We start from the raw sequence: 396,650 nt of genomic DNA, 5'->3' as shown, positions 1-396,650 counted from the left end.
ATCATTCGCCGTCACACCTAACGTGTAAGTCGCATCAACTAATGCGTCGTTGGCCAGTGCAGTTTCACCCGCGGCTGTTAAGGTCACTACGCCACTGCGGTCATCTTTGATCTCGAAGTAGTTATTGTCGTTGCCGCTGCTGATGCTGTAGGTGACATTATCACCGTCCAGATCGCTCGCAATAAAGGTCGCTACCGTGTTGCCTGCTTGCGCCACATTTTCAACTTGGGTTGAGCCGGTATTGGTATCAATCACGGGGGCATCGTTGATGCCGTCAAACTTGATATCCGCGGTCGCCTCGGTTGAGTTAACCGTGCCATCATTCGCCGTCACACCTAACGTGTAAGTCGCATCAACTAATGCGTCGTTGGCCAGTGCAGTTTCACCCGCGGCTGTTAAGGTCACTACGCCACTGCGGTCATCTTTGATCTCGAAGTAGTTATTGTCGTTGCCGCTGCTGATGCTGTAGGTGACATTATCACCGTCCAGATCGCTCGCAATAAAGGTCGCTACCGTGTTGCCTGCTTGCGCCACATTTTCAACTTGGGTTGAGCCGGTATTGGTATCAATCACGGGGGCATCGTTGATGCCGTCAAACTTGATATCCGCGGTCGCCTCGGTTGAGTTAACCGTGCCATCATTCGCCGTCACACCTAACGTGTAAGTCGCATCAACTAATGCGTCGTTGGCCAGTGCAGTTTCACCCGCGGCTGTTAAGGTCACTACGCCACTGCGGTCATCTTTGATCTCGAAGTAGTTATTGTCGTTGCCGCTGCTGATGCTGTAGGTGACATTATCACCGTCCAGATCGCTCGCAATAAAGGTCGCTACCGTGTTGCCTGCTTGCGCCACATTTTCAACTTGGGTTGAGCCGGTATTGGTATCAATCACGGGGGCATCGTTGATGCCGTCAAACTTGATATCCGCGGTCGCCTCGGTTGAGTTAACCGTGCCATCATTCGCCGTCACACCTAACGTGTAAGTCGCATCAACTAATGCGTCGTTGGCCAGTGCAGTTTCACCCGCGGCTGTTAAGGTCACTACGCCACTGCGGTCATCTTTGATCTCGAAGTAGTTATTGTCGTTGCCGCTGCTGATGCTGTAGGTGACATTATCACCGTCCAGATCGCTCGCAATAAAGGTCGCTACCGTGTTGCCTGCTTGCGCCACATTTTCAACTTGGGTTGAGCCGGTATTGGTATCAATCACGGGGGCATCGTTGATGCCGTCAAACTTGATATCCGCGGTCGCCTCGGTTGAGTTAACCGTGCCATCATTCGCCGTCACACCTAACGTGTAAGTCGCATCAACTAATGCGTCGTTGGCCAGTGCAGTTTCACCCGCGGCTGTTAAGGTCACTACGCCACTGCGGTCATCTTTGATCTCGAAGTAGTTATTGTCGTTGCCGCTGCTGATGCTGTAGGTGACATTATCACCGTCCAGATCGCTCGCAATAAAGGTCGCTACCGTGTTGCCTGCTTGCGCCACATTTTCAACTTGGGTTGAGCCGGTATTGGTATCAATCACGGGGGCATCGTTGATGCCGTCAAACTTGATATCCGCGGTCGCCTCGGTTGAGTTAACCGTGCCATCATTCGCCGTCACACCTAACGTGTAAGTCGCATCAACTAATGCGTCGTTGGCCAGTGCAGTTTCACCCGCGGCTGTTAAGGTCACTACGCCACTGCGGTCATCTTTGATCTCGAAGTAGTTATTGTCGTTGCCGCTGCTGATGCTGTAGGTGACATTATCACCGTCCAGATCGCTCGCAATAAAGGTCGCTACCGTGTTGCCTGCTTGCGCCACATTTTCAACTTGGGTTGAGCCGGTATTGGTATCAATCACGGGGGCATCGTTGATGCCGTCAAACTTGATATCCGCGGTCGCCTCGGTTGAGTTAACCGTGCCATCATTCGCCGTCACACCTAACGTGTAAGTCGCATCAACTAATGCGTCGTTGGCCAGTGCAGTTTCACCCGCGGCTGTTAAGGTCACTACGCCACTGCGGTCATCTTTGATCTCGAAGTAGTTATTGTCGTTGCCGCTGCTGATGCTGTAGGTGACATTATCACCGTCCAGATCGCTCGCAATAAAGGTCGCTACCGTGTTGCCTGCTTGCGCCACATTTTCAACTTGGGTTGAGCCGGTATTGGTATCAATCACGGGGGCATCGTTGATGCCGTCAAACTTGATATCCGCGGTCGCCTCGGTTGAGTTAACCGTGCCATCATTCGCCGTCACACCTAACGTGTAAGTCGCATCAACTAATGCGTCGTTGGCCAGTGCAGTTTCACCCGCGGCTGTTAAGGTCACTACGCCACTGCGGTCATCTTTGATCTCGAAGTAGTTATTGTCGTTGCCGCTGCTGATGCTGTAGGTGACATTATCACCGTCCAGATCGCTCGCAATAAAGGTCGCTACCGTGTTGCCTGCTTGCGCCACATTTTCAACTTGGGTTGAGCCGGTATTGGTATCAATCACGGGGGCATCGTTGATGCCGTCAAACTTGATATCCGCGGTCGCCTCGGTTGAGTTAGTCGTGCCGTCATTCGCCGTTACGCCTAACGTGTAAGTCGCATCAACTAATGCGTCGTTGGCCAGCGCTGTTTCGCCCGCCGCCGTTAAGGTCACCACGCCACTGCGGTCATCTTTGATCTCGAAGTAGTTATTGTCGTTGCCGCTGCTGATGCTGTAGGTGACATTATCACCGTCCAGGTCACTCGCAATAAAGGTCGCTACCATGTTGCCCGCTTGCGCTACATTTTCAACTTGGGTTGAGCCGGTCTTGGTGTCGAACACGGGTGTATCATTGCTGCCAGTCACAGTGATAGTGATCGTTTTCGCGTCGCTCACGCCACTGTCGTTATCGGTCGCCGTGTACGTAAAGGTCACGTCGCGGCTATCATTCACAGCTAAATCATCAAAATCGTTGCCAGGGGTAAACGTGTAGCTGCCATCAGCATTAAAGACCAAGCTGCCTTCGCTGACATCCGTCGCTAACTGGTAACTTTCAACCGTACCGTCAACATCCGTCGCGGCCGGCGCGTTGCCCTTAAGCACGGTGTTTTCACCCGTGCTTTCAGTTGTCGCCGTTGCCACAGGCACATCATTGCTGCCGGTCACGGTGATCGTGATCGTTTTCGCGTCGCTCACACCACTGTCGTTATCGGTCGCCGTGTACGTAAAGGTCACATCGCGACTATCATTCACAGCTAAATCATCAAAATCGTTGCCAGGGGTAAACGTATAGCTGCCATCAGCATTAAAGACCAAACTGCCTTCGCTGACATCCGTCGCTAACTGGTAACTTTCAACCGTACCGTCAACATCCGTCGCGGCTGGCACGTCGCCCTCAAGCACGGTGTTTTCACCGGTCGCTGTTGTCGCATCGGCCGCAACTGGCACATTAACAGTTTGGGAAGCGCTTGCATCCGTCATACTTGTATCAACAAATATTTTACTTTGCCCATCCTGGGTAAATGTCTCAGTCTCGAATTCAGCATGCGCCAGAGTTTCATCACCGATACGATCAACAGTTACCGCAGACGAACGACCGCCATCACTAGCACTACCGGCAGCAGTACTAACAGGATCAATAAACTCTTCATCAGATAGGATTAAATCTTGAATGGCACGAATTTCAGCTAAAACATCGTCACTAACTTGCGGCTGGTCGAGTGTTTTATCACTAGATTCGGTAATTTCATCTAACACATCCATTGCTACATCAGGCGTGTCAGCATCATCATTTGCTTTAAAATGTTCATCGATAATCACTTGTGAGCCATCGGCATATTTCAATATAACCTGAGCACCAGACGTGACTTCAATTTTGCCACCCGCCGCAATTTCATAACCACTCTCCAAGGATTGACTATCCTGCTCAAGTATATGCTCCGCTTTACCGTTAACAGATATAACTTGTGCTTGTTGGGGAATGACAAATGTGATCATGAGCAAGTCCTTTTGACTATCTTATTCTAAGGAACAGGTAAATACCTGCATAATTATCGGTTTACACTATGACCACACATACAGGAATCATCATTTTACCGATATAATAATTAACTAATTCAACCATCTAACTTAATACATAAATCAACATAAACAGCAGAGCTGTTAACGTTAAATACACATTTTAAATGGAGTATTAGTTCTAAATGCTCTTTTATTATACATATTAAAGAAGTTATAGACTATTGTATAATTTGGTTTTTTAAATTACTAAACTGCCTAGTTCGAAACCCTCATTAAAACCCTGAAAATACAACTTAAATTTACCGCTAACCAATTGTAATTAATGATTATTTATCAACGCCACTTTAGTGCCAATTTAAGTGTGAAATTTTAACTGTTCAAATTTCACACAAAAAAAGCCCATCGTTATTACTAACAATGGGCTTTCAGATAGCTAATTTAACAAAACGTCAGTTATATCAGCTATTCAAGAATAAATTATTGCCACCATAATGCCAACTGAGGGAACATGATAAGTAATGCTAACGCGACAACTTGTAAACGGCTAAACTCTAGGCGGTAACGTCATTTTTTGATTAAAACGTAACACTAATGACTTTGTTACCGTCACGGATCGCGAATACGCTCTAACCACGGTTTTCGGTCTGCATCATTTAACGGTTGCGCGGCCACCATTTTCAAAACATTAGCTTTCGGGTGCAGATCATCACCATCAATGAATTTAACACCAAGTTACTGCGCAATGTTGCCGGTAACACGATGAAACACCAGTGTTATCAGCCTGACTTAGGTACTTGCACGCTCAGAAATAATAAAACCAAGATCTAAATGCTTATTTTCTATTGGCTCACCATTAATTTTTTTCAATAATAATTTGGCTGCCTGCTCACCAATATCAAAACTCGGAATACAAACAGAGGTTAATTTAGGGTTTGTCGCCGAGCAAATATCAAGGTCGTTAAAACCTACTAACGCAATATCTTTCGGTACTTTTAAATTACGACGTTGACACTCAAATAGTGCCCCTGCAGCCAAATCGTCATTACAGAAGAATATGCAGTCAGTATCAGGCCATTCACCTAATATTTCTGTCAACATATCGGCACCCATCTGGTAAGTTGAGGCATAAGAACTAGTGAGCACTCGAGCATCACTTAGCTCTGTTTCCCAAATCGCTTTGCGCCAACCATCTAAACGAAGTTGCGCACGTAGATCCATTCTCGCACCAGCAAAACAGATGTTTTTATACCCTTTGCCAATTAAATGCTGTGTCATTTTATAACCCGCTTGCGCATGATCTAAACCCACCGACATATCGATCGCGTTATCATTACATTCCATGATCTCAACAACTGGTAAGTTTGATTTACGTAATAAACGATTACTGCGTTCAGTGTGATGGGTACCAGAAATAATGATGCCATCGATACCAAACTGTAAGTAAGTCTCGATTAAGCGCTCTTCTTCTAATAAGGAATAACCCGAGTGGCCTAACAATATTTGAAAGCCTTGGCTTAACATTACATCATTAATGCCACGCACAACGTCAGCGAATACGCCGTTAGATAATGAAGGAACAATCAATACGATAGTTTTACTTTGCTTTGCACTTAGCATGCTCGCAGCACGATTAGGCACATAGCCCATCTTATCAATTGCTTTAAGGATAGTTAAGCGTAATGATTCCGATACTTTCTCCGGCGTACGGATCGCCCTAGAAACGGTGATTTTAGTCACACCTACTTTATTTGCAACATCTTGTAAGGTCACTCGACCAGACTTACGACTGTTGGAACTCATATGCCTAATATCCTTAATTATAAAATACTTACCTCATTATACCTATCTTCAATTAGGGGTAAATAAACTTTTCAATTAACTTCAAAATAGCATAATCATATGGTTTTCAACATATTTGTTAATTTATTTGGCCATCAATGATACGGTTAAGTTAGATAACAATTCGAGAAACACTTATTACTTAAATCCAGCAAGATATTAGTAATTTTAGCTACATTTATATAGTGCACAGTAAAGAACCAATCAAAATTTAATTAACCAGGAATAGTGTGAGGTAGATCTCATAGGACAATGCTGATTAACCATATTCGTTTTAATGATTTAAAATTAGTTTATCAACAAATAGTGATTTAGATGAAAAAGACAAATAACGATAGCGTTAACATTGTATCTTTTTCTACTTTCTATATCATGCCTTAAACTACAAGGCATTAGCCAATTCTCACCTTCATGACTTGCTAAGACACAGAGGACCAGATGAATAAAAATATTGATATTGCAGTAATAGGTTTAGGCGTAATGGGTGCCAACATGGCATTAAACTTAGCTGAACGTGGATTTTCCGTTGCAGCTTTTGACATTAACGAAAACCGTCGTACTGACATCGTTAAGCGTCATCAACCTCTAACAGCAGCAAAATTAATTGCGGTTGCCGATCTTGCAGAGCTAATTAACCAACTTGAAACACCACGTCGGATCGTGCTTTCAGTACCAGCGGGTCCTGTTGTTGATATTATCTGTAATGACTTAATAGCAGCTGGCTTAGAAGTAAACGACATTGTTGTCGATACAGGTAACAGCCAATGGCGTGACTCTATCGCCCGTGCAGATACTTACGCAGGTAAGTTTAGCTTCTTCACTTGTGCTATTTCTGGCGGTGAAGTGGGCGCTCGTTTTGGTCCATCGTTAATGCCTAGTGGCGACAAAGCAGCTTGGGAAAGACTAAAACCAATGTGGCAAGCAATGGCTGCGAAAGTAGATCCTATCACAGGTGTTGAAATTGCACGTACACACGTAGACCAGCCATTACCAGAAGGTGAACCTTGCGCTGAATATATCGGTCCAATCGGTTCTGGTCACTTTGTTAAAATGGTACATAACGGTATCGAATACGCTGATATGCAAATGATTGCCGAAATTGTGCAATTCATGCGTCAAATCTTAGGCATGTCGGCGGTTGAAGTTGGCGAAGTATTCAGTGAATGGAATAAAGGTAAACTGCAAAGCTACCTCATCGAGATCACAGGTAACATCCTAAAAGTTGTTGATGAAGCAACCGGTAAACCTATGGTTGACGTGATCATGGATCAAGCAGGCCAAAAAGGCACTGGTAACTGGACTGCACGTGAAGCCCTAGAGCTTGGCGTACCTGCAAACGCCATTGCAGAATCTGTATTTGCCCGTTGCCTAAGCACACAAAAATCTATTCGTCAGGTTGGCGCGACTAAACTTGCTGGTCCCACAATAACGCTCGAAGACCGCAACGTATGGTTAGAAAAACTGGCTGACGCGCTATATTGTTCAAAAGTATGTAGCTACGCACAAGGTTTTGAATTGATGTCTGCGGCACAAAAAGAACATAACTGGACGCTTGATTACGTTTCAATTGCTAAAATATGGCGTGCCGGTTGTGTGATCCGCGCTCACTTCTTAGATGATATCGCAAAAGCTTACCAAGCAGAACCTGAGTTATTAAACCTCATGTTAGCGGACCGTTTCACTAATACATTAGCTGAAAACCAAATGGCATGGCGTGAAGTATTAGCGAAAGCAATTATGCTAGGTATGCCAATGCCTTCTATTAGCGCTGCAATGAGCTACTACGATTGCTACCGTGAAGCAGATTCATCAGCAAGCCTTATTCAAGCAATGCGTGACTACTTTGGTGGCCATACTTACCGTCGTAAAGATCAAGATGCAAGTCAAAGCTTCCACTATGATTGGCACTTTGGCAGTGGCGAGCACAAAGTTCAGCACTAGAGTTAAAAGTTAAGAGGAACGCAGTACTCATTAATCGCGTTTTATTTTGCTAATAAAAAACTCGGCTTGCTGGGTTTTTTATTAGCTTTAGATTAATGCTGGTTGATGAATTCGACTTGCACTACTTTTTCGACATACAAAGTGAGTGCTGCCAGTTCTTTTGAATCCCAGGCAAACATGTCAGCTTGCATCGGTTGCAACATACAAAATTGCACCATCTGCTCGGCATCTATAGAGGTTAAGCCCGACATATCTTCCGCCATTGCTACCAAGTGCGGATATGGTTGTTTAAAACTATCATTAAATGCCGTGCCACCAGCATGACAAGTAGCACACGCTAAACCACTATTACCAAGGCTAGGGTCATTCCATAGTTGTTGTCCATAAGCGAGTAAGTCACTACGATCACCACTATAAACAGGGCTGTCGGCTTGTCGAACAAATTTGTTTAGCTCTTCATCATTACAACCCGCTAAACCAATCACGGCGATTAACGCCAGTATTTTCAATTTCATCGTTATTCTCTATTATGTATGAATAATTAAAGTTGGACGTTATAAGCAGTTAAAGTGAAAAGTATAATTAAATATTAGTCCTATTTTTAGATTAAACAAACTAAGCTCATGATTTCACAAGGTCGATAAATGATGACAATAGGCTAATCACCAGCATATAAAACCAATATAATTACCATACCAGTTGGTTTAACGTATATATTTATCCACTCACGCGATCCACAACCAAATGTATCCACCATATCTCTTACTCATGCGCTAACTCCGTTAATATGCTTAACCACTATAAAAACAACATATATGACAAGGAATAAAAACATGTCACAGCCACAATCGCCCGCCTCGATCAGAAAGTCATTATGGCGAGGTATGATCGCCGCAATGCCGTTAAGTATTGCGGTGATCCCTTGGGGTATTTTGGCGGGCTCTTATGCCATTGAAGCCGGTTTAGATATGCTTCAAAGCCAAGCAATGTCAGCGATTGTGTTTGCTGGTGCGGCGCAACTGGTTGCAGTGGGGATGATCAAATCAGGCGTTGGGTTAACCAGTATTCTCTTAACTACCCTACTCATTACCTCTCGCCATTTTTTATATGGCATGGCTATGCGTCAGCAAATGAGTCCCCTGCCTTTACGTTGGCGGTTAACACTGGGTTTCTTACTCACCGATGAATTATTCGCTATATGCAGCGACACCAAACAACACAAGTTTGATCGCTGGTTTGCATTTGGCGGTGGCTTTAGTTTTTATCTCATTTGGAATATTGCATCTGCGGTTGGTATTTTTGCTGGTCAACAGATCCCCAATTTAGATGAACTCGGTTTAGACTTCGCTATCGCTGCGACCTTTATTGCTTTGGTTGTGCCAGCTATTAAAACCCCATCCATACTCGTTAGCGTATCGGTATCGTTAGTCATGGCCGTCGTGTGTGAACTGTTTGAGATCCCGGGCGGATTACTTATCGCGGCATTATCAGGCATGAGTGCTGGCATGCTTACCGCTAAATTAACTAATGAGACCCATCCAAATAAAATAATATTAACAAGACCGGGAGAAGGCCTATGATCTGGCTAACCATTATATTAATGACAGTCATTATCTTTATTAGCCGCTACATATTCATTGAACCAAAACTGCCATTGCGTCTTAATCCCGGTATGGTGAAGTTTTTAAGCTATTCAGCACCTGCAGTACTCACTGCAATTTTAGCGCCGATTGTCTTTATTCAAGACAAGACCTTGCACCTTAATTTTGATAACAGCTATTTGATCGGCGCTGTGTTTGCGGTGCTATTGATCCTGATAACCCGCAACACTTTGCTCACAGCGGTATTGAGTATGCTGCTTTTTTTCTTAGTTCATTAAACCGCAGAGGCAATTGTTATGCATGATTTTGATATGAACCTAATTAAGCCCTACTCCTAAATGCACAAAATTTCTACTCACGGGTATCTACCGTATTAGAAATTGTTGACAATGCACTGGGCAACAAAGAGCACTTTATCGTTTACGCTCCCGAGAACATTTTACTCAAACTCAGTGGTATTCACGATATCCAATTAATAGAATCAAGTGATAGTGAGGAAGATACATTTAACGATTTACGTATGCGTAAAATTGATCTCGCAATTGATAACGTCACTCAGCAAGATAACAGTTTCTGTTTTGAACTGGTGCGCAAAGAACATCTTAAACTGGTGTGTTGCAAAAATCACCCTACAGTTACAGATAGCATCACCATGGAGCATTATTTACAACTCGGTCATGTGGCAATGAAACTGGTGCGTAATAATATGCGTGCCGTGGAGTACTTTGCCAAAACAACATTAAAAGCGCGTGATATCAGAGTGCAAGTCTCTAGCCCAGCCAACATGATGCTGGCAGTACAAAATTCAGATTATATTGCTGCCATCCCTGAGGGCCTTTGTCATATTGCAGATAGCTTAGGGTTAAAAGTCATTGAGCCGCCTTTTACCATGACACCAATCGACTGCCATTTATTTAGTATAATCACAGCTACTCTCTATTTTGTATAAGCACAGCTTATAGTAAGCATAACGCCTGCCCCGTTCTTTTATTTACCGACAATATTTATTATTACCCCATCGAAGCAAAGCTGCTAACAATCAGTTATCTGCTACGCTTTATAAAAATTTATATCTTTATAAAGTAATTTATTAACGGGTGATATTATGAAAAAAACTACATTAGCTATCGTGATCTCTTCTCTCTCTTTAAGTGTAATCGCTGCCGACCATGGCCATGACCATGCTCACCTAAGCACGATTGGTGAGCATGGTGGTAAAGACGCAACCAAAGCAACGATCCAATACAACAATGAATTTGCAAAGACACTAAACTTTAAAGATGTGCGCGCTTTTGAAAATAATAACCGTGGTTTGATTGCTGAATTTGACCAAGCAACTGGCGATATTATTCGTAATAGCTTTAACTTTATTGATGCTGATGTAGCAAATGCAGATAACGCCCCCGATTCAGTAAATCCATCATTATGGCGCCAAGCGGTATTAAACCAAGCAGCAACGGGCTTATATGAAGTCGTACCGGGTAAAATTTACCAAGTGCGTGGTACCGACCTTTCTTCAATCTCATTCATTCGCAGTGATAGCGGTTGGATTGTTTACGATGTGTTATTAACCAAAAAATCAGCCGCACAATCACTTAAATTCTTCCAAGAAAATGTACCAAAAGCGGGTAACTTACCGATTGTAGCGATGATTTACTCACATTCACATGCCGATCACTTTGGTGGTTCACGTGCGATTAAAGATGCTTTCCCAGATGTGAAAGTATACGGTTCAAAAAATATCACCAAAGAGATTGTTGATGAGAATTAGAGTGTTATTTGGGAAGAAAAGGTGTGAATTGAATTTTAGATATAAAAAAGCCTCCGTTTGGAGGTTATATTTAACTTTACAGCATCAGATTACTTTAGCAATTTTTTCAACTTTAGCTATTTTCTCGCCATCCCAAATGAATTCATAATGTGAAGTTTGTTCAATTTTGATGACCTTCTTAGGGGTTAATAGCACCCAGCAAACCGCACCTTCTTTTCTTACTGATTTGTATTGAAGCCCTTCAGAACCCTGTTTTTTTAATTGTGCACCAAGATTTTGTGCACTGGAATAATCCGTTAGATGATACAGATTCTCATCATATTCATGGGTTATATCAATCAGTTCACCACTAAAAATACAGGATAAGCCCCGCATCGTAATCGTATCGTAAGCTAGTCCTTCAATGTTACTGAAGACTATTGATTGATGATGTCTTGTTTCTGCTATTGCAGTTTCAATTTTATCGGCCATGTATAATGCGCCAAATGAACCATCGCTGAAGCGACTACCATTTGGGTTAACATGCGTAAATGAAGCTGTCGCATAAGAACATCCTACAATACCAAAAGGAATTTCCTCTTTAGAAACAAGATTTATATCGCCAATCTCATTCAGTAATCGTGGATTTGTTCTGGCTTGCAAGTCATATAAAAATTCAAATTCTTCAGCATCAGCCACATCATCAAATAAACTAATCGGTGGAAACTTAGAATTAATTAAGCGGTGGCTTTTTTGTTTAGTTAGTTGAACCACACTGCTTTCTACCATTGCCCACCACGCATAGTATCTATATTACGGTACACGTCATGTAGTATTCCAAACTTCCCAGTACTCATTAACTCAAGCGGCGTTTTACCATTGAAAAATGGGTTATGGTTTTTCTTACTTACAAAGCCATATACATTCTCAGGGTTAGAGAACACAATTCTTAATGCTGAATGTATATTAAGTACATAACTGATTCGATCTAACTGATCAGCACTAAGTTTTACACTCGTAGGTTCTTTTTTCGCATTAAAAAACTTACCTCGTTCAAGCTGCATAATTGACATAATTTGATCATTTTTACATCCCCAACGCTCTAAGATATTTAGTGCGACTCTGAAACCTACTGCACTTTGGTTTCTTTTCTCTACAGTGCTTTTAGCTTTAAGATTATTCATATATTCCCTCCCTTCACCAGTGAGTGTAAATATAGACCTTTTATTGAAAACAGTCCATAAAAAAACTAACTTACTGCTACTTAATACTACTATTAATAGTAAATTTTATTATTTATGTTAAACCAGTCGAAAATGTAACTTGTATCTAGCGTACATAAACAAACATTGAACACCTCCAACTTAAGCCCTATGATATAGCTTTAATACTGTATATAACACCAGTAACTTTAGGGGCGGATCATGTCTATTAAATCCATCACCAACGGCTATGAAGTCGATTGTCGCCCGCAAGGTCGAAACGGTAAACGCTACAGGAAGAAGTTTACGACCAAAGGTGAAGCGCAAAAGTATGAGCGCTGGCTGTTATCAACTCAAAATCAAAAAGGTTGGGTTGAAAAATCTGCTGATAAACGCCCCCTGCTTGAGTTAATACAGCTTTGGTACCATTATCATGGGCAGCAACTTAAGACCGGTGAAAAAGAGCTTAAACACCTAGTCGCGATTGATTCCGACTTAGGACACCCGAGGGCAGACCAGGTAACGCGACAATGCTTTACTCAATATCGCGCACTCAAAATGGCAGAAGGTAAAAAAGAGACCACAATTAATCGTAACCAAACTCGGTTAAGCAGTGTGTTTACCGCATTGATCAAAGCTGCAGAACTGAGAGGCAGTGATATTGTCCACGGTAGAGTGACGTTCAGTGATACCAAAAATGGTAAGAATAGAACGGTACCAATTACCAGTGAATTAATGAGTGAAATCCATCACGGGAAAAGTAGCCGGTTATTCAAAGGATCTTATTCTGTATTTTACAGTGTACTGAAGGAACAAGAGTTTGGCTTGCCAAAAGGTCAGGCTGCGCATGTTTTACGTCATACTTTTGCTAGCCATTTTATGATGAATGGCGGCAATATTTTAACGCTACAGAAGATCCTGGGTCACTCAACAATAACGCAAACGATGACTTACGCCCACCTCGCACCTGACTATCTAAATGAAGCAATGAAATTCAACCCAGTGTCCACATTATGACCCAATTAGTATGTTTTGGTGCTATTTACTGCTCGACACTGCAAAGCTAAACCCTGTAATAGCGCGGAAAGCCTATAGTAGCGGATGTGTACAAGCCTCCTTAGGGTTAATGCCGTTCACTTAAGGTGAACGGCATTTCTTTTTTTCACGGGATACCTATCCTTTGAGCATTTCAACAACCTTGGATATTTCCTCTCTCGCCGATTTGGTAAAATAAATTGCTTGGCAGCCTGAGTAATATTCATTGTGTACTTAGGTATATTCCCTGGAGTACAAAATGATAATTGAGTTAGCTCATGAATGATGTGCATCGAAGCACCATGAAAACTTAATTGATTTGGGTGGATGTCATCGAGTGATGTTGCCATTAGCACCATCTGATAGCGTATTAAATTATACGCAAGTAATATGCCCCATAACTCTTGCCTAATGAGTTCTGGCTGATTACTTCGTAAAGTAAATCGGTTGTCTAATAACGATTGTTTCATTTCTCTGAATCCAAGTTCAATTTCCCAACGATGTGCATATAAATCGATTATATCAGCTGGCGGAAAACGCATTGGGTCTGTCATCGATGTCAGGATCTGGACATCTTTCCCTTTGATTTTTCTTGTTAATAGACGAGCTTCCATTGTCTTTGGTAGTTCAGGGAACTTTTTGCGTGATTGAGGTGTAGTTGTTAGTTTGATGAGTTTATCTTGTCGTCCAAAACTTCTAATCACTTCATATTGAGTGTTCTTTTTAAGCGGAATTAACCAGTGACGCATCTCACCCGTTGTTTGCCAACGATGCAACAAACCTAATGAATAAAAGCCTCTGTCGAATAATGTCAGGCTGTGATCAGGGGTATTATCAATTAATCCTAAGGCAAGATTCATCTCGTTAACTTCAACGCTATCAAAAACACTGTTTGTTAATAAATGGCTCGTTAGTTCCATCTGACATACCATGCGAACTTGAGGGTAACTTGCTTTACCATGTTGAGAGCCCGTTCTAGCGAACCCTTTACTGTTTTCATCAGTATCTGGCGTTCGCCATACAACACCGTCGACACCTAATAAATTTAATCCACACCAGTTTCCGTGGTTAGCAGATTGATTCCATTGTTTTTGGGTTTGCTGAAAGACAGATTCAATGACTTTACTTCCTAGTTTTTTTCGTGCTTGCGTGACGGCACTAGAAGCTACATACGGCATACCACTAGGTAAAATAATATCTAATTGGTTAAGTAGCTGGCGCATAGGGAATTTTCGAAATAGCGCCATGCCAATAACTGCCCATACCATATTTTCCATTGGTAGTTTACGCTTTCGAATAGTAGCAACACCGTTTTCTTTTAGTCCAGCATCAATTATTTCGGGAGAGAGAATGTCGGTTAAATTCTGAAACTCAGTGACATTATTTGAGTTAACTAAAGAAAGAGCTGTGGAAAGTTGCATAAAAAATCCGGTGAGTTCTGATCACCGGATTTTGATCTCATTTACTAAAAAAGCAAGATATTTAAGCTTAACTGATCGGCATTATCCTTAGGGTGCCTTTTTTATTGCCTAAAATCTAAAACGCAATACAGCATGCCTAACGCCCTATCCTGCAACTTTAACCTATAGACGGCGGCGGTGAATAAGTCGTCTTAGCGCGCTCTTTTTATATAACAAATACAACTAAAACCATCAGTCTTTAGTTGTATTTAATTTCTAATTTTTTCTTGATTTTTCAATTAATTTAAAAATATGAAGATAAATATATTAAAATACAACACCTTACAGTATCACACCCAGTTAACACACATGGTTATCCACAGATTCTGTGGATAACCTAAAATAAAGACCCATTATTGGTAAACAATGCCAATATATGGCTAATTTAGTCCACAATCTGGTTTTTATACTTAAAGTTATACACAGGGGGATGAATTTCACGACATTATATACACAAACATCGTCACCCTGTGTATAACGCCATGATTAAACCGGAAGCGAGGTGTGGGTATCAAGTATGCTATACAAATAGCTCAAATGTAGTAGCTATATTGAAGTGACGTTATGTGTAAAACAGGCATAAAAAAAGCCTCAAACGAGGCTTCTTCTATCATCAGTATATATCGTCAACTATTCAGTCTAAGCTGGTTAGTTTACGCCTGACTCATCTTCAAGTTGTTTGCGTAATTCCGCTTCCAATTCTTGTTGTAATTCGTCTTGAAGTTGATAATACGATAAATCGTTTTCATTATAGTCCATCATAATCACCTTAATAGTACTTAACAGTACACCGTTAAAATATGTCGATAATCGATAACCCGTTTATCACACTTCTCCGAACAACCCTTTGCTCAGCTCATGTATTAATCCTAACACAGCATTTTCAGTCCGCAATATTTGTTGATCTCGGTAAAAAATTGATCCTCGTCAATAAATCCATTTTGTAATTATTTATCAACATTTTAATAATGCGCTCTTCATATGAAAGCAAATAAGTGAAATAAGAAAGGAGTCACGCTCTCGAAATACAACACAGTGACTAAAACTGAACAAAAACAACCAAAATAGAACAACTTAATATAAGATATATTAAAAAGAAATATACCTATTTTTTGACGCTGAAATCAGCGAAACATTCGAATAACAGCGATTAACCTGCGTTAGGCAAGTAAGTAAAGATTAATACTTTAAGACCTTTACCCGCTTCTGCTTCTTTGAATACGGCTGGCGGTGCGAGTTGTTCTTGGAACACACAATCAGGGCAATGCTCAGCCACATTATCAAATAAGAACTGTTCACCGAGCTCTGGTGCATTCAAGCATAACATCACTTTACCGCCCGGCTTCACTAGCTGTGGGATCCGTTTAATGATCTTGCTGTAGTCACGTTTAATATCAACACTGCCTTTTTGGAATGACGGTGGATCCGAGATCAACAGATCATAAGGACCGTGCTTACGTAAACGGCCATATGATTTAAAGATATCAATACTTTCAAATTTAACACGCTTAAGATCCTGGCTATTACTGTGATGATTATCTCGGCCTACGGTTAATGATGTGCGGCTAAGATCAACATTCAACACTTTGTCTGCGCCACCCGCTAAAGCAGCAACAGAAAAGGCACAAGTGTAAGAGAATAAGTTTAATACATTGGCATTCTCTGCGTGGTCTTTTACCCACTGACGGCCATTGGCCATATCCAGGAACAGACCCGTGTTTTGCGTACGACCAAATTCAAGATTAAAGATCATGCCATTTTCAGTGATCTCGGTACGGTGACATTCTTCGCCAAGGAACAATGCTGTTGGCGCACGTTCACGACAACGGAATTGCACCAGTACGGTTTTACATTGCTCGCCAAGTTGTGCTTGAAGCGATTCTGCTAACAACAATAAGTAATCGTGTTCTTCTTCTTTGTATAGCGTAATAAGTGCAACTGGTGGCAACCAGTCGATGTTCATGTGCTCGAAACCAGCATACGTATGGCCACGACCATGGAACAAGCGACAAGCATCTTCTGCAACAGCAGAAAAATCAACAAATTCAAGCGGCATTTTCACATCAACCTCGGACATAGGAACAGTCACAATCTTATTCACCTTAATTAATCTTACAAAACAAAAAGGGATGCACACTGTACATCCCTTTATTCAATTCACCGCATTATACTCGATTAGCACTAAATTGCGATCAAGCCTCTTGGTTATTTTTCACCTCAACATCACTGCTTTTTTTCACGTCAACATCACTACTGATCAGTATCGACATCCAGTTCTGATCATTAATGGTTTCTAAGCCAATTTTAACAATCATGGTTAGCGGTACAGCGAGTAGCATACCAACAAGGCCAAGCAACCAGCCCCAGAAGATTAATGATAAGAACACAATTAAAGTTGATAAACCCAGCCCTTTGCCCATGAAACGTGGCTCTATCACATTACCCATAATCAAGTTAATCGTCACATAACCCGCCGCTACTGCGCCAGCTTCTGGTAAACCTAGCTGTAACGTCGTTAAGATCACCGCCGGTACCGCGGCAATTAAAGAACCGATATTAGGTACGTAGTTGAGTAGGAATGCGATTAAACCCCACAGCAGATAAAAATCCACATCCATTATAAACAGCATTAAACCAACCGTGATACCCGTCGCGATACTGACTAAGGTTTTGATCGCCACGTATTTGTTCACCGAATCTAAGAACTTGTCTAACTGTGCTAACTTGAAATCAGGGTCTTTAAACATTAAATGCAGTTTCTTCGGTAATACATCACCTTCAAACAACATAAAAACCACAGTTAATAAGATCAGGAAAATGTTGGCCATCACCCCAGACAAACTACTTATCATGCTAGAAACCATAGTAACAGCTGTACCTGGGTTGAAATATTCCAGTAAGGTGTCTGATGATATGTTGATGTTGTATTTACTTAAGAATACCACTAAGTCACCGTAGTGGCCTCTAATTTGGCTTTGATAATCACCAATATTACTAGTGAGCTGCTGCACACTCGAGCCAATCACACTGGTGATCGACAAGCCAATCGTGATAGCGATAATCAGCACAACAAAAATCGCGATTGCGCGTGGGATACGGCAACGAGTGATCACATTGACCAATGGGTTGCAAATAATCGCAATAAACACAGCAAGCAAAAATGGAATGATAATCGGCGTGGCTATTTTGATACCACCGAGAATAATAATCACCGCGGCTACCATCACCAAATTACGCATCTGGCTATTTTCGTTTAAAATTAGTTTCATAGTTACTCATTAGGGTGCTAATAGTCTACAACGTGACAGATGAATATAACCTTAACAAGGTGTAAACACTAATGATATTAGTAACGAAATTGGGGAAGAGATCAGAGAGTGATCTTCAATAACACGAATAATTATTGCGATAGGATCACAGAGTCGAATAACACTTAAAAATAAAGAATAGATAATTATTACGTTGTAGGAGTAAAACAGAAATAACAGTCGTTTAGAATTGAATATAGTTGAAGCGGAAATGGTGGAGCCAAACGGGATCGAACCGATGACCTCGACACTGCCAGTGTCGCGCTCTCCCAACTGAGCTATGGCCCCATTTCCGCAGTAGTGTTTGCTTGCTACTGCGGTGGATAATATGCATCTGTCGGTTAACTGTCAATATCTATAACCTAAAAATCAACATTAAACGACGGGAAGTATATTATTTACACACCCTTAGGCGTTTTCACGTGCAGTAATGAATGCTAACGCTTTGTCGATACCAGCAAGGCTACGTTCTTTGCCGATAAGCTTTAACGTGATATCTAATGACGGTGATTGACCGGCACCAGTAATAGCAACACGTAATGGCATACCGACTTTACCCATACCAACTTCAAGTTCAGCAGCAGTCTCGTTAATTGCAGCGTGTAATACTTCAGCATCGCTCCAATCTGCAATCGCAGCCAGTTTTTCTTGCACTTTAAGCAGTGCTTCTTTTGCTACTGGACGTAGGTGTTTCTTCGCCGCAGTTGCATCAAATTCAGCATAATCTTCAAAGAAATAACGGCTAGCAGCAGCAAGATCTTTCAGTGTCTTAGCACGTTCAGCAAGTACTTTAACAATCTCAGCTAGCGCTGGGCCATTAGTTGTATCAATGCCTTGATCCTTCATGTGCCACTCAAGATGAGTTGCAACATATTCAGGTGCTAACGTTTTCATGTAATGCTGGTTTACCCATTGTAGCTTTTCAGTATTAAACGCTGAAGCCGCTTTGTTGACATCATCTAAGCTAAATAGTTTGATCATCTCGTCTACGCTGAAGATCTCTTGATCGCCATGTGACCAACCTAGACGTACTAAGTAGTTTAGTAGTGCTTCAGGCAGGTAACCGTCATCACGGTATTGCATAACGCCAACAGCGCCATGACGTTTAGACAGTTTAGCGCCGTCATCACCTAAAATCATTGCAACGTGTGCGTACACAGGGATTGGTGCGCCAAGTGCTTTTAAGATGTTAATTTGACGAGGCGTATTGTTGAGGTGATCTTCGCCACGAACAACATGAGTAATGCCCATATCCCAGTCATCAACCACAACACAGAAGTTGTATGTTGGTGAACCGTCAGTACGACGGATGATCAGGTCATCAAGTTCTTTGTTGGCAAATTCAACTTTACCGCGGATCTTGTCATCAACGATAACAGTACCTTCTTTCGGATTACGGAAACGTACAACGTAATCGGCACCTGTGTCTTCTATGTCACCATGGCTACATTTACCATCGTAACGAGGGTTTTCTTTAGCTGCCATTTGCTTTTCACGTAATTCGTCAAGACGCGCACGTGAACAGTAACATTTGTATGCTTTGTCTTCAGAAAGTAGTTGAACAACTAATTCGTTGTAACGATCGAAACGTTGCGTTTGGAAGTAAGGACCTTCATCCCAATCTAGACCAGCCCATTTCATGCCTTCTAAGATCGCGTCAACCGCTTCTTGAGTAGAGCGTTCTACATCAGTATCTTCGATACGTAATACAAATTTACCACCTTGGCTTTTTGCATGTAACCAAGAATAAAGCGCTGTACGTGCGCCGCCTACGTGCAAGTAGCCAGTTGGGCTAGGTGCAAAACGAGTCTTAACCATCATAAGTCTCACAATACCTTTTACATTTTATTTGATTCGCGTAACCACTACAGGTTAAGCACATGATGCTGCGCATTTTACCACTAAAGATAAAACTAACAATACGCGAACTAAAATTAACTCGCGATGCGATGCTATTAACTAGCTATGTGCAACCAAGAGCGCCAGTAAATCATCTTCGGTCAGAATATCGATACCTAACTCTTGCGCTTTAGTGAGCTTAGAGCCTGCAGCAGGACCCGCCACTAACGCCGTGGTTTTCTTCGACACACTGCCCGCCACTTTTGCGCCTAAATCTTGTAACCGTGTTTTCGCATCGGCACGAGAAATATTCACTAACGTGCCGGTGATAACATAAATAGTGCCTAACAACGGCTGTTGGCTGGCTTCTTTAACGGCAACATCGTCCCAGCTCATGCCCGCTTCAATTAGCTGGTCAATCACGTCAAGGTTATGCGCTTCACGGAAGAAGTAGTAAATGTGCTTAGCCACAATATCACCGACATCTGAAATCAGAATTAAACGCTCTACAGAGGCTTGTTTAATTGCATCTAAGGTTAACAAGTCATTGGCTAAGTTCGCTGCTGTCGCCTCGCCTACTTCACGGATACCCAGTGAATATAAGAACTTGGCTAGCGTAGTATGCTTCGCTGCTTTTAAAGCTTCAAGTAAGTTGGTGGCTTTCTTTGGACCCATACGATCGAGCAGCGTTAACTTACCAAACGTTACGCTAAATAGGTCAGCTGGGGTTTTAATTAAATCCGCATCAACCAATTGCTCAACAAGCTTGTCACCCAAACCATCAACGTTTAGCGCTTTACGCGATGCAAAATGTTTAATTGCTTCTTTACGCTGTGCACCACAATACAAACCCGCGGTACAACGCACTGTTGCTTCACCTTCGATACGCTCTACTTCAGAGTTACATACTGGGCACGTAGCCGGGAATACGATATCTTGGGCATCATCCGGACGGCGCTCTAACATCACGCGAGCGACCTGCGGGATCACGTCACCGGCACGACGAATGATCACTTGATCTTTAATTTTAATGCCTAAACGGGCAATTTCATCTGAATTATGTAGCGTGGCATTACTCACTGTCACACCACCAACAAACACTGGTTCTAAACGGGCGACGGGCGTAATCGCGCCGGTACGACCAACTTGGAATTCAACATCGAGTAATGTGGTGATCTCTTCTTGGGCAGGAAACTTATGTGACGTTGCCCAACGTGGTGCACGCGCAACAAAACCCAGGGTTTTCTGTAGGGTTAAATCATCCACTTTATACACTACACCATCAATGTCATACGACAATGAATCACGACGTTCACCAATCTGTTGATAGAAGTCTAAGCAACCTTGGTAACCCATAGCAACAGTGACATCCGCACAAACAGGGATACCCCATAACTTCAATTTCTGTAAATTTTCTGCGTGAGAATTAGATAACCCCTTACCTTCAACCTCACCTTCCACGACACCTAATGAATAGGCATTAAACGCTAACGGGCGGCTTGCCGCAATCTTAGGATCAAGCTGACGTAAACTACCTGCAGCGGCATTACGCGGGTTAACAAAAGTCTTCTCACCTTTCTTTTTAGCATTCACATTTAATCGCTCAAAACCCGCTTTCGGCATGAACACTTCACCACGTACTTCTAAGCGCTCAGGGAAATCATCGCCACGTAAACGTAGTGGAATTGATTTAATAGTTTTTACATTTTCAGAAATATCTTCGCCTATCTGACCATCACCACGGGTTGCGGCGCGGACAAAAATGCCTTTTTCATACAGAATGCTCACGGCAAGACCATCTAGCTTTGGCTCACAGCTAAACTTGATCTCAGTTTTAGTCAATAAGCGATCTTGTAGACGCTTTTCAAATGCCAATAGCTCTTCTGCAGAGAACACATTATCCAATGATAACATCGGCATTTCGTGCTGAATCTGGCTAAATCCAGTTAACGCTTCACCACCCACTTTTTGGGTTGGTGATGTGGCTAATGCAAGTTCAGGATATTCGGTTTCGAGCTGTTTTAGTTCACGTAACAAACGGTCATATTCCGCATCCGGTACGGTCGGGTTATCTAACACGTAATATTGGTGATTATACTCTTCAAGTTGCAGTGTTAAGGTTTGAATCTGTTTTACTTGTTCTGTCATCTTTACTTCCAAAGATAAAAAATTCCGAAGATCAAAAAAAGCCCCACCGAAGTGAGGCATTTTTCTGGATACTGTGTTTTATGGAGACTTATTTACCCAGTCCCAGTTACAGTAATAACCTAGTAAGATTTTTTGGCTAATGCTTTACTTTCTAATTGGCGAATGACCGCCTGTTCTTGCTTGATAGCGTCTTCTGTTAATGGGTTGCGTGATGCATCCATTAATAAACCATCAACACCTTCTGCAATGCGCTCTGCCGCACTTAACATCAAGCTATAATTGTGTGATGCTTGGCCAGCGCATGGGAACATCATGAATAATGAGACACCTGGAGATTGAAACTGCTCCATAGTATCAAGATCAAATACACCGGGTTTAACCATATTCGCAAGACTAAAGATAACGGCACCTTTACCCGCAGCATCAACATGGCGGTGAAAAATATCCATGGCCCCATATTTGAAACCAAATGCAGACAATTCTTGTAACAATTCGGCCCCCGCAATATGGCTGCCTTCACGCGCCATAATATTGATCACAAATACGGCTTCATCGTCACACTCAACAACCGTCTCGCTATGTGGTATAGACTCGAGTTCAACGTCCACCGCAGTGGCCGCTTGAGCACTAACGACATCATAGCTTAAATCGTCTTGAACAGTATCATCAGCACCTGCTACTATAACTGGAGGCTCGACATCTGTGGCAGAAAAAGAGTCCGTTACTACTGTCACGCTTTGTGCTGCAACGGGTTCGGCTTGAATGGCAGTACTCTTTATAGCACCACTATTTATAGCAGAAAACTGCGGCTCAATTTTTTCAACCGAAACAGGTGCTGGCTCAGTTATTTTTACGTTCATGGGCGGTTCTACTGTCTTAGTCACAACACGTCTTTCACCGATGCCATCAAGGTCAAAGCCCTGCTTGTCTTTAACCTGGAGATCAACTCTACCCAAGGGTTTATCTTTAAATGGTTTTACTTGATTCTTTTTATTTGACCAAAGTCCATGGGCAATTAAAGCAGCTATTGCAATAAACCCTAGGATGATGAGAACAAGTCGCAAATCTTGCATAACAGCCTATCTCTTAATGTTAATTGTCTGTAAGTTCTACCGCAGCCGAAATATCGACGGCGACGATTCGAGAGACCCCAGGTTCATGCATGGTCACTCCGATTAATTGCTGAGCCATTTCCATGGCTAACTTATTATGACTGATATAAATAAATTGTACTGTTGCTGACATCTCCTGAACCAGTTTACAAAAACGCCCCACATTTAATTCATCGAGTGGCGCATCAACTTCATCTAACATACAAAATGGCGCAGGGTTTAACCTAAAGATCGCAAATACTAACGACAAGGCAGTCAATGCTTTCTCACCACCTGAAAGTAACGAAATACGCGCATTTTTCTTGCCCGGCGGTCGCGCCATAATCGTTACACCCGTGTCTAATAAATTGCCCGATGTCAGCTCTAACCAAGCCGCACCACCACCAAACACTTTAGGGAATAACGTTTTAAAATCACTGTTAATTTTTTCAAACGTGGTCGAAAAACGCGCCCGAGTTTGTTTATCTATTTTAACAATCGCAGCTTCTAACGTCTCGATGGCTTTTTCTAAGTCATCGGTTTGTTCGTCTAAATATTGCTTACGCTGCGATTGTTGTTCAAATTCTTCGACAGCAGCAAGGTTCACGGCGCCTATTTTCTGTAATTGCGTTTCAAACTGTTTAAGCTGTTGCTGGTATTCTTTCAGCGTTAATATGTTAACACACTCACGTTTTAATGTGTCTACATCAACATGGTCATCCGCAACTTGTTGATATAACAACTGTTCTTTCGCTTTGTTGTTAGCCTGTTTTAAATCTAACTGTTGAACTTTGTCTTTCACTTTTAAGTTACTTGTCATTATCCTAGCACGTTTTTCTTCAACATCACGCTTGCCGTTAACCAGTTTCACACGTGTTGCTTTCTTCACGTTATTGTCATTTTCGATGGCAATTTGTTTCTCAGCGGCAATCGCACACGCCGTTTCTAACTGCTGCAAGTTTTCAGCATATAACGAGCTGTCACCTAATGCAGCAATATCTTGCAAAATAGTTTGATATTGAGCGTCTGTTTTGGCGATGAGTTGCTGCTGCTTCTCTATTTCAACCGTGAACTTGGTTTTAACCAAAAGTAATTGTTGAACTTGTTTCTCGAGCACTTGCTGTTCTTGTAAAAACTTCACTTTATCGGCTTTGGCAGCTCCCGCTTTTTGAATCCAGCTATCATCATTGGCGAGCTGTGCAATCACAGCCTGTGTCGAGACTATTTGTTCATTAAAGCGCTTAACCTCTTCTGCTTCAAGCGCTAATAAGTTATTCAGTGTTAATAACCGCGTGTTTAGCTGATCATGCGTCAGTTGCCATTGGGCTTGCTGTTGCTGCAATAACCCCAGTTCAACCGTTAGCTGCTGCACTTCGCTTTGTTTGTCATGCAAGTTGTTTTGCATCCGCTCAATTTGATGCTGGTATTCACCCTGAGTCACCCTAAGCGCCATCAATTGATTGTGCTGTTTGTCCAACACGGTTTCAATTGCTAATAAACGCCCCTGCAGCTGTGACGCTTGTAGTTGCATTTCAATTCGTCCCTGCGGCAATGGCACGTTAGCTTTGCCGTGTTGTGATAACCAGCCCCCTTCATCGGTAAACCAATCGCCATGCGCAGTGATATAACTGTATTCACTGTCGCTTTCGATACCCGCTTTAGCGTCATCAGCGCTAGCGACACAAGTCACTTGATTTAGCTGACGGTTAAATAAATTATTGTTTACCTTATCGGCTAACGAACCTGTACGTGCTGCACATTGACTGGGTTTGAACCACTGCAATGCCGGCAGTTCATTTAAGTCAAACTGGGCAAGTTGTGCGTCACTAATACAATAAGCATCCAGCCAGTTGGCAAGCACCTTCTCAACGGCAGCTTCCCAACCGGGTTCTACATCTAATTGCTGTAATAACTTTAACGGAATAGACTCGAAATTGCATTCTAACCACGCATAGGCGTGATCTGCATGCTCTGCTTTGTGCAATAACTCGGTGATCACACTCCGCGAGGTTTTTATTGCAGTTTGTTCTGCGACGCCGCTACTGATGTTTGCTTCGAGTTCACAGACCTGCTTATTAATCCCTTGAAAGCCATCATTTAGTCCGGCTAATTCATGGGCAAGCTGTGTTTCTTGAGACTGTAACTGTTGCTGCGACGCTGTTTTATCAATAATGACTGCTTGTTTGCTGTGCTGAGTAAGTTGCAGCTGCTCTTCTACTAACTCACTACGTTGCAGCTTACTTTTATTCAGTACTGATTCAGCGCTTTTGACGGCATTACTCAGTACATCGCGTTTACTGCTAAAACGCTGTACTTTTTCAAGGTAGACCGCATGTTGTGCCATTGCTTGGTCACTATTCACTGTTGCCGATGCTAATGATTGTTCAATCACTAATAACGCTGCAGACAGTCGGTGGTGATCCGATTCCGCCACTTGCGCTTGCTGCTGATGTGTGTGTAACTGGGCTTGTTCTTCTTTCAGTAAGAGTTGTAATTTTTCACTTTGCTGTTGATATTCTTGCTGTTTACCTGTCGACTCTTGCTTACGCGCTTGATGATGCAGTATCTGTTGTTCGATCTTAGTCAGCTCTGTACCTTGTAAATAAAATGCCTGTTGCTGATTTTCAATCAATACCGTTAGTTCATTTAACTGTACGTCAAAGTCGGTGAGCTGGGTTTGCAGTTTAGTGGCCGTAGCTGCTAACTTCTCTTGTTCATTCATCAGCACTAGCTTTTGCTGGGTAAGCTGATTAATCGAACGTTCTACATCATATATCTGTACTAGAGCAAGCCTACTTTTGGCTTCGCGTTGCTGTTGTTTTAACCCTCGAAATTGTTGCGCGACCGCAGATTGCACTTTTAACTTATCAATCTGCACGCCTAACTCAATACGAATATCAGCAAGACGATTTAAGTTATCTTTGGTTTGATTGATGCGCTGTTCTGTTTCACGACGTTTTTCTTTATATTTAGAAATACCTGCCGCTTCTTCAATAAAATGACGTAATTCATGCGGTTTAGATTCGATCAAGCGTGAGATCATGCCCTGTTCGATGATCGCATAACTACGCGGTCCTAAACCTGTACCTAAAAACAGTTCCGTGACATCTTTACGACGACATTTTTTACCATTGAGATAATATTGATTAGTACCATCACGATATAACTCGCGACGAATAGACACTTCATTATATTGCAATAAAGCATGGTCAATACGTTGTTGGGCATTATCGAACAACAATTCAACACTGGCTCTTGAGACCGGCGAACGCGCCATTGAACCGTTAAAAATAACGTCAGACATCGAATCACCACGCAAGTGCTTAGCCGAGCTTTCGCCCAACACCCAACGCACGGCATCAATAATATTCGATTTACCACAACCATTAGGGCCAACAATTGCTGTCATATCGTGGGGGAAATGCAGTTCTGTCGTATCAACAAACGACTTAAAGCCTGATATTTTGATCTTTTTAAGGTACATAACAAACAACGCATATAGAATAACCAGAAAACTTTAGCAGATGTGTCTACAATATTAAAGATTCGTCTGGGTAGAATATAAAAGCTGCTGCTTTTTACTGCACTTTTACTGTTCTTTTAATGCAATGGTAGTCGACCCACAACAACCGCATGATAAGATGCTCCACATAAACCACCCACAAGGCGCCATAGAATATGCTTTCAGTAAAACCATCGTTATCGGGGGTTCAATATTTCTTACAAGGTTTCGACTTGATCCGTCAACCTAAGTTAAGACCTTTTGTATTGATCCCATTATTAGTCAATTTCATTTTGTTTTCGGTTAGTTTTTATTTCTTATTTCAACAAATCGACATGTGGCTAGTACAACTAGAAGCAAGCTTAGACTGGTTTAGCTGGTTAGTTTATATCATCAAACCCCTCGCCTTTATTCTAATTTTACTGGTGTTTGGATTCTTTTTTGGTGCCATTGCCAATATTATCGCCGCCCCGTTTAATGGCTTATTAGCAGAACAAACCGAATTACTGTTAAGCAATAAACCGTTGCCAGAAAGCAGCATCAAAGATATCTTGTTAGATATTCCGCGTGTACTAACGCGCGAACTGAAAAAAATTAAATACTACATCCCGCGTGCGGTAGGGTTACTGCTATTATTTTTCATTCCGGTGGTCGGACAAACAGTGGCTCCGGTGCTGTGGTTCATCTTTACGGCCTGGATGCTGGCTATTCAATATGCCGATTATACTTTTGATAATAACAAAATCGGCTTTGACGAGATGCGCAGTGAACTGTCATCCAACCGTATGCAGTCGTTAAGCTTTGGCTCTATGGTGGCACTGTGTCAGTCTATCCCCGTGGTTAATTTCATGATCATGCCTGTTGCTGTGTGTGGCGCAACAGCAATGTGGGTGGATAATAGCGATAAGTCTAATTTCAAGTAGAAATTAAATATCTCTTTTTTGCTAAAACGTTATCTAGATTGCAGTCAGCGTTAGAAATAGCGATTATGATCACAATTTGAATGATGTATTACATTTTAGGTATTAAATGAAAACCTTTGACAGAATAGTTTACGGCAGCCTCGAGCTTTTTAATAAGTATGGTGTAAACAATATGACTACCAATCATCTAGCCGCCAATATAGGTATTAGTCCGGGTAATCTTTATTATCATTTCCGCAATAAAGAAGACATTATCCGTTCTATTTTTGTTTTATATGAAGAACATTTGAATGCCGGTTTCCAGCCCTATCAAGCGGGTAAGCTAGATGTCGATATGTTTATTGGTTACTTTGATACGATGTTTGAAACGGTGTGGAAATTCCGTTTTATGTATAGCAATCTGACCGCTATTCTTAATCGCGATCCGGAACTATCAATACGGTATCGGCACACTCAACGGGAAGCATTAGATCGTTCAAGTAAAATTTTGTACCAGCTGAAAGCCGATGGTGTACTGGCGATTGACGCCGACCGAGTTACGCCTTTAGCCGACACGATGCGAATGATTGCTGGTTTTTGGATTGGTTATAAACAAACACATTCGTGCAATGAGATCGTGACGAAAGCATTTCTTTACGAAGGTTTACTACGCGTGCTCATGTTATTTAGAGCCCACTCAACTCCAGAATATTGCGCTATATTTACGCGTTTAGAGCAACATTACCAGCTATTGATCAACCATTACGCAAAGCCTGTTTCAACTTAGGTTCCAGCTATAGCTTAATGTTTCGGTTATCATGTTACATAGCCAAGCCACTCTCTTTTTTATTAAAAACCCCCGTTAATGCACTTTATTTACAGTGATTAACGGGGGCTTCATTTCACAATAGAGTAATCATTGACGACATAACTCGTCACATTTGACGATTAACAACGCTTTAATACCAGTGAACCGACTGAATACCCCGCACCAAACGAACAAATTAATCCTAAGTCGCCACTTTCCACACCGTCTTGGTGTAAATGGAAAGCAATAATAGAACCAGCTGACGCTGTATTTGCGTATGTATCTAGAATAATAGGCGCTTCTGTTGCTGATGGATCGCGACCCAATAGTTTTTTCGCTAAATAGTTATTCATGTTGATATTGGCTTGATGTAACCACAGACGTTTAAAGTCACTTGCTTGTAAATCTAAACCACTTAACTGTTCTGTGATCAAATTATAAACCGTTGGTAGTACTTCTTTAAATACCTTACGACCATTTTGCATAAAGAAGCTTGAATCAGCGTTAATATCTGCGCTTTCACTGCGACTTAAATAACCTAAATTATTACGGATGTTATTTGAATACTGAGTAAACAACTTGCTATCAATGATTTCAAAACACTGTTCACTCGTTGCTGTGGCTTTATTTTCAATCACGACTGCAGTGCAAACATCACCGAAAATGAAGTGACTGTCGCGATCTTTAAAATTTACGTGTGCAGAACAAATCTCAGGGTTAACCACTAACGCCGCTTTACTGCGCCCCGATTTAATCGCATCCATAGCATTAGCAATGGCAAAGGTTGCTGACGAACACGCCACACTAATATCATAAGCGAAACCGTTAGCACCCAAATAATGTTGCAGTTCAACCGCCATTGCCGGGTACGCGCGTTGGAAACCTGACGCAGCAAAAATAATTAAATCGATGTCTTGTGCTTCTTTATTCGCAGCGGCTAATGCTTGCTTTGCAGCAACCAGTGCCATTTGTACCGTAATACTCGGTTCATCATCGCTAATCGGTTGAAATACCGGGCGCATGATCGTAGGATCCAAAATACCCGCTTTGCTCATCACAAAACGACTTTTAATACCCGATGCTTTTTCAATAAACTCACTGCTTGAATGTGCTTTCGCCGTTACTTCACCGGCTTCAATTGCCGCTGCATTGTCGGCATTAAAATTATCCACGTAACAATTAAAGCTTGTTACTAGTTCATCATTGCTGATTGCATCAGGAGGGGTAAATAAACCGCTACCACTAATTACTACATTACTCATTACATTGTCCTTTAGCAACTCGTTGCACACAGTCCTTTCATCACTTATATGCATAGTCACTATCCGCTAAATTGGGATACAGAAAGCACTAAACTAAAGCAAACAGTTAACCAGATCTAGCTGCGAGTCCGACAAAAATGAAAAAAATTACACCTTGTAACTAAATTCGTGAGTTATAAAAACGGAGCAAACGCTAAATTATCATATACAAGAAGGAACTAATCCCGCTAATTTGGTCTATATATATAGTTGACTCAATACCATAGGCTCACAAGTTAATGGTTTATAATTTGTGGCAAAAAGAGAAGTTAAACACGATGCATAACTAATCGCTATAGACTCTTATCATTTTAGAACCTAACGATATAACAAAAGAGCATTTTCAATTTTCAAACTAATCAGTATGCTTAAGCAATAAGTTAGTAAATTATATACCCAAGTTACGAGTATTCATTCATATAGGGAAATCCCATGAGCCAAATTTTACAAGACAACAGCTTTTCAATTGGTAATACACCGCTAGTGCGTTTAAACCGTGTGACGACAGGCAACGTATTTGCAAAAATAGAAAGCCGTAATCCAAGCGCGAGTGTTAAATGCCGTATCGGTGCCAACATGATCTGGCAAGCAGAAAAAGACGGTCTCTTAAAAAAAGGCATTGATATCGTTGAGCCAACAAGTGGTAATACCGGTATTGCGTTAGCATTTGTTGCCGCTGCTCGTGGTTATAAACTCACATTAACAATGCCAGACACGATGAGCCTTGAGCGTCGTAAACTGCTTAAAGCATTAGGTGCGAACCTCGTATTAACCGATGGCGCTAAAGGCATGAAAGGCGCGATTGATAAAGCCACTGAAATTCGTGACGCAAACCCTGAAACAACGATTTTATTACAACAGTTTGAAAACCCGGCTAACCCAGCGATCCATGAACAAACAACGGGTCCTGAAATCTGGGAAGCAACTGACGGTCAAATTGATGTACTCGTATCCGGTGTCGGTACGGGTGGTACGATCACTGGTGTAAGCCGTTACATTAAACTAAAAAAAGGTAAAGACTTAGTATCTGTTGCCGTTGAGCCAACGAACTCACCCGTTATTACCCAAGCGAAAGCCGGTGAAGCATTAACGCCTGGTCCACATAAGATCCAGGGTATTGGTGCGGGCTTCATTCCTGGTAACCTAGATTTAGAAATGGTTGACCGTGTCGAGCTAGTATCAAACGAAGACTCTATCGAAATGGCACAACGTCTAATGAAAGAAGAAGGTATCTTAGCAGGTATTTCTTCCGGTGCAGCGGTTGTTGCCGCAGCACGTTTAGCTGCATTACCAGAATTCGCTGATAAAAATATCGTTGTAATCTTACCATCATCAGGTGAACGTTATTTAAGTACAGCGCTATTTGAAGACGTATTTACTGAGCAAGAGCTCCAACAATAGTCTCAACCATATTGTCATAGTTACAACCGCAGTCTTACATTTACAATAAATTAACAAGATTAACAAAAGCCGCACTAGCGGCTTTTTTTTATACAAGCCACTTTATTTCTATGGGTTGATAGCCGTCACACTTTCCTCCTTTTGTTGTAATTAAACTACAACACAGGCCTTAATTAGGGGTAATATACTTATATCGCATTGTTTTGTCGTATAACTTACGAAAACATGATCTGTAACCATAGATTTAATTAAAAAAAGTTATTTTACTCTGTAAAATTAGATTACACTTATGGTTATAGTGATAGTTAAATACTATTTTTAGAATCATTATTTTAAGGAAAAGTCATGTACCAAAAATCAGTTGTCATTATCGCACCAAACGGTCTTCACACTCGCCCAGCTGCTCTTTTTGTAAAAAAAGCAAAAGAATTCGAATCAAAAGTCTCAGTTGAAGCTAGCGGTAAATCTGCAAGTGCTACAAGCTTATTTAAACTACAAACGTTAGGCCTTTCTAAAGGTGTAACGATGACTATTTCTGCTGAAGGTACTGACGAACAAGCGGCTGTTGAAGCACTCGTTGCTCTTATGGATGTTTTAGAATAAACCCCATCCGTTATTAACGTATTTTTTGTATTGAAGTAAGGAAAGGTTATGATATCAGGCATTCTCGCCTCACCAGGTATTGCTTTTGGTAAAGCACAATTATTCATTAATGAAGCAATTGTACTTAATAAACAAACTATTGAAACTGCACAGATCGATGAACAAATAGCTATCTTTTTAGCTGCTAGGGATAAGTCTGCTATACAGCTTGAAGCTATCACGGAAATGGCACGCCAAACATTTGGCGACGAGAAAGCTGAAATCTTCGAAGGACACATGATGTTACTCGAAGACGAAGAGCTCGAAGAAGATATCGTAACCTTTATTAAAAAAAATAAAGTATCGGCAGATTTTGCAATTCACAGCATCATTGAAGAAAATGCTGAAATGATGGCTGCATTAGACGACCCGTATTTAAGAGAACGCGCTGCAGATTTCCGTGATATCGGTAACCGTATCGTAAAAAATGCCCTCGGCATGGAAATGGTTTCACTAAGCGCAATCAAAGAACAAGTGATTCTAATCGCCAGCGATTTAACACCGTCAGAAACAGCACAGATTAACCTAGATAAGATCTTAGGTTTTGTGACTGACTTAGGTGGCCGTACTGCACATACATCAATCATGGCACGTTCATTAGAACTTCCTGCGATTGTTGGTACAGGCAACGTAACTGAACTCGTCAAATCAGGTGACTTCGTTATTCTAGATGCCATTAACAATAACGTTATTGTTAATCCATCAGAAGACGTCATCAATGAATACAAAGCAATTAAAGCACAGTACCTTGCTGACAAAACTGAGCTGCTTAAAATGAAAGACTTACCTGCAATTACACTAGATGGTCACCACGTAGAAGTGTGTGGCAATGTGGGTACAGTAAAAGACTGTGCAGGTGTAATTCGTAACGGCGGCGAAGGCGTTGGTCTTTACCGTACCGAATTCCTATTTATGGATCGCGATAGCTTACCAACTGAAGATGAACAGTTCGAAGCATACAAAGCAGTTGCAGAAAGCATGAATGGCCAAAGCGTGATCATTCGTACGATGGATATTGGTGGCGATAAAGACCTACCATATCTAAACTTACCAAAAGAAATGAACCCATTCTTGGGTTGGCGCGCGATCCGAATCTGTTTCGACCGTCCAGAAATAATGAATCCACAGCTACGCGCTATCTTACGTGCCTCTGCATTTGGTAAAGTCCGTATTATGTTCCCGATGATTATTTCTGTAGAAGAAGTACGTCAACTTAAGGACATTATGACGACGCTGAAGGCGGAACTAACCGCTGAAGGTCTCGCTTTTGATGACGCAATCGAAACAGGTGTAATGATAGAAACGCCAGCAGCTGTAGCAATTGCGCATCACCTTATTAAAGAAGTCGACTTCTTCAGTATTGGTACTAACGATTTGACGCAATACACACTCGCGGTAGACCGTGGTAACGAGATGATCTCAGACCTGTATAACCCAATGACACCTGCAGTACTAACGCTGATTAAGCAGGTTATCGACGCTGCACATGCTGCAGGCAAGTGGACAGGTATGTGTGGTGAACTTGCGGGTGACGAAACGGCAACACTGCTATTACTCGGTATGGGCTTAGATGAGTTCTCGATGAGCGGCATTTCAATTCCTAAAGTGAAGAAAACAATTCGTAATGCTAATTTCGCAGACGTTAAACTGTTAGCAGACCAAGCATTAAGCTGTGCAACAGCAGGCGAAATAGTAGAGTTAGTGGCTCAGTTCACTAAACAGCGCGCGGCTTGCTAATTAATTCAGTTGTCATAGCATCAAATCTCGACAGATAATGTTATGATAACAACGTAAAGTCATTGGTTATGTACTCGTTCATGACCAATGACTATGTCTACCAAATTCTAGGAGTTAAAAATGGGATTATTCGATAAATTAAAAAAACTGGTTTCAGACGACAGTAAAGACAGCAATACGTTACACATTGTTTCTCCACTTGCCGGTGAAATCGTTGCTATCGAAGATGTGCCAGATGTTATCTTTGCTGAAAAAATTGTTGGTGATGGTATCGCTATCAACCCAACTGGTAACAAGCTAGTTGCACCAGTAACAGGTGAGATCGTAAAAATTTACGAAACTAACCACGCATTCGCAATTCGTTCAGACGAAGGCCTAGAAATTCTCGTTCACTTCGGTTTAGATACAGTTGAATTACGCGGTGAAGGCTTCACTCGTATCGCTGAAGAAGGTCAACATATCAAGGCTGGTGAAACTATCATTGAATTCGATCTTGAATTATTGAAGGCAAAAGCTAAATCAGTAATCACGCCTTGCATCATCTCAAACATGGATGAAATTAAGAGCATGGAGAAATTCTCTGGTTCAGTTAAACTAGGCGAAACTATTGTTCTTAAAGTAATTAAAAACTAATTATTCATCACTTTAAGTATGCAAAAAAAGAGCTATAAATAGCTCTTTTTTTTCGCCTGAATCAGAACCATGTTTCTCCTCAAACTTAGCCCTCATTTAAACTACAAACAACTGTGTTAAAGCATGTTGGTTAGAGCGTTTTCGATATTTGACATCTGCCCCTGAACTAAGTCATCAATCTAATATTTAAAGCGATTAATTTTGTCACTTACATCGTTCGTATATCCCGCAACTCTATTACTTTCTTCCTGCGCCATTTTCGAACCTTTACCGATATTTTCCGCAGCATCGTTAATCGCCACAATACTACGGTTAACTTCTTCGGTAACGGTGGCTTGCTCTTCGGCTGCACCAGCAATCTGATACGCCATATCTTGGATCTTACCGCTCTGCACGCTCACTTCATCAAGGGCTTTCACCGCCTCTTCAGCATGCGACATACATTTATTACTCAATTCTCGGTTCATCTGCATTGTGTCAACGGCTTGCTTACTACTTGTCCGCAGGCCGTCTATCATTTGCTGAATTTCTTTCGTCGAATCTGCGGTCTTGGTTGCTAAGTTTCTTACTTCGTCAGCAACCACGGCAAAGCCTCGGCCTTGTTCACCCGCACGGGCAGCTTCAATCGCAGCATTCAATGCCAGTAGGTTCGTTTGCTCAGAAATATTTCGGATCACTTCCAATATACAGCCAATGTCATTGGTTTTCTTTTCAAGCGCCTCAATCTTTTGAGTAGCATCGACCACATTGCTGGCAAGCTCACGCAAGCCTTCGGCATTCGCGCCAACCACCTCCTGCCCTCGACTCACCGATTGCTGGGTGAGCAACACGGCACTTGCCGTTTCCTGGGCATTATCAGATACACTGTGAGCAGTAGATGACATCTCACTGGTTGCCGTGACCACCTGTTCGATTTCCAGTCGCTGAGCCATGAACTGTGATTGATTCTGTGTCGCCGCTTCTGCAGTCGCTGATACACTCTTACTTAATGAACCAACCGTACCTGCAATACCCGTCACAATACCTCGAACATCGGCAATAAAGGTGTTTAGGTGGTTTGCCAACTGACCCGTTTCATCTTTACGATCAATATCAATATGTTGAGTTAAATCACCACCCGACTGAGTCAATGCTTTGACACGCGAAACCAACACATTAATTGGTGAAGCAATAGATAGCGACACAAACCACATCAAAATCAAACCAAGCAGGCCAGCAATTAAACCAACCCCCATCTGTACGGTTACATTGTCAGAAAAACGCGCATGAATGGTATTCACAATGTCTTGGGCATTGGCTAGCGCAACATCCTCCGGAACAATAACAATTACTTCCCACTGTTTATTGGTGCCTGTTGTCTTAAAGCCCGCGGTTGCAATCAGATCGTTACCATTAACGACAGTTTCACCGACACTACGAGAAGTAATAACCTCTTGTAACGGCGTATCTGCCACCTTTTTACCAATGTTCGCTGGCTCGCTGCTATCGGCACTGACAATGCCAGACGAGCTTAAAATAATGACTCGCGACTGACCCGACATCAGGTTTTTAGCGGTATCTGTTGCCAAAGATTGCAAGAAGTTAAGCGAATAATCGACGCCGAACATTCCCACATATTCGCCGTTACGCATTACCGGAGCAACAAACGAACTCATTAGTGTTGATACACCTTGGATATCATAACTTGCCGGGTCAATCACACAGGCTTGTTTGGTTTCCATTGGGCATAAATACCACTCTGATTCGCGGATCCCCGTTTCTGTCATATTAGTTTCATAGAAAGGATATGTAGCTTCCGAAGACACTTCACCAGTCGCTGAACGATTAAAATACGGGCTAAATTCACCATTTGATTGTGAATATTTATCAGTAGTATAACTGTTTGCCTGACCATCAAATTTATTCACCTCCCAACCGGTATAAATGCCTATAATGTTTGGCGTGTTATTTAACGTGTTCTCTAATAATTGAATGACACCTTGACGTGATACTTGCGGATCTTCTTTACTAAAGGCTGACGTGTAACTGATTGTTAAGTCCATCGCCTGGTTAAACGCCATATTAATTTTATTAGCTTCAACCTGAGCAGACAGACTTAGGTTTTGTTTCAATATATTTTCAGCATTATGTAAGACTAATTCTTCCAACTCTTGACTGATATTATCGCTGCTGTAATAACTGTAACCAGCCATTGATGCGGTTACCGCAAGTAAGCTGGCACCGCCAAACAACATAATTTGTATCTTAATACTCGAAAACTGCATACTAATCCTTTTCTAATTATTTGATAGCTATCAGTGTAGACCGAACCTGAGTCAGGTACAGAGGCATGTTAAACAATAACATAGCATTGATACACATCAAAACACCTACCTACTAAGTAATATAGCATTTAATAAAATTATTATGTTGTTATATCGAGATGAAAATGAAAAGACGCTATTTAGTAGCTAGTTTATTTGTTGCCATAGGGTTCGGCTGGTTAACATTGGGCGGGATCCCTTATGAAGAATACCAAGGTGTTGCGCATTTCCCACCAGAGGCTGAAATGGGCAGTGAGGCATTTGATAACTTACTCGTTAAAACTGCAGAAACAAACAATACCGCGACCGTAGTTTATCCTATTGCAGCCATCGCGATGGGCGATTTCGGCATGATCAATCCGGCGACTAAATTAACTGTGATTGAAACCAATGAGACCCGCAGAACAGTTCAAATTGACGCTTATCAGATGCAAGGTGCAGAAAAAGTGTTGTATGTCGGTAACGGTCAACGTGCAATTGTCGCGACGTTAACTCAGCAAGGTCAAGCCGCATTAACGGTCGGTGCTTTCAAAGAAGATGAATATGGTAACCACTGGCGTACAGCGAGCCTGATTGCGGATATTGACGCTCAAGTCCTTAATGATATCGCGCCTTTATGGAACTATGCAGAGCAGCTAGATACGGTGTACTGCTCGGGTTGTCACGCCAAAATTGGCGCGAATCATTTCACCGTCAACGCTTGGGGTCCAGTTGCGAAAGGCATGGGTGAACGCACCGACATATCAGAAGAAGACCTTGAAATTCTTATTAAATATTTCCAAGCTAACGCGAAAGATATTGTTAAACACTAATTTATATCGCCAATACATCAAGTGATTGTTGGTTGTCTATTTTCGAAAATTATTACGTCAAATATAATGATAAGGAATAGAATTATGACTGGATTTTCTCGTCGTGGATTTCTCAAAAGCGCAGTATTAACAACTGGTGCTGCAGCGATTACGTCAGTAACACCGCTGCCCGCATTTGCAGCAAAAGGCAAAGACTCTCCGATCCTGACTGCAGGTCGCTGGGGAGCAATGCAAGTTAAAACGAAAGATGGCCGCATTGTTTCATCCAAAGGCGCACTAGCAAAAACAGTGCCTAACAGCTTGCAAACAACGGCTGCCGACCAAGTCCATACTCAAGCCCGTATCAAATACCCTATGGTACGTAAAGGCTTCTTAGCAACACCAGGTAAACCAGATGGTAAACGTGGTAACGATGAATTTGTTCGCGTATCTTGGGACAAAGCATATCAATTGATCCACGAGCAACAATCTCGAATTCGTAACGAACATGGCCCAGCTGCAATTTTTGCTGGTTCATATGGCTGGCGTTCAAGTGGCGTGTTACACAAAGCCCAAACATTACTACAACGCTACATGAGTATGGCTGGCGGTTACTCAGGTCATTTAGGAGATTATTCAACAGGTGCGGCACAAGTTATTATGCCGCACGTAATGGGCTCAATTGAAGTGTATGAGCAACAGACAACCCACCCTGTTATTTTAGAGCACAGTGATGTGGTGGTTATGTGGGGTATCAACCCATTAAACACCCTTAAAATTGCTTGGAGCTCAACAGATGAATCGGGATTAGAATTCTTCCACAAACTGAAAAAATCAGGTAAAACTATTATCGCTATCGACCCGATGAAATCAGAAACCATTGAGTTCTTTGGGGATAAAGCACTGTGGGTTGCCCCTCATCCCGGTACTGACGTGGCAATGATGCTGGGTATCGCCCATACCTTAGTCTCTAAAAAACAACATGATGTAGACTTCTTAACTAAATATACGTTTGGGTATGATAAATTTGAAGAATATTTATTAGGTAAAAAAGATGGTGTTGCTAAAACGGCAGCTTGGGCAGAGAATATCTGCGGCGTATCCGTTAAACAACTCGAAGCATTAGCAAATATATTCAGTCAAAACCGTACTATGCTGATGGGCGGCTGGGGTATGCAGCGCCAGCAGTATGGTGAGCAAAAGCACTGGATGATGGCAACACTCGCCGCTATGCTTGGTCAAATAGGTCTAGAAGGGGGTGGTTTTGGTTTATCTTACCATTATTCTAATGGTGGCAACCCGACTCGTAACGGTGGCATACTTCCTGCAATTTCATCCACTCTCGGCGGTGGTTCATCAGCAGGTAATGATTGGGCGGTATCTGGAGCAGTAAATAGCCTCCCTGTTGCTCGCATTGTCGAAGCCTTAGAATCGCCAAATAAAAAATACCAACATAATGGCCATGAACTGAGTTTTCCTGATATCAAAATGATCTGGTGGGCAGGCGGCGGTAACTTCACCCATCATCAAGACGTTAATCGTCTGATTAAAGCTTGGCAAAAGCCTGAAATGATCGTGATCTCAGAACCCTATTGGACAGCTGCGGCAAAACACGCAGATATCGTCTTGCCGATCACTACTTCTTTCGAACGTAATGATCTTACCATGACAGGTGACTACAGCAATCAACATCTGATTCCGATGAAGCAGGTGGTTAAACCACAATTTGAAGCTCGTAATGATTTTGACGTATTTGCAGATATGGCTGAATTAATTAAACCCGGTGGCCGTGACGTATTTACTGAAGGTAAGTCAGAAATGGATTGGCTGAAAGGTTTCTATACACAAGCACAAAAAGGCGCAGTAAAAGCACGTGTATATATGCCTAAGTTTGGTTCATTCTGGAAGAAAAACGAACTTATTGAAATGAAAGTGAATAAAAAGAACACTAAATTTGTTCGTCATGCCGCATTCCGTAAAGATCCGATCATGAACCCGTTAGGTACACCAAGTGGTAAAATAGAGATCTTCTCTAAAACCATCGAAGGTTACGGCTATCAAGATTGCCCTGCTCACCCAACATGGTTAGCACCAACCGAATGGGTAGGTAGCGCTAAAGAAGGTGAATTACAGTTAATGACATCACATGCTGCACATCGTTTACACAGTCAGTTAAATTATGCAAAACTACGTGAACTCTATGCGATTGCTAATCGTGAGCCGATCACCATACACCCTGCAGACGCCGCCGCACGCGGGATCAAACATGGTGATTTAGTACGCGCTTTTAATCATCGTGGTGAAGTATTAGTTGGCGCTTTAGTCGCCAATATTATCAAACAAGGTTCTGTTTGTATCCATGAAGGGGCTTGGCTGGATTTAGATAAACCAAATGGTATCTGTAAAAATGGTAATCCAAACGTGTTGACTAATGATATTCCGACATCACAGCTAGCCAATGGTTGTGCGGCTAATTCATCACTAGTGAAAATTGAAAAATACACAGGTAAAGCACCAAGTTTAACCGCGTTTACACCACCACAAGGCGCATAATTTAACCCCTTGAAGAAGAGGTGAGCGAGTCGTTTAGCAACCAAATTGCTCATCTTTATTGATGCTTATAACAGTGAAAAATTGAAGTACCCCCTAGCTAAAGCAAGGGGATTCTTGTCGTCTACGGTTTAGGCATTGCAATATTAAATTGCGTTAGTCTTCTAAAACCTCTTACAAGCATTTAACGTGTCGGTACTACCTACCGCCACAAATTATTTAAGCTGCTAGTCTTAATCCCTCTTTATGGATATTGATAGCAGCATTATGATCTCTATCGTGAACAGCGCCGCATGCGCAAGTCCACGTCCTGATCGCTAATGACCACTGCCCAGCGTATAACGCACCACACTCGCTGCACATTTTAGACGAAGGAAACCACTGGCTAATAGCTGATAATTTACGCCCGTACCAATCAGCCTTATATTCTAACTGCCTTGCTATTTCACCGAAATTAGCATCATGGAGATGCTTTGCCAACTTGCGATTTTTCACCATATTTTTGACTTTCAATGACTCGATCCCTATCACTTGGTTTTCGTTTATAAGTGTCGACGTCATTTTATGCGTAAAGTCTCTACGGGAATTCGCTATCTTTTCGTGGATCTTAGCAATAACAAGCTTTTGCTTTTTGAAATTGCGAGAGCCTTTTTTTCTTTTCGCTAATTTTCGTGAAGCCTTAGCGAGTTTTTGGGCATATCGATTTGTTAAGCGCGGGTTGTTAAATTTAACGCCATCCGAGCAGATCGCTAAATCTTTAATGCCAACATCGACACCGACCGTTTTATTAACAATCGGCAGCTGTTTTATCGCTTCTTTCACTAATATTGAAACAAAATACTTACCTGATTTAGTCTTGGATACGGTAAGTGAACTTGGTTTTCCAGTGAAGTAGCGCGACCACTTTATTTTAAGCGGTTGCTTCATTTTAGCGAGTAATAATGATTGTTTATCTGCATCCCATTTGAACCCGTTACTCATGTAACTGGCTGATTGATAATTATGCTTTGATTTAAATTTAGGGTAACCAAACCCTGACTTAAAAAAGGACTGAAAACCGTTGTTAAGGTGTTTTAACGCCTGTTGTAAGGGCACGCTTGATACGTCTTTCAGCCACAAAAAATCGGGGTTCTTTTTAAGCTGAGTGAGGTTCTTACTCCAATCGTTATAATTGGTTTTATTGCCTAGTTCATGCTGCTCTTTAGAAAACGCCAATGCTGAATTATAGGCGACACGTACACAGCCAAATGTCTGAGAAAGCATGACTGCTTGCTCGTTATTCGGGTAAAATCTGTATTTGTACGCGATTAACTTCAACATAACACCCTATTTGACTGTATGTAATTCCAGTATCAAGTTCTAAATTTAGACCTTGTCACTTTGTATGTCAACAGAATAAAGGCCAGAGCGCTTATTGCTTCGCAATAACGACTTACATTCCCGACATAAATGACGGGGTTTTACGTCAAAGATGATAAAACAGCACTACTACAATATCCTTATCATAGCAGTACCATACCTTGGAATAGCTAAAACTACGCTAGGATTTCGCGTACAAAGGCTTCAATTTCTTGATCTTGACAGTTATCAAAGAAACATTGTTGGAAACGCTCGCCCGTGACTGCTGTTTTAATCAATGTAGGGTCAATAGCGCGCAATGTATCGAGATAATTTTCTTTTGTTACGGCCGCTTTCACTTGACTTAAGATACCTGCGTTTTCAACTTGTGGCGCTTTACGCTCGATTGGGTAACCTTCACCTTTCACACCCGTAAATGCTTTTTCAAAAATATAGCGAACGTTTAATTCAGCCCCCCAACCAAAGCCTTTTGCATAGGCTAAAGATAATGCATTACCATTATTAATTTGTGAAAATAAGAACGCGTCAGCAGGATCGAGACAGTAACCACAAATAACACCAGGGTGTAAGTTTAGTGACATCATCGCCCCTTGACCTGTACCACAACCAGTCACAATAAAATCAACAGCTTTAGAGTTGATTAGAATACTCGCCATGATACCAAGGTGAACATAAGTAAGGTGATGATCATTTTCATCTGACATACCTACGTTAAAAACAGAATAATTCTTTTCAGAAGCAACCGCTGTTAATTCATTGAGTACCGTTGCATTTTTAGGTGCTTGGCTGTTTTCCATCATCAGTGCGATTTTCATTAAACTCTCTCCAATAAAACTGATTACCACTATATAGGATCGCTAAATGTGTACGGTACATTCAACATAATTTGGTTGTTCATTACTTTCATTATGCCACCGTATATGAAGACATTCAGATAACGGAAGAGTAATGAACGATAGACTTACATTATCAGTTTAAAAAATTACTTTCAAGCTTTAAACGAAAAAACAAAAGTAAACGAAATTAAAAGCAACGATTTATCTTTCATATAGCTACGATTAATAACGAATATCTATATTTATCCGATAGTTTTAGCAAATGGCATTGATGAAACTCACACAACAAGTTAATAGCTACAACCTATCAAATAATTAACTTTAATCGATTATAGCTATCTAACTTTATTGTGCATAATAGCGGCATCAACACGAGGTATCTACTTCGTGCCCAAATTTTCACTAAAATAAGCGCGACAAACGACACCCGTTTTCGCCATACGCTTTCTAGGACTAAATGATGAAGATGATAAATGTAGATGTAGCAGTTATTGGTGGTGGTACAGCAGGACTTGGCGCATACCGCGCAGCAAAAGCACATTCAGAAAGTGTCGTAATCATCGAAGGTGGTCCATATGGCACTACCTGTGCGCGGGTTGGTTGTATGCCATCAAAACTGCTTATCGCCGCGGCAGAAAGTGTCCACCAAATTAAAAAAGCGCCCAGTTTTGGTATCCACCCACAGGGTGAAACGATCATTAACGGTGTCGAAGTGATGGCGCGAATTAAGCGAGAACGCGACCGTTTTGTTGGCTTTGTTTTAGAAGGCGTTGACGAGATCCCAGAGCACGATAAAGTGTCTGGCTACGCAAAATTTTTAAACAACAATACGTTACTCGTCGATGACCACACCCAAATTAACGCCAAACGTATTGTGATCGCCACAGGATCACGTCCTGCTTATCCAGCAGTATGGAATGAGTTAGGCGATCGCCTAGTGATCAATGATGATGTCTTTGACTGGGATGATTTACCAAAATCAATCGCGGTATTTGGTCCCGGCGTTATTGGTTTAGAGCTCGGTCAATCACTTAAACGCTTAGGTGTTGAGGTTATTATGTTCGGTTTAGGTGGTCAAGTCGGTCCATTAACCGACCCGACAGTAATGGCGTATGCGAACAAAACATTTAACGAAGAATTCTACCTTGATGCAGACGTAAAAATAGAAAGCATGAAGCGTCAGGGTGATCATGTCGAAATTAAATACCTCGATGATAAACAAGCACTGCAAACCGTTAATGTTGAATACGTACTTGCTGCGACTGGTCGCCGTCCAAATGTAGATAAAATAGGTCTGCAGAATACCACGCTAGAATTAGATGAACGTGGTGTACCCACAGCTGATTATTACACCATGCAAACATCGGTAGAAAATATCTTTATTTCTGGTGATGCCAGTAACCAGATCCCGCTGTTGCACGAAGCGGCTGACCAAGCACGGATTGCCGGTGATAACGCGGGTCGTTTCCCACAAATTAGAGCGGGTCTGCGCCGCAGCGTTATTTCAGCCGTATTTACAGACCCGCAAATTGCCATGGTCGGTGAAACCTATAAACAGATCATTGCACGTTTAGGTAATTGTGGTTGTTTTGAAACCGGTAGTGTGTCGTTCGAAAACCAAGGTCGCTCACGTGTAATGCTACGTAACAAGGGATTACTGCATGTTTATGCTGAACACGGTACAGGTCGGTTCTTAGGCGCTGAAATGATAGGCCCAGATGCAGAGCATTTAGCGCATTTATTAGCATGGGCACATCAACAAAAAATGACAGTTTCAGAAATGCTAGACATGCCATTCTACCACCCTGTCATTGAAGAAGGTGTTAGAACAGCATTACGTGATCTCAATGCCAAACTACACCTAGGGCCTGATATGATTAAACATTGCATGGATTGTGGCCCAGGCTGTTAATTAAAGCGTCGATGCAACGTTAACCTCACCGCTAAATTTGACTGGTTATGTTGTTGACTGACTATGTTATTGAGCATAGTCAGTCATTCGCTTCACGAATAAAAGATGAATAAACGGGCGAATATTTGAATATCAATTATACTTTCAGCTTACTTACATGGAAGTGTTCGACCCACATAACTTACTTGCGGAGTTATCCATGTTTGAATTATTCATTAAAACCATGTCACCTTTTTTTATATTTTTAGCGCTGATTGTTTTATATGGCTACGCGACAGGGCAAAACAGCCTAGAACTTATCGAGGCCGTCATCAACCTAATTAGTACTATTTTTCGTCATGCCGCCGAAGTATTTAATCGAAGCTAAAACAGGTTAAACTAACACCTAATCTCCTGTACTAACGCTATCGCCCCCCCCCCATCGTATCACTACATGGTTTGTTTAGCGGCCGCGATAATCTGTTCTGAGACTTGTTTATATAATCCTTTTAACAGGATCCAACGATGCCAGTAAAGTGGTATGGTTAAATGAGTCTCTGTTATTCTGACCAATTTCCCAGAAATCAATTCATCTGCAATTTGTAATTCCGGGATCAAGCAGTAAGCCACCCCCGCATTGGCCATGGCGACAAACGCTTCTGATGAACGCACGATATGACAAGGGTAACTGCCACCCGCTAAATTAAAATGCTGCTCGATAAACTTAATGTGCATATCGTCTTTGTGATCAAATGAAACCGCAGGTGCTTTACGCAAAGCTTGCTGCGTGATCCCCTGTGGTAGATACTGCTGCACGAACTCAGGTGTTGCCACCAGCGCATAATTAAGCTCACCCAATAGCGTCGCTTCACAACCCGGCAAGGGCTTGCTTTGTAAACTCAGCGCGCCAAATGCCTCCCCCGCTTTCACTTTTTCCAATGTTCTCGCTTCATCCATGATGTGTAAGTTAAGTTCAATGGGATATTGTTTTAATAATGGTGCGAGTGCGGGGATAAACCAGGTTGCTAAACTGTCAGCATTCACTGCAATCGCCATCACTACTGATTTATCTGTCGAGGTTGCGCTAATGCTGGGTAGTAATTCTGCTTCTAAATGCTGAACTTGTTTGTAATGCTTTAACAAACGCTGACCAATATCCGTCGCCACCAGCGGTTGACTACGGATCAATACAGGCTGCGCCACATACTCTTCCAATAACTTAATACGCTGAGACACTGCGGGTTGGGAAATACACAATACATTCGCAGCACGTTCAAAGCTTTGCTGTTCAATCACCACCTGTAACGCATTGAGTAATTTGTAATCCACCATCTCTTCCCTCTTCTTGTCATCTTGCACGACACATAAGCTTAACTTATCAATCATAATTATTATTAATTATACTTATCTCGTTAATTTTTGTAATCTCCAAAGCTCATCTTCTAGAGGTTTATTATGCTAACAGCAACAATTCAAGGGCTACTGCTTGGCGGCAGTATGATCATCCCTATCGGCGCGCAAAATGCGTATATTTTAAATCAAGGGATCAAGCGTAATCATCATTGGTTAACAGCCAGTATCTGTATTCTATGTGATGCCTTGCTAATCAGTGCTGGTGTGTTTGGTGCCGGTAGTTTGTTGGCATTAAACCCTGACTTATTACAGGTTATCACTTGGGGTGGCATTGTATTTTTATCGGTTTATGGCGCCATGTCGTTCCGCAGTGCCTGGCAGTATCAATACGGAAAAACTGAGTTAGATGGCACCCATAAATCCCGTAAAATGGTGGTAATGGCAACGCTGGCGGTCACCTTACTTAACCCGCATGTGTATTTAGATACTGTGGTGGTGTTAGGCAGTGTCGGTAATCAATTTAGTGGTGATAACCGATTGGCTTTTACTGCGGGGACGATTTTAGCCTCAACCTTATGGTTTTATGGCCTCGCCTTTAGCGCAGCTAAGTTTTCGAACTGGCTCAACCGACCCAAAATACAACGTATTATCAACATCACCGTCGGTGGTATTATGTGGGTGATCGCCAGTAGTCTGTATCGCAACTTAGCATGAGCTAAATATCAATGACATATTGTTTGGCTTGTTGTTTTAATAGTTTTGCAAACAGCAAGCCTGCAACGCCTAAGGTTTTTTTATTGGCGTATACCAGGTATAACGACAAATCAAGGCGCACATGATCTTCGATGATCAGTTCCACTAGCTCACCATTAGCTAATTCATCTTGGATGCGGTTAACGGGTAACGTCGCATGTCCTAACCTCTGTTTAACCAAGCTAAGCGACTCCTGAAAATTATTCACCGTCCAACGCTGTTGCGACCCTAGCCAACCAGCATCGACACTGCGAAGCGAACTCGAATCACTCATCACAATTTGGGCATGGGACTTTAATTCTGCCAGCGTTAATGGTCGATTTAACAAGGCTAACGGATGCTGATGATGAACAAAACGCGATAATTGTGCAGGACACAATTTCTCTCCCGTAAATCCAGTGGGTATTTGACTGCTAATAATAAGATCTGCCGTGCCATACGTCGCGGCGTCCGTCACCCCTGATAACGTACCTTGCTGAAAATCAATGCTAGTCACCGTGCATTGCTGCGCAAATAATACCAGCACGTCAGTTAACAATTGCTGTGGAAAAAGTTGCGTCGTCATCACTTTTAACAACGGCTCCCAGCCTGCACTATACTCCCCCGCCAATTGCTCGATACTTGCCGCTTGCATTAACAACTCATCCGCTTGGATCAACATCTTCTTACCCATATCGGTGACAACCGCGCGACGGCCCTGTTGTTCAAACAAACGCACACCCAGGTTATCTTGCAGTTTCTGGATCGCATAACTAATCGAACTTTGGCTTTTAATTAAGTAATCTGCCGCGCCCTGAAAGCTGCCCTGCTCAACCACAATCTTAAAGATATACCATTGTTCTAAACTCACCGTTGGCTCTTTCATCATGCTCCTTAACACATATATAAAATTAAAAATTAAGAATAGCTGTTTCAATTCATCTAAAATTTCGATGATATAGATTTGATTTACCCGGTTAATTAATTTTTTAATTGCCGTAAGCTTACTCTACAACATAAAGCGAGGAAGCGACAAATGAAAGTATTACATATAGACAGTAGCCTACAAGGCAGCAATTCAACATCATCAAAGATTGCCAAAAAACTAATCGAAAAATTAGATGTAGATAATGCTCAACAGCAACAAATCACCTATCGCGACCTCAATATATCGCAAGTACCACACTTAACCGACGCCATTTTCAGTGCATTCCACACACCCGAAGCAGAGCGCACAATAGAACAACAAGCGGCAGCGGCAGTATCAGACCAATTAATTGACGAAGTCAGTAACAGTGATATCTTAATTATCGCCGTGCCTATGTATAATTTTGGTGTACCGTCAACCTTGAAAGCTTGGATTGACCACATCGCTCGTGCAGGTAAAACCTTTACCTACACAGCAGAAGGTCCAAAACCGTTACTGAAAATGCCAAAAACTTATGTGATCGCAACCCGCGGTGGACTGTATGCCAACACACCTGCAGATAATCAAGCACCGTGGTTAGAGCAAGTACTTACGTTTATCGGTATACCAGAAATCGAGTTTATCTTTGCAGAAGGCGTAGCAATGAACTCGGCAGATGATGTATTAAGCAACGCAGATACACGTATTAACGAATTACTCACGGCTTAATCAGTATACCCAAACTACGTCAAGACACGTTATCGACGTCTGACGGGGTATTTATTGTTCAGTATACTTTGCGCTTATAACGAAAAAGGCAGATAATCAGCCCATATATCCAAACGGGTTACCGACTCGTTTGGATATATTCCTAATAACACCATGACAAAAGTTGAACATAAATGCGTTTAGATAAGTTTATTTGCCAAAGTACTAACCTGACCCGTACCCTTGCCAAGCGTGAGATTGCACGCAGCAACGTGAAAATTGATGGCGAAGTTGTACGTAAAGCAGACTATAAAGTAACAGCAGACATGGATGTTTGGTTTGGTGGTAGATCATTAAGCCAACGCCCACCGCGTTATATCATGATGCATAAACCATTAGATGTAATTTGCTCAACAGTAGATGAAGAACACCCATCTGTGATGAATCTAATCGAAGCAGACAAGCGTGAAGAATTACACATCGCTGGTCGCCTTGATGTTGATACTACAGGTTTAGTATTGATCACCGATGACGGTAAATGGTCACACCGCGTTACATCACCTAAGCGTGCATGCAACAAACGTTACCGTGTACAGCTTGCCGAAGCAATCGCACCAACAGCAGTAGCAGATTTTGCAGCCGGTATCCATCTGCGTAGCGAAGACAAACCTTGCCTACCTGCTAAACTAGAGATCTTAAGCGAACAAGAAGTATTGCTTACCATCCAAGAAGGCAAATATCACCAAGTTAAACGTATGTTTGCAAGCCAAGGCAATAGCGTAGTTGGTTTACATCGCGAACAGATCGGTGACATCGTATTAGATCCAGCACTAGAATTAGGTGAATGGCGTTACTTAACAGACAAAGAAGCTGCAAGTATCTAATCTGTTAGCCGAACAGATAGTTATACCAACTGTCCAAAAGCTATAAATACCACAGTCCACATTAATCGCTTAATGTGGACTGTGGACATTTATGCTATCACTTATCTATTCTATCTCTAGCGCCGTCACTTTATAGGCACAACGCCTTGCCCCTTCGACAATATGCTCTTCGCGCTCGACCGTTGCATACGGTGCTAACAACGTTTGAAATAAATTCAATTCTGAACGACAAAAATTAAGACATTTAGAAGCTGCAGCGCAGATAGGACAATGGTTTTCCATCAACCAATAAACCGTTTTGTTCTCAACAGTGTCGCCGTCATCAACAACCGTCGCCATATACCCTTCTTCACTGCGCAACTCAGCTAACGCTTCCAGTTTACCCAGTAAATCTGGCTTACTCGCCAACTTGCCACTATAGAGCGCTAATGACGCTTGTTCGCGATGCGCAATAAGTTGCTCAAGTCCTTCATCACCAAAAATAACTTTTACCGAATCAATAAGCTGTACGGTCAGCTCTTCATGGCGATCTGAGAAATGGCTATTACTCTGCGTTGTCAGTGACCAATAGCGGGTTGGGCGACCTCGCACAGCCTTTTTATCTTCAAAGCAAATATCACCATCATCTTCTAAAGCCTGCAAATGTTGGCGAACGCCCATGGTCGTTAACCCTAATTCACTGGCCAATATTTTTGCGGTTAACGCTCCTTCAATCTTTAATAGGCTAAGAATTTTCTCACTGGTCTTTTCTTTCATTTTGACTCCGCTTTACCTGACTACAGGCACATTCGGCGTGCCTTCAGATGCTTTCATACTTAGTATTATTACCGATATAAATATTAAGTAAACTTTTTTATTTACTTAATTTCAATTTCAACCTTTACAAACTTAAGTAAAGCGTTTACTTTATTAAAACGTTAATAAACAAAAAGGTTTACTTAATATGCAGTTAGTTATCGTCAACGACACAGTTCAGAAAGTGCAAAAATAGCGACTTACATCGCCAATGCAGCAAACCAATTTAAAACCGTTCAACATATCGAACTGTGTAAATACCAACTACCCTTTTGGGATGGCAACAACCTTATTCTCAACAAGACAAATACAGTTACGCAATGTAAGCAAACATATTATAGAGGGACATTATTATGATACACCTAGAGCACGTAAATTTAATCGTACGCGACATCGAAGAAACATTAACGTTTTACCGCGCCGCATTTCCGCATTGGTCAATTCGAGGTGGTGACAAAGGAGAATGGTCAGGTAAAGCAAGAAACTGGATCCATTTTGGTGATGATTATCAATATCTCGCATTTGGCGATAACGGGGTGGGTGAAAACCGCGACTTAGCTGGGCACCAAGTAGGCCTTGCTCATTTCGCCTATGTCACCGATGATATTACTGGGGTAATGCAGCGCTTAACCGAAGCGGGTTTTAGCATTGCCAAAGACGGGATGGACGATGAATACCGTCAAAATATTTACTTCCTCGACCCCAATGGCTACGAAGTTGAGTTTGTGCAATATAATACCGATATACCGACACTGAGAAATCGTTATTAGCCGAGCATGGTATTCATCCATCACCATCTCACCTAAGACGCTAATTTAGTGTAAATTTAGCGTCCATCGACCACAACAAATAAAGAGTCTTATCAGATTTCATTGCTACTATTAGTATGGTGGTAATAAATGATTCAATTTTTGTAGATCAAAAATATTTATCCTATGTTTTGTGATGAATCTCAAATTATAAATTTGAATCTTTGCATAATATCGAAAATTGAGTAACTATGACCTCATGATAAACGGCAGAATGATCTAACAACACCGCGATGATTAAACCAAAACTTCTCACTCTTCGTAGTGCGGTAATGTTACCGTTCACATTGCTGCTTTTGCTTACTGTCACCATCATAACGTTGGTTCAAAATAACAGTTACGAAAGAATGCAGTCAAAGATTAGTGCTAAATTGCTAAACTCCTACTCGGAAAATATTAAAGTTAATCTCGATCTTTTTTTAGAACAGCCTTTTAGCACAACGCTTGCGATCGCTGACAACATTCAGCGTAATCAACTTTACCAAGCCTCCGATCTAACCGAAATAGAAGATTACCTACACTCAGCTATCAGCGATATCTACTATCAACAAAAACAAATAAGTACCATCGCGTTTGGCAGCGAAGCTAAAGATTATGTCGGGTTCCGGAAACATAAAAACCAAGATGTTTCGTTAATGTTACAAGATAAGCGTACTAACCATGAGTTAGAGTTTTATCATGGGGCAAGCAGTAATGATATTGTCGATCACAACATTCGTAATTATGATCCAACCATTCGACCATGGTACGCCCCGTTTGCAAAAACAAAAACTGCAGGATGGGCAAAGATATACAGTAATGTCGATGAAAAAAATACTTTTACCATTTCCAGTATCGCGCCAGTCATCAATAACGATGAATTACTTGGCATCGTGGCAACGGATATCAATCTTCGCCATTTATCTGATTTTATAGAACCTAACAACCGCCACTTTAAAGGCATTACTTACATCACTGATAATCAAAGTAAACTTGTTGCTAACTCACTCAAAGCAGCATTAACAGATAATGATAATAACCGTATCCAGGCAACAGAAAGTAACAATGCGCTTATTGCCGCCAATGGTCTGTATATTGCCAATGCTCAATTACAAAATAAACATGCGCCAGCGTCGTTTGAATTTAACCATAATGGTATTCGTTATTTCAGTCGTATTACCACTTACAACAACAATAACTTACAATGGTTTATTATCGTTACTTTACCAGAAGATGTATTATTAGATGGACTAGCGGGTCAACAACGTTTAGGTCTAATAGCCGCACTAACACTCGCATTCTTTGGTTTGCTGATGGGCTTATATTTACTGCGTATTATCACCCAACCAATCATGGACATTGCCGAAATATCACAACAACTTGATCATGATAACTGGGATGTAACGATTAAAGAATACATCAAGCTACATGAAACAACTCAGCTTATTTCAGCATTTAAATCTATGTCATCGCGGTTAGAAAATTCGTTTACCACATTACGACAACAGCTATTATTCGACAGTCTCACCGGTTTATTAACTCGTGATGGTTTTGTTGAGCAATTAAATCACCCACACTCTCAAACTCAGGGCGTGTTGGTATTATTAGGATTACGCTCATTTCGTAATACCAATAACAGTTTAGGCCAACACAAGAGTGATCAATTACTGGTTGCTATCGCGTCCCGTTTACAGCAAAGCGTCGCAGATAATGTCAGCATCAGTCGTATTGATAAAGATAGTTTTGCGGTATTCTCACCGACGTTTACAAGCCTTGATGACAGTCATGCCTTTGCAGAAACCTTATTAACCGATTTCAATCGTCCCTTTATCATCAATGACACGGAAGTATTAGTCGGCGCAAATGCTGGGATCATGAGTGGTCAGTTTGACGATATAGACATGGATGCATGGTTACGAAATTCAAGTTTGGCATTAACCTATTCGGTTAAACAAGAGCAAGTACGGTGCTGTCACCATCAAGATTACATGATCACCGCCTCGAAAGAGAAGACCCGTTTAACCGCAGATTTACAACGAGCGATCAGCAATCATGAATTTGCCGTTTATTATCAGCCTATCATTGATTTAACCAACGACACCATCGCAGGGGCCGAAGCCTTAGTACGCTGGCACAGTCCTACTCGAGGTTTAGTTTCACCGCTCGACTTTATCCCGGTGGCAGAAGACACCGGAATGATTGTTGATATTGGTAAGCAAATCCTATTACAAGCCTGTACAGATACTAAGCTGCAAATAGACAGTGGTCGCTGGCCAACAAACTTCTTACTGCACGTTAATATGTCAGTACGTGAATTACTGCACCCTGGTTATATCTCGAGGGTAAAAGAAATTCTGGCTATCACTCAATTGCCTGCCGCTAATCTGACACTTGAAATTACCGAGTCACGCCTAGTCAGCCAACCCTTACTGACTAACCAACTGCTTGGCGAACTGCGTGATTTAGGCATACACATTGCGATCGATGATTTTGGTACCGGTTATTCTTCACTTGCCTACCTGACGCAATTACAGTTCGACGCGTTAAAGATTGATCGTTCCTTTGTCAGTCAGATGCTCGACAGTGAAAACCATGCCGCTATCGTAGCCGCGATTATCACCATGACGGCTAAGTTTAACGCTGATATCGTAGCAGAAGGTGTCGAAACCGCCGAACAAGCGGCCCACTTAAAACAGTTAGGCTGTCGCTACGCGCAAGGTTTTTATTATTCTCGCCCGAAACCATTAGCAGAATGGGATATCGGCAATAGTGCGAACAACGCCTTGCAGCACAATACTTCAACTTAACAATCTAAACATCACATTAAGCCACCGTTAGCTAATCAATCATACCGAGTTACCTGTGGCTTATAACAACATGCTGCGTATGCCTTTGCATCCGGCTATGTTTACAACACAGAACAAGGTGCAGCTCCCATCACGTTTACTGACAACGCGACCTTTCAGCAAGGTTGCAAATCGTGACGACAGGCCAATAATAGTAAAGAACACAATGAGTAAAGTATCGCGAACCGCTAAAGAAAACTGCAGTTCGATGTCAAAGGCACCGTAGAGAATGGCAAATAGAATAGAGGCGATCAGACCGCCTGAAACAGGCTCGGGGATATGATACTCTTGTAAAAAAGCGACTTTTCGTGTCAGGTATTTACCTACAAACAACACCAAAATCGCCACAATCACAGTTTGTCTTATATCCAGTTCCATTCGTTTTCCCTTTTATTATTATATTAATAATAATAAAAGGTTACCTACAGAAACTGGAATGTACAAACCATAAACAACAATTAATCGACTTTAAACCAATCAATATAATGACTTGGCAGCACGTCAAACTCACGGCTTAAATCAGCCACCACAGACGCGGCAATCACATCGTCTTTATTCGCCACTTTTTCGTTAAGTTCGTCAGCATGTATACCCGTGGTTAAAAACAAACTAGCAATACCTGCTATATTCGCGCCGCGGATGTCATGCTCTAAACTATCGCCGACCGCAATCGCATGCTCCCAACCGCCCAACAAGGTACGACACATGTCATACACTTCAGCTTGTGGTTTACCGTGCCAATGCACCTTGCCACCCATTTCAGCATACGCATTAGCGATAGAACCGGGGCAAAGTTTTAACCCGCCGTCAGGACTCATTGCCACAAGATCGGGATTACTTACCACCATTTCCAGTCCACGCGCATAGGCAATATCCAGGTCAGCTTGGTATTCAGCCACAGTGCCACGCTCAACGCCGTAACACATGATAAATGAGGCGTCTTCTATACCAACACTGGTTAAACCGCAGTCTTCTAGCACAGTACCGTTAATCCCATCGCCCCAGCCAAATACCAACGCGTGAGACCCCAAATGAGCAAATTTCCCCTGGTTAAAATTGTGGCGCATATGGTCGCCCGATGTCAGTACATCGATATACAGATCACGACTGATACCCGAATCGGTTAAACGCTGATAAGAGAAATGGTGGGTATTACCACTGTTCGATAAGATCACCACTTTTTTGCCATGCTGTTTTAAAAACGCTAAGGTCTCAATTGCTTTTGGAAACGCATCACCGCCATTATGCAGTACGCCCCATTGATCCAAAATAAAGGTATCAAACTCGTTAATAATGTCTTTAAGACCGGAAATCATTTTCACTTCGTCGTTACTCCAACAGCGTCAGCCATTAACCTAAAACGCTAATAGCCTGAACAAGATACACACACTATAAACCAAACCTGTACGGTCAAATAACAATTTCTGAAAATTAGCACTAAGGCTACCAATTATTCTCCCGTTATTTATACCCAAACCACTTCAAGATGCTCAATCAGCACACCGAAAGTAGGCAAGCAGGAATAACAGCACAGCGTTGCAATATTTGAATATGGAATAACCATTATCTGCATATTGCGCCTTATTCTGATATCCCTGCTCGTCTCTGATATAGCATCTTGAAGTAACTTGGGTATATACTGGCGATATAACGTTTACAGAAAAAGCCAAAGAAAATAGGAATTGAAATGACGACTGTGATGTACGGCATTAAAAATTGCGACACCATTAAAAAAGCCAAAAAATGGTTAGAAGCAAACGAACTGGAATTCACATTTCACGATCACCGCGTTAACGGTTTAGATAAAGCACAGCTGATCGCTTGGTGTGAAACACTGGGTTGGGAACAAGTGCTGAATAAACGTGGCACCACTTACCGCAAATTAACCGATGAACAAAAAGCAGGGCTAACAGCAGCCACTGCTATCGAATTGTTAATTGAACAGCCAGCGATGATCAAACGTCCAATTCTTGAGGTAGACGGTCAACTTACCTTAGGCTTTAAAGCCGACACTTATGCGGCGCTCTTTGCAAAATAAAAAGTACGAAATAAGCTAGAACACTATTAATCAAAAGTACGCTAGCACTGACTGCAAACGTAAATCAGTGCTAACAATATCCTGTAAAAAGTGCTGTAAAAAGGAATTACTCATGTCAGACAGTTTAGTATTACAACTTGCCAAAGATCTACTTAGTCGTAAATCAGTGACACCCGAAGATGCCGGTTGTCAGCAAATGATCATCGAACGTCTTGAAGGCCTAGGTTTCACTATCGAAACCATGGTATTTGAAGACACCACGAATCTTTGGGCTCGTCGCGGTACCACTGCCCCGGTATTTTGCTTCGCCGGTCATACCGATGTCGTACCTGTCGGTAAAATCGAAGATTGGGATACTGACCCGTTCGTCCCTACCGTTATCGATGGTTATTTATACGGTCGTGGCGCAGCAGACATGAAAGGCTCTATCGCGTCATTCTTAGTGGCGGTCGAAAACTTCATCAACGCCAATCCAAATCACCAAGGTTCGATTGCCCTACTGATCACCAGTGATGAAGAAGGCCCGTTTATCAATGGCACAACGCGGGTGATTGATACCTTAGAAGCACGTAACGAAAAAATTGACTGGTGTATTGTCGGTGAACCATCAAGCACCAACAAAGTCGGTGACATTGTTAAAAACGGTCGCCGTGGTTCATTAACCGGTGACATCGTGGTGAAAGGTATTCAAGGTCACGTGGCTTACCCACACCTTGCCGACAACCCAATTCACAAACTAGCGCCAGCATTAACTGAACTAAGCCAAGTGGTATGGGATCAGGGTAATGAGTACTTCCCTGCGACAACATTACAGATTACCGATATCCGCAGTGGCGCGGGCGCAAGCAACATAGTCCCAGGTGAAGCGACTTGTCAGTTTAACCTGCGTTATTCTACCGAGCTAACAGCGGACTTAATCAAATTCCGCATTGAAGGCATCTTTGCAAAACACGGTTTAAACTATGACATTAGCTGGGTCCATAGTGGCCAACCTTTCTTAACTGAACCGGGTAACTTGCTAAACGCCATTACCGATTCAATTGAAAATGTGTGTGGTTACCCATCAGAACTATCTACCTCAGGTGGCACATCGGATGGTCGTTTCATCGCGCCAACCGGGGCACAGGTGGTTGAATTAGGCCCTGTAAATGCAACGATCCACAAAGTAAATGAATGTGTGAAGATCGCTGATATTGAGCAATTAGCTGAAATATACGAGCAAACGCTGGTGAAACTATTAGCGCAATAAGCTATTAACTATAGAAAAATAACTATTCAGCATGAGCAAACGTGCTGATAATGATGGTTTGTTATAGCTCTAACAAGCCATCATTTGTTCCGCCAATATGCGTTTTTAATGACACAACAACCTAAACCTCCCTTAATTTCCATAATTACTACCGTATATACAACGATAAACAATATAAAAAACCGATAAAGCCATCATATTCCATAACAAATTTTATAATTTATTAACAAATAATAAAGCTCAGTATTTGCAACACATTAACATCGCTTAAATAGGCATAACGGCATTATTTAGAGCGGTAAAAGTCGGTCCTCGTTCCGCCCGTTAATTGACTTTAATCAATATCTGACATATTATTTATGCAATTGCATAGTTTGAAAAATGATTAATTTATTAATGACATGTTTTTAAGACATGGTTTTATAAAAGGAAGTAGTATGGCTTTAATCCAAGCGCCAAATTCAGTTGTAATGGTTCGACCATGGAAATTTTTCTCAAACCCAGAAACTGCAGTTGATAATGCTTTTCAAAAAACCGGCCTCGATGAACAAGACTCGCTTAAGTTAGATCGCACCGGTATATCACTACAAGCTAAAAACGAATTTGATATCGTGGTTGCTGGATTAAACGAGAACGGCATCAACGTCCATGTATTTGATGATTTTGGTGATCGTGATACACCAGACTCCGTATTTCCAAACAACTGGTTCTCGACCCACAGTGGTGGCCATGTTGCGCTGTATCCCATGTTTTCACAAAACCGCCGACGCGAACGCCGCAGTGACATTATTGAAATGTTAAAAGCGCAGTATCGCGTGCAAGATGTTATCGATTTCTCTGGTTTAGAGTGGGATAACCTGTTTCTTGAAGGCACTGGTGCGATGGTATTAGATAACGTTAACCGCATCGCCTACACCGCTAAATCAAACCGTTCTAGCGAAGTGATCCTCGAACGCTTCTGTACCACATTCCAATACGAACCAATGGCGTTTGATACGGCTGATGCCACAGGCACCGCCATTTATCATACCAATGTGATGATGTGTGTAGCGTCTCAATACGCGCTTATTTGTTTAGACATGATCCCAAATGAAGCACGTCGCGCAGCGGTTAGACAGCGTTTAGAAGAATCAGACATTGAAGTGATTGAACTGAGCTTCGACCAAATTGATAACTTTGCGGGTAACGCCATCGAGCTCACAGGTAACGGCAATAGCCATTTGGTTATGTCACAACGTGCGAGAGATGCATTAACACCCGAGCAAGTTGCACGCATTGAAAAGCACTCTAATATATTAGCCTTTAGCGTACCAACCATTGAGTTAGCCGGCGGCTCGATCCGCTGCATGATCGCAGGCATTCACTTAAGCCCGCGAACATAAAACACGCGATTGACCGTAAAAATTAAAGTACCCAAATTCAAATAATTTAAAAGATATGACTTATGGAAAAGGAACATGTTATGGAAACCAGTTATGTAAAATCAGCGACAGGTGAATTGAAGCAAGTATTACTTTGTTCACCAACTTACCTTAATCTTTCGCCAATCAACAAGATTGCTGAAGATTGGTTAGAGAAAGGTGAGCGCATTGATCAGCAAAAATGTTTAGATGAACATCAACAGCTGATCAATATTTACGAGCAGAACGGCATTAATGTCGAAGTACTTACGCCGACTGAAAACTTGTCGAGTCAGGTATTTGCCCGTGATTTTGGTTTTAATATCAAAGAAGGTTATGTACTTGGCCGCTTTAAAGAAGAAATTCGCCACGCAGAAAGCCTACTGTATGCAGAAAAACTAGCTGAACTAGGTGTGCCAATCATTGCCACGTGTCACGAAGGTGTACTTGAAGGCGGTGACTTCTGGCAACTTGACGAAAAGACGTTAGCCATTGGTACGCTACAGCGTTCTAACGAAAAAGGCATTCAAAGTATTCGTGAACAGCTTGAACCGTTGGGTTATACGATTATTGCGGTGAAGTCGAAACCAGAATACCTGCACCTTGACATGATCTTTAACATTGTCGGTGAAAAAACTGCCGTGACTTATTACGACGGTTTACCACAAGAATTCAAAGATTACCTCGATGAAACGGGTTACGACCTGATTAAAATTGAAGAAGCAGGCGTATTCAAACACTTCTGTAATCTGCAAGCATTAGGTAACAAACGCGTTATCTCGTTAAGCGCAAATACCGATGTAAACGCGCAATTACGTGAACGTGGTTTTACAGTATTTGAGCTGCATGCTACCGAGATCTTGAAAACGGGCGGTGGTCCACACTGCATGACGTTCCCGTTAGAACGCCACTAAAAATTAATACGGCAGTGTTTTCTTATGCTGGTTATGAGCGCTAGATCTAGTACTATTTACATAACGGGTTAGATATTCTCTAACGAAATAGATAGGATAGCAGACGCACTGTCGATACCGATATTGACCAGTTCATTATCTTTGAATTTGTAGGCAGCCATGCTGCCTTCGAGCCATAAACCATCAATCAACGCATTGATTTTAATGGCAAGGATTTCACATTCATTATGATCAACTGTAATGTTTTCGGTGGCTAATGCAGCACTAATCAACGGCGCTAATATTTTCGTTGTTTTAGCATACTCATTAGTTCGAATGGCTGCCATTTCGGGGTCGATGTAAGTCATCGGCAAGAAATTAGCCCATAACAATACGGTACGTGGTGACACGATTGGCGCTGATAGCGTCGCTTGAATAAAGTGCTGTAATCGGGTTTTGGCGCAAATATCCACATCGTTTATTTCGATACGGGTATTGACGTACATAATCTCGAGTAATGCGGAATACGCTGCACGGATCAGTTCGTCTTTACCGGAAAAGTAAAAACGGATCAGACCGTTGGTGACATTCGCATATTCAGCCACATTACGTACTGTGGTTTTTTGTAAACCTTCGTTAGCAATGCAATCAAGTGTGGCATTGATTAACTCTTGTTTACGGTTTTTACCTTTTGTTCCTTTCGCTGGCATAGGCAGGTATTTAATCCGTATTTAAGTATAAGAGGTGTTTTACAAAACAAAATTAATCATACCCCTAGGGCGTGATGCTGGCAATTTATTAAGCTAAACCTAATAAAAATAGCACTTAACCCGATGCACATAACTGATGTGTATCTTATTATTAAACGTATTAGATAAACCACTCATTGATTGTTGTGATCATGATGGTAATGGAAAAATTAGATTTTTCTCTTTTACCTTAGACGAAATGTAATAAGGATCACCATGATTGTTTTAGAGATAAAAGATATTAAAGCGATAATTGCGAAAGTAGGCTACCAAGACTTCTTTGCACAGCTTAATGATACATTAACTGAAGATTATAAAAACTGGCACGACTTTGATAAATCACCACGTGTTGCCAATCATGTTGACGGTGGCGTTATCGAACTAATGCCGATTTCTAATGCGGAAATGTACTCGTTTAAATACGTAAATGGCCACCCAAAAAACCCAGCACAAAACAAAATGACAGTAATGGCAACAGGGCAATTATCATTAACTGAAACTGGCGAACCGCTGATGTTTTCAGAAATGACCTTGCTTACTGGTTTCCGCACTGCAGCTACATCAGCAATGGCCGCGAAGCACTTAGCCAAGAAAGATTCAGAAGTACTCGCGTTAATCGGTACTGGCGCACAGAGTGAATTCCAGTTCTTAGCGTACTCGTTCATCTTTGACTTAAAAGAAGTGCGTTATTTTGATACTGATCCTGCAGCAATGCGTAAATTCGAGAAGAACATGGCGCGTTTCGATATTCGCCTAATACCGTGTAAAGACGCCAGAGAAGCGGTTCAAGGTGCTGATTTAATTACCACGTGTACAGCAGACAAGAAATACCAAACAGTATTAACCAAAGACATGATCAGCAAAGACGTATTTATTAACGGTCTTGGCGGTGATTGCCCTGGTAAAACAGAAATCGAAAAAGAATTAGTAGAAAGCGCAACGATTGTTGTTGAGTACCTACCACAGTCACGCGTTGAAGGTGAGATCCAACAACTGGGTGCTGACTTTACGTGTACAGAACTACACGAAATTGTGAAAGGCGAGAAAACGCTGAACGTAGCAACAGACGGCACTATCTTGTATGACTCAGTTGGTTTCGCGCTGGAAGATTACTCAGTACTACGTTTGATCTACAAGCTAGCTAAGCAACATAACATCGGCACCGAGATGGAATTAATTCCTGAACTGGATGATGTGAAGAACTTGTTCTCACTACTATAACCAAGCCACCCCTAGTTTGTCGCGGCTAGTGGGCAATTGTGAAAGTTAATAAGCCTTTGGCCAAAACACCCACGGTAAGCATTGTAATGCCGTTGGGGGTTTGGTCATTTTTGTTTAATCTGCTGGTACATTTCGCGTTTAAAATATTATTATTACGGCTAAATTTTTATTTTAAAATAGTTAAACACCGCCTAACCCCGCGTAAATACTGACTTTCAAGTCAAGAAATAAACGTGTCATTGGGTCGGCATGAAATTAGCCCTTTACAAGATATCAGTCCTTAGACTAATATCTATTCGTATAGGCGCGTTGATGAAACGCGACTTCCTCGCACACACGATTCGCTTGTACCGCTTAAACTAAAATCCTTATAATTTTTTGCACAGTACCATCCACGAACCATTGATTTAGGGTTTTCCTTGCGCCCGCAATATGTAGCAGCGCAAGAATAAGAGCCTGTGCAAACAAACAGAAGATAGATGTCATGCGTATAGAACAAGAATTGAAGCTAGGTTTTAAAGATGTACTTTTCCGCCCAAAACGTTCGACTTTAAGAAGTCGTTCACAAGTAAGCTTAGAGCGTACATTCACTTTCCCTACCAGCAAGTACACTTGGACAGGTGTACCAATTATTGCTGCAAACATGGATACTGTAGGCACATTTGAAGCGGCAAAAGAACTTGCTGCACACAAAATGCTAACAGCTGTGCATAAGCATTACACTGTTGCGCAATGGAAAGAGTTTCTAGAAGCAAACCCAGAAATCTTTGATCACATCTTTGTATCAACTGGTACATCCGATGCAGATTTCGAAAAACTTCAACAAGTTCTAGCATTAGATGAGCGTTTACAGTTTATCTGTATCGATGTAGCTAATGGTTACTCAGAATTTTTTATTGAATTCGTGCGTAAAGTGCGTAAAGCCTACCCGACTAAAACGATTATGGCTGGTAACGTAGTTACTGGTGAAATCACAGAAGAACTTATCCTGTCTGGCGCAGATATCATCAAAGTTGGTATCGGTCCGGGTTCAGTATGTACGACACGTGTTAAAACAGGTGTTGGTTACCCACAACTGTCTGCAATCATCGAATGTGCAGATGCTGCACACGGTCTTGGTGGCATGGTGGTTGGTGACGGTGGTTGTTCTTGTCCTGGTGATGTTGCTAAAGCATTCGGCGGCGGCGCAGACTTCGTTATGCTTGGCGGCATGTTAGCTGGTCACGACGAAAGTGGCGGCGAGCTGTGTGAAGTTGATGGCAAGAAAACCAAGAAATTCTATGGCATGAGCTCAACAACTGCGATGAACAAACACGCAGGTGGTGTTGCTAAATACCGTGCTTCAGAAGGTAAAACTGTAGAAATACCTTACCGTGGTCCAATCGAAAATACTATTTACGATATCCTAGGTGGCGTTCGTTCTACTTGTACTTACGTTGGCGCGGCTGCGTTAAAAGAGCTAAGCAAACGTACTACCTTTATCCGCGTACTTGAGCAAGAAAACAACGTATTCGGTAAAGAATAAATTAGTCATTAAATATGTAGGTCTAGAACTGCGTATTTAAGCTAACAAAGGCGAGCATTGATATGAGCATGTCCATTATCGTGCTCGCCTTTCTGCGTTTATGGATGGATGGTCGAATAAATTAAACAGCGCTAAATCTTACATACTCTTACATTTCAATTGTTTACACAACTAAAAAACACATGTAACATCGTAAACCATACTTGATTATGGTTATATCTTGATGTTCCGTATACAAAAAATTGTCTTTATATCTCTATTAACTACTTTGCTAGCATCATGCGCTTACCATGAATACAACCCATCAAAACCTGATGAATATGCTGAATATTGGTGTCCATCAGAGCACCAAAATAATTCCATACTTGCTGTACTTGAGACTAATCAAGGACGAGAAGATCCAATCCCAGATAATTGTGACATATACTATAGATAAGCTTTTAATCTACATTCCTTCGCGTTTAATCAGATTAAAGTCCTAAGAAGCGCTTATTCTGGAGCACCATAGATCGTGGACGCAAAGCGGCATCGAAGGGTAAACATGCGGATTTTGAAAGTAAATCTGTTAAGTGTCATGCAGCAGACATGAAACCAACTACTTTACCTGATTCTGTTATTGAAAAATTAAGTGCAATGCCGTTCGAAACGAGTGACTCATTAGCCTATTCATCTTTTAGCGCTATTAGATCGCTGTTCGCAACCTGAGTATAGTCAGTTTATGCGTTTGCTATTAAAATGAAGAAAGCTTCCAATTAGGAAGCCAAATTCAATGAACCACTACATAGCGGATCTATATCCATATATCATTTGTTGCAGTAAAACTGTTAACGTCATTATCACCTGTATTAAGCACACCACGAGGTTCAATTAATAACATTTTCACTTCACCATCAGCGAATGGTTTATGCTCGACGCCTCTAGGGACAACATACATTTCTCCACGATTCAAAGTGACATGTCCATCACGAAAATCTATACGAAGGTTTCCCTCCAGAACTATAAACGTCTCATCCGTATCTTGATGTTCATGCCATTCGAAGTCACCTTCTATTTTTACTATTTTAATTTGGTAATCATTCATTTCAGCAATTACCTTTGGTGACCACTGCTCATTAAATAAACTTAACTTTTCTTTAAAATTGATTACTTTATAATTGTCGGAGGCCAAATGATCAGACATAATATATTTCCTTTTTTGAATGTATATCGATGTGAGTGTATTCATGAGCCATGATTTAAAACTGTTTGCCCCAAATAGTCTTGAACGTTTGTGCAAAACTAAGTTGGTAGATAAAATGCGTAGCAGCAAGCTGTTAACGGGGTAGAGATATTACAGGCGTGGTTTGCAGGTCCAGCATATGATACGCATCGCCACGATACATATGCTATTGGGCTGACGGATCAAGGGGTTCAGTCATATGACATGACTATCGAGGCGCAAAACGAACAAGCACTCCAGGAAAAGTGATGGTCTTACATCCGGATGAGTTGCACAATGGGCGCGCAGGCTCCGATGAAGGCTTTGGATATAGAATGTTATACGTTGATCCGGCCTGCATCTCTGACGCTGTTAGAGTGATCGTCGGCCGCCCCTGCCCGTTACCATTTGTTAGAGAATCCGTATCAGAAAATAAAGTGCTGGCTCATGCAATTCAACTTGTATCTATGTGCTCAGAGAAGGCAAAGGAAACTTTAGCCAGAGATGAAATAATCTTACACTTGGCAAACGGTTTAATTTCTGGAGATCCCGATTGCAATAAATTAAATAGAAAGTACACAATTAATTATCAAGCAGTTGATAGAGCTCGTGAATATTTATACCATGCTAATAATCGAATTGTGCACTCTACTGAATTGGAGAAAGTCACAGGTTTAACTCGCTATGACTTATCTCGGCAGTTTCGCAAAGTGCTGGGAACCAGTCCTTATAGATATTCAGTCAATCGTCGTTTAGATGCTGCACGTCAATTGATCCAACAGAATAAACCTATTGTAGAAGTTGCTTTTGAAACAGGATTTTCTGATCAAGCACATTTTAGTCGACTGTTTAAATCTGCGTGTGGTATTACACCTGGCCGTTATGCATCGATTGGTAAGTGAAACTATCTAAATGTACTGATTAGAACATGGTCTTGTGAGTGTGGCGCAACGCACGATAGAGATCATAACGCTGCTATCAACATCCACAAAGAGGGGTTAGAAGTCTAAAGTGATTTAATATCACAATGCTTAAACCGTTGACGACAGGAATCACCTTGCTTTAGCTGGGTGAGCTTCAACTAACATATTGTATCTAACAAGCATAACCAGTCTTGCAGCAATTTCATGAGTGGCTAAGCAAAAGTGGAAAAACAGTCACCCCGAAAAGTAAAATAGGCGTGGCCATTAGCTATACCTTAAATCAATGGGAAAAGCTGAGGCGTTATTTGTATTCGGGAGAATTAGGGATTGATAATAACGTCACCGAACGAGATATCAGGCCGTTTACCACTGGTCGGAAAAATTGGATGTTCAGCCAATCAGTGGATGGTGCAGATGCGAGCGCAGTACTTTACAGTATTGTGATGACTTGCCGTGCGAACGATATAAATCCGTATTTATACTTCCAAAAACTCTTCACAGAACTGCCTCAACGGGATGAATTTACTGATTTAAGTGATTTATTACCTTGGAATGCAGACCTAGAAGCCTGATGATATCAGGCTTCACTGCTTAACCAACCGCTTACGGAGTGTCATCGCATGCAACCATAAACAGACTCAAAGTTAAAAGGCATAATATGGAGAAAAGCTTTATGTCTAAATTCAATACACCTTTTTATCGACTAAGAAAGCCTGAAAAATGGTTAAACTATTTCGCATATATGCTTAATAGTTTGACCGTAAGGCGGAGCGCCGCTTCCTGTGAAATCACCAAAAACACTGTTTTCTATGGCGACACAAGTTCCTCAAGCTACTAAATATTCAAAATAATACTCATTTATCCGGAATAGTTGAAATGGATGAATCGATTTAACGGTGTTGCCACAAAATATTTAGACAATTATTTAAGTTGGTTTAGGTTTTTTGAATCTAACCGACATTCCGCACCCCGTTTTATGAATAAATTTGTTGGTATGTCGGCCCCATACAATCAATAATTATTCGATGTCGCTCTTTAATATTCAGCACTAATTGCTGCTCTTCTGAGATAGTTAAAATGTCGATACCTTGAAAGCAAAAGAAAACCCAACGGGCGGTAGGATTTTGACAGGGCTTATATTTTAAATTGGGAAAATATACGTCTTTAGTTCTCAACTCCTCTCGGATCTTATGCTCAAGTGCCGCGTATACCATCAAGCAACACGTCATGATCATCAGCAATGCCTCAATCCGCTCTGCCTTTTTTAAATATAATGACGATGTTAAAAAATCAGGACTTTTTAAGAATCTAAACCCTTTTTCCACACTTTGCTGTGACTTATATAGTTCAAGCATTTTGCTCATCGTTAACGTATCGCTACAATCATTTGTCGCTAACATGAATAACCCTTTTTCGGATAATTTACGTTCGCGAAAATTTAATTTTGAAGCAAGCAAACCGGTTACTTGATATTCATAACCATCCGGCTCTTGACCTGTTTTAGGTCGACCACTTTTAGTGAAAATTGGATGCTCAATAACGTCAATTTCACTCATTGACATACTGGCTTGAGATTTCATCCAGATACTCAGCATTTTCATTGCGTCAGCATGACAAGCAAAACGTTGTTTACTGAGTTTTTCCAGTGATTTTAATGCCGCAGTGGCGTCTTTTAGCATACGTTTATCTAATGTGTGTTGTTCACGTTTTTTTGCTTGTTCACTGAACACTAACAACCAACGCTGCTTAACATCACCGTAGTTTGAATCTATCCAGGTTGCGCTGTAGCCATTACCTAACTCAGTGAAATGGTAATTGTTTTGTTCTGATATGGCGTCTTTGACTAATTTTAACTTTTGCGGCGCTCTCGATATGAATAATTGGCCTTGTTCATCGAGAGATTGGATCGTTTCGGCGACATATAATGCAGCATCGCCAATGAAATAGCGGTTGTTATGGGCCGCTTTAAGACTTTTAACATGTTGCTTAACGATATTTTTAAAACCTTCATTATCGTTAATATTGCCACTTGCCGCCTGCATGTAGACGGGGATACCGGCCTGATTTTCAGTGATCAGGTTTAACACCACCTGATTCAATTCAGGGCGATGATCACGGCTGTAGCCTCGCACTAGTTGAATGGCTGCATTACCGTCTTCGTCTTTATATTCACCATCAACATGAATGCTTGTGGAGTCCAGATTAAGCCCTTCACACGGAAGCTTTAAATGTGAAATTGTACGGGCGGACAGTCCTTGAAATAGCTCGGAAACGCCAGTTTCATAGAGTTGGTCAAGACAGCGACCGAGTGCATCGTCATTAATATGCTCCGCTTTTACACCCTTACCAAGAAGGCGTTCGACAGGCCGTTCTGCAAAATATTCAGGATACATATGCAATGTTCTACCAACAAAACCGAGTCCATTTAAAATCATGGCTTCTACGAGTTGCCCGTATGAAATGTGCTTATCCTTACTTTGTTCGGGATGTGCGTCATCAATAAACTTGGCGATACCAATATCTTTGCACATGCCTGAAACTAAACCGAGGTGATCAAGACTCTTTGTTGAATATGATATGGTCATAATTTTCATCGCCCAAAGATAACTAATAGATCAAATATGGGGATCGCCGTCAAGCTTTTTTTTATTTCACGCGGGATTTAGCAATTTATGTATAACATCAACATTCACAAATACATCATGTCTACATTTGCATTGAACGTGTCGTTAAAAAGCGATAATTAATACCTATAATAGGGTGCGGAATGTCGGATCTAACAGTAATCCCAATGAAAATAGCCTGTTACTATCACAGACACAGTTAATTGGGACATAGCCAATACCATTAACTCCGATAACTAACTAATCAATGTTACTTGTTAAAATAAACTATTTCCGCGTTGGAACTAGCTTCTTTTTTCTGTGTAATATTTGATCATTAAATTAACGGAATTAATTTGCTCTAAAGCAACTTAAAAAAACCTTAACTAGAAACTATAATTAACCCCTAAGCGTACGTCTCGGCCTGCAGCGTAAACGCCGGACACCCTTCCAAAACCAGGAATATCAGTGTAGTCACCTATACTAGAATGATCACGATAGTATTCGTTGAATAAATTGCTGACAGTAAGATTAACATTTAGATCTTGGCTACCTAATGGGTACCACTGCACGAAGATATCATGTACTTGGTATCCCGGCTTATCAATGGATGTACCTGGAGCTACATAATCGTTTATTACGTCTACATTATTTAGATCAGCAACGTAGACATAGTTCCAGCCAAACTCTAGATCTGGATTAACATCATAAGTAAGGTTTAGACCAAAGGTATCACCTCGTGAGTTTCCTATACCAATATGATCATATCCATTAAGTGCTTGACCATTCAACTTAGCATCTACACTGCTAAAACTTGCGATAGCGGTTAAGTCTTCATACCAATATGTCGCTTTGAACTCGTAACCTTTCGTTTTTAGCTGGCCAACATTTTCATACTGGCCACTTTCTACATCAATGACATCATCAATGGTACTTTGGAAAACAGTTGCAGACGCTAACCAACTATCACGTTGATACTCTATACCGACCTCGGCATTTTCAGATGTTTCTTCTTTTAAATCTGGGTTGATTGTATATGAGCTAATTGTGAAAGTATCACCAACTTGTTTACCACGTAAGGCTTGCGCATATCCGGCATTCAGTCTCCAGTCATCAAAAAATTGATAGTTAAAACCAATATTAGAGCTAAAACCGTCGCTGTCTATTTTGGTACCAGTAGATAGTTGTTCCATTTTATAATAATCATAACGAGTACCGAAGCTTAATAGTATCGCCTCTGTAATTTGCCAATGGTCTTGAACATATAAACCAAATACATCTCCCTCTTCTGTTACCGCAGGGGCAGCGCCGGATTCAAGAGATTTCGCAGCTGCTTCATCGGCTCGGTACGCAACCCCATAGGTGACGGTATGCTGGCTTAGATTACTGGTATTACGTACATCAAACCCAAGAGTGTTAACTTCACCATTATATTCCCCCCATGGACCATCTTGAGTGATATCTGCCTGAGTGTAATAAAGTGTATTCTCGAGGTTCAAAAGCTCACTCTGGCTAAGGGTATGGTTAGCCGTAAATGTGTGTCGTTGCATTTCTAATGGATATAGCGGATCATTTTCTAATGTTGGCCAGTTCGGGCGTTGACCAAACTCCCCATCTTCATTACGATTTTCATAGCTTAGGCTTAACGTCTGGTTATCAGTAATATTACCGTCAACTTTTATAAAGCCAAGCATTCGATCAGAGCCACTACCATAAATTTCGTCGCCATTTCCGTCTTCCATATTATCATTGCTGCTCACGACAAATGAACCTAGAACCCCCCAGTTTTCATTTATCTCACCGTATAAACTGGCACTTGTTTTATATCCATTGTTGCTAAAGTAACCCGCACTAACGGAGCCACCGAAACTTTCTCCTGGCGCTAATAAGTCATGAGCACTTTTTGTTTTGAATCGAATAGCACCACCGAGTGCGCCAAAACCACTTGTTGCTTCACCTGCGCCCGCTTGAACTTCAACTGTTTTTAACAGGTATGGATCTATAGATAAACGTCCAGTGTGGTGAAATAAGGTACTCGTTTGCGGTGCGCCATCCACAGTAACGTTAAGGTAGGTATCCTCTAACCCCCTTACGTAGACCTTTTGTGCAACTCCTATTGAGCCACCAACCGAAACAGATGGGTCTGTTTTAAAAATATCTTCAAGGTCTTGTGCCTGATATTTTTCTAATTCAGTGTAAGTCACTGCGAAGTTAGTCAGTTCGCCAACAACAACGAACACTTCAGCATCCTGATTTTTCTGTGAAGAATCTGATTCTGATTTTTCCGCTAGGGCGATGGGAGAGGCAAGAGTTCCTGCAATCGCTAATGCAAGTAATGATAATTTAAATTCCATAGTCAATATTCCATTATTCATAATTTAGACTTCCTAAGTAGAGTTGTAGTCTTCCGCTCTACCTCTCAGTTTAACTGATAATGATAATCATTTACAATAGAGTGTTCTGGGGATATCTAATCTATACAATTGAAATAATTGTGTTTTAGTTTGGCGAATCTGCACAAATTGGGAGAAATATTGAATTGTAGGTCTCGAATTTCATAACAATTTATGATCAAATTTTTTCACCACAAAGCAACTGAAATTGAGTTTCCATGAAAGTTATTGAAATAATACAGACACTTAGATTTAATTCACCTTTCACTATTGCGAATGATAATAGTTTTCATTATAGTTACTCTCAATGAGAATGATGAAAATATTAATCTGGAGTGTTAAATAAATGAATAAAAGTATCGCTATAATGTTACTTAGTTTGGTTGTTTCTAGCTTTGTCCAGGCTGAAACCATTACGGTTTCTCACGCATTAGGGGATACAACCCTTGAAACTAATCCTGAACGTGTCGTTGTAACCGGAATGGGTGTACTCGATGCCATTGATTATTTTGGGATCACACCTGTAGCGGTAACAAAGGCACCTATGCTACCGGACTATTTAGCTAAATATAAGGGTAACCAGTTTGCTTCCTCTGGCAGTCTGCATGAGCCTGATTTTGAAACGATTTATATGCAAAAACCGGATTTAATCATCATTGGTCCTCGTGCTATGACATCTTATAAAGAGCTATCTAAGATTGCGCCTACGATAGTTTTTGCCGTTGATTCACAAGCATATTGGGAAAGTACTAAAATGCAATGGCGTGTTATAGGTGAAGTGTTTGATATTAAAGGAAAAGTAGAAGAGAAGATTGCAAGTGTTGATCAGCAGATCAATAAAATAAAAAGCTATAATCAAAAAAATAATGCTGCAGCACTTACCGTCATGAGTTCTGGTGGCAACATTACGACATTTGGTTCGCAATCTCGATTCTCCGCTATTTACAACGATTTTGGTTTTAAAGAAGCGGCTGAAGGAATCAAAGAGTCAACTCATGGAAATTTAGTTTCCTATGAATATATTCGTAACATAAACCCAACCAATTTACTGATCGTTGATAGGGATAAATTACTGAATAAAGATGACAATAGCACCAGACAAGCGTTTGATAATCCACTAGTGAAATCCACCGATGCTTATAAAAATAACAAAATCACCTACCTAGATCTAAGCGCATGGTACTTAGCAATTGCTGGCGTTACCGCAACTGATCAAATGATTGCTGATATCAAGCAGGCTATTCATCTTAATTAATTCCATTAATTTTTTAGATTAATTATCAATAAAGCCGAACGGTATTAGCCATTCATAAGCTGATACCGATCAGATAGGCTGAGGTTTGTTTTGAAAAAGTTATTATTTTCTCTGGTAATACTGAGTATTACATCTGTCTTTATTGGTGTAGCCGATTTATCATTATCGGCTATTTTTCGTGGTAATACTGAGGCATTAGAGCTTTTATTAGTTAGTCGCTTACCTCGATTATTAGCTATTTTATTATCCGGTGCAGGGCTGAGTATCGCTGGTTTGATCATGCAACAGATCAGCCAGAACCGATTTGCAGCCCCTTCTACATCCGGTACCATTGAATGTGCCATGTTAGGTTATGTACTGAGCTTAGTTATCTTTGGTCATGGCGACAACTTGCTATTGATTTTTGGCACTTCCATTGCAGGCACCCTGATTTTCATTCGATTTATCCATCGCATCCAATTTAAGAACGCTATTTTTGTTCCCTTAGTGGGGATCATTTTTGGTAATGTAGTATCGTCTGCTGCAACCTTCTTGGCTTATAAGTATGATGCCTTGCAAAACCTTTCTGGTTGGACAGTCGCAAATTTTGCCAATACTCTACAAGGCGATTACGAGCTTCTTTATATCGCCTTGCCTATCTCTGTTATAAGTTACTGGTATGCGACTCGCTTGTCTGCGGTAGGTATGGGCAAAGACTTCGCCACCAATATTGGTCTCAACTATAAGAAAACATTATTTATTGGCATAATGTTGGTATCAATTATGTCGGCAAGTGTGGTCATGATTGTTGGTCAGCTCCCGTTTCTTGGTTTAATTGTGCCTAACTTAGTCACACAATTTTATGGCGATAATCTACGTAAAAATATTCCCTTAACCGCTGTAGTTGGTGCGATTCTAATCTTGTTTTGTGATGTTCTCGGACGTGTCATCATCTTCCCCTATGAAATCCCAATATCTATGATCATTAGCATTCTTGGTGGCGTGGTGTTTATTTTCTTTATCGTGAAAGGAAAGCAAAATGTCTGATTCGGTTAAATTAACAGGGTTGGCAATAATCACTGCTGTGTTTATTTTTCTATTTATTGGTATTGGCTTAGATGCCTCAAACTATGAATACTTTTTATCACGACGCATACCTAAAGTCTTAGCCATGATTTTGGCCAGCATTGCGATTGCTCAATCATCATTAGTATTTCAAACCATTACCCATAATCGAATTTTAACGCCAAGCATTATGGGTTTTGATGCTCTGTATTTATTAACGCAAGTATTAGTCGTTGTGATTTTTGGTAGCTTCAGCGTTTTCCTATTAAACCCATTTGTGAACTTCGCGTTGTCAGTGACTATTATGGTGGGTTTCTCACTGTTATTGTTTGGCTTTTATTTTAAGAACAACAACAGCAATGTGATTACGCTACTTTTACTGGGTGTCATATTCGGGCAGTTATTTTCGAATATTTCATCTTTTTTTATCATGTTAGTTGATCCAAACGAATTTTCTGTTATCCAAAGTAGCATGTTTGCTAGCTTTAATAACATTAATCAACAGCTAGTGTATTACTGCGTGATCCCGTTGTTATTGATTAGTGTATTACTATTTCGTATGTCTAATCTACTAGATGTGTTTTGGCTTGATAATGATAACGCAACGAGCTTAGGAGTTGATACCGGCAAAGTAACTAAAAAAGTACTTATCTTAGTAGCGATCCTTATCTCTGTGTCGACGGCATTAGTCGGCCCCGTGATGTTCTTTGGTTTATTGGTGGCTAATTTAGCAAAAGAGTTCTTTCATACTTACCGCCATAAAACCTTATTACTGGGCAGTAGCTTAATAGCAATGTCGATGTTGTTATCTGGACAATGGGTGATTGAGAATATCTTTAAATTTGAAACTACCTTAAGTGTTGTGATTAATTTTCTCGGTGGTTTATATTTCTTATCACTGCTTGTTAGACAAAAAATACAATAGAGAATCCTATGATTTCATTGCAGAAAATATCTAAATCATTTGGTCAACAAAAAGTCGTTGATCAAGTCTCCGGCTCATTTATTAAGGGGGAAGTAACATCGATTATTGGCCCCAACGGTGCAGGTAAAAGTACAGTATTATCAATGGCTAGCCGTTTATTAAAAAAAGATAGCGGTAGTGTATTAATTGAAAATCAAGACGTTTGGGATTGGGATAGTAAAGCCTTAGCCAAAAAACTATCGGTATTACGTCAATCTAACAATATTAATATGCGTTTTACCGTACGTGAATTAGTCGCTTTTGGGCGATTCCCTTATAGCCAAGGTAAGTTAACCAATTTTGATAATGAAATGATTGATAAATCGATTAACTATCTTGATTTAGCTGCCATCCAAAATAAGTTCCTTGATCAATTAAGTGGCGGTCAACGTCAATTGGCCTTTATTGCAATGGTGGTTGCACAGGACACCGATTATGTGTTTTTAGATGAACCACTTAATAATCTTGATATTAAACACTCATTGCAAATTATGAAAAACTTAAAAACACTGGCTCATGAATTAGATAAAGCGGTAGTGATTGTGATCCATGATATTAACTTTGCTTCCTGTTATTCTGACAATATTATTGCGCTAAAAAAAGGTAAGGTGGTTGCAAATGGTACGGTGGCTGAAGTGATCAAAAAAGAGGTACTGTCAGAACTTTATGAAACTGAGTTTAATATTCATGTGATAAATGGGCAACGTATTTGCATGTACTACGGTCAATAATAAATACCATTTCAAATTAAAATAGTAGCCAGTGAAAATAATCGAAGATAAAGGAAACCTTCTATGAGTAAACCAACATCACGCCTATTAACGGTTATTAATAATGTCCTGTTAACCCAAAATATGCAGCGAATTACCTTTAAAGCAGATGATATTTCTGATTTTGAAACTGACAGTAATGGCGGCTATATTAAACTCTTGTTTAATGATAATGGTGGAACAGACATCTCAGCTATTGCAGAGAATACTCGCCCTAAGATGCGCACTTATACCATTCGTAACTTAAGACAAGCGCAGAATGAATTTGATATTGATTTTGTACGTCATCACATAGCGGATAGTGTAAATTTTGAAAATGGTGGTTTTGCATCTAATTGGTCACAACAAGCAAAGGTTGGTAGTCAAATTTCAATCGTTGGTCCGGGCTACATCAAAGGCTTAGCAAGCGATGCAGATTGGTTCTTTCTAGTAGCAGATATGACCGCATTACCGGCTTTATCTGAAAAATTAGAAGCGCTTCCATTTAGCGCAACGGGTTATGCCGTTATTGAAATTAATCACGAGTTAGACAAGCAAGCATTAATTAAACCACAAGGTATTGAGGTAATTTGGCATATTAAGTCAGAGAGTCTCAATTACCAGAGAAATGACCTTGTCGATTTAGTACGTGCTCAACCCTGGAAGCCTGGTCGAGTAGCAGTGTGGAGTGCGAGTGAGTTCGATCAAATGAAAGGACTTCGCACCTATTTCCGCAATGAAAAAGAAGTCGCTAAAAACGATATTTATATCAGTAGTTATTGGAAACAAGGTTGCACTGAAGACAGCCACAAAATAGCGAAAATAAATGACCTGCAAAAATCAAAATCCATCGCTACATCAATAATACGTTTATCGGTCGTAGTATTATCGATTGCTGCACGACTTAAACGGCGGTTACGAATATAATGACCAACCGATAGTCCCGTTGCTACTTTAAACTAACGTTGCATATGGGCTTCTGAAATGCCGATTAAGAATCTAAACCCTTTTTCGGATAATTTACGTTCGTGAAAATTGGATGCTCAATAACGTCAATTTCACTCATTGACATACTGCCTTGAGATTTCATCCAGACACCCAAAAACAATTACTCTCAATTCAAGGAATGCAGGAACCATTTGATGGACTTGATGCATTGGAAAGAGCTTGGCCTAAAATATACAAAGGCGAGCATTGATGTGGACATGTCCATTATCGTGCTCGCCTTTTTGTATTGCGACACTTGCTTGCGACATTAGCTATTCACAATCAGTCGCATGTTTTTTCTTCATTAGAACTAATTTCGTTACACGAATTTGTCCATCGTAATCCATGGCAAAACCATCACTGGCTTTACTTTCAACATCACCCGTTATTTCAACGAAGACTTCATCATAGGGTTTCGTTGCCAGCGCACTATATTTTTTAGCCATAAGCTCAAGAATATCATTGGATCCTATAACCCAAAAATCTTGTTTTGTTCTGCAAGGTCGAAAACTATTAACCTCATGTCCGTAGGTATAATGTCCAAATATCGCAGGGTCTTTGATATTTGCTTGGGACTGATGTTCTGCGGTAGAGCTGCATGCCTGAATAAGCACCAGCATTAATAACCCAATCAAATAATTAATCGTTTTTTTCATACTGTCATCAGCTCACTTAATTACCATAATTGTTTCTTAGACGAAATTCCGTACAAGATAACGTCAACCAAAAATATCTATTTTCATGGCTATATAACGCTCGTACTTATATCGGTAATATCAATGTATGCTTGTTTTTTTTATTTCAATATATGGTTGTTTTGACATAGGTCTAGAATTGCGTATTTAAGCTAACAAAGATGAGCATTGATTTTATTATCATGCTCACCTTTTGTTTTTAATCGCTAATCTTCAAAGTCTGAGATAAGTAAGTTTGCTGCTGCAAAGGCCGCGTTATCACGAATATCGGCAGGCAAAGACTCGTCACCAGCAATATCGTTTAATGCTTTAATCGCACAGCCAATCGCTTTTGGAATATAACCCTGATCACCACTGCCAATTAATGAATACAGTTCACGGATTTTGTCACAACACTGATAAACGTTCATGGTAATACCTTAATAAAGAAGAATCTGTTTAAAACAAAGATAAGGCTATTTTAGCCTTGGCAGTAATTTAATGTCGAGCGTTAAGATGGACGGATTGGAGATGCGTTGATCTTAGTTGGTAAATGTAGACACTAAAGTGGTAATGAAAGTATATTCTCGTAAGCCCAAAAAATGCCGAAGTCGCATTGTGTTAAGTGTAAACTGAGTTTTATCCACGCAAGGAAGTTAATGCCATAAATATATCAGTTTTTTGACTATTGCAATCCTACGTATAACAGGCATAACAAGATGTTCATATCATATTTACTCTGAAATAAAGATTCCCCAAAATCAACAAAGCCTCCAACGAGGAAGCCAGATTCACAGAACCACTAAACATATAATAATATGGCTAATCTCGTAAAATAATGAGTCCGAGTTGTTCAAGCAACTGTTCCTGTTGCCAAGCGCAAATTTTCACACCATCGAGGTCCACTTTTCGAGGGTCTAAACCATTCAAGTCCGAGTGACTTAAGTTACAACCCTGCATGTGAAACTGACTCCAAGAATCTTCTGAAAATGACCCCGACTTAAATCAGACTCTTTTAAAGAAGCGCCTTGTAGATTCGCGCCAATCCATTTGTTTTCAAATAGATCACATTTCTCTATACATTGTCGTTCAAAATTTACGTAGGATAAGTTACATCCCGTAATATATGCCGAGCAGAAATACATTCTATTACTTACTTGATTTGAGAAAGTAGCTAATATGAAATTCGCCCCCTTTAAATCGCAATCCTTAAATTCAATCCCAAAACATTTCGCGCCAGTGAAGTTAGACATTGATAGTTGGCAGTTCTTAAAAGATGAATCGCGTAGATCGCTATAATCAAAATGACAACCCTCAATACCACCTTGCTCTATGAAGATACAATCGTGAGCTTACGACAATATAGTTTGACTTAAGGAAATTTGGCAAGTCCCGGCAGATATGCCGGGATGATGGTTTATTTTACTGGTAATTCCAAGGCAGATAATTTTCAGGTGCCAACTTCACCGCTTCTTGTTCTCGTTGCAGCGTATTTAAATAATCAAAAATATTAGTGCCGGCCCAGCTGGCTGTGGCTATGATTGAGGTGATAACATCACCGATACTGGCTCCAGACAGCGTTTTGTGGAACATCGCATTTTTTCTATCCCTGACCACCAATTTTAATTCAGCCTCCATTAAATTATTATCTAATTGCGCCCCTGGCACCGTGCAGAAACACGTTAAGCCTGCGTAATGTTTATCAAAATAACGGATCGCTTTGCCAAGCCCACTGTTTTCCTCAACACTGCCATCGCTTAAGTGCTGGCGACCCCACGCGCGGATCTCAGCCATGATTGGTCGCGAATTTTCATCATGATAAGCTTGCCGCTGTTCACTATTGAGCTGTTTTTCTGTTGCCAGATTATCAATATGCCAGATCTCGCCATAACGATCTAAAATACCTGCAACTTCATCGGGAAAATGGCTAAGCACATCCACAAATTGCCGTCGAGCATGGCTGTTACACAAGGACTGGATAAATTCGACATCAACGGAGGGGCGGTTGCTGGCCAGTGCATCGCTCATGATAATGGGCGGTGAACTTGTTTTGTCTCGCAAACACAGCACGCTATCGATAAATTCACCCGCGTGACCTATGTTAGTTTCGAACAACACTATTTTTTGATCTGCGGTAGTGGTTGCTATCATGCCCGAGCTATAAACTCCAGTTCTAACACGTTCTTTATCGCTATTACGTTGTTTTTTAATGATGGCGGTTTGGTCGAGAATACGGTGTGTGGTGTCATCAATATAATAATGCTTGGCATTGCCTGCAATTGTTCTCAAGTGCTTAAATACAGGCCAAATGGCGTTGGCCACATATTCGGTTTGATCGAAGATAGATGACGCGGTAATAGGTACGCCTAAGATGTTTTGCAAACTGCCTTGGCGATAAAACGGTGTGCCTGCGTAATATTTGTTGATCGCCATTAAGCTGCGTGCGCTGTAGCCGTATTTTTGTTTGGCATGCCCATCGGCCTGTACGTTTTCAGCCAGTGGCGCGGTAAAATAAGCACCGCAGGCATTACAACGTAGTCGTTCCATGATGTGTTGCTCTGGCACAAAAGGGCTTTGCCCTGTGATCCGCAAGAAGCTTGCTGGTTCATACTTGGTGAGTTTCCCCAAGTCGCATTCAGGACATAATTCACCCTTGGTCAGCACTGTTAAGGCGTGGTGAATGATTGTCGGTTTGACTTTTTGGGTCTTGGGTTTAGTGCGCTTGATTTGTTTATGTTGGGCTTTTTTACCTTTTGCGGCAACGCCTTGCTGACTGATGAGTGCCCCCAGTTTTTCTGACGATTTAACGATACCGACGAGTTTTTTCAATTTGTGTATCGTCACATCTTTACTGGCGATGTTTTCTTGCAAATTAGCCAGTGTCATCAAGGCATTAAGCAATAGCTGACAATCAGCCGAGCTTAACGCCAGTTCATGCTCTTTGGCTTCTGTCACGCGTTCAATTAAGGCATCGAGTGCGTCATTATCAATATCGGTGAATGATTGAGTCAACATAAGTGTCCAGTGTGCTCGTCTATAATTAAGCGAATATGGATTATTGCAGGCATAAAGGATCGGTCAACATGATCGTTTAGATCCTGCGATATTAATGTAATATTGTGAATCACATCGCATTTTATGCCACTTGTACCACCGGAGCCGCTGATAATAACCGTCGCAGATGCTTAGCCTGCATGGAGGTGATGGCTTCCTTGGCGGTTGGCCAGTTGGAAAATTTGCCCTTTGATAATCGTTTGGTCATTAACCAAAAACCAGACCCGTCATAGCTTAATGCCCGGATCATGGTTTTATTACGGTTAATAAAGACAAACAAAATGCCGGAACGCGGGTCTTGGTCGAGTTGTCGACGACAAATCGCCACAAATCCGTCAATGCCACAGCGAAAATCGGCGGGTTGAATAGCCAGTAAGATAGGCGTATTCGCGGTCAGTAATATCATACCAGCAGCGCCCCCGTGATAACGGCAAGTAACGCAGGCGAGAGCGGGCCAGAAAGTTGTAACCGGTTACCATTTTTACAAGTGAGCGTAATATTAAACTCATCCGAACTGGCATTCAGCTCGTCAGGGACAGCAATGAATTCGCTAGGTTTTTTGACGGAAGTCGCTTGTTTACACCAATGGTGAAAGGTTGAATCGGCAATGTTTAATGCGGTTTTAATTTGGCTCGATGAATAATATTGAGCCAGTGCAACGGTTTTATCTTTCAACTGCTGAGGTGTTTTTTCTCTGGGATATTGTCGGGTCAAGCGCCATTGTTGAAATTCAGATGCAAGGCTGCTGAGTTTGTCTTGATTTGTCATATTACTTACTCTAATTTGGGATGCAGTAAGTAAATCAAAATTTGTACGTTAAGTTGAGCTATCTTGTCGTAAGCTCACCCTTTAAATCGCAATCCTTAAATTCAATCCCAAAACATTTCGCGCCAGTGAAGTTAGACATTGATAGTTGGCAGTTCTTAAAAGATGAATCGCGTAGATCGCTATAATCAAAATGACAACCCTCAATACCACCTTGCTCTATGAAGATACAATCAACAAACTGTGCCTCTCTTAGATCCGCACGACCAAAATCGCATCTATAAAATTTACAACGCTTAAAATGAGATTCACTCAAATCCTGATTAGAAAAATCCACTTGATTAAACACTTCGTAATTATCTGACATCCCCCCCCTCATGTTGAATAAACCAGAAGGTTATCACCTACACTAAAGATTGAAATTAAAACAAACCTTTATAATCAATGGTTTAAAATCGTTAAAATCGTCATTCTAAGCACTCAAACAACCCCTCAGGGCGACGTTTAACCAATCAATCGAGCCGCATACCAATAAAGAATTATTCCCTCCCTCACTGATTGTTTAGATGTTGTTCGAATTCGCTATAATTGTCCAAATACAAGGCAGATGAAATACTCCAGTTCTCCCTAGACCACGCTTAAAAATTGCTGTAATTTACTCGGTTCCAGTGATGCTGGAAACGAAAATTGATAACCATTAGGTAATGTCAGTATGAGTGGTTAACTGAGCGTGTATGGACACAACCTCTATTGCAAGTAAAATTTCAATGAAAATGAAGGTATGACTGCTCACGTGTATTCGGTTTCTTAAATAATGCTTTTATTTAGCATCGAACCTCAATGGCTTCATTCGCACACTAGATCCCAATCGCTTACACGAGTTATTAACTCTTCGCTCAGTTAGGGTTTTTCTAGTGATGGTTTAACCTATTTTCCATCTCTCTTTTACTTTTGCAATTTTTAAATAATGTGCTTACTATTTGTAACCTAAGTATTACCTACAACTTCGAATATGAAAATTATTTTAATACAATCAACCAGCGGCCAATGTTTCTGTGTATTCGGTGTCGTTAGCAACTAACGCCCATGAAATTCGTGCTAATTTGTTAGCAAGTGCAACGATAACAACATTAGGGTGTTTTTTTTCACTCAAGTGTTTTATCCATAAACTTAAAGGGTCTGTCTTATCTTTGACATGACGAAAAGCTGCTCTAGCGCCATGAACTAATAATTTTCTTAAATAACCATCACCTCGCTTACTAATGCCGAGTAAATTAGCACGCCCACCTGTGCTGTATTGCCTAGGAACCAAGCCTAAAGATGCTGCAAAATCTCTGCCTTTCTTAAAGTGCTTACCATCACCAAGTGCCATTAACAATGCACTACAGACCAAAGGACCAATCCCGATAATTTTCATCAACTTTTTTCCTATGGGATTAGTTGCAACATTATTTTTAATTTGTGCTGTCAGTAAATCAATTCTTTCATCTACAAGAATTAAATCTTCCTGGAGCGTGAGCAACAAAGCCCTAAAATCAAATGTTAAACCGTTGTCGGATTCTTCTAACCACATTGGTATCGCTTTTCGTAAATAAGCGATACCAATAGGCGCTACAATGCCGTATTCACTGACGAGCCCTCTGATTTGGTTTGATTTTGCAGTTCTGTGGCAAATTAATTCTTCACGAACACGATGCTTAGATTGAATATCTTGTTGCTCAACTGTTTTTATATTAACAAAGCGCATATTAGGTCGGCTGATTGCTTCACAAATGGCTTCAGCGTCAACTTTGTCATTTTTGTTTGTTTTAACATAAGGTTTAACAAATTGAGCGGCTATTAATTTAACACTGTAACCAAGTGCTGTGAGCTCTCTTGCCCAATAATTAGCTGAACCACAAGCTTCCATGCCGATTACCGCGGTTGTTGGTACTCGTTTCACAATCGCCTTCAACCAAGTGGTGCGATTGTATTTTCCTTGCCAAACTATTGTTTCATTCTCATCAATAGCATGAATATGAAACACGTTTTTTGCCAAATCAACACCAACTCTAATTATATTTTTCATAATATGTCACCTATGATAAATAAAATTCACCTGCTTACAGCCTACACCATAATCAACAGCGCGAAAGGGTGAGGCGGTGTCCATTCCATTGCTTACGCCGCATCAATACATATATGTTAAACAAATTTATTAGCCATCAGCTCAGCAAGTGAGTCGAATTTATTCGATAAATACCTTTTTTATTAAACCCTGAAATAAACTACCACTTTATTTCAGGATTTAGACTGCCATTTAATTCCCAATAGTAAACACAACACTAATTTTATCAACTTGTTACTCGCCCGTTTATTGCCAGAGTCATTGGGGCGATATTGTTATTTTCATAGCAGAGCACCATGCATTAAAAATACTTGCGCAACTAATCATTTGATGCCGGAATAAAGGAGGTTAGGATTATTTTTTCGTGAAGAACTACAATTCATGAATATATTTGCATCTGATTGTTAAAGTATTCTGTTAAATTATTCGATAATTAATCCATCGAACATTTATCAAAATAGTCAATAATACTGGAGATCGTTTACCATAAAATCTCAAATTGATAAAATATTCCCATAAAGATGACTGATGTTTCGATTAATAATTAATGGTTAAAACTCCAATCTGACACTACCAAAACTGTGATGCTATTGATTGATTACTTAGTATTAAGGAGTCGTGCCCCCCCCCACCAAACAGTGAGTTAGTTTTACAATGACATACAATACAGCATCATTCGCTACCACCCCTGAATAGTATTTCTGCTTCTGACAGTCACATTAGTTAGAACAAGTATGTATTTATTAAGATATAAAAGTACCTCAATACAATAACTTGTTGCATTTATGTTGCATAAATGCAATATTCATGTAAACTAACCAGGCTTCATTTTTATGTGCACATTAAAAATAAACTATTATGAAACAATTGGTTGCATTTACATTTCACTCTTACTTAGCTGTTAGTTTAGGTCTCTTAGGAACGAAGTTATGTTATTAGAATACAGGAATGCATACTCGCGTTTATTCTTGTGTATTGATTAGAATCATCGGCAGATTATCGATATCATTCAATTGGATTTGTTCGAAATAGGTTTTTATTATTTATATTTTAAGAGGAATAAAATGACGGATTCGGCGATAAAAACTCCAAAAAATAATGGTGTTGGTGATGGTATAGAATCAACCAATGCAGCATGGACTTTTGGCGGCAGTACGCCAAAAAAATTTGATGCTCACGTATCAAAATCAGTGCCTAAATATGATGATGGGCACGATATTGTTTTACGTTTAAGCGACTTTTTTATTAAAGCCAATTCAACTGCTTATGAGTTGGGTAGTTCTACAGGCATGTTAACTAAAAAACTCGCGCAAAGACATCCAGACAGTGTTAAGTGGGTTGGTATCGACATTGAAGATGACATGACGATACAAGCAAATCAATTTTTGACTGCCGACAACAAAGATATCTCGTTTGTGACGGATGATATTGTTCATTATCCTTACGAGAAAAGCGACTTTATTGTGGCTTATTACACTGTCCAGTTTATTCCACCTCGGGTACGCCAAGAACTTTTTACCAAGATATATGAGTCACTAAACTGGGGCGGAGCATTTGTGTTATTTGAAAAAGTACGCAGTCCAGATGCTCGATTTCAAGACATCATGAGCAGTTTATATGTTGATTACAAACTTGAACAAGGTTACCAACCCCATGAGATATTAGCAAAAACCCGCTCATTGAAGGGGGTTCTGGAGCCATTTTCTACCGAGGGTAATCTTGATATGTTAAATCGTGCTGGATTTACCGATATAACCTCTGTATTTAAGCATATCTGCTTTGAAGGTTTTTTCTGCATAAAATAAGAAGTCGTGATGAAAAATAATGAAATTTCAATCTATTTGTCTTTATTAGGCATGGCTGATGACTATAAATTTGTTGCCGTTGACTGCGAGATATGTGGTTTTGATCAACATTCAACCTTGCTTGAATCGGTACTTGGTCCAGACAATAAACCGGTTGGTTTACCGGTGTTAGGCTGTGAAAAATGTGGTCATGTTTATCAAAAATATGTTTTTGAGGCGTCTTTTTACCAAGATTATTACAATAAGTTTTATCGCTTAAACCTATTTGGGCAAAGCGAACCCGACAAACAGTTTTTTATGGATCAGGTAAAAAGAGGTTACTTCTTATTTAATAGTTTACAACCGTGGTTGACCCAAAAGGGTAAACTGGTTGATGTGGGTTGTTCTGCAGGCGGTTTGATGATCCCTTTTGCTAAAAATGGTTGGAATGTTCAAGGCAATGACCCCGATTTAGCTTATGCCAAATATGGTAAAGAGATAGGGCTGGATATTGAATCTATCAGCGCTGAACAAATGACACCAGAAAGTAGTGAAGCTGATTTGATCATTATTAATGGCTCACTTGAACATGTTTATGACGTTAATCAAGTGATGAAAAAGTGCCGTCAGATTATTAACCCTGGTGGCCACTTGCTAATCGAAGGTCGAGCTTTGGGTTACGGCATTCAACTGGGTTTTTTGACCCATAACCATCGTCGTTATCTCAGCTCACATACGATTGAGTTGTTAATGTTAAAACATGGTTGGCAACCAGTATATACCACAGATGATCCCATCTGTGGACCGACCCGACCAGGAGCTATATTTGTATTGGCCAAAGCGGTCGATATGGTGGATGAACGTGACATAACCCATGCGTCTAACTTTAGCCACAATAATTTTAAGACAACTGTACAACCACAGTTAGAAGCAATGAGTATCAACTGATGAATATTGAAATTGAGCTGAATTTAAATAAGGCTGAATTTGATCAGCCATTTGCCACTTATCGGACTGATTTAAGCTGTGGGCCTACAGATGATAGCCCTCACAGTAAAATCAGTATCCACGATCCGAATAATGACATTAGTTTTGAACTTGGCCGTATCGAATTTACTTTAGCCCAATTATTTAATGGCCAACGATCGTTTACTGACATTAGCCAATGTGCCAAAGAGCAACTAAGAATCAACGTTAGTGAAGCTAAGCTTAAGGCCTTTCAACATAAATTAGTCCATTTGGGCATATTGGTTATTGAAGGACAGCAATCAGGATTAACTCGTGATCCTGCAACAGGCATTACTTATGGTCCACTTAAACGTTATTTTTTGATTAACCTGATTCAGATGAACCCAGAACCCATACTGAACAGTATTTATAACCGCGCCTCTTGGTTGTGCAGTAAAAGTTTTTTTGTAGTGGTTATGGTGTGCATATGCTGGGCATTTGTTGAATTGTTTTCCCAGTGGGGTCACTTCACCCGAGATGTGGAAAACATATACTCCGACAGTTTGTCATGGTTAATTTGGCATTATCCGGTCATTTTAACGTCAATAGCCTTTCACGAACTTGGACATGCATTAAGTTGCCGTCACTACAAAGTTAAAGTCAATGATTTTGGTATTGGCGTTTACTTATTACTCGCTACTGGCTGGGTAAGACCAGTGCAAAAAAATTGGTCCAAACTGACCGACGGACAACGGGCAATAACAATATTAATGGGACCGATTGCCAGTTTACTGTACGCGGCAGTGGGTATTTTAATTTGGCGTTTGTCAGAACCTAATACGGCCATAAACTCAATGGCGGTGGTGATGGTTGTGGCTTCGAGTTTGTCACTTATCCCAACACTATTACCTATTTTTAATGGCGATACTTATTTAGCACTAACCGAATACTTTGAGCAACCCAGATTACGTCAGCGTTCGGTAAAATATTGTCGCGATAAATTACGCGGTAGAGCCCCTGAAGTGATTGAAAATGAAGCTCTACTGTATTGGTCGGTCTGTGTTGCAACGTTTATCGGGTGGATATTGGCCTGGTGGGGTGTTGCGTTAATGGTTAAAAGAGTTATCGGTTGATTCACTATTGTAACAAAATCACCACAATAAATTTTAAACTAAAACTAAGGAGATACAATGAAAAACGAAGAACAAGTAAACAATACATCATCCACTGAAGCAGCAGTTGAAACTACACCTGCGGTTGATGCTTTTGAAGAGTTCGAATTAGACGATATTGAAGTGATTGAAAGTAAAGTTTTTGCTTAATTTCATAATGCCCTGGAAGAAGGGCATTATTTAAAATAAAATAGGATAGGATAGCTGCATGTCCATAATCACAAAACCATCGCCTATTGGCGTTGGTATTCAATATAACCCTGAAATTCTTGACTGGTTCCCGTTTGAATCTCTGAAAGTCGATTTACTAGAAATTTTACTCGACAATATCATGGCTCCGATGGATGGTCCTCAGATCATCAAACCAGGTATTACTGAACTGATCAGCAAACTGGGTGAAAGGTTCACTTTGTTAGGGCATTCAAACTATGGATGTGACTTTGGTTTCAGTCCATTACATACCACCGCTGCTGTGAAAAGACACGTGCCTCTGGCCAAAATGATCAACAGTCCATGGGTCGCAAATCATTGTTTTTATGGCGATGAATCGTGGTTGGATATTTGGAGTAGTCCAATCCAATTTTCTCATGATGAAGTTGTTCGCTGTGCTGATCGTGCAGCGCAATTACAAGACATTTACGGTATGCCTTTAGCTCATGAAAATGCGGCTTATTATTTACCTTGTCCAGGCGCTGAAATGAAAGAGGCTGAATTTTTGGCACGTATGGTCGACCGTTCAGGAACGTTTTTACATTTAGATTTACATAACATTTATACTAATTCTGTTAATTTACCCAACTATGATTTGCAAGATTACCTTGACACAATCCCTCTAGATAAGGTTATTGCAGTGCATTTGGCTGGGGGAAGTTGGGCGGAGGGTATCTATCATGACTGGCATGATTCTCAAGTGCCCGAACCTGTATGGGACTTGTACGAAGAGTTATTGCAAAGAGCTACACCCGCCGCGATTATTTTAGAATATCAGGGACAAGCACATCACAAATTAACTCGGGTGATGGGTGAGCAGGATGAAAATATGATTACAGCTGATGTTAAGCGTGCGCAAGCGATATGGGATCGCGCAATGGCGTCAAAAAAAGGGGGCTGAATAATGAAAGCTAATATCGTTTGGAATACCTGGCGTAGAATTTTACGTGATGAGGCATTGCAAGCAACCATACTGGTAAATAAAGGCAATTTATCCAGTAAACTTGACGGTTTCAGTGCAGAAGAAATTGAAGTAATTGAGGCTTACGCGGACGGTTATGATGAAGCCAAATGGTTTGTCGAAAACTATCAATTTAGATTGGTTAATTCATTTGTCAATGCGTTGGAAACAGGAGCGCCTTTATCTTTGCGGGCATTGATTGCTCAGCAGGTCGACTTGACTGAGTTTTCTAAAAAATTTCTTCGAGCGTCTGAATGGCGTGATTACGGCCCCTATGTTTATACCTATTGTAAAGATGTGATTATTTGGTTAACCAAAGAGCAACAAGCGTTGGATTTGAACGATATCACCATCGATTTACTGGGTTTAGAAGAGAAGTCTGTTGATCTTTATTTGTCATTGCGCGATGGTGTACCTGGGGATGACCCAAGTGCCGAAGGTGATATTATCACCACAAATATGTCGATGGTCTATCAAAGTAAACATCGCCTTTCTGATTGGCTGAGACGCAAAAGCGATTTAGGTAAAACCGAATTGGATTCGGTGACTGAAAACTATTTGGTGGTGCTACCTACATTAACGTCTAGACACAAATACAGCTTAATTAATCAAAAAAGCGTTGAACTTATCGCAGCGCCACCACACGATTGTCGCCAACTCGATGCACAATCTTTACAAGTGTTAGATAAGTTGATCAGCCTTAATGCATTAAAACGCCGGGAAAATCACTCATGAAATGTTCTGATTATTTTTGGTTACGCTCAACAGGTTTTGAAATTGAAGAACTGATCAGTTTGACTGATTTGCCCAATTTACCACATTTCAATGATTATTATATGCTTGTCGGACAAGCTCAAACCATTAAAGCTAATTTAAAGACTCAGCTAATTGAATTTGGGGAGCAAAGCAGCCGTAATTTTTTGCGTAAATTAAACGATGGGGAACAGCTTAGTATCCGTGTGTTACCCGTCGAGCTTCGGGGAAAGTTAGGCGATGCAACAGAGCAACTGAATCAATTGCAAACCACATTAGCAAAAATGAAAATCGATCTAGATAGCGATTTTTCTAAATATACTGAACAAACTCGGCAGCGATTGATTGATTTTCTTGACCAGCCAGAGATTAGCGAAGCTTTGTTTATTTCTAATCCTGAAGCCTGTAAACGAATTAAGTCTCTGGTTGAAGGACGAGCAGGATTTAACGATAGCCGTAAAAAACAAAAAATCCGTTTAGGCTGGAGTTATGCCCAACGATTTTGCACCAAAAATGATACTTGTAGCTTTTTCGGCCCAATTACTTGGGGTCAATTTTTAGCCGATCAAGATGCATTAGTTGAGGTGAACCATGCTGAGGGAAATTGGCTCAGATCAAGAAAAACATTTTTTGAAAGCTGGGTGATTCAGCGCATTATCGGACAATTAAATGAACAATGCCCTGATGCCAATAAAGTGCCATTGATGCTTAATACCGGGTGTGTGCTGGTCGATGACGTGTTGTTTTATCCGCTAGAAAAATCACGCCAACTCAGCGGTGATATGCTTAATATCGTACGGTTGTTACAGCACCATGCGCATGTTTACAATTGTGATTCCTTGTTAGCAAAGCTAATGATTGACAATGATGTAGCGCTTAAAAGGTTGATTGATGCCGGCATTATTAAAATTGGATTTGTCTTGTCACCGAGAGTCGAAAATCCGCTTAAAGCATTGGCGGATAAACTTGTTGACGCGAAATTACCGACTGACTTTACTCAACAATGGCTTAATACCTTTACTGAACTTGAATCACAGCGTGAAGCTTACGCATCGGGTTCATTAGAACAACGTCAAATTGCGCTGGTTAATTTGAATAACCTGCTTAGCGCGGCAAATGTTTCATTAAGCCGTTCAAGTGGTGAAATGTATGTTGGCCGATATCCGGTTTATGAAGATTGTTCACGTGATACACAGGTGTCGTTTAATCAAACGATAAAAAAACATATCGAGGAAGATTTTACGCCGTTAATATTACTTTATCAATGGTTAACTAGGGTGACTGCTTATGAATTGCATCAGCATTGGTTAGGTGTATGGTCACAGTGTTGCAGCGAATATGACACTGATGAACTCAATATTTTGACCTTTCTTAATGCACTTAAACCGTTGCAGGATGACATTGGGCAACAAGTTCAGACTCGTATTACCACGGTATTACAGCAAAGTTGGGGGGAAATTCTGACTACTGTTGACGCTAAAAATGAAAACGCAGTTGACAGTGCCGAAATACAACTCACGAGTGATGATTTTACTGTATTAATGAGTTATTTAAATGAATCTTGCCCAGATGCCCAGCACTTTGAGGTGTTTGGTGATGCCTTTCACTCACCTGATTTTATGTTATCAGCTAGCAGTCAAGAGGCATTAAATGCAGGCGATTATCATTTAATCATCGGAGAGGTTCACCCGGCGGTTCATACCTTAAGCCAGCCAGTCGCGGCACATTTTAGCCCATTTAACCAGCAGATTAATGCTGAGGTTAAGTCATTATTCAGCTCACCACGATTGATACTTGCAGATACGCCAACCAGTTATCAGCGTTCTCACATTGATTGGCCGATTATTAACAATTATCAACAATTGATTTTGCCTACTGGCGGTGGTTGCGTGGCACTTGCTAACCAATTTTCTGCCGGGCGAGCTCAGATAGTACTGGTTGATGGCAGGTTACGAGTGACTGACCGATTAGGCTATTTTAACGAAGATTTGCTTTGTGTTCACAATACACAGTTGCATCAATTATTATTTGACTTGGCTGGTGATATTATCCCGCGTCATGAGTGTCGTCGGATCTTATTTAATCGCTCGATATACAAGCGCCGCACTTGGTCTTTTGAGTCAAGTGACTGGCCGGTGTCGAGTAAGGATGAGCTGGGGTTATTTGTCCAGTGGCGCTTGTGGAAAGATAAATACCAAATGCCGCGCTGGATATTTGTCAAATGTGACAGTGAACCGAAACCGTTTTTTGTTGATTTTGATAATCCGTTATCATTGGATGCTTTGGTCAGTGCACTAAAAAAAGCCAAGGTTATTCGCGTTTCTGAGATGTTGCCAGATCCAAATGCTTTGTGGTTTGCTGATAAGCGCGGTAAATTTTGCGCAGAGATAAGAACTTCGATGATCATCAGCGATAATAACAAGCCGGTAAGTAGTGAACAATATGAGTAACAGTGAAAATTTAACCTGTGATGGCAGTAAAGCAAGGAAAAAAAACTTTACGATGCTCTTTTTAACGATTTTAGTGCCTTTTGGATTGGGGCACTTTATTTCATATTTATTTAGAACCATTAATACAGTGATATATGGTGATTTATCGCACGATTTATCTTTGCCTGCGAGCAGTTTAGGTTTAATGACCAGCATTTATTTTCTCACTTTTGCCGCTGCGCAGTTACCGCTAGGGGTTTTGCTTGACCGCTACGGCCCAAGGGCGGTGCAAAGTCCGATGTTATTTATTGCCGCCATTGGGTCACTTGTTTTTGCCACGGCGCAATCTGAATTAGGTTTGTTGGTTGGCCGAGGCTTAATTGGTTTGGGTGTGGCAGGTTCATTAATGAGTGCGATTAAGGCTTGTTCTATTTGGTTGCCACTCGAACGTTTACCTTTAAGTACCGCATGCTTATTGGCGGTTGGTGGACTTGGGGCGATGGCTTCAACCACACCATTACATCAGTTGGTGAGTATTTTTGACTGGCGCGAAGCATTTTTTATGCTCGCTGGTTTAACGGCTGCTGCCAGTATCATTATTTACTTTAGTGTGACGGGCCACTATCCCAAGAAAAAAACACGTTTAGTGGATATGAGTAGAGAAGTAGCGAGACTTTATGGTTCGTGGTCATTTTGGCGTTTAGTGGTGTATTCGGTGTTTGCTCATGCTACGTATATGGCAATATTATCACTGTGGATGGGCCCATGGTTACGAGATATGGGAGGCTTAGATGTGGCTTCAATGGCAGATGTGTTGATGTATGGCACCGTTGCTATGGTGGCAGGTTCATTGAGCTTTGGCTCGCTAGCCGATTTCCTACGTAGGTATGGTGTTCAGCCGTTAATGATCTGTGGTTGTGGTATCACTATGTTTGTTGCTATTCAAATATTGATGATCAGTGGTTTGGACATATCACCTTATTTACTGGTTGCTGGTTTTGCGTTTTTTGGCACATCAACAACCATGAATTATGCGATTGTGGCACAATCGGTATCACCTGATCTTGCAGGTCGGGTTAGTTCTTCATTCAATTTGGTGGTATTTGTACTAGCTTTTGTGGTGCAGTGGGTAGTGGGTATTGTGATTGGTCAGTGGCAAAGCGTTGATGGTCACTATCCCATTGTGGCCTATCAATGGTCAATGGGTTGTTTGATTGTATTGCAGGTCCCCGGTTTGCTGCTGTGGTTGACGTTTAAACCTTGGCGTATCAAGGGAAAATAATGTCAATTTGAATTGCTTCATTCACACACTGTCCCGTAAATTCTAACCCTAGAGAAATGTATCGTTTAACGCTTTAATCGCACAGCCAATCGCTTTTGGAATATAACCCTGATCGCCACTGCCAATTAATGCATACAGTTCACGGATTTTGTCACAACACTGATAAACGTTCATGGTAATACCTTATTAAAGAAGAATCTGTTTAAAACAAAGATAGGACTATTTTATCCTTAGCAGTAATTTAATGTCGAGCGTTAAGGTGGATTGATTGGGGATGCGTTGATCTTGGTTGGTAAATGGACACTAATCTTACAGCCCTAACCAAAATAGTAAAAATCATATTGGCAGATAAATTCATAGCGATGCTCCACATAAAGTGCTGACATACACTTACATCTCAATTGTTTACACAACTAAAACACACATGTAACATCGTTAGACAGTCAGTACTGTAACCTACATGTCCTGATGTTTGATCAGTTTAGTCGGGATTACATCATCAACATTAAGCGTTAAGTGTACGGTTTCAGTTGGTGCTTCTGCATACGCTTGTTTATCACCATGCTGATTGAATGACAACTCTATATTCGAGCCATAAATACCCATCTCATTAAGCCGAATACGGTCGCCAATAAAATAAGAATCCAAATGTCGTATGGTTTGGTTATCAAGATCTTGTTCAAACAAGCCAATATAAGTAAATACACCACTGCCTTGATTGCTGACACTGAATGGTGCGGCAAAATACATTAAATTGTCAGATGTCGTTGGGCTTAAAACACTGATGTGCATGAAGTCTAACAATACCTCACCACGTTCTTCATCTACGTGATAATTGCCCTGCGCTTTACCTTCTGCCGTCCCTAAGCCAATTATCGTTGTCAGTTTAACGCCTGATCCGCTATCGGGTAAATTAATAATAAAATCACTGCTGGTCTTCATGCTAAATAACGTCAATATAACTTCAGAGTAATAATCTTGCCTCTTGCTGCTGTTATCACCCATAGAACGAATTACAATTACTATTGCCAACACACTGACACATGCCAATGCGATATAAATTAACTTTTTCATTATTCACACCTTCCTTCTGCTTATCTGTAGACATAATACAGTGAAAACCAAATTAAAAAGCCCCCTCGAAAGGATAATGTAGTTCCCTTCTGGGGGGGTGCATATTAAACTTTCTACCATGACATAAAAACTTTTTAACTGGCGCGGAATTGCACCTAGCGTTGAATAAGGTAAACTCTCATCAACTCACTTAATTACGATAATGTTTTTTATACGAAATGTCGCATAAAAGAGATAAGTAAACGGACTACCTTTATCCGTGTACTTGAGCAAGAAAACAACGTATTCGGTAAATAATCAATTAGTAATTAAATATGTATGTCTAGAACTGCGTATTTAAGCTAACAAAGGCGAGCATTGATATGGGTATAGTCATGCCCGCCTTTTTGCTTTTTGGCTTGGTAGGTAAGGGCTGTGAGCACAAGGTAGAATTCTAGCTATAGTCACCATCGCATACGTTATTGCTGAGACTCTATGGTTCTAAATCTGGGTAATAAAGTTCGTTGCCTTCCATTCCTGCACAATTAATTGTTCTGGTTACAGCCCTATCCCCTAATTCAAAATTATTTACCCCATCTAAAATATCTTTCTTGATTCCAACAATAAATGTCTGACTCTCAAGTACACAAGGAAGAAAAGAATATTTGCTGGTTCCCATGCTTCCTCCATAAATCGTACTTTGGTTTTTCGTATTTTCAGGAATATCATCTAAATTGGTAGTATAACGATCTGTTAGCAACTTCAATTCACCATTCTCAGGGATTTCATATACCCTAAAACCATCTTGCATTTTCTTAGGTTGTCCGTTGGTGACATTGTAAACGATATGAAAAGTTCCAATATATCCATCGGGGATAATGTACATTTCAGGGTCTCTTGGTGGGGTTTCATCACATGCAACCATAAACAGACTCAAAGTTAAAAGGCATAGCATAGAGAAAACATTCATTTTATTGTGTTTATTTATCTTTTTAATCATTGAAAAAACCCGTCTAAGCTCGCTTTTTCTAATGCCATACAATGACCATGGTTAGGATAAATTTGTAAAAACTTCTGATTCCATACTTCAATTTTCTGATATGTTAGTTTTGTATCTGAATCACTTCTACGTGTAATTTCATCACCAATAGTCCCTTCAAAATTACCATCATCATCGATTGGTAATCTTACAGCACACGCGATCATAGGGTAATTAAGATTAAGACTTAAACTTACGGGAGCAGCGCCTTTACGAACGTGCACGCCTAAAAATACTGATTGCCCTTTGCTATCAACATGTCTTTTAGCTCTATCTAAACTCACTTTAATCTGATAATTAACATCGAGTGTTGGCACATATGAAAAACCAAAGTTTTTTTGTAATTCAGGAGAACCAGGCATAGCATGATTAACGCCTCCGTATTTACCCTTTATTGTATAATGGCTAACACCATTAGGAACCCCTTTCACAAACGCAGAGTTTGCACTCCCCTTGGGAGATAAGACACCTCTAATATTTACCCCTTCCACTAGGAAAATTCGAAAAACCACGATTATCCCTCTCAAATTTCAACCCACTCCAGCCAAAATCCGTCTCTGGATGAAAAGATCGAATGTTAAATTGAAATTCCGTATTTTTTACAATGACTTGATTTGACATAATCTATCCTTAGATTATTCATAGATGATTTAAAATAATATCATTTATCATTACTTATTAAATATGAATATCACTGGTACTTACAAATAGAAATGGCGAGTTAATATGCCAAATAAAACAACCGCATTTAATCCTTTTTATTACATGGAGAGCCAAGATGAGACTACTTTATCCTTGGCGAAAATTTAATGTCGAGAGTGAAGATTGACTGATTGGCTATGTGTTGATCTTGGTTAGTAAATGGAGACTAATCTTACAGATCTCACCAAAATAGTAAAAATCATATTGGCCGATAAATTCACAGCAACGCTCCACATAAAGTGCTGACATACACTTACATCTCAATTGTTTACACAACTAAAACCTGCATGTAATATCGTGCGTTTACCATGAATACGACCCATAAAAACCTGATGAATATACTGAATACTGGTGTCCATCAGAGCACCGACATAATTCCATACTTGCTGTTCTGGAGTCTAATCAAGGACGAGAAGATCCAATCCCAGATAATTGTGATATATAATGAGACAGTCAGTACTGTAATCTACATGTCTTGGTATTTGATCAGTTTAGTCGGGATTACATCATCAACATTAAGCGTTAAATATACGGTTTCAGTTGGTGCTTCTGCATACGCTTGTTTATATTTAAATAATTTAAGTATTCGCACAAGACGAAAAAGCCTAAATACTCTAATGGATCGAAGATCTAGACCAGAAGCAATGTAAATGCGTATTAACATGAAGGAGATCGCTCAATAACATTCATGGAGATCACTTTTTTCTCCGTCTGTAGAGCTAGGTTTAATTTATACTGAGTGATCTCCATCAGTCAAGTTATTGGTCATTTTTCGCATTGATTCGCCCTCTAATTCTATCTTTATCGAGCCATGTACCAGTCGGTCCAGAATTGCATCAGCATGCGTCGATTCTCCGATCATTTTGTACCAATGTTCTTGCGGTAATTGACTGGCAATTAAAGTCGATTTACTGTCATATCGGGCATCAATCAGTTCAAGTAAATCGCTTCGTTGCTGTGCATTTAATGGCTCCAGTCCCCAATCATCCAAGATCAGTAAATCTGCATTGGTTAACTTTCCTATCAGTTTTCGATAGGTTCCGTCAGCCTGTGCAAAAAACATTTTTTCGAGTAGTTCTTTCAGCCTAAAATAAAATACGCTTTGCCCTTGTTGGCAATGCTGATGCCCGAAGGCACAGGCAAGGTATGTTTTGCCACACCCTGTTGCCCCGGTGATCAATATATTTTGATGTAATCGCAACCACTCGCCCTGCGCCAAGGTTCGGATCTGTGACTTATTCAGGTTGCGCTTGGCACGATAATCTAACTGCTCTATGCCAGCATGAACTCTGAATTTAGCTTGCCGTGTTAAGCGCGCTATTTTACGTTGTGAACGTGCGTTAAGCTCATTATCAAGCAGTAAGCTTAGCCTTTCTTCGAACGCGAGTTCTCGGTAATGCGTCGGCTGTTCCGTCTGTAATGTGAGGGCGTCTTTGATGCCGGACAAACCAAGCGTAGTCAGTTGATTATAAATTGTTTTCATTCCATTTCCCTTAATGATAATACGTATTGCCACGCACATTGTTGTGCTCTATTTCTGCTAATAGATCTAACTGTTGTTCAGGTAGTGGTTGGTTATCTAGGCCTTTTTTAAGAATAGATTTGATACCCGCTAATCTTCTTATTCCTGTATGTAAAGCGCGTCCACATGCAGCCTCTAAGCGCGGTGTTGTGTATTGTTTACCTAGCGCAAGCAATCCTAAGCAAACGCGGTAAGCTTGCTCAGGATGTGGCCTTTCTTGCATTAACAGAGTGACGAGCTCTTCTGTTTTTGGGCCAATATCTTGCGCCCATTTCTCAAATCGTTGCGGTGACCATTCCCCTTGTTTTCGATGTGAAACAGGCATATGAGCATCAAGCGTGCTGTGTCCACCAATCTTGTGAGAACGAGGATGCACCGCTACACACTCTCCCTGATGGTATACTGTGACGAGTTCACCGGTAATATGCGCTTCGAGTTTTTTCTTTATCAGTGAATGCGGTACAGAGTAATAATGCTTTTCTATATCAATGTGATAGTCGATATGTACAGTCACCATTTTCACTTGGGTATAGATATACGGTTCAAGGGGTAAGGGTTTCAATTCTGGCTTATCAATGGCAATAAATTGTGAATGACGCGTACCAGGATGCACTTTCATGGCCCGTTGATTGAGTTCAAGTAGCAATTCTTCGATCCGGATATTTAATTGTCGCAAAGAAAAAAAGTCTTCATGCCTCAATGCGGCCATGATCCAGCGCTCTACGATCTGTACAGCCACTTCAGCTTTGGCTTTATCCTTGGGTTTATAAGGGCGAGCCGGCACGATGACCGTATTATAATGCGCAGCCATCTGTGAATACGTCGGGTTAATATCGGGATCATAGCGACACGATCTGGTTGTACCGCTTTTTAAGTTGTCTGGGATCAAGAGCTCAGGAACACCGCCTAAAAAGGTGAAACAGCGAGCGTGGCTCATCACCCAATTTTCTAGACCTTGGGTCCACGTGGCTTCTGCATAGGTGTAATTAGAGGCACCCATCACGGCAACAAAAATTTGTGCCGTTTTAATTTCACCGGTTGTAGGATCAATAATGTTCATCGTCGGCCCACAGTAATCAATAAATAGTTTTTCACCCGCCTTATGCTGTTGTCGCATCGATGGTTTTTGACAACCAAGCCATTTCTTATATAGCCGGCAGAAGTGATTGTAACTATAGAATTTATTGTTATTTCGTTCTCTGTATTCTTCCCATAGTAATTGCAGAGTCATTGTTTTTGGCTTGAGTTCTTGATGGATCACCGACCAATCTGGGGTGGTGATTTGGGGATTGGTTTTGACGGTAGTGTGCAGAAATTTTTGATGAAGAGTCACATCATCCCATTCCTCAGATAACGGCCATGAGGTGATCCCCATTTGGGCTGCTCGATTGGCATAACGAGATACCACTGAGGGGGAGATAGATAAACTTTTAGCGACTTGACGATGGCTCAGTGAACAACCGTATTTGAGTCTAAGGATCTCTTTTAATTTACGCATAGATATAGGTGCCGTTGGCATAGTCATTCCCTTCATCAAAATGAACAGAATAACGGTTAAATACACCTACAGGGCAGTGAAAAAAGCAAGTTTGTCCAATAACATTCATGGAGATCACTCAATAACATTTCAGGGTAAAAGTGATCTTCATGAATGTTATTAGCTGATCTTGATTGAGGTTATTGGGTGATCTCCATCGATGTTATTAGGTGATCTCCATGGTGGTTAATATGCAGTAAAAGGCATTGTTATCTTTGTTTATTTTGCCAGAAACTAATTAGAGGACTCAAAAAATGATCCGCAGAAATATTTCGGACTTCAGCTCCCCCCGCCCCTAAGCATCAGTATTTATGCGAATCAAAAACGAGTCATTACTAAACCACTATCTCTACTCGATTCCATTCTGGATCTAACACTACGCATTCATAGTAACCGTCGCCAGTCCAACGTGGACCATCCAGCACCTCATAACCGTGGTCGATAAAGGTCGCAGCCATTTCATCGACCTTTGCTTCAGTACCAACAGAAAATGCAATGTGAGCCAGTCCGGTGAACTGCGGATACACATCGGCTGCAGATATCAACACCGAATCCATTTGCATCAACTCGATTCGCGGGCCATCTGCTAGTGTCATAAAATAAGAGCGAAACCCTTTGCTCGAATTCTCATATTTATCATTACTTTTGGCATTAAAAAAGTGCGTGTAAAAGCATTTCATTTGTTCCAGATCTTTACACCAAATCGCCACATGCTCGATTCTCATGTTGATTGTTCGCTTGGCAGTTCTTCCTGCTCATTGAATGCCATTAACGTGTTCATGCTCAGAATGGCTTCTACTTCAACAACACTGTTAGTTGCTTGCAACCGAGACTGATAATACTCAGCAAGCGCCCTGCTTGAGCCATTACCAGATAAAGAGTCTGACGTATTCAATAAGATTGTTTTGATTGTCTCTAACATGTTTATTCCTCGCTTGTTCTTTCATGTTATTTAAGCGCTTACTCTTTGCTTAAACGATGCGTTAAGTATCACCTAATAACCGGAAGCAAAAAACAGAGTTAATTATATTGTTTACTTCCGGTTAAAGTCGTAACCTTGGCTGTAATGTCTTTTTAACCCTGTTTGTGAACTAAACGAGGAAGTAGCGGTGATAATATGGTGCCTGTTTTGAACAACGATAAAAAAATTCTGCATTTCTCTCGGTTAAGTAAGCTTGGCGTTAAACAAGACATTGCCATCACCCTGCAAGAAGTGGCTGAAGTGATGTTTACCAGCACCCGACATTGCCGCACCTTGTTAAACGAGATGCGTGATTTAGGCTGGTTAGAATGGACACCAAAGGCGGGACGTAATCAACGTTCTCGGCTCTATCTGGTTTATGCTGTCGATGAACTGAAAGCAGAACTGGCACAGCAGATGATTGCCGTTGGCAAATACGAGAAAGCATTAATCCTTATCGACCATAACCAAGTACTGTTTGGGCAATTGCTGCAAAACACCTCGGGAGCGGTACAGCGTGAAGGGCGTTTACACATTCAGCTGACTTATGCGCGTTCTTTCTCTGCCCTACTCCCGCATATCGCGTTAAGAAACAGCGAACGTTTCTTGGTACGTCAGGTATATTGCTGCCTAGTACAGTGCGATAAAAATGGCCTTATCAGCCCGCGACTCGCCCACCATTGGGTTTACAACGCAGAATTACAGCGCTGGCGATTCTATCTGCGCCCTGCTCTGACCTTTCATGACGGCAGTGCCATTAATGCCGAGAAGATAGCGGAATTATTTAATCGCCTAAAACAGCTTGCGACTTACCAGACAGAACTGGCGCATGTCACCCATATATCCGCGGTAAATCCACTGTGTGTCGAGTTTCAATTAGATCAACCAGATCCAGGTTTTTCTGGACTCATTGCTGATGTAAAATATTCTATTCAGCCTTACTCTCAACTGACATCGCAGCCACACTCGCCACTTAACGCAACTGCGGCTATCGTCGGCAGTGGTGCATTTCGAGTACAAGAACACACACAACAGCACTTGCGATTGCAGGCGTACGACAACTATTATGGTCATCGCGCACTTACCGATACCGTGACTATTTGGCAAGTCGCATCATCACAAACAAGCTCGTCCTGTGCTACGGAAATACAAGCGAATGTGGTGCACAAAACCAGTCAGATCTGTTCAAACTATGCTGTTCACCACCTTGAGCGGAAAAACAGTCTTGAGCCAAAAATAGCAGACCCCGAACTAGAAAGCAGAAGTGATGATATTGATAGTGCTATAGAGAATGCTATAGAGAGTGCCATTGAAAGTGATCAAAAGAGCCGGCTAGAATATGGCTGTTTGCTGGCGATAATCAACAGTAAAACTCAGCTGTCGCTATTGCAGCGTAAATACCTCAGCCAACTGCTTGCGGCTGATAAACTAATGGCAGAATTAGCTCAATCAGCGAACCCTATTGAAGCCATTCCCGCATACAACCTGCTTTCCAATTGGCTAAAAATCATGTCGGCAGGCACAACAGTGCAGCCTTTACCAAGCAAACTGACCATCGCCATATTCGAGCATCATACTTTGAAAGAATGTGCGCAGGCGATGATGGCGTTACTTCAGAAAGCGGGGTTTGAGTGTGAGGTTAATGTTTATTCTTTTGAGGAGTTAGTACAAAAGGCCAGTGCCAATACCCTGATGGAAGACCTGATATTAATGAGTCTGGATCTCGACGATAATTTGCCGACCTCGGTATTTCACTGGATGTTATCCAACTCAGTACTCAATCAAAGCCTGTCTGCTGAGGCCAGTAGCTGGCTGCGAGCTAAATTAATCAGCATTCGCCAGCAACAGCCATTAACCAATTATCTAACCGAGTTAGAATCGATTAGCACTGCCATGATCACAGAGCATTGGATTATACCTATGCTGCACCACAGGCAGACGTTGTATTTTCAAGGCGTGCTCAAAGGCGTATCGATCAATGTCTGGGGTTGGCCAGAAATACAAGATGTTTGGTCTGAACAGTTCGTTGAAATTTAGTGCTGAGATAATTTAAATAGCAGAGTAAGGCGATCGCGCATACCCAATACTATCCTAGCGTCTCGCCTGCATGATTAAGCCATTTATTCTTGCTTAGATAACATCTGATTGATGGAAATGCCGCGAGAATAACGAAGAAATAGCCTTTTCTGTTAGCTTGAAGACGATTAATCACATGCCTGAATAACAATAAACATGACTAATACTATCAAATACCGAGTCGTTTCTTTCATAATTTACAATCTCCTTTTGTTATTGTTTTTGTTCACGTTTAACCAGCACAAAGGTCAGGTACATCTTGGTTGGTAACGAACAAGCAAATCCCAAGGCGATACAGCCCGCACAGATCATAATGCCCATTAATTCGATTGCCAATACCACTATTGTTCAACGAACCGAACGTGAGCGCTATGATCTAACGCAATTTATATCAACATGGTTGTGATAAGGAACTTTGCGTCAGACAAATACTCTAACTGTTGCTTCACACGATATTTTCATGCTGTAATCCTTGGACTATATTTTAATTAATGTATATGAGAGGCTATTTCTGCAATTGAAATTAGGCGTATAAGTTATGAATTTAACATCCATTTTTCTGGGGTATATATGAAAAAAGTTTTAACTGTATTTGGTACTCGCCCTGAGGCCATTAAAATGGCGCCATTGGTGCATAAGTTAGCTGAACAAGATAATATAATAAGCCGGGTTTGTGTAACGGCGCAGCATCGAGAAATGTTAGATCAGGTATTAAACTTATTTGAGATCACCCCAGATTATGATTTAAATATAATGAAACCTGGACAGGACTTATTTGATGTAACGGGTAATATCCTGGCCGGTTTAAAAGACGTTCTCGATGATTTTGAACCCGACATTGTACTAGTACATGGCGACACAACCACGACTTTTTCAGCCTCTTTAGCTGCATTTTATAAACAGATAAAAATTGCGCATGTCGAAGCCGGATTACGAACTGGAAACCTTTACTCACCCTGGCCCGAAGAAGCAAATAGAAAATTAACCGGGGTACTGGCTCATTATCACTTTGCGCCGACGAAAGGCTCAAAAAACAATTTAATGAAAGAGCTGGTGCCTGAAGCGCGGATCACAGTAACAGGTAATACGGTTATCGATGCGCTGTTATGGGTTAAAGATAAACTACAGCGAGATTCATCGGTAACGACTGAACTTGACCATGAATTTTCATTTTTAGATGCACAGAAAAAGTTAATTTTAGTGACTGGCCACAGACGAGAAAGTTTTGGTGGCGGCTTTGAACGCATTTGTGAAGCACTCGCCAGAATTGCCAAAACACGACCAGATGTACAAATCTTATATCCTATGCATATGAACCCCAATGTACGCGAACCGGTCAATCGAATTTTATCTGGACTCGATAATGTTTTTTTAATTGAACCGCAAGATTACCTGCCTTTCGTGTACTTAATGAATCGCAGTTATTTAATTATCACCGATTCAGGTGGCGTACAGGAAGAAGCTCCATCGCTGGGTAAACCAGTGTTAGTGATGCGTGATACCACTGAGCGTCCGGAAGCCATAACAGCCGGAACGGTTAAGTTGGTCGGTACCGATATTGATAGAATTACTGATGCTACCTTAGCCTTGCTCAGTGATCCCTCGCTTTATGAAAAAATGGCAAAATCTCACAACCCTTACGGTGACGGTCTAGCCTGCAGTCGCATCGTGGCACAATTAGTTAACGATTAATTAGATTTACTTGCTAAAATACCTTGGGCATACGGCAGGTAACGTAATGAAAAGATGAATTTATCACCGTTACAATAACCACCCATCGACTTTAACTGCTGCTGCCATTGTGCCTTTGAAGGTGGCAGAGCGTTGAAAACATCGACATTCTGCTGTTGTCTGAAATACTCGAAGACAGTCCCTGAAATCGGGGAACTGTCATTTTCACAACTTAGCAGTGATGAAAAGTAATAATCTCTTTGCTCTGCGGTTAATGCTTGTGTACCAGAACCGTCTTGCAACAAAACCTTAAGCTGACCCTGCTGTGACACCGCAGAAAATAACGATCTCACATTGAGTGCCGATTGGTGGCCGCCGATATAAGCAGAAATATAAATAGGCTGCTTTGGCGTTAATGTTAATATTGCCTCTTTCATCGAAGTGAGATGTTGCATTAACAAGTTTTTTTTACCTGCGTCCTGCCAGTGATAATCATCAATTTCTTCCGTTAAGTACCAACCAGAAAACGCGGTTGAGTTAACGTATTCCAGCCATTTATCGACCTGTTTTAGAGATAGTACTTTTTGTTTATGCAGGTAATATTTTAACGATGCTGTTGGTTGCTTAATCCGAGAGAAAAAATCAGGGTCGGAATATAAGCCTATAATGACCTTTAGCTGCATTTTATCTGCCAGTTTAAATACCTGCTCAAGCTGCTCATCTTGCTTAATACTCAAGTCACTACGCTCTCCGTATGCAGTCCATTGCAAGACTATACCTTTCGCGCCGGACTGCTTAAGTTCAGACAGTAATACTTGCCATTGGGCTTTAGTGACCGAGACATCGCGCAGCTGCGGCTGATAAAATACCCAACTATCCTTTACCAGCGCCGTTGCATTGATAGAAAAAAGCAGCAGCACACTGACCAAAATCCCTCTTACCATGCGAGCCTCACAGTTAGACCAATACCATGGTCATCATCCAAATAAGTCTCGAACGCGCGTGTAAATTCTAATTTTACCGTGCTTTTTCTGCTGTAGGCCACAGTTTCACTACCGTTGCTCCATAAATTAAATTCAAGGCCTGCGCCAACGCTAGATACACCACCTAAATCATTCCCAGAAACCTGTAACAGACCATAAGGTTTTATTGTCCATGCTTGGTCAAAAGAGCTCGATAATTTAAAGTTATGACCAATACTGTATTTCGATGTGACCGCATGGACGCCATCCTTGCTCCAGTAAGCAGCATCAAAATAAAGCTCTTGCTCTGTCCAGCCGTTACCATCGTTATGCCACTCACTAGAGTATTCCCCAGTGGAGAAGAAAGACGCGGTGGCTCTAACCATAAGATCCGCCTGATTTAAATCCAAATGATATTGTGGTTCAGCGTAAAGATAAAAACTTTGATTTGCAAAGGGGGCTAAACGAGCACCAAGCCCTAACATATCAACCCCACTCGGACTACCAATTCGTTGAGTTGATGAGTTTTGTCCAAATAAACGTCCGTACACAGCGACGTCGCCCAATGCTGTTTTAAATTTATCAGGCTTACTTTCTAGCAATAACTGCCAGTAATTGGCATAATTATTTTCTTTATCGTCAGCGGCTACAGGTAAGTAGGCTGGCACGCTATTTTTACCATACCAGAGATCGAAATTAAGGTTATATTCTCGTTCTAACTGCTCGTTATAGCGTCTTTTATTAAATTTAAGCTGTTCGACACTGACGCCATTAACCGGTTCGGTGATGTAATAGTTCATGTTTTCAGTGGCTTTACCAGACCAAACCTGTGCCATTTCCTTATTATCATTTTGCAGATAAAGGTAAGATAACTGCTGATACATAGGGTAATTGTCGGGCATGCCTTTAAGGCTATTTTCAAAGTGTAAAATAGCTTCTTGCGATTTATCTTCACTTAGCAGTAAATAGCCAAGTTCCTGAGATAAGCGACTATTGTCAGGATCAACTAATAACGCTGAGCGTAATAACAGTTCTGCTTGTTGGCGAGTGACTACCGCTTGTTCGGGTGATTGTAATGCCGCTATTTGAATCAATCTCTGCGCTGTGGGATCTATTTTTTGCGCCTGCTGCAGGCTAATTAAAGCACCGGTGTTATCCCCTGTTTTTTTACTTAGTTGGGCTTTAAAATTCCAATACGCTAATTTTTTCTCACCTTTATTCTTTTCATACTGATTAAACCAAAGCTTGGCCTGAGTTATTTCTTCAACGGATAGCGCTGTTTGTGCGGCTTGTAGATAATGCCTATTTTCTAAAGTACCAGTTGTTAACGTCAACCAGCGGTCAAAAGCCTTCTGCTGCTGACCTGATTCAGCTTCGATATAAGCCAGTTCAATTTGTGTGTCTGAACCGCTTCTAAGCTGGTCTGCTTGGATGAAGTAATCGTACGCATAAACCGAACCATTTTGTTTGAAGCAGTACCCTAGATTCAGCATATTTTTACGGCGATAGGGTTTACTGTATAACTTTCGAGCTCTATCACAATATCCAACTTGCATCCAAAGCACAGCTAACTGTTGGCGTTCGCTGTCGTTAAAACTGGTATTTGGAAGCATCAGTAACTGTCTTTCCAATTCGCTATTATCAATCCCAGAAGCCAGTTCAAACATATAACTTTTTAATGTCTCAGCTTCTACGGTAGTCGCGCCTTTAAAAGGGTAGCTTTTGATTAAATGCTCGTAGGCAACATTCTGCTGGTCGCTTTCTATCAACTGGTAACTGTAGTTTGCTAATATTTTCCAGTCCGTTGGATAATCTTGATTAAGCTGCTGATAGATAAGCTGATACTTGTCACTATTACCCTGCTTTTGATACAGTTCAGCGATTGTTTGACGATCTTTTTTAGTCAGGTTCTTTTTAGCAGCCAGTAGTTGGATAGCCTGTCGATAGTCGTCGTTTTGCTCTGCTATATTAACGGCGGTATCACGCCAAAGACTTGTATTTTCACTGAATTTGACTTCATGCTCATAATAATAAAGGGAAAGTTGTTTTTGTTTACTCACCAATTCGGCAGCTAAAATCAGTACCTGTCGTTCCTGTTCTGCCGTTTTAATTAACTTAATAGCGTTGTTCAGGGGGGCCCTCGTTTGCTGGTCTCTACCGGCTTTTAAATTGATATAAACTCGTTTAAACTGTGCATCAAAGTTGTCGGTCTGCAGTGCCAGTAACTTATCTGCTTTACTTATCTCATTGCGTTTTATTAATAACACAACCCATTGGTCAATTTCATCCTTGGTTAATGAATGCTCCTCGTTGAGAATAGAAAATTGCTGTAAAGCCTGGGTATCTTTACCACGACCAACATAAGCCTGTAACAGCGCTTGTCTTATTTGTTTACCGGCATGTGAATGGGAGAACTGGTTATCTTTGAGTAACTGTTCAACATCCTCTAAGCGCTGCTCTTTTAACAGAATATTGGCATCGGCTAAGTGGACCACAAAGTCTGCGTTGTCCAGAAATAAATGAGTCTTGATTAAATTTAAGGCGTCGTCTTTCTGGCCATGTTCATAGCTGTAATGACTCGCCTCGTAGAGCAAGTGAAATCGCAGTTGTTTATCAATGCGGTCATCTTTAAGTTTCTCTTTAGCCCGTTCCAATGCCTCATTATCACCCTGCTCAATCGCCTCGATTAGCACTTCGATCTGTAATGCGTAAAATTCATTATCAGTACTATTCAAACTAAGATAATGCTCGATTAAACGGTCTGCGTTTTGGAACTCTTTTAACTTAAGATAAGTGGCGATAAGTTCTTTTGTGACCACGCGATTATAAGGAGAGATGTTTAATGCATCTTTCCAAATAGGTACAGCTTCGGCATATCTGCTTTGCTCTGTCAGCCGATACGCTTTATCTACATGCGGAAATAAGCGAAATTGCGTGTAGTCAGATAAACCGTCACCTGCGGGAAAACTGTCTTTTGCTTGGACAGAGCTACAGACAATGAGTAATAACAAAATTATGTATTTCAAACGCATGCGTTTAATGCTCCGGTGATCAGATGTGCCAGATTGGGCTCTCGTTTTGCCTGTATGACAATAGCCGTATCCAGTTGTTCCACACTGATTACTTCTTTATCCAGTAAGTAATCAGTTAACGTAAGAGGATTTTTTTCATAGCCGATTAATATTTGATTCATCACCTGGGGAGAAATATTACAATACTCGGATAATATCTCTAACAGCGACCACTGACCTTCAACATATTGCGCCCAAACCTGCTGCTGCATATTTTTGTCAAGCAGCTCGAAGCGTTCTACTCCAACTCTAGGATCGGTAAACGTTTCACCGCTATAATAGGCTTTAAGTGCTATTTGCACCTGACCCGGATAGGTAATGATATAGCTAACTTGACACTTTAATTGACGACTAATGGCTGCCAGGCTAACGGGGGATAAATATTCTTCACTTGCCAGCATGACCCCTTGTTCCGATTTATAATTAACCGCTACGATGCCGTAACGCCAAGCCAGACCTTTACTGATTAGCGTAATAAGGCCAGCCGATATATTGAGAGGTTCAATATTTTGATAACCAACTTCCGCTTGCTCTGCTACGGCTTTGACTAGACTCTCAGATGTCACAAGTTGGTTATTTAACAAGTAACGTCCTAGGCGTTGGCCTCGTGGTTTGTCTTTTAAGGCTTTATCTAACTGTATTTCTGTTATTGCGCCCAAATCAATTAAAATTTGACCTATGGCTTTACGCGCGCTACGTTCATCATCTAAATGGGGAAAGTCATGCGTGGTTTTATCCCAGGCGACACGGCGTGCATCCCCCATCTCAATGACTTGGCGTAACGCGCGAATATTAGCAAAAAAGTTAACAATATTACCCCAAACCATACGCGGTATTGATAAGAATCCCTGCATCCAGCCGTAATAAGCTTTAACAAAAATAAAGCGTTGAATTATCCGGTTGATAAGAAAAAATGCATTAATTTTCAACAGAATACTCAGCCATGGTTCATCGCCATAAATAGAAAGGAAATGGTAAGGATCATCGCTCAGACTTTGCACCAGCCAGATGAGGCCTAACTGAGTGAATACCAGCACAGCAATAAAGCCGACTAAGTTGGTAATACCACCTTTACGATCTCGGCATAAGAAATAGTTCATCGACCATGATTTACTCCAGGCATGATTTTTCATTCCTTGAAATACGATGCCGACAATCCAGCGGGATTTCTGCCTTACTGCAGTATTGAAAGTATCAGGAAAATACTCACGTATACATATCACACTGCTTTCACGCAGGTTTTTACCTGACCAGATTGAATGCGCTTTCTCGTGCTCAGGTGTCACAACCGGGTAACGCACAAAAATCTCTTCCATTCCGTGCTCTTTAATACGGATGCCGATATCGTAATCTTCGGTTAAGCTTTGAATATCAAACGCAATACCATCACCTTCTCGGAGCAGCATACTGATGGCTCTGCGGCTAAAACAGGTGCCGACACCTGCACTTGGTACCTGTCCGGCGATAGCTTCTCGAACCGGGACATCCTTGCCGTGCAGTTCTGAAAATTCATCGATGTAGTGACCGCTAGTAAAGTCGGTCCATTTACGTGTATATGGGTAGACAGGTAGCTGGATAAGATCTTTTCTGTTCACCAGATGGTTATAAAGCCGCAACTCCATGGTACTCACGACGTCTTCAGAATCATGGAGAATGAAACCAGCAAATTCAAACTTAGCCTGCGCTTCAAACAGGAATATAGCCGCGACTATGTTATTTAAACAATCCGCTTTACTCGTTGGGCCCGGACGCGCGCAGACCACTTTATGCACATTAGGGAAACGTGCACAAACTTGGTCTACTTCTTCTTGGGTTTGCGGATCATTGGGATAGGTACCGACAAAAATATGATAATTTTCATAATCTAATGTCTTAGCGGCTAATTCAGCCATCGGACCAACCACTCCGTGTTCTTGCCACGCTGGTACCATAATGGCTAACGGTTTTTCCGGCGCGTCATACAAACATTCATAATCGTGAAATTCATGTTTGTCATAAACAAAAAATTTACGATAAAAGTGTCGCGTCCAGTAACAAATATCAATAAAGAAATCATCAATGCCGCTTATTAATAGAATAATAGCGAGTCCATAAACAAGATATTTGAGGGAAAAAAGGTAAGTAACAAAGATATCTATCCAGCTCATTATTATGTTTATCCTAGGTAATTTTGACATTAACAACTGCGGGCTAAGGCACTCAATTGCGTATTAACATGAAGAAGATCGCTCAATAACATTCATGGAGATCACTTTTTTCTCCGTCTGTAGAGCTAGGTTTAATTTATACTGAGTGATCTCCATCAGTCAAGTTATTGGTCATTTTTCGCATTGATTCGCCCTCTAATTCTATCTTTATCGAGCCATGTACCAGTCGGTCCAGAATTGCATCAGCATGCGTCGATTCTCCGATCATTTTGTACCAATGTTCTTGCGGTAATTGACTGGCAATTAAAGTCGATTTACTGTCATATCGGGCATCAATCAGTTCAAGTAAATCGCTTCGTTGCTGTGCATTTAATGGCTCCAGTCCCCAATCATCCAAGATCAGTAAATCTGCATTGGTTAACTTTCCTATCAGTTTTCGATAGGTTCCGTCAGCCTGTGCAAAAAACATTTTTTCGAGTAGTTCTTTCAGCCTAAAATAAAATACGCTTTGCCCTTGTTGGCAATGCTGATGCCCGAAGGCACAGGCAAGGTATGTTTTGCCACACCCTGTTGCCCCGGTGATCAATATATTTTGATGTAATCGCAACCACTCGCCCTGCGCCAAGGTTCGGATCTGTGACTTATTCAGGTTGCGCTTGGCACGATAATCTAACTGCTCTATGCCAGCATGAACTCTGAATTTAGCTTGCCGTGTTAAGCGCGCGATTTTACGTTGTGAACGTGCGTTAAGCTCATTATCAAGCAGTAAGCTTAGCCTTTTTTCGAACGCGAGTTCTCGGTAATGCGTCGGCTGTTCCGTCTGTAATGTGAGGGCGTCTTTGATGCTGGACAAACCAAGCGTAGTCAGTTGATTATAAATTGTTTTCATTCTATTCCCCTTGTTTTCAATGTGCAACAGGCATATGAGCATCAAGCGTGCTGTGTGCGCCGCGTTTGTGAGATCGTGGATGCACGGCCACACTCATTCCCTGATGGTATACCGTGACGAGTTCACCGGTAATATGCGCTTCGAGTTTTTTCTTTATCAGTGAATGCGGTACAGAGTAATAATGCTTTTCTATATCAATGTGATAGTCGATATGTACAGTCACCATTTTCACTTGGGTATAGATATACGGTTCAAGGGGTAAGGGTTTCAATTCTGGCTTATCAATGGCAATAAATTGTGAATGACGCGTACCAGGATGCACTTTCATGGCCCGTTGATTGAGTTCAAGTAGCAATTCTTCGATCCGGATATTTAATTGTCGCAAAGAAAAAAAGTCTTCATGCCTCAATGCTGCCATGATCCAACGCTCTACGATCTGTACCGCCACTTCAGCTTTGGCTTTATCCTTGGGTTTGTAAGGGCGAGACGGCACGATAACCGTATTATAATGTGCGGCCATCTGTGAATATGTCGGGTTGATATCGGGATCATAGCGGCACACTCTGGTTGTACCGCTTTTTAAATTATCTGGGATCAAGAGCTCAGGAACACCGCCTAAAAAGGCGAAACAGCGAGCGTGGCTCATCACCCAATTTTCTAGACCTTGGGTCCACGTGGCTTCTGCATAGGTGTAATTAGAGGCACCCATCACGGCAACAAAAATTTGTGCCGTTTTAATTTCACCGGTTGTAGGATCAATAATGTTCATCGTCGGCCCACAGTAATCAATAAATAGTTTTTCACCCGCCTTATGCTGTTGTCGCATCGATGGTTTTTGACAACCAAGCCATTTCTTATATAGCCGGCAGAAGTGATTGTAACTATAGAATTTATTGTTATTTCGTTCTCTGTATTCTTCCCATAGTAATTGCAGAGTCATTGTTTTTGGCTTGAGTTCTTGATGGATCACCGACCAATCTGGGGTGGTGATTTGGGGATTGGTTTTGACGGTAGTGTGCAGAAATTTTTGATGAAGAGTCACATCATCCCATTCCTCAGATAACGGCCATGAGGTGATCCCCATTTGGGCTGCTCGATTGGCATAACGAGATACCACTGAGGGGGAGATAGATAAACTTTTAGCGACTTGACGATGGCTCAGTGAACAACCGTATTTGAGTCTAAGGATCTCTTTTAATTTACGCATAGATATAGGTGCCGTTGGCATAGTTATTCCCTTCATCAAAATGAACAGAATAACGGTTAAATACACCTGCAGGGCAGTAAAAAAAGCAAGTTTGTCCAATAACATTCATGGAGATCACTCAATAACATTTCAGGGTAAAAGTGATCTCCATGGTGGTTAATATGCACTCAATACGGTCTGCAGGGTTAAAACGCAGACATATCAGATACCCTTTCATCATTAAATGAAATAACGACAACAGATTGTGCTTTACTCACGAAACTTATTTCAAAGGAATTGCGATAACGACATTAAAGTATTATTAAATCCTCATAAAAAATCGCATAAATTCTTTTATTATCATTATATTAGTGGTTTATTTTTGTTGGCAGTGTCGCGTTGGTTTGATAGCAGTATGATCTGACGCAACATATATCAATATGGGTACATTGTGATGAGAAATAAGAAGCTTAGGTCAAGTGACGCCCTGATACGAGCGTCGAACTTGAGCGCTTTATGAGATGATTTCTTTAAGCTCACTGATGCTTTTCAGGCCGTGTCTGGTTTTTACCTGTAAGGCGTCTAAATCCGAGCCCATTTCTGCAACATGCGAGCCAATGCTAAATTTACTATTGGTCAGATATTGGTGCTTTACACTGAATTTACTAAGCAGTAAACCCATATTACTTTCCGGCATTAGCTTTGCTATTACCACACCGCATAGAATAAATGTTTCGCCACCATCAGCATCCTTGTCTCCAAGACCTTTAATTGCTGTCACTTTGCAAAAAGTACTGACCTTTCTTGTGCTTGTTACTACACATACGATACTTCCTTCTCGAAGTTCGTTCCAAGCAGCATTTTTAATATTCCCCAATTGCTTTTCCGTGATATCAAATATAACATCTGATTCTGTTGGATAGCTTTTTTTGTAATTTTTATTATTTGTGTTATTTAGCAAAAACATGTCTATTTCCTAGTTATATACAACGCTGTTACGATACAGACCGTTGGTAAATTGAATGGCGACTTTCGTTATTTCTGCCGCATCAAAGATGATATGGAGGAATTTAGGGGTCGTGTCTTTTATGCTTGCATTATACATGGCTTTGCTTGCTGCGGCTATGAGAGCGTCTGTTGTAGGCCATCACGATGATGTTTTTTTACTAATCTAGTAGTATTAACCGCTGAACAACACCTCACCTTAGGTAAATCTAACCATTTGGTGGTGTATTGTGGGGTTAGCATGTTACGTCGCATTGCCCATTTCTTATCTATGCCTTGCGCGCCTAAAAACAAAGTATCACGACCGTATTTTTGATTCAGTACATCGAATACAGCCATGAGCTTGTATAACGAGCTCTACTGACGGATTTTTTGTGAAGCGATAATGATTCACTACAGGCTAATTCATACTTTTTTCATCAACCTCCTTGGTGTCAGTAATTCATCATGGAACGCTCATGTAGCCCAAGTCAAAGCCATACTTCAACAGATTGAAAGTACGTATATCACTAGTTACAATTCACATGGTAATTTAAGTAATAACACTTTCTTTCAACAACGAAAAATGCATTTTAGTAAACTAAATACAGCATTACTTCGCTTTGGTCAGCCTGAAATAGGTGGACGAATTTTACCTGGTAATATTCGTAATAATCTTGGTATAAGTAGCAGAAGTACAGTTCGTCAATGGAACAAATCAGGTGGTTCAGCTCAAACAATTCCTCATTTCGCTAAGAATTACGAAATAGTTGCAAAAATGTCACGTAACCTAAAGCGCGCTGGTTATGTTGGAATTGCTTTAACTGGTATCGATGCCACGATTAATATACGAAAAGCCTGCCTTACTAATAATAACGATTCATGCACTAAAGCTAAATATTCGGAAACAGGTAAGGCAGCTGGTAGTATTGTAGGCGGCATAGGTGCAGGATTTACCGCAACTTACCTGACTTGTAATTTATTATTCGGTTTTGAATCTTTGGGCACTAGTGCATTTTGGTGTAGTCTAGTAGCGGGTTCTATCGGAGGTTACTTGGGCGGAGCAGAGGGAGGTTCATGGAGAAAGAAAAAGGGTGAAGAACTCTACCATGCGAGCTTCCAGAATCAACATTCAAGTCAAAATAAAAATGGAATTTTATCACGATGAATATTGAAACTGTTATTGATATGTGTAGAACTATTGGTGCTGCTGGTATTTTTATTTATATCGGCATCGTGTTTTATTTAAAATCAAAAATGTTGGTTCTTATTGAGATACCTTAGATGATAGCCGCCGGACTTTCAAAACCAGTAATACCCGCACTCGCCAAAATCGGAATGATGTTCATGAATTATATAACCGCCCAAAACAACTGTTTATTTATTCAATGTTAGGCGTATTTAGGGAGCAATTCAAGTACGTATATTTGGTAAGAGAATGAAGGCTGCAGTTTGAACCTACCTTATAATATCTTACGTTTGCATTAAAACCGTCACACTTAAATCAAAGTGAATATCATTAAGATTTGTAACATATTGTAATTACTCTATGTAAATCACATTGTTGTGATTTACACGCACTATTCCCTACTGCTCTACCCGCTGTTCTTATAAGATAACCAATTGCTATAAAAATGTTTATCATTCAATGACATAAAAATCCTGAGGCTGTATGCACCTCTGTAACTATAAATTATTAACGAGTTATTTTTAATTATGATGTTCTGTAGAAAATTATTATTGATTTCTTTTGCCCTATTCGCCCTGTCTAGCTGTGCAAATAACCCCTATCAAACCGACGCAATAGCCACAGTGAGCAGCAACACGCTTGATAACGGTTTCTTTTATGCCATTCATGCTAAGCCAGAAAACTCAGATAAGATTGAGTTACGCTTGATGATCAAATCGGGATCATTCAGTGAAACAGATGCACAATCAGGCTATGCACATCTGCTTGAGCATATGGCCTTTAACGGCACCAAAAACTTTCCCAAGCTAAAAATAGTTGAGCTATTTGAAAAGTCAGGATTAACATTTGGTCATGACATTAATGCCTACACCTCTTTTGATGAAACGGTCTACAGCCTCTCTATTCCTAAAGATAATACCCAATTACTCGCAGATACCTTGCTGTATTTACGTGATATTTTAACCGATATAGAATTGGAACAGCATGAGTTAGATAAAGAGAAAGGCGTCGTCGAAAATGAATATCTCCAGAGCACACAGCAAGAAAAATCTTATTACTACGCCCTGTTCGATGATTATATAGAAAACAGTGAATATCAAAGACGTTTACCAATCGGGACGCTTAAAAGCATCAATAACAGCACAGTCGCCTCTATTAACACTTTTTACAAAGATTGGTATCGTCCGGATAATGCCAGATTAGTGATAGCGGGTGATGTGGATAGTGAGAGCACAACTCAATTAATCACCGCATTATTTTCAACCATAGAGACATCTCAAAACACCAAGCAACAGCCTGTCTTAACACCGCCAGCATTAAAAACCACAACTCAGGTTTATAGCAGTAAAGTGATTAATTTTTCACAAACAGATCTGTACTTCGAAATACCTATGTTGAAAATTACCAATAGCGAAGGTATCAGTCATTCGTTGAAACTGGATATGTTGGATCAGTTATTTAATTATCGTTTGAATGCAGCCAACAACCAACGCGCTCAACCCTTCCATGAAGTCGGTCTTTTCTACAATCAATTGTTGGGCAACAAAGCATTCGAAAATATTTATGTTAGTCATCAAAAAAATGAAAGCCAACAAGCTGTTAAATTTATTGCGCAGGAGTTAGCACGCATACACCAACACGGTTTTAGCCAAGCTGAGTATCAGCAACAACTGGTTCAAATCAAATCAGCACAAGCCGAACTCAGTACTATTTATAGTAATAAAAATTCGCAACAACTAGCCGATGAAGTAATTAATGCTTGGTCGAGCGGTAATATTGAATACACACTAGAGAATGAGCAGCGAGCTTATCAGTTATTGCTGGCCACAGTCAGTCTTGAAGAATTAAATCAGTTCGCCAAAACACTGATCAACAGCCCACATAAGATGACCTTCGCTACACCATATCAAGCCAAAAAACCTGACGTATTGGCGGCAGATAAAATATTTGCCGATGCGATTAATAAACCCATTAACAATATAGCGATTGAAATTGAAACGCTAACACTGCCTATCGTTACAAAAAATGGCGGAACAAGTAAGATCGACAGTGAACGTTTTGACACTGATACACAAATAACCCAGTGGCAGTTAAGCAATGGAGTAAGTGTTGTTTTACAACCTGATCATAGCGTTAAAAACACCATTAATATGAGTTTCACAGCCCCTGGCGGTATCAATTCATTTACCAAAAAACAACGCGCAGCCAATTACCTGTTGATAAACAGTTATATGAATAGCGGTTTAGCGGGCGTATCAGCACAAGCGATACAGCAACAATTTAACCAAGAGCGCATCGACATAATGCCAGTGATCGAAGCCAACAATCATGGTTTCAATCTGTATTCGATTAATGAACCCAAGAGCCTAGAACTACTATTCTCGATGCTGTATAGCAGTGTGACCAACGCTGGCATTAATGAGCAGGTATTTGCGTTAGAAAAGAAAGGGAGTATTGAACATCTGCAAAATAATCTCGCGTTACCAACAACGGCAACATGGATAAAAGTAGATGATATTCTGTTTCCCAATAATCCTCAGCAGGCGCGAATTTCAGCGAAAGAACTCGCAGAGGTGCAACAAAGTGATGTTGAAAGGCTTTATCAAACACTCTTTAATAACGTTAATGGTTATAAGTTAACTATCGTCGGCGACTTTGATACGGCGCAGTTAAAGCCACTTATATTGCAATACGTGGCGAGTTTACCGAAGGGGACAAATAATACCTTTGACCACCCTGCTCAATCGTTGATAACAAAAATGACTCAGCTTAATGAAACAAGCTATCCGCAAGATAATGGGCAGGTGCTGTTTTACACTGTCACAGACACCCCAAATCAAGGTATTAAACAAGTTTATCAGGCAGAACTCATGCAGGCGATCATGAGCAAAACGCTGACCAAGATCGTGAGGGAGCAATTATCCTTAACTTATTCCCCTTATGTTATGGTACGCGATCAAGCAGCGGGTCAGGCATTTACTCAAGTTATGATTGAGTTAATTACTAAAGTTGAAGATGTTGAACAAACCCAACAGGTGGTCGATAGCATCATCAGTGATTTACTTACGAATGGTATAACCGAAGCTCAACTGAACGAAAATAAAAAAACAATAACACAAGATTTAGCTTATTCATTAAATGAATCACCAAATAAACAGTGGTTGTTACACCGTGATCATTTATTCAATTATGCACTCGGATCAACAGAAGATGCTCCCGCAATATTCGACAGCATATCCGTTGCAGACATGAACCAGTTCATTCGCGCCTACCTAGATCCAACAAAAACGCTGAGATTTATAAATACGCCCCAGTTGTAACGATTTGCATAAAAATGCCATAACTCAACTGCAGTGACCAGCGACGGTGGTCACTGCAGTTTGACATTGACCGCGCTTAACTAAACCAATAACGTTAACGCAATTATCTAAGCAATATACGTGGCAATGACGCTTTTTCGATCTTCACTGCGGCCACTTTAAACTCGGGGATCTTGGCATGTGGATCCGTGGCTGTGGTGGTCAAACGATTCGCGGGTGATTCCGCAAAGTGGAATGGCACAAACACCACCCCTTCTTGCATCCGCTTAGTCACAAACGCTGGCGTATCAATGCTGCCTCGACGTGTCGTTACCGTCAGCATGTCACCATTAGCAACCCCTAACCGTTCGGCATCCGCTACCGAGATCATCGCGCGTGGTCCCGCCAGGTTATCTAACCCTTTGGTTTTACGTGTCATGGTGCCAGTATGGAACTGCTCAAGTAAACGACCAGTGGTCAGTATCAACGGATACTCATCATCAGGTAATTCCGCCGCATAACGGAACGGCACCGCGACCATTTCACCTTTACCACGGGTGAATTGTTCGGTATGCATAATACGGGTACCTGGCGATGCGTCATCAGGACAGGGCCATTGCAGTCCATCTTTACCCACGCGATGCCAATGGATGCCCGCATATTGTGGCGTCAATTGGGTGATCTCTTTGGTAATATCCTCAACAGATTGATATGCCCAGTCACTGCCCATCGCGTTGGCAATGTCTTGAATGATCAGCCAATCTTCTTTCGCTTCGCCCGGTGGTTTAACCGCGGGTGAAATACGTTGTACACGACGTTCGGTATTGGTGAAGTGACCCGATTTTTCGGCAAATGAGCACGAGGGTAATACCACATCCGCGTATTGCGCGGTTTCCGTTAAGAAGATATCTTGCACTACCAAGAAGTCTAATTGCTCAAGCGCGTCAATAACGTGGGCTTGGTTCGGATCGCTCAGTACCGGGTTTTCACCCATAACATACAGACCTTTCACCTCACCGTGACACGCGGCATCAATGATCTCTGTCAGCGTTAAACCCGCTTCTTTGGGCAAATTAGACCTGTTCCACGCTTTAGCGAATTTTTCTTGAACTTCAGGATCATAGACTTTCTGATATCCCGGAAAGCTGTTTGGCAACGCCCCCATGTCACAGGCACCTTGCACATTAGACTGACCACGTAACGGATTAATGCCGCCCCCTTCAATACCTATGTTGCCACACAGCATTTGCAGATTAGCAACGGAACGGACATTATCATGACCTGTGGTGTGCTGCGTGATCCCCATGGAATAATACACCGCAGTTCGGTCGGCAGTGCCGATCATTTCTGCCATTTTAATCACATCTTGCGCTTTTACGCCGGTGATCAATTCCACTTTATCCGGTGCGTAATTGTCAGACATGACCTCCGCTGCTAGCGCATCAAAACCTTCGGTGCGATCGCTAATGTAAGCCTGATCATGCCAACCGTGTTTAATGATCTGTTGCATAATACCGTTTATCAACATCACATCGGTACCCGGACGGTGCGCGACATATAACTGCGCATGATCGGCAATATCGATGCGTTTTGGATCGGCAACAATCAAACGCGCCTTGCCATGCCGGATCGCTTGTTTGATGTGCGATGCAATGATCGGGTGGGCAGACGTGGTATCCGAGCCAATAATGAATATCATATCCGAATGTTTGATACTCGGGATATCGTTGGTCATCGCGCCACTACCTATGGATGCTTCAAGCCCAGTAACGGTAGAGGCATGACACAAACGCGCACAGTGATCGACATTGTTGGTTTCTAATTCCCGGCGAATGAATTTCTGGAAGGCAAAGTTATCTTCATTGGTGGTTTTTGCTGACGAGAAACCCGCCAGTGCATTACCGCCATGATTGGTTTTGATGGCATTAAACCTGGCGGCCACCAGCGTGATCGCGTCTTCCCAGCTGGCTGGCTGTAGCTCGCCATTTTTACGGATCAGGGGCGTGGTTAGCCGTTCTTTACTACTGACAAAATCAAAGCCAAAACGCCCTTTCACACATAACATACCTTGGTTTACGGGTGAATCTTTTACCCCTTGTACATAACGGATCTTATTCTGCGCTTCGTCAACGAACAGGGTTAACTTGCAACCCACACCACAATACGTACAAATGGTATCGACGGGTTTCAGTATTTCAATGCGCCCTTGGGATTTATCACGGCTATCGACCAAGGCGCCAGTCGGACATACTTGTACACAGCGACCACACTGCACACAGTTTGAATCACCCATGCTAAAACCGTTTTCAAAACCAGGACGGCATTCAGGACGACTGGCTGATGTACCATCTTCACTTTTCATGAAACTAAGCACACCGTGCACCGCTTGTTCGTTACACGCATCGACACATTGACCGCAACTGATACAACGGTTGGCATCAAAGACGATGAACTCAGAACTATCATCAACGGCGAATTTCTGACAACCTTCTTGACTAACGTTAGTATCAGCAACCTTATATTCGGTGGCAAAATCACGTAACTGGCAGTCGGTATTGGCCTGACAACCACACTCTAAACAACGTGCGGCTTCACGCATCGCTTCATCATTGTCAAAGCCTGTTTCCACTTCAGCAAAGCTTAACTCGCGTTGTTGCGGACTTAACTCGGGCATCACCGACCGCATCGCCTGTTTAATGCGATCAAACTGCGCCGTATCCACCTGTTTTAGCTTGCGGGCTTTTTGCGAGTTAAATTGTTTAACCGGAATATTGTCCATATCACCGGCAAAAAACCGGTCGATCGCTTCTGCCGCAATCCGGCCGTCAGCAACCGCTTCAATCGCTGTCGCAGGACCACGACGAAAATCACCGATACTAAAGATATTACCCACACCAGAATGCATAGTGTCTGGATGCGCATCTTGGGTATTCCAACGTGTCAGCGGTAAGTCCAAGGTTTCTTTGTCCATGAAACTCAAATCAGGTTTTTGCGAAACAGCAGCAATCACAGTATCAAAAGCTTCGGTAAAGTATTCTCCGGTTTTCTCGGGGCGGCGACGGCCAGACGCATCCGGTTCTCCCAAGGCCATTTTTTCTAATTTTATTTCGCATACACGGCCATTTACATCCGCTATATTTTCAACGGGGTTGGTCAGAAAGTGGAATTTCACCCCTTCATGTTCTGCTTCCAGAATTTCATAATCTTCCGCAGGCATCTCGGCGCGAGTACGACGGTAAATCAATGTAGTATCAGCGCCATCTCGCACTGCGGTGCGGGCGCAGTCAATTGCGGTATTACCACCACCAATAACCGCTACTTTTTTACCTGTGGTGTAGTGGCCGTCAGTCACGTAATCTTTGAGGTAGTCAACCCCTAAATAACAGCCATCAAAGTCACTGCCGCTATATTGCATATCGACGGCTTGCGACGCACCAACAGCCAAACACACCGCATCATAGTCTTGGGTTAGTTGAGTTAAGGTAAAGTCATCACCCAATTTCTTGTTGGTCAGCACCTGCATGCCGTTACGACACATGATCTCGATTTCTTTAGCAAGAATGGCTTTTGGTAATCTGTATTCAGGGATGCCATAACGTAGCCAACCCCCCGCATCTGGCATAGCTTCAAATACGGTGACATCATAACCTTCGTTCGTGAGGTAATAACCACAGGTCAAGCCACCAGGGCCACTGCCGACAACGGCAATGGATTTACCTTTTAGCGGTTTCTTGAGCGGCACGTATTGTGCTTGCGCTTCCAAATCAATATCGGCGGAATGGCGTTTCAATTGACGAATGGCGACAGGTTCATCCACCAAACCACGACGACACTCGATCTCACAAAATGCCGGACACACGCGACCAATCGACAACGGCATTGGTAGCGTACGTTTAATCACTTCGACGGCTTTGGCATGGTCGTTTTGGGAAATATGGTAAAGGTAAGATTGAATATCGACACCTGCAGGACACGCAGTCTGACATGGCGCTTCACAATCTGCATAGTGATCAGAGAGAATACGGTTTAACGATTTTTGACGTAACGCAGACAAGGTTGCAGATGTTGTCGTGACAGCCATACCCTCGACAGGTGTCATCTCACAAGCGCGTTGAATACCTTGCCCGGCAATATCGACGACACAAAGATCACATGACACTTTCTCGCCATGTTTATTCAAGCCACACAGTGACGGAATGTCAACATTACAGTCTGTTGCCACTTCAAGTAGAGTTTGATGCGCATTTACGGAAAATATTTGTCCATTGAACGTGACATTTATCATTGCTGCCTCTTTACAACTATATGCAGGTCTATGCTCTGCATTATTTTGGTTATCTTGCCAATCTACCCAAAACAGTGAAAAATGCTTTGATTTGAAACACTGTCCACGTCGGTAATTTAAAAATACAGCAGGTATGAGCCGTTGAAACATGAGATAGTCAGCAGATCGAACGCTGATTTTTTATTACCGCTCACATTATTGATCCATAATTATATTATTTATCAAAATGTTATCTGACATCAACTGACCATAAAATAATAAAGAAACGACGCGTTAATTCCACCTTTAAATAAAAATAGCCAATATGTCATATTGGCTATTTGAGCCCCTAAATTTCAGTTAAGTTATGTAAGGCTTTCACTTTTCCCCATTAGACCGCCAATATTGGACTTGCAGCATTCTGAATTTTTGAGATACAATTTCTGCTGCGATTGCTTCAAATAACAAAGCCTCAAAAAAAATACCTAACAGCTTTCACCATTAGGCATTTTTATGATTCGGGGTTTTTGCTGCAAACAAAAATGACTCCCCTTTAACTATCTTGCTTGTTACTTATGCACGCTGTACACAAGGTATTAGAACCAAGCTTCAACTTGCATACCTATAGTATAGTCGCTATCGCCTTTACTTGAGCCCATAGTTGTACCTTCGTCATCCGTTAAATATTACGCAAATACACGTAGTTCAGGTCGCGCCCAGAAACTGTCACCCATTGACCATGCTTGAGCAATAGTCATTTTGCTGCCGCCTTTATCTTCACGACCATCATACGATTCAGAGAACACACCAAGTTCCAGAATCGTCTTCATGTTTTGGTTCCATTTATACATAGGACGAATAACAACACTCATTAAACTATGATCGCCATTCACTGTTACTTTGCTATTTTTAATACCATCACTGTATTCCGCATCCGTTGATGCTGCATACATTAATTGATGACTAACTTCGATGTTATCGCCAAAGCTCACTACACCCCAGTTAATCAGACGGTAACCCTTCGCGTCATTCTTATCACCAGAGCGGTCAAACCATGCACCAGAGCCTAAATCAGCCATCTGAGCACTATACGAACTGGTACCGTATGGCAATACAGTTTGGTTAAAACCGTTGCTTAAGCCCTGCTGTAAAATAGCGGTTAACATCACACCATCATCCGCTTTAACGGTTTGATGTTCTTTTTCATTAGCAAAGTTATATACCGCAGCAACTTCTAACGTCGCATTGTTCCATAGGTTGATACCCGCATAACATGCATCAAGGATATGGCCATTTACCGACTCTGATTTTTTACCAACCACGCCAGTGATAATTTACCAGGGCCAACACTTAAGTTTTCAATACCACCACCAGCACCACCAGATGTATTTAAGAAGTAGAAATCGGTAATATGAATATCTTTACGTGGGTAGTCACGTTTACCCGCCCACATTGTGGCTTCTTTATCACTCGCAATCAGACCCGTTGCTTGCACGTTAAATTGCGCAACGTTAAAGTCACCATCTTCCCAACCATTATTACCTGAGTTGCCTTGCGCTATCATCGCGTCGACAACCCATTTTTGATCTTCCATACCCTCTATTTTTGGTGATTCTTGGCGGAAACCAAACTCTACGTACAGGTCATTTTCATTACCTAGACGACCAATCTTATTTTTTCAAACGAGTAAGGCAGCAGATACAGCAATTGCAACACGATTTAAATTTTTCATATATTCTAAATCCTTGAAAGAGTTTGGTTTCATTTTTAAGGCGGTAGTCTCATTGCTCACAGCCTCGAAGACAAATTCATACTAAGATGTTTTAAAATAACTGACCTCCTCCACCCCCGGTTAATTTAAGGAGGATGAAAAAGGCTGAGAAAAAAGCACTCGGAGATTTTTATGAGTCAGATCACTTAACTAGGGCGTATTTAAGGATTGTTAAACGAGCATGTAAAATATAATGTTAACTCGATCATGTTTAGCGGCACAAAAGCGTATTTTAGCCTTCTAAACGACAAGGTATGACCCAAACTTACACGTGTGATCTAACCCGAAAACTCCAGCATTAATGCATAAATACTGATGTTATAAATGAACTTAACCCTCGCTGACGACTACACCATGACAATACCCGCATCTGCAAATTGATTTTCATTATGCTTTGCAATTTGCAAAATCTGATTAGGCCAAACCGAGTAAATCATTGTTTATACGGTAAATAGCAATTGGCTTAAAATATGCATTACAACTTAGGCACTCGTCAAAATGCATTTCCAAGGAATGAGGAATGAAAATATGATTAAATTTGCCTACATACGTTATATATTCGTCTCGTTATTATTCTATGTAACGGTACCAAATTTACTCTACGCCGCGCCTTTTGACCTCTGCCCTACCGAGGCATTTTTATCTCAATACACCAATAACGCGACCCATTATAAGTCAGTCGATTTATCCACAGGTGCAGTGAGCACAATACAAATTGACGATAACTTAGGCTCAGATTCTATTAATGCCATGGCCTTCAATGAAACCGATCGCTACATTTACGGATTTAATAAGCAATTACTTTCTTTAGTCAGATTTGACCGTGATTTTAAAGCCACCGTATTACCGTTTAAAAACCCGCCATCTAACAATTTTTATGTCGCTGATATTTCCAATAATATCTATTATTTTTACCGCTGGAATATTGGTCTTTTCTATACGTCGTTGGATGCCAGCGATCCCGACTACCTCACCATCAAACAAGTAACCGGGGCGAATCAAAGCATGGGCATTGCCGACTTTGCCTTTCATCCTATCGACGGCAACTTATATGCGGTTGAAAGTTTGACCGGCGATCTATATCAAATAAACCCAACAGATGGGTCTGCAATTGTCGTCGCTAATACCGGATTCACCGCTCCCGGCAGTGCGTTTGGTGCCGCTTATTTCGATATTTTAGGTAACCTTTATTTTGTCCGCAACAATGACGGTAATGTTTATCGTACCGATATTACTGATCCGAATAATATTTCGGGTGCGACCGTGTATTTTGCCCAAGCAGCTCCGACCAACAGTAATGACGGAGCTCGCTGTGCCAGTGCTCCGGTGATCTCTTCTAATACCGATTATGGGGATGCGCCAGACTCTTACGGCACCACACTGGCAAATAATGGTGCCCGCCATTTGATTAGCTATCACAACTACTTTTTAGGCTCAAGTATTGATGCCGAATCCGATGCGAGAATTTATCCAAGTTCAGATGACAGTGTCAGTATTAATGATGAAGACGGTATCATATTTAAAACCAGTCTGATCCCAGGCTTAGATGCTCAAGTCAATGTCGTCGTTGGTGGTGAAGCAACGAGTTACCTCAATGCGTGGTTTGACTGGAATCGTGATGGTGACTTCAATGATGCCAACGAACGAGCCATCAGTGGTTTACAACTATTACCTGGTAGTCATGATGTGCTGTTTCGAGTACCGGATGGCGCAACTCCTGGCGCAAGCTGGTCACGCTTTCGCCTCGGCAGTATCGCTGATATAAGTAATAATGGCGGTTATGTTTATGGTGAAGTCGAAGATTACCAAATCAACATCACAACAGCCAATACCACCTATTTGTATTATCCGAGTAAATATGATTTTGTTACCATCGCATACGAAGATATGTGGCCAGAAATCGGGGATTATGATTTTAATGATGTATTGATGTACTATCGCGTCACACTCGTCATTCAAAACAGTAAAGTGGCTAGAATAGATGTGTCAGGGCAACTCGCCGCCTACGGGGCTGATTATTCCAATGGCTTTGCGATAAAATTACCTGGAATCGCACGTTCACAAATAAATGAAGGTCTTATTAAACTCCGTCATAATGGCCTGGTATTGCAAGATGAAGCACCATTAGAACAAGGTCAAAGCAATGCTGTCTTAGTGATTACAGAAAACCTCAAACATACTTTTCTAAAAAGTAATTGTGGGTTAAGTTTTTATCGCACTGAGCTTGGTTGTGCAAATAACGATCTGTTCACATTTGATATTACCATCCCATTCATCACACCTATCAATTTTTCAGCGATGCCCGCTATGCCATTAGATCCTTTCATCTTTGGTAGTGAAAACCGCAGTCGTAATGATTTCTACGGCAGCACCATGCCTGGTCGCGCTTTTGAAGTTCATTTAGCTGATATGCCCGTTACCGATCTTGGTAGTACCAGCTATTTTGGCCAGCATGATGATCGCTCACTACCACCATCACGAACTTACAGAGATAAGCGTAATTTACCTTGGGCGATAGAAGTCGGCAGTCAGTGGACTCCTGCGTATGAAGGTACGGATATCTCCATTGCTTATCCAGAGTTTATTAGCTTCATTCTCAGTGATGGACAGCAAAATACCAATTGGTTTAATCATCCTATTACAAATAAAACGTATCAGTAGGTATCGCCATGACATTTAAACAAAAAACATTCATCTGCACGGTTATTTGTATATCTATTTCGGCATGTGGCGGCAGCGATTCACCATCAGGTAACGCGACCACTCCATCAGGCAATCAGGCAACGACTACAGTGGACGGTGCGAGGCAAGAACTGACCCAGGATGAAGACAGCTTTATTCCGACAGCAAGCAACAACAACAGCTTACAAAATATCACTGCATCAAGTACCTTGAACTATCAAGCATCAACCACTATGCAATTACAGATAGATTCAAATAGTGCTCAACCTTGTAATATAAATATTTATAAACAATACGGTAAATTTTTAGGCCCGGTGTTTGCTCCAAATCCCGATAGCCAGGTCATACAAATAAATTCTGATACTTGTAGTTATTCAGGCCCCATTTATATTTTAAACCAACAACAAAGGCTATTAGCTGAAGTGGTGTCATTACAGCATGCAACGACCAGTTACCATGAAATCATCATCTCCAGCAATACCATCACCCTTAGCCTTAATTAGCTGAACCTTAATGAGTGAAAAGTCCATCTTTGTATGGATTTTTCCTTTCCACAATAAGCCACAAGCACATATATACCCAAGTTACTTCAAGATGCTATTCCAGCTAGCCTCCCGTAGGGCAAACCGAATGAATGAATCTCCGACGTTACGAAGTCTTGATTTAGAATAACTAAATCCTCGACTTCATGCCTTGAATATTCGCTCCTTTCGATTTGCTGATTGTGCATTTTGAAGTAGCTTGGGTATAATAATCTGGATTCACTCATTCAAAGGTCACTTAAATGCGTTTAACCATTTTCCATAAATTGTTTATCTCGTTGATGCTCATTAGCATGCTGATGATGGTCGGCATGGCATTACTGATCAACAATAGCTTTAAAAATGGCTTTCAAAGCTATCTTAATCAAAGTGAAGTCGAAAAAATCGAGTCGATGGCTGAAGATATCAGCGCATATTATTCATCCGACCAGGGGTGGCGACAGCTACAACAGCAACCAGAATTATGGGACAGACTCTTACGAAATATTGGTGAATATCCCCGAAGACCCAAGGATCACTCAGGCCCGACATCCAGAAAAAGCCGACCTGATTACAACCGACTCGAAGCACGGCTTAATTTATTAGATAAAGATGAAAAATCCATTATTGGCAAGCGTAAGAATTTACGTCGTTTACATGCCAACATACAAATTACCAAGGTTGCGATCACCAAAAATGAACAAACAATTGGCTGGTTATCCATTATCCAAAGAGAAAACATTAAAGGTCATTTAGCCGAACGCTTCCTGCGCCAACAGTTGGACAATTTTTATTGGATTGCAGCTTGGGCAGCCCTGTTTTCATTTATTGTTGCTGCGTTATTAGTTCGTCACCTTTTAAAACCTTTAAAAAGCTTACACTCAGCAGCAAAATCACTGTCTAATGGTAATTTTAATTATCACATTGATGTGCGCGGTAACGATGAACTCGCCGAACTATCCCTCGCATTTAATTTATTAACCTCCACCTTAAAGACTCAGAAATTATCACGAGAGCAATGGCTCGCCGATATTTCTCATGAACTTCGTACCCCGATTGCGGTCTTGCTCAGTGAAATTGAAGCCATTGAAGACGGTATCCGACAACCGGAGCCAAAATATATTAGATCATTACACGATCAAGTCATTACTCTCACCCGCTTAGTTGATGACTTATATTCATTATCTCAATCAGATAGTGGTATTCTTATCGACACATCACATACTGTCGATATCACTAATATCATCAATAATATTGCCAATCAAAACGAAGTACGTTTGACGGATAAGCATATTGCCATTCAACGTTTATACGACCACAGTCAACCGACACTCTTAAAAGCAGATGCTAAATCATTGGCCCAACTTATCGGCAACCTATTCGAAAACAGCTATCGTTACACAGATGAAAATGGGCAAATACACATTAACTTACAACAAACTAATGACCATATATTATTAACCATTGAAGATAGTGCACCCGCGGTGCCTGAAGATGCATTACCTAAACTGTTTGATCGCTTATACCGCGTAGACAAATCCCGCAGTCGTGCTAATGGTGGTTCTGGTTTGGGTTTATCTATTTGTGAAAACATCGTCAAAATGCATAATGGTAAAATCAGTGCTCAGCATTCTGAACTGGGCGGCTTAAAAATTGCTATATCACTTCCAATTAAGGACGATTAATCCATGACACAGTCAGCAAAAACAATACTCGTGGTTGAAGATGAGCCGTCACTGGCCATCGTTTTATGTGAATACCTTGCTCAAGCAGGGTTTCAAACCCACATCATTGATAATGGCCTTGAGGTGATTGACTGGGTGAAGCAACACCATCCTGACCTGCTTATTCTCGATTTAATGCTGCCTAATCGTGATGGCCTCGATATCTATCGTGAATTACGTACCTTTAGCCAAGTACCCGTTGTTATGGCTACCGCCCGTGTCGATGAAATTGACCGCTTATTAGGGCTTGAGCTGGGTGCTGATGATTATATCTGCAAGCCATACAGCCCACGAGAAGTCGTCGCTCGTATCAAAAATGTATTACGCCGAACAGTCAAGGTGGCGGCATCATCACCACAACATGGGCTAATGATTAATGATAAACAAATGAAGGCCACATTTGACAGTAACGAACTCACCTTAACACCCGCCGAATTTCGTCTGTTAAGCTTTTTTAATCAGCATCCCGGTCAAGTATTTAACCGAGACCAGCTGATGCAAGAGATTTATGCTGACCATCGTTTAGTTACCGACCGCACCATTGATAGTCACATCAAAAATTTACGTAAAAAATTACAAGATGCAGCGCCTGATAATGAATACATAAAATCCATTTACGGGGTTGGTTATAGATTCACCCTATAATTATGTCTCTTTGTTAAATTATGCTTAATCTCCACATTTTCTCCATAATTCCTGCGCATTTGTTGCTTATAGTTACTCCATCAACAGGTTAACTCACGGTGAGTTAATCTTGTTAGGCTAACAACACACAACAAAGTGAGAGCATGATGAAAAAGACATTCTTTATTACCGCCGCCTTATTAACAGCGATGACAACCACTACGTTTGCTTATGCAGATAGTGACCACAAACAACGTAATCATGTGTCTTTTGAACAAATAGACACCAATCAAGATGGCAAAATTGCTAAAGATGAAGCAACCGGTCGTTTAGCTGCACACTTTGATAGATTTGATACCGACAACGACGGTTTCATTACCAAAGCGGAGCTGCCAAACAAAGGTCGACATCATAAAGGTAAGATGTTTGCAAAGATGGACACTGACAATAATGGTCAAATATCTAAACAAGAAATGAATCAACACTTTGATAAACTAGATACGAATGGTGATGGTTTCATTTCTAAAGATGAATTAATGAAAAAGCATAAACAAGGCTAATACAATATCGACATAGCGCCTTGTCCGAGATAAAGACTAAGGTGGCCACCACCCTAGTCTTTATCAGATCACGTGCTCAATTCACCAAACTATGCGGCTTTATCCTCAGTAACTTATTTTGGTGACCATTTTTCTTCATGAATAGCAGCATCAATATCACGACGTGGTAACCAACCTAGCTTTTCGAGTTCTGGTTTATCATTAAAGTGTGAGACATAACCAACACACAAATAAGCAATAATATTAATCTCTTCAGGAATACCGAGTGCATCTTTCAACACCGAATCATGAATAATACTGACCCAACCAACACCCAAATTTTCCGCTCGAGCCGCTAACCACAAATTCTGCACAGCACATACCGTACTATACAAATCCATTTCGCTATTAATTGTTCGGCCAATCACGGTAGGACCATTACGGTTACGATCACAAGTAACACAGATCCCCAAGGGCGCGTCTAAAATACCTTCTAACTTCAACTTCCGGTATTGCTCCGCTTTTTCATCAGTAAACATCGCGGCAGATTCAGCATGAGCAGACTCAAACCCGATTTTTATTTTTTCTTTCGTGGCTTTATTCTTAACCACAATAAAATCCCAGGGCTGCATAAAACCAACACTCGGCGCATGGTGAGCCGCTGTTAATATCCGTTTCAGTACATCGTCTGGGATCAGGTCAGGTTTAAACTGTCCACGTACATCTCGTCGAGAAAATATGGTTTTGTAAACCGCATCTCTTTCGTCTTCCGTTATTTTCATTTCGTCTCGATCACGCTAGCAATATAATAATGTATTAATTATCTAATTAAATCACTGAGGAAGTAAAGCCGCAGTTGCCACCGCCTCAGCATGGCTTAGACTGCTCAAACCTGCTAACAAACCATGTTTACATCATTTTTTAATGCCCATATGAAATAAAATGTTAACTAGATCATGTTTATTCGTGTAAAAGCTCCTTTTACCACCTGAATTACATAAGATGAAGCTAATCAATAAATGTGACCTAGCTAACAAACTGAGTGATTTATGTCGAAACCTTATCCCCTTGGTGCCAACTTGCAATCGGCCAACAGCCTAAAACCACAAGGCTGTAACTTTGCGATATACGCACCAGACTGCAGCAGCTTGCAGCTAATATTGTTTAATGGCAAAAACCAACGCAGCTTCACTATCGAAAACAAATATGCTGATATTCATCATATTTTCATTAGCGACATTAATACTGGGCAAGAATATGGCTTCTCAAGCAATATCGATGGTCAAGATTGGTTGTTACTCGACCCGTATGCCAAAGCCGTCAGCAAAGCCCCTTATTATGAACCACCTTACAGTGCCGATAAAAGCTGGCATTTTACTAAAGCAGTTGTCACCGATAATGCATTTGATTGGCAAGGCGTGCCTCAACCTGACGTCCCCCTGGCGAAAACGATCATATTCGAAATGCATACCAAAGGTTTTAGCCAATTAAATCCCGCAATCACCACTGCTCAGCCGGGTAGCTACCTAGCATTATCAGATCCAGTAAATATTACCTTATTAAAACAACAAGGCATCACCAGTATACAACTGCTACCGATTGCTGTGTGTATGCACGAACCGCACTTATTAAAGCAACAAGGGGTGAATTATTGGGGTTATAGTACCCTTGCGTTCATGGCGCCTGACCCACGTTATGCCACAGTAGATGCCGTAATCGAATTAAAAACTGCGATCAGAGAACTGCATAGAAATGGCATCGAAGTGATCTTAGATGTGGTATTTAACCATACTGCAGAAGGTGGCCAAGATGGGCCAATATTCAATTTAAAAGCACTCGATCACCGCTATTACTTACGTGATGAAAACGGTCTACGTAACTATACTGGTTGCGGCAATAGCCTAGACTTAACCCATCAAGCCAGCCTTAATCTAGTCATGGATAGTCTACGTTATTGGGTAACAGAATATCATATTGACGGTTTCCGTTTTGATTTGGCCGCAACACTGGGGCGTAATGGTGATCGCTTTAACCAACAAGCACCCTTTTTCCACGCTGTTGCGCAAGACCCTATTTTAAAACCGACCAAACTTATTGCCGAACCTTGGGATATTGGCCCTGATGGTTATCAGTTGGGGTATTTCCCCGATGGCTGGAACGAATGTAATGATAAATTCCGCGATACGGTGCGCAGCTTTTGGCGTGGTGATCACGGTTACTTAAAAGATTTTGCCACCCGCATCATGGGCTCTCGCCACTTCTTTAGTGGTGGCCGCTGGCCACACAAACTACCCGTCAATTATATCGCCTATCATGATGGGTTTACCCTGCAAGATTTAGTGTCTTACAACGATAAGCATAATACTGCCAACGGCGAAAATAATCGTGATGGTCATGGTGATAATCGCTCGTACAACTGTGGCATTGAAGGTGACACAGATGATGTAGCCGTGATTGCCTTTCGGGAAAAACAAAAACGTAATTTGATCACCACATTACTGTTTAGTTTTGGTATTCCCCATATATTGGCTGCAGATACTGTATCTCATACCCAAGGTGGTAACAACAATGCCTACTGTCAGGATAACGAGATAAGCTGGTTAAACTGGCAAATGGACGACGTAAAAAAAGAGTTTAAAGACTGGTTAAGCAAGATGATCGCAGCACGTAAACAATATATGTTGCCATTCATTGATGCCTTTACTGGTGATGGTCGTAATGATCATCGTATTAGTTGGTATTGCAGTAATGGCGACATGATGCAGCAGCATGACTGGGAACATCAAATCAGTTTAGGCCTGCATCTCGGGCTTGGTACTGATGGCGATGAATTATTGTTGATATTTAACCAAGTCGATACCCCTATCGATTTTAAACTGCCTGATGTACCGCCAACTTGGCACCGTATTTGTGATACCAGTTCGATGCAGCTTGCACCATTAAATGTAAACGATCACTATCAATTAGCTGGCCGTTCTATGGTGATACTACAACGCAGTGGTGCTAGTACTGACGATACTATCTAATACCCTGACACGTTTGATTTCTTGGGAGGTAAAATATACCTCCCGCAATTGCGCTATCTCTCGCTGTTGTTCACTGTCGTCACTATTGGCTTCGCTATTATAATAAGCACTGCGAGTAGTAATAACAGCAAGTTGCACTCTGTATTCATCGAGTTTTATTTGCCACTGCTGACGCTTTTCATCCAATATTGCTAAACGATCGACCACTTCGGGTAAAAATGATTGTTGGGTGAAATCTTGCAGTTCAGTCTGACTTGCCCCTTGTACTTGCAAGGTCTGATACTGCTCACGGTATTGATTTAATTGATTAGCGTTATGCTGTTGCGTCAATAACCAAGCGGGTGCGGTGGTATCTAACTCGGCTTTCGCTAATTGTTTCTCTACTGTACTTAATTCACTGTTTTTATTAATACTTGCCACACTCAACATGTAGGTTTCGTATTCATCTGATTGACCAAAAAAAGCGACGATGACATCAAGGTCTAAATAAGTTGCGCGCGCATCTAACACCATCTCGCGTACTTGAATGACATTTTCTAACGCATATTCACCGACATCATCAGGATCAATACCCTGCTCAAATTGCTGTTTGATCACAGTGACCGCATTAAGATACTGCAAATAACCCGTTAATATCGAGAGACCCTTTCTAAGCGCAGGATCAACAAGTTGTAATTTTAGGCGATGTTTAATGCGAGCGACAATCATATCTAAACTTTCTTCACCCATTGCTGAGAGATAAAAATCGAATAAATGCTGAATTTTTTTATTAATCACCAGCTCACCATCCGCATTAACATCCAGTGTTAGTGGTAATGTGGAGCCTAATAATGAACTTGGTAATAACAACGGCACTGCTTGTTGTTGCTGTGTATTTGCAGTAACCACGTCATCACCCTGATTAACCAAGGCAGCTATCGCTTCAGGTGCTAATGGGTAGCTAACCTGTTGCAGTGCGATTATTTTCGATTCGATTATTGAGTCTTCTATTGTCGGCGCTTGTGTGGCTGCAATGGATTGCGCATCATCCTGCGACAAAAATTGCACACCACCGGCAGCGGCAATAACCGCTGATAACGCAGTAACCACAATAAATGATTTTGGTTTCGGTGGCATCACCAGGCTCCCTATCACTAACTTCTGCTTATACTAAGTACTGTAAATAATTAAGTACTGTAAATAATTAAGCACGGTAAATAGTTAAGCACTGTCCTTTGTTCACAGTGCTTAACCACACATTTAAAATAACCAGTTACAGTCCAGCGCTCGTTAAACGCTTTGCATGTGCCACATATAAAGGTAATGGACTGGTGCTACCTAAACCACGTAAGCCAAACATGCCATTGATTTCATCCGCATGGTTCATAGTGTAATCATCACGGATCACTTTACCTAAGTGTGACGAGCAACGACCCACAACACCATCATTGGCTTCATCAATCGTAAGATAAGTAACGGCCAGTAAACCATCGGCAAGATCGAGTACATTAGAATTGAATATCGGATTATATGTCCCACCCCATGAATAATAAGCCACACCGTTCACGTTATGATCGCCGTCATTCACTGAGTAATCATAAACCCAGTTTGGCCACCACCACGAACCCGCGTTATAACTTGGCGTGACTTTACACTCACCTTGTCTTAACCCTTCAGGATATTTCGCATTAAAAATAGCCGCGTCTTTAGAATTCAAGGCTTCGAGTGAGCCCATCGCATTGGCTTGCTGATCATTATTACCGGTTGCAATAGATAACAAACTTGCGACCGCGTTACCAATGGCCATCGCAGGACCTTCTAATGGCGAGTCCTTAATTAAATCAGCAGTGCCGGAACCACGATGTGGTGAGCCCACAGAGGTAACCGAAGCCACCAGACTAGGTCGAACAGAGGCAACATAACGTGAATCAATCCCACCTTGCGAATGACCAATTAAGTTAAATTTTTCCGCACCGGTAATCGCACTGAGTTGTTCTAAATAACTGAGTAACTGTTCGCCTCGTACTTCGCTGGTATCATAGCCACTGACTTGCGGTGTATATACGTCTGTCGCGCCAACATCCGCTAACGCCCCTTTGACACCATAAAAATAATCTGCTAACACACTATCAAAACCCGCTAAGCCATGGACTAATACCACCGGATATTTGGTTTTCCCCGAGGTATCAGCATGTACAGGGGTCACAATGAAACACAAGGTTCCAACTAAGACAGAGAGTAAAGTCCGAATTTTCTTTAACATATCTAATCCTTTATTTTTGAGTTATCGAAAAATACGCCCGTTGGTGACAACTTGTCCTATTTGAGCGCAAGAAAAGTTATAACGTAAAAAAACAACAGGTACAACCAGATGATACGGAAAAGATTTATTGATTATTAATAAGCGTAAATAACAGATTATTAGACTGGATATGTTACTGATAAAAGCGTTAATGAAAGGTAAATAGATACCATTAGTGTATGAATACCGGATTAAAAATGGCAACTTCGATTTAGGGCATTGCGTTATTATAGTTATAATATTTCATAACTTATTGTTTATTAAACATATTTTTATTATATTGTGCATAAAATTAAATTCAACCTAATATAAAATACTTTATATTTATCAGACCTAGATCATACTAAGGCATGAGATCTATTTAGCAGCAGATATAAAAAAACCAGTAATCAGATTACTGGTTTAAAATGATAGCCGCTTTAATTTTTGATAACACGCGTTAAGGGGGCCTGATTAATCATAATCATTTAATCGAATATCAATGATTGTTGATAGCATCCCACATACTAAGTACCAACTCTTGTTTTCGAGGCGTTAACTCATTAGCAACAAGTGCATCTCGCAAACTGTGCACAACCTGGAATTTAATGTCGTGGGGATAAATTTTACCGATATTTTCGCACTTCGCTGTAGCAAAAATAACATGACTGTGTAAATACTCAGCCGCAAATAATTGATCCGACGTTCCTTGTTCTACAAATCCATCAAGCTTTTCCATTAGCTTGCTTTGATAAGTAGCTTTAGACAATGATTAATCCTCATACTCTGGGTTGGCGACACGATACATGATGTAATCACGATAACCTGTGGTTACACGAATAAAACCTGATAATGCTTGGTCTAATTCAACATCCCCCGTGTCTACGATTAAGGGACGTCCTGCTAATGCCGACAGCTTAGTTTTGGTTGCCAGCACTATAATATTTTCTTTGCCGATTTGTTTAATTAACTGTGGCGACAGTTGTTGATTACCTCGACCAAAAATATGCCCCTGACCACCAATTAAAGTGATCACTAATTTACAGGGTTTATCTTGCGTTAACGCGATTAACTGCGCTGCTGTTTGGTCCGAAGCAATCAATGTATGCTGATGCACAACATCAACACCTAATAAGGTATTATCCAGTCCCAGTTCAGCCATGGTGAATGCCACCGTTGACCCAGACCCCATAATGTAATATTCATCTTCCATATCTGCTATCACATCGGCAGCTATGTCTGTTAATACTAATTCGTCTGACTCAATACCGCCCATTTTTACGCTTTGTACATAACGTAAATCAGACGGCACCATCATCTCGCCATAGCGTTTGGCTTTGACCCTACCTTGGCGAAATGCAACTTCATCAATATCCATCACATCGGCATCAGCCAAAGTAACCAGTTCGCCTAAAATCAATCGACGTACCACACAACCGGCGGCTTTTGGTGTCACACCATACACACCCGAATGGATCTTACAGCCTGCTGGCACACCTAATACTGGTACCGTATCATTAATCGTGGCGCAAATATTACGTGCGGTACCATCTCCACCAGCAAACAATAACAAGTCAATATCTTGTGCTAATAATGCAGCAACCGCAGCATACGTATCTTGCTCGGTTGTTGTCTCATTGGCAGATCGATAAACCACTGCCACATTAAAGCCCAGTTCTAAACTGCAACGTTCACCCATTTCGCCACCTGCAGTGATCACGGTAAAACGTGACGCCAGATCTGAAAACTGACCCAATGCTTGTAACATACGATTGTTGGCTTGCGGAATAGCACCTAAACTAAGCGCCTGCTGAACAACATTATCACTGCCTTTCAAGGCCACTGTGCCACCCACACCAGCAACTGGATTAACAATAATACCCAGTTTAAACGGCTTCACATTCATACATACCTCGATAATCAAAATCTGCTAATGTCAGCGGTTTGGTGTTGTAATACGCTTGTAACGCATTAACTAAGGCTTGTGTGCGTATTGATAAGCCATTTTCTAAATAATGTTGTACTTGCTTGTGGATCTTGTGTTGAAAAGCCAATCGGTCAATAACAATATCAGCCAAATTATCCGCACTAACGCGGAATGAAAATCCAGCGGCAACACAAATTATCCATTCAATCGCTTGCGGTACTATTTCTACTTTTTCAAATTCAGCTTGCTGCTGTGCATTACGGCCATCAGCTATATACCAGTAACCAAAATCGACCAATTGATGACGGGCTAATCCCGCGACTAACCAATGTGATATTTCATGCATGCCACTCGCAAAAAAACCATGAGCAAAAATAATACGGTGATTAGCACAACTTACGTATTGTTCAAAATCAGTGTTAGCCGGCATGTAAATCGGTTCATCATCACCTTTAGCTAACTGCGTATTAAATTCGCTTGCAAACGTTTGGTTAAAAACAGTAATCAAGTCTTGATATTGATGTGTTTGCTCTGGTGAAAAGTCTTTTAAATCATCTTGCATAACTGCGCCTAGCTAATTTTGTAATCACTGAGCACTATTTAATGAGCAGGATTATACCCCTATGGTGGTGGCATGTCCGCTAATATATCGTACTCAAATCGGTAATTTTCGCTAGTAGAATACTCCTTTACGCGATATTAATCTAATCGTGTTAACGAACTTAATGCCACAATACCGACGCGTGCAGCACTACCCCAACCGGCTTCAGCGGTGAGTAATAACTGGTTATCACCTTGCCAGAGAATACTTTCCCATTGTCCGTAAGGAGCAAGGTTAAAGCGCGTTGCCAAATCCCAATTCAAGATTTTGTTATTAATAGGAATAATCCAAATGAAAGGATGTTTGTAAATTAAGCTACTATCATAGCCAAGCAGTACCAATTGCCTCGTGTCAGCATTATAATCTGCCGCCGTGATCAAGCCATCCACATTCAATGTTTGCGAGGGAATGACTTGAATGACGCTGTCATTCACTGCGCTATTGCTAATATCGACTAAATCCATCCGATACAGGCGACTTTGTAAATCAGCCCAGTTTTTACTTAATACCCATAATTGCTGCTCAACCACTGTTGCCGCCTCACAATCATAATCATGCATATAGCGGGTTAATTCTGCTTCAGGCTTATCAGCCATTGTAAAACGCACGGTACTCACTGCTGAAATAGTCTCGCCATCATTAGCTTGTATCAACGTATCAATATCAACATTAATAATAGTGCGGCTATCACGCGTGCCATGATTATTGCCGCAATCCATGATGAAAAGGTTACTTGTAGATTGTGCCAACGATTCCCAGTCCTGACTGATGACATCATTAATGTGCACCTGCTTAATAACCTGGCCCGTTTGTGCATTTATTTGATATAAGTTAGCACCGTCGCCGCTATCATTGGTCGTCCACGTTTGACCACTAAACCGCGCCAGCGCAGAACTTTCCTTTACCCTATCTTGCAGTGATGTTTGGATCTGAATATCAAGTACAGGGTAGTTTTGCAGTGGTCTTGACCAATAAAAGTGACTGATAACAGCAACAACGCCTGTCATCAATAATCCCCGCATCACTTTTTTAAGTATTCCTTTAAATTTTGTCATCATTCCCTATACACTCTCTGCAACTATCTACAATAGTATCAATAAAAAAACTAAAATATAAAATAACACGCTAACTATATATTATTGATAATAGTACTCAGTTTTATTAATTTAACCATTTTCTAATACTAAAAAAAATACAATTCATTTATTGCCTTTAAATCAAATTATTTTAAGCGTACACTTGTACGCTTAACTGGTAGGATAACTTAACAGAGGATCATGTATGCCACACAGTGCGACACCGATAATAGCTGCAACTAACACAATCGCAGCGCCTTACAGTGTAAAAGAGGAAGCCGCGAATACTTGGTCTCATGTCATCGGGGCCTTACTGAGTATCGCTGCACTTATCGCGCTATTAGTGCCATCGATACAACAAGCTGATCCTTGGCGTATTACCAGTTTTAGCATTTATGGCATCTCGATGTTTTTATTATTCTTTGCATCTAGTGCTTATCACTATGCGTCGAATCCAGCGACTAAAGCGAAATTAAAGACCCTCGATCATTGTGCTATTTTCTTATTAATTGCAGGTACTTACACGCCATTATTACTCATTGAACTGCGTGGTGTACTCGGCTGGAGTATCTTTGCTGTGGTCTGGTCTATGGCGCTATTTGGGATTATCGCTAAAGTGTATTGGGCTGAACGTTTTAAAAAAGTATCGCTGTTTTTCTATCTTATTATGGGTTGGTTAATTGTCTTTGCTGGCGATGAGTTATTAGGTAAATTGGCCACCAGCGCACTGTATTGGTTAATTGCAGGCGGACTTGCTTATTCAATTGGCGCGATCTTCTATGCCAACAAACGTATTCCGTATAACCACGCTATTTGGCACATCTTCGTATTACTCGGCAGCACTTGCCACTTTGTGACAATTTACTTTTATGTACTGCCGGCCGATCATTAAACAATAGTTTGACTATTGTTTAATGATCCTCAATCTGACTGATTAGCAATTAATCAAGATTAACTCACGAGGGTAATAGCAATATCACAACTTGCCATTACCCGTTTAATCTCTGGTATACACGAGCCACAGCCCGTCCCCGCTTTACTGCAACCACCAACCGCGGCAACAGTATCGGCGCCCGCTTCGACGGCTTGAATAATGTCGTACTCAGTGACTTGATGACACGCACAGATCATGCGGCTTGGCGGTGTTTCCGCTTCCCCTTTTAGCGTTGCACGTAAACCTACCTCAGGCGTTAGCATGGTTAAGCTAGCCAACCAAGAATCATCATCCACATCATTAGCAGGGGTGACCATTAAGCTGATATCCAAACTGTCTTTGCTATCACCTTGGAAACTCATGGCAAAACGGTACTTCTGTTCCGCCGCATTTTCATAATCGACTTGCTTGGTCATATAACTATTATGCAAAGCTAATTTTAATTGCTGAAAGAACGTCGCTGGCTCCGCAACACAGGCAAGGTAATAGAAAAAACCTTGCTCTAAGCGACGCTCAACCCAGTAATCCACCATAGGTAATATTTTAGCGACTTGCAGACGACGTTGACTCCATAACGCGGCACGGGACGAATGTGACCAAACACTGACCTTAACCGGGGTATATTTGTTTTCTGGTTGCCCAGATAACGGATCGGTATGCGCTGCCACTAAGCTCGAAATTGCCCCGGCACTGGCATTTTGGCGACTCCAATGAATAGGTAAAAATAATTCACCCGGATTTTGACTCACAGTCGCATGTGCACGTACCAATAATTGACCTTGTACGCTTTCCACCGCGACTAAACTGCCATCAACTATGCCACGTTCACTTAGATCTTGTGGGTTAATCGACAGCAAAGGCTCGGGCATATGGCCGTTAAGCTTGGTTGCTAAGCCGGTACGACTCATGCTGTGCCATTGGTCGCGGTTACGACCGGTATTTAAGATCATCGGATAATCTTGGCAGACTTCGCTGGCCGCGGATTTGTGGTAAAGCGGAATGAAGTTAGCTTTACCTGACGGTGTTGAAAACTGACCGTCAGTGAATAATCGCGCTTGTGACTTGTCACCGTGGATCGGCCACTGCATCGGTTGATGCAGTTGGTAATCTTGCTCAGCCAATACCGCGATATCGAGACCGCGAGGTAAACTATCTTGTTTAAAGCCGGTCATCCGCGCATATTCAGCAAATACATCGGCTTCGCTATCAAAACTAAATGCTTTACCAAAGCCCATGCGTTTAGCCACTTCGGCTATCAACCACCAATCCGCTTTCGCCTCCCCCACACTCGGTAAGAAGCCACGTTGACGTGATATACAGCGCTCAGAGTTGGTGACCGTACCGGTCTTTTCACCCCAACCTTGCGCGGGTAACAATACATCGGCACAGGCGATGGTATCTGATTTGGCAATACAATCAGAGACAACCACCAGCGGGCAATTTAATAATGCCTGCTGAATTTTGTCCGAATCTGGCAAGCTCACCACCGGGTTGGTGCCCATGATCCAAATGGCTTTGATCTTGCCTTGATGCACTAGATCAAACATGTCGATAGCTTTGGCACCGTTATGCGTGGCTAATTTATCGGTCTGCCAAAACTCACTGACCAACGCATGACTCTCTGGGGTAAAGTCCATGTGCGCAGCGAGCATAGTCGCAAGGCCACCGACTTCACGGCCACCCATCGCATTCGGCTGACCAGTCACGGAAAAAGGACTCGCGCCAGGTTTACCGACACGCCCCGTCGCTAAGTGACAGTTAATAATGGCATTTACTTTGTTGGTACCACTGCTCGACTGATTAACGCCTTGGCTAAATAACGTTAAGGTTTTGTCTATATCGGTAAACCGACGGAAAAAGGCTAACATAGTATCAAGTTCGAGATTACAAAATTCCGCCAGTTCAACCCAACTTGGCGTCGATTGATAAGCAGATTTTAGTGCTGCTTCAAACCCTTCGGTATGCGCAGCGATATAAGCCAGATCACAGGCATTTTCCTGATCAAGAAATTCCAACAAACCATTATACAACGCCACATCCGTACCTGGTCGAATGGCTAAATGTAAGTCAGTAATATCACAAGTGTCAGTTCGGCGGGGATCAATCACGGTTATTTTTAAATTGGGATTAGCTATTTTCGCCTGTTGAATACGGCGGAATAAAATAGGATGACACCAAGCCAAATTCGAACCTACTAAACAAATATGTTCCGCGGCTTCGATATCGGCATAACAAGCAGGGACTGCATCTTCACCAAAGGCTCGTTTATGCGCAACAACAGCAGAAGACATACACAGGCGTGAATTAGAATCGATATTGCTGCTGCCAATAAAGCCTTTCATCAATTTGTTGGCAACGTAGTAGTCTTCGGTGAGTAACTGACCAGATACATAGAATGCCACTGCGTCAGGGCCATGCTCGGCGATCACCTTGTTAAATGAAGAGGCGACATAACTTAATGTGGTTTCCATGCTCTGCACTTGACCGCGAATATAACATTCGGTAAGACGTCCTTCAGGGACGAGGGTATCGGCTAGCATTAATCCTTTAGAGCAAAGGTTACCTAAGTTGGTTGGATGTGATTCATCCCCACGAATAGTCACTGAATTGTCTTGATTTACTTGCGCTTCGACACCGCAACCGGTACCGCAATAAGGACATGTTGTTTTAACCCACTTGGGTAGTTGTTTTAGCTTCTGCATATGTTCATCCTTGTTTACGCATATTCAATACTATAGTTAAAGCAAAAACTCAGCCAAGTCTACAACTTGCAGGGAAGTAAGCAGAGATCATGGGAAAGTGCATGGAAAGTACTGGAAATTAGGGTAGTAGGAAGGTCTGAGTACGGTACTAGATGGGCTTGAAAGCAAGATAGTAGTGCTTACCACAAACTAGCGCACCAGATTGGTGCGCTAGTTTAGCTTATTTACTTATCGCCAAATACGCCCCTGCTGCGATCATTATGCTACCAGCACCTCGGTTTAATCGCTGATGTGCCACCGGTGTTTTTAGCATACCCGCCATTCGACTGGCACCAACAGCGATCAACATTAACCCAGACATCAAGGCTATCGATGACAGCACCGACACTAACGCAATATCTTGCGCGGTTAGCACGGTCAGGTCGATAAAGGTCGGTAAAAATGAAATATAAAACAGGATCACTTTCGGGTTCGAGGCTGAAATCAAAAAGCCTTGAGTAAAACTCGCTAACATGGCATCTTCTTTCTGTGCTTCGGTTTCGGCTTGAATATCACTTTTAATCTGAGGTAAAGCTTTTAGCATTTTATAACCAAGATAAATCAGATAACTGGCACCTAAATAACGAATAGCAGTGAATACTTCAGACCAGTTATCGGCAATGGTCGCAAGACCCAAACAGGCTAATATCAGGTAAATTACATCACTGCCAATCATCCCCATTGCCAGCATGACACATTTCTTGGGTCCATCAACCATAGCACGTGCCAAGATCGCAAAAACCCCCGGTCCAGGGGTGATACCAAAAATAAATATCGCGATAAAAAATGTAATTGCAGATTCTAGTGACATGTACAACTCCTTGTAAATAAGTCTTTTAATAAATAACGCTGTTCAATAAAATCGACTATAGCATAGCTATTTTTATTGCTTATACAGCAACATTCATCGTCCCTATTTTATTCGCGACGCCACCCACTTTAACGCTGGCTATTTTAGCGTCCTGAAAACCAACAGATACAGTGATCACAGATGCACAATTCATCGCCCTGCCTTGTTCAAAAATATACTCATTGTCTAAAGGTAAATGTTCAGCCAAATAACAGGCTAGCGCACCACTGGCACTGCCGGTAGCCGATTCTTCGGGGATCCCGAACAAAGGGGCGAAATTACGACAACTGGCTGTAAATTGACTACCAGGCGCACAAAGTTCAAAAACATGAAAACCAACAATATCGTGTTTCTTACAAAAATCAGTAATGGCTAAATCAGTGGGGTTAATTAAATCTAACTGCCCAGTAGGGACCGGAATGATGAGATCTGTAAGTCCTGTTGATACTACTTCAATGGGTAAGTTAGTCCTTGCCAAGATTGCGCTATCAATACCAATAACGGGGGCTATGTCTTGATAAGAAAAACCACCTAACTTCTCAGGTAACTGTAGATCCATAGTTACCTGACCGTCACTATCAATGACGACGGGCAAGATCCCAGCTTTGGTGCGTTGTACATAATCACCCGCAGTAAGCAGGTTCATTTGGTACATAATAGAAAATGTCGCTAATGTTGCGTGACCACAAAAATCGACCTCATTGGTGGTAGTAAAGAAAGACACTTCAAAATCGACTTCATCATCATTCGATACAAACGCCGTTTCAGAATAACCAACCGCCTGCGCAATCTCTAGCTTTTGCGCATCAGATAACTTATCGGCATTCAGCACTACCCCTGCTGGGTTGCCTCCTTTACCATTGGCGGTAAAAGCATTAACCAGTAAAACCTCTATGTCCATCAGAACTTCCTTTTTCCGTATTAACTCACATTTTTATTCGGTTATGTACTTACTCAAAAAATTCATAATGCCTTTGTACATTCACAGTAGCCTTAGCCCAAGCAGAACCTTTAACCCTGGCTTGATGCTGCTCAAACGCAGCCTTATTAATAAACTCTTCATACACCTCGAAACGGTTAAGATTGAATTCAGATTGCGTGACGTTAAACATCAAGCATCCCGGTTCATTACGCGTTAGCTCTTTATGACTAACGAGGGCTTTCTTCACCGCAGGTAAATCCGCTGTTGGGACGATGATAAATCCTTTTAGAATGACTTTTTTCATCCATATCTCCATATGTATTCAAAATAACCCATATCCTAAAATATAACGTAACACACATGGTTTAAATTATAATACCTGAGATTTGCGATCTGACCAGAACAAAAAACGGCCTCAAACATACATTTGAGGCCGTTGGTGTTTATCACTTAAGTTTTAACACTTAACTTTAAACTCAGTTTTTACTTGTATAAATGGCGTTCTGAGTTCAGACCTTTAATTAGGCTGACACACATGACTAGCAATACAAACGTAAAGGGTAGTGCCGTTGTTACAACACCTGCTTGCAGAGCTTGCAGTACTTCCGTACCACCCACCCATAACATAACACCCGCAATCGTACCTTCTACGGTCGCCCAGAAAATACGTTGTGGCACTGGTGCATCAATTTTACCACCCGATGTAATGCTGTCGATCACAAGTGAACCAGAGTCAGATGAGGTAATAAAGAAGATTAATACGAGTATAATCGACAATACTGACAGCACTTTACCGTACGGCATTGCATCGTATACATGGAATAAAGACAATGAGATATCAGTTAACCCATTGGCACCGAGTTCACCAACTTTATTAGCCACTTGATCAATAGCAATACCACCGAACGTCGCCATCCATACTAGCGTCACTAACGTCGGAATAAAGATCACCGCACACAAGAATTCACGTACTGTACGACCTTTAGAAATACGTGCAATGAACATACCGACGAATGGTGACCATGAGATCCACCAAGCCCAGTAGAACACAGTCCAACCGTGCATCCACGCCGTATCATCACGACCATGTGGGTTACTTAGACCAACAAAGTTTTGTGCGTAAGCAACGAAAGTTTCAGGAATTGATACCATCACCACATCAAAACCAAGAATAATAACAATAATCAGTAGCACGAATGCAAACAGCATATTGATATTACTCAATACTTTAACGCCGCCATTAATACCACGCATAACCGAGAATATTGCAATCAGGGTTACAAAGGCAATCACACTCAATTGCAGGCCAATGCCACCGTCATAACCAAACACGTGGTTAATACCACTTGCCGCTTGTTGTGCACCTAAGCCAAGCGATGTCGCTAGACCGAATAATGTCGCAAGTACAGCTAGGATATCAACAATGTGACCAGCCCAGCCCCACGCTCGATCACCAATGATCGGATAGAAAACTGAACGAATTGATAACGGCAGGCCTTTGTTATACGCAAAGAAAGCCAGAGAAAGCGCGACGATAGCGTAGATTGCCCAACCGTGAATACCCCAGTTATAAATCGTTGCAGCCAGTGCTAATGATTTTGCTTCTGCTGTTAACGGCTCAACATTAAAGGGAGTGCCCCACCAGTTAGTGAAGTAAGCCGTTGGTTCTGCAACACCCCAGAATAGCAGACCAATCCCCATACCGGCGGCAAATAACATTGACATCCAAGATATGGTGGAGTGATCTGCCTTCGCTTCTTTGCCACCAATACGGATCTTACCCAACGGTGATACAATCAATACCATAGTAAAAAAGACAAAGAAGTTAGTCGACCACATAAAGAACACATCAAAGTCAGCCATGATGCTATTTCTAACATTGTTTAATGTTTCTTTTGCGGTAGCTGGGTCAACAAGAAGGAGTGTCGAAAGGAAGATAATTATGAGGCCGGCGCTAATGCCGAATACGGGGTTATGTATATCAAATCCCCACTTTTGAACGTTGTCCTGACCAATTTGGTAGTCAGTCGTTTCAATACTATATTTATTTAACGACCTATTTTTGTTTAACGAACTGTCCATAAATTATGCTTGAGCATATATCCTGCAATACTTTTTGATCGAAAAGTAAAAACGAAAGGTTCACCAGTTATAACCATGGTGTTACCTGTGATAAAACGCCTAGCAGGGTAGCAACAATGCCATTAAAATTCAAATAATCTCTATTTATAGCGTTTTCCATAAGATAACTAAGTGAAACGCATACAGCTTTCCAAGCCTGATCAAAATTGTCCACGGTAAGGCGTTGTTGAGATTTAAGCCCGCCTACATTCTGTTGGTCGATAACGGCATTACCCTATTTAGCAACTCATAATCCGCAGAACTGACGATCAAATAAATAGCTTCTTTTAACTGCTTTTTTGGCCTTTTATCTTGGCTAAATGTGACTGTAACTGCGCTTTAAATGCAGGCGACAAGGTGACATCTTGCAATAAATCACGGTAGTTACCAAAACTATGCTTGAGTAAAATATCATAATACCAAGCTAAGCCATCGCCATAACGCGGCAACGGCGGCTCTTCACTCGAGACCACTAATATTTTGTGATAATGCCAATGCCACACGCTGACGTAACGGCTCTTTGGCTATCAGCACATGTTCAAACCACATCGACTCTTGCGCTTTTAAACACGCGCGCAGATTGTCTTTTTTAGTATTGTCGACTGCCTTGTTTGGCGTATTAACAATATTCGTATTTGAAACACCACAGTATTACGCGGTTAATGGGTAATGCCAACTCGGTGGTAATTTCATTTGTGTATTTACCTACTCCTGTCGTGTCACTTGTTGAGCACTGAATAATATTCCAAGTGTTGGTCCAAAACTACCTTGGTAACATAATTGTGCAACTGCATTCGTTACTGACGGTGACACATTTATCGCGAGTTGCGCACTATAACTACTTGCGGTTGTCATTGCCCTACTGTTGCTCGCAACAGTAGGTGTTAAATTTAAGTAAGCCCGCAAAGCATAACTAATACTGTTTACAAATAACGATTTACTCATCCTTAAAAACGGTGAGTCTTGAATATATGCTGATTTTGTTTTTGCTACAGTGATCTACGCCTCACTGATAAGCAGTGCTTGCAGACTTGATTATGCTAACTTTATCCCCCATATATCTTTCATATACAGAAACTATACCAATACGCAATTTGATGGAGTTAATCAGTGCAGAATTATATCCTTGACCTTACCAGTGAAAACTTTAAAGAGATCTTACTACAAGGTAAATATGAGCAACCAATCGTCATTGATTTCTGGTCTGAACGTGCGCCAGAAAACCAAGTAAGTGCCCGCCTATTAAACATAGCGCAAAGCTTAAATGGCCAAATAATTCTGGCTCGATTAAATTGCGACCGTCATCCAGAATTAGTTCAGCAATTTGGCATCAAAAGCCTACCGACCATTGCCATCTTTAAGGATGGTAAGTCTGTTGATAGTTTTGTTGGCGAACAAGACGAAGCGGCTATCCGTGAAATAATCAGCCGTCATTTACCAAAGCAAGAAGAAGTATTACTGCAACAAGCACAGATGTTGTTAATGGACAGTAAGTTCACAGAAGCCGTGCCGCTGATGGGCCAAGCTTACGAACTGGCACCAGATAATATAGATATAAAAATTGCCTATGCACAAGCGTTACTCGGTTCACACCAAGTTGAAGCGACTGAAGCATTACTTGATACGTTTGCTGAAACAGATCAACAAAGTAATCAATATCAAACCTTACGTTCGCATTTAGACATCGCTAAAAAATCAGCAGAAACACCAGAGATCATGACATTAACAGCCGCCCATGAAGCCAACCCAGATGATTTACAAGTTGCTTATGATCTGGCACTGCAACTGCAAATTGCAAACAAGCATAACGATGCGATGGTACTGCTATTTAAAATATTAACTGCGGAATATGATTTCTTAGAGGGTGGCGCAAGAAAGGTTTATTTAGAACTCTTATCAGTAATGACTGATGCTGCACTTGTGGCTGACTATCGCCGTAAACTATATACCTTGATGTATTAATTGTCGGTTTAATCGCTCAATGTAATCATTCAATTGAATGATTACATCATAAACCCTGACGTATCAAAATCAGGGTTTATGATGTAATTCAAGACCTTAATTAACTACCTTCATTATGCATAACTGGATGATCTTAATGATGCCCTTCATCTGTATAAGCCGTTACAATAACGTCAGCAACTAAACCCGTTTCTGCTTGCACTTGAGTTTCAAAAAAATGTTGAATTTGCTTTCTACGTCCATGAGCAGACCAAGCCTCGGCATTCTCCCAAATTTCATTAAATACAATCGGATATTCATTGTTTGTGGCACTTGGATGACTAATTTGACGAGTTAGCATATATTGAATACAACCTTCTTCTCGATAAGAATCTGGTTCCAGTGCTTTTAATATTTCAAATAACTCATCCTCCTTGCCTTCCTTTGGTTTGAATTGCGCTAAAACGTATACTCGACTTGTCATAACAGTTCCCTTTGTATTCCATAATTTAAGTGCTATTAGATAAATTTACACATAAAACACACAACGTCAAAGATCTTTTGACACTGTGGTTATAGAATCAATAAGTATACCTAGGTTTTAATCATCAGCTCACCTTGAGCAATATATTGGCTCAATAAAGTAGAAGAACCAGCTAATTGAAAAATCTGTGCAAGCTACTGAAAATGTTGTTATTAAGTTAATGAATGGTTACTGCGTACAGCGTCAATAGTCGAATCTAGTACTAATGCATCGACTTTAAAGGATAGCTATACTCATCACAAATAATGACAAAGTGGTATGGTTTCAGCTATTTTGACGTGAAACAAGGTTGTTTATTTGGTTTATATGGTATTATAAAAAAAGTAGATACGGAACATCTGCTAGGATAACAGCTGTTGCGATTTCTGCAACCTAGCTATAACAATTTTCAATTCCCCCTAGAATCTGCTCTATATTTGCAAGACACTAGATTCAGATGTTCCGAATTATAGCAGGGGGACCATATGCTAGTAATCCAGGGAATAATATGTCTGAAGAAAACTCAAAGATTATTTATACATTAACCGACGAAGCACCTTTGTTGGCGACTTATTCACTTCTCCCAATCGTCGAGAAATTCACAGCTGCGGCAGGAATTGACATCATTAAAAGTGATATATCGGTTGCAGCCAGACTTCTGGCAGAATTTCCAGATTATTTAACCGAAGAACAGCAACTACCTGACAACCTCAGCGAACTGGGTCGTTTAACACAAGATCCAAATACTAATATTATCAAACTGCCTAATATCAGTGCATCTGTACCACAACTACAGGCAGCAATTAGTGAATTGCAATCTCAGGGGTTCCAGATCCCTGACCTACCAGAAAACCCACAGTCGGATAAAGAAAAATCGATTTTACAACGCTATTCTACCGCACTTGGTAGTGCGGTAAACCCAGTACTACGTGAGGGTAATTCCGACCGTCGTGCTCCAAAAGCAGTGAAAAATTACGCACGCAAGCACCCCCATTCAATGGCTAAATGGAGTCAGGCATCACGTACTCACGTCGCACATATGCGTGAAGGTGATTTCTACCACGGCGAGAAGTCAATGACACTGGATAGTGCTCGCAACGTGAGGATGGAGCTAGTAACTGAAAGCGGCGAAACAATCGTGCTTAAAGATAATATCCCGCTGTTAGATGGCGAAATTATCGATAGTATGTTCATGAGCAAAACCGCGCTGTGTGATTTTTACGAACAAGAAATGCAAGATGCCTACGAAACGGGCATCATGTTTTCTTTACACGTAAAAGCAACCATGATGAAGGTGTCTCACCCGATTGTATTTGGTCATGCGGTAAGAATTTTTTATAAAGAAGCTTTCGCAAAACATCACGCGCTATTCGAAAAACTTGGCGTTAATGTCAATAACGGTTTGTCTAACCTTTACGAAAAAATTTCACATCTACCAAGTTCACAACGTGAAGAAATTCGCAGAGACCTGCACGCCTGTCACGCACATCGCCCAGAATTAGCGATGGTTGATTCAGACAAAGGTATCTCGAATCTACATGCGCCAAACGATGTGATCGTCGATGCATCTATGCCTGCGATGATCCGTACTGGTGGTAAAATGTGGGGGGCGGATGGTCGTCCAAAAGATACTAAAGCCGTGATCCCAGAATCAACCTTCGCCCGTATTTATCAAGAAATTATCGCCTTCTGTAAAACTAACGGCGCCTTTGATCCGGTCACTATGGGCAGTGTTCCAAATGTTGGCCTAATGGCACAAAAAGCAGAAGAATACGGTTCACACGACAAAACATTTGAAGCACCAGCAACAGGCGAAGCTCGCATCGTTGATATCGCAACGGGTGAAGTACTGATGACCCAGAATGTTGAAAAAGATGATATCTGGCGTATGTGCCAAGTTAAAGATGCACCAATCCGCGACTGGGTGAAACTGGCTGTAGCACGTACAAGAGATTCCGGCACTCCAATCGTATTCTGGCTTGACCCTTATCGTCCGCACGAAAGTGAACTGATCAAAAAGGTCAATACTTACCTTAAAGATCACGACACTGAAGGACTCGACATCCAGATCATGTCACAAGTTCGTGCTATGCGTTACACCCTTGAACGTGTGGTACGTGGCCTAGATACAATTTCAGCTACGGGTAACATTTTACGTGATTACCTCACTGATCTATTCCCAATTATGGAATTAGGCACCAGTGCTAAAATGCTGTCTATTGTGCCGTTAATGGCCGGTGGTGGCTTGTTTGAAACGGGTGCCGGTGGTACAGCGCCAAAACACGTACAGCAACTGGTAGAAGAAAACCATTTACGTTGGGATTCACTGGGTGAATTCCTCGCGTTAACGGTTTCGCTAGAAGCTGTTGCGAATAAAACAGGCAACGTTAAAGCAAAAATACTGGCAGCAACACTCGATCAAGCAACTGAAATGCTGCTTGATAACGGCAAATCACCATCACGTCGTACTGGCGAACTGGATAACCGTGGTAGCCACTTCTATCTGTCTCTGTTCTGGGCTAAATGCCTAACAGAGCAAACTGAAGATGCAACCCTAGCAGCGCAGTTTGCTCCGCTTGCAGCAAGCCTTGCTGAAAATGAACTGAAAATTGTTGAAGAACTAAACTCTGTTCAAGGCAAAGCTGTCGATATTGGTGGTTACTTCAATACTGATCCAATGAAGCTTGAAGCAATTATGCGTCCAAGTGAAACATTTAACGCACTACTGAAAGTCGCGTTTAGTTAATAACAACACTTAGCGAATAACAATGTTTAACAAATAACAGACCATCGTTATTTAGCAGCAACCCCGTAATAGATAAGTCTATTGCGGGGTTTTTTATGACCTCATAATAAATCCCTTCCACCCTCTCAACACTAATATAGCATTTTAAAGTAACTTGGGTATAAATGTCAGCAATGTCCTATTTACACCATGATCACTGGCGTTTATTTTTAAAGCGTGATTTAAAATAGAACAACTCTGATAAAATGACGTAAAATAAAGTATTACTATGCACTTTAAAGTAAAGGTCGCGAGTACTGCTGCTCATAAGGTAGACAAGTGAAATTTAGAACCGATTTAAATGGGTTAAGAGCAATTGCATTGATTGCTGTCGTATTGTTCCATTTTAATCCGAGCCTCGCGCCTGGAGGTTTCGCGGGTGTCGATATTTTCTTTGTCATTTCAGGTTTTTTAATGACAGGCATCATCTTTAAAGGCTTAAACACCGACTCATTAAATTTAGTTGATTTTTATTTATGCAGAGCAAATCGAATCATTCCCCCGCTTGCAGCCCTTTGCTGCATATTATTATTCGTTACTTGGTTTATATTGCCACCTTTCGACTATCTAACCTTAGGTCAGCATGTCGCTAGCAGCATTACTTTTATCTCCAACATTACTTATTTTTATGAGTCTGGTTACTTTGATGCCAGCGCCTATGAAAAATGGTTGCTACATACCTGGTCATTGTCCGTCGAATGGCAGTTCTATATTATATATCCCATTATACTGCTATTTTTAAAACAATTTTTCTCTCTCGAAAATTTAAAACGCCTGTTGATCGTTGCCACTATCCTCGGGTTTATATTTTGCGTTGTCGCAACAGAAAAATGGCCTACCTTCGCTTATTTTTCTCTCCCAACGCGCGCTTGGGAAATGTTATTAGGCGGCGTCGCTTATTTCTATCCGATAAAATTACACGAAAATCAAAAAAGGTTACTCGAAATTACTGGCATTACGTTAATGTTATTATCATTTTCGTTCACGTCTAAAATGACGCCTTGGCCTGGTTACATGGCTTGCGTGCCTGTATTTGGCACCTACCTCATCCTGCTAAGTAACCGGGGAAAAAGTGTTTTAACCAATAACTTTCTGTTTCAAACGATCGGTAAATGGTCATACTCAATCTACCTCTGGCACTGGCCTATTGCGGTCTATGGCGCGTATTACCAATGGGATAACTGGGTGCCAATTGGCATAATGTTGTCTGTTGTTTTTGGGGCGCTTAGTTATTATCTCATTGAACAAAATCAGTTTAAAACCCATAAAAACACCATTATTTTCACACTCGTTACGACTTTGTTTTTTGTTGTGTTTTATAAATCGACACCCTTTCTATTATATCAAATATCCGGTATACCGAAACACATTATTGCCGCCAATTTAGAACAATCAGATAAAGGTGAGCTTTTTACTTGGCAAATGATAGACAAACTCAAAAGACATAAAATTGATGAGCATAAATTAAATGTGATGTTTATCGGTGATTCACAATCGGCTGACTTTGCTAATGTCGTCAATGAGAAAATCAATGTTATGAATAATGACAAAATTAATTTTATGGCGCTAAAAGTATCCGCTAAGTGTGGTGTGTTTTACCACCTACCTAAACCATTAAATGCGCTCTACGACAGAGTCAACCTCTCTGAACATATCGGCGAGACAAAGTTACTTAAATGCGGTAAAAGGATCAGAAAAATAACCGCTGATGCGCGCTTGTTAAGTGCTGACTATATTTTCATTGCGATGAATTGGCGTAACTGGTCTTTAGACTATAACCTCAAAGCAATTAAAGTGATAAAACAAAAAAATCCACAAGCAAAAATAGTTATTATCGGTAATAAAGGTATGCATAAACCACTGCCAATTATAATGGTTAATGCTTTTAAAGATGGGAAGGAGGTAGGTGAAGTGGTGCTCAAGTCACTGCCTCCTACTAATATTAAAAATAATAAATTTTTCCGTGAAAATCAGGATGCAGGGTATCAGTTTATTAATATGACTAACGCATTCTGTCCGGTTAAAAGATGCAATGTCGTCGATAAAAATGGTTTGCCGTTTTTCTATGATGAAGTGCACACCACCAGACAGGGTGCGCGGTATCTCTCTGAAAGGCTGAAGCCAGTACTACCAACAGAGTTTTATAACTCTAAACCTATGCACAAACAATAGCCGTTATCATATTTGGGTATTTTAGCGGTCAATTAAATTAGCCTATAAATAAATCTTAAAAATTTGCTACAATCCTCTTATAAGCATCTTAAATATTAGCGATACCATGTCAAAGCCAGCACCAGCAGCATCACCCGTAAAATCAAAACTAACTCTAGGTAGAAAAAAAAGCCCGTCTGCACAGGCTAAAAAGATCCAAATTAGCTACACCAATACGGTAAAACCCCGTGGTAAGAGCAATCGCCCACCACATACTAACCCCAAAGAAAGCGGCCCAACCCAAGTCTATGTATTCAATAAACCTTACATGGTACTTACCCAGTTTACCGATGCGGATAACCGCGAGACTTTAAAAGACTATATCAAGGTGCCGGATATTTACGCCGCAGGTCGCCTAGATCGTGACAGCGAAGGTCTATTACTGCTAACTAACAACGGTCGTTTGCAGGCAAAGTTGACTCAACCTGGTGAGAAAACAGAAAAAACTTACTGGGTACAAGTTGAAGGTGAACCAAGCCCAGAGAAACTGAACGATTTACGCTACGGTATCGTATTAAAAGACGGTCCAACGCTACCCGCTAAAATTGAAATAATGACTGCACCGAGCGTATGGCCGCGGGTACCACCAATCCGTGAGCGCCAAAATATTCCCACAACCTGGTTAGCCATTACCATTATTGAAGGGCGAAACCGTCAAGTACGTCGCATGACTGCACATATCGGTCACCCGACCCTACGTTTGATCCGCTATCGCATTGGTCCTTGGACACTGGATAATATCCAACCAGGTGAGCTAGTTGAAAGCAGCATTAACATGATGAATTAGTACCAAACCCTGTTTTTGCATTGGTCTTCATGGTAAAATTCGCGGCATTGAAATTTGCTCATCAGAGAAGGGTCATTAACTGTACTCAGCACGCTTATTTCAACAATATATTTAATACATAAGCAAAAAAGCCTTTAACTTTATTTGCATTACTACAAGAGTAATTAAAAGGTCCTATGACAAATACTACAATCGACGCCAGTACTAAAGCGTTAAACAGCACTAAAAAAGTAATCGTTGGCATGTCCGGCGGTGTTGACTCATCTGTTTCTGCTTACCTGCTTCAACAGCAAGGTTACCAAGTAGAAGGCCTGTTCATGAAGAACTGGGAAGATGACGATAATGATGAATATTGTGCCGCAGCAGAAGATCTAGCAGACGCACAAGCAGTATGTGACAAATTAGGTATCGAGTTACACGCTATTAATTTCTCTGCTGAATATTGGGATAACGTATTTGAATACTTCTTAGCTGAATACAAAGCAGGTCGTACCCCAAATCCAGATATTCTTTGTAACAAAGAAATCAAATTTAAAGCATTCCTGCAGTTTGCATCCGAAGTACTTGCTGCTGACTATATTGCTATGGGTCACTATGTTAGCCGTCGTCAAAAAGCCGATGGTAAATTTGAAATGTTACGTGGCTTAGACAGCAACAAAGACCAAAGCTATTTCTTATACACGCTAGATCATGTCCAGGTTTCACGTTCATTATTCCCTGTGGGTGAATTAGAAAAGCCAGAAGTACGTCGTATTGCTAAAGAGCAAGGCTTGATCACTGCAAACAAGAAAGATAGTACCGGTATTTGCTTTATCGGTGAGCGTAAATTCACTGAATTTTTAAGCAAATATCTACCAGCACAACCGGGTAAGATAGAAAGTGTTGATGGCGAAGAAATTGGTGAACACCAAGGTCTGATGTACCACACACTGGGTCAACGTAAAGGCCTGCATATCGGCGGTATGAAAAACAACAACAGCCAAGAACCTTGGTATGTCGTTGATAAGGATATGGAGCGTAACGTATTACTTGTGGCACAAGGTCACAATCACCCACGTTTATTCTCGACCGGTTTAATGGCCTCGCAACTCCATTGGGTTAGCCGCGAACCATTAACACAGCCATTACGTTGTACGGTCAAAACACGTTACCGTCAGACTGATGTACCTTGCTTAGTGACACCAATCGGCGAAGACCAAATTGAAGTAACGTTTGATAAACCCGAACTTGCCGTTACACCAGGTCAATCAGCGGTATTTTACCTTGATGACGTTTGCCTAGGTGGCGCCATTATTGATGTTCAAATTAGAGGCTAACAGTGTCAACTAACTTCCAAGAATCAAATATCGCCTTTGCCGGCGTTTGTCAGGCTGCTGCACTTGTACACCAACTTGCAACAACCGGCAATTGTGATGAAAAACAATTAAGCAATACCTTACGTTGTGTGATCGTAACAGACCCAAGTCAAACGATTGAGGTTTATGGCGAATACGCAAACCTAGAATTAGGCTATAAAACCCTCGTTGCTCAGTTAAGTAATACCTCTAAAGGTCCTGATAGCGCGTTAACACGCTACATGATTGGCTTAATCGCGCTAGAGCGTAAACTGGCTAAGCGCAAGGATATTCTTGGTATGTTAGGTGAACGCATCTCGCAAGTTAAACGTCAAACTCATCATTATGAGTTAACGGATGCACAAATTTTAAGTAACATGGCGTCAATCTATGTGGACCTAATCAGCCCACTTGGCACCAAGATCCAAATTGCAGGAACCACAAATTTCCTACAACAGACATTAGTGAGAGATAAGATCCGTGCATTACTATTTGCCGGTATTCGCTCAGCAGTGTTATGGCGACAAACAGGCGGTCAACGTCGCCAGGTAGTTTTCAATCGTAAACACATGGTAGAGCAAGCAAAGCAACAATTAGCTCGAATTTAACCTAAGGAGTATGTAATGGAATTATCAGCGTTAACAGCTGTTTCCCCGGTCGATGGTCGCTACGGTAGTAAAACAGTAGCCCTGCGTTCAATTTTTAGTGAATTTGGTCTAATCAAATACCGTGTACAAGTAGAAATTCGTTGGTTACAAAAACTAGCTGAATGTGACTTAATTGCAGAAGTACCAGCACTAAGCGCTGATGCTAACGCAGCATTAAACAGCATCACAGATAACTTCTCTGAAGCTGACGCCGCGCGAATTAAAGCAATTGAAAGCACAACAAACCACGATGTAAAAGCAGTTGAATACTTCTTAAAAGAAAAAGTTGCTAATAACGCAGAACTACACGCAGTGTCTGAGTTCATTCACTTCGCTTGTACTTCAGAAGATATCAACAACCTGTCTCACGCGTTAATGTTAACTGAAGCACGTGAAACAATTCTTTTACCTTACTGTGAAAAGCTTATCGACAGCCTAACAGTATTAGCCAAAGAATATGCTGCTGTACCATTATTATCACGTACTCACGGCCAGCCTGCAACGCCAAGCACGATGGGTAAAGAATTTGCTAACGTTGTTGTGCGTTTACGCCGTCAAATGCTACAAATCGCTAACGTTGAAATTTTAGGTAAAATCAACGGTGCTGTAGGTAACTACAACGCACACATCTCAGCTTATCCAGATGTTGATTGGAACGAATTCGCTGAAGAATTCGTCTCTGGCCTTGGTGTTGTATGGAACCCGTACACAACACAGATCGAACCGCATGATTACATTGCTGAACTGTTTGACGCAATTGCACGTTTCAACACCATTATTCTTGATTTTGACCGTGACATTTGGGGTTATATTTGTCTAGGCCACTTTAAGCAAAAAACCATTGCTGGTGAAATTGGCTCTTCAACAATGCCGCACAAAGTGAACCCGATTGATTTTGAAAACTCAGAAGGCAACATCGGTATTGCTAACGCACTATTTAATCACCTTTCGGCGAAACTACCGGTTTCTCGCTGGCAGCGTGACTTAACAGATTCAACAGTATTACGTAACCTGGGTGTTGCTATCGGTTATTCTGTTATTGCCTACGAGTCAACGTTAAAAGGTATCAGTAAATTACAACTTAACGAAGAAGCGCTACTTGCTGATCTGGATCGTAACTGGGAAGTTTTGGCTGAGCCAATCCAAACAGTTATGCGTCGCTACGGCATCGAAAAACCATACGAAAAGCTAAAAGAGCTTACTCGTGGTCGTCGTGTTGATGGTCCTGCTATGCAAGAATTCATCGATACACTCGAACTAACGGATGCAGTTAAAGCGGAATTAAAATTAATGACGCCAGCTAACTACATCGGTCGTGCCGTTGAGTTCGTTAACGAACTTTAATTACTCGGTAATAATGACCCAGTAATAATCGCTAAACTATAAATTGATTCAATCATTTTATCAATGCGCGTCATAAATGAGTGAAAGCCCAAGTTTAACTACTTTAAACTACTTTTAATTAAATATAGGTAAAGGTTGCTTGGGCTTTTTTGTGCGCCAGTTATCATTAACATTTTTCATATCAAAAAATCAGATATCGTAAAACTGTATATTTCGACATATAAGTTCAAATCAGAACCAAAAAACTTTGCTTTAATTTCAACACGAAACTGTAAACCAGTCGTTAATAAAATAAACGGTTGAAATTGCCCTACCATCTTGTAACTTATCTCGATACACGGATAATCATCTCATCTACATTTGATTAACCAAGGATTTACATCATGAACGGATCATTTCTTATTGAAGCATTTCAAGCACCCTCAAGTTACGCTCAAAATTTAGGTAATTTCTTTAATGATTTAGGGGTGGATCCTTACCTTGAAAGCAACTGTCGATTCCGCGCATTTTCACAGTATCAAAAAACCAATGATAAATTTGAAAAGTTGGGGACCAGTACCTTCATGCAGTCATCTGATGTAAACCGCCTTATCGGTAATGTTGAGCGTAAGTTCGAAGACATCTCACCGTTATTGGACCAGCATCCTGACTTTCAAAATTTATTAAAGGCGTTTCTTGAACGTACTAACGTCGATACCAGCAAACAGCCGATTGGCGTTCACCAGATCCGTGTGGTGTGTTCACAAGATAAGTCAGGCTCGCCAGCACCCGAAGGCATCCATCAAGACGGTTTTGATTTTGTTGGTATCTTCTGTGTAAAAAGAGACAACATTGCTGGTGCATTTACCCAGATCTTCTCGTCACCCGTTGATCAGCACCCGCACATGAGTACCACGCTTGAAGAAAACCAATTTATCATTTTTAACGATCGTCGTTATTTCCACTACGTGACAGAAACACTACCAGCGCTACAAGATAAAAGCGGTCTACGAGACGTATTCGTATTCACTGCGTAACCCACGCAAACGTAAACATTGCATTAGCAAAAAAATTATTAAAGGAACAACCTATGAACTTATGTATTGAGTCAATCCGCCAAGCTTTCCCAGCCTTACAACAGCAAGTAAATGGCGAGCCCGTGTATTTTTTTGACGGTCCTGGTGGCTCACAAGTTCCACAGTCTGTGCTTGATGCAATGACAGCTTATTTAGGTAAATATAACTCGAATCTTGGCGGCCGTTTTTTCTCAAGTGAAAAGACCGTTGATGTGATGCGTAATGCTCGTTTGAGCGGTCAAGCATTACTAAATACCGAATCACCAGATAATATCGTGTTTGGTGCTAACATGACGTCACTGACGTTCCAGTTAAGCCGTGCGATAAGCCGTGATTGGCAAGCGGGTGACGAAGTGATTGTGACCTCACTCGATCATTACTCTAACGTATCAACTTGGCAGCAAGCTGCGGATGACAAAGGCGCTGTAGTACACCAAGCCCGTGTTAATGAAGCAGACTGCACGCTAGATAGCGAACATTTAATCTCGTTAATCTCCAATAAAACTAAATTAGTGGCTTTAACCTTTGCATCGAACACCACTGGTTCATTGGTAGACGTAAAACCGATCATTGCAGCAGCACATGCCGTCGGTGCCAAAGTCTATATCGATGCGGTACATTACGCGCCACATAAGCTTGTTGATGTGCAAGCATTAGGTTGTGACTTCTTAGCTTGTTCAGCTTATAAGTTCTTTGGGCCTCACGTAGGCATCGCTTATGTAGCGCCACAATGGTTACATACTCTATCACCTTACAAAGTCGAGCCAGCAACAAATCAAGGGCCAGGTCGCTTTGAAACCGGTACCCAAAGTTTTGAAGCCTTAGCTGGATTTAGCGCTGCGGTTGAATACCTTGCCCATGCTGGTGATCAAGCACTGCCGCTACGTGAAAGACTGGTGCAAAGCTTCGAGCTATATCAAACCCATGAACAACAACTAAGCCAACACTTCCTTGCCAAGTTAGCGCAATACAGCAACGTGACGCTATACGGCATCGATGATATGGACCGATTAGCAGAGCGTACCCCGACCTTCTCTATCCGCATCGACCATGCATCACCAGAAGATGTATCAGGCCTGCTTGGTCAACATAATATGTGTGTATGGAACGGTCATTTTTATGCAATTGGCTTATGCAAACAATTAGGTATCTTAGACAAAGGTGGCGTGATCCGTATTGGCTTTATGCACTACAATACCACCAGCGAAATTGATGCATTATTTGACGTACTATCGGCTGTACTCGTTAAATAACGACAGTTAGTAATAAATCAACATTAAGCCCAAGTGTATCGCCTGCACTTGGGCTTTATTATTTTACTGTCAATAAAGTCACGTCAATCGAGAACAGCACAACAATGGTTTGATGAATATGGGGTCAGCCACCAAAACAAAACCAATAAATTGAAGGGGCGAAACCCTCGTTCTTCGAGGATCTGCAGTTCTTATTAGTTGGCCCAGCTTGGTTACTTGGCTTTATCTATCAACGTATTGGTATTCGTTATTAAGCACTCACCGCTAAACGATAACTGAAATATTCAGTATCTTTTACAAACCCGAGTTTTTCGTACAGTGCTTGCGCTGAGAAATTATCTTGTGCGGTATTTAAGTCAACGCGAATAGCACCTGTGTTTTTCGCTTCTCGAACTACCCGATGAATTAGCTCATTAGCCAGGCCTTGCCTGCGGTATGCTGGTGCAATAAACAAATCGTTCAAGACCATAATTTTGCCCAAGGATACCGATGAAAACGAATGATAGTTCAGCACAAAACCCATTGCCTCACCCGCTTTGTTATAAGCAATAAACACGGTCGCATCGTTATTCATCAAACGCTCACCTAAATACGGACGGTACTTTTGTGGCGCTGATGGTTGCTTATAAAACACCATATATTGATCAAATAAACTAACGAGATCGTTTAATTCTTCCAATGAAGCTTTTTTGATATGCATAAAATCCCTTTTCAATATGAATCTACAGAGTACAACGACTAATATACCCAAGCTACTTCAAGATGCTTGGGTATACAGCACATCATACGTCTTTATTTTAAATAATCATTCATCCAGAGTATCAACATTTAACTAAATTGCAACAATCAAAAACTCCTTATTTATTCATACTTTAACCCGACTAATTATAGCTATACTGCTTATCTGTATCGCCATAAATAAAATGTACTCACCACTATTTAGCTCATTTAACAAGAAATGTAAAATGTGCTAAATACCAGCACGCTTAGTGCTTCATCCCAAATTGGATCTGACTGTTGAAAATGGGGCAATCTATGCATTCGGTAAAAAAGTCGAAATTAAATCAGGTTCAACAAGCATTGCCAACGATAATTTTGATAACGAAATAGGCTTTAATGCCGCTATTGTGCTAACAATGCATTTTAGCCATCAACTTGAATTTATTGTCGATGCTGCTTACATTGATATCGGTGATGAGTCTGAAATCGAATACTGTGCGGAGTTGGTTTACAGTTTAATTTTTAATACTCGCGGTGATCTATTGCAGCAATTAAGATAACTTAACCGCTGCAGAATGTAATTGATATCGGCGTACTTGTAGATCTTCTGATTCATAATAATATTCGTTAATAAACTCAACCCCACAACTTTCAATGACTTTACGCGACGCAATATTAGTAGGGTCGCAGCTGATAATAACACTTTCGGTGAGTAGCGTATCTTGAATATAAGCCAACATGAACTTAGCGACTCCTCTACCTCTCGCAGACGATCTCGTTTCATATCCGATATGGCCGATTACATTTTCAATGTAATCATTGCCCCCCTCCCTAACTCGTATTGAACCAAGAATAACGCCATTATCAATACAGAAATAGGTCGTTATAGGCGGCCAGCCTTTCGGTAATTGTTCGCCACGTGCGTAAGCAATGCGCTTTTTAAGGTAACCTTCATAATGACTAAAGATAAACTCATAAAGCACGATACCGTCAGCGACACATTCATCAACATAGGATTTAAAAGCGTTTAAGTGTTCCATGTTGGCAAGTTCAATTTTCATGTATAACCTTCAAGAACGATTTCACGTCATCTGCAACCAAGGGTCTGACAATACGCGCAACCTCCTGCCCGTCTTTTAACAATATTAACGTTGGCCAAAGTTTAACTCGAAACCGACGCCCCAGTATTTTACCTTTACCGTCAGCTATTTTGATATGCGGTAATTCAGAATGGTCCACCAGCACAGCTTTAACCACGGGCTCCGCAGCCTGACAGTGCCCACACCAAGATGCACCGAATTCAAGAACCGCATAACCAGTCCATGCTTCTACATCTGTAATAGTTGGCGCATCCTCACGATAATCAGGATCAAAATCGGGATAGCTAGTTGTCATATCGAATTCCATTGTGAAATTAACTAACATTACACTATTTCGTTGCACGGTATTTTTCTTTACCGTCGTGAATCCGCGATGCTTGAAGAACGGCTTAGCAATAAATGATGCTTCAACATATAAACGTTCGATATTGTTGAGTCTTGCTTCCGTAAGTAAGTGCTCATAAAGTGCAGACGCGACCCCCATTCCCTGAAAGTTTGGGTGTGTGTAAGTACAATCAATATGACCATCGGTATCCAGTTCGATAAAACCAGCGACCTGACCATTTATTATTGCCACCAACGGTCTTTTTTCATCTAATCGCTTAGACCACGCTGCATAATCAGGCGGTGTTGGTGCCCAAGCTTCTTTCTGTTCTGGTGTATATACGGAAGGATCTATGGCGTGAACGGATTGATAAAACAAGTCCGTTATCTCAGCAGCCCATTGGTTAGAGTATGATTTAATTTCCATAATGTGCATTATAACTAATATGTAGTCGCTATCAGATTAAATTAAATCATTTATCAGTAATCTTTGTAAAGCGACACTATTTATTACGAGTAAGAGAGATCTGCGCTTTTAAGAAACGCAATGGCTTGAGGCTGTTGCTCTAGCGTAAAGCACCGCATATCAATATTTCTAAATATCTTGTCTTCAATATTAACAATATTTTCTATCCACTTTTTATCCGTTAATATAGCCACTTTGTCTATATTGGCAATGCCCACATCAAAAAGATATTTAAACTCTTCAATCAATGCCGCGAGTTCAACGCCTTTAAAAGAATCAATTTTTTCGAGAAGCACAATACTGCCGTGACGTTCAATCTTTTCTTTTGCCGCATTAAGGACCAAAGACATATCGTTTTTCGTTATTTTTCCAGACATTTGAAATGCAATGGCATTATCAATCTCGATATCTATCATTTCAATCATATTCATCTCCTTGTAAATAAAAAGCCTTACCCCTACCCCATTATAACAACGGATTCAGAGTAAGGCTTCTTATTAGCACATACTGTTAGTAGTAAGTACTGTTGTAGTAGCGACTAGCTTAGTGCGATAAGATCTGATCTAAAAACATTTTTAGACGATCTGATTGCGGATTATCAAAGAACTCATGCGGTTCATTTTCTTCAATAATTTGACCTGCATCCATAAAGATAACACGATCAGCAACTTTCTTAGCAAAGCCCATTTCGTGGGTTACACAAATCATGGTAATACCTTCATCTGCCAGTTCAACCATTACGTCTAACACTTCTGATACCATTTCTGGATCCAGTGCTGAAGTCGGTTCATCAAACAACATGATCTCAGGATTGATACATAAACAACGGGCAATCGCTACACGTTGCTGCTGACCACCAGAAAGCTGATTAGGGAACTTATGCGCTTGATCGGCAATTTTCACCCGCTCTAGATATTCCATCGCGGTTTTAATTGCCTCATGACGTGGTTTCTTATGTACCCATATTGGCGCTAATAACAAGTTCTCCAATACAGTAAGATGCGGGAATAAATTAAAATGTTGGAATACCATCCCTACTTGCGAGCGGATATGACGTACCACTTTTACATCATCAATCAGGTCAGTGCCGTTAATACTGACCGTACCTTCTTGAAACTTTTCAAGATGGTTTAAACAACGAATAGTGGTTGACTTACCCGACCCTGATGGGCCACAGATAACCACTTTTTCACCTTTTTTAATATTTAAATTAATGTCTTTAAGTACGTGAAAATCGCCATACCATTTGTTAACGCCTTTCATGCTGATCATATAATCTTGTTCTGCCATGATATTTCCTTATACCAATTACCTTACGTAAATGGTCAGTTTTAAACTGTAAAATTTACGGTAATTATTAATGATCGGTATTATATCGTCGTTCGATCACACGTGAGTATTGCGACATACTGAAACAGAATACCCAATAGATCATAGTAACAAATACATAACCTTCGATTTCAAAACCAAGCCAATCAGTATCACTGTTTGTCAGCGTAACCATCGCCAGGATGTCGAATAAACCGATGATTAATACCAGCGTAGTATCTTTAAATAACGAGATAAATGAACCAACCAGATTCGGTATCGAGATCTTTAACGCCTGAGGCAAGATAATCAAGATCATGCCCTGCCAATACGTTAAGCCTAATGACTCACTCGCTTCATACTGGCCTTTCGGAATGGCTTGCAAACCACCACGAATAACCTCAGCAATATAAGCCGCTTGGAACAGCGTGATACCAATTAACGCCCGTAATAATTTATCAAAATTGATGCCATCACTAAAAAACAGCGGCAACACTACCGACGCCATAAATAAAATAGTGATTAACGGTACACCACGAATAAATTCAATAAAACCAATACACAGAAATTTCACAATCGGCATATTGTCGGACTGACGACCTAACGCCAATAAAATACCGATTGGGAATGAGGCGATAATACCCACAGCAGCAACCAAAATGGTCAGCATTAAGCCACCCCATTTTTCCGTGCCAACGACTTCAAGACCAAACCAACCACCGCTAATCAGTGTAAAACAGACGAATGGAAACAGTAACATGATCACTAATTTCACTTTGATATTGTTGATACGTGGTACCAAAAACACAAATGCTAAGCTAATTACAGCGACTAAATTAGGACGCCAATGTAAGGATTCAGGATAAAACCCATACATAAATTGATCAAATTTCTCGATGATAAAGATCCAACGAGCGCCTTCTTTTACGACTTCCTCTTTAGTACCACTCCAGGTCGCATCAAAGATCATCCAATCCAACAGCGGTGGTATCGTCGTATAGATAAAATAGAATCCAAGCAAGGTTAACAGTGTATTAGGAATAGTAGAAAATAAATTCTCTCGAAACCAAAATACAAGCCCCTTACTGGTTGAAGGTGCAGGTTTGGCCTCTTTCATTGTATAAACAGCCATATTATCTTCCTTTAATTTCCATTCTTGCATTAACCCAGTTCAGCAGCAGTGAAATAACAATACTGAAAACAAGATATACCGCCATCGTCATTAAAATGATCTCAATCGCCTGGCCAACTTGGTTAAGCGTTGTACCAGAGAACAAGGTCACAATTTCTGGATAACCGATTGCGGTTGCCAGTGACGAGTTTTTCACGAGGTTAAGGTATTGGTTGATCACGGGTGGAATAATCACCCGTAATGCTTGCGGTAAAATAACTTTACGCAAGATCACATGTTCTTTTAAACCCAATGATTTTGCCGCTTCTTTTTGCCCTTGGGGTACAGCTTCAATCCCCGCACGCACTGCTTCTGCAATATAGGTCGCGGTATAGATACTTAACGCAAAAATCAACGCCAGTAACTCCGGAATAATGGTGATACCACCTTTAAAGTTAAAGCCTTTCAATACTGGATATTCAGCGCTGATAGGTTGCCCTGCAAGGAAAAACATTAACAATGGCGCACCGATCAACATACCCATGCTAACCCGAATAACAGGGAATTCTTCACCCGTGAAATCATGTCGCTTATTGGCCCATTTAGATAGATACACAACGCTGATACAAGCAAGCACAAACGCCACTAATATAGATAAACTACCTGATTCAAAAATAGGATCTGGAATGATCAAACCACGGTTGTTGATAAAAATAGAGTCGAAATAAGAAAGACTTTGACGGGGGCTAGGTAGCGTCGCAAGCACCACGTTATACCAAAATAAAATCTGTAATAAAATGGGTATGTTACGGAATGTTTCAATATAAATCAGAGACAATTTAGCGATTAAATAATTAGGCGATAAACGACCAATACCAATCAATAACCCAAGTCCCGAAGCTAAAATAATACCGATCACACCCACTAACATTGTATTTAATAAACCAACAATAAATACATCTAAAAAAGTCGAGCTGGTATCATCATAATGAATAAGCGATTGACTGATACCAAAACCAGCCGTTTCACTTAAAAACGAAAAACCGGTTGTTATGCCTCTTTTTGCTACATTATCAAACATGTTGTTAACGAAGTAAAAAAGGCATAAAACCACAACCACTAAAGAAAGCACTTGGAAAATAAGAGCGCGATTTTTGGGGCTGTTAAATAAACCGAGGGAAGTCGGAGGGAGCTTTGAATTATTCATAACAAAATAAACCTTTTAAAAAGGGGGCCAAGCCCCCGATATACCAAGGTCACTTCAACAAAACGTAATGATGAGAAGGTGAAGTGACTAGGTATTAATTTATCGAATTGGCATTGCGTACATTAAGCCGCCTTTATTCCATAAATTATTGAGACCGCGGTCAATGTTAAGAGGTGAATTTTTACCTACGTTGTTCTCGAACATTTCTTCATAGTTACCAACTTGCTTAACAATTTGGTAAGCCCAATCGGATTTAAGACCTAAGTTTTCACCGGCTTTACCAGTCACGCCTAATAAACGTTTCACCGATGGGTTATTAGATTTTAACTGCTTATCAACATTACTTGAATTTACACCTAACTCTTCCGCTTCTAGTGTTGCGAATAAGGTCCAACGTACCACGTTAAACCATGCATCATCGCCTTGACGAACAACTGGACCCAGTGGTTCTTTAGAAATGATATCAGGTAAAACCATAACTGATTTCGGATTATCAAATTTTATTTTTAAGCCATACAGCTGTGAAGCATCAGAAGTAACGGCGTCACAACGACCTTTTTTGAATGCATCAAGTGTTTGGCCTGATGTATCAAACGTGACCGCTTTATATTCCATGTTATTAGATTTGAAGTAATCTGTTAAGTTAAGTTCTGTTGTGGTACCAGCTTGGATACAGAAAGAAGCACCATCGAGTTGTTTCGCTGACGTTACGCCAAGATCTTTTTTAACTAAAAAACCTTGACCATCATAGTAGTTCACACCTGCAAAGTTTAAACCCAGTGAGGTATCTCGAGTTGCAGTCCAAGTAGATGAACGTGCTAAAAGATCAATTTCACCACTTTGCAACGCAGTGAAACGTTCTTTCGCTGTCAGTGGAATATATTTAACTTTAGAAGCATCACCTAATACCGCGGTTGCAACTGAACGACAAAAATCAACGTCGATACCTTTCCAAATGCCTTTTGAATCAGTCGCCGAAAAACCAGGGATCCCTGTAGAAACACCACAGTTTAATACGCCTTTTTTCATCACGTGCTCTAATGTTGCAGCATTAACTAAATTGGGTAGTGTTGATGCTAGACCTAGTATTAAAGCTATTTTTGTAACCTTCATATTAATTTCCTTGTCTATTTTTATTATTGTAAATATCAGTTTAAGAAGCCAAATAGCGACTTGAAAGAGTTATTTTTTCTGAATCGGGAACACAAAATAATCATAAGGGAATTTTTCTACAACATCTACGAAGTAACAACTGATTAACAGAAGCATTGACAATAATTTGATATGTGTCACATAATTAACATAAAACCAACACGACTAGTACTATTTCAAGTGAATAATACTTTATGGATATTCACTTTTAGTCTTTTCCCCGTATTTAATTCTATAATGACCATTAATGTACTATAAACAACCTCGGTGTTTTGACATTGTAAGCGAAGCCAGCAACCATATATGTCACGTTTCCTCTGTGTGATTAAAGCTACGCCGCGTGTTAATAATAGGCCTGTTATTACGCAAATGCTTTAAAACGACACTATTTCTATCTATGCTATTAATTAGGTTACCGATAACAAAGCCGAATACTCATCCGATCAGAAGGCATGGTATTTCGTTGTTGCGGTCACACAACAGGATAATAAAGGCAGGTATATTCAATTCACAGATAATCAAATAGAGGTATATTACGCTTTTATCGAGATAATAAGGGGCGATAATAATTACACGCACATCTAACATAGCAACTTCTTCACGTACATTTTCAGTAATAGCGTGTACCGCAAATTTAGTACCACAGTAAGCAGCGTGTGCGCCGAAAGTTTTACGACCCGCAATTGAACTGATGTTAATAATAGTACCTGTGTTACGGGCTTTCATTAGCGCAAGTACTGCTTGCATGCCGTTTAATAATGCAATCACATTAATATCGAACATAGTTTTGAATTCTTCAGCTGGTTGAGTATCGATTTGACCTAATAACATCATGCCAGCATTGTTAATCAATAGATCTGTTGGACCGTATAACGCTTCTGCTTTAGCTAGAGCAGCAATTAGGTGTACAACTTATCGTTAGAACTACTCGCGCCCAACGTCTGACCCTAGTTGGAGAGCAATTCTTTCAACAATGCCTTACCGCATTGCAAACCATCAACCAAGCCGTAATCGCAGCTAAAAATGACACCGAGCAATTACAAGGCAGCATTTGTACTAACTGTGTTGGAGGGGTGATTGGCGAGGATATTCTAGCGAACATTATCAGCGAGTTTAATTTACAGTACCCTGATATCGAGGTTGAATTGGATTTTAGCAGCCAACGGGTAGACTTAATTGCAGAAGCGTTTGATTTGGTCGTGCGTATGGGTGAGTTAGAAGATTCTGGATTAGTGGCTCGAAAGCTCACCGACATTAAAGTGCAGGTATTGGCCAGTCCCAGTTACCTTGCTAAACATGCGGCCATTACTCATCCAAAGGATTTAGAACAGCATAATTGTTTAACTGGCAGCATCAAACGTTGGCGCTTTCATCAAAAATCAGTACCGCACAATAACGCGCCAATACACGACATAGAGATCAACGTAATCGTTATCAACCCGCCCGATTAAAAGTATTGATTGATTTTATTTGTCAGAGATTTAAAGCATTTTAGCATTGGCATAAAGAATGCTGTTCGTACCGCAATGTAAAAGCTAATACACGGTATCGAGGATAAGTAGGTTATTCACCACTAAATCGAACCTACCTAATTGTAACCTCACCTGTATCTGCCTTATAGTTCATAGTTAGCCTTTTCTGACCAGTCTGTATGAAATGTAACGCTCGATAAATACAAGTATCCAAAGTGCTGTCAGCATTAACACTGTAAGTATAAGCAATATCAACATCTGCTGAATCTAAATCAGCATCTTCCACATACGCAATTGTCACCGATGTATCAGTTAGTCCAGTCCATAATTCCTCGCAAGCAGTAAAAGGGGGGGTATCTAAGCCTCCTGTTGCATAAGGATAACCGGTAGCAGTTGAATCGACATCACCGTCACCGAAACTTGCGAGATCTTCAATAGCACCCGTGTTGCCTGCCACTAACCAACCGCTGTGATATAGTGTTACTGCACTTGCAAATGCGCCAAACTGCCCTTTAAGTGCTGAACGATTGGCATCGTCTTGCAGATTAATAAATTTAGGAATTGCGGTTGCTGCTAATACACCCAACACAATAATAACAATTACTAATTCAATTAATGTAAAACCATTCATACGACGATTCATTGTTGTACCTTGATACTCATCTTCACTTCCCGCTGGCATACTCATATGACAAGATTATATTTAAAACACTACAACAATAATACAAAATATTACAATAAAAACCAATAACAAAATACGTAACAAACACTAGCCAGGATCGATACTGGCATATCGTAAAACACCCACACGTTCGATTTGGAAACTAAACACGCAAATTGATTTCGATTTCGAGCATTTATGATTGAGATCAAATCTTCATACGAATATATTCGTCATACTTATAAGTAGTTAATTGACCAGAATATATGGATGAATTATGGGAAAAGTAGCCTGTTTCAATAGCGAAGTCTTGATCATTGGTGGTGGTGCGACTGGCACCAGTATTATGCGCGATTGCGCATTACGTGGCATAGCATGTATATTACTGGATAAAGGTGATATCGCCTCAGGGACAACAGGTCGTAATCATGGCTTATTACATTCCGGCGCGCGTTATGCGGTCACTGACAGTGAGTCAGCACGAGAATGTATTCAAGAAAACAAGATCCTCAAAGATATCGCCAGTCACTGTATCGAAGATACCAGCGGGTTATTTATTACCTTGCCAGAAGATGACCTGGATTTTCAGACTACCTTTATTGACGCTTGCACGAGTGCAGGTATCAGTACCCAAAGACTCACACCGCAGCAAGCGATCGACCTTGAACCGAATGTAAATCGCAGTTTACTCAGCGCAGTCAAAGTCCCCGATGGCACCCTTGATCCTTTCCGCTTATGCGCGTCGAATGTATTAGATGCAAAAAACCATGGTGCAAAACTGCTTACCTATTCAATGGTTAAATCCTTGATCCGCATTGGCGATCGTATCATCGGCGCAAAATGCATTAATACCCGTACCAATGAACAGTTTGAAGTGTATGCCCAAGAAATTATCAATGCCGCGGGTATTTGGGGTAAAAATATTTGCCACTACGCAGACCTCAACGTGCAAATGTTACCTGCCAAAGGATCATTATTAGTATTCGAACACCGTATTAATGATCTGGTTATCAATCGTTGCCGTAAACCTGCCGATGCCGATATTTTAGTACCCGGCGATTCTATTTCGTTAATTGGTACCACTTCAGAAGAAATTGATTACAAAGATATCGATGCCCTAAAGATCAGTGACAAAGAAGTCAACATTCTTATTGAAGAGGGCGCTAAACTGGCACCAATACTCGCACAAACCCGAGTTTTACGGGCTTATGCAGGCGTGCGACCTCTCGTTGATATAAGCGGGGGTGATGGCCGCAACATCAGTCGTGGTATTGTATTACTCGATCATCAACAGCGCGATGGTTTAGCAGGCTTTAGCAGTATTCTAGGTGGCAAGTTAATGACCTGTCGCTTAATGGCTGAAATGACCACAGACCTTATTGCTGGAAAACTAGGTAATACCAGCACCTGTACCACCCATTTACAACCACTGCCCGGTTCTGTTGTTAATAAACATAATAAACCTAAAAAAACCGTATTTACCACCAAAGCGGCTACTCATCGTCACGGTGAAACGGCCGTTGTCACCTTCGATCAAAGTACCAAAGGAAAATCCATAGTCTGTGAATGTGAAATGGTATCTGTTGGTGAAATTGAATACGCGATCAAACAACTCGATGTCACCAATTTGGTTGATTTAAGACGACGTACTCGCTTAGGCATGGGTTCGTGCCAGGGTGAACTGTGTACCTATCGTGCTGCCAGTCTATTTTGTGACTTTGCCAACTGTAGCGGTCATGAATCAAGTAAATTATTAATGCAGTTTTTTGAAGAGCGCTGGAAAGGCATTAAGCCTGTGTTATTTGGGGATGCACTGCGAGAAGCTGAATTTACCTATTGGCTATATGAAGGTCTATTTGGCGCCACAGACATTAACAAGCTAGGCGAAAAACAAGCAGATAAGGAATATTATGAAATTTGATAGCATCATTATTGGCGGTGGTATTGCCGGTTATACCGCAGGATTACGTAGCCTCGAAGCTGGATTAAAAACAGCTATCATTTCCAATGGTCAAAGCGCCCTGCACTTTTCATCAGGCTCTATCGATCTGCTTTCACATACGCCGACTGGTAAGGTTATTCGCAATCCTGGAACGATATTTAATCAATTTACCGATGAATTTCCTGACCACCCGTATAGTAAGGTGGGTAAAGAGACCGTATTTGAATCCCTTGAGTGGTATAAAAATTTACTGACCACCGCAGGTATTCCATTAACGCAACAAGACAACGGTGACAATCATTTCCGCATCACCCCGCTGGGGACGTTAAAATCAACCTGGTTATCGCAACCTTATGTACAACAACTTCCAATACGACTAGCTGAACATTCCATCACCCGTATTGTGGTCGTGCAAATTAATGATTTCCGTGATTTTAATGCCAAGATGGTCACCGATAATTTGCTCCAGATCCCCGAATTTAAAGACGTAGAAATAACGCATACCAACATTTCGATTGATGGATTCTCAGGGCTTAAACGTAATGCTTGTGAGCTGCGCTCGATTGATATTGCACGTATTTTAAATAACGAAAATGAAGTTGAGGCGTTAGCGACTAAGCTAAACGCTATCGCAACACCGGATGACCTAGTGATCTTACCTGCCATAACAGGCGATGGCATGGGGCTGTCGGTCCTTAACAAATTACATGCATTAACCAATTTAACCTTTCATGAAGTACCGACTATGCCACCGTCAATGCTGGGGATCCGCCTTGAAGAAACCATGATTGATTTATTTATCAAGGCAGGCGGCATGCTGTTAAAAGGCGACCAAGTCACGCATGGCGATATGATTGAAGACTATAGCAGTAATCATAATAATGGTGAGCTAATCCTTAAACGCATTTATACTCGTAATTTAGAAAGCATGCCATTAACTGCAGATAACTATATCTTCGCATCCGGTAGCTTTTTTAATAAAGGGCTAATTGCTCACCATGACAAATTACAAGAACCAGTATTTAACTTAGACATGAACAGCATTCAAGCGCGTAATACATGGTATAACCCGCAATTTTTTGCCGCTAACTCACAACCATTTTTATCATTAGGCATCAAAACCAATCACAAATTCAATCCTATGTTAGCAGGTAAAGTGGTCAATAATCTGTTCTGCGCAGGTTCAAATATAGGTGGCTATGATCCAATCGCCGAAGGCTGTGGCAGTGGTGTTGCGATTAGTACTGGTTATCATGCCGTAAACCAGTTATTACAACAACGAATGGTAAATGCCAATTCACAACCAGCAACCAACCACAGTTTTGCATAAGGGGACCAATATCATGAACTTAGCATCAACACGTTTTGAAAAATGCATCAAGTGTACTATTTGTACCGTATATTGCCCTGTTGCCAAAGCCAATCCGAATTACCCGGGGCCAAAAGAATCTGGGCCAGATGGGGAGCGGCTAAGACTAAAAAGTCCTGAGTATTACGACGAAGCATTAAAACTCTGCACTAACTGCAAACGTTGTGAAACATCTTGCCCGTCCAACGTCAATGTCGGTGACATTATTGCGGTTGCGCGCGGTAAGTTTGAGAAGAAAAAACTTAATCCTAAATTAATGCGTGATTATATTTTAAGTCACACCGATTTATTTGGCACATTATCGACACCCATTGCGCCCTTGGTGAATAAGATCACTGATTCGAAAATTATCAAAACCATCATGGATAAAACCATAGCGATTGATAAGCGTAAATCCTTACCTAAATATTCATTTGGTTCGTTTAGACATTGGTATAAAAAACAAGCCGACACGCAAATACAGTTTGAACGTCAGATCAGTTATTTTCACGGTTGTTATGTTAACTACAACAATCCGCAGCTTGGCAAAGATTTAGTTAAAGTATTAAATGCCATGAATATCGGCGTTAAATTATTGAAGAAAGAGAAATGTTGTGGCGTACCGCTGATCGCCAATGGTTTTCATGCCAAAGCGCGTAAAAATGCACAATTTAATGTTAAACACATGACCGAGGCTGTCGAGCAATTCAATACCCCGATCCTATCTACTTCATCAACGTGTTCATTGGCCTTAAAGCAAGAATACCCGCATGTATTAAACGTCGATAACAGCAAGATCATGCATAAGCTTGAGTTCATCACGCCATTTTTATTACGCGAGTTTATGAACGGTAATATGCCAACATTAAAACCCGTGAATAAAACCATCGTCTACCATACGCCGTGTCATTTAGAGCGCAGTGGCTTAGCTATATTTACCATTGAACTGTTACGTACTATCCCTGGTTTAAAGGTTATTGTACTCAACAGTGAATGCTGTGGTTCGGCAGGTACTTATGGTTTTAAGAAAGAAAACTACGAGGTGTCGATGAAGATAGGTAAAGGTTTGTTTGAACAGATTAAACAGGCCAACGCTGACTTTGCGATCACCGATTGTGAAACCTGCAAATGGCAAATTGACGAAAATACTGACTTAGAAACTATCCATCCGGTGAGTTTATTAGCGCAATGCTTAACGGACTAATAACTCAAAGGACGTCTGCTCCTACTCATTATTTATTGTAAATAATTTACTGTAAATAAAGAGTAGACGTCCTCTCAGTATTACTGAAGCTTAACGATTAATCGTTAAATGAACGTACAATCCAAGCGCGGAACATACGGCCTTTCAATTTACCTTTACCAATTTTCTGTACCGCAGCTTTAGCCACTTTAGTATCAACAGCAACATACGCACAGTTATCAAACAGTTGAATTTTACCAACTAGCTTACCATCAATGCCATCTTTACCCGTTAGAGCGCCTAAAATGTCACCCGCACGTACTTTTTGCTTTTTACCACCATCGATACGGATACACTCCATCTGAGGTGTCATTGGTGATTCATTAAGGACACTCATCGGTGGTAATGCTTCTGGCGTGATCATACCAAAACGATCTTCTAATAACGCAACTTGGTATGCTTCTTTCTCATCAAATATAGTGTAAGCCATACCTTTACTGCCCGCACGACCGGTACGCCCGATACGGTGAACGTGTATTTCACTGTCATGAGAAACTTGGAAGTTAATCACTGCGTCTAAAGATTCGATATCCAGACCACGTGATGCTACATCAGTTGCGACCATGACCGAAATACTCTTATTAGAAAAACGCACTAACGCTTGGTCACGATCACGTTGTTCTAAATCACCGTGCAGTGCAATAACACTAAAGCCAAAATGGCCTAATTCATCAGCAACATCTTGTACGTCTTTTTTAGTATTACAGAAAATAACCGTTGATTCTGGTTTATGTAGTAGTAATAAACCACGTACTGTATCTAAACGCTCACCAAAGTTTTTTACTTTATAGAAATGTTGTTTAATGGTGCTGTCATCGTGCGTTGACGCAACTTCAACCATTTCTGGGTTGTTCATTATTTTCGCTGCAATCGCTTGAATTTTTTTCGGGAACGTAGCACTGAATAGTAACGTTTGACGATCACTTGGTGCTTTCTCAACAATGGCGTCAAGTGCGTCTTGGAAACCCATTTCTAACATACGATCCGCTTCGTCCAGCACAAATGTTGTTAGATTATCTAATCGTAACGTGCCTTTAGTTAAGTGATCTAATACGCGACCAGGGGTACCAACAATGATATGTGCGCCGTGTTCTAATGAACCGATTTGTGGGCCAAATGGCATACCACCACACAGCGTTAATACTTTAATGTTATGAATACCACGTGCAAGTTTACGAATTTCTTTCGCTACTTGATCAGCAAGTTCACGTGTAGGACAAAGTACTAACGTTTGAATACGGAAACGTTCAACGTTTAAACGCTGAAGTAAACCTAAACCAAAAGCCGCTGTTTTACCAGAACCCGTTTTACCTTGACCAATGACATCTTTACCTTCAAGAATACTCGGTAAGCTTTGTGCTTGGATAGGTGTCATTTCGGTATAACCGAGAGTATCCAGATTAGAAACAAGTTCTGGACGTAAATTTAAAGAAGAAAAATCAGTTTGGCTCACAGTAGATACCTTAAATAAATAGGAGATAAAACAAAAAGGGCAAGCTCCGAAGAACATGCCCTTTATACTTAAACGTTTCGATTTATCATCAATTCATTTAAGTTAAACAATCTTAGTGACTATTAATTCAAAGAATTAAAGTACTACGATGTTTTCCGCTTGAGGACCTTTTTGGCCATCAGTAACGTTGAATTCAACTTTTTGGTTTTCTAAAAGTGTACGGAAACCGTCACTTTCGATAGCGCTGAAGTGAGCGAACACGTCAGGGCCGTTTTCTTGTTGAATGAAACCGAAACCTTTAGTTTCGTTGAACCATTTTACTGTACCAATGATTTTAGACATAATTGTAATCCTATTGTGATAGTAATTTAAGTGGCATACGCCGATGTTGCTGGAAGTGTTACTACTTACTTATGATCAAACAGGACGAGGTACTATAAAAACTTCGAAATGGAATTCATTCATAAAACTAACCTTAAAGCTGCGACCAATTATATAGACTTCAGGTTTAGTGTCAACAGTCTTATTCTCTATTAATACATAAGCGCTACTATTATTAACCTATTTGCACTTAAGCAGCCTATCATGTACCCTGCAGCACCGCTGTTATACTAAGCACTAGCACATAAATAGCAACCACATAAATAAAGAGACACAATATGAGTTTTACCGACCTCGGTTTATCCGCTCCAATCCTAAAAGCTGTAGCCGAAAAAGGCTACGACACACCATCAGCAATTCAGACGCAAGCAATACCAGCTGTATTGTCAGGTAGGGATGTAATGGCTGCGGCACAAACAGGAACAGGTAAAACAGCTGGTTTTACTCTACCTATTTTAGAAAAATTAAGCCAAGGCCCTCGCCCTCGCCCTAATCAAGCTCGTACGTTAATCCTAACGCCGACACGTGAACTCGCAGCACAGATTGCAGAAAGCGTTGAAGTCTATAGCAAACATTTACGTTTAACATCAACAGTAGTATTTGGTGGCGTTAAAATTAACCCACAAATGACGCGTTTACGTCGTGGTGTTGATATCTTAGTGGCAACGCCTGGCCGTTTATTAGATTTGTATAATCAAGGCGCTATTCGCTTTCACCAATTAGAGATTTTGGTATTAGATGAAGCCGATCGCATGCTGGATATGGGTTTCTTACGTGATATCCGTAAAATCCTTGCGGTACTACCACAAAAACGTCAAAACTTATTATTCTCAGCAACCTTTTCTGATGACATCCGTCAGCTTGCTAGAGGTTTAATCAATGATCCAATCGAAATTTCAGTGACGCCACGTAATGCTGCTGCTAAATCAGTTGAACAATGGATGCACCCGGTTGATAAGAATAAAAAAGCGCTGCTGTTAACACACCTAATTAAAGAAAACGACTGGAAGCAAGTGTTGGTGTTTACCAAAACTAAACATGGCGCAAACAAGTTAACCAAGCACTTAGAAGAGCAAGGCATCAATGCTGCAGCGATTCACGGTAACAAGAGCCAGAGTGCACGTACAAAAGCACTAGCGAACTTCAAATCAGGTGACGTCAGAGCACTTATTGCGACTGATATTGCCGCACGTGGTATCGATATCGTACAACTACCACAAGTAGTTAATTTCGATTTACCTAACGTACCAGAAGATTATGTTCATCGTATTGGTCGTACCGGTCGTGCTGGCGCTGAAGGTACTGCAATCTCATTAGTTTGTCATGACGAAATAAAAGAGCTTGTAGCGATTGAACAATTAACGCAAAAGCACCTTGAACGTGTTGTTGTAGACGGTTTTGCACCCATGAATTCATTCCCGACTACACCGGGTATTCGTCAACCAAAAGCGAAAAATCCAAAAAGAGATCATCAAGATGGTCAACGTTCCGGTGAAAATTCACGTGGTCACAAACCAGCTAGTAAGAACCGTCGTCACACTGGCCCACGCAGTGAAGTGAATCCATCAGAAAATAAAGGCAACCGTCGTCGCCCTGCTGGTACTGCAAACAATAGCGCGAAATAATCGCCGCTAGCATGATTTATTATAGTGATTTATCTCTATCTTTACAGGGGTTTATCCATACATAGTCGTACTGCACATTGTCTTTGATAATAAGGTAATGTGCTTCTTTAAGCATCCCTTCATACGCCAAGTTAAACTAACTCCAATTTAATCTGCTAGCAATTCCTTTACATTTATTTAATGCAATTGGTATTATTTACGTCCGTATTTGCTAGAATATTCACACTTCATTCAAGAGCGGAAAGTAAATGAAATTACAACAAATAGACAAAGTTCGTTACCGTAAACACTTAAACATGGCGAGCATTGTCGCGACAGCGATGTTAATCGCGTTGGCATTATTTTATGGCCAAATATTAATCCATTTTTTTGGCGGTGCTGACGAAAATAATTTTAAACTAAATTTAGCTGGTGTGATCCTGGGGGGAATCAGCTTATTGGTAATATTCAAGTTTATTCGCCGGCATCCTTATCTCGTTGAAGTCATGTATATCTGGGATTTAAAGCAAGCAAACAACAAAATTTACCGCAAACTGCATCATGTAAAAATGGCATTAAGCGACAGTGACAACACCCATATCGATGCCATCATCATCCTCAATTACTATTACGCGGCATCGAAGCAACAATACCATTTAGACAACAATACATTAACGATGGAAGGTTTAATGGCTGACATCGCCAAATTAGATAACCTCATCGCCGAAAAGAAGTTAATCATTAGTTTTAATGACTACCAGCCAAACTTATTAAAACAGTTTTAAACCACGTTTTTACAAGCGTATAAAGAACGGGCGCGACTATATTTGCGCCTGTTTTTAGAATGAAAACCCAACATTTTAGCTAAACGTTCAGTTTTTATAGCCTTAATACGAATTAATTATATCGATATTGAAAAAAACCCAGCAAATGCCGTCTTATAAGCCGCTATCTCTTTTTTGTTGCTAAAAAAACGTGATATACTCCGCGCGAATCTTTACATAAATAAATTATAGAGAACATAATGGCAGATTTATCCAAATACAGAAATATTGGTATCTTCGCTCACGTTGATGCTGGTAAAACAACGACAACTGAACGAATCTTGAAACTTACTGGTCAGATCCACAAAACTGGTGAAGTACATGATGGCGAATCAACTACAGATTTCATGGAACAGGAAGCTGAGCGCGGTATTACTATCCAGTCAGCAGCTGTAACTTGTTTCTGGAAAGATCACCGTTTAAACGTTATTGATACTCCTGGACACGTTGATTTCACAGTAGAAGTTTACCGTTCACTGAAAGTACTTGACGGCGGTATCGGTGTATTCTGTGGTTCTGGTGGTGTTGAACCACAATCAGAAACTAACTGGCGTTATGCGAATGAATCACAAGTTGCTCGTATCATCTTCGTAAACAAATTAGACCGTATTGGTGCTGATTTCTTACGTGTTGTTAAGCAAACTGAAGACGTACTAGGTGCTAACCCACTCGTTATGGTTTTACCAATCGGTATCGAAGATGATTTTGTAGGTGTTGTTGACCTTCTTACTCGTCAAGCATACGTTTGGGATGAAACAGGTGAAGCTGAAAACTTTGAAATCACGGCTGTTCCTGCAGACATGGTTGAGCTAGTAGAAGAATACCGTGAAAAGTTACTTGATACTGCTCTTGAGCAAGATGATGATCTATTAGAAGCTTACATGGACGGTAACGAGCCATCTATTGAAGAAATCAAACGTTGTGTCCGTAAAGGTACTCGTGATATGTCGTTCTTCCCAACTTACTGTGGTTCAGCATTTAAGAACAAAGGTGTTCAAAACATTCTTGACGCTGTTGTTGATTACCTACCAAGCCCAACTGACGTTGATCCTCAGCCGCTTACAGATGTCGAAGGCGAGCCTACTGGTGAAGTAGCATTTGTATCAACTGAAGAAACATTCAAAGCGTTAGCATTTAAAATTTCAGATGACCGTTTTGGTGCCCTTACTTTCGTTCGTATCTACTCAGGTACGTTGAAAAAAGGTGATACGATCCTTAATGCTGCGACAGGTAAAACTGAGCGTGTAGGCCGTATGTGTGAAATGCAAGCGGATCAGCGTAAAGAATTATCGTCAGCACAAGCGGGTGATATTATCGCGATTGTTGGTATGAAAACTAACGTTCAAACAGGTCACACATTATGTGATCCTAAAAATCCTATCTATCTAGAAGCAATGGTATTCCCTGAACCAGTAATCTCTATCTCTGTAACACCTAAAGATAAAGGTTCAACTGAGAAAATGGGTATTGCTATCGGTAAAATGGTTGCTGAAGATCCAACATTTAAAGTTGAAACTGACCAAGATTCTGGTGAAACAATCCTTTCAGGTATGGGTGAACTTCACTTAGATATCAAAGTAGATATCCTTAAGCGTACATACGGTGTTGAGCTAGTTGTTGGAGCTCCGCAAGTTGCTTACCGTGAAACTATTACGCAAGAAATTGAAGATAGCTACACGCATAAGAAACAATCTGGTGGTAGTGGTCAATTCGGTAAAATCGATTACATCATCAAGCCAGGCGAACTGGGTTCAGGTTTCACGTTCACCTCTTCAGTTGTTGGTGGTAACGTACCTAAAGAATTCTGGCCTGCAGTTGAAAAAGGCTTTAAAGGCATGATGGATACTGGTGTTCTCGCTGGTTTCCCTATGATCGACGTTGAAATCGAACTACTTGACGGTGGCTTCCATGCAGTGGATTCATCAGCAGTAGCATTCGAACTTGCAGCACGTGGCGCGTTCCGTCAGTCTATCCCTAAAGCGGGTGCACAACTGATTGAACCTATCATGGCTGTTGACGTATTCACTCCAGACGATCACGTTGGTGATGTTATTGGTGACCTTAACCGTCGTCGTGGCATGATCAAAGATCAAATGGCGGGTGTTACTGGTGTTCGTATTAAAGCTGACGTACCTCTTTCAGAAATGTTTGGTTACATCGGTTCACTACGTACTATGACATCTGGTCGTGGTCAGTTCTCTATGGAGTTCTCACACTACAACCCATGTCCAATGAACGTAGCTGAAGGCGTAATTGCTAAAGTTAAAGAAGAGAACGCTAAAAATAAGTAATTATTTTTAGTTAATCTTCCTAACCCCAGTTATGTAAATAACTGGGGTTATTTTTTGCCTGAAAAACAACTAAAAAAAGCACCAAGACCATCAGCCTTAGTGCTATCTAATTTAATTGTTAGTAACCGTTACTCGAAGTGCCAGTAACCTAAGTTAACCCAATCAATCAACAATTGACCAAATACTTTATCTTCCATTAATACTTCAAGTTCTTTGGCTGTCTGTTCAGTGGTATTACATAACGTCTGTACACTTGCCGCAATGCTTGCGTCAAAGTCATAACGCTCGCCATCAATGAAACAGCTCGTTGGCATTTCTGGGAAATATAATGTCTTCAGTCCATTTACTTTACGCAAATAAGACTCCATACCGATTTCATCTACTACAATCGCGAAATCGGCAATGTAACCACCTTCAGGTACCAATAAATCTAATTCGTGTGCTGATTCACTGTAATGACGACCAAGAAAGTCATGCATAACACTTTTATCTGCCATTAATGATGTCATGATGTCTGTTAAACCTTGCACTTCGCCTGATTCGATAGAACCATGCTCTGCACGTGGTTGTAACTTAGGATCGCTATAACGAATAAATTCTTTGTCTTGCTGTAATAAGTAATCACCAAAGTCGCTTAACAGCTCTTTCTGATCTTGTGCGCGGAAACCTACAGAATAGTTAATCGCTTCGCCAACAGCATAACCTTCATGCGGTGCGTAAGGTGGAATATATAAGATATCACCAGGTTCTAACACTGTATCAATAACCGCGTCAAAGGCTTCACAATGCTTCAAAGCACCGTTCGCTGCGAATTCTTGAGGATCCATATCCTGAGCACCAACACGCCAGTGGCGCTTACCTTGACCTTGTATGATAAACACACAATAACGATCGATATGCGGACCCACACCACCGGTATCAGAGCTATAAGAAACCATTAAGTCATCAAAACGCCAACTTGGAATAAAGTTAAACGCATTCGCCAGTTCAGCGGAAGGATCATGCCAATGGTTAATCGCTTGCACTAAAATAGCGGCACCCGGTTCTTCCAGACGATCAAATTCAGTAAAAGGCCCACATTTAGCTTCCCACTTACCATCTTCAAGTGACACCATACGCGACGTCACTTCTTCTTCCATCGCTAAACCAGCAATTTCATCCGGGCTGATTGGATCGATAAAGTCCTTGAATCCCGCTTTAATTAACAGTGGTTTTTTCTGCCAATAATTTTGCATGAAGTCAGCAATATCAAGATTTAATGTATACATAGTCAACCCGCATTAAGTAATCGAAGTAATAGAGCGCGTATCATAGGTATTTTCGCGATAATAGCAACAAAAAAAAGCCCCATGGATATTACATAACGTAATTTCTATGAGGCTTATTACAAGCGCTACCATCGTGTTACAACATAGCTAACACGTTAATTAAATTAACGACTAAAATTAAGCGTCACTGAACGTGGGTCGCCTTCATTGACCGTCACAGTATTAGAATTGATGTCATCATCTTTCGTCATCACATTCTCATCTTGAGAAAGCTTAGCGCTCACTTTAATCGATGGAAATTGTGACATTTTCATTTGTGCCATCATAGCATCGCTATCTGATAATGAGATAGTTAATGGAAATGTTGGGTCCGTGATACGTTTAACCGCCAGTGGTGCTTTAGATCCCACAGCCGCTTGCACGTAAACATACAAGTAACCTTTAAGCTGCACTTGGTCAGCAGTAATAGTGATCGTTACTTGCTCATTACCCGCAGGCGCTGCGTTGGCAGTTACCGCAGGACCCGTGGTTGCAGTAGCAGGAGCAGTTGTAGAACCCGCAGCTACAGGTGCAGACCCACCTTTCGCTTCAATCTGTTTTCTGGCATATTTAATACTACCTTGGATCATTTGGATACGATCTGGCTGACCAGCAAGTAACGGTAACATACGTTGCCATTGCTCGATTGCACCAAGGTAATCTTGATTTTCTAACGCCATGAACGCAGACGTCGATAATACTTCGATATCGTTAGGTTTCTCTTGTTTAAGCTCCATCAATATTTTACGGGCTAAATTATTCTGTTCAGGATCATCACTGAGCATTAATGCTTGTGCATAACCGGTCACGATTGATGTGTTCAGCGGGGCTAGTTTGTAAGCACGGTCCATGGCAATGAATGCGGCGTTAGGATCACCTAATGCAACGTTTAAGCGCCCCAGCAATAACCAACCAAATTCATTATCCGGTTCTTCCCTCATCTTGGTACTCAATGCCAGTTTAAAGTCTTTGATCTCTTGATCTGTGACTTTATCACCTTCATTCATCACTCGGTCGGTTAGCTCAGGTAAACGTGAATATACGTCTTCCCAGTTCGCTACCTTTTCACGTGCGCCTAATGTCATATACACAGACACCGAGAAGACCACTAAGAATATAACACCAGCAAGCCAGATAAATGGTGAGTCAGCGGTACTTACTTTTACTACTTTCTCATCAACAACGTCATCCAATAGACCACGTTGCATTTCATCAATAAACTCTTCGCTTTTGTCTAACAACCCCTGATCTTCATCGTCAACCAATTCCCTAATACGACTTTTATACAGGTCTTTGTTTAGTTGGTCTCGTGTCGCGCCTGTTAACTTGTTCTCACCGGTAACAGGGATAACAAATGCCAGCGCAGCAACGATCACCAATACAATACTTACTATCCAAAATAACAACATGCTATTTCTCGCTATCCTTTAAAATTTTGGCCAAACGGTCTTTCTCCGCACCCGTTAACTCATCATCGTTTTCAACACTGACTTTACGACGACTGTTGCGAACAATAATCAGACCACCAAATAATACAAATAAACCAGGACCAACCCATAAAATAGCAGTGCCTAAGGTTACAGGCGGTTTGTATAAAACAAAGTTGCCAAATCGATCAATCCAGTAAGTAACAATCTGATCTTCATTCTGACCTTCGATCACCATATTATAGGTTTTTTGACGCATATCTTTGGCAATCGAGGCATTGGAATCAGCAAGGTTATTGTTTTGACATTTAGGGCAGCGTAATTCTGCCGTTAAGGTTCTAAACAAGACTTCTTGTTCTTCAGTCTCAAAGTCATAGACATCAATGACCGCAGCAGCACTGAAACTGAGCATTAAAGTCATTAATACGAATAATTTTTTCATCTTAAATCCTTATTTCAACTGCTCATAAACAGCTTTCAGCTCACCATTCCAATTACGTGGATTGATATCACCTACGTGCTTGAATTGAATAATGCCTTTACTGTCGATAAAAAAAGTTTCAGGCGCGCCGTAGACACCCAGATCAAGCCCTAACATGCCATCAGGATCAAAAAGACTGATCTTGTATGGGTTATCTAGCTCTGCTAACCATCTTAACGCTTTTTTGCGATCGTCTTTGTAATTCATACCGACAATGTAAACACCGTCTTCAGCAAGTTCATTTAAGTACTTATGCTCGGCGTAACAAGTTGGACACCACGTTGCCCATACATTTAACAGCATAGGTTTGCCTGACAATACACTTTTATCGTGCTGTAGCTCAGGTTCAACTAAATCGTTTAATGTAAACTCAGGAACAGGTCGACCAATGAAGGTCGACTCTAAAACGGTAGCGTCACGAAATAAGCCAATGTAAAGGAAAATAGACACACACAAAAATATGATCAAGGGTATGAGTCGTGTCATTAACTGTTTCGTTTTTTTCACATCATTAGTCATTATTCTGGTCCTAATTATTATGCTTTCGCTACACGTTTGTTCACAAAACGATAACGACGATCAGATACAGCTAACAAACCACCGATAGACATAACCAAAGCGCCCCACCAGATGAAACGAATAAATGGTTCGTAATAAATACGAATTGCCCATGAGTCATCTTCTAACTGCTCACCAAGTGCGATGTAAAGGTCACGTGTTACGCCCCAATCGATCGCGGCTTCAGTCATTGGCATACTGCGCTGTGCGAAATAGCTACGTTTTTCTGCGTGCATGGTAGTTTCAAACTTACCGTTTTTACTGATATTAAATACCGCTTCATAACCTTCGTAGTTCGAGCCATTGGCTTCACCAATACGTTCGAATTTGAATAAGTAATCAGCAAAAATGACTTCATCTCCTGGTACCATACGTATGTCTTTTTCGATTTTGTAATTCTGTGTTGCAGAAATACCAATCAACATCATCGCGAGACCAACGTGACCCAGTACCATAGCCCAATGACTACGTCCAAGTTTCGTTACACCTGAAGCAAAGCTATGACGATGAGTCGCACGTATATAGACTTCGATCGAACTAGTGATAATCACCCAGAATGCGAGTGCAAAACCAACAACGGCAACAATTTTTATCTTATCAGCAAAGATTGCCGGTAATGCAACCGCTAACACAATACTTGCTACAGCACTTACCGCTAACTGGATAAACAATGGGCGTAAGTCAGCCTCTTGTTTCTTCCAGCGTAATAACGGTGCGATACCCAGTGCGATTGCAAACGGGATCATGATATAGAAGAAAATATTATTAAAAAATGGTACACCGATTGAAATCGAGCCCATACCCAGTTCTTTATGTACCAGCGGTAACAAGGTACCGATCAGCACAACTAATAACGCTGCAATTAATAATACGTTGTTCATTAACAAGAAGGTTTCTCGAGAGAATAAGCTGTATTTACCACGGCTCTTAATTTCTGAACCTTTCACTGCATAAAGCAGTAATGAACCACCAACAACCGCAATTAAGAAGGCTAAAATAAACAAACCACGTGCAGGATCAGAGGCGAACGCATGCACAGACACCAGTACACCCGAACGTACTAAGAAAGTACCCAATAGACTTAAACTAAATGCCGAAATCGACAATAGAACGGTCCATGATTTAAATACACCACGTTTTTCACTTACTGCCAGCGAATGAATCAATGCGGTACCAGCAAGCCAAGGCATAAATGATGAATTTTCTACTGGATCCCAGAACCACCAACCGCCCCAGCCGAGTTCATAATAAGCCCACCAACTACCCAGAGCGATACCTGACGTTAAGAATACCCAAGCAATTAATGTCCAAGGACGTGACCAACGCGCCCATGCAGAATCAAGGCGACCAGCCATTAATGCCGCAATAGCAAAAGAGAAAGCAACAGAGAAACCAACATAACCCATGTATAACATCGGCGGATGGAAAATCAAGCCAACATCTTGTAGCAATGGATTTAAGTCGTTACCGTCAAGCGGTAAGTAAGGCAAAGTACGATCAAATGGATTTGACGTTAACAAGATAAACAAGTTAAAACCAATCGCAATCATACCCATCACAGCAAGTACGCGAGCCAGTGCAATCTTAGGAATACCACGGCTAAATATTGCAACAGCGGCAGTCCAAATAGCTAAGGTTAAAGACCACAGTAATAATGAGCCTTCATGACCACCCCATACCGCAGAGATTTTATACTGTATCGGTAATAATGAATTTGAGTTAGTTGCTACATAACCAACTGAAAAATCATCAGTCGCAAATGCGTAAGCTAAAATTACAAATGAAAGACTCATTAGCAATAATTGCATAATGGCTAATGGTTTAGCACTATTAATCATCCCAGGATGATTAATCTTTGCGCCTATAAGTGGATAAATTGCCAGCAAGAACGACAACGCCGTTGCGACAATTAAACTAAAATGTCCAATCTCAGGGATCATTACAAACTACCTTATTTAGTTTCGTTACCGTATTCTGGTTTCATATGCTTAATACCTTTGATTGCTTCTGCAACTTCAGATGGCATATATTCTTCGTCATGTTTAGCGAGTACTTCAGTCGCCGTGATAACGTTTGCTGATTTCAATACACCTTGAGCAACAATACCCTGCCCCTCACGGAATAAATCCGGTAAAATACCTTCATATTCCAGTGTTACCAGACCACCGCCATCATCACTGAGTACAAAGCGAACTTTAAGATCTTCCAGATTACGTTTGACGGTACCCGGCATCACTAAGCCACCAATACGTAAACGCTGACCAATTACAGGTTTGATTTTATCTTCACCTAAACCTTCAATTAGCTGTGTCGGGGTATAGAATAAATCAATGTTCTGCTTTAACGCGTAAAGAACAAGGCCAGTAACACTACCTAAACCAATAATAATCACCAGAGCTATAGATAAGCGTTTTTTACGTCTTGGGTTCATAGCGTATTCTCCATTTTTTCAGCAGCACGCATACGCTCGATACGCTGATGCTTATTTTTAATTTCTTGAATAATTTGGCTACGTTTGACAATCGTAGCAACGGTTAATGAGCCTAATGCCAGCATGCTAAAAGCCACCGCGAGCCAGACATAAAAACCGTAGCCACCCATCGCTATAAAAGCTGAAAAACTATCAAATTGCATGTTACTTGTCCTCGATAAATAATTTTTTCACCCAAGGTCTGTGCGACTCACGGGTAATTAATTCATTTCTAAAACGCATCAAGGTCAAGGTACCAAACAGTAACCCAAAGCCTAATAAGTTAATCAATAAAGGCCATAACATATCGGTATCCATTGACGGTTTATCGAATTTACTAATAGTGGCTTTTTGATGTAGCGTATTCCACCATTCAACTGAGTAATGAATAATTGGTAGATTAATAACGCCGACTAAGGCAAGAATACCAGCAGCACGTCCCGCTAACAGCTTATCGCTAAACGCACCATAAATGGCAATAACGCCAAGATATAAAAATAATAGAATAAGTTCAGATGTTAAACGCGCATCCCATACCCACCAAGCACCCCACATAGGTTTACCCCATACAGCACCGGTGAACAACGCGATTGCGGTAAAGACAGCACCAATTGGCGCAATCGCAGCAACAGCCATATCTGCCATTTTCAATTGCCATACCAGACCAATAAACGCAGCCATAGCCATGCTAAAATAAGCGCCCATAGACAAGGAGGCAGCAGGTACATGCAGATAAATAATACGGAAACTATCACCTTGTTGATAATCAGCGGGCGCAAATGCAAAACCCCAAATCATGCCGATGCTCAATGAAACCGCACTAAATAGTGCAAACCAAGGCAGCATTTTACCGGCTAAGTGATAACTTTTTTCTGGTTTTGCATACGGATGGAGCCATTTCCACATATTAAACTCTCTACATAAATAACGGCTCAATTATATGAACCTTAACAATGATTGAAACTAACTTTACTTATCTTTAACTAACGATTTAACTCAGGCTAACCCGTAATGAGGCCGCGATAGCAAACGGTGATAAAGTAACCGATGCAACGAGCATCGCACCTAAAATAGCCACAGGGCCAGCATACGATACGCCAAAGCTTGCCGCATCAATGGCACTGGTTGCAAAAATCAATACTGGAATAAATAACGGTAAGATCAGCAAGCTCAGTAATACGCCACCTTTACGTAAGCCAACCGTCAAGGCCACACCAATCGCACCAACAAAACTCAGTACTGGCGTACCGAGTAACAGGGTAATGAAAGTCGCCATGAAGGTATTCGCATCTAATGATAAAAATACCGCTAACAAAGGTGATACAAATAAAATAGGTAAACCAGTCAGCAGCCAATGCGCAACGACCTTAGCGGTAACAATCACCCCTAATGGTGTGTTTGTTAACATTAATTGTTCTAACGACCCATCGAGAAAGTCATCACGGAATAACCGTTCCATCGACAACAGTGCCGATAATAAAGCGGCAACCCAGATAACACCTGGCGCAATACGCAATAATAGGTTTGGCTCTGGACCAATGCCTAATGGAAACAGCATTATCACGATAATAAAAAACCACAGTGGATTTAAAATATCTGATTTACGACGAAAAGCCGTGATTAATTCACGCTTTATCACCTGTATAAAAACAGCAAACATATTAATACTCAGTTAAGTGTTGACGGGTTAAGGTGATCTTACGTAAACGTCCTGCTGAGAACTGTAGATCTTGATGCGTAGTCAAAATAACGCTACCACCATTATCGGCATGCGCTAAAAATAAACGCTCTAATACTTTCACGCCATTTTTATCAATAGCAGTAAAAGGCTCATCAAGGATCCACAATTTTTTATCCGACAGCCATAACCGTGCTAAAGCAATACGACGTTGCTGTCCAGCTGAAAGGTGACAAGCTAATTGATCTTCATAACCAGCAAGGCCGACTTGTGCCAGCGCGTCCCAAACTTTCTCTTTGGCGACAGCTTTATGCATTGCATGGTAAAAAAATAGATTTTCAAAGGCGGTCAGTTCTGCTTTTACACCCGGTAAATGACCAAGATAGAGGAGGTCTTGATGATAGCTTTCACGATCATCTAAGGTATCCGTTTGTTGCCAAAGAATATGACCATCGGCTGGGGATGAGAGTCCGGCTAATAAACGCAGTAAGCTTGTTTTCCCTACCCCATTTGGGCCTTCAATTTGGATCATTTCACCTGCAGATACGGTGAAACTGAGTTCAGAAAATAACACGCTATCTTCGCGTATACAGCTTAATTTAACAACTTCCAACATATTTTGTATTCTTCCAGCATCAACCTGCCAGAATGTTAACATATTCCAGCTTTAAGCATAATTAAGCAACATCAAATAATTGGTCAATTATAGGGTATAAATGTTATTTTTTATGGAAGTTTAGTAATAATTCCGCTTCTGCCCGTGGTAGTTCGCACTCACGCATGATTTCATCAAGGCTTGCGCCTAATTCAACTAGCTTCACAGCCCGCGTATAAAAACGGCTATCAGGATCTTGCTGCTCGTGCGCGGTCATCTCTTCCTTCATTTCATCTTGTTGAAACCTAGTTTGTTGTAATTCCGAAGCTACACCCTGAATTGCACCACCAAGATTAATATTTGATGTGCTTAGCTCAATGATGCGTTTTTGCAGTGATTCTCTTGATTTAGATAAGTCTTTAAGTAGTAAACTATGTGTTGCCTGCAATTTAGTTAACTTACGGAATAATACCACGCAACCAATAATCGCGGCAATAGCGACAGTCAGCGCAGCACCAGACAAAATCAAAGCAAGCATATTGAGTCCTTCAATTAAAAAACAATTAAAAAAAGCACTGTAACAATCATTACAGTGCTTTTCTAGATAGAAATTAGATTAAATTTATAAACCGCTTAATTCATCCCATTCGTCATCACTTAAAAACTTATTCAAATCAACAAGAATAAGCAATTCGCCGTCACGGTTTGATACGCCTTGGATAAATTGAGCGCTTTCATCAGTTCCGACACTCGGAGCCATGTCGATTTCTGAAGAACGTAGGTAGACGACTTCAGCAACACCATCAACAAGAATACCAATCACTTGCTTGTCGGCTTCGATGATAACGATACGTGAATTTTCGCTCACTTCTGATGGCATCAAACCAAAACGAACACGGGTATCGATCACAGTCACGACATTACCACGTAAGTTAATAATACCAATTACGTAGTTTGGTGCACCCGGCACTGGGGCAATTTCTGTATAACGTAATACTTCTTGTACTTGCATTACATTAATACCGTAGATTTCATTCTCTAACTTGAATGTAACCCATTGTAGCACTTCATCTTCAGCTACATTTTCTACTAGGTTTCGAGACTGACTCATGTTTTATTTCCTTCTACTATTGCCCATGAATATTGATGCCATTATCCAGCAATTTAATCATTTCGGTTACGTGTAATAATACGCACATGCGTGATTTAACCATGCCAGCTAACCAAGGTCGACTACCAGGTGTACTTCGCCATTTAATATCATTACTGTTTAAAGTTTCAGTACCATGCAGACTTTCACAGCCTAGTACCCAATTCGACTCACTTAGTTGGATCTGATATTTATAATCTATCTCGCCCATATTCTGCTCAGGCATAACCCATTGTGCAGTATCAACAACACTTAATTTTTGTTCACGGTGTTGCATGATACCTAAATACCAATCCGGTTTACCAAATAAACTGTTTACTACTTCAGTTTGGTGAATACCACCAAGCTCGGTCAGAGGCACTGCAAACATAACACCTGCGACCTCAAAAAACAAAGCTTGAAAGCGTTCTTCTAATTCAACATTTTTCCATGTAGGGGCCGCTTCGACGTTGCTTTCTAATTCGGTTTCTGTGTCTGATGCTGGTATCGATGATGACGATAGCTCTGTATTTAACGACACCGTACGTTCAGACTCTTCAGCTGTCACATCCGCTTCAACGGGTTGTATCTCTTGCTCTGCTGCAGACGCAGTATCAACAACAGGTTCTGCAAGTACTTGTTCTACTTGCAAGTCTACTGACTGAGCATTATCTAAAACAGACAAGTCCATGTCTGCAAGGTCAATGTCAATAACAGAGTCCAATAACAGGTCAAGCTCGGTTAAAGAACCCGAGCTATCTGGCTCAGGCATCTTAAAATCACCCAGTCCTTGAGGTGAAACAACCGACAATAACGGTTTTAATTCAGCCTGTTCGGGCTCTGTAAACGCCATAGTTAACTCAGACTGTTTCACTTCTTCAACCTCTGGAACAGATAACATAGATGCAAAATAATCATCTAAAGCTGTGTGTTTGTTATGCTTATCCATACATACGGTCCTGCTGCTTAATGCCTGCCAACAAGTCTTGTAATAATTCCCCATATGCAGCAACACCACGGCTACTACGAGAATACATAGAAGGTGGCATATGCTTTAAACTGGCATTTCGAAATTGTGTATCAACAGGGATAACAGCACGCCAAATATTCTGGCTATAGTTTTGTTGCAACGTCTGTAATGACACAAGTGAAGCTTTAGTTCGGCGGTCAAACATAGTTGGGATCACTGTATAATGAAATTTATTTGTACAACTGCGTTGCATAATTTCAAAGGTTTTAACCATACGGTCTAAACCTTTCAATGCTAAAAACTCGGTTTGCACAGGCACTAAAATTCGGTCACTACTTGCCAGCGCATTCACCATCATCACCCCAAGTACAGGAGGACAATCGATAATAACAAAGTCATAATCCTCCGACACTAACGTGATAATATTTTTTAGAATAAGTCCCATCCCATCACGATGACCTAGTGTTCTATCTAAAGTCGCCAGTGCCATCGTCGCAGGTAATAAATTAATACCGTTATAAGGTGTTTCAATCGTCGCATTATGAACCAATTCGGCATCAAGCATAGGCGCGACAAAAAGATCAAACAATCCAACCGTTAAATCATCACAATCATAATTAAGATAACTCGTTAATGATGCGTGAGGGTCCGTATCGATTAATAATACGCGCTGTCCTTGCTCTGAAAGTAAACCTGCCAGAGTAATTGCAGTGGTTGTTTTTCCAACCCCGCCTTTTTGATTAGCAACAGTCCAAACGTTCAACTTTACCCTACCTTATCTGCATGTCGTTACCGACAACCAACTTCAATATTAATGCGCGCTGCGATTTCTGGCAAATTAATTTGTTCATCGGCTAATCCAGCATTCACAATTGCTTGTGGCATACCATATACAACGCAAGATTGTGCATCTTGAGCCCACACAGTACTGCCTTTTTGTTTGAGTAATTTAGCGCCATCTCGACCATCAGCACCCATACCCGTTAATACAATCGCTAATACTTTATCGCGATATGACTGCGCAGCAGAGCCGAATGTAATATCGACACTCGGTTTATAATTAATCCCTTCAGGACTTTCAATGACTTTTAAACTTAAGCCACCGGCTTTACTCTCAATCAGAACTTGCTTACCACCAGGTGCTAAATAAGCAACTCCAGGCCGTAAGCGGTCACCATGCTGCGCTTCCTTTACTGTGATTTGGCATAAGGTATTCAATCGCGCTGCAAATGCCGACGTAAACGTAGCCGGCATATGTTGAATGAGTAAAATAGGTAAAGGGAAGTCATGACGTAAAGGTGTTAATACTTTTTGTAATGCGACTGGACCACCGGTCGACGCACCAATTACCATTAAATTATATTTTTTACCTGATGCACGTTTTCTTACATGGCTGACAGTTACCGGCGTTCGCGTTTCAAGTATCGCACTATCAACATCAGCAACATGTCTCACGTTTACAGCATTCGCCGTATGTAATCTGCTTGTCATTGTATTTTTACGCAGTCTATCAGGCGCTACCGGCGCACTACGAACTGGGGCGGGAGTGATACGCGGAGCTCTCAATCCACTTCTGCGTTTACTGATTTCTTTAATATTTTGCTGCAGTAATTTAACCGCTTCTGCTTTGTCTTTGGCAATATCTTCAAACTTTTTCGGTAAAAAGTTAGCCGCACCAGCCTCTAAAGCCTCGAGTGTCGACTTCGCACCTTGGTGCGTCAGTGACGAGAACATTAAAATGGGGGTCGGCGTGTCTTTCATGATCGCTTTAACTGCAGAAATACCGTCGAGTACCGGCATTTCAATATCCATAGTGATCACATCTGGACGTAGCAATTTCGCTTTAATGATCGCTTCTTCGCCATTCTTAGCAGTATCAATAACTTCCATTTCTGGATCTGCATTAATGATTTCACTTACTCTACGTCTGAAAAAACTAGAGTCATCAACGACTAAAACCTTTATTTTCATCTAATCTATCTACTTAAATGTGTTTACTTCAATGTAAAAGCACACAGGGGCAGCCCCCTGTATCAACAAATTAGCGTTTAGCGTAATGATTTAAGAGACTTGGAATATCTAAAATCAAAGCAATACCACCATCGCTGGTAATAGTTGCGCCTGCCATGCCTGGCGTACCTTGTAGTAAGTTGTCTAACGCTTTAATAACAACTTCTTCTTGACCAATCAGACTATCAACCACAAAGCCAACTTGTTTGGTCCCTAATTGGACGATCACAACATGGCCAAGACCACGATCATTTCGAGTCGCTGCTTGAGGGTCCATTTTAGTTAACCAATCATGCAGATAAAATAGTGGAATCGCTTTGTCTCTGACTACAATGCTGAGTTGATTATCTACAACATGGGTTTTATTTAAATCCAAGTGGAAGATCTCATTCACACTCGTCAATGGTAAAGCAAATATTTGCTTACCGACTTCTACCATCAAGGTGGGTAGAATCGCCAGTGTCAACGGTACTTTAATTTCAATCGTTGTACCAACCCCCAGTTTGGAGTCGATCGAAATTGTACCATTAAGTTTGCTGATACCCGTCTTAACCACATCCATACCAACCCCTCGACCAGAAATATCTGATATCTGATCTTTGGTTGAAAACCCGGGGGCAAAAATAAGGTTGAATGCTTCATTATCCGAGATTCTTGCTGCTGCATCAGCATCAAGCACCCCACGCTTAATCGCAATTTGTTTTAATAGTTCGGGGTCCATACCCGCACCATCATCTACAATTTTCAGACGAATATGATCGCCTTCTTGAGATGCCGATAAGGTAATCGTCCCCTGTCGTGGTTTGCCATTTTTCTCACGTACATCTGGCATTTCAATACCATGATCCACCGAATTTCTCACTAAGTGAACCAGTGGATCAGCAAGTGCTTCCACTAAATTCTTATCTAAATCGGTTTCTTCACCAATCATTTCAAGATTAATGTCTTTTGATAAACTACGGGCTAAATCACGTACAACACGCGGGAAACGACCAAACACTTTTTTGATTGGTTGCATGCGTGTTTTCATTACCGCACCTTGTAAGTCGGCAGTAACCACATCAAGATTGGACACAGCTTTAGTGATTTCTTCATCGTTACTCGAGATGCCTAAGCTCACTAAACGGTTACGGACGAGTACTAATTCGCCCACCATATTCATAATTTCATCAAGGGTACGAGTATCAACACGGACTGTTGAATCAACTTGAGGTTTCGCTTTTTTCTCTGCTTTTACCACCACAGTTTCAGTCGATTTTTTGGCTACTGGTGCCACTTTTGCTACTGGTGTAGCAATCGTAGTGTCAGTTTGTGCCACAGGCGCGGGCTGGATAGCGGCAGAACCTCCAGCATTAACCACATTTTTGATCGTCGCAGCAGCACTTGGCGCATTACCCTTACCGTATAATTCATCCAGTAAGTTTTCAAAGTCATCGTCATTGAGTTCACTGCTGCTAGCGGCTGGCGTAGCAACAACAGGAGCTGACGTTGTGTTTGTATTAGCTGCGCTAGCATGCTGACCAACACCATGCAGATCATCAAGTAAGTTTTCGAACTCATCATCCGTAAAATCAACATTTGAACTTGCAGCAGGTGTAGGCGCCGGGACGGCCACGTTAGCAGCTGTCGGCGTTCCACCTTTACCATGAAGTTCATCAAGTAATTTTTCAAAATCAAGCTCTGACATTCCGTCAATGCCAGAGTCATTACCAGAAACGGTTACCGGTTGAGAAGTCACCTCTACAACCTTTTCCATCACTACTGGTACAGATTCAGGTTGAGTCAGCAAATGAAGTTGATGGATTAATTCCGCATCTGCAGCAATTAATGGTTCACGCTCTTGAATCGCGACAAACATCACATTGACACAATCCAATGCTTGAAGAATCACATCCATTAATTCAGGTGTTACCGCTCGATGCCCATTACGTAGGCTATCAAATACGTTTTCGGCACCGTGACATATATCAACTAGTTCTGATAATGCTAAAAAGCCAGCGCCACCTTTAACTGTATGGAACCCCCTAAAGATTGCATTCAGTAATTCTGAGTCTTCTGGATTTTTTTCTAAATCAACGAGTTGCTCAGAGAGTAGCTCTAGAATCTCAGACGCTTCAATCAGGAAGTCCTGTAGAATTTCTTCATCAACAACATCAAAGCTCATCAATATCTCCCTTAAAATCCTAAACTTGATAATAAATCATCAACATCATCTTGGCCGTTTACCACATCCACACGTTCTCTCGCATTCATGATTGGACCTTCAGCTTCAATGTCAATGATCTTTTTAATTTCGTCTGCTGGTTGATTTAGTGGCTTTGTCGTTTCACCAAACATAGTCAGCATTTCAACTAATTTAACTTCTACTTCTTGCACTAGATTAATCACTCGACGGATCATTTGTCCCGTCAAATCTTGGAAATCTTGTGCCATTAGAATCTCAGTTAAGTACTGTCTTAAACTATCGGCATCAGAAGCTGAAACTTGAAGAAAATTATCTAATAATTTACAAAGCTCTTTAAATTGACCGAGTTGCAAATCACGATTCATCAATCTTGTCCAATTCGGCATCACTTGTTGGATACGATTATTAAAACTATCCGCGATGGGTAGACAAGCTTCCACTGCATCCATGGTGCGGTTGGCGGCTTTATCCGTCATCTCGATAACGTAGTTTAAACGTTCTCTAGCATCCGGGAACTCATCCTTAACCAGACTTTCAATACGTGTGTCTAATTGAAAGTCTTCTAATGAATTATGTAATTGACGAGTTAACACCCCCACTTTCTCATACAGTTCGGCTGAACATTCATTTTGAATATCAATAATGATTTCATTTGCCATTTCTACCTGGCCGCACTCTAGTAGTGTCACCAGTTCTTTAGCTTTTTCTAATGAAATCAATGCTTCTTGTTGATCACTCATGCGCATCCTTGCTTATTGAATTCGTTCGAAAATTTTCTCTAACTTTTCTTTTAACGTCGCAGCTGTAAATGGTTTAATAATATAACCATTTACACCTGATTGCGCAGCTTCAATAATTTGTTCACGTTTCGCTTCCGCAGTAACCATCAATACTGGGATATGGCAAAGCGCTTGATCTTTTCGTATTTCTTTAAGTAGATCAATACCTTGCATTCCAGGCATATTCCAGTCAGTGACCACAAAATCATAATTGCCATTTTTAAGCATAGGTAGCGCGGTATTACCGTCGTCGGCTTCAAATGTATTGCTAAAACCAAGGTCGCGCAGTAAGTTTTTAATGATGCGTCTCATCGTAGAAAAATCATCAACAATAAGAATTTTAATTTGCTTTTTCAAGTTGCTCTCCAAAATAAGTAATCACAATATTCACAGGTCCTGATTCCCATAAATATATTACTTCAATACTCAGGCACTAAATAATATAGTACCCATTAAACTTAATCATCCGACCAGGCATGCATCCGCGCTTTAACACGATGCATTGCTTGACTGTGTATTTGACTTACTCGAGATTCACTGACACTAAGCACTTCCCCAATCTCTCTTAGATTTAACTCTTCATCGTAATAAAGCGATAACACTAAGCTTTCTCTTTCAGGTAATGTTTTAATGCAATCAGCTAATGCTTGCTGAAAACGTTGCTCCGAAAAGTCCGCACAAGGGGTACTTGATTTACCTTTATAAGCTGAATAAGCGTCTTCATTACCGCCGGTCAAATCCTCGACAGCTAATATATGCCCACTGTTCACATCCATCAACATACTATGGTAGTCAGTCAGGCTTACGCCTAATTCACCAGCAATATCAGTATCTTTTGCATCCGTCCCAGTTTTTTTTTCGATCCGGTCAATTGCCGCAGCAATATCTCGACCATTTTTATGCACCGATCTTGGTACCCAGTCTCCACGTCTCATTTCATCTATCATTGAGCCGCGAATACGAATGCCAGCATACGTTTCAAAACTAGCTCCTTTAGATCCATCAAAGTTGCGCGCTGCATCCAGTAATCCAATCATTCCCGACTGAATTAAATCATCTAACTGAACACTCGGTGGCAAACGTAGGAGCAAGTGATGAGCAATTCGTTTGACTAAAAAACCGAATTGCTCAACAGCGTGATTCTGTTGCGACTGGATGCTACTGTAAGCGGATGCCTTATTCACTTCAATCTTCTACCCTAGCTTTGTTTTCAAACAGATTCTCAATGAAAAACTCTAGATGACCACCGGCTCTATTCGGTACAGGCCAAGTAGCAGCTTTACTTGCCAGTGCTCTAAACGCAAGAGAAGCGGGTGCTTTAGGAAATGCATCTACAACAACTCTTTGTTTTCGAACAGATTGACGAACGCAGTTATCAAACGGAATACAAGCAACAAGTTCTAATGTGGCATCTAAAAACCGGTCGGTAACACGTGTCAACTTAGTAAATAACTCTTGGCCTTCCCGTAAACTGCGCACCATGTTGGCAACAATTTTAAACCGATGAACGCCGTGCTCTTTAGATAATAATTTAATTAACGCGTAAGCATCGGTAATCGACGTTGGTTCATCACACACCACCATCAAGATATCTTGTGAGGCACGGCAGAAACTTAACACCATCTCCGAAATACCTGCAGCAGTATCAATTAATAACACATCAATCGGTGTTTTTAGCTCGCCAAAAGCCCGGATTAAACCAGCATGCTCTTGCCTCGATAATTCAACCATCGAGCGTGTACCAGATGTCGCTGGTGCGATTAAAATGCCATTTGGGCCTTCAATCAAAATATCGTCTAATGTACATTCTCCCGAAATTACGTGAGAAATATTTTTGTGTACGCGTAAGCCGAGTAACACATCGACGTTCGCCAATCCCAGATCGGCATCTAAAACCATCACTCGCTTGCCCTGTGCCGCGAGTGCTACTGCCATGTTTAGTGTTACGTTAGTTTTACCTACGCCACCTTTGCCACCTGAAACGGCAATGACTTTAACTTTTTTGTTATTACTCATTTGTCTTAGACCACTTGCTTGATCGAAAAAATTATTTTTATTCATTACTATTTATCATCGCCTAACCAAAAATGCGTATCGTTTTGTTCTTCTAGTGTATCTCTATTCAGTACCATGCTAACTAATTTCTGAGCATTGGCTGAATCTATATCTTCAGGTACTCGCTGCCCATTTGTTATATAAGCAATTGGCAGTTGATGTTGTATTAATACACTTAAAACTTCACCGAGACTTAAGCTTTCATCCACTTTACTTAAAATACAGCCCGCTAACGGAATGTGGTGAAAATGCTCTAGTGTTTCTTCTACGACCCTACGTTGTGCGGTTGCAGGGACAACTAAATAGTTACGAATCACGACTTTGTCATTATTGACTAATGTATCAAGCTGTTCAGATAAACGCGTATCGCGCTGGCCCATACCGGCAGTGTCAATCAAAACTAAACGCTTACTCCGTAATTGATACAAGTATTGTGCCAACTCTGCATCGTCACGTGCAACCTTGACTGTACAACCCATTATACGACCATAAGTTGCTAATTGTTCGTGAGCTCCGATACGATATGTATCAGTTGTAATCAGTGCAACATTATCTGAACCATGCAACATGGCAAATTTTGCCGCTAATTTGGCTATTGTTGTCGTTTTGCCGACGCCCGTGGGTCCAACTAATGCAACAGCCCCCCCTTTACTTAAAATATCATCTTGTGCAATCAGGATATTATCCGTCAATAGCGCTTGAATTTGATCCCAAGCTGATTCAATCGAACAATTTTCTGCCACATTATTCACTAATTGGTCTGCAATCTCTTCGGAAAAACCAATCTTAACGAGATGTTTAATCAACATAGCACGAATAGGTTCATTACGTTCAACTTCCTGCCACTGTAAGCCTGATACTTGATGTTCGAGCAGTTTTCGGATTGAAGCAAGTTCCACTTTCATCATGCTAATATCTTGTTGATTATCACCTTTTGATGCCGCTGACTCAAATGCTTTATAACCACTGTGTTGTGTTTGACGAACCATACCATCACGCATTTCATTTTGCTGAGCAAGTGTCGCTGGCGCAGACTTTGGTGGTTCCGAAAATCGTCGGTCCACAGGTTTCTTTAGAAAGCTGGTATCCCAGTTATTTTTTTCACTGGGATTATCTTCGTTGCTTATTGCTTGCGACATTTGTTGTTTATGTTCTTGCTGACGCGCCAATAAGCTCGCTAATGAATCATTTTTTACCACTGCTTGTTCGGGGCTAGCTTGTTGTGACATTTCGCTAGTCATTAACTTTTTGAAACTGAATTTAGATGCCGATAAATTGACGGAGTCTTCAGAAAGTTGACGGGTTTTCTTATTCATTACAGATTTTCGTTCTGCCGCAGGTTCCGATGCCGCAGGTTTACTTTCAGAGAAATCCACAGCAGCAACGATCTCGATGCCACCAGTGACCTTTTTGTTAGACATAATAACAGCGTCGGGGCCAAGAACCTCTTTGACTTCAGCCAATGCCGCTCGCATATCTTTGGCAAAAAAGCGCTTTATTTTCAACTTATCATCCTTAGTACTGTTCGCTACTTTAATTTATTAACGTGTTATTGACCGACAACACTGACAATACGGATCTGTTTATCATCGGGGACTTCTTGGTAAGACAATACTCTTAATGATGGTATTGAATATTTCACAAATTTAGCCAATGTAGATCTTAATACGCCAGACGTTAATAAGATCGCTGGTTGTCCCGCTAATTCTTGATTCTGCGCAACTTCTGTTAACGATGTTTGCATGCGCTCTGCTAATCCAGGTTCAATACCCGCACCTTCACTTCCAGCAGCCTGTAAAGACTGATGTAATATTTGTTCTAATTCGGGCGCCAGTGTGACCACAGGTAATTCACTATCGAGACCATTAATATCCTGAACAATCATGCGGCGTAAACTGACTCGACAAGCCGAAATTAATACTTCTGGATCTTGCGTTTTCGAGCCATATTCAGCCATCGTTTCCACAATAGTACGAATATCTCGAATTGGCACATTATCATGTAATAGCCCTTTTAGCACTTTTACAACAATCCCTAACGGTAGAATCTCAGGGACTAAAGTTTCGACTAACTTCGGATGTGTTTTCGCTAACACATCTAATAAATTTTGTACTTCTTCATAACCGAGCAATTGTGCCGCATTATTCAGTAATAACTGGCTCAAGTGTGTCGCAACAACAGTGGCGGAGTCAACTGCTGTATAACCCAAGGTTTGCGCTTGATCACGCTGTTGCGGGTTAATCCACAATGCAGGTAAACCAAAAGCTGGATCTATGGTCTCAATTCCTTCGATCTTGCCGTAAACCTGACCAGGGTTAATAGCCAACTCTTTATCGTGGAAGATTTCAATTTCGCCATTGGAAACGCCCATAATATTAATACTATAACAATTGGGTGGCAGATCTAGGTTGTCGCGAATATGCACCGCGGGGATCAAAAAACCTAATTCTTGAGAAAGTTTCTTACGTACACCTTTAATACGGTTTAATAACTCACCACCCTGGCTTTTATCAACCATAGGAATTAAGCGGTAACCCACTTCCAAACCAATCGTGTCTACCGGTTTAACATCATCCCAGTCGAGATCTTTTTGATCATTCAACGTCGCGTCAATGGCAGCATCGTCTGGAATATTAGTTTTCTCTTCTTCACGTAGGATTGCAGCTTTCATTAACCACCAAGCCCAAATGCCAGTAAGTACACCAAAACCGATAAAAGCAAGGTGTGGCATGCCAGGTACTAACCCCATCACCGTCATAATAACAGCGACAACCGCTAATGCTTCCGGATTCGCAATCATTTGGCTACTTATTTGGGAGCCCAATTTTTCATCTTTATTTTGACGGGTAACAATGATCGCGGCAGCGATAGATAACAGTAATGACGGTATCTGCGCAACCAGACCATCACCAATGGTCAATAATGTGTAAATTTCACCAGCTTCAGCAAAACTGAGATCATGCTGCGAAATACCAATAATAAGGCCGCCGATAATATTGATAAATAAAATCAATATACCTGCAACCGCATCACCTTTTACAAATTTACTGGCACCGTCCATCGAACCATAAAAATCAGCTTCTTGAGTAACTTCTTCACGGCGCAGTTTGGCTTGTTCTTGATCAATAATACCAGCGTTCAAATCGGCATCAATCGCCATTTGCTTGCCCGGCATGGCGTCAAGGGTAAAACGCGCACTCACTTCCGCAATACGTCCCGCGCCCTTAGTCACCACCGCAAAGTTAATTATCATTAAAATCATAAAAACGATAAGACCAACCGCCAAATTACCGCCGATCACCACCGAACCAAAAGCCTCAATCACCTCTCCAGCAGCACCACTCCCATTATGCCCTTCTAACAATACCACTCGGGTCGATGCCACATTAAGCGCTAAGCGTAATAACGTTGCAATTAACAATACGGTAGGAAATGCAGCAAAATCAAGCGGTTTTCTTACGTATACAGAGACAAGTAAGATTAATAACGACAACGCGATATTAAAAGAAAAGAACACATCTAACAGGAATGCAGGCATAGGCAATACAACCATGCCCAGCGTAGCCAACACCACGATCGGGGTGCCGATATTTTCTAGCGCCTTCGCCCTTTTACCCCAGATTTTCGATAGATTTGCTGTTACTTGCATTACGAGACCTCAAAATTTTATGCTCGCTAGTATAAAGCAATAATCATACCTAAGGCAAAAGCATTAAGCGTCTTAGTACAAAAATGGCATTAATATTTCAAATCGTCTGGAATATCCATGGCTTTGGGCAGCGGTTTAGGCCGATTACCTTTACGTTGCTTAAATTGTTCAAGTTGATAAACATAAGCGAGGATCTGTGCGACCGCAATAAATAACCCTTCAGGGATCGTGTCATCAATCTCAGTGCTATGATAAATAGCACGGGTTAACGCCGCAGATTCTAAGATAGGTATTTTGTGTTCTTTCGCCATTTCACGAATACGGAAAGCTACCTGGTCAACACCTTTGGCCACAACTTTGGGAGCCGCATTACCTGATTTTTCATATTTTAACGCCACCGAATAATGGGTTGGGTTGGTAATAATCACATCAGCGTCAGGAACATCACTCATCATACGACGTTGCGATATCTCCATCTGCATCTGCCTGATCTTGCTTTTTAACTGTGGGTTACCATTCACATCTTTCATTTCATCTTTAACTTCTTGTTTGGTCATCCGCAATTCTTTGGCGTGTTTCCAATATTGATAAGGTACGTCAATAGCCACAATGATAATCAAAGATGCGCACAACCAAATAAAAACATCAGTCAAAAAATTTAACGATTGGATAATCGAAATATGCAATGGTTGGAGACTAAACTCCATGATCTGTAAGAATTGAGTTTTTAATACCAGCAAAGCAATCGTCACAACAACTGCGACCTTGGCAATTGATTTAACCAATTCAACCATGGCTTGTGAGCCCATCATTCTTTTAAGACCTGCTTTAGGCGACATTTTGGATGCTTTCGGACGAATGGATTCACCACTAAACACCATGCCCCCCATGATAATATTACCGATAATACCAGCAAAAAAACCCACAATCATGATGCCGAATAATGGCCAAAATAACGGTTTAATACTCACGCTAACAATTTCAAGCAAGGCATCCGGTCTGAAAATATCTTCACGTTCAAGCTGAAATAAACTAGTCATATTCATAACAAGCGCACGTGCCAACGCATCACCAAAAGCAAGGAAAGCTATACCTGTCGCCGTCAGTACAAAGGTCGTCGCAAGTTCTTTCGAACGAACTACCTGGCCTTTCTCCCTGGCTTGGGTGAGCTTTTTCTCGGTGGCGTCTTCGGTTTGTTCTTGACCGTCTTTTTCAGCCATGAGGAGATACCTTTATCCTAATGTGATAAGTAAAGCTAATACGCGCAAGCATTATTGAGCAATGAACAAATCAGTTTTCCGGCGCGTTGCCACTGGGCATCAAAATGAAATACAAAACTTTTTAATGATAAGTAAATAATAAATAAGCCCGCGACCATACCCACCGCGAACCCTAAACTAAATACGTTTAGTTGCGGTGCAGCCTTGGTCATCACACCAAACGAAAAGTTAATAACTAACATAGCAACAACCGCAGACAATGACATACTCAGTGCCGCAGCGAACATGACTGACACCCACCCTGCTATTTCATAATACTGCACAGCCACTAAACCAGACGCTGAAACCGGCAATGTCTCAAAGGATTTAACGACTGTCTCGATCATAAATAAATGACCGTTCACAGATAAATAAACCAGTGTACCTAATAAAATATAGATTTGACCGATCACGGGAGACATTTGCCCTGATGCTGGATCGGCCATAGAAGCAAAACCTAAACTGGTTTGCATCGCGATAATCTGTCCCGCGAGCACAAACGTTTGAATCAACATGACCGTCACAAAGCCGATGGCAATACCAATCAAACTTTGTTGTAAAATGATCATGAAGCTACTTAACGAAAACAAGTCAACATTGGGCATAGGCGGCAATACCGGCGCGACCATCACGGTAAGCGCAAGACAATAAAATAACCGGATCATGGCTGGTGTGGTTTTCGCACCACTGACTATCATGACCATGACCATGCCAGATAGACGGGCAAATGGCCAAATATAACTGGCCATAAACGTCATAATATCAGCTGATAGAATTTCCACTAATTAACCTACAACTTGTGGGATCTGAAGTATCATATTGGTAAAGAATTCCATCAAACGACCAAAGCCCCAATGCGCACCATAGATCAGTGCCAGTAAGGTGGCAATTAAACGCGGTAAGAAACTTAATGTTTGTTCATTAATTGAGGTCGCGGCCTGAAACACAGACACCACTAAACCGACTAATAACCCTGGAACAACAACCGCACAGACCAGCAGTAATACCGTCCATAATGCTTGTCGAAATATATCTACAAAGACTTCAGGTGCCATGATACTGCCTTTTACTTATGAATCGGCTTATAAACCGATTGATGAACTGAACAATTACCTTATGTGAAAACGTGGTTATAAAGAGCGTTGTCATAATCCAAAGCTGCTGGCAAGCGTGCCCAAAATAAGGCTCCAACCATCAACGAGAACAAACAACATGAGCTTAAAGGGCAAAGATACAATCATTGGTGATAACATCATCATACCCATGGCCATCAAGATACTCGCCACCACCAAGTCAATAATCAAAAAGGGAATGAACACCATAAAACCAATTTGAAAGGCAGTTTTCAGTTCGCTGGTCACAAAAGCAGGAATCAAAACTCTAAAAGGCACCTCTTCGGGTGAATCGGCTTCCACTTTTGCAATTCGCATGAAGGTATCAAGATCGGTCACACGCGTTTGCGCTAACATAAATTGCTGCATTGGCAGTTTAGCCTGCTCAAAGGCTTGAATCGATGTAAGTTCTTCACTCAAATAAGGCTGCAGAGCATTATCATTAATACGATCAAATACTGGCGACATAATGAAAAAAGACAAAAATAAGGTGATACCAACTAATACTTGGTTAGACGGACTCTGCTGTAAACCTAATGCTTGGCGTAAAATAGACAGTACAATGATGATGCGAGTAAACGAGGTCATCATGATCAGCGCAGCTGGAAGAAAACTAAACGCCGTCATCATGGCTAAAATTTGCAATGACACCGAATATTCCTGCGAGCCATCACTGTTCGTGATCACTTTCACCGCCGACATCACAAAATCATCAGCCCATGCAGCGGAGGTGAAGAAGAGCAGTACCAGCGACAGTAATACCGTAAACTTATTTTTCATTATGCTGTTTCATCATCAGGGCTAATTTAGTCGCAAATGGATTGAGCTCTGGCTGACTATTATCCAAAGGCTGTGCTAACTCTTTAAGCAAATTAATTTGCTGTCCAGTGACGCCGAGCAATACTTGTTCTGAACCAACTTGTACCACCATGATCCGCTCTTTCGGCCCTAACGGTAACGTCGCGACAACGTGTAGCAGTTGATTATTACTGCCAAATACACGCGCTTTCTTAGCTACAAAAGCTAATATCAAAATAACCGAAATAACCACCAGCAACGATAATAGCCATTGCAACATATCGATATCGTTCATACTATTTAAGCTTCTTAATACGTTCAGTTTGGCTGATGACGTCGGTTAACCGAATACCAAATTTGTCATTGACTACCACAACTTCACCGTGGGCGATAAGTGTACCATTAACCATTACGTCAAGCGGCTCACCAGCTATACGATCAAGCTCAACAACAGAGCCTTGATTTAATTGTAATAAATTACGAATACTAATTTTACTACGACCAACTTCCATTGAAATCACAACCGGAATATCAAGAATACTATCTAATTTATGCTGTTGTCCAGGCGAGAATGCATTGTCATCATTGCTAAAATCTTCTAACTCCGTCGCTTCAACATGGCTTTGCTCGGCCATTGCAGCGGCCCAGTCATTGGCCATCTGATCTTGATCTTCACTCATTTCTATACCTTATTTTTATCGTCTGCATTAATTAATCCACCACGTAATACCACACGGTCAATATCAGATTTAGTTAAATTACTTACTTTCAGTTTTCTGCTAATTTTAACCGCTACATTATCTTTATTTCGACCCAGTTTGGCTTTATAACTGGGTAAATCTTCAATAAATACGGTGAGTTCTTCAGGCATCTCAATCGGGATAATATCCCCTACTCTTAATTCCATAATTTGCCCTATTGTCAGCTCAGTTTCAAGTAACTTAGTACTCAGTTCTACTGGTACATCTAAGATCTCTTCTTGTAACGCCGAACTCCAGCGTTCATCGGTATCTTCTTTGTCACTTTGCACACCCGCATCGAGTAATTCACGGATCGGCTCAAGCATCGAGTACGGCATGGTAATATGAAAATCACCTCCGCCACCATCAAGCTCGATATGGAATGAGCTCACGACAACAACCTCAGTCGGGCTAACAATATTAGCCATCGCCGGGTTTACTTCCGAATCAAGGTATTCAAACTCTGCGTCCATAACAGGCGCCCATGCTTCGTGATAATCTTCAAAGACTATCTTTAACAACATTTGAATAATACGGCGCTCTGTCGGCGTAAATTCACGACCTTCAATTTTGGCATGATAACGGCCATCGCCACCAAAAAAATTTTCGACTAAAATAAAGACGAGACGTGCTTCCATGGTCACTAACGCGGTGCCTTTTAAAGGGCGGAAACGCACCATATTCAAACTAGTCGGTACAAATAACGTATGCACGTATTCGCCAAATTTAAGCATTTGTACGCCATTAATTGATACTTCCGCAGTACGGCGCATCATATTAAATAGGCTGATCCGCATGTGACGAGCGAAACGTTCATTAACCAACTCCAGCGTTGGCATACGACCACGCACAATACGGTCTTGCGATGAAAAGTCAAAATCCACAATACTGCCACTGTCTTCGACGGTGTCAAATTCATCTTCTTCAACATCATCAACACCATGTAATAGCGCATCAATCTCGTCTTGGCTTAATAAATCACTCACACTTAACCTACTGCATTACAAAACCAGAAAATAGGATTTTTTCAACCCCCCCTTTTCCAGTATATTTAGTCAAAATTTCATTCACATTCGTTAACGAATCCGCGCGCAATAATTCTTTACCTTGATAGGTTGCTAATTGTTGCTCAGTGGTGGCGCTAAAGACTTGCAATAATGTACTTTCAATCAGCGGTAAATTGGCTTTCGCTAAATCTTTATTATCACTGCCGCGTACCATTAACTGCACTTTTATCTGAACTAAACGCTCCCGCTTTAACCCTATGACATTAAAAACAAAAGGACGTGGAAGCGCCACATAATAAGCGGTCTCATTAATTGTTTTATCGACGGTTTCTGTTACCACCCCTGAACTCTCAGCGGCAGCACTATCATCACTTAAAAAGAAAAAGGCAGCACCTCCAACAAGCGCTAATACTAAAATTACCGCAATGATAATAATTTTCTTATTACCCTTACCTTTATCGTCTATTTTCAAATCTTTATCGTCGGCCATTATCGTCCTTAAATCGAATTATCTATTGTGCTCATTACTGCCACTGACTAAACAGCTTAGGCGTAAAAGTCTACCCCTTTCGCCGAGTCTTGCCAATACGGAGTCGTAACAGGGGCTTCAGTCTGTGAATCTATCGTATAATTCGCATCTTTATTGCTATTTTTTTGTCCGTTTTCTTGTCTTGATTGCTGAAATTCAGAGTGTTGCTGGCCACTGTCGGCTTGTACCTTAGTCTCTCCCAACGTCATACCTTGTTGCTGTAGCATTTCTCGTAATCGCGGCATTTGTTGTTCAAGTAAATCTCGGCTTTGATTATTCTGCGTTTGGATTGTCACATTTATCTGATCGTTTTGCACAACCAATTTGATATTCATACTGCCTAATTCTGCTGGATCTAAACGGATTGTCGCTGTTTGCAATTCTTTGCTTACCATTATGGCGATTTTTTCATTTAATTCCGAGCTAGCGAGATTGTTATTAAGACTAACCCGCTTCTCTAATACTTGCTGTTCTACGTCTGTTAATGCCGGCGCCTTGATCAAAGTACGTATGGTTTGGTCTAACGGCTCTTGTTTACGTGCAGACTCCATAATTTGCGCAAAATCTAATTGCTCAATGGGTTCAGCCGATGCCATATCCTGCTGTTCTAGTGCAGCATTATCACTCTCAGTTACTGCACTGCTGGCCCCAGCAGTCATACTATTAGATTGACTAAAAGGGGTGTTTCTTGCCCAGTCTACTTCGCCAAAATCAGTGGCTAAAGTTGCTTTTCTAGCACCATTAATTGAATCACCACCAGCTAAAAAATCGTCGTTATTGAATCGAGGACTGTTGTCAGTAAGGCCTCCTATTGTCGATATACCAGCTAACGTTGACGCAGTGATAGTATCTGTTGGATCAGACGATAACTCGCTCGCTTCCAATACTTGTGTCTGCTCATTATCACTCACATCACTCACATCACTCACATTCGTCGCGTCTACAACGCTACTATCGAGCATGGATAAGCCTGTCATGCTAACGGATGCCGATAAGGCAATATTCGCCCCCTTGGCAGGTAAAGGCAATTCATTACCGTTAGCTTTACCTTGCAACAGCATCGATGATTGCTCAAGACGAGCCAAAAAGTCATCACTGCTTTCATTTTTCAGTGCGCTGTCACCTTGACTCATGACACTTAAGTCATCGCCGGCTATCGCTTCAACTTCAACTTCAACTTCAACTTCAACTTCAACTTCAACTTCAACTTCAACTTCATTAGTGTGCTCTATCCGACCCGCTACAATACCATCATTGATACTCGCGTCAAAACTAGGCTCAGCACTTGGTAGTGTACTATTCTCCGTACTATCCTCCGTACTCTCAGCCGCAATATTCTCAGCACTATCGATGGCTGTTTGTCCGACGATAGAATCTGTTTTATTATCGCTATTAAACAGAGAAAATAATTTTGAAAAGCTGTTCTCAGACGTCAACTCGCCAGCACTCGCCATATCTGCAGCGGTATCGCCTTTGACATTAAGCGCTTGCGATTTATTATTCGCCACTTGTGTATCCGTCATCGCAGTTGATTTATGTAGAGAGAAAATCATAGTTCAAGCCTAAATGTCATCAATAAGAAGTTATAGCAAAATTATAGCAAAATTCACGCCAAGTATAAGTTGGCGTGCGTTTATCGGTTATTTTTACGCTTGAAATATTGGAAGTTAGAAAACTCATCAAGGTCTTTTTGCTCGCGTCGATGCTCGACAAGTTGTGCAGCAATTTTCCGCTTATTCAATAGCAGACCCAATGCATCACGTTTCTTACGAATTTCCATCCAGTCTATATGCTTGTTCTTCACTGTTTGTTGAATATTATCGAGCGCTTGTTTCTGTTCAAACTCGGCGAGTTCTAGTTTTTTCATAAAATTATGATAATGTGCATAACTACTACCTGAGATACCTTCTTCCCCACGTTCCGTAAATTGCTGTAAATATTGTTTACGGTAATCACTTAATTGCTGCATTTGGCTATGATAACGCTCAGCATCTTGTTGGATCAGTGCATAGGCTCTCGCGGCGTCTTTTTCTTGCCTTTCAAGTTGCTCATAAACCCGTTGTAAGGCAGTATTAGCCATTATGTTGACACTGTATCATTTGAGGTTTCCACACCGAGATGCGGTGCGATGGCAGCAAGCATTTCTTCACATTTTGAAAATGGAATAACTTCTTTCATGCCTTGTTGTAAAAATTGATCCATCGCTGGTTTTAAGCGAATTGCTCTATCAATTTTTGCATCCGAACCTTTGCTATAAGCGCCAATGGCAACCAAGTCTTTGTTCTGCTGGTATAACGAGTAAGCTTGTTTGAATCCGCGAGCCGCAGCTTGATGGGAATCAGTCGTCACCATTGGCATGACACGACTAATCGACTTTTCAATATCAATCGCCGGATAGTGTCCCGCATCCGTTAACTCGCGAGACAATACGATATGACCATCGAGGATCGCCCGCGCCGCATCCGCAATCGGATCTTGTAAGTCATCACCTTCGGTTAATACCGTGAAGAACGCTGTAATCGAGCCTTGTTCGTCACTACCGTTACCCGCTCGCTCCACCAGCTGAGGTAATTTTGCAAATACCGATGGCGGATAACCTTTCGTTGCCGGTGGTTCACCCACCGCGAGAGCAATTTCACGTTGCGCTTGTGCAAAACGGGTCAATGAATCCATCAGTAATAATACATTCAAGCCTTGGTCGCGGAAGTATTCCGCTAACGCTAATGATGTTTCGCAACCTTTTAGGCGCATCAGTGGCGATGAATCCGCAGGCGCAGCAACTACAACAGCGCGCGCCAGCCCTTCTTCACCGAGGATCTCTTCAATAAATTCTTTTACTTCTCGGCCACGCTCACCAATTAAACCAACGATGACAACGTCAGCAGTTGAACCACGCGTCATCATGCCTAACAACACACTCTTACCGACACCCGAGCCAGCGAAAAGCCCCATACGCTGACCTTGACCTACGGTGAGCATGGCATTAATGGCTTTAACACCGACATCAAGTGGTTTTGATATTTTTTTACGCGCCAGCGGATTAATACGCTTGGCAGTAAAAGATATGGTTTGTCCGGTAATAATTTCGCCTTTACCGTCAATCGGCTTACCAACACCATCTAATACCCGACCAAGTAGTTCCATACCAACCTGAATACCTTGGGTCTCATTGAGTGGTGTTACTTTTGCGCCTGGAATAATACCTGTCACTTGCTCACTCGGCATTAAAAATAATTTATCACCATCAAAACCGACAACCTCAGCATCCATCAGGCCATTGTCAGTTTCAACAGAGCACAAACTGCCAATTGCAGCGCGACAACCGACCGTTTCGAGGGTTAAACCAACGACCCGAGTCAACTTACCAGCCACAGTTGGCTTGCTGGCCAGTGAATCAGTTTTTAATTGTTGTAATCGACTGAGTAGCTCGGTCATTATGCGCTCGGTTTATTAGCAATAAGAAATTGACGCATCATTTGTTTAATCCGTTGTTCCATTAACAGTTCTACCGAAGAAACTTCGTTATTAATAACTAAATCACCTTGTTTCATCATCGGCTCTGAGATTAATACCCAGCCACGTTTTACACATTCTTCAGTGGCGTAGTATTCATTCATTACGGCCAAATCATCAGGATGCAATTTAATGGTGATTTTTTGCTCAAGAATAGGTAGCGCATCTAGGGCTAATTTTAATGTTTGCAGCAATATATCGTGATTAAATGTCACTTCTGTCTTAATTAATTCTTCTGCTAAGGCTGTTGCAACACGAATTAATTCGTTTTCAACTTCACTATTTACGGCTGCTAAAGGCGCGTGCATTTGCGTTTGCAGCTGCTCCCATACGGCGGCTTTATCCGCTATCTGCTGTTGTCCATCAGCTAATCCTTGGGCGAGTCCTTGCTCTTGGCCTTGCGCTTCACCTTTGCTAAGACCTTCAACTGTGCCGCTCGCTAAGCCATCCTGATAGCCTTGTTCTTTACCTTCATTGTAACCTTCTTCATAAGCCGCTTGTCGTATTGCGTCAAGCTCCTCTGCAGTCATTGGCTGAGGCTTAATCTCTTCTTCGACCGGCTCATCTGTACCCTTACCTTCATACCAGTCATGCTTCATCCCTAGTGCATTAGTATTAAGCACTGCAGCTTGGGTATTCTCAAACTCGGGTAAATACCAATCATCTATTTGATGCTCATCACTCGCAGTAAAAGGCGGGATATTAGACTTTAAACTGTCATTCATAGCCATATCCCATCAACGATCATGTATTTATAAGAAGTCATCACCACCGCCTCCTCCGCCAAGCATTATATCACCACTGTCAGCTAAACGCCGCGCAATAGATAAGATCTCTTTCTGCGCCGATTCCACTTCACTCACCCGAATAGGTCCCATTGCTTCCAGATCGTCTTCCAACATTTCAACTTGACGTTTCGACATGTTTTTAAAGATTTTATCTTTAAGCTGATCATCCGCACCTTTCAGTGCTTTTTGTAATTGATCTTGCGCCACTTCACGCAGTAATGCCTGAATACCACGATCATCAACATCAATAAGGTTTTCAAACACAAACATAAGGTCTTGGATCTGCTGACTGATCTCTTCGTCAGATTCACGAATAGCATCCATTAATTGCCCTTCGATGTTAGTATCGAGGTAGTTCATAATATTGGCAGCGGCTTTCAGGCCACCCATCTTCGCGGCTTGTGCGCCAGATTGGCCCGCGAACTGTTTCTCCATGATCTCGTTTAATTCATGTAACGCGGCGGGTTGAACTTCTTCTAGATTAGCAATACGCAACATTAAATCGATACGAACTTTCTCTGGGAATTGCGATAGAATTTCTGCGGATTGTTCGGGTTCTAGATAAGACAATACAATGGTTTGGATCTGAGGATGCTCATTATGAATAATATTGGCAACCTGGCGAGCGTCCATCCATTTCAATGAATCAAGACCTTTGGCGCCACTGCCCATGATGATTTGATCAACCAGATTACCCGCTTTATCCGCGCCTAATGCTGCCGTTAACGCATTTCGAACAAAATCTTCACTACCAACACCAATATTAGTGAACTTTTGGATATCATCAATAAACGCACGATGCACACCCGCTACTTTCACCTGAGAAAAATCTTTCATTGATGCCATTGCCATACCCAAGCGCTGTACTTGCTTCGGCTCTAACTGACGAAATATCGTTGCCGCATCTTCTTCATTTAAACTCAACATTAAGATCGCAGAACGTTCAATACCATTTAAGGTCGTTGCATCAAATTTTTCTGTCGTTGCTACTTGTTTATTTGAATCAGGCATCTTCTATCATCCATTCTTTAATCACTAATACAGTTAAGTCTGGTTCGTTAGCAACCAGTGCACGAACCGCTTCGAGCAAGTCTTCATCTTTGTGTAAGTTAGGTAACTGTAAATGGCCGCTGCGCATTACAAAATCGGTATCACCTTCGGTATCGGCGGTCAGCAACTGCATGTCTTCATCATTTTCAATCGCACTGATACCTAAATCTAAATCTTCTATATTTTCATCAGGTTCGCTGTTAATTAAGCGTTTTATCATCGGGCGAATAACAGCCATTATTAATATCACAATGACAATTAAGCTTGCAGCAACACGCACGGCACGCCAAAACCATTCTTCTTCCCAAATAGGAATGTCTGCCATCGTGGTTAATTCTGGGCGATTAAATGAGATCGCAACCACTTCTAAGCTATCACCACGATTCACATTAAAACCAATACCACCTTGTAATACACGGCGTATATTAGCAATTTCAGCTTGGCTGCGCGGTTCTCGCACCATCACACCATCGGCGCCAATACTGTTAATGTAATCGATCGCAACAGATACACTTAAACGCTGAATAACACCCGTTTGTGATTTAGTATGACTGATCGTGGTATCAAGTTCATAGTTTCTGGTTGATTCTTTTTGAGATTGGCCAATAGGACGCGCCGCGGCATTACCAGCACCCGCTTCTTCTGGTATATCAGCATCAAGCGGTGGTTGATTGGTTAATGCACCTGGAATGCCTTGATTACCATTACCGAACGATTGACGTTCAAGTAACATCTCACTGCGTACGGCCAGTAAATCGGGGTTAAAGCGTTTTTGCGTCTGCTCTCTCACACTAAAGTCCATTGTTACATCAACTTCAGCGGTATAATTACTCACACCTAAGATCGGAATAAGAATAGAATCAATTTTTGTACGGTACTCACGCTCATGATTTTTTACCATTTCAAATTCGCGTCGGCCTTTTGCAGCCAGCATGTCTTGGCTGCCAGAGTTAAGTAAACGGCCATTTTGATCGGTTAATGTCACCCGTGTTGGTTCTAAACCTTGTACCGCAGAAGCAACTAATTGCACCATAGCGTCAATATGTTCTTGTGAAATAGCCGCACTATTACGCACCGTCAATACCACGGTTGCACTGGGTTTCTTATCGCGCTTAGCAAATACATTTTCTTTCGGGATCGCGAGTAATACCTGTGCTTTCGATACCTGCTTAAATTCTTCTAGTGCGCGTGCTATTTGACGTTCACGACCCAGCTTCAAACGTTCTCGTTCAACCCGCTGACTAACACCAAAGCCCATATCTTGCATTAAGATATCGTCACCTTGTAGTGATGTCGTTGTTAATCCAGCGCGGCGTAAGCGGTGTTTAATGTTTTGGTATTGTTCTACGGATACAGAAACCGTGTCACCATTAATTTTATAATCTATTTTCTCTTGGTCTAAAAAATCGAGTGTTTCAATGAGTTCAGCGGTTTGATACGTACCTAAAGGACGCATTTCAGATTCTTTACCCCAGAGTAAAATAAATACCACTAAGGTTAGCGAGATCGCTAATGCTAAAATTAGAATAATTTGACGTAAAATATCAGCATTGGTGAAAAACCCAAATGCTGAGCTTTTTTGCTCATTCTCATCTAATTGCACTAAATCATTATCCATATCGTTATTACTTACGATACCGGTATTTGAAGCCGTATCAGCCACAGAGTTACTCCTTTACCCGAGATTAAACAGGCATACTCATTATTTCTTTATAAGATTCGATCAATTTATTACGAACCTGTACCGTAGCATCGAATGCTATCCCAGATTTTTGCGATGCTATCATAACATCACTTAGGGATATACTGCGATCACCTTGATCAAAACGGGTGCGTAAATCACCCGTATTTTGTTGTAATCCGTTCACACTATCAATTGCTTGCTGCAACATATCACCAAAACTAGCGGATGTCGTGCTTGGCGCTTTTACCGCGGTCGGATCTGCTTCAAATTTAGTCGCCTGTAACGACATGTTTTGCATTTCAGAGTAAAGATTATTGGCTGCAATGTTCATTGGTTATCCTCGTTGTCATATTTTTGACCTACTTTAATAAAGCAATTGTTATGCCAACAAAAAAACCGCAATTCCAATCAATTGCGGCCTTTAAAGAGACTTACTCGTCATTAAGCGGGGATTTCAATTCCTTGCTCACGCATTTTTGCTAATTTATAACGTAACGTGCGTGGACTAATACCTAATTTCTCTGATACGTCCTTACGAACACCATGACAGCCAATCAAGGTTTCCAAAATAATTTGATACTCTTGTTGACGTAATTCGTTACCTAAAGGCTCATTGGGTAAATTAATGCTGCGCACAGGGACTTCTGCTTTAATATGCAGCTGTTGCGCTTGGCCAGTCGGTGCTATTACTTGCAAATCTCCGGTTATAAAATCTTCTAAAATCAGATCTGCCGCTTTTATTTGCCCATCAACCGTTAAAATCATCGCGCGTTGGATCACGTTGTCTAATTCACGCACATTACCCGGCCAATGATAAATCTGTAACTTCGCCTTAGCGCAATTAAGTAACTCAAGTATTGGAATATTACTTTGCTTGCAGTGCAATTTTAATAAATGCTCTGCTATCGGTAAAATATCACCTTTGCGCTCGGTTAATGGTAACCAAACTAATGGGAATACATTCAGTCGATAATATAAATCTTCTCTGAAGTCACCATTCGCTACAGCTTGTTTCATATTACGGTTACTGGTCGCAATAACGCGTATATTAAGCTTAATGGTTTTACGACTGCCTAAGCGCTCGACTTCACGCTCTTGCAATACCCGTAATAATTTAACTTGTAGCGACAAAGCCATTTCCGAAATTTCATCCAGCAAGATGGTGCCATTTTGGGCTTGTTCAAATTTACCCGGGCACGCTTGTATCGCGCCAGTAAATGCACCTTTTTCATAACCGAACAGGGTTGCTTCCAGCATGTTTTCCGGGATCGCTGCACAGTTAATCGCCACAAATGGACCGTCATAACGCAGCGAATGATCATGAATATAACGTGATAGCACTTCTTTACCTGTACCACTTGGACCAGTAATCATGACAGTGACATCTGATTTAGCGACTTTACGCGCCAAACTTAATAACTGCTCTGTTTTTTCATCACCGTAGCAAGGGGTGCGCTTCGCTATTTTTTGTGGTGGTACATAACGACCCACCTGATTAATCAAGACTTCGGGCGAAAAAGGTTTCCCAATATAGTCCACAGCGCCGTTACGCATTGCCGTTACCGCATCATCAACTCTGGCATAAGCCGTCATTAACAATACCGGTAAATCTGGATACTTTTGTTTAATATTATGCAGTAAGGTTAATCCCGTCATGCCACCCATTTGGATATCACTGACGACCATATCATAGGTTTTTTTACCTAATGCAATGAGTGCGCTTTCGCCGCTATCAACTTCATCACATTCATAACCAGCCATTAATAGGGTATCAACCAAGGCTTCACGAAGACCAAGATCATCTTCAACAACAAGAATTTGAGAATGGGACATACTGTTATCCGCCTATTACCATTGATTGAGGTGCTGCTACACGATGTAGCGGTACGATTATACTAAAATGACTGCCTTCACCTTCAGTTGAGTCTAACTCCAAACTGCCATGGTGCGCTTTAACCACACTTTGTACCACTGCCAGACCGAGACCCGTACCTTGTGACTTGGTGGTAAAGAAAGGTTCTAAAATTTTGACTTGCATATGTTTCGCGATCCCAGGGCCATCATCAGAGACCACAATGGCCACTTTATTATCGCCAGATCGGATGGCAGAAATAGCGATATTGGCGCCCTGTCCACAAGCATCTAAGGCATTTTGTATTAAATTGCCAATTGCGCTAGATAGTGCATTGCGATTAGCTAAGATTAATAAGTCGGGCTCCGGCAAGGTAACGTGCATGTTGCTGTTTGTCTGTAACATCATGGCTTCACTGCCCGCTTGTACTTGAACTAATAAATTCTGTAGTGAGATCTCTTCAACCACTAAATCTTTACCCGTACGGGCAAAGAGCAGCATGTCATTGACCTGGTTTTCCAGATCATTGAGACGCTGAATTAACTTGCTTTGAAAGCGCTGCCGAGAGGCAGGAGGGAGATTCGGATTAGCCAGATTAGAGCCGTATAATAATGCCGCTGATAATGGTGTGCGGATTTGATGTGCTAATGATGCCATCATTCGACCTAATGACGATAACTGTTTCATATGGCTAACACGTTCTTGCAGATGCCGTGTATAGGTTAAATCAGTCAACATAATTAATTGACCCGGCTGTGAGCCAAGCGTGGTTATCGACAACTGTACTTTACAGCCATTTTTTAATGATATCTCATGGCCGTCATCTTCTTTGGGGGTAAACGCACGCTGAATAACATCCATCCAACGCGACCCCATCAACGGCTCATCCAGTAATTGCACAGCCACTTTATTGACTTCAATGACAATACCGTTACCATCAAGAATTACCAATCCTGACGGCAATGCTTCGACTAACTTTTCACTGCGATCTTTGTGCGCTCGTAGTTCTGCTAATTCGCCGGGATAAGATTCTTGTACCATAGTAGCACTCCGCTAAAAAATTGACTCACACCAAATTATGCATTTAGTGTGCCAATTAAATAAACTTTGTAACCACATGCTTTTAAATAAAAAAAGCCCAACAAAATATTGGGCTTATGGATTTTTATCATGAATTATTATTTTATTTGCATTAAACTACACCAATTTAGGCTTCTTTTTGTAATCCATATTTACGCATTTTTTCAACCAAGGTTGTTCGGCGCATGCCTAATTGATCTGCAGCTCGAGCCACAACATATGCTTGTTGATCTAACGCTTGCTTGATCATATCAATTTCAAATTCAGCTAACATTTCTTTCAGATTAACCCCAGTTTCTGGCAGGCTACTTGGCATTGAGAAGAAACCGTCTTCTTGTGGTTCTTCTTCTGCATCAGCAAAAATTTCATCACTAAACATAGCCGAGATAGCATCATGCTCGGCTAACTCAGTGGGAACCTCAGAGTGTATAACTTGGCTTTCGCCATCATCGTTATAGCGGTACTTAACCGGTAATTCACCGAGATCAACAATATTACCTGCCGTCATGATAAGTAGACGTTCAATCAGATTTGATAACTCACGGACATTACCTGGCCATGAGTGTTGCATTAACGACGCCATGGCCCGTTGCGTAAATAAGATCGTGGCATCATGTTCAACTTCGTGACGACGTAATAACTCTTGGATCAATAACGGAATATCATCTGGACGCTCCCGCAGGGCCGGGCTTTCAATTGGAAACACATTTAAACGGTAATAAAGATCTTCACGGAATTCGCCATCAAGGATCATTTTGTCTAAATTACGGTGTGTGGCAGCGATAATACGCACATCGGCTTTAATTGTTTTACTGCCCCCCACACGTTCAAAAACGCGTTCTTGTAACACCCGTAATAATTTCACTTGCATTGGCTGTGGCATATCACCAATTTCATCCAGAAATAATGTCCCACCGCTGGCAAGCTCAAAACGGCCTTTACGCGCCGAGAATGCGCCAGTGAATGCGCCTTTTTCATGGCCAAATAATTCACTTTCTAATAATTCAGCGGGGATCGCACCACAGTTAATCGGTACGAACGGACCGTCACTGCGTGATGACGCTTCATGAATTGAACGGGCAATGACTTCTTTACCCGTGCCCGATTCACCCAGCACTAATACATTAGCGCCTTTTGACGCCACTTGCATGATCAAGTGACGGACTCTTTGGATGGCATCACCACGACCAACTAGCTGCTTGATTAATGCTTTTGACGCTGACGTTGATTGACCTAACTTACTCGTCACACATTGACGATAAGATTGACAACGTCCAAGCAACAAGGTCAATTGTTGATAAGATAAAGGCAGTTCGATATGACCGATTAAATTACCTTTCTCTGGTACTTTTGCTTGCGTACCAAAGGTTAAAAATGGATTCATTGGATTCGCATCAATTAACGCAGATAAATCTGTTTCTGAGTAACTGTCTGAAGAGACAATCACACTGTTTGCGGCAAGATCGATCTTCGCGCTAATATCGACATGGGAATCGTAACTCTGCCAACCTTCGCCAAGAAAGGACAAGATCGTTTCTAAATTTTGTCTGCGTTCAATATTCTCATCAATTACAAAAACTGACTTAGTAGTATCCATATTACAGCCTGCGCTAAACCTTACTTAAACTTAAACTTAAACTTAAAAAAATAAATCACCTTAACTATGGTTAAAGTGTGTCAAAAACTGACCTACGCCAATTAATTGACATCGCTATAGTACACATTCCTAAATCAAGATGAAACAATCATATGCGTTAATTTAGAATTCAGATAAAAAGAGTCCATCCTATATCACAGTGTATACAAATAGATCCGTTTATTATAAATAAGCGTGTAAGCACTGAGTAAACCCACACGCTTACCTTAACGACAATTAAGGTCATTTACCGACAGTAAGATCCTCTTCCAATTCAATGACCTGATAGTGACTGGCGTTTAATCCCCACAATTCAGGTAATGTCGTTGCCACTGCAATCGATGACCAAGTGCCGACAATGAGGCCAACAAACATGGCAATAGAAAAACCAGCTAGCGGCCCTCCGCCCAATAACCATAACGCTGAAACCGTCATTAAAGTCGTGCCCGATGTCACCATAGTGCGAGATAGGGTTGCCAAAATAGCTTGGTTATTCACATCTGCAATCGCTAATGTCGGTTTTAGAATAAGCAACTCGCGGATACGATCACCGATAATAATCGAATCATTTAATGAATAGCCAATAATCGCCATAATCGCCGCAAAGACCGTCAAGTTAAACTCAAGTTGCAATGCCGCAAACACCCCGAGTACAAATAGCACATCATGCACCAAGGCAAATAACGCACCTGATGCCAAACGCCACTCAAAGCGATAGCTTAAATAAGCCATAATACATAACATCGACACTAACAGTGCCAGACCACCTTGTTCCGCCAGCTCTTGGCCGATTTGAGAACCGACAATACTGGTATTTAATACTTGGATATGAGTCGCTAACGGCGCTAATATTTGGGTGATATCTGGAATACTCATGCCTGCTGCAGGTTCTGCATAACGTAAGATCCAGCGACCAACGTCTCCACCTTCAATGACGCTGACATGTTGATTTAACGCCGATTGTAATAAAGGATATATTTCACTCATGGTAATACTAGGGTCAAGCTGTACTTCGGTGATCACCCCACCGGTAAAATCCAACCCCCAGTTCAGTCCATTAACACTGATAAATGCAATGGCAACAAGCATGAAAACGACTGAGATTGCACTGCTGATATAACGTAATTTACTGTGATTATTACTGTTGTTTTTGTTGCTATTGTTTTTGTTGCTAGTCATCATCATTATACCTTCAAGTCATGACGAGTATCACGACCCCATAATTTATTAATTAATGCGCGCGATACCAAGATGCCAGTGAACATACTGGTTAAGATACCTAAGCCTAACGTCAGCGCAAAACCTTGCACTGGCCCCTGCCCGATTGAATACAAAACCACAGCGATAATTAAGGTGGTGATATTGGCATCAATAATGGTATTGAATGCGCTATCAAAGCCACTATGTATGGCTTGGGCAAAGCTGCGGCCTTCACGTAACTTGTCACGAATTCGCTCGAACACCAGTACATTAGTATCGACAGCCATACCAACAGTAAGTACTAACCCAGCAATACCGGGTAAGGTTAATACCGCCCCAGGTATTAACGCTAACAAGCCAAATAGCATAATGATATTGGCAATCAATGCGACATTAGCCACCCAGCCTAAACGGCGATACCACAGCGCCATAAATACTAATGTTAAACCTAGCCCGAGCGCTAATGCCGAGAAACCATTCTGGATATTCTCCGCACCCAAAGAAGGTCCAATGGTTCTTTCTTCAACAATCGTCACCGGCGCTGTTAACGACCCCGCACGTAGCAACAATGCGAGCTCTTGTGCGTCAGCCATGCTACCTGTACCCGTGATCCTAAATTGACTGCCTAATTGTGCTTGAATGGTCGCTACACTAATAATATTGTTGGTCTTTTTAGTAGAACCATCGGCATTACGACTGTACTCGCTGTAGAGCGTTGCCATGGGTTTACCAATATTATGTTTGGTAAAATTAGACATCTTTTTACCACCCGCATTATCTAAGGTGATATTGACCTGCGCAGCGCCCATTTCACCAACACTGGCACGCGCATCAATAATATGCTCGCCACCTAAGATGGCATCACGGGCAATACGTATTGGCGCTCCGTCATTATTACTGACTACCATGCTGCCATTACTTGTGGTTTTAAGCTCATGAAACGCGAGACTGGCTGTGGCACCAATTACATTTTTAGCCGTGGCCGGATCTTGTACACCGGGCAGTTCAATACGAATGCGATGTTCACCTTGGCGCTGTACCATGGCCTCTGTAATACCTAACTCTGCGATACGACTGCGCATTGTTTGTAAGTTCTGCTGCACAGTGAGGTTAATGATGTCGGTCTTTTCAGCTTGCGGAATACTCACCTCAACCAATAACCCTGAACTCTGAGTTACTTTCCATTGTGGATAGCTGGTTGGCATTAATTTCAATAATGCGACTTTTGCTTCATCGGTGGGCAAGTTCAGTTGCACACTATTATGGTGATTAATGCTAATTCGAACACCACGAACCCCTTTGTCACGAAAATCAGCCCGTAAATTATCGACCAATTGCTGAGCTTTGATATTGAATACCGTTTCCATATCAACATCTAACAAGAACTGCACACCACCGCGTAAATCTAAGCCTAATTTGATGGGCTTCAATCCCATACTCTGCAACCAAGACGGCGCAGCAGAAACCAGTGCTAAAGTAATGTCATCATCTGCAGGCAGTACGGCGTCGAGTATCGCCTTCGCACGTGTTTGAGTGCCAGAGTCTGCTAACACTATGGTGGTTTTATCCAGTTCTTGATCGATACGTGTTACCGCAATATTGTTTGCTTCTAGCGTCTGCTTAAGCACGTGAATAGCGGGTCGTTGATTTTGTTGGTGATTAATTTGCAATGCCGGATCTTCGCCATACAAGGTTGGGATCGCGCTTAGCAGCATGATTAAGATTGTGCAGGTTAAGGCAATATATTTCCAACCAGCATAATGGTTTATTCGTTTACGTTGGGCTGTTGAATTTAATTTTTTTGTCATTTGATCGCTGTCCATCAATGCCTTTTCTATCTATAGAGAGAAAATTGATATAGAACGTTGATATATCAATTTTTATATAAAACACAGGCATATTGGTGATTAACGTGCTTATCGAACCAGACATAACGTGATGAACGCGCTATGTGTATTGCACTTTTTCGTACATTTACAGTACTCGTTCTAGTGCTAACTAGGATAGATAAGCAGATAAAGACAACAAAAAGGCAGTATGGTTAATACTTACATTTTTGTCTAAACAGAGGTAACAACAGCGGGGTATTGGCGGTGAGAGTATAATAAATTACTGTCTTTCCAGCCCGATATTCGCGACTTAGAAAAAGATGTGCCGGTTAACCAGTATTGCTCTAAATTAACATTTACCGCATAGCCGATCACCAACGACGCTGATGGTGGTATCGATAATTCAATCTCTATCTGATAATCAGGTTTCGGGTTATCTAACAATAAACGACCGGTACTGGTATAACGCGAGGTTTCGGTTAATGCAAATTCATAGGTATGGCGTGATGATGATGTAATTGGCTGTTGCTCTGATTCACCAGTATCTTGGCAGCAGCTATTCACTTCATTCGCATCGATAAGTAAGGATGCAGGTGCTAATAACGATGTGGATGCTAATTCTGAATGTGTATTAGCCTGAGCATTAAAACCCACAACCATCACAAATAGCAGAATAAAGTAGCGCATCAATCGAAGTAGCATAGAAGATAACTAACCATAAAGAGTAATTGGTTATCATAAACACTAGTGATTCGAGAAACAAGAATTATTTTAAGCTTCAGAAAGCAAAAAAGGCTTACCGTTAGGTAAGCCTTTTTCTAAATTTGGTGCCCGAGGCCGGAATTGAACCGGCACGCCTATTAAGCGAGGGATTTTAAATCCCTTGTGTCTACCGATTTCACCACTCGGGCTGAGTGATAAACTGTTAAGCTAGCTGCCTAACCGGATATGCGCTTACTCTACCTGATTCTAAGAATCCGTCAATTAAAAATGTTAATCTTGCTGTTAACTGGTTAAAAATCAAACCATAAAAATGCTGCCATAACGGCAACAATATATTTATCTATATAGACTTAATTTAATCCTCTGCAGGGAAAGGTTCAGGACAGTCCCCTGACGAACCCGGTATAATAACAACTGCATTATTATTCAGCCCATCAAACATATCTTTATATGCTATCCGCTCAGCATCTGTACCTGATTGCCAAACTGTAATTGCTCTGTTAATAATTTCATTTACTGATTTTAAATCACCATTAAATTCAGTCGTTGCACTACCACTTAATCCATCCGGACTAAGACGGTGACGTGTATTGAACATAAACGCTAACAGTTGTTGTTCCAACTGTAGGTCCCCGTTAGAGATGTCAGGTTTGTCACCGTTAGAAATGTCATGTTGAACTATCTTCAGAGCATCAATTCGACGCTCTGGACCTACATGATGTTACTGACTATGACTGATATTGAAATATACAAAATTAATACCATCAAAAATGTTATTGATAAACGCATCTCTGGCGTCGATGCTGCCGCGCTTCTTAACCTAAGTCCACGGCAAGTATATCGACTGACGAAGCAATATTTAAAACATGGTGCCGAAGGTTTGATTTCACATAAACGTGGCCAGCCAAGTAATCACCACCATTCCTATAAATTCAAACAACACGTTCTTGACCTGGTTCAAATCCATTATCAAGATTTTGGTCCAACTCTCGCACACGAAAAACTCACCGAACTACATGCTATCTCAGTTGGTGTTGAAACCCTGCGTCAATGGATGATCACTGACGGTCTATGGTTGCCGCATGCCAAACGTAAGCCTCAAGTATATCAACCTCGCTATCGTCGTGATTGCGTTGGTGAGCTCATACAAATTGACGGTTCTCATCATGACTGGTTTGAAGGCCGCAGCGATAAATGTTGCCTGATCGTTTATATCGATGATGCTACCAGTCAGATCATGAGTTTGAGATTTACTAATGCAGAAACCACGCTCGATTACATGGCCATAACACGTGAATATATAATGCAATATGGCAAGCCTACCGCGTTTTATTCAGATAAACATTCCGTATTTAGAGTTAATAGTCGCGATGCTAAAACGGCTAAAATAACGCAATTTGGCCGAGCTCTGAAAGACCTAAACATAGAGTTACTCTGTGCTAATAGCTCTCAAGCTAAAGGCCGCGTTGAACGTGCTAACAAAACATTACAGGACCGATTGATTAAAGAAATGCGTCTTGAAGGGATTGATAATATCGAAGACGCCAATGTATGGTTACCGAAATTTATAGCTGATTTCAATCGCCGGTTTGCAAAACCCCCGCTCTACGCCAAAAATATGCACAGGTCGGTTACCGAGCAACCTTATGAATTAGAAGATATTTTCTCTTGGCAAGAACACCGAAAATTATCGAACTCATTAACTTTACAATACGACAAGGTGCTTTATATGATTGAATCAACTGAAGAAAATAATCGATTAACGCGTGAAACGGTTAAGGTTTTAGATTATCCAGATGGCACAATTGCAATTCACTATGGACATCGAACGTTAAAATATCAAATATTTGATAAGCTCCAAAAAGTAAATCAAGGTCAGGTTGTTGATAATAAACGGCTTGGCGCAGTGCTAAAACTAGCTCAAACGGAACAACGAATATTAGAGATGGAAGATAAGCGTTCACGCAGTAAAAAAGCACCTAAACGTTCTGCTCAGAAACGAGCAATAGCGCAACTTAGAGCCATAAACCCAGTGTTAGTTAACCCCGATGAGTTTAAGCCAAGCTCATCAAGGCGGTGACTGAAAAATTGATTTGTCGCCGTTTGTTACATATCTTTAATTAATACCAAAAGCGACATTTCTATTGGTGAGAAAACATGACATTTTAAATGGGGTTTAACATCCAACTGCTCTCTATGACCATATAAATCAGCATCGCCATTATCATCTGTTAAGAAGTGAGAGACTCTGACTGCCAATCCCCAGCACCCCATATCTCGCTACAATCATTGTTAAAGGCAGCTGTGACATTAGTATTATCCGTAAACTTACCATCAAACGGTTCATTCCCGACACCAACGTAATCTGATGGACTATCATAAGGGTCAAGTCCATTCACATAGTCTCTATCCGCCTCCTCTAACTCGACCAAACCATTTTTATTATGCCTATACCCTTTGGTATCAAAATCAGCCGTAATTTCACAATAATTAGCAAACTAAAGAATCTGTTAAGCCAGTATTAACGTTCGCCATTACCAAAACGGTAAATGAGTTGCCCACTGGCTAGATCGTCATTTGCTGAGAACTTGGTAGCATAATAATGGTGCCAGGCAAGTTGTAGCGCCCAATTGCGATCCAATTTGTAGTACACGCCAAAGCCAGCGTTAACCTGCGCGGTTTTGATATCTCGATCCTGATCTTTCAACGCTTCTCCAAATCCGGCGCTGACATAAGGACGAAAATCATGATCCGCATTGAAATAATACTGCAGATCAACACTATAACTCTCATAGACCACTCGCTCGGCGCTGGTTTTTTCTTTCATCTCACCACGACTATAACTAAGCCGTGACGAAAACTGGGGAGTAAAGTATAGGCCGAGGCTGAACGTAGGTGCCCAGCTGTTTTCAAGACCCCAAGACTCATCCAAATTAAGATAAGCGCTACCCACAGAAAAACCAACAATACCAAAATCGACTGGGTCTTCAATGTCTGCAGAATGATACATATCGCTACGCGCCTTGGTCGAATTGCCTTTACCGTTGCCCATCGCATACCTCAGATTAATTTTAACCTGGGTTTCCGAACTGCCATTCGGTAAGCTCACTTCCTTAATGCCCACATAGCCAGTGCCAGCTATAACCACCTGCTTACCAACCAACTGGTTAATGCCACGGCCAATACTGTCCACAGGATCGAGAAAAAACAACGCGGTATTACCGAGTGCAGCTGAACCCCACACCGTTCCCCCCCCGAGGATAATTTCACGTTCCTGGTTAAATGCCCACTCACCGTAGACCCAACCGAGAACAGGTGTAACAACCAAATCTTGCAGTGCAGGTACTTCGGCGAAAGCCTCTATCCCATATTCCCAATAAAAAGTGGACATCAAAGCAGAATAAATAAAGGCATCCCACTGTCGGTAGCCCGATTTACGTGCCGACTGGTAATATACGCCACCAAAATAAGGGTGACCAATGTAATTGATATACCATGCATCCCGATCCCAAACGGGTCCTTGCCTCACATTCTCCCACCATTTTTCAATGAGGCGCTCATCGCTCGTTTCCCAGTTAGTGATATCAGTTGGCAGCAAAGCCAGAAAACCTGCAACACCAACACCATACCAGGCAACCGATTTTGTTTGCGACCATAGCCGTTCACCATCCTCACCATGGGGTGTCGAAAACAAAGATATTTGGTAGGGATCATCATACACATCATCGGAAAGGGCTTTATCTTCCCAACGAGTATTGGAAAATGTATTAGCAATAACAAACGTGTTTTCATCGGCTGTTGCTTCATACGGCGCTGCGCTAGAGAAAGGACTAAGCAATGTACATAACAGTATTAAATGTATGTAATAACAAGGTTTCATGTCTTAATCTCTCCCGAATATTAACCCAGATAGACCATAACAGCAGTGAAACTACCGCTATTGGCTAAATGAAAATGTAATAATTAAGCATAGTCGGCAGTAACATAATCATCAATACTCGCGCGGTACAAACTGAGAGCATCATGTAGGGATAATAAGAGCGGCTAAATTTTAGACATAAAAAAACCAGCTATCAGCTGGTCTTTTTATAAAGCTTGGTGCCCGAGGCCGGAATTGAACCGGCACGCCTATTAAGCGAGGGATTTTAAATCCCTTGTGTCTACCGATTTCACCACTCGGGCACTGAATTATTATAGTTTATCCGTTCCAGTGCAGAACTAACAAACTCGCTCTTTCAAGCTGAAATCATGGAGGCGGGTCCCGAAGTCGAATCGAGGTCCACGGATTTGCAATCCGCTGCATAGCCACTCTGCCAACCCGCCAAATCCTGCCATCACAACTTTAGCTGCTAATACAGGGTGCTAATTTTACATCTTAGCTGGATATACTATTGCTAGTATTAGTTGGTGCCCGAGGCCGGAATTGAACCGGCACGCCTATTAAGCGAGGGATTTTAAATCCCTTGTGTCTACCGATTTCACCACTCGGGCACTGAATTCTTTTTATAAACGCTTATCGCTAAACATTTATAGTTTATCCATTCCAGTGCAGAACCAATAAACTTGCTCTTACAAGCTAAATCATGGAGGCGGGTCCCGAAGTCGAATCGAGGTCCACGGATTTGCAATCCGCTGCATAGCCACTCTGCCAACCCGCCAAATCCTGCCATCACAACTTTAGCTGCTAATACAGGGTGCTAATTTTACATCTTAGCTGGATATACTATTGCTAGTATTAGTTGGTGCCCGAGGCCGGAATTGAACCGGCACGCCTATTAAGCGAGGGATTTTAAATCCCTTGTGTCTACCGATTTCACCACTCGGGCACTGAATTCTTTTTATAAACGCTTATCGCTAAACATTTATAGTTTATCCATTCCAGTGCAGAACCAATAAACTTGCTCTTACAAGCTAAATCATGGAGGCGGGTCCCGAAGTCGAATCGAGGTCCACGGATTTGCAATCCGCTGCATAGCCACTCTGCCAACCCGCCATATTTTACATTTAAAGTATATGTTTAATGTTATATCTAACAAAAAGAAATTGGTGCCCGAGGCCAGAATTGAACTGGCACGCCTATTAAGCGAGGGATTTTAAATCCCTTGTGTCTACCGATTTCACCACTCGGGCAATTTCTTTTGCATGTCATCTAAGCTATTTTAGTTAAATCGCTATAGGCTCTATGTGCTGACGCATTCTACAGACCTAAAAGAGAGAGTCAACACCCTTTTATCAGCACTAATAAAAACGCTTACGTTTCAACCTAAGCAGTGTGTATTTTAGCTAAAAAGGGTTAAATAATACCATGTTAACGACATGTTCTAACCATAACCTCAATTGTCGTTAGAACTGACGCTTTAATCTTCGCTAGTTAGCTCGCCCCACGCCGCAGCAAAATACTGCAGCATAGAAACAACGGTTAATACCATCGCCGCATAGAACACGAGATAAGCAAGGTAAACCATCCAAGGACCTTGTTGCCAAATGAAACCGCCTAGCGCCAACATTTGCAAACTGGTTTTCCACTTCCCGGCATTACCCACCGCAACGTTTGCACGTTTACCCAGATCAGCCATCCATTCACGTAAACCTGAAATAGCCAGTTCACGGCCAATCATAATAAGCGTAGGGATCATGATCCATAATGCACTGTGCTCACCAACTGTTGCAGCGATACGGTCGTGATCACCGACAACCATCACTAACGCCGTGATTACCATGATTTTATCGGCGACAGGGTCAAGGAATGCGCCCAGCTTGCTTGATACATTCCAACGTCTTGCTATATAACCATCAAGGTAATCTGTTACGCCAGCGATAAAGAAGATCGAAGCTGCAATATAAAATGAATTTTCAATTGGTAAATAAAACGCGAGAACAAAAAAAGGAATTAAAATCACGCGAAACAAAGTTAAAATATTGGGTATGTTTTTCATTATTCTCATGCTTTTGAAATTTAAACCCCTCTATAGTCCTATATCTTGCTTATTGATGCAACGAATCATAAATTTTTTCTGCTAAATCAATACTTATACCTGGTACTTTTGCAATTTCTTCCCTACTTGCACGACGTAATTGCTGTAAGCCACCCATATATTTGAGTAATACTTGACGACGTTTCGGCCCAACCCCTGAAATATTTTCTAACCCACTAGTGCGTTTGACTTTATTGCGGCGCGCACGATGTCCGGTAATGGCAAAGCGATGGGATTCATCACGAATATGTTGTATTAGATGCAATGCGGGCGAATCACTGGGTAAATAAAATTCGATATCAGGTACGTTATCTAACGCCCCCGATAAGATTAATGTCTCTAAACCCGCTTTACGCGTCACGCCTTTAGCAATACCAATGATTAGTGGTCGCTTAATCACAAAATTATCCGCGTATTGAGTGAGCACTCGTTCCGCCTGGGTCATTTGACCTTTACCACCATCAATAAATAAAATATCCGGTATTTTGTCAACGTCAGTGATTTTCTTAAAGCGGCGGTCCAATACCTGAGCCATGGCGGCATAATCATCGCCACCGGTAATGCCACTGATATTATAGTGTCGGTAATCGGTTTTATTGGGTCCATCACGATTAAACACCACGCAAGATGCCACGGTTTGCTCGCCACCCGTATGACTAATATCAAAACATTCCATACGCTGGATCTTGCCATCAAACTTCAATACTTTTTCTAATGCTTTGAAACGATTTAGCACGGTACTTTTAGTGGCTAACTTAGTTGTTAGTGCGGTTTCCGCATTAGTAAGCGCCAACCTTAAAAATTTATGCCGGTCACCACGTTTAGGACTCATCAGCTTTATTTTACGCCCTGCCAGCTGGCTTAAACTCGATTCAATCAGGTCATTATCTTCTGGTAACTCAGTTAGCAACACTTCTTTAGGGATGGCCTGCTGTGTGTCTTTATTCAGGTAATACTGTAATAAAAAGGCTTGGATCACTTCGCTAATATCAGTATCAGCGGGTACTTTAGGGAAATAACTGCGGCTGCCAAATACTTTACCTGACCGTACAAATAATAAATGCACACAGGCGATACCATTTTTATAGGCAAAACCAATGACGTCCATCTCACCTAAATCAGACGTTACGTATTGCTGCTCTTGGATAGTTCTTAATGCTTGGATCTGGTCGCGATAACGTGCGGCAGCTTCAAAATCCAACTGCTGACTGGCATTTCCCATCTTCATCACTAATTCATTAATGACGTCGATATTTTTACCTTTCAAAAATAATGCAGCAAGGTCAACCTGCTGGTTGTATTCCTCAGGATTATCCATTTCCACACAGGGCCCTAAACAACGCTTGAGCTGGAATTGTAAACACGGTCGCGAACGATTTTGATAATAGCTATCCTCACACTGACGTACAGGAAATAGCTTTTGCATTAAATGCAGACTTTCTCGCACTGCACTGCCGCTTGGATAGGGACCAAAATATTGCCCTTTGCGCTTATTCTTGCTGCGAATAGAAGTTAGCTGTGGATGCTTGTGAGCAGTGATCAGAATGTAAGGATAAGACTTATCATCCCGCAGCGAAACGTTATAACGCGGCTGATAACGCTTAATATAGGTATGTTCAAGTACCAGCGCTTCTGTTTCTGAGTGCGTTACCGTGACATCAATATTGGTAATATGCGTAACCAGTACCCGGGTTTTTTCACGATCGACGGTTTTTCGAAAATAACTGGTTAGGCGTTTATGCAGATCTTTGGCTTTGCCGATATAAATAACCACGTCTTTATGGTCATACATTCGATAAACACCAGGTTGGTGTGAGACCGTTTTTAAGAAATCTTGATGATTGAATTGTTCTTTTTCAGGCATAAAATAAAAGATGCCCGAAGACATCTTTCTCAATTAATGTTAATTAACGTAATACTTAATTATAGTGTATCTGCATCTAAGATACCGTGTCTGATCGCGAGGTGAGTCAGCTCTACGTCACCATTAATATTAAGCTTACTGAATAAGCGATAACGATAAGCGTTAACTGTCTTAGAGTTAAGGTGTAGCTGTTTGGCAATATCGACCACTCTTTGCCCTTTCGTAATCATCATCATGATTTGTAACTCACGCTCTGACAGGTTTTGGAAAGGATTTTCGTCCGCAGATGAAAATTGACTTAATGCCATCTGTTGTGCAATTTCAGGCGAAATATAACGCTGCCCACTATGCACTTTACGAATAGCGCCTAATACTTCGTCAGGTGCTGCACTTTTAGTTAAATAACCAGACCCACCTGCTTGCATTACTTTACTTGGGAAAGGTGCTTCCGTGTGTATTGTTAATACGATAATTTTAATATCAGGATTATTTCGTAAAATTTTACGTGTTGCTTCTAATCCGCCAATACCTGGCATATTCATATCCATCAAGATCACATCTGGCTGGTTTTCTCGACAAAACTGAACGGCATCCTCTCCGCATGAAACTTCACCCACGACTTTAATACCACGTACATCTTCAAGAATTCGGCGAATACCGGTACGGACTAATACGTGATCATCGACAAGGAATACATTAATCAAAAGAATCTCTCCGCATACACATACATATAATTTCTAAAAACCATAATACATTAGATGGTCAAAAATAGGTTGTTATTTTTGTCCTCTAACTAATCATGGAAGCTAATATATTTATACCCAATAATAATATGGCATTATATATCAATAATTTAATATCTATATTACTTTAAAGCTAAAATGCGGTGCAGTTAGCAAAATAACCATCATTACTAAAAATTTGACATATCAAGCTATGTATATAGATATATAAACGACATACATATTTTTATAATTGATAATACAGCAGATTATTAATTAACCACCACTGATTTGATCTGTGTCATTAAAAAATATGTTACATTTTGTCTATCGCTAGCGAAAAGGATAAATCAATGGAAAAATCGCAACCACAGCTAATTGAAAAGCCCTACCCACCCGCAGATGATGATTGTTGTGGCGGTGGCGCTTGCTGCCCTTGCGTTTGGGATTATTACTACGAACAACGAAAATTATGGAACGCACAACGTGCCGCACTACTTGAAGGTACTGTATAAAACAGATTGGATGAGTAGATAAACTGAATAGATTAGGTAGATTAAGGAATGCCAGATAGCAAAAAGGCGCTATCTTTCAGATAACGCCTTCTCTATATAGATGGCGGAGGAGGAGAGATTTGAACTCTCGAGGAGCTATTAACCCCTGCTGGTTTTCAAGACCAGTGCATTCGGCCACTCTGCCACCCCTCCGCAGCAATGGAGCGTATAATACAGAGTTTAAAAAAAAGATAAAGTGTTTTACCGAATTAATCACGTTTTCAAGTCAAAAGGCTTGTTTTTAACTTATTTGGCTATAAATTAACAATATCGTCATATTATGTCGGAACTTTAGCGTATACTAAGACTCTAACTGGCAGTGTTTATTACTAAGGAAAAGACACAATGCAACAACGTACGATTCAGACTCAGTCGCAAACAAGCGTACTCGCGACGAATAAGGTACTTAAAAATACCTATATGTTATTAGCGATGACACTGGCATTTTCAGCGTTAGTTGCTGGTGCAGTGGTTACATTAAATTTACCGTCTCCAGGTTTCATCATTACCTTAGTCGGTGTGTATGGTTTAATGTACCTAACAGAAAAAAACCGTAACAATTCAATGGGTATTCTATTTGTATTCTTGTTCACCGGTTTCTTAGGTTATACCATAGGCCCATTAATTAACCGATACTTAGGTGCAGGTATGGGTGACATTGTGGTAATGGCATTTGCTGGTACTGCATTTACGTTCTTTGCTCTGTCTGCATATGTGCTAACAACAAAGAAGGATATGTCTTTCCTTAATGGCATGATGATGGCAGGTTTTGTGGTACTTATCGTGGCTATGATTGGTAACATCTTCTTACAAATCCCAGCGCTTAGCCTCGCAATCAGTGCCATGTTCATTCTGTTTTCATCTGCTGCAATCTTGATGCAAACAAGTTCAATCATTCATGGTGGTGAAACAAGCTACATCTCAGCGACGGTAACCATCTTCCTATCTCTGTATAATATTTTTGTTAGCTTATTACAAATCTTAGGTATTATGAGTAGCGACGACTAATCTCGTTGTTGCTAAATAGTGAAAAGCCTCGTTTGACGAGGCTTTTTTATTTTCCCTCTACGATTAGTTTAAGCCTATGTTAATTATCAACGAACAAGAGATCTCCACCGACAAACAAGGTTATTTACTTAACTCGAGTGATTGGAGCGAAGCACTTGCGCCGCTGCTTGCAGAACAAGAAAGTATCAGCTTAAGCCCTGCACATTGGGAAGTTGTTCACTTCGTGCGTAACTTTTATCTCGAATACAATACTTCACCCGCTATTCGCGCATTAGTTAAAGCGATGGCGAAGAAACTCGGTGCTGATAAAGGCAATAGTATCTATTTATATAAACTGTTTCCTAAAGGCCCAGCGAAACAAGCAACCAAAATTGCAGGCTTACCTAAACCAGCAAAATGCCTTTAACTGATACTTTAGATTAACAGGCCCCATAACATGATTAATGACGGGGTTTTGTTAAACTAGAAACCAAAAAGCCCCGCCGAATTATTCGCATAACTCAGCGGGGCTTTTATTTAACACATTTTTTATTAGCCGTCAGATTAACCCATGTGCGTGAGACCGCCCATGTAACCTCGTAGTACTTCAGGCACTTCAACACGACCGTCTTCTAACTGGTAGTTCTCTAGGATCGCAACAAGTGTACGACCTACCGCTAAACCTGAACCGTTTAGTGTATGTAGAAGTACCAGCTTCTTATTGTCTTTAAGACGCGTACGCGCTTGTAGACGACGAGCTTGGAAATCTTCACAATTTGATATTGAAGAAATTTCACGATACGTATTCTGAGCCGGAACCCATACTTCTAAATCATATGTTTTCGCAGCACCAAAGCCCATATCACCCGTACATAATGTCACAACGCGGTATGGCAAGTTAAGCTTGATCAAGATGTTTTCAGCATGCTGACGCATCTCTTCAAGTGCTTCGTATGATTTATCTGGGTGCGCAAGTTGCACCATTTCGACTTTATCAAACTGATGTTGACGAATGAGACCACGTGTATCACGACCATATGAACCCGCTTCACTACGGAAACAAGGCGTATGTGCAGTCAAACGTACCGGCAGATCAACTTCATCGGTAATGGTATCACGCGCTGTATTTGTTATCGGTACTTCAGCGGTCGGGATCAGGCTTAGACTTTGACCTTCTTCTGTTGCTGGTTTGGTGTGGAACAGGTCGTCACCAAATTTAGGTAATTGACCAGTACCGTATAGCGAGTCAGTATTAACAAGGTAAGGAACATATAATTCGGTATAACCGTGTTCTTCTGTGTGCGTATCAAGCATGAATTGCGCGATAGCACGGTGCATACGTGCAACTTGACCACGCATAACAATAAAACGTGAACCGCTAATTTTAACTGCGGTTTTAAAATCGAGACCGTTAAGCGCTTCGCCTACATCAACGTGATCTTTAATTTCAAAATTAAATTCTTTTGGTTGACCCCAACGCTTTAATTCTACATTGTCATTTTCATCTTTACCTTGTGGTACCGATGGATGTGGTAGGTTTGGTAGCGATAGTGCAATATCTTCAATTTTAGTCAGTAACTCAGTGAGTTCAGCTTTAGCTGCATCAAGCTCTTTGCCTAATTTGCCCACTTCAGCTAATAGTGGTTGAATATCTTCACCACTTGCTTTTGCTTTACCAATGGATTTCGAACGTACGTTACGATCATTCTGTAATTGCTCTGTACGGATCTGTAATGCTTTACGTTGTTCTTCTAATGATCTGATTGTATCAACGTCTAGTTCAAAACCACGGCTCGCTAAACGCTGTTTAGCTTCTTCTAAGTCTGCTCGAAGAAATTTAGGATCTAACATTCTTTACCTACTCTGCTTGTTTTATTTCGACCTGAGTACTGTTTCCTTGCACTCGGTCAGAAATATCTGTTGGTATTATTAACACGTATTATTTTAACGTGAATTTACACTTTCATCACGGTATTTATACTTAAAATACGGGGCTTTATGCTCGAAAGACTAAGCGCATACCTAAATATGCAACAAAAATACACACTGACACGTTTAAAGATACATTTAGCGCTGCTTTCAACCACTCACCTTGCTGTAATAACAACAACGAATCCATCGAAAATGTCGAGAACGTCGTCAATGCACCTAAGAAGCCTAAGCCGATAAGTTGCCGCCAGGGCGTTTCCACAACAAGGTTATTATCAAGCAAGGCAAACAATATACCCATCAATAATGACCCGAGGATATTGACGATTAACGTGCCATAAGGAAAGCCCTTACCCAGCACAGCGGTTGCAGTTTGGGCAATAAACGTTCGCAAGACTGCACCGGTTGCACCACCAAGTGCAACAAAACCGTATAATGCTAAATTATTCATTGATCGTACCCTGCTTCATTTATTCGTTGATCGTACCGTTAATTATTAATAGCGTTTTCGAGAGCTATTGAGATCAAGTTGATGGAGATAATCGAGTTTTTGCTTAATTTGCTTTTCAACACCTCGATCCACAGGATGATATAACTTAGTACCTTGTAATGCTTCCGGCATATAACATTCACCGGATGCGTACGCCCCTACTTCATCATGCGCATAACGATAACCATCACCATAGCCGAGATCCGACATTAGTTTAGTCGGCGCATTGCGTAAGTGCATCGGCACATCAAAATCAGGTTGTTCTTGTACTAACATTTTGGCCTGCGAAAATGCCGTATACACAGCATTACTCTTGGCCGCCGATGCCAGATAGACAATGGCTTGAGCGATGGCTCGTTCACCTTCATAAGCACCAACGCGACTAAAACAATCCCATGCCGATACGGCAACTTGCATTGCTCTTGGGTCAGCATTACCAATATCTTCTGAGGCTATAGCCAGCAAACGGCGCGCCACATGTAGGGGATCACAGCCACCAGCGAGCATACGTGCAAACCAATACAAGGCGGCATCCGGTGATGAACCACGGATTGATTTATGCAGTGCTGACATCAGGTCATAGTAAAGCTCACCTTTATTATCAAAACTATTTACTTTACGACCCACCACAGACATCAGCCTTTCAAGGGTGATAAATTTGCCTTGCCCTTCATCTTCCGCCATATCATTTAATAGTTCGAGATAATTAAGGCTCTTTCTGGCATCACCATCCGCTAACTCACAGAGTTTTTCTTTAACACCTGGCGCAAAGTTAAATTTAACTTTGGCTAAACCACGCGTATCCGCTAATGCTTGATCAATAACTTGTTGGATCTCGTCAGCGGTTAACTTTTTCAGTACATACACACGGGCACGTGATAGCAATGCATTGTTTAATTCAAATGACGGATTTTCGGTCGTCGCGCCGATAAAGATAATGGTGCCATCTTCGATATGCGGTAAAAATGCATCTTGTTGGCTTTTATTAAAGCGATGCACTTCATCGACAAATAAAATGGTACGGAAACCTTGAATGGCATTATCTTTGGCTTTTTCTATCGCTAAACGAATATCTTTAATACCTGATGTAACGGCATGTACTCGCTCAACTTTGGCATCACAGTAATGCGCGATCATCTCTGCGATGGTGGTTTTCCCCGTGCCAGGTGGTCCCCATAAAATCATCGAGTGGGCATGACCAGCTAATAATGCACAATGTAAGGGTTTTCCTTCACCGAGAATATGGGTTTGGCCAATATATTGCGACATTTTTTCTGGTCGCATTCTGGCCGCTAGTGGTTGGAAATCAGAACTAAAATCAAGTGACATCGTATTATTCATTAGCGTTGGTCATCTATATCTGTATCTTCTGGGATATTAAAAGTAAACAGCGCAAGATCGATCTTGTTCATTGTCTTATGATTTGTTAAAGCAAATTGGCTATGTTGACCTTGTTGCTCTTGTACCGAGAATTGGGTGATTTCACCTTGCTTAAACTGTAAGGTCAATACCGCTGCGGTAGGATCATTGGGCGTGATCACGGTATAGACACCGGCTTGTTTTGTTACTCGATAACTTTCCCAAGCCGTTTGCTCTGACCCCGCAATAAGCATGAAGGGGGTATTAGCAATGGCATCTTTAAGTGAGTAAATACTAACTTGTTCCACAAAAGGATTATACAACCATATACTTTCACCATCAGAAACAATTAACTGTTCGTCTGGTGACACGGTTTCCCAGCGAAATTGATTGGGACGCTGCAATTGCATCACGCCCTGTGCAGTCGAAAGGTTATCCCCCTCAGCCGACGTCACTATTTGAGTAAAGTCAGCACTGAATGGCTTTAACTGAGCAAGTTGGTCTTGTAATTCTTGTTTTACGCTTTGCGCGTTCGTTAGCATAGACGCAGTCATTAATACTGCGGTTGCTAATATTTTTTTTAATGACATTTTATTTCTCATCAATTAATCCTTTGGTGGCGGTGGTGCCAGTACTTCTCGATTACCATTATTCCCTGGAGAACTGACGATACCTTGCACTTCCATCTCTTCGACAATACGGGCGGCACGGTTATAACCGATTTTGAATTTACGTTGTACGCCCGAGACAGAACCTCGACGCGTTTCTGTTACATGATATACCGCTTGATCAAATAACTCATCAACATCAGATGAACCTTCAGCGACTTCACCCGGCAGTAAGGTATCAGCGGTCGCTTCGCCATTTAAGATCTCATCAATATAATTCGGTTTACCACGTAATTTCCAATCGGCTACCACACGATGTACTTCATGGTCATCAACAAATGCCCCGTGAACACGAATTGGCACACTGGTACCCGCAGGCTGATACAACATATCACCCATCCCTAATAGGGTCTCAGCACCCGCTTGATCAAGAATTGTACGAGAGTCAATTTTACTTGATACCTGGAATGCAATACGGGTTGGGATATTCGCTTTAATTAAGCCAGTGATCACATCAACAGAAGGACGTTGAGTTGCTAAGATTAAATGGATACCCGCAGCACGCGCTTTTTGCGCAATACGTGCAATCAGTTCTTCAACTTTTTTACCCACAATCATCATCATATCGGCAAACTCATCGACGATAACCACAATCGCAGGTAGCTTAATCAACTCTGGTGCGGTCTCATCCATACTATCGCCTGGCTTCCACAACGGGTCGAGTATTGGCTGGCCAGCATCAATCGCTTGTTGTATTTTAGTATTAAAGCCAGCCAAGTTACGAACACCAACGGCTGACAATAATTTATAACGTCGTTCCATTTCACCCACACACCAGCGCAGCGCGTTTGCGGCATCTTTCATGTCGGTAACGACTTCGGTTAATAAATGTGGGATACCTTCATACACAGAAAGTTCCAACATTTTTGGATCGATCATGATCATACGCACTTCTTCTGGCGATGCCTTGTACAGCAAACTCATGATCATCACGTTCACACCCACCGATTTACCCGAGCCTGTTGTACCAGCAACCAATAAATGCGGCATTTTAGCTAAATCGACCACCACGGCATCACCCGCAATATCATGACCTAACACCACGGATGTTTTTGACTTGGCGTTAATAAATGCTGGGCTAGACATCACATCAGATAAATAAACTGTTTCTCTATACTTGTTCGGCAGTTCAAGGCCAATAACCGATTTACCCGGGATCACTTCCACAATACGTACGCTCATCGCAGATAATGAACGGGCTAAGTCTTTCGATAATGCTGAGATCTTGCTGACTTTAATACCTGGCGCTAAATCTAATTCAAAACGGGTAATAACCGGCCCTGGATACACATCAACCACTTTCGCTATAATATTAAATTCTAATAATTTCTCTTCGACTAAGCGCGCGACATGATCCAGCTCGGCTTGAGATATCGGATTGGCTTTTTTATTGGGTTTATCTAATAACTCTAATCCCGGTAGTAAAGTAACTGGTTTTTCTTTAAATTGCAGTGGATTAGTTGATACGACTTGGTCACCAACAATTTCAAAACCATTATCAGTATCAGTATCAGTATCAGTATCAGTATTATTATTATTAATCTGGAATACCGGTGCCAATACTGGTTCCATCTGGTCTAACTCTAATTGTTGCTCGACAATAATCGTTTCGTCAGCGCTATCGTCATCTACATTCTGTCGATCAACGTTATCGGCGGCAATCATATTATCACGCGTAAATTGATCATCATCATTAGGCTCAACATCTGAGACCTCAAATGCTGATATTGATGGTTCTTGTCGGGCAGCAGTAAATGACATATCCGTTACGTCATCAAGTGCATCTACTGGTTGTACAGTTATTGGCGTCTCCGCTATTTTCGACACGCTCAGGTCATCGTGTTCCGTATCAACCACGGCTTCATTAGCCACGACTGACGCTTGTCGATTGCTTAATGCTGTCACTTTATCAATGCTATATTGGCAAATATTAATCACCCCAGCGCCAAGCATATCAACGATAGTCAACCAAGATATACCCGTTAACAGCGTAAAACCAATCGCGACAAAACTCAGTAAAATAAGCGTTGATCCTAACACCCCAAATAGCTCACTAATTGCCTGTTCAACAACATCGCCAATTAAACCACCCGATGAAAAATAATACAGATCATCAAAGTTAACAGATGCCAATCCACACACACCGATAAGTAATAATAATGTACCGATCATACGTAAACCGACAGTAAAAAAGTCTATTTCATCAAGCTGTCTTGGACGCCAAAATATAAACCAGGCTAATGACACAAATGCCAATGGTATTACATACGCATAAAGACCAAAGGTAAAAAACAGCACATCCCCGATCCAAGCACCGAATGAGCCGGCGGCATTTTTAGCTGGGCCTTCCCAGCTGGTTTGCGACCATGACGGATCGGCAGGATCAAAGCTCACTAATGCGACCATGGCATAACAAGCAATAAAGGTAGACAGGATAAATCCGACTTCAAAGACACGCTGGATACCGGATAATGGCGCAAGATATTTGGATGGAATAGCTAAATTAAATTTGTTCATCTTGATTTATGACTCTTGAAAGCGACGATGTTACGTTATCTACTTTACCCAACTTACTTCAAGATGCGATATCAGCAAACCGAATTAAGGTTACTTGGGTATATATGCTATCAACTTTAATTAAATGCTAGAAACAAAACAAGCGGCAATATGCCGCTTGTTGATTATTTATCACTTTATTTGCGTTAATCTAGGATTACGCTAAAAGATTATGTATAAACAGTGAGATTAACGCGTTTTAATAACTAAACGGTTACTTTGTTTAACTTCTTCCATAACAACATAGGTACGTGTGTCATTAACACCCGGTAAACGTAATAGTGTTTCACCAAGTAAACGACGATAAGCTGACATATCAGATACACGTGTTTTTAATAAATAATCGAAATCGCCAGATACTAAATGACATTCTTGAATTTCTTCAAGTTCTTGAACAGCTTTGTTGAATTGCTCGAACACATCAGCAGCACCACGATTTAAGGTAATTTCAACAAAAACAAGCAATGAAGCATCCAGAAATTGTGGATTTAGAATTGCGGTATAACCTAAAATATATCCTTGGCGTTCTAAGCGACGTACGCGCTCTAAACATGGCGTAGGACTCAAGCCTACACGTTTCGACAACTCTACATTGGAAATTCGGCCGTCTTTTTGTAATTCATTAAGAATATTACGGTCGATTCGATCTAGTTCCTTCATTGGTCGAGTTTTTACTTCCATCATTATTGTTTCCACCCTTTTACATCCCAGTAAAACTTAGTTTTTCAAATAATCCATTCATTTGAATACGCCATAGTTAGAACCAACTTAAAGTGCTAGCTAAATTCTAACCAAGATTATAATAGCCTACAATAATTCAATTTACGAGGCTTATGTTACGTTCCCCCCTGTACAGAGGAACATAATCTTTACAAAGACGCAGCCTGCATAACAATAGGCTAACATCGATGTTTTATGTAACAACTATCGAAATAGACGTTTCGTTGGTATAAACAGACATTAACAGAACATTAATTCCATTGAAAGGGGGAATATGCAAAATATATAGCTGAAACGCAGTTTTCACTATTTTTGCATTTTTATGCATTTTTATGCATTTTAAAAAAATATTTTTACTCACCTATTTACCCCGCGCCACAAAGTTTTTACAATTGACCACAATTATTGGTATTAAAGGAATCGTAATGAGTAATACAAAACACTGCCGTCTACTTATATTAGGCTCAGGTCCAGCAGGATACACAGCAGCAGTTTATGCTGCTCGTGCTAATCTAAACCCAGTATTAATCACAGGTATACAGCAAGGTGGTCAATTAACAACGACAACTGAAGTTGAAAACTGGCCGGGTGATGCAGAAGGGCTAACGGGTCCTGCATTAATGGATCGTATGAAAGCGCACGCAGAGCGTTTTGAAACTGAGATCATTTTTGATCATATCAACGATGTTGATTTATCAGCACGCCCATTTAAGTTAAAAGGTAACGATGTTGAATACACCTGTGATGCATTAATCATTTGTACTGGCGCATCAGCAAAATACCTTGGTCTACCGTCAGAAGAAGCATTCAAAGGCCGTGGTGTATCAGCATGTGCAACCTGTGATGGTTTCTTCTATCGTAACCAAAAAGTAGCTGTGGTTGGTGGTGGTAATACCGCGGTTGAAGAAGCGCTTTACCTATCAAACATCGCATCTGAAGTACATTTAATTCACCGTCGTGAAGAGTTCCGTAGTGAGAAGATCCTAACTAAACGCTTACAAGAAAAAGTAGCGAACGGTAATATTACATTACACCTAAACAAAACACTTGATGCAGTATTAGGTGATGATATGGGCGTAACGGGTGTGCGCATACGTGATACACGTACTGACGAAGCAACTGAATTTGATGTAATGGGTACCTTTATTGCGATTGGTCACCAACCAAACACTGACTTATTCATCGATCAGTTAGACATGAAAGACGGTTACTTGAAAGTAAATTCGGGCACCGAAGGCAACGCAACGCAAACCACTATCCCAGGTGTATTTGCTGCAGGCGACGTCTCTGACCACATTTATCGTCAAGCAATTACCTCAGCTGGAACAGGCTGTATGGCTGCATTAGATGCAGAACGTTTTCTGGATGGATTAGGCGATTAATCTGTTTATTCTGCTAAGGTGATACCGAGGGTATCACCTTTTTCAAGACCCTTTTTCAAGACTCCTCCTATTATGCCAATCTATTTACCAGAACTGAATCACGACTTAAGTTACTTCCCAGCAGTTAATACTGCGTTAGCTGAGCCCGATGGTTTACTTGCTATGGGTGGCGATCTCAATCCAGAACGGCTTGTACATGCTTATCAGCAAGGTATTTTCCCTTGGTTTGAAGACGGTCAGCCTATTCTATGGTGGTCACCAAGTCAGCGCATGGTATTAGCACCCGGTAAGATGCATATATCACGTAGCTTACGTAAGTCTTTTCGTCGTCAAAACTTTACCTTTTCGATTAATAATGCATTTGCAGAGGTGATTGAATCTTGCGCAGAACCACGTGGTTATTCGAGTGATACTTGGATCACGGCTACCATGCAAGATGCCTATTTACAACTGCATAAAATGGGCTTTGCACACTCTATTGAAGTATGGCAAGAGGGGCAACTCGTCGGCGGATTATATGGCTTGTATATTGACGATATCTTCTGTGGTGAATCTATGTTTCATACCGTTACTGACGCCTCTAAAATCGCCTTTATCGCTCTGCAACAACATCTGCTGAATATTGGCTGTAAATTGATTGATTGCCAATTACATAATAAACACCTCGCATCACTAGGCGCAATTGAAATTAGCCGCGAAACTTTTATCAACCAACTCAACAGTCAGAACACGACAGTTCAACAACAGCGATGGCAGCCTCAAGCGCTTGTATTAGACTTAATAGATAAGGCCAATACCTAGGAATCACAATATGATTAAAGTCGCCTTAACCCCACCAGTGCCTTGCAACTACCTAAATGATCAACAAGAGCAAATCCTCGTTGTTCAAGATGCAAAATTACATGATCAATCCGGTTATGAAGTTTTACTATTTAACGGTTTTCGTCGCAGTGGCAATGATGTTTATCGACCGCATTGCCAAACTTGCCAAGCATGTCAATCAATCCGCATTGATAGTCAGTTATTTAAGCCAAGCAAAAGCCAGAAACGATTACTCAACAAAAACAAGCACATTGAAATGCGGGTTAGCCACCAGCCACAATCAGATTATTATCCATTATACGAGCGTTACATAAATACCCTGCACAGTGATGGCGCTATGTATCCCGCCAGTCAGTCTCAGTATGATAGTTTTATTACTAGCGCCTGGTTAACGCCAACGTTTCTCGAATTTTATCTTGATAACGTCCTCGTCGCGGTCGCCGTCACCGATGTGATGACAGATAGCATGAGTGCCATGTATTGCTTTTATGACCCTAAGTTCCTGACTCTCTCCTTAGGTACCTATGCAATTTTACAACAACTAATTTTAGCAAAGAACACAGGAAAGAAATGGCTGTATTTAGGCTATCAAGTAGATCAATGTAGCAAGATGAATTACAAGGTTAACTTTAACCCACATCAGCGCTTAATTGCAGGAAAGTGGCAGGGCTAATACCGCCGAAGAGTCAATAATAAGCGTTAAGAAAATAAAACGTAAATAACTTACCTATAATATATACAGGCCTGTGTAAATCTGGCATCATCTTGCGGTCAAATATAGCTATTATAATTAAATTTTAAGAGGACTCATGGCAAAAGAAGACAGCATTGAACTACAAGGTACAGTTCTAGATACACTTCCTAACACAATGTTTCGTGTTGAATTAGAAAACGGCCACGTTGTTATTGCGCATATCTCTGGTAAAATGCGTAAAAACTACATCCGAATTCTTACTGGTGATAAAGTAACTGTAGCACTAACACCTTACGATTTATCTAAAGGTCGTATCGTCTTCCGTGCCCGTTAATCACGAGCCTCTAAAAAAACCAGCGTAAGGCTGGTTTTTTTAGGTCTGTAATTTACTGCATTTTCAACAACCGCAACTACTCTATCCCCCCCCTCAATTTCAGACTACCTACAACTCGATTATAAGTCCACAGCCCAATATCTTGATTACAAGTCGTTATAGATCATTCAACATCAACGCGTAAAATCTCTTCTTCCTGCGCTGCTTTTTTCTCTCTGAATTGTTGCTTTAACACTGATTTTTTAAGCATGGCTATTTCACCATCAGTACCAATTGTAAAATGTTCAGGTTCGGTATTGAATCGTGACTGATACAGCATCACAGCTTGCAGTGAGCTATCTTTTTGTGCTGGCGTCAATACCACACCACTTTCCCATTTACCTAGCTCTACAGCCGTTTTAAGCTTTTCATATACTTCTGGTGTCATGCTTTCAAGTAACTTATCAACTGACATCTTTACGTCCTTGGTTAATGCTCAGGGGCGTCCCCTGCTGAATAATGATATATACTGCAACCCTACTATAAATACGCACTAATTTAAACTACAACATCGTGCGTACATTACTCGTTTCACAGAAACGCGTCGGCTTGCTATAAACAAAAAAAGGAAGCCAATTGGCTTCCTTAATAATACAATCTTAATCTTAATACACAGTTTTCTTATGCAAATTCGTGCATGTTGATACCAGCCATTTTTTGCATTACGCGCAATACTTGGCAGCTATAACCAAACTCATTATCATACCAAATGTATAATATAGCGCGGTTACCTTGAGCAATCGTGGCTAATGAATCAACAATACCAGAGAAACGGCTACCAACCATGTCTGTTGATACTAATTCTTTAGATGTACTGAAATCAATTTGATTGTGTAATGGCGAACTTAACGACATTTCTTGTAAGTAGCTGTTTAGAGATTCTCTTTCAACTTCTTTCTCAAGGTTTAAGTTAATGATTGCCATTGATACGTTTGGCGTAGGGACACGAATTGCGTTACCAGTCAGCTTACCTTTTAGTTCAGGCAGTGCTTTTGCTACAGCCAATGCTGCGCCGGTTGACGTTAATACCATGTTCATTGCAGCGCCACGGCCACGACGATCACCTTTATGGTAGTTATCAATCAAGTTTTGATCATTAGTATATGAATGCACCGTTTCAACGTGTCCGTTCGCAATACCATATCTATCTTGGATTATTTTCAGTACCGGTGTGATTGCATTCGTGGTACAGCTTGCTGCAGATATGATGTTATCTTCAGGTAAAATATCCATATGGTTAACACCATAAACAATATTTTTAATATCGCCTTTACCTGGTGCGGTTAATAATACTTTTTCTGTACCCTTGGCTTTTAAGTGCAGACTTAGGCCCTCAGTATCACGCCAGATACCCGTGTTATCGACTACTAACGCATTGTGAATGCCGTACGCAGTGTAATCGATTTGATCAGGACCATTTGAGTAGAGGAGCTTAATATAAGTACCGTTGGCAATGATGGCATTGTTTTCTTCATCAATATCAATCGTGCCATTAAACTGGCCATGTACCGAGTCACGACGTAATAAAGAAGCACGCTTCTCGATATCGCCAGGACCCCCACGTACAACAATGGCACGTAAACGTAATAGATTGCTCGCACCCGATTTATCAACAAGTAAACGCGCAAGTAAACGACCAATACGGCCAAAACCGTATAGCACAACATCACGAGGTTCAATCTGAGTATCGTTATTTAATGCAGGTGCTAATTCAGCACGTAAGAATGCATCGAGACCAGTAGAATCTTCATTATCAGCCCAATAGCGTACAGCCAAACGTCCGATATCAATTTGAGCATTACTAATTGGTAGTTCGCTGATAATTTGCAGTAATGGGAAAGTTTCAGTGAACGGTAAAATACGACCTTCATGACGTTTCACTACGCGGTGTGCTTTTTGGAGATCAATTGCTGTTGCATTTTGTAATGGGCGACCGTAAATTAATACTTCTACGCCTTTATTACGATATAGCTTTCCTAACAACGGTAGCATAGATTCAGCGAGTTCTTGGCTCTCTTGCCAGTTCAACAAATGACTTTCAGATGGCATCTTTTTTCCTCTTAATCACAACTGCATGTAAAAAACATTAAAATAACAGTCGTATAACTATCGACTGAAATTCAATCAATTTGATAGCGTAATCATACAAAAATAACCATTAACTTACCAATTAATCATGTGAATTAGGTCTTTTTTTACTTTCCAGCTTTCATTCAAAACACAAATATTTAACAATGAAATAGGAACGGCTTTACTTTTTCCGCTTGTTCGCTTTGTAACCGAGTTGATTGCGGAGGCGTTGAGCCTCTTAACTAATTTAAATCCCTCATTAGACAGTATGAGTTAATCTATGGTAGGGTTTCGTCATCACCTACTTTAGTGTTAGTTTTATGCATCGTTTACGCTCTATTAGTCGTTTCATTCCAGCAGTTATTATTACTGGTTTATTAACATCATGTAGCGACCCTCACGATGCTGTAGCGGTTTGCAAAAACGATGGGGCTATTTGCGCCGATTTAAATACCGATAAATGGTGTCAGACAGAAAGAAATAACCTCATCACCAGCCGTTTTAAGGCGCAAAAAAATGCCAGCGAGCGAGCACAATACGCGTTATTAACGGCGCTTAGCGATTACCAAGAGTGTATCAAGATAGCCGCGCTAATCGAGCCAAGAAAACACCCAGAATTAAAAACCCAGCGTGTATCAGCCATGTTAAGTACCTATGATGACCTTATCGCATTAGAAAAACAGACGCGCAGTAGTAATAACCCCTATATACTCAATTATCATTGGGTATCGCATCATAACGAAGATGCTAAACAACGCTTTATCGCCTTGTCCAAACAGCAAAGCTTCGATGATCCCGCGCTGTATTTCGCTATTGCTAACATTTATGGCCACAATACCGACAAAGCTATCGCTAATTTATTGAAAGGTATCACGCTACTTGACGATAATGCGCAATTTAACAGCTCGCAATTAGACAACTCTAAATTAGGCAATAGTAGCACCATGACCACCAAACTGCTGTATGCCATTATCACGGCATACATGCATAAAAGAGATTACCAGCTGGCTTATCTGTGGTCAAAGGTGGCTCTCATTTCCGACATTAAAAATATAAACCTAAGTATTTTTAATAAGCATAAAATAACGATAAGCGAACAGCGTCGGTTAGATAAGTTAGCAGTAAGAGTTGCAGAGCAAATAGAAGATAAGCAATTTACTGATAAAAGCTATGCATATACGCTGTCAGCAGTCGGGCTTTAACCTGGCGATTAAAACCCGTTTATAGTGACGATTAAGACAGTGACAATTGCTGAACACCGCGTGTATCAAAATAAGCCATTAACTCTGTTGGTAGTTCATCATCTGCTTGATAATAACAAGCACAAGCATGACGCTCGCAGCTCAATAGAATAATACTGAGCAATTCATTGAATTCATGATTCTGCCAAACTCCAGCATCACCTATCGTTAACCACTGCTGCATGATAGATAGCGGTTGGTTAAGCACTAATCCTGTCGATTGCATCGCAGTAAAATCAATCAGAGCACGAAATGCCGCATAATTATCTTGGCGTAACTTGTAGCTGTTAATGCCTTTTGTAACTATACCGTCAGAATTCTCGAATAAACAATGCGCTAACTGATAGTCTGCTAATAACCAAGCCGTAAATGACTCTTCATTGGCAGTGCCACTAGCAAAATCAACATTGCGTAATAATGCGTCTGTCGGCTGGGCATTATTCGCCGTCACGACTAACCATAAATAAAACGCATAACGATCACAATTCGCATTTTGCCATTCTACTGTTTGCGTTTCTGCTCGCGTCGCTGTCACACCATCTGCAACATAAGCCGCTAAATATTGTGCTAAATGCAGTTGATACAGAGCCGCTGTTGCGGTAGTACTTTCCAGCGTTAAGGCAAATTCATCTTGCTCTTTTGCAGTATTAAACTGCTGCTGTAATTGTGCCAGTCGCGCTGATAAAGCAAGTGCGGGGTCGATCTGATCAATGCCCACAGCAGACTGCACGTGAGTCAATAATTGACTCAACACGCCCTCTGTTGTCGGTAATGCCGTAACCGTTGTTGGCTTAATTGAATTTAGCGACGTTAAAACCGACGGAGGATTAAATATCCAACTTTCACCCAACGGTTCTTCACTGCCTTGATCCAAAATAACCAATTGATAAGCGCCCACAGCAAGCGGCTGTTCTAAACTTATCTGGTAGCTTTGCATTTCCATATCGTGTAAATGATAAATACCATTTAACGACCATTCGGTTGGTGTAAACTCACCGGTTTCAATAACAGCTTGATTCAATCTTACTTCCCAAATTAAATCTTCAGTCACGAATTCGATAGGTAAATGCAGATCAAATTGGATCATCGCAGATTGATCAGTGATGATCACAGGCGGCAGTGCACGTAACCAAAATTGCTTAATCTCTTCGTCTAATTTTACGTCTAATTCATCGGTAAAACCAAAACCAGCCAATGCTTGAGTGATTAGCGTTGTTGGTAACGCTTGCTCATCGCCATTGGCATTTAATTCCGTACAGCTAAGACCAAGCATTTGACCTAATTGCAGAATATGTTGTGCTGTCATTTGACACCTTAAATAGTGAACCTAGCGCTATTATACCCAATCAATATCAAGATGCGAGATCACGTGGTATCACAATAAGATTGTTTCATGGTTTTTTACACGTTGTCGATACTCCACTCTTGTCTATACTCCACTAAAGCGAAGATTTGTAGTATTCAAACAAATGCAGCTTGATTTAATTCACGATTTTAAAAACACGATATAAATAAGACACTTAGTCAGAATGTTAGCCGTATTCAAGTGAAACAAAAGAAGATTATAGGGAAATAATCATGCCAATAAAGCAACTGTTCATCTTAATTTGTGATCCATATTATTTATTTTCTGTAATAAATAGAACAAAAAAACACAGTAAAGTGACCTAAATCAGTTTATTTTCGTAAATTTGCAACAAATTGTGATTCAACGCATACATTTTAGTATTTATTCTTGTCTTTTTATCAAAATCTTGTAAATTTACAACCAAGCAAGATTATTAATTCAAACTTACATTTAATTTAATGGATACAAGTTATGACAATTAAAGTAGCAATCAATGGTTATGGTCGAATCGGCAGAAACGTACTTCGTGCATTCTACGAAGGTGGTAAAGAGCAAGATCTAGAAATCGTTGCAATCAACGACCTAGGTGATTCAAGAATCAATGCTCACCTAACTAAATATGATACTGCACATGGTCGTTTCCCTGGTACTGTTGATTTTGATGCTGAAGCACTAATCATCAACGGTGATCGCATTAAGACATTCTCAGAGCGTAATCCAAAAGATTTACCTTGGGGTGAGTTAGGTGTTGATGTAGTACTAGAATGTACTGGTATCTTCACAAGTAAAGAAGCTTGTCAAGCTCACTTAGATGGCGGCGCTAAAAAAGTACTAATCTCTGCTCCTGGTAAAAACGTTGATGCAACAATCGTTTATGGTGTTAACCACGAAATATTAACGGCTGACATGACAGTTGTTTCAAACGCATCTTGTACTACTAACTGTCTAGCACCAATTGCTAAACTATTAAATGACTCTGTTGGTATCGTTAACGGCATGATGACTACTATCCATGCTTACACAAATGATCAACGTCTATCTGATGTATATCATACAGATCTATATCGTGCTCGTGCTGCGGCAATGAACATGATCCCAACAAGCACTGGTGCTGCTGCTGCTGTTGGTCTAGTAGTTCCTGAACTACAAGGCAAATTCCAAGGTATGGCGGTACGTGTACCAACTCTCAACGTATCTCTTGTTGACCTTACTTTCGAAGCTGGTCGTGATACGACTCCAGAAGAAATTAACCAAATCATCACTGATGCAGTAGCTGCGGATCCAATCCTAGCGCGTGCACTATCGGTGAACAACGAACCACTCGTTTCTATCGACTTCAACCACGATGCACACACATCTAACTTTGATGCGACACAAACTAAAGTTCAAGGCAAACTAGTTAAAGTTATGTCTTGGTACGACAATGAGTGGGGCTTCTCTAACCGTATGTTAGATAACGCTATCCTACTTATGAGCGCTAAATAATTAAACTTGATTTATAATTCAACGTTAATTGAATTATAATGCTAAAGGCGACCATTAGGTCGCCTTTTCTATGTTGGGGATTTTATGTCATATCGCGATACAATCACGGATCAAATACCGTTAACTAAACACATTAACTTAATCACCAGTAATGGGCTCAAATACCTTCATATTGCGCACCCAAAAGCAAATGCCCGTATCAGCTTATTTGGCGCGCATCTGCTTAGCTTCACACCAGTCAACTCAGCGCCTGTTTTATGGATGAGTGAGAGTGCTATTTTTAATGGTGTAAAAGCGATCCGCGGTGGTGTACCAATCTGCTGGCCTTGGTTTGGTCCTGCAAAGCAGAGCCCGACGGTTCAACCACTTGCACAAACAAAAGATTTTCCAGCGCATGGTTTTGCCCGAAATAACCATTGGAAATTACTCGATAGCCACAGTGACGACGATATTTGCAAAGTGCGTTTACAGCTAACGCCAAACCCCGAAATGAAACGATTGTGGCCACATGACTTTAATCTTACTGCTGAGTTTATTATCAGTGATACATTAACACTTAATCTCACCACCCTAAATACCGGTAATGCTAGTTTTGATTATGGTGGTGCATTACACAGTTACTTCCAAATCTCACAGACTGACGCAGTACAAGTACGTGGCTTAGATAAAAATAATCAAACATCACGTAAACTAGATAGTGATGTCGATATTATTTGTGAAGATCCAGCGACGACAATTACGTTAGCTGATGAGCAACTGCAACATAAAATTATTATCGAGAATGAAGGTCATAATGCAATGATCGTTTGGAACCCTTGGCAAGCAGGAGCAAAAGTAATTACCGATATGCCAGATGACGGTTATCAAACCATGTTGTGTTTAGAACCGGCCATCATTGGCCAAAAACCGGTCACAGTAGCACCAGGCGCCAGCCATACACTCACCACAAAATTAAGTGTAGCCGCCCTCTAACAGCTGCAATATCAAGCTGAGTACATAGTCTATTCGCTAAGTGCCCAGCTTAAAACATTCGACCTGATGTCACGCCACAAATATCGTTGTGCTAATTTCATCCACCAACGAACGCGCAGCAAAAATAAGATTATCCATTTGTTGGGAAATACTGCACTTACTCATATCCTGCCCCGTTAACAAACGACCGAGTTCGACAAGTTGACGGTGTAAATGTTTATACTTAAGCTCTTCTTCTTTATCATGTTGTGATATTTTCGATGCGACAGCCTCTTTGATACCACGAACCTGAGATTGAAAATCCAATGCAGTTAACTCTTCTGTGCCTAAATAGCTATTTAATGAGCTTAAATGATCGCGGCAATTCATCACTACGCGTTCCACTGATGTTTCAATTCTTGATTTAACCCAAACAACTTCTTTAGCAATACTCGCCGCTTGCTTTATTTGGCGATAACTCGTATTTAACTGTTGTTGGATCACGGTATTATCACGCGGTTTTTTTTCAATTAAACGTTCTAAGCTGTATAATCCATTTAAGGCTTTGTTATAGCTTTCAGGGACAAGTTCCTGATCGAGTAAATTAAACTCAGAAGTTGGTAAACGTAATACTTTACGTTTTATCATATCGACTTCAAGGCTATAATAATCACGTTCTAGTTTGATTTTTTGGTGTTCTAAACCTAACCCAGTGCCGTGACTCTCAATTAACCCAGCAAACTGGGTTGTCGAATCACGCAGTTTATCAAAACGCGCTTCAAAACCATCAAATCGATACTTTGAATAAATTCATCATGGTCACGAATTATGGATAATAACGGTTCACTTATGAGTTTAGCTTGAAAAGCTTTATTCATCCGTTGAATAGATAATTCTGATTCAGTTTCAATCTATTCACTGCCCGAATTCAAAAAACAATTACCGCCATTCGGCGTATAATCTTCATACATACTCAATAACGCTTCGCGTTTTTTAAGGGCAAGCTCAAAATTATTTGGGGCATAATAAGTAAGATCCTGCTTATTACCTCGTTGATATAATATTTCTACGGCATTCATCGCAGCATTTACAGCATTCATTTCTTCAGATGCTGCTGCAGACATAGTAAAACGATCACTACCGTCGGTAAACTCGGCCAGCGTTACGCAACCGGAAAACATACTCGTTGCTAGTATGACTAGATAGTTTGATTTGTCGTTGCTTTGATAATTGTCGTAAACTTAGTAATTGGCGTTTGATTGATAACGTAGTGAGCATGAGCAGCATATTCTACATAGCTAATGCTACTCATACTTAACAATGATTAAACTAACGCACTCAGTAACGCTTTAATTGGATGGTTAAGCCGTACTTCATCAATTCGTTTAACCTGACTACGACAAGAGTAACCTGTCGCTAAACAACGCGAAGGATCTCGTTGCGCCAAGGCATGCTTCCAACTTTGATTATAAATTGATTTTGATGCGACTACATTCTTAGCATCATGCCCATAGCTACCAGCCATACCACAACAACCCGTAGCAACCGTTTCAAGCGTCAAACCAAAATCAGTAAATACCCGTTGCCACTCTTGCTCAGCCGTTGGTTTGTTGGTTTTTTCGGTGCAGTGTGCAAATAAGTAATAAGGTTGCATCTCACCGATGTCGCTCTTAATTCGGGCACTCAAATTCACTTGTACATTGTCACTCAATAACCATTCCTGGATAAGCAGAACAAAGAAATCACCGCGTTTATCCGCTAATATTTGGTTATATTCGTCGCGATAACAAAGCACTAATGCAGGCTCAACACCGATCATTGGAATACCTAAGTCATGTAACGAATTTAAAAAGTCAGCGGCAGTTTGGGCTGTCTTGGCAAATTTCGCTAAGAAGCCTTTAACATGCTGGGGTTTACCATTGGGTTTAAACGGTAAAACAACCGGTTTTAAGCCCAATTTTTCAACCAGCTTAACCAGTGATGCCACTAATTCGGCCTCATAAAAACTGGTAAACGGATCCTGGACAATTAATACGTGTTTCGCTTTATCTTCAACGCTTAAACGTTGTAAAAATGCTAAGTCAAAACTTTGCGAATAATGGCCACGTAATGACGCCGATAAGCTTGGCGTACTTAATAACGGTATATCAACCATTCCAATAGTATGTTTTACCGCAGCCTGCACCCAATTTTGCGCTAACCAAAAATTAAAGAACGTCGGCATTTTTGCCATCATCGGGGTATAACTTTCAGAATAGCCCACCGCAAAATCTTTAATCGGCCGTAAATAACGACTATGGTATTGATCAATAAATCGCGATCTAAACTCTGGCACATCGACTTTAACCGGACACTGGATCGTACATGCTTTACATGCTAAGCAACCTTGCATCGCGTCCATCACTTCATGCGAAAAGTCATAACGGCCACGCGCTTTATTCCAACTGTTCTTTAAACGGGTGCTAAAAGTAGCAAACCCCACCTTTTGTATCGTTAATTGCTGACCCAATTCCTGTTCTGTCATCTCATGACAAGACAATTGACGTAACCATTCTCGCATCAGCGCTGCACGCCCTTTTGGCGAATGACGACGATCCCCGGTATGCTTAAATGACGGGCACATTGGGCTTTTGGTATCATAGTTAAAACATAAACCATTACCGTTACAATCTATCGGCTGGGGAAAGTTTTCCCTCACCGAAACCGGAATTTGGCGATCAAATGCCCCGCGTTTTTTCGCATCCACAGACACGAGCTTGGCATCACTGTCAATCGGCGTACAGATCTTGCCTGGATTTAAGCGGTTGTCAGGATCAAAGGCGGCTTTAATTTTACGTAATTCGGTAAATAGCTCATCACCGAAAAATTCAGGGCCATATTCCGACCGGAAACCTCTGCCGTGTTCGCCCCACATCAAGCCTTTATATTTTGCGGTTAACGCAACGACTTTGTCAGATATTTCACGTAAGATAACTTCTTGCTGGGGGTCTAACATATCTAACGCAGGACGCACATGTAGCACCCCCGCATCAACGTGCCCAAACATACCATAATGTAAGTTATAGCTGTCTAACAAGGCTCTGAATTCAACAATATAATCCGCTAAGTGTTCAGGCGGAACCGCGGTATCTTCAGCAAAGGCTAATGGTTTCGCTTGACCTTTGGTTGCACCTAACAGACCAACGGCTTTTTTACGCATGCCATATATTTTTAATACGTCACTTAATTGATCACAGATTTGATAACCAATAACACCCGCTTCTCCTGCCGCCATTAACCGGTCAAGCTCTGCGGTTAAATGCGCAATTTTTTGCTGCTGAACAGCACCATCATCTTCAGCAAATTCAACAAAGTTAATGCCCAGCATCTCTTTGTTCGGTATATCCGTGATCAGTGATTTGACCGAATGCCAAACAATATCTTGTTTGGCTAAATTCAATACGACTGAATCAACGGTTTCAACCGACAGTGCATTAGCTTTAATTAAAAATGGCGCATTTCGCAAGGCCGAATCAAAGCTGTCATATTTCACGTTCACTAGACAACGGTACTTTGGGATCGGGGTTAAATTTAGTTTTGCTTCGGTAATAAATGCCAGTGATCCTTCTGAACCACACAGAATTCGCCCTAAATCAAATTCTTCAGTGCTTTTATCATATAAATGAACTAAGTCATAACCAGTAAGAAAACGATTTAAGGGTGGAAAGGTATCTGCAATTTTTTGCTGCTTATGCGCAATGGTATCGATAACTTGATGACTGACCTTACCCAGGTAATTATTCTGCTGAGCCTGTTCATGCATCTGCTCTGTAGACTGTCTTGCTGTCACTAATTCAGTGCCGTCCATTAATACTGCAGAAACACTCAGTACATGATCGCTGGTCTTACCATATTTTAACGAACCCTGGCCCGACGCATCCGTGTTAATCATCCCACCAATCGTGGCGCGATTACTGGTCGATAAATCAGGGGAAAAGAAGACACCATAAGGTTTTAGGAATTCGTTGAGCTGGTCTTTAATCACACCAGTTTGAACCTGTACCCAGCCTTCTTCCACATTTATATCAATTATATTATTCATGTGCCGTGACATATCGACAATAATACCGTCTGTCAATGATTGACCATTGGTACCCGTCCCGCCACCTCGAGGTGAAAAGGTGATGGTTTTAAATTCAGCCTGTAATGACAGTTTTGTCATAATTACTAAATCTTGGTGTTGACGAGGGAGCACAACCGCTTGCGGTAATAACTGATAAATACTGTTATCTGTCGCCACCGCTAATCGGCTCGCATATGACTTTTCAATATCCCCGCTAAATGCACTTTTTTCTAAAGCATTCAAAAAATCGAGATATTCTGATTTTACTGCATCCTGATAACTTAATTCGGGGATCATCATCCATTCCCTTGTGACAATTTTCAACTAATAAAAATTTTTAATTGAGATTATTGTAACATGAGTGCTTAAATTCATCGCCTATAGATAAAGGCTAAATTGATCTCATTTATAATCCGTCACCATGTTAGGGCGTTTACCCTAAATACTCCCCTTATCGGTGCATAATAACGTACATAACGCCGTTTAACGGCTGGTATCATAATTGCTTAATGTCTAATGGTTAACATTTAATAATAACTCGTTACTAAAGAGATAATTAAGGCAGGTATTATGACTTCACAATCAATGTTACTCGTCAGTGGCTCGGCAATTTTATTCACATTAATATGCTTGTGCTATTTACTGTTTACGCTACAGAGTCAACAGCGCTGCCGTAAACAATTACAAATGGATGGTCTGGTAAAATTGAATTCCATTCGAAAATTATTCACTCGTGTTCAACAACATCGAGGTCTATCAAATGGGGTATTACACGGCGATAAAAACCTAAAACCACGACTAAAAGGACTGACCGATTCTATCGAGACAATCCAGCAAGACATCAGCGATAACTACCCTGATTTATTGGACAATGAGCGTTGGCAAGCCATATTAGACCATTGGCAGCGTTTGGCTGTTGACTGCATCAATCTCCATGTGCGTAATAATCTCGAACAACATAATAAGCTCGTGCTAAATTTGCTCTATCTGATCAATGATATTGCGTTTGACACTAAACTACATCAACTCAACAATACTAATAGTGAGTCAATTCAATTTTTATGGCAGGAATTATTGTTTACCGCAGAAAGCATCGCCCAAATACGTGCGCTTGGCACAGGTATCGCGGCAGCAAAAAAATGTACACAAGCAGAACGTATACGCCTTAATTATCTTTGCCAGTCGTTAGCACAAAGTATTAACATTCAAAAAAACCAAGATTACTTGCCTAAAATTGCCCATTTACTTAAAGTTATCGACAACGAAATTATCATCACCAAACCAACCATCAAAGCCGATCTATTTTTTAATATCGCCACAGAATCAATTGACATGATATTAGCCAGTTTTGACAAGCAGCTGAATATTGTGGAATACAATTTACACACATCGACAATCGACAATAACCAAGCTAAGCAACATTGCCACAAAAAAAACCACGTTAACTAATGTGACAACGACAAAAAAAACCCAAGTCAGTGCTAATTAACACTGCCTTAGGGCTTTCAGTTAAACGATGACTCAAGCTTGAGCCAACAAACGGCTAATTTATTTAGCGTGTTTGTCCGCTAGGTATAACCAAGTGCTTAATACTGTATCAGGATTTAGCGATATGCTGTCAATACCTTGCTCAACTAACCAAGCAGCAAAGTCGTCGTGATCCGATGGTCCTTGACCACAAATACCCACGTATTTACCCGCTTTCTTAGCCGCTTTAATTGCCATTGACAGCAATACTTTCACTGCTTCATTACGTTCATCAAACAAATGAGAGATGATACCAGAGTCGCGATCTAGGCCTAATGTTAATTGGGTTAAATCATTTGAACCAATCGAGAAACCATCGAAGTACTGTAGGAACTTATCAGCCAATAATGCATTTGAAGGTAGTTCACACATCATGATAACGCGTAAACCGTTCTCACCACGTTTCAGGTCATGCTCTGCGAGTAAATCAATCACTGATGCCGCTTCGCTTAATGTACGCACGAATGGGATCATGATTTCAACATTGGTTAGACCCATGTCGTTACGCACGCGTTTAATTGCTTCTGTTTCTAGCGCGAAACAATCACGGAAGTCTTCAGAGATATAACGAGATGCGCCACGGAAACCTAACATTGGGTTTTCTTCTTCCGGTTCAAAGAATTCGCCGCCCACTAAGTTAGCGTATTCGTTAGACTTAAAGTCAGACATACGCACAATTACTTTTTTCGGGTAGAACGCTGCAGCCAGCGTGGATATACCTTCTTGTAACTTAGCAATGTAGAATTCAACAGGGGATGCATAACCTGCGATCATCTCATTGATTTCAGCTTGTAGCTCTGGCGATTGCTTATCAAAGTTAAGCAGTGCTTTCGGGTGAATACCGATCATACGGTTGATGATGAACTCAAGACGCGCTAGACCAACACCTTCGTTTGGTAATGCCGCGAAATCAAATGCACGATCAGGGTTACCCACGTTCATCATTATTTTTACCGGAATCTCCGGTAAGTTAGTCACTACTGATGAAGTTTCACGGAATGGTAAGATACCTTCGTAGATAAAACCAGTGTCACCTTCAGCACAAGATACTGTTAGCTCTTGACCGTTTTTAATCAGGTCTGTTGCGTTACCACAACCCACAACTGCTGGAATACCCATTTCACGTGCAATGATTGCAGCATGACAGGTACGGCCACCACGGTTAGTTACAATTGCAGAAGCACGTTTCATGATAGGTTCCCAATCTGGATCTGTCATGTCAGTAACTAATACGTCGCCTTCTTTCACTTCATCCATTTGAGAAATTGATGAAATGACTTTCGCGGGACCGGCACCAATCTTACCACCAATTGCACGACCTTCTGTAACTACGGCTGATTTAGCGTCTAAGTGAAAACGCACCATGACTTGCTTATCTTCACGGCTACGTACTGTTTCTGGACGGGCTTGAACGATATAAATTTTGCCATCAATCGCATCTTTAGCCCATTCAATATCCATCGCATGGCCATAATGTTTTTCGATGATCACTGCTTGTTTTGCTAGTTCCATTACTTCTTCGTCGGTAATAGAGAACTGACGAGACTTGCTTGCTTCAACATCAACGATTTGTACTTGCTTACCATGGCCTTCTTCAGCAGAGTAAATCATTTGGATCAGCTTGCTACCAATATTACGACGTACTACAGCAGGCTTGCCTTTTGCGAGTGTTGGTTTGTGTACATAGAATTCATCAGGGTTAACGGCGCCCTGTACAACCATTTCACCAAGACCATATGAAGACGTAATAAATACCACATCTTCAAAGCCAGATTCAGTATCAATAGAGAACATCACACCAGATGATGCTTCATCACTACGCACCATGCGTTGAATACCCGCAGATAATGCCACGCCACGGTGGTCATAACCAGAATGCACGCGGTAAGAGATAGCACGGTCGTTAAAGAGTGATGCGAATACGTGTTTAATTGCAACAATGATGTTGTCATAACCACGTACGTTTAAGAATGTTTCTTGCTGACCCGCGAATGATGCATCCGGCATATCTTCAGCGGTTGCCGAAGAACGTACTGCAAATGATGCTTGCTCGCCTGCTTCACCAGCCAGTACTTCATAGCTTTGGGCAATAGCGGCTTCTAATTCAGGTTGGAAAGGTGTATCGATGATCCATTGGCGAATAGTCGCGCCAACTTTTGTCAACGCTGCGATGTCATCAACATTGAGATCGTCTAGTAGTGCATAAATTTTATCGTTTACGCCACTTTGCTCTAAAAACTGATTAAACGCATCAGCGGTAGTCGCGTAACCACCAGGAACTTGCACGCCTGCGCCAGCTAAGTTACTGATCATCTCACCTAGAGATGCGTTTTTGCCGCCAACTCGTTCTACGTCGTTCATTCCAAGTTTTTCGTACCCAATTACGTACTCTATCACGGCAGTTCTCCAGATTTAATCTATCTCAAAAATGATTTTAAGTGTGGGCGATATTCGATATTGCTCACATATTGTCAATGCAAAATAATCATCTTGCTTTCCTTAGTGTTTTTAATCATACACAGCTATTAATTTCAATGTAAGATACTTACTTATAAAATTTCATCTGTTTATGAAAAGGATAGAGTCAATGCAAACTGTTTTTTATGTCTCTGATGGCACCGCGATCACCGCTGAAGTCTTTGGTCACGCGCTTCTAAGCCAATTTCCAATCGAATTTGATCAGCATACTTATCCCTTTATTGAGACCGAAGAAAAAGCAAAATACGTTACTCAAAAAATCAACGAACACGTAGCGAAAACAGGACAGAAGCCACTCGTGTTTCATTCGATAGTTTCATCTGAAATAAGGACAATAATCGAATCAAATGAAGGCTATTCACACGATTTTTTGAGTACATTTGTGGCTCCACTTTCTAAGCAATTAAATATCAAAGCAGAGCCCAAATCACACCGTACTCACAGCCTTAAAATTGATACTTATGATGCCCGTATTGAGGCGGTGAATTATGCCCTCGCCAACGATGACGGTATTAGCTGTAAAGATTACGACGATGCAGACTTAATCTTAGTCGGTGTATCACGCAGTGGCAAAACACCAACCAGTTTATACCTCGCCTTGCAGTTTGGGATCAAGACCGCCAACTACCCATTTATTGCCGATGACATGGATGAGTTAACACTGCCAAAAGAATTAAAACGTAATAAGCATAAAATATTTGGTCTCACCATTGATGTGCAACGTCTGCAGGGCATCCGTAGTGAACGCCTTGCTAACAGCACTTATGCGTCATTACGTCAATGTAAGTTAGAGATTGCGGAAGTTGAATACTTATACCGTAGAGAAAAAATCCCTTTCATCAACAGCACGTCATTTTCGGTTGAAGAGATCGCCACCAAGATCTTGGATAAGAAAGGCTTAAAACGTCGCATTTTTTAACGTTAACTTATTAATAACGAATCGATTAGCGTTAATCGATTCGTGAATTTAATATACTACTATGCAGATATATTAAACTAGGCCTGTATTGCTTGCTGTAACTCTAATTGTAACAAGCGCCATACCGATAAATTACTCACTGACAGATCATAATAAATCGCGTCATCATCACTTTTATCTGCCTGCGTTAAAATAGCCTTCACAGGCACGACTCCCATCACTGAATTAGTAATAAAAACTTCATCCGCAGCCTGCACATCAGCAACAGTGTAATCCCCTGAATTCAAAGTTAATCCCAGACTATTCAACAAGTTTGAAATGTGTATTTTCATCACCCCTTCAACACCACTGCGTTTAGTGCTCGGCGTATAGACTTTACCGGCTGTCACCCAAAATACATTAGCAACAGCGGTTTCGATAACATAACCGTCTGTCGAACACACCAATCCATCAGCCATATTATGGGCATCAAGTTCTTGCTTGATCATCACCTGATCCAATCGGTTTAAGGTTTTTAATCCCGCCAATGCTGGATTAACGGTTTGCTGATAGTCACAAAGCATTAATTCAATGCCCGACTTAGCCCATTCACTGTAAGTGGGTGGTATCAGACGGTGTTGTAAATACCAATTGGCACTTGAGCAGCCCGTAGTACCATAAGCATAACTGTAACCTCGACCGCCCTCGCCGCGGGTGATCGTGACTTTTAACACGCCTTCCTGTAACGCTAATGCCTGCTGTTTGATTGCTGTAACCAGCTCATCCCATTGACTAAACTCGATGGCTAATACCGCACACGCTTGTTGTAAGCGTGCTAGGTGTAAATCCAATAGCAAGGCTTGTCCAGCTGCCATTTTGATCGTGGTAAAGTGCCCATCACCAAAATTAAATCCACGATCGGCAATTGCAACATTTTGACTAGGTGAGCCGTTAATCATCATATTTTCTGCATCCAAGTTACAGTATCTCATTAAGGTTTAAGCACTGATAGTATGTTCGCTCTGGCTTAGCTGGCAATTAATTTCGATAACAGGGCTGGAATTGCTGGGAAATATCAGAGAAAATACCCGTTACCCCCCAATTATATAATTGGTTAGCGCGTGCCAAGCTATTAACTGTCCACACGTTAACGCTATAACCGGCATCGGTCATGGCTTTGACTTGCTGTTCGGTCAAACCTTTGTCATGGGGGTGAATAAAATCGGCACCAACATATTGCATCGAGGTTAGCCAATCATTAGGCAAAGGGGATTTAAACAAACACCCTAAGCTTATTTCTGGCGCACGCCGTTTCACTTCAGCTAATAACAAATGATTACGACTCGAGATCAGCAACTGCTGCCCTCCTTGCCAGTGATGATTAATGTCGCGAATGATGCCGTCAATGAGTCGATCAGTAACGGCTTTATCATTGCCTGATTTAATTTCTAAATTCAGGTTCATACCCGTCTCATTGGTGAACAATATTAATTCCACCAGCGTCGGAATACGTTCACCAACAAAATCCTGTGCAAACCATGCGCCGGCATCAATATGGTCCAGATCCGTGACTATTTTATCGCGTAATAAACCACTGTGATCACTACAGCGCTCGAGTGTGGCATCGTGACAAATAACCACAGTGCCATCACCGAGCATATCCGCATCCGCTTCAATCCAAGGTACATTATGGTATTCGGCTAATTGAAATGCCGCCAAGGTATTTTCCGGTGCAATGGATGACGCACCACGATGCCCAATCACCATTTTACCGGCCTTTTCACTGGCGGATGGATGAAACTGAAATGTATTCGCTGTTATTTCAGAAATGTTATTTGTCATAAGGAAACCCTATTTAATTTGACGAGTAATGACACACGTTGCTGTACAGTGGGCATAAAGCTTGCCTTCTGCATCTCGAATATCACCTTCCGAGATAGCAACTGTTTTTGATACATTTAATACCTTACCTTTAGCGTGTAATACGGTATTTTTAGGAATAGGACGCACCATTTTTACATTCAAATCGATCGTACCGTAACTCTCACCAGCAACCAGTGTCGTGTGTGTCGCGCAACCCGTAACCGAATCAAGTACCGTGGCCGCAAAACCACCGTGTACACCACCCATCGGGTTTAAATGACGATCATCGGCCTGCACACTAAAATGAACCTGCCCTTCACTTACATCGACACATTGCATTGGCATGGTGTCGCAAATCGACGGATGAGGAAATATCCCTTCAGCCATTGCTTGTAATATCTCTAGTCCACTCATTATTGCTGGGTTTAATTGCTGACTCATGCTCTTTCCTTCTTCTATTTAACTATCGATGAACTATGTATTTAACTGCTGTATTACAACAACAATCTCACAAAACTACCGTGATTTGGTAACCATTACCAATAATGTTACACCCGAAGCTTGTCAATTAACAATGGCGCAACAATAAATCAGTCTGATCACCAAATATCACTTCCAACAATCCCATATATACGTTACTTTTATTACAGGAAGATAAACAATATACATATTTACAGCGTTGGAGCCGGGATGTACTCAATAGAAAAATCTCATAAGTTAGATAACGTATGTTACGACATACGTGGACCAGTATTAAAAGAAGCGAATCGCTTAGAAGAAGAAGGTCACCGAGTAATCAAATTAAACATCGGGAATCCCGCCCCATTTGGTTTTGAAGCCCCAGAAGAAATTGTAAAAGACGTTATTCACAACCTCCCTTCGAGCCAAGGTTATTGTGACTCAAAAGGGTTATATTCGGCACGCAAAGCCGTGATGCAACATTACCAGCAGAAAGGGCTGTTAAACATCTCGATTGACAATATTTATCTGGGTAATGGCGTTTCAGAATTAATTATGATGTCGATGCAGGCATTACTCAATAACGGTGATGAGATCTTAGTTCCGTCACCAGATTATCCATTATGGACAGCGGCAATTACCCTCTCTGGTGGTAAAGCGACGCACTATATTTGTGATGAAGAATCGGATTGGTATCCTGATCTGGATGACATTAAAGCCAAGATCACACCGAATACCAAAGGTATTGTATTAATCAATCCGAACAACCCTACGGGTGCGGTATATAATAAAGAATTTTTGCTAGAAGTGATTGAAGTTGCTCGCCAACACAATCTGATCATTTTTTCTGATGAGATCTATGACAAGATCCTATATGACGGTGTTGAACATGTGCCTATGTGCACACTGGCACAAGATATTCTAATTGTTACCTTCAATGGTTTGTCTAAAGCATACCGTATTGCTGGTTTCCGCTCTGGTTGGTTAGTACTGAGTGGGGCAACGCATCTTGCTAAGGATTATATCGCCGGGTTGGAAATGCTCGCCTCCATGCGCCTGTGCTCGAATGTACCGATGCAACATGCGATACAAACAGCACTGGGTGGTTATCAAAGTATTAATGAATTGATTTTACCGGGCGGTCGTTTACTCGAACAACGTGATTTAGCTTGGAAGATGTTAAATGATATTCCGGGTATCACTTGTGTGAAACCAAAAGGTGCGCTGTATCTGTTCCCTAAAATTGATATTGAAATGTTCAATATCAAAGACGATCAGAAATTTGCATTAGATCTGTTGCAACAAGAAAAGCTATTGATTGTACAAGGCACTGGTTTTAACTGGAGCCGCCCTGATCACTTCCGCGTGGTATTCTTACCGCGTGTTGAAGAGCTGACGATTGCGATTAATAAACTCGCTAACTTCTTATCAACTTACCGTCAGGATTAGTTTGTAAGTGAGTTTTAGATATTAGAAAGGCGTCGTAATGACGCCTTTTTTTGTTTTTATTGACACCTTATTAAGTGGCTAAATATTGTGGACAAAAGTGGCGCGATTCGAATAGTCCACTATATCTAATATTTTTAAATATCCGGTTATTTTTTTAATTTAACCGCGGTGCCAAAAACCATAATTTCAGATGAGCCATCCATAATTGCACTTGTCGTAAAACGGATCCCGACAACAGCATCCGCTCCTTTTTCATTCGCATTTTCAATTAGACGTTTAACCGCTATGTCCCTAGCCTCAGTTAACATTTCTGTATAACCGCGTATTTCACCACCGATAATACTTTTTAAGCTCGCCATGATGTCACGTCCAATATGCTTTGCTTGAACGACATTACCAGTAACAACACCGACTATCTCTTCGATTTCTCTGCCGGGAATTGATTCTGTAGTTGAATAGATCATAAAATTTCCTTGAATAAACAGTTTAAACAATAAATAGTTGGGACAATAATTTCGGCACTAGGTTGCCATAATCTTTATTTCGCCATCAACAGGGCTTTGTATACACACCAGTACCTTCAATGAGTACATCGCTATACTCTGATTTTTTTGCGACTCGGGGATATTTTAATATGATATATCGACCGATATCATAACCAACAAGGGATGATTTTAGGCGTACAGGCAGTGGGTTATTTATTTGCAGATCAAGCATTTTACCTGGTCCTAACTCAAATAATTGTAACTTTGTCTCAGCACTGGCTTCGAGCATCTTGTTAACGTCCTTGTACAACGGTCAAATATAATCTACCAAATAATATAACTAACATTTTTAAAACCTACAATATTTGAGTTTAATTAATGAGTTATGTGATGATACACTACATTTCTTCACGCCAGTCAATAACAACAATTGAATGAATTATAAGAGCAAATGCCAATCTGACATTAAAATTAATTCTGTAAAAATACGATTGCATGACAATACAACCTCAACTTAGAAATAAAAGACTAACACAGTAGAACAGTATCGTTTCAGATCTAAACGCCAACCCATGCTACAGTAATGAAACCGATGACTTACTTGCACTTAGCCTGTATTGTCATTCGATGCCTTTCATATTTGGAGATCTTATGAGCCATTTTTTTGCCCACCTTGCCCGTATGAAGTTAATTTACCGTTGGCCGCTGATGCGTAACGTCACCCATGAAAATATAGCCGAACACAGTTTACAGGTTGCTATGGTTGCCCACGGACTTGCGATGATCGGTAATACTTATTACGGTAAAAGCTATGATCCTGACAAAGCTGCGTCGATGGCACTGTTTCACGATACCACCGAAGTGCTCACAGGCGACTTACCTACCCCAGTGAAGTATTACAACAAAGCCATTATTCGTGAATATAACAAGATTGAATTGGCGGCTGAGAAGACCTTATTGGATATGCTGCCAGCAGAATTACGTGACGCGTATAAGCCATTATTATCGACACCCGACCTTGATCCTGTCTATAAAACCTTAGTCAAAGATGCGGATATTCTCTGTGCGCATATGAAGTGTATTGAAGAAGAAAGTTGCGGCAATCATGAATTTGCGAAAGCTAAAATACGCTGTCAAACCGCGCTAGACGAGCGCATGACTGATGAGATCCGTTATTTCATCGATGTATTCTTGCCGAGTATTGGTCAGCCGTTTGATGATATGGATTAATACCACTTGGTTTGCAGTGGGCAATTAGAACTAACTGCCCTACTATCATTCATGCTACTGCTATTAATTAATTAATTGTTAATTACTAATAATGGGCGTCCAATTAAACTCGGCGTTATAACTTGAGCAATCAAACAGATCCGCATTAGCGTTGACAAGGTAGACTTGTTTCTTCGCTGAGCTTGGATAATCAAGGTATGACGAACACGTGGCACTTTGGCCAGTACCTATCACCACTTTCGCGCCAGCTTTTAGACTACACAGAGTCATTTTATCTAACGGTGACCATTGATAACATATTTGATAATCACTGCGATATTGCGCGATTTGGCCACGGGGACTCTTTAATGCCCACCACTCACCAAATTCACTGGCAGGGTTGCTAGCATTCCAACCACGAAATAACATAACTTGGGTGTTCTGTTTGGCAACATAAACCTGACCCTGACAAAGTTTGCCTTCATTGGCGTCACCGATAGATTGCGCCAACAATTCTGGATCTGATACTGCAGTAAATTTACGACTCAACTCGACGGGTAACTCCATATCACCGGCACATTCTGCGGCGGAGATTGCCGTTGCTGTTGGCATTAATAATACTGGGACTTCTGCATCCGCCGGATCAATGACTGGTATGGGATCTTTTTTTTCTAATAAAACACAGCCAGAACAACTTAAAATAAGTATGCCGGTTATCGTATTTTTCAACATAAACTCTCCTTAGTCTCATGTCGTATTATGGGTCTACATTATGAACAGTTAAAATTATTAAAACAGGAAGTGTGAACCCTGCCCATCTTTGAGTAAATTAGCTAGTGATACAACACCTTGCTGGAAGCGTTGCTCGTCATCTATCGCCATTAATGATAAACGGATATGGTTACTTTTATCACTCTGTTGCGAGAAATAACCACCGCTACTCACCAATAATTGCTGGTTTTTCGCTTCCATCACAAAATGCTCTTGTCGCCAATGCGCCGGTAATGCCACCCAAATATGGTAACTTGTCGGTTGACTCGAGCAAGCTAAGAACCCAAGTTGCTCGGTCACAAACTGTTGTCGTTGCGCCGCCAATAATTTTTGTTGATGCGCCATCGCAAAGGCTTCACCAGAGTTAATTAATTGTGTTGCCACAGCAAAGTTTAGCGGTGACGCCAACCAAATAGAAGTACGGATACATGCGCCAATTTTACGTATTTCGCTTTTAGGTGCTTTAATAAATGCACAACGTAACGCCGGGCTAATCGCCTTCGACAAACTGGTAATATGAAAGCTTTTTTCCGGTATATAATTGGTAATAGCAGGGATCGTCACTGGGTTCAAGAAGCCGTAAATGTCATCTTCTAATAACCAAATATCGCCAGCTGCAATCACCTTGGCAATTGCTTCTCTGCGCGCTTGCGGCATAGTCACGCCCGTCGGATTTTGATGTGACGGCACAATCACCACTACTTTCGGCTTATCGTTAAGAATAGTATCTTTAAGTGCAATCGGGCACATGCCTTCACTATCCATCGCGACGTCAACAATACGGCGACCCAATAAATTAGCAATAGAGAGAATGCCAGGGTACGTAAATGCTTCGACAGCAATGCAATCACCGGGATTAGTATAGGTCTGGATCAATATTTCCAGCGCATTCTGCGCGCCACTGGCGAGTAATATGTCGTTAGGGTCTAAAACCGACAAACCAAATTCCGCCGCCCACTTCACACCTGCTTCTCGGTGGGATAAATGCCCGCTATGTTCGATATAGCCTAATAACTCACTCGGCAACGCCGCATAGGTTTGTTGAAAAGCCGCCTGCAAGGGTAAGACATTATATTTTAAGCAAGGCTGTAAAATCGAAAAGTTATAATCAGTATCACCCTTTGATGCTTGGATCACAGTTTCCAATTCAGAATTACCACAGACAAACGTGCCTCGCCCAACAAAGGATTCAACTTTATGTTTCTCTGCCAATAATTTATAGGCCTTAGACACCGTTGTCGGCGTAGTCTCAAGCTCATCAGCGAGCACCCGATGTGGCGGTAATTTAGTATTCGGTTGATACACACCAGTATTAATTCTAGTTTCAATGGTTTCGGCTATTTGTCGAAACTTAATATCACTCATTAACTTGCCTCTAGTGAACACTGCAAAAACATAATCTTGATTGCCCTTAGTTTACCTCGCTGAAATAAAACATACAGCGCTAGATCCATTACATTTACCTATTTGTACAATTATATTTGTTAATTAATTGTACAAAACAATTGACTTATCACGAGGTAATGCAATAAGTTATAAATACAAATTGACATATGTCATTGGTAAGTTGGAGTATAGATATGAATTCTTTAAGCATTGCGTTTGTTGGTCTTGGGGTGATGGGCTACCCAATGGCGGGTTATTTAAAACGTGCAGGATATAAAACAACGGTATTCAATCGTACCACCGAAAAAGCCATGAAATGGGTAAATGACTATCAAGGGGAATTGGCTACGTCCCCTAAAGAAGCGGCAGAAAACGCAGATATCGTGTTCATTTGTGTTGGTAACGATGACGATGTACGCAGCGTGGTATACGGTGAATCAGGCGTATTGGCCAGCCTCAAACCGGGCGCGATCTTAGTCGATCACACCACCACATCAGCGCAGCTTGCCATCGAGTTAGCCGCAGCATGTGCAAACCATGATGTTGAATTTATGGATGCGCCCGTTTCAGGTGGGCAAGCAGGTGCCGAAAATGGCACGTTAACCGTCATGTGTGGCGGTAACACGGAGACTTTCACAACACTTCAACCTGTGCTTAACGCTTATGCAAAACAGTCCACGTTACTCGGCAATCACGGTCAGGGACAACGTTGTAAAATGGTAAATCAAATATGTATTGCTGGGGTTTTACAAGGTTTAAGTGAAGCATTAACGTTAGCGGAAAAGGCATCATTAGATGTAGCACAAGTAGTAGAAACGCTTAAGCATGGCGCAGCGGGATCATGGCAGATGGAAAACCGTGCAGAAACGATGGCAAACGATCAGTTTGATTTTGGCTTTGCGATCAACCTAATGAGGAAAGATCTAGGGATCTGCTTAGACGAAGCTGAACGCTATCAACTGCAATTACCTTTAACGAGTCAAGTCGATAGTGATTACGAGATATTACAGCAACACGGACTGGGGAATATGGACACATCAATTCTCATCAAAGCTAACGCGCTAAAATCAGTCTAAAGATAACAACGTAGGAGAATATTAAAATGGAAATTTTTGGTGCAGATATCACGCTATGGATACTACTGGCGTTAATGGCATCCGCTTTTGCGGCGGGCTTTATTGATAGTGTCGCAGGCGGAGGCGGCTTAATACTGGTGCCTTCCTTCATCTTAGCGGGGTTACCGCCACAGGTCGCGTTGGGGCAAGAAAAGATAGTCAGTACACTCGGCACGATTGCAGCGATACGCAATTTTGTCAAAAACAAGAAGGTGATTTGGACTGCAGTGGCATCCGGGATCCCCGCTGGATTAATTGGTGCCTACATAGGTGCTGAATCGATCCTCTACTTTGATCCTGATACTGTCGGTAAGATAATCCTTGGCATGTTGCCCATCGGTGTTCGTGATTGGTTTTTATGATGGTTTCTTTGGTCCTGGTACCGGCAGTTTCTTGATCTTAGTGCTGCATTACTTGTTGAAATTTGATTTAGTGTCAGCATCGGCAACCTCTAAGCTATTCAACTTTTCGTCAAATATCGGCGCGTTAATTGCGTTTATGCTGGCAGGTAAATTACTTTACATGCTAGCCCTGCCTTGTGCGTAAAACATTATCCGTGTCCTTGATGTTACTGATGGCCTCATTAGGTTATAAGTTTCTTCTGATATAGCTGTTTTCAACTATAATAATAAGGTTGTCTACTGACGTTATTATCACGGCATTGTGCTGTAAGGTGGTTACCATGTTAAGGCATTACTATATCGTCGACTCTCAGGATGAACTGGAGATAATCGAACATGAATTGCAATCCTATGGCATAGCTAAAGACCATATTCATACCTTAACCAATGATAATAAATCCTTAGGTCATCATCATTTATACGAAGTGGATAACTCACTGAAGAAAGGCTTAATTAAGAGTGGTGATATCGGGGCTGCCATTGGTATTGTGTTCGCTGTCACCATCTTGTTACTGACTTATTTTCAAGGCTGGTATAATGGCCCTCTGGGTGGCATGCCGCTTATTATGTTCGCCTTGGTAGTGCTGGTTTTTTGCACTTGGGAAGGTGATCACATGGGTATTCAGCTACCCAATATTAATAGCCAAGCATTCAAACAATCCCTCGAAAATGGCAAGACCATATTATTTATCGACATCGAACAACAACAAGAATTAACCATTAATAAAATGATGGTATCCCACCCCGCTTTAAAACCAGAGGGAATGACCACAACAACACCTGAATGGCTGATTCGACAGCAAAGAAAATTACAAGGTTTACTGAAGTAGTGGCAAGAGATTGTTATACTTTCTGCCCACAGCACTATAACGGTCTCATCTTTAATGCCACACACTGCCGCATTCTTCAGTCAGCAACTTACCTTCAGCTCGCATAGCGACTTTCCAGTCAGTGCCGATGTCGGTATTGATATTTACTTGTTTAACAGTAACAACATTGCTAGCGAACAGATCACCGAGCTGGCAGCGCAGTATTTACACCCACAAGAACAGGTCATATTTGCGAAACGTAAACAGCCACAAGCAAAGCAAGAATACCTCACAAGTCGCGTTATCATTAAGACCTATGCGAGCCAATGTTTAGGCTATAATTTTGATTCACTGGCGGTGCTGTTCGATGATAAGGATACTTGCTTAAAGGTATATCAGCATGGTGAGGTTATCGCACTGCACAGTTGTATTTCTCACTCACATGGCCAAGTGCTGGTTGCCCTCGTACCGGTAAAGCATGCAGCGACGCAAGCATTAACAATAAAACCACTGCAACTGGGTGTGGATTTAGAATGGATCTCGACCAAGCGTTCGCTCGAAAAAATCGCCAAGCATTACTATCATAGTGACGAATTACACGCCTGTATGGGCCAAGTTGAGGCAGTTGCCGAAGAGATGGGCAAAGCGGTGCACGCCAAGGCGTTGTATCGCATATGGACGTTAAAAGAAGCGCTAGCCAAAGCCATTAAACAACCTATCGCCAAATTACTGCGGGATAACGTCTTTGAGCATTGCCAGCAATTGCATGTACACTCAGGTTGTTATGAAGCGGTCGAGCAAGCGTTTGATATCAGTATCATCAGCAACCTTGAAGTCACTGACAATACGTCGATTAATACTGGTAGCAATACTCACGTCGGTACCGATATTAAGGTATTAACGGCGCTCTTTAATCACGATTTACGTAGCGTTAAATAAATAAAATACAAACTCGCGACAAACCACAGACCGCCCCACATAAAGGTCGCACCGCCCATTTCATTGGCTAACATACGCGCATCAGATAAGGACCCGCTATGCATGATGGTATCTTGCCAAATATCGATAGGGACATAAATCATGCTGGCACTGGCAAACACTAATAACACGGTTTGCTTGATACCCGCACTAGCGTACTTTAATAACACCATGATCACCAAGGCGATGACGGCCGCAAAACCTATGGTATACAAGGTGCCACCAAAAAACACGGCCACGAGTAACATGGTGATAGCCAATAACGCTAAGCTAATATCGGTGGTTTTACGACGACTGCTGGCCGCATAAAATAACAAGCCAAACAGTAACGAGCCCAAATAGCCGGCACTAAGAATAATAAACCGCGAGCCACCCGCCGAGATAACATGGCCACTTTGATAGGCCGAGACCACAAACTCCACCACCTTACCACCGGTTAACCAAGTCGCCAGCGCATGGCTAAGCTCATGCAAAAATACCACTAAGATTTTGAGCGGCGCAATTAACGTGCTTTGCCACATAAAAGCGAGAACCGTAAACACCAATATAAATAGAATTCGCCTATCTCTCGCTTGCATGATTAATTCCCTAGGTAACAGATGCCACTGCCGCCTATGCCGCAATAGCCTTGTGGATTTTTAGCAAGGTACTGCTGGTGATCCGCCTCGGCATAATAAAATGGTGCCGCCAAGTCGATTTCGGTGGTAATGGTGTCATCACTGCCGCCATCCACTAATGCTTGCTGATAATGCACAGCAGAAGCTTTTGCTTCAGATAATTGTTGCGCAGAAGTGCAGTACAACGCAGAACGGTATTGAGTGCCCTGATCAGCCCCCTGTCGCATACCTTGTGTTGATTGATGGTTTTCCCAAAACAGGATAAGGAGTTCTGCATAGCTAATGACTTCCGGATCGAAAACCACTAACACAGACTCGGTATGGCCAGTTTGGCCCGAGCACACTTGTTGATAATGCGGATGCACAGTATAACCACCTTGATAACCGACCGCGGTTGTCACGACGCCCGGTACCGACCAAAATAATCGTTCAGCGCCCCAGAAGCAGCCCATCGCGAAATAACAGACTTGATGTTGGGCTACAAAAGGCGGCACCATATTCGTGGCTGACACATAATGTAACGCATCAACTGGGATTGCCGTTGGGTTATCAGGCAACGCATCCGATTTGCTAACCATGGTTGACTTATTTTTTGCAAAAAACATCGTGAACTCCAGCGTTAATGACTCAAAAGACCTTCGTTACTTAAACATGTTATCGCCGACTTGGTCGATGAATAACTTACATTTTTGTAACGTGATTTGTTCCGCTTGCGGCTTGCTCATGCAAACATCAGAACGAATAAATTCGTGCTTTAAATTATCCGCTTCTTCGTCGCCTACAACAGGCTTTTCAATTAAACCCGCGACACGGTATTGACCCTCCTCTTCCTTCGGCATCACAAAGATAAGATAGCCATTGTAATCGATTGGTTCAACAGTCGGTGTATTGTCGACAGGTTTAGTATCCGAGTCCATAGAAGTAGAAAAAAATCGTTTTAAAAATCCGAACATAATATCACGGCCAATTTAATTATTTGATAGTTAACCAGAGTATAATCAGCAAGCTAGAACAGAGCAATAAGTATCATTAAGAATGAAACTAATTTACATGCTATCGGGATAGCAATCAGTGTCTGATCGTTAAAAACGACAAAGGCTTGTTACCGAAGCAGTAACAAACCTTTGTTATCATCATTAAGCGTGACGAATCGCGATATTATAGAATACGTTTGAGTAACATATCCAAGCGCGTAGTTTTAATACGGCGCATAAATTTCTGCACGGGTGCTGGATAGTCCGCTATACTTTCTAAATCAGAAAGGTGTTTAATACGACGGGTGTTTTTCAGCACATGCTCTTGCTCTGCTTGCAGGGTCTCTTTTAATAACTGCTTAGTATCATGAATTAGAATACCATTCTCGAGATCTAAACCCCATGCGCGTGGATTTAAGTTATTACCCGTTAATAGGTGATACTTATAATCACAACACAACCCTTTAAGGTGGAAGCTGTTACCTTCGTCGGTCCATAAACGCACATTAAGCAGGCCTTTGTCGATATAAGGCTGGCAAGTTTTGACAAACTTATACAGGTAAGTTTCATAAATATAAGGCAGTGCTGATATCACCTTAAACGGTTCTGACGGTGGTATGTAGAAATCGTTTGCGGTTTTATCCCCGATCACCAAGGTTACTTTCACATTACGTTTTAACAGGCGCTTAATATCTTTTGATATTGATAACGGCAAATTAAAATACGGGGTAAAAATAGTAATTTCGCTTTCTACTGCACGTAATAAGTTAGTGATGGTTTGATTTAACTTGTTGCCATGACGACCAAAACCAGAAATAGGCGTGATGCCGACTTCGTTACTTTCTGGGGTGGTATTAATATAGTGATATTGTGCACTGCGTAACGTTTTTTTGAACTGACGAATATCTTGCTTCAAGGCTTTACTTGACGGGATCACATCTTCATCAAGTCGGATCACCGCGCTCTGGCTCACAAAGTAATCTTCTAAATACGCGGTCATTGAATCTGCTAACGCCGGGTTGTACAACACATGATAACGATCACAACGATATTTATCCGCTTGATGTAGATAGATGTCATTAATACTCGCGCCACTGTAAAGCACATTATCATCAAAGATAAAGCCTTTCAGATGCAAGACCCCCAGCACTTCTTTGCCTTTCACTGGTACGCCTAAGATAGTTACTTTATCACCTAATCTTTGACGCATATCTCTATAAAGTTTGGCATTACCACCATGATTTTTCTGACCAATAAGTCCTCGCTGCGCACGATGAAAATCAACGAACACTTTAATCACTAACCCAGGGTTATGTACCCGAGCCAGGTACAGCGCATTCAGTATTTCTTTACCTGCATCATCATCTTGAAGATATAAAGTCGAAAGATAAATGCGTTTCGAAGATGAAGCAATTAAGTCTAATATTTTCGCTTTAAAATCACGCGCTGAAAATAAAACATCAATATGCCCTGCCGACATCGGCAGTTGCTTTAAGTTGGTAATCGTAGATTGATAAAACTCTAATGATTTCATATATTGTTTCAAGCTGATTTATAAAATTTAATCGATAATTATCACTGATTCCAATCTTGATTGCTATTTATCTCTGCAATTATTCGAACTCGGTGCTGAAAATTTACATTTCTTAACAGAAGTCATACTGATAATGTTACATTCGTCATCAATAGTTAATGCCTATCAATTATTATTAAATAAACAATTTCATTTTATTTCAGAAAAACATACTATGTACACATTAAGAGTGAACTCACTTACTAGCAACGGGTACTTATCATTAAAGTACACATAGCGTGCTAACCAATTTATCTTACCCGGAGTATTTATATTATGTTTACAGTTATCTTTGGTCGTCCTGGTTGCCCTTACTGTGTACGTGCGAAACAAATTGCAGAAACATTAAAAGCTGACAATGAAGATTTTGATTTCAACTACATCGATATGCTTGCCGAAGGTATCAGTAAAGCTGATCTAGAAAAATCAGCGGGCGTACCAGTGAATACAGTGCCACAAATCTTTATCGATGAAAAACACCTTGGTGGTTGTACTGAATTTGAACAGTTCGCTAAAGAAAACTTGGGTCTCTATGCATAAGGCTTAACTATGTCTTTATTAACTAAGATCCGTTGTGCATTTACCTTAGGGCAAGGCGTATTAGTCAACTTGCCCGATCTTGATCCCAGTGTTGACCCATTTGAGCAGTTCCAACGCTGGTTCAAAGCGGCACAAGACTGCGGCATCGTCTTACCTGAATCTATGACAGTGTCTACTGTCGATGCCAATGGTCACCCTTCTTGCCGAGTGGTACTACTGAAAGAATTGACTAAAGAAGGCTTTGTTTTCTTTACCAATTATGACAGCCGAAAAGGTCAAGAGCTAGCTCAAAACCCCTGTGTTGCGTTAACATTCCATTGGAACATTTTACAACGTCAGGTACGTATTCAAGGTGTGGTCGAAAAGATCTCAGCTGAAGAGTCTAATGCTTATTTCCAATCTCGTGGACGAGGTAGCCGAATCGGCGCTTGGGCATCAGAGCAAAGTACAGTGATCACTTCTCGCAAGATCTTAGAACAACAAGTAAAACAGTTCACCGCTAAATTTGCGAATAAAGAAGTGCCATTACCTGAGTTTTGGGGCGGCTATGTGGTAAAACCAACCAGTATCGAATTCTGGCAAGGTAAAGCAGATCGCTTACATGATCGCTTTAGTTATGTAAAAGAAGGCGATAATTGGCGCGTTGATCGCCTCGCGCCCTAGTTTCATATTCGTGGCGTATTATTTATATCTAAGCATATGTACAATATAGAGAATAGCAGGTTAATCCTTCTGCCTGCTACTCTATCTCTAAGCATGCGAGTTATCTAAGCGCTGCGTTTTATAACCAATCCAATTTCTCAAACATATCCGCGACACGGTTTAGCTCAGCATCCAAACTAACCGCGTGGTCATCGGCGTCACCCTCCCAGCCTAAATTCGTTAAAAACTGATTAATAAAACCTTTATTATCAAATAACCCATGTAAATAACACCCGTAGACATTACCTTGTTGCCAGCCTAAATCTGTCTCAATAAAACTTTTGCAAGTAGTCATTTGCGCGTCACTTTTCAAGCTCATCTTGGTGTGACCGTGATGAATTTCATAACCTGATAGTTTAAAACCCTGCCAGTCAATTTCACGTTGTCGTGTGGTTTTAGTCTGGGCATGTGCAGTGATGATAGGCAGCAGTCCTAAACCTTGTTCATCGCCACCTTCGATATGATGTGGATCAAGAATATGTTCGCCCAATAATTGCATGCCACCACAAATACCTAAAATTGGCTGACCTCGTTGTGCAGCCTTGCTGATTTCATTAGCGAGTCCAGACTCACGCAGATGTAATAAACTCGCAGCCGTATTTTTACTGCCCGGTAATATAATGGCATCAAAATCAACCAATGACTGACCATCACGCAGCGGTACCACATTGACGTTATCTTGATGAATAAGGTTATCAAACTCGTCCATGTTCGCTGCGTACGGGTAAGCAATTAAGGCAATATTGATCAACCCACGTTTATAAGCGGCACGATGATGCAGAGTATCTTCTTCAGGTAACCGATGCGGAAAGTAATGAATATTAGCGACAGTCGGCACGCCGGTTTTTTCTTCTAGCCAATCCATCGCATTACCGAGTAACAGTGGATCACCACGGAATTTATTTAATACAAAACCTTTGATCAGTTGCTGTTCTTCTTTGGCAAGGCACATAAAGGTGCCGAGTAGATGTGCAAATGCGCCCCCCTTATCAATATCAGCAACCAAATAGACATCCGCATTACAGATCAGCGCAACACTCATATTAACGATATCGCTCGGACGTAAATTCACTTCAGCTGGACTACCTGCGCCCTCAATAATTATTTGTTGGTATTCTTGTTGTAAATCTGCGAGCGCTTTTTCAACGTGCGTAAACAAATAAGCTTTACGCTCCATCCACGGTATCTCACTCAACTCCGGCGCTGGTTTACCATTCAAAATCAGTTGACTTTTGGTATCTGCACTTGGTTTTAATAATACTGGGTTCATCCGTACATCTGGAGTGACTTTGGCGGCAATGGCTTGTAAGTATTGGGCACGACCAATCTCTTCACCTTTGGCGGTAACCGCAGCATTATTACTCATGTTCTGGGCTTTAAATGGCGCGACATTAACACCGCGATTAGCAAACATGCGGCATAAACCCGCGACAACGAAACTTTTACCGGCGTCGCTAGTACACCCCATGATCATGATTGGCTTGGTCATTTTATATCTATCTGATTGCAGCTGAATATCAGCAGTGTAACGGTTAGCCTCGCGGGGGTAAACAAGGAGATAAGGTTATTGGAAAGACAGATCAGATAATTTTAAATAACCCCAACGTTTGCCTTTTTTATATACTTCGATTTTAGCGAGTTGATAATCCAGTTTTGGAATAAACCAGAAATAAGAAATGCGGTTCTTCTTGGTTACTTGTTTGAGTTTAACGGCTTGCATGTCACCAAATATGGTATTGATCGATTCTTCGGTTAGATATTCAAACTCAATGGCTTCGACTTTATCTTCAAATACCCATTGGTAATTGAACGCTTGTTTACCTAATTTAAGATCATTTTGCAACAAAATAGTCATCGCACCAATATCCATCACATGCGATTGCAGCCTTAATTTCACCTGATTGTCATCATAATCCATCACAATATCGCCCTGCTCATCAAAGATACCAGATGACACTGAACTAAAGCCGATAACCGTTGTTTCATGCTTATAACGCTGCGCAGTTAGCAACCCATTTTGTAACTTAAACCAAGAGTTATTTTCATAGCTGCCCGAACCCAGTAATACCGATGCTGTACTGGTTAATTTATATTCAAAATTATTTAAACGGCGCAATGAACGTTCACAATGTCCAAATTTCACATCTTTGTAATACATCGAGTATTGCGCTTGAAAAGGGTATAACTCAGCCTGTACTGCAGATGCGGTCATGGCATAAGTTCCTATACTGAATATGATAGTGGAACAAACGTTCATCAAAGCGACTCCCTTCAGAAATAGCTCGCACAAGCGGGATGCGAGCTATAGTGATTTTAACCTATAAAACCATGACTATATTGATCTATAAATACGCGAGCAGCTAAATACTATTTTTTAGTGATTTTATAATCGCGTAACTTGTTGGCAATAGCAGTATGCGATACGCCTAGGCGCTTGGCTAATTGCCGTGTACTTGGATAAGACGGGTATAAACGCTGTAATAATAATTTTTCAAAACGTTTACAGGCTTCATCCAATGACCCATCAAACAAGGCTTCATCATAAGTTTCAGTCGTTGTTGCTGATAAGCTCAAGTCACACGGATTTAATACATCCCCTTCTAACAAGGACAGCGCATGATATAACACATTACGCAATTCACGTACGTTACCAGGCCAAGGATAAGATTGTAATAACTCTAATACATTACGACTTAACTGAGGTTTGGTACGTTGTAATTCATGACTAAATACACTGCAGAACGAATGGCAAAGCGGAATAATATCTTCTTTACGATCACGTAGCGCCGGCACAGTCATCGATAAAACATTTAAACGATAATATAAATCTTGGCGGAATTTACCTTCACGGATCAACTTAGCCAGATCATTTTGAGTGGTACAAATAATACGTACATCAACCCGTACTTCTTGCTCATCGCCTACGCGTCGGAAGCAACCGGTTTCCAATAAACGTAAAAATTTGGTTTGCAAGTACGGTGACATATCACCGATTTCATCCAACAGTACTGAACCTTCATTGGCGAGTTCAAAAATGCCACGCTTAGTTTCGCCGTCATCAGTAACCACACCAAACAATTCAGATTCTGCGACAGCATCAGGTACCGCGGCACAGTTGAGTGCTAAAAATTGATGTTGTGATCGCCCACTTGCTTGGTGACAGGCTTTAGCTATCAGTTCTTTACCCGCACCAGTCTCACCTAAAATCATTAACGGCGCATCGAGTATGGCAAACTTTTTCGCGATATTGATTAACTTATTCATTTTTTCGCTTTTGGCGAGAATCTCATCAAATGCCGCAAATTGGAAAGTACGTAAGAAATTAAACTGTTTACCAATACGGTCAACCGATTTAAGAATGATCACTGCGCCAACGAGTTCGTGTGGTTTTACGCTAACGGCGGCTTTGGATAACGTCACTTGATTAACATCACAGCTAATACTAAGGGGTAGAATATCACCAAAAAAATCTTCATCTAGTAAGGTGAGTTTTTGTGTTTGCGCGCAGATTCCCTCTGATTCTAGCCACTTAGTAATTGAAAACCCTTTGACAAAATTGCTGATACAATGCCCTTTCACTTGCGATTCCAAAAGTCCAAGCGCAGTCAATGCGGGTGAATTAACCAACGACACTAAGCCTTTTACATCAACCGAAAATACAATATCAGGTAAGTTAGTCATCAAGGTTTGTATTTCTTGATGCTCAAGTTCAGAAGGTAAATAGCTGACTGTTTTAACATCACACACGCCGCTAATTCGGCGAAGATTCGCCATCAACGTCTGCAAGTCAGAAAACTCTAGATTCGGTGATTTAATAAATATCCGGTCAGGTTGTTGGATCTCAATCGCCGATAAATTAATATCTCGTGCTAAAAAACAATCAAGGATCTCGCGACTAATACCCACTCTATCTTCACAAACTAATTCCAAACGCATTACTGTACCACCATAAAATATTATGCGCCTATAATAGCATGTAAACGGCAGTATCAACGCCACTAAAAATGTATCAGACCATATTATGACAAGCTAAATAGATGCTACTATCGCCTGATAATATTACTAAATAATCCCCCCTCGCAGTAAAACAGGCTGATATGAATCGTTTTTGTCTCATATATCAATAAATTTAACTATTATGGTATAAAATACGTAGATTAGCTTGGTTGAACATTGTCTTAATGATAAATTAACAAGGTGAGTAATCGTGATAATACAATATGCATATTCTAAATTTGATTAAAACTATACTGCCTCTAACCGTACTTTTGTTGTTAACAGCGTGTGGTGAGCAAATCTCAATTAAACAGAACAGTCTGGCTTATTGCACAGAGGGAAGCCCCAGTTCATTTAACCCGCAAACTGCCACATCCAATGTGACTCTTGATGCAACGACGAGCCAGCTATACAATCGTCTGCTCTTTATTGATCCAAATACTCAGCAATTCAAAGCTGGATTAGCCATCGACTGGGAAATATCTGAAGATCGCCTCACTTACCGCTTTTTTTTACGGAAAAATGTTCGTTTTCATCAAACTGATTACTTTACCCCGACACGACCGTTGAATGCCGATGATGTCATTTTCAGCTTTGCACGAATATTAGATAAGAAACATCCTTATCATGACGTTTCTGCTAATGGTTATCCTTTTTTTGAGGGCATCGAATTCGATCGGCAAATCCAATCACTGGTAAAAATTGATGATTACACGATTGAATTTAAATTAGTATTACCTGATTCTTCATTTATTGCCAATTTGGCCAGCGATTTCAGTGTTATTTTATCTGCTGAATATGGCGACACTTTAATCGCGTTAAACAAACAAATCGATATAGATAACCTGCCGATTGGTACCGGTCCATTTAAGTTTAAAGAATATCGTACTGATAACTTTATTCGCTATCAAAGACACGATAACTATTGGGGCGATAACGCCAAGATCGAACACTTAATTTTTGACATCACCCCGAATGCATCTTCTCGATTAGCGAAATTACTGACTCAAGAATGTGATATTATGGCTTATCCAGCGGCGAGCCAAGTGGAGATGATCAGTGAACATGACCGTGTTAAAATATCCGTTGAAACGGGTTTAAATGTGGCTTATTGGGCATTTAATTCTGAGCAGGCGCCGTTTGATAATCCTAAGATTCGCCGTGCACTCGCCCATACAATCAACCAAGAAACCATACTACAAGCTGTTTATTACAATACAGGTGTCAATGCCAAATCGATATTACCGCCGGTATCTTGGGCTTATAACCCATATCTAAAAAGTTATAAATACAACCTTGCCTATGCACGTCAATTAATCACCGAGGCTGGTTATCCAAATGGTTTTAAGATGAATATCTTGGCATTAAAATCATCTCAAGTTTATAATCCGGATGCGGTTAAAATGGCAGAGCTTATTCAAGCAGAGTTAGCGCAAATTGGTATCGAAGTCAAAATTATTAAATATGAGTGGCAACTCATGAAAAAGAAATTACAACAAGGTGAATACGATAGTTACCTATTGGGATGGGTTGCAGATAATAATGATCCAGATAATTTCTTCCGCTTCCAATTAAGTTGCAACGCGATTAACACCGGTTCTAATTATACCCGTTGGTGTAATTCAGAATTCGATGATTTGATTAATCAAGCGGTAACAGAAACAGAATACATTGAACGCATAACGCTCTATTATCGCGCCCAAGAAATTATTCAACAAGAATTACCCCTTATTCCACTGGCTCATTCATTACGCTTACATGCCTATAGCAGTGGTTTAAAAGGCGTTGAAACGACCGCTTTCGGTGGTATCAATTTCATTAATACAGAACGGCAGTAACACATGTTTTTTTATATAATAAGACGGATTAATCTACTGGTCATTACTGTAATGGCATTAACCGTTATTGGTTTTTATCTACGTAGTCGTATTCCTGGTGACTTGCCCTTAGATGGCAATTTATTCAGTAATTATTTAGATTATTTAATGGCAATAGCACACGGTGATTTAGGCGTTACCAATGGTACCGGTCAGCCTGTTATAGATGAGATATTAACCGTATTCCCCGCCACATTAGAATTGTGTTTCAGTGCCTTCATTCTATCGATTACGATTGGCGTGCCTATTGGTACGATTGCCGGCATGCGACGAGGCAGCTCACTTGATAGCACCATTATGGGCATCTCGCTGTTTATCTTTTCAATCCCGGTGTTCTGGTTAGCATCATTAGTGATGATGTACTTCGCGCTTAACTGGGATTGGCTGCCGGTAACAGGCCGACTGAACTTACTCTATGAGATTGATTCAGTTACCGGCTTTATGCTTATCGACACCCTTATTTCAGATAACCCACATAGCCAAGAGGCATTTTACGATGCGCTTAAACACTTATTGCTGCCGACTATTGTCTTAGCGACGGTACCGACCACCGAAGTTATTCGTCAAATGCGTAATCACGTCAGTGATGTCATGAAACAAAAATACATTAAAGCAGCTGCCAGTAAGGGCTTAAGTACAACCGAAATTATTATGCGCCACGTGCTGCGTAATGCCATTCCCAACATGATCCCGCACCTTGGCCTGCAATTTAGTACGGTATTAACCACGGCAATGGTCACTGAAGCAGTGTTCTCATGGCCGGGTATTGGTCGTTGGTTGATTAACAGTATTTATCAACAAGACTACGCGGCCATCCAAGGTGGTATGTTAACTGTGGCAATTTTTGTGGTCACAGCAAATGTATTAACCGAAATATTAACGGTTGTCATTCATCCAATTCGCAGGAAAGAACTTTATGCCCAATATTAATATCTTTGCGGATGAACATATTCTGTCGCCTACAGAACAAACCTGGAAGCATTATTCATCACAGCAAATTGCGATGGCCGCGTTATGGGCGCTTGGGTTATTGCTTTTCTTAATGGTTTTTGCACCTTTAATCGCCCCTCATGAACCTGATATACGACAAGCGAATTTATTGTTGCAACCACCGTCATGGGATGATCAAGGTACCGTTGATTACTTCTTTGGTACCGATGATTTAGGCCGAGATGTGTTGTCTCGATTATTATATGGTTTGCGCTTAACCTTTGGCAACGCGCTAATCATTAGCTTTATCGCCTTGGTTATAGGGACGACAATTGGTATTACCGCCGCGATCAGCCGTGGCCTATTATCAAGTACCTTGCATCATATTATGGATACGGCGTTATCAATCCCGTCACTATTATTAGCGATCATCTTTATCTCAGTGCTTGGGCCTGGCTTGGACCACAGTTTGTTCGCTATTTTATTGGCTTCGATTCCACAATTTATTCGTGGTGTGTATCTGTCGGTTTACCAAGAATTGCAAAAAGAGTACATCGTTGCGCTCAAACTCGATGGGGCCAATCACTACCGTATTATTCGTTATGGGGTATTCCCCAATATCATTGAAACACTGGTTAACTTACTTACTCGCGCGATCTCATCAGCTATAATTGATATAAGTGCATTAGGCTTTTTGGGCTTAGGTGCACAGCATCCTCTTTCGGAGTGGGGCACGATGTTATCAGGTGCAACCGATTTGGTATTTATTGCACCTTGGACGGTCATACTACCTGGGTTAGCTATTTTAGTGACGATCTTCATTATTAATATCGTTGGCGAAAGTTTAAGACAATCTGTGATTGCAGGAGTTGATTAATGGCACTACTCGATATTCGAAATCTCACCATTGAAATTGTCACACCGCAAGGTACTTTAAAAGCGGTTGATAAATTTAACCTTACCCTGAGTGATGGTGAAATACGTGGACTGGTCGGTGAATCAGGTTCCGGAAAAAGTCTTGTTGCAAAAGCAATTATGGGTATTACCAACGATAACTGGCGTGTTCGAGCAGACCGCTTACGGCTCGGTGATATTGATTTACTTAATTTAACCTCAGTGCAACGCCGTCGGGTAATGGGTAAAGAAATCGGCATGATTTTTCAAGATGCAGCCGCACATTTAGACCCATCAGAAAAAGCGGGTGATCAGCTTGCAGAAGCCATCCCGTGTGATCAGTTTATCGGTCATTTTTGGCAGCGCTTTAACTGGCGTAAAAAACAAGCCATTGCCCTACTGCATAAAGTCGGTGTAAAAGATCATAAAAAGGTGATGAATAGCTACCCTTTTGAACTCTCTGAAGGGCTTTGTCAAAAAGTGATGATAGCGATGGCCATTGCAAAAAAACCTCGCCTATTGATTGCTGATGAGCCGACAACAGCAATGGAGCCTAAAACGCAGAATCAAATTTTACGTTTACTCGATAAACTAAATAAGTTATCCCACACTACAATTCTTCTGATTAGCCACGATTTAGAAACAGTCAGTTTATTAGCAGATAATATAACCGTGATGTACTGTGGGCAGATGGTTGAAAGTGGCACGATAGATCAAGTGTTTAATCATACCCACCATCCTTATACTGCGGCATTATTACGGGCTAATCCCGATTTTAGCCAAGTGCCACATAAAGGACGGTTAAGAACCTTGGCTGGGCAGGTTCCGCTCTTACACCATTTGCCCATTGGTTGCCGACTAGGGCCACGCTGTCCTAATGCCCAAAAAAACTGCGTGATCACTCCGCCAATGCAAAAAATAAAAGGCCATATGTTTAGTTGCCACTTTCCATTAAATGCAGATGAATTAAAAGGTAAGAAATGTCAGAAAAAATAATCGACATCGCTGCGACAACACGCGAGCAGCCTTTATTTCGTGTAGAAAAATTGGGCAAGACCTTTATCAACCCAACCGGATTTTTTAAACGTCAAGAAGTTGTTGCGGTCCATGATATTTCATTTAGTTTAAATCGTTCAGAAACACTCGCGATTATTGGTGAAACAGGATCAGGTAAGTCAACTCTGGCACGATTACTTGCCGGCATTATAAAGCCGACAACGGGTAATATGTATATTGATGGCTGTAAACTCGATGACAGTAATACTGATTTACGGTGTCGTTCAATCAGAATGGTGTTTCAAGATCCTGAAACGTCACTCAATCCCCGTACCACTGTAGGCCAAATTTTGGATGCGCCATTGCAATTAAATACCGATATGTCCGTAACCAAACGGGCAGAGAAGATCACCGAAACATTACGTTTGGTTGGCTTGTTACCTGAATATGCGACCTTCTATCCCCCGATGTTATCAAGTGGACAAAAACAACGTATTGCACTGGCCAGAGCCCTTATTTTAAATCCAAAAATTATTATTGCTGATGATACACTATCAACACTGGATATTTCATTGCGCTCACAGATGATAAACTTGATGTTAGAACTACAAAAAACAATTGGTATCTCCTATATCGTTGTTACCCATAATATGGGCTTAGTAAAGCATATAAGTGATAAACTGATTGTTATGCATCAAGGGGAATGTATCGAGCAAGGTCGTACCGAACAGCTATTTTCTCAACCAACAGCGGCATTGTGTGGACAAATATTATCGAATCAATATGCGATGAAAAAACACCGCCGATGATTGTTATTACGCTAAATCATGCTCACCGCTAATCGTATTAATTTTACTTGTAGCGACGAACCTCACTTTTATTTAGCGCCGTTTTTATGTGTTCAAAAGCATCTACACGTAAGAAAAAACGCCATTTTTGACGTGGCACACGCTGCTTCATCATATTTTCGCTCACCATTAAATATTCAGTCGTTGCCGTATATTTCATCGCTCGAGACCCATTCACCTAAGATCGGGTTCTCTGTTGGTAACAAAGCCCCCCAGCAAGCAAGAGGGTAATAATCATAATAAAAAGTCTCGATGCAATATAAAATCACATCGAGACCCTTTCAAATTACTTAGTGAATCCTCTGGAAGGAACTAAATAAATCACTCTAGTTATATTTACTCTGCGGCGTTTACTACAGGGTAAGATACATCAGCTGCTTTGATCAGCGTTTGTATCAACATGTCATAGTCTGCTTGAGCATTCATATTTTTTAGTGTATCAGCCAAACGAACCGCTTCTTCAGCATTGATTTTAGCATCCCGAACAGACGAGAATTTAAGCAATGTTACATCGCCGTTAAGTGATGTTTCAGTTGCAATACTTGTTTGCTCTGCCGTAGGTTTTGGCATCGAGAATAATTTTCTCAATACTTTAAAATCTGCTTTTGAATAATCAAAGCGACTTAACCATTCTGGTGCAGTAAAGCTTGCATCAACACTTGCTAGTTCAGCCACAACATTTTCACCCGCGTTAATTTTCACTGATACAGAGGTCATGAAGCTTAACGCTTTTTGCTCTGCTTTTATTGCTGTTAAGCGTGCAACGATTTCATCATTAACCTCTGCTAATGCTTTCGTCGTTTGTGGCTTGTATTCATTAATACGAACAACAATACTTTGCTCATCAGAGATGTTAATAAGTTCAGAGTTTAGCGCTTCGGCAATAAAATATTGATCGAATAACGTGGCAGCAACTCTTGGATCATTCAAGGGTGCAGGGATCGCATTCGCAGAAAATAGCGCGGTTGACACAATTGTTAAGCCTGTTTCTTCCGATGCAACATCCAATGAATCAGGCACTTCAAATGCTTGCTCTGCTAAGGTTTCAGCTAACTCATCAAAATGGGAAACAGCTTGCTCATTTTTCAAACGTGTTTCAATTGTGGTTTTAACGTCTGCAAATGCTGTTACTTTACCCGGTTCAACCGCTAATAGTTTAATGATATGGAAACCAAAATCACTGCGCACTAACTCTGTCGTTACGTCACCGTCATTCACCAGTGCAAATGCAGCCGTTTCGAATGCCGGATCCATGATATCTTTTTCTAACCAATCCAGTTCACCGCCATGTTCACCGCTAAACGTATCATCAGATGATGTCTTCGCTAATTCAGCAAAATCTGCACCTGATTGAATTCGGGTCAGTAATGCTTGTGCTTTTTCCTCTGCAATTGATTCATCATCATTGAATGCAACAAGGATATGTGCCACTTTACGCTTATCCTCTTGAGCATAAGATGATAAGTGTTCTTTATAGTAATTTTCAGCCGCATCCGCGTCTAATTCAATACCCGCACTGATGTCTTTCATATCCACTAAGATATAGTCCACAGACGCTTGCTGCGGCGTTTGAAAGAAAGCTTTGCTGTTTTCATAGTAGCTATTAACTTCAGCATCCGTTACCACAATATCAGCTGCAAATTTATTTGCTGGCACGATAAGTTGACTTAGTTCACGTTGTTGATTTTGTAATGCCGCTAATTGTTTCACTTCATTTGGTAAACTAAATTCAGAGTTTACTAATGCATCCGTTAATTGTTGTTGGGCAAAATCAACGCGTAAACGTTCAACAAATTGTCCTGGTGTCATACCATTTTGGCGTAACAAACTGATGTAACGCTCATCATTAAATACACCATCCGTTTGGAATTCTTGCATTGCAAAAATATAACCACGGATCTTCTCATCGCCAATGCGTAACGCTAAATCATTTGTCATTTGTTGTAATAAATGTTGCGCAATTAACGTATTTAATGACTGTTGACGTATTTGATTTTGAAATTCTGGTTGCTCCCAACGCACGGCGAATGATTCACCTTGTTGAGACTCTAAACGAGAACGATCAGTTCTAACTTGATTTTCAAGTGCTTGCGTTGAAATATCTACGCCATTCACTGTCGCGGCGGATTGATTACCACCACCACCGAGATAACTACTTACACCAGCAAGGGCAAACGTAACGATCACTGCGCCTAAAATAATCTTAGCACCCGGTCCTTGTGAACCTTCGCGAAACTTCTCTAACATAATTGTATTCTCTAAACTGCAATACAGTAAATAACAATAAAAACGCACCTTATGGTGCGCCCTTACTCAAAAATTGAAACCAATAGCTTAAGACTTCAATGCATCTTTTAATAATTTCCCAGCTTTAAATACTGGAAGCTTAGATGCTGCTATTTGAATTTCTGCGCCTGTTTGTGGATTACGGCCAATACGTGCTGCGCGATCTCGTACACTAAAAGTACCAAAACCCACTAACGTAACAGACTCTTCTGCTACGAGTGTTTCTGTTACAGATTCAATCATTGCATCAATAGCACGGCCCGCAGCGGCTTTAGAAATATCAGCTTTAGCGGCAACACAATCTATCAGTTGAGCTTTATTCACTTTCTTCCCCTAATCTTGGTTATTTATATACATAATCGAACATAAATAAGACTAACTTCAATTGCATTTATAACAAGGTTAGAGTGACTATTCAAGTCTGGGTAGACACTCTAACCTAAAGCAATCACACTATTTTGTTACCACTTCAAAACCAGCGGGACTATTCACTAGCGCAAGCTCTAGCACTTCCTCAATCCAACGAACAGGATGAATTTCAAGATCACCAATGACATTGGCAGGGATCTCTTCTAAATCACGTTCATTGTCTTTTGGAATCAAGACACACTTAATACCACCACGATGTGCAGCGAGTAATTTCTCTTTCAAGCCACCAATGGGTAATACTTCACCTCTTAACGTGATCTCACCTGTCATTGCAACGTTGGCACGTACAGGATTACCCGTTAAACTAGACACCAGCGCAGTGCACATAGCAATGCCCGCACTTGGACCATCTTTTGGTGTCGCACCTTCAGGAACATGCACATGAATGTCACGTTTTTCATAAAAGTCGCCATTGATACGTAACTTATCCGCTCGAGAGCGAACAACCGTCATCGCCGCTTGAATAGATTCTTGCATCACTTCACCCAATGAACCGGTGTAGTTCAGCTTGCCTTTACCTGGAACAGATGTGGCTTCGATAGTCAATAAATCACCACCAACTTCTGTCCACGCCAGACCGGTTACTTGACCGACACGACTTTGACCTTCCGATTTACCAAAATCAAAACGCTGCACACCTAAATATTCAGATAAATTATCTTGATTGATCGTCACTGACTTAATTGATTTGTTCAGCAATATTTGCTTCACAGCTTTACGGCATAGTTTTGAAATTTCACGCTCAAGTGAACGCACGCCAGCTTCGCGAGTATAATAACGGATAATGCCCATTATCGCGCTATCGTCAATGCTAATTTCTTTTTGTTTTAAACCATTACGTTCAATTTGCTTATCCAGTAAATGCCGTTTAGCAATATTCAGTTTTTCATCTTCGGTATAACCCGATAAACGGATCACTTCCATACGGTCGAGTAGCGGACCTGGAATGTTCATTGAATTAGATGTCGCAACAAACATCACATCAGACAGATCGTAATCAACCTCTAGATAGTGATCATTAAACGTTGTATTTTGTTCTGGATCTAAAACTTCCAATAATGCCGATGCCGGATCACCACGCATATCCGACGCCATCTTGTCGATTTCATCTAACAAGAAAAGTGGATTACGCACTCCAACTTTAGCCATTTTTTGGATTATTTTACCTGGCATAGAGCCAATGTAAGTACGGCGATGTCCACGAATTTCCGCTTCATCACGTACGCCACCCAGTGCCATACGCACATACTTACGTCCCGTTGCCTTAGCAATCGATTGACCTAACGAGGTTTTACCCACACCAGGAGGACCGACAAGACATAGAATTGGGCCTTTGAGTTTATTCACTCGGCTTTGTACCGCTAGATATTCTAAAATACGTTCTTTTACTTTATCCAAACCATAATGGTCTGCATCGAGCATTTCTAACGCTTTAGGAATGTCTTTTTTAACTTTTGAACGTTTCTTCCAAGGCACTGAAATCATCCAATCGATATAGCTACGTACTACAGTGGCTTCTGCAGACATAGGAGACATCATTTTTAATTTATTTAACTCAGAGATGGTCTTATTTTTCGGTTCAGCAGGCATGTATGCTTGCTCAATCTTCTCAGCCAATTGTTCAAATTCATCAACACCATCTTCAGACTCGCCAAGCTCTTTTTGAATCGCTTTCATTTGCTCATTCAAATAGTATTCGCGTTGGCTTTTTTCCATCTGTTTTTTAACACGTGTCCGAATTTTCTTCTCTACGTGTAAGAGGTCGATTTCAGATTCCATTTGTGCCATTAGGAACTCAAGACGTTCTGCAACGTTACTCAGTTCTAACACCACTTGCTTGTCTTCTAATTTTAATGGCATATGGGCAGCCATTGTATCTGCAAGACGCGCAGCTTCGTCGATCGCCGCCACTGAGGTTAAAACTTCAGCAGGGATTTTTTTATTTAGTTTTATATAACCTTCAAACTGGCCAATTGCCGAACGAATGAGTACATCTTCTTCTTCATCAGATACTGATTCAGAAATAATATATTCAATCTCTGCTTGAAAATAATCATTGCTATCACTCAAGCTATTTAATTTAGCTCTTTGTGTGCCTTCGACCAATACTTTAACCGTGCCATCAGGCAATTTCAACATTTGTAAAATATTAGCGACTGTACCCACGCTATGTAGATCGTCAACTTGGGGATCATCTTGAGCTGCATCTTTTTGTGCAACTAAAAATATTTGTTTATCTGTATCCATTGCGGCTTCAAGACAACGAATTGACTTTTCTCGGCCAATAAACAAAGGGATTACCATATGGGGATAAACCACAACATCACGCAATGGTAATACAGGTATATCTACACGTTCCGTACGCTCAAAACTCATCTTGTCCTCACTTATAAAACTGGACTAAGGGCTAATATTGAATATATAGGGATTATTACTCAACAATCAATGCTAAGCGTTTAAAATATCAAAAATAATATAAAAAAGGGGCGTTGCGCCCCTTTTTACTATTAAATGTTTGAAAATCTAACACTAGTCTGCTGATACAGCCTTGTTCTCTGTATTTTCATAAATCAAAATTGGTGCTGATTCAGCATTAATTACAGATTCATCAATCACAACTTTGCTAACATTATCAACTGAAGGTAGATCATACATAGTATCCAGTAAAATGGCTTCTACAATTGAACGCAAACCACGAGCACCGGTATTTCGTGACATCGCTTTCTTTGCAATTGCAGTGAGAGCTTCTTCACTGAACTCTAAGTCAACACCTTCTAAATCGAATAGTGCAGAATACTGCTTAGTTAGTGCATTTTTCGGTTCTGTTAAGATCTGAATTAATGCTTCTTCATCAAGTTCGGTTAGTGTTGCAGTCACAGGTAAACGACCGATAAATTCAGGGATAAGACCGAATTTAACCAGATCTTGTGGTTCAACTTTAGCGAAGACTTCAGATAAAGTGGCTTTGTCAGCTTCACCTTTCACTTCTGCTGTAAAACCAATACCACTGTTAGTGTTAGTTCGCATTTCAATCACTTTCTCTAAGCCTGAAAATGCACCACCACAGATAAATAAGATCTTAGATGTGTCTACTTGTAAAAACTCTTGTTGGGGATGCTTACGACCACCTTGTGGTGGTACTGAAGCAATCGTTCCTTCAATCAGTTTTAATAATGCTTGTTGAACACCTTCACCCGATACATCTCGAGTAATAGATGGATTATCAGATTTTCGAGAAATTTTATCAATTTCATCAATATAGACGATACCACGTTGCGCTTTTTCTACATCATAATCACATTTTTGCAATAATTTCTGAATAATATTTTCAACATCTTCACCAACATAACCAGCTTCAGTTAATGTTGTTGCATCAGCTATAGTAAAAGGTACATCAAGAATACGTGCTAGTGTTTCAGCTAATAATGTTTTACCACTACCCGTTGGACCAATTAGCAGGATATTACTTTTACCTAGTTCTACACCATTTGATGTATCGCCACTGCGTAAACGCTTGTAGTGATTGTATACTGCAACAGCTAACACTTTCTTAGCATGGTCTTGACCAATGACGTAATCATCGAGCTTGCCACGAATTTGATGCGGTGTCGGTAATGCATCACCTTCACGTTTTGGTGTGATGTCTTTAATCTCTTCACGAATTATATCGTTACAAAGATCAACACATTCATCACAAATGTAGACAGATGGGCCAGCAATTAATTTACGTACTTCATGTTGGCTTTTGCCACAAAAAGAACAATACAGTAATTTACCGTTATCCCCATTTTTTGTTTCTGTCATTCGATAACCTCACATTACAGGTGAAAGCCCAGTGCCTAATCTTTATTATGGCTAAAAGACAATCATCCTGTCAAAAATTACTTAATCACGTTTTGTTATTACTGTATCGATAAGACCGTAATCCATCGCTTCAGCTGACGTCATAAAATTATCACGATCAGTGTCTTTAGCAAGACGATCATACTCTTGACCAGTGTGCTCAGCTAATATTTCATTTAATTTACGCTTAGTTTTAATAATTTCATTCGCGTGAATTTCAATATCAGATGCTTGACCTTGATAACCACCTAACGGTTGGTGGATCATAATCTTAGCATTAGGCAGTGCGTGACGCTTACCTTTTTCACCACCAGCAAGTAAGAAAGCACCCATACTCGCAGCCATACCCATACAAATCGTAGACACGTTTGGCTTAATAAATTGCATGGTGTCATAAATTGACAGGCCAGCACTGACAGAACCACCTGGTGAATTGATATAAAGGAAAATATCTTTATCTGGGTTTTCTGATTCTAAGAAAAGTAACTGTGCAACAACAAGATTAGCCATATGGTCTTCAACCTGGCCAGTCAAAAAGATTACACGGTCTTTTAAGAGTCGAGAATAAATGTCATAAGAACGCTCGCCTTTAGCTGTTTGCTCAACAACCATAGGTACTAACGTGTTTGACGGTGACTCTGTGATATTATTAAAGAATTGTGACATATTATCATCCCTAAATAAAAATGGCCCAAGTGAAACACCCTCACTCGAGCCATTATAGCGCTTAATTACGTATTTTGTTCAATCTAATCAACAATTATGCGTTTTGAGTCGCTTTATTCATTAGTTCTTCAAACGCAACTTCTTTTTCTGTAACATTTGCTTTTTCTAATACTAAATCAATAGCTTGGTCTTCAACAGCTACGTTACGAACGTTTGCTAGTGCTTGCTCGTCGTCTTTGTAGTGTGCGATTACTTCAGCTGGATCTTCGTATGCAGAAGCCATAGATGCGATCATATTTTGAACACGTGTGTCATCTGCAGTGATTTCATTTTCTTTGATGAATTCACCAAGTATTAGACCGATTTTAACACGACGGTTAGCTTGTTCCGTGAATAGTTCATCAGGAAGTTCTGGCGCATTTTGTGGTGCCATTTGGCCAAAACGTTGCGTTGCTTGTTCACGTAATGTAACGATTTCTTGCTTAACTAATGCAGCAGGAACGTCGATGTCATTTGATTCAACTAGCGCGTCAAGCACTTTAGTTTTTGTGTCAGCTTTGATAGCTTGCTCAAGTTCACGGCTCATATTTTTGCTAATTTCAGTTTTTAGAGACTCAAGCGTACCGTCTTCAACACCGAATTTACCTACAAATTCAGCATTAATTTCTGGTAATTCTTGCGTTTCAACAGCGTTTAGCGTGATAGCGAAGATTGCAGTTTTACCTTTTAGGTTTTCTGCATGGTATTCTTCAGGAAAAGTTACTTCAACAGTGAACTCTTCGCCTGCAGATTTACCTACAATGCCTTCTTCGAAACCAGGGATCATACGACCTTGGCCCATCGCTAGTGTGAAGTCTTCAGCTTTGCCGCCTTCGAATTCTTCACCGTCGATGCTACCATTGAAGTTAACTTTAACTTGGTCGTTAGCTTCGGCAGCGCGATCAACAGTAACCCACTCAGCGTGTTGCTTACGTAAAGTTTCGATCATGCCATCAACATCAGCGTCAGTTACTGAAGATACTGATTTTTCGATTGCGATTGCTTCGACACCAGCAACTTCAAATTCTGGGTACACTTCAAGCGTTGCAGTGAAAGAAAAGTCTTCGCCGTCTTTAACTTTTGCAGCTTCAAGCGTTGGTGCACCAGCTAGGTTTAATTTTTCAGCTACAATTGCTTCGTAGAAGTTACGTTGCATTATTTCACCAGCAACTTCTTCAGCTACAGCTGCGCCAAAACGCTTTTTGATTACTTTAGCTGGCACTTTACCTGGACGGAACCCATCGATACGTTGAGTTTTTGCTAAACCACGTAAACGGTTTTCGATTTCTTTGCTAACTGTTGCAGCTGGAACTGTGATAGTTAAGCGGCGCTCTAGGCCTTGAGTCGTTTCTACAGAAACTTGCATTTAGATACCTCTAATTAATTTATAACATTTCCAACTGGAAATTTATGACGCGACATTATAGCTAGTAGCAAGAAAAAATCGAGCATTGCCACTCTAAACAGCACTTTAATATTATATTTGCTTATACTGTATGGATGAAAAGTTAAAATTCAAGAACAAAAATGATATTTCTGAGTAAATAAGATAAAAAAACAACAAATCTACAGTTTACATCTTAACTTTGGTTAATTACTCACCATCCCACATAGATCACTAATCCAGCATACTGACCTAATCCAATCTAGAGTCCAAGTATACCTAAACTACTTCAAGATGCAAAGTCAGAGTGCTAGGTACAGCATCCATCTACACAGTTGATAATGAAAATGTACACTATAATAAATTTGGTGTTAGCCAGATTTATTCCATTAAACTTGTTTTAGGAGTTGCTATGACCCTTTTCGAGATTGAACGTGCATTTCTAGACTTTACCAATCAGCTAGAGTCACTCAAAGACAAATATCCCAACCCAGAAATGATGCAACATATTGATAATCTCATGACCGACACCCAGATTATTAAATTAAAAGTAATGCGCTTAGATAGTGTCAAAGCACAAGACCAACAGCACTTATCGCAATCAGTGGTCAGTCACATTGCTAAGTTACAAACACAAATTACAGCACTAAAACAATCATTTGAAATAATAACCTTCAATGCTTGAGGGAAAATACAAAAAGTAATTTATCTGCGCCACAAAGTAGCACAATTAACATTTCTGTAACTATACTTCTGCAAATAACAGTGGATTGTTAAATGCAGACAGCAGTAGCAGGGAAGAAACACAATTCACTCATTATCTGATCTATATTTTGCGAGTCATTATGGATAATATTGAGGGAGGTTATGTGCGCTTATTAAAACCAATAATAACAATAAACACACTTATACTAGGGATGGTTTCCACGCCACTTATTGCGCAGCAGTCAACGCTGAATATGACGGAGGGCGTCACCGGTATCAGCCATACTGTCTACAACTTACACATGACCATTCTTTATATTTGTATTGCCATTGCTGTAATTGTTTTTGGCATCATGTTTTGGTCTTTATATCAACACCGCAAGTCTAAAGGCGCGGTCGCGGCCAAATTCCATGAAAGCACGACCGTGGAGATAATTTGGACTGCGATCCCCATCGTGATCTTAATTGGTATGGCGATCCCATCAACACAAGCACTGATCTTAATGGAAGATACCACAGAAGCTGATATCACCATTCAAATCACCGGTTCACAATGGAAGTGGCATTATCGTTATTTTGATCATGACCTTGAGTTCTATAGCCGTTTGACCACCAGCCAAGCTGAAATCAACAACGAGGTAGAGAAACAACCGCACTACCTAAAAGAGGTGGATAATCCGCTGGTATTACCGATCAATAAAAAGGTCCGTTTTCTCATCACGGCTGATGATGTCATTCATTCATGGTGGGTGCCTGCATTTGCAGTGAAAAAAGACGCCAACCCCGGTTTTATTAATGAGGCTTGGACCAAAATAGACACTCCCGGAACCTACCGCGGTCAATGTGCAGAGCTATGCGGTAAAGACCACGGCTTTATGCCAATTGTGGTCACGGCATTAGAGCCTGAAGCATTTGATGATTGGCTAGCCCAAGCTCAAGTTACGGCCAAACAGCAGTTACAAGCAGAGCAGCAAAGTCTGACACAAACCATGGATATGCCAACCATGATGTCACTCGGTGAAGACGTTTATAATCGCACTTGTTTAGCTTGCCACCAAGCAAGCGGACAAGGTATCCCCGGTGCATTCCCCGCATTAAAAAATAGTCCTGTCGCACTTGGCAATGTCAACAAACACATCGATATTGTCCTACACGGTGTATCAGGCACTGCAATGGCATCATTTGCAAAACAATTAACGAAAAAAGAACTCGCAGCGGTTATCACCTACGAACGTAATGCTTGGGGTAATAATACCGGTGATATTGTACAACCTTCACAAATAGATGCGGCATTAACTGATAATAATCAGTAATTCAAGGGACTGTCAAATGAGTGAGATAGAATTAAAAGACAATGCTGATCAACCCATCTTGGATGTGCCAGCAATAAAAATACACACAGATCACCACAGCGCGCCGCAAGGATATAAACGTTGGTTATTTTCAACTAATCACAAAGATATCGGCACATTATATCTATGGTTTAGTTTAACGATGTTCTTTATTGGTGGCGCAATGGCGATGATCATTCGCGCAGAATTATTCCAACCCGGCCTGCAATTAATTGAACCTAACTTCTTCAATCAAATGACCACATCACATGGACTAATTATGGTGTTTGGTGCGGTGATGCCAGCCTTTGTAGGGTTGGCCAACTGGATGTTACCCTTGATGATTGGCGCGCCAGATATGGCGCTACCACGGATGAATAACTGGAGTTTTTGGATCTTGCCCTTTGCATTCTCTTTATTACTCTTATCATTATTCACCGAAGGCGGTGGTCCTAACTTTGGTTGGACCTTCTACCCTCCACTATCCACTCAATACAGCCCTGACAGTACCGCCATGTTTGTATTTTCCATTCACTTGATGGGGATAAGTTCGATCATGGGGGCAATCAATGTCATCGTCACTATTTTCAATATGCGCGCACCGGGCATGACATTAATGAAAATGCCGATGTTCGTGTGGACTTGGTTGATAACCGCCTTTTTATTAATCGCGGTTATGCCCGTGCTTGCTGGTGCGGTGACCATGATCCTGACTGATAAATATTTCGGCACCAGTTTTTTTGATGCCGCAGGTGGGGGGGACCCGGTATTATTCCAACATATATTTTGGTTCTTTGGTCACCCCGAAGTCTATATTATGATCTTGCCATCATTCGGCATCATTTCTGCCATCATTCCAACGTTTGCCCGTAAACCGTTATTCGGCTATCACTCCATGGTATACGCAACAGTTTCTATTGCTATCCTAAGTTTCACAGTATGGGCTCACCATATGTTTACCGTTGGTTTACCGCTGGCCGCTGAACTGTTCTTTATGTATTGCACCATGCTCATCTCCGTGCCAACGGGGGTGAAAATATTTAACTGGATAGCAACCCTGTGGCGAGGATCGATTACCTTTGAAGTACCTATGCTATTTTCACTGGCATTTATCGTGCTATTTACCATCGGTGGTTTTTCGGGGTTGATGCTTGCCATTACCCCAGCTGATTTTCAATACCATGATACTTACTTTGTTGTGGCTCACTTTCATTATGTACTGGTGACAGGCGCTGTATTCTCTATTATGGCCGCCGCTTATTACTGGTTACCAAAATGGACCGGGTTCATGTTCAATGAGAAACTTGGTCAGTGGCATTTTTGGTGTTCACTTATCTCCGTCAATCTGTTGTTTTTCCCGATGCATTTCTTAGGGCTTGCAGGCATGCCACGCCGTATTCCCGACTATGCTCTACAGTTTGCCGATATTAACAAGATAGTCAGTATTGGTGGTTTCTTGTTTGGCCTTTCTCAACTGATTTTTGTTGCGGTCGTAATCATGGCGGTTCGCGGCGGTAAAAAAGCCCCGGCCAAACCATGGGAAGGTGCAGAAGGATTAGAATGGACCGTGCCATCCCCTGCCCCTTATCACACTTTTGATACACCACCGGAGGTAAAATAATGACCACACCAAAAATAAAAAAACATCTACGCCTGCTCATTTTCAGTGCCGTAGGTATGTTCGGATTCGGTTTTGCGCTCGTGCCTTTATATGATGTATTTTGTGATATTACTGGGCTCAATGGTAAAGATTATAGCCGCGCAACCACAATACCAGTACATATTGACGAATCGAGGACGGTTAAAGTCGAATTTATTACTTATTTAAATAAAAAACTGCCTTGGCAATTCACGCCTGAAATTAGGAGTATTAATCTACATCCAGGCGAACGTTATCAAGTTAATTTCGTGGCGATTAATCAAAGCGACCAAGATACATTTGGTCGCGCCGTGCCCTCAATCACCCCAGGTTATGCCGCTCAATATTTGGTGAAAACAGAATGTTTTTGCTTTCAAGAGCAGATGTTAGCGGCAAACGAAGAAGCGATGATGCCACTTATCTTTTATATCGACCCTAACATTCCAGCCGATATATCAACGTTAACCCTCGCCTATACACTGTTTAAAAATGAGCAAACAAGAGTCGCGATGCGCTAGGAGTCCAGTAATGCCAGATAATAATGAATATGCCAAAGCCCCAAAACACTACTATGTCCCAGCCAACAGTGTTTGGCCTTTCGCTGGCGCTATCGCGCTCTTTATCATCGCCATAGGGGCGGCAACGACCGTGCAACAGGTGGATAACGACGGGAGTAACAACGGCATTCCGATTTTATTCGCCGGCATCGGCATATTACTGTTTATACTCATCAGTTGGTTTCGGAATATAATCACCGAGTCGATGAATGGGCTATACAATAAGCAACTTGATCGTTCCTTTAGAATGGGTATGTTGTGGTTTATTTTTTCGGAAGTGATGTTTTTTGTGGCACTATTCGGGGTATTATTTTACCTGCGTAATTTATCCATTCCTTGGTTGGGTGGTGAAGGCAATAATGCCATGACCCATGCGGTAATTTGGTCTGATTTCATTCCTCAGTGGCCATTAACCATCACCCCAGATGGACGAGAAACACAAGCGATGCCTTGGTATGGTTTGCCGCTAATCAACACCATTATTCTGATTAGTTCATCAGTCACCTTACATTTCGCCCATCACAATCTGATAGCAACACAGCGTACAAGGTTAGTTATCTGGTTATCCATTACCGTGGCCTTGGGGGTTACCTTCTTATTTTTTCAAGCTGAAGAGTATATTCATGCTTATCATGTATTGTCATTAAAATTTGATTCTGGTGTCTATGGCAACACTTTTTATTTACTCACCGGCTTCCATGGTATGCACGTAACACTCGGGGTCATCATGCTCACCGTCATGCTGTTTCGTATCATCAATGGACATTTTACGCCGGGTAAACATTTTGCGTTTGAGGCTGCAACTTGGTATTGGCATTTTGTTGATGTGGTATGGATCATTTTGTTTATCGCTGTCTACATTGTTTAGTGACAACGCCACTAACGACTTTGCGCTGACTATAAAATATGAGATGATTTCGAAGCCAAACAAGCTAAAATTAACTATATACCCAAGCTACTTCAAGATGCACAATCAGCAAACAGAAAGGAGAGGATGTTCAAGGCATGAAGTCGAGGATTTAGTTATTCTAAATCAAGACTTCATAACGCCGAAGATACCTTCATTCGGTTTGCCCTACGGGAGGCAAGCAGAAATAACAGCACAGCGTTGCAATATTTAATAATGGAATAACCATTATCTACATATTGCGCCTTACTCTGATATCCCTGCTCGTCTCTGATATAGCATCTTGAAGTAGCTTGGGTATAAGCTTACTTGGTATCGTCTTTTCTCATCAATTGCTACTCGCTCTTTGACTTCACCAACATTAATCTTTAGAATCTGCGGAAATTAGCGATGGAGAAATCAAATGGAAACTTTAACGATCACCCGCCCAGATGACTGGCACCTGCACCTTCGAGATGGTGATGTTTTAAAACATACTGTTGCTGACATTAGCCGTTACATGGGTCGCGCTATCATTATGCCGAACCTTGTACCGCCAGTAACAAATGCTCAGATCGCCCAAGACTATCGTCAACGTATCTTAGCTAACGTACCAGCGAACTCTTCATTTAGTCCATTAATGACTATCTATCTTACCGATCAAACCACTGCTGAAGATATCCGCGTAGCAAAAGCAACCGGTATTGTTTATGCGGCCAAGCTTTATCCAGCTGGCGCAACGACAAATTCATCATCCGGTGTCACATCCATTAAGAATGTTTATCCTGCGCTACAAGCATTACAAGATGCGGGTATGCCTTTACTGTTACACGGTGAAGTAACAGATGCCGATATCGATATTTTTGATCGTGAGAAAGTTTATTTAGATACGGTATTAACATCCGTTATTGCTGATTTCCCAGATTTAAAGATTGTGCTTGAACACATCACCACTGCGGACGCGGTTGAGTTTGTGAATAATGCCAGTGACAATGTCGCAGCAACAATCACAGCGCATCATTTATTATTCAACCGTAACCACATGTTAGTGGGCGGCATCAAGCCACACTACTACTGTTTACCAATCTTGAAGCGTAATACCCATCAAGCGGCACTTATTAAAGCGGCAACGAGTGGTAGCAACAAGTTTTTCCTTGGTACAGACTCTGCGCCACATGCTGATGATAAAAAAGAATCTGCTTGTGGTTGTGCTGGCGCTTATACCTCTCATGCTGCAATAGAGCTATATGCTGAAGTATTTGAGCAACAGAATGCCCTTGATAAATTAGAAGCATTTGCCAGCTTCAATGGCCCTGATTTTTATAACTTACCACGCAATGCTGACACGATCACATTAGAAAGAACTGCATGGCAAGTACCGACAACGCTACCTTTTGGTGACGCGAAAATGGTACCAATCAGAACGGGCGAAACTATCGCTTGGCAAGTGAAATAAACCACGATTAAGTTAGCCTTGATCTCGCGTTAATCATCGCAATGCTGCTTGCACTTCTATCCCAGCGGTCTTCGCTGGGATAATCTTCTGTAAGCCGTTAATTAATTTTGATTTTCTACTGTTTTCCTACCGCTTTATAAAAACATCTCTATCCTTAAGTGTATGCTCAAAATGAGCGTTTATAACACTAGCCAAGCCGTTATTTTTTAAGGTTAAATATGCAAACTTTATTTAGCTCGATACGATGCTATAAACTCTCCACACGCTTAATCAGCTTTGCTCTGTTTAGCCTGCTCGCGATTACGGTTTGTCTAAAATTAGGGTTATGGCAACTCTCCCGCGCACAAGAAAAACAAATCCTATTAGATATCGACCAACCGACGCTCACATCACTCATTCAAATAACCGCGAGCAGTTTGCATCGAAAGGTATCTTTATATGGTTATTTTGATAATGAAGCGCCGATATTATTAGATAATCAAACTTACAAGAAACAGTTTGGCTATCATTTATACCTTCCTTTTCACAGCGATAAACACACTATTCTTGTTAACCTTGGTTGGTTAGCGGGTCCAGCGACACGCTCATCGTTACCTGATATTCCGCACTTCACAGGGCATTATCAGTTAAACGGTACTTTAAGTGCCCAGCAAGGTTCACCCTTGCTTCTCGGTGAGAATATCGCCCCCGCAACACAAGGACCTTTGGTTATACAGCGTACTGATATACCTCAACTACGAACCACGCTAAACATGCCACTCAATCCACTACTATTACAACTAAATCCAGATTCTCACATCGGTTTTAGCAAAACCTGGACGATAACGGTAATGCCACCCGCTAAACATACGGCGTATGCAGTCCAATGGTTTGCTTTAGCATTTGCGTTAAGCCTATCGAGTGGCTACTGGTTAAAAAAATATCAAACACCATCTAAACCCATGCAAGATAAGGATTAGTCATGCAGAAAAAGCCATTATTCATCATCCTAGGTTTATTTATAGCACCTATTTTAATCGCTAAATTAGTGCTCGTTAATGACTGGTATCAAGGAGCCAAAACCAATACTGGAGAACTATTATCCCCACCGCTAACAATGTCACAGCCACCTCAAGCATGGTTACTGCTCTATAATCCTGGTGAACAATGCACCCAACAATGCCAACAGAGTTTATGGCAAATGCAGCAGGTACATACGTTACTGGCCGTGGAAGGCAAAAGAGTACAGCGCTATCTCACTAAATACCCAGAAACCGTCATCCACCCAGAACCTTTATCTCGCGATCACGTTGAAATATCAACCCTAGCAAGATTGCAATTAAGCGCAGTAAACCAACAGCAATTATCCACAGATACGCTATATTTAGTTGATCCATTAGGAAATATTTTCATGCACTATCAATATCCAACCGATAGAGCCGCTGCAATAAAGGTATCCGCAGGGTTATTAAAGGATTTAAAGCGCTTACTTAAAATATCTAAAATAGGGTAAGCATTGCAATAAACAAGGATTGTCTATGTCGAAACTGCTCAACCTGACAATAGCGCTGGCCTTTTTAGTGATTGCACTCGGGGCTTATACGCGCTTAACCGATGCCGGACTTGGTTGCCCTGACTGGCCCGGTTGTTATGGCTTTAATACGGTTCCAACTAACGCACAAGACATTGCGTCAGCCCAACAAGCTTATCCAGACCAGCCTTTACACGCGGAAAAAGCATGGAATGAAATGATACATCGCTATATAGCAGGACTATTAGGTACGTTAATTTTACTAATTTTCATTATCTGTGGCAAACGCAAACAACACGTTAAATTAGCAACTTTGTTAATTTTATTAGTTTTATTTCAAGCTGCGTTAGGGATGTGGACAGTAACAATGAACTTAAAACCCATTATCGTGATGGGCCACCTGCTTGGTGGGTTTAGTATTTTAGCCTTGCTGGTATTATTGCGATTACGACTATCTAAAACCACCATGGCAGCAACCCTGTTATCCACCCCTTTAAATGATGTCGGCCATAATATATTACCCATACATAGGCAACGATTAGCCCGCGTTCAATTATATTGTTGCATTGCCCTGCCAATAGTCATTATTCAAATTGCACTCGGCGGTTGGACAAGTTCAAATTACGCCGCCATAGTCTGTACTGCATTTCCTATTTGTAACGGCGACTGGTTAAGCCGTTTTAATCTCAATGATGTATTTAGTCTCAGTCCAGTAGCTGAAACTTATCAGTATGGTGTGCGAGATACGGTTGCCAGAATCAATATCCATGTCACTCATCGAATCTGGGCAGGTGTGACGAGCATTTACTTGTTGCTCACCGCTTATCAATTACTCAAACATCAACCCGAAAGAAAGATACGGTTAACTGCCCAAGCCTTGCTTGTCATTCTTTGCTTACAGGTCAGCTTAGGCATCGCTAACGTTATGTTCCAACTGCCACTGGGTATCGCAGTAGCACACAACCTGGTTGCGGCGATCTTACTTATAACCTTAGTCACCCTACTTTGGTTCAACCAACAGCAACTGCAAGAGGTGTTATGAATACGCAATCCATTATATTAACGCTTACACCCAACTGGCGTGCTTACTATCAATTAACCAAACCTAAAGTCGTAGCATTATTACTGCTCACGGCATTAGTCGGTATGGTCCTTGCGCTACCCACCTTACCCTCGCTCAGTTTATTAGTACCGGCATTAGTTGGTATTGGCCTGTTATCTGCAGCCGCCGCAGCCTACAACCATATTCTCGACCAGCGTATTGACGCCATCATGACCCGAACCCACCAGCGGCCATTAGTACAACATACCATTAGCACACCAAAAGCATTATTCTTTGCCACGAGCATGGCAATAATTGGTATGGTGACACTTTTTGTATTTGTAAATGCGTTAACCGCTTGGTTAACCTTTGCCAGTCTGATTGGCTATGCGGTGATTTACACCATGTACTTGAAACGTGCAACACCACAAAACATTGCCATCGGTGGACTCGCGGGGGCAACACCGCCACTGCTTGGGTGGACGGCAATGACTGGTGAGGTGACAGGCCAAGCTTTACTGCTGGTGATGATTATTTTCATCTGGACACCACCACATTTTTGGGCGCTGGCGATCCATAAAGAAAAAGAATATGCCAAGGCTAAGATCCCAATGCTACCTGTGACCCATGGTGCTGAGTATACTAAAACCCTCATACTGCTTTATACGCTATTGCTATTACCTGTCACTTGGTTACCTTGGTTGACTCAACTCAGTGGGTTACTCTATTTTGCAGGTTCCACTATCCTGAGCCTGAGCTTTATTTATTACGCTTATCGCTTAAAATTCAAGCCCACACGAAAAGCAGCGTTTCAAACGTTTAAATTTTCAATCATACATTTAATGGTGCTGTTTATATTATTGTTAGTGGACCATTGGCTTATTCATTACTAATAAAAACTGATTATCCTACCTAAAGCATTAATTATTAAAGGTAATAATAGCGTGTTAAATGCACGCGTTTATTACCTTTATACATAAAAATATCCCCACTAGTCAAAAAAATGAAGCTTTACACTGCACTTTTGCAATGTAATGAATTGTTATATGGGATCCACCTCTAAATAACAGCGTTAACTACTACATTGACAGTTGTTTTTTGGAATTAAATCGCTATCATAGCGACATAAAAGTTGAGGGATTAAAAAAAAGTTTAGCCCCCCATTATTCTGCCTGACCAGAGACGGTTAGCGCGCTAATTAATTATTTAAGCTTATATAACTTAAGCATCTGCTGAGGAATTACTATGATCAGTGTATTCGATATCTACAAAATTGGTATTGGTCCATCTAGTTCTCATACTGTTGGTCCAATGAAAGCTGCCAAACAATTTATCGACGATCTACGAGCGACAGGGAAGATCCGCGAAGTCACTCAAATCACAGTGGATGTGCATGGTTCATTATCATTGACTGGTAAAGGTCACCACACTGATATTGCTATCTTAATGGGTTTAGCAGGTAACTTACCTGACACTGTTGATATTGATGCAATCCCAGAGTTCATTCACCGTGTTGAAACAACACGTCGTTTACCAATCGGTCTACATTGTCATACTGTTGATTTTCCCGCTTCAGCGATGAACTTTATTGATGAGCCGCTTCCACTACATGAAAACGGTTTGAAAATTCATGCTTACATCGATGGTGAAGTAATATTTACAAAAACTTACTACTCTACCGGTGGTGGTTTCATCGTTGACGAAGAAAACTTCGGTTTAACCCAAGGTGATACTGCAGATGTTAAATATCCATTTACCAACGCCGCTGAATTAGTCGTACACTGTAACGAAAATGCATTATCTATCAGTGCATTAATGTTAGAAAATGAACGTTCTTTCCGCAGTGAAAATGAAATATATCAATCGTTTTCTAACATTTGGACAGCAATGACTGAATCTATCGAACGCGGTTGTAAAACAGAAGGTTTACTTGCTGGTCCATTACGTGTGCCTCGTCGTGCTGCCGCGCTTAAACGTCAGCTAGAAGCCACCGAAGGTTTTAACTCAGATCCAATGATTATCATTGATTGGGTTAACATGTTTGCACTTGCAGTGAGTGAAGAAAACGCAGCCGGTGGTCGAGTAGTAACGGCACCAACTAACGGCGCCGCCGGTATCATTCCAGCAGTATTAGCTTATTACAATAAGTTTATTCGTCCGCTAACGCGTGAAGAACAGACTAAATTTTACCTTGCTTCGGGTGCTGTCGGTATCCTATACAAAACGAATGCATCTATCTCGGGCGCAGAAGTAGGTTGTCAAGGTGAAGTGGGCGTATCATGCTCAATGGCAGCGGCCGGTCTTGCTGAATTAATGGGTGCGAGTCCTGCACAAGTTTGTATCGCGGCTGAAATCGGCATGGAGCATAACCTAGGTCTAACTTGTGATCCTGTCGGTGGTCAAGTTCAAGTACCTTGTATTGAACGTAACGCGATTGCCGCAGTAAAAGCAATCAATGCTTCACGTATGGCTATGCGTCGTACGAGCGAGCCTTGTGTATCGTTAGATAAAGTTATCGAAACGATGTACGAAACGGGTAAAGATATGAATGCTAAATATCGTGAAACGTCACTGGGTGGTTTAGCAATTAAAGTACTTAATGTCGGCGATATCAAAAAAGCCCACACCTGCACTTAATCTGACTCAAGCTTAAATAAACATACATCATTTAGGTGCAGATCGAAAAAAGCCAGAATGTGCTCGTCACTATTCTGGCTTTTTTATCCGTAAAATCCGCACTTATTACCCAATAACAGGTGTTACCCCTCCTTCACCCCTTTGATTACTGATTTGTCTAAATACTCACTCTACCCGACATAGGGTTCCTACTATTGCGAAACGATATCACGCCCAAACCATGTAGCTGCAATGCAAATTTTTGATATAGCAACCGACTACCAAGGTGCAGAAAGACAATCAGAGCAGGCTGAAAATATCCTCGGCTAAACACAAAGAATTAGTCGAGTGAATACAATCTCGTTACCTTGTTGGTAGCGGGATCTCTTTAAACATCTCATCAATCTCTTCTGCTGTTTTTAGCATAATTGCTTTATCAACAACATCTCGCGTTAAATGAGGGGCAAAGCGTTCCATAAAATCATACATGTAAGTGCGTAAGAAGGTGCCCTTACGGAAACCAATTTTAGTCGTACTCGATGTAAATAAATGACTTGCATCAATGCGCACTAAATCATCATCAGTTTCATCGTCAAATGCCATGGTGGCTAAAACACCGACACCAATACCTAATTTCACGTAGGTTTTGATCACGTCGGCATCCGTTGCGGTAAACACAATTTTAGGCTTTAATCCGGCTGCATCAAACGCACAATCTAATTCTGAACGGCCAGTAAAACCAAATACGTAGGTAACAAGCGAATATTTGGCGATATCTTCAACCGTGATCTTACCCACTTTCGTTAATGGGTGACCCGGTTTTACGATAATAGAACGATTCCAGTGATAACAAGGCAACATCACCAAGTCACTGTATAAATGCAATGCTTCAGTCGCAATCGCAAAATCAGCTGTACCCTTAGAAACCGAATCACTGATCTGTGCCGGCGTACCTTGGTGCATGTTTAATGACACATCAGGATAACGTTCAATAAAACCTTTAATCACTTTCGGCAGTGCATAGCGCGCTTGAGTATGCGTTGTCGAAATATTTAACGTGCCTTTAGAAGGATGAGTGTGCTGACTCGCTACCGCTTTAATACTTTCAACCTTGCCTAGAATATCAGCAGCAATACGAATAATGTCTTTACCAGCTGGCGTCACTTTAGTGAGATGTTTACCACTACGTTCAAAGATCTGCACACCGAGTTCATCTTCTAACATACGCACTTGCTTACTGATGCCTGGTTGCGAAGTATAAAGACTTTCTGCTGTCGCTGACACGTTCAAATTGTGATTGAGGACTTCGACTATGTATCTAAATTGCTGTAACTTCATTCGTGATGTGCTCTATATTCCAAATAATTAATTGTATTCTAACAAAACAATAGCAGAATACTGTTATTTATTGTTAATAAGATATCCTAGGGAACATTACTTTTATGCCGACCAAAGATATGATGACACCTTTAGACGATAACATTAAACCAAGCAAAGACACAGTTGATTACGCATTGATCCTAACATCTGCAGTACATGATATGAAAAATTCATTGTGCCTGTTATTACAATCAATTGAATCGATGTCTGCAGATATTAACCCTGCGCAAGATGACCTGAAACACGGCGCTAAACTCGCGGATTTACACTATGAAGTATTACGCCTTAACAGCGGCTTAATCCAAGTACTTTCCTTGTACCGCAATGACAACAAGCAGCTACCATTAAATATTGCTGAATGTTTTATTGCTGATTATTTCACTGAATTTTGCATCAAAAATCAGCTATACAGCGACAGTAACAACATAGAGATTAACATTAACATTAACATCGACCTGGCTTGGTACTGCGATCACAATTTAATTAGCTACTTATTATCCGACGTGTTCATCAATGCCCTCCGTTATAGCCAAGGCAAGATCCTCGTTACAGCGGAAATCGTTAATGAGCAGCTGGTAATAGAGATTGCCGACAATGGTGAAGGCTACCCAGATAGCATGTTACAAGCTCAGCACAACTCAATGGCTGAGTTAAGCAGTAAGCAGGGACGCACTGGATTAGGTTTATATTTTGCTCGATTAATTGCTAACGCACATGTAATTAAAGGGCAAACAGGACATATATCGCTAAGTAATGGGGGGGAACTTGGTGGTGGTATCTTCACCTTAATACTACCTTAAGTAAGGTATTTATAGTAATATCTTAATACCGCAGCAAAATTAGGTTTATTATACAATGAAGCTCACTCTTATGATTATCGCGATTGCTGTTCTACTGTTTTTGATGATCGGTTATAACATCATCTTACAGTACAAGCGTAAAGCTGAAACAGAAAAGCGTCTGATAATCATAAAGCATAGGAAAATCATTGAAGATGCTGAAGAATTACTAATAAATGCAACATCATTACCTTACAGTAAAGTACTCACGCTAGTCTTACACAGTCGCATGCGTGACTCTCTCACCGCTATATTACAACTGGATCCAAGCCTGCCGCAAGTACGTCAGCGCTTAACCAACGTAAAATCCCAAATGGCACAATTAAAAGAAATGCCGGCACAGATAGAAGATAACATGTTCCGTTCTCCGAACTCCGATCGAGAGGCGATTGTATTACTGCAACAAATCAAAAAAATTCGGGCTGTGTTACGTGTAGAGCATGCCAAAAGTAAAGTAAATACCCAAACCTTTGTGATTGAAGATCGTAAACTTGAACTGATGCAACTGAACGTCAACATTGATAATTTATTGAAACGCGCTTACGAAGCGCGTGCAACGCGTCAATTTGGCTCTTGTAAACAATTGCTACGTAAAGGCATTGATACATTAAATAATATTAATGATAAAAACGAATCCCTCATCACCAAACAACAAAATCTAGTCTCTTTACTTAATGAGGTGAATGAGCAACTTACCCAAGCTTCATCAGATGACTTAAAAGATCGCCAAGAAAAAGAAAACGAAAAAAATGAATTAGACCTGCTGTTTCAACCAAAACAGAAATGGTAACAAACCACGCTGTGACGACTTGATAATCTAAAAAATCACATATTCTAATCACATAATGGTCAAGCTATGATACAAACTAGCTGTTCACAGTATCACAATAGGCACGGCGCTCTAATGAGCCAAATTCCGCAGCCAAATCTAAACCCAGTAACTCCCTTCTCAACATATCTAATGCAACATATAACGCAACAGTTCTGATCCCTTGACGATCCCGACGCGGAATAAATAACAACTGGCTAACCGTATGTGTATGACTCGCTAATGCAAATGCCACAGTCCCAACAGGCTTATCATCACTCCCGCCCCCCGGACCGGCAATACCTGACACTGCAATACCAAAGTCAACGCCTGCATTCCGCATTGCACCTTGTGCCATCTCGGCAGCAACTGCTATCGATACTGCACCATACTTGTCTATCGTCGCTTTATTCACACTGACTAAACGACATTTAGATTCATTACTGTACGTCACGTGACTAGAATCAAGGTAACCGGAACTCCCAGCAACCGCGATCAATTCGCTGGCAATCAAGCCACCTGTGCAAGATTCCGCAAGGGATAAGGTATGGCCTTTTTCTAACATTAAGTGTTGTAAATACTGAGCAAAGGAACCATCGCCTTCAAATAGTATAAACTCACCTAACTCAGCAAGTACTTGTAACCTCGCTTTCTGTAAATCGGCGACATGTGTCGATAATAACTTGACCTCCACTGTCGGAAAATCAACGCGAAAACCTAAGGTGATAGTATCAGGTAAATTTAACGCGCAGAGCTGTTCATTCAACACAGATTCCGAGATACCAAAGGTTTTAATCTTGATTAAAGTAGGTATTGTTACTGGCGTAAAACGTTGTTGAATATCGGGTAGTATTTGCTCGGTAACCATGTGTTTAAATTCACTTGGTACCCCAGGGGTAAAGTAAAAACGCGCGCGATTAAATTGGAAACTAAACCCACAGGCAGTGCCTACCGGGTTATCAACAACTTCGCTACCTTGTGGCAACCAAGCTTGTTTTTCATCACTCACAGACAAAGTACGATTAGATTTGGCATATTTAGTAACTAAATGATCATACCATTTTTGCGATAGGCTTAATGGCACCCCCATCGCTTTCGCCGCTGCTTCAGCACTTAAATCATCCGATGTTGGTCCTAACCCACCATTCATGATCACTACGTCAGCACGATGGCTGGTTTCAGTAATGATGTCGATAAGCGAGTCTAAATCATCCGCCACCGTATGGCGCCGGGTGAATTGACGACCTTGATGGAAAAAGTGTTGTGATATCCATGCCGCATTGGTATCGACAATTTGCCCTGATAGTACCTCATCACCCGTACTGATAAATTCAATTCGCATTAACAGTCCTTATTCACTCTGTCCGTAAGTATAAAATAGCTGAGGAAAGATAATATTCCACCATCACACCTCTCAATGAGCATAATCCAAACAACTTAATGGGCTTGTCTTTATTGCCAGGTTGCCGACATATCGGTTTTATCGGCCTCAAACAGCTCTTTATTATACTTAACTTTGGTCTCTTGAAGGTAGTTAACAAAAATAGCTATGCCTTGCTGATAATAGACTAATCCCTGCTCTGCACTAGCCGGTAACAATAACAACTTAATTATTGAGGCATGACAATGTTGCAAGGTCCCCCGCAACATATCGGCTAAAAAGGCATCTTTCGTTTCATACTTACTGTGCAATAAAATAAATTGTTGTTGTAACTGTTCTAACGCCGCATATCTATCTGCGACAGACGGCTGTAATAATGCCAGCATCTCGTCGACAAATTCAGAAAATAGATTCTGATGTAATATATGACTGTATTGCTGCGCCAACACCCGAGTATCAACAGCGTAATGCGTCAGCATCTGCTCCACAAACAACGCTTTATCTAGCGTACTGTCAGGTAAACATATATCCGCTTGATACGTTGGAATAGTATTATCAATTCGAATGCCCTGACCAAGATTATAGCAATTAACCTCGGGGTTTAAGCGTAATAACGCCGTCAGGCCAACTGCCGACATCTGAAAGATCATGGTTGTTTCAACTTGGTCAACATGATTACCCGGTGCGACTAAATTTGCCAACGCCTTTTTATTAAACAATTGCTTATCTTGACCTGATTGATCGTAATAGATACTTTTTTTACTGTGGTGAGCATCACCGCTAAAACCAAGATCAACGCCAAATAAATAAATATTTTTGAACCCCATCTGAGTGAAAAAAGACAAGGCTAAATTAGCGACGGTGGGGTTGCAATACATCAGCTGGGTTAAGTTATCATTATCGCAACCCAATGCTGGATTCATAATGATTTCAGTGGATGGCTCCACCATTTTTAACGCCATCAGCTGGCGATCAAATAGGTCCAATACATCCGGGGATATGGTATTTAACGTTAATAACGGGATAGACCTAAGATAAGCCTCATCCCCCACTGACTGCAACACGCTGTGTGTGGTCCGGGTGCGCTCCATCTCTAAATGAAAATCAGGTTTAATTCCATACTGATGCAAAGCGCGTATGGTGGTACCACAACTGACAAGGAGCACTTTATCACGGTTCGCAATAATGTAATCAATATGCTCATCAAGAGAGGGGCCATTAGCCAGGATAAAGACCGGTAATGTGGCGCATTCAGGTAGTGGTTCGGCCTTGCCTAACAGTGGCACATGTTTATTCAAATTATGATATTGATGCGCCAAAGCCAATAATGAATCATCAAAAAAACCAAAACCAAAAGCAACCTGATAAGCTTGATTATTAAATTTCTCTAAGGCTTTATCCATCTGCTCAGTCGCATAATGCTTATAACAGAAACTGAAGGTCGAATCATAACGCCCTTTAGCAATAAGCTCACTCGATATATCAGCAAAAAAATCATCTTCGTTCGCGCCTAAACATAAATGCAAGCTACTATTATTAGCATCTAATTGCTGTAATATTTCAGCCCAATCGAGTGTAAACAAACTCGCATAGAAAAAATCATGCTCAGGTTCATAAATATATAGACGTTTAACTTGGTGTTTACTTAACATCAGCGGTAAGTAATAACCCAAACCTAACCCAAAGCAAACCATCATATTAACGGCTTCTGGTAATATCAGTTCTTGCTTATGTTGTTGGTTAACCTGACTCACTAAATTAGTTAACTGATTGATATATTTAACATGCACAAAATTAATTGGATTATCAATTTCATCCGAAAAATCGACGCGAGTTAATTGTGGATTAAAACGGTATTTTTCAAAATCAATCAAGCCGTCACGATAATAATTCTCACCCAATACAATATTGTCCTCAACGTCCACCAAATGTAATTCACCATGGCGTTGAGCCAATTCAAATTTGGCTGGTTGATAATCGACAAATGACGCATGGATATCGGGAATATACAGCTTAAAAGCAGCCATATTGGCAGCATAGAGTGCCGTTGGATCAACGATAGGTAGCTGTGCATTTTGATAGATAGCATCGATTTCCTGAGCAAGGCTTAAGTTCTTCTGATGCTGTTGTTGTAAACCTTCTAAAGCGGCAATCTGAGAATTAATATTGTGACTTAAATTTTCCATAAGAACAACCTAAAATTGTTTAATAGCAAGATAACGATCAATTGATCTGGCATGGCGCTTGGTAGTCATCTGTTGTGATTCAAGCTCCAATTTCGCAGTCGTTAGTTTGTTTATTTCAGCCGCATCATCAGTGATAATCTGCGTCAAATACGCGGCGGTGTCCGCCGCCAGAGGCGACGTTAAATTAACCAGTTGCTCAATACATTGCTGACGCTGCTGTAATAACATATCACAGTTATCAAAGTCTCCAGTAAGCAACGCTACTTTCGCCTGCTCAGATAACGCAGTAATGTCCACCATTAATGCCGCTTTCAAGTCAATCATGATTAAGCACCACGGGTTTGTTCACGCATTGCTGCAACTTTCATTTTTTCCGCTTGTGGAATATTTAACCAAGCATCTTTAATTGGTGTAACCAATGTCGTGATCTCATCCAACGGCTCTACAGCACGTTCTAACGTGGCATCATTCAACCGTAATTGAATATAGCGGTACAAGGCATCAAAATTCTCACCAATTTCCGGATACACTTTATGATTAATACCGTCAATCAACCCCGAGGTAATATTAATAGATTTATTAATCGCTTTGGCTTTACCTTCGATATCATTACGTAGGATACAACCTTTAGCTACAGCAACAGAATCAAGCAGCCCCTGTAACAACATAAAGATCACTTGATGATTATCCGCAGAAGCAATGCCACTTTCACGACTAACTTGCTGATAACGTCTGATATTCGCTCTCATATTTTTACCTAATTATTATTTATATTGAATGGTGTACATACCCGAATAACTGCGTTTTCACCCGTCAGGGATTATTCGTTATATTATCGACTATCCCAAGACATTACGAATATAGTCACCGGTAGCATTATAGCGCGACACGGTATTATCCATCGCTGTATATTTTTTCCGTAATGTATTTTCATAAGAGGATATGTAGCGATCTAATTTATCGCGCTCGTCCTCAAGACTACGTAAATTAGTATTGAGCAGTGACTGGCGCTGAGTGATCGTGCCTTTATTATTTAAACTGTTATCAAGTACCGCATTAATTTGTGCCGCGACCCCGTTCTTACCGGAAAACAGTTTGCCAAGATCATCCAGCGCATTATTAACAGCGTCATCTAAACGTTGAACGCCAGATTTACTACCATTGCTACCAAACGGATTGATCGCCAGGACCCCGCCCTCTTCTAAGGAAATACCAGCCGCATATAATGTATTTAGCTTACTACTCGCCCCATTTACAACACCGCCAGTAATCGACTGCATCTGTTGCTTAACACTGCGGGCTGTTGAATCAAATTTAAGGGAGCCCGTTTCTGGATCCGTCAGAGTATTGATAGTACTAATTAAACGATTATAACCATCGATAAATTCATGCACCAGATCGCTTACCGCAGCATGGTCAGTGGCCGTGGAAAAATTGACCACGTCATTATTTTCAGTCAAACTATTGGCAGTGATCGTGACCCCTGAAACCGCGTGGGTAAAAGTGTTACTATCTTGGGTAATAATATTGCCGTCGATTGCAATAATGGCATCGCTAGCCGCCTTTCCAACCATCTTCGAGGAGATCATCGCTAAGCTTGAATCAGAGGTAAATACCGTTAAATCATTCGCCACACCAGTTTTATCTGAGGTGTAAACCATTTTCGCACCAAGATCAGAATTAATAATGTTGGCGCCGATCCCATAGTTATTGGGGGCTTCATTAATTTTTTTCTGAATATCTTGTAACGTATCAGTCACATTGACATTAACTTCAAAACTGTCCTTACCGGCATCAAAATACATGATCCCCTGACCCAGTTTCACCATACGGTCTGGCATGAAATCAGATTCTAAACGAGCGCCCTGTGCCAACTTAGTCACCTTAACATCAAACGAGCCTTTCGGTACCACGCCTTTAGTTTCAATGGAGATCGGCAATATTGCATTACTTTCACCGGCCTGGCGGACAGCACTAGAGTCAACTGAGCGACCCTGATAGTGAATATTAGTTTTACTTTGATAAAAGGTATCAGTATTACCTAATTTATTGGTAATACTTTGAAAATCAGCCAAGGCCGCACGTAAAGTTCCGACCCCAGATAATTCAGTTGTAATGCTGATTTCTTTATTATTTAAACGCGCTTCTTTCGGCGCTTTTTCAGCTGTTACAAATGTTTTAATGATCGACTCAAGGTCCATTCCAGAACCCATGCCCGCCATAGTCATACCAGCCATATATATCCTTACGTTTTACCAATTATTGATACCAGAGGAAAATCATTACCGCTGATCCATTATCAAACCATTTCATCCAATAACAGACCACTGCTACTGAATATATCCTCCTGAAACTGTTTAATGTTATCAGCCATTTTCAGGACCACTTCAGAAGGTAGTTCTTTAAGTATTTCGCCACTATCGGGATCGATAATTTTCACTATCACCCGGCCAGAGTCACCATGCACACTAAAGTCTAACTTCTTATTATTCACATCAAAATGTGTTTGCAGTATTCCCGTTGCTTCAAGCAAATTTTGTTCCAACTCTTCATCGCAAGGGGAATTGGAAGGTTTTTTATCTGTTTCAGTCGTTTTAATCGGTGACTTTAACTCGGATTCAGGTTCGATTATAGCAGACAACGAAGGGTCATTGGTTGTGTCAACAGGAGCAACATATAAATTCGTGATCTTATTATCTGCCGTATTAATTGTGGACATCATCACCTCCGAAGACAAAAAAGCCCCACTATGAGCGGGGCAATAACTTATTTACTCAATTAAAGTAGAGAAAGTGCTATTTGTGAGGTTTGGTTCGCTTGACTCAACATTGAACTTGCCGCCTGCTGCTGTACTTGAACACGCGCTAGATTTGCCGATTCTGCAGCAAAATCAGTATCTACGATACGAGATTTCGATGCCGATACATTTTGTGAGATATTGGTTAAATTACGAATGGTCGATGAAAAACGGTTTTGTTTCGCACCGAGATCTGCACGAGTATTAGTGACGGAAGCAATCGCTGAATCCAGATTCTCAATTGCGGTCTGAGCGCCAGCAGCAGTACTGATGTTATCACCTGTCACACCTAAACCACCAGTACCCATACTGGATGTAATGCTTAATTTGATGGTTTGATTGGCATCGGCACCGACTTGAATATCTGCATCATAAGTACCGTCCAGTAAATTCTCACCACCAAACGTTGTATCTTTGGCAATACGGTTGATTTCTTCTTTTAATTCACCAAATTCGAGTTGCAATGCATCACGATCCGCTGCGCTATTCGAACCATTGGCAGATTGAATTGACAGTACTCGCATACGTTGCAGCATGTTCGTTGTTTCGTCTAACGCACCCTCTGCGGTTTGAGCTAAAGAAATACCGTCATTAGCATTTCGTGAAGCCTGGTTTAGACCATTAACCTGAGATTCTAAACGCGCGCCGATCTGCAAACCCGCAGCATCATCTGCCGCACTGTTGATACGCTTACCCGAAGATAAACGTTCGAACGATTTACCTATCTCATTGGATGCATTACTCAATTGACGCTGTGCATTTAAAGATGAAACATTAGTATTTACATAAACAGCCATATTCGTCTCCTAAAGAAATCCTGTGAAGGACTGCTGTTGATTGGAATACAGCCCTTGCTCTTAATTAGTTATTTGTTTGTCATAAAAGTTATCGACACCAAAAATACATTCTTTAGAGTTATTTTGATTTTTCTCTGTTTATTTTCAAAATAACATAAAAATAAAAATAAAAACATTAACTTTCAAGGTGTTACAATTAACATTGATTCTAAATCGAGTTGACTATATTATTGATAAGCATATAAAATACGCTGAAAGAAGAAGTGTTAAATCAAAGGTAAGCTACGTTAATACGAAACAATCAATAAACAAGGTTCAAAAAGGTAAGCATAAACAAGAAGAAGCTAAGAAAGGCGAGATTCTATTTTGGCCCTTTCAAACCAAAATAAACATGCGATTAACCTTGCAGTGATTAACCTTGTAATAGCGACATTGCAACTTGAGATTGTTGATTCGCTTGGCTAAGCATCGTACTTGCAGCTTGTTGCGCTACTTGATTCTGCGCAAGTTTTGCTGATTCTGCGGCAAAATCAGCATCCATTATACGTGATTTAGACGCCGATACGTTCTCAGAAATATTAGTTAAATTTCGGATCGTGGATGAAAAACGGTTTTGTTTAGCACCCAAATCTGCACGGACATTGGTTATTGCCGCGATGGCACTATCGATGTTAACAATCGCGATTTGAGCCTGAGCCATCGTTAACAAATTATTCGTTGCAGAACCAATCCCCAGCCCCGCGGCGTCCATATCCAAAGATATTTTTACATTAATGATTTGATTGGCATCGGCACCAATCTGGAAATTTTGATCAAAGGTCGAATCAAGTAAACTCATGCCACCGAATGTAGTATCATCAGAGATACGATTAATCTCTATCTGCAATTCTTTAAACTCTGTATCTAAAGCTTTGCGGTCAGCAACTGAATTCGAACCATTCGCCGACTGAATCGACAGCACTCGCATACGTTGCAACAAGTTCGTACTTTCATCTAATGCCCCTTCTGCCGTTTGCGCTAGAGAAATACCATCATTAGCATTTCGAGCTGCCTGATTGAGGCCGTTAACCTGTGCTTCTAAGCGCGAAGCAATCTGTAACCCGGCAGCATCATCTGCCGCTGAGTTGATACGTTTACCAGAAGATAAGCGCTCAAATGATGTTTGTAACGCATTAGTAGCCGTCGTCAAATTACGTTGTGAATTTAAAGATGCTATATTGGTGTTTACATATATGGCCACGTTATCATTCCTTCTGAAACTATCTTACATAGAATTTTAATTTATATACTCAAACATAAAGCAAACTATGTGCCAAATAATTAAAAATCAACAACATATAGTTAAGAGTATGTTTTAAAATAACATTATCATTTATGATGTTATTTTAAATTATAATGTTGTCGCCATTTCATTTATAAGCCAAATTATTGCCACATTAAGCGGCAGCATAATATGGGCGTGACACACCATTAAACAGCGTTAATTATACGATGGCATGAAACTAAGAATAGAAGTAGTAGCTATATTAAGAGTAGTATAGGGGCAGGCATAATATTTTACCTATACGCTTACATCAATAAAGATATAGGTAACAGTAATTTATTAGGCGGCCCAAAAGGCCCCAGAGGGCGAGACCCTCTTAGCCTAATAGCGATAACGCCACTTGAGATTGTTGATTCGCTTGACTTAACATCGTACTGGCGGCTTGTTGAGAAACCTGATTTTGTGCGAGTTTTGCTGATTCAGCAGCAAAGTCGGTATCCAAAATACGTGATTTAGATGCGGATACATTTTCAGAAATATTCGTTAAATTACGAATGGTTGAAGAAAATCGATTTTGTTTAGCACCCAGGTCGGCACGGACATTGGTCACCGAAGCAATCGCACTGTCTAAATTGGCAATCGCAGTTTGAGCACCCGCAGCAGTGGTCAGCGTATCGGCAGCCAAACCTAGACCGGCGGAATCCATATCCATGGTTATCTTCACATTAATCGTTTGATTCGCATCAGCACCGACTTGAAAATCAGTATTAAAACTTGCATCCAACAACTTCATGCCACCAAAAGTAGTATCCGTTGATACTCGATCAATTTCACTTTTTAATTCACTGAATTCTGTATCCAATGCTACTCGATCCGCTGCACTATTTGAACCATTGGCAGATTGAATCGAAAGCACACGCATACGTTGCAACATATTAGTGGTTTCATCCAATGCTCCCTCAGCCGTTTGCGCTAACGATATACCATCATTGGCATTTCGAGATGCTTGGTTTAAACCATTAACCTGAGCTTCTAAACGTGAACTAATTTGCAGGCCAGCGGCATCATCTGCAGCAGAATTAATCCGTTTACCCGATGACAAACGTTCAAAAGAAGTCTGCAGTGCATTGGTTGCATTCGATAAGCTCCGTTGTGAGTTTAGCGACGCAACGTTAGTATTTACATATATAGCCATAAGATTTCCCTCTGTATACCAAAATAAATTATGGCAATACACCACAATTCGTTATTATTGCTTAAACCCGCTCTTCTATAAGCAATTACCCATTAATAAAGGCAACTTGTATGCCAACTTTTACATTGCATTGAAAAGACTTAGATTGTTGATTTTATTGAAAGTTTTGTAACTCGTTTCGAGAATATTTTGCTCTTTCGTTAAATCTGTCATTGCCGCGGCAAGATCTGTCTCGGTAAGAATTGCCATTGCCTCTTGATTAATCAATTTGAATGATTCGTTTGATTGCGTGATACGCTCAATGGCATTATTCCGCCCGCCAATACTGGAAATGACTGACATTACTGCATGTTTCGCATTACCAATACCAAGTTGTGCATCCGCAATACCATCTTGAAACTCAGACTTAGTTAATGAAGTATCAGCCAGTACTTGTTTGAATGCCTCTAGGGTGTTCAAAATATTTTCATTTATCAATGGCGACAAAATAATGTCGACACTACCCGGGGATGTTCCTGTTGCAGACATAGCCATACCACCGAACCGAATAATATTATCTGACATAAAATTGCCGCTTTGCTGCACATTATTGCCACTGTCTGTAATTGTATAAGTATCGCTATTACCAGGAATGGTTGGCGCACTAACCGTTAGCTTGAAAATATTATTTGCTGGCATTGCATAGTCATAATTATCACGATGAAAATTATCATATTCGCCCTGATCGATGATCCGAACCTCAGCGGCAGAGACATTACCGACCAGATTATCGGACAGAGCAATCAATCGCGCTGGGGCAGATTCAAATATTTCACGACCATTATCACCATTGCGAATAAATACATTACTGGCGATCTGGATCTTGTTATTTTGTTCATTACCCTGAAAATTATACTGCGCCTTATTTGCATCCCAGGTATAGGATTGCACTTCAGATGCCGAACCAGAAAAAATATGATCACCGTTCGCATTTTTGGTATTGACTAGGTTGAAAATTTCTTTTTGTATTTCGTTGATCTCAATCGCAATAGCGTTAAGATCCAACTCACCAACGCTACCATTGAGAGCCCGAATAGTCAGGACTCGACCTCGCTCCATCGCTGTATGTATGTTGCTTAATGTGGCTTCTTCCAAACCTAAGGTACTTTTTAACATCAGACTATTTTTTTGATATTGAGTATTTTTATTGATCTCATCATGCAAATAAGTCGACTTAGAAATGTCAGCAGGTGAATCAGCCGATGTTTTATATTTATTCAGAGATGTGATCTGGGTATGCGCAGTATTCAGCCGTTGCTGCGCTTTCGACATATCCTGCATAGAACGAGTAAATATTTGATTATTGGTTAATCGCATTGTTGTTACCTCGCCGCATTCAAGATAGTGTCGAATATTTCTTTGGAAATGCTCACCACCCGAGCTGAAGCATTATACGCTTGTTCATAACGCACCATATTGGCCGCCTCTTCATCAAGATTTACCCCAGAGACACTCTCGACCCAGTTTTGGCTCTGCGTTAATTTAGATTCACTTGCCGACTGATCAACACGTGCAGCCCGAGTTTTATTACCAATACCAGCAATAAGGGTAGAAATACCTTCCGAAATGGTCATTTGATTACCGCCACTGGTCACCTTATTTTGTCTTAAGGTATTTTCACTTTCCAGGCCAGCAAGCTTTAAACCATTACTGTTATCCCCCGCCGAGTTACTGTTGTAGTGTAAGCTGAAGCTTTCTCCAGGATTGGGGTTGCCACTGATTTTAATCTCATAACCAGTTTGAGGATTTAATGGCGGGACTGAATTAGCCAATAAATCTAATCCCAATAGCGCGCCAGAACTCGTCGCTAACAATGTGCCATTGGCATCAAAAATATCAAAGTCACCGCTGTTATTAACCGTCACGCTTTGTGGAGCAGCCATGTTTAAAGCATTATTTGAAAACGATAAACTAGAATCAAATATGCTACTGACAATCAGTTGGCTATCTGTAATATTATTGGTATTACGGCTCGAACGCAGCGCCGAAGACAGGGCTATGTCTTCAGGCCGAGAGGCGATAACTTGGTAGTCGTCAAAATTAAATAAAGTTGGCGACAAAATAAATTTATCACCACTTTTGAATCCCCCTACAGCGGCAGAAAAATCAATATCAAAACCATGTTCATCGACGGTAACAGGACCAGGATAAGCACCGGAGATAGGCAAAGGATTCGTACTTTGTTGACCATCTTTAATCTCATAAACGTCAAAAGTAAGTGGACTTGTCATCGTGACTTGATACTGATTCACCGTCAACGCGCCGCCTTCAGTAGGTCTTATGGTCGAGGTTACCATATGTTCAGAATTGGAGTTGTCATGATAACCCTGGGCCATAGTGCCTGGCATTCCGTAAATGTCTTTACCTAACTGACCATTTAAATCCAGTCCCATTCTATTTTGACTGTTGATCGCAGAACCAATACCTAACGCTAACTGACCTATTTCTCGTAACGCCGGAGATACCGCTTCATCACGGAAGGAAAATAATGCCCCAACCGTACCACCCAGCTCAGTTTCTTGCAGTAAGATTTGATTACTGTCAATGTTCAAGGCTAATTCATTAATTGATGTATCTGGATTATTGGTTACCACGGTAAATTGACTCACACTACTTTGCATGACTAAAGGTTGCCCACTGATCAAATTTATCGAAATACTTTTGTTATCATTCGCAATCGTGGATATATCGATCTCACTTGCGAGAGCTTTAATCGACTCATCACGCTTATCCAGTAAGGTACCCGATACTCCTTGCGACGTATTATTGGCAATCATCACCAGCTGATTTAATCCTTGTATCTCTTTAATCAAGGCGTTGAGTAAATCCGGTTTTGCGGTGATCTCATTATTCGCGGTTTTCACCTGTGACTGTAGCTGTTTACCAACACTACTAAAACTGGATACGAGAGATTTGGCATCGGAGAGCGCTAACTCCCGAGTCGATAATGATGTGGGATCGTCATTGAGCGTATGAAAAGATTCAAACAATGTTGAGACCCCACTACCGAGATTATTCGAGCTATCAGACAATACCTGATCGGTTCGGGTTATTTCTGTTAAAAATTTGTCACGATTATTAAATTTACTGGTATCAAGCAAGACTTCAGCCTGCGCAAACTGATTAATTTCTCGACCAGTATCAGAGCGAGCAAGGCCCATATTATCAATTTGAGAATTATGCTGAGTGCGCTGACGGCTATACCCATCCGTATTAACATTCGCAATGTTATTACCTGTGGTGTTAAGCATTTGCTGGTGACCTAAAACACCAGATGTGCCGATTTGTAATAAATTCGCCATCAGATTACGACTCCAACCATCAGAATATCACTCCGAAATAAGATTATTCATTCATTTACTGTTTGCGACTGATCTACTAATAGCGTTATTTAAATGCATCATGCTTCATGACATTTTGTATTTTCGCTGCATAGTTAGGATCCGTTGCATAACCCGCATTCTGTAAACCATTCAAGAATTGTGCCGAATCTGCAGAATTACGTAATGCATCACTATAACGATCGCCGGATTGCAAGAAATCAGCAAAATCATTAAAGCTAGATTGGAAGTCTTCATAACTTCTAAACTGATGTTTTTCACGTTTGGCAATACCGTCGGAAAACTCTAAGGTATCGACACTGGTCGTCGCACCTTCCCAGCGTTTATCCGCTTTAATATTGAATAAGTTATGTGAGCTACCACCGTTGTTATCCGCTGATACTTTCTTACCCCAACCCGTTTCTAATGCGGCTTGAGCGAGTAACACATCAGGTGATACATTCAAGCGTTTCGCCACTAAATCAGCAAAAGGGGCTAATGATGCGACAAACTCTTCAGGGCTGTTGAATTGCATCGGACGGGCTTCATCTGCCATCGAAAATGCGGCATTTTCTTGCTTACCACCATCAATAGACTTTCCCTCCTCATCAACTGCTGCAGCCTCTTTATCTTCCGGTAATGCTTTGCCTACAGTTGTCGCATTATTCACGGCTTTAATATTCTGCAATGGGTTAGTATCCCCTTGTAATGACGAGGCTGGCATATAATTGCCGCCATCATTCGACAACTGCCGAACAATTACATCTGCTAACCCCATACCGCCTGACTGACTCATATCAGCCGCCATCTGCTTATCTTGCATATCACGATAAAACTGGGTGTAGTTATTATTCATTGGACTATCAGATTCAAATGCCGCATTCGCGGCACGCATGCTTTTCATCAACATATTGGTAAACAATGATTCAAACTGCTTCGCGACGTCTTTCAATGCCGTTTCATCATTATTCAGCGCACGTTTACGTAAAGCATCCAGATTATGTGTATCTAAGACGTTACTGCTTACATTGGTTTTAAATGAATTATCCATACCCAGCCCGTTACTATTTTTCGACAATTATTATTTTCAATAGTTATTATTTTTCAGTCAGTTATTCGTATTACTTAATTAATAATTGAACGCTACCGCCATTAAGCCGTCACTGATAAAACAATTACAATCAATAACTTGAAACAAAACAACGTATTAACCTCAACCTTTACATATAACAATGCAATTCTTAAACCAACTCTGGCAATGTCATGAAATAAATACAAAAAAACGCTATACCCAATCACCGGGTATAGCGCTCATAAAAATAAGTTATGACAGTGCTTAAGTAGCTTAACGCCATTAAATAATAATAAGCTGTCCGTCTAATGCGCCCGCATCTTTAAGCGCTTCTAAAATTGACATTAAATCACCCGGCGCAATACCAACCTGATTAACCGCGCGGATCAAATCATCGAGTGTCGCACCCGCATCAAGTTTAAACATACGCGCATCTTCTTGCGTCACATTAATGGTCGATTTATTGGTGACCACAGTTTCACCGTTAGCAAACGCGTTGGGCTGTGACACATCTTGGGTTTCGTTAATGGTGACCGTTAAACCGCCGTGCGTGATCGCTGCAGGTTTTAATCTCACGTTTTGGCCAATCACAATCGTGCCGGTACGTGAATTAACGATAATTTTTGCTGATTCGTCTGCCATTTTTAGCTCAAGATTTTCCAATGTAGACAGATAAGCAACACGCTGAGAAATATCACGTGGCGCCAGTACCCGCACTGATATCGAATCCATGGGATAAGCCGTATTAGGACCAACCAGATTATTAATTGAATCAGCAAGACGTTTCGCGTTGGTAAAATCACCTCGATGCAAGTTAAATGTCAGATAATCGCCATCACCAAACGGATTAGCAACTTCTCTCTCAACAATCGCACCATTACTGATACGGCCCACGGTAGGGGTATTAATGATCACCTTTGAACCATCTTTACCTTCGACGCCGAGACCACCGACAACCAGGCTACCTTGTGCTAGTGCATATACTTGACCGTCGGCACCTTTTAAAAAGGTTTGCAATAGTAAACCACCACGTAGGCTCTTGGCTTCGCCGATAGCAGCCACCGTCACATCTATCGTTTGTCCTGGTTTAGTAAAAGCAGGTAATATCGCACTCACAGCAACAGGCGCGACGTTTTTGATCTTAACCTTGGCACCATCAGGCATAGTGATACCAAAATTACTCAGCATGGTTTTGAAACTTTGTACCGAAAACGCATTACTTTTCTCACCCGTCCCCGGTAAACCAACTACTAAACCATAACCGATTAATTGGTTATCTCGGACCCCTTGCACAGAGCTGATATCTTTAATGCGTGCAGCATGTGCATAATTGATTGTGACCATAAAAAAGCTTAAAAAAATAATACTCATACCGAGTAATACGTTTTTTTGTAATGTAATCTGAGTTGATAATTTCATCTAAATAACCTGTGGTATAAGGGTTGTCATTATTCTAATTAAGTCTTTCAGCACGGCCCAAATTATGACAACTGCAAATAATGGGCGATATATTGCTAAAGTCGCAATTGTCATACCAACATGGTATTTACACATAGGTTGAGATTAGAAAGGCCATTTACTACTGTTCAGAAATTTAGTTGCCCAACCTTGAACTTGCGCTTCTCCCAAATCATCTACTGCACCGTATTGAATACGTGCATTCGCGATCAAAGAAGAATCGACTTTATTATTCGCATCCACATCTTGTGGACGTAATAAGCCAGTAAGACGGATATACTCATTACCGTTATTGAGCATTAGCCATTTCTCGCCGCGGATAACTAAGTTATTATTCGGTAACACACGCACTACGGTGACAGAAATACTACCTTCTAAACTGTTACTCTGGTCTGCCGAACCATTACCAGAAAACGAACTGGTTTGGCTTAAACTGCCTTCAATTGTATAACCGCCAATAACCACATCTTCACCACCGAGATTGACTGGATCTAATTTAAATGAATTATCTTTATCTAGATTCGAACTGGCTTGCTTTTTAGCACTGGTTGATTCTGTTAATATCACCGTAATAATGTCACCGACTCGACGTGCTTTAATATCTGAAAAAATATTATTGTTATATAGCGGGTTAAATAACGATCCCGTTACTTTCGCTTGCACTGGATTATCATCAGGTACAATTGGTGCATAATCAGGCGAATCTTGCTGTGGTGTTTCAGCCACATCTGCAGGCTCTTGCGCATCTTCGGTTTTGGTCGCGTCTTCATTGTTAGTGACCACATTTTCTTTTACTTTAACTAATGATGCACAACCCGTTAGCTGGATAAAAACAAACAAGGCAAGGATAAAATTACGCATTATAATTCTCGATGATATTAATTAATTTTTAACGGCTAACCGTTAAGTTATAGCTGTTGATTGGTGTAACTTAACATTTCATCAACCGCTGATATTACTTTTGCGTTCATTTCGTATACGCGCTGACTTTCAATCAGGTTGACCAATTCTTCGGTCACGTTTACATTGGATGTTTCAATCGCACCTTGCACTAATTTACCCAAACCTTCATTGCCTGGCAGACCTTGTACCGGATCACCACTAGCACCTGTTTGAATATACATGTTTTGTCCAATTGGCTGTAATCCACCGGGATTAACAAAGTCTGAAATATTAATTTGCCCAACGGTCTGGTTATCTGTTTGACCAGGTAAGCTTACCGAGACCTCACCATCTTCCGAGACGGTAATGGTTTGTGCGTCTGCCGGTATTTGGATCTGGGGTTGCAATGGATACCCCCTGCCTGGTGTCACGATAATCCCTTCATCATTTAAGGTAAATTGACCGTTACGGGTATATGACGTCGTGCCATCCGGCATTTCAATTTCGAAAAATCCACGGCCACTGACCATTAAATCCAGTGAGTTATCCGTAGTTAACATATTGCCTTGAGAATGATCTTTTTGTATCGCGACAACCCGCGCACCCGAACCAACCATTAACCCAGACGGTAGTTTAGTATTTTGCGATGATTGGCCACCCGGCTGATTTATTGCTTGGTACAATAGATCTTCAAAAATCGCACGCTCTTTCTTAAAACCAACAGTACTGGCATTGGCCAAGTTATTTGAAATCGTTGAAATATTTGCTTGCTGTGCTTCTAAGCCGGTTTTGCTGATCCATAATGCAGGATTCATAATGCTTTCCTCGTCTAATTTATACTATTGGGGACTCATCAGTGAAAAGTTAACTGATTTGTAACAACGAATCAGATGCTTTGTCATTTTCTTCTGCTGTTTTCATCATTTTTATCTGCATTTCAAATTGACGTTGCAGATTAATCATTCCGGTGAGCTCACCAATAGCACTCACATTACTGGTTTCAAGTGCGCCACCAATCACTTGGACATTAGGGTCGACAATAGCTGGCGTACCATCGGCCTGTCGAAACAGACCGTCATAACCTTTAACTAAATTTCGTACATCGGGGTTAACCAATTTTAATTGGTCAACTTCTTCTAATGCATTTGCTGGTGCACCTTGAGGACGGATCTCGATACGACCATCAGCATGGATTTTTATTTGTTCAACGGGTACAGGGATCACGATAGGACCATTTACACCAAGTACAGAACGGCCTGACGATGTCAATAACTCGCCAGTCGCACTCATGTGCAAACTGCCGCTACGGGTATAGCCTTCCTTGTTCTTATCATCCAACACGCTTAGCCAACCGTCGCCTTGGAGTGCAACATCGAGTGCATTACCCGTTTGTTGTAGCGCCCCTCCCGTAAAGTCTTGCCCAGGACTTTCGGTAATAGCAAATACACGGGTTGGCAGGCCTTCACCAAAAGCTTGCATTGAACGCGCTTGTTCAAAATCAGCCTTAAAGCCATGTGTATTGACATTGGCCAGGTTATTGGCATGAATAGCCAATGCATTCATATTTTCTTTGGCACCCGACATCGAGATATAAAGCATATTGTCCATTCGTCAATCCTCTGTCACTTTTCGTTGAAATTGTTAATTACCCATCTAATACCAATAATAAAGCAATTAAAGTGCCAAAATGAAAAAGCCACCCTAAATAGGATTGGCTTTTATCAAAAAATGTACCTCTGCGGTGAATCCCATGTCGAATAATTCCGCTTGTTATATGGCTTACTAGCCCGTTTCATTAACGGATCTGTAATATCGTATCTTGTAATTTAGAGTTCACCTCTAACGTTCTTGAGTTGGCTTGGTAGTTACGCTGTGCCGTAATTAAGTTAACCAGCTCACTGGTCAAGTTAACATTGGATTGCTCTAGTGCTGATGAATTAATTTTACCAAAGGTACCAGAGTTGGCTTCGCCAGCAATCGCAGCGCCCGACAGTTGTGATGCACGCCAGCCCGTATCGCCCGTCTGGCTTAAGCCTTGTTCATTGGCGAACTTAGCCATCGCAATCATCCCCAGTTTGTCGTTACGTCCATTACTGTAACTCGCCGCGACCATACCATCCGGACCAATATCAATCCCCGTTAGTCGACCCACTGTCGCCCCGTCTTGTTCAAGCTTAGAAACTTCAAACGCAGACGCAAACTGAGTCGGGTTATTAATATTAAGTTTAATCGTCTGAGTGGTATCCGCACCATTGGTTAAGACCCCCCCCAGCGGCACGGTTTCTGCGATCGCAGGTGTTTGCTGTTGCAATAAACCCGATGAATCAAACGTCAATTGCATTGCTAACGGTTTTACCGGTGTTCCCGGAGCCGCAGCGACAGCCTGCCCGCCAACAAGATCAACAGGTTGATCATCCACATAGTTGAATTCCAACCAGGAATTAGCAGGCGCCCCCGCGGTACCATCTTTGACATAATAAGTTGATAAAGTATGTGATTCACCTAACGAATCGTAAATAGAGACAGAGGTCGCAGCGGTATAAGTTCCGCTATCAATAGGATCAAATTTAGTGGGGTCTAATGAAGGTGATGTCGCCGGTAAATTCATCGTTATATCAACGTTGCTCGTTGATTCAGGCACACCCGCGGTATCAGGTATTTGTAGCGGTTTTGTTGACGCCATACTCACCGCTTTTGGTGATCCGTCATCATTAACATCATAAACTTGCAGATAACTACCCGCCGAGTTAATGACAAAACTATTTGCATCCAGTTTAAACGCCCCAGCACGCGTATAGTTACGATCCATAGATTCCATACCATCAGACATAACAAAAAAACCATTACCGTTAATCGCTAAATCAAGCGAATTTTCGGTAAAATTCAAGCTACCTTGCTGGAACTGTTGCGCAATATGGGATGTCGCCACACCATTACCAACAGAGGTTTTTGCATTTGAGAAAATCGATGTTGCATAAACATCGCCAAACTCAGCGCGAGACTCTTTAAAACCAGTGGTGTTAACGTTAGCAATGTTATTTGCCGTGGTATTAAGGTCTTTCTGAGCAGCGTTGATCCCACTCAAGGCGATGTTAAATGACATAAGACTTCCTTATTCAATAAATTTATTAGGTTTTAGTACCAGCAATTTCGGTTGCTTGACTCAGTGGCAGACTGCCCATTCCTTTCAAGTTCAGAATAATACCGCCGCCGGTATTACCAATGTTGACACTTTCAACATGCTGGAAACTTGAGACTTTAAGATCTTGTGCATTGCCGTCTATCGACGCCGATGCTTTTAAGCGGTAATTTCCTTCCGCCACTTTATTGCCGTTCATGTCTGTGCCGTCCCACTCAAAAGCCACAGCCCCCCTTTTTTGCTCACCCAAATTAATAACGTTAATCACCTCACCGACTTGATTGCTAATTTGCAAGCGTAAATTAGGCGCACTCTGGGGTAACTCAATACGCCCTGACACGTTTTCGCCGGCAGATAAAAATGCTGACGATGCTGGTGCTAATACCTTAGTACCCACAAGACTAGAAGCTTGTAACGCTTGGTTTGAGCTCATAATTGCAGTTAACTGCTCAAACTTGCTGCCCATTTTAGCAATACCATCAGCGGTAGTGAATGACGCCATCTGCGCCACCATCTCTGAATTTTCTACGGGTTTGAACGGGTCTTGATAAGCCAGTTCTTGTGTTAGCAAGGAAAAAAAGTCTTCTTGACCAAGTTCTTTGCGGGTAGTCTCTGCCGCTTGCTCTGCCGCATCCCTTTTTTCAGTTTTAAACTGACTGCTAAAGTCAGCTACATTATTACTATTGTTAATTGTCGTCACAACCAAATACCCTCTATGAACCCTGACCTAACGCCAATGTCTTACTTAACATTTTCCTAGCTGAATCAGCTATTTGCACGTTAGTCTGGTATGAACGAGATGCGCTAATCATGTTTGCCATCTCTTCCATTATGTTTACATTCGGACGATATACATAACCATTTTCGTCAGCTAATGGATGGTTTGGATTATATTCATTAACTAATGGTGCATCACTCTCTACAATCCCTGCAACATTCACGCCAACTGCCTCATTTTGTGCGAAATTAGCTTGATCTAATTGCGCTTGGAAAATAGGATAGCGTGCTCTATAGGTTTCACCAGCGCTACTACTCACACTATTTGCATTAGCAAGGTTACTCGCGGTGGTATTTAAACGCACCGATTGTGCACTCATTGCCGACCCAGCAATGTCAAAGACTCGAAATAAACTCATAATTATTGTCCTTTAATTGCCTTGCGCATAGTTTGAATTTTACTGCTTAAGAATGATAATGATGCCTGATACTCCATGCTATTTTGCATAAAGCTAGTACGTTCAATTTGCACATCTACGGTATTCCCGTCCCCTGTATCAGGTTGATTAGGGACTCTATATCGGACATCAGAAGCCATACCCCGGCCACCTGATATATGACGTTCACTAGTTTTTGATAAATTAAAACTACGACCTTGGGTTGCACTAGCAAGGGCATCTTTAAAGCTTAAGTCTCTTGCTTTAAAACCCGGAGTGTCGGCATTGGCAATATTACTGGCCAACACTTCGGCACGGCGTTCTCTTACGCCGAGAGTATATTGGTGTATACCTAATGCATTATCAAAATTAATCGCCATGAACGCCTCCTATACATTTATATCGTAATCAATCGTATGACAATTACGATGATACAAATTATAAAAGCAACATATGTGCCAAAAAGATATTCGACAGGGTGGTTTTATTTAAATCATAGTGGGATAGGATGTAAATAATTTAAAATCAACAACTTAAGATTAAATAAAAAGGTGGGTATAGACTTTGTAAATATTTATTGTGGGTAAGGTCGTACAGTGAAACGACAAAAACAGTTTTTTGACGCTGTATGAGAGCCAGACACCGCCAATAAATGAACATCCATGTTCATACGTTAACTTGTAGTAAAATAGGCTATTTAAGTCTATATACGATACCAGGGTTACAACGGATCATTTCAAACTTATCCGTTAATCCCGTCAAGGATTCTGATGCGCCCAAAAATAAGTAACCGCCGGGTTTTAATGAATCGGCAAATTGATTAAGGATCTGACTTTTAATTTTTGGTGAAAAGTAAATAAGGACATTACGGCAAAAAATGATATCGAATTTGCCCAACAAAGCATAACTTTCTAACAAATTTATTTCACGAAACGATGTTAATTGCTGGACGTCTCGATTCACCTGCATTTTATCATCAGGTAATATCGTAAAGAACTGACGTTTACGTTCAGGAGATAAACCCCGGCCAAGTGCCAAACGGTCATAAATACCTTCTTTACAGTACTTAATCATGGTTGGTGAAATATCCGTACCGACAATTTGTACATTAGGCTTCACTAAACGCTTGAGCTTTTCCTGCGTTTCAATCGCTGACATCGCAATTGAAAACGGTTCTTGGCCAGACGACGATGCCGCTGACCATATTTTTACTGGCTGACCTTTATTGATAAACTCAGGTAAGAGCTTAGCTTGTAAATATTCAAACGGATACACGTCACGAAACCATAACGTTTCATTGGTGGTCATCGCATCAACAACATCATTACGTAAATCCCGCGCTAACATGGTCATCGATTTTTGTACTAGCTCAGTTAAATTTGTCATCTTATGTTTTGCCAATAGTGGCAATAAACGACTTTTAACTAAATATTGTTTATTTTGCCCTAATACAATACCGCACTGAATCTCAAGAAATTCACTAAAACGGGTATAAACTTCATTTGACAATGTTTGCACTATTTTACTCACTTTCTATTTTAAAATATATGTATTCAATATTACAGAACACTTAGCTAGGGTCAGCTGCTTTTAATGCCTTTAATACCGCACCCGCTAGCTCATCCGGATTAAATTTGGCAATAAAGTCGTTCGCTCCTACTTTTTCCACCATCGCCTGATTAAATACACCACTTAATGAGGTATGCAAGATAACGTACAAATCACTTAATTTCGGATCATTTCGGACTTCCGCAGTCAAGGTATAACCATCCATTACCGGCATTTCGATATCCGAAATCATTAAAGCAACCAGATCGGAGATAGGTGCGTCTAATGCCATTTTCCGTAACTGATTTAAACCATCACGACCATCTTTGGCTAATACTATCTTAAAACCAAGATCAGAAACGGCTTTTTTGATCTGGTTACGCGCCACACTTGAATCATCCACAACCAGGATCACTTTTTCTATAGCTTTCTTATCGATTTCCGTGGCTGATGCTAAAATTTCAGCACTGACATCCGTTTTTACCGGTGCCACTTCATGCAGGATTTTTTCCACATCAAGTATTTCTACTAACTCGTTATCGACCTCTGTAACGGCCGTTAAATAACTAAATTTACCTGTACCTTTTGGCGGCGGTAAAATGGCTTCCCAGTTAATATTAATAATACGTTCAACGCCACCGACTAAAAACCCCTGTATTGAACGATTATATTCAGAAATAATAATAAACGCTTTGCTTAAATCCTCAATAGGACGACCGCCCGTCGCCAAGCTTAAGTCAATCACGGAAATAGTCTTACCACGAATATGGGCAACACCGCGAACAACGCTATTCAGCTTAGGTAAAATTGTGAGGTGTGGACATTGCAGTACTTCTTTTACCTTAAATACATTGATACCAAAACGCTGACGCCCGTTTAAACGAAACATAAGTAATTCTAGACGGTTTTGTCCTACCAACTGTGTGCGTTGATTGACCGTATCGAGTAATCCTGCCATTATCCATCCCCAGGTAAATGTAGCTTATTATCAAGGTGGCTTAAATATTGCTTTACCACTGTATTATTCATTTTAATTGATAGCCTACGCGTTAAGCAGTCAAAATATTGGCTCTTAAATCGTTTTATACGTAGTCTTTAATCTTATATCGGCTTAGAAACCAAAATGCTTAAATATATTTTATCGTTACTGCTGTTCTATTGTTTCAGTGTAGTTAGTTATAGTCCACTTGCTCACGCAACAACAGATAAACATCAAGCGCTTGAGAAGTTTGCGGAATCTTTTATCAAAGCGCAACTATTTACCTCTGAAAATGAAAGAGTGAGCATAGAAGTAACCAAAATTGACCGCAGAATAACAGTTAGTCAGTGTAAAGGTAATATATCAGCAGAGTTAGTCGGCAATAAAAGCTTACAACGTTCAGCGACTGTGAAGATACGTTGTGATAGCACTGATAATTGGCAACTTCATGTGCAGATAAAGATTATTCGACTAGTACCGGTCGTGGTTAGTAACCGACCTTTATCAAAAGGTAGCCTATTAACTCAACACAATACTAAAATTGAATATATGAACCGGGTATTATTACGCTCTGGTTATATTTCAGATTTAGCTTTTGTTAATAACGCGCGCTTAAAAAGGCAACTGTCGAATGCTCAAATGATCTCAACACGCGATATTTGTCTTGTGTGTAAAGGCGAAAACGTTACAATTACCAGTTCAGTTGGAAATCTAACCGTAAAAACTGATGGTATAGCTTTGGCTAACGGCATTCTGGGTGAAAAGATCAAGGTACGTAACAGTAAATCGAAACGAATTGTTTCAGGTGTTGTCCAAGCAGCAGGTATCGTCCAAATAAACTATTAAATTATGCTAAAGTTTTATTGTCATGCGTCGATAATATTTTAGTACACCTGTTTACTATTCAATAGGTACAGAAAAATGGCCATAAATTTAACCAATTTAAATAATCGTAGTCTCCAGCTGGACCAAGCGCGAAGTGCGCAGCAGAAAGCCAACGTTCGCGCGGGTAATTCTGTTCAAGCTTCACCGCAACGAATAGCACAAGGTGACTCGGTTAACATTACATCACAAGCCAAAAGTTTGACCGCTATGGAACATGATTTAGCTCAAGGTACACCCGTTAACGAGTCGAAAGTTGAAAGTTTGAAAAAAGCCATTGCCGATGGTAGCTATCAAATAGATGCGAATAAATTAGCAAAGAACATGTCTAGCTTCGAATCTTTACTCGCATAACCAGTACATTGTAAATACAGATGACAATAACAACATTACCTGAATTACTTGGTTTACAAGTTTCTTATATAGAACAGTTACTGACTCTATTAACCGCTGAAAGATCAGCGCTAGAGTCACGAGATGTCACAGCTTTAGAAAAGCTCAGTCAAAAAAAACAGCAGCAGATAACCCAAATTGCCGAGCTCGATGTAAAAATCAGTCAGCATGCGGATGCTGCAGCATTACTGACTACCTATCTTGCTCAAAAACAACAAATTGAAACCGAACTCTCTCAATGCCAAGAATTGAATGACGTGAATGGTAAACTCATTGAGCTCAATCTGCGTAATACCAAACGACTAACCGATATCATTATCCGTAGTCGCTCACGTAACAATATTACCTATGACAAGTTAGGCCGTACTCGCGGATCTTTCGCTACGCTTGGTATGTCTTTCAAATCGTAATTCAGCGATCTGATTAATACTGCTTACTTAGCACCTCTTAATATGCGAACACTCATTAACAAACCGTGACATTAATCGCTAAACCGCCTCTCGATGTCTCTTTATACTTACTTTTCATATCATCACCTGTGGCTTTCATGGTTTTAATCACTTGATCAAGCGACACCTTATGGTCTCCTGTACCCATACGCGCCATACGCGACGCATTAATCGCTTTCACGGCACCTATGGCATTACGTTCAATACACGGGATCTGCACCAAACCCGCAACAGGATCACAAGTCAATCCCAAATTATGTTCCATCCCTATTTCGGCAGCGTGTTCAACTTGCTCTAGCGTCCCACCTCTTATTGCGGTCAACCCTGCGGCAGCCATAGAACAAGCAACGCCGACTTCCCCCTGACAACCCACTTCGGCACCAGAAATAGAGGCATTTTTCTTATATAAGGTGCCAATGGCCGCACAGGTAAGTAGGTAGGTCTTAATTTTATCTTCCGTTAATGGACTCACAAACTGATCATAAAAATACATTACCGCAGGAATAATACCGGCAGCACCATTGGTCGGCGCCGTCACAACTCGTCCACCTGCGGCGTTTTCTTCATTCACCGCCATCGCATACATATTAACAAAGTCCATACCATGGAAAGTATCATCCTTGGCATCAGGTGCCTGTAGTTTCTTAAACAATCCAGGCGCGCGGCGTCGTACCTTTAAACCTCCGGGTAAAATACCTTCATTACGGCAACCACGATGAATACAGTCCACCATGATGTCATGGAGCTGTAATAGTTTTTTATTAATAACCTCATCGGTATTTAATTGTCGTTCATTTTCATACATGAGTTTAGCGATAGATAATCCGTGTAAGCGACAAGTAACGAGAAGCTCATCGGCACTATCAAATTTATATTTTGGCGGGATCGCTGCATTGACTTCCAAAGGGTTATCAATATGCTCATGATCAAGAATAAAACCACCACCAATCGAATAATAAGTTTTCGTTAACACGATGCTATCTTTACTTAATGCTACTATCGTCATCGCATTGCTGTGATAAGGCAACGTTTTACGCTGATGCAATACAATACTCTCGGCTCGATTAAAAGGAATAAAACCAATGCCACTCATACTGATGCCTTGTTGCTCATCTATCTCCTTCAATATTGACGCAACTTGTTCCGAGTCTATTTTATCCGGCTCATAACCTGCTAAACCTAAGATCACCGCAATATCACTGCCATGACCAATCCCGGTTTGCCCTAACGAACCAAATAGTTCTGCATTTACACCGACTATCGACTCGCGGTTATCCAATGCTTTGAGGTGTTGTAAAAAATCAAATGCGGCGCGCATAGGGCCAACAGTATGTGAACTCGATGGTCCAATACCGATACTAAACATATCAAAGGTACTGATCATAGAATACTCCCTGATTAATGAATATTGCTTACTGTAGGTATAGCACATGATCGTTTATGCAATTTTATTACTATTTTGAAAAATATTACGACTATAATTAGTTATAAAAATACATACTTTTCGCCTGTAAAATCGGCATTAACACTATATTCATGCTGTTTAAGCCATTTTAACCGTAATAAAGTCACAAAAATCACCGTGACGATGCTAAACATAAGTAAAAAATGTAATAATAGTTCGACTTACTTCATATTTTTTACATAATTTCCGTAATAAATATCCAACAAGGTTTATAATGCTGCTACAGATTCGCATTTACCTTACATTACTTTATCATGCGCCCATTGCGGAGCTTGCCAGGGGAAAATCATGAGTATGCTCGAAAGAATCATCCAAAATTTAGAAATATTCAGTAAGTCTGAAAAAAAGGTTGCTGATGTTATTCTCGAATCTCCGCAATCTGCTATTCATTCAAGTATTGCGACACTTGCCAAAGTGGCAGATGTAAGTGAACCGACAGTAAATCGTTTTTGCCGCCGTTTAGACACCAAAGGTTACCCAGATTTTAAATTACATTTAGCGCAAAGCTTGGCTAACGGTACGCCGTACGTGAACAGACACGTAGAGGCCAATGATGGTCCGGAAGTTTATACCAACAAGATCTTTGAATCGACCATCGCTCATTTAGACTCAGCAAAAAACAGTTTAGATCCAGAACTCGTTAACAAAGCAGTTGATCTTCTGATCCAAGCCAAACAGATCTCTTTCTTTGGTTTAGGCGCATCGGCTTCTGTCGCGCGTGATGCTGAAAATAAATTTTTCCGCTTTAACGTACCCGTCATTTGTTTTGATGACATCATGATGCAACGTATGAGCGTAATTAACAGTACCGAAGATTCGGTCGTGGTTTTATTCTCACATACTGGCCGAACTAAAAGTATGGTTGATGTCGCAAAACTAGCCCGTGAAAATGATGCTATCGTGATTGGTATCACCGCGGAAAATTCACCGCTCGCAAAATATTGCAACTTGGTTATTTCACTCGATGTGTTAGAAGACACCGATGTTTATATGCCAATGGCATCACGTGTCGCGCAGTTAGTACTGGTAGACGTACTCGCCACAGGCTTCACATTACGTCGCGGTGATAAATTCCGAGAGAACTTGAAGAAAGTTAAGTCTGCGATTAAAGATTCGCGCTTTAACAAAATAGATGAATAACAAATGGCCACATTAAGTGGCCATTTTTTTACCTGTCACTTTTTACATATTCTTGTCACCAAACGGTAATCAAACCTCGACATACTAATGCTGTTTTAGATCACCACTTGTCTGACAGAGTAGATTAACTAAAATCATCTCATAAATCATTTGGAGTAATCATGTTACGTCGAACTAAAATTGTAACCACCTTAGGTCCAGCAACAGATCGTGATAATAATTTAGAAAAGATAATTCTTGCCGGTGCCAATATGGTTCGCATGAATTTTTCTCACGGCAACGCCGAAGACCACATCAAGCGTGCCAAAGACGTTCGTGCAATCGCTAAAAAACACAATAAACACGTGGCTATTTTAGGTGACTTACAAGGTCCTAAGATCCGTGTATCTAAATTCACAGACGGGAAGATCCAATTAAACATTGGTGATAAATTCTGTCTAGATGCAGACTTTGATAAAACGGCGGGTAACCAAGAGCGCGTTAGTATCGATTACCCTGAATTATCAAAAGATGTATTCGCGGGTGATGTACTACTACTTGACGATGGCCGCGTACAATTAAAAGTAATCGAAATTAAAGGTAAACAGATCCACACTGAAGTAACAGTAGCGGGCCCGTTATCCAATAACAAAGGTATCAACAAACAAGGCGGTGGTTTATCTGCTGACGCGCTTACCGACAAAGATAAAGCAGACATTATTACGGCGGCTAAAATTGACGTAGACTTTATTGCAGTGTCTTTCCCACGTAACGGCAGTGATATCCATTATGCCCGTGAACTTGTTCGTGCTGCGGGTTCGAATGCTAAAATCTGTGCCAAAGTAGAGCGTGCAGAGACGGTAGCGACAGAAGAAAGCATGATAGATATCATCCTAGCATCTGATGCTATTATGGTCGCACGTGGCGATCTAGGCGTTGAGATTGGCGATGCGGCACTTGTGGGTGTACAGAAATCTCTCATCAATTTATCGCGTAAATATAACCGTGTTGTGATCACTGCAACACAAATGATGGAATCAATGATCACCAGCCCAATGCCGACACGTGCAGAAGTGATGGACGTAGCGAATGCGGTGCTTGATGGTACAGATGCTGTCATGTTATCTGCAGAGACTGCGGCGGGAGATTTCCCAGTCGAAACAGTGAAAGCGATGGCCGAAGTATGCCTAGGCGCTGAAACACACCCAAGCATCAATGTATCAAACCACCGTATTGAATATACATTCGATTCAATTGAAGAAACAATTGCCATGTCGACTATGTATGCTGCAAACCACTTAAAAGGCGTAAAAGCGATTGTGGCATTAAGTGAATCCGGAACTACGCCATTATTGATGTCACGCATCAGTTCGGGGTTACCTATCTTCTGCTTGTCTCCACATCAGAAAACATTGAATGCGACAGCGCTTTACCGTGGTGTAACACCCTTACAGTTTTGCACTGAAGGTTTATCGCAAGAGCAGATCGTAGAGGGTGCTTACGCAGTGCTGAAAGCAACAGGCCAACTGAAAACCGGCGATATCATCTTATTTACATTAGGTGATAAAATGGATACTGTTGGTTCAACAAACACCTGCAAGATCCTAACAATCAAATAAGTATTTTTTGATTCAGACATAAAAAAACCGAGGCGACTATATAAGATAGCAGTCTCGGTTTTTATTATTATTTATTTAAAATCTAACCCGTAGGCTAGATTTTAAATAGTTGCTCAGTTAAAACTTAAGCTACTTTATCGTCTTTTATTACTTTTGAAATACCCGCAAACTCTTCTGGTGTGAATGAGTCAACGCTAATCGCAGCAAAACGTAGTTCATCAGCAGCTAATAACTCATCTGCTTCAACTTGGGTAATGATACCTTTTTCAACCGCAAGTGGCGCAGCAACTTTCGCCGCTAACTTACGTGGCATAGTACCTTTCGCTGCTGCAATCGCAATCTTCTTCTCGATTGGTTCCACTTTATACATAGCTTGGAACGCAGATTCCATTTCGAACATTGCCGTGTTTGCATCGTTCTTGTCACCAACATAACAAAGGTGTGTCAGACGGTCACGCGCTTCGCTTGGTTTAAGCAGTACTTTACAAATTGCTTTTGCGATATCATCAGCAGGCATTTTGTAGCTGATGCCGAATGGGAATACCACCACTTTAAGCGTATTAGCAATCGCTTTGTGACCGAAGTTTTGGAAGAAACCAGAAAATGCTTTACCAATTTCATACAAGTTACGTTCGATAGCCCAAGACAACATAGGTAGATCTTCAGCTTGACGACCTTGCTCTTCAAAATGTTTCAATGTTGCAGATGCAAGGTACAAGTTACTTAGTACATCACCTAAACGTGCCGAAATCATTTCACGACGTTTCAAATCACCACCAAGCACTAGCATAGAAACATCAGCACACAGTGCTAATGCTTTGCTCATACGCGTAAGTTGCTTGTAATATTTCTTGGTAGGACCCGATACTGGCGCAGAATTTAATAAACCACCAGTTAGACCTTGACCTAGCGCGCCAAAGAAGTTTTTCGTACCAAAGGCAATATGCTTAAACAGTAATTCGTCAAATTGCTCTAATCCTTCTTTTTCATTTGGATTTGCAGCCGCTTGTAATTCACCAAGTACATATGGGTGACAACGTGTAGCACCTTGACCGAAGATCATTAGGTTACGCGTAAGGATATTTGCACCCTCAACCGTAATAGCGACCGGAATACCCCAGTAAGCGCTGGCTAAATAGTTCTTAGGACCACACTGAATACCGCTACCAGCTTGTATATCAAGTGCATCATCAATAACAGTACGCGCCATTTCAGTCATGTGGTATTTAGATATTGCCGTAACAACCGCAGGACTTTGACCAAGATCTAGTGCACCTGTGGTAAATTTACGTGCTGCTTCAAGTTGGTAAGTTAGACCACCAATACGAGCCAGAGACTCTTGCACACCTTCAAATTTACCAATTGATAAACCAAACTGTTTACGTACGTATGAGTAAGCACCCGTCATACGCGCAGTTAAATGGCCACAAGCACTGCCCAGCGCAGGTAAAGAAATACCACGACCAGCAGAGAGACATTCAACCAGCATACGCCAGCCTTTACCAACCATAGGTGCGCCACCAATAACCCAATCCATAGGAATGAATACATCTTCACCATAAGTCGTGCCATTCATGAATGCGAGACCCATTGGGAAGTGACGGTCGCCAATTACAACACCTTCGTGTGACGTTGGGATTAATGCACACGTAATACCAATATCAACTTTATCACCCAGTAGAGCATCCGGATCTTGCAGTTTAAATGCCAGACCAAGTACAGTCGCAACAGGTGCTAGGGTAATATAACGCTTGCTCCACGATACGCGGATACCAAGCGTTTCTTTACCTTCAAATTGTTCTTTAACAACGCGACCCATATCTGGAATACCACCAGCATCAGAACCCGCTTCAGGACCAGTCAGTGCGAAACATGGTACTTCTGTACCGTCTGCTAGACCTGGTAACCAACGATCTTTTTCTGCTTGTGTACCGTAATGTGCAAGTAATTCACCAGGACCTAATGAGTTAGGTACCATTACTGTTACTGCAGTCGATAAACTACGCGTTGCAATCGTTGTTACAATTGTTGAGTTAGCGTAAGCAGAGAATGCTTTACCGCCGTATTCTTTTGGAATGATAAGCGCAAAGAAACCTTTAGATTTAATGAAATCCCAAACTGGTTTTGGTAAATCACGATCTTCATGAACGATTTTATAATCATCCAGCATCGACATTAATGTTTTAAGTTCGTTATCAATAAAGCTTTGTTCATCTTTATTCAGCTTAGGCGTTGGGTAGCTAAGCATTTTATTCCAATCAGGGCTACCTGCGAATAAATCACCATCCCACCACACACTACCAGATTCCATTGCTTCCTGCTCTGTTTGCGAAAGCGGTGGCAAGATGCTCTTAAACACTTTAAATAATGGTGCTGTGATATTCTTCTTTCTAAACTCACTCATTGCGCTCATAACTATTTCCTTTTGTTTCACTATTCTGATGCTGTCTCTACAACAACCAAATAACTATATTGCATCTACATGTTTGTAGTTTCTGTTGAGGTATTCATTCCCGATGCCAAATAAGGGATCACTTTACGAATTAGCCCCTCGACATCAATATCTTGATTAAAATCTGCTTTAGCAATATCCATCAATGCGCCACTTGAGCTCATCGTAAATACCGCCGTACCCAAGGTAAAATGTAATCGCCAAAACAATTCTTGCGATGACAACGTTGGGTTCGCTTTCAATAAAGCCTTAGTTATGTTGGCTAAGACTTCACCGTAATGCGTTGTGGTATACCAACGTAAATGCCCTTGCTGATCGGTATAACTTCGACCAAGTAATTGCATAAAGATCACCGTACCATTTTTACTTTGCTTCTCTAACGCTAATAGCGGATCAACAAAACTGTTAAACACATCTAACAACGATGGTTTTTCAGCTTGTGCACATAAGGCGGTTAACTTTTCATTCAGCAGGGGCATGAAGAGTTCGAGATGTCGGGCGATAACCGCCTGAATCAATTCTTTCTTAGAACCAAAATGATAATTAACCGATGCCAAATTCACACTTGCTCGTGTAGTTATCAAGCGTAAAGAAGTATCTGAAAACCCATGTTCAGCGAACAAGCTTTCGGCTGCATCGAGAATGCGAGTTTTTGTATCCAACTTACTAACCATAATTAACCCTTTTTAAACGAACGTTTTAAAATTACGTTCTGGCGGACAAAATGTCAACACAATGTAAACAAATGTTTGAAACAAATGTTTTTAATTTGTCCTAGTTCGCATTTTCATACGAATATAAAATTAAAAACACCCATTAGTGGGTAACTACAGTCAGGGGTTAGAGATAAACACGAGCGCCGATATTTATCATCTACTCCTTCAAATATAGCACTGTTAGAATGAATAAAGCGGCAACCTAGGTTGCCGCTTTATTCATTCTAACAGTTTTTAAAACACTAACGAGTGACTATTGTGTGATTCACGTTATGTTATTCATTCAACTTTATTTTCCAGATAGCTGGACCTTCGACATGCGCAGATACACCATTGGTATCTACCGCTACTGTCATGGGCATATCAACCACATCAAATTCGTAGATTGCTTCCATACCTAAGTCTGCAAACGCGACAACACGTGACTTTTTAATCGCTTTTGATACCAGGTACGCAGCACCACCTACCGCCATTAAATAAACAGCTTTATGCTTCTTGATACTTTCAACGGTTGCTGGACCACGTTCTGATTTACCGATCATGCCTAATAAACCCGTCTGTTCTAACATAGTATCGGTAAACTTATCCATACGAGTTGCAGTTGTTGGACCAGCAGGACCGACAACTTCATCACCCACAGCGTCTACTGGACCAACGTAATAGATAAAGCGGTTAGTAAAATCGACGCCTTCAGGCAAGCCTTCACCTCTATCGAGCATGTCTTTAATGCGCTTGTGCGCCGCATCACGGCCCGTTAAGATCTTACCTGATAATAGAACGGTTTCGCCTGTTTTCCACTCCAGTACTGACTCTCGCTTAATGTCATTAACATTAACGCGACGAACGCTATCGCTTACTTCCCATGTCACTTCTGGCCAGTCTTCTAATTTAGGCACATGCAATTCTGCAGGACCCGAACCATCGAGTGTAAAGTGAGTATGACGCGTGGCTGCACAGTTCGGGATCATCACTACCGGTTTTGATGCCGCGTGTGTTGGACAAGATTTTATCTTGATATCCAATACCGTTGCCATACCGCCTAAGCCTTGCGCGCCAATACCGAGTTTATTTACCCGATCAAAAATGTCTAACCGCATTTTTTCGTCGGTAGTTTCCGCACCACGTTCCATTAACTCATGGATATCAACGGGTTCCATTAATGACTCTTTTGCCATTATAGCGGCTTTTTCGGCAGTACCTCCAATGCCTATGCCTAGCATACCCGGTGGACACCAGCCTGCGCCCATCGTTGGCACTGTTTTTTCAACCCATTCAGCAACATCATCAGATGGGTTTAACATCACCATCTTACTTTTATTTTCAGAACCGCCGCCTTTAGCCGCAATCATTACGTCTACTTTCGCGCCTGGTACCATTTCGACATGCACCACGCCTGGGGTATTATCTTGGGTATTTTTACGTGCGCCAGCTGGATCTGCAACAATCGAAGCACGTAGTGGGTTATCAGCAAAGGCATAAGCACGACGAATCCCTTCATCAACCATTTCTTGCACAGTTTGATCGGTTTCCCACTGTACATTCATGCCAATTTTAACGAAACAAGTCACAATGCCCGTGTCTTGACAAATTGGACGCTTACCTTCAGCTGACATGCGCGAGTTAATTAGAATTTGCGCAATCGCATCTTTAGCGGCTTGGCTTTTTTCTGCGTTATAGGCTTTTTCCATTGCTTGGATAAAATCAAGCGGATGGTAATATGAAATGTATTGTAGTGAATCTGCAATACTGTCGATAAAGTCCGCTTTACGGATAACTGTACTCATGGTCAACTCCCTTTTGCTTACTCACTGTGTTAACTGATTATTATTTTTATACCCAAGCTACTTCAAGATGCACAATCAGCATCTTGAAGTAACTTGGGTATGTCATGATTAAGGCCCTAGAACGGCCTCAAAATAGTTAACGTTAAGGTATGTGCTTCTAAAATTTTTTTCTATCATACCTTTGCTGATCACTTCTCTCCACTAAAAATTGTGCTTAACCGATACGAAATAACAACAACAGCACAACTTTATAGCAACACCGAATTCATTTTATATCACCTTAGAGCCAAGATTAATCTGCCGATTTATGCTAATCTGCGCGCATCAAAATTGAGGGATATGCTGTACTAATGAAAACACTTGTAATAAAACCAATCGCCTTTCCTAGCAATGGCATTCGCCCATTTTTTGCCCCGCTAAGCGCTGCCCCTTGGTCAATTTTACTCGAGTCAGGATCTGTTGATCACATTGATAGTCGCTTTCACATTATTGTGGCAGATCCGATTGCCACCCTCATCACTGAAGAGACCCAAACAACAATTAATCAAGCCAGTGGCACAACCGTCACCACCGAAGATCCATTTTCAGTATTACAAACCCTCAACCAGCAACTTATTGGCGATATAGCACCGCATACACTGACTGTTGATTTACCTTTCATTGCCGGGGCACTCGGTTATTTTGGCTATGACTTAGGCCGCAATATTGAAAACATTAGCAACCTAGCCAGTGACGATCTGAACTTCCCTGATATGGCGATTGGTTTATATGATTGGGCGATTGTCGTTGATATTAAACAGCAGCAAGCATGGCAAATACAATTTAGTGACCACGCCGAACAGGCTTGGCAAGACCGCCATGATTGGTTAGTACAACAAGGTGTAAATAAACCATTATCTGATACCACAACTGCAACAGCATTTGAATTGAAAAACAGCTGGATTTCGAATATGTCAGAACAGGCATACCACCAAAAATTTAATCAAATCCAACAATATTTACGCGCGGGTGATTGTTATCAAATTAATTTAGCCCAGCGTTTTAACAATCAATATCAAGGTGATGAATGGCAAGCCTACTGCACCTTAAGTCAACATAACAAGGCCCCCTTCTCAGCGTTTATACGCCTTGAAGATAAAGCGGTATTATCTATTTCACCTGAACGCTTCATTCGAGTTCAAGGGGTAAATATCGAAACAAAACCGATTAAAGGCACGCGTCCACGTAGTCACGACCCTGTGATTGATCTGGCTAACGCACAGGCGCTGCAGAACGCCGAGAAAGACCGAGCCGAAAACTTGATGATTGTCGACTTAATGCGTAACGATATCGGTAAAATTGCCGTACCCGGTTCGGTCAGTGTGCCGAAGCTATTTGATGTCGAAAGCTTCCCAGCAGTACATCATCTGGTGAGCACCATCACCGGTCAACTGCCAACAGACAAGCATGCGAGTGAATTATTACGTGCTTGTTTCCCTGGTGGTTCCATTACGGGTGCGCCAAAAGTACGCGCAATGCAAATTATTGAAGAATTAGAACCGCACCGTCGCTCTTTATATTGTGGTAGCATAGGTTATCTCTCTGCACAGGGTAATATGGATTCAAGTATCACTATTCGGACACTATTATGTGACAATGGTCAGATATATTGCTGGGCCGGTGGGGGTATCGTTGCAGACTCTGTAGTTGAAGATGAATATCAAGAAACATTTGATAAATTAGCCAAGATATTACCTATTCTTTAACTGATAAACGGTAAGTCATTGAAATAAATATAAACGCATTCTTTTCAATGACTTGTCTAATTGCCTAGCTATACATATAGTCACAAGTAGTTGTATATAGTCACCTGTTGACCGCCACTTTACCGCCATTACTCAATCTTATGTTTCCCTGCAGAACTACCACCAATTACATTTGCTTCAGCATTAGCAGTAATCTCATCAACAACCGCATTAGCAATCGCTTGTGCTAGTACTGATGCTTGCGCATGCTCACCAGCGATAACAATACCGCCCTTAACCATTTCGGCTTCAATCTTACTTTTTAATGCTGATTTACTTAATGCCATATTATTTCCCTGCAAAAACGGTAGTGGAGCCATCGACATGTGGTTTGCCAGTAAACGGACAAATACTGGCGCAAGTGATAACGCCGGTACCACCATTTAATTTAATCGTGTCGGCATCTTGTGTGATATTTTTTGCCTTAATTACCTGGTCTTTTTTTATGGTGATAGTTTGCTGGCCGTTAATTGTTAGCATGTCGTTTTGTTCGATTGTATGAATACGGTCTTTCAATACGGTTAACTGGTCATTTAACCCAATCACAATATCGCGTAACTGCCCGATAATTTGCACGTGATCACCACTATTCACAAAATGCATATTCGCTAATGAGCCCAGGGTAATATCATCACCCGCCATCACTTCAAAGCTGCCTAATGTTTCAATGCATTTTTGACCTGCAATGTTTTCTTTACTGTGCTGCTCAACATTTATTTCATGGCTACCGAACGCACCTAAATAACGGTCTGCTTGCTGTAACTCTTTAAATGCTCGACTCTCTTTTTTTTGGTCTGTTGAATCAGTTTTATTACCTGCGGCATCGATGCGATCAAATACTTCATCACGTTGCTGCTGCAGTTGTTCGCCTGGTTCTATATCTGGCAATGACCAAGCCTCGCCCAATATGGTGCGGATAAACGGTTTATCACTGCGGCCATAAGCAAAAGCAACCTCGACAAGTGTGCCTTCAGTTGGCATAGCTAATAAACCTTGCTCATTACCACCAAACATAACTGGCAGTGATACGGCTTTATACAGCGGCACCTTTACATCATCACGGCCATCTTCATCTAATAACTGAATATCGACAGCAAAGCGTGGCCTAAACGGGTTATTCTCATCACCGGCTTGTGCTTTATCCGTTACATTAATAACCCGGGCAAAGCGTGGTAAGTGATGACCAGCTGCCAATTCAGGAAACAAAAACTGCAGCCTTCTTTTTTCTGCAGGTTCTTTTTCTCCGGCTTGCCAATACAGCGTCATTTGGTTTGCTTGAAACTCAACACGGTTTAAGCGTTTACCATTAACTATCGCACCAGGGCGAACGGATGGCATGACCGCTAATGTCATGCTGTTACCGCCCTTTTGCTCTTTGCTTAATTCATTGGGAATGGTAACCGGCTTAGTTGACCAACGGCTATCAGCATAACTGCCGATAAAGAGGGTGCCATCCGTTTGTTGATACCAGCAAAAATCATCAACTGAAAATGCGCGACCAAGATTATTCATTAACTGATAACCCGTGCCTTGAGATGTGAAATTAGCAATGCGCTTGGTGGTGTAATCGGCATCATTAGGTAATACGAACTGTAAGCCAGTATCAAAACTCAGCTGTTCAATAATTTCACTTAATGTCGGATGCTGAATACTGACAGGCCAACGCGCGGCCAATATGCCTGCGCGTTCCCTGGCAATAAGTCGGGTATAGCCATTTTCTGCTGGTTGAACTTTGGTAACAAAACCATCAAAGTAATGTTTCATATCACCTTGATAACCAATATCAAACTGCACCAATTGTTTAGCGGTTACTTCACCTTTAACAATAAACGTGGCACGGCCACCTGCAGACAACTCAAAAATGATATGTTCATAACTCAGAGGGTATGCGATGCCATCAATCGTAATTCGTTTATCTAACTTCATGCTAACCACTCATCAACTTGACTTAATACCTGCGCAAACCCTGTTAGTTCTGGCTCTTGCTCTGCAGGCTGGTTAATCGTTGCAGGGTGCGGTTTTGCTGTCACTACATTGGTATTATCAGTCGTAGTCGTTGCACCTTGCGGTTGTTTCTCTGCCTCTCTCGCTGCTTTCACTTCCGGTACCGATAAATACTCTCGCAGTGTAAAACTCACTTTCCAAGCCATTAAGTTTTCTTGCTCATCCGCTTGTACCCGACCAGTGAAACGCACCTGGCGGATTTTCATTGCTTTGGCCAACTCATTACCAATGCGGTAAATTTTACGTTTACCGTCTTCAATCTCTTGTGCAAGTGCGGTTAAACGGTTTAGGTCCGCTACATTTTTAAAGGCAATCAAACCAGTAACAGCCATCACCTTACCTTTCGTTCCCTGCTCTGCAGTATCCGTTGCCGCACTTTGCCCGCTCATGTCGGATTCTTTTAATTCCATGCTTAAATTAATACGCGGTGATTTTAGCGGGATAATTTCAGCATCTAAGGCTATTTGGGTCATGCGAATAACTCTGATAAAAAGGTTAATGGCGTAGCGCTAATAAACAAGGCAGCAAAGGTATAGGTATGATCATGACCAGGCATCGATGATTGTGCCAAACGGGTACTTATCACATTGGCTTTACCTGTGGCCGAAAACTGATAAATCGCCACATCACTGTTTTTTAATTGGTTCAAGGCATCATGCCAGGTACTTAATTGCGTATTACGTTTATTCGCTAACGCCTGCAGTTTTTGCACCGGCGTTTGTTTATCGCCGGCAATACTTTCAAGTTGTGCAACTTGCCCGCCCTGGTACTGCAATACTTGACGCAGTGGATCAACATTTACATGCGCTTGAGGCTTAAACCTCGGTTGCATAATAGGTAACGGTTTAATGAATTGTGATTGCGCTTGGCCGAGCACTTGATTGCTACGCCTTGCAACGATGCCCAGTTCGGGAATAGGTAAAACATTAAAGAGCTGTTGGCAATGCAACGCAAAGTCACTGATGTTCTGTTCAGCAATCATAATGCCTTGCACATAGAGATCACCGGCAGGTAAATAATCATCTTGAACATCGATAAGTTTATTCGCTAGTGTCTGCACAGCAACCGGTGCGGAAAGGTGATCACCATTTTCATTTTTGCTGCCGACCTGGTGTTGGTATGGATGCACACACAATATTTGCCCCTGGACTAATAACGCTTCAAGCTGTTGTCTATTCGCTAATAGTGACTCGGCATCAGAGCTAAGTGGGTGACGCGCGAACGTCACCTTATTTTCAATCGCTTTAATTTTACTAATGGCGGTATCCATCACGCCATTAACTTGAATTAATACCGATTCACTGCTGGTTTGAATAGTCTGTGCAGACTCCGGCCATTGGTGTGTGACTGGTTGCCAGGTCATACAAGCCTCGATAAGGTTGGGCGTTCAACAAAGGGGAAGTTTTCCGCACCTGGATAGTCACTCAGTATTTTTCTATCTTGTAACAATTGATGGTATTGCTCTGCCGTGAACGGCGACGTTCTTAGCTCAACAAGATAACCTTGGTCTTTCTCGTATTCGTCAATGCGGTTAAGAACGCGACTCAATTGAGCATCGCGCCATGATTTTTCATTTTTGACTTTGGCTGGTCGCTCACGCTCTTGGTCATATTGCCAAGCTTTCAGTATTACGTTCCAACTATCGAACTCACTCGGCACTAATAATGTGTGATTATCCGGAATAACATCGAGTGTTTCTATCTCATAATCACTGTCACGATTTTTAGCGTAAGCTAACTTCCCGCGATGGTCCTCAACCTGCAGCCATTCATTATCAATTAACCGTAAAGCATAACCGGCGAGCTTTACAGGTGGTTGTGTGAAAGTATGATCCGCGGGTAGTGTAAAATTGAAATCACTTACTGTCATTTCAATTGCTTCATCATTCCAGTACAGCTTACCAAGCTCAATATTGTGAATTATCCACTTATTCACTTCATGCAAGATTGTTTGCATTTCTTTATCATATTCTGGCGGCTTTTCTTTTATCGCCCATTCAGGATAATCACCGTCAGGCATGCCAATAACAAAACGTTCACCAACATGTGACCAAAATTCAAAGTTGGATTTATCCTCAACTTCCAACCACGAGTCGGTGGCATGCTCATATTGACCAGTGAGTCCAGCAGCACTTGGGCTGTAAACATTCTCAGTGAAGTCTGAGCCTAATGCCGTTCCCTTTGCTACATTTTCATCGCTATTACCAAGCCACCAACCTAATGAGTGGATACGAGATACTTGTAACGTGACAGATTTACTTTTAATTTCATTCATTATGCAAGTCTCACAATCCAGTTAAATTTACGGTTATCAATGGTGTTTTTAGTCCCGCCAAACAAGGCAATTACGACGCTATGGGCGTGTGAACCGATAGATACAGAGTGGTAGTGATTACCTTTTGTACTTGTATTCTTCTTTATCGCTGAGTAATTATTCTCGCCTATATATGTAAGAGCGGTGTCATTACCAGTGCCATTTCGTCCAGTCGGAAGCGCGTGATAATGGTTACCGGTAGTATTCGTATTCTTGCTGCCTAAATTCGTAGAACCAACACTTGAACCTGCATGTCCATGCTTTTTAACCTGTCCTTCTTCGTAAGCTAGAATGACTTCACTATCGGTTTTACCTACAATGCCAAGACCGCGCATATCAGGTAAAAAACCACCAGGGTAAACCTTTAATGTTTCTGTGAAACTGGGAGAGAAAACCTGCCCTTTCATGATGGCAAAACCATCTGGGGCAATATCTGTAGGCCAAGGTAATGGCACACCGACAGGGCATATTTTAGCGGCTACCTTCAGCCATATATCTTCAACTGGCAGATTATTGGGACTGTATACACGCTGCCCTTTTTCTTTTAAATACCCACCAATATCTAAACTTCGATCAGAACAAACTTGCTCGTCACCCATAAAGGAGGATATCGTTTCATAGGGCATCGGTGTTGGTAAGTAGCAACCGTTATTACCAGGTGTAGAATCTGACGTAGGAGTAAAACCAGTGGTAAGGATAACCGAGCAACGATTATATGCAGCTTGCTCTAAATATATGGGTAAATATTTGACATACCCGCTAACAACCACTGGATCACCAATAGTAACCTTTTCCTTTCCACCATCACCAAAAGCCTCTACTAACGTAATGTTACCTGCACTATATTTATACCCCCAACGAATTGAATACTTTTTATAACCATGGGAAACATAGTGTGTATTATAAATTTCAACGATTATAGTTCCGTTAGAATGCCATTGATCAGTGTCCACAGAGAATCGACCTATTTCATATTTCCGTTTTGCATTAACACTCGCGGTTTCTCCTCTTGAGATCCTTCTGACTCCCCCCTCATTTGAAGCAACATAACGGGCATCACCGGTGACTTGTGTCATTTTACTTTTAGCAATATCAGCAACTTTTTTAACTGCGGCAGCACTTGCGCCAAGAGTACTTAATGTTGAGGTGATACTATTTGTTAATTGCACAACACCGGGTCGCGCCGTGTTTGCACTATCAATAGCAAGTGTCAGGTTTTTAGATAGATCACCACCGCCTTTCAATGCGCCAGTGGTATTAATACTGCGATTCAAGAATGCGGCAGATATTTTTTTCGTTATACCGCGCCAAAACTGAGTCAGTTTTACATGTTTCCCAGCTGTCGAGTCATTATCAATATCAGTATCCGTTGCAGCGTTATCTTTGCGCTCAAATTCATTCGAGCCACCAATAAAACGCACATCGATGACATTCCCGGCACTATCAACATCGGCTATTTTCGTCACGTAATGAACAACGCCATCGTTATCGGTATAATCCGTTAATACACTGGTTGACGAGACTAAAGTAACAACCGTTTGCCACTGGCTAGTGATATGCCCTTGCCAACTCGCATCAAGGTAAATACCACTCGATTGCTTTACGTTACTTACCACTAAATTACTTGGTGCGTGACAACGTAGGCCGCCAACATAACCAGTACCTTGCTTGATTTTGTAAGTACTACCGGATTTAAACACCTGGTAACCATCTGCCAAGAACGTCGCATTACCGTAATGGTCTACATTCGCTAAACGCTCTGCTTCATCCATGCCAAATAAACGTGCAGTGAAATCAATCTGCCATGTGGACGCATCAACATCGATGTTGGTTAAACTCATTGCATCGCTATAACTCATCATGATAGAGCGCGTTACTGAGTTACCATTTTGTACACCGAGTACGCTTTTCAATTTATACACGGTCGGGATATGGCTAATGGCTGCGATAACACCCGATACTTTGTTGCGTAAACCAATCCAGTTAAAATCAAAGTCACCAATTCGCGTATCCATGATCAATGAGTACACGACCGCATTGGAATTAACGTAACCGGCTTGGCTCACATCACCCACAAATACGATTTGTGCTTGTGGTGGTAATCCCTCGTTACGGTCAATCGGCAGGGATGCATCTTGATTTGGTACATTGGCTAATACAAATTCATCCAATTCAACAGGGACAGCAATCGCTTCTTGTTGTGCTTTATATTGTTCAAACGCTAATGTAATAATGGTCTGTGACATGGTTACTCCTCTAATACTGCCACTTGGCACTGATGTTCCCAATCAATAGGGCTTGCGGTCATGTGCAAATAAACGGGGTTGATAACTTGAAACTCATAACGGCGGCAGGTTCTGCCATAATGTTGTATTAACGTGGCTAACAGTTCATGGTTTTCTGATAACTGCGAATCGCTTAATCGAATAGTGATGATGTCCCAATCACGTTCTGGCACACGTTCATCAATTTCAACAACACCCACACCCAACCGTTGAAAAATACGAATGAAACCCGCCGTTTCACCCGAATCTTTGGCATTAATGAAAGCGAACTTAACCCGTTTTCTAAACAGTGATGACGGTTCACCCTCAAATTGGGTTATGTCTCGGTCCCAGGCTAATACTGTTAACAAACGTGCCGAACAACTCAGTGGGTCTAGTTGCTCTAACGGCCAAATAGCCCAACCTCGAATACGCTGCCAGAAATTCATCACGCCATTAGCCAGGAAGTGCGGTTCTTTTAAGTTGTCAGCTAGGGTCTTGCCGTCCATCCACCAGGGCACTGTTTTTTCCGGTAATGCCGGTGCTTGCTGTTTATGCTCCATAAGTCACCTCTACACTACTCAAACGAGGAATAGCTAACGCACTGGTAATGTCTTGGTTAGCAAAACTCAACCGTGCTAAGTCAGCTAATTTAATGTGTATTTCTTTGGTCAATACACTGAATGAAAACGTTGATTTAGGGTCGACGCGAGTGACATGGGCATAATCGCCAATGTTTCTGAATGCGGCGTTAATGTGGTTTTCAACTTCTGTTTTCAGGGTGCTTTTCTGTTCATCATTCAAATTGGCGACAGGGTAAATAGCAACACTCACTTGATGCTGTGTTTCTGGCATCGCCAGACAAAGCACGTTATCACCGTGTCCGTGATGACCTTCATCCATCACATAATGATTTAATTGTTCAAGTAACAAGGATGGCGTACTGCCGACTTCCATTAAAATATAGGCATTGGCGGTGCCTGGTCCTCTTGGCGCCTCATGCTCAAAGTAGATTAAGTCACTGCGTATCCCTGCAACGCTGGCAATCATAGAACGATAAATTGAATCAATATGGTATCGCCCTGCAGCGCTAAACTGGTTACGAATACGCAATGCTAATTCATCATCACCTTCGGTATTACTCCCCGGTGATACAATCCAATCTATCGGGTTACTGGCATGAGTAATACCGCTCACTCCTTCCAGTAAAATCGAGTAATAGCCCGCAGGGAGATTAAAAGCGGCGCCCGAGCCAAGCGCTTCACACAGCACTAAGCCACTTTCTTTGCCTTCCACTATCACTACATCATCAACCACTGCTAAGCGATAACGAATACCGTCAATACTGTCTGTTTCAATGATTGCGCCTTTATTTACAACAACAGGGTTTTCTGGTTTTTCCTTGAAGAAATCAACAAGACCACGGGTATGTGTTGCTTGTTTTCGCTCTAAATCCACATCCCACGCTTTAAGATCTAAATAAATGCCGGTTGCCGTCGCGGCAAATGCATTCGGTAATACATGATTAGCTAACAGATTATTGATGATCCACATGGCAGGCTTAATCACAATCGACTGCACTAATCGCCAAAATGGAGACATGCGACTATCATTACTGACTTTACTCCCCGCTGCTTCCACTTCTTTTTGCAGTTCAATCGCTAACGCTTCTTCGGTGGTTGGGATCCCCTCTGCAGCAATCAGTGCTTCAAAATCAATGTCTGGTCTTTTACTCATACTGAGATCCCCATATTAACGTCGCCATATTCGGTGGTTTCTGCGAACAGCCAAATTTCACCGGCACTACGTTCTTGTGTTGTTGCTGTTCCTGGCTCTATGCGTTTGTCTTGTTCAATCAGCATTTCAATTTGCGTTAAAATATCCGCTCTTAATGGTCTACTGCGTTCGGCCTGCAATTTACGAACTAAGCCACTTTCTAAAATGGCGTGTTTGACGTCTTGGGCAATGCTGTTCCTGTCACTGGTATATTGCGGTTGCTGACCAGCATCGAAATCAATGCCGCCATCACTGACCAGTAAATCAATATAATGTTGTTCCATTAGGGTGTATCCATCTCGTTCCATTCGTGCAACTGCGCACGGGTAAATGGCTGTTCTTGTTTGATATAGATATCACCGGTATGCATGGATTTACTGCCACTGCCCTGCATCGCTTTTGCCATCTGCGGCATGTAGCCATAGGTTGGCACTTGCGCGACTTGGGTACCTTGTAAATAACGGCTAATCGGTCGGTTTATTTTTTCACGACTCATCGCTTGGTTACCGATGTTTAATGACTCAACATCTGGCATTAACGGCTCTTTAACCAGGGATTCAATTTCGATGCCCGGGATCATATTGATTTTGTCTATCAACCAATTGATGCCGTCACCGAGTAATTCAAATACTGATAAATCACCTAAGAAACGGGTGAAGTCAGCCCAACCTTGCGCCATCAAACCGAACACCATCATGGCTTGCTGACCGACGAGGATGAATGGCTGTGCTAAAAATAGGATCGCGCTAAACAAGTGAGATACGACAGTCGACACGCCCGAAGCAATTAACTGCCAACCACTCATCACTGAATCCGCTATTCCACCGAATAATGCAGGGATAGACCCAAGAACGGCAAGTGCTGCAGCGGGACCATCAACTAATAAACTAAAAAAGGCTTTAATACTGGTAAACACAACTTGAAACGGCAGTAATAATGCACTGACACCTGCGCCAATCAATGCCCACGCACCGGATGCAATAGACACATAACCATCGAACAGGCCTGAAAATAAATTAGATAACGCATTAAAACCAGACATAAGCGATTGCACAAATGCGGTATTTAATAACACCGATGTAAACACGTTCCAGGCAAACACCAGATCATTAATCACTGACATAACACTGTTACCAACAGCTTTGAACATCTGGCCAATTTGGTTAAATATCCAGATCTTGTTTAATGCTGCGGTTAACTCATCCCAATAAGTGATGATGCCAACAACAGCCACACCTAACGCAACAATACCCGCCACAACCCATAATATCGGGTTAGCCGCCATCGTCATGTTTAAGCCAATAAATGCACCTTTCATCCAAGTTAAACCCGTACTGGCCAAAGCCATGACACTACTCATTACGCCCACAGCCGATGCCCAGCCTGCAGTCACTAATGTCGATAAACCAACAATCAGATTCCACGCGGCCAATGCACCGGCACCACCGACGATGGCCAGCGCTGCATAACCAAGATACTCAGTGATGTTCGGGAACATCTGCGTCCATTCAAGCACACTGCCCATACCATCGGCCATCGCACCAACCACACCATTAATCGCGGGTAATATCAGCCCAAATACACCTGCGCGGATGGCATACCAACTGGCATCAAGTCGTTCCCATTGATCAGTCATGGCGCTAGCCATACTTTCAGCTTTACCCATGCCTTTTACATCACCAAGGGTATTAATGCTGGCGGCAAGTCCATCGGTATCGGCCATCAACAGCTTAATCATGCTTACTGCCTCATCACTACCAAACGCATTTTTTAATGCGTCACTCTCTGCCACATCAAGCGTGTCGCCAAACTGACCTTTTAGTTTTTCTAAAATGTCATACATTGGCAGCATCGCGCCCTGGCTATCAGTAAAAGATAGATTCAACTTGTCTTGCGCTTTACCCACACCAGCTAAGAATGATTTATATTTGGTGCCGGCTTCACTGCCTGACATGGTTGCTTGTAAAGTACCGAGGATCGCCATTTGCTCATTCATAGAGATGCCAGCTGATGTTGCATTAGCGCCGACACTAGTAAACGCATCACTCATGCCCTTACCTGTGGTTTTAAACATCTCCACCGATTGTGCTGTCATGCCCGCCACTTGCTTGGACCAAATACCGGTGCCCATCATATCGGCTTGGTTTTTAAATACGCCGTACATGGTGCCCATGTAATTTGTGATCGTTGCGGTATCGGCCTTGGTTGCGGCAGCAAGAACGGCCGAGCTTTTAGTAATATCAGCGAGTTCATCACCATTGATACCGCCAAACGCTGACTTAATATCATAAGCGGCTTGAACCACTTCAGTCGCCGACTTGCCGTATTCCGTTGAAAAAGCCAGGGCGGTTTGCTGCAACTTTTGCAAGTCTGCATCAACAACGCCCAGTGATTTAACTTCACCCAGTACACGATCCATTTCAATCGCCGGCATTAACGCCGCTTGCACCGCAAAACCTGCCGCAACTAAACCAGCGGTACCGCCTGCCATTTTTTCCCAACCAATGCGCCCTGCATCTGCAGTTTGAGTAATGGTGCTCTGAATACCTTGTAATGGCGCAGTAGCTTGGTCAATCAAGCCAATCGTCATCATTAAACTATCCATATGAGCACTCATATTCACTCTCCGTTAAATGCTTTTGCGATGCCATTAGCAACGGCAATGGCGTGTTTTTCAGTTTGGGATTTATCGAGCCAAAGCGCCCTGGCATAACTTTCGGTATTATCGGGCGCGTGAGGTAAATAAAATGCCTTTAAGGTAAATATCTGCTCTAACTCATTACGCTCGATGGCCCGGGCATGGCGTATTAGTTTTTTACTTCAATTTCCAAATCAGCTTCAAAGTGCTCATTGACCTTGGCAAGTAAACGCATCACTGCACCTGGTAGTTTCAATACTTCATCCAGTGCCGCTTTATCATCTTTATTGACAATGCGGCGCAGATAATTGGTGGATGGTGCAACCTTGTCATGCGGCATCATTTCATTAATATATTTGTTGTACGCCGCCAATGATGGTTCAAAGCGCAGGTCGTTACCTGCTACTACTAATACAATTGCTTTACTCATGCTGCATTATTTCCTTTCAGTAAGTTGTAAATCCGGTCAAATCCAGAGTCCATATTGCGTTCAACTCGATCGCCTAATTCTTTTACGTCATTTTTTGTTGCATAGGTTTCTGCAACATGTGTTTTATGATCTGCTAACTCAGCTGAAACCTTTGATAACCAAGTGATAACTGCGCCACCAATAACCACAACTAACATTGCTACTGCGGTGATCGCAGCTACCCAATCAGCCATTAGAACCTCTCTTTATTTCTTCAAACCTAACTGCTTAGATTTATCCGCACTGCTGCGGCTGCTGCCGAGCCAAAACGCGACGGCGGTACCGAAAGCGCCCAATACCGAACCCGCTGTCATGATGATCACCTGGTCATAGGCTTTTGGTGGTTCAAAGGCAAATAAAGCGCTAAACATACCTGAAACCATCAACGCAAGAATGATGGTCATGGCACTGGGCATCCAATGGTCTTTATGCTGAACACGCGCGTTCTGCGTATCTGCAAGTTCGGCTTTACGTTCATCTAAGGCAATGGCCGATGCTTGCAGTGCTAATTTTTTCAGTGTTACCCGCTCTTCACTTTCTAACTTACGAATAGCGATGAGTGCTTCAGGATTTTGCTTAATGGCTTGCTCAATGGCAACCGGTGTATTTTCAACACCTAATGCACTGGCAATTAGTCCACCAACAGCGCTACCCGCTGGCCCACCGATTAAGGTGCCGATTAATGGCGCGGCACTGCCAATTAATGCTTTAATGTTTTCCCACATAGCTAATCCTTACTTATTGAAAGGCTGACAATCTCACCAGCAAACTCAGCCATCAGAGCAGAAAAGGCAGCCGTTGAATTCAATACTGCCCATTCACCATACACAAAACCAAACGCAACACCGGGTGCTAAGCAACCTTGTAACTCTTGTGGTGAATTGGCTTTGTGGATCAGAATATGAGTACGTAAGCTCGGGCCATTGCGGGTTACACCCAGTTCCGGCGCTTCAAGTGCATAACAAGCACCGAACTTCGGTGATTGATGTGGCAGTGCAATGTAAGTACCTTCAACAATGCAAGATTCAGAAGGCTTGTTATTCAACATTGGTCGTTCAACGAAACAACATACTTTGCTGCCATCTTCACGGTGTAGTGTTGAATAGGTGCCATGTTCAAAGTAACGGCGTCTTAATGAATAATGTTTCATCGCTTTCCTTTATCCGCCAATGCTTGGCAGACGATACAAAATTGACAGCCTTTAACGGCTTCTTGTCGTGCCTTAGGAATATCTAAGCCACATTCATTACATTCTTCAGCACTCTTTAATCGAGTTTGCTTAGGCTGGTTTGCAAAGTGATTCGTCAATGCCAGTGCAGTTTGTTTTTCTTCCAGTGCGCAGGCACTATCTAATAAATCCATCGCAACTCCCTATCCCACTAAATCGCGGGTATCTTCTCTACTAAGGTAAGGAACACCGTCGATATGGATAAAATCAGGACTGGTTACTAAGCCTTTCACTTTGTGCTTCGTTTTATCTGATGAAGACGGATCAACATCTAAGATACTTTCCAGTAATAGCTTTACGCCAAACACTTCAATGGTGAGTTCTTCACCACCGGCATTGCCGTAAAATAGGCAGTCATGCGGTTCAATACCACGCCAGCTACCTGCATTTTTTGCTACTTCACCGAGTAACTTGAAGTTTTTAGTATCCAGTTCATATTCAACATCTGCACTTACCGCACCATCGGTATGACCATCTGGTACACCGCGGGTTGTTGATACTGCAGAATCATCCGAAATAGACACTGAGGCTTTTTCCACATGAATGACGGTACCGAAAATATCAATGTCGAAATTCATACCACTTAAACGTTTGCTCATGCTGCATCTCCCGGATTACTAAGGTCTAACATCAGATTGGCAACAATCTCTTTCGGGCAATCGTAAGGTTTGGCTTTGATATAAATTTCTACCTTATTGCGACCAACCCAATTGATAGTGATGGCATCCGCTGATGGGGGTTGAATATCACCAGGGAACATCTGCTTACCAATGGTGATGCTTTTTGACATCTCACGCAGTGGTCGAGCGTAACGACTTTGCGCTGATTTAGTACTAAACGGTGTGCTGTTAAATGAACGGTCACCCAAATCGGCGATACACAACACCCGTACACGACGGGCAACTTTGTCGATCACACGACGGTTTTCTACGACCTGATAATCACCGCCTTCAACATCTAACATACGGCCATCGGCCCAGTAGATACCGTCAACATCTGGATACCAGCAAGGCACAGAGAAGCGGTTTTGTTCTAACGCCTTTAATGTGGCGGTGCTGAGCGTTACCCCATCTTTATCCACCGGCAGTGTCACATCACCAATTAATGCACCTGTTTTAACGCGGCACGGTGAATCGGCAATAGATACGCTGCGGTTGCATAAACGGCCCATTAATTTACCCAGGGCATCGGGGAATACTTGCGGAATAAGCATCACGCCATCGGCGGCAATCGTATCCTGGATAGCCACAGTGGTAGCTTCATAGTCAGACCACGACTGAAGTTCACCAATTTCAGGAGTACATAACGCCATGAATTGCCAACGGCCATACTTGGCAATCAAGGTATGATAAAGCGCTTGCGCTGCTGTCACCGTTGCTTGGTCTGATGTTGGGTCACACAAGATCACAGCTTCAAAGCTTTGGGTTTCTTGGGCTTTGAGCGCTGCTTCATCCCATTTCTCACCACTTGCCATGACATAAACCGCTGCACTCCAATTCTGACCTGCGTTAAGCATTGCGGCTCTCACGTTACTTTTCAGAGCTGAATCATCAGCGCCAAGCTGCTGGTCAAAATCGGTATCGGTATTGACTGACAATAGTTTGCCGGTATTGGTACTGCCTAGACCGATGAACAAGAAATGGCGTTCCACTTCTGTTACTGGCCCCTGCATTTGATTAAGTGTATTTACTTGAACTACTGGCCACATTAGCGTTGTTCCTTCTCTAGTTCTGCTGCTAAAAAGTTGGTAATGTCTTTTGACTTTGCACCTAAGAGCTGGCGTTCTGGTAACTTAACTTCCCAACTCGATTGCGTGTCTTTACTCTTCAAATTCCTGATAATCAAACCAGCTTGACCTGTGGTTAAACTTTCAATTATCCATTTAATACTGGGCTTTTTACGCTTGCCTTTGCGTTTTGCGGCAATGGTATAACCAAGTTCTCTTAAGCGTTTAGCCTGCAATCGAGTTGGCTTGTCATCATAGTTAGGCTTGCCGTATACCTTTCTTGCTTTGGCTGCATTCCATTTTTCAGTTGTGCCATATTGATGATGACTGGCTATCTTTCCTGCAACACCAGGGAAAAATAACCTGGCTTCATTTGGGGTGGTTTTTGTTTTTAATTGCTTCCCCATCTTGCGCATCATTTTTTTATCACCCGATGTGCGGGTTTGCCAACGTCGACCGTTTGGGTCTTTGTTTTCCCGCATGTTTTTTCTGTTTTGCTTGGCTAAATACCGGCTTAACTTGCGCAATATTTTGAGCCGCTTTGTCGGGTGTAACGTCATGAGTTTTAATTGCTGCTGAACACCTAACATTTCGGGTGCTAACATCGATACCCTGATCACGCATCGCTCCCAATAGGTGACGGCGGGTTATTCCCCGAAAGAATGTCACCATATTCAGCAACCCATATTTCATAAGGGGCCACTTTCCACTTTTTCCCATCCCACTCAATGGGCCCATTTGGATCTTCAACCACCATGAAGGGTTCGCGAAATTCCACTTCAATGATCATTTCAACGCAATCTTCACTCTCAGGTTCAATGTCTGCGGTTGGGTCTGGTAAGTTAAACTTGCTGCGGTGCTCATCAAAGTCCATCAACCAGGCCATCACTGACGCAAGCACAATTTCAGGTGCACACTTCTTAAAAGGAAAACGCTCAAAACTCAGTACCGCTTTATAAGACAACTGACCAATATCACGGCCATTACCATGGTCTTTCGGCGCTAAAATAAGCTCTACATCTTCCATCCAAGAATCAAAGTGTTTATGTATTGCCTTGGGTACCACGCTATTAATTCGGTTTGTTAAACCCTTTAAGTAATAACCCGCTGAATATTGGCTTTGTTCACTCATAGCAATTCAACTCCGGCACTTCTTTTACCTTTTATGGTGCGAATATGCTGCAGACTTTCTGCAAATAAACTGTCTCTGGTTTCCGGTTCACGTTGGGTGACGTTTTCACCAGCATCACGCATTTGTGTAGTGGCAAATTCTGGTAATAACTCGGCCTTAGCACGGGCATACACCGCTTTTTCATACAAGATCACCAGCATGTTTTTATCCGCAATACTCGGCTGGCTAATCACATCCGACGCCTGAGCAATACCCTCGGCTTCATGGCGCGTTTTAACACCAACTAATTCAATGTTTATCTGTGCGATGGCTGATACAACCGACATTGCGATCGCATCTTTATCCATATCCACTGGCACGCTTCGACGCTTTTCAAAATCACCGGCATTAATGTCAGGCCAAAAACCATCGTTAATAATGTCGGTGTCCTGGTGTTCGGACTCTGTCTTGCCACTAAACATACCGTTACTCACTTCTAATAGGTCGGCTCTAGCCACTGCGACAAGGTGCCTATTTCACTAACGTGAATAAGTCCTACGCAGCCGAGCCGGTGGCGCGAGAGTTGTTACAATTCTTTTTTACAAATCATGCGAATAAACTAAAGGTCGGTTTCTTTACCAATGGTCTTGGCGATTTCTCTGACCATCTTTTTAACGCCCGCTTTGTCGTTTAACGCGGTTGCTTTGGTGCCGTAGGTATACGCATTGCCCAGGTTAAATACGCTTTGTTCTAGCTTTGAAGCCATGGCGTATAGCTTGCCCCCAATCAACTCGCTTAACCGCCATTGGTAAGTGTCCAGTAAGTGGATAAACTGAGTAAATAACTGAATCACTTGGCTACGCTCTACTGCATCACGGCCTTGGCTTAAGTGTTTCGCGCCTTCGTCATAAAGCTGGTCTATCAAAAAGGTCGGCCAATCTTGGGTGCTAAAGCGACCTGGTAACCGCTGATTTTGCGCGACTAACAAAGGTACAAAATCAAAGGCGGTTTTCCAGTGGCCAAGGTCAACAAGCCAAATCACTACCCAAGCCAGCACCCTATTCTGATGATTGGTACCTTGTGCTTGATAGCGGCGTAAATAATCCAAGTATTGATGGTTCTCAATCGCCTTGGCTTTGTATTCAAGCTTGTCTTCGATGTGGGAAAACTTTTTAAGTTGAGCAAGGTCGGAATCCATTGCCGCTTTGAAGAAATCAAATTCATCCATAATGCCTTGGGCACGACTATCATCAGGCGTTGCTGTCAGCGTTTGGCTCTGGCTGTTTATTGTCATTACGGCGGATGTATCACGGCAATTTGCTAGGTCAATGCCAATAATTTTTGACTCTAAGGCTTTACGTTGATTACGTTTTACTATGCTCATTTCAAAAAACTCTCTGCTGGGTAAATAACTGGCTTATCGCAATAAGCCAGTGCTTCTCAATCTACTGATTCAAAACCGACTAAGACCAAACCCAGTGCGCAGGGTTATCAGCATCAAAGTCACCAGCATCAACAGTAGGGTCTTTGACTTTATCCAACTTCACTGAATTTGCTTCAAAAAAGGCAATCACTTCCATATCATTGATGTAATAACAATCGTTACGTGACTGGTAATCTTCGACACGCTTCTTCTTGTTGTTATTTTCAATTGCAGTACGTGTTGAACCCGATTGAACATAGTGACAAAGGTTTTCAAACGAGGTGATCAAAATGCCGCGAGCAGGAAAGAACGGCACTTTATATGCTTTCAATCCACCAAAGGTTTCAATGATCTGCTCAAGTTCAATTTTTTCTTTTTCACTTGGGGTATGCGCTTGCTTGGCATAGAGTTTATTTTTCTCTTTGGCCAGCAGCTCATCACCAATAATGGTAACCAGACCATTACGTTTATGGGCTGGAATAGCTTGCAATAGGTCATGCACGGCTTGGTCAAGATTTTCATAATCACCGCCAGCGCCAATACGGATCTCACCGTCTTTTTGATCACCGTCTTCAATTGCATTACCTGGGTTATCTCGGCGAACAAGTTGCAGCCAACCGATGTTTACATCGTTCAACATTGGGTAAGTGGCAATATCGGTGACATCAGCGGCTTCAATACCGTTCCAACCAATTTTAATGATGTCTAATGCAATAGCTTGCTGAACATGGCGGCGAAAGCGACTGTGAAAATCAGGAAACTTGGCCCACATATCCATACGTTGCCAAGTGATGTGGGTATCACATTCAACTGGGTAGCAACGATATTCACGCTTGGTTAAACCTAATGGGTCTTTGGTTTGACGAGATTTAGTCTCGTCAGTTTCAACACCCGCACGACCAGTAACACCGCCACTGATACCTGCAGTAATAGCACTGCCAACTAAGTCATCGACAAGTTGGGTATCAATAACTTGTAAGAACTCAGCACTTTGGTATACCTGGTCATACAACGTCTGCTCAATAGTGGGTTCAACATTGAACTGCTGTGACATTGATGCCACGCCGTAATTTGCAGCTAATGCCGTGACAACAGCAGTAAATACCTGAGTTGTTTTAAGCTTCATCGGTTATCTTCCTGTTGTTAAAGTAGGTTGGCATATTTGGCACTATCACCAAGGTGTTCTTCTTCACCTTCAGTGGTCGTTGACGCTGGATCTTTGATTGCATCGCTCACTGTTTTAGTCAGCGCAGTAATTTGTTCAACCAAACCATCAACCTTGCCATCGAGCGCCGAGAATTCAGCGGTTGCTTTATCAACGTTTGTGCCTGTTAGGTTGTCGGTATTCGCATCGTCTTGCTGTGCTGGAACAGTGCCTTGTTTGGCAAGTAAATCTTGTGTTGCTTGAGTATTGGCTTCTAGCACCTGGCTAAATTTCAGCAATGGCTCACCGAGCGCGTCGGTCATTGCGGCGGCAAATTCTTCGCGTTTCATGTCGTCATCATCCTTATTAAAATTAAAGAGTTTTTTAAACAGGCTCTTGGTGGGTTGGGCCGCTTCTTCTAACGCTAACGACACCTGTAATAGGTCAGTATCTGAGGGTGCTTGATTGGCGTTATTTTTGTCTTGCTGACTAAAATGAATGCGGTCGGTGTAGGTACTTGCGGGATAATCAGTTACGGCAAGCCCGATTAAATAGGTTTGTCCTGACTTCATAAAATCACGGTCAATTTCAATACTGAAATACACGGCCTGGTCGGCTTGATTTAGTAGCACAAATGACGCGTTTGGAGAAAGAATGGCGTATAACACTTTTATACCGTCTTCATTTTTACCCGTGCTTAATCCGATCACATCACCGAGCATGCCGCCATTGAGTTCTACGCCATGTAAATTCTTTGCCGCCCAGCCCGACCAATTAAATTCGTGGTCTAAATTGATGCGAGCACCGTACTTTTTATAGTTGTAAGTGGTGACAATATCGTCGATATCTTTTTCTGATATTTCGCGACCATCTACCGTTAACCCCATGGCAGCAATGGCAAGTGGAATTGTGCGTAATTGAGCCATGTTGTTTCCTGTTTAATGTCAAAGTTGAACTAAGTGAAATCAATTTTGCCCGCAGAACAGGCCTTAATCCATCACATTAAATCCGCGTTATTCCGATCTTGGCGAAAGCGGAATAACGCGGAAATCTTCTTAAAGAATTACGTGATTTAGGGTTATAAACTTGGCGCTTGTTCTTACCAACAGGCCAGTTATGAAACCGAGGACTCCCCGATATACACCCAAAATCATTAAAACGGCGCGTGACCATTATGTTTTTGGTGGACTGACGTTTGATGAAATCTCAGAAATTGAAGGTATGCCGAGTGCCCGCTCTTTACGACGTTGGGCGGATGATGGCAGCTGGAATGAACTGTGCCCGTCACTGAATGCCGAGACAGCGATTGCACGACGTATTGTGTTATTGGCCGATCGCGACAATAAAAGTGAAGCGGATTATAAAGAACTGGATTTTCTGACCAAACAGCAATGCGCGTTAAATCAATCACGCTTGCCCAGTGCCGGCATCACTAAAAAATACGGTAATACGCCTGCAGCTGCTGCGGCTCAACATGAACAAACCAGTGAGCGAACCAGTAAAAGTAAGAAGCGTCAGAAGAAGATTAAGAATGATGTGTCGAGTATCACCAAAGAAATGCTGGATGAGCTCAAAGACAACCTGCTCTACCCGCACCAGTTACACTGGTTTGAACATCAAGATTATCGTAGCCGTTTTATTTTAAAGCCGCGTCAAATCGGCGCGACCTTCTATTTTGCGTTTGAAGCGTTTTATGATGCTGTGGTAAATGGCCGTAATAAGATCTTCATTTCAGCATCACGGGACCAGGCAGAGATATTCAAAGCCAATATCATTGCCTTATGTCGTGAACAGTTTGGTATTGAGCTAAGCGGCTCACCTCTGATGTTGCGCAATAAAGGCAAGACCACAACACTGTATTTCAAATCGACCAATGCCCGGACGGCGCAGTCTGCATCTGGTGATTTGTATATTGATGAAGTGTTTTGGATCCCGAAGTTTAAAGAGTTACGCAGTCTTGCCCAGGCAATGGCGACCCATAAAGATTTTCGTATTACCTATTTCAGTACCCCATCGGTGACCAGCCATGAAGCGTATGATTTGTGGAATGGTCGCTGGTACCGCAAAACCAAAGCCTGTAATGACCCCGAGTTTGCCATTGATGTTAGCCATAAGACCTTAAAGCATGGCTTGCTTTGCGATGATGGTATCTGGCGTCAAAAGCTCAATGTTTATGACGTGGTGGAACAAGGCTTTGACCGCATTGATATCAGCATGCTGGAGAATGAATACTCTAAAGAAGAGTTTGATAATCTCTTTATGTGCAAGTTTATTGATGATGCCCACAGTGCGTTTAGCCTTAAACAGCTGATGGCCTGCGTCGGTAATAGCAAAAAATGGACCGACTTTGACCCTACTTGGTCACGCCCTTATGCCATGAAGCCAGTTGTTATTGGCTTTGACCCAGCGCGAACGCGAGACATTGCATCGGTAGTGGTTTTGAGTTTACCGCTTGGCCCTGATGATAAATTTCGTTTGTTGGAATCACTGAATTTAAGTGGTAACGATTTTGAAACCATGGCCAGTGAAATTAAAGAACTCACCCTTAAATACCATGTTGTGCATATTGGTGTTGATACCACAGGTATGGGCTTGGGTGTGTTTGAACTTATTCAAAAATTCTTCCCGCTGGCAATGCCGATTCATTACAACCCGCACAACAAAAACAAGATGGTGATTAAGGCGCTTAATGTCATTGGCAAGAAGCGTTTTGAATACGATGAAAATTCAGTGATGGTTGCAAGCAGCTTCATTAATATTCGCAAAAAGGTAGTTGGTGACCAAATCAGCTATGCAACCAACCGCACCGCCGCCACAGGCCATGCTGATATTGCCTGGGCAATCATGCACGCCATGATCTACGAACCATTATCTGGTGACAGCTCGAGCACCAGAACATCAATAGGATTAGATGCCGCATAATGAATTCAACTAAAAGTACGACCACTGAACCGGTTAAAAACAAATCTATCGACACCTTTAGCTTTGGTGACCCTGAGCCGTGTTTAGATAATCGCATGACCGAATACATCGGGCTTTACGCTGACATGGACGGGCTATATTCACCGCCCGTGAGTTTAGCCGGCTTGATTAAATTGCTACGAGTAAATGCCCAACATGGCCCTATTTTATATTTTAAACGCAATATGATTTTGAAATGGTTTAAGCCTAATGCGCTATTAACGCGGCGAACGTTTAAGAAGTTTGCGTTTGATTATTGTTGGGCGGCGAATTCGTACCTGCAGGTAATTAAAAATACCTTTGGTAATGTGATTAAGTTAAGGCATTTACCTGCGCTATCGATGCGCTATACATCTACACCGGGTGTTTATGCGCAACGCTTAAGTAATGGCAACGTGCTGCGTTTTAAAAAAGGCGAAGTTATCCACCTGAAAGAATACGATCCGAACCAGGGTATCTACGGTATCCCCCAATATTATGGCGGTATTCAATCTGCGCTTTTAAATGAAGATGCCACCCTGTTCCGCCGTAAATATTACAAGAACGGTGCACATATGGGGTTTATCTTCTCGATGGCAGATCCCAATTTATCGACCGAAGATGAAGATGATTTGAAAGCAGCAATCAAAGATTCTCGCGGTGTGGGTAACTTCCGCAGTTTATTTATTAATAACCGCAGTGGTAAGGCTGATGCGGAAAAGGCGATCAAGATTATTCCGGTGGGTGATATTTCTACCAAAGATGAATTTGAACGGATTAAGAAGATCACGCTAAATGATATGCTGAGTATGCATCGCGCCCAGGAAGCATTAAGCGGGCAAACGTCTGGTGACAGTCCGGGCTTTGGTGACTTGGATAAAATTACCCGCGCTTATTACAACAATGAAGTGGTGCCAATGCAGCAAGACATGATGGAGATTAACGAGTATTTACCCGCGGCACTGCATATTGAATTTTCAGTGCCGGTGTATTCTGATTTGTTTCCATCTGGCGACGAATAACAAAAACCAAATCAGTAACTAACTGGTTTGGTTTTTAAACTGCTCCCAATCTAACTCTTTAATATGCTCAACAATCCCTGCCACATCATTTAATCGTTTTAATGCACGGTTAAAATTCTGCCTTGGTACATCATTGAGCATCGCCGCATCATCTTCTTTATGGCCTTTGCATAAATGGTCTGTTAACGCACGTTGAATATTCTCACTATCAATTTTTGTTAACTTTAAAAGTAACTTAACTCTTTCTTTAGATTCTAAACCCTGCACTAAAATTCGCATATTTTTGCATCACTTAACTGATTTTAAGAAATGATACTCTGCTACTAGAGTGAATGAAAGAAAACTGTCAATTGATGACAAATAGTGTCACAACTTTGACATTAGCGATCCTTAAATGATCCTCAAGATCCTTTACATATAAGGCTTGGGCAATATCAGCGTGTCCATGGTTGTGTCCAAAACGCAAAAAAATTGCGAAAACGCGGTAGGCGAAGAGGAGTGAATTTATCGTGGGTTCGCACGCACGATCAAATGTTCTTCTCAGCCGTCAGCAATAGCTATGTATTATAATGGACATGGCATACAACTGTATAAATAATCAGTTAAATATCGTATAATTTACAGGTCAGTATGTGAAATAAGTGGATGTTTTATGCGAGTAGTTTGCCCAGAATGTGGCGTTAAAAGCCGTATACAAAAAACGAATAGAATTTCGAATAGCTACACAGATTTATATTGCAGCTGTAATAATGCCGAGTGCGGTCATTCATTTGTAATGAATTTGAGTTTTAGTCATACGCTGAGCCCATCAGCGAAAAGTGCTACTCAATTGGCCATGGACTTGGTGAAGACATTAGCGCCAGAACAGCGCCAAGAATTGCAGCTACAACTTTCTATTTTGTAGATAACAAAAGCCCTCAACATTGAGGGCCTATCAAATTTACAGCATTAAAAATAAACTATTTTAATTTGAACCCTTTTGCTTAACCCCGCGTAGCTTTTCATCTAGTGAAAATGGAGATGTTCCATTAGGAGCACGTCGATTAAGTAGATTACTTAATTGCTTATGTAATTGAGGGCTATTACCGTGTGATTCAAGCAAAGAGCGAGCATCACTTAGTAAATCTTTCATGTATTCTTCCATTTCAGTTTCCTTTCTAAATATATAAAGTACCTACGTATCAATCTTCTCTTTTTCTACGCCTGAACGACATATATTTAGTGAAACCAGTTTTAATTGTCGCCTTCCCTCTTGGGGAAAAACCTACGTTACCAACAATGATCACGTCAGAACCATCTAATTCGGACACATCCTTCAATTTAAAATTACGTAATAAATCGAACCTAAGCTCTTGATCTAAAATAATACTAGGTTCCGTATTATAGTTACCATAGTTAAGCCACAAGCTACCATCTTTTAAATTCAAGTTGTTAATCGTTCCCCAAAATATTTTACGAGAACCAGCATGTTCACGCTTAATATTGTTAAGTGGGACAATATGATCACTTAACAAGCCTTTAATCATTGATACACCTGAATCTGCAACAATATTAATAGTCTGGCCTTTATCACCATACTCAGGATTTTTACATAAATTAGTCAATAATTGACGTAACGATTTATTTAATGGAAATCCTGAAGCATTACCTATCGCTTTATCTTTTTTACTTGCCGTCCAATCTGACTCTTCATCACCATGTTTATTGTTTGGCTCAGAAATGTAAATAGATTGACTACCTATTTTATCAAGGTCTACACGGATATCTTCTGACTGGGCATTTTCCTCATGACTCTGCTCGTCATCAGATGAAAATAGAATAGTCGAAGCATTACATCCGTCTTTGTGCTTCGCACCAAAGCAAGCCATTCTATCTATTTTTTCCGTTTTATAACTTCTGACAAACCATGCTTTTTTCTTGCATTTAATGCATTGAATATCACCACGGTAAGTATCTACATCGCCTTCATACTCTTCAGTAGTACAGTTTACCCCGCCTGAAATTGTTTCTACTATTATCACAATGCACTCCTTGATTGTTCAAAATTAGTATTCTCAATTAAAGTACTACTTTAGGGTTGTAATTTATATAATAAAATTAATCTGTTAGTTAAAAACTTACTCAATCTCCCTATGTAAAACACTAAGCCATCGAGTTTTGCTATTTTCAACATGTTCGACAAAATACCAATGTGACTCTAATAAGTGTCCAGACAGCTTTTCTTTAACCAAACTACCATTAGAACCACCATCAACCATGACATTTTCAGGTTTGGGTAAAATTTTCACTTCAATAATCTCATCATCAAAGACAACGGTTCTATCATCCAGCTCAACCTCACAACCTTTCATGATCGCTAAATATGTTTTACCTACGTCTAGATTTAGTTTATCTATTTGCATCTTAATTTCCCTTTTATTAATTAAATTAACCCCAATCCCACGACTCCCAAGTTTCCCAACCAGGTGTGTAATTGGATGTATCTTTAATTTCAGTTTCAGGACTGTTCCAACCATCCCAAATATTAGGTTCTTCTGGTGCTACATCGATCACTTCGGGTGGGTGATATTGGCTATCGGCATAATATCCCTGCCTCAATTTCACAATGTGGTCTTTATCAACTCTGATTTGGGCACCCTGTCCCATAACATTGACCAGGTGATCATCTAAATGAATACCGCGCCTTTTCAAAAGCGCTTTAATTCCAGTATTTAACCTGTCGCTCTTGGAGGGCGTACAGTTATTGACAGAACTCCAAGGAGCCCCTGTGGGGCCATCTAAAACCTCAGCACCTTCGGTGCTACTTGTGCTTGCTTCACTATCGAGCAATGCTTGAGACTTGCGCTGGATTACCCAGTTGCGTAGACGCGTCTTAACCGGTAGTTCATTGGTAATTTGGAAACCTTTAATTTTACTAACGTGTTCAGCGTATTCATTTCCCATTTCAGTAACGTCATAATCATTACGGATCAATAAATCTTTACGCTTAACGAAAGGCCCACCTTGCGCCATCACATAACCTGCAAAGTCACCTTTATCAGCACACTGCAAAGCAGTAGCCGCAGTGGTCATGACATCGCTTTCATCTTTCTGGTATTTACCAATGAGAATTTCTTGGCGTTGGGCAATATCCATATCAGCAAAGACAAGTCGAGGCCCCGCCCAATTAAGCTGCGGTCCGATGAAGTCAGGGTTTTGCTCAGGAAACATTTGATTAGCAAGGTAACGAAGTTTTTCATCGTCATGGGTTTTAACATTGGCAGCGAATGCCGCTTTACCTGTTTTTAGCTTAGGCTTGTACTTACCCGTGATCACATCCCAAACCTGAATAAAGCTCATGGCGTCATAATTAAGTCGTGGTCCAACAAAATCTAATTGAGGCCCCATAAAGTCCGGATTTTGGTCGGGGAACATGTCATTAAACAACTCCCTTTTTTCCTTCACATTTAAAATGGCAACATAGCTGTTAAACGTATTTCTATCGTTATTCGCATAACGGCGCAGCTCTCGATAAGTAGTCACAGGGGCACCGCCAAGTGGTTGAAACTGGCGTATTCTCCAACGGCCAGCCCAAGCAACAACGCGTGCGGCCATTTCTTTTTGGTCAAAACCTGTTTCTTCGTCTTTTTCACCGTCCATTGCATAACCATCAATATTTTTACTGATGTATTTAGCCATATAACCAGTTGCCGTACCTAAGCTAGGATCCATGTCGACAGAATCACAACGTGGTTTTGGATTAAATGGACCTGGAACAACTTTTCCCGTTTTTTTATTTCTCGGATAAAGCTCTTCCATTTCATCTTCGATGGCATAGCGAGTAAATACTTCACGAACGCGGGCAACATGGCACGGCTGCATAAATAACATTAAATGCCAATGCGGTGTACCGTCATGGTGCGGCTCAACAACACGCATACCGAACTCTTCAATACCATCTCGTTTGAGTTGTGCGCGGATACGCGCAAAGACCTTGTTCAAATAGATTTGTGTTTCTTTCGGGTTATTACCAAGCCAATGTCCAATAAATCCGCCACGCTTACGGGCATTGTGATATTTAGACGGCGCAGTTAATGTAATGAATAAGCCAGCACAATCTAGCATTTCAGCAATGTTCTGATAGCCCGCAATACGCACCATCATTTCACAACGGCGAATAGCAGGGTTAGCCGTTGATTTATAGAACATGTCAGCCAGCGCAATTTCTTCGCCAGAATCTTCATCAAAGATCGAGCGACCTTTGATAAAATCTCTGTTACGTTTCTTTTGGTCTTTCCATTCACGTAAGCAATCACGCGAACAATACGGACTCGCAGCCTTTTGTACCTGACCAACAGCTAGAGCCAAGTGCTCACGCATTTCTGCACGTTTTGAACTCAGTTTTCGTTCCCATGCACGCTGGCAAACTAAGCGTAAAATACCGCTTTCAGCTTTTGCTTGTGTTAGCTTTTTTGTTTTGTTGTAAGGCGGTAAATAACCAAGTTTACGGGACTCTTTTTGCAACAATCTAAATACTGCAATGATCACCTTGCCATAGTCAGTTTCGTGCGCAGCTTCTAAATAAATTAGATTTTCTAATTGCGAGGAAAAAAAATCAGCAAATTGCTGACCGAGTATTTTTATCTCACTTTTATCCATTTCAGCGAGTAACTTTTCTCTCAATAAGTCATTAACATGAACATAGCTTTGTCTGAATTTAAACTGGTCTTGGTAGCGTGCCAATACCTTTCTTAAGCGTGGATTAATCTTGTTACCCACGGTTTCACGCAAATAGGTATTAGCAGACTGGCGGCCTTTGCGTTCAAAGGTTTTATTATATCGTTCGGCAAAATAGCGGCTAAGGTAATGTGGCATATCACCAAAGAACTGCTTACGCCATTCATGATCATCAATTTCTGGGTTAACCTGGAACATCGCATTTTCAATTAACGACATTTCAGGTAGTTGAAATTCCTTGTCTGGCGCGGGAGTTCGGGTAGGTTTGCGACTGCAGTCTTCCCCACTTTCAATCATTTCAATAATTGTTTTACGGCCAGATAATGACTGGGCTTTATTTACACTAGCCATCAAAACGGGCAATCGTCATCAAATGGAGCCAGTGCTAAATCAACTTTGCCCATAAATTTTATGCGTTTTATACCTGATTCTGTAAAATGAATATCTAATACGCACTTAGACATGTAGATTGCTTCATTCGGGAAAATAGAATCGTACTTTTGAGATAGGATGCTGTTAACTAATTTTAAATCATCATCATTGCGCTCAGCGTTAAGAGATAAACGACTCGCACGATAGTATGCCTTCCATATTTGTTTTAATGTCAAAAAGCGATATCTTTGTGTGTGATCGCCGCCTAAATAAAAATCATCGTTCAACTTAGCCCAAATAATTTCATATTCATTAACAGACCTAGATATAGTTTTACAGATTTTTATATTATTTAATTGCTCACGGCGTAATTCCGAAGCTACAGGAGATGTTTTACTCGGCCATGCTAAATCAACAGCTAAATCCATCATACGTACAATGCCGTAATAATCAGCGTGGGTAAGTTTCATTACACCTGTGAACCTAATAAGACCGTAAACCCCATCAACAAGGTCATACGTCTTAAACTGACTCATCTTTTTGTTACGGCGAGCTTTACCATGAATTAACTTCCACATGTTTTCATAAGCATTAGAACGAACATTATTAATATCTGTTTTGATAACCGTGGTTTCGCCCTGAAAATACATATCTTCAAATTCAAAGATGTAACCGCCGTTTTCATCATCAAAAACAAAACTGTCAATAAAGTCTTCTACAATGTACGTAAAGTCACTTCTTGGCATAATTTCGGTTTGGTCAACAGCCAGTTTTCGCACTGCTTCATGCAAGTATTCAGTGAGTTCTTCGCATGGGTAACCGTCAATAATTGAACCTGCAAACTGGTCAAAAATATTAATCATTTCTTGTTCGTTAATTTCATGTCTAACAATCATCGTTAAATATCCTTTCTTCATATCTCTGCAAAATCCTGTGCATTCACCACGATATAACCACCATTACCTTTTAACCGACGAATCACGCCACGAAAAAGCTGACGGCAATCCAGCATTTGACACGCATTTTCAACAGCATCATCTTTGCTATCATGATCACCGATTTCAACTGTTCGCGGTTCGCAGGTATCGACATCACGAATCGTCCCGCCATCTGGGCATACTTCAATCGCAAAATATCTCATCGCCACAACTCCACTGACTCAGTTTTATGCAAAGGGGATGTGCTTTCCCAATATTTTGCGATACAGGCAGCAAGGCCTTGATAACCGAAATTAACAGCAACAAAATACAACGAACGCAACGCCCCAAGTCCTTGCAACTCTTGCTCAGAAAAAGAATCAGTATTACCAATGACGGTTACCCAAAAAGCAGACAACGTGATGAGTACTTCTTCACGCGAAAGATGGCTGTCATTAAACGATAAAGCAGGCATAACCAGAGCGTCATGATCACCGGCATCAACGATTTCAAATAAACCCATAATGTCATTGTATTTTTCAGCGCTCAATCCGAAACTAGTTAGCGATTCAATCATGCTTTCGACAGGCACAGAGATACGTTTCATGCTGCTGCCTCGATACTTTCTGGCATTGCCATTAATTCCAATATTTTGCTTTTAGCATCCAGTGCAGCTTGCATTGGACCCGAATCACTTAACCAAATGTCAGTGCTGTAAAGCATTGCGGCCTTATAACTCTCAGTTGTTGCGTTGATGTAATCAAACCCATGTGGCATAACTTTTACAGATAGTGAGTCGCTAACACCGCTGTATTCAACCGTAATATCAATCAAGTCAGGCTTAGCAACGGCGATAAACATCAGTTCATTAATTACTTCTTGTATTGTTGGTCTCATGATATTTCCTTACTTAAATTCTGAAATTGAATGACCAGCTAACTTTCTAATCACTGGCTCGAGTGCGTTTATTGCGTTATGCAGTTTCGCCTTATCTAACTGGTCGAATTCACTCAGTCTTAACTTAAGGTGAGGCATCTTTAATCCTGCAGCGACCAAAATCCCCTTCTTTAAATCTTCATCTAACTTGTCGTAAATACAGCCGATACGACTGCTACCAAACAAACTATGAATTTGAGCAATTGATTCTGCCGACGGTGGTGCAGTATCAACAATTGCGATTTGTGCTAATCCCATTACAATGTCTCCTTTTTTAATTCTTCAGCCCAAAATTCTTCAAGATTATTGTTATCAAAAAAACGAACACCTATGAGTGGTTCTTTAGGATAAGATTGACCGCAACCACCGTCATATTCGTAATACAAAATCTTTCCTTTACGACCTATGTGTTCTTCGGGCATATCATCTTGAACACCAACAACTAACACGATGTTATGAATTGCGAACGGCGCTCCATCTATGTTTCTACGTTGTGCTTTTGCACCTAATATCTGTTCGGCTAACGACATATAATCTCCTTACATGCCTGGCATAGGCACTCCACTTAATACCGCATCGACACACATGGACACGAACGGCCCTGCACCACCGCAGCGGTTTTCAACGTCTGACATAAGAAAGACCAATTCACGAACAGCAGATTGTGCCTTTGCAGTAATTGCGTCTTTCTTATGACGCGTTAGCCGACGGTCGGATTCGGCCTCTATGATGTGACGGTTGATATCACCGATATCAGCTGCAACGCTCATTGCACTAAGCGTTAGCGGCTTTGAGTCACCAGCCTTTGGCAAGCGAACCGCAACTAGTCCAATTTCTAAAATCGCACTGTTGATAATGTCGTGATTATCTGTGGCCTTAGTGATTTTTATTAACTCTGCAACAGTTAGTTGGTGGGGCTGGTTCGGATTCAATTTATTACGAAGCATCTGACCACGCATTCCACAGTCGTTTGCAATCGACTCTACGTTTTCAATATCCGCAAAACGGATGCAAGCAGCGTCAATTACGTTTTGTTTGCTATCATTAATTTCAAACATTGAACAAATTTCCCTATTTGAGATGATGGAGTTACGCAGTGGCGACCACGTTAAAAAGATAACCGAGAAGAACCAGCTGAATGACATTGGGCACAAGCAAATATAATTCTTGTCGGTACTTAGAAATGAAATTGATAAACGGCATGCTTAATGTTCCTGTTCATCTGCTTGTTTAAATAGTGCGACCATGTTGATTAACACTGTCGCGTTTTTAGAACGCTTTGGCATGATTGGGATCTCGCCGCGGGCAATGAAGGTATCGATCACACGCACAGACATGCCCGTAATATCCGAATAGACTTTTCGTGTGACATACGGTGAGTCTATTTGTAGAACTGTATTAGCCATGTAATTCCTCTTATAAATAGATAAATGTTAAATAATTACAGTAACCTCGATGATTTCATTCATCATTACTGATACTCTTATCGGTTAACTAAATGCGGTTAAATGTAACCATGTAGCCGATATTGAACATTATGAGACACGAAACGAACCATTACAAGGTCGCAACGGGTTTTATTTGTGGTCGATTCGAGTTCAATTGATTCTTGAGTTTATAACCATTTGTTTTTTATAGAGAAAATATGAAATATTCTAATGAAGATAATTACACTAATTTCGGGCAGCGATTAAAATTAATTATCGGTGATGAATCAATTGAAAACTTCTCAAAACGCTGCAGTCTGGGTAAGACGACGATTCAGAACTACCTCAATAGCAATCGATATCCGACACTAGAGCGCCTTGATGTAATAGCTAAAACAGCTGATGTAGATGTGTCATGGCTAACAACGGGTAATGATTATCAAACCTCATCACCGGATAATTCCGATTACACAAAGATCCCACACTTTGATGTTCAAGCCTCAGCGGGCACAGGCTCTGAACTGGTCGAAAGTGGCATAAATAAAAATACAGTGGACATACATCCACAAACCTTATTAGACCAGGGCTTGAATCCAGAAGGCTTATTGTCTATGTACGTTAAAGGCGATTCGATGGAACCGTCTTTGTTTGATGGCGATATGATTTTAGTTAAGAAAATGATCACTCCGTTTAGCATTCTTGAGGGAGTGTATATCTTTCGAGTGTTTAACGAGATATTCATTAAGCGTATACAATTCAACAAGTACAGTGCAAAACTCAAAGTTGATAGTGACAACCCCTTCTATGATTCATATACCATTACAGGCAATGACCTTAACGATGTTGAAATTATCGGTGAAGTGATATGTACTATTTTCAGCAAAGTGAGACGAATCACTCGACCAACCGAAGAATCAGTAGAGATAAATTAGGTAATGCGGGGATTGTTCAGGGCAAAATTAACCACTGAATATTTTGAAGTCATCGGTGAAGTTATTTGGTCTGGAAAGAGGATGCAGAGATGAAAGCAGCTGTGATTAACAGCTGCTTTCAGTTATTTAAGAAGCAATCGCTACTTCATTTTGTTTTGCAATAGCCTGAGACTCTCTGTACTCCGCGGCTTCAGCTTTCATTGTCCAATGCACTTCTTCAATACCTTGCTGGTCTACAGCTTGTCGAATTGCAGCAAGTGATACATTGAAAAACTCTTTTCTAAAGTTAACTTTGTTCACTGAGTCTAACTTGAATTTTTCGTGTAACTCTTTTTCCAACTTAGGTGCATCTTCGCTATAAAGCATTGCGTGAACATCGAATGAGAATGGCACTGATGCATATTAACCACCATGGAGATCACCTAATAACATCGATGGAGATCACCCAATAACCTCAATCAAGATCAGCTAATAACATTCATGAAGATCACTTTTACCCTGAAATGTTATTGAGTGATCTCCATGAATGTTATTGGACAAACTTGCTTTTTTCACTGCCCTGTAGGTGTATTTAACCGTTATTCTGTTCATTTTGATGAAGGGAATGACTATGCCAACGGCACCTATATCTATGCGTAAATTAAAAGAGATCCTTAGACTCAAATACGGTTGTTCACTGAGCCATCGTCAAGTCGCTAAAAGTTTATCTATCTCCCCCTCAGTGGTATCTCGTTATGCCAATCGAGCAGCCCAAATGGGGATCACCTCATGGCCGTTATCTGAGGAATGGGATGATGTGACTCTTCATCAAAAATTTCTGCACACTACCGTCAAAACCAATCCCCAAATCACCACCCCAGATTGGTCGGTGATCCATCAAGAACTCAAGCCAAAAACAATGACTCTGCAATTACTATGGGAAGAATACAGAGAACGAAATAACAATAAATTCTATAGTTACAATCACTTCTGCCGGCTATATAAGAAATGGCTTGGTTGTCAAAAACCATCGATGCGACAACAGCATAAGGCGGGTGAAAAACTATTTATTGATTACTGTGGGCCGACGATGAACATTATTGATCCTACAACCGGTGAAATTAAAACGGCACAAATTTTTGTTGCCGTGATGGGTGCCTCTAATTACACCTATGCAGAAGCCACGTGGACCCAAGGTCTAGAAAATTGGGTGATGAGCCACGCTCGCTGTTTCACCTTTTTAGGCGGTGTTCCTGAGCTCTTGATCCCAGACAACTTAAAAAGCGGTACAACCAGATCGTGTCGCTATGATCCCGATATTAACCCGACGTATTCACAGATGGCTGCGCATTATAATACGGTCATCGTGCCGGCTCGCCCTTATAAACCCAAGGATAAAGCCAAAGCTGAAGTGGCTGTACAGATCGTAGAGCGCTGGATCATGGCCGCATTGAGGCATGAAGACTTTTTTTCTTTGCGACAATTAAATATCCGGATCGAAGAATTGCTACTTGAACTCAATCAACGGGCCATGAAAGTGCATCCTGGTACGCGTCATTCACAATTTATTGCCATTGATAAGCCAGAATTGAAACCCTTACCCCTTGAACCGTATATCTATACCCAAGTGAAAATGGTGACTGTACATATCGACTATCACATTGATATAGAAAAGCATTATTACTCTGTACCGCATTCACTGATAAAGAAAAAACTCGAAGCGCATATTACCGGTGAACTCGTCACAGTATACCATCAGGGAGAGTGTGTAGCGGTGCATCCTCGTTCTCACAAGATTGGTGGACACAGCACGCTTGATGCTCATATGCCTGTTTCACATCGAAAACAAGGGGAATGGTCACCGCAACGATTTGAGAAATGGGCGCAAGATATTGGCCCAAAAACAGAAGAGCTCGTCACTCTGTTAATGCAAGAAAGGCCACATCCTGAGCAAGCTTACCGCGTTTGCTTAGGATTGCTTGCGCTAGGTAAACAATACACAACACCGCGCTTAGAGGCTGCATGTGGACGCGCTTTACATACAGGAATAAGAAGATTAGCGGGTATCAAATCTATTCTTAAAAAAGGCCTAGATAACCAACCACTACCTGAACAACAGTTAGATCTATTAGCAGAAATAGAGCACAACAATGTGCGTGGCAATACGTATTATCATTAAGGGAAATGGAATGAAAACAATTTATAATCAACTGACTACGCTTGGTTTGTCCGGCATCAAAGACGCCCTCACATTACAGACGGAACAGCCGACGCATTACCGAGAACTCGCGTTCGAAGAAAGGCTAAGCTTACTGCTTGATAATGAGCTTAACGCACGTTCACAACGTAAAATAGCGCGCTTAACACGGCAAGCTAAATTCAGAGTTCATGCTGGCATAGAGCAGTTAGATTATCGTGCCAAGCGCAACCTGAATAAGTCACAGATCCGAACCTTGGCGCAGGGCGAGTGGTTGCGATTACATCAAAATATATTGATCACCGGGGCAACAGGGTGTGGCAAAACATACCTTGCCTGTGCCTTCGGGCATCAGCATTGCCAACAAGGGCAAAGCGTATTTTATTTTAGGCTGAAAGAACTACTCGAAAAAATGTTTTTTGCACAGGCTGACGGAACCTATCGAAAACTGATAGGAAAGTTAACCAATGCAGATTTACTGATCTTGGATGATTGGGGACTGGAGCCATTAAATGCACAGCAACGAAGCGATTTACTTGAACTGATTGATGCCCGATATGACAGTAAATCGACTTTAATTGCCAGTCAATTACCGCAAGAACATTGGTACAAAATGATCGGAGAATCGACGCATGCTGATGCAATTCTGGACCGACTGGTACATGGCTCGATAAAGATAGAATTAGAGGGCGAATCAATGCGAAAAATGACCAATAACTTGACTGATGGAGATCACTCAGTATAAATTAAACCTAGCTCTACAGACGGAGAAAAAAGTGATCTCCATGAATGTTATTGAGCGATCTCCTTCATGTTAATACGCAACTGAAGCATCTCCAAGTTCTTTTACTCGGTCCATAGGCTCTAATCGGCGAGTCATGCCAATTTTAAAGACTTCCTCACCAAAGCTACCAATATTACTAATCACATAAACATGACCACGACGCGTTTGCTGTGCCATAGACATTGCACGCACACCTCGTTCGCTAGCGTCAGCAAGTTTACCTTCTAGTTCTGCTAGTTTAGCCTCAAACTCTAAGCGTTGATCATCATTAGCAGCAGCTAACTCTGTACGTACTTTTTCAAGTGTTTTTTGGATAAGTTCTTCTTCTTTTTGAGCTGCTTTAATCGCCTTATCCATTTCTCGCTGGGCTTTTTCTTCCTCACGAATTTGCTGCTTAATTTCTCTTTGTTCTTCAAGTTCGATTTGGCGAAGTTCATAAGTGGCTACTGCCCATTTCAATTCATCAAGCCGTGCATCTAAGAAATCTTGATTAATACGTGCATTTCTAAATGACTTACCGTTGTGATTAACAAGTGCAAAAGCATCTATTATTTCTTGTTTTATTTTACCGTAATTATCAACTTTAACTTTGGCTAATGCAGAATCTACCTTTCCATTGAAAGCATCTACAACAAAGTGCTCTGCATATAACTTTCTTTGTTTTTCAACATAATCACAAGTACCAGCCATGCTTTGCTTAACAAGGGATTTAATTAAAGCCCGGGACTTTTTAAGTTCAGCACCAGCGTCTTTATGGCTAAACTCATCAGCCAAATCATCAAGTACTGAATGATTGGGAATAATGTAATCATTTTGATAACCTTCAATGGTATTTTTCATCGCTTTAATAGCTTTAGCGTAAGTATCAGCTTTCTCCTTCGCTTCATAAGCATCGCCAGCAATTTCTTGAGCTTGATTCTTAGCTGACGTGATAACTCTTTCAGCTTCAACTCTCGCATTCTCAACCGTAGTTAATGCTTTTTCGTTTGCAGTTGTCATTTTCAAGTTAGCTTTAGTGGTTAACTCTTTGGCCGCGTTTATTTCAGCATTCACTTCTGCATTAACTTCAGCTCGTTGAGTCTCGACCGCTTGCTTAAACCTTTTCTCTTCCTTCTCGATATGAAGTTCAATATCAACAATTCCGCTGTATTTGTCTGTAAGAGTATTAAGCTCAGACTTATACATCCCTAACTCAACTTCCATATCTTGAATTATTTTATTTAATTTTTTCTTTGTCATTCGCCCAGTAATAAATAATATTATTGGTAATAGAATAAAAAAAGCAATAATCAAAATACCGCCAACTGCACCTTGTTCCATAACAACCTTCTAAATTTAAATGTAACAATGTAACTGCAAATAATAGTTAAGTACTACTTTAAACAGCACGTTTAATAATCTATGAGTTCATCCATGTAATATAAGCTTTATTTGCAAAAAAAAGTGTGAACGCAGACAGCACTGCAGGCATTAGCCACCGAATGAGTAATATCGGGGCTATCGCGTCACCCACAAAACCAGATGGATTATTGCTTAAACACCAATTAATAGATAAAGCTGTAAGCGCAGCCATAACCAGAGTAATAACAAGACCTACAGCCCAAAACCACTCAGTGAACTCAGAGAGCTGCTCGATGATATTTTCTTTTCTTCTCGCCATTTAACATCCTTATAAAATAGCCATTTGTGGTTAGTCTTTAACTATACATTAGATTTGTGGTGCAGATTGTGAGATTAATAGAATAATGAGGTGGGTAGGGGTTTAAGTTGTTGGGAATGTTGAAGGTTGCTATGGAGAGGATACTAAAAAGGAGCCGATGGCTCCTTTTTGATTAATGGCTGAACCTAATATTTCTATATATAGATGATAGATTAACAACAAGTTCATATGCGGGCTTAGAAGGTAGCGTATCTAGCTTACTTCCATCACCACCTAGTGAGCAGAAAGAAAGAAACGTAAACAATATAATCTTACCTAGACCAACACTGAATACAATCAGAACGCAAGCTAACCCCATTGTTAATGGATTTGAAAAAAATAGGGACTGAACTAGTAAAGAAGTTATCTCTTCCTCCTCAGCTGATTCATTAGCTTTCTTTTTGACGTTCAGCTCATTTATTAACGCTAATATCGGACCTACGAATAGAAAAGTAAGAGAAAATAACCAAGAACGAGAAAAGCGTACCATCAAATTAACGTCAGCGATTTTATCATCATCGTCTAGTGTCGAACGAAATTTTGTAGCTTTATCCTGCAGATTTCCAAAAATTGTTAGAGACTTTTTCTGTGCTCCAATAAGTGGTAAGTACATAACACCAACAACTAATAAAGCACATGTTACAACGAAAAGATCTGTCATCATTTACCCTCCGTTATTTCCGAACATAGAAGTGAAAGTTTTGGCAACGTGATTATTTTTAAGGCAATAGATAATATAAAAAGGAAACGCAATAAAAGCAATAATAACTATCGATCCTAATATCTCATTTGATGTGTTCACTGTTTTATAGAATTCCATTAACGTTGTAATAATTTCTGAAGTCATATTTCCACACACTTCTGCGATGTCGATAGCCATAGTTCACCCTCTATTTTGTGGGCGAATATTACATGATATGAAAAATAAAATCTAATAAAATTAACTGGATATGTAGTAAACGTAATTAAAATATAAGCGTTCGCTTGTTCTAATGCAACAAAAATAGCAAACTATTTGTTCTTATGCCACCAAGATCAAGCTAATAACCAGGTGCTATATCAGATATAGAACATTTCTGTTGCAACGATTAGAATAGAGCCCCTAGGATAACTCAGTACACCTATAGCCCTTCAGTAACCACAATGCCTTACGCAAACTGAAATTATGTCCAATCCAACATCGGTGCGATGGTAAAACGTCCAGGGCGTAATTTCTGTTGATAACTGGCTTCGTCATTGCTTTATTATCTCTTATCTGGATTCGCAGTTACGCTAATGTAGTTAGGCAGCTTAAAAATTCGTACGACATCTACGCTTCGACGATGAAAAAATAGGAATAAGGTCTTATCACATCGTTCGTGAAAAAAAACCATGTTTATTTACCTGTGATCAAACATAGCTTACTTCTGCAATAAACATTATAACTGTATATAAAAACAGTGATTGTAACTTATAATGTCAGATATACTTTTTACACGTTATAGGAAGCCCGCCATGTCTGTTCGTAATCTCAAAGATGGCAACAAAAAGCCTTGGCTATGCGAATGCTATCCCAACGGGACTGCTGGTCGCCGTATTAGAAAGCGCTTTGCCACAAAAAGTGAAGCCACTGCTTTTGAGCATCACACTATAAGAGAAGCCGAAAAGAAACCATGGTTGGGAATAAAGAAAGATAAACGACTTCTACTTGAATTAATCGAACTGTGGCACATGCTACACGGCAAAAATCTAAAAAGCGGGGACCACTCATATAGCAGACTGAAAGTCATCTGTGAGCAGTTAAATAACCCTGTTGCTGCTGAATTAACTGCCAATGATTATGTTCATTATCGTGCAACACGCTTATCGGTTCGTAACAGTGAATACTCATTAGCAAAATCAACACATAATTATGAGATAACAATATTGAATACCGTTTTCAATGAGCTGATAAAAATGGATGAGTGGAAACTGCCAAACCCATTTATCAAACTAAAGAAGTTTAAACTTGAAGAGAAACCACCTTCCTTTTTAAATAACAAGCAAATAGATATCTTGCTGGATGATATCAACCCGACCCCACTTGATAGAGATGTTAGCCGAGTGATCAAAATTTGCCTATCAACAGGCAGTCGAGTGATGGAAGCGGTGAATTTAAATGTGACTCAGTTATCAAAATACAAGATCACTTTTACCAACACGAAAGGCAAACGCAACAGAACGGTACCCATCTCAAAAGACTTATACGACGAAATACATAGCGATGCTGCAGGGCAATTATTTTCCTGCACTTACAATGACATTAGGAATAGGATAAGAAGTAGCATAGATGAATTGCCAAAAGGACAGGCCACCCACATATTACGGCATACATTTGCAAGTCATTTTATGATGAATGGAGGTAATATCTTAGTATTGCAACAAATTTTAGGCCATACTAATATTAAACAAACGATGGCATATTCTCATTTTGCACCATCACATTTGAATGATGCGATATTGCTTAATCCAATTGAGATGAAGAAAAAAAATGGCGGTTAGCGAACTCAATCGCCACTTAATCGCCACCACAAAACAAGTAAAACGTAAGTCATTGATTATAATGACAATAAAACACAAATTAATCACAGGTAAAATATTACCTATACTTTAATTAGTCGCCACTAATTAAAGTAATCAATACAAGTAAGTTGCAAGGACGTATATGGATATTAACTCTTTAACATCACGCTTTGTGTTATCACCACTTTCAGCACCCGAGAGTAAATTCAGCAAATTTTTTACGCCCGCTGCGGTGCTGTTTCCCATTGTCGAACGCGACCAACAACTTAACCTAATTCTCACTCGTCGAGCTTCACACTTGCGTCACCACAGTGGCCAAATAGCCTTACCGGGTGGCAAAACAGAAAAAACCGATAGCTCATCCATCGCCACCGCATTGCGTGAAACCCATGAAGAAATTGGCATTCCAGCCGATAAGATCACCGTATTAGGTACGCTACCAAGTAGAGCCACTATCAGCCGCTATTATGTTACGCCTGTCGTTGCCTTAGTTGATAGTGATTATCAATCTAAGATTGATCCTAATGAAGTAGATGAAGTTTTTGAAGTACCACTCTCTTTTTTACTAGATGATGATAATCATATTATCGAAAAGAGTTTATTTAAAGGGAAATACCGCGAAGTGACGTTCATGCCTTGGGGTAAGTATCCGATATGGGGCACGACAGCAGCGATCATCAAAGACTTTTCAAAACACATCCGTGCCAATTAACAATTAACAATTAACATCTCATAAAAATGCGCCTAAACTCACTTTAAAGTTAGACGCATTCATCATACATATTCGAAATTTTATAATTTATTTAGCTGGTTTTTCTACCATGTGCAGATGTACATCTTGTTGTGGAAATGGAATAGATAAGCCTTCTTTATCAAAGCGGATCTTCACTTCACGGGTGATATCCCAGTACACACCCCAATAATCTTCTGTTTTAACCCAAGGACGAACAATAAAATCAACCGACGAGGTATTCAGCGTATGCAGCTTGATCACCGCTTCAGGATCCTTTAATACCGCAGCATGTGACTGTACGATATCAGCGAGTACAGTTTCAGCCAACACGATATCATCGCTATAACCAATACCAAACACCATATCAACACGACGAACGCTTTCATGTGTTACGTTCTTAATAATATCTCCCCAGATCTTACTGTTCGGCACAATAATAACTTGATTATCAAAGGTCTTAATCGTGGTATTGACTAAGCTCATGTGCGCAACTTTACCTGATACCCCACCCGCTTCAACAAAATCACCTTCATCAAATGGACGATAAATTAATAGCATCATGCCAGACGCAAAATTAGACAAGGTATCTTGCAACGCAAAACCTATCACTAATCCCGCCACACCAAAACCAGTTAATATTGGCGTTAAATCAAACCCGACTTGCGACAATGCGATAAGCAAACCTATCGCAAACACTATATTACCCGACATTGAAGTGAAGAAATCTTGTATCAATCTCGATAATTGTAAGTTAGGCGACGAAACAGCTCGCTTTACTATTTTACGGGTTATTTTCTTCAGCCAACGGAACGTAAGAATGATAGCAATAAAGATCAATACTTTAAATAACAACTCAGGGGCATTATCCGCTAACCACTGACCAGAGCCTTCACCCCAACTCGAGATGATCGACAAGATAAGATCAACATTAAGTAACTCGTCAGTCAGGGTTCCTGTTGCTTCAAAAATCTGCTGTTTATATTGCGTTGTATCTAACGTCATTTTATCAGCAAGCGTCACCAAAAACTGTAACGTACTGATGTCGTTATTCACTTTACGTTGCGTAAGGATATGCTCAAGCTGTATTGTCGATTTTTCACCTTCCGTAGCCGACTCAAGCTGGTTATTCAACAATGCTTCCTGCTGACTATCAAAGATTAACGAGGCTGACATAAACTCAAGGCGATGCTCAACATCATTGATTAAGGCTTGTTCTGATGCAGGCGAAGGTTGATTGAGTAATTTCAGCCATTGATAATTGGTCCACTGTTCCGCTAACAATAGCATTGAAAAACGACGTGATTCATCCAGTGTTTTTTGTGCTAATAATTTACCTTCATTGGTTTCTTTTTCTAACGTCGTTTCAGTCGTTGCGATCTTATTCAACAGATACGTTGACGCATCAGCAATAAACTTCACCTGCTGATTAACCTGCTTTAATAAAATATCGTGATCATCATCCGAACGCTGCTCAATAAGCGCTTGAATAACGTCTCGCAGCGCATCATTTTTTTTTAATAACTGTAATCGCACAACATCTCTGGTTGAGCCTAACATCGTTTTTGATTCGCCATATAGCACGGATATTTCTTTATCGAGTTGATTGAGCTTATCAATTTGTGGCGATGTTGTTTGTGCAACCGCCAGGTTGGAAACCAGTAACAATAATAGAACTATAATTCGCATAATTAACTCCACTTTATCATAAAGATTAAACTGAAAGAGATAGAATGAAAAAACCACGCCGTTAAGCGTGGTTTTAATAAGATATTACAACCAGCTTTGTGGTTCATTCACTACTTTTACTAACGCTTTCTGCGCGTCGTTCTGCGGCTCTAAATCATCATAGTGCCAACTAGCGAGTGGCGGCATCGACATCAAAATTGATTTGGTACGGCCTTTACTTTGCAAACCAAAAATAGTGCCGCGATCAACAATCAAATTAAACTCCACATAACGGGTACGACGGAATAATTGGAACTCACGCTCTTGTTCTGTATACGGCTGATTTTTACGTTTGGCAATGATTGGCGCGTAAGCTTGTGTATAACCCTTCGCAACCGACTCGATAAAATTTAAACTTTTCTCGATATCCCATTCATTCAGATCATCATAAATAATGCCGCCGATACCACGATATTCTTCACGGTGTGGCATATAGAAGTATTCATCTGCGTCTTGTTTGAATTTTTCATACAAATCATCGCCAAATGGCGCAACGGCATCACGCGCAGCGGTATGAAAATGACGCGCGTCATCGGCATATAAATGAATTGGCGTGAGATCAAAACCACCCCCTAACCACCAGTGCTGTTGGCCGTCGTTATCAGTCACTATAAACATTCGTACATTGGCATGACTTGTCGGGGCATGTGGATTACGCGGATGCACAACTACAGATACCCCCATTGCTTGATATGACATACCGGTAAACTGTGGACGCTTAGCCGATGCAGCAGCTGGTAATTTATCGCCGCTCACCATCGAAAAGTTCACCCCCGCACTTTCATATACTTCACCATCACGTAATACACAACTTGTACCTTGGCCTAAATGGCTAGTCCAATTATCTGCAACAAACTCGCCTTTGGTTTCTTCAGCCTGGAAAACAGCGATAATCGTTTTTTGTATATTACGAAAAAATGATTCCAAATCATTGATTCTGACAGTCATAAACACCTTACTTACAACTTAGACTCACAGCGCTTAGCACTACCCTGTCTAAAAAGATTTTTAATAAAAGATACTCACACTTAGTACTAACATGAAGAGTATGAGGAAAATGATCCAAGCTACGTCAAATATAATTTACCGTCACTTAATTACTATTGTGCAGCAAACTTCAGCCTAGTCATTAAGCCGAGATCTCAGCGTAGAGTTCGCAAAATTGCAGCGTCACTTTATGCTTAGGCGCACAATTGATCAAGGGTTGAGAGATATTATGTGATTCTTTTACTTTCACAGAACTGTGGATCAGGGTATTTAAAATCGGTAAATTTTCCGCTCTTAATTCTGCAACCAGTTTTTTAGGTAAACTAGCTTGCGCTTGAAACTGATTAACCACAATCCCTTCTATCCGTAATTTATCATTGTGATCCTGTCGTGTTTCTTCGATATTGGCTAACAAACTGTATAAGCCACGACGTGAGAAGTCATCACAATCGAAGGGGATCAAACAGGAATCAGCGGCAATCAAGGCCGACAAACTATAAAAGTTAAATGCAGGCGGCGTATCGATGTAAATCTCATCATAATCACGCCTTAACTTCACCATGGCATCACGTAATTTATAGATCTTATGACGTTGTTCTAATTTAACAATCAATTCACCCAGCAATTCTGACGCTGGCATAATGGCAAGATTAGGAAATGGCGTCGGCGTGATAAAATCATTATAAGGTCGCCCTTTCATAATAATATTTAATGTCTGCTCAAAAAATTCTGCAGCACTAAACTCAACCTTATAATCGTTTCCTAATAAATAAGCACTGGTATCACATTGACTATCTAAATCAATAATCAGGGTACGCTTGCCTTGCGAGGCAGCAATCGCAGCCAAATTACTACAGATCGTAGATTTACCTACGCCACCTTTTTGATTAAAAACAACACGGATCACGAGATACTCCCTTCTCTAAATTATTTGACTATCTAACTCTCTAACGTTCTAACTCTTTGGATTCATGTCACAGACTATTGACTCAACTTGATGCAATTTTAATAACTTAGCGAGCTCTTCTGGTGGCTCAATATCGGTAAACAATTTATTTACCTGATTTACATTACCAATATTCACCATCGCATGACGGCCAAACTTAGTATGATCAACTGGTAAAAATACTTCTTGCGAGCATTCGATAATCGCTTGCGTTACCCGCACTTCCTGATAATCAAAGTCTAATAGTGAACCATCCATATCTAAACCACTGATGGTAACGATGCCAAAATCCATTCTAAACTGTTTAATAAAATCCACGGTTGCTTCGCCAACCACACCGGCATCTTTATTGCGGACTTCACCACCAGCAACAATGACTCTGAAGTCGGGTTTTTGCATCAAAATAGTGGCTACATTTAGATTATTAGTCACAATGCGTAAATTGTTATGATTTAATAATGCACGCGCTAATGCTTCAGACGTGGTACCAATATCAATAAACATCGATGAACCATCAGGTATTAACTCAGCCATCGCTTGCGCTATTTTCATTTTTTCTTTGGCTGTTTTTTGCTTACGATTAACGTATGAATCGTTAACAACACTGCTCTCTAATAGTGATGCGCCGCCGTGATGACGACGTACTAAATTATTTTTTGCCAATTCATTTAAGTCTCGACGTATTGTCTGTGGGCTGACTGAAAAATGCTCTACTAGCACTTCAGTACTGACAAATCCTTCTTTCTTAACCAGCGAAATTATTTTTTGATGACGTGTATTCTGTCTCACATCGTTCTCCCTATTTTCCCTGAATAGCATTATCGAAAGGGAGTTTAAATTTACCCTTAGTTTATATCATATTTACACCTATAAACCTGAAAAATAGCGTCAATAAACAAAGTTTAACGTCATTTTGAGATATACTCATACCTGCTCATCATGATTATCAAGTTGCAATCATCAAGTTAATCATGGCGAGCAACAACTAAATTCAAATAACAAAAAATCAACGAGACAATCAAAATGGCTTCAGATCCAGATAAACTACTCAAACAGCATCCAGGATTAACCCATTCAGAGCTCCAGAAAGTGACCTCTCACGTACAGCGAGAAAAAGACGAGTGGTTTCTCAATACCGTCATGATAGAAGGCCACAGTGTACCGTTTAAGTTTAAACGTAAAAAAGCGTATAAATCATTAACGGATGCATGTGTTAATCTAACCTACTATCCAGAGATAGAAACGGTTGCGGGGTTCAAGGTAGAGATCATGCATGTGGTCAGAATTAAAAAATCATAAGGTATTAAATCTCGTCTTGAGTCTGTCGGTTTTTTATATGTTAATTAAGCTTGTTGCAAACATTTCAGCGAGTTACACTAGAGTAAATATTACTAACTTAACGCATGATTCGAGGGAACGACCTGATGAGTAAATATAAAATCATAGCTGGTATTGCTGCTGTTGGCATTATCTTTTATGCCACGTCAATTTATTGGAGTGTTGAACCTGACAGTTTTAGCCCAACACAAGTAACCGAAGCGCTGACTAAAAACAACGCTAATATCGCCGTTGGTTCTTACACTACAGCCACACTCATTAAAACGATTCAAACGTTAGACGAAAAAAATGGCGGTTATCTAAGTAACTCGGTATTACCACCCGCTATCTTGATGGATAACATGCCATCATGGGAATATGGTCTGCTAGAACAGTCTCGTGATCTGATGTTAGTATTACGTCGTGATTTAAGTCGTTCACAGACGCAATCAACTGAAAATAAAAATCTACAAAAAGCGCACGGTGCCTTAAATGTTGAGTACACACGTTTATTTCCGACCAATGCCAATTCTGAATACAAAAAAACCATTGAAGAATTACAAGTATACCTGGATAAATTAAACGACCCTCAAGTACAAGGCGCACAATTTTATGCCCGTGCCGATAATCTTGCAGAATGGTTCAAACAAGTTGAAAAACGTCTGGGTTCATTATCACAACGTTTAAGTGCTTCTGTAGGTCAATATCGTATCAACACTGATTTATCGGGTGATCTGGGTGCTGAGCAATCTACATTAACAGCGTCTGGTTCTATGGTTAAAACACCCTGGTTAGAAATCGATAATGTATTCTGGGAAGCGCGTGGTTCTTCTTGGGCATTATACCATTACCTAAAAGCAGCACGTATTGATTTTAAAGGCGTATTAGAGAAGAAAAATGCCCTAGCAAGTGTTGACCAAATCATCCTTGAATTAGAAGCATCACTACAGCCGGTAGGCAGCCCGATAATTCTTAACGGTGCTGGTTTTGGACTTTTTGCTAATCATTCTCTGGTAATGGCAAACTACTTGTCGCGCGCAAACGCGGCTGTTATTGACCTGCGTAGATTACTAGAACAAGGTTAATCACCACATAACGATAAGCCTGTAACTAAGCCCGTAACTACGCTGTTCATTAAGCTGTAACAATAGTGACGGGCTTTTTTGTGTCTTAAATTCATGACAAACTGGTTGATTAACAAGCCATAGCAGTTTATTACGCTGTCGTCACCCTGAAAGCGGCAGGTTACCGTGTATTCGCACGACGATTACCAACAGCAAATTAGTCGCTTAGGTAAGAAGTGCGTTATTATGTCACCTTTCCAACCCATTTATTTGCCTTGTTAAAACGTATTTTACCCTTTAGAGTATTGGATAAAATCTTAGCCAAATCAGGTTAATATTAGCCCTTATCTTATTCCCGTTTCGGAGTTAACATGACAACTAATTCAGCCTATGAACAGTTATCTAAGCATTTTAAAAAGATCCATAATTTACACCACCTTTCTTCAATTTGTGGTTGGGACCAAGCGGCAATGATGCCAGCTGGCGGTAACGAAGCACGCTCTGAAGCCATGGCTGAACTCGCGGTTATGATCCACCAGCAAAGCACTGCGCCACAACTTGCAGGTTTAATTAACCAAGCGCAAGCTGAAAACCTGTCAACCGAGCAACAAGCAAGTTTGGCCGAAATCGACCGTAGCTGGCAGCAAGCCAATGTAGTACCAGAAGATCTCGTATCTGCTCAATCCCTCGCAGGCTCTAAATGCGAACACGCTTGGCGTACCCAGCGTAAAGAAAATGATTGGGCTGGTTTTGCTAAGAACTTAAAAACGGTTGTCGAATTGTCACGTGAAGAAGCCAGTATTCGCGGTCAAGCGAACAACTGCAGTAATTATGATGCCTTGATGGATTTGTACGAACCAGGTATGACCAGCGCCCAACTGGACCCTATTTTTGATGACGTTAAATCATGGTTACCAGAATTAACGCTCGCTGCCCAGGAAAAACAACGCAGTGACCATGTCATCATGCCAACCGGGCATTTCCCGATTGCCGCACAACAACAACTCGGTTTAAAGACCATGCAGATCTTAGGTTTTGATTTTAACCATGGTCGCCTTGACGTATCGACTCACCCATTCTGCGGTGGTGTAGCTTCAGATGTGCGTATCACAACGCGATATGATGAAGATGATTTCACTCAAAGTCTGATGGGCGTTGTCCATGAAACAGGCCACGCACGTTACGAACAAGGTCTACCAAAAGCGTTAAACCACTTGCCTGTAGGTCAAGCACGCTCTATGGGTATTCATGAAAGCCAAAGCCTGTTATTTGAAATGCAATTAGGCCGCAGTCAAGAGTTCTTAACCTTACTGACGCCAGAAATACAGAAAGCATTTTCAGGCACAGATAAAGCCATCTATAACCCGCTGAATTTGAGCCAATGTTATACCCGAGTGAAGCCAGATTTTATCCGTGTTGATGCTGATGAAGTAACTTACCCTGCTCACGTAATGCTACGTTATGAAATCGAACAAGCATTAATGAACGGTGATATCGAAGTGGATGATATTCCGGAATTGTGGGCAGTTAAAATGCAGCAATATTTAGGGGTGGACACTAAAGGTAATTACCGTAATGGCTGTATGCAAGATGTGCATTGGACTGATGGCAGCTTTGGTTACTTTCCGTCTTATACACTAGGTGCTATGTATGCCGCGCAGTTTATGACGACGATCAAGCAAGAAATGGATGTACCAGCCATCATCACTAGTGGTGATTTATCGCCGATCTTTACTTGGCTTAAAACCAATATCTGGCAACATGCGTCATTACTGAGTACCAATGACTTAGTCAAACAAGCCACCGGGGAAGTATTAAACCCCGCGCACTTTAAAGCCCATTTACAGGCACGTTATTTGTAATAACGATTTCTACCTAATTGTAGTTTAATCGAATTATGGCAACCACAGGCTCATTCAATGAGTCTGGTGTTGCCAACTTCAAATTATGTTCGCTACCGGCATTAAGCCACTTTAAGTACTGTCGATACCGCAGGTAACAAGCGTAGTAACTTAAAAGCCTCTGGCATATTGGCTTGCGTCACCACAAAACCAATTAATTGCGCATCACTATCATAGGCCTTCGCCGTCATTCCCAACTCGGTCATTTCCACCTGCCAATTAGCATCACTCGCGGTGGTATTACCGCTTAATTGGATCGGGTATAATGGCGTTTTCACTTTGACTAACATCGCCGGAAAAGTCACATCAGTCGCCGAATTCGTCAAGGTTTTCGCGAGTGCATTAGCACTGAGTATGATCGGTTGTAAAAAAGCTAAATGTTTACCGCCAATCTCAGCACAATCGCCAATAGCAAAGATATGCGGATCCTGGGTTCTTAATTGCTTATCAACCACAATACCGCGGTTCACCGCTAAACCAACACCGCTCGCTAACGCAGTATTGGGTTGCAACCCCGCCGCGCACAACACACTATCAACATTGGTTGTATAACCGTTGTTAAAGCTTACTTCGATACCTGTAGCCGTTTTTGTCATCTTGCTTAATTCATTACCCAGTTGCAGTTCAACCCCCTGTTTTCTCATTATTTGATAAAGCTGAGATGAAATAAATTCCGGTAATAAACGCGGCAGTAATGCATCAGCTCGGTCGGTTAAGATGACATCATAGTTAGCGATAGCTAAATCCATCGCAATTTCAGTCCCCACTAAACCAGCGCCAACCACCAACACCGATTTGGCATTAACCAATTGCGCCTGTGACTGCTGGTATTCATCTAAACTGTTCAACGTAATAATGTCTTTCGCTGCATCGCCATCAACAAATGGCACAAACGATTGCGCCCCTGTTGCCAGCACCAAATTATCGTAGGCTATCTCGATACCCTGACAACTCACGGTTTTTTCGATGCGGTTAATCTCATCAACATACGTATTCGTCATCAGGGTAATATTGTGTGCACTCGCAAAGTCGGCCCCACTTTGTTTAACCATGTCTTGTGCGGTTAGTTTTTTGCTAAATACATGGCTCAATTCTGGTTTGACATAATCATCACCACTGCCAGCTGTGATGACGATGATCGCTTGTTCCTGACTGGCACGACGAATTGATTTAACTAATTGATAAGCAGCAAAGCCGCTGCCTATAATGACCACTGGTGAACTCATGCTACATCCTTAGTTTTAATCTCTTCAAACACTTCTTTACCTAATCCACATTCAGGACAGAGGAAATAATCTGGTACCTCAGACCATGCGGTTCCCGATGCGACATCTTGATTTGGTTCACCTTGGGCAGGATCGTAAACCCACTGACAGACAGTGCATAACATCGAACTTTCAGCACTAAACTGCGTCACCGCACTTTTCTGCGTCGGTTTGACTACTTCAACAGCTGGCGGTATGCTTTCTGCAACGACTTGTTCTGCCACTACTTGTTCCGCTACTGCTGGCTCTGATACAGTTTGGTTGGCAGTGGGCGCTGCTACATCGGCAAGCGACTTACTTGTTAGCGCCCACGCCTTCGCTAACGTGCGACCATATTCACGACACGCTAATATCGCTTTACCATCTGGTTTCCATTTTGTTTTCAGACTTGGATAAGGTGCAAAGCCCGCTTCCTCCAGTCTACTTTCAATGCGATCAATCGCCCCACCAGTCCAACCATAACTGCCAAATGCCGCGGCTTTTTTATTTTTAAAACGCAGCCCCGTGATCTCTTCCAGCATGGCGGCAATTTTAGGCATCATCACATTATTCATCGTCGATGAACCCACTAAGATACCTTTGGAAATAAAGGCATTGGATAAAATTTCATTTTTATCATGACGTGCCACGTTGAATACTTTCACCGCCACATGGCTATCAACTTCATGGATACCCTGGGCAATCGCATCCGCCATCGAGCGGGTATTATTCGACATCGAGTCATAAAAAATAGTAATGCGATCTTCTTGATATTTATCTGCCCACGTCAGATATTGTTCAATGATCTGAATTGGATTATCACGCCACACCACACCGTGCGCGGTAGCGATCATATCGATGGGTAAATTAAAGCTTAATATTTCATTAATCTTCGCGGTAACAAGCGAGCTAAATGGAGTAAGAATATTGGCATAATAACGTAAACACTGATCCATTAACTCTTTGTTATCAACCTCATCATTAAATAAACGTTCATCACAATAATGTTGACCGAATGCATCATTACTAAACAGCACCGCGTCACCCGTCATGTACGTCATCATACTGTCAGGCCAATGCAACATAGGCGTTTCAATGAAGATCAACTGTTTACCGTTCCCCAAATCTAGAGTATCGCCCGTCTTAACCACGTTAAAATTCCACTCTGGGTGGTGGTGGTGACCAGTAATTGAATCAATCGCATTTTCGGTACAATAAATCGGTGTATTGGGTATTTTATTTAATAACGCCGCTAATGCACCAGCATGATCTTCTTCAGCATGGTTAATCACAATGTAATCAATTTTATTCAGATCAATTTCTAATTCTAATTGTTGAATAAATTCGTAACAGAACTTGTGATCAACCGTGTCGATCAGTACCGTTTTTTCTTCTTGAATAAGATAGCTATTATAACTCGTGCCTTTTTCAGTTTTAAATTCAGTACCGTGAAAATCACGCACTTCCCAATCACGTTGTCCAACCCAAGAGATATTATTTTTTACATGAATAGCCATATTATATTCCAATTAAATAATTAACGATTTTATATCCTTTCTAATTGCAGGTACCGTGCCAAAAGTTAATGTGTTGATTTATATGACAACAACAAGCGACCACTGTCATAATGACTACCTTTACTTATTGTCATTATGACTATACACTGTCGATAAGACAGTGTTTTATACGGCTAACATTATGCAGACTGATACCAAAGACCTTATCCATATCGCCTTGGATCTCACCACCAATATTTCCAGTCAGGATCGTTTCGAACGTCTACTCACCACCATGCGCAGATTATTTAACTGTGATGCATCCGCACTATTAGAATTTAAGGGTCAGCATTTCAAACCCTTAGCAATTAATGGCCTGAATGCTGACGTATTGGGCAGACAATTTAATATCAGTGAACACCCAAGATTAGAAGCCATTGCCAGAGCCGGTGATGTAGTCAGGTTCCCTGCAGACAGTTCTTTGCCCGACCCTTATGACGCCCTAATTACCTCACACGAAGGTAAATTGCATGTGCATGCCTGTGTTGGTTTACCCTTGATGGCAAATCAACGCCTGATTGGTGCACTGACGCTCGATAGCTTTGATCCCCACCAGTTTGATAACTTCAGCAATGATGAATTACGTACAGTGAGTGCACTGGCAGCGGCAACGCTTAACATTGCGCTATTGATGGATAAATTGGAAAAAGCGGCTGGCGATGTGACCGAGTCAGATCCCGCCAAACATCAACCACAAAGTAACACTGAAATTATTGGTCAGTCCGCGCAGATCCAAGCCTTAAAAAAAGAGATCAGCGTCGTTGCCAGTACCGATATGACCGCATTAATCTTGGGGGAAACAGGGGTGGGGAAGGAATTAGTCGCCACCGCAATCCACCAGCAATCTTCCCGCGCCGACAAACCGCTGATATACCTTAACTGTGCAGCATTACCAGAAGCTATTGCCGAAAGTGAACTATTTGGCCATGTCAAAGGCGCCTTTACCGGAGCCATCAGTAATCGCAGTGGTAAATTTGAATTAGCCGATAAAGGTACCCTGTTTCTTGATGAAATTGGCGAGTTAACCCTGACTTTACAAGCGAAATTATTGCGGGTATTGCAATATGGTGACTTGCAACGTATTGGGGATGATCGCAACTTAAAAGTCGATACACGCATTATCGCCGCAACCAACAAAGATTTAAAAGAAGAAGTACTTGCAGGTCGCTTTAGAGCTGACCTTTATCATCGCCTTAGCGTATTTCCCATTACCGTATCACCGCTGCGCGAGCGTGGCGAAGACATACTATTATTGGCTGGTTTCTTTATTGAACGCTGTCGTAGCAAACTGCAATTAAGCCACCTGAGTTTAAGTTCCACTTGCCAAGCGATATTGATGCATTATCCATGGCCAGGTAATATTAGAGAATTGGAACACAGTATTAATCGCGCCGCGATCCTGGCCAGAGCAGAAGCTAAAGATGAATACGTGATACTGCAGCCCTCACATTTTAAGCTTGATAATTTTTCAGTGGAAGTGACCGATGTGATTGAGCAACCAACAATGTCCGTCACCAACATACCAGTCGATAATTTACGTGACGCGACCGAGCAATTTCAACGCCAGTTGATCAATAACGCACTCAAACAAAATAACAATAACTGGGCAGCAACGGCGCGCCAGCTGTCTGTCGATGTGGGTAACCTGCATCGCTTAGCCAAGCGGATTGAATTAAAACAATAACAATTGAAAGAGTAACGTAGAAAAATAGAAAGGCCGCACATTTAGATTAATAAAGATGTGCGGCCTTTTATTTAACGTTTATCAACCTGATATGAAAAGTTATTTCATCGGTTGTGAGATCTGTTGCAGTGACATATCTCCCGGTGCAATGGCAAGCACCATTCCAGCAAGCCCTGTTCCAGCAATATCGAGGACGACATCCAATTCAATTTGGTTTAAATTGCTCAATTCAATATTCATACGGCCATCATCTAAAAACGTCAACGGCCCTTTGTAAATGAGCGGTAATAGGATAACTGTGCAGGTTATGTGAAACAATACCACCTAATACACTCATAAATGGATTATCCATATATATATCTAAGTCAATTTTGAAATTGAGTCTACCTTCTTCCTCATTCCAAATAATATAACCCGTTGGCACTTCCGTTTTACCATTCACCACCGGATAAAGAGGGCGCATCACCATGGTTGCAGTGGGCACGTCAAAAGGAATAAACCCTTGATTAAAGAGGCCAAGCATTGCCGCAATGTTCACACTTGAGGATATCAATTGTTCAGCATGGATCTTCACTGGTATACGGTTATTTTCAGCGTCATATGCACCTACTTCGGTTGGCATGAATCCGCTGATATAGGTTTTAGCATAATCATCACTACAGGTTTGATCTAACTCACAACCAACCGTGGCTCTAATTAATGCACCACTCGTCTCCAGTAGAGATAACTTGGCAAAATTACCCTGACAACCTCTTCTTTTATATCATCCCAACGATAATCACGATTAGTATCCGTGGTTGGCATCATTAGTGGGTTGAATACTAACTGGTCTGCAGGTGCAGCACGAAATGGCATGAGTATATCTGGACCACCTAGATCTTCATGGCTATCAGGCTTTAGCAAGGTTGTTTGCAACGGATAACCTTGTGCACTACACAGTACCTCACCGCTAGAACAGTCTACGCTACCTTTGGTTTTACCTTCCGCAGAAATTAAAGAATAACGATATACGTTGGAACCTTGCTCTTGCCAGTTCTCATTTGGAGAGAAGGTTAAGATTTTATTTTCATAATTAAGCACCCCAGGAACCGCTGCAACACAGTTACCTGACCCATTAGCTTCGACAATTTCTACTCGGAATGAACCAGTATCACAGGTTTCACCTAAACGGATACTCGCTGCATCCATCTGTTGGCTGAAAACAACAAAGATATCGCGATCTTCTTGTAAGTTAAATATATTAAACTTTTGGTCCGTCGCTAAACCACCAGCACAACGACCCGCGATATCCAAGTTTAAATCAGTATCTTCCATTGCACATGAATAACCCGGCACCATACCTTCAACCATAGGGGCTGTATAGCGAGCCGCAATCTCACCATGTTCTTCAAATTCTGTGCCTTGTTCTTTATTTGGGGTAGAAAAATGTTGTGATAAATACGCACTGTTACCGGCCAGATCTTTAATGACACCCGTAACCGTATAATCTGTAAATGGCATTAAATTATCGGTCGGATCAATAATAATAGAAGAACCGTCTTGTGAAATAAATGCGTCAACAGCAACTCCATTCGCATCTTTAAGAACAAGGTTCTTTAGTGTCGAAATTCTAACGGTTCATTGTAAGTAATCGTGACATTATCACCCAAGCTGAAATGCTGAGTATTGGTATGTGGATAAGCAGATTGGAATACTGGTGACATAACATCAGCAGCGGGAGTTGGTGTTTCCGCTGCAGTATACGCTTCCATGTGGAATGATATTTGCGCATGCGCATTATCCACGCCCAAGATCTTCAAATCAATTTCACTCACCGCGTCAATGATCATCGCCACATCCATAAACAGATGCAATTGCTTCGGTGCATACTTATGATCAGAGTTAGTGTTATTAATTAAATAACCTGTCGCATCCGAAATGTTGGTCATACGAATATTACCGGTTCTAAAACCAGTCGGCAGTTCACCACCTACTTTCACTGTTAAGCTAGAACTATTTTAAATAGAACCTTTACGGATCACCATTGGCGCAGTTCCTTCGACTACATCGCCGTCACTGTCGGTTAAGGTAAACTCTTGTGTCGAAAAAGTATCTAGTGGATGCGAGAATGACAGCAACACGGATGTATTAACGGTCACATCAGCTTGGCCATCAAATGGAAACGCATAAAACGTATGGGCAGCAAACAAGCTTTGCGCTCGGCGCTGGGCTAATGCCGCACGATTTTCTTCTGCGGTTAACAGCGGCGCGTCCACTTTTTCATTATCTTGTAGTTCAACACCACGACCAGTAAGCGCAACTGCCGACGCAACCAGACTACTCTTAACAAAAGAGCTAAAGAAAGAATTAAAACGAGAATTAATTGTCTTCATAAAACCTCCTTAAAACTTAGTCGTGAATGACAGTGAAATGGTTGAAACCGTACCTTCGAGTTCCACTGACGAGTTATTTTCACTGTCTTGATGAGAGATAATGTGGTCAGTTGGATTAAGTACTTGTAACTGATACGCTAAATCAATCTGCCAAGGGTATACCGATAAGCCAGTGCCTTTATGGAAATAAGAGAAACCAGCACCCGCCATTAATTTAATGGTATCGTTAAAATTCAGCTCGATACCGACACGGGGAATAATGATATCTTCGAAACCGACACTGGCTTGATCTTTCACTGTGTCGTTTAACATTAAATCATTTAAATCTGACCATTTCTGTTGCTCTGCACTGATCGCGAAGCTCACCATTCCAGCTTTACGCACAACGCTTATCACTGCCGTATAACATACGGCCAAAGTCCAAAGTAATACCCGCAATAGGGGTGATCACAGGCTCTGCAGTAACACCTACACTTTCATTACCTGACGCAGTGCCATCCAATTCACTTTCTAAATTCATCGTCGCATCAGCATGCAATAATACTTGCGCACCGCCACCGATAGTAAAGCCCGGTATAATTTGAATGGAACCCGATGCCACAACAACGGAATACCGTCAAATTGTTGAACATCCCCAAAAGGGACATATTGTCATTTTTAAAACAGCGAATATACCTTGATTGATATACTCAGTGTCGTGCCTATATCGAGTTATTTCGTCATTCAGAAACTAATGAGCCATCAGCATCATGGCTTAACTTGGGTGTCGCCCTTTTTGAACCCTGTCATTTTTCGTCATTATTGATACTTAACTTGTCATTTTGTTGGCTGCAAAAAGCCTTTATTGGTTGCTTTAATAGAGTCATAGCTTGTTAAGCAGTATTAATCCATAAGGAAACTGACCATGAAAAAATCTATCTTCGCAAACACATTACTTATTACGTCAATAGCATGCACTAGCATCTCTGCCAATGCAGCTGAACAAGAGCCGCTAACAACATGGGAGAAAACCGGGGTATTTTCATCCACCATTATCGTTGGCGCCATAGCAGGGGGTCCGGTTGGTCTGGTTATCGGTATTGCGGCCGGAGATTGGATCAATAATACTTGGGATAAATCCATTGAGTCTGAGCAGTTAACAGCAGAGAACCAGCAGGTGACAGAAAATTTACTGGCGAGTGAATTACAAAATAATCAGTTGCTACACGACGTATTAATTTTGGACCAACAGCTACAACAAATATCAGCAACAGAAGAACTTAACCAACAACTGATCCTTGACGCCTTACAACTGGATCTACTGTTTGCCGTTAATCAAAGTGCAATTGATACAACAAATCAAGCACGATTAACACAGCTATCAGATTACTTAATAGATAATCCAACCATGAACATCGTATTATCCGGTCACGCGGACCCGAGTGGACAAGAAGAGCTAAACATGAATTTAGCCCAGCAAAGAGCGGTAGCAGTACAAGATCAACTTATTGCGTTAGGTGTTAACAAAAATAATATCCAAGTACAATCTTTTGGTGCCGAATACGCAAGCTCCGCGTTAGGAGAG

The 396,650-nt window shown here is 41.2% G+C and carries 365 protein-coding genes, 10 tRNA genes and 10 pseudogenes (1 of these 385 running past the window's edge); 132 read left to right on the top strand and 253 right to left on the bottom strand.

Annotated features, from left to right (window positions below; genetic code table 11):
• The 3 genes and pseudogenes from MORIYA_RS20670 to MORIYA_RS20665 all read right to left on the bottom strand — a co-directional run.
• On the bottom strand, positions 1-3,954 hold a 3,954-nt coding region (locus MORIYA_RS20670; RefSeq protein WP_162629300.1), incomplete at its 3' end, for a cadherin repeat domain-containing protein.
• Positions 3,955-4,590: 636 nt separating this feature from the next.
• Positions 4,591-4,710 (bottom strand): annotated as a pseudogene (idnK, locus tag MORIYA_RS21875) (gluconate kinase); the annotation flags it as partial.
• A gap of 54 nt (positions 4,711-4,764) precedes the next feature.
• A complete protein-coding gene (locus MORIYA_RS20665; RefSeq protein WP_112718324.1) occupies positions 4,765-5,778 on the bottom strand; it encodes a LacI family DNA-binding transcriptional regulator in 1,014 nt (337 codons plus the stop codon).
• 477 nt (positions 5,779-6,255) lie between these two features.
• Between MORIYA_RS20665 and gndA the strand changes: the two genes are divergently transcribed.
• A complete protein-coding gene (gene gndA, locus MORIYA_RS20660; protein ID WP_112718322.1) occupies positions 6,256-7,758 on the top strand; it encodes an NADP-dependent phosphogluconate dehydrogenase in 1,503 nt (500 codons plus the stop codon).
• A gap of 92 nt (positions 7,759-7,850) precedes the next feature.
• On the opposite strand, the gene MORIYA_RS20655 is transcribed toward gndA, so the two are convergent.
• Entirely contained in the window at positions 7,851-8,273 is a 423-nt protein-coding gene (locus tag MORIYA_RS20655; protein WP_232011704.1) for a cytochrome-c peroxidase, read from the bottom strand.
• A gap of 318 nt (positions 8,274-8,591) precedes the next feature.
• Between MORIYA_RS20655 and MORIYA_RS20650 the strand changes: the two genes are divergently transcribed.
• The 4 genes and pseudogenes from MORIYA_RS20650 to MORIYA_RS20635 all read left to right on the top strand — a co-directional run.
• Complete coding sequence (locus MORIYA_RS20650; RefSeq protein ID WP_112718318.1) at positions 8,592-9,338, top strand: AzlC family ABC transporter permease; 747 nt, start codon at positions 8,592-8,594, stop codon at positions 9,336-9,338.
• The gene (locus tag MORIYA_RS20645) at positions 9,335-9,637 is read left to right on the top strand and encodes an AzlD domain-containing protein (protein ID WP_112718316.1); all 303 of its coding nucleotides are present in this window, start codon (positions 9,335-9,337) and stop codon (positions 9,635-9,637) included. The genes MORIYA_RS20650 and MORIYA_RS20645 overlap by 4 nt, the downstream gene beginning before the upstream one ends.
• Positions 9,638-9,879: 242 nt before the next feature.
• On the top strand, positions 9,880-10,308 hold the full coding sequence (locus MORIYA_RS20640) for a type 2 periplasmic-binding domain-containing protein (protein ID WP_232011703.1): 429 nt from the start codon (positions 9,880-9,882) through the stop codon (positions 10,306-10,308).
• Between the two features lie 156 nt (positions 10,309-10,464).
• Positions 10,465-11,127: pseudogene (locus tag MORIYA_RS20635) on the top strand (MBL fold metallo-hydrolase); the annotation flags it as partial.
• 87 nt (positions 11,128-11,214) lie between these two features.
• Here MORIYA_RS20635 and MORIYA_RS20630 read toward each other — a convergent pair.
• On the bottom strand, positions 11,215-11,898 hold the full coding sequence (locus MORIYA_RS20630; RefSeq protein WP_112718314.1) for an RES family NAD+ phosphorylase: 684 nt from the start codon (positions 11,896-11,898) through the stop codon (positions 11,215-11,217).
• A complete protein-coding gene (locus tag MORIYA_RS20625) occupies positions 11,892-12,293 on the bottom strand; it encodes an MbcA/ParS/Xre antitoxin family protein (RefSeq protein WP_112718312.1) in 402 nt (133 codons plus the stop codon). The genes MORIYA_RS20630 and MORIYA_RS20625 overlap by 7 nt, the downstream gene beginning before the upstream one ends.
• 240 nt (positions 12,294-12,533) lie before the next feature.
• On the opposite strand from MORIYA_RS20625, the gene MORIYA_RS20620 reads away from it, so the two are divergent.
• Positions 12,534-13,328: a phage integrase gene (locus tag MORIYA_RS20620; protein WP_112718310.1), complete on the top strand. Its 795-nt coding sequence runs from the start codon at positions 12,534-12,536 to the stop codon at positions 13,326-13,328.
• 116 nt (positions 13,329-13,444) lie between these two features.
• On the opposite strand, the gene MORIYA_RS20615 is transcribed toward MORIYA_RS20620, so the two are convergent.
• The 8 genes from MORIYA_RS20615 to smc all read right to left on the bottom strand — a co-directional run bounded on the left by MORIYA_RS20615 (position 13,445) and on the right by smc (position 26,676).
• Positions 13,445-14,767, bottom strand: a complete 1,323-nt coding sequence (locus tag MORIYA_RS20615; RefSeq protein WP_112714029.1) for an IS4 family transposase — start codon at positions 14,765-14,767, stop codon at positions 13,445-13,447.
• A 1,189-nt stretch (positions 14,768-15,956) separates the two neighbouring features.
• Complete coding sequence (locus MORIYA_RS20610; protein ID WP_112718308.1) at positions 15,957-16,895, bottom strand: class I SAM-dependent methyltransferase; 939 nt, start codon at positions 16,893-16,895, stop codon at positions 15,957-15,959.
• Between the two features lie 103 nt (positions 16,896-16,998).
• On the bottom strand, positions 16,999-18,075 hold the full coding sequence (locus tag MORIYA_RS20605; RefSeq protein WP_112718306.1) for an AI-2E family transporter: 1,077 nt from the start codon (positions 18,073-18,075) through the stop codon (positions 16,999-17,001).
• 251 nt (positions 18,076-18,326) lie between these two features.
• Positions 18,327-18,402: transfer RNA gene (locus tag MORIYA_RS20600), tRNA-Ala, on the bottom strand.
• A 120-nt stretch (positions 18,403-18,522) separates the two neighbouring features.
• Positions 18,523-19,935 (bottom strand): glutamate--tRNA ligase, encoded by a 1,413-nt coding sequence (gene gltX, locus MORIYA_RS20595; RefSeq protein ID WP_112718304.1) that lies wholly within the window; start codon positions 19,933-19,935, stop codon positions 18,523-18,525.
• A 138-nt stretch (positions 19,936-20,073) separates the two neighbouring features.
• The gene (gene ligA, locus MORIYA_RS20590) at positions 20,074-22,101 is read right to left on the bottom strand and encodes an NAD-dependent DNA ligase LigA (RefSeq protein WP_112718302.1); all 2,028 of its coding nucleotides are present in this window, start codon (positions 22,099-22,101) and stop codon (positions 20,074-20,076) included.
• Positions 22,102-22,220: 119 nt separating this feature from the next.
• A complete protein-coding gene (zipA, locus tag MORIYA_RS20585) occupies positions 22,221-23,174 on the bottom strand; it encodes a cell division protein ZipA (protein WP_112718300.1) in 954 nt (317 codons plus the stop codon).
• A gap of 19 nt (positions 23,175-23,193) precedes the next feature.
• Positions 23,194-26,676 carry a chromosome segregation protein SMC gene (gene smc, locus MORIYA_RS20580; RefSeq protein WP_112718298.1) on the bottom strand — a complete coding sequence of 1,161 codons (3,483 nt, stop codon included), beginning with the start codon at positions 26,674-26,676 and terminating at the stop codon, positions 23,194-23,196.
• Between the two features lie 194 nt (positions 26,677-26,870).
• Between smc and cysZ the strand changes: the two genes are divergently transcribed.
• Together cysZ and MORIYA_RS20570 are read left to right on the top strand one after the other, a co-directional pair.
• Positions 26,871-27,617 (top strand): sulfate transporter CysZ, encoded by a 747-nt coding sequence (cysZ, locus tag MORIYA_RS20575; protein WP_112718296.1) that lies wholly within the window; start codon positions 26,871-26,873, stop codon positions 27,615-27,617.
• 106 nt (positions 27,618-27,723) lie between these two features.
• Complete coding sequence (locus MORIYA_RS20570) at positions 27,724-28,383, top strand: TetR/AcrR family transcriptional regulator (RefSeq protein WP_112718294.1); 660 nt, start codon at positions 27,724-27,726, stop codon at positions 28,381-28,383.
• Positions 28,384-28,544: 161 nt separating this feature from the next.
• Here the strand turns inward: MORIYA_RS20570 and MORIYA_RS20565 are convergent, their stop codons facing one another.
• Positions 28,545-29,666, bottom strand: coding sequence for a beta-ketoacyl-ACP synthase III (locus tag MORIYA_RS20565; RefSeq protein WP_112718292.1), 1,122 nt, complete (start codon positions 29,664-29,666; stop codon positions 28,545-28,547).
• Between the two features lie 471 nt (positions 29,667-30,137).
• On the opposite strand from MORIYA_RS20565, the gene cysK reads away from it, so the two are divergent.
• The 4 genes from cysK (at position 30,138) to crr (ending at position 34,118) form a co-directional block, all read left to right on the top strand.
• Entirely contained in the window at positions 30,138-31,106 is a 969-nt protein-coding gene (gene cysK, locus MORIYA_RS20560; protein ID WP_112718290.1) for a cysteine synthase A, read from the top strand.
• Positions 31,107-31,451: 345 nt separating this feature from the next.
• The gene (locus MORIYA_RS20555; RefSeq protein WP_006034042.1) at positions 31,452-31,709 is read left to right on the top strand and encodes an HPr family phosphocarrier protein; all 258 of its coding nucleotides are present in this window, start codon (positions 31,452-31,454) and stop codon (positions 31,707-31,709) included.
• A 48-nt stretch (positions 31,710-31,757) separates the two neighbouring features.
• Complete coding sequence (gene ptsI / locus MORIYA_RS20550; RefSeq protein ID WP_112718288.1) at positions 31,758-33,485, top strand: phosphoenolpyruvate-protein phosphotransferase PtsI; 1,728 nt, start codon at positions 31,758-31,760, stop codon at positions 33,483-33,485.
• Positions 33,486-33,605: 120 nt separating this feature from the next.
• Positions 33,606-34,118, top strand: a complete 513-nt coding sequence (crr, locus tag MORIYA_RS20545) for a PTS glucose transporter subunit IIA (RefSeq protein WP_112718286.1) — start codon at positions 33,606-33,608, stop codon at positions 34,116-34,118.
• A 179-nt stretch (positions 34,119-34,297) separates the two neighbouring features.
• Here the strand turns inward: crr and MORIYA_RS20540 are convergent, their stop codons facing one another.
• Positions 34,298-36,382, bottom strand: a complete 2,085-nt coding sequence (locus MORIYA_RS20540) for a methyl-accepting chemotaxis protein (RefSeq protein WP_112718284.1) — start codon at positions 36,380-36,382, stop codon at positions 34,298-34,300.
• Positions 36,383-36,546: 164 nt separating this feature from the next.
• On the opposite strand from MORIYA_RS20540, the gene MORIYA_RS20535 reads away from it, so the two are divergent.
• Positions 36,547-37,233, top strand: coding sequence for a hypothetical protein (locus MORIYA_RS20535; RefSeq protein ID WP_232011702.1), 687 nt, complete (start codon positions 36,547-36,549; stop codon positions 37,231-37,233).
• Between the two features lie 84 nt (positions 37,234-37,317).
• Entirely contained in the window at positions 37,318-39,765 is a 2,448-nt protein-coding gene (locus MORIYA_RS20530) for a trimethylamine-N-oxide reductase 2 (RefSeq protein ID WP_112718280.1), read from the top strand.
• A gap of 216 nt (positions 39,766-39,981) precedes the next feature.
• On the opposite strand, the gene MORIYA_RS20525 is transcribed toward MORIYA_RS20530, so the two are convergent.
• Both MORIYA_RS20525 and MORIYA_RS20520 read right to left on the bottom strand, forming a co-directional pair.
• Entirely contained in the window at positions 39,982-41,082 is a 1,101-nt protein-coding gene (locus tag MORIYA_RS20525) for a transposase (RefSeq protein WP_232011701.1), read from the bottom strand.
• Between the two features lie 215 nt (positions 41,083-41,297).
• Complete coding sequence (locus MORIYA_RS20520) at positions 41,298-41,936, bottom strand: RpiB/LacA/LacB family sugar-phosphate isomerase (protein ID WP_112718278.1); 639 nt, start codon at positions 41,934-41,936, stop codon at positions 41,298-41,300.
• Between the two features lie 481 nt (positions 41,937-42,417).
• Here MORIYA_RS20520 and MORIYA_RS20515 point away from each other — a divergent pair, with 481 nt between their 5' ends.
• Both MORIYA_RS20515 and MORIYA_RS20510 read left to right on the top strand, forming a co-directional pair.
• Positions 42,418-43,869: a dihydrolipoyl dehydrogenase gene (locus MORIYA_RS20515; RefSeq protein WP_112718276.1), complete on the top strand. Its 1,452-nt coding sequence runs from the start codon at positions 42,418-42,420 to the stop codon at positions 43,867-43,869.
• A gap of 199 nt (positions 43,870-44,068) precedes the next feature.
• Positions 44,069-44,236: a chromosome replication initiation inhibitor protein gene (locus MORIYA_RS20510; RefSeq protein ID WP_232011700.1), complete on the top strand. Its 168-nt coding sequence runs from the start codon at positions 44,069-44,071 to the stop codon at positions 44,234-44,236.
• A gap of 62 nt (positions 44,237-44,298) precedes the next feature.
• Here the strand turns inward: MORIYA_RS20510 and MORIYA_RS20505 are convergent, their stop codons facing one another.
• On the bottom strand, positions 44,299-45,234 hold the full coding sequence (locus MORIYA_RS20505; protein WP_174216948.1) for a LysR family transcriptional regulator ArgP: 936 nt from the start codon (positions 45,232-45,234) through the stop codon (positions 44,299-44,301).
• A 69-nt stretch (positions 45,235-45,303) separates the two neighbouring features.
• Between MORIYA_RS20505 and MORIYA_RS20500 the strand changes: the two genes are divergently transcribed.
• Entirely contained in the window at positions 45,304-45,915 is a 612-nt protein-coding gene (locus MORIYA_RS20500; RefSeq protein ID WP_112718272.1) for a LysE/ArgO family amino acid transporter, read from the top strand.
• 1 nt (position 45,916) lies between these two features.
• On the opposite strand, the gene MORIYA_RS20495 is transcribed toward MORIYA_RS20500, so the two are convergent.
• Positions 45,917-46,819: a LysR family transcriptional regulator gene (locus tag MORIYA_RS20495; RefSeq protein WP_232011699.1), complete on the bottom strand. Its 903-nt coding sequence runs from the start codon at positions 46,817-46,819 to the stop codon at positions 45,917-45,919.
• 150 nt (positions 46,820-46,969) lie between these two features.
• Between MORIYA_RS20495 and MORIYA_RS20490 the strand changes: the two genes are divergently transcribed.
• Both MORIYA_RS20490 and rsuA read left to right on the top strand, forming a co-directional pair.
• Positions 46,970-47,569, top strand: coding sequence for an FMN-dependent NADH-azoreductase (locus MORIYA_RS20490; RefSeq protein WP_112718268.1), 600 nt, complete (start codon positions 46,970-46,972; stop codon positions 47,567-47,569).
• A 173-nt stretch (positions 47,570-47,742) separates the two neighbouring features.
• Positions 47,743-48,432 (top strand): 16S rRNA pseudouridine(516) synthase RsuA, encoded by a 690-nt coding sequence (gene rsuA / locus MORIYA_RS20485; RefSeq protein WP_112718266.1) that lies wholly within the window; start codon positions 47,743-47,745, stop codon positions 48,430-48,432.
• A gap of 105 nt (positions 48,433-48,537) precedes the next feature.
• Here the strand turns inward: rsuA and MORIYA_RS20480 are convergent, their stop codons facing one another.
• The gene (locus MORIYA_RS20480; RefSeq protein ID WP_112718264.1) at positions 48,538-49,188 is read right to left on the bottom strand and encodes a helix-turn-helix transcriptional regulator; all 651 of its coding nucleotides are present in this window, start codon (positions 49,186-49,188) and stop codon (positions 48,538-48,540) included.
• A 392-nt stretch (positions 49,189-49,580) separates the two neighbouring features.
• Between MORIYA_RS20480 and MORIYA_RS20470 the strand changes: the two genes are divergently transcribed.
• A complete protein-coding gene (locus MORIYA_RS20470) occupies positions 49,581-49,997 on the top strand; it encodes a VOC family protein (protein ID WP_112718262.1) in 417 nt (138 codons plus the stop codon).
• A gap of 386 nt (positions 49,998-50,383) precedes the next feature.
• The gene (locus MORIYA_RS20465; RefSeq protein ID WP_232011698.1) at positions 50,384-52,822 is read left to right on the top strand and encodes a bifunctional diguanylate cyclase/phosphodiesterase; all 2,439 of its coding nucleotides are present in this window, start codon (positions 50,384-50,386) and stop codon (positions 52,820-52,822) included.
• 60 nt (positions 52,823-52,882) lie between these two features.
• Here MORIYA_RS20465 and MORIYA_RS20460 read toward each other — a convergent pair whose 3' ends face one another.
• Together MORIYA_RS20460 and MORIYA_RS20455 are read right to left on the bottom strand one after the other, a co-directional pair.
• On the bottom strand, positions 52,883-53,239 hold the full coding sequence (locus MORIYA_RS20460) for a sodium/glutamate symporter (protein ID WP_232011697.1): 357 nt from the start codon (positions 53,237-53,239) through the stop codon (positions 52,883-52,885).
• Positions 53,240-53,319: 80 nt separating this feature from the next.
• Complete coding sequence (locus tag MORIYA_RS20455) at positions 53,320-54,177, bottom strand: TIGR01459 family HAD-type hydrolase (RefSeq protein WP_112718258.1); 858 nt, start codon at positions 54,175-54,177, stop codon at positions 53,320-53,322.
• A gap of 371 nt (positions 54,178-54,548) precedes the next feature.
• On the opposite strand from MORIYA_RS20455, the gene MORIYA_RS20450 reads away from it, so the two are divergent.
• From MORIYA_RS20450 to MORIYA_RS20435, 4 genes are all read left to right on the top strand, one after another.
• Positions 54,549-54,899, top strand: a complete 351-nt coding sequence (locus tag MORIYA_RS20450; RefSeq protein ID WP_112718256.1) for an ArsC family reductase — start codon at positions 54,549-54,551, stop codon at positions 54,897-54,899.
• A 112-nt stretch (positions 54,900-55,011) separates the two neighbouring features.
• Positions 55,012-56,148 carry a succinyl-diaminopimelate desuccinylase gene (gene dapE, locus MORIYA_RS20445; protein ID WP_112718254.1) on the top strand — a complete coding sequence of 379 codons (1,137 nt, stop codon included), beginning with the start codon at positions 55,012-55,014 and terminating at the stop codon, positions 56,146-56,148.
• A 437-nt stretch (positions 56,149-56,585) separates the two neighbouring features.
• On the top strand, positions 56,586-57,530 hold the full coding sequence (ctlX, locus tag MORIYA_RS20440) for a citrulline utilization hydrolase CtlX (RefSeq protein WP_112718252.1): 945 nt from the start codon (positions 56,586-56,588) through the stop codon (positions 57,528-57,530).
• Positions 57,531-57,610: 80 nt separating this feature from the next.
• Positions 57,611-58,462: a dimethylarginine dimethylaminohydrolase family protein gene (locus MORIYA_RS20435; RefSeq protein ID WP_112718250.1), complete on the top strand. Its 852-nt coding sequence runs from the start codon at positions 57,611-57,613 to the stop codon at positions 58,460-58,462.
• 68 nt (positions 58,463-58,530) lie between these two features.
• Here MORIYA_RS20435 and MORIYA_RS20430 read toward each other — a convergent pair whose 3' ends face one another.
• Positions 58,531-59,151, bottom strand: coding sequence for a TetR family transcriptional regulator C-terminal domain-containing protein (locus tag MORIYA_RS20430; RefSeq protein WP_112718248.1), 621 nt, complete (start codon positions 59,149-59,151; stop codon positions 58,531-58,533).
• A gap of 255 nt (positions 59,152-59,406) precedes the next feature.
• Between MORIYA_RS20430 and MORIYA_RS20425 the strand changes: the two genes are divergently transcribed.
• Entirely contained in the window at positions 59,407-60,411 is a 1,005-nt protein-coding gene (locus tag MORIYA_RS20425) for an ornithine cyclodeaminase (protein WP_112718246.1), read from the top strand.
• Positions 60,412-60,895: 484 nt separating this feature from the next.
• Positions 60,896-61,936: a GMP reductase gene (locus tag MORIYA_RS20420; RefSeq protein WP_112718244.1), complete on the top strand. Its 1,041-nt coding sequence runs from the start codon at positions 60,896-60,898 to the stop codon at positions 61,934-61,936.
• A gap of 790 nt (positions 61,937-62,726) precedes the next feature.
• Here the strand turns inward: MORIYA_RS20420 and MORIYA_RS20415 are convergent.
• A complete protein-coding gene (locus MORIYA_RS20415) occupies positions 62,727-63,116 on the bottom strand; it encodes a cupin domain-containing protein (protein ID WP_112718242.1) in 390 nt (129 codons plus the stop codon).
• Positions 63,117-63,263: 147 nt separating this feature from the next.
• Here MORIYA_RS20415 and MORIYA_RS21870 point away from each other — a divergent pair, with 147 nt between their 5' ends.
• From MORIYA_RS21870 to MORIYA_RS20400, 5 genes and pseudogenes are all read left to right on the top strand, one after another.
• Positions 63,264-63,404 (top strand): hypothetical protein, encoded by a 141-nt coding sequence (locus tag MORIYA_RS21870; RefSeq protein WP_408632094.1) that lies wholly within the window; start codon positions 63,264-63,266, stop codon positions 63,402-63,404.
• Positions 63,377-63,646, top strand: a pseudogene (locus MORIYA_RS21670) (AraC family ligand binding domain-containing protein); the annotation flags it as partial. The gene MORIYA_RS21870 and the pseudogene MORIYA_RS21670, both read left to right, overlap by 28 nt.
• 129 nt (positions 63,647-63,775) lie before the next feature.
• Complete coding sequence (locus MORIYA_RS21665; RefSeq protein ID WP_269461262.1) at positions 63,776-64,036, top strand: helix-turn-helix domain-containing protein; 261 nt, start codon at positions 63,776-63,778, stop codon at positions 64,034-64,036.
• 15 nt (positions 64,037-64,051) lie between these two features.
• Positions 64,052-64,144 carry a zinc ribbon domain-containing protein gene (locus MORIYA_RS21865; protein ID WP_162629311.1) on the top strand — a complete coding sequence of 31 codons (93 nt, stop codon included), beginning with the start codon at positions 64,052-64,054 and terminating at the stop codon, positions 64,142-64,144.
• 98 nt (positions 64,145-64,242) lie between these two features.
• Positions 64,243-64,629, top strand: a pseudogene (locus MORIYA_RS20400) (IS66 family transposase); the annotation flags it as partial.
• 402 nt (positions 64,630-65,031) lie between these two features.
• Here MORIYA_RS20400 and MORIYA_RS20395 read toward each other — a convergent pair.
• Both MORIYA_RS20395 and MORIYA_RS20390 read right to left on the bottom strand, forming a co-directional pair.
• On the bottom strand, positions 65,032-66,651 hold the full coding sequence (locus tag MORIYA_RS20395; protein ID WP_112713471.1) for an IS1634 family transposase: 1,620 nt from the start codon (positions 66,649-66,651) through the stop codon (positions 65,032-65,034).
• Positions 66,652-67,046: 395 nt separating this feature from the next.
• Positions 67,047-69,014, bottom strand: a complete 1,968-nt coding sequence (locus tag MORIYA_RS20390; protein WP_112718236.1) for a TonB-dependent receptor domain-containing protein — start codon at positions 69,012-69,014, stop codon at positions 67,047-67,049.
• 385 nt (positions 69,015-69,399) lie between these two features.
• On the opposite strand from MORIYA_RS20390, the gene MORIYA_RS20385 reads away from it, so the two are divergent.
• The 5 genes from MORIYA_RS20385 to MORIYA_RS20365 all read left to right on the top strand — a co-directional run bounded on the left by MORIYA_RS20385 (position 69,400) and on the right by MORIYA_RS20365 (position 73,992).
• On the top strand, positions 69,400-70,308 hold the full coding sequence (locus MORIYA_RS20385) for a siderophore ABC transporter substrate-binding protein (RefSeq protein WP_112718234.1): 909 nt from the start codon (positions 69,400-69,402) through the stop codon (positions 70,306-70,308).
• 90 nt (positions 70,309-70,398) lie between these two features.
• A complete protein-coding gene (vctD, locus tag MORIYA_RS20380; protein ID WP_112718232.1) occupies positions 70,399-71,334 on the top strand; it encodes an iron chelate uptake ABC transporter permease subunit VctD in 936 nt (311 codons plus the stop codon).
• A complete protein-coding gene (locus tag MORIYA_RS20375) occupies positions 71,327-72,277 on the top strand; it encodes an iron chelate uptake ABC transporter family permease subunit (protein ID WP_112718230.1) in 951 nt (316 codons plus the stop codon). Before vctD ends, MORIYA_RS20375 begins: the two co-directional genes overlap by 8 nt.
• 8 nt (positions 72,278-72,285) lie before the next feature.
• Entirely contained in the window at positions 72,286-73,047 is a 762-nt protein-coding gene (locus MORIYA_RS20370; RefSeq protein ID WP_112718228.1) for an iron ABC transporter ATP-binding protein, read from the top strand.
• 63 nt (positions 73,048-73,110) lie between these two features.
• A complete protein-coding gene (locus tag MORIYA_RS20365; RefSeq protein ID WP_112718226.1) occupies positions 73,111-73,992 on the top strand; it encodes a siderophore-interacting protein in 882 nt (293 codons plus the stop codon).
• A gap of 332 nt (positions 73,993-74,324) precedes the next feature.
• Here MORIYA_RS20365 and MORIYA_RS20360 read toward each other — a convergent pair whose 3' ends face one another.
• From MORIYA_RS20360 to MORIYA_RS20325, 8 genes and pseudogenes are all read right to left on the bottom strand, one after another.
• Positions 74,325-74,708 (bottom strand): hypothetical protein, encoded by a 384-nt coding sequence (locus MORIYA_RS20360; protein WP_112718224.1) that lies wholly within the window; start codon positions 74,706-74,708, stop codon positions 74,325-74,327.
• A gap of 245 nt (positions 74,709-74,953) precedes the next feature.
• Positions 74,954-75,157: a YaeP family protein gene (locus MORIYA_RS20355; protein ID WP_112718222.1), complete on the bottom strand. Its 204-nt coding sequence runs from the start codon at positions 75,155-75,157 to the stop codon at positions 74,954-74,956.
• 391 nt (positions 75,158-75,548) lie between these two features.
• Positions 75,549-76,072: pseudogene (locus tag MORIYA_RS20350) on the bottom strand (Qnr family pentapeptide repeat protein); the annotation flags it as partial.
• Positions 76,073-76,148: 76 nt separating this feature from the next.
• The gene (locus MORIYA_RS20345) at positions 76,149-77,741 is read right to left on the bottom strand and encodes an IS66 family transposase (RefSeq protein WP_112713283.1); all 1,593 of its coding nucleotides are present in this window, start codon (positions 77,739-77,741) and stop codon (positions 76,149-76,151) included.
• Between the two features lie 121 nt (positions 77,742-77,862).
• The gene (gene tnpB / locus MORIYA_RS20340) at positions 77,863-78,186 is read right to left on the bottom strand and encodes an IS66 family insertion sequence element accessory protein TnpB (RefSeq protein WP_112718220.1); all 324 of its coding nucleotides are present in this window, start codon (positions 78,184-78,186) and stop codon (positions 77,863-77,865) included.
• Positions 78,183-78,548, bottom strand: coding sequence for a hypothetical protein (locus MORIYA_RS20335; RefSeq protein WP_112713287.1), 366 nt, complete (start codon positions 78,546-78,548; stop codon positions 78,183-78,185). Before MORIYA_RS20335 ends, tnpB begins: the two co-directional genes overlap by 4 nt.
• A 76-nt stretch (positions 78,549-78,624) precedes the next feature.
• Positions 78,625-78,912 (bottom strand): annotated as a pseudogene (locus tag MORIYA_RS20330) (pentapeptide repeat-containing protein); the annotation flags it as partial.
• 666 nt (positions 78,913-79,578) lie between these two features.
• Positions 79,579-80,613: an IS110 family RNA-guided transposase gene (locus MORIYA_RS20325; RefSeq protein ID WP_112712331.1), complete on the bottom strand. Its 1,035-nt coding sequence runs from the start codon at positions 80,611-80,613 to the stop codon at positions 79,579-79,581.
• A gap of 1,103 nt (positions 80,614-81,716) precedes the next feature.
• On the opposite strand from MORIYA_RS20325, the gene MORIYA_RS20320 reads away from it, so the two are divergent.
• From MORIYA_RS20320 to MORIYA_RS20290, 8 genes are read left to right on the top strand one after another with little or no spacing between them, the layout of a single operon-like run.
• On the top strand, positions 81,717-82,457 hold the full coding sequence (locus MORIYA_RS20320; RefSeq protein WP_112718218.1) for a methyltransferase domain-containing protein: 741 nt from the start codon (positions 81,717-81,719) through the stop codon (positions 82,455-82,457).
• A 9-nt stretch (positions 82,458-82,466) separates the two neighbouring features.
• Positions 82,467-83,384, top strand: coding sequence for a class I SAM-dependent methyltransferase (locus MORIYA_RS20315; protein ID WP_112718216.1), 918 nt, complete (start codon positions 82,467-82,469; stop codon positions 83,382-83,384).
• Positions 83,384-84,517, top strand: coding sequence for a M50 family metallopeptidase (locus MORIYA_RS20310; RefSeq protein WP_174216947.1), 1,134 nt, complete (start codon positions 83,384-83,386; stop codon positions 84,515-84,517). Before MORIYA_RS20315 ends, MORIYA_RS20310 begins: the two co-directional genes overlap by 1 nt.
• A gap of 57 nt (positions 84,518-84,574) precedes the next feature.
• Positions 84,575-84,706 (top strand): 3-thiaglutamate biosynthesis pearlin carrier peptide TglA, encoded by a 132-nt coding sequence (gene tglA / locus MORIYA_RS21555; protein WP_232011696.1) that lies wholly within the window; start codon positions 84,575-84,577, stop codon positions 84,704-84,706.
• A 58-nt stretch (positions 84,707-84,764) separates the two neighbouring features.
• Positions 84,765-85,667 (top strand): DUF692 domain-containing protein, encoded by a 903-nt coding sequence (locus MORIYA_RS20305; protein WP_112718214.1) that lies wholly within the window; start codon positions 84,765-84,767, stop codon positions 85,665-85,667.
• Positions 85,668-85,670: 3 nt separating this feature from the next.
• Entirely contained in the window at positions 85,671-86,462 is a 792-nt protein-coding gene (locus tag MORIYA_RS20300; protein WP_112718212.1) for a hypothetical protein, read from the top strand.
• Positions 86,459-88,930 (top strand): lantibiotic dehydratase, encoded by a 2,472-nt coding sequence (locus MORIYA_RS20295; protein WP_112718210.1) that lies wholly within the window; start codon positions 86,459-86,461, stop codon positions 88,928-88,930. The genes MORIYA_RS20300 and MORIYA_RS20295 overlap by 4 nt, the downstream gene beginning before the upstream one ends.
• Positions 88,923-90,191, top strand: a complete 1,269-nt coding sequence (locus tag MORIYA_RS20290; RefSeq protein ID WP_112718208.1) for an MFS transporter — start codon at positions 88,923-88,925, stop codon at positions 90,189-90,191. Before MORIYA_RS20295 ends, MORIYA_RS20290 begins: the two co-directional genes overlap by 8 nt.
• A 48-nt stretch (positions 90,192-90,239) precedes the next feature.
• Here the strand turns inward: MORIYA_RS20290 and MORIYA_RS20285 are convergent, their stop codons facing one another.
• The 9 genes from MORIYA_RS20285 to MORIYA_RS20250 form a co-directional block, all read right to left on the bottom strand.
• Positions 90,240-90,365: a YaeP family protein gene (locus MORIYA_RS20285; RefSeq protein ID WP_232011695.1), complete on the bottom strand. Its 126-nt coding sequence runs from the start codon at positions 90,363-90,365 to the stop codon at positions 90,240-90,242.
• Positions 90,366-90,647: 282 nt separating this feature from the next.
• Complete coding sequence (locus MORIYA_RS20280) at positions 90,648-91,265, bottom strand: hypothetical protein (protein WP_112718206.1); 618 nt, start codon at positions 91,263-91,265, stop codon at positions 90,648-90,650.
• Positions 91,266-91,737: 472 nt separating this feature from the next.
• Entirely contained in the window at positions 91,738-92,244 is a 507-nt protein-coding gene (locus MORIYA_RS20275; RefSeq protein WP_112718204.1) for a DUF6843 domain-containing protein, read from the bottom strand.
• Entirely contained in the window at positions 92,241-92,795 is a 555-nt protein-coding gene (locus MORIYA_RS20270) for a hypothetical protein (RefSeq protein ID WP_232011694.1), read from the bottom strand. Before MORIYA_RS20270 ends, MORIYA_RS20275 begins: the two co-directional genes overlap by 4 nt.
• 656 nt (positions 92,796-93,451) lie before the next feature.
• Entirely contained in the window at positions 93,452-93,577 is a 126-nt protein-coding gene (locus tag MORIYA_RS21660) for a hypothetical protein (protein ID WP_269461252.1), read from the bottom strand.
• 138 nt (positions 93,578-93,715) lie between these two features.
• Complete coding sequence (gene istB, locus MORIYA_RS20265; RefSeq protein WP_112712100.1) at positions 93,716-94,468, bottom strand: IS21-like element helper ATPase IstB; 753 nt, start codon at positions 94,466-94,468, stop codon at positions 93,716-93,718.
• Between the two features lie 10 nt (positions 94,469-94,478).
• Positions 94,479-96,026 (bottom strand): IS21 family transposase, encoded by a 1,548-nt coding sequence (gene istA, locus MORIYA_RS20260; RefSeq protein WP_112712098.1) that lies wholly within the window; start codon positions 96,024-96,026, stop codon positions 94,479-94,481.
• A gap of 353 nt (positions 96,027-96,379) precedes the next feature.
• Positions 96,380-96,769, bottom strand: a complete 390-nt coding sequence (locus MORIYA_RS20255; RefSeq protein ID WP_112718202.1) for a VOC family protein — start codon at positions 96,767-96,769, stop codon at positions 96,380-96,382.
• Positions 96,766-96,966, bottom strand: coding sequence for a hypothetical protein (locus MORIYA_RS20250; RefSeq protein ID WP_112718200.1), 201 nt, complete (start codon positions 96,964-96,966; stop codon positions 96,766-96,768). The genes MORIYA_RS20255 and MORIYA_RS20250 overlap by 4 nt, the downstream gene beginning before the upstream one ends.
• Positions 96,967-97,161: 195 nt before the next feature.
• Between MORIYA_RS20250 and MORIYA_RS20245 the strand changes: the two genes are divergently transcribed.
• Positions 97,162-99,042 (top strand): SgrR family transcriptional regulator, encoded by a 1,881-nt coding sequence (locus MORIYA_RS20245; RefSeq protein WP_112718198.1) that lies wholly within the window; start codon positions 97,162-97,164, stop codon positions 99,040-99,042.
• Between the two features lie 252 nt (positions 99,043-99,294).
• On the opposite strand, the gene MORIYA_RS21655 is transcribed toward MORIYA_RS20245, so the two are convergent.
• Positions 99,295-99,417 carry a hypothetical protein gene (locus tag MORIYA_RS21655; protein WP_269461263.1) on the bottom strand — a complete coding sequence of 41 codons (123 nt, stop codon included), beginning with the start codon at positions 99,415-99,417 and terminating at the stop codon, positions 99,295-99,297.
• Positions 99,418-99,651: 234 nt separating this feature from the next.
• Here MORIYA_RS21655 and wecB point away from each other — a divergent pair, with 234 nt between their 5' ends.
• A complete protein-coding gene (gene wecB, locus MORIYA_RS20240; protein ID WP_112718196.1) occupies positions 99,652-100,773 on the top strand; it encodes a non-hydrolyzing UDP-N-acetylglucosamine 2-epimerase in 1,122 nt (373 codons plus the stop codon).
• Here the strand turns inward: wecB and MORIYA_RS20235 are convergent.
• The 7 genes and pseudogenes from MORIYA_RS20235 to MORIYA_RS20205 form a co-directional block, all read right to left on the bottom strand.
• Positions 100,770-101,696, bottom strand: a complete 927-nt coding sequence (locus MORIYA_RS20235; protein ID WP_112718194.1) for a DUF4434 domain-containing protein — start codon at positions 101,694-101,696, stop codon at positions 100,770-100,772. The two genes, wecB and MORIYA_RS20235, sit on opposite strands and share 4 nt — an antisense overlap.
• Complete coding sequence (locus tag MORIYA_RS20230) at positions 101,690-104,746, bottom strand: NfrA family protein (protein WP_112718192.1); 3,057 nt, start codon at positions 104,744-104,746, stop codon at positions 101,690-101,692. The genes MORIYA_RS20235 and MORIYA_RS20230 overlap by 7 nt, the downstream gene beginning before the upstream one ends.
• Positions 104,737-106,932 (bottom strand): glycosyl transferase family protein, encoded by a 2,196-nt coding sequence (locus tag MORIYA_RS20225; protein ID WP_112718190.1) that lies wholly within the window; start codon positions 106,930-106,932, stop codon positions 104,737-104,739. The genes MORIYA_RS20230 and MORIYA_RS20225 overlap by 10 nt, the downstream gene beginning before the upstream one ends.
• Positions 106,933-107,068: 136 nt before the next feature.
• Positions 107,069-107,821: an IS21-like element helper ATPase IstB gene (gene istB, locus MORIYA_RS20220; RefSeq protein ID WP_112718188.1), complete on the bottom strand. Its 753-nt coding sequence runs from the start codon at positions 107,819-107,821 to the stop codon at positions 107,069-107,071.
• Positions 107,822-107,840: 19 nt separating this feature from the next.
• A pseudogene (gene istA / locus MORIYA_RS20215) lies at positions 107,841-109,049 on the bottom strand (IS21 family transposase); the annotation flags it as partial.
• A 472-nt stretch (positions 109,050-109,521) separates the two neighbouring features.
• A complete protein-coding gene (locus MORIYA_RS20210; protein ID WP_112718186.1) occupies positions 109,522-109,974 on the bottom strand; it encodes a hypothetical protein in 453 nt (150 codons plus the stop codon).
• Positions 109,975-110,201: 227 nt separating this feature from the next.
• Positions 110,202-110,354: pseudogene (locus MORIYA_RS20205) on the bottom strand (DUF4113 domain-containing protein); the annotation flags it as partial.
• Between the two features lie 43 nt (positions 110,355-110,397).
• Here MORIYA_RS20205 and MORIYA_RS20200 point away from each other — a divergent pair.
• Positions 110,398-111,159, top strand: a complete 762-nt coding sequence (locus MORIYA_RS20200; protein WP_112718184.1) for a hypothetical protein — start codon at positions 110,398-110,400, stop codon at positions 111,157-111,159.
• Between the two features lie 548 nt (positions 111,160-111,707).
• The gene (locus MORIYA_RS20195) at positions 111,708-114,500 is read left to right on the top strand and encodes a M16 family metallopeptidase (protein ID WP_112718182.1); all 2,793 of its coding nucleotides are present in this window, start codon (positions 111,708-111,710) and stop codon (positions 114,498-114,500) included.
• A 103-nt stretch (positions 114,501-114,603) separates the two neighbouring features.
• On the opposite strand, the gene fdhF is transcribed toward MORIYA_RS20195, so the two are convergent.
• Both fdhF and MORIYA_RS20185 read right to left on the bottom strand, forming a co-directional pair.
• Positions 114,604-118,764 (bottom strand): formate dehydrogenase subunit alpha, encoded by a 4,161-nt coding sequence (gene fdhF, locus MORIYA_RS20190; RefSeq protein ID WP_112718180.1) that lies wholly within the window; start codon positions 118,762-118,764, stop codon positions 114,604-114,606.
• 665 nt (positions 118,765-119,429) lie between these two features.
• Positions 119,430-120,385: pseudogene (locus MORIYA_RS20185) on the bottom strand (carbohydrate porin).
• A gap of 657 nt (positions 120,386-121,042) precedes the next feature.
• Between MORIYA_RS20185 and MORIYA_RS20180 the strand changes: the two are divergent.
• The 5 genes from MORIYA_RS20180 to MORIYA_RS20160 all read left to right on the top strand — a co-directional run bounded on the left by MORIYA_RS20180 (position 121,043) and on the right by MORIYA_RS20160 (position 126,625).
• Positions 121,043-123,175, top strand: coding sequence for an LruC domain-containing protein (locus tag MORIYA_RS20180; RefSeq protein ID WP_112718178.1), 2,133 nt, complete (start codon positions 121,043-121,045; stop codon positions 123,173-123,175).
• A gap of 8 nt (positions 123,176-123,183) precedes the next feature.
• Entirely contained in the window at positions 123,184-123,699 is a 516-nt protein-coding gene (locus tag MORIYA_RS20175; protein ID WP_112718176.1) for a hypothetical protein, read from the top strand.
• A 281-nt stretch (positions 123,700-123,980) separates the two neighbouring features.
• A complete protein-coding gene (locus MORIYA_RS20170) occupies positions 123,981-125,402 on the top strand; it encodes an ATP-binding protein (protein ID WP_112718174.1) in 1,422 nt (473 codons plus the stop codon).
• A gap of 3 nt (positions 125,403-125,405) precedes the next feature.
• The gene (locus tag MORIYA_RS20165) at positions 125,406-126,086 is read left to right on the top strand and encodes a response regulator (protein ID WP_112718172.1); all 681 of its coding nucleotides are present in this window, start codon (positions 125,406-125,408) and stop codon (positions 126,084-126,086) included.
• A gap of 143 nt (positions 126,087-126,229) precedes the next feature.
• Positions 126,230-126,625, top strand: coding sequence for an EF-hand domain-containing protein (locus tag MORIYA_RS20160; RefSeq protein WP_112718170.1), 396 nt, complete (start codon positions 126,230-126,232; stop codon positions 126,623-126,625).
• Between the two features lie 113 nt (positions 126,626-126,738).
• Here MORIYA_RS20160 and bluB read toward each other — a convergent pair whose 3' ends face one another.
• Positions 126,739-127,386: a 5,6-dimethylbenzimidazole synthase gene (gene bluB, locus MORIYA_RS20155; protein ID WP_112718168.1), complete on the bottom strand. Its 648-nt coding sequence runs from the start codon at positions 127,384-127,386 to the stop codon at positions 126,739-126,741.
• 267 nt (positions 127,387-127,653) lie between these two features.
• On the opposite strand from bluB, the gene glgX reads away from it, so the two are divergent.
• A complete protein-coding gene (gene glgX, locus MORIYA_RS20150; protein WP_112718166.1) occupies positions 127,654-129,630 on the top strand; it encodes a glycogen debranching protein GlgX in 1,977 nt (658 codons plus the stop codon).
• Here the strand turns inward: glgX and MORIYA_RS20145 are convergent.
• The 6 genes from MORIYA_RS20145 to MORIYA_RS20120 all read right to left on the bottom strand — a co-directional run bounded on the left by MORIYA_RS20145 (position 129,592) and on the right by MORIYA_RS20120 (position 135,476).
• On the bottom strand, positions 129,592-130,746 hold the full coding sequence (locus MORIYA_RS20145; protein WP_112718164.1) for a lipase secretion chaperone: 1,155 nt from the start codon (positions 130,744-130,746) through the stop codon (positions 129,592-129,594). The genes glgX and MORIYA_RS20145 overlap by 39 nt on opposite strands.
• Positions 130,747-130,882: 136 nt before the next feature.
• A complete protein-coding gene (locus MORIYA_RS20140; RefSeq protein ID WP_112718162.1) occupies positions 130,883-131,872 on the bottom strand; it encodes an esterase/lipase family protein in 990 nt (329 codons plus the stop codon).
• Positions 131,873-132,389: 517 nt separating this feature from the next.
• Positions 132,390-132,659, bottom strand: coding sequence for a YfcL family protein (locus tag MORIYA_RS20135; protein WP_112718160.1), 270 nt, complete (start codon positions 132,657-132,659; stop codon positions 132,390-132,392).
• 3 nt (positions 132,660-132,662) lie between these two features.
• A complete protein-coding gene (locus MORIYA_RS20130) occupies positions 132,663-133,796 on the bottom strand; it encodes an ATP-NAD kinase family protein (RefSeq protein WP_112718158.1) in 1,134 nt (377 codons plus the stop codon).
• Entirely contained in the window at positions 133,777-134,379 is a 603-nt protein-coding gene (locus MORIYA_RS20125) for an elongation factor P hydroxylase (protein ID WP_112718156.1), read from the bottom strand. The genes MORIYA_RS20130 and MORIYA_RS20125 overlap by 20 nt, the downstream gene beginning before the upstream one ends.
• Before the next feature lie 137 nt (positions 134,380-134,516).
• Complete coding sequence (locus MORIYA_RS20120) at positions 134,517-135,476, bottom strand: hypothetical protein (RefSeq protein ID WP_232011693.1); 960 nt, start codon at positions 135,474-135,476, stop codon at positions 134,517-134,519.
• Positions 135,477-135,699: 223 nt separating this feature from the next.
• On the opposite strand from MORIYA_RS20120, the gene trhA reads away from it, so the two are divergent.
• Positions 135,700-136,386, top strand: coding sequence for a PAQR family membrane homeostasis protein TrhA (gene trhA / locus MORIYA_RS20115; RefSeq protein WP_112718152.1), 687 nt, complete (start codon positions 135,700-135,702; stop codon positions 136,384-136,386).
• Positions 136,387-136,445: 59 nt separating this feature from the next.
• Here the strand turns inward: trhA and MORIYA_RS20110 are convergent, their stop codons facing one another.
• The 6 genes from MORIYA_RS20110 to MORIYA_RS21125 form a co-directional block, all read right to left on the bottom strand.
• Positions 136,446-139,130 (bottom strand): nitrate reductase, encoded by a 2,685-nt coding sequence (locus MORIYA_RS20110; RefSeq protein ID WP_112718150.1) that lies wholly within the window; start codon positions 139,128-139,130, stop codon positions 136,446-136,448.
• A gap of 220 nt (positions 139,131-139,350) precedes the next feature.
• On the bottom strand, positions 139,351-139,980 hold the full coding sequence (locus MORIYA_RS20105; RefSeq protein ID WP_112718148.1) for a LysE family translocator: 630 nt from the start codon (positions 139,978-139,980) through the stop codon (positions 139,351-139,353).
• A 79-nt stretch (positions 139,981-140,059) separates the two neighbouring features.
• Positions 140,060-140,920 (bottom strand): PhzF family phenazine biosynthesis protein, encoded by an 861-nt coding sequence (locus MORIYA_RS20100; RefSeq protein WP_112718146.1) that lies wholly within the window; start codon positions 140,918-140,920, stop codon positions 140,060-140,062.
• A 49-nt stretch (positions 140,921-140,969) separates the two neighbouring features.
• Entirely contained in the window at positions 140,970-141,245 is a 276-nt protein-coding gene (locus MORIYA_RS20095) for a putative quinol monooxygenase (protein ID WP_112718144.1), read from the bottom strand.
• Between the two features lie 179 nt (positions 141,246-141,424).
• Positions 141,425-143,023, bottom strand: coding sequence for a BCCT family transporter (locus MORIYA_RS20090; RefSeq protein WP_112718142.1), 1,599 nt, complete (start codon positions 143,021-143,023; stop codon positions 141,425-141,427).
• Positions 143,024-143,349: 326 nt separating this feature from the next.
• Entirely contained in the window at positions 143,350-143,565 is a 216-nt protein-coding gene (locus MORIYA_RS21125; RefSeq protein WP_197713409.1) for a hypothetical protein, read from the bottom strand.
• Positions 143,566-144,172: 607 nt separating this feature from the next.
• On the opposite strand from MORIYA_RS21125, the gene MORIYA_RS20080 reads away from it, so the two are divergent.
• Positions 144,173-145,024, top strand: a complete 852-nt coding sequence (locus MORIYA_RS20080; RefSeq protein ID WP_112718140.1) for a tetratricopeptide repeat protein — start codon at positions 144,173-144,175, stop codon at positions 145,022-145,024.
• Positions 145,025-145,157: 133 nt separating this feature from the next.
• Here the strand turns inward: MORIYA_RS20080 and MORIYA_RS20075 are convergent, their stop codons facing one another.
• Positions 145,158-145,487 (bottom strand): putative quinol monooxygenase, encoded by a 330-nt coding sequence (locus tag MORIYA_RS20075; protein ID WP_112718138.1) that lies wholly within the window; start codon positions 145,485-145,487, stop codon positions 145,158-145,160.
• A gap of 547 nt (positions 145,488-146,034) precedes the next feature.
• Between MORIYA_RS20075 and MORIYA_RS20070 the strand changes: the two genes are divergently transcribed.
• The 8 genes from MORIYA_RS20070 to MORIYA_RS20035 all read left to right on the top strand — a co-directional run bounded on the left by MORIYA_RS20070 (position 146,035) and on the right by MORIYA_RS20035 (position 156,942).
• Positions 146,035-148,272 carry an NADP-dependent isocitrate dehydrogenase gene (locus MORIYA_RS20070; protein WP_112718136.1) on the top strand — a complete coding sequence of 746 codons (2,238 nt, stop codon included), beginning with the start codon at positions 146,035-146,037 and terminating at the stop codon, positions 148,270-148,272.
• A gap of 318 nt (positions 148,273-148,590) precedes the next feature.
• Positions 148,591-150,483, top strand: coding sequence for an acyltransferase family protein (locus MORIYA_RS20065; RefSeq protein WP_112718134.1), 1,893 nt, complete (start codon positions 148,591-148,593; stop codon positions 150,481-150,483).
• Between the two features lie 106 nt (positions 150,484-150,589).
• Entirely contained in the window at positions 150,590-151,309 is a 720-nt protein-coding gene (locus tag MORIYA_RS20060) for a pseudouridine synthase (RefSeq protein WP_112718132.1), read from the top strand.
• Between the two features lie 176 nt (positions 151,310-151,485).
• On the top strand, positions 151,486-152,625 hold the full coding sequence (mnmA, locus tag MORIYA_RS20055) for a tRNA 2-thiouridine(34) synthase MnmA (RefSeq protein WP_112718130.1): 1,140 nt from the start codon (positions 151,486-151,488) through the stop codon (positions 152,623-152,625).
• 2 nt (positions 152,626-152,627) lie between these two features.
• Complete coding sequence (gene hflD / locus MORIYA_RS20050) at positions 152,628-153,251, top strand: high frequency lysogenization protein HflD (protein ID WP_112718128.1); 624 nt, start codon at positions 152,628-152,630, stop codon at positions 153,249-153,251.
• A 15-nt stretch (positions 153,252-153,266) separates the two neighbouring features.
• Positions 153,267-154,634 (top strand): adenylosuccinate lyase, encoded by a 1,368-nt coding sequence (gene purB / locus MORIYA_RS20045; RefSeq protein ID WP_112718126.1) that lies wholly within the window; start codon positions 153,267-153,269, stop codon positions 154,632-154,634.
• A gap of 383 nt (positions 154,635-155,017) precedes the next feature.
• Positions 155,018-155,650 (top strand): 2OG-Fe dioxygenase family protein, encoded by a 633-nt coding sequence (locus MORIYA_RS20040; RefSeq protein WP_112718124.1) that lies wholly within the window; start codon positions 155,018-155,020, stop codon positions 155,648-155,650.
• Between the two features lie 53 nt (positions 155,651-155,703).
• Positions 155,704-156,942 (top strand): cysteine desulfurase-like protein, encoded by a 1,239-nt coding sequence (locus MORIYA_RS20035; RefSeq protein WP_112718122.1) that lies wholly within the window; start codon positions 155,704-155,706, stop codon positions 156,940-156,942.
• A 250-nt stretch (positions 156,943-157,192) separates the two neighbouring features.
• On the opposite strand, the gene MORIYA_RS20025 is transcribed toward MORIYA_RS20035, so the two are convergent.
• Positions 157,193-157,642, bottom strand: coding sequence for a GNAT family N-acetyltransferase (locus tag MORIYA_RS20025; RefSeq protein WP_112718118.1), 450 nt, complete (start codon positions 157,640-157,642; stop codon positions 157,193-157,195).
• A 289-nt stretch (positions 157,643-157,931) separates the two neighbouring features.
• Here MORIYA_RS20025 and MORIYA_RS20020 point away from each other — a divergent pair, with 289 nt between their 5' ends.
• Entirely contained in the window at positions 157,932-158,222 is a 291-nt protein-coding gene (locus tag MORIYA_RS20020) for a hypothetical protein (RefSeq protein ID WP_232011692.1), read from the top strand.
• On the opposite strand, the gene MORIYA_RS20015 is transcribed toward MORIYA_RS20020, so the two are convergent.
• From MORIYA_RS20015 to MORIYA_RS19980, 8 genes and pseudogenes are all read right to left on the bottom strand, one after another.
• Positions 158,214-158,723 (bottom strand): GNAT family N-acetyltransferase, encoded by a 510-nt coding sequence (locus MORIYA_RS20015; protein ID WP_112718116.1) that lies wholly within the window; start codon positions 158,721-158,723, stop codon positions 158,214-158,216. The two genes, MORIYA_RS20020 and MORIYA_RS20015, sit on opposite strands and share 9 nt — an antisense overlap.
• The gene (locus MORIYA_RS21730) at positions 158,713-159,513 is read right to left on the bottom strand and encodes a GNAT family N-acetyltransferase (protein WP_112718114.1); all 801 of its coding nucleotides are present in this window, start codon (positions 159,511-159,513) and stop codon (positions 158,713-158,715) included. The genes MORIYA_RS20015 and MORIYA_RS21730 overlap by 11 nt, the downstream gene beginning before the upstream one ends.
• An 83-nt stretch (positions 159,514-159,596) precedes the next feature.
• Complete coding sequence (locus tag MORIYA_RS20005; RefSeq protein ID WP_112718112.1) at positions 159,597-159,977, bottom strand: SpoIIAA family protein; 381 nt, start codon at positions 159,975-159,977, stop codon at positions 159,597-159,599.
• Positions 159,978-160,095: 118 nt separating this feature from the next.
• Positions 160,096-160,842 carry an amino acid ABC transporter ATP-binding protein gene (locus MORIYA_RS20000; RefSeq protein WP_112718110.1) on the bottom strand — a complete coding sequence of 249 codons (747 nt, stop codon included), beginning with the start codon at positions 160,840-160,842 and terminating at the stop codon, positions 160,096-160,098.
• Between the two features lie 67 nt (positions 160,843-160,909).
• A complete protein-coding gene (locus MORIYA_RS19995) occupies positions 160,910-161,992 on the bottom strand; it encodes an amino acid ABC transporter permease (protein ID WP_112718108.1) in 1,083 nt (360 codons plus the stop codon).
• A gap of 1 nt (position 161,993) precedes the next feature.
• Positions 161,994-163,052, bottom strand: coding sequence for an amino acid ABC transporter permease (locus MORIYA_RS19990; protein ID WP_232011691.1), 1,059 nt, complete (start codon positions 163,050-163,052; stop codon positions 161,994-161,996).
• Between the two features lie 225 nt (positions 163,053-163,277).
• On the bottom strand, positions 163,278-164,291 hold the full coding sequence (locus tag MORIYA_RS19985) for an amino acid ABC transporter substrate-binding protein (protein ID WP_112718104.1): 1,014 nt from the start codon (positions 164,289-164,291) through the stop codon (positions 163,278-163,280).
• Between the two features lie 594 nt (positions 164,292-164,885).
• Positions 164,886-165,227, bottom strand: a pseudogene (locus MORIYA_RS19980) (SDR family oxidoreductase); the annotation flags it as partial.
• Positions 165,228-165,316: 89 nt separating this feature from the next.
• Between MORIYA_RS19980 and MORIYA_RS19975 the strand changes: the two are divergent.
• Positions 165,317-165,781 carry a substrate binding domain-containing protein gene (locus MORIYA_RS19975; protein ID WP_232011690.1) on the top strand — a complete coding sequence of 155 codons (465 nt, stop codon included), beginning with the start codon at positions 165,317-165,319 and terminating at the stop codon, positions 165,779-165,781.
• Between the two features lie 133 nt (positions 165,782-165,914).
• Here the strand turns inward: MORIYA_RS19975 and MORIYA_RS19970 are convergent, their stop codons facing one another.
• Positions 165,915-166,445, bottom strand: coding sequence for a type II secretion system protein (locus tag MORIYA_RS19970; protein ID WP_112718102.1), 531 nt, complete (start codon positions 166,443-166,445; stop codon positions 165,915-165,917).
• Positions 166,446-166,740: 295 nt separating this feature from the next.
• Here MORIYA_RS19970 and glpA point away from each other — a divergent pair, with 295 nt between their 5' ends.
• Genes glpA through glpC form a run of 3 tightly spaced genes read left to right on the top strand, consistent with a single transcriptional unit; the run spans position 166,741 to position 170,957 of the window.
• Positions 166,741-168,384, top strand: coding sequence for an anaerobic glycerol-3-phosphate dehydrogenase subunit A (gene glpA, locus MORIYA_RS19965; RefSeq protein ID WP_112718100.1), 1,644 nt, complete (start codon positions 166,741-166,743; stop codon positions 168,382-168,384).
• A complete protein-coding gene (glpB, locus tag MORIYA_RS19960) occupies positions 168,374-169,735 on the top strand; it encodes a glycerol-3-phosphate dehydrogenase subunit GlpB (RefSeq protein WP_112718098.1) in 1,362 nt (453 codons plus the stop codon). The genes glpA and glpB overlap by 11 nt, the downstream gene beginning before the upstream one ends.
• A gap of 13 nt (positions 169,736-169,748) precedes the next feature.
• On the top strand, positions 169,749-170,957 hold the full coding sequence (glpC, locus tag MORIYA_RS19955) for an anaerobic glycerol-3-phosphate dehydrogenase subunit GlpC (RefSeq protein WP_112718096.1): 1,209 nt from the start codon (positions 169,749-169,751) through the stop codon (positions 170,955-170,957).
• Between the two features lie 97 nt (positions 170,958-171,054).
• On the opposite strand, the gene dbpA is transcribed toward glpC, so the two are convergent.
• Both dbpA and MORIYA_RS19945 read right to left on the bottom strand, forming a co-directional pair.
• Positions 171,055-172,449, bottom strand: coding sequence for an ATP-dependent RNA helicase DbpA (gene dbpA / locus MORIYA_RS19950; protein ID WP_112718094.1), 1,395 nt, complete (start codon positions 172,447-172,449; stop codon positions 171,055-171,057).
• Between the two features lie 135 nt (positions 172,450-172,584).
• Positions 172,585-172,791 carry a cold-shock protein gene (locus tag MORIYA_RS19945; protein WP_112718092.1) on the bottom strand — a complete coding sequence of 69 codons (207 nt, stop codon included), beginning with the start codon at positions 172,789-172,791 and terminating at the stop codon, positions 172,585-172,587.
• Between the two features lie 317 nt (positions 172,792-173,108).
• Between MORIYA_RS19945 and MORIYA_RS19940 the strand changes: the two genes are divergently transcribed.
• The 3 genes from MORIYA_RS19940 (at position 173,109) to fusA (ending at position 177,549) form a co-directional block, all read left to right on the top strand.
• On the top strand, positions 173,109-174,455 hold the full coding sequence (locus tag MORIYA_RS19940; protein ID WP_112718090.1) for a DEAD/DEAH box helicase: 1,347 nt from the start codon (positions 173,109-173,111) through the stop codon (positions 174,453-174,455).
• A 248-nt stretch (positions 174,456-174,703) separates the two neighbouring features.
• Entirely contained in the window at positions 174,704-175,219 is a 516-nt protein-coding gene (locus MORIYA_RS19935) for a DUF3087 family protein (RefSeq protein ID WP_112718088.1), read from the top strand.
• A gap of 239 nt (positions 175,220-175,458) precedes the next feature.
• Positions 175,459-177,549, top strand: a complete 2,091-nt coding sequence (gene fusA, locus MORIYA_RS19930) for an elongation factor G (protein WP_112718086.1) — start codon at positions 175,459-175,461, stop codon at positions 177,547-177,549.
• 128 nt (positions 177,550-177,677) lie between these two features.
• On the opposite strand, the gene MORIYA_RS19925 is transcribed toward fusA, so the two are convergent.
• The 45 genes from MORIYA_RS19925 to MORIYA_RS19705 form a co-directional block, all read right to left on the bottom strand.
• Positions 177,678-178,817 (bottom strand): cupin domain-containing protein, encoded by a 1,140-nt coding sequence (locus tag MORIYA_RS19925; protein ID WP_112718084.1) that lies wholly within the window; start codon positions 178,815-178,817, stop codon positions 177,678-177,680.
• A gap of 164 nt (positions 178,818-178,981) precedes the next feature.
• Positions 178,982-180,265 carry a c-type cytochrome biogenesis protein CcmI gene (gene ccmI, locus MORIYA_RS19920; protein WP_112718082.1) on the bottom strand — a complete coding sequence of 428 codons (1,284 nt, stop codon included), beginning with the start codon at positions 180,263-180,265 and terminating at the stop codon, positions 178,982-178,984.
• A gap of 1 nt (position 180,266) precedes the next feature.
• Positions 180,267-180,725, bottom strand: coding sequence for a cytochrome c-type biogenesis protein (locus MORIYA_RS19915; RefSeq protein WP_112718080.1), 459 nt, complete (start codon positions 180,723-180,725; stop codon positions 180,267-180,269).
• A 9-nt stretch (positions 180,726-180,734) separates the two neighbouring features.
• A complete protein-coding gene (locus MORIYA_RS19910) occupies positions 180,735-181,283 on the bottom strand; it encodes a DsbE family thiol:disulfide interchange protein (RefSeq protein WP_112718078.1) in 549 nt (182 codons plus the stop codon).
• Positions 181,284-181,300: 17 nt separating this feature from the next.
• Positions 181,301-183,262 carry a heme lyase CcmF/NrfE family subunit gene (locus tag MORIYA_RS19905; RefSeq protein WP_112718076.1) on the bottom strand — a complete coding sequence of 654 codons (1,962 nt, stop codon included), beginning with the start codon at positions 183,260-183,262 and terminating at the stop codon, positions 181,301-181,303.
• A gap of 11 nt (positions 183,263-183,273) precedes the next feature.
• Positions 183,274-183,753, bottom strand: coding sequence for a cytochrome c maturation protein CcmE (ccmE, locus tag MORIYA_RS19900; protein ID WP_112718074.1), 480 nt, complete (start codon positions 183,751-183,753; stop codon positions 183,274-183,276).
• The gene (gene ccmD, locus MORIYA_RS19895; protein ID WP_112718072.1) at positions 183,750-183,956 is read right to left on the bottom strand and encodes a heme exporter protein CcmD; all 207 of its coding nucleotides are present in this window, start codon (positions 183,954-183,956) and stop codon (positions 183,750-183,752) included. The genes ccmE and ccmD overlap by 4 nt, the downstream gene beginning before the upstream one ends.
• Position 183,957: 1 nt before the next feature.
• Complete coding sequence (locus MORIYA_RS19890) at positions 183,958-184,698, bottom strand: heme ABC transporter permease (protein WP_112718070.1); 741 nt, start codon at positions 184,696-184,698, stop codon at positions 183,958-183,960.
• Between the two features lie 85 nt (positions 184,699-184,783).
• Positions 184,784-185,452, bottom strand: coding sequence for a heme exporter protein CcmB (gene ccmB / locus MORIYA_RS19885; protein ID WP_112718068.1), 669 nt, complete (start codon positions 185,450-185,452; stop codon positions 184,784-184,786).
• 1 nt (position 185,453) lies between these two features.
• Positions 185,454-186,128 carry a cytochrome c biogenesis heme-transporting ATPase CcmA gene (gene ccmA, locus MORIYA_RS19880; protein ID WP_232011689.1) on the bottom strand — a complete coding sequence of 225 codons (675 nt, stop codon included), beginning with the start codon at positions 186,126-186,128 and terminating at the stop codon, positions 185,454-185,456.
• Between the two features lie 61 nt (positions 186,129-186,189).
• On the bottom strand, positions 186,190-186,603 hold the full coding sequence (locus MORIYA_RS19875; RefSeq protein ID WP_112718066.1) for a DUF2802 domain-containing protein: 414 nt from the start codon (positions 186,601-186,603) through the stop codon (positions 186,190-186,192).
• A gap of 84 nt (positions 186,604-186,687) precedes the next feature.
• Positions 186,688-187,176, bottom strand: a complete 489-nt coding sequence (locus MORIYA_RS19870; RefSeq protein ID WP_112718064.1) for a chemotaxis protein CheW — start codon at positions 187,174-187,176, stop codon at positions 186,688-186,690.
• 16 nt (positions 187,177-187,192) lie between these two features.
• Positions 187,193-188,143, bottom strand: coding sequence for a chemotaxis protein CheW (locus MORIYA_RS19865; protein WP_112718062.1), 951 nt, complete (start codon positions 188,141-188,143; stop codon positions 187,193-187,195).
• A complete protein-coding gene (locus MORIYA_RS19860) occupies positions 188,136-188,927 on the bottom strand; it encodes a ParA family protein (RefSeq protein WP_112718060.1) in 792 nt (263 codons plus the stop codon). The genes MORIYA_RS19865 and MORIYA_RS19860 overlap by 8 nt, the downstream gene beginning before the upstream one ends.
• A gap of 26 nt (positions 188,928-188,953) precedes the next feature.
• On the bottom strand, positions 188,954-190,135 hold the full coding sequence (locus tag MORIYA_RS19855) for a protein-glutamate methylesterase/protein-glutamine glutaminase (RefSeq protein ID WP_112718058.1): 1,182 nt from the start codon (positions 190,133-190,135) through the stop codon (positions 188,954-188,956).
• Positions 190,136-190,205: 70 nt separating this feature from the next.
• The gene (locus tag MORIYA_RS19850; protein ID WP_112718056.1) at positions 190,206-192,338 is read right to left on the bottom strand and encodes a chemotaxis protein CheA; all 2,133 of its coding nucleotides are present in this window, start codon (positions 192,336-192,338) and stop codon (positions 190,206-190,208) included.
• Positions 192,339-192,349: 11 nt separating this feature from the next.
• A complete protein-coding gene (locus MORIYA_RS19845) occupies positions 192,350-193,099 on the bottom strand; it encodes a protein phosphatase CheZ (RefSeq protein WP_112718054.1) in 750 nt (249 codons plus the stop codon).
• Positions 193,100-193,111: 12 nt separating this feature from the next.
• Entirely contained in the window at positions 193,112-193,495 is a 384-nt protein-coding gene (gene cheY / locus MORIYA_RS19840) for a chemotaxis response regulator CheY (protein WP_112718052.1), read from the bottom strand.
• Between the two features lie 101 nt (positions 193,496-193,596).
• Complete coding sequence (locus MORIYA_RS19835) at positions 193,597-194,322, bottom strand: RNA polymerase sigma factor FliA (protein WP_112718050.1); 726 nt, start codon at positions 194,320-194,322, stop codon at positions 193,597-193,599.
• A 1-nt stretch (position 194,323) separates the two neighbouring features.
• Positions 194,324-195,199 carry a MinD/ParA family protein gene (locus tag MORIYA_RS19830; protein ID WP_112718048.1) on the bottom strand — a complete coding sequence of 292 codons (876 nt, stop codon included), beginning with the start codon at positions 195,197-195,199 and terminating at the stop codon, positions 194,324-194,326.
• 2 nt (positions 195,200-195,201) lie between these two features.
• Entirely contained in the window at positions 195,202-196,698 is a 1,497-nt protein-coding gene (gene flhF, locus MORIYA_RS19825) for a flagellar biosynthesis protein FlhF (RefSeq protein WP_112718046.1), read from the bottom strand.
• 44 nt (positions 196,699-196,742) lie between these two features.
• The gene (gene flhA, locus MORIYA_RS19820) at positions 196,743-198,842 is read right to left on the bottom strand and encodes a flagellar biosynthesis protein FlhA (RefSeq protein ID WP_112718044.1); all 2,100 of its coding nucleotides are present in this window, start codon (positions 198,840-198,842) and stop codon (positions 196,743-196,745) included.
• An 89-nt stretch (positions 198,843-198,931) separates the two neighbouring features.
• Positions 198,932-200,062 (bottom strand): flagellar biosynthesis protein FlhB, encoded by a 1,131-nt coding sequence (flhB, locus tag MORIYA_RS19815; protein WP_112718042.1) that lies wholly within the window; start codon positions 200,060-200,062, stop codon positions 198,932-198,934.
• A 35-nt stretch (positions 200,063-200,097) separates the two neighbouring features.
• A complete protein-coding gene (gene fliR / locus MORIYA_RS19810) occupies positions 200,098-200,883 on the bottom strand; it encodes a flagellar biosynthetic protein FliR (RefSeq protein WP_112718040.1) in 786 nt (261 codons plus the stop codon).
• A 3-nt stretch (positions 200,884-200,886) separates the two neighbouring features.
• Positions 200,887-201,156 carry a flagellar biosynthesis protein FliQ gene (fliQ, locus tag MORIYA_RS19805; protein WP_112718038.1) on the bottom strand — a complete coding sequence of 90 codons (270 nt, stop codon included), beginning with the start codon at positions 201,154-201,156 and terminating at the stop codon, positions 200,887-200,889.
• 90 nt (positions 201,157-201,246) lie between these two features.
• Positions 201,247-201,993: a flagellar type III secretion system pore protein FliP gene (gene fliP, locus MORIYA_RS19800; protein WP_112718036.1), complete on the bottom strand. Its 747-nt coding sequence runs from the start codon at positions 201,991-201,993 to the stop codon at positions 201,247-201,249.
• The gene (gene fliO / locus MORIYA_RS19795; protein WP_112718034.1) at positions 201,983-202,306 is read right to left on the bottom strand and encodes a flagellar biosynthetic protein FliO; all 324 of its coding nucleotides are present in this window, start codon (positions 202,304-202,306) and stop codon (positions 201,983-201,985) included. Before fliO ends, fliP begins: the two co-directional genes overlap by 11 nt.
• Before the next feature lies 1 nt (position 202,307).
• Positions 202,308-202,691 (bottom strand): flagellar motor switch protein FliN, encoded by a 384-nt coding sequence (gene fliN / locus MORIYA_RS19790; RefSeq protein ID WP_112718031.1) that lies wholly within the window; start codon positions 202,689-202,691, stop codon positions 202,308-202,310.
• Between the two features lie 2 nt (positions 202,692-202,693).
• The gene (gene fliM / locus MORIYA_RS19785) at positions 202,694-203,737 is read right to left on the bottom strand and encodes a flagellar motor switch protein FliM (RefSeq protein WP_112718029.1); all 1,044 of its coding nucleotides are present in this window, start codon (positions 203,735-203,737) and stop codon (positions 202,694-202,696) included.
• Positions 203,738-203,744: 7 nt separating this feature from the next.
• Positions 203,745-204,248 carry a flagellar basal body-associated protein FliL gene (fliL, locus tag MORIYA_RS19780; protein WP_112718027.1) on the bottom strand — a complete coding sequence of 168 codons (504 nt, stop codon included), beginning with the start codon at positions 204,246-204,248 and terminating at the stop codon, positions 203,745-203,747.
• 56 nt (positions 204,249-204,304) lie between these two features.
• Entirely contained in the window at positions 204,305-205,840 is a 1,536-nt protein-coding gene (locus tag MORIYA_RS19775) for a flagellar hook-length control protein FliK (RefSeq protein ID WP_112718025.1), read from the bottom strand.
• 80 nt (positions 205,841-205,920) lie between these two features.
• On the bottom strand, positions 205,921-206,367 hold the full coding sequence (gene fliJ, locus MORIYA_RS19770; protein ID WP_112718023.1) for a flagellar export protein FliJ: 447 nt from the start codon (positions 206,365-206,367) through the stop codon (positions 205,921-205,923).
• The gene (fliI, locus tag MORIYA_RS19765) at positions 206,367-207,722 is read right to left on the bottom strand and encodes a flagellar protein export ATPase FliI (protein ID WP_112718021.1); all 1,356 of its coding nucleotides are present in this window, start codon (positions 207,720-207,722) and stop codon (positions 206,367-206,369) included. The genes fliJ and fliI overlap by 1 nt, the downstream gene beginning before the upstream one ends.
• Positions 207,722-208,525 (bottom strand): flagellar assembly protein FliH, encoded by an 804-nt coding sequence (locus tag MORIYA_RS19760; RefSeq protein ID WP_112718019.1) that lies wholly within the window; start codon positions 208,523-208,525, stop codon positions 207,722-207,724. The genes fliI and MORIYA_RS19760 overlap by 1 nt, the downstream gene beginning before the upstream one ends.
• A 27-nt stretch (positions 208,526-208,552) precedes the next feature.
• A complete protein-coding gene (gene fliG, locus MORIYA_RS19755) occupies positions 208,553-209,599 on the bottom strand; it encodes a flagellar motor switch protein FliG (protein ID WP_112718017.1) in 1,047 nt (348 codons plus the stop codon).
• Entirely contained in the window at positions 209,592-211,301 is a 1,710-nt protein-coding gene (gene fliF, locus MORIYA_RS19750; RefSeq protein WP_112718015.1) for a flagellar basal-body MS-ring/collar protein FliF, read from the bottom strand. The genes fliG and fliF overlap by 8 nt, the downstream gene beginning before the upstream one ends.
• Before the next feature lie 22 nt (positions 211,302-211,323).
• On the bottom strand, positions 211,324-211,653 hold the full coding sequence (gene fliE, locus MORIYA_RS19745) for a flagellar hook-basal body complex protein FliE (RefSeq protein ID WP_112718013.1): 330 nt from the start codon (positions 211,651-211,653) through the stop codon (positions 211,324-211,326).
• Positions 211,654-211,763: 110 nt separating this feature from the next.
• The gene (locus MORIYA_RS19740) at positions 211,764-213,155 is read right to left on the bottom strand and encodes a sigma-54-dependent transcriptional regulator (RefSeq protein ID WP_112718011.1); all 1,392 of its coding nucleotides are present in this window, start codon (positions 213,153-213,155) and stop codon (positions 211,764-211,766) included.
• A 4-nt stretch (positions 213,156-213,159) separates the two neighbouring features.
• A complete protein-coding gene (locus MORIYA_RS19735; protein ID WP_112718009.1) occupies positions 213,160-214,215 on the bottom strand; it encodes a sensor histidine kinase in 1,056 nt (351 codons plus the stop codon).
• Positions 214,216-214,381: 166 nt separating this feature from the next.
• Positions 214,382-215,851, bottom strand: a complete 1,470-nt coding sequence (locus tag MORIYA_RS19730) for a sigma-54 dependent transcriptional regulator (protein WP_112718007.1) — start codon at positions 215,849-215,851, stop codon at positions 214,382-214,384.
• Positions 215,852-216,133: 282 nt separating this feature from the next.
• Positions 216,134-217,075 carry a protein translocase subunit SecF gene (secF, locus tag MORIYA_RS19725; RefSeq protein ID WP_112718005.1) on the bottom strand — a complete coding sequence of 314 codons (942 nt, stop codon included), beginning with the start codon at positions 217,073-217,075 and terminating at the stop codon, positions 216,134-216,136.
• On the bottom strand, positions 217,075-218,913 hold the full coding sequence (gene secD, locus MORIYA_RS19720; RefSeq protein ID WP_112718003.1) for a protein translocase subunit SecD: 1,839 nt from the start codon (positions 218,911-218,913) through the stop codon (positions 217,075-217,077). Before secD ends, secF begins: the two co-directional genes overlap by 1 nt.
• A gap of 237 nt (positions 218,914-219,150) precedes the next feature.
• Positions 219,151-219,621, bottom strand: coding sequence for a hypothetical protein (locus MORIYA_RS19715; protein ID WP_232011688.1), 471 nt, complete (start codon positions 219,619-219,621; stop codon positions 219,151-219,153).
• Between the two features lie 123 nt (positions 219,622-219,744).
• A tRNA-Leu gene (locus MORIYA_RS19710) sits at positions 219,745-219,830 on the bottom strand.
• A 167-nt stretch (positions 219,831-219,997) separates the two neighbouring features.
• Positions 219,998-220,264, bottom strand: coding sequence for a hypothetical protein (locus MORIYA_RS19705; RefSeq protein WP_112717999.1), 267 nt, complete (start codon positions 220,262-220,264; stop codon positions 219,998-220,000).
• Positions 220,265-220,372: 108 nt separating this feature from the next.
• Between MORIYA_RS19705 and MORIYA_RS19700 the strand changes: the two genes are divergently transcribed.
• Positions 220,373-221,722: an ISNCY family transposase gene (locus tag MORIYA_RS19700; protein ID WP_112718476.1), complete on the top strand. Its 1,350-nt coding sequence runs from the start codon at positions 220,373-220,375 to the stop codon at positions 221,720-221,722.
• Positions 221,723-221,873: 151 nt separating this feature from the next.
• Here MORIYA_RS19700 and MORIYA_RS21120 read toward each other — a convergent pair whose 3' ends face one another.
• The 12 genes from MORIYA_RS21120 to uvrY all read right to left on the bottom strand — a co-directional run bounded on the left by MORIYA_RS21120 (position 221,874) and on the right by uvrY (position 228,185).
• Positions 221,874-222,041 carry a hypothetical protein gene (locus tag MORIYA_RS21120; RefSeq protein WP_197713407.1) on the bottom strand — a complete coding sequence of 56 codons (168 nt, stop codon included), beginning with the start codon at positions 222,039-222,041 and terminating at the stop codon, positions 221,874-221,876.
• A gap of 122 nt (positions 222,042-222,163) precedes the next feature.
• Positions 222,164-223,522 carry a DUF3943 domain-containing protein gene (locus MORIYA_RS19690; RefSeq protein ID WP_112717997.1) on the bottom strand — a complete coding sequence of 453 codons (1,359 nt, stop codon included), beginning with the start codon at positions 223,520-223,522 and terminating at the stop codon, positions 222,164-222,166.
• 216 nt (positions 223,523-223,738) lie between these two features.
• Positions 223,739-223,824: transfer RNA gene (locus MORIYA_RS19685), tRNA-Leu, on the bottom strand.
• A gap of 67 nt (positions 223,825-223,891) precedes the next feature.
• A tRNA-Cys gene (locus MORIYA_RS19680) sits at positions 223,892-223,965 on the bottom strand.
• A gap of 82 nt (positions 223,966-224,047) precedes the next feature.
• A tRNA-Leu gene (locus tag MORIYA_RS19675) sits at positions 224,048-224,133 on the bottom strand.
• Positions 224,134-224,226: 93 nt separating this feature from the next.
• Positions 224,227-224,300, bottom strand: a tRNA-Cys gene (locus MORIYA_RS19670).
• Positions 224,301-224,382: 82 nt separating this feature from the next.
• A tRNA-Leu gene (locus MORIYA_RS19665) sits at positions 224,383-224,468 on the bottom strand.
• 93 nt (positions 224,469-224,561) lie between these two features.
• Positions 224,562-224,635 (bottom strand) — tRNA-Cys (locus MORIYA_RS19660).
• Positions 224,636-224,686: 51 nt separating this feature from the next.
• Positions 224,687-224,772, bottom strand: a tRNA-Leu gene (locus MORIYA_RS19655).
• A 227-nt stretch (positions 224,773-224,999) separates the two neighbouring features.
• Complete coding sequence (gene pgsA / locus MORIYA_RS19650) at positions 225,000-225,578, bottom strand: CDP-diacylglycerol--glycerol-3-phosphate 3-phosphatidyltransferase (protein WP_112717995.1); 579 nt, start codon at positions 225,576-225,578, stop codon at positions 225,000-225,002.
• A gap of 49 nt (positions 225,579-225,627) precedes the next feature.
• Positions 225,628-227,505, bottom strand: a complete 1,878-nt coding sequence (gene uvrC, locus MORIYA_RS19645; protein WP_112717993.1) for an excinuclease ABC subunit UvrC — start codon at positions 227,503-227,505, stop codon at positions 225,628-225,630.
• 35 nt (positions 227,506-227,540) lie between these two features.
• Complete coding sequence (uvrY, locus tag MORIYA_RS19640; protein WP_112717991.1) at positions 227,541-228,185, bottom strand: UvrY/SirA/GacA family response regulator transcription factor; 645 nt, start codon at positions 228,183-228,185, stop codon at positions 227,541-227,543.
• A 371-nt stretch (positions 228,186-228,556) separates the two neighbouring features.
• On the opposite strand from uvrY, the gene MORIYA_RS19635 reads away from it, so the two are divergent.
• Entirely contained in the window at positions 228,557-228,718 is a 162-nt protein-coding gene (locus MORIYA_RS19635) for an oxidoreductase-like domain-containing protein (RefSeq protein ID WP_112717989.1), read from the top strand.
• A 101-nt stretch (positions 228,719-228,819) separates the two neighbouring features.
• Here the strand turns inward: MORIYA_RS19635 and MORIYA_RS19630 are convergent.
• Positions 228,820-228,910, bottom strand: a tRNA-Ser gene (locus tag MORIYA_RS19630).
• A 192-nt stretch (positions 228,911-229,102) separates the two neighbouring features.
• On the opposite strand from MORIYA_RS19630, the gene MORIYA_RS19625 reads away from it, so the two are divergent.
• Together MORIYA_RS19625 and MORIYA_RS19620 are read left to right on the top strand one after the other, a co-directional pair.
• Positions 229,103-229,765, top strand: a complete 663-nt coding sequence (locus MORIYA_RS19625) for a Bax inhibitor-1/YccA family protein (protein ID WP_112717987.1) — start codon at positions 229,103-229,105, stop codon at positions 229,763-229,765.
• 76 nt (positions 229,766-229,841) lie between these two features.
• Complete coding sequence (locus MORIYA_RS19620) at positions 229,842-230,171, top strand: TusE/DsrC/DsvC family sulfur relay protein (RefSeq protein ID WP_112717985.1); 330 nt, start codon at positions 229,842-229,844, stop codon at positions 230,169-230,171.
• 137 nt (positions 230,172-230,308) lie between these two features.
• On the opposite strand, the gene serS is transcribed toward MORIYA_RS19620, so the two are convergent.
• The 6 genes from serS to lrp all read right to left on the bottom strand — a co-directional run bounded on the left by serS (position 230,309) and on the right by lrp (position 237,430).
• The gene (serS, locus tag MORIYA_RS19615) at positions 230,309-231,595 is read right to left on the bottom strand and encodes a serine--tRNA ligase (protein ID WP_112717983.1); all 1,287 of its coding nucleotides are present in this window, start codon (positions 231,593-231,595) and stop codon (positions 230,309-230,311) included.
• Between the two features lie 145 nt (positions 231,596-231,740).
• Positions 231,741-232,124, bottom strand: coding sequence for a fluoride efflux transporter CrcB (gene crcB, locus MORIYA_RS19610; RefSeq protein WP_112717981.1), 384 nt, complete (start codon positions 232,122-232,124; stop codon positions 231,741-231,743).
• A gap of 45 nt (positions 232,125-232,169) precedes the next feature.
• Entirely contained in the window at positions 232,170-233,504 is a 1,335-nt protein-coding gene (locus MORIYA_RS19605) for a replication-associated recombination protein A (RefSeq protein ID WP_112717979.1), read from the bottom strand.
• Positions 233,504-234,124, bottom strand: a complete 621-nt coding sequence (gene lolA / locus MORIYA_RS19600) for an outer membrane lipoprotein chaperone LolA (RefSeq protein WP_112717977.1) — start codon at positions 234,122-234,124, stop codon at positions 233,504-233,506. Before lolA ends, MORIYA_RS19605 begins: the two co-directional genes overlap by 1 nt.
• Before the next feature lie 3 nt (positions 234,125-234,127).
• The gene (locus tag MORIYA_RS19595; protein WP_112717975.1) at positions 234,128-236,707 is read right to left on the bottom strand and encodes a DNA translocase FtsK; all 2,580 of its coding nucleotides are present in this window, start codon (positions 236,705-236,707) and stop codon (positions 234,128-234,130) included.
• A gap of 228 nt (positions 236,708-236,935) precedes the next feature.
• Positions 236,936-237,430, bottom strand: coding sequence for a leucine-responsive transcriptional regulator Lrp (gene lrp / locus MORIYA_RS19590; RefSeq protein WP_043994525.1), 495 nt, complete (start codon positions 237,428-237,430; stop codon positions 236,936-236,938).
• Positions 237,431-237,891: 461 nt separating this feature from the next.
• On the opposite strand from lrp, the gene trxB reads away from it, so the two are divergent.
• From trxB to infA, 4 genes are all read left to right on the top strand, one after another.
• Entirely contained in the window at positions 237,892-238,848 is a 957-nt protein-coding gene (trxB, locus tag MORIYA_RS19585) for a thioredoxin-disulfide reductase (RefSeq protein ID WP_112717973.1), read from the top strand.
• Positions 238,849-238,920: 72 nt separating this feature from the next.
• Entirely contained in the window at positions 238,921-239,649 is a 729-nt protein-coding gene (gene aat, locus MORIYA_RS19580; RefSeq protein WP_112717971.1) for a leucyl/phenylalanyl-tRNA--protein transferase, read from the top strand.
• A 10-nt stretch (positions 239,650-239,659) separates the two neighbouring features.
• Positions 239,660-240,343 carry an arginyltransferase gene (locus MORIYA_RS19575; protein WP_112717969.1) on the top strand — a complete coding sequence of 228 codons (684 nt, stop codon included), beginning with the start codon at positions 239,660-239,662 and terminating at the stop codon, positions 240,341-240,343.
• A 136-nt stretch (positions 240,344-240,479) separates the two neighbouring features.
• The gene (infA, locus tag MORIYA_RS19570; RefSeq protein WP_112717967.1) at positions 240,480-240,698 is read left to right on the top strand and encodes a translation initiation factor IF-1; all 219 of its coding nucleotides are present in this window, start codon (positions 240,480-240,482) and stop codon (positions 240,696-240,698) included.
• A gap of 163 nt (positions 240,699-240,861) precedes the next feature.
• Here infA and MORIYA_RS19565 read toward each other — a convergent pair whose 3' ends face one another.
• Together MORIYA_RS19565 and MORIYA_RS19560 are read right to left on the bottom strand one after the other, a co-directional pair.
• A complete protein-coding gene (locus MORIYA_RS19565; protein WP_112717965.1) occupies positions 240,862-241,152 on the bottom strand; it encodes a YeaC family protein in 291 nt (96 codons plus the stop codon).
• Positions 241,153-241,358: 206 nt separating this feature from the next.
• Entirely contained in the window at positions 241,359-242,786 is a 1,428-nt protein-coding gene (locus MORIYA_RS19560; protein ID WP_112717963.1) for a glyceraldehyde-3-phosphate dehydrogenase, read from the bottom strand.
• Positions 242,787-243,127: 341 nt separating this feature from the next.
• On the opposite strand from MORIYA_RS19560, the gene MORIYA_RS19555 reads away from it, so the two are divergent.
• Positions 243,128-244,009, top strand: coding sequence for a DUF2989 domain-containing protein (locus tag MORIYA_RS19555; protein ID WP_112717961.1), 882 nt, complete (start codon positions 243,128-243,130; stop codon positions 244,007-244,009).
• A gap of 31 nt (positions 244,010-244,040) precedes the next feature.
• On the opposite strand, the gene MORIYA_RS19550 is transcribed toward MORIYA_RS19555, so the two are convergent.
• Positions 244,041-245,354: a hypothetical protein gene (locus MORIYA_RS19550; RefSeq protein WP_112717959.1), complete on the bottom strand. Its 1,314-nt coding sequence runs from the start codon at positions 245,352-245,354 to the stop codon at positions 244,041-244,043.
• A 513-nt stretch (positions 245,355-245,867) separates the two neighbouring features.
• Between MORIYA_RS19550 and gap the strand changes: the two genes are divergently transcribed.
• Positions 245,868-246,881, top strand: a complete 1,014-nt coding sequence (gene gap / locus MORIYA_RS19545) for a type I glyceraldehyde-3-phosphate dehydrogenase (protein WP_112717957.1) — start codon at positions 245,868-245,870, stop codon at positions 246,879-246,881.
• Between the two features lie 84 nt (positions 246,882-246,965).
• Positions 246,966-247,853, top strand: a complete 888-nt coding sequence (locus tag MORIYA_RS19540; protein ID WP_112717955.1) for a D-hexose-6-phosphate mutarotase — start codon at positions 246,966-246,968, stop codon at positions 247,851-247,853.
• Positions 247,854-247,922: 69 nt separating this feature from the next.
• Here the strand turns inward: MORIYA_RS19540 and MORIYA_RS21540 are convergent, their stop codons facing one another.
• The 3 genes from MORIYA_RS21540 to ydiJ all read right to left on the bottom strand — a co-directional run bounded on the left by MORIYA_RS21540 (position 247,923) and on the right by ydiJ (position 252,231).
• On the bottom strand, positions 247,923-248,480 hold the full coding sequence (locus MORIYA_RS21540; RefSeq protein ID WP_232011686.1) for a hypothetical protein: 558 nt from the start codon (positions 248,478-248,480) through the stop codon (positions 247,923-247,925).
• Between the two features lie 263 nt (positions 248,481-248,743).
• Positions 248,744-249,013 carry a hypothetical protein gene (locus MORIYA_RS21535; protein WP_232011685.1) on the bottom strand — a complete coding sequence of 90 codons (270 nt, stop codon included), beginning with the start codon at positions 249,011-249,013 and terminating at the stop codon, positions 248,744-248,746.
• A gap of 143 nt (positions 249,014-249,156) precedes the next feature.
• Positions 249,157-252,231, bottom strand: a complete 3,075-nt coding sequence (gene ydiJ / locus MORIYA_RS19530; protein WP_112717953.1) for a D-2-hydroxyglutarate dehydrogenase YdiJ — start codon at positions 252,229-252,231, stop codon at positions 249,157-249,159.
• Positions 252,232-252,504: 273 nt separating this feature from the next.
• On the opposite strand from ydiJ, the gene MORIYA_RS19525 reads away from it, so the two are divergent.
• Positions 252,505-253,383 carry a nitrate- and nitrite sensing domain-containing protein gene (locus MORIYA_RS19525; RefSeq protein ID WP_112717951.1) on the top strand — a complete coding sequence of 293 codons (879 nt, stop codon included), beginning with the start codon at positions 252,505-252,507 and terminating at the stop codon, positions 253,381-253,383.
• Positions 253,384-253,482: 99 nt separating this feature from the next.
• On the opposite strand, the gene ppsA is transcribed toward MORIYA_RS19525, so the two are convergent.
• On the bottom strand, positions 253,483-255,858 hold the full coding sequence (gene ppsA / locus MORIYA_RS19520) for a phosphoenolpyruvate synthase (RefSeq protein ID WP_112717949.1): 2,376 nt from the start codon (positions 255,856-255,858) through the stop codon (positions 253,483-253,485).
• Between the two features lie 190 nt (positions 255,859-256,048).
• On the opposite strand from ppsA, the gene ppsR reads away from it, so the two are divergent.
• Positions 256,049-256,858 carry a posphoenolpyruvate synthetase regulatory kinase/phosphorylase PpsR gene (ppsR, locus tag MORIYA_RS19515; RefSeq protein WP_112717947.1) on the top strand — a complete coding sequence of 270 codons (810 nt, stop codon included), beginning with the start codon at positions 256,049-256,051 and terminating at the stop codon, positions 256,856-256,858.
• Between the two features lie 77 nt (positions 256,859-256,935).
• On the opposite strand, the gene pabC is transcribed toward ppsR, so the two are convergent.
• The 3 genes from pabC to MORIYA_RS19500 all read right to left on the bottom strand — a co-directional run bounded on the left by pabC (position 256,936) and on the right by MORIYA_RS19500 (position 259,141).
• Positions 256,936-257,799, bottom strand: coding sequence for an aminodeoxychorismate lyase (gene pabC / locus MORIYA_RS19510; RefSeq protein ID WP_112717945.1), 864 nt, complete (start codon positions 257,797-257,799; stop codon positions 256,936-256,938).
• A gap of 76 nt (positions 257,800-257,875) precedes the next feature.
• Positions 257,876-258,679, bottom strand: a complete 804-nt coding sequence (locus tag MORIYA_RS19505; protein ID WP_112717943.1) for a glycerophosphoryl diester phosphodiesterase — start codon at positions 258,677-258,679, stop codon at positions 257,876-257,878.
• Positions 258,680-258,688: 9 nt separating this feature from the next.
• On the bottom strand, positions 258,689-259,141 hold the full coding sequence (locus tag MORIYA_RS19500) for a PaaI family thioesterase (RefSeq protein ID WP_112717941.1): 453 nt from the start codon (positions 259,139-259,141) through the stop codon (positions 258,689-258,691).
• Positions 259,142-259,390: 249 nt separating this feature from the next.
• Here MORIYA_RS19500 and MORIYA_RS19495 point away from each other — a divergent pair, with 249 nt between their 5' ends.
• Complete coding sequence (locus MORIYA_RS19495; RefSeq protein WP_112717939.1) at positions 259,391-260,608, top strand: pyridoxal phosphate-dependent aminotransferase; 1,218 nt, start codon at positions 259,391-259,393, stop codon at positions 260,606-260,608.
• Between the two features lie 146 nt (positions 260,609-260,754).
• On the opposite strand, the gene MORIYA_RS19490 is transcribed toward MORIYA_RS19495, so the two are convergent.
• Both MORIYA_RS19490 and MORIYA_RS19485 read right to left on the bottom strand, forming a co-directional pair.
• Entirely contained in the window at positions 260,755-261,072 is a 318-nt protein-coding gene (locus tag MORIYA_RS19490; RefSeq protein WP_112717937.1) for a heavy metal-binding domain-containing protein, read from the bottom strand.
• Between the two features lie 85 nt (positions 261,073-261,157).
• Positions 261,158-261,382: a flagellar brake protein gene (locus MORIYA_RS19485; RefSeq protein ID WP_232011684.1), complete on the bottom strand. Its 225-nt coding sequence runs from the start codon at positions 261,380-261,382 to the stop codon at positions 261,158-261,160.
• A gap of 362 nt (positions 261,383-261,744) precedes the next feature.
• On the opposite strand from MORIYA_RS19485, the gene yfbR reads away from it, so the two are divergent.
• Entirely contained in the window at positions 261,745-262,323 is a 579-nt protein-coding gene (gene yfbR, locus MORIYA_RS19480; RefSeq protein WP_112717935.1) for a 5'-deoxynucleotidase, read from the top strand.
• Between the two features lie 78 nt (positions 262,324-262,401).
• On the opposite strand, the gene MORIYA_RS19475 is transcribed toward yfbR, so the two are convergent.
• Together MORIYA_RS19475 and MORIYA_RS19470 are read right to left on the bottom strand one after the other, a co-directional pair.
• On the bottom strand, positions 262,402-263,034 hold the full coding sequence (locus tag MORIYA_RS19475) for a hypothetical protein (RefSeq protein ID WP_112717933.1): 633 nt from the start codon (positions 263,032-263,034) through the stop codon (positions 262,402-262,404).
• 57 nt (positions 263,035-263,091) lie between these two features.
• Positions 263,092-264,438: an aminotransferase-like domain-containing protein gene (locus MORIYA_RS19470; RefSeq protein WP_112717931.1), complete on the bottom strand. Its 1,347-nt coding sequence runs from the start codon at positions 264,436-264,438 to the stop codon at positions 263,092-263,094.
• Positions 264,439-264,653: 215 nt separating this feature from the next.
• Here MORIYA_RS19470 and MORIYA_RS19465 point away from each other — a divergent pair, with 215 nt between their 5' ends.
• The 5 genes from MORIYA_RS19465 to MORIYA_RS19450 all read left to right on the top strand — a co-directional run bounded on the left by MORIYA_RS19465 (position 264,654) and on the right by MORIYA_RS19450 (position 267,723).
• Positions 264,654-265,535: an NAD(P)-dependent oxidoreductase gene (locus MORIYA_RS19465; protein WP_112717929.1), complete on the top strand. Its 882-nt coding sequence runs from the start codon at positions 264,654-264,656 to the stop codon at positions 265,533-265,535.
• 26 nt (positions 265,536-265,561) lie between these two features.
• Positions 265,562-265,936: a sulfite exporter TauE/SafE family protein gene (locus tag MORIYA_RS21650; protein WP_269461251.1), complete on the top strand. Its 375-nt coding sequence runs from the start codon at positions 265,562-265,564 to the stop codon at positions 265,934-265,936.
• Positions 265,920-266,120: a TSUP family transporter gene (locus MORIYA_RS21645; protein WP_269461250.1), complete on the top strand. Its 201-nt coding sequence runs from the start codon at positions 265,920-265,922 to the stop codon at positions 266,118-266,120. Before MORIYA_RS21650 ends, MORIYA_RS21645 begins: the two co-directional genes overlap by 17 nt.
• Before the next feature lie 136 nt (positions 266,121-266,256).
• The gene (locus MORIYA_RS19455) at positions 266,257-266,805 is read left to right on the top strand and encodes a hypothetical protein (protein WP_112717927.1); all 549 of its coding nucleotides are present in this window, start codon (positions 266,257-266,259) and stop codon (positions 266,803-266,805) included.
• A 54-nt stretch (positions 266,806-266,859) separates the two neighbouring features.
• Entirely contained in the window at positions 266,860-267,723 is an 864-nt protein-coding gene (locus MORIYA_RS19450; protein WP_112717925.1) for a 4'-phosphopantetheinyl transferase family protein, read from the top strand.
• On the opposite strand, the gene MORIYA_RS19445 is transcribed toward MORIYA_RS19450, so the two are convergent.
• The 4 genes from MORIYA_RS19445 to pssA all read right to left on the bottom strand — a co-directional run bounded on the left by MORIYA_RS19445 (position 267,699) and on the right by pssA (position 270,887).
• Positions 267,699-268,340 (bottom strand): M50 family metallopeptidase, encoded by a 642-nt coding sequence (locus MORIYA_RS19445; RefSeq protein ID WP_112717923.1) that lies wholly within the window; start codon positions 268,338-268,340, stop codon positions 267,699-267,701. The two genes, MORIYA_RS19450 and MORIYA_RS19445, sit on opposite strands and share 25 nt — an antisense overlap.
• Before the next feature lie 2 nt (positions 268,341-268,342).
• The gene (msrA, locus tag MORIYA_RS19440) at positions 268,343-268,984 is read right to left on the bottom strand and encodes a peptide-methionine (S)-S-oxide reductase MsrA (RefSeq protein WP_112717921.1); all 642 of its coding nucleotides are present in this window, start codon (positions 268,982-268,984) and stop codon (positions 268,343-268,345) included.
• 36 nt (positions 268,985-269,020) lie between these two features.
• Complete coding sequence (locus MORIYA_RS19435; protein WP_112717919.1) at positions 269,021-269,332, bottom strand: HlyU family transcriptional regulator; 312 nt, start codon at positions 269,330-269,332, stop codon at positions 269,021-269,023.
• 205 nt (positions 269,333-269,537) lie between these two features.
• Complete coding sequence (gene pssA / locus MORIYA_RS19430) at positions 269,538-270,887, bottom strand: CDP-diacylglycerol--serine O-phosphatidyltransferase (protein ID WP_112717917.1); 1,350 nt, start codon at positions 270,885-270,887, stop codon at positions 269,538-269,540.
• A gap of 315 nt (positions 270,888-271,202) precedes the next feature.
• Between pssA and MORIYA_RS19425 the strand changes: the two genes are divergently transcribed.
• Both MORIYA_RS19425 and pdxH read left to right on the top strand, forming a co-directional pair.
• Positions 271,203-271,466: a GrxA family glutaredoxin gene (locus MORIYA_RS19425; RefSeq protein ID WP_112717915.1), complete on the top strand. Its 264-nt coding sequence runs from the start codon at positions 271,203-271,205 to the stop codon at positions 271,464-271,466.
• 9 nt (positions 271,467-271,475) lie between these two features.
• Entirely contained in the window at positions 271,476-272,129 is a 654-nt protein-coding gene (gene pdxH, locus MORIYA_RS19420; protein ID WP_112717913.1) for a pyridoxamine 5'-phosphate oxidase, read from the top strand.
• 118 nt (positions 272,130-272,247) lie between these two features.
• Here pdxH and MORIYA_RS19415 read toward each other — a convergent pair whose 3' ends face one another.
• The 3 genes from MORIYA_RS19415 to tyrR all read right to left on the bottom strand — a co-directional run bounded on the left by MORIYA_RS19415 (position 272,248) and on the right by tyrR (position 276,104).
• Positions 272,248-273,657, bottom strand: coding sequence for a cobyric acid synthase (locus MORIYA_RS19415; protein WP_112717911.1), 1,410 nt, complete (start codon positions 273,655-273,657; stop codon positions 272,248-272,250).
• A 75-nt stretch (positions 273,658-273,732) separates the two neighbouring features.
• Positions 273,733-274,380 carry a DUF3108 domain-containing protein gene (locus tag MORIYA_RS19410; RefSeq protein ID WP_112717910.1) on the bottom strand — a complete coding sequence of 216 codons (648 nt, stop codon included), beginning with the start codon at positions 274,378-274,380 and terminating at the stop codon, positions 273,733-273,735.
• 155 nt (positions 274,381-274,535) lie between these two features.
• Entirely contained in the window at positions 274,536-276,104 is a 1,569-nt protein-coding gene (tyrR, locus tag MORIYA_RS19405) for a transcriptional regulator TyrR (protein ID WP_112717908.1), read from the bottom strand.
• Positions 276,105-276,388: 284 nt separating this feature from the next.
• On the opposite strand from tyrR, the gene sapA reads away from it, so the two are divergent.
• Genes sapA through MORIYA_RS19380 form a run of 5 tightly spaced genes read left to right on the top strand, consistent with a single transcriptional unit; the run spans position 276,389 to position 281,670 of the window.
• Positions 276,389-278,002, top strand: a complete 1,614-nt coding sequence (gene sapA, locus MORIYA_RS19400; protein WP_112717906.1) for an ABC transporter substrate-binding protein SapA — start codon at positions 276,389-276,391, stop codon at positions 278,000-278,002.
• 3 nt (positions 278,003-278,005) lie between these two features.
• Positions 278,006-278,971, top strand: a complete 966-nt coding sequence (locus tag MORIYA_RS19395) for an ABC transporter permease (RefSeq protein ID WP_112717904.1) — start codon at positions 278,006-278,008, stop codon at positions 278,969-278,971.
• Entirely contained in the window at positions 278,958-279,848 is an 891-nt protein-coding gene (locus MORIYA_RS19390; RefSeq protein ID WP_112717902.1) for an ABC transporter permease subunit, read from the top strand. The genes MORIYA_RS19395 and MORIYA_RS19390 overlap by 14 nt, the downstream gene beginning before the upstream one ends.
• A complete protein-coding gene (locus MORIYA_RS19385) occupies positions 279,848-280,861 on the top strand; it encodes a peptide ABC transporter ATP-binding protein (protein ID WP_112717900.1) in 1,014 nt (337 codons plus the stop codon). The genes MORIYA_RS19390 and MORIYA_RS19385 overlap by 1 nt, the downstream gene beginning before the upstream one ends.
• Positions 280,846-281,670: a peptide ABC transporter ATP-binding protein gene (locus MORIYA_RS19380; RefSeq protein WP_112717898.1), complete on the top strand. Its 825-nt coding sequence runs from the start codon at positions 280,846-280,848 to the stop codon at positions 281,668-281,670. Before MORIYA_RS19385 ends, MORIYA_RS19380 begins: the two co-directional genes overlap by 16 nt.
• A 43-nt stretch (positions 281,671-281,713) precedes the next feature.
• On the opposite strand, the gene MORIYA_RS20875 is transcribed toward MORIYA_RS19380, so the two are convergent.
• From MORIYA_RS20875 to tig, 7 genes are all read right to left on the bottom strand, one after another.
• Positions 281,714-281,869 (bottom strand): hypothetical protein, encoded by a 156-nt coding sequence (locus MORIYA_RS20875; RefSeq protein ID WP_162629299.1) that lies wholly within the window; start codon positions 281,867-281,869, stop codon positions 281,714-281,716.
• Between the two features lie 176 nt (positions 281,870-282,045).
• Positions 282,046-283,956 (bottom strand): SurA N-terminal domain-containing protein, encoded by a 1,911-nt coding sequence (locus MORIYA_RS19375; RefSeq protein ID WP_112717896.1) that lies wholly within the window; start codon positions 283,954-283,956, stop codon positions 282,046-282,048.
• Positions 283,957-284,043: 87 nt separating this feature from the next.
• Positions 284,044-284,319, bottom strand: a complete 276-nt coding sequence (locus MORIYA_RS19370; protein WP_112717894.1) for an HU family DNA-binding protein — start codon at positions 284,317-284,319, stop codon at positions 284,044-284,046.
• A 129-nt stretch (positions 284,320-284,448) separates the two neighbouring features.
• Complete coding sequence (gene lon / locus MORIYA_RS19365) at positions 284,449-286,800, bottom strand: endopeptidase La (RefSeq protein WP_112717892.1); 2,352 nt, start codon at positions 286,798-286,800, stop codon at positions 284,449-284,451.
• A 153-nt stretch (positions 286,801-286,953) separates the two neighbouring features.
• Positions 286,954-288,228 (bottom strand): ATP-dependent protease ATP-binding subunit ClpX, encoded by a 1,275-nt coding sequence (clpX, locus tag MORIYA_RS19360; RefSeq protein ID WP_112717890.1) that lies wholly within the window; start codon positions 288,226-288,228, stop codon positions 286,954-286,956.
• A gap of 81 nt (positions 288,229-288,309) precedes the next feature.
• Positions 288,310-288,933 (bottom strand): ATP-dependent Clp endopeptidase proteolytic subunit ClpP, encoded by a 624-nt coding sequence (clpP, locus tag MORIYA_RS19355; RefSeq protein ID WP_112717888.1) that lies wholly within the window; start codon positions 288,931-288,933, stop codon positions 288,310-288,312.
• Between the two features lie 94 nt (positions 288,934-289,027).
• Positions 289,028-290,338 (bottom strand): trigger factor, encoded by a 1,311-nt coding sequence (gene tig, locus MORIYA_RS19350; protein ID WP_112717886.1) that lies wholly within the window; start codon positions 290,336-290,338, stop codon positions 289,028-289,030.
• 430 nt (positions 290,339-290,768) lie between these two features.
• Between tig and MORIYA_RS19345 the strand changes: the two genes are divergently transcribed.
• The 11 genes from MORIYA_RS19345 (at position 290,769) to MORIYA_RS19290 (ending at position 302,119) form a co-directional block, all read left to right on the top strand.
• A complete protein-coding gene (locus tag MORIYA_RS19345) occupies positions 290,769-291,041 on the top strand; it encodes a hypothetical protein (RefSeq protein ID WP_112717884.1) in 273 nt (90 codons plus the stop codon).
• A gap of 160 nt (positions 291,042-291,201) precedes the next feature.
• On the top strand, positions 291,202-292,374 hold the full coding sequence (gene coxB, locus MORIYA_RS19340) for a cytochrome c oxidase subunit II (RefSeq protein ID WP_112717882.1): 1,173 nt from the start codon (positions 291,202-291,204) through the stop codon (positions 292,372-292,374).
• A 16-nt stretch (positions 292,375-292,390) separates the two neighbouring features.
• Positions 292,391-294,013, top strand: coding sequence for a cytochrome c oxidase subunit I (ctaD, locus tag MORIYA_RS19335; RefSeq protein WP_162629298.1), 1,623 nt, complete (start codon positions 292,391-292,393; stop codon positions 294,011-294,013).
• Complete coding sequence (locus MORIYA_RS19330) at positions 294,013-294,549, top strand: cytochrome c oxidase assembly protein (protein WP_112717880.1); 537 nt, start codon at positions 294,013-294,015, stop codon at positions 294,547-294,549. The genes ctaD and MORIYA_RS19330 overlap by 1 nt, the downstream gene beginning before the upstream one ends.
• 10 nt (positions 294,550-294,559) lie before the next feature.
• On the top strand, positions 294,560-295,456 hold the full coding sequence (locus MORIYA_RS19325) for a cytochrome c oxidase subunit 3 (RefSeq protein ID WP_112717878.1): 897 nt from the start codon (positions 294,560-294,562) through the stop codon (positions 295,454-295,456).
• Between the two features lie 442 nt (positions 295,457-295,898).
• Complete coding sequence (gene pyrC / locus MORIYA_RS19315; protein ID WP_112717874.1) at positions 295,899-296,930, top strand: dihydroorotase; 1,032 nt, start codon at positions 295,899-295,901, stop codon at positions 296,928-296,930.
• 218 nt (positions 296,931-297,148) lie between these two features.
• Complete coding sequence (locus MORIYA_RS19310) at positions 297,149-297,889, top strand: SURF1 family protein (RefSeq protein ID WP_112717872.1); 741 nt, start codon at positions 297,149-297,151, stop codon at positions 297,887-297,889.
• Positions 297,890-297,891: 2 nt separating this feature from the next.
• Positions 297,892-298,422 (top strand): hypothetical protein, encoded by a 531-nt coding sequence (locus tag MORIYA_RS19305; RefSeq protein ID WP_112717870.1) that lies wholly within the window; start codon positions 297,892-297,894, stop codon positions 298,420-298,422.
• Positions 298,423-298,447: 25 nt separating this feature from the next.
• A complete protein-coding gene (locus MORIYA_RS19300) occupies positions 298,448-299,482 on the top strand; it encodes a COX15/CtaA family protein (protein WP_112717868.1) in 1,035 nt (344 codons plus the stop codon).
• Positions 299,479-300,375, top strand: coding sequence for a heme o synthase (cyoE, locus tag MORIYA_RS19295; protein ID WP_112717866.1), 897 nt, complete (start codon positions 299,479-299,481; stop codon positions 300,373-300,375). Before MORIYA_RS19300 ends, cyoE begins: the two co-directional genes overlap by 4 nt.
• A 352-nt stretch (positions 300,376-300,727) precedes the next feature.
• Positions 300,728-302,119, top strand: coding sequence for an L-serine ammonia-lyase (locus MORIYA_RS19290; protein WP_112717864.1), 1,392 nt, complete (start codon positions 300,728-300,730; stop codon positions 302,117-302,119).
• A 342-nt stretch (positions 302,120-302,461) separates the two neighbouring features.
• Here MORIYA_RS19290 and cysB read toward each other — a convergent pair whose 3' ends face one another.
• A complete protein-coding gene (gene cysB / locus MORIYA_RS19285; protein WP_112717862.1) occupies positions 302,462-303,436 on the bottom strand; it encodes an HTH-type transcriptional regulator CysB in 975 nt (324 codons plus the stop codon).
• Positions 303,437-303,540: 104 nt separating this feature from the next.
• Between cysB and MORIYA_RS19280 the strand changes: the two genes are divergently transcribed.
• The gene (locus MORIYA_RS19280) at positions 303,541-304,278 is read left to right on the top strand and encodes a sensor histidine kinase (RefSeq protein WP_174216946.1); all 738 of its coding nucleotides are present in this window, start codon (positions 303,541-303,543) and stop codon (positions 304,276-304,278) included.
• Between the two features lie 55 nt (positions 304,279-304,333).
• Entirely contained in the window at positions 304,334-305,107 is a 774-nt protein-coding gene (locus MORIYA_RS19275) for a DNA repair protein (RefSeq protein WP_112717860.1), read from the top strand.
• 76 nt (positions 305,108-305,183) lie between these two features.
• Here the strand turns inward: MORIYA_RS19275 and MORIYA_RS19270 are convergent, their stop codons facing one another.
• From MORIYA_RS19270 to MORIYA_RS19160, 22 genes are all read right to left on the bottom strand, one after another.
• On the bottom strand, positions 305,184-306,467 hold the full coding sequence (locus MORIYA_RS19270) for a CinA family nicotinamide mononucleotide deamidase-related protein (protein WP_112717858.1): 1,284 nt from the start codon (positions 306,465-306,467) through the stop codon (positions 305,184-305,186).
• Between the two features lie 110 nt (positions 306,468-306,577).
• Positions 306,578-308,692, bottom strand: coding sequence for a motility associated factor glycosyltransferase family protein (locus tag MORIYA_RS19265; protein ID WP_112717856.1), 2,115 nt, complete (start codon positions 308,690-308,692; stop codon positions 306,578-306,580).
• A gap of 9 nt (positions 308,693-308,701) precedes the next feature.
• A complete protein-coding gene (locus MORIYA_RS19260) occupies positions 308,702-309,016 on the bottom strand; it encodes a hypothetical protein (RefSeq protein ID WP_112717854.1) in 315 nt (104 codons plus the stop codon).
• A gap of 2 nt (positions 309,017-309,018) precedes the next feature.
• Positions 309,019-309,441 carry a flagellar export chaperone FliS gene (fliS, locus tag MORIYA_RS19255; protein WP_112717852.1) on the bottom strand — a complete coding sequence of 141 codons (423 nt, stop codon included), beginning with the start codon at positions 309,439-309,441 and terminating at the stop codon, positions 309,019-309,021.
• Between the two features lie 90 nt (positions 309,442-309,531).
• Positions 309,532-310,929 (bottom strand): flagellar filament capping protein FliD, encoded by a 1,398-nt coding sequence (gene fliD, locus MORIYA_RS19250; protein ID WP_112717850.1) that lies wholly within the window; start codon positions 310,927-310,929, stop codon positions 309,532-309,534.
• Between the two features lie 62 nt (positions 310,930-310,991).
• A complete protein-coding gene (locus tag MORIYA_RS19245; protein WP_232011683.1) occupies positions 310,992-311,414 on the bottom strand; it encodes a flagellar protein FlaG in 423 nt (140 codons plus the stop codon).
• A gap of 56 nt (positions 311,415-311,470) precedes the next feature.
• On the bottom strand, positions 311,471-312,286 hold the full coding sequence (locus MORIYA_RS19240) for a flagellin N-terminal helical domain-containing protein (protein WP_112717846.1): 816 nt from the start codon (positions 312,284-312,286) through the stop codon (positions 311,471-311,473).
• A 412-nt stretch (positions 312,287-312,698) separates the two neighbouring features.
• Positions 312,699-313,526: a flagellin N-terminal helical domain-containing protein gene (locus MORIYA_RS19230; protein WP_112717842.1), complete on the bottom strand. Its 828-nt coding sequence runs from the start codon at positions 313,524-313,526 to the stop codon at positions 312,699-312,701.
• A 400-nt stretch (positions 313,527-313,926) separates the two neighbouring features.
• Positions 313,927-314,745 carry a flagellin N-terminal helical domain-containing protein gene (locus tag MORIYA_RS19225; protein WP_112717840.1) on the bottom strand — a complete coding sequence of 273 codons (819 nt, stop codon included), beginning with the start codon at positions 314,743-314,745 and terminating at the stop codon, positions 313,927-313,929.
• Between the two features lie 120 nt (positions 314,746-314,865).
• Positions 314,866-316,101 carry a flagellar hook-associated protein FlgL gene (flgL, locus tag MORIYA_RS19220; RefSeq protein WP_112717838.1) on the bottom strand — a complete coding sequence of 412 codons (1,236 nt, stop codon included), beginning with the start codon at positions 316,099-316,101 and terminating at the stop codon, positions 314,866-314,868.
• 5 nt (positions 316,102-316,106) lie between these two features.
• Positions 316,107-318,086, bottom strand: coding sequence for a FlgK family flagellar hook-associated protein (locus MORIYA_RS19215; protein WP_112717836.1), 1,980 nt, complete (start codon positions 318,084-318,086; stop codon positions 316,107-316,109).
• An 85-nt stretch (positions 318,087-318,171) separates the two neighbouring features.
• Entirely contained in the window at positions 318,172-319,155 is a 984-nt protein-coding gene (gene flgJ / locus MORIYA_RS19210; RefSeq protein ID WP_112717834.1) for a flagellar assembly peptidoglycan hydrolase FlgJ, read from the bottom strand.
• 303 nt (positions 319,156-319,458) lie between these two features.
• Positions 319,459-320,595, bottom strand: a complete 1,137-nt coding sequence (locus MORIYA_RS19205) for a flagellar basal body P-ring protein FlgI (RefSeq protein ID WP_162629297.1) — start codon at positions 320,593-320,595, stop codon at positions 319,459-319,461.
• A gap of 144 nt (positions 320,596-320,739) precedes the next feature.
• A complete protein-coding gene (locus MORIYA_RS19200) occupies positions 320,740-321,495 on the bottom strand; it encodes a flagellar basal body L-ring protein FlgH (RefSeq protein WP_112717832.1) in 756 nt (251 codons plus the stop codon).
• A gap of 47 nt (positions 321,496-321,542) precedes the next feature.
• Positions 321,543-322,331 (bottom strand): flagellar basal-body rod protein FlgG, encoded by a 789-nt coding sequence (gene flgG / locus MORIYA_RS19195; protein ID WP_112717830.1) that lies wholly within the window; start codon positions 322,329-322,331, stop codon positions 321,543-321,545.
• 49 nt (positions 322,332-322,380) lie between these two features.
• On the bottom strand, positions 322,381-323,124 hold the full coding sequence (flgF, locus tag MORIYA_RS19190; RefSeq protein WP_112717828.1) for a flagellar basal-body rod protein FlgF: 744 nt from the start codon (positions 323,122-323,124) through the stop codon (positions 322,381-322,383).
• A gap of 187 nt (positions 323,125-323,311) precedes the next feature.
• Positions 323,312-324,619, bottom strand: coding sequence for a flagellar hook protein FlgE (gene flgE / locus MORIYA_RS19185; protein WP_112717826.1), 1,308 nt, complete (start codon positions 324,617-324,619; stop codon positions 323,312-323,314).
• A gap of 25 nt (positions 324,620-324,644) precedes the next feature.
• Positions 324,645-325,355, bottom strand: a complete 711-nt coding sequence (locus MORIYA_RS19180) for a flagellar hook assembly protein FlgD (RefSeq protein ID WP_112718690.1) — start codon at positions 325,353-325,355, stop codon at positions 324,645-324,647.
• Positions 325,356-325,368: 13 nt separating this feature from the next.
• Entirely contained in the window at positions 325,369-325,791 is a 423-nt protein-coding gene (gene flgC, locus MORIYA_RS19175) for a flagellar basal body rod protein FlgC (protein ID WP_112717824.1), read from the bottom strand.
• Between the two features lie 2 nt (positions 325,792-325,793).
• Positions 325,794-326,189, bottom strand: a complete 396-nt coding sequence (flgB, locus tag MORIYA_RS19170) for a flagellar basal body rod protein FlgB (RefSeq protein WP_112717822.1) — start codon at positions 326,187-326,189, stop codon at positions 325,794-325,796.
• 313 nt (positions 326,190-326,502) lie between these two features.
• Positions 326,503-327,327 (bottom strand): CheR family methyltransferase, encoded by an 825-nt coding sequence (locus MORIYA_RS19165; protein WP_112717820.1) that lies wholly within the window; start codon positions 327,325-327,327, stop codon positions 326,503-326,505.
• A gap of 52 nt (positions 327,328-327,379) precedes the next feature.
• On the bottom strand, positions 327,380-328,315 hold the full coding sequence (locus MORIYA_RS19160; RefSeq protein ID WP_112717815.1) for a chemotaxis protein CheV: 936 nt from the start codon (positions 328,313-328,315) through the stop codon (positions 327,380-327,382).
• 165 nt (positions 328,316-328,480) lie between these two features.
• Between MORIYA_RS19160 and flgA the strand changes: the two genes are divergently transcribed.
• The 3 genes from flgA to MORIYA_RS19145 all read left to right on the top strand — a co-directional run bounded on the left by flgA (position 328,481) and on the right by MORIYA_RS19145 (position 330,021).
• Positions 328,481-329,182 carry a flagellar basal body P-ring formation chaperone FlgA gene (gene flgA, locus MORIYA_RS19155; protein ID WP_112717813.1) on the top strand — a complete coding sequence of 234 codons (702 nt, stop codon included), beginning with the start codon at positions 328,481-328,483 and terminating at the stop codon, positions 329,180-329,182.
• A gap of 75 nt (positions 329,183-329,257) precedes the next feature.
• Positions 329,258-329,572, top strand: a complete 315-nt coding sequence (gene flgM, locus MORIYA_RS19150; protein ID WP_112717811.1) for a flagellar biosynthesis anti-sigma factor FlgM — start codon at positions 329,258-329,260, stop codon at positions 329,570-329,572.
• Positions 329,573-329,592: 20 nt separating this feature from the next.
• Positions 329,593-330,021 carry a flagella synthesis protein FlgN gene (locus tag MORIYA_RS19145; protein ID WP_112717809.1) on the top strand — a complete coding sequence of 143 codons (429 nt, stop codon included), beginning with the start codon at positions 329,593-329,595 and terminating at the stop codon, positions 330,019-330,021.
• Between the two features lie 55 nt (positions 330,022-330,076).
• On the opposite strand, the gene MORIYA_RS19140 is transcribed toward MORIYA_RS19145, so the two are convergent.
• Positions 330,077-331,444 (bottom strand): L-serine ammonia-lyase, encoded by a 1,368-nt coding sequence (locus MORIYA_RS19140; RefSeq protein WP_112717807.1) that lies wholly within the window; start codon positions 331,442-331,444, stop codon positions 330,077-330,079.
• Between the two features lie 369 nt (positions 331,445-331,813).
• On the opposite strand from MORIYA_RS19140, the gene MORIYA_RS19135 reads away from it, so the two are divergent.
• Both MORIYA_RS19135 and pyk read left to right on the top strand, forming a co-directional pair.
• Positions 331,814-332,665 carry a MurR/RpiR family transcriptional regulator gene (locus tag MORIYA_RS19135; protein ID WP_112717805.1) on the top strand — a complete coding sequence of 284 codons (852 nt, stop codon included), beginning with the start codon at positions 331,814-331,816 and terminating at the stop codon, positions 332,663-332,665.
• Positions 332,666-332,826: 161 nt separating this feature from the next.
• Complete coding sequence (gene pyk / locus MORIYA_RS19130; RefSeq protein ID WP_112717803.1) at positions 332,827-334,263, top strand: pyruvate kinase; 1,437 nt, start codon at positions 332,827-332,829, stop codon at positions 334,261-334,263.
• A 124-nt stretch (positions 334,264-334,387) separates the two neighbouring features.
• Here the strand turns inward: pyk and MORIYA_RS19125 are convergent, their stop codons facing one another.
• The 3 genes from MORIYA_RS19125 to MORIYA_RS19115 form a co-directional block, all read right to left on the bottom strand.
• Positions 334,388-336,676, bottom strand: coding sequence for an acyl-CoA dehydrogenase (locus tag MORIYA_RS19125; RefSeq protein WP_112717801.1), 2,289 nt, complete (start codon positions 336,674-336,676; stop codon positions 334,388-334,390).
• Positions 336,677-336,741: 65 nt separating this feature from the next.
• Complete coding sequence (locus tag MORIYA_RS19120) at positions 336,742-337,389, bottom strand: TetR/AcrR family transcriptional regulator (protein ID WP_112717799.1); 648 nt, start codon at positions 337,387-337,389, stop codon at positions 336,742-336,744.
• A gap of 317 nt (positions 337,390-337,706) precedes the next feature.
• Positions 337,707-339,215 (bottom strand): fumarate hydratase, encoded by a 1,509-nt coding sequence (locus tag MORIYA_RS19115; RefSeq protein ID WP_112717797.1) that lies wholly within the window; start codon positions 339,213-339,215, stop codon positions 337,707-337,709.
• 350 nt (positions 339,216-339,565) lie between these two features.
• Here MORIYA_RS19115 and pabB point away from each other — a divergent pair, with 350 nt between their 5' ends.
• Positions 339,566-340,960, top strand: coding sequence for an aminodeoxychorismate synthase component I (gene pabB / locus MORIYA_RS19110; RefSeq protein WP_112717795.1), 1,395 nt, complete (start codon positions 339,566-339,568; stop codon positions 340,958-340,960).
• A 128-nt stretch (positions 340,961-341,088) separates the two neighbouring features.
• On the opposite strand, the gene MORIYA_RS19105 is transcribed toward pabB, so the two are convergent.
• The 24 genes from MORIYA_RS19105 to MORIYA_RS18990 form a co-directional block, all read right to left on the bottom strand.
• A complete protein-coding gene (locus MORIYA_RS19105) occupies positions 341,089-341,286 on the bottom strand; it encodes a hypothetical protein (protein ID WP_112717793.1) in 198 nt (65 codons plus the stop codon).
• A gap of 1 nt (position 341,287) precedes the next feature.
• On the bottom strand, positions 341,288-342,925 hold the full coding sequence (locus MORIYA_RS19100; protein WP_112717791.1) for a hypothetical protein: 1,638 nt from the start codon (positions 342,923-342,925) through the stop codon (positions 341,288-341,290).
• The gene (locus MORIYA_RS19095; protein WP_112717789.1) at positions 342,922-343,476 is read right to left on the bottom strand and encodes a baseplate complex protein; all 555 of its coding nucleotides are present in this window, start codon (positions 343,474-343,476) and stop codon (positions 342,922-342,924) included. The genes MORIYA_RS19100 and MORIYA_RS19095 overlap by 4 nt, the downstream gene beginning before the upstream one ends.
• Positions 343,473-344,366, bottom strand: a complete 894-nt coding sequence (locus tag MORIYA_RS19090; protein WP_112717787.1) for a hypothetical protein — start codon at positions 344,364-344,366, stop codon at positions 343,473-343,475. Before MORIYA_RS19090 ends, MORIYA_RS19095 begins: the two co-directional genes overlap by 4 nt.
• Positions 344,363-345,277: a hypothetical protein gene (locus MORIYA_RS19085; protein WP_112717785.1), complete on the bottom strand. Its 915-nt coding sequence runs from the start codon at positions 345,275-345,277 to the stop codon at positions 344,363-344,365. Before MORIYA_RS19085 ends, MORIYA_RS19090 begins: the two co-directional genes overlap by 4 nt.
• Positions 345,277-347,562: a phage tail-collar fiber domain-containing protein gene (locus MORIYA_RS21115; RefSeq protein ID WP_197713405.1), complete on the bottom strand. Its 2,286-nt coding sequence runs from the start codon at positions 347,560-347,562 to the stop codon at positions 345,277-345,279. Before MORIYA_RS21115 ends, MORIYA_RS19085 begins: the two co-directional genes overlap by 1 nt.
• 2 nt (positions 347,563-347,564) lie before the next feature.
• Positions 347,565-348,143, bottom strand: a complete 579-nt coding sequence (locus tag MORIYA_RS19070) for a phage tail protein (protein ID WP_112717783.1) — start codon at positions 348,141-348,143, stop codon at positions 347,565-347,567.
• Entirely contained in the window at positions 348,133-349,317 is a 1,185-nt protein-coding gene (locus MORIYA_RS19065; protein WP_112717781.1) for a baseplate J/gp47 family protein, read from the bottom strand. Before MORIYA_RS19065 ends, MORIYA_RS19070 begins: the two co-directional genes overlap by 11 nt.
• On the bottom strand, positions 349,314-349,640 hold the full coding sequence (locus tag MORIYA_RS19060) for a DUF2590 family protein (protein WP_112717779.1): 327 nt from the start codon (positions 349,638-349,640) through the stop codon (positions 349,314-349,316). The genes MORIYA_RS19065 and MORIYA_RS19060 overlap by 4 nt, the downstream gene beginning before the upstream one ends.
• Complete coding sequence (locus tag MORIYA_RS21530) at positions 349,640-351,973, bottom strand: phage tail tape measure protein (protein WP_232011682.1); 2,334 nt, start codon at positions 351,971-351,973, stop codon at positions 349,640-349,642. The genes MORIYA_RS19060 and MORIYA_RS21530 overlap by 1 nt, the downstream gene beginning before the upstream one ends.
• Before the next feature lie 2 nt (positions 351,974-351,975).
• Positions 351,976-352,122, bottom strand: coding sequence for a DUF6890 family protein (locus MORIYA_RS21860; protein WP_408632093.1), 147 nt, complete (start codon positions 352,120-352,122; stop codon positions 351,976-351,978).
• A gap of 41 nt (positions 352,123-352,163) precedes the next feature.
• Entirely contained in the window at positions 352,164-352,424 is a 261-nt protein-coding gene (locus MORIYA_RS19050) for a putative phage tail assembly chaperone (RefSeq protein WP_112717777.1), read from the bottom strand.
• Positions 352,421-352,657 (bottom strand): hypothetical protein, encoded by a 237-nt coding sequence (locus MORIYA_RS19045; RefSeq protein WP_112717775.1) that lies wholly within the window; start codon positions 352,655-352,657, stop codon positions 352,421-352,423. Before MORIYA_RS19045 ends, MORIYA_RS19050 begins: the two co-directional genes overlap by 4 nt.
• Before the next feature lie 12 nt (positions 352,658-352,669).
• Positions 352,670-353,188 (bottom strand): hypothetical protein, encoded by a 519-nt coding sequence (locus MORIYA_RS19040; protein ID WP_112717773.1) that lies wholly within the window; start codon positions 353,186-353,188, stop codon positions 352,670-352,672.
• Positions 353,189-353,190: 2 nt separating this feature from the next.
• Positions 353,191-353,613 carry a DUF5675 family protein gene (locus MORIYA_RS19035; protein ID WP_112717771.1) on the bottom strand — a complete coding sequence of 141 codons (423 nt, stop codon included), beginning with the start codon at positions 353,611-353,613 and terminating at the stop codon, positions 353,191-353,193.
• Positions 353,610-353,825: a TraR/DksA C4-type zinc finger protein gene (locus MORIYA_RS19030; protein WP_112717769.1), complete on the bottom strand. Its 216-nt coding sequence runs from the start codon at positions 353,823-353,825 to the stop codon at positions 353,610-353,612. Before MORIYA_RS19030 ends, MORIYA_RS19035 begins: the two co-directional genes overlap by 4 nt.
• A gap of 9 nt (positions 353,826-353,834) precedes the next feature.
• Positions 353,835-354,290 (bottom strand): phage protein, encoded by a 456-nt coding sequence (locus tag MORIYA_RS19025; protein ID WP_112717767.1) that lies wholly within the window; start codon positions 354,288-354,290, stop codon positions 353,835-353,837.
• A complete protein-coding gene (locus MORIYA_RS19020; RefSeq protein ID WP_112717765.1) occupies positions 354,287-355,399 on the bottom strand; it encodes a DUF2586 domain-containing protein in 1,113 nt (370 codons plus the stop codon). The genes MORIYA_RS19025 and MORIYA_RS19020 overlap by 4 nt, the downstream gene beginning before the upstream one ends.
• Positions 355,399-356,022: a phage virion morphogenesis protein gene (locus MORIYA_RS19015; protein WP_162629296.1), complete on the bottom strand. Its 624-nt coding sequence runs from the start codon at positions 356,020-356,022 to the stop codon at positions 355,399-355,401. Before MORIYA_RS19015 ends, MORIYA_RS19020 begins: the two co-directional genes overlap by 1 nt.
• Before the next feature lie 11 nt (positions 356,023-356,033).
• Positions 356,034-356,549, bottom strand: coding sequence for a phage tail protein (locus MORIYA_RS19010; protein ID WP_112717761.1), 516 nt, complete (start codon positions 356,547-356,549; stop codon positions 356,034-356,036).
• The gene (locus MORIYA_RS19005) at positions 356,546-357,046 is read right to left on the bottom strand and encodes a head completion/stabilization protein (RefSeq protein ID WP_232011681.1); all 501 of its coding nucleotides are present in this window, start codon (positions 357,044-357,046) and stop codon (positions 356,546-356,548) included. The genes MORIYA_RS19010 and MORIYA_RS19005 overlap by 4 nt, the downstream gene beginning before the upstream one ends.
• Positions 357,047-357,147: 101 nt before the next feature.
• Complete coding sequence (gene gpM, locus MORIYA_RS19000) at positions 357,148-357,912, bottom strand: phage terminase small subunit (protein ID WP_112717759.1); 765 nt, start codon at positions 357,910-357,912, stop codon at positions 357,148-357,150.
• Between the two features lie 79 nt (positions 357,913-357,991).
• A complete protein-coding gene (locus tag MORIYA_RS18995; RefSeq protein ID WP_112717757.1) occupies positions 357,992-359,077 on the bottom strand; it encodes a phage major capsid protein, P2 family in 1,086 nt (361 codons plus the stop codon).
• A gap of 17 nt (positions 359,078-359,094) precedes the next feature.
• Positions 359,095-360,021, bottom strand: a complete 927-nt coding sequence (locus MORIYA_RS18990) for a GPO family capsid scaffolding protein (protein WP_112717755.1) — start codon at positions 360,019-360,021, stop codon at positions 359,095-359,097.
• A gap of 190 nt (positions 360,022-360,211) precedes the next feature.
• Between MORIYA_RS18990 and MORIYA_RS18985 the strand changes: the two genes are divergently transcribed.
• Entirely contained in the window at positions 360,212-362,017 is a 1,806-nt protein-coding gene (locus tag MORIYA_RS18985) for a terminase large subunit domain-containing protein (RefSeq protein ID WP_112717753.1), read from the top strand.
• Positions 362,017-363,057 (top strand): phage portal protein, encoded by a 1,041-nt coding sequence (locus MORIYA_RS18980; RefSeq protein WP_112717751.1) that lies wholly within the window; start codon positions 362,017-362,019, stop codon positions 363,055-363,057. Before MORIYA_RS18985 ends, MORIYA_RS18980 begins: the two co-directional genes overlap by 1 nt.
• Before the next feature lie 18 nt (positions 363,058-363,075).
• Here the strand turns inward: MORIYA_RS18980 and MORIYA_RS18975 are convergent, their stop codons facing one another.
• The gene (locus MORIYA_RS18975; protein WP_112717749.1) at positions 363,076-363,336 is read right to left on the bottom strand and encodes a PapB/FocB family fimbrial expression transcriptional regulator; all 261 of its coding nucleotides are present in this window, start codon (positions 363,334-363,336) and stop codon (positions 363,076-363,078) included.
• A 373-nt stretch (positions 363,337-363,709) separates the two neighbouring features.
• Here MORIYA_RS18975 and MORIYA_RS18970 point away from each other — a divergent pair, with 373 nt between their 5' ends.
• Positions 363,710-363,961, top strand: coding sequence for an ogr/Delta-like zinc finger family protein (locus MORIYA_RS18970; RefSeq protein ID WP_112717747.1), 252 nt, complete (start codon positions 363,710-363,712; stop codon positions 363,959-363,961).
• A gap of 60 nt (positions 363,962-364,021) precedes the next feature.
• Here MORIYA_RS18970 and MORIYA_RS18965 read toward each other — a convergent pair whose 3' ends face one another.
• From MORIYA_RS18965 to MORIYA_RS18910, 12 genes are all read right to left on the bottom strand, one after another.
• Positions 364,022-364,201 carry a hypothetical protein gene (locus MORIYA_RS18965; RefSeq protein WP_112717745.1) on the bottom strand — a complete coding sequence of 60 codons (180 nt, stop codon included), beginning with the start codon at positions 364,199-364,201 and terminating at the stop codon, positions 364,022-364,024.
• Between the two features lie 37 nt (positions 364,202-364,238).
• The gene (locus MORIYA_RS18960; protein ID WP_112717743.1) at positions 364,239-365,078 is read right to left on the bottom strand and encodes a hypothetical protein; all 840 of its coding nucleotides are present in this window, start codon (positions 365,076-365,078) and stop codon (positions 364,239-364,241) included.
• Positions 365,079-365,174: 96 nt separating this feature from the next.
• Positions 365,175-365,459, bottom strand: a complete 285-nt coding sequence (locus MORIYA_RS18955) for a hypothetical protein (RefSeq protein ID WP_112717741.1) — start codon at positions 365,457-365,459, stop codon at positions 365,175-365,177.
• A 25-nt stretch (positions 365,460-365,484) separates the two neighbouring features.
• Positions 365,485-368,124 (bottom strand): replication endonuclease, encoded by a 2,640-nt coding sequence (locus MORIYA_RS18950; RefSeq protein WP_112717739.1) that lies wholly within the window; start codon positions 368,122-368,124, stop codon positions 365,485-365,487.
• Positions 368,124-369,062, bottom strand: a complete 939-nt coding sequence (locus MORIYA_RS18945) for a hypothetical protein (protein WP_162629295.1) — start codon at positions 369,060-369,062, stop codon at positions 368,124-368,126. Before MORIYA_RS18945 ends, MORIYA_RS18950 begins: the two co-directional genes overlap by 1 nt.
• Entirely contained in the window at positions 369,059-369,286 is a 228-nt protein-coding gene (locus MORIYA_RS18940; protein ID WP_112717735.1) for a hypothetical protein, read from the bottom strand. The genes MORIYA_RS18945 and MORIYA_RS18940 overlap by 4 nt, the downstream gene beginning before the upstream one ends.
• The gene (locus MORIYA_RS18935; protein WP_112717733.1) at positions 369,283-369,669 is read right to left on the bottom strand and encodes a hypothetical protein; all 387 of its coding nucleotides are present in this window, start codon (positions 369,667-369,669) and stop codon (positions 369,283-369,285) included. Before MORIYA_RS18935 ends, MORIYA_RS18940 begins: the two co-directional genes overlap by 4 nt.
• A complete protein-coding gene (locus MORIYA_RS18930; protein ID WP_112717731.1) occupies positions 369,666-369,959 on the bottom strand; it encodes a hypothetical protein in 294 nt (97 codons plus the stop codon). Before MORIYA_RS18930 ends, MORIYA_RS18935 begins: the two co-directional genes overlap by 4 nt.
• 9 nt (positions 369,960-369,968) lie before the next feature.
• Positions 369,969-370,256, bottom strand: a complete 288-nt coding sequence (locus MORIYA_RS18925; protein ID WP_112717729.1) for a hypothetical protein — start codon at positions 370,254-370,256, stop codon at positions 369,969-369,971.
• Positions 370,256-370,528 (bottom strand): hypothetical protein, encoded by a 273-nt coding sequence (locus MORIYA_RS18920; protein WP_112717727.1) that lies wholly within the window; start codon positions 370,526-370,528, stop codon positions 370,256-370,258. The genes MORIYA_RS18925 and MORIYA_RS18920 overlap by 1 nt, the downstream gene beginning before the upstream one ends.
• A 9-nt stretch (positions 370,529-370,537) precedes the next feature.
• Entirely contained in the window at positions 370,538-371,056 is a 519-nt protein-coding gene (locus MORIYA_RS18915; RefSeq protein ID WP_112717725.1) for a phage regulatory CII family protein, read from the bottom strand.
• A 147-nt stretch (positions 371,057-371,203) separates the two neighbouring features.
• Entirely contained in the window at positions 371,204-371,404 is a 201-nt protein-coding gene (locus MORIYA_RS18910; RefSeq protein ID WP_075471747.1) for a Rha family transcriptional regulator, read from the bottom strand.
• A 239-nt stretch (positions 371,405-371,643) separates the two neighbouring features.
• Here MORIYA_RS18910 and MORIYA_RS18905 point away from each other — a divergent pair, with 239 nt between their 5' ends.
• Positions 371,644-372,357, top strand: a complete 714-nt coding sequence (locus tag MORIYA_RS18905) for an XRE family transcriptional regulator (protein WP_112717723.1) — start codon at positions 371,644-371,646, stop codon at positions 372,355-372,357.
• Positions 372,358-372,483: 126 nt separating this feature from the next.
• Here the strand turns inward: MORIYA_RS18905 and MORIYA_RS18900 are convergent, their stop codons facing one another.
• A complete protein-coding gene (locus MORIYA_RS18900; RefSeq protein ID WP_269461249.1) occupies positions 372,484-372,750 on the bottom strand; it encodes a GIY-YIG nuclease family protein in 267 nt (88 codons plus the stop codon).
• 217 nt (positions 372,751-372,967) lie between these two features.
• Between MORIYA_RS18900 and istA (MORIYA_RS18895) the strand changes: the two genes are divergently transcribed.
• Together istA (MORIYA_RS18895) and istB (MORIYA_RS18890) are read left to right on the top strand one after the other, a co-directional pair.
• Entirely contained in the window at positions 372,968-374,515 is a 1,548-nt protein-coding gene (gene istA, locus MORIYA_RS18895) for an IS21 family transposase (RefSeq protein ID WP_112712098.1), read from the top strand.
• Between the two features lie 10 nt (positions 374,516-374,525).
• Entirely contained in the window at positions 374,526-375,278 is a 753-nt protein-coding gene (gene istB, locus MORIYA_RS18890; protein ID WP_112712100.1) for an IS21-like element helper ATPase IstB, read from the top strand.
• A 69-nt stretch (positions 375,279-375,347) separates the two neighbouring features.
• Here the strand turns inward: istB (MORIYA_RS18890) and MORIYA_RS18885 are convergent, their stop codons facing one another.
• The 3 genes from MORIYA_RS18885 to MORIYA_RS18875 form a co-directional block, all read right to left on the bottom strand.
• Positions 375,348-376,637, bottom strand: coding sequence for a DUF4041 domain-containing protein (locus MORIYA_RS18885; protein ID WP_197713403.1), 1,290 nt, complete (start codon positions 376,635-376,637; stop codon positions 375,348-375,350).
• Positions 376,638-376,716: 79 nt separating this feature from the next.
• Positions 376,717-376,977, bottom strand: a complete 261-nt coding sequence (locus tag MORIYA_RS18880) for a hypothetical protein (RefSeq protein ID WP_112717721.1) — start codon at positions 376,975-376,977, stop codon at positions 376,717-376,719.
• A gap of 172 nt (positions 376,978-377,149) precedes the next feature.
• Positions 377,150-377,680 carry a hypothetical protein gene (locus tag MORIYA_RS18875; RefSeq protein WP_112717719.1) on the bottom strand — a complete coding sequence of 177 codons (531 nt, stop codon included), beginning with the start codon at positions 377,678-377,680 and terminating at the stop codon, positions 377,150-377,152.
• Positions 377,681-378,510: 830 nt separating this feature from the next.
• On the opposite strand from MORIYA_RS18875, the gene MORIYA_RS18865 reads away from it, so the two are divergent.
• Positions 378,511-379,536: a phage integrase gene (locus MORIYA_RS18865; protein WP_112717715.1), complete on the top strand. Its 1,026-nt coding sequence runs from the start codon at positions 378,511-378,513 to the stop codon at positions 379,534-379,536.
• 163 nt (positions 379,537-379,699) lie between these two features.
• Positions 379,700-380,269, top strand: a complete 570-nt coding sequence (locus tag MORIYA_RS18860) for a CoA pyrophosphatase (RefSeq protein WP_112717713.1) — start codon at positions 379,700-379,702, stop codon at positions 380,267-380,269.
• Between the two features lie 87 nt (positions 380,270-380,356).
• Here MORIYA_RS18860 and MORIYA_RS18855 read toward each other — a convergent pair whose 3' ends face one another.
• The 4 genes from MORIYA_RS18855 to MORIYA_RS18840 form a co-directional block, all read right to left on the bottom strand.
• Complete coding sequence (locus MORIYA_RS18855) at positions 380,357-381,976, bottom strand: mechanosensitive ion channel family protein (RefSeq protein WP_112717711.1); 1,620 nt, start codon at positions 381,974-381,976, stop codon at positions 380,357-380,359.
• Between the two features lie 84 nt (positions 381,977-382,060).
• Positions 382,061-382,963, bottom strand: coding sequence for an oxygen-dependent coproporphyrinogen oxidase (hemF, locus tag MORIYA_RS18850; protein ID WP_112717709.1), 903 nt, complete (start codon positions 382,961-382,963; stop codon positions 382,061-382,063).
• 181 nt (positions 382,964-383,144) lie between these two features.
• Positions 383,145-383,909, bottom strand: a complete 765-nt coding sequence (locus MORIYA_RS18845) for a ParA family protein (RefSeq protein WP_112717707.1) — start codon at positions 383,907-383,909, stop codon at positions 383,145-383,147.
• A gap of 48 nt (positions 383,910-383,957) precedes the next feature.
• Positions 383,958-384,737 (bottom strand): DeoR/GlpR family transcriptional regulator, encoded by a 780-nt coding sequence (locus tag MORIYA_RS18840; protein ID WP_112717705.1) that lies wholly within the window; start codon positions 384,735-384,737, stop codon positions 383,958-383,960.
• A gap of 234 nt (positions 384,738-384,971) precedes the next feature.
• On the opposite strand from MORIYA_RS18840, the gene MORIYA_RS18835 reads away from it, so the two are divergent.
• The 3 genes from MORIYA_RS18835 to MORIYA_RS18820 all read left to right on the top strand — a co-directional run bounded on the left by MORIYA_RS18835 (position 384,972) and on the right by MORIYA_RS18820 (position 388,191).
• Positions 384,972-385,247 (top strand): hypothetical protein, encoded by a 276-nt coding sequence (locus tag MORIYA_RS18835; protein ID WP_112717703.1) that lies wholly within the window; start codon positions 384,972-384,974, stop codon positions 385,245-385,247.
• Positions 385,248-385,372: 125 nt separating this feature from the next.
• Complete coding sequence (locus MORIYA_RS18830; RefSeq protein ID WP_112717701.1) at positions 385,373-386,350, top strand: DUF2333 family protein; 978 nt, start codon at positions 385,373-385,375, stop codon at positions 386,348-386,350.
• A 350-nt stretch (positions 386,351-386,700) separates the two neighbouring features.
• Positions 386,701-388,191, top strand: a complete 1,491-nt coding sequence (locus MORIYA_RS18820) for a carboxypeptidase M32 (RefSeq protein WP_112717699.1) — start codon at positions 386,701-386,703, stop codon at positions 388,189-388,191.
• Between the two features lie 101 nt (positions 388,192-388,292).
• On the opposite strand, the gene norW is transcribed toward MORIYA_RS18820, so the two are convergent.
• Positions 388,293-389,456 carry an NADH:flavorubredoxin reductase NorW gene (gene norW / locus MORIYA_RS18815; RefSeq protein WP_112717697.1) on the bottom strand — a complete coding sequence of 388 codons (1,164 nt, stop codon included), beginning with the start codon at positions 389,454-389,456 and terminating at the stop codon, positions 388,293-388,295.
• On the bottom strand, positions 389,453-390,991 hold the full coding sequence (gene norV / locus MORIYA_RS18810; RefSeq protein WP_112717695.1) for an anaerobic nitric oxide reductase flavorubredoxin: 1,539 nt from the start codon (positions 390,989-390,991) through the stop codon (positions 389,453-389,455). Before norV ends, norW begins: the two co-directional genes overlap by 4 nt.
• A 181-nt stretch (positions 390,992-391,172) precedes the next feature.
• Here norV and norR point away from each other — a divergent pair, with 181 nt between their 5' ends.
• On the top strand, positions 391,173-392,714 hold the full coding sequence (gene norR / locus MORIYA_RS18805) for a nitric oxide reductase transcriptional regulator NorR (RefSeq protein WP_112717693.1): 1,542 nt from the start codon (positions 391,173-391,175) through the stop codon (positions 392,712-392,714).
• A 99-nt stretch (positions 392,715-392,813) separates the two neighbouring features.
• Here norR and MORIYA_RS21520 read toward each other — a convergent pair whose 3' ends face one another.
• From MORIYA_RS21520 to MORIYA_RS21490, 7 genes are all read right to left on the bottom strand, one after another.
• The gene (locus MORIYA_RS21520) at positions 392,814-392,978 is read right to left on the bottom strand and encodes a hypothetical protein (RefSeq protein ID WP_232011679.1); all 165 of its coding nucleotides are present in this window, start codon (positions 392,976-392,978) and stop codon (positions 392,814-392,816) included.
• Positions 392,962-393,336 carry a hypothetical protein gene (locus tag MORIYA_RS21515; protein WP_232011678.1) on the bottom strand — a complete coding sequence of 125 codons (375 nt, stop codon included), beginning with the start codon at positions 393,334-393,336 and terminating at the stop codon, positions 392,962-392,964. Before MORIYA_RS21515 ends, MORIYA_RS21520 begins: the two co-directional genes overlap by 17 nt.
• Positions 393,337-393,410: 74 nt before the next feature.
• Positions 393,411-394,262, bottom strand: a complete 852-nt coding sequence (locus tag MORIYA_RS21510; RefSeq protein WP_331838556.1) for an Ig-like domain-containing protein — start codon at positions 394,260-394,262, stop codon at positions 393,411-393,413.
• Positions 394,263-394,309: 47 nt separating this feature from the next.
• A complete protein-coding gene (locus MORIYA_RS21505) occupies positions 394,310-394,693 on the bottom strand; it encodes a hypothetical protein (protein ID WP_232011677.1) in 384 nt (127 codons plus the stop codon).
• A gap of 18 nt (positions 394,694-394,711) precedes the next feature.
• Positions 394,712-395,086, bottom strand: a complete 375-nt coding sequence (locus MORIYA_RS21500) for a hypothetical protein (protein WP_232011676.1) — start codon at positions 395,084-395,086, stop codon at positions 394,712-394,714.
• 9 nt (positions 395,087-395,095) lie between these two features.
• On the bottom strand, positions 395,096-395,470 hold the full coding sequence (locus tag MORIYA_RS21495; protein ID WP_232011675.1) for a hypothetical protein: 375 nt from the start codon (positions 395,468-395,470) through the stop codon (positions 395,096-395,098).
• Entirely contained in the window at positions 395,463-395,687 is a 225-nt protein-coding gene (locus MORIYA_RS21490; protein WP_232011674.1) for a hypothetical protein, read from the bottom strand. The genes MORIYA_RS21495 and MORIYA_RS21490 overlap by 8 nt, the downstream gene beginning before the upstream one ends.
• 303 nt (positions 395,688-395,990) lie before the next feature.
• On the opposite strand from MORIYA_RS21490, the gene MORIYA_RS18790 reads away from it, so the two are divergent.
• A protein-coding gene (locus MORIYA_RS18790; RefSeq protein WP_112717691.1) for an OmpA family protein crosses the window boundary here: on the top strand, positions 395,991-396,650 show its 5' portion. Its footprint extends 105 nt past the window's final position; the window shows 660 of its 765 coding nt (coding positions 1-660); the start codon lies at positions 395,991-395,993; its stop codon lies off the right edge, out of view.

The organism is Moritella yayanosii (assembly GCF_900465055.1).
Taxonomy (GTDB): domain Bacteria; phylum Pseudomonadota; class Gammaproteobacteria; order Enterobacterales; family Moritellaceae; genus Moritella; species Moritella yayanosii.
The sequence above is the reverse complement of the archived record's forward strand: the minus strand, read 5'-3'. Positions and strand labels throughout refer to the sequence as shown.

What these genes read in the sequence shown, in the direction of transcription:
- MORIYA_RS19325 (WP_112717878.1), top strand. Translation starts at nt 294,560, where the DNA reads ATGCCAGATAATAATGAATATGCCAAAGCCCCAAAACACTACTATGTC.
- MORIYA_RS20640 (WP_232011703.1), top strand. Translation starts at nt 9,880, where the DNA reads ATGCGTAAAATTGATCTCGCAATTGATAACGTCACTCAGCAAGATAAC.
- MORIYA_RS19910 (WP_112718078.1), bottom strand. Translation starts at nt 181,283, where the DNA reads ATGACTAATGATGTGAAAAAAACGAAACAGTTAATGACACGACTCATA.
- fliE (WP_112718013.1), bottom strand. Translation starts at nt 211,653, where the DNA reads ATGAACATTGCAGCCAATAATCTTTACTCTGAAATGCAAAACATGTCG.
- MORIYA_RS19990 (WP_232011691.1), bottom strand. Translation starts at nt 163,052, where the DNA reads ATGTTTGATAATGTAGCAAAAAGAGGCATAACAACCGGTTTTTCGTTT.
- MORIYA_RS19620 (WP_112717985.1), top strand. Translation starts at nt 229,842, where the DNA reads ATGTTAATTATCAACGAACAAGAGATCTCCACCGACAAACAAGGTTAT.
- gpM (WP_112717759.1), bottom strand. Translation starts at nt 357,912, where the DNA reads ATGAGCATAGTAAAACGTAATCAACGTAAAGCCTTAGAGTCAAAAATT.
- MORIYA_RS19035 (WP_112717771.1), bottom strand. Translation starts at nt 353,613, where the DNA reads ATGAAACATTATTCATTAAGACGCCGTTACTTTGAACATGGCACCTAT.
- ydiJ (WP_112717953.1), bottom strand. Translation starts at nt 252,231, where the DNA reads ATGATCCCCGAATTAAGTTATCAGGATGCAGTAAAATCAGAATATCTC.
- MORIYA_RS18820 (WP_112717699.1), top strand. Translation starts at nt 386,701, where the DNA reads ATGACAACTAATTCAGCCTATGAACAGTTATCTAAGCATTTTAAAAAG.
- MORIYA_RS20305 (WP_112718214.1), top strand. Translation starts at nt 84,765, where the DNA reads ATGTCCATAATCACAAAACCATCGCCTATTGGCGTTGGTATTCAATAT.
- MORIYA_RS19550 (WP_112717959.1), bottom strand. Translation starts at nt 245,354, where the DNA reads ATGACAGCACAACATATTCTGCAATTAGGTCAAATGCTTGGTCTTAGC.
- MORIYA_RS19870 (WP_112718064.1), bottom strand. Translation starts at nt 187,176, where the DNA reads ATGAGTCAGTCTCGAAACCTAGTAGAAAATGTAGCTGAAGATGAAGTG.
- zipA (WP_112718300.1), bottom strand. Translation starts at nt 23,174, where the DNA reads ATGCAAGATTTGCGACTTGTTCTCATCATCCTAGGGTTTATTGCAATA.
- MORIYA_RS18860 (WP_112717713.1), top strand. Translation starts at nt 379,700, where the DNA reads ATGGATATTAACTCTTTAACATCACGCTTTGTGTTATCACCACTTTCA.
- MORIYA_RS19305 (WP_112717870.1), top strand. Translation starts at nt 297,892, where the DNA reads ATGCAGAAAAAGCCATTATTCATCATCCTAGGTTTATTTATAGCACCT.
- MORIYA_RS20060 (WP_112718132.1), top strand. Translation starts at nt 150,590, where the DNA reads ATGTCAAAGCCAGCACCAGCAGCATCACCCGTAAAATCAAAACTAACT.
- secD (WP_112718003.1), bottom strand. Translation starts at nt 218,913, where the DNA reads ATGGACAGCGATCAAATGACAAAAAAATTAAATTCAACAGCCCAACGT.
- istA (WP_112712098.1), bottom strand. Translation starts at nt 96,026, where the DNA reads ATGCCAACGGCACCTATATCTATGCGTAAATTAAAAGAGATCCTTAGA.
- MORIYA_RS19875 (WP_112718066.1), bottom strand. Translation starts at nt 186,603, where the DNA reads ATGCTTGCTTTGATTTTGTCTGGTGCTGCGCTGACTGTCGCTATTGCC.
- MORIYA_RS20480 (WP_112718264.1), bottom strand. Translation starts at nt 49,188, where the DNA reads ATGAAAGAAAAGACCAGTGAGAAAATTCTTAGCCTATTAAAGATTGAA.
- MORIYA_RS19970 (WP_112718102.1), bottom strand. Translation starts at nt 166,445, where the DNA reads ATGAATCGTCGTATGAATGGTTTTACATTAATTGAATTAGTAATTGTT.
- istB (WP_112718188.1), bottom strand. Translation starts at nt 107,821, where the DNA reads ATGAAAACAATTTATAATCAACTGACTACGCTTGGTTTGTCCAGCATC.
- MORIYA_RS18910 (WP_075471747.1), bottom strand. Translation starts at nt 371,404, where the DNA reads ATGGCTAATACAGTTCTACAAATAGACTCACCGTATGTCACACGAAAA.
- MORIYA_RS19435 (WP_112717919.1), bottom strand. Translation starts at nt 269,332, where the DNA reads ATGTTCGGATTTTTAAAACGATTTTTTTCTACTTCTATGGACTCGGAT.
- MORIYA_RS21535 (WP_232011685.1), bottom strand. Translation starts at nt 249,013, where the DNA reads ATGTTTTCCGGTTGCGTAACGCTGGCCGAGTTTACCGACGGTAGTGAT.
- gap (WP_112717957.1), top strand. Translation starts at nt 245,868, where the DNA reads ATGACAATTAAAGTAGCAATCAATGGTTATGGTCGAATCGGCAGAAAC.
- ccmB (WP_112718068.1), bottom strand. Translation starts at nt 185,452, where the DNA reads ATGTTTGCTGTTTTTATACAGGTGATAAAGCGTGAATTAATCACGGCT.
- MORIYA_RS20310 (WP_174216947.1), top strand. Translation starts at nt 83,384, where the DNA reads ATGAATATTGAAATTGAGCTGAATTTAAATAAGGCTGAATTTGATCAG.
- MORIYA_RS20555 (WP_006034042.1), top strand. Translation starts at nt 31,452, where the DNA reads ATGTACCAAAAATCAGTTGTCATTATCGCACCAAACGGTCTTCACACT.
- MORIYA_RS18880 (WP_112717721.1), bottom strand. Translation starts at nt 376,977, where the DNA reads ATGGCGAGAAGAAAAGAAAATATCATCGAGCAGCTCTCTGAGTTCACT.
- MORIYA_RS21500 (WP_232011676.1), bottom strand. Translation starts at nt 395,086, where the DNA reads ATGAAGACAATTAATTCTCGTTTTAATTCTTTCTTTAGCTCTTTTGTT.
- MORIYA_RS20145 (WP_112718164.1), bottom strand. Translation starts at nt 130,746, where the DNA reads ATGCCACCGAAACCAAAATCATTTATTGTGGTTACTGCGTTATCAGCG.
- fusA (WP_112718086.1), top strand. Translation starts at nt 175,459, where the DNA reads ATGGCAGATTTATCCAAATACAGAAATATTGGTATCTTCGCTCACGTT.
- MORIYA_RS19020 (WP_112717765.1), bottom strand. Translation starts at nt 355,399, where the DNA reads ATGTGGCCAGTAGTTCAAGTAAATACACTTAATCAAATGCAGGGGCCA.
- MORIYA_RS19240 (WP_112717846.1), bottom strand. Translation starts at nt 312,286, where the DNA reads ATGGCTGTTTATGTAAATACTAATGTTTCATCTTTAAATGCACAGCGT.
- MORIYA_RS20530 (WP_112718280.1), top strand. Translation starts at nt 37,318, where the DNA reads ATGACTGGATTTTCTCGTCGTGGATTTCTCAAAAGCGCAGTATTAACA.
- MORIYA_RS20095 (WP_112718144.1), bottom strand. Translation starts at nt 141,245, where the DNA reads ATGAAAAAAGTCATTCTAAAAGGATTTATCATCGTCCCAACAGCGGAT.
- MORIYA_RS20315 (WP_112718216.1), top strand. Translation starts at nt 82,467, where the DNA reads ATGAAAAATAATGAAATTTCAATCTATTTGTCTTTATTAGGCATGGCT.
- cyoE (WP_112717866.1), top strand. Translation starts at nt 299,479, where the DNA reads ATGAATACGCAATCCATTATATTAACGCTTACACCCAACTGGCGTGCT.
- MORIYA_RS19395 (WP_112717904.1), top strand. Translation starts at nt 278,006, where the DNA reads ATGTTTTTTTATATAATAAGACGGATTAATCTACTGGTCATTACTGTA.
- MORIYA_RS18865 (WP_112717715.1), top strand. Translation starts at nt 378,511, where the DNA reads ATGTCTGTTCGTAATCTCAAAGATGGCAACAAAAAGCCTTGGCTATGC.
- secF (WP_112718005.1), bottom strand. Translation starts at nt 217,075, where the DNA reads ATGATGATGACTAGCAACAAAAACAATAGCAACAAAAACAACAGTAAT.
- MORIYA_RS19855 (WP_112718058.1), bottom strand. Translation starts at nt 190,135, where the DNA reads ATGAAAATAAAGGTTTTAGTCGTTGATGACTCTAGTTTTTTCAGACGT.
- MORIYA_RS19145 (WP_112717809.1), top strand. Translation starts at nt 329,593, where the DNA reads ATGACAATAACAACATTACCTGAATTACTTGGTTTACAAGTTTCTTAT.
- MORIYA_RS20470 (WP_112718262.1), top strand. Translation starts at nt 49,581, where the DNA reads ATGATACACCTAGAGCACGTAAATTTAATCGTACGCGACATCGAAGAA.
- MORIYA_RS19775 (WP_112718025.1), bottom strand. Translation starts at nt 205,840, where the DNA reads ATGATTTTCTCTCTACATAAATCAACTGCGATGACGGATACACAAGTG.
- rsuA (WP_112718266.1), top strand. Translation starts at nt 47,743, where the DNA reads ATGCGTTTAGATAAGTTTATTTGCCAAAGTACTAACCTGACCCGTACC.
- trhA (WP_112718152.1), top strand. Translation starts at nt 135,700, where the DNA reads ATGCCACACAGTGCGACACCGATAATAGCTGCAACTAACACAATCGCA.
- MORIYA_RS19025 (WP_112717767.1), bottom strand. Translation starts at nt 354,290, where the DNA reads ATGAGCAAACGTTTAAGTGGTATGAATTTCGACATTGATATTTTCGGT.
- MORIYA_RS19070 (WP_112717783.1), bottom strand. Translation starts at nt 348,143, where the DNA reads ATGGAGCATAAACAGCAAGCACCGGCATTACCGGAAAAAACAGTGCCC.
- ccmI (WP_112718082.1), bottom strand. Translation starts at nt 180,265, where the DNA reads ATGTTGTTATTTTGGATAGTAAGTATTGTATTGGTGATCGTTGCTGCG.
- MORIYA_RS19625 (WP_112717987.1), top strand. Translation starts at nt 229,103, where the DNA reads ATGCAACAACGTACGATTCAGACTCAGTCGCAAACAAGCGTACTCGCG.
- MORIYA_RS19270 (WP_112717858.1), bottom strand. Translation starts at nt 306,467, where the DNA reads ATGCGAATTGAATTTATCAGTACGGGTGATGAGGTACTATCAGGGCAA.
- hemF (WP_112717709.1), bottom strand. Translation starts at nt 382,963, where the DNA reads ATGACTGTCAGAATCAATGATTTGGAATCATTTTTTCGTAATATACAA.
- flgF (WP_112717828.1), bottom strand. Translation starts at nt 323,124, where the DNA reads ATGGACAATATGCTTTATATCTCGATGTCGGGTGCCAAAGAAAATATG.
- fliL (WP_112718027.1), bottom strand. Translation starts at nt 204,248, where the DNA reads ATGGCCGACGATAAAGATTTGAAAATAGACGATAAAGGTAAGGGTAAT.
- MORIYA_RS18955 (WP_112717741.1), bottom strand. Translation starts at nt 365,459, where the DNA reads ATGCAAATAGATAAACTAAATCTAGACGTAGGTAAAACATATTTAGCG.
- MORIYA_RS19415 (WP_112717911.1), bottom strand. Translation starts at nt 273,657, where the DNA reads ATGACCAAGCCAATCATGATCATGGGGTGTACTAGCGACGCCGGTAAA.
- ptsI (WP_112718288.1), top strand. Translation starts at nt 31,758, where the DNA reads ATGATATCAGGCATTCTCGCCTCACCAGGTATTGCTTTTGGTAAAGCA.
- gndA (WP_112718322.1), top strand. Translation starts at nt 6,256, where the DNA reads ATGAATAAAAATATTGATATTGCAGTAATAGGTTTAGGCGTAATGGGT.
- dapE (WP_112718254.1), top strand. Translation starts at nt 55,012, where the DNA reads ATGTCAGACAGTTTAGTATTACAACTTGCCAAAGATCTACTTAGTCGT.
- tglA (WP_232011696.1), top strand. Translation starts at nt 84,575, where the DNA reads ATGAAAAACGAAGAACAAGTAAACAATACATCATCCACTGAAGCAGCA.
- pabC (WP_112717945.1), bottom strand. Translation starts at nt 257,799, where the DNA reads ATGATGATTAACGGCTCACCTAGTCAAAATGTTGCAATTGCCGATCGT.
- MORIYA_RS19475 (WP_112717933.1), bottom strand. Translation starts at nt 263,034, where the DNA reads ATGTTGAAAAATACGATAACCGGCATACTTATTTTAAGTTGTTCTGGC.
- MORIYA_RS19915 (WP_112718080.1), bottom strand. Translation starts at nt 180,725, where the DNA reads ATGAAAAAATTATTCGTATTAATGACTTTAATGCTCAGTTTCAGTGCT.
- MORIYA_RS20665 (WP_112718324.1), bottom strand. Translation starts at nt 5,778, where the DNA reads ATGAGTTCCAACAGTCGTAAGTCTGGTCGAGTGACCTTACAAGATGTT.
- MORIYA_RS19700 (WP_112718476.1), top strand. Translation starts at nt 220,373, where the DNA reads ATGACTGATATTGAAATATACAAAATTAATACCATCAAAAATGTTATT.
- MORIYA_RS20170 (WP_112718174.1), top strand. Translation starts at nt 123,981, where the DNA reads ATGCGTTTAACCATTTTCCATAAATTGTTTATCTCGTTGATGCTCATT.
- MORIYA_RS19945 (WP_112718092.1), bottom strand. Translation starts at nt 172,791, where the DNA reads ATGTCTAAAATCATTGGTACAGTAAAATGGTTCAACGAAACTAAAGGT.
- MORIYA_RS18950 (WP_112717739.1), bottom strand. Translation starts at nt 368,124, where the DNA reads ATGGCTAGTGTAAATAAAGCCCAGTCATTATCTGGCCGTAAAACAATT.
- flgG (WP_112717830.1), bottom strand. Translation starts at nt 322,331, where the DNA reads ATGAATCCTGCATTATGGATCAGCAAAACCGGCTTAGAAGCACAGCAA.
- MORIYA_RS19925 (WP_112718084.1), bottom strand. Translation starts at nt 178,817, where the DNA reads ATGTATACATTAAATCTTGATATTGCTGACTTCATGCAAAATTATTGG.
- MORIYA_RS19030 (WP_112717769.1), bottom strand. Translation starts at nt 353,825, where the DNA reads ATGGATTTATTAGATAGTGCCTGCGCACTGGAAGAAAAACAAACTGCA.
- MORIYA_RS19735 (WP_112718009.1), bottom strand. Translation starts at nt 214,215, where the DNA reads ATGGTACAAGAATCTTATCCCGGCGAATTAGCAGAACTACGAGCGCAC.
- MORIYA_RS18995 (WP_112717757.1), bottom strand. Translation starts at nt 359,077, where the DNA reads ATGAAGCTTAAAACAACTCAGGTATTTACTGCTGTTGTCACGGCATTA.
- MORIYA_RS18915 (WP_112717725.1), bottom strand. Translation starts at nt 371,056, where the DNA reads ATGTTTGAAATTAATGATAGCAAACAAAACGTAATTGACGCTGCTTGC.
- MORIYA_RS20370 (WP_112718228.1), top strand. Translation starts at nt 72,286, where the DNA reads ATGATTTCATTGCAGAAAATATCTAAATCATTTGGTCAACAAAAAGTC.
- MORIYA_RS20075 (WP_112718138.1), bottom strand. Translation starts at nt 145,487, where the DNA reads ATGACAAGTCGAGTATACGTTTTAGCGCAATTCAAACCAAAGGAAGGC.
- MORIYA_RS20620 (WP_112718310.1), top strand. Translation starts at nt 12,534, where the DNA reads ATGTCTATTAAATCCATCACCAACGGCTATGAAGTCGATTGTCGCCCG.
- MORIYA_RS19060 (WP_112717779.1), bottom strand. Translation starts at nt 349,640, where the DNA reads ATGGAACAACATTATATTGATTTACTGGTCAGTGATGGCGGCATTGAT.
- clpP (WP_112717888.1), bottom strand. Translation starts at nt 288,933, where the DNA reads ATGTCACAATTCTTTAATAATATCACAGAGTCACCGTCAAACACGTTA.
- MORIYA_RS19215 (WP_112717836.1), bottom strand. Translation starts at nt 318,086, where the DNA reads ATGGCGAATTTATTACAAATCGGCACATCTGGTGTTTTAGGTCACCAG.
- MORIYA_RS20395 (WP_112713471.1), bottom strand. Translation starts at nt 66,651, where the DNA reads ATGAAAATTATGACCATATCATATTCAACAAAGAGTCTTGATCACCTC.
- MORIYA_RS20500 (WP_112718272.1), top strand. Translation starts at nt 45,304, where the DNA reads ATGCTAACAGCAACAATTCAAGGGCTACTGCTTGGCGGCAGTATGATC.
- MORIYA_RS20625 (WP_112718312.1), bottom strand. Translation starts at nt 12,293, where the DNA reads ATGAATAATCTTAAAGCTAAAAGCACTGTAGAGAAAAGAAACCAAAGT.
- fliQ (WP_112718038.1), bottom strand. Translation starts at nt 201,156, where the DNA reads ATGGCACCTGAAGTCTTTGTAGATATATTTCGACAAGCATTATGGACG.
- MORIYA_RS20375 (WP_112718230.1), top strand. Translation starts at nt 71,327, where the DNA reads ATGTCTGATTCGGTTAAATTAACAGGGTTGGCAATAATCACTGCTGTG.
- MORIYA_RS19390 (WP_112717902.1), top strand. Translation starts at nt 278,958, where the DNA reads ATGCCCAATATTAATATCTTTGCGGATGAACATATTCTGTCGCCTACA.
- MORIYA_RS18925 (WP_112717729.1), bottom strand. Translation starts at nt 370,256, where the DNA reads ATGGGATTAGCACAAATCGCAATTGTTGATACTGCACCACCGTCGGCA.
- MORIYA_RS19905 (WP_112718076.1), bottom strand. Translation starts at nt 183,262, where the DNA reads ATGATCCCTGAGATTGGACATTTTAGTTTAATTGTCGCAACGGCGTTG.
- MORIYA_RS19410 (WP_112717910.1), bottom strand. Translation starts at nt 274,380, where the DNA reads ATGACCGCATCTGCAGTACAGGCTGAGTTATACCCTTTTCAAGCGCAA.
- glpB (WP_112718098.1), top strand. Translation starts at nt 168,374, where the DNA reads ATGAAATTTGATAGCATCATTATTGGCGGTGGTATTGCCGGTTATACC.
- MORIYA_RS19425 (WP_112717915.1), top strand. Translation starts at nt 271,203, where the DNA reads ATGTTTACAGTTATCTTTGGTCGTCCTGGTTGCCCTTACTGTGTACGT.
- MORIYA_RS19260 (WP_112717854.1), bottom strand. Translation starts at nt 309,016, where the DNA reads ATGATTGACTTGAAAGCGGCATTAATGGTGGACATTACTGCGTTATCT.
- MORIYA_RS20195 (WP_112718182.1), top strand. Translation starts at nt 111,708, where the DNA reads ATGATGTTCTGTAGAAAATTATTATTGATTTCTTTTGCCCTATTCGCC.
- yfbR (WP_112717935.1), top strand. Translation starts at nt 261,745, where the DNA reads ATGAGCCATTTTTTTGCCCACCTTGCCCGTATGAAGTTAATTTACCGT.
- MORIYA_RS19135 (WP_112717805.1), top strand. Translation starts at nt 331,814, where the DNA reads ATGAGTATGCTCGAAAGAATCATCCAAAATTTAGAAATATTCAGTAAG.
- MORIYA_RS20140 (WP_112718162.1), bottom strand. Translation starts at nt 131,872, where the DNA reads ATGTTAAAGAAAATTCGGACTTTACTCTCTGTCTTAGTTGGAACCTTG.
- uvrC (WP_112717993.1), bottom strand. Translation starts at nt 227,505, where the DNA reads ATGTCTTCGGGCATCTTTTATTTTATGCCTGAAAAAGAACAATTCAAT.
- MORIYA_RS21515 (WP_232011678.1), bottom strand. Translation starts at nt 393,336, where the DNA reads ATGCCAACCGAAGTAGGTGCATATGACGCTGAAAATAACCGTATACCA.
- MORIYA_RS19490 (WP_112717937.1), bottom strand. Translation starts at nt 261,072, where the DNA reads ATGATCTATTCAACTACAGAATCAATTCCCGGCAGAGAAATCGAAGAG.
- MORIYA_RS20070 (WP_112718136.1), top strand. Translation starts at nt 146,035, where the DNA reads ATGTCTGAAGAAAACTCAAAGATTATTTATACATTAACCGACGAAGCA.
- coxB (WP_112717882.1), top strand. Translation starts at nt 291,202, where the DNA reads ATGGATAATATTGAGGGAGGTTATGTGCGCTTATTAAAACCAATAATA.
- bluB (WP_112718168.1), bottom strand. Translation starts at nt 127,386, where the DNA reads ATGAAAATAACGGAAGACGAAAGAGATGCGGTTTACAAAACCATATTT.
- MORIYA_RS20460 (WP_232011697.1), bottom strand. Translation starts at nt 53,239, where the DNA reads ATGGAACTGGATATAAGACAAACTGTGATTGTGGCGATTTTGGTGTTG.
- fliG (WP_112718017.1), bottom strand. Translation starts at nt 209,599, where the DNA reads ATGCCTGATTCAAATAAACAAGTAGCAACGACAGAAAAATTTGATGCA.
- MORIYA_RS20035 (WP_112718122.1), top strand. Translation starts at nt 155,704, where the DNA reads ATGAACTTATGTATTGAGTCAATCCGCCAAGCTTTCCCAGCCTTACAA.
- MORIYA_RS20040 (WP_112718124.1), top strand. Translation starts at nt 155,018, where the DNA reads ATGAACGGATCATTTCTTATTGAAGCATTTCAAGCACCCTCAAGTTAC.
- istB (WP_112712100.1), bottom strand. Translation starts at nt 94,468, where the DNA reads ATGAAAACAATTTATAATCAACTGACTACGCTTGGTTTGTCCGGCATC.
- fliP (WP_112718036.1), bottom strand. Translation starts at nt 201,993, where the DNA reads ATGAAAAATAAGTTTACGGTATTACTGTCGCTGGTACTGCTCTTCTTC.
- MORIYA_RS19595 (WP_112717975.1), bottom strand. Translation starts at nt 236,707, where the DNA reads ATGAACAAATTTAATTTAGCTATTCCATCCAAATATCTTGCGCCATTA.
- aat (WP_112717971.1), top strand. Translation starts at nt 238,921, where the DNA reads ATGCCAATCTATTTACCAGAACTGAATCACGACTTAAGTTACTTCCCA.
- crcB (WP_112717981.1), bottom strand. Translation starts at nt 232,124, where the DNA reads ATGAATAATTTAGCATTATACGGTTTTGTTGCACTTGGTGGTGCAACC.
- MORIYA_RS19560 (WP_112717963.1), bottom strand. Translation starts at nt 242,786, where the DNA reads ATGCCATCTGAAAGTCATTTGTTGAACTGGCAAGAGAGCCAAGAACTC.
- MORIYA_RS19495 (WP_112717939.1), top strand. Translation starts at nt 259,391, where the DNA reads ATGTACTCAATAGAAAAATCTCATAAGTTAGATAACGTATGTTACGAC.
- flgC (WP_112717824.1), bottom strand. Translation starts at nt 325,791, where the DNA reads ATGAGTTTATTTCGAGTCTTTGACATTGCTGGGTCGGCAATGAGTGCA.
- MORIYA_RS19470 (WP_112717931.1), bottom strand. Translation starts at nt 264,438, where the DNA reads ATGAGTGATATTAAGTTTCGACAAATAGCCGAAACCATTGAAACTAGA.
- MORIYA_RS20345 (WP_112713283.1), bottom strand. Translation starts at nt 77,741, where the DNA reads ATGTTGACTCAATCATTCACCGATATTGATAATGACGCACTCGATGCC.
- MORIYA_RS19200 (WP_112717832.1), bottom strand. Translation starts at nt 321,495, where the DNA reads ATGCGTAATTTTATCCTTGCCTTGTTTGTTTTTATCCAGCTAACGGGT.
- msrA (WP_112717921.1), bottom strand. Translation starts at nt 268,984, where the DNA reads ATGTTTTTTGCAAAAAATAAGTCAACCATGGTTAGCAAATCGGATGCG.
- MORIYA_RS20430 (WP_112718248.1), bottom strand. Translation starts at nt 59,151, where the DNA reads ATGCCAGCGAAAGGAACAAAAGGTAAAAACCGTAAACAAGAGTTAATC.
- MORIYA_RS20025 (WP_112718118.1), bottom strand. Translation starts at nt 157,642, where the DNA reads ATGCATATCAAAAAAGCTTCATTGGAAGAATTAAACGATCTCGTTAGT.
- flgL (WP_112717838.1), bottom strand. Translation starts at nt 316,101, where the DNA reads ATGCGATTAACCAATAATCAAATATTTACTCGTTCTATGCAGGATATG.
- MORIYA_RS20425 (WP_112718246.1), top strand. Translation starts at nt 59,407, where the DNA reads ATGATTGTTTTAGAGATAAAAGATATTAAAGCGATAATTGCGAAAGTA.
- MORIYA_RS20390 (WP_112718236.1), bottom strand. Translation starts at nt 69,014, where the DNA reads ATGGAATTTAAATTATCATTACTTGCATTAGCGATTGCAGGAACTCTT.
- norW (WP_112717697.1), bottom strand. Translation starts at nt 389,456, where the DNA reads ATGAGTTCACCAGTGGTCATTATAGGCAGCGGCTTTGCTGCTTATCAA.
- MORIYA_RS20565 (WP_112718292.1), bottom strand. Translation starts at nt 29,666, where the DNA reads ATGAGTAATGTAGTAATTAGTGGTAGCGGTTTATTTACCCCTCCTGAT.
- sapA (WP_112717906.1), top strand. Translation starts at nt 276,389, where the DNA reads ATGCATATTCTAAATTTGATTAAAACTATACTGCCTCTAACCGTACTT.
- fliI (WP_112718021.1), bottom strand. Translation starts at nt 207,722, where the DNA reads ATGACCGAGCTACTCAGTCGATTACAACAATTAAAAACTGATTCACTG.
- clpX (WP_112717890.1), bottom strand. Translation starts at nt 288,228, where the DNA reads ATGACAGAAACAAAAAATGGGGATAACGGTAAATTACTGTATTGTTCT.
- MORIYA_RS21730 (WP_112718114.1), bottom strand. Translation starts at nt 159,513, where the DNA reads ATGGAAATTAAATCATACTCTAACCAATGGGCTGCTGAGATAACGGAC.
- MORIYA_RS19015 (WP_162629296.1), bottom strand. Translation starts at nt 356,022, where the DNA reads ATGTTAGCACCCGAAATGTTAGGTGTTCAGCAGCAATTAAAACTCATG.
- MORIYA_RS20300 (WP_112718212.1), top strand. Translation starts at nt 85,671, where the DNA reads ATGAAAGCTAATATCGTTTGGAATACCTGGCGTAGAATTTTACGTGAT.
- MORIYA_RS20630 (WP_112718314.1), bottom strand. Translation starts at nt 11,898, where the DNA reads ATGGTAGAAAGCAGTGTGGTTCAACTAACTAAACAAAAAAGCCACCGC.
- MORIYA_RS19010 (WP_112717761.1), bottom strand. Translation starts at nt 356,549, where the DNA reads ATGAGTGAACAAAGCCAATATTCAGCGGGTTATTACTTAAAGGGTTTA.
- pabB (WP_112717795.1), top strand. Translation starts at nt 339,566, where the DNA reads ATGAAAACACTTGTAATAAAACCAATCGCCTTTCCTAGCAATGGCATT.
- MORIYA_RS19045 (WP_112717775.1), bottom strand. Translation starts at nt 352,657, where the DNA reads ATGGCTGATTGGGTAGCTGCGATCACCGCAGTAGCAATGTTAGTTGTG.
- wecB (WP_112718196.1), top strand. Translation starts at nt 99,652, where the DNA reads ATGAAAAAAGTTTTAACTGTATTTGGTACTCGCCCTGAGGCCATTAAA.
- MORIYA_RS19140 (WP_112717807.1), bottom strand. Translation starts at nt 331,444, where the DNA reads ATGATCAGTACCTTTGATATGTTTAGTATCGGTATTGGACCATCGAGT.
- flhA (WP_112718044.1), bottom strand. Translation starts at nt 198,842, where the DNA reads ATGCAAGTAACAGCAAATCTATCGAAAATCTGGGGTAAAAGGGCGAAG.
- MORIYA_RS19245 (WP_232011683.1), bottom strand. Translation starts at nt 311,414, where the DNA reads ATGATGTCCACAATTAATACGGCAGATAATAAGATCACGAATTTATAT.
- MORIYA_RS20105 (WP_112718148.1), bottom strand. Translation starts at nt 139,980, where the DNA reads ATGTCACTAGAATCTGCAATTACATTTTTTATCGCGATATTTATTTTT.
- lolA (WP_112717977.1), bottom strand. Translation starts at nt 234,124, where the DNA reads ATGAGAAATAAAATGTCATTAAAAAAAATATTAGCAACCGCAGTATTA.
- MORIYA_RS20650 (WP_112718318.1), top strand. Translation starts at nt 8,592, where the DNA reads ATGTCACAGCCACAATCGCCCGCCTCGATCAGAAAGTCATTATGGCGA.
- MORIYA_RS20250 (WP_112718200.1), bottom strand. Translation starts at nt 96,966, where the DNA reads ATGTTAGAGACAATCAAAACAATCTTATTGAATACGTCAGACTCTTTA.
- MORIYA_RS21115 (WP_197713405.1), bottom strand. Translation starts at nt 347,562, where the DNA reads ATGTCACAGACCATTATTACATTAGCGTTTGAACAATATAAAGCACAA.
- MORIYA_RS20100 (WP_112718146.1), bottom strand. Translation starts at nt 140,920, where the DNA reads ATGGACATAGAGGTTTTACTGGTTAATGCTTTTACCGCCAATGGTAAA.
- flgM (WP_112717811.1), top strand. Translation starts at nt 329,258, where the DNA reads ATGGCCATAAATTTAACCAATTTAAATAATCGTAGTCTCCAGCTGGAC.
- MORIYA_RS19090 (WP_112717787.1), bottom strand. Translation starts at nt 344,366, where the DNA reads ATGACCTGGCAACCAGTCACACACCAATGGCCGGAGTCTGCACAGACT.
- ctlX (WP_112718252.1), top strand. Translation starts at nt 56,586, where the DNA reads ATGGCTTTAATCCAAGCGCCAAATTCAGTTGTAATGGTTCGACCATGG.
- MORIYA_RS19890 (WP_112718070.1), bottom strand. Translation starts at nt 184,698, where the DNA reads ATGTGGAAATGGCTCCATCCGTATGCAAAACCAGAAAAAAGTTATCAC.
- MORIYA_RS18875 (WP_112717719.1), bottom strand. Translation starts at nt 377,680, where the DNA reads ATGATGACAGATCTTTTCGTTGTAACATGTGCTTTATTAGTTGTTGGT.
- infA (WP_112717967.1), top strand. Translation starts at nt 240,480, where the DNA reads ATGGCAAAAGAAGACAGCATTGAACTACAAGGTACAGTTCTAGATACA.
- MORIYA_RS19845 (WP_112718054.1), bottom strand. Translation starts at nt 193,099, where the DNA reads ATGAGTGATCAACAAGAAGCATTGATTTCATTAGAAAAAGCTAAAGAA.
- MORIYA_RS20420 (WP_112718244.1), top strand. Translation starts at nt 60,896, where the DNA reads ATGCGTATAGAACAAGAATTGAAGCTAGGTTTTAAAGATGTACTTTTC.
- MORIYA_RS19380 (WP_112717898.1), top strand. Translation starts at nt 280,846, where the DNA reads ATGTCAGAAAAAATAATCGACATCGCTGCGACAACACGCGAGCAGCCT.
- MORIYA_RS18980 (WP_112717751.1), top strand. Translation starts at nt 362,017, where the DNA reads ATGAATTCAACTAAAAGTACGACCACTGAACCGGTTAAAAACAAATCT.
- MORIYA_RS19100 (WP_112717791.1), bottom strand. Translation starts at nt 342,925, where the DNA reads ATGAAGTTAGATAAACGAATTACGATTGATGGCATCGCATACCCTCTG.
- MORIYA_RS20320 (WP_112718218.1), top strand. Translation starts at nt 81,717, where the DNA reads ATGACGGATTCGGCGATAAAAACTCCAAAAAATAATGGTGTTGGTGAT.
- MORIYA_RS19730 (WP_112718007.1), bottom strand. Translation starts at nt 215,851, where the DNA reads ATGGATACTACTAAGTCAGTTTTTGTAATTGATGAGAATATTGAACGC.
- pssA (WP_112717917.1), bottom strand. Translation starts at nt 270,887, where the DNA reads ATGAAATCATTAGAGTTTTATCAATCTACGATTACCAACTTAAAGCAA.
- MORIYA_RS19385 (WP_112717900.1), top strand. Translation starts at nt 279,848, where the DNA reads ATGGCACTACTCGATATTCGAAATCTCACCATTGAAATTGTCACACCG.
- MORIYA_RS20365 (WP_112718226.1), top strand. Translation starts at nt 73,111, where the DNA reads ATGAGTAAACCAACATCACGCCTATTAACGGTTATTAATAATGTCCTG.
- MORIYA_RS19760 (WP_112718019.1), bottom strand. Translation starts at nt 208,525, where the DNA reads ATGAATGACAGTTTAAAGTCTAATATCCCGCCTTTTACTGCGAGTGAT.
- MORIYA_RS20645 (WP_112718316.1), top strand. Translation starts at nt 9,335, where the DNA reads ATGATCTGGCTAACCATTATATTAATGACAGTCATTATCTTTATTAGC.
- MORIYA_RS20615 (WP_112714029.1), bottom strand. Translation starts at nt 14,767, where the DNA reads ATGCAACTTTCCACAGCTCTTTCTTTAGTTAACTCAAATAATGTCACT.
- MORIYA_RS20540 (WP_112718284.1), bottom strand. Translation starts at nt 36,382, where the DNA reads ATGCAGTTTTCGAGTATTAAGATACAAATTATGTTGTTTGGCGGTGCC.
- MORIYA_RS19740 (WP_112718011.1), bottom strand. Translation starts at nt 213,155, where the DNA reads ATGTCCCATTCTCAAATTCTTGTTGTTGAAGATGATCTTGGTCTTCGT.
- MORIYA_RS19995 (WP_112718108.1), bottom strand. Translation starts at nt 161,992, where the DNA reads ATGGCTGTTTATACAATGAAAGAGGCCAAACCTGCACCTTCAACCAGT.
- fliJ (WP_112718023.1), bottom strand. Translation starts at nt 206,367, where the DNA reads ATGGCTAATACTGCCTTACAACGGGTTTATGAGCAACTTGAAAGGCAA.
- MORIYA_RS20360 (WP_112718224.1), bottom strand. Translation starts at nt 74,708, where the DNA reads ATGAAAAAAACGATTAATTATTTGATTGGGTTATTAATGCTGGTGCTT.
- MORIYA_RS19345 (WP_112717884.1), top strand. Translation starts at nt 290,769, where the DNA reads ATGACCCTTTTCGAGATTGAACGTGCATTTCTAGACTTTACCAATCAG.
- MORIYA_RS18930 (WP_112717731.1), bottom strand. Translation starts at nt 369,959, where the DNA reads ATGAGACCAACAATACAAGAAGTAATTAATGAACTGATGTTTATCGCC.
- MORIYA_RS20435 (WP_112718250.1), top strand. Translation starts at nt 57,611, where the DNA reads ATGGAAACCAGTTATGTAAAATCAGCGACAGGTGAATTGAAGCAAGTA.
- MORIYA_RS19485 (WP_232011684.1), bottom strand. Translation starts at nt 261,382, where the DNA reads ATGCTCGAAGCCAGTGCTGAGACAAAGTTACAATTATTTGAGTTAGGA.
- MORIYA_RS20385 (WP_112718234.1), top strand. Translation starts at nt 69,400, where the DNA reads ATGAATAAAAGTATCGCTATAATGTTACTTAGTTTGGTTGTTTCTAGC.
- MORIYA_RS20355 (WP_112718222.1), bottom strand. Translation starts at nt 75,157, where the DNA reads ATGAACGTTTATCAGTGTTGTGACAAAATCCGTGAACTGTATTCATTA.
- pgsA (WP_112717995.1), bottom strand. Translation starts at nt 225,578, where the DNA reads ATGAAAAACATACCCAATATTTTAACTTTGTTTCGCGTGATTTTAATT.
- MORIYA_RS20450 (WP_112718256.1), top strand. Translation starts at nt 54,549, where the DNA reads ATGACGACTGTGATGTACGGCATTAAAAATTGCGACACCATTAAAAAA.
- MORIYA_RS20090 (WP_112718142.1), bottom strand. Translation starts at nt 143,023, where the DNA reads ATGGACAGTTCGTTAAACAAAAATAGGTCGTTAAATAAATATAGTATT.
- tnpB (WP_112718220.1), bottom strand. Translation starts at nt 78,186, where the DNA reads ATGATATTACTGACCGCGAATACGCCTATCTTACTGGCTATTCAACCC.
- MORIYA_RS20245 (WP_112718198.1), top strand. Translation starts at nt 97,162, where the DNA reads ATGGTGCCTGTTTTGAACAACGATAAAAAAATTCTGCATTTCTCTCGG.
- MORIYA_RS19275 (WP_112717860.1), top strand. Translation starts at nt 304,334, where the DNA reads ATGAAGCTCACTCTTATGATTATCGCGATTGCTGTTCTACTGTTTTTG.
- MORIYA_RS20495 (WP_232011699.1), bottom strand. Translation starts at nt 46,819, where the DNA reads ATGAAAGAGCCAACGGTGAGTTTAGAACAATGGTATATCTTTAAGATT.
- MORIYA_RS19830 (WP_112718048.1), bottom strand. Translation starts at nt 195,199, where the DNA reads ATGAATAAAAATAATTTTTTCGATCAAGCAAGTGGTCTAAGACAAATG.
- pyk (WP_112717803.1), top strand. Translation starts at nt 332,827, where the DNA reads ATGTTACGTCGAACTAAAATTGTAACCACCTTAGGTCCAGCAACAGAT.
- MORIYA_RS18835 (WP_112717703.1), top strand. Translation starts at nt 384,972, where the DNA reads ATGGCTTCAGATCCAGATAAACTACTCAAACAGCATCCAGGATTAACC.
- MORIYA_RS20455 (WP_112718258.1), bottom strand. Translation starts at nt 54,177, where the DNA reads ATGATTTCCGGTCTTAAAGACATTATTAACGAGTTTGATACCTTTATT.
- pyrC (WP_112717874.1), top strand. Translation starts at nt 295,899, where the DNA reads ATGGAAACTTTAACGATCACCCGCCCAGATGACTGGCACCTGCACCTT.
- fliS (WP_112717852.1), bottom strand. Translation starts at nt 309,441, where the DNA reads ATGAGAGCGAATATCAGACGTTATCAGCAAGTTAGTCGTGAAAGTGGC.
- MORIYA_RS19125 (WP_112717801.1), bottom strand. Translation starts at nt 336,676, where the DNA reads ATGAGCGCAATGAGTGAGTTTAGAAAGAAGAATATCACAGCACCATTA.
- norR (WP_112717693.1), top strand. Translation starts at nt 391,173, where the DNA reads ATGCAGACTGATACCAAAGACCTTATCCATATCGCCTTGGATCTCACC.
- MORIYA_RS20525 (WP_232011701.1), bottom strand. Translation starts at nt 41,082, where the DNA reads ATGTTGAAGTTAATCGCGTACAAATACAGATTTTACCCGAATAACGAG.
- MORIYA_RS19330 (WP_112717880.1), top strand. Translation starts at nt 294,013, where the DNA reads ATGACCACACCAAAAATAAAAAAACATCTACGCCTGCTCATTTTCAGT.
- MORIYA_RS19450 (WP_112717925.1), top strand. Translation starts at nt 266,860, where the DNA reads ATGCCACACACTGCCGCATTCTTCAGTCAGCAACTTACCTTCAGCTCG.
- MORIYA_RS20510 (WP_232011700.1), top strand. Translation starts at nt 44,069, where the DNA reads ATGTTTGAATTATTCATTAAAACCATGTCACCTTTTTTTATATTTTTA.
- MORIYA_RS20180 (WP_112718178.1), top strand. Translation starts at nt 121,043, where the DNA reads ATGATTAAATTTGCCTACATACGTTATATATTCGTCTCGTTATTATTC.
- MORIYA_RS19555 (WP_112717961.1), top strand. Translation starts at nt 243,128, where the DNA reads ATGCATCGTTTACGCTCTATTAGTCGTTTCATTCCAGCAGTTATTATT.
- MORIYA_RS19865 (WP_112718062.1), bottom strand. Translation starts at nt 188,143, where the DNA reads ATGGATAAGCATAACAAACACACAGCTTTAGATGATTATTTTGCATCT.
- MORIYA_RS19985 (WP_112718104.1), bottom strand. Translation starts at nt 164,291, where the DNA reads ATGAAGGTTACAAAAATAGCTTTAATACTAGGTCTAGCATCAACACTA.
- MORIYA_RS19465 (WP_112717929.1), top strand. Translation starts at nt 264,654, where the DNA reads ATGAATTCTTTAAGCATTGCGTTTGTTGGTCTTGGGGTGATGGGCTAC.
- MORIYA_RS20325 (WP_112712331.1), bottom strand. Translation starts at nt 80,613, where the DNA reads ATGAAAAATATAATTAGAGTTGGTGTTGATTTGGCAAAAAACGTGTTT.
- MORIYA_RS20200 (WP_112718184.1), top strand. Translation starts at nt 110,398, where the DNA reads ATGATTCACTACAGGCTAATTCATACTTTTTTCATCAACCTCCTTGGT.
- MORIYA_RS20535 (WP_232011702.1), top strand. Translation starts at nt 36,547, where the DNA reads ATGAAAAGACGCTATTTAGTAGCTAGTTTATTTGTTGCCATAGGGTTC.
- MORIYA_RS21530 (WP_232011682.1), bottom strand. Translation starts at nt 351,973, where the DNA reads ATGAGTGCTCATATGGATAGTTTAATGATGACGATTGGCTTGATTGAC.
- MORIYA_RS20570 (WP_112718294.1), top strand. Translation starts at nt 27,724, where the DNA reads ATGAAAACCTTTGACAGAATAGTTTACGGCAGCCTCGAGCTTTTTAAT.
- serS (WP_112717983.1), bottom strand. Translation starts at nt 231,595, where the DNA reads ATGTTAGATCCTAAATTTCTTCGAGCAGACTTAGAAGAAGCTAAACAG.
- MORIYA_RS20335 (WP_112713287.1), bottom strand. Translation starts at nt 78,548, where the DNA reads ATGACAAATCAAGACAAACTCAGCAGCCTTGCATCTGAATTTCAACAA.
- MORIYA_RS20165 (WP_112718172.1), top strand. Translation starts at nt 125,406, where the DNA reads ATGACACAGTCAGCAAAAACAATACTCGTGGTTGAAGATGAGCCGTCA.
- MORIYA_RS18970 (WP_112717747.1), top strand. Translation starts at nt 363,710, where the DNA reads ATGCGAGTAGTTTGCCCAGAATGTGGCGTTAAAAGCCGTATACAAAAA.
- lrp (WP_043994525.1), bottom strand. Translation starts at nt 237,430, where the DNA reads ATGATGGAAGTAAAAACTCGACCAATGAAGGAACTAGATCGAATCGAC.
- MORIYA_RS18855 (WP_112717711.1), bottom strand. Translation starts at nt 381,976, where the DNA reads ATGCGAATTATAGTTCTATTATTGTTACTGGTTTCCAACCTGGCGGTT.
- MORIYA_RS20295 (WP_112718210.1), top strand. Translation starts at nt 86,459, where the DNA reads ATGAAATGTTCTGATTATTTTTGGTTACGCTCAACAGGTTTTGAAATT.
- MORIYA_RS19565 (WP_112717965.1), bottom strand. Translation starts at nt 241,152, where the DNA reads ATGTCAGTTGATAAGTTACTTGAAAGCATGACACCAGAAGTATATGAA.
- ccmD (WP_112718072.1), bottom strand. Translation starts at nt 183,956, where the DNA reads ATGCAATTTGATAGTTTTTCAGCTTTTATAGCGATGGGTGGCTACGGT.
- MORIYA_RS20255 (WP_112718202.1), bottom strand. Translation starts at nt 96,769, where the DNA reads ATGAGAATCGAGCATGTGGCGATTTGGTGTAAAGATCTGGAACAAATG.
- MORIYA_RS19065 (WP_112717781.1), bottom strand. Translation starts at nt 349,317, where the DNA reads ATGAGTAAAAGACCAGACATTGATTTTGAAGCACTGATTGCTGCAGAG.
- MORIYA_RS20110 (WP_112718150.1), bottom strand. Translation starts at nt 139,130, where the DNA reads ATGCAGAAGCTAAAACAACTACCCAAGTGGGTTAAAACAACATGTCCT.
- MORIYA_RS20505 (WP_174216948.1), bottom strand. Translation starts at nt 45,234, where the DNA reads ATGATTGATAAGTTAAGCTTATGTGTCGTGCAAGATGACAAGAAGAGG.
- MORIYA_RS20230 (WP_112718192.1), bottom strand. Translation starts at nt 104,746, where the DNA reads ATGCGTTTGAAATACATAATTTTGTTATTACTCATTGTCTGTAGCTCT.
- MORIYA_RS21650 (WP_269461251.1), top strand. Translation starts at nt 265,562, where the DNA reads ATGGAAATTTTTGGTGCAGATATCACGCTATGGATACTACTGGCGTTA.
- MORIYA_RS19525 (WP_112717951.1), top strand. Translation starts at nt 252,505, where the DNA reads ATGACTTCACAATCAATGTTACTCGTCAGTGGCTCGGCAATTTTATTC.
- MORIYA_RS19575 (WP_112717969.1), top strand. Translation starts at nt 239,660, where the DNA reads ATGATTAAAGTCGCCTTAACCCCACCAGTGCCTTGCAACTACCTAAAT.
- MORIYA_RS19225 (WP_112717840.1), bottom strand. Translation starts at nt 314,745, where the DNA reads ATGGCTATATATGTAAATACTAACGTTGCGTCGCTAAACTCACAACGG.
- MORIYA_RS19050 (WP_112717777.1), bottom strand. Translation starts at nt 352,424, where the DNA reads ATGAGTAAAGCAATTGTATTAGTAGTAGCAGGTAACGACCTGCGCTTT.
- flhB (WP_112718042.1), bottom strand. Translation starts at nt 200,062, where the DNA reads ATGGCTGAAAAAGACGGTCAAGAACAAACCGAAGACGCCACCGAGAAA.
- MORIYA_RS19085 (WP_112717785.1), bottom strand. Translation starts at nt 345,277, where the DNA reads ATGAATGAAATTAAAAGTAAATCTGTCACGTTACAAGTATCTCGTATC.
- MORIYA_RS19115 (WP_112717797.1), bottom strand. Translation starts at nt 339,215, where the DNA reads ATGAGTACAGTTATCCGTAAAGCGGACTTTATCGACAGTATTGCAGAT.
- cysB (WP_112717862.1), bottom strand. Translation starts at nt 303,436, where the DNA reads ATGAAGTTACAGCAATTTAGATACATAGTCGAAGTCCTCAATCACAAT.
- MORIYA_RS18830 (WP_112717701.1), top strand. Translation starts at nt 385,373, where the DNA reads ATGAGTAAATATAAAATCATAGCTGGTATTGCTGCTGTTGGCATTATC.
- flgB (WP_112717822.1), bottom strand. Translation starts at nt 326,189, where the DNA reads ATGGCGATTAATTTTGATAATGCATTAGGTATACACCAATATACTCTC.
- MORIYA_RS18990 (WP_112717755.1), bottom strand. Translation starts at nt 360,021, where the DNA reads ATGGCTCAATTACGCACAATTCCACTTGCCATTGCTGCCATGGGGTTA.
- istB (WP_112712100.1), top strand. Translation starts at nt 374,526, where the DNA reads ATGAAAACAATTTATAATCAACTGACTACGCTTGGTTTGTCCGGCATC.
- cysK (WP_112718290.1), top strand. Translation starts at nt 30,138, where the DNA reads ATGAGCCAAATTTTACAAGACAACAGCTTTTCAATTGGTAATACACCG.
- pdxH (WP_112717913.1), top strand. Translation starts at nt 271,476, where the DNA reads ATGTCTTTATTAACTAAGATCCGTTGTGCATTTACCTTAGGGCAAGGC.
- MORIYA_RS18945 (WP_162629295.1), bottom strand. Translation starts at nt 369,062, where the DNA reads ATGAAGAAAGGATATTTAACGATGATTGTTAGACATGAAATTAACGAA.
- ppsR (WP_112717947.1), top strand. Translation starts at nt 256,049, where the DNA reads ATGCAAACTGTTTTTTATGTCTCTGATGGCACCGCGATCACCGCTGAA.
- MORIYA_RS20120 (WP_232011693.1), bottom strand. Translation starts at nt 135,476, where the DNA reads ATGATGACAAAATTTAAAGGAATACTTAAAAAAGTGATGCGGGGATTA.
- MORIYA_RS19300 (WP_112717868.1), top strand. Translation starts at nt 298,448, where the DNA reads ATGTCGAAACTGCTCAACCTGACAATAGCGCTGGCCTTTTTAGTGATT.
- MORIYA_RS19445 (WP_112717923.1), bottom strand. Translation starts at nt 268,340, where the DNA reads ATGCAAGCGAGAGATAGGCGAATTCTATTTATATTGGTGTTTACGGTT.
- glpC (WP_112718096.1), top strand. Translation starts at nt 169,749, where the DNA reads ATGAACTTAGCATCAACACGTTTTGAAAAATGCATCAAGTGTACTATT.
- MORIYA_RS19500 (WP_112717941.1), bottom strand. Translation starts at nt 259,141, where the DNA reads ATGAGTCAGCAATTAAACCCAGCAATAATGAGTGGACTAGAGATATTA.
- MORIYA_RS18920 (WP_112717727.1), bottom strand. Translation starts at nt 370,528, where the DNA reads ATGTCGTTAGCCGAACAGATATTAGGTGCAAAAGCACAACGTAGAAAC.
- MORIYA_RS19105 (WP_112717793.1), bottom strand. Translation starts at nt 341,286, where the DNA reads ATGGCATTAAGTAAATCAGCATTAAAAAGTAAGATTGAAGCCGAAATG.
- ctaD (WP_162629298.1), top strand. Translation starts at nt 292,391, where the DNA reads ATGAGTGAGATAGAATTAAAAGACAATGCTGATCAACCCATCTTGGAT.
- istA (WP_112712098.1), top strand. Translation starts at nt 372,968, where the DNA reads ATGCCAACGGCACCTATATCTATGCGTAAATTAAAAGAGATCCTTAGA.
- MORIYA_RS18905 (WP_112717723.1), top strand. Translation starts at nt 371,644, where the DNA reads ATGAAATATTCTAATGAAGATAATTACACTAATTTCGGGCAGCGATTA.
- MORIYA_RS20290 (WP_112718208.1), top strand. Translation starts at nt 88,923, where the DNA reads ATGAGTAACAGTGAAAATTTAACCTGTGATGGCAGTAAAGCAAGGAAA.
- fliN (WP_112718031.1), bottom strand. Translation starts at nt 202,691, where the DNA reads ATGAGTGAAGATCAAGATCAGATGGCCAATGACTGGGCCGCTGCAATG.
- MORIYA_RS19715 (WP_232011688.1), bottom strand. Translation starts at nt 219,621, where the DNA reads ATGCTACTTCGATTGATGCGCTACTTTATTCTGCTATTTGTGATGGTT.
- fliD (WP_112717850.1), bottom strand. Translation starts at nt 310,929, where the DNA reads ATGGCTGGTATGACTATGGCGGGCATGGGTTCTGGAATGGACCTTGAG.
- MORIYA_RS18975 (WP_112717749.1), bottom strand. Translation starts at nt 363,336, where the DNA reads ATGCGAATTTTAGTGCAGGGTTTAGAATCTAAAGAAAGAGTTAAGTTA.
- gltX (WP_112718304.1), bottom strand. Translation starts at nt 19,935, where the DNA reads ATGATGGTTAAGACTCGTTTTGCACCTAGCCCAACTGGCTACTTGCAC.
- MORIYA_RS20005 (WP_112718112.1), bottom strand. Translation starts at nt 159,977, where the DNA reads ATGATTGAAATGATAGATATCGAGATTGATAATGCCATTGCATTTCAA.
- MORIYA_RS20175 (WP_112718176.1), top strand. Translation starts at nt 123,184, where the DNA reads ATGACATTTAAACAAAAAACATTCATCTGCACGGTTATTTGTATATCT.
- MORIYA_RS19040 (WP_112717773.1), bottom strand. Translation starts at nt 353,188, where the DNA reads ATGTGGGAAAACATTAAAGCATTAATTGGCAGTGCCGCGCCATTAATC.
- MORIYA_RS20655 (WP_232011704.1), bottom strand. Translation starts at nt 8,273, where the DNA reads ATGAAATTGAAAATACTGGCGTTAATCGCCGTGATTGGTTTAGCGGGT.
- ligA (WP_112718302.1), bottom strand. Translation starts at nt 22,101, where the DNA reads ATGACAGAACAAGTAAAACAGATTCAAACCTTAACACTGCAACTTGAA.
- MORIYA_RS19505 (WP_112717943.1), bottom strand. Translation starts at nt 258,679, where the DNA reads ATGACAAATAACATTTCTGAAATAACAGCGAATACATTTCAGTTTCAT.
- flgA (WP_112717813.1), top strand. Translation starts at nt 328,481, where the DNA reads ATGCTTAAATATATTTTATCGTTACTGCTGTTCTATTGTTTCAGTGTA.
- glgX (WP_112718166.1), top strand. Translation starts at nt 127,654, where the DNA reads ATGTCGAAACCTTATCCCCTTGGTGCCAACTTGCAATCGGCCAACAGC.
- MORIYA_RS20490 (WP_112718268.1), top strand. Translation starts at nt 46,970, where the DNA reads ATGAAAGTATTACATATAGACAGTAGCCTACAAGGCAGCAATTCAACA.
- MORIYA_RS18885 (WP_197713403.1), bottom strand. Translation starts at nt 376,637, where the DNA reads ATGGAACAAGGTGCAGTTGGCGGTATTTTGATTATTGCTTTTTTTATT.
- glpA (WP_112718100.1), top strand. Translation starts at nt 166,741, where the DNA reads ATGGGAAAAGTAGCCTGTTTCAATAGCGAAGTCTTGATCATTGGTGGT.
- MORIYA_RS19290 (WP_112717864.1), top strand. Translation starts at nt 300,728, where the DNA reads ATGATCAGTGTATTCGATATCTACAAAATTGGTATTGGTCCATCTAGT.
- MORIYA_RS19540 (WP_112717955.1), top strand. Translation starts at nt 246,966, where the DNA reads ATGTCATATCGCGATACAATCACGGATCAAATACCGTTAACTAAACAC.
- MORIYA_RS19635 (WP_112717989.1), top strand. Translation starts at nt 228,557, where the DNA reads ATGGAAAAATCGCAACCACAGCTAATTGAAAAGCCCTACCCACCCGCA.
- smc (WP_112718298.1), bottom strand. Translation starts at nt 26,676, where the DNA reads ATGTACCTTAAAAAGATCAAAATATCAGGCTTTAAGTCGTTTGTTGAT.
- MORIYA_RS19375 (WP_112717896.1), bottom strand. Translation starts at nt 283,956, where the DNA reads ATGTTAGAGAAGTTTCGCGAAGGTTCACAAGGACCGGGTGCTAAGATT.
- cysZ (WP_112718296.1), top strand. Translation starts at nt 26,871, where the DNA reads ATGCTTTCAGTAAAACCATCGTTATCGGGGGTTCAATATTTCTTACAA.
- MORIYA_RS19205 (WP_162629297.1), bottom strand. Translation starts at nt 320,595, where the DNA reads ATGAAATTATCAACTCAGATTACATTACAAAAAAACGTATTACTCGGT.
- MORIYA_RS18985 (WP_112717753.1), top strand. Translation starts at nt 360,212, where the DNA reads ATGAAACCGAGGACTCCCCGATATACACCCAAAATCATTAAAACGGCG.
- flgE (WP_112717826.1), bottom strand. Translation starts at nt 324,619, where the DNA reads ATGTCATTTAACATCGCCTTGAGTGGGATCAACGCTGCTCAGAAAGAC.
- MORIYA_RS20285 (WP_232011695.1), bottom strand. Translation starts at nt 90,365, where the DNA reads ATGAACGTTTATCAGTGTTGTGACAAAATCCGTGAACTGTATGCATTA.
- MORIYA_RS20465 (WP_232011698.1), top strand. Translation starts at nt 50,384, where the DNA reads ATGCAGTCAAAGATTAGTGCTAAATTGCTAAACTCCTACTCGGAAAAT.
- MORIYA_RS18935 (WP_112717733.1), bottom strand. Translation starts at nt 369,669, where the DNA reads ATGAAACGTATCTCTGTGCCTGTCGAAAGCATGATTGAATCGCTAACT.
- trxB (WP_112717973.1), top strand. Translation starts at nt 237,892, where the DNA reads ATGAGTAATACAAAACACTGCCGTCTACTTATATTAGGCTCAGGTCCA.
- MORIYA_RS19310 (WP_112717872.1), top strand. Translation starts at nt 297,149, where the DNA reads ATGCAAACTTTATTTAGCTCGATACGATGCTATAAACTCTCCACACGC.
- MORIYA_RS20515 (WP_112718276.1), top strand. Translation starts at nt 42,418, where the DNA reads ATGAAGATGATAAATGTAGATGTAGCAGTTATTGGTGGTGGTACAGCA.
- MORIYA_RS18965 (WP_112717745.1), bottom strand. Translation starts at nt 364,201, where the DNA reads ATGGAAGAATACATGAAAGATTTACTAAGTGATGCTCGCTCTTTGCTT.
- MORIYA_RS21540 (WP_232011686.1), bottom strand. Translation starts at nt 248,480, where the DNA reads ATGATAAAACGTAAAGTATTACGTTTACCAACTTCTGAGTTTAATTTA.
- flgJ (WP_112717834.1), bottom strand. Translation starts at nt 319,155, where the DNA reads ATGGATAATTCATTTAAAACCAATGTAAGCAGTAACGTCTTAGATACA.
- MORIYA_RS19160 (WP_112717815.1), bottom strand. Translation starts at nt 328,315, where the DNA reads ATGGCAGGATTACTCGATACGGTCAATCAACGCACACAGTTGGTAGGA.
- MORIYA_RS19455 (WP_112717927.1), top strand. Translation starts at nt 266,257, where the DNA reads ATGTTAAGGCATTACTATATCGTCGACTCTCAGGATGAACTGGAGATA.
- MORIYA_RS19935 (WP_112718088.1), top strand. Translation starts at nt 174,704, where the DNA reads ATGAAATTACAACAAATAGACAAAGTTCGTTACCGTAAACACTTAAAC.
- MORIYA_RS20015 (WP_112718116.1), bottom strand. Translation starts at nt 158,723, where the DNA reads ATGAAAATTGAACTTGCCAACATGGAACACTTAAACGCTTTTAAATCC.
- ccmA (WP_232011689.1), bottom strand. Translation starts at nt 186,128, where the DNA reads ATGTTAACATTCTGGCAGGTTGATGCTGGAAGAATACAAAATATGTTG.
- MORIYA_RS20605 (WP_112718306.1), bottom strand. Translation starts at nt 18,075, where the DNA reads ATGAAACTAATTTTAAACGAAAATAGCCAGATGCGTAATTTGGTGATG.
- tig (WP_112717886.1), bottom strand. Translation starts at nt 290,338, where the DNA reads ATGCAAGTTTCTGTAGAAACGACTCAAGGCCTAGAGCGCCGCTTAACT.
- MORIYA_RS20235 (WP_112718194.1), bottom strand. Translation starts at nt 101,696, where the DNA reads ATGGTAAGAGGGATTTTGGTCAGTGTGCTGCTGCTTTTTTCTATCAAT.
- MORIYA_RS18940 (WP_112717735.1), bottom strand. Translation starts at nt 369,286, where the DNA reads ATGAGATATTTTGCGATTGAAGTATGCCCAGATGGCGGGACGATTCGT.
- ccmE (WP_112718074.1), bottom strand. Translation starts at nt 183,753, where the DNA reads ATGAACCCAAGACGTAAAAAACGCTTATCTATAGCTCTGGTGATTATT.
- tyrR (WP_112717908.1), bottom strand. Translation starts at nt 276,104, where the DNA reads ATGCGTTTGGAATTAGTTTGTGAAGATAGAGTGGGTATTAGTCGCGAG.
- mnmA (WP_112718130.1), top strand. Translation starts at nt 151,486, where the DNA reads ATGACAAATACTACAATCGACGCCAGTACTAAAGCGTTAAACAGCACT.
- MORIYA_RS20225 (WP_112718190.1), bottom strand. Translation starts at nt 106,932, where the DNA reads ATGAGCTGGATAGATATCTTTGTTACTTACCTTTTTTCCCTCAAATAT.
- crr (WP_112718286.1), top strand. Translation starts at nt 33,606, where the DNA reads ATGGGATTATTCGATAAATTAAAAAAACTGGTTTCAGACGACAGTAAA.
- MORIYA_RS20520 (WP_112718278.1), bottom strand. Translation starts at nt 41,936, where the DNA reads ATGAAAATCGCACTGATGATGGAAAACAGCCAAGCACCTAAAAATGCA.
- MORIYA_RS20415 (WP_112718242.1), bottom strand. Translation starts at nt 63,116, where the DNA reads ATGTCTGATCATTTGGCCTCCGACAATTATAAAGTAATCAATTTTAAA.
- MORIYA_RS19120 (WP_112717799.1), bottom strand. Translation starts at nt 337,389, where the DNA reads ATGGTTAGTAAGTTGGATACAAAAACTCGCATTCTCGATGCAGCCGAA.
- MORIYA_RS19280 (WP_174216946.1), top strand. Translation starts at nt 303,541, where the DNA reads ATGCCGACCAAAGATATGATGACACCTTTAGACGATAACATTAAACCA.
- MORIYA_RS20280 (WP_112718206.1), bottom strand. Translation starts at nt 91,265, where the DNA reads ATGAAAAAGTTAATTTATATCGCATTGGCATGTGTCAGTGTGTTGGCA.
- MORIYA_RS20125 (WP_112718156.1), bottom strand. Translation starts at nt 134,379, where the DNA reads ATGCAAGATGATTTAAAAGACTTTTCACCAGAGCAAACACATCAATAT.
- MORIYA_RS19265 (WP_112717856.1), bottom strand. Translation starts at nt 308,692, where the DNA reads ATGGAAAATTTAAGTCACAATATTAATTCTCAGATTGCCGCTTTAGAA.
- MORIYA_RS20160 (WP_112718170.1), top strand. Translation starts at nt 126,230, where the DNA reads ATGATGAAAAAGACATTCTTTATTACCGCCGCCTTATTAACAGCGATG.
- purB (WP_112718126.1), top strand. Translation starts at nt 153,267, where the DNA reads ATGGAATTATCAGCGTTAACAGCTGTTTCCCCGGTCGATGGTCGCTAC.
- fdhF (WP_112718180.1), bottom strand. Translation starts at nt 118,764, where the DNA reads ATGATAAATGTCACGTTCAATGGACAAATATTTTCCGTAAATGCGCAT.
- MORIYA_RS19605 (WP_112717979.1), bottom strand. Translation starts at nt 233,504, where the DNA reads ATGAATAATACGATGTCACTTGATTTTAGTTCTGATTTCCAACCACTA.
- MORIYA_RS20000 (WP_112718110.1), bottom strand. Translation starts at nt 160,842, where the DNA reads ATGGCAGAACAAGATTATATGATCAGCATGAAAGGCGTTAACAAATGG.
- MORIYA_RS19940 (WP_112718090.1), top strand. Translation starts at nt 173,109, where the DNA reads ATGAGTTTTACCGACCTCGGTTTATCCGCTCCAATCCTAAAAGCTGTA.
- MORIYA_RS20875 (WP_162629299.1), bottom strand. Translation starts at nt 281,869, where the DNA reads ATGAAATATACGGCAACGACTGAATATTTAATGGTGAGCGAAAATATG.
- MORIYA_RS20275 (WP_112718204.1), bottom strand. Translation starts at nt 92,244, where the DNA reads ATGATTAAAAAGATAAATAAACACAATAAAATGAATGTTTTCTCTATG.
- MORIYA_RS19095 (WP_112717789.1), bottom strand. Translation starts at nt 343,476, where the DNA reads ATGACCCAAATAGCCTTAGATGCTGAAATTATCCCGCTAAAATCACCG.
- MORIYA_RS20130 (WP_112718158.1), bottom strand. Translation starts at nt 133,796, where the DNA reads ATGAATGTGAAGCCGTTTAAACTGGGTATTATTGTTAATCCAGTTGCT.
- MORIYA_RS19850 (WP_112718056.1), bottom strand. Translation starts at nt 192,338, where the DNA reads ATGAGCTTTGATGTTGTTGATGAAGAAATTCTACAGGACTTCCTGATT.
- lon (WP_112717892.1), bottom strand. Translation starts at nt 286,800, where the DNA reads ATGAGTTTTGAGCGTACGGAACGTGTAGATATACCTGTATTACCATTG.
- MORIYA_RS20210 (WP_112718186.1), bottom strand. Translation starts at nt 109,974, where the DNA reads ATGTTTTTGCTAAATAACACAAATAATAAAAATTACAAAAAAAGCTAT.
- norV (WP_112717695.1), bottom strand. Translation starts at nt 390,991, where the DNA reads ATGGCTATTCATGTAAAAAATAATATCTCTTGGGTTGGACAACGTGAT.
- MORIYA_RS19690 (WP_112717997.1), bottom strand. Translation starts at nt 223,522, where the DNA reads ATGAAACCTTGTTATTACATACATTTAATACTGTTATGTACATTGCTT.
- fliO (WP_112718034.1), bottom strand. Translation starts at nt 202,306, where the DNA reads ATGAACGATATCGATATGTTGCAATGGCTATTATCGTTGCTGGTGGTT.